This is a genomic window from Pseudomonas fluvialis (assembly GCF_014207935.1).
In the GTDB taxonomy this organism is placed as follows: Bacteria; Pseudomonadota; Gammaproteobacteria; order Pseudomonadales; family Pseudomonadaceae; genus Aquipseudomonas; species Aquipseudomonas fluvialis_A.
Genome location: NZ_JACHLL010000003.1, coordinates 239,159 through 581,165, shown reverse-complemented (window position 1 = coordinate 581,165; position 342,007 = coordinate 239,159). Strand labels below are relative to the sequence as shown.

General features: G+C 62.8%; 304 protein-coding genes and 12 tRNA genes (1 of these 316 only partly in view). 175 read left to right on the top strand and 141 right to left on the bottom strand.

Annotated elements, in window-relative coordinates:
- On the bottom strand, positions 1 to 4,607 hold a 4,607-nt coding region (locus HNP49_RS11690; RefSeq protein ID WP_184683426.1), incomplete at its 3' end, for a retention module-containing protein.
- Positions 4,608 to 4,924: 317 nt separating this feature from the next.
- On the opposite strand from HNP49_RS11690, the gene HNP49_RS11685 reads away from it, so the two are divergent.
- From HNP49_RS11685 to HNP49_RS11675, 3 genes are read left to right on the top strand one after another with little or no spacing between them, the layout of a single operon-like run.
- Complete coding sequence (locus HNP49_RS11685; protein ID WP_184683419.1) at positions 4,925 to 6,268, top strand: TolC family outer membrane protein; 1,344 nt, start codon at positions 4,925 to 4,927, stop codon at positions 6,266 to 6,268.
- A gap of 28 nt (positions 6,269 to 6,296) precedes the next feature.
- Complete coding sequence (locus HNP49_RS11680) at positions 6,297 to 8,453, top strand: type I secretion system permease/ATPase (protein WP_184683417.1); 2,157 nt, start codon at positions 6,297 to 6,299, stop codon at positions 8,451 to 8,453.
- Positions 8,454 to 8,496: 43 nt separating this feature from the next.
- Positions 8,497 to 9,834 (top strand): HlyD family type I secretion periplasmic adaptor subunit, encoded by a 1,338-nt coding sequence (locus tag HNP49_RS11675; RefSeq protein WP_184683415.1) that lies wholly within the window; start codon positions 8,497 to 8,499, stop codon positions 9,832 to 9,834.
- Positions 9,835 to 10,503: 669 nt separating this feature from the next.
- Here the strand turns inward: HNP49_RS11675 and mmsB are convergent.
- The 6 genes from mmsB to HNP49_RS11645 form a co-directional block, all read right to left on the bottom strand.
- Positions 10,504 to 11,388 (bottom strand): 3-hydroxyisobutyrate dehydrogenase, encoded by an 885-nt coding sequence (gene mmsB / locus HNP49_RS11670; RefSeq protein WP_184683413.1) that lies wholly within the window; start codon positions 11,386 to 11,388, stop codon positions 10,504 to 10,506.
- 49 nt (positions 11,389 to 11,437) lie between these two features.
- Positions 11,438 to 12,541 carry an enoyl-CoA hydratase/isomerase family protein gene (locus HNP49_RS11665; RefSeq protein WP_184683451.1) on the bottom strand — a complete coding sequence of 368 codons (1,104 nt, stop codon included), beginning with the start codon at positions 12,539 to 12,541 and terminating at the stop codon, positions 11,438 to 11,440.
- A 14-nt stretch (positions 12,542 to 12,555) separates the two neighbouring features.
- A complete protein-coding gene (locus tag HNP49_RS11660) occupies positions 12,556 to 13,374 on the bottom strand; it encodes an enoyl-CoA hydratase (protein ID WP_184683411.1) in 819 nt (272 codons plus the stop codon).
- Positions 13,375 to 13,388: 14 nt separating this feature from the next.
- A complete protein-coding gene (locus HNP49_RS11655; RefSeq protein WP_184683408.1) occupies positions 13,389 to 14,552 on the bottom strand; it encodes an isobutyryl-CoA dehydrogenase in 1,164 nt (387 codons plus the stop codon).
- Between the two features lie 6 nt (positions 14,553 to 14,558).
- Positions 14,559 to 15,806: an ABC transporter substrate-binding protein gene (locus HNP49_RS11650; protein WP_184683405.1), complete on the bottom strand. Its 1,248-nt coding sequence runs from the start codon at positions 15,804 to 15,806 to the stop codon at positions 14,559 to 14,561.
- 142 nt (positions 15,807 to 15,948) lie between these two features.
- Positions 15,949 to 17,442, bottom strand: coding sequence for a CoA-acylating methylmalonate-semialdehyde dehydrogenase (locus HNP49_RS11645; protein WP_184683403.1), 1,494 nt, complete (start codon positions 17,440 to 17,442; stop codon positions 15,949 to 15,951).
- Between the two features lie 136 nt (positions 17,443 to 17,578).
- On the opposite strand from HNP49_RS11645, the gene HNP49_RS11640 reads away from it, so the two are divergent.
- Together HNP49_RS11640 and ung are read left to right on the top strand one after the other, a co-directional pair.
- On the top strand, positions 17,579 to 18,457 hold the full coding sequence (locus HNP49_RS11640) for an AraC family transcriptional regulator (RefSeq protein WP_184683401.1): 879 nt from the start codon (positions 17,579 to 17,581) through the stop codon (positions 18,455 to 18,457).
- A 59-nt stretch (positions 18,458 to 18,516) separates the two neighbouring features.
- The gene (gene ung / locus HNP49_RS11635; RefSeq protein ID WP_184683399.1) at positions 18,517 to 19,209 is read left to right on the top strand and encodes a uracil-DNA glycosylase; all 693 of its coding nucleotides are present in this window, start codon (positions 18,517 to 18,519) and stop codon (positions 19,207 to 19,209) included.
- A 52-nt stretch (positions 19,210 to 19,261) separates the two neighbouring features.
- On the opposite strand, the gene HNP49_RS11630 is transcribed toward ung, so the two are convergent.
- Together HNP49_RS11630 and HNP49_RS11625 are read right to left on the bottom strand one after the other, a co-directional pair.
- A complete protein-coding gene (locus tag HNP49_RS11630; protein WP_184683397.1) occupies positions 19,262 to 20,098 on the bottom strand; it encodes an HDOD domain-containing protein in 837 nt (278 codons plus the stop codon).
- Positions 20,099 to 20,134: 36 nt separating this feature from the next.
- Positions 20,135 to 21,076, bottom strand: a complete 942-nt coding sequence (locus tag HNP49_RS11625; RefSeq protein WP_184683395.1) for a folate-binding protein YgfZ — start codon at positions 21,074 to 21,076, stop codon at positions 20,135 to 20,137.
- A gap of 116 nt (positions 21,077 to 21,192) precedes the next feature.
- Here HNP49_RS11625 and HNP49_RS11620 point away from each other — a divergent pair, with 116 nt between their 5' ends.
- Complete coding sequence (locus HNP49_RS11620) at positions 21,193 to 21,447, top strand: succinate dehydrogenase assembly factor 2 (RefSeq protein WP_184683393.1); 255 nt, start codon at positions 21,193 to 21,195, stop codon at positions 21,445 to 21,447.
- Positions 21,448 to 21,488: 41 nt separating this feature from the next.
- Positions 21,489 to 21,941 carry a protein YgfX gene (locus HNP49_RS11615; RefSeq protein WP_184683391.1) on the top strand — a complete coding sequence of 151 codons (453 nt, stop codon included), beginning with the start codon at positions 21,489 to 21,491 and terminating at the stop codon, positions 21,939 to 21,941.
- Here the strand turns inward: HNP49_RS11615 and nadB are convergent.
- Complete coding sequence (gene nadB / locus HNP49_RS11610) at positions 21,910 to 23,526, bottom strand: L-aspartate oxidase (RefSeq protein ID WP_184683389.1); 1,617 nt, start codon at positions 23,524 to 23,526, stop codon at positions 21,910 to 21,912. The two genes, HNP49_RS11615 and nadB, sit on opposite strands and share 32 nt — an antisense overlap.
- A gap of 305 nt (positions 23,527 to 23,831) precedes the next feature.
- On the opposite strand from nadB, the gene rpoE reads away from it, so the two are divergent.
- The 5 genes from rpoE to HNP49_RS11585 are packed head-to-tail and all read left to right on the top strand — an operon-like array spanning position 23,832 to position 27,883.
- On the top strand, positions 23,832 to 24,413 hold the full coding sequence (rpoE, locus tag HNP49_RS11605; protein ID WP_184683387.1) for an RNA polymerase sigma factor RpoE: 582 nt from the start codon (positions 23,832 to 23,834) through the stop codon (positions 24,411 to 24,413).
- A 31-nt stretch (positions 24,414 to 24,444) separates the two neighbouring features.
- Complete coding sequence (locus HNP49_RS11600; RefSeq protein WP_184683385.1) at positions 24,445 to 25,041, top strand: RseA family anti-sigma factor; 597 nt, start codon at positions 24,445 to 24,447, stop codon at positions 25,039 to 25,041.
- A gap of 8 nt (positions 25,042 to 25,049) precedes the next feature.
- A complete protein-coding gene (locus HNP49_RS11595) occupies positions 25,050 to 25,979 on the top strand; it encodes a MucB/RseB C-terminal domain-containing protein (protein WP_184683383.1) in 930 nt (309 codons plus the stop codon).
- Positions 25,976 to 26,431: a SoxR reducing system RseC family protein gene (locus tag HNP49_RS11590; RefSeq protein ID WP_184683381.1), complete on the top strand. Its 456-nt coding sequence runs from the start codon at positions 25,976 to 25,978 to the stop codon at positions 26,429 to 26,431. The genes HNP49_RS11595 and HNP49_RS11590 overlap by 4 nt, the downstream gene beginning before the upstream one ends.
- A gap of 30 nt (positions 26,432 to 26,461) precedes the next feature.
- Complete coding sequence (locus HNP49_RS11585; protein ID WP_184683379.1) at positions 26,462 to 27,883, top strand: DegQ family serine endoprotease; 1,422 nt, start codon at positions 26,462 to 26,464, stop codon at positions 27,881 to 27,883.
- 56 nt (positions 27,884 to 27,939) lie between these two features.
- Here HNP49_RS11585 and nadE read toward each other — a convergent pair whose 3' ends face one another.
- Positions 27,940 to 28,767, bottom strand: coding sequence for an ammonia-dependent NAD(+) synthetase (gene nadE / locus HNP49_RS11580; protein WP_184683377.1), 828 nt, complete (start codon positions 28,765 to 28,767; stop codon positions 27,940 to 27,942).
- Positions 28,768 to 28,993: 226 nt separating this feature from the next.
- On the opposite strand from nadE, the gene lepA reads away from it, so the two are divergent.
- From lepA to pdxJ, 7 genes are read left to right on the top strand one after another with little or no spacing between them, the layout of a single operon-like run.
- Positions 28,994 to 30,793: a translation elongation factor 4 gene (gene lepA / locus HNP49_RS11575; protein WP_184683372.1), complete on the top strand. Its 1,800-nt coding sequence runs from the start codon at positions 28,994 to 28,996 to the stop codon at positions 30,791 to 30,793.
- Between the two features lie 5 nt (positions 30,794 to 30,798).
- The gene (gene lepB, locus HNP49_RS11570; protein ID WP_184683371.1) at positions 30,799 to 31,653 is read left to right on the top strand and encodes a signal peptidase I; all 855 of its coding nucleotides are present in this window, start codon (positions 30,799 to 30,801) and stop codon (positions 31,651 to 31,653) included.
- A gap of 39 nt (positions 31,654 to 31,692) precedes the next feature.
- Positions 31,693 to 32,070 carry a DUF4845 domain-containing protein gene (locus HNP49_RS11565; RefSeq protein WP_184683370.1) on the top strand — a complete coding sequence of 126 codons (378 nt, stop codon included), beginning with the start codon at positions 31,693 to 31,695 and terminating at the stop codon, positions 32,068 to 32,070.
- A complete protein-coding gene (rnc, locus tag HNP49_RS11560; protein WP_184683369.1) occupies positions 32,067 to 32,756 on the top strand; it encodes a ribonuclease III in 690 nt (229 codons plus the stop codon). Before HNP49_RS11565 ends, rnc begins: the two co-directional genes overlap by 4 nt.
- Positions 32,749 to 33,651, top strand: a complete 903-nt coding sequence (gene era, locus HNP49_RS11555) for a GTPase Era (protein ID WP_184683368.1) — start codon at positions 32,749 to 32,751, stop codon at positions 33,649 to 33,651. The genes rnc and era overlap by 8 nt, the downstream gene beginning before the upstream one ends.
- A gap of 18 nt (positions 33,652 to 33,669) precedes the next feature.
- Positions 33,670 to 34,350, top strand: coding sequence for a DNA repair protein RecO (gene recO, locus HNP49_RS11550; protein WP_184683367.1), 681 nt, complete (start codon positions 33,670 to 33,672; stop codon positions 34,348 to 34,350).
- 32 nt (positions 34,351 to 34,382) lie between these two features.
- Positions 34,383 to 35,129: a pyridoxine 5'-phosphate synthase gene (pdxJ, locus tag HNP49_RS11545; protein WP_184683366.1), complete on the top strand. Its 747-nt coding sequence runs from the start codon at positions 34,383 to 34,385 to the stop codon at positions 35,127 to 35,129.
- Between the two features lie 61 nt (positions 35,130 to 35,190).
- Here pdxJ and HNP49_RS11540 read toward each other — a convergent pair whose 3' ends face one another.
- The 3 genes from HNP49_RS11540 to HNP49_RS11530 form a co-directional block, all read right to left on the bottom strand.
- Entirely contained in the window at positions 35,191 to 35,736 is a 546-nt protein-coding gene (locus HNP49_RS11540) for a cytochrome b (protein WP_184683364.1), read from the bottom strand.
- Positions 35,737 to 35,857: 121 nt separating this feature from the next.
- A tRNA-Met gene (locus HNP49_RS11535) sits at positions 35,858 to 35,934 on the bottom strand.
- A 115-nt stretch (positions 35,935 to 36,049) separates the two neighbouring features.
- Positions 36,050 to 36,126, bottom strand: a tRNA-Met gene (locus HNP49_RS11530).
- Positions 36,127 to 36,234: 108 nt separating this feature from the next.
- Between HNP49_RS11530 and dinB the strand changes: the two genes are divergently transcribed.
- Complete coding sequence (dinB, locus tag HNP49_RS11525; RefSeq protein ID WP_184683363.1) at positions 36,235 to 37,311, top strand: DNA polymerase IV; 1,077 nt, start codon at positions 36,235 to 36,237, stop codon at positions 37,309 to 37,311.
- A 2-nt stretch (positions 37,312 to 37,313) separates the two neighbouring features.
- Here the strand turns inward: dinB and HNP49_RS11520 are convergent, their stop codons facing one another.
- From HNP49_RS11520 to HNP49_RS11505, 4 genes are read right to left on the bottom strand one after another with little or no spacing between them, the layout of a single operon-like run.
- Positions 37,314 to 37,715 carry an META domain-containing protein gene (locus HNP49_RS11520; protein WP_184683361.1) on the bottom strand — a complete coding sequence of 134 codons (402 nt, stop codon included), beginning with the start codon at positions 37,713 to 37,715 and terminating at the stop codon, positions 37,314 to 37,316.
- The gene (locus HNP49_RS11515; protein WP_184683360.1) at positions 37,712 to 38,152 is read right to left on the bottom strand and encodes a hypothetical protein; all 441 of its coding nucleotides are present in this window, start codon (positions 38,150 to 38,152) and stop codon (positions 37,712 to 37,714) included. Before HNP49_RS11515 ends, HNP49_RS11520 begins: the two co-directional genes overlap by 4 nt.
- A 42-nt stretch (positions 38,153 to 38,194) precedes the next feature.
- Complete coding sequence (locus tag HNP49_RS11510) at positions 38,195 to 39,187, bottom strand: 2-hydroxyacid dehydrogenase (protein ID WP_184683358.1); 993 nt, start codon at positions 39,185 to 39,187, stop codon at positions 38,195 to 38,197.
- An 11-nt stretch (positions 39,188 to 39,198) separates the two neighbouring features.
- Positions 39,199 to 41,958, bottom strand: a complete 2,760-nt coding sequence (locus tag HNP49_RS11505; protein ID WP_184683357.1) for a response regulator — start codon at positions 41,956 to 41,958, stop codon at positions 39,199 to 39,201.
- Positions 41,959 to 42,097: 139 nt separating this feature from the next.
- Here HNP49_RS11505 and cysM point away from each other — a divergent pair, with 139 nt between their 5' ends.
- The 5 genes from cysM to HNP49_RS11480 are packed head-to-tail and all read left to right on the top strand — an operon-like array spanning position 42,098 to position 48,029.
- Complete coding sequence (gene cysM, locus HNP49_RS11500) at positions 42,098 to 42,982, top strand: cysteine synthase CysM (RefSeq protein ID WP_184683355.1); 885 nt, start codon at positions 42,098 to 42,100, stop codon at positions 42,980 to 42,982.
- Positions 42,983 to 42,984: 2 nt separating this feature from the next.
- Positions 42,985 to 44,337 (top strand): 23S rRNA (uracil(1939)-C(5))-methyltransferase RlmD, encoded by a 1,353-nt coding sequence (gene rlmD, locus HNP49_RS11495; protein WP_184683353.1) that lies wholly within the window; start codon positions 42,985 to 42,987, stop codon positions 44,335 to 44,337.
- A 56-nt stretch (positions 44,338 to 44,393) separates the two neighbouring features.
- Complete coding sequence (gene relA, locus HNP49_RS11490; protein ID WP_184683345.1) at positions 44,394 to 46,643, top strand: GTP diphosphokinase; 2,250 nt, start codon at positions 44,394 to 44,396, stop codon at positions 46,641 to 46,643.
- On the top strand, positions 46,636 to 47,466 hold the full coding sequence (gene mazG, locus HNP49_RS11485; RefSeq protein WP_184683343.1) for a nucleoside triphosphate pyrophosphohydrolase: 831 nt from the start codon (positions 46,636 to 46,638) through the stop codon (positions 47,464 to 47,466). The genes relA and mazG overlap by 8 nt, the downstream gene beginning before the upstream one ends.
- Before the next feature lie 23 nt (positions 47,467 to 47,489).
- Positions 47,490 to 48,029 (top strand): DUF2058 domain-containing protein, encoded by a 540-nt coding sequence (locus tag HNP49_RS11480; protein ID WP_184683341.1) that lies wholly within the window; start codon positions 47,490 to 47,492, stop codon positions 48,027 to 48,029.
- A gap of 55 nt (positions 48,030 to 48,084) precedes the next feature.
- Here HNP49_RS11480 and HNP49_RS11475 read toward each other — a convergent pair whose 3' ends face one another.
- From HNP49_RS11475 to purM, 3 genes are read right to left on the bottom strand one after another with little or no spacing between them, the layout of a single operon-like run.
- Entirely contained in the window at positions 48,085 to 48,801 is a 717-nt protein-coding gene (locus HNP49_RS11475) for a DUF3108 domain-containing protein (RefSeq protein ID WP_184683339.1), read from the bottom strand.
- 17 nt (positions 48,802 to 48,818) lie between these two features.
- Positions 48,819 to 49,463 (bottom strand): phosphoribosylglycinamide formyltransferase, encoded by a 645-nt coding sequence (gene purN, locus HNP49_RS11470; protein ID WP_184683337.1) that lies wholly within the window; start codon positions 49,461 to 49,463, stop codon positions 48,819 to 48,821.
- Entirely contained in the window at positions 49,463 to 50,521 is a 1,059-nt protein-coding gene (gene purM, locus HNP49_RS11465; protein WP_095941390.1) for a phosphoribosylformylglycinamidine cyclo-ligase, read from the bottom strand. The genes purN and purM overlap by 1 nt, the downstream gene beginning before the upstream one ends.
- 182 nt (positions 50,522 to 50,703) lie before the next feature.
- On the opposite strand from purM, the gene HNP49_RS11460 reads away from it, so the two are divergent.
- Genes HNP49_RS11460 through hda form a run of 4 tightly spaced genes read left to right on the top strand, consistent with a single transcriptional unit; the run spans position 50,704 to position 54,103 of the window.
- Entirely contained in the window at positions 50,704 to 51,732 is a 1,029-nt protein-coding gene (locus HNP49_RS11460) for a DUF2066 domain-containing protein (RefSeq protein ID WP_184683335.1), read from the top strand.
- 24 nt (positions 51,733 to 51,756) lie between these two features.
- A complete protein-coding gene (locus HNP49_RS11455; RefSeq protein ID WP_184683333.1) occupies positions 51,757 to 52,305 on the top strand; it encodes a CDP-alcohol phosphatidyltransferase family protein in 549 nt (182 codons plus the stop codon).
- A gap of 2 nt (positions 52,306 to 52,307) precedes the next feature.
- Entirely contained in the window at positions 52,308 to 53,402 is a 1,095-nt protein-coding gene (locus HNP49_RS11450) for an AI-2E family transporter (RefSeq protein ID WP_184683449.1), read from the top strand.
- Positions 53,399 to 54,103 carry a DnaA regulatory inactivator Hda gene (hda, locus tag HNP49_RS11445; protein ID WP_095941387.1) on the top strand — a complete coding sequence of 235 codons (705 nt, stop codon included), beginning with the start codon at positions 53,399 to 53,401 and terminating at the stop codon, positions 54,101 to 54,103. The genes HNP49_RS11450 and hda overlap by 4 nt, the downstream gene beginning before the upstream one ends.
- A 33-nt stretch (positions 54,104 to 54,136) precedes the next feature.
- Here the strand turns inward: hda and HNP49_RS11440 are convergent, their stop codons facing one another.
- Genes HNP49_RS11440 through arsC form a run of 3 tightly spaced genes read right to left on the bottom strand, consistent with a single transcriptional unit; the run spans position 54,137 to position 55,492 of the window.
- Positions 54,137 to 54,544 (bottom strand): DUF2069 domain-containing protein, encoded by a 408-nt coding sequence (locus tag HNP49_RS11440; protein ID WP_184683331.1) that lies wholly within the window; start codon positions 54,542 to 54,544, stop codon positions 54,137 to 54,139.
- Positions 54,537 to 55,142 (bottom strand): NAD(P)H:quinone oxidoreductase, encoded by a 606-nt coding sequence (wrbA, locus tag HNP49_RS11435; RefSeq protein ID WP_184683329.1) that lies wholly within the window; start codon positions 55,140 to 55,142, stop codon positions 54,537 to 54,539. The genes HNP49_RS11440 and wrbA overlap by 8 nt, the downstream gene beginning before the upstream one ends.
- The gene (gene arsC, locus HNP49_RS11430; protein WP_184683327.1) at positions 55,139 to 55,492 is read right to left on the bottom strand and encodes an arsenate reductase (glutaredoxin); all 354 of its coding nucleotides are present in this window, start codon (positions 55,490 to 55,492) and stop codon (positions 55,139 to 55,141) included. Before arsC ends, wrbA begins: the two co-directional genes overlap by 4 nt.
- A 96-nt stretch (positions 55,493 to 55,588) precedes the next feature.
- Between arsC and HNP49_RS11425 the strand changes: the two genes are divergently transcribed.
- Together HNP49_RS11425 and HNP49_RS11420 are read left to right on the top strand one after the other, a co-directional pair.
- Positions 55,589 to 56,809, top strand: coding sequence for a virulence factor BrkB family protein (locus HNP49_RS11425; RefSeq protein WP_184683325.1), 1,221 nt, complete (start codon positions 55,589 to 55,591; stop codon positions 56,807 to 56,809).
- 130 nt (positions 56,810 to 56,939) lie between these two features.
- Positions 56,940 to 57,143 carry a hypothetical protein gene (locus HNP49_RS11420; protein WP_184683323.1) on the top strand — a complete coding sequence of 68 codons (204 nt, stop codon included), beginning with the start codon at positions 56,940 to 56,942 and terminating at the stop codon, positions 57,141 to 57,143.
- A 28-nt stretch (positions 57,144 to 57,171) separates the two neighbouring features.
- On the opposite strand, the gene HNP49_RS11415 is transcribed toward HNP49_RS11420, so the two are convergent.
- Positions 57,172 to 57,561, bottom strand: a complete 390-nt coding sequence (locus tag HNP49_RS11415) for a hypothetical protein (protein WP_184683321.1) — start codon at positions 57,559 to 57,561, stop codon at positions 57,172 to 57,174.
- Positions 57,562 to 57,681: 120 nt separating this feature from the next.
- Complete coding sequence (locus HNP49_RS11410) at positions 57,682 to 59,091, bottom strand: PilZ domain-containing protein (protein ID WP_184683319.1); 1,410 nt, start codon at positions 59,089 to 59,091, stop codon at positions 57,682 to 57,684.
- Between the two features lie 30 nt (positions 59,092 to 59,121).
- Here HNP49_RS11410 and HNP49_RS11405 point away from each other — a divergent pair, with 30 nt between their 5' ends.
- Both HNP49_RS11405 and HNP49_RS11400 read left to right on the top strand, forming a co-directional pair.
- Positions 59,122 to 59,583 carry a TlpA disulfide reductase family protein gene (locus HNP49_RS11405; RefSeq protein WP_184683318.1) on the top strand — a complete coding sequence of 154 codons (462 nt, stop codon included), beginning with the start codon at positions 59,122 to 59,124 and terminating at the stop codon, positions 59,581 to 59,583.
- A gap of 5 nt (positions 59,584 to 59,588) precedes the next feature.
- A complete protein-coding gene (locus HNP49_RS11400; protein ID WP_095938379.1) occupies positions 59,589 to 59,864 on the top strand; it encodes an acylphosphatase in 276 nt (91 codons plus the stop codon).
- An 8-nt stretch (positions 59,865 to 59,872) separates the two neighbouring features.
- On the opposite strand, the gene HNP49_RS11395 is transcribed toward HNP49_RS11400, so the two are convergent.
- Together HNP49_RS11395 and HNP49_RS11390 are read right to left on the bottom strand one after the other, a co-directional pair.
- On the bottom strand, positions 59,873 to 60,826 hold the full coding sequence (locus HNP49_RS11395; RefSeq protein WP_184683317.1) for a hypothetical protein: 954 nt from the start codon (positions 60,824 to 60,826) through the stop codon (positions 59,873 to 59,875).
- A 5-nt stretch (positions 60,827 to 60,831) separates the two neighbouring features.
- Positions 60,832 to 62,544, bottom strand: a complete 1,713-nt coding sequence (locus HNP49_RS11390; RefSeq protein ID WP_184683316.1) for a proline--tRNA ligase — start codon at positions 62,542 to 62,544, stop codon at positions 60,832 to 60,834.
- A gap of 113 nt (positions 62,545 to 62,657) precedes the next feature.
- Here HNP49_RS11390 and HNP49_RS11385 point away from each other — a divergent pair, with 113 nt between their 5' ends.
- The gene (locus HNP49_RS11385) at positions 62,658 to 63,065 is read left to right on the top strand and encodes a PaaI family thioesterase (protein ID WP_184683448.1); all 408 of its coding nucleotides are present in this window, start codon (positions 62,658 to 62,660) and stop codon (positions 63,063 to 63,065) included.
- Between the two features lie 68 nt (positions 63,066 to 63,133).
- On the opposite strand, the gene HNP49_RS11380 is transcribed toward HNP49_RS11385, so the two are convergent.
- Entirely contained in the window at positions 63,134 to 64,462 is a 1,329-nt protein-coding gene (locus tag HNP49_RS11380; RefSeq protein WP_184683315.1) for an OprD family porin, read from the bottom strand.
- 292 nt (positions 64,463 to 64,754) lie between these two features.
- Between HNP49_RS11380 and HNP49_RS11375 the strand changes: the two genes are divergently transcribed.
- The 9 genes from HNP49_RS11375 to HNP49_RS11335 all read left to right on the top strand — a co-directional run bounded on the left by HNP49_RS11375 (position 64,755) and on the right by HNP49_RS11335 (position 71,876).
- On the top strand, positions 64,755 to 65,444 hold the full coding sequence (locus HNP49_RS11375; protein WP_184683314.1) for a thermostable hemolysin: 690 nt from the start codon (positions 64,755 to 64,757) through the stop codon (positions 65,442 to 65,444).
- The gene (locus tag HNP49_RS11370) at positions 65,428 to 66,888 is read left to right on the top strand and encodes an AMP-binding protein (RefSeq protein ID WP_184683313.1); all 1,461 of its coding nucleotides are present in this window, start codon (positions 65,428 to 65,430) and stop codon (positions 66,886 to 66,888) included. Before HNP49_RS11375 ends, HNP49_RS11370 begins: the two co-directional genes overlap by 17 nt.
- A gap of 9 nt (positions 66,889 to 66,897) precedes the next feature.
- On the top strand, positions 66,898 to 67,551 hold the full coding sequence (locus HNP49_RS11365; RefSeq protein WP_184683312.1) for a TenA family transcriptional regulator: 654 nt from the start codon (positions 66,898 to 66,900) through the stop codon (positions 67,549 to 67,551).
- Positions 67,552 to 67,561: 10 nt separating this feature from the next.
- On the top strand, positions 67,562 to 68,347 hold the full coding sequence (locus HNP49_RS11360) for an SDR family oxidoreductase (RefSeq protein ID WP_184683310.1): 786 nt from the start codon (positions 67,562 to 67,564) through the stop codon (positions 68,345 to 68,347).
- A gap of 83 nt (positions 68,348 to 68,430) precedes the next feature.
- Positions 68,431 to 69,021: a tetratricopeptide repeat protein gene (locus HNP49_RS11355; protein WP_260407151.1), complete on the top strand. Its 591-nt coding sequence runs from the start codon at positions 68,431 to 68,433 to the stop codon at positions 69,019 to 69,021.
- 20 nt (positions 69,022 to 69,041) lie between these two features.
- Complete coding sequence (locus tag HNP49_RS11350) at positions 69,042 to 69,701, top strand: response regulator (protein ID WP_184683306.1); 660 nt, start codon at positions 69,042 to 69,044, stop codon at positions 69,699 to 69,701.
- On the top strand, positions 69,701 to 71,161 hold the full coding sequence (locus HNP49_RS11345; protein ID WP_184683304.1) for a HAMP domain-containing sensor histidine kinase: 1,461 nt from the start codon (positions 69,701 to 69,703) through the stop codon (positions 71,159 to 71,161). The genes HNP49_RS11350 and HNP49_RS11345 overlap by 1 nt, the downstream gene beginning before the upstream one ends.
- Before the next feature lie 77 nt (positions 71,162 to 71,238).
- A complete protein-coding gene (locus tag HNP49_RS11340) occupies positions 71,239 to 71,670 on the top strand; it encodes an HIT domain-containing protein (RefSeq protein ID WP_184683301.1) in 432 nt (143 codons plus the stop codon).
- On the top strand, positions 71,667 to 71,876 hold the full coding sequence (locus HNP49_RS11335) for a SlyX family protein (RefSeq protein ID WP_184683299.1): 210 nt from the start codon (positions 71,667 to 71,669) through the stop codon (positions 71,874 to 71,876). The genes HNP49_RS11340 and HNP49_RS11335 overlap by 4 nt, the downstream gene beginning before the upstream one ends.
- A 52-nt stretch (positions 71,877 to 71,928) precedes the next feature.
- On the opposite strand, the gene HNP49_RS18990 is transcribed toward HNP49_RS11335, so the two are convergent.
- The 5 genes from HNP49_RS18990 to HNP49_RS11310 all read right to left on the bottom strand — a co-directional run bounded on the left by HNP49_RS18990 (position 71,929) and on the right by HNP49_RS11310 (position 76,463).
- Entirely contained in the window at positions 71,929 to 72,552 is a 624-nt protein-coding gene (locus HNP49_RS18990; protein WP_184683298.1) for a cold-shock protein, read from the bottom strand.
- Positions 72,553 to 72,688: 136 nt separating this feature from the next.
- A complete protein-coding gene (locus tag HNP49_RS11325) occupies positions 72,689 to 73,756 on the bottom strand; it encodes a GGDEF domain-containing protein (protein ID WP_184683296.1) in 1,068 nt (355 codons plus the stop codon).
- Between the two features lie 99 nt (positions 73,757 to 73,855).
- Positions 73,856 to 74,326: a Dps family protein gene (locus HNP49_RS11320; RefSeq protein ID WP_095938395.1), complete on the bottom strand. Its 471-nt coding sequence runs from the start codon at positions 74,324 to 74,326 to the stop codon at positions 73,856 to 73,858.
- A gap of 111 nt (positions 74,327 to 74,437) precedes the next feature.
- Positions 74,438 to 75,262, bottom strand: coding sequence for an SDR family oxidoreductase (locus HNP49_RS11315; protein WP_184683289.1), 825 nt, complete (start codon positions 75,260 to 75,262; stop codon positions 74,438 to 74,440).
- 79 nt (positions 75,263 to 75,341) lie between these two features.
- Positions 75,342 to 76,463: an HD-GYP domain-containing protein gene (locus HNP49_RS11310; protein WP_184683288.1), complete on the bottom strand. Its 1,122-nt coding sequence runs from the start codon at positions 76,461 to 76,463 to the stop codon at positions 75,342 to 75,344.
- A gap of 150 nt (positions 76,464 to 76,613) precedes the next feature.
- On the opposite strand from HNP49_RS11310, the gene HNP49_RS11305 reads away from it, so the two are divergent.
- The 17 genes from HNP49_RS11305 (at position 76,614) to nadA (ending at position 90,003) form a co-directional block, all read left to right on the top strand.
- Positions 76,614 to 76,886: an FmdB family zinc ribbon protein gene (locus HNP49_RS11305; RefSeq protein WP_184683286.1), complete on the top strand. Its 273-nt coding sequence runs from the start codon at positions 76,614 to 76,616 to the stop codon at positions 76,884 to 76,886.
- Positions 76,887 to 76,930: 44 nt separating this feature from the next.
- Positions 76,931 to 78,706 carry an aspartate--tRNA ligase gene (gene aspS, locus HNP49_RS11300; protein ID WP_184683284.1) on the top strand — a complete coding sequence of 592 codons (1,776 nt, stop codon included), beginning with the start codon at positions 76,931 to 76,933 and terminating at the stop codon, positions 78,704 to 78,706.
- 81 nt (positions 78,707 to 78,787) lie between these two features.
- Positions 78,788 to 79,537, top strand: a complete 750-nt coding sequence (locus HNP49_RS11295; protein ID WP_095938400.1) for a YebC/PmpR family DNA-binding transcriptional regulator — start codon at positions 78,788 to 78,790, stop codon at positions 79,535 to 79,537.
- A 133-nt stretch (positions 79,538 to 79,670) separates the two neighbouring features.
- Positions 79,671 to 80,195, top strand: coding sequence for a crossover junction endodeoxyribonuclease RuvC (gene ruvC, locus HNP49_RS11290; RefSeq protein WP_095938401.1), 525 nt, complete (start codon positions 79,671 to 79,673; stop codon positions 80,193 to 80,195).
- 18 nt (positions 80,196 to 80,213) lie between these two features.
- Positions 80,214 to 80,819, top strand: coding sequence for a Holliday junction branch migration protein RuvA (gene ruvA / locus HNP49_RS11285; RefSeq protein ID WP_184683283.1), 606 nt, complete (start codon positions 80,214 to 80,216; stop codon positions 80,817 to 80,819).
- Positions 80,820 to 81,869, top strand: coding sequence for a Holliday junction branch migration DNA helicase RuvB (gene ruvB, locus HNP49_RS11280; RefSeq protein ID WP_184683282.1), 1,050 nt, complete (start codon positions 80,820 to 80,822; stop codon positions 81,867 to 81,869). It begins immediately after the preceding gene.
- Positions 81,870 to 81,922: 53 nt separating this feature from the next.
- On the top strand, positions 81,923 to 82,363 hold the full coding sequence (gene ybgC, locus HNP49_RS11275) for a tol-pal system-associated acyl-CoA thioesterase (protein ID WP_095938404.1): 441 nt from the start codon (positions 81,923 to 81,925) through the stop codon (positions 82,361 to 82,363).
- 47 nt (positions 82,364 to 82,410) lie between these two features.
- Positions 82,411 to 83,082, top strand: coding sequence for a protein TolQ (gene tolQ, locus HNP49_RS11270; RefSeq protein WP_095938405.1), 672 nt, complete (start codon positions 82,411 to 82,413; stop codon positions 83,080 to 83,082).
- A gap of 14 nt (positions 83,083 to 83,096) precedes the next feature.
- On the top strand, positions 83,097 to 83,555 hold the full coding sequence (gene tolR, locus HNP49_RS11265; protein ID WP_184683280.1) for a protein TolR: 459 nt from the start codon (positions 83,097 to 83,099) through the stop codon (positions 83,553 to 83,555).
- Entirely contained in the window at positions 83,555 to 84,499 is a 945-nt protein-coding gene (tolA, locus tag HNP49_RS11260) for a cell envelope integrity protein TolA (protein WP_184683279.1), read from the top strand. Before tolR ends, tolA begins: the two co-directional genes overlap by 1 nt.
- Complete coding sequence (tolB, locus tag HNP49_RS11255; RefSeq protein WP_184683277.1) at positions 84,496 to 85,794, top strand: Tol-Pal system beta propeller repeat protein TolB; 1,299 nt, start codon at positions 84,496 to 84,498, stop codon at positions 85,792 to 85,794. The genes tolA and tolB overlap by 4 nt, the downstream gene beginning before the upstream one ends.
- 36 nt (positions 85,795 to 85,830) lie before the next feature.
- Positions 85,831 to 86,328, top strand: coding sequence for a peptidoglycan-associated lipoprotein Pal (pal, locus tag HNP49_RS11250; protein WP_184683275.1), 498 nt, complete (start codon positions 85,831 to 85,833; stop codon positions 86,326 to 86,328).
- Position 86,329: 1 nt separating this feature from the next.
- Positions 86,330 to 87,139: a tol-pal system protein YbgF gene (gene ybgF / locus HNP49_RS11245; RefSeq protein WP_184683273.1), complete on the top strand. Its 810-nt coding sequence runs from the start codon at positions 86,330 to 86,332 to the stop codon at positions 87,137 to 87,139.
- Between the two features lie 181 nt (positions 87,140 to 87,320).
- The gene (gene queE / locus HNP49_RS11240; protein ID WP_184683272.1) at positions 87,321 to 87,968 is read left to right on the top strand and encodes a 7-carboxy-7-deazaguanine synthase QueE; all 648 of its coding nucleotides are present in this window, start codon (positions 87,321 to 87,323) and stop codon (positions 87,966 to 87,968) included.
- A 10-nt stretch (positions 87,969 to 87,978) separates the two neighbouring features.
- The gene (queC, locus tag HNP49_RS11235) at positions 87,979 to 88,653 is read left to right on the top strand and encodes a 7-cyano-7-deazaguanine synthase QueC (RefSeq protein WP_184683271.1); all 675 of its coding nucleotides are present in this window, start codon (positions 87,979 to 87,981) and stop codon (positions 88,651 to 88,653) included.
- 57 nt (positions 88,654 to 88,710) lie between these two features.
- Positions 88,711 to 88,786, top strand: a tRNA-Lys gene (locus tag HNP49_RS11230).
- 158 nt (positions 88,787 to 88,944) lie between these two features.
- Positions 88,945 to 90,003 (top strand): quinolinate synthase NadA, encoded by a 1,059-nt coding sequence (gene nadA / locus HNP49_RS11225; protein ID WP_184683270.1) that lies wholly within the window; start codon positions 88,945 to 88,947, stop codon positions 90,001 to 90,003.
- Positions 90,004 to 90,057: 54 nt separating this feature from the next.
- Here nadA and HNP49_RS11220 read toward each other — a convergent pair whose 3' ends face one another.
- On the bottom strand, positions 90,058 to 91,497 hold the full coding sequence (locus HNP49_RS11220) for a M48 family metalloprotease (protein ID WP_184683269.1): 1,440 nt from the start codon (positions 91,495 to 91,497) through the stop codon (positions 90,058 to 90,060).
- 106 nt (positions 91,498 to 91,603) lie between these two features.
- On the opposite strand from HNP49_RS11220, the gene HNP49_RS11215 reads away from it, so the two are divergent.
- Positions 91,604 to 91,849, top strand: a complete 246-nt coding sequence (locus tag HNP49_RS11215) for a sulfurtransferase TusA family protein (RefSeq protein WP_184683268.1) — start codon at positions 91,604 to 91,606, stop codon at positions 91,847 to 91,849.
- A gap of 46 nt (positions 91,850 to 91,895) precedes the next feature.
- Here the strand turns inward: HNP49_RS11215 and HNP49_RS11210 are convergent, their stop codons facing one another.
- Both HNP49_RS11210 and HNP49_RS11205 read right to left on the bottom strand, forming a co-directional pair.
- Positions 91,896 to 92,369, bottom strand: a complete 474-nt coding sequence (locus tag HNP49_RS11210) for a peroxiredoxin (protein ID WP_184683267.1) — start codon at positions 92,367 to 92,369, stop codon at positions 91,896 to 91,898.
- Positions 92,370 to 92,385: 16 nt separating this feature from the next.
- Positions 92,386 to 92,943, bottom strand: a complete 558-nt coding sequence (locus HNP49_RS11205; protein WP_184683265.1) for a glycine cleavage system protein R — start codon at positions 92,941 to 92,943, stop codon at positions 92,386 to 92,388.
- Between the two features lie 184 nt (positions 92,944 to 93,127).
- On the opposite strand from HNP49_RS11205, the gene dapA reads away from it, so the two are divergent.
- The 4 genes from dapA (at position 93,128) to HNP49_RS11185 (ending at position 96,351) form a co-directional block, all read left to right on the top strand.
- Positions 93,128 to 94,006, top strand: a complete 879-nt coding sequence (dapA, locus tag HNP49_RS11200; RefSeq protein ID WP_184683264.1) for a 4-hydroxy-tetrahydrodipicolinate synthase — start codon at positions 93,128 to 93,130, stop codon at positions 94,004 to 94,006.
- Positions 94,007 to 94,024: 18 nt separating this feature from the next.
- Positions 94,025 to 95,146 carry an outer membrane protein assembly factor BamC gene (bamC, locus tag HNP49_RS11195; RefSeq protein ID WP_184683263.1) on the top strand — a complete coding sequence of 374 codons (1,122 nt, stop codon included), beginning with the start codon at positions 94,025 to 94,027 and terminating at the stop codon, positions 95,144 to 95,146.
- Between the two features lie 103 nt (positions 95,147 to 95,249).
- A complete protein-coding gene (locus tag HNP49_RS11190; RefSeq protein WP_184683262.1) occupies positions 95,250 to 96,119 on the top strand; it encodes a phosphoribosylaminoimidazolesuccinocarboxamide synthase in 870 nt (289 codons plus the stop codon).
- A 142-nt stretch (positions 96,120 to 96,261) separates the two neighbouring features.
- Positions 96,262 to 96,351: transfer RNA gene (locus HNP49_RS11185), tRNA-Ser, on the top strand.
- A gap of 373 nt (positions 96,352 to 96,724) precedes the next feature.
- On the opposite strand, the gene HNP49_RS11180 is transcribed toward HNP49_RS11185, so the two are convergent.
- From HNP49_RS11180 to HNP49_RS11125, 12 genes are all read right to left on the bottom strand, one after another.
- Complete coding sequence (locus tag HNP49_RS11180) at positions 96,725 to 97,651, bottom strand: hypothetical protein (protein WP_184683261.1); 927 nt, start codon at positions 97,649 to 97,651, stop codon at positions 96,725 to 96,727.
- A gap of 313 nt (positions 97,652 to 97,964) precedes the next feature.
- The gene (locus tag HNP49_RS11175; protein WP_184683260.1) at positions 97,965 to 98,969 is read right to left on the bottom strand and encodes a tyrosine-type recombinase/integrase; all 1,005 of its coding nucleotides are present in this window, start codon (positions 98,967 to 98,969) and stop codon (positions 97,965 to 97,967) included.
- Positions 98,970 to 100,247 (bottom strand): hypothetical protein, encoded by a 1,278-nt coding sequence (locus tag HNP49_RS11170; protein WP_184683259.1) that lies wholly within the window; start codon positions 100,245 to 100,247, stop codon positions 98,970 to 98,972.
- Between the two features lie 143 nt (positions 100,248 to 100,390).
- Entirely contained in the window at positions 100,391 to 101,575 is a 1,185-nt protein-coding gene (locus HNP49_RS11165; RefSeq protein ID WP_184683257.1) for a zonular occludens toxin domain-containing protein, read from the bottom strand.
- A gap of 12 nt (positions 101,576 to 101,587) precedes the next feature.
- On the bottom strand, positions 101,588 to 101,914 hold the full coding sequence (locus HNP49_RS11160) for a DUF2523 domain-containing protein (RefSeq protein ID WP_184683256.1): 327 nt from the start codon (positions 101,912 to 101,914) through the stop codon (positions 101,588 to 101,590).
- Entirely contained in the window at positions 101,914 to 103,167 is a 1,254-nt protein-coding gene (locus tag HNP49_RS11155) for a virulence factor TspB C-terminal domain-related protein (RefSeq protein WP_184683255.1), read from the bottom strand. The genes HNP49_RS11160 and HNP49_RS11155 overlap by 1 nt, the downstream gene beginning before the upstream one ends.
- Positions 103,168 to 103,308: 141 nt before the next feature.
- Positions 103,309 to 103,518, bottom strand: a complete 210-nt coding sequence (locus HNP49_RS11150; protein WP_260407140.1) for a phage coat protein — start codon at positions 103,516 to 103,518, stop codon at positions 103,309 to 103,311.
- Between the two features lie 11 nt (positions 103,519 to 103,529).
- Positions 103,530 to 103,742 carry a hypothetical protein gene (locus tag HNP49_RS11145; protein WP_184683252.1) on the bottom strand — a complete coding sequence of 71 codons (213 nt, stop codon included), beginning with the start codon at positions 103,740 to 103,742 and terminating at the stop codon, positions 103,530 to 103,532.
- 108 nt (positions 103,743 to 103,850) lie between these two features.
- Positions 103,851 to 104,213, bottom strand: coding sequence for a hypothetical protein (locus HNP49_RS11140; RefSeq protein WP_184683250.1), 363 nt, complete (start codon positions 104,211 to 104,213; stop codon positions 103,851 to 103,853).
- 289 nt (positions 104,214 to 104,502) lie between these two features.
- Positions 104,503 to 104,706 carry a hypothetical protein gene (locus HNP49_RS11135; protein ID WP_184683249.1) on the bottom strand — a complete coding sequence of 68 codons (204 nt, stop codon included), beginning with the start codon at positions 104,704 to 104,706 and terminating at the stop codon, positions 104,503 to 104,505.
- A complete protein-coding gene (gene pflM, locus HNP49_RS11130; protein WP_184683248.1) occupies positions 104,699 to 104,986 on the bottom strand; it encodes a lysogeny maintenance protein PflM in 288 nt (95 codons plus the stop codon). Before pflM ends, HNP49_RS11135 begins: the two co-directional genes overlap by 8 nt.
- Positions 104,987 to 104,989: 3 nt before the next feature.
- A complete protein-coding gene (locus HNP49_RS11125) occupies positions 104,990 to 105,205 on the bottom strand; it encodes a DNA-binding protein (RefSeq protein WP_184683247.1) in 216 nt (71 codons plus the stop codon).
- 121 nt (positions 105,206 to 105,326) lie between these two features.
- On the opposite strand from HNP49_RS11125, the gene HNP49_RS11120 reads away from it, so the two are divergent.
- The gene (locus HNP49_RS11120) at positions 105,327 to 105,602 is read left to right on the top strand and encodes a helix-turn-helix transcriptional regulator (protein ID WP_184683246.1); all 276 of its coding nucleotides are present in this window, start codon (positions 105,327 to 105,329) and stop codon (positions 105,600 to 105,602) included.
- 129 nt (positions 105,603 to 105,731) lie between these two features.
- The gene (locus HNP49_RS11115) at positions 105,732 to 108,299 is read left to right on the top strand and encodes a toll/interleukin-1 receptor domain-containing protein (protein WP_184683245.1); all 2,568 of its coding nucleotides are present in this window, start codon (positions 105,732 to 105,734) and stop codon (positions 108,297 to 108,299) included.
- Positions 108,300 to 108,581: 282 nt separating this feature from the next.
- Here HNP49_RS11115 and HNP49_RS11110 read toward each other — a convergent pair whose 3' ends face one another.
- The 5 genes from HNP49_RS11110 to HNP49_RS11090 form a co-directional block, all read right to left on the bottom strand.
- Complete coding sequence (locus tag HNP49_RS11110) at positions 108,582 to 109,961, bottom strand: PIN domain-containing protein (protein WP_184683244.1); 1,380 nt, start codon at positions 109,959 to 109,961, stop codon at positions 108,582 to 108,584.
- Positions 109,962 to 109,996: 35 nt separating this feature from the next.
- The gene (locus HNP49_RS11105; RefSeq protein WP_184683243.1) at positions 109,997 to 110,914 is read right to left on the bottom strand and encodes a hypothetical protein; all 918 of its coding nucleotides are present in this window, start codon (positions 110,912 to 110,914) and stop codon (positions 109,997 to 109,999) included.
- Positions 110,915 to 111,326: 412 nt separating this feature from the next.
- Positions 111,327 to 112,598 carry a Y-family DNA polymerase gene (locus HNP49_RS11100; RefSeq protein ID WP_184683241.1) on the bottom strand — a complete coding sequence of 424 codons (1,272 nt, stop codon included), beginning with the start codon at positions 112,596 to 112,598 and terminating at the stop codon, positions 111,327 to 111,329.
- Positions 112,591 to 113,028 carry a LexA family transcriptional regulator gene (locus HNP49_RS11095; protein ID WP_184683239.1) on the bottom strand — a complete coding sequence of 146 codons (438 nt, stop codon included), beginning with the start codon at positions 113,026 to 113,028 and terminating at the stop codon, positions 112,591 to 112,593. The genes HNP49_RS11100 and HNP49_RS11095 overlap by 8 nt, the downstream gene beginning before the upstream one ends.
- A gap of 63 nt (positions 113,029 to 113,091) precedes the next feature.
- On the bottom strand, positions 113,092 to 113,328 hold the full coding sequence (locus HNP49_RS11090; protein ID WP_095938478.1) for a DUF1272 domain-containing protein: 237 nt from the start codon (positions 113,326 to 113,328) through the stop codon (positions 113,092 to 113,094).
- Between the two features lie 116 nt (positions 113,329 to 113,444).
- Between HNP49_RS11090 and HNP49_RS11085 the strand changes: the two genes are divergently transcribed.
- The 3 genes from HNP49_RS11085 (at position 113,445) to rmuC (ending at position 116,809) form a co-directional block, all read left to right on the top strand.
- Entirely contained in the window at positions 113,445 to 113,864 is a 420-nt protein-coding gene (locus tag HNP49_RS11085) for a VOC family protein (protein ID WP_184683237.1), read from the top strand.
- 14 nt (positions 113,865 to 113,878) lie between these two features.
- Positions 113,879 to 114,952: an AraC family transcriptional regulator gene (locus HNP49_RS11080; protein ID WP_184683235.1), complete on the top strand. Its 1,074-nt coding sequence runs from the start codon at positions 113,879 to 113,881 to the stop codon at positions 114,950 to 114,952.
- Positions 114,953 to 115,450: 498 nt separating this feature from the next.
- Complete coding sequence (gene rmuC / locus HNP49_RS11075) at positions 115,451 to 116,809, top strand: DNA recombination protein RmuC (RefSeq protein WP_184683447.1); 1,359 nt, start codon at positions 115,451 to 115,453, stop codon at positions 116,807 to 116,809.
- A 16-nt stretch (positions 116,810 to 116,825) separates the two neighbouring features.
- Here rmuC and HNP49_RS11070 read toward each other — a convergent pair whose 3' ends face one another.
- Genes HNP49_RS11070 through HNP49_RS11060 form a run of 3 tightly spaced genes read right to left on the bottom strand, consistent with a single transcriptional unit; the run spans position 116,826 to position 120,384 of the window.
- Positions 116,826 to 117,716 carry a metal-dependent hydrolase gene (locus HNP49_RS11070; RefSeq protein WP_184683233.1) on the bottom strand — a complete coding sequence of 297 codons (891 nt, stop codon included), beginning with the start codon at positions 117,714 to 117,716 and terminating at the stop codon, positions 116,826 to 116,828.
- Positions 117,717 to 117,733: 17 nt separating this feature from the next.
- Positions 117,734 to 119,512, bottom strand: coding sequence for an SDR family oxidoreductase (locus HNP49_RS11065; protein WP_184683231.1), 1,779 nt, complete (start codon positions 119,510 to 119,512; stop codon positions 117,734 to 117,736).
- On the bottom strand, positions 119,509 to 120,384 hold the full coding sequence (locus HNP49_RS11060) for a M24 family metallopeptidase (protein ID WP_184683229.1): 876 nt from the start codon (positions 120,382 to 120,384) through the stop codon (positions 119,509 to 119,511). The genes HNP49_RS11065 and HNP49_RS11060 overlap by 4 nt, the downstream gene beginning before the upstream one ends.
- 211 nt (positions 120,385 to 120,595) lie before the next feature.
- On the opposite strand from HNP49_RS11060, the gene HNP49_RS11055 reads away from it, so the two are divergent.
- On the top strand, positions 120,596 to 121,417 hold the full coding sequence (locus tag HNP49_RS11055; protein ID WP_184683227.1) for a MerR family transcriptional regulator: 822 nt from the start codon (positions 120,596 to 120,598) through the stop codon (positions 121,415 to 121,417).
- Here HNP49_RS11055 and HNP49_RS11050 read toward each other — a convergent pair.
- The 3 genes from HNP49_RS11050 to HNP49_RS11040 all read right to left on the bottom strand — a co-directional run bounded on the left by HNP49_RS11050 (position 121,398) and on the right by HNP49_RS11040 (position 127,041).
- Entirely contained in the window at positions 121,398 to 122,654 is a 1,257-nt protein-coding gene (locus HNP49_RS11050; RefSeq protein ID WP_184683225.1) for an MgtC/SapB family protein, read from the bottom strand. The two genes, HNP49_RS11055 and HNP49_RS11050, sit on opposite strands and share 20 nt — an antisense overlap.
- 100 nt (positions 122,655 to 122,754) lie before the next feature.
- Positions 122,755 to 123,453 (bottom strand): pirin family protein, encoded by a 699-nt coding sequence (locus HNP49_RS11045; protein ID WP_184683223.1) that lies wholly within the window; start codon positions 123,451 to 123,453, stop codon positions 122,755 to 122,757.
- A gap of 108 nt (positions 123,454 to 123,561) precedes the next feature.
- On the bottom strand, positions 123,562 to 127,041 hold the full coding sequence (locus HNP49_RS11040; protein ID WP_184683221.1) for a PAS domain-containing hybrid sensor histidine kinase/response regulator: 3,480 nt from the start codon (positions 127,039 to 127,041) through the stop codon (positions 123,562 to 123,564).
- A 197-nt stretch (positions 127,042 to 127,238) separates the two neighbouring features.
- Between HNP49_RS11040 and HNP49_RS11035 the strand changes: the two genes are divergently transcribed.
- The 3 genes from HNP49_RS11035 (at position 127,239) to HNP49_RS11025 (ending at position 130,251) form a co-directional block, all read left to right on the top strand.
- The gene (locus tag HNP49_RS11035) at positions 127,239 to 127,949 is read left to right on the top strand and encodes an AzlC family ABC transporter permease (protein ID WP_184683446.1); all 711 of its coding nucleotides are present in this window, start codon (positions 127,239 to 127,241) and stop codon (positions 127,947 to 127,949) included.
- Positions 127,946 to 128,272, top strand: coding sequence for an AzlD domain-containing protein (locus HNP49_RS11030; protein ID WP_184683219.1), 327 nt, complete (start codon positions 127,946 to 127,948; stop codon positions 128,270 to 128,272). The genes HNP49_RS11035 and HNP49_RS11030 overlap by 4 nt, the downstream gene beginning before the upstream one ends.
- A 104-nt stretch (positions 128,273 to 128,376) precedes the next feature.
- Entirely contained in the window at positions 128,377 to 130,251 is a 1,875-nt protein-coding gene (locus HNP49_RS11025) for a 1-acyl-sn-glycerol-3-phosphate acyltransferase (protein WP_184683216.1), read from the top strand.
- A 57-nt stretch (positions 130,252 to 130,308) separates the two neighbouring features.
- Here the strand turns inward: HNP49_RS11025 and rdgC are convergent, their stop codons facing one another.
- Complete coding sequence (gene rdgC, locus HNP49_RS11020; RefSeq protein WP_184683214.1) at positions 130,309 to 131,229, bottom strand: recombination-associated protein RdgC; 921 nt, start codon at positions 131,227 to 131,229, stop codon at positions 130,309 to 130,311.
- A 225-nt stretch (positions 131,230 to 131,454) separates the two neighbouring features.
- Between rdgC and HNP49_RS11015 the strand changes: the two genes are divergently transcribed.
- The 6 genes from HNP49_RS11015 (at position 131,455) to HNP49_RS10990 (ending at position 134,323) form a co-directional block, all read left to right on the top strand.
- Positions 131,455 to 131,530, top strand: a tRNA-Val gene (locus tag HNP49_RS11015).
- 15 nt (positions 131,531 to 131,545) lie between these two features.
- Positions 131,546 to 131,622 (top strand) — tRNA-Asp (locus tag HNP49_RS11010).
- Between the two features lie 176 nt (positions 131,623 to 131,798).
- Positions 131,799 to 132,515, top strand: coding sequence for an FKBP-type peptidyl-prolyl cis-trans isomerase (locus HNP49_RS11005; RefSeq protein ID WP_184683212.1), 717 nt, complete (start codon positions 131,799 to 131,801; stop codon positions 132,513 to 132,515).
- A 363-nt stretch (positions 132,516 to 132,878) separates the two neighbouring features.
- Complete coding sequence (locus tag HNP49_RS11000) at positions 132,879 to 133,337, top strand: YkvA family protein (RefSeq protein WP_184683210.1); 459 nt, start codon at positions 132,879 to 132,881, stop codon at positions 133,335 to 133,337.
- A 150-nt stretch (positions 133,338 to 133,487) separates the two neighbouring features.
- Complete coding sequence (locus HNP49_RS10995) at positions 133,488 to 133,853, top strand: hypothetical protein (protein WP_184683208.1); 366 nt, start codon at positions 133,488 to 133,490, stop codon at positions 133,851 to 133,853.
- Positions 133,850 to 134,323 carry a sel1 repeat family protein gene (locus HNP49_RS10990; protein ID WP_184683206.1) on the top strand — a complete coding sequence of 158 codons (474 nt, stop codon included), beginning with the start codon at positions 133,850 to 133,852 and terminating at the stop codon, positions 134,321 to 134,323. The genes HNP49_RS10995 and HNP49_RS10990 overlap by 4 nt, the downstream gene beginning before the upstream one ends.
- A 12-nt stretch (positions 134,324 to 134,335) precedes the next feature.
- Here HNP49_RS10990 and HNP49_RS10985 read toward each other — a convergent pair whose 3' ends face one another.
- On the bottom strand, positions 134,336 to 136,084 hold the full coding sequence (locus HNP49_RS10985; RefSeq protein WP_184683204.1) for a bifunctional diguanylate cyclase/phosphodiesterase: 1,749 nt from the start codon (positions 136,082 to 136,084) through the stop codon (positions 134,336 to 134,338).
- Positions 136,085 to 136,170: 86 nt separating this feature from the next.
- Positions 136,171 to 138,252 (bottom strand): carboxy terminal-processing peptidase, encoded by a 2,082-nt coding sequence (locus tag HNP49_RS10980; protein ID WP_184683202.1) that lies wholly within the window; start codon positions 138,250 to 138,252, stop codon positions 136,171 to 136,173.
- Positions 138,253 to 138,384: 132 nt separating this feature from the next.
- On the opposite strand from HNP49_RS10980, the gene HNP49_RS10975 reads away from it, so the two are divergent.
- The 4 genes from HNP49_RS10975 to HNP49_RS10960 all read left to right on the top strand — a co-directional run bounded on the left by HNP49_RS10975 (position 138,385) and on the right by HNP49_RS10960 (position 142,731).
- A complete protein-coding gene (locus tag HNP49_RS10975) occupies positions 138,385 to 139,347 on the top strand; it encodes an NAD(P)H-quinone oxidoreductase (protein WP_184683200.1) in 963 nt (320 codons plus the stop codon).
- A gap of 134 nt (positions 139,348 to 139,481) precedes the next feature.
- Positions 139,482 to 140,045: an alkyl hydroperoxide reductase subunit C gene (gene ahpC / locus HNP49_RS10970; protein WP_184683198.1), complete on the top strand. Its 564-nt coding sequence runs from the start codon at positions 139,482 to 139,484 to the stop codon at positions 140,043 to 140,045.
- 135 nt (positions 140,046 to 140,180) lie between these two features.
- The gene (gene ahpF / locus HNP49_RS10965) at positions 140,181 to 141,734 is read left to right on the top strand and encodes an alkyl hydroperoxide reductase subunit F (protein ID WP_184683196.1); all 1,554 of its coding nucleotides are present in this window, start codon (positions 140,181 to 140,183) and stop codon (positions 141,732 to 141,734) included.
- Between the two features lie 136 nt (positions 141,735 to 141,870).
- The gene (locus HNP49_RS10960; RefSeq protein ID WP_184683194.1) at positions 141,871 to 142,731 is read left to right on the top strand and encodes a hypothetical protein; all 861 of its coding nucleotides are present in this window, start codon (positions 141,871 to 141,873) and stop codon (positions 142,729 to 142,731) included.
- Between the two features lie 7 nt (positions 142,732 to 142,738).
- On the opposite strand, the gene HNP49_RS10955 is transcribed toward HNP49_RS10960, so the two are convergent.
- The 10 genes from HNP49_RS10955 to HNP49_RS10915 form a co-directional block, all read right to left on the bottom strand.
- Positions 142,739 to 143,620: a transporter substrate-binding domain-containing protein gene (locus HNP49_RS10955; protein WP_221445183.1), complete on the bottom strand. Its 882-nt coding sequence runs from the start codon at positions 143,618 to 143,620 to the stop codon at positions 142,739 to 142,741.
- Positions 143,621 to 143,697: 77 nt separating this feature from the next.
- Positions 143,698 to 144,159, bottom strand: a complete 462-nt coding sequence (locus tag HNP49_RS10950; protein ID WP_184683192.1) for a DUF1456 family protein — start codon at positions 144,157 to 144,159, stop codon at positions 143,698 to 143,700.
- Between the two features lie 63 nt (positions 144,160 to 144,222).
- Positions 144,223 to 144,933, bottom strand: coding sequence for an rRNA pseudouridine synthase (locus HNP49_RS10945; RefSeq protein ID WP_184683190.1), 711 nt, complete (start codon positions 144,931 to 144,933; stop codon positions 144,223 to 144,225).
- A gap of 64 nt (positions 144,934 to 144,997) precedes the next feature.
- Positions 144,998 to 146,746: an amidohydrolase family protein gene (locus HNP49_RS10940; RefSeq protein ID WP_184683188.1), complete on the bottom strand. Its 1,749-nt coding sequence runs from the start codon at positions 146,744 to 146,746 to the stop codon at positions 144,998 to 145,000.
- 128 nt (positions 146,747 to 146,874) lie between these two features.
- Positions 146,875 to 147,204: a DUF2025 family protein gene (locus tag HNP49_RS10935; RefSeq protein WP_184683186.1), complete on the bottom strand. Its 330-nt coding sequence runs from the start codon at positions 147,202 to 147,204 to the stop codon at positions 146,875 to 146,877.
- 125 nt (positions 147,205 to 147,329) lie between these two features.
- On the bottom strand, positions 147,330 to 148,037 hold the full coding sequence (locus HNP49_RS10930; protein ID WP_184683184.1) for an endonuclease: 708 nt from the start codon (positions 148,035 to 148,037) through the stop codon (positions 147,330 to 147,332).
- Positions 148,038 to 148,095: 58 nt separating this feature from the next.
- Positions 148,096 to 148,320, bottom strand: coding sequence for a hypothetical protein (locus HNP49_RS10925; protein ID WP_184683182.1), 225 nt, complete (start codon positions 148,318 to 148,320; stop codon positions 148,096 to 148,098).
- Positions 148,321 to 148,323: 3 nt separating this feature from the next.
- Entirely contained in the window at positions 148,324 to 149,031 is a 708-nt protein-coding gene (locus HNP49_RS10920; RefSeq protein ID WP_184683180.1) for a YebC/PmpR family DNA-binding transcriptional regulator, read from the bottom strand.
- A 163-nt stretch (positions 149,032 to 149,194) separates the two neighbouring features.
- On the bottom strand, positions 149,195 to 149,323 hold the full coding sequence (locus HNP49_RS18655; protein WP_260407137.1) for a hypothetical protein: 129 nt from the start codon (positions 149,321 to 149,323) through the stop codon (positions 149,195 to 149,197).
- Between the two features lie 164 nt (positions 149,324 to 149,487).
- Complete coding sequence (locus tag HNP49_RS10915) at positions 149,488 to 150,393, bottom strand: prenyltransferase (RefSeq protein ID WP_184683178.1); 906 nt, start codon at positions 150,391 to 150,393, stop codon at positions 149,488 to 149,490.
- Between the two features lie 216 nt (positions 150,394 to 150,609).
- On the opposite strand from HNP49_RS10915, the gene HNP49_RS10910 reads away from it, so the two are divergent.
- Positions 150,610 to 151,020: an HPF/RaiA family ribosome-associated protein gene (locus tag HNP49_RS10910; RefSeq protein WP_184683176.1), complete on the top strand. Its 411-nt coding sequence runs from the start codon at positions 150,610 to 150,612 to the stop codon at positions 151,018 to 151,020.
- Positions 151,021 to 151,100: 80 nt separating this feature from the next.
- On the opposite strand, the gene HNP49_RS10905 is transcribed toward HNP49_RS10910, so the two are convergent.
- A complete protein-coding gene (locus HNP49_RS10905; RefSeq protein ID WP_184683175.1) occupies positions 151,101 to 151,382 on the bottom strand; it encodes a peptidylprolyl isomerase in 282 nt (93 codons plus the stop codon).
- A 224-nt stretch (positions 151,383 to 151,606) separates the two neighbouring features.
- On the opposite strand from HNP49_RS10905, the gene HNP49_RS10900 reads away from it, so the two are divergent.
- Positions 151,607 to 152,458, top strand: coding sequence for a CAP domain-containing protein (locus HNP49_RS10900; protein WP_184683173.1), 852 nt, complete (start codon positions 151,607 to 151,609; stop codon positions 152,456 to 152,458).
- An 11-nt stretch (positions 152,459 to 152,469) separates the two neighbouring features.
- Here the strand turns inward: HNP49_RS10900 and HNP49_RS10895 are convergent, their stop codons facing one another.
- The 4 genes from HNP49_RS10895 to HNP49_RS10880 are packed head-to-tail and all read right to left on the bottom strand — an operon-like array spanning position 152,470 to position 158,755.
- Positions 152,470 to 154,161 carry a sulfatase-like hydrolase/transferase gene (locus HNP49_RS10895; protein ID WP_184683172.1) on the bottom strand — a complete coding sequence of 564 codons (1,692 nt, stop codon included), beginning with the start codon at positions 154,159 to 154,161 and terminating at the stop codon, positions 152,470 to 152,472.
- A gap of 2 nt (positions 154,162 to 154,163) precedes the next feature.
- Complete coding sequence (locus HNP49_RS10890; RefSeq protein ID WP_184683170.1) at positions 154,164 to 155,534, bottom strand: DUF1254 domain-containing protein; 1,371 nt, start codon at positions 155,532 to 155,534, stop codon at positions 154,164 to 154,166.
- Between the two features lie 9 nt (positions 155,535 to 155,543).
- Complete coding sequence (locus HNP49_RS10885; RefSeq protein WP_184683168.1) at positions 155,544 to 156,884, bottom strand: DUF1329 domain-containing protein; 1,341 nt, start codon at positions 156,882 to 156,884, stop codon at positions 155,544 to 155,546.
- An 11-nt stretch (positions 156,885 to 156,895) separates the two neighbouring features.
- The gene (locus HNP49_RS10880; RefSeq protein WP_184683167.1) at positions 156,896 to 158,755 is read right to left on the bottom strand and encodes a DUF1302 domain-containing protein; all 1,860 of its coding nucleotides are present in this window, start codon (positions 158,753 to 158,755) and stop codon (positions 156,896 to 156,898) included.
- Between the two features lie 102 nt (positions 158,756 to 158,857).
- Here HNP49_RS10880 and HNP49_RS10875 point away from each other — a divergent pair, with 102 nt between their 5' ends.
- Entirely contained in the window at positions 158,858 to 159,772 is a 915-nt protein-coding gene (locus tag HNP49_RS10875; RefSeq protein ID WP_184683165.1) for a LysR family transcriptional regulator, read from the top strand.
- 7 nt (positions 159,773 to 159,779) lie between these two features.
- On the opposite strand, the gene HNP49_RS10870 is transcribed toward HNP49_RS10875, so the two are convergent.
- Complete coding sequence (locus HNP49_RS10870) at positions 159,780 to 160,472, bottom strand: GNAT family N-acetyltransferase (protein ID WP_184683163.1); 693 nt, start codon at positions 160,470 to 160,472, stop codon at positions 159,780 to 159,782.
- A gap of 150 nt (positions 160,473 to 160,622) precedes the next feature.
- On the opposite strand from HNP49_RS10870, the gene HNP49_RS10865 reads away from it, so the two are divergent.
- Positions 160,623 to 161,366: a class I SAM-dependent methyltransferase gene (locus tag HNP49_RS10865; RefSeq protein WP_184683161.1), complete on the top strand. Its 744-nt coding sequence runs from the start codon at positions 160,623 to 160,625 to the stop codon at positions 161,364 to 161,366.
- 149 nt (positions 161,367 to 161,515) lie between these two features.
- Here the strand turns inward: HNP49_RS10865 and HNP49_RS10860 are convergent, their stop codons facing one another.
- The 4 genes from HNP49_RS10860 to HNP49_RS10845 form a co-directional block, all read right to left on the bottom strand.
- Positions 161,516 to 162,256: a TorF family putative porin gene (locus HNP49_RS10860; RefSeq protein WP_184683160.1), complete on the bottom strand. Its 741-nt coding sequence runs from the start codon at positions 162,254 to 162,256 to the stop codon at positions 161,516 to 161,518.
- Positions 162,257 to 163,238: 982 nt separating this feature from the next.
- Positions 163,239 to 164,258 (bottom strand): hypothetical protein, encoded by a 1,020-nt coding sequence (locus tag HNP49_RS10855; RefSeq protein ID WP_184683158.1) that lies wholly within the window; start codon positions 164,256 to 164,258, stop codon positions 163,239 to 163,241.
- A gap of 127 nt (positions 164,259 to 164,385) precedes the next feature.
- On the bottom strand, positions 164,386 to 165,636 hold the full coding sequence (locus HNP49_RS10850; protein WP_184683156.1) for a ribonucleotide-diphosphate reductase subunit beta: 1,251 nt from the start codon (positions 165,634 to 165,636) through the stop codon (positions 164,386 to 164,388).
- 391 nt (positions 165,637 to 166,027) lie between these two features.
- Complete coding sequence (locus HNP49_RS10845; RefSeq protein WP_184683154.1) at positions 166,028 to 168,910, bottom strand: ribonucleoside-diphosphate reductase subunit alpha; 2,883 nt, start codon at positions 168,908 to 168,910, stop codon at positions 166,028 to 166,030.
- A 752-nt stretch (positions 168,911 to 169,662) separates the two neighbouring features.
- Here HNP49_RS10845 and HNP49_RS10840 point away from each other — a divergent pair.
- Together HNP49_RS10840 and HNP49_RS10835 are read left to right on the top strand one after the other, a co-directional pair.
- On the top strand, positions 169,663 to 170,385 hold the full coding sequence (locus HNP49_RS10840) for a response regulator (protein ID WP_184683153.1): 723 nt from the start codon (positions 169,663 to 169,665) through the stop codon (positions 170,383 to 170,385).
- A gap of 4 nt (positions 170,386 to 170,389) precedes the next feature.
- Entirely contained in the window at positions 170,390 to 172,003 is a 1,614-nt protein-coding gene (locus HNP49_RS10835) for an ATP-binding protein (protein ID WP_184683151.1), read from the top strand.
- Here HNP49_RS10835 and HNP49_RS10830 read toward each other — a convergent pair.
- Positions 171,963 to 172,721 carry a 4'-phosphopantetheinyl transferase gene (locus HNP49_RS10830; protein WP_184683150.1) on the bottom strand — a complete coding sequence of 253 codons (759 nt, stop codon included), beginning with the start codon at positions 172,719 to 172,721 and terminating at the stop codon, positions 171,963 to 171,965. The two genes, HNP49_RS10835 and HNP49_RS10830, sit on opposite strands and share 41 nt — an antisense overlap.
- Positions 172,722 to 172,753: 32 nt before the next feature.
- Entirely contained in the window at positions 172,754 to 173,341 is a 588-nt protein-coding gene (locus HNP49_RS10825) for a TetR/AcrR family transcriptional regulator (protein WP_184683148.1), read from the bottom strand.
- Positions 173,342 to 173,451: 110 nt separating this feature from the next.
- On the opposite strand from HNP49_RS10825, the gene HNP49_RS10820 reads away from it, so the two are divergent.
- The gene (locus tag HNP49_RS10820) at positions 173,452 to 174,339 is read left to right on the top strand and encodes an oxygenase MpaB family protein (RefSeq protein WP_184683146.1); all 888 of its coding nucleotides are present in this window, start codon (positions 173,452 to 173,454) and stop codon (positions 174,337 to 174,339) included.
- A 295-nt stretch (positions 174,340 to 174,634) separates the two neighbouring features.
- On the opposite strand, the gene HNP49_RS10815 is transcribed toward HNP49_RS10820, so the two are convergent.
- Genes HNP49_RS10815 through HNP49_RS10795 form a run of 5 tightly spaced genes read right to left on the bottom strand, consistent with a single transcriptional unit; the run spans position 174,635 to position 178,675 of the window.
- Positions 174,635 to 175,234 (bottom strand): cytochrome c3 family protein, encoded by a 600-nt coding sequence (locus HNP49_RS10815; protein WP_184683144.1) that lies wholly within the window; start codon positions 175,232 to 175,234, stop codon positions 174,635 to 174,637.
- 7 nt (positions 175,235 to 175,241) lie between these two features.
- Positions 175,242 to 175,724 (bottom strand): nitrate reductase cytochrome c-type subunit, encoded by a 483-nt coding sequence (locus HNP49_RS10810; RefSeq protein ID WP_409372544.1) that lies wholly within the window; start codon positions 175,722 to 175,724, stop codon positions 175,242 to 175,244.
- A gap of 5 nt (positions 175,725 to 175,729) precedes the next feature.
- Positions 175,730 to 178,234, bottom strand: coding sequence for a nitrate reductase catalytic subunit NapA (gene napA / locus HNP49_RS10805; protein WP_184683140.1), 2,505 nt, complete (start codon positions 178,232 to 178,234; stop codon positions 175,730 to 175,732).
- Positions 178,231 to 178,491, bottom strand: coding sequence for a chaperone NapD (locus HNP49_RS10800; protein WP_184683138.1), 261 nt, complete (start codon positions 178,489 to 178,491; stop codon positions 178,231 to 178,233). Before HNP49_RS10800 ends, napA begins: the two co-directional genes overlap by 4 nt.
- Before the next feature lie 16 nt (positions 178,492 to 178,507).
- The gene (locus tag HNP49_RS10795) at positions 178,508 to 178,675 is read right to left on the bottom strand and encodes a periplasmic nitrate reductase, NapE protein (RefSeq protein WP_184683136.1); all 168 of its coding nucleotides are present in this window, start codon (positions 178,673 to 178,675) and stop codon (positions 178,508 to 178,510) included.
- A 158-nt stretch (positions 178,676 to 178,833) separates the two neighbouring features.
- Here HNP49_RS10795 and HNP49_RS10790 point away from each other — a divergent pair, with 158 nt between their 5' ends.
- Entirely contained in the window at positions 178,834 to 182,139 is a 3,306-nt protein-coding gene (locus HNP49_RS10790; protein WP_184683134.1) for a DUF1631 family protein, read from the top strand.
- 122 nt (positions 182,140 to 182,261) lie between these two features.
- On the opposite strand, the gene rimO is transcribed toward HNP49_RS10790, so the two are convergent.
- Positions 182,262 to 183,587 carry a 30S ribosomal protein S12 methylthiotransferase RimO gene (gene rimO, locus HNP49_RS10785; RefSeq protein WP_184683132.1) on the bottom strand — a complete coding sequence of 442 codons (1,326 nt, stop codon included), beginning with the start codon at positions 183,585 to 183,587 and terminating at the stop codon, positions 182,262 to 182,264.
- A gap of 181 nt (positions 183,588 to 183,768) precedes the next feature.
- Between rimO and HNP49_RS10780 the strand changes: the two genes are divergently transcribed.
- A complete protein-coding gene (locus HNP49_RS10780) occupies positions 183,769 to 184,581 on the top strand; it encodes an alpha/beta fold hydrolase (RefSeq protein WP_184683130.1) in 813 nt (270 codons plus the stop codon).
- A 61-nt stretch (positions 184,582 to 184,642) separates the two neighbouring features.
- On the opposite strand, the gene HNP49_RS10775 is transcribed toward HNP49_RS10780, so the two are convergent.
- The 9 genes from HNP49_RS10775 to HNP49_RS18985 form a co-directional block, all read right to left on the bottom strand.
- Positions 184,643 to 185,401, bottom strand: coding sequence for an ABC transporter substrate-binding protein (locus HNP49_RS10775; RefSeq protein WP_184683128.1), 759 nt, complete (start codon positions 185,399 to 185,401; stop codon positions 184,643 to 184,645).
- A gap of 91 nt (positions 185,402 to 185,492) precedes the next feature.
- On the bottom strand, positions 185,493 to 186,458 hold the full coding sequence (cmoB, locus tag HNP49_RS10770) for a tRNA 5-methoxyuridine(34)/uridine 5-oxyacetic acid(34) synthase CmoB (protein WP_184683126.1): 966 nt from the start codon (positions 186,456 to 186,458) through the stop codon (positions 185,493 to 185,495).
- Positions 186,455 to 187,198: a carboxy-S-adenosyl-L-methionine synthase CmoA gene (cmoA, locus tag HNP49_RS10765; protein ID WP_184683124.1), complete on the bottom strand. Its 744-nt coding sequence runs from the start codon at positions 187,196 to 187,198 to the stop codon at positions 186,455 to 186,457. The genes cmoB and cmoA overlap by 4 nt, the downstream gene beginning before the upstream one ends.
- Positions 187,199 to 187,254: 56 nt before the next feature.
- Positions 187,255 to 187,824 (bottom strand): hypothetical protein, encoded by a 570-nt coding sequence (locus HNP49_RS10760; protein ID WP_409372543.1) that lies wholly within the window; start codon positions 187,822 to 187,824, stop codon positions 187,255 to 187,257.
- A gap of 130 nt (positions 187,825 to 187,954) precedes the next feature.
- Positions 187,955 to 188,524 (bottom strand): hypothetical protein, encoded by a 570-nt coding sequence (locus tag HNP49_RS10755; protein WP_184683120.1) that lies wholly within the window; start codon positions 188,522 to 188,524, stop codon positions 187,955 to 187,957.
- A gap of 70 nt (positions 188,525 to 188,594) precedes the next feature.
- Positions 188,595 to 189,230: a lysoplasmalogenase gene (locus tag HNP49_RS10750; RefSeq protein ID WP_184683118.1), complete on the bottom strand. Its 636-nt coding sequence runs from the start codon at positions 189,228 to 189,230 to the stop codon at positions 188,595 to 188,597.
- Between the two features lie 88 nt (positions 189,231 to 189,318).
- Complete coding sequence (locus tag HNP49_RS10745; RefSeq protein ID WP_409372542.1) at positions 189,319 to 189,738, bottom strand: protease inhibitor I42 family protein; 420 nt, start codon at positions 189,736 to 189,738, stop codon at positions 189,319 to 189,321.
- Between the two features lie 102 nt (positions 189,739 to 189,840).
- Positions 189,841 to 190,536 (bottom strand): hypothetical protein, encoded by a 696-nt coding sequence (locus HNP49_RS10740; RefSeq protein WP_184683113.1) that lies wholly within the window; start codon positions 190,534 to 190,536, stop codon positions 189,841 to 189,843.
- Positions 190,533 to 191,222, bottom strand: coding sequence for a methyl-accepting chemotaxis protein (locus HNP49_RS18985; protein WP_409372541.1), 690 nt, complete (start codon positions 191,220 to 191,222; stop codon positions 190,533 to 190,535). Before HNP49_RS18985 ends, HNP49_RS10740 begins: the two co-directional genes overlap by 4 nt.
- A gap of 608 nt (positions 191,223 to 191,830) precedes the next feature.
- Here HNP49_RS18985 and HNP49_RS10730 point away from each other — a divergent pair.
- The 3 genes from HNP49_RS10730 (at position 191,831) to putP (ending at position 197,663) form a co-directional block, all read left to right on the top strand.
- A complete protein-coding gene (locus HNP49_RS10730; RefSeq protein WP_184683109.1) occupies positions 191,831 to 192,583 on the top strand; it encodes an AraC family transcriptional regulator in 753 nt (250 codons plus the stop codon).
- 201 nt (positions 192,584 to 192,784) lie between these two features.
- A complete protein-coding gene (gene putA / locus HNP49_RS10725) occupies positions 192,785 to 195,952 on the top strand; it encodes a bifunctional proline dehydrogenase/L-glutamate gamma-semialdehyde dehydrogenase PutA (RefSeq protein WP_184683107.1) in 3,168 nt (1,055 codons plus the stop codon).
- 223 nt (positions 195,953 to 196,175) lie between these two features.
- Positions 196,176 to 197,663 carry a sodium/proline symporter PutP gene (gene putP / locus HNP49_RS10720; protein WP_184683105.1) on the top strand — a complete coding sequence of 496 codons (1,488 nt, stop codon included), beginning with the start codon at positions 196,176 to 196,178 and terminating at the stop codon, positions 197,661 to 197,663.
- Positions 197,664 to 197,728: 65 nt separating this feature from the next.
- On the opposite strand, the gene HNP49_RS10715 is transcribed toward putP, so the two are convergent.
- On the bottom strand, positions 197,729 to 198,970 hold the full coding sequence (locus tag HNP49_RS10715; protein WP_184683103.1) for an NADH:flavin oxidoreductase/NADH oxidase family protein: 1,242 nt from the start codon (positions 198,968 to 198,970) through the stop codon (positions 197,729 to 197,731).
- A gap of 216 nt (positions 198,971 to 199,186) precedes the next feature.
- Between HNP49_RS10715 and HNP49_RS10710 the strand changes: the two genes are divergently transcribed.
- Positions 199,187 to 200,302 carry an HD-GYP domain-containing protein gene (locus HNP49_RS10710; protein ID WP_184683101.1) on the top strand — a complete coding sequence of 372 codons (1,116 nt, stop codon included), beginning with the start codon at positions 199,187 to 199,189 and terminating at the stop codon, positions 200,300 to 200,302.
- 19 nt (positions 200,303 to 200,321) lie between these two features.
- On the opposite strand, the gene HNP49_RS10705 is transcribed toward HNP49_RS10710, so the two are convergent.
- Genes HNP49_RS10705 through HNP49_RS10695 form a run of 3 tightly spaced genes read right to left on the bottom strand, consistent with a single transcriptional unit; the run spans position 200,322 to position 205,226 of the window.
- Positions 200,322 to 203,477, bottom strand: a complete 3,156-nt coding sequence (locus HNP49_RS10705) for an efflux RND transporter permease subunit (protein ID WP_184683099.1) — start codon at positions 203,475 to 203,477, stop codon at positions 200,322 to 200,324.
- 1 nt (position 203,478) lies between these two features.
- On the bottom strand, positions 203,479 to 204,564 hold the full coding sequence (locus HNP49_RS10700; protein ID WP_184683097.1) for an efflux RND transporter periplasmic adaptor subunit: 1,086 nt from the start codon (positions 204,562 to 204,564) through the stop codon (positions 203,479 to 203,481).
- Between the two features lie 2 nt (positions 204,565 to 204,566).
- Positions 204,567 to 205,226 (bottom strand): TetR/AcrR family transcriptional regulator, encoded by a 660-nt coding sequence (locus HNP49_RS10695; protein ID WP_184683094.1) that lies wholly within the window; start codon positions 205,224 to 205,226, stop codon positions 204,567 to 204,569.
- 183 nt (positions 205,227 to 205,409) lie between these two features.
- On the opposite strand from HNP49_RS10695, the gene HNP49_RS10690 reads away from it, so the two are divergent.
- The 6 genes from HNP49_RS10690 (at position 205,410) to HNP49_RS10665 (ending at position 210,732) form a co-directional block, all read left to right on the top strand.
- Positions 205,410 to 206,168 (top strand): class I SAM-dependent methyltransferase, encoded by a 759-nt coding sequence (locus HNP49_RS10690; protein WP_184683092.1) that lies wholly within the window; start codon positions 205,410 to 205,412, stop codon positions 206,166 to 206,168.
- 86 nt (positions 206,169 to 206,254) lie between these two features.
- Complete coding sequence (locus HNP49_RS10685; protein ID WP_184683090.1) at positions 206,255 to 207,544, top strand: FAD-binding oxidoreductase; 1,290 nt, start codon at positions 206,255 to 206,257, stop codon at positions 207,542 to 207,544.
- A gap of 39 nt (positions 207,545 to 207,583) precedes the next feature.
- The gene (locus HNP49_RS10680) at positions 207,584 to 208,141 is read left to right on the top strand and encodes a helix-turn-helix domain-containing protein (protein ID WP_184683088.1); all 558 of its coding nucleotides are present in this window, start codon (positions 207,584 to 207,586) and stop codon (positions 208,139 to 208,141) included.
- 177 nt (positions 208,142 to 208,318) lie between these two features.
- Entirely contained in the window at positions 208,319 to 209,671 is a 1,353-nt protein-coding gene (locus tag HNP49_RS10675; RefSeq protein ID WP_184683086.1) for a glutamine synthetase family protein, read from the top strand.
- Positions 209,672 to 209,721: 50 nt separating this feature from the next.
- Positions 209,722 to 210,099, top strand: a complete 378-nt coding sequence (locus HNP49_RS10670) for a MerR family transcriptional regulator (RefSeq protein ID WP_184683084.1) — start codon at positions 209,722 to 209,724, stop codon at positions 210,097 to 210,099.
- A 54-nt stretch (positions 210,100 to 210,153) separates the two neighbouring features.
- Complete coding sequence (locus HNP49_RS10665; protein WP_184683082.1) at positions 210,154 to 210,732, top strand: NAD(P)H-dependent oxidoreductase; 579 nt, start codon at positions 210,154 to 210,156, stop codon at positions 210,730 to 210,732.
- A gap of 8 nt (positions 210,733 to 210,740) precedes the next feature.
- On the opposite strand, the gene HNP49_RS10660 is transcribed toward HNP49_RS10665, so the two are convergent.
- The 10 genes from HNP49_RS10660 to HNP49_RS10615 all read right to left on the bottom strand — a co-directional run bounded on the left by HNP49_RS10660 (position 210,741) and on the right by HNP49_RS10615 (position 219,863).
- Entirely contained in the window at positions 210,741 to 211,220 is a 480-nt protein-coding gene (locus HNP49_RS10660) for a hypothetical protein (RefSeq protein WP_184683080.1), read from the bottom strand.
- 670 nt (positions 211,221 to 211,890) lie between these two features.
- The gene (locus HNP49_RS10655; RefSeq protein WP_184683078.1) at positions 211,891 to 212,934 is read right to left on the bottom strand and encodes an acyltransferase; all 1,044 of its coding nucleotides are present in this window, start codon (positions 212,932 to 212,934) and stop codon (positions 211,891 to 211,893) included.
- A 253-nt stretch (positions 212,935 to 213,187) separates the two neighbouring features.
- Complete coding sequence (locus HNP49_RS10650; RefSeq protein WP_184683076.1) at positions 213,188 to 214,099, bottom strand: ADP-ribosylglycohydrolase family protein; 912 nt, start codon at positions 214,097 to 214,099, stop codon at positions 213,188 to 213,190.
- Between the two features lie 88 nt (positions 214,100 to 214,187).
- The gene (locus HNP49_RS10645) at positions 214,188 to 214,466 is read right to left on the bottom strand and encodes a hypothetical protein (protein WP_184683074.1); all 279 of its coding nucleotides are present in this window, start codon (positions 214,464 to 214,466) and stop codon (positions 214,188 to 214,190) included.
- Between the two features lie 962 nt (positions 214,467 to 215,428).
- A complete protein-coding gene (locus HNP49_RS10640; RefSeq protein ID WP_184683072.1) occupies positions 215,429 to 215,737 on the bottom strand; it encodes a YbbC/YhhH family protein in 309 nt (102 codons plus the stop codon).
- Positions 215,738 to 216,146: 409 nt separating this feature from the next.
- Positions 216,147 to 216,401 (bottom strand): hypothetical protein, encoded by a 255-nt coding sequence (locus HNP49_RS10635; protein ID WP_184683070.1) that lies wholly within the window; start codon positions 216,399 to 216,401, stop codon positions 216,147 to 216,149.
- An 804-nt stretch (positions 216,402 to 217,205) separates the two neighbouring features.
- Positions 217,206 to 217,532 carry a hypothetical protein gene (locus HNP49_RS10630; RefSeq protein WP_184683068.1) on the bottom strand — a complete coding sequence of 109 codons (327 nt, stop codon included), beginning with the start codon at positions 217,530 to 217,532 and terminating at the stop codon, positions 217,206 to 217,208.
- A gap of 75 nt (positions 217,533 to 217,607) precedes the next feature.
- On the bottom strand, positions 217,608 to 217,931 hold the full coding sequence (locus HNP49_RS10625) for a hypothetical protein (protein WP_184683066.1): 324 nt from the start codon (positions 217,929 to 217,931) through the stop codon (positions 217,608 to 217,610).
- Positions 217,932 to 218,435: 504 nt separating this feature from the next.
- Entirely contained in the window at positions 218,436 to 218,930 is a 495-nt protein-coding gene (locus HNP49_RS10620; protein WP_184683065.1) for a hypothetical protein, read from the bottom strand.
- 453 nt (positions 218,931 to 219,383) lie between these two features.
- On the bottom strand, positions 219,384 to 219,863 hold the full coding sequence (locus HNP49_RS10615) for a hypothetical protein (protein WP_184683063.1): 480 nt from the start codon (positions 219,861 to 219,863) through the stop codon (positions 219,384 to 219,386).
- 140 nt (positions 219,864 to 220,003) lie between these two features.
- Between HNP49_RS10615 and HNP49_RS10610 the strand changes: the two genes are divergently transcribed.
- Positions 220,004 to 220,969, top strand: a complete 966-nt coding sequence (locus HNP49_RS10610; protein WP_184683061.1) for an integron integrase — start codon at positions 220,004 to 220,006, stop codon at positions 220,967 to 220,969.
- A gap of 6 nt (positions 220,970 to 220,975) precedes the next feature.
- On the opposite strand, the gene HNP49_RS10605 is transcribed toward HNP49_RS10610, so the two are convergent.
- The 4 genes from HNP49_RS10605 to HNP49_RS10590 form a co-directional block, all read right to left on the bottom strand.
- Entirely contained in the window at positions 220,976 to 221,974 is a 999-nt protein-coding gene (locus HNP49_RS10605) for an AraC family transcriptional regulator (protein ID WP_184683059.1), read from the bottom strand.
- Between the two features lie 80 nt (positions 221,975 to 222,054).
- Complete coding sequence (locus HNP49_RS10600) at positions 222,055 to 224,250, bottom strand: bifunctional diguanylate cyclase/phosphodiesterase (RefSeq protein ID WP_184683058.1); 2,196 nt, start codon at positions 224,248 to 224,250, stop codon at positions 222,055 to 222,057.
- A gap of 108 nt (positions 224,251 to 224,358) precedes the next feature.
- Positions 224,359 to 225,717, bottom strand: coding sequence for a sigma-54 dependent transcriptional regulator (locus HNP49_RS10595; protein ID WP_184683056.1), 1,359 nt, complete (start codon positions 225,715 to 225,717; stop codon positions 224,359 to 224,361).
- Entirely contained in the window at positions 225,714 to 227,507 is a 1,794-nt protein-coding gene (locus HNP49_RS10590) for an ATP-binding protein (RefSeq protein WP_184683054.1), read from the bottom strand. The genes HNP49_RS10595 and HNP49_RS10590 overlap by 4 nt, the downstream gene beginning before the upstream one ends.
- Positions 227,508 to 227,879: 372 nt before the next feature.
- On the opposite strand from HNP49_RS10590, the gene HNP49_RS10585 reads away from it, so the two are divergent.
- From HNP49_RS10585 to HNP49_RS10570, 4 genes are all read left to right on the top strand, one after another.
- Positions 227,880 to 229,178, top strand: a complete 1,299-nt coding sequence (locus tag HNP49_RS10585) for a dicarboxylate/amino acid:cation symporter (protein WP_184683052.1) — start codon at positions 227,880 to 227,882, stop codon at positions 229,176 to 229,178.
- Positions 229,179 to 229,376: 198 nt separating this feature from the next.
- Positions 229,377 to 230,516: an acyl-CoA dehydrogenase family protein gene (locus tag HNP49_RS10580; RefSeq protein WP_184683051.1), complete on the top strand. Its 1,140-nt coding sequence runs from the start codon at positions 229,377 to 229,379 to the stop codon at positions 230,514 to 230,516.
- 72 nt (positions 230,517 to 230,588) lie between these two features.
- Complete coding sequence (locus HNP49_RS10575; protein ID WP_184683049.1) at positions 230,589 to 232,226, top strand: AMP-binding protein; 1,638 nt, start codon at positions 230,589 to 230,591, stop codon at positions 232,224 to 232,226.
- Positions 232,227 to 232,300: 74 nt separating this feature from the next.
- Entirely contained in the window at positions 232,301 to 233,482 is a 1,182-nt protein-coding gene (locus HNP49_RS10570; RefSeq protein WP_184683047.1) for a CaiB/BaiF CoA-transferase family protein, read from the top strand.
- 150 nt (positions 233,483 to 233,632) lie between these two features.
- On the opposite strand, the gene HNP49_RS10565 is transcribed toward HNP49_RS10570, so the two are convergent.
- The 3 genes from HNP49_RS10565 to HNP49_RS10555 all read right to left on the bottom strand — a co-directional run bounded on the left by HNP49_RS10565 (position 233,633) and on the right by HNP49_RS10555 (position 235,585).
- The gene (locus HNP49_RS10565; RefSeq protein WP_184683046.1) at positions 233,633 to 234,130 is read right to left on the bottom strand and encodes a SprT family zinc-dependent metalloprotease; all 498 of its coding nucleotides are present in this window, start codon (positions 234,128 to 234,130) and stop codon (positions 233,633 to 233,635) included.
- Between the two features lie 91 nt (positions 234,131 to 234,221).
- Positions 234,222 to 234,821, bottom strand: a complete 600-nt coding sequence (locus HNP49_RS10560) for a Yip1 family protein (protein WP_184683044.1) — start codon at positions 234,819 to 234,821, stop codon at positions 234,222 to 234,224.
- A 167-nt stretch (positions 234,822 to 234,988) separates the two neighbouring features.
- Entirely contained in the window at positions 234,989 to 235,585 is a 597-nt protein-coding gene (locus HNP49_RS10555; RefSeq protein ID WP_184683042.1) for a DNA-J related domain-containing protein, read from the bottom strand.
- Positions 235,586 to 235,674: 89 nt separating this feature from the next.
- On the opposite strand from HNP49_RS10555, the gene ttcA reads away from it, so the two are divergent.
- A complete protein-coding gene (gene ttcA / locus HNP49_RS10550) occupies positions 235,675 to 236,502 on the top strand; it encodes a tRNA 2-thiocytidine(32) synthetase TtcA (RefSeq protein ID WP_095938566.1) in 828 nt (275 codons plus the stop codon).
- Between the two features lie 56 nt (positions 236,503 to 236,558).
- Here ttcA and HNP49_RS10545 read toward each other — a convergent pair whose 3' ends face one another.
- Entirely contained in the window at positions 236,559 to 238,055 is a 1,497-nt protein-coding gene (locus HNP49_RS10545) for an MDR family MFS transporter (protein WP_184683444.1), read from the bottom strand.
- A gap of 62 nt (positions 238,056 to 238,117) precedes the next feature.
- Positions 238,118 to 239,155 carry an HlyD family secretion protein gene (locus tag HNP49_RS10540; RefSeq protein ID WP_184683040.1) on the bottom strand — a complete coding sequence of 346 codons (1,038 nt, stop codon included), beginning with the start codon at positions 239,153 to 239,155 and terminating at the stop codon, positions 238,118 to 238,120.
- A 103-nt stretch (positions 239,156 to 239,258) separates the two neighbouring features.
- On the opposite strand from HNP49_RS10540, the gene HNP49_RS10535 reads away from it, so the two are divergent.
- From HNP49_RS10535 to HNP49_RS10465, 15 genes are all read left to right on the top strand, one after another.
- A complete protein-coding gene (locus HNP49_RS10535; protein ID WP_184683038.1) occupies positions 239,259 to 240,179 on the top strand; it encodes a LysR family transcriptional regulator in 921 nt (306 codons plus the stop codon).
- A 39-nt stretch (positions 240,180 to 240,218) separates the two neighbouring features.
- Complete coding sequence (gltX, locus tag HNP49_RS10530) at positions 240,219 to 241,700, top strand: glutamate--tRNA ligase (RefSeq protein WP_184683036.1); 1,482 nt, start codon at positions 240,219 to 240,221, stop codon at positions 241,698 to 241,700.
- A 135-nt stretch (positions 241,701 to 241,835) separates the two neighbouring features.
- A tRNA-Ala gene (locus HNP49_RS10525) sits at positions 241,836 to 241,911 on the top strand.
- A 41-nt stretch (positions 241,912 to 241,952) separates the two neighbouring features.
- Positions 241,953 to 242,028: transfer RNA gene (locus tag HNP49_RS10520), tRNA-Glu, on the top strand.
- Between the two features lie 85 nt (positions 242,029 to 242,113).
- Positions 242,114 to 242,189: transfer RNA gene (locus HNP49_RS10515), tRNA-Ala, on the top strand.
- A 48-nt stretch (positions 242,190 to 242,237) separates the two neighbouring features.
- Positions 242,238 to 242,313: transfer RNA gene (locus HNP49_RS10510), tRNA-Glu, on the top strand.
- A 159-nt stretch (positions 242,314 to 242,472) separates the two neighbouring features.
- Positions 242,473 to 243,012 carry a TetR/AcrR family transcriptional regulator gene (locus HNP49_RS10505; protein ID WP_184683034.1) on the top strand — a complete coding sequence of 180 codons (540 nt, stop codon included), beginning with the start codon at positions 242,473 to 242,475 and terminating at the stop codon, positions 243,010 to 243,012.
- A 61-nt stretch (positions 243,013 to 243,073) separates the two neighbouring features.
- A complete protein-coding gene (locus tag HNP49_RS10500) occupies positions 243,074 to 243,910 on the top strand; it encodes an alpha/beta fold hydrolase (protein WP_184683032.1) in 837 nt (278 codons plus the stop codon).
- A gap of 39 nt (positions 243,911 to 243,949) precedes the next feature.
- Positions 243,950 to 244,603 carry a 6-phosphogluconolactonase gene (locus HNP49_RS10495; protein WP_184683030.1) on the top strand — a complete coding sequence of 218 codons (654 nt, stop codon included), beginning with the start codon at positions 243,950 to 243,952 and terminating at the stop codon, positions 244,601 to 244,603.
- A 104-nt stretch (positions 244,604 to 244,707) separates the two neighbouring features.
- On the top strand, positions 244,708 to 246,519 hold the full coding sequence (edd, locus tag HNP49_RS10490) for a phosphogluconate dehydratase (protein ID WP_221445204.1): 1,812 nt from the start codon (positions 244,708 to 244,710) through the stop codon (positions 246,517 to 246,519).
- A complete protein-coding gene (locus HNP49_RS10485; RefSeq protein WP_184683025.1) occupies positions 246,519 to 247,169 on the top strand; it encodes a bifunctional 4-hydroxy-2-oxoglutarate aldolase/2-dehydro-3-deoxy-phosphogluconate aldolase in 651 nt (216 codons plus the stop codon). Before edd ends, HNP49_RS10485 begins: the two co-directional genes overlap by 1 nt.
- The gene (locus HNP49_RS10480) at positions 247,166 to 247,615 is read left to right on the top strand and encodes a thioesterase family protein (RefSeq protein ID WP_184683022.1); all 450 of its coding nucleotides are present in this window, start codon (positions 247,166 to 247,168) and stop codon (positions 247,613 to 247,615) included. Before HNP49_RS10485 ends, HNP49_RS10480 begins: the two co-directional genes overlap by 4 nt.
- Positions 247,616 to 247,678: 63 nt before the next feature.
- On the top strand, positions 247,679 to 248,632 hold the full coding sequence (locus HNP49_RS10475) for a tRNA-dihydrouridine synthase (RefSeq protein ID WP_184683020.1): 954 nt from the start codon (positions 247,679 to 247,681) through the stop codon (positions 248,630 to 248,632).
- Between the two features lie 370 nt (positions 248,633 to 249,002).
- Entirely contained in the window at positions 249,003 to 250,316 is a 1,314-nt protein-coding gene (locus HNP49_RS10470; RefSeq protein WP_184683018.1) for an FAD-binding oxidoreductase, read from the top strand.
- Positions 250,317 to 250,515: 199 nt separating this feature from the next.
- The gene (locus HNP49_RS10465) at positions 250,516 to 251,622 is read left to right on the top strand and encodes a glycoside hydrolase family 5 protein (RefSeq protein ID WP_184683016.1); all 1,107 of its coding nucleotides are present in this window, start codon (positions 250,516 to 250,518) and stop codon (positions 251,620 to 251,622) included.
- 14 nt (positions 251,623 to 251,636) lie between these two features.
- Here the strand turns inward: HNP49_RS10465 and HNP49_RS10460 are convergent, their stop codons facing one another.
- Both HNP49_RS10460 and glk read right to left on the bottom strand, forming a co-directional pair.
- Positions 251,637 to 253,394 carry an ABC transporter ATP-binding protein/permease gene (locus tag HNP49_RS10460; RefSeq protein WP_184683014.1) on the bottom strand — a complete coding sequence of 586 codons (1,758 nt, stop codon included), beginning with the start codon at positions 253,392 to 253,394 and terminating at the stop codon, positions 251,637 to 251,639.
- A 3-nt stretch (positions 253,395 to 253,397) separates the two neighbouring features.
- On the bottom strand, positions 253,398 to 254,366 hold the full coding sequence (gene glk / locus HNP49_RS10455; protein WP_184683012.1) for a glucokinase: 969 nt from the start codon (positions 254,364 to 254,366) through the stop codon (positions 253,398 to 253,400).
- A 69-nt stretch (positions 254,367 to 254,435) separates the two neighbouring features.
- Between glk and HNP49_RS10450 the strand changes: the two genes are divergently transcribed.
- Positions 254,436 to 255,344: a pseudouridine synthase gene (locus HNP49_RS10450; RefSeq protein ID WP_184683010.1), complete on the top strand. Its 909-nt coding sequence runs from the start codon at positions 254,436 to 254,438 to the stop codon at positions 255,342 to 255,344.
- Here the strand turns inward: HNP49_RS10450 and HNP49_RS10445 are convergent, their stop codons facing one another.
- Positions 255,345 to 258,983, bottom strand: a complete 3,639-nt coding sequence (locus HNP49_RS10445) for a PAS domain S-box protein (protein WP_184683008.1) — start codon at positions 258,981 to 258,983, stop codon at positions 255,345 to 255,347.
- A gap of 119 nt (positions 258,984 to 259,102) precedes the next feature.
- Complete coding sequence (locus tag HNP49_RS10440) at positions 259,103 to 259,975, bottom strand: LysR family transcriptional regulator (RefSeq protein ID WP_184683006.1); 873 nt, start codon at positions 259,973 to 259,975, stop codon at positions 259,103 to 259,105.
- A gap of 160 nt (positions 259,976 to 260,135) precedes the next feature.
- Between HNP49_RS10440 and leuC the strand changes: the two genes are divergently transcribed.
- From leuC to HNP49_RS10355, 17 genes are all read left to right on the top strand, one after another.
- Positions 260,136 to 261,563 (top strand): 3-isopropylmalate dehydratase large subunit, encoded by a 1,428-nt coding sequence (gene leuC / locus HNP49_RS10435; protein WP_184683004.1) that lies wholly within the window; start codon positions 260,136 to 260,138, stop codon positions 261,561 to 261,563.
- A gap of 11 nt (positions 261,564 to 261,574) precedes the next feature.
- On the top strand, positions 261,575 to 262,222 hold the full coding sequence (leuD, locus tag HNP49_RS10430; RefSeq protein WP_184683002.1) for a 3-isopropylmalate dehydratase small subunit: 648 nt from the start codon (positions 261,575 to 261,577) through the stop codon (positions 262,220 to 262,222).
- A gap of 13 nt (positions 262,223 to 262,235) precedes the next feature.
- Positions 262,236 to 263,318, top strand: a complete 1,083-nt coding sequence (gene leuB / locus HNP49_RS10425) for a 3-isopropylmalate dehydrogenase (RefSeq protein WP_184683001.1) — start codon at positions 262,236 to 262,238, stop codon at positions 263,316 to 263,318.
- A gap of 56 nt (positions 263,319 to 263,374) precedes the next feature.
- Positions 263,375 to 264,487: an aspartate-semialdehyde dehydrogenase gene (asd, locus tag HNP49_RS10420; protein WP_184682999.1), complete on the top strand. Its 1,113-nt coding sequence runs from the start codon at positions 263,375 to 263,377 to the stop codon at positions 264,485 to 264,487.
- A gap of 110 nt (positions 264,488 to 264,597) precedes the next feature.
- Entirely contained in the window at positions 264,598 to 265,608 is a 1,011-nt protein-coding gene (locus HNP49_RS10415; RefSeq protein ID WP_184682997.1) for an aspartate-semialdehyde dehydrogenase, read from the top strand.
- Between the two features lie 153 nt (positions 265,609 to 265,761).
- The gene (locus HNP49_RS10410; RefSeq protein WP_184682996.1) at positions 265,762 to 268,683 is read left to right on the top strand and encodes a FimV family protein; all 2,922 of its coding nucleotides are present in this window, start codon (positions 265,762 to 265,764) and stop codon (positions 268,681 to 268,683) included.
- Positions 268,684 to 268,686: 3 nt separating this feature from the next.
- Positions 268,687 to 269,547 carry a tRNA pseudouridine(38-40) synthase TruA gene (gene truA, locus HNP49_RS10405; RefSeq protein ID WP_184682995.1) on the top strand — a complete coding sequence of 287 codons (861 nt, stop codon included), beginning with the start codon at positions 268,687 to 268,689 and terminating at the stop codon, positions 269,545 to 269,547.
- A gap of 56 nt (positions 269,548 to 269,603) precedes the next feature.
- On the top strand, positions 269,604 to 270,224 hold the full coding sequence (locus HNP49_RS10400) for a phosphoribosylanthranilate isomerase (RefSeq protein ID WP_184682994.1): 621 nt from the start codon (positions 269,604 to 269,606) through the stop codon (positions 270,222 to 270,224).
- A 179-nt stretch (positions 270,225 to 270,403) separates the two neighbouring features.
- Complete coding sequence (gene accD, locus HNP49_RS10395; protein WP_184682993.1) at positions 270,404 to 271,282, top strand: acetyl-CoA carboxylase, carboxyltransferase subunit beta; 879 nt, start codon at positions 270,404 to 270,406, stop codon at positions 271,280 to 271,282.
- On the top strand, positions 271,279 to 272,571 hold the full coding sequence (gene folC, locus HNP49_RS10390) for a bifunctional tetrahydrofolate synthase/dihydrofolate synthase (protein WP_184682992.1): 1,293 nt from the start codon (positions 271,279 to 271,281) through the stop codon (positions 272,569 to 272,571). The genes accD and folC overlap by 4 nt, the downstream gene beginning before the upstream one ends.
- A complete protein-coding gene (locus HNP49_RS10385) occupies positions 272,572 to 273,138 on the top strand; it encodes an SPOR domain-containing protein (protein WP_184682991.1) in 567 nt (188 codons plus the stop codon).
- 68 nt (positions 273,139 to 273,206) lie between these two features.
- Entirely contained in the window at positions 273,207 to 273,731 is a 525-nt protein-coding gene (locus HNP49_RS10380; protein WP_184682990.1) for a CvpA family protein, read from the top strand.
- A 34-nt stretch (positions 273,732 to 273,765) separates the two neighbouring features.
- Complete coding sequence (gene purF, locus HNP49_RS10375; RefSeq protein ID WP_184682989.1) at positions 273,766 to 275,271, top strand: amidophosphoribosyltransferase; 1,506 nt, start codon at positions 273,766 to 273,768, stop codon at positions 275,269 to 275,271.
- A 37-nt stretch (positions 275,272 to 275,308) separates the two neighbouring features.
- Positions 275,309 to 276,520: an O-succinylhomoserine sulfhydrylase gene (locus HNP49_RS10370; RefSeq protein ID WP_184682987.1), complete on the top strand. Its 1,212-nt coding sequence runs from the start codon at positions 275,309 to 275,311 to the stop codon at positions 276,518 to 276,520.
- A 131-nt stretch (positions 276,521 to 276,651) separates the two neighbouring features.
- On the top strand, positions 276,652 to 279,552 hold the full coding sequence (locus tag HNP49_RS10365; protein WP_184682985.1) for an HD domain-containing phosphohydrolase: 2,901 nt from the start codon (positions 276,652 to 276,654) through the stop codon (positions 279,550 to 279,552).
- 149 nt (positions 279,553 to 279,701) lie between these two features.
- On the top strand, positions 279,702 to 282,341 hold the full coding sequence (locus HNP49_RS10360; protein ID WP_184682983.1) for a LuxR C-terminal-related transcriptional regulator: 2,640 nt from the start codon (positions 279,702 to 279,704) through the stop codon (positions 282,339 to 282,341).
- 274 nt (positions 282,342 to 282,615) lie between these two features.
- Positions 282,616 to 285,360 carry a peroxidase family protein gene (locus HNP49_RS10355; protein ID WP_184682981.1) on the top strand — a complete coding sequence of 915 codons (2,745 nt, stop codon included), beginning with the start codon at positions 282,616 to 282,618 and terminating at the stop codon, positions 285,358 to 285,360.
- A gap of 267 nt (positions 285,361 to 285,627) precedes the next feature.
- Here HNP49_RS10355 and gspD read toward each other — a convergent pair whose 3' ends face one another.
- Positions 285,628 to 287,568 (bottom strand): type II secretion system secretin GspD, encoded by a 1,941-nt coding sequence (gene gspD, locus HNP49_RS10350; protein WP_184682979.1) that lies wholly within the window; start codon positions 287,566 to 287,568, stop codon positions 285,628 to 285,630.
- 1 nt (position 287,569) lies between these two features.
- Complete coding sequence (locus HNP49_RS10345; protein ID WP_184682977.1) at positions 287,570 to 288,256, bottom strand: type II secretion system protein N; 687 nt, start codon at positions 288,254 to 288,256, stop codon at positions 287,570 to 287,572.
- Positions 288,257 to 288,610: 354 nt separating this feature from the next.
- Between HNP49_RS10345 and HNP49_RS10340 the strand changes: the two genes are divergently transcribed.
- A tRNA-Val gene (locus HNP49_RS10340) sits at positions 288,611 to 288,686 on the top strand.
- 20 nt (positions 288,687 to 288,706) lie between these two features.
- Positions 288,707 to 288,783: transfer RNA gene (locus tag HNP49_RS10335), tRNA-Asp, on the top strand.
- Positions 288,784 to 289,013: 230 nt separating this feature from the next.
- On the opposite strand, the gene HNP49_RS10330 is transcribed toward HNP49_RS10335, so the two are convergent.
- Together HNP49_RS10330 and HNP49_RS10325 are read right to left on the bottom strand one after the other, a co-directional pair.
- The gene (locus HNP49_RS10330) at positions 289,014 to 290,063 is read right to left on the bottom strand and encodes an AraC family transcriptional regulator (protein WP_184683443.1); all 1,050 of its coding nucleotides are present in this window, start codon (positions 290,061 to 290,063) and stop codon (positions 289,014 to 289,016) included.
- The gene (locus HNP49_RS10325) at positions 290,060 to 291,193 is read right to left on the bottom strand and encodes a carbon-nitrogen hydrolase family protein (protein ID WP_184682975.1); all 1,134 of its coding nucleotides are present in this window, start codon (positions 291,191 to 291,193) and stop codon (positions 290,060 to 290,062) included. The genes HNP49_RS10330 and HNP49_RS10325 overlap by 4 nt, the downstream gene beginning before the upstream one ends.
- 201 nt (positions 291,194 to 291,394) lie before the next feature.
- On the opposite strand from HNP49_RS10325, the gene HNP49_RS10320 reads away from it, so the two are divergent.
- The 4 genes from HNP49_RS10320 (at position 291,395) to HNP49_RS10305 (ending at position 297,099) form a co-directional block, all read left to right on the top strand.
- Positions 291,395 to 293,431 (top strand): NADPH-dependent 2,4-dienoyl-CoA reductase, encoded by a 2,037-nt coding sequence (locus HNP49_RS10320; protein ID WP_184682973.1) that lies wholly within the window; start codon positions 291,395 to 291,397, stop codon positions 293,429 to 293,431.
- Between the two features lie 235 nt (positions 293,432 to 293,666).
- Complete coding sequence (locus tag HNP49_RS10315; protein WP_184682971.1) at positions 293,667 to 295,037, top strand: chromosome partitioning protein ParA; 1,371 nt, start codon at positions 293,667 to 293,669, stop codon at positions 295,035 to 295,037.
- A 39-nt stretch (positions 295,038 to 295,076) separates the two neighbouring features.
- Complete coding sequence (locus HNP49_RS10310; protein WP_221445179.1) at positions 295,077 to 295,982, top strand: 1-aminocyclopropane-1-carboxylate deaminase/D-cysteine desulfhydrase; 906 nt, start codon at positions 295,077 to 295,079, stop codon at positions 295,980 to 295,982.
- A 7-nt stretch (positions 295,983 to 295,989) separates the two neighbouring features.
- Entirely contained in the window at positions 295,990 to 297,099 is a 1,110-nt protein-coding gene (locus HNP49_RS10305; RefSeq protein ID WP_184682967.1) for a cyclic nucleotide-binding domain-containing protein, read from the top strand.
- Here HNP49_RS10305 and HNP49_RS10300 read toward each other — a convergent pair.
- Positions 297,096 to 298,103, bottom strand: coding sequence for a DUF1853 family protein (locus tag HNP49_RS10300; RefSeq protein WP_260407133.1), 1,008 nt, complete (start codon positions 298,101 to 298,103; stop codon positions 297,096 to 297,098). The two genes, HNP49_RS10305 and HNP49_RS10300, sit on opposite strands and share 4 nt — an antisense overlap.
- 78 nt (positions 298,104 to 298,181) lie before the next feature.
- Between HNP49_RS10300 and HNP49_RS10295 the strand changes: the two genes are divergently transcribed.
- The 10 genes from HNP49_RS10295 (at position 298,182) to HNP49_RS10250 (ending at position 312,120) form a co-directional block, all read left to right on the top strand.
- The gene (locus tag HNP49_RS10295) at positions 298,182 to 299,069 is read left to right on the top strand and encodes an NAD(+) kinase (protein WP_184682965.1); all 888 of its coding nucleotides are present in this window, start codon (positions 298,182 to 298,184) and stop codon (positions 299,067 to 299,069) included.
- The gene (locus HNP49_RS10290) at positions 299,069 to 300,046 is read left to right on the top strand and encodes a metallophosphoesterase (protein WP_184682962.1); all 978 of its coding nucleotides are present in this window, start codon (positions 299,069 to 299,071) and stop codon (positions 300,044 to 300,046) included. The genes HNP49_RS10295 and HNP49_RS10290 overlap by 1 nt, the downstream gene beginning before the upstream one ends.
- Complete coding sequence (locus tag HNP49_RS10285) at positions 300,043 to 300,897, top strand: rhomboid family intramembrane serine protease (RefSeq protein WP_184682960.1); 855 nt, start codon at positions 300,043 to 300,045, stop codon at positions 300,895 to 300,897. Before HNP49_RS10290 ends, HNP49_RS10285 begins: the two co-directional genes overlap by 4 nt.
- Positions 300,898 to 300,935: 38 nt before the next feature.
- Positions 300,936 to 301,202, top strand: a complete 267-nt coding sequence (locus HNP49_RS10280; protein ID WP_184682953.1) for a YeaC family protein — start codon at positions 300,936 to 300,938, stop codon at positions 301,200 to 301,202.
- Positions 301,202 to 302,029 carry a DUF2797 domain-containing protein gene (locus HNP49_RS10275; RefSeq protein WP_184682952.1) on the top strand — a complete coding sequence of 276 codons (828 nt, stop codon included), beginning with the start codon at positions 301,202 to 301,204 and terminating at the stop codon, positions 302,027 to 302,029. Before HNP49_RS10280 ends, HNP49_RS10275 begins: the two co-directional genes overlap by 1 nt.
- Before the next feature lie 12 nt (positions 302,030 to 302,041).
- Positions 302,042 to 304,699, top strand: a complete 2,658-nt coding sequence (gene pepN / locus HNP49_RS10270) for an aminopeptidase N (RefSeq protein ID WP_184682950.1) — start codon at positions 302,042 to 302,044, stop codon at positions 304,697 to 304,699.
- Positions 304,700 to 305,044: 345 nt separating this feature from the next.
- On the top strand, positions 305,045 to 306,997 hold the full coding sequence (locus HNP49_RS10265; protein ID WP_184682948.1) for a DUF1302 domain-containing protein: 1,953 nt from the start codon (positions 305,045 to 305,047) through the stop codon (positions 306,995 to 306,997).
- A 63-nt stretch (positions 306,998 to 307,060) separates the two neighbouring features.
- Positions 307,061 to 308,431: a DUF1329 domain-containing protein gene (locus tag HNP49_RS10260; protein WP_184682946.1), complete on the top strand. Its 1,371-nt coding sequence runs from the start codon at positions 307,061 to 307,063 to the stop codon at positions 308,429 to 308,431.
- A 198-nt stretch (positions 308,432 to 308,629) separates the two neighbouring features.
- Positions 308,630 to 309,709, top strand: coding sequence for a YCF48-related protein (locus HNP49_RS10255; RefSeq protein ID WP_184682945.1), 1,080 nt, complete (start codon positions 308,630 to 308,632; stop codon positions 309,707 to 309,709).
- Between the two features lie 32 nt (positions 309,710 to 309,741).
- The gene (locus tag HNP49_RS10250) at positions 309,742 to 312,120 is read left to right on the top strand and encodes an RND family transporter (protein WP_184682943.1); all 2,379 of its coding nucleotides are present in this window, start codon (positions 309,742 to 309,744) and stop codon (positions 312,118 to 312,120) included.
- Positions 312,121 to 312,207: 87 nt separating this feature from the next.
- Here the strand turns inward: HNP49_RS10250 and HNP49_RS10245 are convergent, their stop codons facing one another.
- From HNP49_RS10245 to HNP49_RS10220, 6 genes are read right to left on the bottom strand one after another with little or no spacing between them, the layout of a single operon-like run.
- The gene (locus tag HNP49_RS10245) at positions 312,208 to 313,839 is read right to left on the bottom strand and encodes a BatD family protein (RefSeq protein WP_184682941.1); all 1,632 of its coding nucleotides are present in this window, start codon (positions 313,837 to 313,839) and stop codon (positions 312,208 to 312,210) included.
- A complete protein-coding gene (locus HNP49_RS10240) occupies positions 313,836 to 315,653 on the bottom strand; it encodes a VWA domain-containing protein (RefSeq protein WP_184682940.1) in 1,818 nt (605 codons plus the stop codon). Before HNP49_RS10240 ends, HNP49_RS10245 begins: the two co-directional genes overlap by 4 nt.
- The gene (locus HNP49_RS10235; protein WP_184682938.1) at positions 315,650 to 316,660 is read right to left on the bottom strand and encodes a VWA domain-containing protein; all 1,011 of its coding nucleotides are present in this window, start codon (positions 316,658 to 316,660) and stop codon (positions 315,650 to 315,652) included. Before HNP49_RS10235 ends, HNP49_RS10240 begins: the two co-directional genes overlap by 4 nt.
- A complete protein-coding gene (locus HNP49_RS10230; RefSeq protein ID WP_184682937.1) occupies positions 316,653 to 317,144 on the bottom strand; it encodes a DUF4381 domain-containing protein in 492 nt (163 codons plus the stop codon). The genes HNP49_RS10235 and HNP49_RS10230 overlap by 8 nt, the downstream gene beginning before the upstream one ends.
- Positions 317,141 to 318,076 (bottom strand): DUF58 domain-containing protein, encoded by a 936-nt coding sequence (locus HNP49_RS10225; protein ID WP_184682936.1) that lies wholly within the window; start codon positions 318,074 to 318,076, stop codon positions 317,141 to 317,143. Before HNP49_RS10225 ends, HNP49_RS10230 begins: the two co-directional genes overlap by 4 nt.
- A 22-nt stretch (positions 318,077 to 318,098) precedes the next feature.
- A complete protein-coding gene (locus HNP49_RS10220) occupies positions 318,099 to 319,058 on the bottom strand; it encodes a MoxR family ATPase (protein ID WP_095939043.1) in 960 nt (319 codons plus the stop codon).
- 210 nt (positions 319,059 to 319,268) lie between these two features.
- Between HNP49_RS10220 and HNP49_RS10215 the strand changes: the two genes are divergently transcribed.
- Positions 319,269 to 324,122, top strand: a complete 4,854-nt coding sequence (locus HNP49_RS10215) for an NAD-glutamate dehydrogenase (RefSeq protein WP_184682935.1) — start codon at positions 319,269 to 319,271, stop codon at positions 324,120 to 324,122.
- Positions 324,123 to 324,182: 60 nt separating this feature from the next.
- Here the strand turns inward: HNP49_RS10215 and HNP49_RS10210 are convergent, their stop codons facing one another.
- A complete protein-coding gene (locus HNP49_RS10210) occupies positions 324,183 to 325,049 on the bottom strand; it encodes a DUF6685 family protein (protein ID WP_184682934.1) in 867 nt (288 codons plus the stop codon).
- 143 nt (positions 325,050 to 325,192) lie between these two features.
- Between HNP49_RS10210 and HNP49_RS10205 the strand changes: the two genes are divergently transcribed.
- Both HNP49_RS10205 and HNP49_RS10200 read left to right on the top strand, forming a co-directional pair.
- Positions 325,193 to 325,450 (top strand): DUF2835 domain-containing protein, encoded by a 258-nt coding sequence (locus HNP49_RS10205; RefSeq protein WP_184682933.1) that lies wholly within the window; start codon positions 325,193 to 325,195, stop codon positions 325,448 to 325,450.
- 51 nt (positions 325,451 to 325,501) lie between these two features.
- A complete protein-coding gene (locus HNP49_RS10200; protein WP_184682932.1) occupies positions 325,502 to 326,530 on the top strand; it encodes a quinone-dependent dihydroorotate dehydrogenase in 1,029 nt (342 codons plus the stop codon).
- A gap of 91 nt (positions 326,531 to 326,621) precedes the next feature.
- On the opposite strand, the gene rmf is transcribed toward HNP49_RS10200, so the two are convergent.
- Positions 326,622 to 326,837, bottom strand: coding sequence for a ribosome modulation factor (gene rmf, locus HNP49_RS10195; RefSeq protein WP_095938625.1), 216 nt, complete (start codon positions 326,835 to 326,837; stop codon positions 326,622 to 326,624).
- A gap of 403 nt (positions 326,838 to 327,240) precedes the next feature.
- Between rmf and rlmKL the strand changes: the two genes are divergently transcribed.
- On the top strand, positions 327,241 to 329,439 hold the full coding sequence (rlmKL, locus tag HNP49_RS10190) for a bifunctional 23S rRNA (guanine(2069)-N(7))-methyltransferase RlmK/23S rRNA (guanine(2445)-N(2))-methyltransferase RlmL (protein ID WP_184682931.1): 2,199 nt from the start codon (positions 327,241 to 327,243) through the stop codon (positions 329,437 to 329,439).
- A 62-nt stretch (positions 329,440 to 329,501) separates the two neighbouring features.
- On the top strand, positions 329,502 to 332,288 hold the full coding sequence (locus HNP49_RS10185) for a diguanylate cyclase (protein ID WP_184682929.1): 2,787 nt from the start codon (positions 329,502 to 329,504) through the stop codon (positions 332,286 to 332,288).
- Between the two features lie 159 nt (positions 332,289 to 332,447).
- Here the strand turns inward: HNP49_RS10185 and dacB are convergent, their stop codons facing one another.
- Positions 332,448 to 333,893 carry a D-alanyl-D-alanine carboxypeptidase/D-alanyl-D-alanine-endopeptidase gene (dacB, locus tag HNP49_RS10180; protein ID WP_184682921.1) on the bottom strand — a complete coding sequence of 482 codons (1,446 nt, stop codon included), beginning with the start codon at positions 333,891 to 333,893 and terminating at the stop codon, positions 332,448 to 332,450.
- Positions 333,894 to 334,088: 195 nt separating this feature from the next.
- On the opposite strand from dacB, the gene HNP49_RS10175 reads away from it, so the two are divergent.
- The 12 genes from HNP49_RS10175 to HNP49_RS10120 all read left to right on the top strand — a co-directional run.
- Positions 334,089 to 334,427: a YggL family protein gene (locus tag HNP49_RS10175; RefSeq protein ID WP_184682920.1), complete on the top strand. Its 339-nt coding sequence runs from the start codon at positions 334,089 to 334,091 to the stop codon at positions 334,425 to 334,427.
- A gap of 2 nt (positions 334,428 to 334,429) precedes the next feature.
- Positions 334,430 to 335,101 (top strand): DNA-3-methyladenine glycosylase I, encoded by a 672-nt coding sequence (locus tag HNP49_RS10170; RefSeq protein ID WP_184682919.1) that lies wholly within the window; start codon positions 334,430 to 334,432, stop codon positions 335,099 to 335,101.
- A 5-nt stretch (positions 335,102 to 335,106) separates the two neighbouring features.
- Positions 335,107 to 335,886 (top strand): NAD-dependent deacylase, encoded by a 780-nt coding sequence (locus HNP49_RS10165; RefSeq protein WP_184682918.1) that lies wholly within the window; start codon positions 335,107 to 335,109, stop codon positions 335,884 to 335,886.
- 66 nt (positions 335,887 to 335,952) lie between these two features.
- The gene (locus HNP49_RS10160; RefSeq protein WP_184682917.1) at positions 335,953 to 336,564 is read left to right on the top strand and encodes a C40 family peptidase; all 612 of its coding nucleotides are present in this window, start codon (positions 335,953 to 335,955) and stop codon (positions 336,562 to 336,564) included.
- 72 nt (positions 336,565 to 336,636) lie between these two features.
- Entirely contained in the window at positions 336,637 to 337,137 is a 501-nt protein-coding gene (locus tag HNP49_RS10155; protein ID WP_184682916.1) for a C40 family peptidase, read from the top strand.
- A gap of 110 nt (positions 337,138 to 337,247) precedes the next feature.
- The gene (gene bluB, locus HNP49_RS10150) at positions 337,248 to 337,904 is read left to right on the top strand and encodes a 5,6-dimethylbenzimidazole synthase (protein ID WP_184682915.1); all 657 of its coding nucleotides are present in this window, start codon (positions 337,248 to 337,250) and stop codon (positions 337,902 to 337,904) included.
- A 2-nt stretch (positions 337,905 to 337,906) separates the two neighbouring features.
- Positions 337,907 to 338,428: a bifunctional adenosylcobinamide kinase/adenosylcobinamide-phosphate guanylyltransferase gene (gene cobU / locus HNP49_RS10145; protein ID WP_184682914.1), complete on the top strand. Its 522-nt coding sequence runs from the start codon at positions 337,907 to 337,909 to the stop codon at positions 338,426 to 338,428.
- Positions 338,425 to 339,477 carry a nicotinate-nucleotide--dimethylbenzimidazole phosphoribosyltransferase gene (gene cobT / locus HNP49_RS10140; RefSeq protein WP_184682913.1) on the top strand — a complete coding sequence of 351 codons (1,053 nt, stop codon included), beginning with the start codon at positions 338,425 to 338,427 and terminating at the stop codon, positions 339,475 to 339,477. The genes cobU and cobT overlap by 4 nt, the downstream gene beginning before the upstream one ends.
- On the top strand, positions 339,474 to 340,046 hold the full coding sequence (gene cobC / locus HNP49_RS10135) for an alpha-ribazole phosphatase family protein (RefSeq protein ID WP_184682911.1): 573 nt from the start codon (positions 339,474 to 339,476) through the stop codon (positions 340,044 to 340,046). Before cobT ends, cobC begins: the two co-directional genes overlap by 4 nt.
- Before the next feature lies 1 nt (position 340,047).
- The gene (locus HNP49_RS10130) at positions 340,048 to 340,791 is read left to right on the top strand and encodes an adenosylcobinamide-GDP ribazoletransferase (protein WP_184682909.1); all 744 of its coding nucleotides are present in this window, start codon (positions 340,048 to 340,050) and stop codon (positions 340,789 to 340,791) included.
- A 58-nt stretch (positions 340,792 to 340,849) separates the two neighbouring features.
- Positions 340,850 to 341,719 (top strand): hypothetical protein, encoded by an 870-nt coding sequence (locus tag HNP49_RS10125; RefSeq protein ID WP_184682907.1) that lies wholly within the window; start codon positions 340,850 to 340,852, stop codon positions 341,717 to 341,719.
- A gap of 61 nt (positions 341,720 to 341,780) precedes the next feature.
- Positions 341,781 to 342,007, top strand: partial view of a hypothetical protein gene (locus tag HNP49_RS10120; RefSeq protein ID WP_184682905.1) — the 5' portion only. 634 nt of this gene lie beyond the right edge of the window; the window shows 227 of its 861 coding nt (coding positions 1-227); the start codon lies at positions 341,781 to 341,783; its stop codon lies off the right edge, out of view.

The following is a 342,007-nucleotide window of genomic DNA, read 5'->3' as shown; positions in this document are numbered from 1 at the left end:
ATGGCGTACACGCCACCCGGGTTGTTGGTGAGGCTGAAGCTCAGGCCGCTGGCCGGGGTGTCTTCGTCGGTGGCGCTGGCGGTGCTGATCAGATCGCCCACGGCAGCATTGCCCTCGACCGGGGTGGCCGGGGTGGTGAGGCTGAGCACCGGCGCGTCGTTGAAAGGCGTGACGTTAATGTTGATCACACTGTTGACGACCCCACCTCGGCCGTCGCTGACCTGCACGGTGAAGCTGTCGGCACCGTTGTAGCCGGGGTTTGGCGTGTAGACAAAGGCCCCCGTGCTGGTGTCGAGGGTTACGCTGCCGTTGCTTGTGCCGGACACAAGGCTGTAGCTGAGGGTGCCACCATCGACATCGGAGGCAATAACCTGGCCGTTGAACGGAGCATCTTCGAGGATGTTGTTGGATTGATTACCTGCTACCGGTGCATCGTTGACCGGGGTGATGTTTATGGTCACGGAGCCGGTTGCCGTTTTGGCCCCACCGCTGCCCTGAGCGCCGCTGTTGTTGTCGTTGAGTACGTAATCGACGATGACCGAGGCCGGCGGCGCATCGCTGCCATTACTGTAAGCGATCTGGCTCAGTACGCTGTTGGCCTGGGCGTTGCTGGTGCCGCTGTTGAAGGTGATCTGCAGGGTGCCGTTGGCCATGGCAGTCTGGTCGTAGCTGCCGACCAGAACTCCGCCAAGGCGAACTTCGCCAGCGCTCAGGGTCAGGCTGCCTGTGCCGGTGAAGTCGTCGTCACCGTTTGCGCCGCCACGGCGGCTGAGGGTCAGGCTGGCACCGCCGAAGTCGGCCAGGGTGGCCAGCTCGCGATCACCAAGCGATGCGTTGCTGTCCAGCACCACGGCGCTACCGCCCTCGGTGAAGGTGCGGGTGCCGCTCAGGTTACTGAAGGTCGGAGCATCGTTCACCGAGGCTACGCTCATGGTGATGTTCTGCGTCACTGAACTGCTGCCACCATTGGCGGTGCCGTCACCGTCGTTGACGGTGATGCTGATGGTGCGTGGCGTGGTATCGGGCAGTTGCGACGAGTTGCCATAGGCAATCCGCTGTACGAGTGCGTCCACGGCGACAGGCGTCGCATTGCCGTTGAGGCTGATGGTCAGCGGTATGCCTGCAGTGCCTCCACTGATGGTGCCGATCGAGATTGCACCGCTGCCGAAGTTGTAGAACACATCGCTGCCAGCCACGCTGATCTGCCCGCTGGCTGTGCCCTGGTTGAGCACCGTCAGTTCATCTTGGCTGGCAATACCATTGCCAATGGTGACGACGACACTACCACCATCGAAGTTGCTCGAATCAATGTCAGTCAGCGTTACGCTGCTATCGAGCAGCGTGCGGGTAATGCCAGATGCTGCAGATTCGCTGTAGGTAAAGCTGGTTCTGACACCGCCCAGCGCCGGGGCATCATTGGTGCCGAGAATGCTGACCGTGATGGTTCCGGTGCTGCCGTCCGTTGCCGTCACGGTAAGGGTGTCGGTGTAAGTTTGGCCGGCAACAAGCTGGTTGAGTGGGCCGGTTGTCGTGTAGCTCCACAGGCCATCGCTGCCAAGTTTGAACAGGCCATAGCCACCGCTGCCAGCTGCGTTGCTTATGGGGTTGAAGCTCGGTGCTGGGCCATCAACATCGCTGATGCTGAGGGTGCCGCCGGTGTTAAGGCTGGCATTGCTTTCGATCAGGTTGACGCTGGCCGAACTGATGACGGACAGATCGTTGGTGCCGGTGACGGTGATCACCAGGTTGGCGGTCGAGGTCGCGCCCTGATCGTCGGTGACGGTGTACGGAATGGTCAGCACGGCGGACTGGCCGACGCCCAGGCTCTGGTAGGCGCTGTCGGCCGCGTTGAAGCTGTAGCTACCGTCGCTGTTGAAGGTCAGACCAGCCGGAGCGGCGTTGTTCAGCGCATAGCTGAGGGTGGCGTTGGCATCGACATCGGTGGCGACCACGGAGCCGGAGAGCAGGGCGGCGTCTTCGGCGACGCTGACGCTGGCGGCCTGGGCCACCGGCGCATCGTTGGTGCCGGTGACGGTGATCACCAGGTTGGCGGTCGAGGTCGCGCCCTGATCGTCGGTGACGGTGTACGGAATGGTCAGCACGGCGGACTGGCCGACGCCCAGGCTCTGGTAGGCGCTGTCGGCGGCGTTGAAGCTGTAGCTACCGTCGCTGTTGAAGGTCAGACCAGCCGGAGCGGCGTTGTTCAGCGCATAGCTGAGGGTGGCGTTGGCATCGACATCGGTGGCGACCACGGAGCCGGAGAGCAGGGCGGCGTCTTCGGCGACGCTGACGCTGGCGGCCTGGGCCACCGGCGCATCGTTGGTGCCGGTGACGGTGATCACCAGGTTGGCGGTCGAGGTCGCGCCCTGATCATCGGTGACGGTGTACGGAATGGTCAGCGTGGCGGACTGGCCGACGCCCAGGCTCTGGTAGGCGCTGTTGGCCGCGTTGAAGCTGTAGCTGCCGTCGCTGTTGAAGGTCAGACCAGCCGGAGCGGCGTTGTTCAGCGCATAGCTGAGGGTGGCGTTGGCATCGACATCGGTGGCGACCACGGAGCCGGAGAGCAGCGCGGCGTCTTCGGCGACGCTGACGCTGGCAGCCTGGGCCACCGGTGCATCGTTGGTGCCGGTGACGGTGATCACCAGGTTGGCGGTCGAGGTGGCGCCCTGATCATCGGTGACGGTGTACGGAATGGTCAGCGTGGCGGACTGGCCGACGCCCAGGCTCTGGTAGGCGCTGTCGGCCGCGTTGAAGCTGTAGCTGCCGTCGCTGTTGAAGGTCAGACCGGCCGGAGCGGCGTTGTTCAGCGCATAGTTGAGGGTGGCGTTGGCATCGACATCGGTGGCGACCACGGAGCCGGAGAGCAGGGCGGCGTCTTCGGCGACGCTGACGCTGGCAGCCTGAGCCACCGGCGCATCGTTGGTGCCGGTGACGGTGATGACCAGGTTGGCGGTCGAGGTCCCGCCCTGATCGTCGGTGACGGTGTACGGAATGGTCAGCGTGGCGGACTGGCCGACGCCCAGGCTCTGGTAGGCGCTGTCGGCGGCGTTGAAGCTGTAGCTACCGTCGCTGTTGAAGGTCAGACCAGCCGGAGCAGCGTTGTTCAGCGCATAGCTGAGGGTGGCGTTGGCATCGACATCGGTGGCGACCACGGATCCGGAGAGCAGGGCGGCGTCTTCGGCGACGCTGACGCTGGCAGCCTGGGCCACCGGTGCATCGTTGGTGCCGGTGACGGTGATGACCAGGTTGGCGCTGGAGGTGGCGCCCTGATCGTCGGTGACGGTGTAGGGAATGGTCAGCACGGCGGACTGGCCGACGCCCAGGCTCTGGTAGGCGCTGTCGGCGGCGTTGAAGCTGTAGCTGCCATCGCTGTTGAAGGTCAGACCGGCCGGAGCCGTGCCATTGAGCGCAAAGCTGAGGGTGGCGTTGGCATCGACATCGGTGGCGACCACGGAGCCGGAGAGCAGCGCGGCGTCTTCGGCGACGCTGACGCTGGCAGCCTGGGCCACCGGTGCATCGTTGGTGCCGGTGACGGTGATGGTCACGCTGGCCGGAACACTGACGGCGCCGCTGTTGTCGGTGACGGTGTAGCTGAAGGTTACTTCGCGGCTGGCGCCGACCGGGAGGTCGTCAAACGCGCTGCCCGGATCAAAGCTGTAACTGCCGTCGGCATTGAACGTCAGGTTGCCGGCGCCAGGGCCTGTGATCAGCGTGTAGCGGCTGATCGTGCCGTCGACATCGCTGGCGGCGGGCACGTTGCCGTTGAGCACGGCGTTCTCGCCGGTGCTGGCGGTGCTGTCGCTGGCTTGCGGCGCTCCGTTGATGGCAAGACTGCCTGCAATGCCAGGATTGCCGACCAGGTCGGTATAGCTGCCAGCCGGCACGCTAATGCCGGGAGCGCCGCTGGTGCCGCGGGTGAAGGTGGCGACCCAGGTGGTGGCATCGATCTGCACCAGATCACTGATGGTGCCGCCGCTGCTGGCTATATCGGCGGCGCTGAAACCCTGCACGCTTTCACTGAAACTGAAGCGAATTTGCGTCGATTGACCGATCAGCAGGGATTGCGCTTCGCTACTGATGACCAGGGTCGGGGCGACCGGGTCCAGTTCCTGTGGCGTGCGCGGATTGTCGTTGCGCTCCTGCTCGACGCCTTGCGCCGTGGCCAGTTCGCCTGGGGTGCCGGTGGTATAGCCAACCTCGGCCTGTAGTTGCTGGTTGGTGGCGTCGAGCATGACAAAGCTGTGGCCACCGCCGAAGCTACCTCCACCAGACCCGCCAGCGGCGGCCGGGCCGGCGGCGGTGTCATCCATTTCTGCAGAGGGGTCGACGCCGGCAGTAATGGCCTGCTGCAGCTCTTCGACCGAGGCGTCCTCGTCGACGTCCTGCTGTTTGGCCTCTTCTTCACGCAGCGGCCATTGCTGGTTGTTGCCCAGTTCGATGGCTTTGCCATCGGTGGTCTGCAGAGTGACGGCGCCGAGGTTGCCGGTCAGCAGTTGTTCGCCCTGCAGCAGGCGGTCGCCTTCAAAGATCTGACGCTGAATACCTTCAATGGATACGGCAAATACCTGACCGATGACGCTTTTGATGATGGCAACCACGCTGCTCATTCGCTCACTCCGAATCCATTTAGTTTTGTAGACTGTGTCACAGCTTTGCTAGGGTACTGTTCCGGCACGGCTGGGTGAATAGGTGGCGGACAAATTAATGCCGTCACTTTTATGGCTTATTTCAATTAGCTATAAAGGCTGTGCCAAACTATTGACCGGCTTAAGCCGATCATAAACAATTCGCCGGGTTGATGTCACTTTGATATCAGTTGACGACTGTTCACCGTCACGCGCCATTAAGCCACTTGCCATTGATCAGCCTAGCGGGCCTTGGCCCGCCGCGATTTGACTTCTGTCTATAAGGATTCGACATTCCGATGCGCCGCTCCCTGTCTTTTTCTCTGCTGATGCTGGCCAGTGCGGCAGTTTCGGCCCAGACCCTGCAAGAAGCCATGCAACGCGCCCTGGAGGTGCATCCGGAGGTGAGCGCCGGGGTCAACAGTCGCCTGAGCGCCGATGCCAATCTGCAGGCAGCCAAGGGCGGCTACCTGCCGAGTGTTGACCTGCTGGGCGGTTATGGCCGTGAGGGGACTGACAGTCCCGGTACCCGTACGGACGAGCATGGCTTTCAGACCCTGACCCGTGGCGAGTCCAGCGTACGGCTGCAGCAGATGATCTTCGACGGCTTTGCCACCTCCAGCGAGGTCGGCCGCCAGCGTGCCACGGTCAACTCGCGTGCGTATTCGCTGCTGGGCACTGCCGAGCGCACCGGCCTTGATGTGGTCAATGCCTACCTCAATGTGCTCAAGCGTGAAGAACTGGTCCGTCTGGCCAAGGACAACCTGCGCAGTCACGAGCGCATCTACGACCAGATCCGTCTGCGCAGCCAGCAGGGTGTTGGCCGCATGGCCGACCTCGATCAGGCCGAGGCGCGTCTGGCCCAGGCCCGCAACAACCTGCTGACCGAGGAAGTGAACTTCAATGATGCCCAGGTCAACTACCTGAGCCTGGTTGGCAATGCGCCGGAAGGCTTGAGTGCACCGGTTGGGCTGGTCGGCCAGCTGCCGGAGAGTGTCGAGCAGGCCCGCCGGCAGATGATCGAGGATAACCCGCTGCTGCGTTCGGCCGAGGCCGATGTGCAGGCCACCGAGCAGCAGTACCAGGCGGCCAAATCGGCCTTCTATCCGCGCTTCGATGCCGAACTGTCGCGCAGTGCCGACAACAACCTGGATGGTGATCCGGGCCACAATAACGACTGGCAGGCCATGCTGCGCATGCGCTACAACCTGTTTGCCGGTGGCAGCAACAAGGCCGATCTTGAAGCCAAGTCGTACCAGATCAACGAGGCCATGGATATTCGCAACAACGCCCTGCGCGTATTGAATGAAGACCTCGGCCTGGCCTGGAACGCCTGGGACAACGCCCGCGCCCAGCTGCCGATCGCCGAAGAGTATGTGGATTACAGCAGCAAGGTGCGTACGTCCTACCAGAAGCAGTTCACCCTGGGCGAGCGCAGCCTGCTCGATCTGCTCGACAGTGAGAATGAATTGTTCACCGCTCAACGCCGTCTGCAGGAAGTGAAATTCATCGAGCTGTTTACCCAGTACCGGATCAAGGCCACCATGGGCACCTTGCTCAAGAGTCAGGGCGTAGTGGCACCGATGGCCGCTAACGCGCTGGACGAGGTCAAGAGTCAGGCGCAATTGCCAGGACTGAACTGATCGCCCCTTACTGCCCGGGAATGACCGAGTGACCGCCGAAACCAGTCAAGCGCTACCCACCAGCGATCCGCGTGATCGCTACGATGATCCGCTACTGGACAGTCTGCTGTCGCTGTGTGCTCTGCACCAGAAATCGGTCAGCCGGGCCATGCTCACTGCCGGTCTGCCGCTGCCCGAGCAGCGTCTGACGGCCGAGTTGCTGCCACGTGCAGCTGCGCGTGGCGGTTTGCAGGGGCGCTGGCTGCGTCGTGGCCTCAAGCAGATCCCGGCACTGGCTCTGCCGGCGATGCTCCTGCTCAAGGGGGGGCGCTGCGCCATCCTGCTGGCCTGGGAGGACGATGGCCGGGCGCGCATCATGCCCAGCGAGACCGAAGGCGGCGAGGTCACGGTCGCAGCCGAACTGCTGGAAGCCGACTACAGCGGTGAGGTGTTCTTCGCCCAGCCGCAGCACAAGCTCGATCTGGGTCGTGGCGAGCTGATTCCGCGCACCCAGCGCTGGTTCCGCGACACCCTGCTGCGCTCGCGCTGGCTGTACATCGACGCGGTGGCCGCCAGCCTGCTGATCAACGTGATCGGTCTGCTGGTGCCGCTGTTCACCATGAACGTCTACGATCGCGTGGTGCCCAACCAGGCCGAAGCCACGTTGTGGGTGCTGGCCATCGGTATCAGTGGCGCATTCTTCTTCGACCTGCTGCTCAAGACCCTGCGCGGCCTTTGCCTCGACCTGGCCGGCAAGAAGACCGACCTGATCATCTCCGCCACGCTGTTCGAGCGCATCGTCGGCATGGCCATGAAGCACCGTCCGGCGCGGGTTGGCAGCTTTGCCCAGAACATTCACGAGTTTCAGAGTCTGCGTGATTTTCTCGCCTCGCTGACCCTGGCGAGCGTGATCGACCTGCCGTTCACCCTGCTGGTCCTGCTGGTCATTGCCCTGATTGGCGGGCACCTGGCGTGGATTCCGCTGCTGGCCTTCCCGCTGGCGTTCGCCATCAACTGGGCGCTGCAGAAACCGCTGGTGGAAACCATCGACCGCACCCTGGCGCTGTCCGCCGAGCGCCAGTCGAGCCTGATCGAGACGCTTGCCGGCCTTGATGCGGTCAAGGTCAACAACGCCGAGAGCGAGCGCCAGTACCTGTGGGAGCAGACCATTGGCACCCTCAGCCGTCTGGAGCTGCGGGTGAAGATGCTCTCCAGTCTGGCGATGAACCTGACCCTGCTGCTGCAGCAGATGGCCGGCGTACTGATGATCGTGCTGGGCGTCTACCTGATCATCGCCGGTGATCTCAGCATGGGTGGCCTGATTGCCTGCTACATGCTCAATGGCCGTGCGCTCGGTCCGCTGACCCAGATGTCCGGGCTGCTGACCCGTTACCAGCAGGCCAAGCTGACCATGACCAACGTCGAGCAGATGATGGCCCTGCCGCAGGAGCGGGTAGAGGACGAGCGCCCGCTCAAGCGCCAGAACCTGCAGGGCGCCATCGAGTTCCGCAAGGTCGATTTCAGCTACCCGAACCAGCAGCAGGCGGCGCTCAGGGGCATCAATCTGGTGGTCCGGCCGGGCGAGAAGATCGGCATCATCGGCCGCAGCGGCTCGGGCAAAAGCTCCCTGGCCAAGCTGATCGTCGGCCTCTACCAGCCCGAGGCCGGCAGCCTGCTGGTCGACGGCATCGACAGCCGGCAGCTGGACGTCAGCGACCTGCGCCACAACATCGGTTACGTGCCGCAGGATATCCAGCTGTTTGCCGGCACCCTGCGCGACAACCTGGTCAGCGGCGCGCGCTATGTCGAGGACGATCTGGTGCTGCAGGCCGCCGAGCTGGCCGGGGTGCACGAGTTTGCCCGGCTGCACCCGGAAGGCTACGAAATGCAGGTGGGTGAGCGCGGACAGAATCTTTCCGGCGGTCAGCGGCAGAACGTGGCCTTGGCCCGCGCGCTGCTGCTCGATCCGCCGATCCTGCTGCTGGACGAGCCCACCAGCTCGATGGACAACACCGGCGAGGAGCGCCTCAAGCAGCGCCTGCAGTCCCTGCTGGCCAACAAGACTCTGCTGCTGGTGACCCACCGCGCGTCCATGCTCAGCCTGGTGGATCGTCTGGTGATCATCGATCGCGGGCAGATTATTGCCGACGGCCCGAAAGAGTCGGTCATGGATGCCTTGAAGCGGGGACAGATCAGTGTCAGCTAAATCGTTTCAGGGTCATAAATCGTTTCTGCAGAGGTGGCGCGAAGTGCTGCGTGCCTACTTCGGCGCCGGCGACCCGCTTGGCGACGAACCGCTGCCGGAAGTCAGCAAGGCTCTGGTAGAAGATGCCCCGCGCGTGGTGCGTCTGACGATCTGGGCACTGGTCGGCTTTTTCCTGTTCGCTCTGCTGTGGGCGCATTTCGCCGTGGTCGACGAGGTCACCCGCGGAGATGGCAAGGCGATTCCTTCATCCAAACTGCAGAAGATCCAGAACCTGGAAGGTGGCATCGTCGCCGAGCTGTTTGTCCGCGAGGGGCAACTGGTGGAAAAGGGCGATGCCCTGCTGCGCCTGGATGACACGCGCTTCGCCTCGAATGTCGGCGAGACCGAGGCTGACCGCCTGTCGTTGCTGATGCAGGTCGAGCGTCTGCGCGCCGAGGTTGACGGCCGTGAGCTGGCAGTGCCGGCGGAGGTGCAGGAAAAGGCGCCGGGCCTGGCCGACAGCGAGCGCGAGCTGTTTACCAGCCGCCAGCAGCAGCTAACCGATGAGGTGGCCGGTCTGGAGGAGCAACTGGTACAGCGGCAGCAGGAGCTGCGCGAGTTCCAGTCCAAGCAGGGACAGGTGCGCAACAGTCTCAACCTGCTGCGTCAGGAAATCCGCATGTCCGAGCCGCTGGTGGCCGAGGGCGCGATTTCCCAGGTGGAAGTGTTGCGCCTCAAGCGTGCCGAAGTGGAAAGCCAGGGCGAGCTGGAAGCCACCGGGCTGGCGATTCCGCGTGCGGAGTCGGCGATTGTCGAGGTGCAGCGCAAGATCGAGGAAACCCGCTCGCGCTTTCGGAGCGAGGCGCTGACCCAGCTCAATGAGGTGAGCACCGAACTGAACAAGATCCAGGCCACCGGCAAGGCGCTGGAGGATCGGGTCAAGCGTACCCTGGTGATCTCACCGGTGCGCGGCATCGTCAAGCAGCTGCTGGTCAACACCATCGGCGGAGTGATCCAGCCGGGCAGCGATATGGTCGAGGTGGTGCCGCTGGACGATCACCTGTTGGTGGAGGCGCGCATTCGTCCCCAGGACATCGCCTTCCTCCATCCGGGCCAGGAGGCGGTGGTCAAGTTCACGGCCTATGACTACACCATCTACGGCGGGCTCAAGGCCAAGCTGGTCAATATCGGTGCCGACAGCATCACCGACGAGGAAGGCAACAGCTTCTACGTGATCCAGCTGCGCACGGAGAAGAGCCATCTGGGCACCGAGAAGAATCCGCTGCTGATCATTCCCGGCATGGTGGCGTCGGTTGACATCATCACCGGCAAGAAGAGCGTGTTGTCGTACCTGCTCAAGCCTATTCTGCGGGCGCAGTCTGAGGCGTTGAGGGAGCGCTAGACGCTCGGTGCTCAACCGCTTTTCGCGCTGGTTGCGGGCTTTGGTTTCGCCCTTGCCGGGCGACTCACTTTCTTTGCTTGTGCAAATAAAGTAAGCAAAGAAACACACCCCTTCATCCGGCCCTGCGCTGCGCGCAGGGTCCGCTCACTCCATCGCTGCTCTAAGGGCCGGCGTACAAGGTCCGTCCCTGGACCTTTACGCCTCAAGCGGCCGTCCAGGCCGCTTGCCCCTCTACGCAACGACTCCGTTCGCCCTCCTCAAGGGGCATTCAGTGCGGCCTGCCAGACCGTGCAAAAGAAGCGAAATCAAAGGCAAGAACAGATCAGGCAACTCTGAGCCGAGTCCCCGTCAGGAGGCCGAGTGGAGGTGTTGCGTAGGGGGACGAGCGGCCCGGATGGCCGCGAGAGGCATAACGGGACAGGGAAGTCCCGTGTATGCCGGCCCCCGAAGCATCACCGGAGGGAGGGAAGTCGCGCGCAGCGCGACCCGGATGTCGGGGTGGCCTTCTCTTTGGTTTCTTTCTCTTGGCCAGGCAAGAGAAAGAAACTCGCCCGGAAAGGGCGAAATCAGAACCCTCAGCCAGCGCAGCAAATGGCCAGGCTTCGGCCAAAGAAGCCAACCAAACCTCGCAATACCCAAGCAGACCGTGGCTTTCCGTGTCTTGAAAGGTTACTCAACAAACAGCTTTTGTACTGCCGAGAAGTCCAGCTCGCCATGCCCCTGCTTGAGCAGCAGGCGGTACAGCTGCAGAGCCAGGGCGCCCATCGGCGTGCTGCTGGCGGTGAGTTGGGCCGCTTCCTGGGCCAGCCCCAGGTCCTTGGCCATCAGCTGGCTCATAAAGCCGCCGGAGTAGCCCTTGGACGCCGGGGCATTCTCCATCACCCCCGGCCAGGGGTTGTACTTCTCCAGCACCCAGTTGCCGCCCGAGCTCTGGCGCATGATCTCGGCCAGGGTGGCCGCGTCCAGGCCATTGGCCACGCCAAGCGCCAGGGCCTCGGCGGTGCCGATCATCTGCACCGCCAGCAACTGGTTGTTGCACACCTTGGCCACCTGGCCGGCGCCGTCGGGGCCGGCGTGGAACAGGTTCTTGCCCATGGCGGACAGCACCGGGCGGGCGCGCTCCAGTGTCTCGGCCTGCCCGCCGACCATAAAGGTCAGGGTGCCAGCCGCCGCGCCGGCGGTGCCACCGGATACCGGCGCATCGAGCATGGCGACGCCGCGCGCGCTGGCGGCGGCGTGGACCTTGCGCGCCGACTCCGGGGCGATGGTCGAGCATTCCAGCACCAGGCTGCCGGGGGCGATCTGCGCCATCAGACTGCTGTTGCCCAGATACAGGCCCTCGACATGACGGCTGGCCGGCAGCATGGACACCACCACCTCGGCTCCGGCCACCGCCTCGGCGGCGCTGGCGGCCGCTGTGGCCCCCTCGATTGCCAGGCTGTCGACGGTGCTCTGCACCAGGTCGAATACGCGCAGGGCGAAGCCGGCTTTCAGCAGGTTGCGGGCCATGGGCAGGCCCATGTGGCCAAGGCCGATAAAGGCGATTGTCGTCATTGTTGTTCTCCTTGTTGCGACAGGTGGCAGGTGCGAGTGGTCTCTGGGATCAGAGATCGGCTAGCGGGTGTGTGCCGTCCCACGCCGGGTGGAAGTGCGCCTCGATGGCCGCCGGCGGGATATGCGCCACGTCAGGCCAGTGCCAGCGGGGCTGGTGGTCCTTGTCGATCAGCCGGGCACGCACGCCCTCGGGGAATTCCGGGTGGCGGCAGCAGTTCAGCGCCATGGCGTACTCCAGGCGGAACACCTCGCCCAGCGACAGGTGGCGGGCGCGGCGAATTTGCTCCCACACCAGGTGGCCGGTCAGCGGGCAGCCGCCGGCGACCGTCTTGGCCGCGCGGGCCAGCAGGCCGTCGTCGTCCTCGCGGAGGGAGAGCAGGGCATGCCAGGCGCTGGGCAGGTCGGGTACATCCAGCAGCGCGTCGAGACGTGCCCGGCGCGGCAGCCACTGGGCTTCGGGCAACTGGCTGCGGGCCTCGTGCTCCAGGGCCTGGAGCAGGCTGAGTAGTTGCGCCTGTGGTTGTTCCTGCCAGTTGATCTGCACCAGGCCGTCGAGCAGCGCGTCCTGCTGCTCGTCGAGTAGGAAACGGTCGGCCAGGTTCAGGTCCAGCGCGTCGCGGGCGTTGATCGGGCTGGCGGTCAGGCCCAGGAACAGGCCGAGCCGACCCGGCAGGCGCGCGAGGAACCAGCTGCCGCCGACATCCGGGAACAGGCCGATATTGACCTCGGGCATGCCCAGCCGGCTGCTGGGGGTGACGATGCGAATGCCGGCACCCTGCATCAGGCCCATGCCGCCGCCCAGCACGTGGCCGTGTGCCCAGCAGATCAGCGGCTTGGGGTAGGTGTGGATGCGGTGGTCCAGGCGGTATTCGTCGGCGAAGAAGCGCTTGGCCAGTTCCGGCACGGTGCCAGGTGCCTCGCGGCACTGCTGCACCAGTTGCACCACATCGCCGCCGGCGCAGAAGGCCTTGGGGCCGGCGCCGCGCAGCAGCACGCAGGCGATGGCCGGGTCTTCGGCCCAGCGTTTGAGGTGGGCGTCGAGCGCCTCGACCATCGGCAGGCTCAGGGCGTTGAGGCTCTTCTCGGCGTTGAGGGTGGCCACGCCGATGCGCGCGCCGTGGGGGGCGATGAGTTCCTCGAAGTGCACGTTCATCATTTGTTCCGCCCTTATTTGTTGCGCCATTGGGGATCGCGCTTTTCGAGGAAGGCGTTGACGCCCTCGCGGGTGTCGTCGGCATCGAACAGATCGACGAAACGCTCGCGCTCCTCCGGCAGCCAGGTGCTGGGTCCGCGGGAGCGGGCACCCTGGATCAGCGGTTTGATCGCGCGCACCGCCACCGGGCTCTGCCGCGCGACGCGGGAGGCCAGCAGCAGGGCATGGCCACGGGCTTCGCCAGTATCGACCACCTGCTCGATGAGACCGATGCGCAGGGCTGTCTCGGCATCGACGCGCTCGCCGCAGAGGATCATGCGCTTGGCCCAGCCTTCGCCCACCAGCCAGGCCAGGTTCTGGGTGCCGCCGGCGCAGGGCAGCAGGCCCACCGCGGCTTCCGGCAGGGCCATCTGCGCCTGGCGCTCGGCGATGCGGATGTCGCAGGCCAGCGCGCACTCCAGCCCGCCGCCCATGGCGTAGCCGTTGATCGCGGCGATCGACACGCCACGGAAGTGGCTCAGCGCCTCGAAGGCTTCGCCGAAGCGACGGGCCATCTCGCGGGCGCGGGCCTTGTCGCCGTCGGCGAACAGGTTGAGGTCGGCGCCGGCGGAGAAGAACTTGCTGCCCTGACCGGTGATCACCAGGGCATAGATGTCATCGTCGTGGTTGAGGTGCTCGATCAGTTGCTTGAGGCCGATCAGCGAGTCACGGTCCCAGGTGTTGGCCGGCGGATGATTGATGGTGATCAGCGCGGTGTGGCCGTGCTTTTCCACGGTCAGCTTGTGGGTCAGGTCGAAGGGGCCGGACTTGTAGGTTTCGATGGCGGTGCTCATGGGGTCTCCTTGTCTTACAGCAGGCGATCGAGCATGCCGCCCTGCTCGAGCAGGCGGCGCGCGGTGATCACCCGCATGATTTCATTGGTGCCTTCGAGAATCTGGTGCACGCGACTGTCGCGCACCCAGCGTTCCAGCGGGTAGTCGTTGAGGTAGCCGTAGCCGCCGTGCAGCTGCAGGGCCTCGTTGCATACCGTGAAGCAGTGATCGGTGGCGAAGCGCTTGGCCATGGCGCAGTACAGCGTGGCCTCGGGGTGGCGGGCGTCGAGCTTGGCGGCGGCCAGGCGCACCATCTGCCGGCTGGCCGTCAGGTCGGTGAGCATGTCGGCCAGCTTGAACTGCAGGGCCTGGAACTCGGCCAGGGCTTTGCCGAACTGCTTGCGCTCCTCCACATAGCGCAGGCTCTGCTCCAGCGCGGCCTGGGCGGCGCCCAGCGAGCAGCTGGCGATGTTGATGCGGCCGCCGTCCAGGCCCTTCATGGCGTAGACGAAGCCCTGGCCCTCCGGACCGATGCGGTTGCCCGCCGGGATGCGCACGCCCTCGAAGCTGATGGTACGGGTCGGCTGCGCGCGCCAGCCCATCTTCAGCTCGTTACGGCCATACTTCACCCCGGGCGCGTCGCCGGGCACCAGGAAGCAGGAGATGCCCTTGGCGCCGTCCTCGCCGGTGCGCGCCATAACGATCAAGACATCCGTACTTCCCGCGCCGGAGATAAAGCACTTGCTGCCGTCCAGCACGTAGTCGTCGCCGTCGCGGCGGGCGCGGGTGCGCAGGTGAGCGGCGTCGGAGCCGGCGTCCGGCTCGGTCAGGCAGTAGGAGGCCAGCAGCTGGCCGCTGGTCAGTCGGGGCAGCCAGGCGTCCTTGAGCGCCTGGTCGCCAAAGCTGGCGAGCATCCAGCTGGCCATATTGTGGATGGTCAGGAAGGCCGTGGTGGCGATGCAGCCGGCGGCCAGCTGTTCGAAGATCAGTGAAGCCGACAGCCGTGACAGGCCCAGACCGCCGTCTTCTTCCGGCAGGTACAGGGCCAGGTAGCCCTGCTCGGCGGCGCGCTTGATCACGTCCACCGGAAAATGGTGCTCGCGGTCCCACTCGGCGGCGTGCGGGGTCAGCTCCGCAGCGGCGAAGGCGCGGGCGCTGTCGACCAGCAGGCGTTGTTCTTCACTGAGTTCGAAATCCATGGGGGCTCACTGCAAGGTGGTGGGTTTTCCGGCGGCGCGGCGCTCGGCCTGCCATTCGGCCAGGCTTGGTGCGGCCTGCTCGCCGTCGAGTTGATGCACGATGTCGAAGTAATCCTGCTTGAGGCGATCTTTCATCACCTCGTTACGCGGCTTGACCTTGACCACGTAGACGCTCTGTACGTTCTGGTGGTCGAAGGCGCGCCACTGCTGCTCGCCCTTGAGCAGGCGGTAGCGGTGGCCTTCCAGGGCCTTGATCAGCGCCTCACTGTCCAGGCTGTTGGCGCGCTTGGCGGCGTCGGCCCACTGGCTGACGATGCTGTAGGCCGAGGCGGCGGAGCTGGAGGGGTAGACGCCAAAACGCTGGCTGAACTGCTCGACGAAGGCCTGGCCCGCGGCCGAGTCTTCGCGCTCGGGCACGCGCCAGGTCCAGGGTTCGGTACCGATCACGCCCTGCATCAGCAGCGGGCCGGCCTGCTCGACCATGGCCTGGGTGAGGTTGGGCGCGACGATCTGCAGCTTGCCGGTCAGACCCAGGCTGTCGGCGATACGCATGGCGTCGACCAGGTCCTCGCCGAACAGCACCAGAACCAGCACCTGGGCCTGGCTCTGCGCGGCCTGTTGCAGGGCTTCCTGAAAGTCACGCTGGCGCGCGCGCGGGAAGGGCACCTTGACCCCGGGGTGCTGGGCGGTGTCGGTGCTGCCGGTGGTCTGGCGTAGCGAACTCTCGGTGGTCAGACCCCAGGTGTAGTCGGCGGTGACGTAGAAGTAGCGGCTGTCCGGCTGGGTCTTGCTCAGGTACTGGCCCAGGGCGCGGGCGCTCATCCAGGCGTTGTTGCATTCGCGGAACAGGTAGCGCTGGCCATCCTTGCCGGTGGTGTCGTTGGAGTAGGTGAGGGTGCCGAAGTACAGCAGGCCGCGCTCGCGGGCCTGCTGGCCGGCGGCGATGGCCACCGCGCTGGAGGCGCCGCCGAAGAGCATGGCCGCGCCCTGGTCGGCGAGGCTGTTGACGTTCTTCACGGCTTTTTCCGGGCGCGAGGCGGTGTCGCGGCTTTCCAGACGCACGGGGCGGCCGAGCACACCGCCTTTGGCGTTGAGCTCATCGATGGCCAGCAGGGCGCCGCGCATCTGGGCCAAGCCTTCCTCCTTGTACGGGCCGGTGCGCGGGTAGTTGAGACCGAGGGTGATCGGCTCGGCAGCCTGCGCGCAGGCGGTGATCCCGGCCCACAGGGCCAGGGTGGCAGTCAGTCGCTTCATTGCATCCTCCATGTCGGGCCGTGATGGCCAGTGAACCGACTGTGACGGTCGGTTTCGACGCGAGGGCATTAGCGATTGGTCGTAGATCGACGCTTTCCATGAGCAGGATCAAGGTCGGCGTCGATAAAAGTGTCGTTCCCCGTTATTTCAGGCTGATGGTCAGGTTGGGTCCACTCACCGGACTGTCGTCGAACCAGCGGCTGGTGACCGTCTTTGTCTCGGTGTAGAAGCGCACCGCCTGCTTGCCGTAGGCGTGCAGGTCGCCATAGAAGGAGCCCTTCCAGCCGGTGAAGGAGAAGAATGGCAGCGGTACCGGGATGGGCACGTTGATGCCGACCTGGCCGACCTCCACCGCGTGCTGGTAGTGCCGCGCGGCGCCGCCGGAGCGGGTGAAGATGCTGGTGCCGTTGCCGTAGGGACTGGCGTTGACCAGGGCGATGGCCTCGTCCAGGGTCTCGACCTCGATGCACACCAGCACCGGGCCGAAGATTTCCTCGCGGTAGATGGCCATCTGCGGGGTGACGCCGCTGAACAGGGTGGGGCCGACCCAGTTGCCGCCGGGGTAGCCTTCAACGGTGCAGTCCGAGCCGTCGACCAGACACTCGGCCCCCTCAGCCTTGCCCTGGGCGATCAGCCCCAGCACGCGGGCCTTGGCCTGCGGGCTGATCACCGGGCCGTAGGCGGCGCCGGCATCGCTCCAGTAACCAGGTCGCAGTGCGGCCATCTGCTCGGCCAGTTCGCCGATCCAGGCCTTGGACTCGCCGACGAACACCGCCACGCTGATCGCCATGCAGCGCTGTCCGGCAGCGCCGCAACTGGCGCCGACCAGGTTGCTCAGCACCTGGTCCTTGGGCGCGTCGGGCATGATCACCATGTGGTTCTTTGCGCCGGCGAAGGCCTGCACGCGCTTCAGGTGGTCGGTGCCGGTGCGGTAGATGTGCTGGCCGACCGCCACCGAGCCGACGAAGGAGATGGCGCGCACCTCCGGGTGGGTGATCAGCGCATCGACCACCTCGCGCCCGCCGTGCAGCACCTGCAGCACGCCCTTGGGCGCGCCGGCTTCGATGAACAGCTCCGCCAGGCGGTTGGGCGTCATCGGGTCCTGCTCGGAGGGCTTGAGCACGAAGGTGTTGCCGCAGGCGATGGCCAGCGGAAACATCCACAGCGGGATCATCGCCGGGAAGTTGAACGGAGTGATGCCCACGCACACGCCCAGCGGCTGGATCCAGCTGGCGGTGTCGATGTCGCGGGCGACGTTCTCCACCGTCTCACCCATCATAAGGCTGCAGATGTTGGCAGCCTGCTCGGCCACCTCGATGCCGCGCCAGACATCGCCCTTGGCGTCGGCGAAGGTCTTGCCGGTCTCGCGGGCGAGGATCTCGGCCAGCTCGTCGTGGTGTTCCTTGAGCAGGTGCTGGTAGCGCAGCATCAGCCGAGCGCGCTCCGGCGCCGGCACCTCGCGCCAGGCGAGGAAGGCCTGACGGGCACTGGTCACGGCGGCTTCGATTTCCTCGGGCGTGGCCTTGGGCGCGCGGGCGATCACCGCCTGGGTGGCCGGGTCGGTGACGTCGATGGTGTCGCGGGACTGGCTCTGGCGCCACTCCCCGTCGATCAGCTGCGGCAGGGTGCTGCTCATGGAACTCTCCGATAAGGCGGTTCTTGGTCCGCCGGTTGTTGTCATGCCTCCGTTATAGCCCCGCAGGGCTGGGCTGTGGATTGACGATCTTGTTCGGGGGATGGACTATCTTGGTGTATTACTTCGAGAGGCTCTGATGTCTGAACTGGTCGATACCTCCAACTGGCCGCTGCCGCCGCAGGGTGTGCGCTTTGTGACGCCGCCTCGTCTGCGCCGCGCGCTGTCCCGTCACTCGCTTGGTAATGCCTGCTTTCCCATTGCTCTGGGGTTCTATCCGGAGGCCGCTGGGCACGGCATGCAGCGCGTCCAGCCGGAGGATGATCTGCTGATCTACTGCAAAGCCGGGCAAGGCTGGCTGGAAACGGCAGATGGACGATTCGAGGTGGTTGGTGGCGATCTGCTGGTGTTGCCCAGAGGTCAGGCGCATGCCTACGGCGCGGCCGCCGGACGGCCCTGGACTATCTACTGGGTGCACTGCGCCGGTGATCTGGTTGGCGAGTTTCTCAGGCCGCTGGGGCAGGGCGTGCGCCGCATCGGAGTGCAGCCGCGTCTTCTCAGCGAGTTCGATGCGCTGCTCGGCGTGCGCCGTCAGGGCCTCAGCCTGCCGCACTTCGTGCATGCCGCCCATCAGTTGCAGAGCCTGCTGACCGCGCTGGCGATTGCACCGTTGCGCGGGCGTCAGCGCTCCGGACGTTTGCTGGATGTGGAGGCCGTGCAGGCGCTGCTGCGTGCCCATCTGCACGAAACACTGAACCTCGATGAGCTGGCGGCGGCGTTCAATCTGTCGCGCTTTCATTTCGCCAAGACCTACCGTGATCTGACCGGGCAGGCGCCGATCGAGGCCTTTATCCAGATGAAGATGGCCCATGCCTGCCGGCTGCTGGATGAGAGCCAGCTGGAGGTGCGGCAGATTGCCGAGCAGCTGGGCTACGCCGATCCGTACTACTTCTCGCGGCTGTTTCGCCGGGTGGTGGGCCTGGCCCCAAGTCATTACCGGGCGCTGCATCGCGGTTGACTTGCCGCGGCCCCTTCACTAGCGTGCCGCGATCAACGACACGGGGTGGGGATGGGTTAATGGCGGCGGTGGACAGGGTCAAGCTGGAGGAGAGCTGGAAGGCGGCCTTGCATGAGGAGTTTGATAAGCCCTACATGCTCAAACTGGGTGAGTTCCTGCGTGGCGAAAAGGCTGCTGGCAAGGTGGTGTTTCCGCCGGGGCCGCTGATCTTCAATGCGCTCAATTCCACGCCGTTGCCCCGGGTGAAGGTCGTGATCATCGGCCAGGACCCCTATCACGGCCCGGGTCAGGCCCATGGTCTGTGTTTCTCGGTACAGCCGGGCGTGCCGGCGCCGCCTTCGCTGGTGAATATCTTCAAGGAACTGCAGCGTGATCTGAATATCGACCTGCCGGCCCATGGCTGCCTGCAGTCCTGGGCCGATCAGGGCGTGCTGCTGCTCAATACCTCGCTGACCGTGGAGCAGGCGCGTGCCGGTTCCCATGCGGCCGAAGGCTGGGGGCCGTTTACCGACAAGGTGATCGAGACGGTCAACCGCGAGTGCGAGGAGGTGGTGTTCCTGCTCTGGGGCAGCCATGCGCAGAGCAAGGAAAAACTGATCGATCCGACCCGTCATCTGATTCTCAAGTCGGCACATCCATCACCGCTGTCGGCCTACCGGGGCTTCCTCGGTAATGGCCATTTCAGCCGTACCAACAAGTTTCTCGAACAGCGCGGCAAAACGCCGATTGACTGGCGCTTGCCGGCTTTATGAGGCAGGCATGAAAAAGCCCGCCAATCGGCGGGCTTTTTCATGGTCGGGCAGCTTACTGGAGCATGCTCATGGCGGCTTCCATGGCGTCGGAGAGGTCTTCGTCCTCTTTCATGTCGACGTTGGGGTCGAGGCCCAGCTTGGCGAAGGCCGGAATGGTCGACCAGTCCAGCTTGGTGTAGGGGTGCTCGGTGCCCAGGTAGCTCTGCAGCATGGCGACCTGAACAATGTCGACGTAATCGGCCTTGGCCGAATTACGCTGGAAGTTGAGAAACTGGCTGGGAATGCAGGCGATCGGCTCGGGGAAATCCCAGGTGCGCAGGATCTTGTCGCCGATGATCGGGTGAATAGCCTCGATCACATGGTTGAGGCTGATCGAGTCGGCCAGTAGTTCGCTGTGGTCTTCGGCATAGGTAAGGATCGGCAGGATGCCGATCTGCGAGACCAGGCCGGCCAGGGTTGCCTGATCAGGCAGCAGGCGAGTGTAGTGCTTGCACAGGACGTGGCAGATTCCGGCGATCTCGGTGCTTTTGTTCCACACCTCGCGCATCTTCTTGTCGACCACATCGCTGGTGGCCTGGAACATCTGCTCCATGGCCAGGCCCGTGGCCAGGTTGGCGGTGTAGTTGATGCCCAGGCGGCCCACGGCCATCTGCAGGTCGGTGATTTCCTTGCTGGTGCGCAGCAGCGGGCTGTTGACCACCTTGATGATGCGCGCGGTGAGCGCCGCGTCGTTGCCGATCACCTTGGCCAGGTCGGCGATGCCGACATTGGGGTCTTCGGCGGCCTCGCGCACCTTGAGGGCGACCTCCGGCAGGGTCGGCAGGACCAGTTCGTCGTTCTCGATAGCCTGGATCAGTTCCTGCTGAACTTTTTCGGCGAGAGAGGTCATGGGCAATCCTTAGTGATAGGGCCTGATTCAGTGTAGTCAGCGCTGGATTTCTTGGTCAGCGTTGAGTGTATAGGGCAATTTCAGCAGTTGCAGTGCCGGGCCTTCGAGGCTGGCCAGGTGGATGCGGCCGTCGTTGACCGCATCTTCCTGCAGCACGGCGAGCAGCTCGCACTGACCGTTGCCTGCGTCGGCGGCGATGACCACTTCGCCTACCGAGCTGCTGTGCACCGGCGAGAACAGCTCGCTGCCGGCGGCAGGTGCCGGGCCTGTAAGGCTCAGATGGTAGAGACGACGCTTGAGTTTGCCGAGGTACTGCATGCGCGCGACGATTTCCTGGCCGGTGTAGCAGCCTTTCTTGAAGCTCACGCCGCCCACGGCCTGCAGGTTGATCATCTGCGGAATGAACAGCTCGCGAGTGGCGCCAACGACCTGGCCGATGCCGGCGCGGATCTGCGCCAGGCGCCAGTCGTTCAGGCTGCCTTCGCTGAGCAGGCTGCGCAGCTGCTGTTGCAGTTCGTCGGCCTGTGCGGCGCGGGTCCAGAGTTCGGCGCGTGCTCCCGGCAGTCGGATGGCCAGCAGGTGCTCATGGGCCCTGATGGCGTCGTTTTCTTCCGGCAGCAGGGCTGCTAGCTCCGCCGGTAGTGCTTCGCATTGGCCCAGGCCGAAGCGTTGCCAGTCGGCGCTTTCGTCGGCAATGGTGGCCTTGGAGAAGACAATGTATTTCTTCAGGTCGGCCAGTTGGCTGTCGCGCAGTTCGCCGTCGAGTGCCAGCAGGTAGCCGTCAGTTTCCGGCAGGATGCGGAAACTGGAGGTCATGCGGCCCTTGGGCGTGCAGCGAGCGCCGAGGCTGCTGGCGGTGGCGCTGAGGTAGTTGAGGTTGCAGGTCAGCTGACCCTGGAGAAACTTGGCCGCTTCCGGGCCGCGTACCGCCAGCACGGCTTCGTGGTCGAGGCGGCAGAAAAACGCTGATGTGGTCATGGGATAACGCTGTTGAACCCGTAGAGGTGTTCATCATAGTGAGGCCGTCGCGGAAAGTCAGCGCTAGAGCGGCAAGGCTGCGGCTATAATGCGCGCCGACTGATGGGAGCCCCGCTATGGCCGATGAAACCGAACTGAAACGACTCTACTGGCACAGCCGTCGCGGCATGCTGGAACTGGATGTGTTGCTGGTGCCCTTCGTCCAGGAGGTCTATGCCACCCTGGATGCCGATGATCAGGCACGCTATCGCAAGCTGCTGGAGTGTGAGGATCAGGATATGTTCGGCTGGTTCATGCAGCGCGAAGAGCCGGAAGATGCTGACCTCAAACGCATGGTCAAGATGATCCTGGATCGCGTGCAGCCTAAGTAACGCTGTGCGGTCAGGCGCCAGCGGCCTGGGAGGGCCGGGCGATGACGTCGATGATTGAACCCTTCGAATGCCACTGGCGCCCTTCGCGGCTGTTGCTCGGAGGCTATCTGCTGGTCGCCGCCCTGGCATCCTTGTCCATAATGCTGGCGGAGTTGCCAGGTCGCTGGCAGGTCATTCTGCTCATGCTGTTGCTGCTTCACACCACGTGGGTGCTGCCGCGTCAGCTGCTGATGCGGCATGCCGGTGCTACCAGCGGCCTGCGTCATGATGCCGACGGCTGGCAGCTCTATAGCGAGCGTGACGGCTGGCAGGCGGCTCAGCTCTATCCCGATAGCCTGGCGTTGCCGTCGGCAATCTTCTTGCAGTTTCGCCTCAAGGATCAGCGCTGGCGTCGCGGGCTGTGCATCGCCTGTGATGCCTTGCCCGCGGCACAGCATCGACGTCTGCGGGTGCGCCTGAAATTCAGTCGCCGTAGATGGGCGGCACCAGAATAGTATCGCGGGCTTCGCCGAGCACCTCGGGGTAATCCAGGGTGTAGTGCAGGCCGCGGCTTTCGTGGCGCTGCATGGCCGAGCGGATCATCAGTTCGGCGACCAGCGCCAGGTTGCGCAGTTCGATCAGATCGCGACTGACCTTGTAGTTGCTGTAAAACTCGTCGATTTCGCTGAGTAGCAGGCGCACGCGGTGCTGAGCGCGCTGCAGGCGCTTGTTGGTGCGCACGATGCCGACGTAGTCCCACATGAAGCGCCGCAGCTCATCCCAGTTGTGCGCAATGATCACGTCTTCGTCGGAGTCGGTGACCTGGCTAGCGTCCCAGCTCGGCAGGCTGTCGGTGGGGCTGATCTGATCCAGTTGCGCGATGATGTCGGCCGCAGCCGAGCGGGCATAGACGAAGCACTCCAGCAATGAGTTGCTGGCCAGGCGGTTGGCGCCATGCAGGCCGGTGAAGCTGGTCTCGCCGATGGCGTACAGGCCAGGTACGTCGGTACGGCCGTGCTGGTCGACGACCACGCCGCCGCAGGTGTAGTGCGCAGCCGGCACCACCGGAATGGCCTGACGGGTAATGTCGATGCCGAAACTGAGGCAGCGCTCGTAGACGGTGGGGAAGTGCGACTTCACGAACTCGGCCGGTTTGTGGCTGATGTCGAGATAGACGCAGTCAATCCCCAGGCGTTTCATCTCATGGTCGATGGCGCGGGCGACGATGTCGCGTGGGGCCAGCTCGCCACGGCTGTCGAAACGCTGCATGAAGCGCTCGCCATTGGGCAGTTTGAGCAGGCCGCCTTCGCCGCGTACCGCCTCGGTGATCAGAAAGTTCTTGGCCTGCGGGTGATACAGGCAGGTCGGGTGAAACTGGTTGAACTCCAGGTTGCCGACCCGGCAACCAGCGCGCCAGGCCATGGCGATGCCATCGCCGCAGGCACCGTCGGAGTTGCTGGTGTACAGATAGACCTTGGCAGCGCCGCCGGTGGCGAGGATGACGAAGCGGGCGCTGTGGGTATCGACTTCACCGCTGGCACGGTTGAGCACGTAGGCGCCGAGGCAGCGGTTACCCGCCAGGCCGAGCTTGCGCTCGGTGATCAGGTCCACCGCCACGCGCTGTTCCAGCAGCTCGATGTTGCGGCGCTGGCGGGCCTTGTCCAGCAGGGTGGTAAAGATCGCTGCGCCGGTGGCGTCGGCCGCGTGGATGATGCGGCGATGGCTGTGGCCGCCTTCGCGGGTCAGGTGAAACGCGAAGCCACCATCCTCGCGAGCCTGCTCGTCTTCGCGGGTGAATGGCACGTTCTGGTCGATCAGCCACTGGATGGCTTCGCGGCTGTTTTCTACGGTAAAGCGCACGGCGTCTTCACGGCACAGACCGGCCCCGGCATTCAGGGTGTCGGCAACGTGCGACTCCACCGTGTCGCTTTCGTCCAGAACCGCCGCGACACCGCCCTGCGCCCAGTAGGTCGAGCCATTGGCCAGCTCGCCTTTGCTCAGCACGGCGATACGCAATTGTTCGGGCAGCGTCAGAGCCAGGGTCAGGCCGGCAGCACCGCTACCGATGATCAGAACGTCGTGTTGGAAGTGTTGGCTCATGGACTGCATCCGCGGGGGCAGACCCTAGTATATAGAGGGGGTGGGCGGCACAATAGCTTGATGTATGCCGGTGCCTTGCCCGGGAACTTTCCCGTGGCGCCGGGTTCCATAGCCTTGTCATCCCTCGGCATGAGCGGAAGCAAGATCATTTTTGCCGGCAGCGAAGTGACTGCCGGAACCTGATTGCAGGCAATGATGCAAACAGGTGACCCAAGGAGAGAACTTTTGCGCGGTACCCCTGTCTATCTTTGCAAGATGTTTCGGCGGTGTTCGGCAGGCTTCCTCGGGTTGTACGAGGAGTGTGCATGTTGACCCAGGAACAGGATCAGCAGCTGGTTGAGCGCGTGCAGCGTGGCGACAAGCGAGCCTTTGATCTGTTGGTATTGAAGTATCAGCACCGGATTCTCGGGCTGGTCGTGCGCTTTGTGCACGATCCCCAGGAAGCTCAGGATGTCGCCCAGGAGGCGTTCATCAAGGCCTACCGGGCGCTGGCGAATTTTCGCGGTGACAGTGCGTTTTATACCTGGCTGTACCGGATCGCCATCAACACGGCGAAGAACTACTTGGTGTCCCGCGGCCGTCGGCCGCCGGATAGCGACATCAGTGCCGAGGATGCCGAGTTCTTCGAGGGTGATCATGCGCTCAAGGACAATGAGTCGCCCGAGCGCCTGTTGTTGCGTGACGAGATCGAAAGCACGGTGCATCGCACCCTGCAGCAGTTGCCGGATGATTTGCGCACGGCCTTGAGTCTGCGCGAGTTCGACGGCTTGAGTTACGAGGACATTGCCACTGTCATGCAGTGTCCGGTGGGTACGGTTCGCTCGCGCATTTTCCGTGCGCGTGAAGCCATTGATAAAGCCCTGCAGCCGCTGCTGCAGGACGCCTGAGCCAACGGTGTCAGCCGTGAAAGGAGCTGCCATGAGTCGTGAAGCCCTGCAGGAATCGTTATCGGCCTTGATGGATAACGAAGCCGATGAGCTGGAAGTCCGTCGTATTTTGGCGGCCGAGGCTGGCGGTGAGCTGCATGCCAGTTGGTCGCGCTATCAACTGGCCCGCGCCGCCCTGCATCGCGAAGCGGTGCTGCCGAACTTCAGCGTGGCCGCGGCAGTCAGTGCGGCGCTGGCTCATGAGCCTGCACTTGGCATAACGCCAGCCCCCCAGGCTTCCCGCTGGACCAGCGGTTGGGCGAGACTGGCCGTGGCGGCGTCGGTGACTGTAGCTGTGCTAGGTGGTGTGCGCCTGTACAACCAGGATGAACTGGCCGGCGCACAGCTGGCTCAACAGACGGCGCCTTTGCAGGTGACCCAGCCGCAAACGCAGGGGCCGGCGATTCTGGCCGGCTACAGCGAGTCGCCGCAGCTGGCACCGCGCAGCGCGGCAGCTCCGGGCAATGATTCGGCATGGTTGCGCCAGCGCTATCCGCATTACCTGCAGCAGCATGCCCAGCAGGGCGGTTCGGCTGCCGCCGACGGCACCTTGCCCTATGCGCGTGGTGCCAGTGTGGACGGGCGCTAAGGGGCATCATGCGTACGTGGCTGGGATTGCTCGGTCTGTTGAGCGCGCCGCTGCTCTGGGCCGATGAAGCTGAGGATCGTCTGGCGCGGATGATTCAGGCGCAGGCCTCGCAGAGTTATCAGGGCACTTTTGTCTATGAGCGTCAGGGCAGTTTCGTCGCTCATCAGTTATGGCGTCGCGCGTTTGACGGGCAGTTGAGAGAACGTCTTCTCCAGCTTGACGGGATGCCGCGCGAAAGCCTGAGTGAGAATGGTCGATTGCTGTGCATGACGGGTTCTGCGGATGAGCTGCAGCTGCCTCAGCGCCAGCAGATGCTGACTCATTTGGATGCTCAGGCGCTCAGCGCCCATTACCAGCCGCGTTTGCTCGGCAGCAACCGCATCGCCGGGCGTGAGGTCGAGGAGCTGGCCTTGGTGCCGCGCGACCCTCATCGCTATGCCATGCAGCTGTCGCTCGACCGTCAGACCGGTTTGCCGTTGCGCTCGCTGTTGCTGGGGTCGCAAGGACAGTTGTTGGAGCGTCTGCAGTTTACCGAGATACAGCTGCAGGCGCCGGCTGACGAGCAGTTGCAGGCTGCCGCAGATTGCCGCGACATCGAGCCACTGGCGGCTGCCCGTGATGCGCAGGTGTGGCGTGCCGACTGGTTGCCGCCCGGCTTCGTTGCCCTGGCGACCTGGCGGCGTGCCAGCCCGTTGGGTGATCAGGAGCTGTTGACTCAGGTGTATGGCGACGGCCTTGCCTCGATTTCGGTGTTCATCGAGCCATTGCGCGAGGCCCAGGCCGGTGATGCCCATAGTCAGGCCGGGCCGACGGCGATCAACTCGCGGCAGCACAGTACGCCGCAGGGCCAGTTCATGGTCACCGTACTGGGCGAAGTGCCGCCCGCTACGGTGGAACGAGTCGCGCTGTCGATGCGCGCCCCCGGAGGTCAGCCATGATCGAGGAACAGGCCCGCGTGGTGGCGCTTGAGGCTGGCGCTGTGTGGGTGGAAACCCGGCGTCAGTCAACCTGTGGTGGCTGTTCGGCCAACGCCGGTTGCGGCCAGGGTTTGATGGACAAGATTGGTGTGCGCGCTTCCCATGGGCATGTGCGTGCACTGTGCGACCTGCAATTGCAGGTGGGCGATCAGGTGGTGATCGGCATCGCCGAAGACTGGCTGCTACGTTCGGCGCTGTTGGTTTACCTGTTGCCGCTGCTGCTGTTTTTTCTCTGTGCAGGGCTGGTGCAATCGCTGGGTGCAGCCGAGCCTTGGGTGATTGCCGCCGGTGGCTCGGGGCTGCTGGCCGGTTGGTTGGCGCTGCGTGCTGTTAATTCGCGTCTGGCGCATGATCGCCGGGCGCATCCGGTGGTACTGCGGGCGTATCTACCCGGTACCGCCCCGCTTGTGTAATTCCGCTGTGGTTTATCCGAGGAAGTACTGATGCCAAGTTTCAAATCATGTTCAGCCGTGTTGGCGGCGTTGCTGATGTTGTCGCAGGTGCTGGTGGCGCGTGCCGAGCTGCCAGATTTCACCGAGCTGGTCGAGCAGGCATCGCCTGCGGTGGTGAATATCAGTACGCGGCAGAAGGTGGCTCAGCCGGGTGTGGTCATCAATGGCCAGATGCCCGATCTCGAAGGTCTGCCACCGATGTTTCGCGAGTTCTTCGAGCGTGGCATGCCGCAGATGCCCAAGGGGCAGGGTGGTCGTCAGCGTGAGGCCCAATCGCTGGGCTCGGGTTTCATCATTTCCGCCGACGGTTATGTGCTGACCAACAATCATGTGGTCGCCGATGCCGATGAAATCATGGTGCGGCTGTCCGATCGCAGTGAGCTGCAGGCCAAGCTGGTCGGTACCGATCCGCGCACGGACGTGGCGCTACTCAAGGTTGAGGGCAAGAACCTGCCGACGCTCAAACTGGGCAAGTCCGACGAGCTGAAAGTGGGTGAGTGGGTCTTGGCCATTGGTTCGCCCTTTGGCTTCGATCATTCGGTGACGGCCGGTATCGTTTCGGCCAAGGGTCGCAGCCTGCCGAACGAGAACTATGTGCCCTTCATCCAGACCGATGTGGCGATCAATCCGGGCAACTCGGGTGGCCCGCTGTTCAATCTCGACGGTGAGGTGGTGGGGATCAACTCGCAGATCTACACCCGCTCCGGTGGTTTCATGGGCGTGTCGTTCGCCATTCCGATCGATGTGGCGCTGTCGGTGGCCGATCAGCTCAAGGCCAGTGGCAAGGTCAGTCGTGGCTGGCTGGGCGTGGTGATTCAGGAAGTGAACAAGGATCTCGCCGAGTCCTTCGGTCTGGACAAGCCGGCGGGTGCGCTGGTGGCTCAGGTGCTGGATAAGGGGCCGGCTCAGCAGGGTGGCTTGCTGGTGGGCGATGTGATTCTTACCGCCAATGGTCAGCCGATTGTGGTTTCTGGCGATCTGCCGCATCTGGTGGGCACGCTCAAACCGGGCAGCAAGGTTGTTCTTGATCTGATGCGTGACGGTGAGCGCAAGACCGTGAGTCTGGAAGTCGGCAGTCTGCCGGATGAGGGCAATCAGTTGCTGGCCGATGAGGCGAGTGGCGTCGAGCGCAACAGCAATCGTCTGGGTGTGTCCGTGGTCGATCTGACGGCGGAGCAGAAGCAGGCGGCGGATCTTGCCGGTGGTGTGTTGATCAAGGATGTGCAGCAGGGGCCGGGCGCTCTGATTGGTCTGCGTCCGGGCGATGTGATCACCCACCTGAACAATCAGCCGGTACTCTCGGCCAAACAGTTCGCCGAGGTAGCCAAGGCGCTGCCGGCCAAGCGCTCGGTGTCGATGCGTGTGCTGCGCCAGGGACGCGCCAGTTTCATTACTTTCAAGCTGGCTGAGTAATCGGCAGGCAACAAAAAAGGCGGCTACGGCCGCCTTTTTTGTTATGCGCCATTTTATTACGGCACCAGCGGAAGCTGGCGTTTGTGCTGGCTGTTGTCGTAGGTGCGCACGATAGTGGCGTAGGCGTGCTCGCTGACAGGCTGACTATGCAGAAAGGCATCGATCTCGGCATAGCTGACGCCGTGGGCTTCTTCATCCGGTTTGCCTGGGCGCAGTTCTTCAAGGTCGGCCGTGGGGACCTTGAAGACCAGTTGCTCGGGGGCGCCGAGGTATTGGGCGATGGCGCGAACCTGGCCTTTGACCAGGCCTGAGAGTGGAGCAAGGTCGCAGGCACCGTCACCGAACTTGGTGAAGAAACCCATAACCGCCTCGGCGGCGTGATCGGTACCAATCACCAGGCCGTTGTGGGCGTTGGCGATGGCAAATTGCGCCACCATGCGGACGCGCGCCTTGATATTGCCAATGACGAAATCGCGGCGCGCGGCATTGAGTGGATCCAGGTGATCGACCTGCTCGACCAGACCCTGCACGCTGGCGGCGATGTTGACGCAGTCCTCAATGTCGGCCCGGATAAACTGCAGGGCGGCCTGGGCGTCGGCTTCGTCATGCTGCACGTTGTGCGGCAGGCGCACGGCAATGAAACGGTAGGCGTCATCGCCCGTTTCCTGGCGCAGTTCCTCGATGGACAGCTGGGCCAGGCGCCCGGCTGTCGAGGAGTCGACGCCGCCGCTGATGCCGAGCACCAGGACTTTCAGGCCGGCGTTGCGCAGGCAGCTCTTGATGAATGCCTTGCGTCGCTCGACTTCTCGGATCAGTACGGTCTGATCGGCAAAGGGCGGGACGACGTCGAGTGCGGCGGCGATTTCGGCTTGGCGGTTGCTCATGCTCGGTTCCTCGAAAGCGAAAACCTGAAAGGCCCAGGCCAGGGCGCTGGCGGGCGGTAAAAGAGAGGGCCAAGCTTACGCCGTCTGCGCTGTTGATGCATGCCTGCGCCTGTGCCTCCCGGCATGGGCTGGCCGACGGCGCGCGTGACGCCTGGGGCGGGCTTCGGGTAAACTTGCTGGCTATTTTGGCGGACTGTCCGCCTTGGCCGTTCTAGAGTGTTGATCCGTGAGTGATCTGAGTCATATCCGCAATTTCTCCATCATCGCCCACATCGACCATGGCAAGTCGACCCTGGCAGACCGTTTTATCCAGATTTGTGGCGGTTTGTCCGATCGCGAGATGGAAGCCCAGGTGCTGGACTCCATGGATCTGGAACGCGAGCGCGGGATCACCATCAAGGCTCACAGCGTGACGCTGCACTATCCGTCGCAGGACGGTAAGACCTACCAGCTGAATTTCATCGATACCCCCGGTCACGTGGACTTCACCTATGAGGTCAGCCGCTCGCTGGCCGCCTGTGAGGGCGCGATTCTGGTTGTGGATGCCGGCCAGGGCGTTGAGGCTCAGTCGGTGGCCAACTGCTATACCGCCATCGAGCAGGGCCTTGAGGTCATGCCGGTGCTGAACAAGATGGACCTACCGCAGGCTGAGCCGGATCGCGTCAAGGACGAGATTGAGCACATCATCGGCATCGATGCCACCGATGCTGTGCCGTGCAGCGCCAAGAGCGGCATGGGCGTGATCGATGTGCTGGAGCAACTGGTCAAGGTGATCCCGGCGCCCACCGGTGAGATCGATGCGCCGCTGCAGGCCCTGATCATCGACTCCTGGTTCGACAACTACCTTGGCGTGGTTTCTCTGGTGCGCGTGCGTCATGGCCGCATCAAGAAGGGCGACAAGGTGCTGGTCAAGTCCACCGGCAAGATCCATCAGGTTGACAGTGTTGGCGTTTTCACCCCGAAACACACGGAAACCGCCGATCTCAAGGCGGGCGAAGTCGGCTTCATCATTGCCGGCATCAAGGACATCCATGGCGCGCCGGTAGGCGATACCCTGACCCTGTCCTCAACGCCCGACGTCGAGGTGCTGGCAGGTTTCAAGCGGGTCAAACCGCAGGTCTACGCCGGTCTGTTCCCGATCAGCTCCGACGATTTCGAGGACTTCCGTGAAGCGCTGCAGAAGCTGACGCTCAACGATGCGGCGCTGCAGTACGAGCCGGAAAGCTCTGATGCTCTGGGCTTCGGCTTCCGTATTGGCTTCCTCGGCATGCTGCACATGGAGATCATCCAGGAGCGCCTGGAGCGCGAGTACGACCTGGATCTGATCACCACCGCGCCGACCGTGGTGTTCGAAGTCGAGATGAAGAACGGCGAGACGTTGTACGTCGACAACCCGTCCAAGCTGCCTGATCCGGCGGGCATTCTCGATATGCGCGAGCCGATCGTGCGGGCCAATATCCTGGTGCCGCAGGAACATCTGGGTAACGTCATCACCCTGTGTATTGAGAAGCGTGGCGTGCAACGCGACATGCAGTTCCTCAGCAGCCAGGTGCAGATTTCCTATGATCTGCCGATGAACGAGGTGGTGATGGACTTCTTCGACCGGCTGAAGTCGGTCAGTCGTGGCTATGCCTCGCTGGATTACAGCTTCGATCGCTTCCAGTCGGCCAATCTGGTGCGTCTGGATGTGATGATCAACGGTGAGAAGGTCGATGCTCTAGCGCTGATCGTGCACCGTGATCGCGCTCACCAGAAAGGGCGCGCGTTGACCGAGAAGATGAAGGAGCTGATCCCGCGGCAGATGTTCGACGTGGCGATTCAGGCGGCCATTGGCGGTCAGATCATTGCCCGGACCACGGTCAAGGCGCTGCGAAAGAACGTATTGGCCAAGTGCTACGGCGGTGATGTCAGCCGTAAGAAGAAACTGCTGGAGAAGCAGAAGGCCGGTAAGAAAAGGATGAAGCAGGTCGGCAGTGTGGAAATCCCACAGGAAGCCTTCCTTGCAGTACTCAAGGTGGATAGCTAATCGTCATGTCGATCAATTTCCCGTTGCTGTTGGTCATTGCGGTTGCTGTGTGCGGTGCGCTGGCCTTGCTGGATGCCGTCGCGCTGGCTCCACGGCGGCGGGCGGCGATCAGTGCCTATGAAGGTCAGGTGACAGAGCCTGATGCCGTAGTGGTTGAGCAACTGAGCAAGGAACCGCTGCTGGTCGAATACGGCAAGTCGTTCTTTCCGGTGCTGGCCATCGTGCTGGTGCTGCGCTCGTTCCTCTTCGAGCCGTTTCAGATTCCTTCGGGGTCGATGAAGCCCACGCTGGAAGTCGGCGACTTCATTTTGGTCAACAAGTTTGCTTATGGCATTCGCCTGCCGGTGATTGATACCAAGATCATCGAAGTGGGTGATCCGCTGCGTGGCGACGTGATGGTATTCCGTTACCCGAGCGACCCGAGCGTCAACTACATCAAGCGTGTAGTCGGTTTGCCCGGCGACAAGATTCGCTATACCAGCGACAAGCGCCTACTGGTCAATAACCAGCCGATTGCCGAGCAGTTGCTGGGCGAAGTGCCCGGAACTTTGGGTAGCGCAGTGCTGTACCGTGAGAAACTGGGGGAAGTTGAACACCTGATTCGCAAGGAAATGCGCCGCTACCGCATTGAGCCCAATCGCGAATGGACGGTGCCTGCCGGTCACTATTTCATGATGGGCGACAACCGCGACAACTCCAACGACAGTCGCTACTGGAATGATCCGAAGATCGCTCCCGAGTTGCTGGGCATGGTCCCGGATCGCAATATCGTCGGCAAGGCCTTTGCCATCTGGATGAGCTGGGCGGACCCGAAAATGCGCAATCTGCCTGGTTTCACACGGGTCGGTTTGATTCACTAAGCTGGTTTCAATACCACAACAAGGGATGAGGAATTGGTCATGATGCTTGTGAAATCGCAGAAAGGCATGTCGCTGTTTGGTTGGTTGATGTTGCTGGTGGTGGTGGGATTTCTGGCCAGCACGGTGTTCAAGATGCTGCCGCATTATCTGGACTACATGTCGTTTGAGAAAATCATCAGCGGCGTAGAAAAAGAAGCGAGTCGGGATATACGCACCATTGATGGCTTCTACGCCCATGTGGCCAACGGCATGATGATCAACAACATTCGTGATACCAACCCTAAGGATATTCTTGAGGTTAGTATCGAAGGTGATGAGTTCATTGCTCATCTGAAATACGAGAAGCGTGAAACCATGATTGGCAACCTCGATCTGGTGGCGCGTTTCGACAAAGAATTCCGCGTACGCATGCCGTGAGTTATTCCTTAAGCCGTCTTGAGCGTCAGCTCGGTTATACCTTTCAGGACCAGGCGCTGCTGACCCTGGCCCTGACCCACCGCAGTTTTGCCGGGCGTAACAACGAGCGTCTGGAGTTCCTTGGCGATGCCATCCTCAATTTCGTGGCCGGCGAAGCGCTGTATCAGCGCTTTCCCCAGGCCCGTGAGGGGCAGCTGTCACGCCTGCGCGCTCGCCTGGTCAAGGGCGAGACGCTGGCGATTCTGGCTCGAGGCTTCGAGTTGGGCGAGTACCTGCGTCTGGGCTCGGGGGAGTTGAAAAGTGGTGGTTTCCGCCGCGAATCGATTTTGGCCGATGCTCTGGAGGCATTGATTGGAGCCATCTACTTGGATGCCGGCATGGATATGGCGCGTGAGCGCGTAGTGGCCTGGCTGACCCAGGAGCTGGACAGTCTGACTCTGGTAGACACCAACAAGGATCCCAAGACCCGGCTGCAGGAGTTCCTGCAATCGCGTGCCAGCGAGCTACCGTGCTACGAAGTTGTGGATATCCAGGGTGAACCGCACTGCAGGACGTTTTTTGTCCAGTGCGCCGTCGATCTATTGAAAGAAAAGACCCAGGGGCACGGCGCCAGTCGGCGTATCGCCGAGCAGGTCGCTGCCGCTGCCGCCCTTGTGGCGCTGGGCGTGGAGAATGGTCATGAGTGAGCAAGAAGTCAGCCGTTGCGGCTATGTGGCCATCGTCGGTCGGCCCAATGTGGGCAAGTCGACCTTGCTCAATCATATCCTCGGGCAGAAGCTGGCGATCACCTCGCGCAAGCCGCAGACGACCCGGCACAACATGCTGGGCGTTAAAACCGAGGGTGGTGTGCAGGCGATCTATGTCGACACGCCCGGCATGCACAAGAACAACGACAAGGCGCTCAACCGCTACATGAACCGCAGTGCGTCGACGGCGCTGAAGGATGTCGACGTGGTGGTGTTCGTGGTCGACCGTACACGCTGGACCGACGAGGATCAGATGGTCTTCGAGCGAATCCAGTACGTCGAGTGTCCGTTGCTGATTGCGGTGAACAAGGCAGATCGCCTGGAAGACAAAAGTGAGTTGCTGCCCCATCTGGAATGGCTGGCGCAGCAATTGCCGAAGGCAGAAATCGTGCCGATTTCCGCTCTGCATGGGCAGAATCTGGATACCCTAGAAAATCTGGTGGCTAGCCATCTGCCTGAGGGAGAGCACTTTTTCCCTGAAGATCAGATTACCGATCGCTCCAGCCGTTTCCTCGCCGCTGAGCTGGTGCGCGAGAAGATCATGCGCCAGCTCGGTGCCGAGTTGCCCTACCAGATCACGGTCGAGATCGAGGAGTTCAAGCAGGAGGGCCGTGTGTTGCACATTCACGCGCTGATTCTGGTTGAGCGTGACGGTCAGAAGAAAATCATCATTGGCGAGAAGGGTGAGCGGATAAAGCGCATCGGCCAGGAGGCGCGCAAGGACATGGAGGTGATGTTCGACTCCAAGGTCATGCTCAACCTCTGGGTCAAGGTCAAGGGTGGCTGGTCCGACGATGAGCGTGCCCTGCGCTCGCTGGGCTACACCGACATCTAGGGCGGTCGGGGCTAGCCGATGCTTGCCCAGGTGCAGGCTGCCTATGTGCTGCACAGCCGTGCCTACAAGGAAAGCAGCGCGCTCGTTGATCTGCTGACGCCACATGGGCGTTGCCGTGCGGTGCTACGAGGCGCGCGCGGCAAGGCAGGCAGCCTGGTCAGGCCCTTCATTCCGCTGGAGCTGGAGTTGCGTGGGCGTGGCGAGCTGAAGGCGGTTGCTCGGTTGGAGCCCGCCGGAGTCCCCAATCTGCTGGCTGGCGATGCCTTGTTTTCTGGTTTGTACCTCAATGAATTACTGATTCGCCTGCTGCCGGCAGAGGCGCCGCATCCCTTGTTGTTCGATCACTATGCCGCGACGCTGCCGCTACTGGCCGCCGGGCGGCCGCTGGAGCCGTTGCTGCGTGCCTTCGAGTGGCGTCTGCTGGATGAGCTGGGTTACGGGTTTGCCCTGGATCAGGATCGCCATGGTCAGCCGATAGAGCCGCAAGGCCTTTATCGCTGGCTGGCGGATTGCGGTTTTGAGCCGGTCGTGCAATTGCAGCCCGGACTGTTCCATGGCACGGATCTGCTGGCCATGAATGAGGCTGACTGGCAGACTCCCGGAGTTCTGGCCGCGGCCAAGCGTTTGATGCGGCAAGCCCTGGCTCCCCATCTGGGTGGGCGCCCGCTGGTTAGCCGCGAGTTGTTCCGCAAGACCTGATTACAACCTATTCACTATCGCTGGAGTTTATCGTGACTGCCGCCAATCGCATTCTGCTGGGGGTCAATATCGACCATGTGGCTACCCTGCGTCAGGCTCGTGGTACCCGCTACCCTGATCCGGTCAAGGCCGCGCTGGATGCTGAAGAGGCGGGGGCGGATGGTATTACGGTGCACCTGCGCGAGGATCGTCGGCATATCCAGGATCGCGACGTGCGGGTGCTCCGTGAGGTGCTGCAGACACGGATGAACTTTGAGATGGGTGTTACTGAGTTCATGCTGGCCTTTGCCGAAGAAATTCGTCCGGCGCATGCATGTTTTGTCCCGGAGACCCGTCAGGAACTGACCACCGAGGGTGGCCTGGATGTGCTGGCGCAAGAGGGGCGTATCCGCGATGCCGTGCAGCGTCTGGCCCAACATGGTTGTGAGGTTTCGCTGTTCATTGATGCCGATCCGCGTCAGATCGAAGCGGCCGCGCGCATTGGTGCGCCGGCGATCGAATTGCACACCGGGCGTTATGCTGATGCGCAGACACCGATTGAGGCAGCACGCGAACTGGCGCGCATCCGCGACGGTGTGGAGTGCGGCCTGGCCCATGGCCTGATCGTCAATGCCGGGCATGGTCTGCATTATCACAATGCCGAGGCCGTTGCGGCGATTGCCGGGATCAACGAGCTGAACATTGGCCATGCCATTGTGGCCCATGCCCTGTTCGTTGGTTTCAAGCAGGCGGTGGCTGAGATGAAGTCGCTGATTGTGTCTGCTGCGAGTGGACGCTGACACGTTGTGTGAGGCATGAAAAAGCCGGGGCATGCCCCGGCTTTTTCATGGTCGGCAAAACTCAGGAATCGCTGCGTTGCGGCAGCATGCGCTCCATCGTGTTGTCTTTGACCACATGCTTGTGGAAGATCGCCGCGGCTGCGTGCAGGCCAATCAGCCAGTAGCCGATTTCTGCGGCCAGCACATGGTAGTGCTCCACGGTTTCGGCGAGGCTGTGATTTTTCTCGATCAGCGCCGGCAGCCCCAGCGGGATTGGCTTGGCTTCGCCGCTGAGGATCAGCCAGCCGGCCAGCGGTGCGCCAAGCATCAGGGCATAAAGGGCCAGATGGACCAGCTTGGCCGGGATGGCTTGCCACTGTGGGATGGCGGGCACAATGCGCGGTGCTGGGGCGATGGCGCGGGCAGCAATGCGCAGGAAGGTCAGCGCGAAGATGCTCAGGCCGATGATGAAGTGGGCCTGTTTCATCAGATCCCGTTCCGGCGTGCCTTTTGGAAAGATTCCGCGGAACTCCATGGTGCAGTACACCAGCACGATCAGGATCAGGGTCAGCCAGTGCAGGCCGATGGACAGGCTGCCATAGCGCTGTTCGGTGTTTTTCCAGCTCATCGTTGCGACTCCGGTGCAAAGTGGTTGCGCAGAAGAATAGTGCGCCAGGCTTAAGTCAACCTGAACACTGGGGGAAATACGCACAAACAAAAAAGGCCACTCGTTGAGTGGCCTTTCGAATTGGTTGCGGGAGCCGGATTTGAACCGACGACCTTCGGGTTATGAGCCCGACGAGCTACCAGACTGCTCCATCCCGCGCCGCCAATTCTACTCATCTGCTCCCTGCTGTCAATCGATTTCTGCTTTTTAATCAAATAGTTAAATGATTCGCGCAGACAATAAAAAAGGCCACTCATTGAGTGGCCTTTCGAATTGGTTGCGGGAGCCGGATTTGAACCGACGACCTTCGGGTTATGAGCCCGACGAGCTACCAGACTGCTCCATCCCGCGCCGCACATTCTACTGGCGCAGACTTTTGTGTCAACCATTAGTTTGGAAAAAGTGTTTTTTGCTCAGATGGTTAGCGTTATACGGGTGCTAGACTGAGGGCCTCAGAGCATGCCTGGCGAGGCCTACCGGACTTCCGTGCGCAAGATCATCCATATCGACTGCGACTGCTTTTATGCCGCCATCGAGATGCGCGATGACCCGCAGCTGGCCGGGCGTCCGTTGGCGGTCGGTGGCGCGGCCGAGCGGCGCGGGGTGATCGCCACCTGCAACTACGAGGCACGTGCCTGGGGCGTACGTTCGGCCATGCCTACCCGGCAGGCGCTCAAGTTGTGCCCGGATCTGCTGGTGGTCAAGCCGCATATGGAGGCCTACCGCCTGGCTTCACGGCAAATTCACGCGATCCTGCGCGAGTACAGCGAACGTATCGAGCCATTGTCGCTGGACGAGGCCTATGTGGATGTCAGCGAGGCCAGTCACTGTGGTGGCAGTGCCACGCGGATGGCCCGAGAGATTCGCCAGCGGGTCTGGCAGGAGCTGCGTATCACCGTTTCAGCCGGCGTGGCGCCCAACAAGTTTCTGGCCAAGATCGCCAGTGACTGGCGCAAGCCCAACGGGCTTTTCGTGATTACCCCGGATGAGGTGGAGGATTTTGTCGCGGCACTGCCGGTCAGTCGTCTGCACGGTGTCGGCAAGGTTACTGCCGACAAGCTCTCGCGCCTGGGAATAACGCTCTGCAGCGATCTGCGTGAATGGGACAAGCTGGCTCTGTTGCGTGAGTTTGGCAGCTTCGGCGAGCGCCTGTGGGGGCTGGCGCGGGGTATCGATGAGCGTGTCGTGGAGGCCGACAGTCGTCGGCAGTCGGTCAGTGTCGAGCATACCTTTGACAGCGATCTACCCAACCTGCAGGCCTGTCTGCAGCAGTTGCCGGGGCTTCTGGAGCAGCTGGAGCAGCGCCTGGCGCGGCTGGACGGCAGCTATCGACCGGGTAAGCCCTACGTCAAGATCAAGTTCCATGATTTCACCCAGACCACCCTGGAGCAGGGTGGTGCCGGGCGTGATCTGGACAGCTACGCCGTGCTGCTTGGGGCTGCCTTCGCCCGGGGTGGCAAGCCGGTACGCCTGTTGGGCCTTGGCGTGCGCCTGATTGATCTGCGCGAGGCGCAGGAGCAGTTGCTGTTGTTCTAGCCTCAGCGCTGGTCTTCGAACAGCCGAATCGGTTTGCCGCTGGCGGGCCACAGGCGCAGCTCGCCGGTGGCGCTGAAATCCCAGCGCTGCACCGACTGCAGGGCCTTGAGGAAGCGTTGCTCCTGCTCCATCAGTGCAGGTGCGCACATCTTCATGGTGCTGGCCGGTGCGCTGAAACTCAGTTGCTCGTCATCAAGGCTGTAGCCGCCGAACCAGTGATTGCAGCCGGCATTGCCGTATGCCCGGCTGTCCTCGCCGAGGGTCACGGTCAGATAGCTGCGGTCGATCAGCGGGCGTTCGCCAATCCACTCGACCCGATAGGTGCGCTCGGTTTGAAGACTTGGCTGGTCGCTGGCGCAGGCGCTCAGCAGTGCCAGCGGCAACAGGGCGGCGATTTTCTTCATGCAGCGGTTTCCTTCTGGCAGTTCGGGCACAGGTGCTGGCCGGCGCGGGTCTGCCAGCCCAGTTCGGCGATGCGTGCCTGCGCGGCGGCTTCGCGCGCCGGGTTGCCGAGGGTGGCATCGACGGCGAACTCGAAGTCCAGCGTGGCAGCACAGCCATCACAGTTGACCTGCCAAGTATGGATGGCCAATTCGCGGAATGCTGGGCCTTTGGCCACCGCCGTCCACTGACCGGGTGGATTGATCAGGTGACGGACCTTGTCCACGTTCAGGCGCATGAACAGGTCGCGGCTGCCCTTGAGCGTGACCAGCAGGGTGTCGCCGTTCTGCACCGAGCCGCCATTGCCGGTCAGCTGGTACAGACCGGGTGCCATGGCGCGGCACTCGGTCAGAGTGTGTGCAGGGTTGAGCAGGGTGTAACGGAAATCGTGTTCGGCCATAAGTCCTCCGCAAGGTGCGGGAATCCTACCATGGGCGCCGCTTCAGACCGCGTTGACCCGGTTGGTGGCGTTGCCGGCGTGCCAGGCGCTGATGTTGTTCAGGGTGGTGGTGGCGATGGCCGCCAGGGCCTCGCGGGTGAGAAAGGCCTGGTGGGCGGTGATGATGACGTTGGGGAAGGTCAGCAGGCGTGCCAGCACATCGTCTTGCAGCGGCTGGTCGGAGCAGTCGGCAAAGAACAGCTGGGCTTCTTCTTCGTAGACATCCAGGCCTAGATACCCCAGACGGCCGCTTTTCAGGGCGTCGATCAGTGCCGGCGTATCGACCAGCGCTCCGCGGCCGGTGTTGATCAGCATGGCGCCAGGCTTGAGGCAGGTGAGGGCGTTGGCGTCGATCAGGTGGCGGGTGGCGGTGTTGAGCGGACAGTGCAGGCTGAGGATGTCGGTCTGCGCCAGCATCTCGCCCAGCGGCAGATAGTGGACGCCGGCCTGTTGCAGGGCCGGGTCGATCTGCGGGTCACTGGCCAGTACCCGGCAACCGAAGCCGAGCATGATGCGGGCGAAGGCCGCGCCTATCTGCCCGGTGCCGACTACGCCGACGGTTTTGCCGTGCAGATCGAAGCCGATCAGTCCGTGCAGTGAGAAATCGCCCTCGCGAGTGCGGTTGTAGGCTCGGTGTATGCGCCGATTGAGCGCCAGGATCAGCGCCACGGCGTGCTCGGCGATGGCGTGTGGCGAGTAGTCGGGCACGCGCACTACGCCGAGGCCGAGCAGTTCGGCGGCTTTCAGATCGACATGGTTGTAGCCGGCTGAGCGCAGGGCGATCAGTCGAGTGCCGCCGGCCGCCAGGCGCTGCAGCACAGGTGCCGACAGGTCGTCGTTGATGAAGGCGCAGACCACGGGTACGCCGTCGGCCAGGGCAGCGGTACTGAGGGTCAGGCGACTCGGCTGAAAACTCAGGGTGAAGGCGCCTGCCGAATTGGCTCCGCTGAAGCTTTCTTGCTCGTAGTTCTGGCAGCTGAACAGCATGATTTGCATGGCTGGGCTCCTCAGGCCGGGGTACGGGCTTGCTGTTGCAGGCGGCGAATGGCTTCTTCGAGGGTATCGAGTGCCTGTTGTGCGCCTGCATCTTCTTCCTTGAGCAGGGTTTCCGCCTGCTGGCAGGCAGCACGCAGTTGCGGCACGCCGCAATAGCGGGTGGCACCGTGCAGGCGGTGCACGCGCTCGAGCAGGGCCAGGCGATCCTGCTGCTCGCGGGCGCTGCGAATGGCGATCTGGTCCGCTTCCAGGGAGGCCAGCAGCATGCCCAGCATGTCAGCGGCCAGTACCGATTTGCCGGCCGCCAGGCGCAGCCCTTCCTCGCTGTCGAGCACCGGCAGCTGCAGTGGGTCGATCAGCGGATTGCTGTCGAGCTGGGCGCCCTCGCTGCTGGCGCGGCGCAGGCTGAGGCCGGTCCACTTGAGAATGACCTGAACCAGTTGCCGTTCGCTGATCGGCTTGGTCAGGTAGTCGTCCATACCGATGCGCAGTAGGGCGCGCTTTTCATTAGCCAGGGCGTGGGCGGTCAGGGCGATGATCGGCAACGGGGCGCGTCCTGCCACGGCCTCGCGGCGGCGGATTTCTTCGGTGGTCTGACGGCCGTCCATTTCCGGCATCTGCACGTCCATGAACACCAGGTCGAACTCCTTGCGCTCCAGTACGTCGAGGGCGGCAAAACCGCTGTCCACGGCGGTGACTTCGGCGCCGAGATCACCGAGCAGGGTCTGTACCAGCAGCAGGTTGGCCGGGTTGTCGTCGACGCAGAGCAGGCGCGGCGGACGATCGGGGATGACCGGAGCTTCCTCGACCGGTTGCGGGCGCGGCCCGAGCAGTTCGCTGAGGCCACTCTGCAGCTTGCGCCGACAGGCCGGTTTGGCCTGCAACAGGCTGCGGCTACTGCCGAGCAGGGTGTGCAGCTGCGCCTGTTCGGTGGTCGGGCAGAGCAGCAGGCTGCGGCAGCCGAGCTTCTCCAGCTGCAGAACCAGGGGGTTGAGCTGCTCGGCAGGCAGCTCGCCAAGGCTGATGGCCAGCAGTGCCAGGCCGACCGGCTGGCCGGCCGCCTGCTGCCGGGCGACATGCGCCAGCAGGGCCTCGCGTTCGGCAAAACTGGTGACTTCCAGGCCGAGGTCTTCGAGCTGGTGCTGCATGGCCTGGCGGCTCAGTTCGTGGCTTTCCAGCAGGACCAGCTGGCGTCCCAGCAGGGGAGCGCGCGGCTGGTCTTCGATGTCCTCGCGGGCCCGCGGCAGGCTGAGGCTGATCCAGAATTCCGAACCGGCGCCAGGGCGGCTTTCCACGCCAATCTCGCCCCCCATCTGTTCGATGATGCGCCGCGAGATGACCAGGCCAAGACCGGTGCCGCCGGGTTGCCGGCTGAGCGAGTTGTCGGCCTGGCTGAAAGCCTTGAACAGGGCGGCCAGGTCCTCGTCGGACAGGCCGATACCGGTGTCCTGCACGCTGATGCGCAGCTGGGCGCGGCCGTCGCGTTCGTCTTCGAGCATGGTGCGCACCACGATGCTGCCGGAGCGGGTGAACTTGATGGCGTTGCTGATCAGGTTGTTGAGCACCTGCTTGAGGCGCTGCGGGTCGCCGATCAGGGCGCGCGGAGTGTCGCGGTAGAACAGGCTGACCAGTTCGAGCTGTTTCTCGTGGGCGCCCGGGGCGAGCAGGGTGAGGCTTTCCTCGATCAGATCGCAGAGGTTGAACGGCAGTTTCTCCAGCACCAGCTTGCCGGCTTCGATCTTGGAGAAATCGAGCACCTCATTGATGATTCCCATCAGGCTATCGGCGGACTTTTCGATGGTGGCCAGGTAGTCGAGCTGACGAGGCGTCATGTCGCTTTTCAGCAGCAGATGGGTAAAGCCGATGATGCCGTTGAGTGGCGTACGGATCTCGTGGCTCATGTTGGCGAGGAATTCGGACTTGATGCGGCTGGCCTCCAGTGCCTCCTTGCGCGCCAGGTCCAGTTCGATGTTCTGGATCTCGATGGTTTCCAGGTTCTGTCTGACGTCCTCGGTGGCCTGGTCGATGCTGTGCTGCATTTCCTCCTGGGCGCTCTGCAGGGCCTCGGCCATGCGGTTGATACCGGCCGAGAGCGCGTCCAGTTCCTCGTTGCCGATCAGCGGCAGGCGTGTCTCCAGTCGGCCTTCGCGCAGTTGCGCGACGCCTTGCTGGATGCGTCGCAGCGGGCCGTTGACCGAACGTGAAAGGCGCAGAGCGAGCATGGCTGTGGCGACCAAGGCCAGCAATGTCAGCAGCAGACTGGCGAGCAGTCCCTGATAGGTTTTCAGCAGAATGCCGCTGTGGGCGATTTCCACGTCAACCCAGCCCAGCAGGTGGTCCGGTGCGGCGGTGGCCTGGGCGCCCAGGTTGTAGTGGCGGCCGAGCACCGGTAGGCGAAAGCGTGTGCTGTCGCTGCCGCTGGACAAGGCCAGGCGCTGGCGGTCGGTCAGCGGGTCGAGGTTCTTCAGGCGCGGGCCGGCATGCGCGGCCTGAAGCAGGTCGGTATTGCGGATGTGCACGCTGCGCACATCATCCTGTTCCAGCGCGGCTTCGGCGATGCGCTGTAGGCGCCCGCTCTGGCCGGCCTGCAGGGCGGGGGCGGCGAGCACCGCGAGCTGCTCGCTGATCAGTGCGCCGCGGGCTTCGATCTGCTGGCGCAGGTCCGATAGCTGAGTCCAGCTGAAGTAGCCGCCCAGTACGCAGGCCAGCAATGTGCTGGGCAGCAGGGTGAGCAGCAATACCCGGCTCTTGATGCTTAGGTCCTTGAACACGCACAGCCTCCTGCAGATTTTCCGGCAGTGTAGCGGCGCGGCAACGACCGGCAAACAACTGGCGCGTATGGCGGTATGGCCTGCTCCGGTTTGCCGCTATCATAGGCGCCCCGTAATGCTGGCCGAGTGCCGATACGCCATGACTGATTTCCCCACGATTGCCGACTATGTCGGCAACACGCCGCTGGTGCGTCTGCAGCGCCTGGCGGGACAGACCAGCAATACCCTGCTGGTGAAGCTGGAAGGCAACAACCCGGCGGGTTCGGTGAAGGACCGCCCGGCGCTGTCGATGATCAGCGCGGCCGAGTTGCGCGGTGACATCCACCCCGGCGATACCTTGATCGAGGCCACCAGCGGCAATACCGGCATTGCCCTGGCCATGGTGGCGGCGATCAAGGGCTACCGCATGATCCTGATCATGCCGGACAACTCCACGGCCGAGCGCAAGGCGGCCATGACGGCTTATGGCGCCGAGCTGATTCTGGTGGGGGGCATGGAGGAGGCGCGCGACCTGGCGCTGGCCATGCAGGCCGAAGGCAAGGGCAAGGTGCTGGATCAGTTCGCCAATGCCGATAACCCGGTGGCTCACTACCAGAGCACCGGGCCGGAAATCTGGCGGCAGACAGGCGGGCGTATCACCCACTTCATCAGCTCGATGGGCACCACCGGCACCATCATGGGTACCTCGCGCTACCTCAAGGAACAGAACCCGGCGGTACAGATCATCGGCCTGCAGCCGCAGGATGGCTCGGCCATTCCGGGGATTCGCCGCTGGCCGCAGGAATACCTGCCGAGCATCTTCGACGCCAGCCGGGTCGATCAGGTGCTGGATATCTCCCAGGCCGAGGCCGAGGACTGTATGCGCCGTCTGGCCCGCGAGGAGGGCATCTTCTGCGGCGTCTCCTCCGGCGGTGCGGTGGCCGCCATGCTGCGCCTGTCGCAACAGGTGGAAAACGCGCTGATGGTGGCGATCATCTGTGACCGCGGCGACCGTTACCTGTCGTCCGGCCTGTTTAACCAATAGCCATGGCCCGTCAACCCAAGACCCTGCGCTTCCAGCCGGCCGGTGGCGACAAGTCCGCCGGCGTGCCGGTGGGCAAGAAACAGAAGCTGCAGATAGAGCGCCTGGCCCATGATGGTCGCGGCATTGCGCATGTCGATGGCCGCACCTGGTTTGTGGCCGGCGCCCTGGCCGGTGAGGATGTCGAAGCCCGTGTGCTGGCGGCGCGCAGCAAGGTCGTCGATGCCCGTGTCGAGCGCGTGCTCAAGGCCAGTGACCTACGCCGGCAGCCGGCCTGCGCGGTGGCTGGGCGCTGCGGCGGCTGCAGCCTGCAGCACCTGCCGCATGCCGAACAGCTGGCGCTGAAACAGCGCAGCCTGGCCGAGCAGTTGCAGCGTTTGGCGCAGGTGCAGCCGGAGGAGTGGGCAACGCCGCTGACCGGTCCGGAGCTGGGCTATCGCCGACGCACGCGGATTGCCGTGCGCTGGGATGCCAAGCAAAAGCGTCTGGAGGTCGGTTTCCGCGCTGCCGCCAGTCAGGACATTGTTGCCCTGGGCGAGTGCCCGGTGCTGGTACAGCCCTTGCAGTCGATTGCCCGCGCTTTGCCGGCGCTGCTCCGCCAGTTCGGCCGCCCGGAGCGGCTCGGCCATGTCGAGCTGTTCAGCGGCACTCAGGTGGCGCTGCTGCTGCGCCATACCGGGGCGCTGGTCGAGGCTGATCAGCAGTTGCTGCGGCAATTCTGTGCCGAGCAGCAGGTGCAGTTGTGGTGGCATGGCGAGGGTGAGCCCTACCCGGATCAGGCCGGTGCCGAGCTGGGGTTCGCCCTGCCGGCCTTTGCCGTGGAGCTGGCCTGGCGGCCGGGCGATTTCGTTCAGGTCAACGCGTCGATCAACGAGCAGATGGTGGCGCAGGCGCTAGACTGGCTGGCGCCGCAGGCCGACGAGCGTGTGCTCGACCTGTTCTGTGGTCTGGGCAACTTTGCCCTGCCGCTGGCTCGGCGGGTGCGTGAGGTGGTGGCGGTGGAGGGTGTCGCGGCGATGGTCGAGCGTGCCCAGGCCAACGCCCTGGCCAATGGTCTGGATAATGTGCGGGTGCTCTGTGCTGATCTGGCGCAGCCCCTGCATTCGGCGAGTTGGGCAGAATGCGGCTTTCCGGCCGTGTTGCTGGACCCGCCGCGTGACGGTGCCTTCGAGGTGGTGCGCGATATGCAGCGCCTGGGCGCAGAACGTGTGCTGTACGTTTCCTGCAACCCCGCCACGCTGGCGCGGGATGCCGCCGAGCTGGTCCGACAGGGCTACCGGCTGCGCAAGGCCGGGATTCTCGACATGTTTCCGCAGACGGCGCATGTCGAGGCGATGGCGTTGTTCGAGAGGGGCTAGGAAGCCCCTGTAATCCGACCGGCCCAGAGAAGGCCGGCTCTGCAAGAGGATGCAAGATGGTACAGGTAAGGGCTTCGCAGCCGGTCAACGATGACGGCAGCCTCAACCTCGATGCATGGCTGGATCACATGCTCGCGCTCGACCCGGCGCTGGAGCGGGACGGCCTGCGCGCGGCGTGCGAATACGCCCGCGATGTCGAGCAGCAGGCGATCGCGCAGAAGAATATCTGGGCCGAGGGTAATTCGAGTTTCCGTACCGGCCTTGAGATCGCCGAGATCCTCGCCGATCTCAAGCTCGACCAGGATTCCCTGGTGGCGGCGGTGATCTATCGCGCGGTGCGCGAGGACAAGGTCAGTCTGGCCGCCGTGCAGGAACGCTTTGGTCCGGTGGTCGGCAAGCTGATCAAGGGCGTGCTGCGCATGGCGGCGATCAGCAACAGCGTCAACCCGCGCGACTCCCTGGTGCTTGGCTCCCAGGCGCAGGTGGAGAACCTGCGCAAGATGCTGGTGGCCATGGTCGATGATGTGCGCGTGGCGCTGATCAAGCTGGCCGAGCGCACCTGTGCCATCCGCGAGGTGAAGGACGCCGACGAAGAGAAGCGTCACCGCGTGGCCCGCGAGGTGTTCGACATCTATGCCCCGCTGGCCCACCGCCTGGGCATCGGTCATATCAAGTGGGAGCTGGAAGACCTGTCCTTCCGCTACCTGGAGCCCGAGCAGTACAAGCAGATCGCCAAGTTGCTGCACGAGCGTCGTCTCGATCGCCAGCAGTACATCAGTGACGTCATGCAGCAGCTGCGCGACGAACTGAATGCCGCCGGGATCAAGGCCGATATCAGCGGGCGGGCGAAACACATCTATTCGATCTGGCGCAAGATGCAGAAGAAAGGTCTGGAGTTCAGCCAGATCTACGACGTGCGTGCCGTGCGTGTGCTGGTGCCCGAGGTGCGTGACTGCTACACCACGCTCGGCATCGTCCACAGCCTGTGGCGGCACATCCCGCGCGAGTTCGACGACTACATCGCCAACCCCAAGGAAAACGGTTACCGCTCGTTGCACACCGCCGTGCTCGGGCCGGAAGGCAAGGTGCTGGAGGTGCAGATCCGCACCCACGGCATGCACGAGGAAGCCGAGCTGGGCGTGTGCGCGCACTGGAAGTACAAGGGCACCGATGTCAAGGGCAACTCCAACCACTACGAAGAGAAGATGGCCTGGCTGCGCCAGGTCCTCGAGTGGCACGAGGAACTGGGCGATATCGGTGGCCTGGCCGAGCAGCTCAAGGTTGATATCGAGCCGGATCGGGTCTACGTGTTCACCCCGGACGGGCATGCCATCGACCTGCCCAAGGGCGCCACGCCGCTGGATTTCGCCTACCGCGTGCATACCCAGATCGGTCACAACTGCCGCGGCGCCAAGATCAACGGGCGCATCGTGCCGCTGACCTACAGTCTGCACACCGGCGACCAGGTGGCGATCATCACCGGCAAGAACGGCGCGCCGAGCCGTGACTGGCTCAACTCCAACCTGGGCTATGTCACCACCAGCCGGGCGCGGGCCAAGATCGTCCACTGGTTCAAGCAGCAGGATCGCGAACAGAACGTCGCCGCCGGCAAGCAGATGCTCGAACGCGAGCTGGCCCGCTTGGCCATGCCGCCGGTGGATTTCAACAAGCTCGCCGAGAAGTGCAACCTCAAGAGCGCCGAGGACCTCTATGCCGCGCTGGGTGCCGGCGATCTGCGCCTGGCGCCGACGGTCAACCAGGCGCAGCAGCTGGTCGAGCCGGATCGCAGTAGCGAGCAGCTGGAGCTGATTCCGCGCAAGCCGAGCAGCCGTCCGGGTCGCCACGACGACGTGCAGATCCTTGGCGTCGGCAACCTGCTTACGCAGATGGCCGGTTGCTGCCAGCCGTTGCCGGGCGATCCGATCATCGGCTACATCACGGTCGGCCGCGGTGTCACCATCCATCGCCAGGACTGCCCGACCGCGCTGCAACTGGTCGAGCGCGAGGCGCACAGGATGATTCAGGTGAGCTGGGGTAGCACCCCAGTGCAGACCTACCCGGTGGATATTCTGGTGCGTGCCTACGACCGCTCGGGCCTGCTGCGCGACGTGTCGCAGGTCCTGCTCAACGAGAAGATCAATGTGCTGGCGGTCAACACCCGGTCGAACAAGGAAGACAACACAGCGGCCATGCGCCTGACCATCGAGATTCCCGGACTGGAAGCCCTGGGGCGTTTGCTTGCGCGCATCAGCCAGCTGCCCAACGTGATCGAGACGCGCCGCGAGCGGGGCAGCAAGGATGTATAAGCTCGACGACCTGCTGCAACTGATGGCTCGCCTGCGTCACCCCGAACATGGTTGCCCGTGGGACCTCAAGCAGAGCTACGCCAGCATCGTGCCCTACACCCTCGAAGAGGCCTACGAGGTGGCCGATGCCATCGAGCGCGGCGACTTCGATCATCTGCCCGGCGAGCTGGGTGATCTGCTCTTCCAGGTGGTCTATTACAGCCAGCTGGCGACGGAAGAGGGGCGCTTCGGTTTTGCCGAGGTGGTCGATGGCATCACCGCCAAGTTGATCCGCCGTCACCCGCACGTGTTCCCGGATGGCGATCTGTATGGCGAGCCGGATGCGCAGAAGCTGGAAGAGGCGGCGGTCAAGCAGCGCTGGGAAGAACTCAAGGCCGAGGAGCGTGCCGCCAAGACCGAGGCGCCCGAGCAGCTGTCGCTGCTGGATGATGTGCCCCAGGCGCTGCCGGCCCTGTCGCGCGCGGCCAAGCTGCAGAAACGCGCGGCGCAGGTGGGCTTCGACTGGCCGGAGGCCTTGCCGGTGCTGGACAAGGTGCGCGAAGAACTCGATGAAGTGCTCGAGGCCATGAGCGAGAACGACCCGCAGGCCATTGCCGAGGAGCTTGGCGACCTGCTGTTTGTCGTGGTCAATCTGGCCCGCCATCTCAAGGTCGAGCCGGAGGCGGCGCTGCGGGCGGCCAATGGCAAGTTCGAACGGCGCTTCCGCTTCATCGAGCAGGCGTTGCGTGAAGCGGGCCGTCCCATCGAGAATTGCAGCCTGGATGAGCTGGATGCCCTGTGGGGCGAAGCCAAGAAACAGGAAAAGGCAGCCCTGGGCTGCTGAGTCGAACTGAACGAGAACCTTCCATGAGTCTTTCCCTTCGCGACCAGCTGATGAAAGCCGGTCTGGTCAGTGAAAAGCAGGCCAAGCAGGCCGGCAAGCAGAAGCAGAAGCAGCAACGCCTGGAAAAGAAAGGCCAGGTGGAAGTCGATGATGCGATCAAACAGGCCGCCCTGCAGGCGCAGGCCGAGAAAGCCGCGCGCGATCAGGAGCTGAACGAGCAGCAGAAGGAAAAGGCCGAGCAGAAGGCCCGTGCCGCGCAGATCAAGCAACTGATCGAAAGCTCGCGCCTGCCCAAGCTGCAGAGCGATGACTACTACAACTTCGTCGACGAGAAAAAGATCAAGCGGATTGCGGTCAACGCCATGCTGCGCGACAAGCTCAGTCGCGGCTCGCTGGCCATCGTCCGCCATGGCGGTGGCTACGAGATGATCCCGCGTGAGGCGGCGCTGCGCATCCAGGAGCGTGATCCGCGCCGGGTGATCCTGCTCAATACGCCGACCGAGGCGCCGGATGCTGATGATCCGTACGCCGCCTATCAGGTCCCCGACGACCTGATGTGGTAACGCTAACCCATGAAAAAGCCGGGCAATTGCCCGGCTTTTTCATGTCTGCAACCTATCAGTTCTTCGCGCCAACCACCTTGCGGCCGTTTACTTCGCCTTCCTTGAGCATGATCTGGTATTCCTTGCCGTCCTTCTCGACCTGATGCAGGCGCACCAGCAGGAAGTCCCAGTCCTTGGCGAACCACAGCACGGTCTTGCGCGCGCTCTTGGTAGGGTCGCGTACCCGCTCGACCTTGATCGCATCGATCAGGCCGGCCTGGGTGCGCACCCGCTCTTCACCGAGTACGCGGAAGTCATAGGTGTCTAGTTCGTCGCCGTCGATCACCTGATAGCTGACATTCTTCTCGCCATTGGCGACCGCCTGCTGCAGGGCCAGTTGGTAGGTCGATTTATCGAGCATGCCGCGGTTCAGCGGCAGGCGCACTTGCTCGCCGCGATCGCTGCCGATCACCTGCTTTTCGGTCCAGTCGAAGTCGTGCTCGACCTGCTTGCTCTTGCCCAGTCCGCCGCGGTTGAAGCGGTAGGTCAAGGGCAGCAGGGCGTCATTCTCGACGCGAAAGGTGCTGACTTCGCTGAGGCTGGCCACCAGCATGGCGGCGCCGAAGCTCAGCTCCCAGCGACCATCGCCCAGCGGCTTGAGGCTGCGCTCGGCGGTGCCGCTGATCGGTACCTGCTTCCAGTCGGCGGTGTAGCTGGCGGAGTAGGGCTGCAGTTCGAAGGCCTGAGCATTCAGGCCCAGGAGGGCAAGGGCGACAAGCAGCAGAGCACGCATGCGGTGGAACTCCCCAATCAGAATGTACGGATGACCTGGCCGCTGGCGGGCAGCAGCTGGCCGTCCAGCTGGCAGCCGCGCTCATCCAGTTGCAGGCGGCCCTGGGCGAACCAGTGCATGGCCAGCGGATAGATCTGGTGCTCGGCGGCATGTACCCGCTCGGCCAGGGTATCCGCCGTATCGTCAGCCATGACCGGCACCACGGCCTGTACGACCAGCGGCCCGCCGTCGAGTTCCTCGGTGACGAAGTGCACGCTGCAGCCATGCTCGGTATCGCCGGCTTCCAGCGCCCGCTGGTGGGTGTGCAGCCCTTTGTACTTGGGCAGCAGCGACGGATGGATATTGAGCAGGCGGCCGGTGTAGTGGGTGACGAATCCCAGTGTCAGGATGCGCATGAAGCCGGCGAGTATCACCAGATCGGCCTGGTAGGCATCGATGGCCTCGATCAGGGCGCCATCAAAGGCTTCACGGTCGGCAAAGGCCTTGTGGTCGAGTACCTGGGTGGTAATCCCGGCCTTGGCCGCGCGTTGCAGGCCAAAGGCATCGGCGCGGTTGGAAATCACCGCGCTGATCTGTGCCGGACTGTCTGCCTGCAGACTGTCGATCAGGGCCTGCAGGTTGCTGCCAGACCCCGAGATCAGTACGACAACCTTGCAGGTCATCAGTGGGCTTTCAGGTTGTTCAGCTGAACCTGGGCGGCACCTTCGGCAGCCACGCCGATCTGGCCGATCACCCACGGTGCTTCACCGGAGGCGCGCAGGCTGGCCAGGGCGGCTTCGACCTGATCCTGGGCAACGCAGATGACCATGCCGACGCCGCAGTTGAGCACGCGGTGCATCTCGTGTTCGTCGACGTTGCCTTTTTCCTGCAGCCAGTCGAACACGGCCGGGCGGGTCCAGCTGGCCACGTCGACCACCGCCTGGGCGCCTTGCGGCAGCACGCGCGGGATGTTGTCGAGCAGGCCACCGCCGGTGATGTGGGCCATGGCCTTGACCGCGCCGGTGTCCTTGATCAGTTTCAGCAGCGGCTTGACGTAGATGCGGGTCGGCGCCATCAGCAGGTCGGCCAGCTTCTTGCCGTCCAGTTCGGTGGTTTCGATGTCGGCACCGGATACTTCGAGGATCTTGCGGATCAGCGAGTAGCCGTTGGAGTGCGGGCCGGAAGAAGGAAGGGCGATCAGGGCGTCACCGGTGGCGACTTTCGAGCCGTCGATGATTTCGCTCTTTTCCACAACGCCGACGCAGAAGCCGGCCAGGTCGTAGTCTTCGCCTTCATACATGCCGGGCATTTCAGCGGTCTCGCCACCCACCAGGGAGCAGCCGGCCAGTTCGCAGCCGGCGCCGATGCCAGTCACCACGGTAGCCGCCACGTCCACGTTCAGCTTGCCGGTGGCGTAGTAGTCGAGGAAGAACAGCGGCTCGGCGCCACACACCACCAGGTCGTTGACGCACATGGCGACCAGATCCTGGCCGATGCTGTCGTGCTTGTTCAGGTTCAGCGCCAGGCGCAGCTTGGTGCCGACGCCGTCGGTGCCGGATACCAGCACCGGCTGCTTGTAGCCGGCCGGGATTTCGCACAGGGCGCCGAAACCGCCCAGACCGCCCATCACTTCCGGACGCGCGGTGCGCTTGGCGACGCCCTTGATGCGTTCGACCAGGGCTTCACCGGCGTCGATGTCTACACCGGCGTCTTTGTAGCTGATGGAGGGTTGCTTGCTCATAAATCCAGGCCTTTGCGGGGGAATTCGGTAGTTGACCGGGCGCACGGGCCACGGTCTGCGAGGCGCGCGATTTTATCAGGCTTGCCGGCCAGCGGCCAGAAAAGCCGGCGGCCGCGGTTGCCGCAGGGCGGCGGGCTGTTTAAGGTATGCGCTTTTCCGCCGTCCTGCCCTGCGAGAGCCCTATGCGCGCCGTCTTCCGCCCGTTCCTCCTCTGCCTTGCTTTGTTGGCTCCGGCCGCCTGGGCGCAGACCGTCACCGACCTGTATCAGGTGCGCGAGGCCGTGAGCGGGCAGCAGCCAGAGGAGCGCAGCGCCGCCCTGACGCGCGCCCTGGATACCCTGGTGCTGCGCCTGACTGGCTCGGTGGCCGCCGTGCAGAACCCCGGGCTGGCGGAGCTGCGCAAGAATCCCCAGCAGGTGATCAGTCAGTACGGTTATGAGGCCGATGCCCTGTTGGTGCAGTTCGATCCGGTCAGTACCGATGCGGCTCTGCAGCGGGCGGGCTTGTCGCTGTGGGGTGCCAACCGGCCTGCAATCATTGCTTGGTGGTTTGACGAGTCAGTTGAGTCAAACAACTTGCTTACCGATGGGCAGGAGGGGGGGGCTCTTGTTAAGCGTGCAGCCCAACACCGGGGGCTTCCGATCCGTTTGCCGATAGGTGACCTCAATGAGCAATTGATCGTGACATCAGAAAGTCTCAGAGAAGAGGTCCCGGCTGAGTTAGCTAAAGCGTCAGAGCGTTATTCGACAGATGCCACCCTTGCGGTTTTGACTAGGTCAGAATATGCAGGCATGAAAGCGGAGTGGACGCTCTGGCTGGGCGACACCCGTGAGCAGGGCAACGCTTCGGCGGCCGATCCGGCACAGCTGGCCGATGCCGTGCTGCTGGCTGTCAGCGAGCGACTTGCGCCGCGCTTTGTGGTCGCACCGGGAGCCGCACGCAGCCTGACCCTGGAAGTGGAGGGCGCCGACCTGGCCCGTTATGCCGAGTTGCAGCGTCTGCTGGAGCCGTTTGCCGCACAGTTGGTCAAGGCCGATGGTGGTCGCCTGACCTTCCGGGTTAGCGCCAGTGCCGAACAGCTGCGCGCGCAACTGGCGCTGGCGCACTTGCAGGAAAGCCCGGCGGTCAGTGCCGAAGCCGCTCCTGCGGCTCCTGGCCAGGCGCCGGTAGTTGCCGCCCAGGCTACCGATACCCTGCGCTTTCACTGGTAAGCGCCGCTGCCAAGGAGTGCCAGCATGCGTCAACTGCCCAACCTTCTGACCGTGCTGCGCCTGCTGCTGACCATTCCGATTGCCTGGCTGCTGCTGGCTGAGCGTCATGGCCAGGCCCTTGGTCTGTTTGCCGTGGCTGGTTTCACCGATGCGCTGGATGGTTTTCTGGCGCGGCGCTTCAAGTGGATCACCCGCCTGGGTTCGATCCTCGATCCGATTGCCGACAAGCTGCTGCTGGTCACCAGTTACCTGTGCCTGAGCCTCACCGCGGTGCTGCCCTGGTGGCTGACGGCCGTGGTGCTGCTCAGGGATCTGCTGATCGTCAGTGGCGCGTCCTTGTTCCGTTATCTGGTCGGCCCGCTGCAGTTCAGACCCACCTGGCTGGGCAAGCTGTCGACCCTGCTGCAGATCGTACTGGTGTTGGCCGTGCTGCTCGAGCTGAGCATCCTGCCGGCGTTTGCCGAAGTACGCCCGGCGCTGGTCATCACCGTTCTGCTGCTGGCTGTGCTCAGTGGTGGACATTACGTCTGGGTCTGGGGGCACAAGTACCGCTCCGCCCGGTTGAGGGCCTGATGATGAGCGACTCGCTGCGCTGGTTGTGGCTGGTAGGCATCTTTCTCAGCGGCTGGCTGATCTATCTGCTTACGCCGATCCTGTCGCCCTTTCTGGTAGCCATGCTGCTCGCCTATCTGGGCGATCCGCTGGTTGACCGACTGGAGCGCTTGAAGCTTTCGCGCAGCCTGGGCGTGGCGCTGGTGTTTCTGCTGTTTGCCGTGGCCGTGGCCGTGTTGCTGCTGATCTTCCTGCCGCTGTTAGGGCGGCAGCTGATGCGCCTGTATGAACTGACGCCGCAGATGCTCGACTGGCTGCAGCACAGCGCGATGCCCTGGTTGCAGGTGCAGCTGGGGCTGAGTGCGGACTTCTGGCAGTTTGACCGCTTGAAGGCCGCGGTGGCGGATAACCCCACCCGAACCAGCGATATCCTCGGGGCCTTGCTGCTGCAGGTGACTCAGTCGAGCTTGGCGCTGGTGGGCTTTATCGGCAACCTGTTGCTGGTGCCGATTGTCAGTTTCTACCTGATGCGCGACTGGGATGTGCTGATGCACAAGCTGCGTGGCCTGTTGCCGCGGCGGCGAGAAGGGCTGGTCATGCGCCTGACCGCCGAGTGCCATGAGGTGTTGGGGGCGTTTGTGCGCGGGCAACTGCTGGTCATGCTCGCGCTGGCCACCATCTACGCCGCCGGACTGATGCTGGTGGGGCTGGAGCTGGGCCTGCTGATCGGTCTGCTGGCCGGTCTGGCCAGCATCGTGCCCTACATGGGGCTGGTGGTCGGGTTAGGCGCCGCACTGGTGGCGGTCCTGTTCCAGTTTGGCGCGGGCGACTGGTATCCGCTGATCGGCGTGCTGGTGGTCTTCACCGTCGGCCAGTTGCTCGAGGGCATGCTGCTGACGCCCTGGCTGGTGGGTGACCGCATCGGCCTGCATCCGGTCGCGGTGATCTTCGCCATCCTTGCCGGCGGTCAGCTGTTTGGCTTCACCGGTATCCTGCTGGCCCTGCCCGTGGCTGCGGTGATCATGGTTCTGCTGCGCCATGTGCATGATTTGTATAAACTTTCCGAACTTTATGGAGAGTCCCCCGAGGTTTCGCAAGAAGCCTCGCCCCCGGCATGAAACCAATCCAGCTCCCTTTGGGGGTGCGTCTGCGTGATGACGCCACCTTCGCCAACTATTACCCCGGCGCCAACGCGGCGGCTCTCGGCTATGTCGAGCGTCTGTGCGAGGCGGATGCCGGCTGGACCGACAGCCTGATCTACCTGTGGGGCGCCGCCGGTGTCGGGCGCAGTCATCTGCTGCAGGCCGCCTGTCTGCGCTTCGAGCAGCGCGACGAAGCTGCGGTATACCTGCCGCTGGCCGAAGTGGCCGATTACGGCCCGGAGCTACTGGACAATCTCGAACAGTGCGAGCTGGTCTGTCTGGATGATCTTGAAGCCGTGGCCGGTCGTGCCGATTGGGAAGAGGCGCTGTTCCACCTGTTCAATCGCCTGCGCGATGCTGGCAAGCGTCTGCTGCTGGCGGCGGCGACTTCCCCTCGCGAGCTGGGTGTGCAGCTGCCGGATCTGCAGTCGCGCCTGACCCTCGCGCTGGTGTTTCAGCTGCAGGAACTGGCCGATGAGGACAAGCTGCGTGCGCTGCAGTTGCGCGCTTCGCGGCGTGGTCTGCAGATGCCGGACGAGGTGGGGCGTTTCATCCTGACCCGTGGCGCCCGCAGCATGAGTGCGTTGTTCGAGTTGCTCGAACAACTCGATCAGGCGTCCTTGCAGGCACAGCGCAAGCTGACCATTCCCTTCCTCAAGGAAACTCTGGGCTGGTAGCACGGCCTGCGCGTTGCCGCGCAGGCGAATGCGTTACTCGCCCGCCAGCTTGCGGTCGTACTGGAAGCGCCAGCGCGTGTAAAGCAGGGCGCTACTGAACAGGGCAAAGCTGATGATGGCCTGCAGGACGCCGTACAGGGAGCGTGCCGGGTCGATGGCGGCAAGAATGCCCTGGATGAAATAGATATTCACCACGAAGCACAGCCAGGCATGGGCGCGGGCGTGGCCCAGCAGCATGCCGGGTGCCAGCAGCAGCAACGGCACCAGTTGGATGCTGATGACGATCCACGGATTGGCGCCATGCAGGTCGGCAAAGCCCAGGTTCCAGATCGCCAGCACGGCAAACAGGGCGACGAAGTTGAACAGGCTCAGGGCGCGGCTCAGCTTCAGGCGCGGTTGCAGCCATTCCAGTGCCGGTAGTGGTTTAACTTGCTTAGCCACGGTCAGTCTCCAGACGGCGGGCGGTTTCGGCCAGACGCTGGCCGAGTGCGCGGCACAGGGCCAGTTCGTGTTCGTCCAGCGGACGCTTGCCATCGGCGCCAGCGTGGTGGCTGGCGCCGTAAGGCGTGCCGCCGCCTTGGGTTTCCAGCAGGGCATTCTCGCTGTAGGGCAGGCCGCAGACCAGCATGCCGTGGTGCAGCAACGGCAGCAGCATGGACAGCAGGGTGCTTTCCTGACCGCCGTGCAGGCTGGCGGTGGAGGTGAACACGCCAGCTGGCTTGCCGACCAGTGCGCCGCTCAGCCACAGGCTGCTGCTGCCGTCGATAAAGTGCTTGAGGGCCGATGCCATGTTGCCGAAGCGGGTCGGGCTGCCTAGGGCCAGGCCGGCGCAGTGCTGCAGGTCTTCCAGTGAGGCGTACAGCGCGCCTTCCTCGGGAATCTCCGGAACCACGGCACTGCACTCGGGCGAGACGGCGGGCACGGTGCGCAGGCGGGCTTCGAGGCCGCCCAGCTCCACGCCACGGGCAATCTGCCGGGCCATTTCGGCGGTGGCACCATGGCGGCTGTAATACAGCACCAGAATGTAGGGGTTGCTCATGCCAGTAGCTCCAGAACCTTTTCCGGCGGCCGGCCGACCACGGCGCGGTCGCCGGCAATCAGGATCGGGCGTTCGATCAGTTTGGGATGGGCCGTCATAGCGGCAATCAGCGCATCATCGTCCAGCGCCGGGTTGTCCAGCTGCAGGCTCTTGTATTCATCTTCGCCGCTGCGCAGCAGCTGACGGGCTGGGATGCCGAGTTTGCCCAGCAGGGTCTTGAGTTCGTCGGCGCTGGGAGGGGTTTCCAGATAGCGCAGGATGCTGACGCTGTGGCCGGCGCTTTCCAGCAGTTCGAGAGCGCCGCGGGATTTCGAGCAGCGTGGGTTGTGGTAGAGGATCAATTCAGTCATCACGGGGTCGCCGGGCCTTGGGTGAGGCGGCTATTCTACCCGTCTGTCGCCAGCCTGGGGCTGGTGAATGACGCGTCGGGCATCCAAGGAGAGAGCATGCGCAAGCGCCTAGTGGACCTGCTGGAGTTCGGGCAGTTCCTTCTGCAGCGGTTTCAGGCCGATCGCGGAACACACAGCGCAGCCGCGCTGACCTACACCACGTTGTTCGCCGTGGTGCCGATGATGACCGTGACCTTTGCCATGCTCTCGGCCATTCCCGCGTTTCAGGGGGTTGGCGAGCAGATTCAGAGCTTTATCTTTCGCAATTTCGTGCCATCTACCGGCGAGGCGGTGCAGGTCTACCTGCTGGGGTTTATCCAGCAGGCACGACAGCTGACCTGGATCGGTGTGGTGCTGCTGGCGGTGACGGCGTTTCTCATGCTGCTGACCATCGAGAAGGCCTTCAACACCATCTGGCGTCTGCGTCAGCCGCGGCGCGGCGTGACCAGCTTTCTGCTGTACTGGGCCATTCTCAGTCTGGGGCCGCTGCTGCTTGGCAGTGGTTTCGTGCTCAGTACCTATATCGCTTCGCTGTCGCTGCTCTCCGGGCCACATGCGCTGCCGGGAGCGACGCTGCTGCTGGGGCTTACGCCGGTGGCTTTCAGTGTGGCCGCCTTCACCCTGATCTATGCCGCCGTGCCCAATACCCGCGTGCCGCTGCGACATGCATTGCTCGGCGGGATATTTACCGCCGTGCTGTTCGAGGTGGCCAAGGCGCTGTTTGGCCTGTTTGTCAGCCTGTTTCCCGGTTATCAGCTGATCTATGGCGCCTTCGCCACGGTGCCGCTGTTCCTGTTGTGGGTCTATCTGTCCTGGGTGATTGTGCTGTTCGGCGCGGAGCTGGTGTGCAACCTGTCCTCCTCACGGCGCTGGCGCAAGCGCGGCCTGCCGCGGGTGCTGGTGCTATTGGCGGTATTGCGCGTGTTCCTAGAGCGGCAGCAGCGTGGGCGGCCGCTCTGGCACACGGACCTGGCCCGAGAAGGCTGGCCGCTGCCCGAGGACGAGTGGGATGAGCTGGTCGAGTTTCTGGAAAGCGAGCGATTGGTCTGCCGGGTCAGTGGTGGCGGCTGGGTGCTCAGTCGCGACCTAGGGCATTTCAGCCTCAACCAGTTACTGACCCGTTGTCCCTGGCCTTTGCCGCGTGCCGGGCAGTTGCCGGCGCAGCTGGAAGAAGCCTGGTATCCGGCGCTGCGCCAGGCGCTGGAGATGCTGCAGGAAGAACAGGCTGAGCTGTTCAGTGGCAGTGTGCAGCAGTGGCTCAAGCCCATGGCTGGGTGACGAAAAACGGCAGTTTGTTTCGTGGGGCAGTGGCTATGCGCCATATGCCGTCCCGCAGGCAGGCGTTCAGACGGCTGGCATGCTTCTGGCAAACAGCCAATGCATCGTTGAGCTGCTGCCGGAATAGTCGATGTCTCGCCCCAAGTCCGCTGGTGATCGTGTGATCTTCCTGCATCAGGTTCGGCCACAGCAGGCGCTGGAAAGTCTTCGGCGGGTGACCGGTTTGCAGTTTTTCGAGTGGCCCGAGTCACTGGCGCCCAAGGGCGATGCTGGGGGTGACGTGATGGTGGCTGAGGCGGGGGGACTTGCTTGCAGTGTTGAGGTGGAGGCGTAGCGGCCACATCCCTGTGGCGAATCGAGGGTCAGGCAAAGGCCTTGCTGCTGGTGCTGATCGGATCGGCAGCCTGGACAAACAGTTCCTCGACGATCAGCCCGCGAATCGGTACGGCACTGCGCAGGCGAATCTGCATGTCACTGATTTTCTGCTTGTGCGGCAGTCGGGCTACTCCTGACAGCATGATCTTGCCGTGGCTGTTGACCTTGCCGTGCTCCACCGCCACCTCGCGCTGCTCGCTGCCATCGATATAGCTGACCAGCAGCGACACCGGCAGCTCGCCCAGGCCCGGTAGATTGAGCCAGGCGGCGACATTGAATTCGGCCGCCTTGCTGCCGGTGCCGTTGGCAGTGATGCGTGCCTGACTGATGATCTGGCTGGGAACGGGACCGACGATCTGGTCTGGGATGCGGCTCATGCGGGCCTCGGCAACACGAATGGAAGGGTGTGCCGCGATTATAGGAAGGAGCCCGCGATGAAAACTGTGCGCGCGGGCCGCCTTGGGCGTGACCTGTCTCGCAGTTCCTGAACTGCGCGGCTAGCCCAGTCGCAGTGGGTGACGAATGACCAGGGGCGTGTTCAGGTTGGCGGCCGGCAGCGGCACGATGGTCTGGGTGTTGACGTTGAGCAGTTGCAGCCAGAGATTCTCGCCTTCGACGAACTGCCCCTGATTCAGCCACAGGCCGTGATGCCAGCCGTTGCCGGGTGCCGGGGTGCTTTGCAGGACGCCGGGATGGGTTTGTGCGTTCGGTGCGCGGCGCAGCCACACGGGGCGTGGAAGCCCTTTGAGGTAGCGCAGGCCCAGGTACAGACCGTCGGCATTCTGGTGACGCCAGCGCACCATGGCCAGCAGTGGCGAGCTGCTGGTTTCCGGCAGGAGCAACAGCTGGCCGACCTGCAGTTGCTGGCCATGCTGTGGGCTGCACAGCAGGCGTGCGCCGCCTGGGCTGTTGTCGAGCATCTGGGCTTCCACGCGCAGTGGACGGTGCTCGAGCAGGTGGGCATGGATCTGTGGCAGACCGACCACCATGCTGCAGGCGATGGCCTGTTCGGCGCGATCATGTCGGCGCTGCTGACGTCCCAGCCAGTTGTGGCGCACGCGTTCAAGCAGCTCGCGCTCGCTGCGCTCCTGCAGCGGAGCGGGGTCATGCAGGGCAATCAGCAGCGGGCCCAGCTCGAGGCGCCGAAGCAGTTCGATGTTGCCCGGTGTAATGGCCTGCTGCGGCAGGCTGGCCTGGTCCAGGCTGAGGTCGACCAAGGCGCCCTCGATGTCTTCGTCCTCTTCCACCGGCAGCAGCCTCGCCAGCTCGGCAAAGGGTGCCAGGGCCGCGAACAGGCGCGGGCATTCGCCTTCGGCGAGATGGAACGGATTGCTCAGAGCCAGCAGCAGCTGCTGCTGGTAGATGCCGCGCAGGGTGCAAGCGGGAGTAGGCTGGAACGCTGCTGCCACATGTTCGTCCAGGCACTGTTGATGTTCGCCGATCCAGTACAGCAGGTGGCTGTCCAGCCACAGGCCGCGCGGCGGCTCCTGATACAGCTGGTAGTGACGCATCACGCATTGGGCGAGGAAGTGCTGGGCCATGTACAGGCACCAGGCCAGGTGTGGCTTGGATGGTGTGCGACCCTGGAGGATCTGCAGCAGCAGACGTTTGAAGCCGGTTGCCAGTTCGTGACAGAGGCGCAGGAACAGCAGGGGCGGCGGAGTGCCGCCCTGGTAGGCGCAGGCGTAATGGCGATACTCATCACTGAAGTTTTGCAGCACGCGCTGTCTTTCCAGTAAGGTCAGCGCGCTGCGATTGAGGCGGAACAGCAATTCCAGAACTTCCCGCAGCGCGGCATCCTGGGCCAGACCGCGCGCCTGCAGCAGGCTGGCAGGCAGCGTGGCCAGTGGCATGGCGTTTTCTTCCAGTATGTCCGGCACTTCTAGGCGCAGGGCATCCAAGGTCATAAACACCCCGCTTCAACGAGGAACAAAGGCATGCGCAGGCAGCTCCAGACTATCGTGATGATCGCAGGCAGCCTGTGGCTGGCGGCGTGCAGTGAGGACTATGGTACTGATCAGCATGGCCGAATGGTATCGGCAGCACAACTGCAAGATCGCTGGCTGGTCATCAATTACTGGGCTGAGTGGTGCGGCCCCTGCCGCAAGGAAGTGCCCGAGTTGAACGCGCTGGCTGCCAGTCGCACTGATCTTGCTGTGGTTGGCGTCAACTACGATGGTTTGCAGGGCGAGGAGTTGCTCAAGGCGGTCGAACAGTTGGGCATTCGCTACAGCGTGCTGGCGCTGGATCCGGCCGAGCGCCTTAAATTACCGCGTAGCGATGCACTGCCTTCGACCTATCTGATCGACCCGCAGGGGCGTGTGCGCGATCAGTTGCTGGGTGAGCAGACTGCCGCGGGATTACAGGCGCGTTTGACCCAGTTGCAGCAAGAGGAGTGACAGTCGTGACCAGACAATGCCGGCATGCCTACGTCAGCGGCAAGGTGCAGGGTGTGTATTTCCGCCAGGCAACCCAGGAACAGGCCGATGCGCTGGATCTGGATGGCTGGGTGCGCAATCTGGCCGATGGCCGCGTTGAGGTGCTGTTCGAGGGCGAGGCTGAGGCCGTAGAGCGCCTGCAGCACTGGCTACAGCAAGGGCCGCAGCAGGCGGAGGTCAGTGGCCTGGAAGTCAGCGAGGCGCCGTTGCAGGGCATTGCCGGTTTTATCGTGCGGCGCTAAGCGCTGAGCTACTCGGCTCCGGGGTCGGCGGCCAGTCGGCCGGCCTGCTTGAGCAGCAGGTCGAGAAACTCTTTCTGCAGCTCCGGGTCATTGCGCGTCAGCTCGATCAGGCTTTGTTCCAGCTCGCTGGCTTCCTCTTCCAGCCCCAGTTGGGACAGACGCTTGACCCGATGCACCCACTGCCCGACGTCGTCATCTTCGAGGTCGTCATAAATCAGCGCATGAGCTTCCTGCAGCTTGCCGCGCAGGCTGCGGCTGACCAGTATGCTGGCTTCGCTGTGACTGCCATCTTCGGCCGCCACGCGCAGTTGCAGTTTGCCGATGCGACTGGCGTCCTGCTCGGCAAAGGGGCCGTCGAGCAGGTTGAGATGAAGGATGCCGCGCCGGTCGGTGGTCAGCTCAAAGGACTGCTTGCCGGCACTCACCTGTACCGGGCGCTCGGCCCAGGGCAGGGTGGTGTATTCGGTGCGTTGCTCCAGGCGCTTGTCGCTGAGCAGTGCCAGGTTCTGTTCGGCACGGCCATTGGACTCGACGTTCATCGCCGGGTTAAGCCCGGCAAAGCCGTATTCGATCCAGCCGCGGGTAGCGCTTTCTGGCACGTTACCCAGCAACACCACGTTCAGCACGTTTGCGCCTGTGCCTGCGATCACGGCCACGGCACCCAGTGGCACCTCATACAGCTCACGCCAGGCCTGGTAGGGCGTGTAGCGGTCGTAACGACGGGTGACCTCGTAGTCGGTGACGGCAAACGTCTTCTGTTCCTGAATGCGGATGCGCCGCTGCGGCAGCTCCAAGGTCGCTGGCTCGCCCACGTCGATGCTCAGGCTGTGCTCGAGCAGCTTGCGCTCGCTGCGTGCCTCCTGGTCGCTGCGTTGCGGCAACTGGTTGGCGCAGCCGCTGAGGAGAAGGCTGCCACCCAGGGTGGCAGCAGCTGTCAGACGGAGGAGGCAGCGAGTCGGCATGGCGATCAGCGGGTCTGTTGGGCCAGGAAGTCGAGAATATCTCCGATGGCGATGTTCTGGTTCTCGCCGGCGCGACGGTTCTTGTATTCCAGAGTACCTTCACCGAGTCCCCGTTCGCTGACCACGATGCGGTGCGGAATGCCGATCAGCTCCATGTCGGCAAACTTCACGCCGGGGCTGGTTTTCTTGTCACGGTCATCCAGCAGCACTTCGTAGCCAGCGGCGGTCAGGTCGGCGTACAGCTTGTCGGTGGCGGCCTTGACCTGCTCGTTCTCGTACTTCATCGGCACCAGAGCGATCTGGAACGGGGCCAGGGCCTTGGGCCAGAGGATGCCGCGCTCGTCGTAGTTCTGCTCGATGGCGGCTGCCACCACGCGCGAAACACCGATGCCATAGCAGCCCATGGTCAGGATCACCGGCTTGCCGATCTCGTTGAGAACCGACAGGTTCAGCGCCTGGCTGTACTTGGTGCCGAGCTGGAAGATGTGGCCGACTTCGATGCCACGCTTGATCACCAGAGTGCCCTGACCATCCGGGCTGGGGTCACCGGCGACCACATTGCGCAGGTCGGCAATGGCTGGCAGCGGCAGGTCGCGCTCCCAGTTCAGGCCAAAGTAGTGCTTGTCGTCGATGTTGGCGCCGGCAGCGAAGTCGCTCATCAGTGCGACGCTGCGGTCGATCACGCAGCTGAACGGCAGGTTCAGTGGGCCCAGCGAGCCGGGGCCGGCGCCAATGGCGGCGCGAATCTCGGCTTCCGAAGCAAACACCAGCGGGCTGGCGACCAGTTCATGGTTGGCGGCCTTGATCTCGTTGAGTTCGTGGTCGCCGCGTACGATCAGGGCGATCAGCTTGCCTTCCTCGGCGGCATGAACCACCAGGGTCTTCACGCTCTTCTCGATGGCGATGCCGAACTGGCTGACCAGTTCCTCGATGGTCTTGGCATTCGGCGTGTCGACCAGACGCAGTTCTTCGGTGGCCGCGCCACGCACGGTTTCGCGCGGAATGGCTTCGGCCTTCTCGATGTTAGCGGCGTAATCGGAGGTGTCGCTGAAGGCGATGTCGTCTTCGCCGGATTCGGCCAGCACATGGAATTCATGGGAGCCGGTGCCGCCGATGGAGCCAGTATCGGCCTGCACGGGGCGGAAGTTCAGGCCCAGACGGGTGAACACATTGCAGTAGGCCTGATGCATGCGGTCATAGGTTTCCTGCAGCGAGGCCTGGTCCAGGTGGAAGGAGTAGGCATCCTTCATGATGAACTCGCGACCGCGCATCAGGCCGAAGCGCGGACGGATTTCGTCGCGGAACTTGGTCTGGATCTGGTACAGGTTCATCGGCAGCTGCTTGTAGCTATTCAGCTCGTTGCGGGCCAGATCGGTGATGACTTCCTCGTGGGTCGGGCCGGCGCAGAACTCGCGACCATGACGGTCCTTCAGACGCAGCAGCTCGGGGCCGTACTGTTCCCAGCGGCCGGACTCCTGCCACAGCTCGGCGGGCTGGACCAGCGGCATCAGCACTTCCAGAGCGCCGGCGGCATTCATTTCTTCGCGCACGATGGCCTCGACCTTGCGCAGCACGCGCAGGCCCATGGGCAGCCAGGTGTAGAGGCCCGAGGCGAGCTTGCGGATCATGCCAGCACGCAGCAGCAGCTGGTGGCTGATCACTACGGCATCGGACGGGGTTTCTTTGAGGGTCGAGAGCAGGTACTGACTGGTACGCATGTTTGGCCGTTCTGTCGGTTGCGAGAGGCGGGAAGTGCCCGGCATTGTACGGCGCCCGGGCCCCTGGCGTACAGGCGGGCCCGCTGAAACGGAGAACTGTGGAAATGTCGGTGTTGACTGCTGAACAGGTGCAGGGACTGATTCGTCTGGGTGTGCCCATGGCCGAAGATATCGACCTGCGCATCGATCATCTGGATGCCGAGCGGGCCATCGCTCGCGTTCCCTTCCACGGCAAGCTGGTCAGGCCAGGCGGTACCCTGTCCGGGCCGACCATCATGGCGTTGGCCGATGCGGCCATGTATGCCGTTGTGCTGGGTCGCCTGGGACGCGTTGAAATGGCCGTGACCTCGAACCTGAATATCAACTTCCTGAGCAAGCCCAGGGCGGTGGATCTGATTGCCGAGGCGCGCATCCTGAGATTGTCCAGGCGGCAGGCAGTCTGTGAGGTTGAGCTGTATTCGCTTGGCGGCGAGGGTGATCTGGTAGCGCATGTAACCGGTACTTACGCTTTACCGCTTTGAGCTTTTCAGCAGGCAAAAAGAAACCCGGCCAAGGCCGGGTTTCTTTTTTACCGCGTTACACGTTGGACTTACAGGATGTCCAGCGGGTATTCGGTGATGACGCGGATTTCGTCCAGATCGCTGCCCAGTGCATCGTTGCCGGCAGTGTTGGCGCGCCAGGTGGAGTGACGTACGCGGACGGAAAGGTCCTTCGCAGCACCTTCCTGAACAACGTACTTGGCTTCGATGTTGCGCTCCCACTCTTCGCCGCCGTCACCGAAGTAGGTGTAGGCGCCGTTGATGTCGGCGTCGGTGCCGTCGATGTCTTCACCAGTGATGTAACGAACCATGAAGCTCAGGCCCGGTACGCCGTAGGTGGTCATGTCGAGGTCGTAGCGAGCCTGCCAGGACTTCTCGTTCGGGGCGTTGAAGTCGGAGTACTGTACCGAGTTGTTCAGCCAGATGGAGTCGCCAGCGTTGCCGCCGTCCATCGAGATGTAGTCCATCGGTACGTCGCCGTCCACTTCCTGGCGAGCCAGGGTGAACTTGTGTGCGCCCAAGGTGTAGGCGGCAGCCAGCGACCAAGTGGTGTTATCGATTTCGCCGGCGAGGGCATCGCCTTCATCACTGGTGTCGTAGATGTTGAAGTCGAAAGTCAGGGCCTGATCATCCGCCAGCGGGATGTTGTAGTTCAGGTTGCCGTAGTACTGGTTCCAGACGTCCTGCAGCTTGGCACCATAGGCGGTGGCGCTGAAGTTGTCGCTGAACGAGTAGGTGCCGCCGAGGTAGTCGACGCTGGTAGCGTCGATGGCGCCGCCGTAGGCAAGGGTAACTTCGCCGTCGCTGTTGGTGCTGAAGCTGCCGTCACGAATTGCAGTGAAGTGACCAGCATCGATGCTCAGATTCTCGATTTCGCTGCTCAGAATCTGGAAGCCGGTAGCGGAGCCCGGGAACAGGCGAGCAGTACCGGTAGCAAAGACCGGTGCAGTCGGGATCAGATCGCCGTACTTCAGTTCGGTGTTGGAGATGCGGGCTTTGACCGCGCCACCAGCATAGGAGTAATCGTCGTCAGAGGTGCCGTCTTCGCCGATCGGCAGCAGGCCGGTGCCATTGGTGCCGTCGCCGCTGTCCAGCTTGATGCCGAGGGCGGCATGAGCGTCAACGCCGAAACCGACGGTGCCCTGAGTGTAGCCAGAGGCGTAGTCGGCCCACAGACCATGAGCCCACTCTTCACGGTAGCTCTGGCTGGTGCTGTCGTTGTTCTTGAAATCGCGGTTGAAATAGAAGTTCTTGTTCAGCAGGCTGAGGTTGCTGTCTTCAACGAAGCCCTTGGAATCGGACTGCGCGCTGGCGAAAGCCAGTTGGGTGGTACCGGCGGTGACCGCGATGGCCAGGGCGCTCCACTTCATCACTTGCATTGTGATTGCTCCTTTGGTTTAGAAGATTCTCGCTACCTATTGATTTAAGGCGGCTCTTTCTTTTTGTGTCGGCGCCAAACTTATAGCATGCAGCGCACGACTGATAACAGTTCTGACTTATTTTGCGGGATTAGGCGGGCTTCCGTGTCGCTTTTTTATAAGCTGCCTGTCGCAAAAATAAATCCTCCCCCGAGCATTTTCTTTCATTGCCGCTTTCTTTTTCGTGCTTAAGGGTCGGTTAAGACTGCCGCCACACACTGCTCCCATCACTTCCATGCCACGAGGTTCGATCATGGAGTTTCAGGGGGCACCGGCCACGCTGTTGGCAAAGATCGGTCAACAGTCTTCCCTTACGCTGAGCTTGGTTAAGCAAGACGCGTGCACAAATACACGAGAACGCCTGGAATTTTTTATTCGTGAGCGCTTTGCCGAGCACTACGGCGCACATATCCAGCATTTCATGCCCTGTCTGCTGGGGCTGGATGATGAGCAGGGGACGCTGCGCGCGGCTGTAGGGGTTCGTAACGCTGCACAGGGTGTGTTGTTTCTTGAACGTTACCTGGATATGCCCATCGAGGAGGCCATTGCCCAGCGCAGTGGTCGTTCGGTTGCGCGCGATGAAATTGTCGAGGTGGGCAATCTTGGTGCGCTCGAGGCGGGTCATGCACGCTTGTTGATCATCGCCATGACGCATTTTCTGGTCAGCCAGGGTTTCCGCTGGGTGACCTTTACCGGCACCCTGAGCCTGCTCAACAGCTTTCAGCGTCTGGGGCTCAGCCCGATTTCGCTGGGCCTTGCTGACCCACAGCGCATGGGCGCCGATTTGGCAGATTGGGGTAGCTACTACGCCACCAAGCCGCAGGTAATGGTTGGTGATATCTGGGGTGGGCATACGCGCCTGGAGGCTCACGGTCTTTACCGTCGACTGGGCCTTGAGGCCTTCTACCCGTCGCTGGAGGTGAGTGATGTCGCCTGTGGTTGAGCAGTTCTTCGCCGGGATGGTGGCGCGTGGCGACGCGCCGGCCTTGGGCGAGGGCGCTCGGCAGCTGAGCTATCGGCAATTGCTGGAGCAGGTTGGTGCGCGTGCAGATCTGCTGCTGCGCCATGGTGCGCGTCGGGTCAGTCTGGCCCTGGATAATGGTATTGACTGGGTGCTGTGGGACCTTGCCTGTTTGCAGGCCAACTTGCCCTGTGTGCCACTGCCGGGCTTTTTCTCGGGCGATCAGCAGCGCCATGTGCTGGACAGCTCGGGCGTGGATACGCTTATCAGTAGCGACCCGGCGGCGTTTGCCGGGCTCGGCTTCGTGCCGACTGATGCAGGCATTGCCCGACGCTCCCTGGCTCAGGTTGCCGAGTTGCCTGTCGGCACCCTGAAGATCACCTATACCTCGGGTACCACCGGGCAGCCCAAGGGCGTGTGCCTGGATGCCGATGTACAGCTGCGCGTGGCGCACAGCCTGTGGCAGGCGAGCCTGAGCTGTCAGGTCGAGCGTCATCTGTGCGTATTGCCGCTGGCGACCCTCTTGGAAAACATCGCCGGGATTTATGCGCCGCTGCTGGCGGGCGCTCGTATCGAGTTGCTGCCGCTGGCTCAGGTGGGCCTGAAAGGCGCGAGCCAGTTCGATCTGCCGAGCTTTCTGCAAGCCCTGAACAAGATTCAGCCGCACAGTCTGATCCTCTTGCCGCAGTTGCTTCTGGCACTGGTCACGGCTGCCGAGCGCGGGCTGCCCATTCCGTCCTCGCTGCGCTTTATTGCCGTGGGTGGTGGTCGGGTGGCTCAGCCGCTGCTGGAGCGCGCCGGGGCGCTGGGTCTGCCGGTATTCGAGGGATATGGCCTGTCGGAATGCGCTTCGGTGGTCTGCCTTAATCGCCCTGAGGCCCGTCGTCCCGGGACTGTCGGCGAGCCGCTGGCGCATGTCGAGGTGCGCCTGGCCGATGATGGCGAGGTGCTGGTGCGCGGTGCGCAGATGCTTGGCTATCTTGGAGAGCCTTGTGCTCAGAATGAGTGGCTGGCGACGGGTGATCTGGGCCATTTCGAGGACTCGTTTCTGGTCCTGCATGGGCGCAAGAAGAACCAGTTCATCACGGCCTACGGGCGTAACGTCAACCCCGAGTGGGTGGAGGCGGAGCTGGTTCAGCAGTTGCCGATCGCCCAGGCCTGGCTGCATGGCGAGGCTCTTCCGGCCAATGTGGCGGTTCTGACCCTGCGCTTTCCCGCCACCCCCGATGCCGATGTGCAGGCTGCCGTCGATGCGGTCAATGCCAGCCTGCCGGATTACGCTCGGGTGCATCACTGGATCCGCGCCGAACAACCTTTTACTGCTGACAACGGCATGGCCACCAGCAATGGCCGGCTGCGTCGTGTTGCCCTGTTTGCTCACTACCAGACCGCCATCGAAACCCTGATGGCGACCCACAGTCTTTGAGGATTGAACATGAACTTCTTTGATCTGCTGCAACAAGAAACCGCTGCCGAACGTGAATACCTGCTGGGCGCGCCGATCATCCAGCAGGCGATGGCCGGTACCGTCAGCCTGCCCAGCTATGTGGCGTTCCTTACCGAGGCCTACCACCACGTCAAGCACACCGTGCCGCTGCTGATGGCCTGTGGTGCACGTCTGCCGGAGCGCCTGGAGTGGCTGCGCGAGGCGATTGCCGAGTACATCGAGGAGGAGTACGGCCATCAGGAGTGGATTCTCAATGATATCCGCGCCTGCGGTGCCGACGCCGAAGCGGTACGTCACGGGCAGCCGCAGCTGCCGACCGAGCTGATGGTCAGCTATGTCTACGACCGCATCAATCGCGGTAATCCGGTGAGTTTCTTCGGCATGGTCAACGTGCTCGAAGGCACCAGCATTGCCCTGGCCACCCAGGCGGCTGGTGTGATCCAGGGCAAGCTGGGGCTGCCGAACAAGGCCTTCAGCTACCTGACGTCCCACGGCAGCCTGGATATCGAACACATCAAGTTCTACGAGAACCTGATGAACAAACTGGAACGCGACGAAGACAAGCAGGCCGTGATCCATACCGCGCGGGTGGTTTACCGCCTGTACGGCGATATGTTCCGCAGCTTGCCGCTGTCGGCCTGAGGAGATAACCATGCAGCTCAATGAATGTCGGGCGGTGGTCACCGGTGCCAGTGGTGGCATTGGCCGTGCTTTGGTATCGGTACTGGCTGAAGGAGGTGCGCGCTTGCTGCTGGTCGGGCGCACGGCGGCCGGTCTGGAGCAGATGGCCGCGGCTTATCCGGGGCAGATCGAGTGGGTGGTGGCGGATATCCGCGAACGCGTTGGCCGCGAAGCCGTGCAGTCGGCGGCCCGGCGCTTCTCCGGCATCAATGCCCTGATCAATGCAGCCGGGGTCAATCAGTTCAGCCTGCTCGATCAGCAGGATGAGGAGGCCATTGCCGAGCTGGTGCAGCTCAATGTCACCGCAACCCTGCAGTTGACCCATCGTCTGTTGCCGATTCTGCGTCAGCAGGGGCGGGCGCTGGTGGTCAATATCGGTTCGACTTTCGGCTCCATCGGCTATCCCGGGTTTACCGCCTATTGCGCCAGCAAGTTCGCCATCCGCGGCTTTTCCGAGGCGCTGCGCCGTGAACTGGCCGATACCCAGATCAAGGTGCTCTATCTGGCGCCGCGGGCTACGCGCACCAGCATGAACAGCGACAGCGTGGTGGCGATGAACACCGAGCTGAAAGTGGCCATGGACGATCCGCAACTGGTGGCCAGTACCGTACGCGCGGCGATCGAGTCCGAGCGCGAGGAGCTGTACATGGGCTGGCCGGAGAAACTCTTCGTGCGTCTTAACGGCCTGTTGCCACGGGTCGTCGATCAGGCGCTGCGCAAGCAGCTGCCTGTCATTCAACGTTTTGCCCGCAAGTAATCAAGACCTTCCTGGGAGGAATCGCCATGCGCAAGATGAAAACGACCGCGGTATTGCTGGCCGGACTGCTGGCAGCGCCGCTGATGAGTTGGGCGGCTGACGTCAATGAGGCGCTGACGCGCTTGCAGAGCCGCTGGGCCGAGGTCAATTACCAGTTGCCGGAGAAGCAGCGCGAAGCGGCTTTTGCCGAGCTGGCGGCGCAGGCCGAGACCGAGGTGCGCAACAACCCGGCGCCGGAGCTGCTGATCTGGCGCGGAATCATTCTGAGTACCTATGCCGGGGCCAAGGGCGGTCTGGGAGCGCTGGACCTGGTCAAAGCCTCCAAGGCCAGTCTGGAGCAGGCGCTGGCCAAAAATGATCAGGCTCTGGATGGCTCTGCGTATACCAGTCTGGGTGCGCTGTATTATCAGGTGCCGGGCTGGCCGGTTGGCTTTGGCGATGATGACAAGGCCGAGGCCATGCTGAACAAGGCGCTGACCCTGAATCCTGATGGCATCGATCCCAACTACTTCTACGGGGATTTCCTCTACCGTCAGGAGCGTTATGCTGATGCTCGTGCTGCCTTGCTCAAGGCGCAGGCAGCCAAACCGCGCCCTGGGCGTGAGGTGGCGGATCGTGGCCGTCAGGCGGAAATCCAGGCGCTACTGGACAAGGTCGCGGCCGAACTGAAGTAACAGGACCCTAAGGACTGCGCATGCGTTTGCTGCTGGTGGAAGATGATCCGGCCCTCGGTGAGGGTATTCGTGCAGCCCTCAAGCCGGAGGGCTACACGGTGGACTGGCTGCTGGATGGTTTGAGTGCTGTGCACGCCATCGAGCAGGAGAGTTTCGACTTGGTGATTCTCGACCTGGGGCTGCCGCGCCTGGATGGTCTGCAGGTGCTCAAGCGCGTGCGCAGTGGCAAGCACCAGTTGCCGGTGCTGGTGCTCACGGCCCGCGATGCCACGGGTGATCGTATTGCCGGGCTGGATGCCGGCGCCGACGACTATCTGGTCAAGCCCTTCGATGTGGCCGAACTCAAGGCACGCTTGCGCGCCTTGCTGCGGCGCAGTTTCAACCGGTCCGAACCGCTGCTTGAGTACCGCGGAATCGTTCTCGATCCCTCCAGCCAACTGGTGACCTGGCAGGGCCAGAGCCTCAGCCTGCCGCGCAAGGAGTTTCTCCTGCTGCACGAGTTGCTGGTGCAGCCGGGCCGGGTGCTGACCCGTGATCGTCTGCAGCAGGTGCTGTATGGCTGGGATGAGGAAGTCGAGAGCAATGCCCTGGAGGTGCATGTGCATCACCTGCGCAAGAAGTTCTTTCCCGAACTGATCCGTACCGTGCGGGGTGTTGGCTACATGGCGGAGAAGGCCTGATGCGCTCGATTCGCGCGCGGATTCTCGGTCTTGTGCTGGGTGTGTTGGTGCTGTCGCTGACGGCCATCTCACTGAAAAGCTACTTCGATGCGCAGCATGAGATCGAGGAACTGTTCGATGCCCAGCTGGCGCAGACCGCGCGCATTCTGCAAGGCATGGTGGGTGGCGACATGCCGCAGGCGACCCGGGAACTGATGCAGCGCGCGCTCAATAGCGCTCTGCTCAGCCAGCGCGCGGCTAGTGAGGCATTGCCGGCAAACGGCCATCCCTATGAGGGCAAGCTGGCCTTTCAGGTGCTCGATGATAGCGGGCAGGTGCTGCTGCAATCGGCCAGCGCTCCAGCCGATCTGCTGCGGCGGATGATCGTGGATTTCCATCAGCAGGCGCCGCAGGCTCATGCGCATCAGGGCGCCGAGCCGCTGAGCAGTACCGGCGTCGATCTGCTCGGCTATCACACTGTCCCTCTCGGTCGTTACCATTGGCGGGTGTTCATGCTGCAAGATCAACAGGCCGGCAAGTGGATCATGGTCGCCGAGCGTGGTGATGTGCGTGGCGAGCTGGTGGAGAAAATAGCCATGCGCAGCCTGCTGCCCGATCTGCTCGGCTTGCCGCTGCTGGCGCTGCTGGTATGGGTGGCGGTGGGTATGGGCTTGCTGCCGCTACAGCAGATGGTCAATTTTCTCAAGAGCCGCGACCCGGACAATCTGGCACCGCTGGTGCTGGCTCCCCTGCCCAGCGAGCTTGAACCGATGGCGGCCTCGCTCAATCGTCTGCTCCAGCAGGTCAATGTGTTGCTGGAGCGGGAAAAGCGCTTTCTCGCCGATGCCGCTCACGAGTTGCGTACCCCGCTGGCGGTGCTGCGGATTCATGCGCAGAACGCCGTTTCTGCCGGCAGCGCTGACGAGCGTGATGCGGCACTGGCGCAGTTGATTGGTGGCGTGGATCGCGCCACGCGGGTGGTGACCCAGTTACTGACCTTGGCCCGTCTTGAGCCAAATGCCGTGCAACTGGCCATGCAGCCTTTTGATCTCGCGGCTTTTCTGCGTCAGGAACTGGCGGAGCTGATTCCGCTGGCGTTGGAGCGTGATCAGGAGTTGACGCTGGAGTTGGATGAAACGGCCGATTTTCTGCTGCGTGGAGATGCACCGAGCCTGGGGATTCTCTTGCAGAACCTGGTCGGCAATGCTTTGCAGTACACCCCGGAAGGCGGCCGTATTCAGCTTGATCTTTTGGCTCTGGACGGCAGCCTGCAGCTCAGTGTGCAGGACAGTGGGCCGGGCGTGCCGCAAGAGCAGCGCGAGCAATTGTTCCAACGTTTCTATCGGCAGGGCCCGGGGCAGGGGGCCGGTCTGGGGCTGTCCATCGTGCAGCGCATCGTCGAGCTGCATCGTGGCGAGATCAGCCTGCACACGGCAAGCCTGGGTGGCTTGGAGGTACGCGTGCGTCTGCCGCGCCAGTGACTGCTGGGGTATTCTTGCAACACGTCGCCAGCTTTGCATGGCTACGCTGAATTAGAAGGCCTTTGCGGAGAAATGCCATGTTCACCCTGGATCAACGCCTGCAGCAGGACACTGTGCTGCTGGGAGACTTCCCTCTCTGTCGCCTGTTGTTGATGAACGATGCCAATTATCCCTGGTTCATTCTGGTGCCACGCCGTGATGAGGTGAGCGAGCTGTTTCAGCTCGATGCCCAGGAACAGCAACAGTTGTGGCGCGAGAGCACGGAGTTGGCGGAAGTGCTCAAGGACACCTTCAAAGCCGACAAGATGAACGTGGCAACTCTGGGCAATGTGGTCAGCCAGTTGCACATGCACGTCATCGTGCGGCGCAAGGATGATCCGGCCTGGCCTGCGCCGGTCTGGGGCAAACACCCGGCCAAGCCCTACAGTGACGAACAGGTGGCAGCCCTGCGGGACAAGCTGCGCATGGCACTGGACGATGACTTTCAGTTCGCCGGAGAGTCGGCATGAGTGTTGAGCTGCGTTTGATGGAACTGGAGACCCGGGTGGCCTTCCAGGATGACGCCCTGATGACCATGAGCGATGAGATTGCCCGTCAACAGCGCGATATCGAGCGCCTGCAGCTGCAGTTGGCGGCGCTGGCGCGGCGCCAGGAAGACCTGGCCGGCCAGGTCGGCGAGCCCTTGGGCGATGAGCCACCGCCGCCGCACTACTGAACTATGGACATAAAAAAGCCCAGCATCGCTGGGCTTTTTCTTTCGCCTGCGCTTAGCGGCGATTGGGCGCAGCGGCGATCACGTCTTCGGCTTGCAGGCCTTTGTCGCGCTGAATCACCGAGAACTCCACGCGCTGGCCTTCGATCAGGATGCGGTGACCTTCGCCGCGGATGGCGCGAAAGTGCACGAAGATATCGTCGCCAGTGTCGCGGGAGATGAAGCCAAAGCCTTTGGAGGTATTGAACCACTTGACCGTACCGGTCTCGCGGTTGCCTTGGGCGCTGCCCGCTTCAATGGGGCTATAGGCAAAGCTGTCGCCCTGGCGGGTTTCGCCGCGGAAGTTGTTGGCAACGTGCAGCAGTGTGGCGACAGCGGCGCTCAGCAGGCTGAGCAGAATCACCGGTTGGCCGGCCAGGGTGCTGAGCGGGGCGAGGACGCCCAGGCTTTGCAGCGCCACGGCGGCAACCAGCAGGGCGGAGCAGAAACTTTGCAACAGCTGGCGATTGCCTTGCCAATGTGGCAGCTGCGGCGCCAGCAACAGGTTGAGCAGGCCCAGCAGGGTCAGGTAGATAGCGTCGGCTTGTTGCAGGTAGGGCACCGCTTCGGCGCGCAGGGACGGAATAAAGGACAACAGCAGGGCGGTAACGCCCGTCAGCAGATGGACGATTTTCAGCATTGATAATCAACTCGTGGCATGGATGGTAAATACAAGAGCCCGCATCGTCAGAGGTGACGTTGCTTGCCTATATCGACAGGAGGGAAATCGCTGCGACACGCGCGGTATTTAACCGCAAAGCTTAACGCCACTCAAATCAAGCGCTTAGCTGTGGCGTGTCGAGGGCTGGCTGGACCTGATTGCGGCCATTGCGCTTGGCCTGGTAGAGCGCATCGTCGGCACGCACCAGCAGGCTTTCCGGGGTGTCATCGGCCTGGGCCATGGCGATACCGAAGGAGGCGGTAATGGTGTTGAGCACCTTGTCGGTGCTGCGCACCTTGACTCGCAGGGCCTGCAACTTGTGCCGCAACTGTTCGGCAAACTCATGCGCGGTGCGCATGTCCGGGCAGTTGAGCAGGATGACGCTGAACTCCTCACCGCCGTAACGTGCCGCCAGGCCACCCGGCGGCAGCAGTTCGCGCAGCAGTTGGCCGACGTGCTGCAGTACGCGGTCACCTAGGGGGTGGCCGTACTGATCGTTGAAGTTCTTGAAGTGGTCGATATCCATCATCAGCAGCGCCAAGCCCTGGGGCCCCCGCTCGACGGCCTGGTGCAGCAGGCGGTTGAAGGAGCTGCGGTTGAACACCTGAGTCAGGCCGTCGAGGGTGGCGGCCATGTGCGCGCGTTCCAGCTGGTCGCGCAGGTGCTGGATTTCCGACTGGGCGGCCTGCAGGCGATAGAGGAATTTTTCCTGCTGATCCTGCATGGCCTGGGTGCTGAGCTGTAGGTCGTTGAGGACGTTGGGCAGTTCGTCGACCACCGGCTCGCGCAGCGCTTCCAGGCCGGCGATCAGACTCTGCTGGTAGGCCTTGCTGCCCGCTACGCTGCTGACAACGCCACCTTCGATCTCATCGACCAGTTCGATCACCTGCTGCTGGCCGGCCCGGGCTTCCTCCAACTCACCACGAATGATGTGTTCGCGAAACAGTTTGCTGGCCGATTCCGGCGGAACAGAGTCGAAATCCTTGACGAGCTTGTCCAGGCGCCGGTTCAGCTCCTGGTCCTGGCCGCGGCAATAGCTGTACCACAGGGCAAAATGCAGGGGCGTAGGCGGGATGTCGTGGCGCATCATTTGCGGCACGGCTTGCTTGAGTAGGTCGGCAGCCTCCCGGGTCTCCTCCGGAAAGAGATCAAGGATGCTGGGGGTTTTGCCTGGCTGAGTCATGCACGTCACTGTGAACAGAGGGGCCAATGCGCCAAGCATAGAGCAGGGCGCAGAGCGTAACCAGTCAAAGGCCCGCTTTTGCGGGCCTTTGTGTGCTGGTTAGCTGTCCAACAGGCTGCGCAGCATCCAGGCGGTCTTTTCATGCACCTGCATACGCTGGGTCAGCAGGTCGGCTGTTGGCTCGTCACTGACCTGTTCGATCAGCGGAAAAATGCCGCGCGCGGTGCGTACGACCGACTCCTGGCCCTGCACCAGCTGGCGAATCATGTCCTGGGCGTTGGGCACGCCTTCCTCTTCCTTGATCGACGACAGGCGGGCGTAGGCCGCATAGGTGCCGGGTGCCGGGAAGCCCAGGGCGCGAATGCGCTCGGCGATCAGGTCGACGGCCAAGGCCAGCTCGGTGTACTGCGCCTCGAACATCAGGTGCAGGGTATTGAACATCGGCCCGGTTACGTTCCAGTGGAAGTTGTGGGTCTTCAGATACAGGGTGTAGGTGTCCGCCAGCAGACGCGACAGGCCTTCGGCGATGGCGGCGCGGTCTGCCTGGGGAATGCCGATGTTGATTTCCATGGGGTATGTCTCCTGCAGGACGGTAATGTCTGGCGTCAGGTTAGCAGTGCTGCAGTGCTGCCAGGCATGCGTTGTGTCAATGGTGTTGATGCAGGGCGTGCATCTCTCCGGTCAACTGCCACGATTGCCCGTCAGCTTGGCCAGGATGCGGCTGTAACTGACAGGCATCAGGCGCTGCAGGCGGTCGAGCAGGCGCGCATCGGCGCCGATGAGGATGCGTGGATTGTTGCGCTTGATGCCGTCGATGATCACCCGTGCCGCTTCGGCTGGCGTGGTGCGGGCAATCTTGTCGAAGTTGGCCGCCGAGCGTGCGGCATCCTGATTGCCGCTCATGTCGCGGTAAAAGCGTGCGGATCTGGCGATGTTGGTCTTGATGCCACCGGGGTGCACGCAGCTGACCTTGACCTGGGTGCACTGCACCTCCTGACGCAGTGCTTCGGTAAAGCCGCGCACGGCGAACTTGCTGGCGTTGTAGGCGCTCTGAGTGGGCACGCCGATGATGCCAAAGATGCTGGAGACGTTGACGATATGGCCGTCGTTGTTCTTCAGCAGGTGGGGCAGGAAGGCCTTGGTGCCGTGCACCACGCCCCAGAAGTTAATGCCCATCAGCCATTCGAAGTCGTCATAGCTGAGGTCGGCGACCGTTTGCGATACCGCGACGCCAGCGTTGTTGATGATGATCTGGGCGCTGCCGTGGTGGGCCAGCACTTCATCGGCAAAGGCGTAGACGGCGGCGCGATTGGCCACATCCAGCACATGGCAGCTGACATTGACCTTGGCCAGTCGCAGTTCGGCAGCCAGGCTTTCCAGGTTCTCCTGGTTGATGTCGGCCAGCGCCAGGGCACAGCCTTCCTTGGCCAGTTGTTCGGCCAGCGCGCGGCCAATGCCGGAGCCTGCACCAGTGATCACGGCAACCTTGCCATCGAGTACTTGCATCTGTACGCCTCTGCTTATTGATTGTTATCGGGAAAGACTGGCGCAGAGTAGTCAGGCCCGCCCCCGCAGGGCAACCGCTTCAGAGTCGGGTGAGTTCCGGCTGCTGCTGCAGGACGCGGTTGAACACCTCGACCCAGTGTGCGCTGAACTGGCGTCCGGCCAGGTTGTTGATTTCCAGAATGGCGCGCAGCCGTGGACGTTTGCTTAGGGTCTGATGGGCGCGTTCGTGGGTTCGTGCGTCGAAGGTGTCGGCGATGGCCAGGATCAGCGCGCCGGGCACAATTTCTGCCTCGCTGTTTCCTTTGGGGTAGCCATTGCCGTCGGCATGCTCCTGATGCTGCAGGATGATTTCGGATGCCGCCTGCCACTGCGGCAGGCGTCGCAGCAGGTCGTAGCCCAGGCGCGGATGACTCTGCACCTGGCGGCGCTCTTCGCGGCTCAGGCGTTCCTGTTTATGCAGTAGGCTGAGGGGGAGAAAGGCCATGCCCAGGTCATGCAGGCAGATGGCGGCCGCCAGTTGTGCCGGTTGTGCCGGGTGTCCGCTGAGGTGATTCATCGCCAGGGCCAGGGCCAGCAGGCGCAGACCGCGGCCCTGCCAGTAGTGCGAGCGCTTTTCACTGGCCTGCATCAGCTCGAGGAAAAAAGCCATGTCCTCGTCCAGGGGGATCTCGTGTCGCGCCAGAATCTGCAGGCAATCGGGCGGGCTCTGGCTGGGTGCTGCCGGCTGCAAGCGGGTGCTGGGATCAAGCTGTTGCAGCAGTAGGCGGCGCAGTTCGTCCTGTCGTTCCGCTGGAGCGGCCGCTAGCGCATGCAGCGCCTGGCAGAAACTGCCGATCTGCGCGCTGGAGAGGCCGCTGGGCGCGCCGCCGAGCGCTTCACGCAGCAGAGCGCGCAGTTGGTCGAGGCTGAGGAGGAGGATATCGCCCAGGATACTGTCGAACCGCAGTTGGCCTTCGCGCAGGCCTGCCAGCACGTCTTCCATGGCTTGCGGCAGTGGCGTCAGGTGCGGCAGGCCGACCACGCCCAAGTTGCCCTTGACCGTGTGCAGCAGGCGGAACAGCTCGCGCAGTCGCTCACGGTCCTGAGGGTGCTGCTCCAGCTCGATCAGCAGTTGCTCGCAGCGCGGCAGTTGTTCGGAGGACTCCAGGCGGAACTCCTCGAGCAGTTCGGCCGATGTGTCGACTGATGGATTCAGGGCCATGGCAGCGCTCCGGCGGCAGTGAAAACTGAGTATAGGAGAGCTGCTGGCCGGCGGCTGCAAGTGCCTGGTCTTTCAGTCTATAATCCGCGACTTTGTCCAGACCGGTGGCCTGGGCATCAGGTATTTAGCGGGATTTGTGGGAAAGCAGCGATGCCAATCTACGAATATCAATGCAGCGCCTGCGGTCATCAACTGGAAACGATTCAGAAATTCAGTGATGCGCCGCTGGTCGATTGTCCGGCCTGCCAGGCGGCAGGGTTGAAGAAACTGTTGTCCGTGCCTGGCTTTCGCCTGAAAGGTGGCGGCTGGTACGAGACCGACTTCAAGACCGGGGCGAAGAAAAACCTGGCTGGCAGCGATAGCGCGCCGGCTTGTCCAGCGGGTGGCTGTGGAGCTGCCGGCGGGTGTGGTGCCGGCGAATAAGCGGCCCTGACGACTTAAAGACTAACGAGAAGCGAACGACGATCATGATGCGCAGCCATTATTGCGGCCAGTTGAACGAGAGCCTGGACGGCCAGGAAATCACTCTTTGCGGTTGGGTTCACCGTCGCCGTGACCACGGTGGGGTGATCTTCCTCGATATCCGTGATCGTGAAGGCCTGGCCCAGGTAGTCTTCGATCCGGATCGTGCCGAGACTTTCGCCAAGGCTGACCGTGTGCGCAGTGAGTACGTGGTCAAGATCACCGGCAAGGTGCGCCTGCGTCCGGCCGGTGCGGTCAATCCGAACATGGCTTCCGGCGCCATCGAAGTGCTGGGTTATGAGCTGGATGTACTCAACGAAGCCGAGACTCCGCCGTTCCCGCTCAACGAATACACCGACGTCGGCGAAGAAACCCGCCTGCGCTACCGCTTCATCGATCTGCGTCGCCCGGAAATGGCCGAGAAGCTCAAGCTGCGTTCGCGCATCACGTCGAGCATCCGCCGTTACCTGGACGAGAACGGCTTCCTCGACGTCGAGACGCCGATCCTGACCCGTGCGACTCCGGAAGGCGCCCGCGACTACCTGGTGCCGAGCCGCACCCACGCCGGCAGCTTCTTTGCCCTGCCGCAGTCGCCGCAGCTGTTCAAGCAGCTGCTGATGGTGGCCGGCTTCGACCGCTACTACCAGATTGCCAAGTGCTTCCGCGACGAAGACCTGCGCGCCGACCGCCAGCCGGAATTCACCCAGATCGACATCGAGACCAGCTTCCTCGATGAGAAAGACATCATGGGCATCACCGAGACCATGGTGCGCAACCTGTTCAAGGAAGTGCTGGACGTCGAGTTCGGCGAGCTGCCGCACATGACCCTGGCCGAAGCCATGCGCCGCTTCGGTTCGGACAAGCCGGACCTGCGTATTCCGCTGGAACTGGTGGATGTGGAAGATCAGCTCAAGGACGTCGAGTTCAAGGTATTTGCCGGCCCGGCCAACGACCCGAAATGCCGCGTCACCGCACTGCGCGTACCGGGCGGGGCGAGCATGCCGCGCAAGCAGATCGACGACTACACCAAGTTCGTCGGCATCTACGGCGCCAAGGGCCTAGCCTACATCAAGGTCAACGAGCGTGCAGCCGGTGTTGACGGCCTGCAGTCGCCGATCGTCAAGAACATCCCGCTGGGCAACATCAATGTCATCCTCGATCGCGTTGGTGCTGTCGATGGCGATATCGTGTTCTTCGGCGCCGACAAGGCCAAGATCGTTTCCGAGGCCTTGGGCGCGCTGCGCATCAAGCTGGGTCATGACCTGAATCTGCTGACCTGCGAGTGGGCTCCGCTGTGGGTGGTCGATTTCCCGATGTTCGAGGAAAACGACGATGGCAGCTTGACCGCCATGCACCACCCGTTCACCGCGCCGAGCTGCACCCCGGAAGAGCTGGAAGCCAATCCGTCCGCCGCGCTGTCGCGTGCCTATGACATGGTGCTCAACGGCACCGAGCTGGGTGGCGGTTCGATCCGTATCCACGACAAAGCCATGCAGCAGACCGTGTTCCGCGTACTGGGCATCAGCGAGGAAGAGCAGGAAGAGAAGTTCGGCTTCCTCCTCGACGCGCTCAAGTACGGTGCGCCGCCCCATGGTGGCCTGGCCTTCGGTCTGGATCGCCTGGTCATGCTGATGACCGGTGCCAGCTCGATCCGCGAAGTGATTGCCTTCCCGAAAACCCAGAGCGCGGCCTGCGTCATGACCCAGGCGCCGGGTGTGGTGGACAACAAGGCGCTGCGCGAGCTGCATATTCGCCTGCGCGAGCAAGCCAAGGCCGAATAAGCCGACACAAGAAGCCTGGTTTTCCAGGCTTCTTCGTTATGGGTTGTCGATAAAGTACAAACGCAACAATCGGAGTGAGTTATGGCTGGTCATTCCAAATGGGCCAACATCAAGCACCGCAAAGGGCGCCAGGACGCCAAACGCGGCAAGATTTTCACCAAGCTGATTCGCGAGCTGACCGTGGCCGCCAAGCATGGCGGTGGCGTGCCGGCGGATAACCCGCGCCTGCGTCTGGCCGTGGACAAGGCGCTGACCGCCAACATGTCCCGCGACGTGATTGACCGGGCGATTGCCCGCGGTGCCGGTAACGATGCTGCCGACAACGTCATCGAGCTGAGCTACGAAGGCTACGCGCCGAGTGGCGTGGCCATCATCGTCGAGGCCATGACCGACAACCGCAACCGCACCGCGGCGGCCGTGCGTCATGCCTTTACCAAGTGCGGCGGCAATCTGGGCACCGACGGTTCGGTGGCCTACATGTTCGATCGCAAGGGGCAGATCAGCTTCGCGCCGGGCGTCAACGAAGATGCCCTGATGGAAGCCGCGCTGGAGGCTGGTGCCGATGATGTGGAGATGGGCGAAGATGGTTCTGCGCTGGTGTCGACCAGCTTTGCCGAGTTTCTTGCGGTCAATGAAGCGCTGACGGCGGCTGGTTTCAAGGGCGAAGAGGCAGAGATCGCCATGATTCCGTCGATCATGGCTCCGATTACCGATCTGGAAACCGCGAAAAAGGTGATGAAACTGATCGATATGCTCGAAGACCTCGATGATGTGCAGGAGGTCTATCACAACGCGGAAATCCCGGACGAGATCATGGCTCAGCTGGACTGATCCTCACGTCACCGCGAAAAGCCGGAACCGCTCGCGCGCTTCCGGCTTTTTTATATCGGCGCCACTCCGTATACTGGCGGCTGGATAAATAGACAGTATGTCGACCCCGGTCGGCAATGGAGCGCGCGACGGCATGACCCTGATCCTCGGCATCGATCCCGGCTCGCGCATTACCGGTTACGGCGTGGTTCGTGATACCGGGCGCAGCTGTGAATATGTCGCTTCCGGTTGTATCCGAACTGGTGAGGGCGCCTTGCCCGAGCGGCTACAGGCCGTCTTTCGCGGTGTCAGCGAGGTGATCCGCTTGCACGGTCCGGTGACCATGGGCATCGAGCAGGTGTTCATGGCCAAGAATGCCGATTCGGCGCTCAAGCTGGGTCAGGCTCGTGGCGCGGCGATTGTGGCCGGTATCGAGGCGGGGCTGGATGTCAGTGAGTACACGGCGACCCAGGTCAAACAGGCGATTGCCGGTACCGGCGGCGCCGACAAGCAGCAGGTACAGCTGATGGTCATGCATCTGCTCAAACTGGTACAGAAACCGCAGATCGATGCCTCCGATGCCCTGGCCATTGCCCTCTGCCATGCCCATCATCGGCAGAGCCTGATTCCCCATGGTCTGGCTGGCGCCAAGCGCCGTGCCGGCCGTCTGCGCCTGTGATGACGAAGGAAACCTGACGTGATTGGACGCCTGCGCGGCACCCTGGCCGAGAAACATCCCCCGTTCCTGATCCTCGATGTCGGCGGTGTCGGCTACGAAGTCGAAGTGCCGATGACCACGCTCTATCGCCTGCCGTCGGTCGGCGAGCTGCTGACCCTGCACACCCATCTGGTGGTGCGTGAGGACGCCCAACTGCTCTACGGCTTTGCTGAAAAGCGTGAGCGCGAGTTCTTCCGCGAGCTGATCCGTCTCAATGGCGTGGGCCCCAAGCTGGCGCTGGCGCTGATGTCCGGGCTCGAGGTCGATGAACTGGTGCGCTGCGTACAGGCCGGCGACACCTCGACCCTGGTCAAGGTGCCGGGGGTCGGCAAGAAAACAGCCGAGCGCCTGTTGGTGGAACTCAAGGACCGCTTCAAGGCTTGGGAAACCCTGCCGGGCATGACCGCTCTGGTGATTGAACCGAGCAGTGTTTCGCCGGTCTCAAGTGCCGAGAGTGATGCGCTGAGCGCCCTGATATCCCTGGGCTACAAGCCGCAGGAGGCCAGTCGTGCGGTGGCGGCGGTGAAGGAAGATGGCCTCTCCAGTGAAGAAATGATCCGTCGAGCCCTGAAGGGAATGCTCTAAGTGATAGACGCCGACCGCCTGATAACCGCCAGCAGCCGCGACCGTGACGAACAGATCGACCGGGCCATCCGGCCGTTGCGGCTGGCCGAGTACATCGGTCAGCCCAGTGTGTGCGAGCAGATGGAGCTGTTCATCCAGGCCGCGCGCGGACGCCGGGAGGCGCTGGATCACACTTTGATCTTCGGTCCGCCGGGACTGGGCAAGACTACCCTGGCCAATATCATCGCCCAGGAAATGGGCGTGGCGATCAAGAGCACGTCCGGGCCGGTGCTGGAGCGTCCTGGGGATCTGGCGGCCTTGCTGACCAATCTGGAAGCCGGCGATGTGCTGTTTGTCGATGAAATTCATCGTCTGTCGCCGATTGTCGAAGAAGTGCTGTACCCGGCCATGGAAGACTTCCAGCTCGACATCATGATCGGTGAGGGGCCGGCGGCGCGTTCGATCAAGCTGGATCTGCCGCCGTTCACCCTGGTAGGCGCCACCACCCGCGCCGGCATGCTGACCAACCCGCTGCGCGACCGCTTCGGCATCGTGCAGCGTCTGGAGTTCTACAATACCGCCGATCTGGCCACTATCGTCAGCCGCTCCGCCGGCATTCTCGGCCTGGCCATCGATGAGCAGGGCGCGGTGGAAATCGCCCGCCGCGCCCGCGGCACACCGCGTATTGCCAATCGCCTGCTGCGCCGTGTGAGGGATTTTGCCGAAGTGCGCGGCAGCGGGCATATCAGCCGGGCAATCGCCGATCAGGCGCTCAATCTGCTGGATGTCGACGAGCATGGCTTCGATCATCTCGACCGGCGCCTGCTGCTGGCCATGATCGACAAGTTCGATGGCGGACCGGTGGGCATCGATAGTCTGGCCGCTGCCATCAGCGAGGAGCGGGGGACTATCGAGGATGTGCTGGAACCCTATCTGATCCAGCAGGGCTATATCATGCGCACGCCGCGCGGACGGGTGGTGACACGCCATGCCTACCTGCATTTCGGGCTGAATGTGCCCAAGCGGCTGGGTGAGTCACCGACGCCTGATCTGTTCGGGGGCGACGAATGACAAACAAATTGTCGAAATCGCAGATTGGCAAGCGAAGGGGCTGGCACTAGAGTATGCGCGCGCCGAAAGAGGGTGGGCCGTTCAGCATTCGTCTGCGGGTCTACTACGAGGACACCGATGCCGGGGGCATCGTCTACTACGTCAACTACCTCAAGTTCATGGAGCGTGCTCGCACTGAGTGCCTGCGCGCTCAGGGCTATTCCCAGGCACAACTGGCGAGCGAGGTGTTGTTCGTCGTGCACAGCGCCGAGGCGCGCTACCATGCGCCGGCCAGGCTGGATGACGAGCTGGCGGTAACGGCCGAAGTAATTGAGTTAAACCGTGCCAGCCTGCGCTTTCGTCAACAGGTGAGGCGGGTAACGGATGATGCACTGCTCTGCGAGGGGCAGTTCGTGGTGGCCTGTGTCAGGGCCGAGAATTTGAAGCCGCAGGTGATACCCGCGGCATTGCGCGCGGCCTTTGCCGCCGTACAGAGCATGTCAGCAGGAGATTGAGTGTGGAAGTGACCGCCGCAACTGCAGCAACTGTAGCCGCAGACCATATGTCGATGTGGAGCCTGATCAGCAACGCCAGCCTCGTGGTGCAGCTGGTGATGCTTGCCCTGGTGGCCGCCTCGGTTACCTCGTGGGTGATGATTTTCCAGCGCAGCACCATGCTGCGAGCCGCCAAGCGCGCGCTGGACAACTTCGAGGAGCGTTTCTGGTCGGGCATCGATCTGTCCAAGCTGTACCGCCAGGCGGGCAGCAACCCGGACCCGGATTCCGGTGTCGAGCAGATCTTCCGCGCCGGTTTCAAGGAGTTCTCCCGTCTGCGCCAGCAGCCAGGCGTCGAGGCCGATGCGGTGATGGATGGCGTCAACCGCGCTATGCGCGTGGCCATCTCCCGTGAGGAAGAGAAGCTGGAAACCGGTCTGCCGTTTCTTGCCACTGTCGGCTCCACCAGCCCGTACGTCGGTCTGTTCGGTACCGTGTGGGGCATCATGAACTCCTTCCGCGGTCTGGCCCAGGTGCAGCAGGCCACCCTGGCCACTGTGGCACCGGGTATCGCTGAAGCACTGATTGCCACGGCCATCGGCCTGTTCGCGGCCATTCCGGCGGTTATCGCCTACAACCGTTTCGCCGCGCGCGGCGAGATGCTGATCGGCCGCTATTACACCTTCGCCGACGAGTTCCAGGCGATCCTGCATCGCAAAGTGCATTCCAGCGAAGACTGAGGCGACGACAGCAGATGGCCAGGATTCGTCAGAGACGCAAACCGCACGCTGAAATGAACGTGGTGCCTTACATCGACGTGATGTTGGTGCTGCTGGTCATTTTCATGGTGACCGCGCCGATGCTCAATCAGGGGGTCAAGGTTGACCTGCCCAAGGTTTCCAGCGAGGCGCTGCCGCAGGACAACAACTCCCGCGTGCTGACCATCTCGATCAAGGCCGACCAGAGCTACTACTGGAACATGGGCGAGGAAGTCGATCCGGACCAGGGCAAGCAGAGCGAGACCGCGACCGAGCTGCCGGCGTTGATCAATACCGTGCGGGCGATCATGGCGCAGAACAGCAGCCAGGGTAAGCCGGTGCAGGTGTTCGTGCGTGGCGACAAGCGCGTGCCCTATGAAGCGGTGATGAAGGTCATGGGCGGTCTGCAGCAGGCCGGCGTGGCCAATGTCGGGCTGATCACCGAGGCCCCTTGATGCATCAGCAACGCGAGAGTTCCCCCTCGGAAAGCTACTTCTGGCCAGTTGTCTGGGCCGTGGCGCTGCACGCGCTGATGTTTGTCATGCTGTTCGTCAGTTTCGCCTTCACGCCTGAGCTGCCACCGGCACGGCCTATCGTGCAGACCACGCTGTACCAGCTCAAATCCCAGAGTCAGGCGACCACGCAGACAAACCAGAAAATCGCCGGTGAGGCCAAGAAGACCTCGGCGCCAAGCCATCAGGTTGAGCAGCTGGAAACCAAGAAGGTTGAACAGGAAAAGCAGGCGGCTGCCGAGGCGGTGAAGAAGAAGGCCGAGCAAGCCAAAGCTGCCGAGCAGAAGAAAGCGGCCGAACAGAAGGCGGCTGAGCAGAAGAAGCTTGAGCAGGCGGCGATCGCCAAGAAGAAAGCCGAAGACGAGAAGAAGAAAAAAACAGCGGAAGAGGCCAAGAAAAAGGCCGAAGCCGAGAAGAAAAAGAAGGCCGAGGAAGCCAAGAAGAAGGCTGCAGCTGAGGAAGCCAAGAAAAAAGCGGCCCAGCAGGCTGCGCGCAAGGCCGCCGAGGACAAGAAGGCCCAGGCGCTGGCCGATCTGCTCTCGGACGATACCCAGTATCAGCAGGCGCAGGCCGACACTGTTGGTGATCAGGTTGCCGGCAGCCTCGACGATCTGATTATCCGTCTGGTCAGTGAGCAGTGGCAGCGTCCGCCGTCGGCACGCAACGGCATGAGTGTCGAAGTGCTGATCGAGATGCTGCCCGATGGCACCGTCAGCAATGCCAGCGTGACCCGTTCCAGCGGCGATGCCCCGTTCGATAGCTCGGCGGTGGCAGCAGTGCGCAACGTCGGTCGCATTCCTGAAATGCAACAGCTGGATGGTGCAACCTTCAATGCGATGTATCGTCAGCGTCGAATGATTTTCAAACCGGAGGATTTGGCTCTGTGAATACCTTGATTCGTATCGCCCTGCTGGGCCTGAGCTTGCTGGTCGGTGCCGTACAGGCAGCCGATCCGCTGCTGATCACCGCCGGTAGCGACCGTGCCACGCCTATCGCTGTGGTGCCGTTCGGCTGGCAGGGCGGGAGTGTGCTGCCGCAGGACATGGCCGAGATTATCGGCAATGACCTGTACAACACCGGCATGTATGCCCCGATTCCGCGGCAGAACATGATCAGCCTGCCGACGTCGCCGGCCGAGATCATCTACCGCGACTGGCAGGCCCTGGGGGCCCAGTACGTGATGATCGGCAACATCACCCCGGCCGGTGGTCGCCTGCAGGTGCAGTTCGCCCTGTTCAACGTGGCGACCCAGCAGCAGGTGATGACCGGCAGCGTCAGCGGCGGCACTGATCAGCTGCGCGATATGGCCCACTACGTGGCGGATCAGGGCTTCGAAAAGCTCACCGGCATCAAGGGTTCCTTCTCCACCAAGCTGCTGTTCGTGACCGCCGAGCGTTTTGGCGTGAACAACACCCGCTACACCCTGCAGCGTGCCGACTATGACGGCGCCCGCGGTGTGACCCTGCTGCAGTCGCGTGAGCCGATCCTGTCGCCACGCTATGCGCCGGATGGCCGCCGCATCGCCTATGTGTCCTTTGAGCAGCGTCGTCCGCGCGTGTTCATTCAGCACGTGGACACCGGCCGTCGCGAGCAGGTGACCAACTTCGAGGGCCTCAACGGTGCGCCGGCTTGGTCGCCGGATGGTTCCAAGCTGGCTTTCGTTCTGTCCAAGGACGGCAACCCGGAAATCTACGTGATGGATGTGGCCAGCCGTCAGCTGCGTCGCGCCACCAACCATATGGCCATCGATACCGAGCCGTTCTGGGGCAAGGATGGTCAGACCATCTACTTCACCTCCGACCGTGCCGGCAAACCGCAGATCTACAAGCTGAACCTTGCCAGCGGTGCTACCGAGCGGGTGACTTTCACCGGCAACTACAACGCCAACCCGAAGCTTTCGGCTGACGAAAAGGCGCTGGTGATGGTGCATCGCCAGGACGGTTACACCAACTTCAAAGTGGCCGTGCAGGACCTGCAAACCGGGCGTTTGCGCATCCTCTCCGAGACCAGTCTGGACGAGTCGCCCACTGTCGCCCCCAATGGCGTCATGGTAATCTACGCCACCCGTCAGCAGGGCCGTGGCGTCCTCATGTTGGCTTCCGCCAACGGTCGAGTTCGCGTGCCCCTGCCCGTGGCCCAAGGTGAGGTCAGAGAACCTTCCTGGTCCCCTTATTTGAATTAATGCCTGTACAACCTGACTTCCTTTAGGAGTTCCATGATGGAAATGCTGAAATTTGGCAAATTTGCCGCCCTGAGCCTGGCCCTGGCTGTTGCAGTTGGCTGTTCCTCCAAGAACGGTGACGAGAATGGCGACGGCGCCAACGACCCGAACGCTGGCTATAACGCCAACGGCAACGGTCTGGACGCTGGCCTGGCTGATGAAGCCGCTCTGCGCGCCATCACCACCTTCTACTTCGAGTACGACAGCTCCGACCTGAAGCCGGAAGCCATGCGCGCTCTGGACGTTCACGCCAAGGACCTGAAAGGCAACGGCGCTCGCGTCGTTCTGGAAGGCCACGCTGACGAGCGTGGTACCCGTGAGTACAACATGGCTCTGGGCGAGCGTCGTGCCAAGGCCGTTCAGCGCTACCTGGTTCTGCAGGGCGTTTCCCCGGCTCAGCTGGAACTGGTTTCCTACGGCGAAGAGCGTCCGGTTGCTACCGGCAGCGACGACCAGTCCTGGGCTCAGAACCGTCGCGTAGAGCTGCGCAAGTAAGATGCGTAGTCGCCGTCTCTTGACTCTGATGGCTCTCGCCCTGCCGCTTGCGGCAGTGGCCGAGGTTCCGGTGATCGACAGCAGCAATGCCGGCTACGGCAGCAGCTATCCGCCGGCAGGTTACGGGACGGCGGGCGCCTACGCCGGAGGCGGGGCTCAGGCCCCGGCTTCGGCGCAGAGCGAGCTGTTCATGCAGTTGCAGCAGATGCAGGCAGAAATTGCCCAGCTGCGCGGCATGGTCGAGGAGCAGCAGAACGAGATCCAGCGCCTGAAGCAGGAAGGTCTGGACCGTTACAAGGATCTCGATGCACGTTTAGCTGGTGGTGCCGCAGGTGCGCCCGCCGCTCAGAATTCCCCCGCAGCCGGCGCAATCAATGCCGCCACTGCTCCGGTAGCGCCGGCAGGTCAACAGCCTGCGGCCGCTGCCCCTGGCGACCCCGCCAAGGAAAAACTCTACTACGAAGCCGCCTTCGACCTGATCAAGGCCAAGGACTTCGACAAGGCCAGTCAGGCCTTTACCGCGTTTCTGCGCAAGTACCCGAGCAGTCAGTACGCCGGCAATGCGCAGTACTGGCTGGGTGAAGTGAATCTGGCCAAGGGCGATCTCCAAGGCGCCGGTCAGGCGTTTGCCCGTGTCAGCGCCTCCTACCCAAGCCATGCCAAGGTGCCGGACTCGCTCTACAAGCTGGCCGATGTCGAGCAGCGCCTGGGTAACAAGGACAAGGCCAAAGGCATTCTGCAGCAGGTGATTGCTCAGTTCCCCGGCAGCTCCGCCGCGCAGCTGGCTCAGCGTGACTTGCAGCGCCTGTAACGCGGTTATCCGGCTGTCCCGAAACCCGCGCCTGGCGCGGGTTTTTTATTGGCGCTGGCGGGTTGCCCTCAATGCTGTGAGGGCGATTAAAATTTCACCAATAGCTGTTTTCGTTTAGAATTCCGGCCCCTTTTTCGCAACGGAGGCGGATGGCCTGTTTCGCTGTCACGCCCGGTGCCTTATGACTCAGACTCTTCGTATCACCGAGATTTTCTACTCGCTACAGGGCGAGACGCGTACTTCGGGTTTGCCCACGGTATTCGTACGCCTGACCGGTTGCCCTCTGCGCTGTCAGTATTGCGATACCGCCTATGCCTTCAGTGGCGGTGAGCTGCTGGAACTGGACAGCATTCTTGAGCGTGTCGCCAGCTACAAGCCTCGCTATGTCTGCGTGACGGGCGGCGAGCCGCTGGCCCAGCCGAACTGCCTGCCATTGCTGGAGCGCCTGTGCGATGCCGGTTACCAGGTCTCTCTGGAAACCAGCGGCGCGCTGGATGTCGCGGGCGTTGATCCGCGGGTGAGCAAGGTGGTTGATCTGAAGACGCCCGGCTCGGAGGAGATGGGGCGCAACCGCTACGAGAATATCGAGCTGCTGACCAGCAATGATCAGGTCAAGTTCGTCATCTGTTCGCGCGAGGATTACGACTGGGCGGTTTCCAAGCTGATCCAGTACGGTCTCGATCAGCGTGCCGGCGAGGTGTTGTTCTCGCCCAGTCATCAGCAGGTCAGTGCCCGTCAGTTGGCCGACTGGGTGATCGCCGACAACCTGCCGGTGCGCATGCAGCTGCAGCTGCACAAGATTCTCTGGAACGACGAGCCCGGGCACTGAGGAGTTGCGCATGAGCGAGAAGAAAGCCGTCATTCTGCTGTCCGGTGGTCTGGATTCGGCCACGGTAGTCGCCATGGCCAAGGCCGAAGGCTACCAGTGCTACAGCATGAGCTTCGACTATGGCCAGCGCCATCGCGTGGAGTTGCAGGCGGCGGAACGCGTAGCGCAGCAGCTGGGCGTGATCGAGCACAAGGTGGTGGGTCTTAACCTCAACGGCATCGGCGGGTCGGCGCTGACCGATCTGAATATTGACGTCCCCGAGTCGCCATCCGAGGGCATTCCGATCACCTATGTGCCGGCACGTAATACGGTATTCCTGGCCCTGGCGCTGGGCTGGGCCGAGGTGCTGGAAGCGCAGGACATCTTTATCGGCGTGAATGCCGTGGACTACTCCGGCTATCCCGATTGCCGGCCCGAGTTCATCGAGGCCTTCGAGCGCATGGCCAATCTAGCCACCAAGGCCGGGGTGGAGGGTGAGGGGTTCCGCATTCGCGCGCCGCTGCAGTATCTGTCCAAGGCGCAGATCATTCAGGCTGGCCTGGCCAACGGAGTGGACTATGCTTTGACAGTGTCCTGTTACCAGGCAGATGCAGAGGGCCGCGCCTGCGGCAAGTGCGACAGCTGCCGTCTGCGTGCGGAAGGCTTTGCCAATGCGGGCGTGGCTGATCCGACACGGTATTTCTAGTTTTTTCTCGCGGGGTGTTGATTTCTTCTTAGAAATCAGTATTATGCGCACCGCGTTGGGTCGTTAGCTCAGTCGGTAGAGCAGTTGGCTTTTAACCAATTGGTCGTAGGTTCGAATCCTACACGACCCACCAAATCGCAAAAGCCAGTCGAGAGACTGGCTTTTTTTATGCCTCGAAAAAACCGGCGATGCCTTGTCCGTCAGTATTGCGCGACCTCGCACCGCCCTGAGGTGGCCGAGGCCGATGGTATACTCGCCACTTGCCAACCCGCGCCTGCAGGTCTGATCAATATGACGCATATTTCCGAACGTCTCCTGGTTCAAGCCCATCTCGATGCCAAGCAGCCCGTACCGCTGACGCCCGAGCAGGAGGCCTTCTACCGCAGTGAAATCGCCGCCGAGCTGAAGAAGCAGAACGCCGTTCTGGTGGCGCACTACTACTGCGACCCGGTGATTCAGGCGCTGGCCGAAGAAACCGGCGGCTGCGTTTCCGATTCCCTGGAGATGGCGCGCTTCGGCAGTCAGCATCAGGCGCAGACGCTGATCGTTGCCGGGGTCAAGTTTATGGGCGAGACGGCGAAGATCCTCAATCCGGAGAAGCGCGTGCTGATGCCGACGCTAGAGGCGACCTGTTCGCTGGATCTGGGTTGCCCGGTGGAGGAGTTCTCGGCCTTCTGCGACCAGTACCCGGACCGCACGGTGGTGGTGTATGCCAATACCTCGGCAGCGGTGAAGGCCCGGGCTGACTGGGTGGTAACTTCCAGTTGCGCGCTGGAGATTGTCGAAAGCCTGATGGATAACGGCGAGAAAATTCTCTGGGCGCCCGACCAGCACCTGGGTCGCTACATTCAGCGCGAGACGGGTGCCGACATGCTGTTGTGGGATGGTGCCTGTATCGTCCACGAGGAGTTCAAGGCCAAACAGCTGGCCGACATGAAGGCGCTCTATCCGGACGCAGCGGTTCTGGTGCATCCCGAGTCGCCGGAGGCGGTGATCGAGCTGGCCGATGCGGTGGGCTCTACCAGTCAGCTGATCAAGGCGGCGCAGACCCTGCCGAACAAGAAGTTCATCGTCGCCACCGACCGCGGCATCTTCTACAAGATGCAGCAGCTGTGTCCGGATAAAGAGTTCGTCGAGGCGCCAACCGCTGGTAACGGTGCTGCCTGTCGTAGTTGTGCGCATTGTCCGTGGATGGCCATGAACACGCTGGAGCGCACCTTGCAGTGCCTGCGCGAGGGCAGCAATGAAATCCTCGTGGATGCTGCGTTGATTCCCAAGGCGGTCAAACCGCTCAAGCGCATGCTGGATTTCACTCAGGCCCTGCGCCTGCAGCAGAGTGGCAATGCCTGAGTCCTCTCAGGCACAAAAAAGCCCGGTCTCGGCCGGGCTTTTTTGTGAGTGCGCTTAGCGCATCATCTTCTTCACTTCGCGCTGCTCTTCAATGAATTCCTGCTGTCGCGCGTCGATGCGTGAGGCCAGTGGGAAGTTGTTGACGCTGGCCTTGCGCTTGGCCAGGTCGAGCTGCTCGATGGCCTGGTCATAGTCGCCGACCAGCGCGAAGAATTCGCCGCGGGCCTGGTGCAGGCCGATGATGTTGCCATCCAGGCCGCGCACTTCGGCTACCTGGTACCAGATGTCCGGGTCGTTGGGGCGGTCGCTGACCAGTTGGTTGAGGACTTTTTCCGCTTCCTTGGCCTTGTTTTGCTTGAGCAGCAGTTCGACCTGGGCCTGGCGTACCGGGTAGTTGCCCGGATAGCGGCCATTCAGGGTCTTCAGGCGCGCCTGGGCATCGCTCAGGCGCTCGGCAACGAGGTCTAGGTCGACCATCGACAGGTTGTAGATCAGCTCGTTGGGTGATTTGCTCAGCAGTTGCTGCAGGTTGCTGCGTGCCTCGTCCAACTGGCCGCCCTTGATCTGCGCCAGGGCCAGACCGTAGCGCCCCGGTTCCGAGTTGGGGTGCTCGTCCAGTACGGCGCGGAAGCGCTTGGCGGTCATGCCCGGGGTGGTTTCGTACTGCAGCGCCACGCGGCTGCGAATCAGCTGGTATTGCAGGCTGTTGTTGCTGCCACCGCTGGGGTACAGCTCGGCGCGGTTGCGCGTGTCGGCGATTCGGCTTTCGGTCACCGGGTGGGTCATGAGGAATTCCGGTGGCTTGCTGTCGTAGCGGTACTGGCGCATCAGCCGCTCGAACATGCTTGGCATGGCGCGCGGGTCGTAGCCAGCCTTCTGCAGGTTGATGATGCCGATACGGTCGGCTTCCTGTTCATTCTGCCGGGAGAAGCGGCGCGACTCCTGAATGGCGGCGGCCTGGGTGGAGGCGATCGCCGCGATGCCGGCGTCACCGGCTCCCGCGGCGGCGGCAACGATGCCAGCGAGCATGGCGGCCATCATCGGGATTTGCATGCGCTGCTGGGCTTCGATGCCGCGGGCAAAGTGGCGCTGCGACAGGTGCGCCAGTTCGTGGGCCATGACCGAGGCGTATTCCGCTTCGCTGCGGGCATTGAGGAACAGGCCACCGTTGACCCCGATGATCCCGCCAGGGGCGGCAAAGGCGTTGAGCTGCGGGCTGTCGAGGAGGATGAACTCCAGGCGGCGATCCTGCAGCTGGCTGGTTTCGGCCAGGCGATAGACGCTGCTTTCGACGAAGTCCTTGAGAATCGGGTCGGACAGCTGGGCGATCTGTCCGCGCAGCATACTCAGCCAGGCACGGCCCAGTTGGTGTTCCTGTTGTGGCGAGACGATCGACGAGCTGGAGTCGCCCAGCGAAGGCAGGTCGCTGGCCGTCAGTGCCGGACTGGCGAGCAGGCAGGCGAGGGACAGCAGGGTAGGGCGCAACAGTTTCATCCGTGGGCTACTCGTCAAGCGAAAGGCCCTACTTTAGCCGGCTGGCTGTGCCGCTGGCCAGTCCGGCGGGGCTTGGTTAAGCTGCGCGCCCGTCTGGAGATAGCTGATGAGTGAACCTGTCGAACTGGTGGTGGATGCCGAGCTGGATGCCTGTGGGCTGAACTGTCCGCTGCCCTTGCTCAAAGCCAAGTTGGAGCTCAATCGCCTGCCTTCCGGTGCGGTGCTCAAGGTGAGTGCCACCGACGCAGGCTCGCAGCGAGATTTTCGCGCCTTTGCCCGACTGGCCGGGCACGATCTGTTGCGGGAAGAAGTGGTCGACGGCGTTTACCGCTACTGGCTGCGCAAGGCCTGAAATGCACGGGGGCCGCAAAGCGGCCCCTTTGGCGAATCGTGATGGTTCAGCTGCGTGCCAGCGCTTGGGCTGCGGCCAGTACCTCGGCCACATGGCCGGGAACCTTGACGCCCCGCCATTCAAGCTGCAGGACGCCGTTGGCATCGATGAGGAAGGTACTGCGGTCTACGCCCAGGTATTCCTTGCCATAAAGCTTCTTCAGCTTGATCACGTCGAACAGCTGACAAACCGTCTCGTCCTTGTCGCTGATCAGCTCGAAGGGGAACTCCTGTTTGCATTTGAAGTTCTCGTGGGACTTCAGACTGTCGCGCGATACCCCGAAAATCAGCGTGTTGGCGGCAGCGAATTGCGCGTGCGCATCCCGAAAGCCTTGGCCTTCGGTGGTGCAGCCTGGCGTGCTGTCCTTGGGGTAGAAATAGAGTACGACCTGCTGCCCCTTGAGGGCGGACAGCTGGATGCTCTGGCCGCTGGTGGCGGTTGCAGTGAAATCCGCTACGGCCTGGCCGATGGCGACTGGCATGTGGAAGTCTCCCGGTTTACGGATTCTGTGGGCGCCACGGCTCGATCAGGGCGTCGAGGTTCATGGCGTCGGCGAAGTCGAGGAACTGGTCGCGCAGCCAACTGATCTGCGTGCCAGCCGGCAGGGTCACGGTGATGTTGGCGTTGAGCATGGTGGTGCCCGTGTGCGGTGCCAGGTACGTATCGCAGGTCAGGCTTTCCAGCTCGAGGTGGTGATCGGTGAAGAACTGGCACAGCTCGCTGACGATGTCCGGGCGATAGGCCGCGCTGACATAGACCACGTAGGGCAGCGCCTGCGGACGGCTGGTGGCGCTTGCACTGCGGGTTACGTTGACGCTCAGCTCATGGCGCTTGGCGAGCGTTGGGAGCAAGCCTTCCAGGCGCGCCAGGGCATCCCAGCTGCCAGAGGCCTGGGCTGTCAATGCGCTGAATTCGCCGTGGCGACCCAGGCGGCTGCTGATAATGGCGCAGCGGCTTTCCTGGGCGGCCTTATTGATGACGCTGGTGAGCTCCATGGCGTTGGCGCCGTGGGCGCTGATCAACAGAAATTGTTCACGGGGCTGGGTGGTGGACATGCCGCATTCCTAAAACGTGAGAGCACTGGCCGGCGCCAGCAAAGGTGCAGGGTAGCGAAAAGCGCTGCCAAGGGGAATCTCGCGGCGGTACATCGGGCCATCCAGATGGTAGTGGTGGCTACTCGCAAAGAACCCCCGAGCCTTGTACCATTACGCCTTTCTTTATTGCGGCAGGAGCGGTTGCATGATTGCGGGCAGTATGGTGGCGCTGGTAACGCCCATGGACGCACAGGGTCGTCTGGATTGGGACAGCCTGACCAAACTGGTGGACTTCCACCTGCAGGAAGGCACCAATGCCATTGTCGCGGTCGGCACCACCGGTGAATCCGCCACCCTGGAAGTCAGCGAGCACGTCGAAGTGATTCGCCGTGTGGTCGATCAGGTTGCCGGGCGTATTCCGGTTATCGCCGGCACAGGTGCCAACTGCACCCGTGAAGCCGTCGAGCTGACCACTGCCGCCAAGGATGCCGGCGCGGATGCCTGCCTGCTGGTGACTCCGTACTACAACAAGCCGACTCAGGAAGGCCTGTACCAGCACTTCCGCCACATCGCCGAAGCCGTGGCCATCCCGCAGATCCTCTACAACGTGCCGGGTCGTACCGTGTGCGACATGCTGCCGGAAACCGTCGAGCGTCTAGCCAAGATCGCCAATATCATCGGTATCAAGGAAGCCACCGGCGACCTGCAGCGTGGCAAGGAAGTGCTGGCGCGCGTTCCGGCCGACTTCCTGGTCTATTCCGGTGACGATGCCACTGCCGTCGAGCTGATGCTGATGGGTGGCAAGGGCAATATCTCGGTGACGGCCAACGTTGCCCCGCGCGCCATGAGCGAGCTGTGTGCCGCTGCCATGGCCGGCGATGCCGCCACCGCCCGCGCTATCAATGACCGCCTGATGCCACTGCACAAGACGCTGTTCATTGAATCCAATCCGATTCCGGTGAAGTGGGCCCTGCACGAGATGGGTCTGATTCCGGAAGGTATTCGTCTGCCGCTCACTTGGCTCAGCCCGCGCTGCCATGAGCCGCTGCGTCAGGCCATGCGCCAGACCGGCATCCTGGCTTAATCCGAGGAATTCACACGCATGAAGCGACTGGTCGGCCTGTCCGCACTTGCCCTTGTTGTCTCCGGAACCAGCGGTTGTGGCTGGTTGTGGGGTGAAGACGGCTATTTCCGCGATCGCGGCAACGATTACCTGGAGGCGCACGAAACGGCGCCGATGAAAATGCCTGCCAACGTCGAGGCCAAGCGTCTCGATCCGCTGCTGCCGATCCCGCGCAATGTCGGCACGGCCCAGGCCAATGCCGACTTCGAAGTGCCACGTCCGCTGCCGCTGGCCAACAGCACCGACATCAGCGATTTCAGCCTGCAGAAGAGCGGCGAGTCGCGCTGGCTGGTGGCGCAGAAGACCCCGGCCGAAGTCTGGCCGATGGCGCGTCAGTTCTTTGAAAGCAACGGTTTCCGTATTGCCCAGGAACGCCCGCAGACCGGTGAGTTCACCACCGAATGGCAACGTTTCGATGCTCTGTCTTCCGGTATGGCCCGTCGCCTGAGTTCGCGCGTTTCCGGCGTTGACCCCGAGGCCGAGACCCGTGTGCGTGTGCGCATCGAGCCCGGTGTAGTGCGCAACACCAGTGAGGTCTTCGTCCTTACCGCCGAGCGTCCGGCCGGTACCGTGGCGGATCTCGACTGGCCGGCACGTTCCAGCAACGCCAGCCTTGAAGCGGCGCTGCTCGATGAAATGCTCTCCAGCATGGCGCGTTCCTCCGAGCAGGGCGGCTCGGTATCGCTGCTCGCTGCTCGTGATTTCGATGCGCCAAACCGCGTCAGCATGAGCAAGGACGGCAACGGCAACCCGCAGCTGGTGCTTGGCGCCAGCTTCGATCGCGCCTGGTCGAGTGTCGGTCGCGCTCTGGAAATGGCTGATGTGCGGGTCGACGACCTCAACCGCAGTCTGGGCGTGTATTACGTCAACCTGGCCGAAAAGGCCGAGAAGAAGGGCGAGGAGCCTGGCTTCTTTAACAGCCTGTTCTCCAGCGAGCCGAGCGAGGAAGAAGTCAACGCCCGTGCCGAGCGTTATCAGGTTCGCCTGACCACCGTCGGCGACGTTGTTCAGGTGACCCTGGACAAGGACCTCAACACCGTGGCCCCGGCCGAGGATGCCGAGCGTGTCCTGCAACTGATCCAGCAGAACCTCGGTTCCTGATCCACAGGCGTCATGCCATGGCATGACGGCGGACAGATAACCGACTAATGGGCGAAATCCTTCGGGGTTTCGCCTGTTTCGTTTGATAAAGGCGGAAATCACCATGATCACCCCCAGCAGCCTCAGCCTGAACAAGCTCTACTCCGGCAAGGTCCGTGACCTCTACGAAATCGACGACAAGCGCATGCTGATGGTGGCCAGTGACCGCCTGTCTGCCTTCGACGTGATCCTCAATGAGCCGATCCCGGACAAGGGCAAGATCCTTACTGCGATCTCCAACTTCTGGTTCGACAAGCTCAAGGATCTGGTTCCTAACCATTTCACCGGCGACAAGGTCGAAGACGTTGTACCGGCCGCCGAGCTGCCGCTGGTCGAAGGCCGGGCCGTGGTTGCCAAGCGTCTCAAACCCGTGGCGGTGGAGGCCATCGTGCGCGGCTACATCGTTGGCTCCGGCTGGAAGGAATACCAGAAGAGCGGCACTGTCTGCGGCATCGCCCTGCCGGCTGGCCTGAAGGAAGCGGCCAAGCTGCCGCAGCCGATCTTCACTCCCTCGACCAAGGCTGCTGTCGGCGATCACGACGAGAACATTACCTTCGCCCAGTGCGAGGCCATCATCGGCGCCGAGCTGGCGGCCAAGGTGCGTGACACGGCGATCGCCCTGTACAGCGCGGCGGTCGAGTACGCGGCCACACGCGGCATCATCATCGCCGACACCAAGTTCGAGTTCGGACTGGACGAGGACGGCACTCTGACCCTGATGGACGAGGCGCTGACTCCGGACTCCAGCCGCTTCTGGCCGGCCGACAGCTACGCCGAAGGCAGCAACCCACCGAGCTTCGACAAGCAGTTCGTGCGCGACTGGCTGGAGTCCACCGGCTGGAACAAGCAGCCTCCGGCACCGCGTGTGCCGGACGACGTGGCGCAGAAGACGGCCGACAAGTACCGCGAAGCGCTGGTTCGCCTGACTCGCTGATACCTCTGCTCGACTTGGGGAGGGGCGCCATGGCGCCCTTTTTCATGTCCGCGTCCCGGTGCAAGCACCTGAGCAGGCAAGAAAAATCCTCTCTTGGGGGTTCGCCAACGCGTTTCAAACTGCTATGATGCGCGCCGACTTGGGGGAGATGCCGGAGTGGTCGAACGGGACGGATTCGAAATCCGTTGTGTCAGCAATGGCACCTAGGGTTCGAATCCCTATCTCCCCGCCATATCTATAGCCTAAGCCCCTGAAATTCCTAGAGTTTCGGGGGCTTTTGCTTTCTGGCGTCCGTAAATGTCGAAGAAGTGTCGAAGAGAGGCTGGTGATGGCGGGCAGTCGCTGAGTGCACTTTGACTTCGCTGTCGCCGCAGATGCGACCCAGCAGATCTGCTGGCGGGATATGTAACTGCTTCACTGCTCAAGGATGGCTATAAGAGCTCGACGTAGTTGGAGGGAAGGGATCACCGCCGCCTCAATTCTCCTGATTTCTTCAATTGCCATCTGTGCTCTCTCGACACCTAACGTAGAGCTAACCGGCGGGCAAAAGCGGCGCTCTGCGCCGCTTCTGCCTGTCCGTGTTGAGCGCCTTGTTGGGCTTTTTTTCAAGGCAAGCGACGTAGCACAAGCTCCAAATCGAGATTCTTTACTATCGCGGCACCAGCAGCACCAGCGATACCTTGAGCGCCGTTATCTCCGTTTACACCCTGATACCCATTGGGGCCACGATTACCGCCGCCACAGTAAGTGCTTCCATGCCCGCCATCACCGCCTCGCCCTCCGTCGCCGCCAGCGCCTCCGATGCCAGGGTTGCCTGGTGTTCCGGCTGGTGCGGCGAATGAATAACTGGCTTGCGGAATAGGCGCGACACCTACGTTGTAAAGGAAGAACTGACCACCTTGCCCCCCATGCCCAGCATCTCCTCCGTGGCCTCCCGGCCCACCTGTGTAGCCTCTTCCGCCATCCCCCCCGCTGTGCTTGCAACCAGGAAGTGGCCAGTTAGAGTCCGCAGCATCGCCGCCCCGAGGTCCTTCAGGGCCAGTTGTGCCTTTGACTCCATTGCCACCATGACCACCGTCTTGCCCTGACAAATTGACATTTAGGATGCCACGCAACTCTTCAATAACATGAATTGCGACGACACCACCGCTGTCGCCGGGTGCGCCTGGGCGCCCTGATTCACCATCGGCAACACCAGACGTCCCCGATTTAGCCCGTTGGTTATTTCCCACGAATGAAACAATTGAACAGTTCTCTGAGTGAAGTTTATTTACGAATATCGCTACTGTGTTACCGTTAGTTACGATCTTGGCGCCGTTCTTTAACTCAAGCTTATCAAGTGCTAGAAAGGCAAACGTGTTCTTTTCATAGCCCGGTTCGCCAATCACCAAGTCTGATCCGTTTAGCGTCAACGTGCCGCCTTCTCGTAGACGTAAGCTGAAATCATGCTGACTGACATCTCGATCAATCGCAGCCTTAACTTCATCAGGCAGGATGTCGTAGTTGATAGGAATGCCTTGATACTCCGCCATATCATTCTCCTTACAGTAAATGCGTTAAGTGCGCGTGGTTAAAAGGCCCAACTACTATTAGGCGACATTGATGTCGCATAACCTCCGGCAGGTGTCGGATAACGTTCCTTGTCGCTTGCTAAGTCCTTGTCTAGCTTGAAGGTGGTCACAGAAAGTGCGACAGCTTCAGGGAGAAAAGGGACATGGGTGACAAGCCTAACTATTAGATCTGATACAGCAGAAAATGCAGGTAAAGCACTACTGGATTTTTTCCGGATAAATGTATAGCAGAGGCCACCGCTGACCGGGAGCAAACTTTCGAAGAAGGCTGCTTTTAAGGCTTGAATAGCCCGGAGCTGTTGGCGATAGGCCCAAGCCGAACTGCATCCTGCAGATGGTCCGGCGCCAGATGTGCATAGCGCATAGTCATTGCCAGTGATGTGTGTCCCAGGATTTTCTGCAGGGTGAGGATGTTGCCGCCGTTCATGATGAAGTGGCTGGCAAAGGTGTGGCGCAGGACGTGTGAGGACTGGCCGGGAGGCACCGGCAGCTTGGAGGCCGCAAGGGTCTTGTCGAAGCTGTTGAGACAGTTGGAGAAGGTGCCATGCTCCCGGAAGTGCTCATGAATCCGCTTTTCTAGCTTCGGATCAATCGGGATTGCCCGGACCCGCTTGCCCTTCGTATTCACGAACGTCACCAACCCATCACGTACCCGTTCAGGTGTGAGTGCCTGAGCTTCACCCCAGCGTGCCCCGGTGGCTAGGCAGATCAGACTGATCATGGCGACGTGGGGCGTTTTGCAGCGCTGTTCGATGCAGTCAAACAGAATGCCGATCTGCTCGGTGGTCAGGTAGGCGAGGGCGCGTTCCTGCAGGCGAAGAGGGCGGACCCGTGCCAGTGGGTTGGGGTAGTCAATTTCGCCAAGCTGCTGCAGGACATTGAAGACCGAGCGCAGGTAGCCGAGCCGGTTATTCAGCGTCTTGGGGTTGGCTCCGGCTGCAAGCGCATTGGCCCTGTATTCGGCGTAGTCATTGGCGCTTAATTTGATGGCCTGTGGGTCGCCAAGGGCTTTGGCCAGCTCATCGAGCAGTTTGCGCCGGTTGTGCCCATCGGCCAGGGTGTGACCATGCAGCAGAGCCCAGCGGTCAATAAGCTCGGAAACGTGTCGTCGGTCCTTGGGCTTGGGCGCCCAATCCGGTGTGTCGATGACCTTGGCGCGGCAGGTCGCTTCGAAGCGCATGGCTTCGGCCTTGGTCTTGAGCGTCTTACGGAAGCGCTTGCCCTTGATAGGCTCGACGTCGACCTTCCAGCGGCCGTCTGGTAGTTGTTCGATGGCCATTTAGATAGCCCGTCCCCAACGTACCTGGCGCTCTTCAAGCAATGATTTGATGTGCTTGTAGATGTCCCGCTCGCTCATGTCCTTGTCCGCGTAATGGTCGCGGATCACCGGCCAGCATTCCCAATCCTTCAGACGATCAAATGCGGTTTTAGCGCCCACTCGCTCCCGTGCCAGCAGGCTAACGAAGTTTCCCAGGAACAGTTCCACGTTCTTGCCGGAGAAGCCTTTGCTGGTTTTGTAGTAGCGCTTGTACTCGGTTTCATCGAGCAGGGATTCAGTGCCGACTTCTACCCGGACGTCTGTACGCAGAAGGGTCCAGATGGCTTCGTAGTACCCCGGCCGACTGATCAACTTGAACTGCTGCAGGCCGTAGCGCCAAAGACCGTCCAGATGGGGCACCAGACCGGCATAGGAGTCCGTTTCCAGGGTGGCGCCGGTACGGCAATCGACCGAGCCGCAGGCGAATTGGGCGATCACTGAATGGTGGTAGCGAAGTTCGACGCGCCAGACGTCCTGGCTTGGGTCGTAGTTGTTCGGGTCCTTCGGATCGAACGAGTCCCGCTCTTTCCAGCGGCTTTCCCAGAAGTCGAGCTTGTCCGTGGCGCGGGCCTGCTCGGTCTTGTTGTAGAGGGCCAGTTGAATACCACCGGCCGAGCCGAACATATAGGTTTCGCCACGACCGTAGACGCTGGATTTGAGGTCCCACTGAATTTCCTGAATGCCGGAAATGTCACGGTGGCTGCGCGCGCGGCAGTGCAGGCGCGCGACCAAATCCTTGGGCGGCGTCCAGCCCTGCAGGTCCAGCGCGATATGCACCGCACACTGGTTGCGCGCGACGTTCGTCAGCACCGCCTGGGCGTAGTAGTCGAGGCGGTCTTGCAGACGCTCAGGGCTCAGGCTGTCGATGGCATGGGGCGACACCTCGATTTTCAGGTGTGGGCCAATGCTGTCGATTTTGGCGTTGAAGTTTTTGATCAGGAGGATGAACCCCAGATCAGCATTCTGCAGCTTGTACTGGTAGCCCGAATCGCGGCCGACGCGTCCCGAGTGCCAGCGCTGGCCGGCGAAATCGACGATGGCGCCGGGCTTTTCAAACAGCGCCATGATCTCAGGGCGCAGCAGGCCCTGATACAGCTGACGCACCGTATCGACGCCACAGCGCAGCAGGCGGACGCCTGACAGATCGGTGATTTGCGCCGTCTTCTGATCGAAGAACAGACGTCCGGTCTTGTCTTCGCTGAATACCTGATTCACGCGAATATGGTCTTTTACGCTCATGTCTTGTGCTCCAAATTGCGACGAATTGAAACGGTGTTAGTCGGTTTGTCTGACGTGTTACAGGGACGTCACCTGCGCGCCGGCTTTGCCGCACGGCTCGACGCTCGCCGCGCGTGCAAAGCCGGCCGAACGTGGGCGCAGGGTCACCACAAGAAGCGTTCCTTCTGGTAATCGACGACCGTGACGCGGCTGCCGGTGGGTGGCTGGCCGTTGTTCTCTGGTGAGTTGTTGGGCTGCTGCAGGCGGGGATTCATGCGGGCGTTAGGGTCGGCCTCACGGTCGGCAATGGCCGGATCGAAGGCGCCGTGCTCGACCATGTTTTTGCAGAAGCCAAAGGTGGTTTTGTGCCAGGTGCCCTGCTGGGTAAAACACTCACAAATGAACGACCGCTCCCCGGCCTCGATGACCCGGTAGCGCCGTCTGTTGCGCTCGATGTAGTTGCCATCACTGCTCATCACGCAGGACAGACGCGGGTAGGTTTTGGGCTCGGTCAGCGGGTCATACAGCGGGGCTGAACTGGGGATATCAGGGATTCGTGGTTCGCGTAGTGCGGCGTATTGGGCGGCGGTTAGTGGTGCCTTGCTGGCCTGATTGGCAGCGGGATTGATCAAGCTGCCGACAGTGCTTTTAACCTGATCAACCACCCCGGCTTCGGCCTGGGGCGCGCTGCTGGCGGCCTGGGCTTCCAGCTTGCCCTGCTCGTAGCGCTCATAGGCGCGGTAGACCATGAAGGACGCGGCGAAGATGACGCCCAGGGCCAAGAGAAACTTGGTCGGCACTTTGGTCTGGAAGTGATGCTTGGCGTTCGTGCTGGTGTAGACGCCAAAGTAGTGTTTATCGAGCCGAAGCGTTTTCTTGTCGGCATCCTTGAAGCTGCTTTTGACCTCGACCTTTTCCACCACCACTTCGGATTCGAAGCGCAGCAGCTGCTGGGATTTGAAGACGCGCCAGTAATGGATATGACCATTGCAGAGGCGGCGCAGGTGGACGTCGAGATAGCGCGGGTCCTGGGTAACGAGGTGCACCTCATGGCCTTGGTGGCGCATGGTTTCGAAGCGGGTGATGTGCTCCGGTGGGCGGGCCCGTGGATCTCGGGCACCAAACCAGCCCTGAGCCTCATCGACGACGATGATGGCGTCTTGTGGTAACTCAAACCATTTCTCGGGCTCATCGAACTTGAACCATGAGGCTTTGAGCTGCTCCGGTTTCAGGCCGTTGATGTTGTGGAAGTAGACCACCCGGCCTTCGGAAGCAGCCTTCTGATCCACCTCCCGGATGGTGTTGAGGGTCTTGCCGTGTCCAGGCTTACCGGTACGGATATAGAGCATGGCCGGCCTCCGTTACGCGTCGATGTAATCGCGGCCCGGTGGGTTCCAGACCTGACTGCGTTTCTTGTCGGTGGCCTTGTTGATGCCGGCGATGATGAAGCGCGTAGTGACGGCAGCCAGCATGATGTTGATGGCGATATCGATCTTGGCCAGACCGAGGATTTGCTGAATGGCCGTACCTGCCTGGCCCATGTTGCTGATCATGTAGTCCTGGGCGACGGTGATCAGGGCGTTGAAGCCGAAGTAGGTGACGAAGCCGAGGCCGATCACCCGAAAGACCAACCGGATCAGCGGGCCGATGATCATGAAGACCAGTTGAGCGATGTAGAGGTATTGCATTACTCACCTCCCGCGGCGCGGCCGACGTAGATGGCGTAGAAGATCGAGGCCGCAACGATGATGAGATAGCCAAGGTCGGTGGCCAGCTGGCACAGCGGGTCGTAGCTGATTTCGAAAGCGCGGCCGCCGTTGGTAATCAGGGACAGGCTTTTCGGAGGTGGGCAGGCTGCAGGGAGAAAGCGGGCGCCCTTGTTGAACAGGTCAGCAACGTTGATTTCCTTGTCCGCCTCGGGAGCGAACTGGGGATCACCGATCAGTTGCTTGAGGGCATCTTTCTGCGCGGGGAAGTCGCTGCCTTCTTTGGTGCGGCAGCTGAAGTCTTTTTGAATGCGCGCTATAGCGCAGCCAACCGCATCGCCGGTGCAGCTAAGCGAGGTGCCACAGTCCGTACCCGAGGCGCTGCCGTTGTCATTACTGCCGGTGCCGCCCCCGGTGTTGCCGCCAGTACCACCGCCAGTGTTGCCACCCGTGCCACCGCCGGTATTACCCCCAGTGCCACCACCGGTGTTCCCACCTGTACCGCCACCCGTGTCGCCGCCTCCGGTATTGCCTCCAGTGCCTCCGCCCGTATCGCCACCTCCGGTATTGCCGCCTGTACCACCTCCCGTGTCGCCGCCCGTTCCACTACCTGGGCAACCTGGGGCCTGTGGATTGGTCTGGCAGGGATTGGCGGGCACCGGGGGTACGTCAGGGGCCTTGGTGGCTTCGCTGCTCGGGCAGGTCGGGCCGGTGAGTTTGTAGGCCAGATCAGACCAGACGATTTCCGCGTTGCTGTTTTGCTGATCGGCGAGTGCGTAGGTATCCGTGGTGCCGGCGGGATCGAGACTGGCGCGACAGCCACTGATGCAGGACTGCGCCGGAATGCCAAAGCCGAAATCCTGATAGGGCGTGCTGTCAGTGAACTGGCGACCAATTGGCCAGGTCAGCGTGGCGGGATCGTTGGTGGTACAGGCATAGGTATCAACAATGCAGGGCAGGCCATTAGCCAGGCAGCGCAGCCCCTGACTTTTGAATACACGGCCATCGGAGATACGCACCACATCGAACAAGCAGGTGCCGCCACCTGCGTCCCAGACAACGCGGGTAATGTTTACGTTCGTGGACAGTGCAGCGGCTTCGGCAATGGTGGAGTCGCAGGCGGCCTGGCCGGTGACGTAGTAATCATTCGGCCGGTGGCGAACTTGAAAGCCCACATCGGCCACAGCAGCCGCGCTGGCGATCAGCAGAATCAGGGCGATGAGGTGGCGGGTCATGGTGGCCGGCCTCAGATGCGGCCGAAGAACACGAGGTACAGCGCCACTGTCGTGATGAGCAGGACGAAGAGTTCGTAGTTCATGGCGGGAGTCCGAAAGGAAAGTCCCGCCGAAGCGGGACTTGATGCACAGGCAAGGCGCTTACAGAGCGCGACGCATGTACTTGAAGGCCACCGCCGCGATGATCACGGCGAACACCGCCCAGCCAATGGTGCCGACGTCGGTCTTGGCGGTATCGAGGGCTGCGGTGGCATCAGCCGGGACAGCGGCATAGGCCTGTTGGATGGAGAGCACGCCAATGGCAGCAGCGGCACCGAGGGAGCGTTTCAGGTTGTGCAGTTGGTTTTTCATGGTGAGTTTCCTCATTTCAAAAGTTTTTTCAGGACGAGGAACCCGAACACGATGGCGAATAAGGTGATTGCTTCGCCCTGGAGTTCGGCCACGTCGTCCCAGCTCATTTCAGAGCCGGTGAGGCTCTGCATTTCCTCGGTGGTCAGGGTTGTCAGCGTGCCCAGGCAGACGGGAGTTCCTTCTGCCGTGGCCTGCCACGCGCCATCACAGGCGAGGAAATTCATTGAGGGCTCCGGCAGAAGGGACAGGCTTTAATCAGCAGCCAGTAGCGCTCAGGGGCGCTGTGCTGGCAGTGATTGCAGAAGACCCAGACCATCGGAGCCGCCCGTTAATCAGGCTTTGGGCTGTTCGGCTTTGGCCGGCTCAGCAGGCTTGTTGGCAGGCGCTACCGGTTGCTGGGTCGTGGTGGCGCGGGTGTTCACCGCTTCGATGTGCAGGGCGAGATTTTTGCCCTTGTTCTGGCCGCCACGGGCGACGTCGAAGGTGATCCGCACCAGCTGCAGGGGTTCGAAGTTGGCGCCGGCTGCGAAGATTTCATCGGCCACTTCGTCAGCGGCGGGAATCCCCACAATGGACAGGCCGTGTTCGGTCTTGCCATCCGGCTCATCGCCGTAAAAGACCTTCACGTACTTGGTGCCATCGACTTCGGTTTTTTGCGTGCCGAGAAATGCGACTTCCATGGTTGAACGTGCCATCGGTATTACCTCACTTGAGTTGCGCGTTAGTGCGCGGTTTTGCCTTTCAGCAGGCCGAGCGAACCCGCCAGACGAACTTCGTTAAAAGTTTTTCGCCTGCAGTCTTTGAAGGTCTGCTGTGTTCGGTTACTGGTTACTACGCTACAAGAGGCTTGCTAGAGCGCTCCAATCGTTTGTTTTCATCATTGAAAGTGCCCGTGCGATGCAATGGAACGCATTGAAACAGTGGGCACATTTCGTCATTGGTTAAATCAATTACTGGGGTTAAAACCAAGGGCCACGGCCCTTGTTATCCCGTGTCGCCACCGCCGCCCGCGACTGGTTGCCCAGTCACGCGCGACGGCGCCGATGACTTAAAGAGTCCGGCAGGTTTATGCGAACGGGTGAACCAGCAGGCCAGCCAGTTGTGCCAGAGGTAGCGCAGGAAGCTGTTAGCCAGGATGTAAAAACCGGGCAAACAGATAGCCAGCACTAGGTAGGTTTCATTAGTCATGCTCGGGCTCCCGCATCGGAATGAAGGGCGTAGGAGGGCCGCTGTCGTACACAACGCTCCAGTACTTCCGGGGTTGGAGTGGTGGCGTGTGTTTCGCGCAGAGAAAGGCAGGGATTACCTTCCAGGAACCATCGACCATTGCCAAAGACGAGGGGCGGCATTGGCCACATGGTGCAGACCGGAATTGACCGGGCGACGGCGACAGATGACGGGACCAACAGACAGAGCAGTCGCAGTTGGCGGCGTGAGACAAACGCAGGTAGCGATTGATGCTGTTCATGGGTCATGCCGTCCACTCCTGTTCAAGAAGCCAGGAACGCAGCAGGACGGTATTCACCATGCGCAGCTTGCCGAGCTTCAAAGAGGGCAGGACGCCGCGATAAACCCATGCACGCGCGGTGCCGATGGTGACGCCATTACGGTCGGCCCAGCTCTCGATGGTTTCCACATCGCGTCCAGGTACCAGCAGCTTGGTTGGGTCTAGCTCTTCCAGTTCCATGCTCGTTCCGTCACTATTCGTGGTGTTATGCACAATTGACCCAATCCAAATTGACTAGAGTCGATATGGATCTTATTTGGATTGAGTCAAAACGGATAGAGCTTATTCAGATGAATTCAGCATGATAAAAGAGCGCGTTATAACCGTGCTGAAGCACAGCGGTGTAAAGCTTCCCCAGCTCGAAGAGCTGACAGGGATAAGCCGTTACACCTGGAGCAATCTGAAGAACACTGCCAAGAGCCGTGAGATCAAGGCCGAAGAAATCGAAGCAGTGGTAAAGCTGTACCCGCAATACGCGCTCTGGATCGTAAGTGGGCAAACAGCACCAGAGGCTGGGCAAACCAGCCCTGAATACGACGCGGCGCATTCAAGCTTGTCCAGTCAAAACGCGGGATAGCGCTCACACAGGAAGTGGCTAAGCGCTGGTTCACCCAAGGACGGGTAAAAAATGGACTAAAAATGCGTTCGATTAATTAAAGCTTTGCTTTGCGTTATCAGCAAGAAATTCAATAAATAAGGACATTTTATGAGTCAACCACTAAAAGCTTTCATTAGTTATAGCCATGCTGACGAACATCATAAGAATAGGCTCTTACAGTTTCTTTCCATCCTTAAAAGGGATGGCACACTAGAAAGCTGGCATGACAGACTTTTAGTTGCTGGCGATAAGCTGGATGAAGAGATTGAGGAAAATTTAAATTCAGCCGATTTAGTGGTGCTTCTCGTTTCGCAGGACTTTATATCATCCTACTACTGTTATGAGGTAGAGCTGAAAAAAGCGCTGTCTCAGGTTGATAGAAAAGAGTCCCGGATAATATCAATTATTGTTGATCACTGTACCTGGAGGGATACTCCACTGTCAGACTTTGTGCTGATGCCAAGAGATGCTAAGCCAGTAACCGAGTACGAAAACTCAAACAAAGCGTGGCTTGAGATATCAGAAGAAATAAGAAGGGTTTGTTCGGTCGTTAAAAAAAAAGAGATAGCACATCCTGAGGAGGTGCAGGTCGTGGAAAATGGTGATTTAAATAAAGATTTCCAAGAGTACTTGGCCGCTAATGAGATGATACTTCATCACAAGGCAAAGGATGAAGTTTCGCTTGATGATATATACATTCTCCCGGATCTCAGAACTCTTGACGAAGAGCCTGGAAAGTTTGACTCAATCGTATCAAGTTTGAAAATTGAATCGCCCGGATCATGTCCCCGAAAAACAGTTATTGTTGGAGAGGAGCAATCGGGAAAAACCGCTCTCTGTAAAAGGTTGTTTAAGACGCATTATGATAAAGGGCAGGTTCCCGTAATAATACGTGGCGATGAAATTAAGTCTGCAGATATACAACAGTTAATAAACTCTGCAAGAGCTAAGGCTTATGCGGGCGCGGTTCCGCCATCTAAAACAATTATTATTGAGGAAGTAGAAGCTGCTAAATTAAATGCAAAATACCTTTCTTCCTTAATCCAAGGGTTACTGTCCAGGAGCGAGCATGTCATTTTCATTTCAGGCAAGGTGCTGCGTTTTAATGAGATGACGTGGAAGGAGTTTTCAGAGACATCCAAATATGAAATCCTTCCATTCGGTCATGTGTTGCGTGGAGAGCTTATAAATAAATGGAACTCGCTAGGCCAGGAAGAAACTATTGATCTTGCAGAACTTCACGCAGAAAATGACAAGGTAACCCATCACATAGATTCCCTTCTTAGAAAAAATATTGTACCGCCCAAGCCCGTATTCATTCTGATGATACTTCAAACGCTTGAGTCATCATCACCGAGTGATTACTCGCTCACAGCTTACGGGCACTGCTACAACACATTGATTCAACAAAGTTTAAAGAAGTCAAAGATTAAAAGTGATCAAATAGATAAGTATGTAAATTATCTAACTGAGCTCGCGCACTTTATATTTGCAACTGGCCGTAGCAGGGTGACTGAAGAGGAGGTTGCTCAGTTCAAGTCGTACTACTCCTCTCGATACCTTATAGACTCGCATGAGAAGGTAATAGCAGATCTCTGTAGCTCCGGCTTACTTCGAAGGGATCTAGATAGTCTTTCGTTTTCTTATAAATATATATTTTATTTTTATGCTGCAAAGTATATCGCAGAAAACCAACAAGGTAAGAACTTGTCGGATATTGACTCCCTGTGCTCCAAGATGCATATGGAGAAGCATGCAAATATATTAATTTTCGTAACTTATCATACAAGGGATCAAGAGATTCTGGATAGAATCGTCTCCTTTGCTCAGTCGATATTCCCAGAGGAAACGCCTGCTACCCTGGAGTCTAGCGACACAGAACACTTTGAAGACATCCTTAAGACAGTTCCTGCGTTAGCTATGGAGCTTAGGACTGCTCAAGACATCGAAGCAGAACGGAAGTCATCGCTGGATAGAAAAGACTCTCTTGAAGGCAGGGTCACAGCAATTGAAAGTGATGATGACGATGAGATGATTGAGACACATACATTTGCCGATATTAATCGTTCCGCAAAGGCGGTAGAAATTATCGGTCAAATATTAAGAAATCGTCATGGTTCTTTAAGGCTAGATCAGTTAGCCTCACTTACGAGTACAGCATTTAATACAGGGCTGAGGTTTCTTTCGTTTTATTTCAAAATAACAAAGTCTCTTAGGTCTGAAATAGTTGATGAAATAACAAGGGTAATCAGATCTCAAGAATCTCTGACTGATACAGAGGTTACAGATCTTGCGAGAAAGCTATTTTTCCAATTTTGTTACTCCATGTCATTTTCAGTAATAAGAAAAATATCATTCTCAACTGGTAGTGATCATCTTATACAAATTTTCAAACAGATCGCCGAAGAGACAAACACTCCGGCTGGCTACCTGATAAGTCTATGCATTCAGCTTGAGTTTACCAAGAAGATAAACAAAGATTATCTTCTTGAGGTAAAGAGGAACATGGATAGATCCTCAATATCATATCGACTAATGCAAGAGATAGTGATTCAGCATTTGTATCTTCATAATGTCGATTATGCTGATAGGCAATGGCTATCAGCAAAATTGGATATCCCGATGAAGGAGCAGAGAATCCTTCAAAACCAAAAGCAAACTAAGATACTTAATTGAATGCCGTTCTCTCACCATTGGGGCGCGAGTGTTAAGCCGACTGAGAGTGGTTGCAGCTCAAAGAGCTCGTACAGCAAGGTTTACGTCGAAAGTTGCACGGTGCTATAGGAGAGGGGTACTCCCCTTTGCCACTAAATAAACCCCTGGTTTTCACAGAGAATATCAGGGGTTTTTCTTCTGTAGAGATTTTACGTTATGGTTTTACGGAGCGCTATTTTCGTAAATAGGCCATAGTGTTGCGATATTAAAAGGTTCCGCGCTGGCATGGTTTTCTCAGCCAATTCAGTGGGGTTCTATGCGAAATTCATCATGCTGAATAAACCCAGAATAAATTCCTGTGTCTTCATTGAAGTCTGAAATGCCAAGAATTATCGAGGTTGGGGGTAAGTCTGTAGATTTTCTATTAATAATTCTTTTTATTTGATCGATATGTTCGGTGTTGGGTGCGACAAGAACAAGTACCAGTTCGTCAAAATTGTATTTGGTTGTGAAGTAGTGTGATTCATATATTGACTGATACAGCCTGTCCGTTGGGTGGTGTGGCTGTCGTAGAGCTTTAACGTTAAATGCGATTGTTTTCCCGTTAACTTTGGCAATGATGTCGACTGGTGCGTGGTGAGTAAAGGATAAGCAGTCTTCTCCGTATCGACCCGATAGCCACTCGTAAACAACTTTTACAGCAGATCGCCCCATGTTTCGAAGTGTATATATCCGCGCTCTCTCTCGATCACGGACTCGTGTAACGTCTCTTACTTCTTGAATCGCTTCTTTAGAGATCTCTACACTTAAGGCTTCATTTGCAAACTTCAGAAAGTTTTCTGAATTATACATGTGGAATCGCTGGATTCTCGTTTTCTCCAAGATCTCGCCGATGAGTTCAGGTCTTGGTGATATTGTCTTTTCTCCATTTTGCTTGACTTTAAGCCACCAGTCTTCTTTGTTGTCATCGGTGACAAATATCAAGTCGGATGGACTGTTTGAGTTGGCAAAATTAATGATTTGCGACCAAACAATGTAGTCGCTATATTTTCGTTGATACGTAAGATTTCCATAGGAAAATATTGGCTCCTCAGAATTCTCTTTGTTGTCATCCATGTAGCCTGGCGGGACTTTATTTTTAAAGCGTTCTTCAGCTTCTCTCTCTAGATGCTTAATTGCGTTCTGGTCTTCTGGTTTAGGGCCGATTCGCCCTTTAAGAAGTGAGTCTAGTTGTATTCTAATTTGATCTTCATTTATTACGCTGAAATGATTTTCTTCTAGTCTGTCTAGCTCCTCCAAGAACTTTTCTTTTGCCGAATTCAAGTCATTAATAAATGACTCTGGTTCTATAGTGGAGTGCCTTTTTTTAAGATTTAGATTGTCTAGCTCTCCCTTTAGGGTGGATGTTCCCTTTTCAATTACTTTTCTCACTTCAGAGAATTTAGCGTTTTGGTTTGCTATTACCTTTAGCCTATTTCTCTGATACTCAAGCGCGACGTGATATGGGATCCAGACACGCTCTTTAAGTTGTTCGATGACCTTGATTAGCTGCTTGGTTGTGCTTTCTTGGTATCTATAAAAATTAAGCAGAACATTTGTGTCAAATACAAAAAACGCATTCTTCCATAAGTGTTTAAAGTCTTCATTTTCAAGGCTGTAGAAACCTTTAAATTCATCTTGCATGGTAGATTCTCGTATTTCCAACATAACGATAAAAATTAACAGACCTGCTTTGGCGCATCCCTGTTGAATGATGGGTTTGGCTCAGCGCTAGATTTGATGATGATTAGTTTTGTCGCACCAAAGGAGCTAGAGCTAGATTTCTTATCTTCTGGCTCCAGTAGGTCTAGTAACTCTTGTGCAAGGCTTGAGGGTCTCTCACCTTGTTCAGCCTTCAGGATTTGAAACCTCAGATTAGCGGAAAGCCAGTTTCTCGTAGGTAAACTCTGAGGTATTGTGCTATGTATGGGGGTTCCAATTTCAAGGTTGTACAAACTTTTTGCAAAAGATGAGTTTCCGCATGCAGCCAAGCATTCCGCATGACCTGCTTTATTGACAACTATACATGGACCTATTGCCTGTAGTTTTCCATATCTTTGTGAGTAGGACGCCGGTGGTACCATATAACTTGCTGCAGCATAGTATGTCTGAAAATCACCAATCAAATTTTTAAAGAAAAATGCGAAGGATCCTACTGAGGGCAAAAATGCATTTGATAATAAATCAGATGGCGGATTAAAGGTCCCTGCACCAATAATGTGAGGCCGCGTTGATAGCAGAAACCATTGTTCTAGATTTGCGGAAAATGCTCTGCCGCAAGCTGAAGGAAGCGTTGCTCTTTCTGATTTTGCTTGAAGAAAAGTCAACCGTACATGGCGAGATATCGGTGAGTAAGTTACTATCATAAGATCGCTTAGCTCGCAGCGAGCATGTGTTCGCGCGTAGGTTCCATTGCCAGTAAAAGTGACCTGATGAGATGTTCCGTGGTATTCCTCAATGTGGAATTTTCCACTTAGATTAGCTAAAGCAGAGTGCATTGCTTGAAACAATGGGATTTCTTTATGAGGAAGTCCGTGCGTTAATGATCGAAAAATGGAATCGAAGTTGCTGGCAAATTCAGTTGCAGGATCAGCCATTACATCTCCATGTTATGGAAGTTTCAGCCATTAATAGACGTCATTTGATATTTTTAAAAACATCAAATGGTCTATAAAATTATCTTGCTGGGGGATGGGGAGGGCAGGGTTCTTAGACCTAAAATGCTGCACACCAACCAGGCAAGTCCTTTTGCTAGCCAGTGCTAGCCTGAGCAAAAGGTTAACTTGTGACGAAAGTCCCAAGCAATCCTGCCTGAAGGCTGGTGTCGAAAAAGAGTCGAAATCACTGAGCCGGAAAGCGACTCATTGAAAAGCAAGTACAGCTAGAGGCCGCGAAATGTAAGGGATTGAGCTGAAACGGAACCCTAGGTGAAGGGTTCGAATCCCTATCTCCCCGCCATATTCAAAACCCCGATGCCTCACCGCATCGGTTTTTTTTATTGTCTGCGATTTATTCCGCCTTGACGGTCAAGAGCTGATCGATGCGGGTGGTGTAGCTCGGGCTTATCATCTCGCGGCGCATGTTCCACTCGGCCTGCTGCGGGACCCGCGCCGGACGCAGGGTGTCGCGACCCCAGCGGGCATTGATCTGGTCGAGGACCTGCATGGTTTTCTGGCTGGCGTTGCTCTGGCGCGGCAGGAACAGGTCGTCGCTGAATTCGCCGGGCTGGCAGAGGTCGAGCAGGAGCACTTCTGCCTTGCTGTAGGACTGATCCTGGCGATAGATCGCCTGCAGCAGGTGCTGCGCCGTATCGCTCAGCTCGCGCACGTCATTGCTCGGGTAGGGCAGTGGGCAGGCGGCGCTCCAGCCGCCGCGATGCCCATCAATCTGGCGGGGGCGCAGGTTCAGTTGCAGCTGGCGGCACAGCGAACCCTGGGCCCTCAGACGGATGGCGGCCTGGTGGGTGTAGCTGGCGACGGCTTCCTGCAGCGCCTTGAGACTGTTCTGCGGGCGATTGAACATGCGGCTGCAGCAGATGCTTTGCCGTGCGCTGGCGGGCTCATCCATCTGCAGGCAGCCAATTCCTGCAAGTTCGCTGGCGGTTTTTTCCACCACCACGCCGAAGCGCTTTCGCAGTAGCTGCCGGTCGCTCTGGGCCAGATCCCAGGCCGTGCGGATACCCAGGGCAAGCAGTTGTGGCGCCAGGCGCGGGCCGATCCCCCACACGCAATCAACCGGAAGTTTCCTGAGCACTTTTTCGCGCAGGGGCTGCGGGCGGATATCCAGAACGCCGCCGGTGCGTTCCTGCCAGCGTTTGGCGGCGTAATTGGCCAGCTTGGCCAATGTCTTGGTTGGGGCAATGCCCACGCTGACCGGGATGCCGGTGCAGCGCAGCACCGTCTGCTTCAGGTGATCGCCGAGTTGCTGCAGGGGCTCGGGCAGGCCGCCGAGGTCGGCGAATGCCTCGTCGATCGAGTACACCTCTATTTGCGGCACGACACTTTCGATGACCTGCATGACGCGGGCGCTCATGTCGCCGTAGAGGGCATAGTTGGAGCTGAAGGTGGCCACCTGCTGCCGGCGCAGTTGCTCGCGCACCTGAAAGTAGGGCGCGCCCATGGCAATGTTGAGTTTCTTGGCCTCTTCGCTGCGACTGATGATGCAGCCGTCGTTGTTGGACAGCACCACGATCGGTTTGCCGTTCAGGTCCGGACGGAAGACGCGCTCACAGCTGCAATAGAAACTGTTGCAGTCGATCAGGGCGATGGCCGGTTCAGTCATGCTGGCCGTGCCGGTGGATGCTGTGGCGTACCACGCCCCAGATTTGCAGCTCGTCCTCGGCGTTGATCTGGCGCGGTGGGTAATGTGGATTGGCCGAGTGCAGGCAGATACCACGCGCATCCTGTTGCAGACGTTTGACGAAGACTTCACCGGCCAGCGCGGCAATTACCACGGCGCCGCTGTATGCCGGCAGGGCACGGTCGACCACCAGCAGATCACCGTCGTAAATGCCAACGCCGGTCATGCTGTCGCCGCTGGCGCGGACCAGGTAAGTGTGTGGCGCGCGAACGTTCAGCAGCTCATCCAGCGATAGCTGGGCCTCCAGATGATCCTGGGCGGGCGAGGGGAAACCGGCAGGAATTCGTGAGGAAAAAAAAGGCAGCTCGTGAGCCGAGCTGCCTGCTGGCCCGAGAAGGATTGCGTTGGCCATGAGGGGACTTCCGTAATGCTGTATTTATATACAGTATTGTCCGCTCATGTGTGTCGTCAAGCGTTAGTGACAGCCGTTTGCCTTGAGCACGCGCTCCGTCGAGGCGGGATAGCGCTCCAGCTTGTTGAGTGGGCGGCGTGGGCGCGGCTGCAGTTCGCCGCCGCAATTGGGGCAGCGCTGGCCGAGCCGTTCCGCGCACTGGGCGCAGTAGGTGCACTCGAAGGAGCAGATGCGGGCATCGGCGGAGTCGGCTGGCAGGTCACAGTCGCAGCATTCGCAGTTGGGGCGCAGTTGCAGCATGGTTCGGTGTCCTCAGTGGGGGTTGGTACTGTAAAGGCAGGTGCCTGTGCCTGCCCAGTCCGGGCGCCACGGGTTACCATCGCTGGCCTGGATTGCCGTGACAGAGGAGTCGGCCAATGAAATATCTGCACACCATGGTGCGCGTCACCGATCTTGAGGCTTCGCTGGCTTTCTATCGTGATGCCCTGGGTCTGGAAGTGATCAGGCAGCGTGAGTATCCACAGGGGCGTTTCACCCTGGTTTACCTGGCCGCGCCGGGTGACAGCGATGCGCAACTGGAGCTGACCTACAACTGGGACCCGGAGGTTTATACCGGCGGCCGCAACTTCGGCCATGTTGCCTATGAGGTGGACGATATCTATGCCCTGTGCCAGCGCCTGCAGGAGCATGGCGTGATCATCAATCGCCCGCCCCGCGACGGCCACATGGCTTTCGTGCGCTCGCCGGACAATATCTCCGTCGAGCTGCTGCAGAAAGGTGAGCCGCTGGCGCCGGCCGAGCCCTGGGCGTCGATGGCCAACACCGGCAGCTGGTAAACGGGCTGACTGCCTTGAGCGATTCTTGGACGAGCCGCCTGCTGGACCTGCTCGGTTCGCCGGCGGCGATGGCGGGCAGCTATGTCGAGTCGCTGCTGCCGGCTGCCGCCGCTCAGGGCTTGCCGGTGGATGTGTTGCTGGCCGAGGCCGACATCGAGCCCGAGCAGCTCGCGCTGCCGGGCTATCGCCTGCCGCTGTACAAGGCTTTCCGTCTGCTGCTGGCCGCTGAGCGTCACAGCCAGGATGACCTGACGGCGCTGCGCCTGGCTGCGGCGGTGCGCCCGCGCTCGTTTCAGGTGCTGGGGTATGCCGCGATGAGCTGCACCACGCTCGGCGAAGCGATTCAGCGCCTGCAGCGTTTTGAAGCGCTGGTCTGGGATATCGGTGATACCCGTCTGGAATTGCAGGATCAGTGGGCCGTGCTCACCTGGCAGCCCCGCCTGTTGCCCTGGGTGCCACGCCAGGCGGTGGAAATGGCCCTGGGTGGCTGGCTGGCCTTCGGCGACTGGCTGAGTGAGGGGCGGGCCAGGCCGCTGCGGGTCGAGTTCCGCCATGAGCTGGATGAGGCCGCCTGCAGCGCGCTGCTGGGTTGCCCGGTGCAGGGCAATGCCGGGCGCCACGCCGTGATTTTTGCCCGCGAACTGCTGGATCTGCCGCTGCGCGAAGCAGACCCGCATCTACGTAGTCTGATGGATGCTCAGGGCGAAGCCTGCCTGGCCAATTACCGCCTGCACAGCAACCTGGCCAACGAGGTGCGTGCGGCACTCTGCACCGGTCTGGGGCAGGGTGACTGTTCGCTGGAAAGCACGGCGGAGCGTTTGCAGCTCAGTCCACGCATGTTGCGCCGGCGCCTGAGCGAGGCCGGTCTGAGCCTGGCGGATCTGCAGGACGAAGTGCGGCAGGATCTGGCGCTGCTGTACTTGCGTCATACCGACTTCAGTCTCCTGGATATCGCGTACTTGCTCGGCTTTGCCGAACAGAGCTCCTTCTCCCGCGCCTTTCGCCGCTGGACCGGGCGCCCGCCGGCCGAGTATCGCCGCGAAAACGGCCTGCAAGGCCCCGAAAAAGGGCACGGCGGGCCTGCCTAACAGAGACTTGTGCACAATCGCAAGGCATCTCTGCCGGGTGCGGCAAAAAAGCCGCTTTTTTCCGGTGTTGCCCCTGTTGACTTTTTAACCTGTTGAAAAATAAAGATTTTTTATTGTGGTTAAAAAGTAGTCAGTTTGACCGGGAGGCCCATTTCATCGGGGGTCAGCTGGGTTTTCACCTTCTTTCCCACAGAGTTATCCACAGCTTCTGTGGATTGTCCCGAGCGCTTGCTCCGGGCCCGCGAAACAGACGCTTTGCACGGTCGTGCCAGCATTTCGCCAGCCTCATTTTTCCTCTGGCCTGTCAAAAATTCCCGGGCAATTGCGCCGGGTAAAGAAAGACGGCTGCGTATAATCGCCGCCATCTGATTGGGAGAACTGCGCATGATCCTCGACCCCGCCAACCTGCTGTTGGGCCTGCTGCTGGCCGCTGTGCCGCTGACCCTGTTGCTATGGCGCCAGCATCGCCAGTTGCTGGAACAGGGCGCCAGCCTGGCTTTGCAGGAAGAGCGTCTTAATACCGCCGTGCTTGCCCGCGAGGGACTGCAGGTGCAGCTGGAGCAGGCGCAGGCTGAGGCTCGCCAGCAGAGCGACCAGCTGGCCGCGCAGCAGGCCAGTGTTGCGGCCCTGCGCAAGGAGGTCGAGCTGCTCCAGCGCGAGAGCCAGCAACTGCGCCAGCAGGGGGAAACTCAGGAAGCCGTGCGCTTGGCCCAGGAAGCCGAATTGCGACGCCTGGAGGCCGAGCGGGCCGGCTTGAGTGCCGAGTTGCGCGAGCAGCAGGAGCATCAGCAGCAGCGCCTGAATGATCTGCAGGGCGCGCGCGACGAGCTGCGCGCGCAGTTCGCCGAACTGGCCGGAAAGATTTTCGACGAGCGCGAGCAGCGCTTCGCCGAGACCAGCCAGCAGCGCCTGGGCCAGTTGCTCGACCCGCTCAAGGAGCGCATCCAGGCCTTCGAGAAGCGTGTCGACGAGAGCTACCAGCAGGAGGCGCGCGAGCGTTTCTCTCTTGGCAAGGAGCTGGAGCGTCTGCAGCAGCTCAACCAGCGCCTGGGCGATGAGGCCACCAACCTGACTCGTGCGCTAAAGGGCCAGAAGACCCAGGGCAACTGGGGCGAGCTGGTGCTGGAGCGGGTACTGGAGCAGGCCGGGCTGGAGAAGGGCCGCGAGTATGAAACCCAGGTCAGCCTCAAGGGCGCCGATGGCGAGCGCTTCCAGCCGGACGTGCTGATCCAGCTGCCGGGTGATAAGCAGGTGATCGTCGATGCCAAGGTCAGCCTCACCGCCTGGCAGCAATACATCGGTGCTGAGGATGAGGCGTTGCGCCAGCAGGCGCTGAAGCAGCACCTGCTGTCGCTGCGTAATCACCTCAAGGGCCTGTCCGGCAAGGACTACAAGCGCCTGGAAGGGCTGCACAGTCTGGATTTCGTGTTGCTCTTCGTGCCCATCGAGGCCGCGTTCGCCGCCGCCCTGCAGGCCGATGCGGAGCTGTTCCAGGATGCCTTTGCCCAGCAGGTGGTGATCGTCAGCCCGACCACCCTGCTGGCCACCCTGCGGGTGATCGACAGCCTCTGGCGCCAGGAGCGGCAGAGTCAGAATGCCCGCGAGATCGCCGAGCGCGCCGGTCAGCTGTACGACAAGTTCGTCGCCTTCATCGGCGATCTGGACGAGGTCGGCAGCCGCCTGCAGCAGCTGGACAAGGCCTACGCGGCGGCGCGCAACAAACTGGTGGAAGGGCGCGGCAACCTGGTCGGGCGGGTGGAAAACCTCAAGCTGCTCGGCGCCCGGGCCAGCAAGGCGCTGCCCGGCGAGTGGCTGGAGCGTGCGGCCCTGCCGGTGACCGAGTCGGCCGAGGACTGAATCGGCCGAGGGCCGCTCAGGCCGGTACGGCGCCCCGTTCGCCGGCGGCCCTTTGAGCCGCCGGCGAGCGTGCCAGGTAGTTCAGCGCCACGTTCAAGTCGCCTTCGGTGCGAGGGTGGAAGCGCGGGTTGAAGTAGCGCAGCACCGAACGGCCGACGTGGCCCATGCCCGGCAGTACGCCGCGCTGACCCAGTTGACGCCACAGCGAGAGGAAGCCCGGCCGGTAACGGGTGGTCGGGTCCTGGCGCATCATGCTCTTCATCGCGCTGCTGAACAGGAAGATCAGCACGGCGCTGACCAGCGGCATGTACAGCCAGCGCATCAGCAGGCTGCCGCCGATGGCCACGTGCAGGTCGTGCGCCACGCAGCGGTGTTCCACTTCCTCGGCGCCGTGCCAGCGCAGCAGATCGAGCATCACCGGGTCGGCGTGGTCCAGGGCGCGGGTGGTGATGATCCAGTCGCCCAGCACGCAGGTGAAATGCTCCACCGCGGCGATGATGCCGACCCGCTGGCGCAGCCACCAGGGCTGCAGCCTGCGACTCAGAGCGTTGTCGCCCAGCGGGTGGTCGCACAGCGCCCTGTCGAATAGCCAATCGAGCCGCTCGGTGAAGGGCGCTGGGTCAATGCCGTGGCGCAGCAGGTAGGGTTTCAGCGCGCTGTCGTGGGCGCGGGCGTGCTGCGCCTCCTGGCGCACGAAGCCCTGCACGTCGTCGCGCAGCCGGGCATCCTTTACTAGCGGCAGGGCCTTGTTGTACACCCGGCAGAACCAGAACTCGCCGGCTGGCAGGATCAGGTGCAGGGTGTTCATGATGTGCGAGGCCTCCGGCTCATCCGGCACCCAGTGCAGTGGAGTGTGCTCGAAGTCGAAACGCACGCGGCGCTGTTCGAGGTGATGGTGGTCGGTCATGGCAGTCTCCTTGTCCGTCAGCCGATCAGATTCAGGCGCGCCAGGCGCCGGCTCAGCCAGGGGGCGAAGCGCCACTGGGCCACACTCAGATGCGCTTCGGCGCCCACCGCCACCACCGCGCGGTTGCGCTGCACGCCGCGAACCAAAGCCTTGGCTACGGTTTCGGCGCTGAGGTTGCGTCGGGCATAGACCTTCTGGGTCTTGGCCTTCTGCCGGGCTTCGGCCTCTGGGCTCAGGCCGACGAAACGGGTGGCCTGGATGATCGGCGTGTTGACCAGCCCCGGGCAGACGGCGGTAACGCCGATGCCGTGGCCGGCCAGTTCGGCGCGCAGGCATTCGCTGAACATCAGTACCGCCGCCTTGCTGGTGGCGTAGGCCGGGTAGGCCTTGGACGGTACAAAGGCGGCGGCCGAGGCGGTGTTGACGATGTGCCCGGTCTTGCCGGCGTCGACCATCTGCCGGGCGAACAGCCGACTACCGTCGATCACGCTCCACAGGTTGACCCGCAGCAGACGCTCCCAGTCGGCCGCCGGGGTCTCCAGCACGCTGCCGGTCATGCCGATGCCTGCGTTGTTGACCACCACGTCTGGTGCGCCAAGGGTGTCTTCCACCAAAGTAGCAAAACGTTCGAGCTCTTCGCGATTGCCCACATTGACCAGGTAGGCATGTGCTTCTGCCCCCAGGGCTCGGGCCAGCTCGGCGCTACGCTCGGCTGCGGCCAGGTCAATGTCGGCGGCCACCACGCAGGCGCCCTGTTCGGCGAACTCCTCCAGGGTGGCTCGGCCGATTCCGGAGCCTGCACCGGTGATCAGTACCAGCTTGCCGGTGAAGGCTTTGTCTTGCGGCCGAACGCGTGCCAGGTCGAGGGTGCGAGATGAATGTCCCTGTTCACGTTGGGCGACGAACTCGCGCAACCAGCCGGCCAGCCGCTGCGGCTCCACCAGCAGCTGCCAGTGCCCGGCGCGGACCTCGCGCCGCCACAGGCGCGGCACCCACTGCGAGAGGCGGTCGAACAGCTGCGGGCGGACGAAGCGGTCGGCGGTCGGCACTATCAGCTGTACCGGCACCTCGGTGTGGCGCGGACGAGGGCGCAGCAGGCTGCGGATGAAGTTGGCGCGGTACAGCTTGACGCCGTGCTGGCCGTCGCTGCGCTGGGTCGGGCAGCTCGCCACGTCGCGTAGCCCCTCGACCCGGTTCAGCAGCCAGGGCCAGGCGCGGTCCAGCCCTGCGCGCCAGCCCAGTTCCGGCAGCAGCGGGGTGTGGAAGAAGGCGATGTACCAGGAGCTGACCAGCTGGCCGAGGGCCTGCAACCAGCCCCTGGGGCTGGCCTGGCTGAAGCGCTCGCGCATCCAGAAGCCGACATGGTCCAGGCAGGGTCCGGAGATGCTGGTGTAGGAGGCCAGGCGCGGCTGGATGCGCGGCTCGGTCACCGCCTCCCAGCTCTGGATCGAACCCCAGTCGTGGGCCACCAGGTGCACGGGGCGATCCGGGCTGGTGGCCAGGATCACCGCCTCAAGGTCGTTGGCCAGCTTGGCCAGGTGGTAGTCCAGGCGCTTGCGCGGCTTGTCCGAGGCGCCGGCGCCGCGCACGTCGTAGGCCACTATCTGGTAGTCGCCGACCAGCTCGCGCACCAGCGGCAGCCAGATCTCGTGGCTGTCCGGGTAGCCGTGTACCAGCAGCAGGGTGGGTGCGTCCGACTTGCCCCAGCGATACACCGCCAGCTCCACGCCGTCGCCCTGCACGCGCAGGCGTTGCGGTTCGAGGCCGAGCGCCTCGGTCGGCAGCGGCGCGTTCATGCGGCCACCTGACGGGTTTCGCCCTGGCGTGCCTGCCAGCGGCGCACATGGGGCAGGTCTTCGTCCAGCCAGTAGGCGTCGTGCTCGGTGACCACCAAGAGTTCCTCGAATTTCACGCCCACGCCGCGCCAGCCCAGGTGCGGCTCCACCGCCCAGAGCCCGGGGGTGGGCGGATGGGCCGAGCGGCTGTGGCTGGACCACAGTGGCGACCAGCCCTGCTGGCGGCCGGTGACCAGCGCGTTGCGGGTCAGGGTGTAGAGGTTGCGCACGCCGAAACGGGCGATGGACAGTCCCTGCTTGCGGTCGCCGAGCTTCTCCACCCGGTGGGCCAGCACCTCGAAGGGATAGGCCTTGTGCCGCGGCTGGGTGCCCTGTTTGGCGCAGAGCGCGTCGATGGCCTGGCTGACTTCGGCCAGTGGCTTGCGCTGTTTGACCAGATCGAGGATCAGCTGGCGGTGGGCCATCAGGTCATCCTGCAGGCGCTCGACCCTTGGGTTGTGGCCCAGCGCGCCGCTGTAGCCGATGTCGGCGGTGTAGGCGCCGCGGGTGGGGGCGCAGTCGAGGATGAAGGGCATGCCTTCCTCCAGTACCGTCTTGCCCGGGTAGAAGGCCAGGTTGAAGCCGCCCAGGTGGCGCAGGCCGTCGAAACCGTCGAAGGCGGTGCGCGCGCCGAACCAGGCGAAGGGCTGGTGGAACCAGTCGTTGACGCCGTGATCCTGCAGCCAGGTCTTCATCAGCGCGGCAGCGTCCTTCTCGCGGATGCCGGGCTTGAGCTCGCCGGCGATGGTTTCCGCGCACTGGTAGGCCAGGCGCTGGATGCTACGGAACTGGTAGAGATCATGGGCGCTGAGGGCGCGTGGGTGGGCAGGCATGGGCGAGCTCCGGACTTATAGTTGTTGTGAATACGACCGTTACATCGTTTGATGGCATTGTTCTGTGCGCTGCCGGATTTGCCTAGCCCATGGCGCCCCAACCTTCGAGCGGTATTGCCGCTGATCATTGCCTCTTTCCGCGCCTTTTCCGGTCTTGGCACGGGCCGGGCGCAGTTGTTGGGGCGGGCGTGCGCGGCTATGATCGCGCCCCATGAACAGTCCCACCCAGCTACTGCAGCGCCTGCTTGGCCGCCTGCCACCGGTGCCCGATGAGCGCGAATACAGCGTCGACGAACTGGCCCAGGCCGGCGAAACCACCGTGCGCAATGTGCGCGCCTACCAGGACAAGGGCCTGTTGCCGCCGCCGGAGCGGCGCGGACGGGTCGGCGTCTACCGGGGCGAGCACCTGGCGCGGCTGCGCCTGATCGGCCAGTTGCTGGAGCGTGGCTATACCATTGCCAGCATCCGCGAGCTGTTCGATGCCTGGGAAAAGGGCCAGGGCCTGGCCCACGTGCTGGGGCTGGACGAGGCCATCCGTGGCACGGCGCAGCCAGAAGCCGTCGCCACCCTGGGCTTTGATGAGCTGCAGGCGATCTTCGGCGAGGCGCTGGACGACGAGATCATCGACCGCAGCACCGAGCTGGAGCTGCTGGAGTTCGCCGGTGATCACCTCAGGGTTAACAGCCCGCGCCTGTTTGCCGCCGGCGTGCAGCTGCATCAGGCCGGGCTGCCGCTGCCGGCGCTGCTGGACGAGCTGATTGCCATTCGCGGCCATGTCGAGCAGCTGTCGACGGGCATCGTCCAATTGATCGTCGCCAACCTGGTCAATCCGCTGCTGACCTCATCCTTGCCCCGGGTGGACGAGCTGGAGGGCCTGAGCCGGCAGATTCATGCGCTGCGTCCGCTGGTCGAACAGGTGGTCGAAGCGGAACTGGCCCGCGCCCTGCCACTGGTGGCCGAGCGCGAGCTGAGCGGGCGGGTACAGCAGTTGCTGGAAGGCTTCCTTCAGCCGGTCAGGCCCACAGCAGACTGAGCGCGGCCAGCACCAGGCCGGCGGCCATCACCGGCAGGGTTCGCCAGGCCAGGGCGCGACCACCGATCAGGGCGATCAGCCCGCCCTTGACCAGGCTGTTGCTCAGCGCCGCGAGGAAGATGCCCTGCACGGCGACCTCGGCGGCCAGCTCGTGGCGGGCGTTGCGCGCCAGGGTCAGGGTGATCGCGTCGACATCGCTCAGTCCCGACAGCAGCGACACCAGATACACCCCGACATCGCCGAAACCGCGCCGGGCGGCTTCCACCAGAAACAGGATGACCACCAGCAGGGCGGCAAAGCGCAGTGCCGGGCCCAGCTCGAAGGGGTTTTTCAGCGGCGGTTCGGCGTTGTTTTCCAGTTCGTTGCCGGCCTGGCGGAACAGCAACAGCGCGCCCAGGGCATAGACCAGCGCAGCGATGCCCAGCGGCCAGCTGAGCTGAGCGAGCAGCGCCGGGTTGAGCAGGCCGACCGCCAGCAGGATGCGCGGAAACATCAGCGCCGAGGTGGCCAGCAGGCTGGCACTGAGCAGTGCCTGCAGGCGTTTGCCGTCGTGCAGGCGGGCCAGGGTAATGGTCATGGCGGTGGACGACACCAGGCCGCCGAGTAGGGCGGTGACCAGCAGGCCGTAGCGTGCGCCGATCAGGCGGATGGCGATGTAGGCGGCAAAGCCGATGCCGGCGATCAGCACCACCATCCACCAGGTGGCGTAGGGGTTGAAGGCCTCCCAGGGACCGAAGCCCTGGTTGGGCAGCACCGGCAGCAGCACCACGGAGATGAACAACAGCTTCAGTGCGCCGGACAGCTCATCCGCGCTGAGTCGCCGCAGGCCCTGGTGCAGCGGTTCCTTGAGGCTGAGCAGGAGGGCGATCACCACGGCGCAGCCGGCGGCCAGGGTGCGCTGCTCGTTCATCGCCAGGCCGCCGAGCAGGAAGGTCGAGAGCAGGGCGAACTCGCTGGTCAGCGACAGATCGCCGACCTTGCGCTGCTCGCCCAGGTAGCGGGCGATGACCAGCAAACCAAAGATCACGAGGCTGGCGCCCCAGGCCAGCAGTCCCAGTTGCTGGCCGAGCAGCGCCGCCAGGCCACCGAGCAGGCCGGCCATGCCGAAGGTGCGGATGCCGGCGATCAGGCGGGCATCTTCGGTGGCGCGGGCACTCCAGCCGCGTTCGGTGCCGATCAGCAGGCCGACACCCAGGGCCGTGGCGAGGTTGAGCAACTGGTCGTGGAACAGGGGCATGCAGGCATCCTTGAGCGATGGGGCATGTGCTGGGACATTTGTTGAAGTGTAACGGCCCCTGTCCGCTCCTGCCTGCCGTGCATCAAGGCCCGCAGCGATTTCAGGCCACGTCGACCAGTACCACTTCGCTGTCATCCAGGGCTTCGATGAGCAGCTCCGACTCGCCGCTGACGGCGACGCCATCGCGCTCCTGCGCCAGTACGCCATTGACCCGGATGCTGCCGCCACAGGCCACCAGATAGGCCTTGCGCCCCTCGGTCAGGCTGTAGCGGCATTGCTGGCCGGCCGGCAGGGTGGCGGCGGCCAGGCGGGCGTCGGCGCGGATCGGCAGTGCCTCATGGTCGTCGGCAAAACCGCTGGCCAGAACCACGAACTGCCCGGCGCGTTCGCCCTTGGGGAAGGGCTTGCTGCCCCAGTTCGGCTCGCCGCCGCGCTGTTCGGGAATGATCCAGATCTGGAAGATCTTCGTGGTGACTCGCTCGCGGTTGTATTCGGCATGGCGGATGCCGCGGCCGGCGCTCATCACCTGCACATCACCTGCCTCGGTGCGGCCCTGGTTGCCCAGGTGGTCCTGATGCGTGATGGCGCCTTCGCGCACATAGGTGATGATCTCCATATCGCTGTGCGGGTGCGGTGGGAAGCCCGTGCCGGCGGCGATTTCGTCATCATTCCAGACGCGCAGGTGCCCCCAGTGTACCCGCGCCGGGTCGTGGTACTCGGCGAAGGAGAAGTGGTGACGGGCATTCAGCCAGCCGTGATCGGCATGGCCAAGGCTGGCAAAGGGGCGGACTTCGATCATGGTCATCTCTCCACGGCCCCGGCAGGGGGCCTCGTTGGAGGTGATCATCTATCCGGCATAGTCGATTTAAAAGCGCAAAAATTGCACGATTCGAATCGAATTGCTTGATCAGTTAATCGGCAGATGCCGGCTCAGCAGGGCGCGCAGGGCGGCGGGCTTGACCGGTTTGGCCAGGTAGTCGAGGCCGGCGGCATGCACCGCGTCGATCAGCTCCGGACGGCCGTCGGCGCTGATCACCACGCCCGGCACTGGCTCGCCCAGACGCGTACGCAGCCAAGCCATCAGCTCGGTGCCGGTTTCGCCTTCGTCGAGGTGGTAATCCACCAGCGCCAGGCGCGGGCGGACGTCCTCGTCGAGCAGGTGCTCGCACTCCAGGCGATTGCGCGCCGTCCACACCTGGCAGCCCCAGCGTGACAGCAGGCTGTGCATGCCGGTGAGGATGCTGTCCTCGTTGTCCACGCAGAGCACCTGCACGCCGCCCATGTCGTGGCCGGGACTGACCGGCATGGCAGTCTGGACTGGCTCCAGGCGAGGCTCCGGCAGGCACGGCACGCTGACGCTGAAGACGCTGCCCTTGCCCGGCCAGGAGCGCACCTGCAGTTCATGGCCGAGTACCCGGCACAGGCCATCGGCAATCGCCAGGCCCAGGCCCAGGCCTTTTTCGGCGCGGGTCTGATGGCTGTCCAGGCGCTTGAATTCCTCGAAGATGAACTGACGCTTGTCCTCGGGGATGCCTGGGCCGCGATCCCAGACTTCCAGGCGCAGACGCTGGCCTTCGCGGCGCACGCCCAGCAGCACGCGGCCGCTGGCATAGCGGAAGGCGTTGGTGAGGAAGTTCTGCAGCACCCGGCGCAGCAGTTTCTGGTCGCTGTCCAGCCACAGGCGGCTGCCGCGCACGCGAAAGCTCATGTGTTGCTCGACGGCCAGGGCCTGGAACTCGACCTTGAGGGTGTCCAGCAACTGGTTCAAAGGGAAGTGCGCCAGGCTCGGCGTGACCCGCCCGCTTTCCAGGCGCGAGATGTCCAGCAGGTCGGTGATCAGGTCCTCGGCCGAGCGCAGCGAACTGTCCAGGTGCTGGACCAGCTCGCTGGCATCGCGGGGCAGGTTGTTCTGGTGGCTGAGGGCAGCGGAGAACAGCCGTGCGGCATTCAAAGGCTGCATCAGGTCATGGCTGACGGCGGCGAGGAAGCGGGTTTTCGACTGGTTGGCACTCTCGGCGTGGGCCTTGGCTTCGCCGAGCGCCTGGTTGAGCAGGGACAGCTCGCCGGTGCGTTCGGCCACGCGCTGCTCAAGCCCTTCGTTGGCCTCCTTGAGGGCGCGTTCGGCATCGCGGAAGGCGGTGATGTCGGTAAAACTCATGACGAAGCCGCCGCCCGGCATCGGGTTGCCGATCAGCTCGATCACCCGGCCATTGGGGAACAGCCGTTCGGACTTGTGGGGCGTGCCCTGGCGCATCCAGGCCAGGCGCTTGTGTACGTGCAGGTCAGGGTCGCCGGCGCCGAGCAGGCCGCGCTCGGCGTTGAAACGGATGATGTCGCCAATCGGCCGGCCGACCTGGATCAGGCCCTCGGGATAGTCGAACAGTTCGATGTAGCGGTGGTTCCAGGCCACCAGCTGCAGCGACTGGTCGACCACGCTGAGGCCCTGGCTGATGTTCTCGATGGCGCCCTGCAGCAGGGCACGGTTGAACTGCAGCACCTCGCTCGCCTCGTCGGCGATGCGCACCACGTCCTCGACCTGCATCTCACGGCCTTCGATGGCGGCCTTGACCACAGCCCGCGCCGAGGAGGCGCCCAGCACGCTGGCCAGCAGGCGCTCGGTGTGGATGATCCACTCGGCGTTGGCGTTCTGCGCGGGGTTGAAGCTCTTGCCCTGCTTGAAGGCGAAGCGGGTGAAGCTCTGCCGCGCGCGGTCTTCGCCGACAAAGCGTGCGGCCAGCATCAGCAGGTCCTGCAGCTGCACGGCGAGCAGTGAACGGCTGCGACTGGGCGAGCCGACTTCCTGACCGATGAAGCGGCTGGCCTGCCAATGCTCCGAAACCCGCGTGCGTGACAGCAGGGAAATGCTGATGAACAGGGTGAAGTTACTGATCAGCGACAGCACCACGCCCTGGGTCAGCGGGTCCACCGGCAGCTGCCAGGGGTTGTCCTGCAACCAGGCCAGCAGCGGCCAGCCGGCCAGTGACCAGCCCATGCCCTTGGCCAGTACCGGCAGGACCAGGCAGTAGACCCAGAAGAAGGCGCCAGCGGCCAGTCCGGCAAACACGCCGCGGCGGTTGGCCTGCTTCCAGTACAGCGCGCCGATCATGGCCGGGCCGAGCTGGGCGATGGCGGCAAAGGCGATCTGGCCAATGGTGGCCAGGCTGGCGCTGGAACCGAGCAGGCGATAGATCACGTAGGCGAGCAGCAGGATGACCAGGATGGTCACCCGGCGTACCGACAGCAGCCAGTGGCGGAACAGCTCGAACGGCCGTTCGGCATGCTGCTTGCGGCGCAGCAGGGCCGGCAACAGCATGTCGTTGCTGACCATGGTCGACAGTGCGACGGCCTCGACGATGACCATCCCGGTGGCGGCCGAGGCGCCACCGATGAACGCCAGCAGGGCCAGGCCAGGATGGGCTTCGTCCAGCGGCAGGTTGATCACGAAGGAGTCCGGCATCACCCCGCTGGGCAGGTGCAGCATGCCGGCCAGGGCAATCGGCACCACGAACAGCGCGGCAAGAATCAGGTAGGCCGGAAACACCCAGCGCGCCAGGCGCAGGTCGCGGCTGTCGGTGTTTTCTACCACGGTGACGTGGAACTGGCGCGGCAGGCACATCAGGGCGGTCATGGCCACGCCCACCTGCACCAGCAGCCCCGGCCATTGCGGGTCGTTTTGCCAGAAAGACTGCAGCTGCGGCGCGGCCAGTGCCTGGTCGAACAGATCGCCCGGGCCATTGAACAGGCCCCAGGTGACGAAGGCGCCGACCGCGAGGAAGGCCAGCAGCTTGATCAGCGATTCGAAGGCCACCGCCAGCACCATGCCGCGGTGGTGCTCGGTGACATCCAGGCTGCGGGTACCGAACAGGATGGTGAACAGGGCCAGCACCAGGCTGACGATCAGTGCCGTGTCCTGGGCGCGGGCGCCGCCGGACTCGGCGCCGGCACCGGAAAGCAGGTTGACGCCGAGGACGATGGCTTTGAGTTGCAGGGCGATATAGGGCAGCACGCCGACCAGGCAGATCAGCGCTACCACCACTGCCAGTGACTGCGATTTGCCGTAGCGCGCGGCGATGAAGTCGGCGATCGAGGTGATGTTTTCCTGCTTGCTGATCGCCACCATTTTCTGCAACACCCAGGGAGCGAACAGCATCAGCAGCACCGGACCCAGGTAGATCGGCAGGAATGACCACAGCTGGTTGGCCGCCTGGCCTACGGCGCCGAAGAAGGTCCAGCTGGTGCAATACACTGCCAGCGACAGAGAAAACACCCAGGCGCGCAGGCGCGGGGAGAGCGGCGTCTTGCGCCGGTCGCCCCAGAAGGCGATGGCGAACAGGATGGCCATGTAGGCCAGGGCAACGGCGGCGATCAGTCCGCTGGACAGCGACATGCAGGCTCCTGGCGCGAGGGAATGAAAGTGCTCCACACCTTACCGCAGTTTTGTCGTGGCGGCGGTGTTGTGCCAGCGCACATCGACCAAGGTCTAGCCCGTCCTTGAGTGGCGCGCGGCGGGCTGTTAGCGTGGCAGGCCGATTTCTGACCGAACGGACGATTATCATGTCTCTCGCGGCGCCGGCCGAACAGCATCTGTCTCCCCATCAAGAGTTCCTGCAGGGCATGCGCGACATGCTGCCGATGCTGGTCGGAGCCATTCCGTTCGGCATTATTTTCGGCAGCCTGGCGGTCAGTGCCGGGCTGACGCCGTGGCAGACGGTGGGGATGTCGCTGCTGGTGTTTGCCGGGTCGGCGCAGTTCATTGCCCTGAGCCTGCTCAGCGGCGGCGCCAGCCTCGCGGTGTTGCTGCTGACCACGCTGGTGGTCAATCTGCGCCATGCGCTGTACAGCGCCAGCCTGCAGCCATTTGTGCGCCACCTGCCGGTGCGCTGGCGCATGCCGCTGGCCTTCTGGCTGACCGATGAGGCCTTTGCCGTGGTCCAGCACCGCTATGCCGAGCTGGACGCCTCGCCGCACAAACACTGGTATTTCCTCGGTGCGGCGTTGGCCATGTATGGCAACTGGCAGCTGTGCACGCTGATCGGCCTGTGGTTTGGCCAGAGCGTGCCGGACATTGCCCGCTGGGGGCTGGACTTCGCCATGTTGGCGACCTTCATCGGCATTGTCGTGCCGATGCTCAGAAACCGGCCGCAGGTGGCGGCAGCGCTGGTCGCCGCAGCGGTGGCGCTGGTCTGCCATGGCCTGCCCTATCAGTTGGGGCTGCTGGCCGCGGCCGCCAGTGGCATTGTCGTGGGTGTTTGCCTTGAGCGCCTTGGTGAGGAGTCGCTGGAGGTGATGCCATGAATCACTGGTTGCTGATCATCGGCATGCTGGCGATCACCTTCGCCACCCGTTACAGCCTGTTTGCCTTTCCACATCTGCAGTTTCCTGCCGTGGTCCGCCAGGCCCTGCATTACGTGCCGACGGCGGTGCTGACGGCGATCGTGGTGCCGGGGATGTTCTATCAGGACGGGGCGCTGGCGCTGCGCTGGGACAATGCCTATCTGCTGGCCGGGCTGGCCACCATTGCCATCGCCGGGCTGACGCGTCATCTGCTGGCGACCATCGGCGGCGGTCTGCTGCTGTTCTTCGTGCTGCGCTGGCAGCTTGGGCAATTGCCCCTCTGAGTAGTTGGTAGAAAAAGCGCGGGCAGGGAGTGGCTTTTTAGTCCGGTTTTGCCGTCCAATTCAGGACGCCACTTCTGGCCTTCTGCATCGGGTATCAAGGGACCATGACTTCCGAATCGCAATTTGCCCTGCTGGGTAAGCGCCGCTTCCTGCCATTCTTCGTGACGCAACTGCTGGGCGCGTTCAACGACAACATCTTCAAGCAGTCGCTGATCCTCGCCATCCTTTACAAGCTGGCGGTGAGTGCCGACCGGCACATGCTGGTCAACCTCTGTGCGCTGCTGTTCATCCTGCCGTTCTTCCTGTTCTCCGCCCTGGGCGGCCAGTTTGGCGAGAAGTTCGCCAAGGATGCGCTGATCCGGGCGATCAAGCTGGCCGAGATCGTCATCATGGCCGTGGGCGCCACCGGCTTCGTGCTGGACAATCTGGTGCTGATGCTGCTGGCATTGTTCGCCATGGGCACCCATTCGGCGCTGTTCGGACCGGTGAAGTACTCGATTCTGCCGCAGGCGCTGCAGGAACAGGAGCTGATCGGTGGCAACGCACTGGTGGAGATGGGTACCTTTCTCGCCATCCTTGCTGGGACCATCGGGGCCGGGATCATGATGTCGGCAGCCGATTACCAGCCGCTGGTGGCGGTGGCCATTGTCCTTGTGGCCGCCTGTGGCTACCTGGCCAGCCGGCAGATTCCCCGCGCCCACGCGGCCATGCCGGAGCTGGTGCTGGACTGGAACATCTTCCGCCAGTCCTGGCAGATCCTGCGTCTGGGGCTGGGGCAGCGGCCTTCGGTGTCGCGCTCGCTGGTGGGTAACTCCTGGTTCTGGTTTCTCGGCGCGGTGTACCTGACGCAGATCCCGGCCTTCGCCAAGGAGTTTCTGCACGGCGATGAAAGCGTGGTGACGCTGATTCTCACCGTGTTTTCGGTGGGCATTGCCATGGGCTCGATGCTTTGCGAGCGTCTTTCCGGCGGCAAGGTGGAGATCGGCCTGGTGCCGTTCGGCTCGATTGGCTTGACCCTGTTCGGCATCCTGCTCTGGTGGCACAGCGGTGGCTTTCCGGCCGGCACCGAACCCTATGCTTGGCTGGCGGTGCTGGGGCAGGCACAGGCCTGGTGGATACTCGCCGACATCTTCGGCATCGGCCTGTTCGGCGGCTTCTATATCGTGCCGCTGTATGCGCTGATTCAGGCACGCACGGCGGAGAACGAGCGGGCGCGGGTGATCGCCGCCAACAACATCCTCAATGCGCTGTTCATGGTGATCTCGGCGATCGTCTCGATCCTCTTCCTCAGCGTGGCCGGCTTCAGCATTCCCGAGCTGTTCCTGGTGGTGTCGTTGATGAACGTGGCGGTCAACAGCTACATCTTCAAGATCGTGCCCGAGTTCAGCATGCGCTTTCTGGTCTGGCTGCTGGGCCACTCGATGTACCGCGTCGAGCACAAAGGCTTGGAGGTGATCCCGGAGGAGGGGCCGGCGGTGCTGGTGTGCAACCACGTCTCCTTCGTCGATTCACTGCTGATCGGTGGCGCCATCCGCCGGCCGGTGCGCTTTGTCATGTACTACAAGATCTACAACCTGCCGGTGCTCAACTTCATTTTCCGCACTGCCGGCACCGTACCGATTGCCGGGCGCAGCGAGGATCTGCTGATCTACGACGCGGCATTCAAGAAGATCGCCGAGTACCTACGCAATGGCGAGGTGGTGTGCATCTTCCCCGAGGGCAAGCTGACCAGTGACGGTGAACTCAATGAGTTCAAGGCGGGCGTTGAGCGAATCGTCGAGGAGAACCCGGTGCCGGTGATCCCCATGGCGCTGCAGGGCCTTTGGGGTAGCTTCTTCAGTCGCGATCCGAGCAAGGGCTTCTTCAAGCGTCTGTGGTCGCGTATCACCCTGGTTGCCGGTCAGCCGCTGGCGCCGGAACTGGCCAAGTGCGAGTTGTTGCAGGAGCAGGTCAGTGCACTGCGGGGCAGTCAGCGCTGAGGTTGTGGCAAGCAACAAAAAGCCCGGCAAATGCCGGGCTTTTTGTTGGGGGCTTCATCAGATGCCCTGAGGGATTTCCTCGCCGCCCATGGCCTCGATCAGCTGTGGCAGGAACTCGATGAAGGTCAGCATCATCAGGGTGAAGCTGGCATCGAGCTGGCCAAGCGCATCGTCGCCGCCGTCCTGTTCGGCCTGGTCCTGCAGCAGGTCTTCAAAGCGCAGGCGCTTGAGCGCCAGCTTGTCGTCGATCAGCAGGGACAGCTTGTCTTCCCAGGCCAGAGCCAGCTTGGTGACGATCTTGCCGTTGTTCAGGTGCTGCTGCACCTCATCGCTGGCCAGGTCGTGGCGCTTGACCCGCACGATGCCGCCGTCTTCCTGCACGTCGCGCAGCTCGCACTCGTCCAGCACGGTCAGGCCATTGCTGGCGCGCTGGTTCTTCAGCCAGTCGGTGAAGGTGGCGGTGGGCGCCATCTTCACCGTGAGTGGGCGTACCGGCAGGCTACCCAGCACTTCGCGTAGGGTAGAGAGCAGATCCTCGGCGCGCTTGGGGCTGGAGGAATCCACCAGGATCAGGCCCTGGGCCGGGGCGATGGCGGCAAAGGTCGCCGATTTGCGCACGAAGGCGCGGGGCAGGAACGCCTGGACGATCTCGTCCTTCAGTTGGTCGCGTTCCTTCTTGTAGACCTTGCGCATCTGCTCGGCTTCGATCTCGTCGACCTTTTCCTTGAGCGCATCGCGCACCACGCTGCCTGGCAGGATGCGCTCTTCCTTGCGGGCGGCCAGCAGCAGGAATCCCTGGGCATTGTGTACCAGCGGGGCGTCGGCGCCTTTGCCGAACGGGGCGACAAAACCGTAGGTGCTCAGTTCCTGGCTGGCGCAGGAGCGGGCGGGCTTGCTGGCCAGAGCCTGTTCCAGCTCCTCGGCAGTGATGGTCAGGGGCTGGGTCAGACGGTATACGAGCAGGTTACGAAACCACATGGCGGCAAGACTCTCCCTTGATAAAGGCCCGCATTATTCCGCCCCGAGGAGCATTGGCCAAGTGCGATGCGTCTGCTGGCGAGAAATGTTCGGCCTGACCCTGCAGTCAGCCCAGTAAAAACGGCAGGCAACGCTAAGCCTTTGGAACAACAGAAAATTTTTTTCAGAAAAGGCTTGCCAGGGTTCGATCTCGTCCGTATAGTTCGCCCCACTTCGAGAGCAAACGGGTGATTAGCTCAGCCGGGAGAGCATCTGCCTTACAAGCAGAGGGTCGGCGGTTCGATCCCGTCATCACCCACCACTCTTGAAGAGTCGCGCAGCGGTAGTTCAGTCGGTTAGAATACCGGCCTGTCACGCCGGGGGTCGCGGGTTCGAGTCCCGTCCGCTGCGCCACTTTTTCCTCCCTCCCTAAGTGACATCCCTCCTAAATTTCCTTCTGTCGATTACTTCAGGTTTGAGTCCATCATCCTGGGGATTTTTGCATTTCCCGTAGCCCCTCCCGATGTGCCCTGATAAGCTCGCGTGGTGTTTAGCACGAGCCGTAAGGCGTTCAATCCTAAGGAAGCTACATGAAACAACATCGCTTGGCGGCGGCTGTCGCCCTGGCCGCTCTGGTTCTCGCCGGCTGCGACTCGAAGACCACCGTAGAGCTGAAAACCCCGGCCCAGAAAGCCTCCTATGGCATCGGCCTGAACATGGGCAAGAGCCTGGCTCAGGAAGGCATGGATGATCTGGATTCCGCAGCAGTGGCCCAGGGTATTGAAGACGCCATCGGCAAGAAGCCGCAGCAACTGAAGGATGAAGAGCTGGTTGAAGCCTTTGCCTTCCTGCAGAAGCGTGCCGAAGAACGCATGGCGGCACTGAATGACGAAGCGGCCAAGGCCGGCAAGAAGTTCCTCGAAGAGAACGGCAAGCGCGAAGGCGTTGTCACCACCAAGTCCGGTTTGCAGTACGAAGTGGTACAGAAGGCCGAAGGCGCGCAGCCCAAAGCCACCGACGTGGTGACCGTGCACTATGAAGGCAAGCTGACCGATGGCAGCGTCTTCGATAGCTCGATCCAGCGTGGCAGCCCGATCGACCTGCCGGTCAATGGCGTGATTCCAGGCTGGGTTGAAGGCCTGCAGCTGATGCACGTTGGCGAGAAGTACAAACTGTATATCCCGAGTGAGCTGGCTTACGGCGCGCAGAGCCCGAGCCCGGCCATTCCGGCCAACTCGGTACTGGTATTCGATCTGGAACTGCTGTCGATCAAGGACGCAGGCAAGGATCAGCCGGCTCAGAACTGAGTCGTGCTTTCCCGGTAGCACCAACGCCCCGCCAGTCGGGGCGTTGGCGTTTCTGCGGGGCTGTAAAAGCGGCCGACTGCAGGGTCATAATGGGGCGTTGTCAGCGGATGTGTTACGGTTATGCACATTTCCTGGTAACCAGTTAGTGCTGGTACTACTGCGTCCTTTAAGATCTTTCTTGATTTTATAACTTATTGATTTTTAATGAATTTAGTTGCTGAGCAAAAAATGCGCGATCTGTCCTGAGGCCGCGTGGTGCCTTGCTCGCAGGAATTCATTCAACATCTGTTCACAGACTTATCCACAGCTTCGGTGGATAACGTCGGCCAGCCCGCCAGGCATGCGGGGAGGAGAAAAACTCACATGGCAGCACCACTGAATTTTTCCCGCTATCTGCATTTGGCGCAGGCATTTCTCGCCCGTGGCCGCCTGCCGGCGCTGTTGCTGGCAGTGACACGCAAGGCGAGCAAGGGTGGGCTGCGCATGCGTCCGCTGCAGGATGATCTCAAGTTAATGCGCGCTCTATGTGTGGCCTGGTGGCGCGGCGATTACCGTGAGCTGGATCGCCAGACCTTGCTAGCGGTGATGGCTGCGCTGGTTTACTTCATCACCCCGGTGGACGCCGTGCCGGACTGGGTGCTGATGCTGGGCTTGCTGGATGATCTGGCCGTGCTCGGCTGGGTGTTGCGTCGTTGGCGCAATGAGCTGGATGCCTTCCGTGACTGGTATGCGGTACAGCCTCAGTCCAGTCAGCTTGTGCTGCAGCAGTTGCCCGAGTTGCCGGAGCGGGTGGTGGCGGAAAACCCCACTGTGAGCAGCTAGACTGTGCGCATGGGCCAGCTGAGAGCTGCATGGCATTTGCCGCCTTGCTGGCCTGATAACATGCAGGCTTGAATGACGCCGAGGTACAGGGAGTAGAGGCATGAACGCAGTAGCGCGTGATCGTGTTGGAGCATGGCGGAGGGGCGACGCATGAGCGTACGCATCAGTCGCCAGCACTGGCAGGCCCTGCTCAATGAGTTGGATGATGCCCGTCGTCAGCGCCACCTTCTGACCTATCGGGCGCTGGTCGAGCGTCTCCAGTTGCCGACCCCGGCCATGCAGACCCTGACGGCGGCTCTTGAACACCTGGCGGCTCTCGATGCGCGTGCCCAGCGGCCGCTGCGCAGCGCTTTGGTGATCAGCCAGGGGGCCAGCCGTTTGCCACGCCCGGGCTTCTTCGAGTGCGTGGTACGCCTCGGGCGTTTCCAGGGGCCGGTCGATGGCCTGGCTGCCGCCGCCTGGCATGCGGCCGAGGTGGCGCGGGTGTTCGAATTCGATTATCGAGAGGCGGCATGAAGGCTTGGTGGCATCTAAAGGCAATCTGTGGTTACTGGGTTGCACGCCGTCTGTTTGCCTGGCGCTGGCTGGTTGCCCAGCCACGAGCCTGGGCCTGGATGCAGGGACAATATGCGCGCATGGCGGCCCTTGGGCATGTCGAGGCGCAGTCTTTTTATGGCCATCTGCTGCTGTTTCGCGGCCAGGGTTTTGGCATGCGCGGCGAAGCCTTGCGCCTTCTCAGGGCCGCGGGAGAGGCGGGGGATGCCAAGGCGGCCTATCAGGTTGGCCGACAGTTGCTGGCCGGCGATGTGCAAGAAGCCGCCGATGCCGCGCAAGCCGCGCACTGGTGGGCGTTGGCTGCCCAGGCAGGGCATGCGTTGGCAGCCCATCAGTTGGCTGAACTGTACCGCTGTGGACAGGGCAACCTGTCCGCCGACACGCAGGCCGCCGAGCGTTGGCAACAGCGAGCTAACGAGCTGGGCCTTTAGAGCCCTGTGCGTTCAGGCTGCCTGGATCACGTGCAGGCTGTAACCCGGAATTGCCTTGGCCTGCCGTTTGGCTTCCGACGCCAGGCTGGCGAGTTGGCCGGCATCGAGCGTTTCACAGGCTGCACCACTTAACTTCACCACTCCCAGCGACAGCGACAGCAGCGGATATTCTTCGCGTTGTCCCTGGCGGTTGCGTGCGATAAAGCAGCCGGCCAGCAGATCCTCGGCCTTGTAGAAGCGCCGGCACTGGCTCTGGAAGTCTTCCAGCAGGCGGTTCAGCCGGGCGCGCCAGTCGGCCGATCCAAGCACCAGCATGAAGTCATCACCGCCGATATGGCCGACGAAGTCGCGGCTGGGATCTACCGCCTCGCTCAGGCATTGCGCCAGGCACAGCAGCACTTCATCGCCGCGGGCATAGCCATACAGGTCGTTGAACGGCTTGAAACTGTCGATATCGACGTAGCAGATCACGGCATCGCGGCTCTGCTCCAGCAGACGCGTGAAGCATTGCTGGATCGGCACGTTGCCCGGCAGCAGGGTCAGCGGATTGGCGTGACGCGCCTGCTGGATCTTGCGCTCGGTGATCAGCTTGAGTACGTCGATCACCCGACCCAGGCCACAGTACTGGCCCTGGCGGGTGATGATGAAATCTTCCTCGATGCGCTGACGCGCTCGACTGGTGAGCAGGCGGCTGACCTGTTGCAGGGATTGGCTGATCTCCACGGCCAGGTAGTCGCTGCTCATCAGGCGGCTGATCGGCTTGCGTGCCAGCAGGTCGGTGGCAAAGGGTTTGAGCAGAGCGTCGGACAGGCTATGCCGATGAATGATGCCAAGCGGCTGTAGGGCTTCATTGAGCACGGCCAGGGAATTGAGGTTGGCCTGGGCGCGAAAGGCTTCGAGTACGCCGGCAATCGGCGTGTGCTGATCGACGGCCGGCTGTTCCAGTAGCAGAGCCTGCAGGTCGCCAGTGTCTTCGCCGAGGTTCGACTGGCTGGCACTCAGCAGTGGCAGCAGGCCGGCGATTTCGCGCGGTGGTTTTTCCTGGGGGCGGCACAGCAGGTAGCCCTGTACCAGGTCGACGCCCATCTCCACCAGCACAGCCAGCTCCTCGGCCAGCTCGATGCCTTCGGCGATGACCTGGGCACGCGAGGCGCGGGCCATCTTCAGAATCGATTCGACGAACTCGCGCTTGACCGCATCCTGGTGAATGCCGTCGATGAAGTGACGATCGATTTTCACATAGTCCGGGCGCAACTCTGACCACAGGCGCAGGCTGGAATAGCCAGCGCCGAGGTCGTCGAGAGCGATGGAGAAGCCCATGGCGCGGTAGTGGTGCAGCGCGTTGTCGAGCAGGCTGAAGTCTTCGGTCGGTGATTGCTCGGTCAGCTCGATTACCACGCGGTCCGGGGCGATGCCCAGGTCCTGCAGCAGGCGCCGGGTGCGACCTGGCTGATGGCCTGGGTCGAGCAGCGATTCCGGCGAGACGTTGAGAAACAGCTTGCCGTCCAGCTTGAGGTTGTCGAAGCGCAGGCAGGCATTGCGGCGGCAGGCCTGCTCCAGTTCGCTCAGACGACTGGCATGGCGGGCCACGGCGAACAGCGTCAGCGGCGAGTGCAGGGGACTGTTCGAGGGGCCGCGGGTGAGGGCTTCATAGCCGTGGATGCGCCGTTCCGATAGCGACACTATGGGTTGGAAGAGCGTGTGCAGCTCGCCACTGGCGAGAATCTGCTGCAGCGCGCTGAGCTGCTCGGTGACGGTCATGATGCAATCCGCAGGCGAAAAAAAACGGGGGCCGGTATGACCGGCCCCCGCATTTCAGCGCAGCGATATGACTGTCTGATGACAAGTCAGTGCTTGGCCAGGCTGTTGGACAGCCCGAGGTAGTCGATGAGGATCTTGCCGGTTTCGGCCAGGTAGGCGTCGTCTTCCGGCGTCGACTTGTCCGGCTCGGCAGCGGCGGCGTCCTCGTCCTCTTCGTTCTTGATTTCCTTGAGCAGTTCTTCGCCCTTGGCCTTGCGTCGGGTGTTTTCCAGGGCCAGTTGCTGCTGCTCGATGCTCACTTGCAGCTGGCGTCGCTCGCTCTCCTGCAGCGGTACGCTGGTGTCCTTCATCAGGCGCTGAGCCAGAGCCAGACGCTCGCGGGTGAAGACAAAGTCCGGGTCGCTGGCAGTGCGCGCCTCATGACGGGCTGTCAGCTCGCTGAGGAAGGGCTTGAACGGATCGCTGACCGGTTTCACCACCGGACGGATGCTGTCCCACGGCAGGGCTTCGGGCAGGGCGCTTTCGCCGATTTCCTGGGTGTCGACCATGGCCGGGTAGGCGATATCCGGGAGCACGCCCTGATGCTGGGTGCTCTGCCCGGATACGCGGTAGAACTTGGCCAGCGTCAGCTTCAGTTCGCCATGGTTGAGCGGCTGCACGGTCTGTACCGTGCCCTTGCCGAAGGTCTGGCCGCCGATGATCAGGGCGCGGTGATAGTCCTGCATGGCGCCGGCGAAAATCTCCGAGGCCGAAGCGGACAGGCGGTTGACCAGCACGGCCAGCGGGCCGCGGTAGAACACGCCGCTGTCTTCGTCATTGAGTACGTCGACGCGTCCGTCGCTGTTGCGGACCAGCACCGTCGGGCCCTCATCGATGAACAGCCCGGTCAGCTCGGTCGCTTCCTGCAGGGAGCCGCCGCCGTTGTTGCGCAGGTCGATGACGACACCGTCGACTTTTTCCTTTTCCAGCTCACCGAGCAGGCGTTTCACGTCGCGGGTGGTGCTCTTGTATTCCGGATCGCCGGCCCGATAGGCCTTGAAGTCCAGATAGAAGGCGGGAATCTCGATGACTCCGAGCTTGTAATCGCGGCCGTCGTGGTTGAGCTTGAGTACCGACTTCTTCGCGGCCTGCTCCTCCAGCTTCACCGCCTCACGGGTGATGCTGATGATGCGGCTGGTCTGGTCGCTCGGGGCGTTGCTCGCCGGGATCACTTCCAGGCGCACCAGCGAGCCTTTCGGGCCACGGATCAGCTTGACCACTTCGTCCAGGCGCCAGCCGATCACGTCGACCATTTCCTGGTTGCCCTGCGCGACGCCGACGATCTTGTCGGAAGTGTGCAGCTGCTTGCTCTTTTCCGCCGGACCGGCCGGCACCAGGCGCATCACCTTGACGTACTCGTTGTCGTTCTGCAGCACGGCACCGATACCCTCGAGCGACAGGCTCATGTTGATATCGAAGTTTTCCGCGTTGTCCGGCGACAGGTAGTTGGTGTGCGGGTCGTAGGTCTGGGCAAAGGCGTTGATGTAGGCCTGGAACACGTCCTCGCCCTTGGTCTGCTTCAGGCGCTTGAGCTGATTCTGGTAGCGCTTGGTGAGCAGCTCCTCGATGGCCTTGGGCTCCTTGCCGGCAATCTTCAGGCGCAGCACTTCGTCCTTGAGTTTCTTGTGCCAGAAGGCATCCAGTTCGGCGATGTCCTTGGCCCAGGGGGCCTTCTCGCGATCGGTTTCCAGGCGTTCGCTGACGCTGAAATCGAGTTTGTCGACGCCCTGGCCGAGCAGGCCCAAGGTGTATTCGATACGCCCGCTCAGGCGCTCGAGGTGACGGGTATAGATGGTGAAGCCTGGTTGCAGGTCGCCGCTCTTGAGAAAATCATCGAAACGCAGGCGCCAGGCATCGAACTCCTGGATATCGGCGGCGGTGAAGTACATCCGCGCCGGGTCCAGCAGCTTCAGATAGCTCTCGTAGATCATCTGCGAGCGCGCATCATTGAGCGGTGGCTTGTTGTAGTGGTGACGCTTGAGCAGCTCCACCACATTCAGGCTGGCGATCACCTGCTCGCGGTCGGGCTCCAGGTAGTCCCAGTTGGTCGTGCCGGGGCTGGCCCACAGCGACAGACTGCTCAGGCTGAGAACGAGTGACAGGGTGGAACGGGTGAGGATGCGCTTCATGCTGAATTCGACGTCGTGGCGGGCTTGCCGCATAGTGGGCCGCAGAGAATGTCGGCCGGGGTTGTCGCGTCCTGCGACGACTCGTCCGACTTTCCAGTCGGCACCGGGGACAACAGGAACTATGGGGGCACTGTGAAGGCATTGCAAGGCGTCAAGGGCCAGTTGCACTGGCAGGAACAACCCGGCGAACCACTGGCGGCGGGGCAGGTCAGGATCAAAGTGGCGGCAGCCGGGCTAAACCGGGCTGACCTGCTGCAACTGGCCGGGCACTATCCGCCGCCGCCCGGGGCTCCCGAGGCGCTGGGGCTGGAATGCAGCGGAATCATCAGTGAAGTGGGTGCCGGTGCCAACTGGCAGGTGGGAGAGCGGGTCTGTGCGCTGCTCGCCGGAGGCGGCATGGCCTCGGAGGTGGTGGTCGATGCCCAGCACGTGTTGCCGGTACCCGAAGGCCTGAGCCTGGCGGAAGCGGCGGCATTGCCGGAGGTTTATGCCACCGCCTGGCTCAATCTGTACCGCCTGGCGGCCTTGCGCCCAGGTGAGAAGGTGCTGCTGCATGCCGGTGCGAGTGGCGTTGGCAGCGCGGCCATCCAGCTGTGCAAGGCGTTTGGTAATCCATGCTGGGTCAGTGTCGGCTCGGCCGAGCGCCTGCAGCATTGCCAGAAGTTGGGCGCTCGTGGCGGTGTGCTGCGCAGTGAAAACCTGCAGGATCTGCGCGATTTCGCGCCTTTCGACGTGATTCTGGATCCGGTCGGGGGGGCTTATGCGGCGCTCAATCTGCAGTTGCTGGCGCTGGACGGGCGCTGGGTGAATATCGGCTTGATGGGCGGTCGCGAGGCTCAGCTGGACATGGCGCTGCTGCTGGGCAAGCGCATCCAGCTGACGGGCTCGACGCTGCGCAACCGCGACGAGGCCTTCAAGGCCGAGCTGATGAGCGAACTGGCGCGTGAAGTCTGGCCGCTGTTTGCCCGAGGACAGCTCACGCCACAACTGGAACAGGTCTATCCGGCTACCGAGGCGGAGGCTGCCTTTGCTAAGCTCGCCAGCAATCAGGTGGCAGGCAAGCTGGTGTTGTGCCTCGACGATAGCCTGAGCTGATCACCCGCTGGCGGTGATTGGCAGAACCAATCACCGTCATCGTTTCAATCAATGGGCCAAGAAAGCTGATGGGGCCTATTATCCTCCCCGTCAACTTTCAACCGCACATTTCAACCCTCACAAGGAGTTCACAGATGTCTCTGATCAACACTCAAGTTCAGCCGTTCAAGGCCAATGCTTTCCACAACGGCAAGTTCATTGAAGTCACCGAGCAGTCCCTGAAGGGCAAGTGGTCGGTACTGATCTTCATGCCGGCAGCATTCACCTTCAACTGCCCGACCGAGATCGAAGACGCCGCCAACAACTACGCCGAGTTCCAGAAGGCCGGTGCCGAGGTCTACATCGTGACCACCGACACCCACTTCTCGCACAAGGTATGGCACGAGACTTCCCCGGCTGTCGGCAAGGCCCAGTTCCCGCTGATCGGCGACCCGACTCACGTGCTGACCAACGCCTTCGGCGTGCACATTCCGGAAGAAGGTCTGGCTCTGCGCGGCACTTTCGTGATCAACCCGGAAGGCGTGATCAAGACCGTGGAAATCCACTCCAACGAAATCGCCCGTGACGTTTCCGAGACTCTGCGCAAGCTGAAAGCTGCCCAGTACACCGCTTCCCACCCGGGTGAAGTGTGCCCGGCCAAGTGGAAAGAAGGCGAGAAGACCCTGGCTCCGTCGCTGGACCTCGTAGGTAAGATTTAAATATCTGCCTGGGGCCATTTTGGCCCCAACCGCCTAGCGCTTTGCCGGCTGAGACCCAGCCGCAAGTGCCCGAACGCCCGGGCGCGATCCGTCCGGGCGTTTGTTTGTCCGAAATTTGCTTTGAGGAAACCCGTCATGTTGGACGCCACTCTGAAATCCCAGTTGCAGGCCTACCTCGAGAAGGTCACCCAGCCGTTCGAGATCGTTGCTTCCCTCGATGACGGCGAGAAATCCCAGGAGCTGCTCGGACTCCTCAACGACATCGTCGGCCTGACCGACAAGATCACCCTGCGGACCGATGGCAGCGATGCACGCCGTCCGTCCTTCGCTCTGAACCGTCCGGGCGCCGATATCGGCATTACCTTCGCCGGTATCCCCATGGGCCACGAGTTCACCTCGCTGGTACTGGCCCTGCTGCAAGTCGGTGGCCATCCGTCCAAGCTGGACGCGGAGACCATCGAGCAGATCAAGAGCATCGAAGGGAAGTTCGAGTTCGAAACCTACTTCTCGCTGTCCTGCCAGAACTGCCCGGATGTGGTCCAGGCGCTGAACCTGATGGCGGTGCTCAACCCCAACATCCGCAACGTGTCGATTGACGGCGCGTTGTTTCAGGAAGAAGTCGAGCGTCGCCAGATCATGGCGGTGCCGAGCATCTACCTGAACGGCGAAGCCTTTGCTTCCGGTCGTATGGAAGTGAAGGAAATCCTCGCCAAGATCGATACCGGCGCCGCCAACCGCGATGCCGAGAAGATGAGCGCCAAGGAAGCCTTCGATGTGCTGGTCATCGGTGGCGGCCCGGCCGGCGCTGCGGCGGCTATCTACGCCGCGCGCAAGGGCATTCGCACGGCCGTCGCCGCCGAGCGTTTCGGCGGTCAGGTGCTCGATACCATGGCCATCGAGAACTTCATTTCGGTGAAGGAAACCGAAGGGCCGAAACTGGTGCGCGCCCTGGAAGAGCACGTGCGTGAATACGAAGTCGACATCATGAACCTGCAACGCGCCTCCGCGCTGGTTCCGGCCAGCGCCGAAGGTGGCCTGCACGAAGTGAAGTTCGACAATGGCGCCAGCCTCAAGGCCAAGACCGTGATCCTCTCCACCGGCGCGCGCTGGCGCGAGATGGGCGTGCCCGGCGAGCAGGAATACAAGGCCAAGGGCGTGTGCTTCTGCCCGCACTGCGACGGCCCGCTGTTCAAGGGCAAGCGCGTGGCGGTCATTGGTGGCGGCAACTCCGGTGTGGAAGCGGCGATTGATCTCGCCGGCATCGTCAGCCATGTGACCCTGCTGGAGTTCGCCGACACCCTGCGTGCCGACGCCGTGCTGCAGAAGAAGCTGTACAGCCTGCCCAACGTCACCGTGATCAAGAGCGCAGAGACAACCGAAGTGGTCGGCGACGGCCAGAAGGTCACCGCGCTGACCTACAAGGACCGCACCACCGAGGCGCTGCATACCGTCGAGCTGGAAGGCATCTTCGTACAGATCGGTCTGCTGCCCAACAGTGACTGGCTCAAGGGCACCGTGGAGCTGAGCCGCTTCGGCGAGATCATCGTCGACGCCAAGGGCGCCACCAATATACCCGGCGTGTTCGCCGCCGGTGACGTGACCACCGTGCCGTACAAGCAGATCGTCATCGCCGTGGGCGAGGGGGCCAAGGCCTCGCTGAGTGCCTTCGATCACCTGATCCGCAGCTAGTAAACTCGCTGCAAGGCAAACCGAGGGCGGACTGGTGCGAACCAGCCCGCCCTCGGCGTTTCTGCGACGTCGCTACGCATAGGCCCGAAGCGGCACTCGGTGTACGCTTGGCCAATCCTTGCTGTGGAGTTGCACCGTGTCTGCTGCCTCATCCCTTGCTGCGCAGATTGCCCTGATCGAGAAGAAGCGGGCAGTGCTGCTTGGCCTGACCCAACTGGTGATCAGCCTTGAGCGACTGCATAGCTCGCTGGAGGCGGTGTTGCTGCTGGGTGGCAGCCGTTTGCAGTTGTCCACCTCGGAGCTGCGCTCGGTGGAAGTGATTCGCCAGCGGGTGCGTAATCTCAGCGATGCCGAACTGCGCGCCGCGGTGTTCAATCTCGATGGTCTGGTCAGCGATAGCCTGCTCAACCTCAGTCGTCTGGCTTTGCAGCTGGTGGATGATCCGCAGGTACAGCTGGATCAGCTGGAGTCCATCCATCCGCAGGTCAATACCTTCAACCGCAATGCGCGTACCGCCATCGCCCTGCGTGCCCTGCTGGCCAAGCGTGGCGAGGTGGTGGCTGCCCTGCACCTGCCGCTGCCGCGCCTTGCCATCCAGCAGCGTCTGCAGCAGGTCGATGCTCGCGAGCAGGTGATTCGCCAGCAGGTGTGCACCCACATCACCGGCATGCGCGGCGATGTCGCCCAACTGCTGGCCAATCCGGCGTGCTCGGACGCGCAGCGCGCGATGTACCAGGCTCTGGATCAGTCCCTGGCGGAAAACCTGGCACATATCCAGGCCGGCCTCAGCCTCAGCGAGTTGCCGGTAGCCATCGAGGATATCGAGGTGGCGGAGGCCGCACCGGCTCATGGCGACGACAGCCGCGAGGCGGAGTTGCCAGCAGCGCCTGTGCCGTCGGTGACCAGCGAGGCTCCTGAGAAGGAGGAAGCCGGCCTGTTGCCGCGCGTACGTGATTGGCTGAATGCGCCTTGGAACTCCGGGCGCAAGCGCGATTAATTGTTTGTCAGGGCTTTAGCAGCTGTTCACGACTCAGCCACAGCTCGGCGCGTTGCAGGGGTGTGTCCGGCGGCAGCAGCGGGTTATCCAGCTCGATCAGCTGGCGCTCACTCAGGCGTGCGCGCTGCAGGGCGTCCCCGTAATGGGTGTAGAACAGACGATCGAACGAGCCGTCGGTCAACGCCTGCTCCAGGCCGCTTTGTAGTTCGTCGGCCAGGCGCGTATTGCCTGGGCTGACGAAGAAGTACGAGGCCGTCGGATAGACCAGCAGCAGGTGACGATCGATTTCCAGGCGGGCGTTCTGCGGCTGCGCCGCCTCGTCCCAGATTTCCAGCAGGGAGCGCGGGAAGTACTCGAAGCGACCGGCTTCAAGCATGCGGAACAGACTGGGGTAACTGGCGCTGGTAATGACCGGCAGGCCGTTGTGGGCGAGGATCTGGCTGTCCGGCCAGTCATGCCCCTGGCCGGCACGCAGCCTGTGCAGGGCCTGGCGATCATGGATGGCGCCGAGAGGCGTGCGCGCCTGTTTCTTGACCAGGGCCAGGCGCCAGCCGAGCAGGCCTTTGTCCAACGGGATGCGGATCGGCAGCAGCTGGGTTTCGCGTTCGCGGCTGGTCATGGCCCACACCACATCAACGCTGCGGCCCAGCTGCAGCTCGCGCAGTGCGCGGCGCTGCTCCATGTAATGCTCGGAAGGTTGCAGACGCAGGTGGCTGCCGGCCTTGTCCAGCGTCAGTTGCAGCAGCGCCATGATGTAGCTGTTGCGCTGCTCGTGGCCTGGCAGTGGCCGTGGGTAGCGCAGGCTGTGGTCGGCCAGGGCGTGGCTGGCCGGCTGCAGAAGCAGGATCAGCAGGGCAACAGCGAGGCAGCGGGTTAGACCTGTGTGCACGTGGCCAGATCCTTGGCGTGGGGCGAGTGGTGCAGTATGCCCGGGCCGCTTCGGCGCGGCCTTGGCCGTGGCGCCGGTCAGCCGCGCTGGCGCAGGGTCAGACCCTTGAGGAACTTGCGCAGCAACTGGTCGCCGCACGGCCGGTAGTTGTGGTGGCCGGGCTTGCGGAACAGGGCGCTGAGTTCGGGCTTGGACAGCGGAAACTCGGCGGCGTCGAGGATGGCGTGCATGTCCTCTTCCTTGAGTTCAAAGGCCACGCGCAGTTTCTTCAGGATGGTGTTGTTGCTCAACGGCAGTTCCAGCGGCTGTGGCGCACGGCTGTCGTCGCGCCCGCGGCGATGGACGATCAGACCGTCGAGTACATCGGCCAGCACCTCGTCGCTGCAGGGCTGAAAACCCTCTTCGTCGTCATTGCGCAGGTAAGCGGCGATGGCTTCCGTGCTGATGTTGGCATCGGCCAACTGGGCGATGGCGGCCAGTTCGGCGTCAGTAATGTCGAGCAGGTAGCGCAGGCTGCGCAGAGTATCGTTGGGAAGCATGCAGGTGTCCTGGAAAAGGCGCTGAAGCGAAAAATGGGGTAGCGAAAGTTGGGCGCGTAAAGGTCAGAAGCGCTCGTTGGCGCCAAGGTAGCGCCACTGGCCGACCGGCAGCTTGCCCATGGCCACGCCGCCGATACGGATGCGCTTCATCGCCGTGACCTTGAGTCCGACGCTGTCACACAGGCGCACGATAATTGCCGGGCTGGGGTTCTTCAGGGCGATGCGCAGGTGGGTTTCGTTCTGCCAGCTGGCCTTGACCTTGGGCAGCACCTCACCGCGGATGGTTTGCACCTGACCCAGACGCTTGAGGCCGTCGGTGGCGATCTGGCCGATGACTTCGACGATGTATTCCTGTTCCAGCTTGGCCGCATCGTCGTTGAGCTTACGCAGCGTGCGCCAGTCCTGGGTGAACACCAGCAGGCCGCTGGCACCGGCCTGCAGCGGCAGGCAGGTCTGCTGGCGGGCGAAGTGGCTTTTCAGCGTGCGCACATCGCTGGCTTGTTCGGCCCAGCGGCTCTCTGGGGTGATCAGGCCAAGGGCCTGTTCGGAATGCTGCGCGGGCGGCTGGTTGAGCAGCAGGGTGACCGGATCGCTCGGCGCGGCCACGGCGTCGGGCAGCAGTTCGACCTTTTGTGCCTGCACCATGAACTGCGGCGCATCGACCACCACGCCATCCACCGTGACCCAGCCACCCTCGATGTACAGCTCCGCCTCGCGGCGCGAGCAGCCGAGCAGTTCGACCAGGCGTTTGGACAGGCGGATGGCTTCAGACATGGTGATGACCTGGAAAAAGGGCAGCCATTGTACCCGGCCGGGACAGTCCCTGCCGGGCTTATCGTCAGGCGGTCACGCTGGCGCGCAGGAACTGGCCGAAGCCGCGCTGCTGGCCGAGCTGCTCGTTGAACTGCTCGCCATCGAACGCCAACTGACCGTTGATCAGCACGGCGCGCACGGCATCGCCACGGTTGACCATGCGTTGCAGGCCGCCGAAGGCCTCCATCGGCGCCTCGTGGTACTGGCTCAGGCTGTCGTCCAGGCGAGTCGGGTCGACCACCACCACATCGGCACGCCGGTCCAGTTGCAGGGTGCCGGCATCGACGCCGAACCACTGCCCCAGTTCGCCGGTGACACGCCACACCGCCTGTTCCAGCGGCATCACCGGCTGGCCGCGCTGCTCAGCATCGCGCACCAGCTTGAGCAGGCGCAGGGCGAAGTTGTAGAAGGCCATGTTGCGGATATGGGCGCCGGAGTCGGCAAAGCCGATCAGTGTGCTGGGTTCGGCCACCAGTTTTTCCACCACCTCGGGGCGGTGGTTGGCGATCACCGTGCGCCAGCGCAGGTGCGGTCCGTGCTCGACCAGCAGATCGAGGAACAGGTCGCCGGGATGCTTGCTGCGCGCTCTGGCCAGCTCGCCGACGCTGTGGCCGACCACGCTGGCATCCGGGCAGGCGACTATCCAGGCATCGTCGAAATCGCGGTGCCAGACGCGCGGGCCGAAGCGCTTGTCGACGTCTTCACGGAAGCGCCGGCGGTAGTCGCTGTCCTTGAACAGTTCGCTGCGCAGGTCGTGGCTGGCCAGGTGCAGGGCGGCCTCGCCGGCGGGAAACTCCTCGAACACCACGAATTCCATGCCGTCGGCATAGGTTTCGAAGGGCACCGGCAGGGTCTGCCAGCGGAAGTCGCCCTGGCCCAGACGGTTGAACCAGCGGGTCAGTGGGCCGAGCAGCCTGGCCAGCCAGGGATCGGTCTTGACGTCCATCAGGGTGATCAGCGTGGTCTTCAGTGGCTTGCGCAGGAACAGGCCGAGGCTGGCCCAGAGAAAGGCCAGCACGTTGTATTTGGTCACCAGATTCGGCGCGCCCTGATGGATGCGCCCGCGGCGTCGCAGCACCCGGTTGAGGGCGGCGTATTCGCGCCACGGCGCGTACACCGAGGGCAGCGACTTGGAGCGCTCGCGCTCGCCGTCGAGCTTGTCCCAGGGGTTGGTCATGCTCGACAGACCAAGCAGACCCTCGTCGAGGGCTTCATCCAGCAACTGCTGCATGCGCTGCAGTTCGCTGGCGCTGGGCCGGATGTTGGCATCCACCGCACGGCTCAGGCCCATCACCGCCACGCGCAGATCGGAGTGGCCGAGGAAGGAGGCCACGTTCGGGCCCAGCGGATGGCGGTCGAGGAAATCGGCATATTCACGGGCGCTGGACCACTGCTTGTGTTCGCGCAGCAGCGGCAATACGTGCTCGCGTGGCACCGACTCGACGCGTGTGAACAGGTCCGAGCAGTCCTCGGGTGCCGACAGCACCATGCTTATCGAGCAGCTGCCGATCATCACCGTGGTCACGCCGTGGCGCACCGATTCCTTGAGCGCCGGGGCGGCCACCAGTTCGGCGTCGTAGTGGGTGTGCATGTCGATGAAGCCGGGCATGACCCAGCAGCCCTGGGCGTCGATCACCTGCGGGCAGCCCTGGGTGTCCAGCGGCTCGCTGCTGAGGGTGACCAGCTTGCCGTCGCGGATACCCAGATGGCGCAGCGCGCCGGGGTTGCCCAGGCCGTCGAAGAACAGACCGTTGTTGATCACGACGTCGAACATGCGTGGCGCTCCCCCATAGTTGTACGAACGTACAAGCATAGGGTGGCGCTGGCCGATGACCAGCGGCAAAGTGGCACAGCTGGCGGCTGATTCGGTCAGCCACCGGGCAGGAGGTTTTTCAGGGGGCTTCAGGCTGGTTGGCGCAGGTAACGCTCGGCCTTGATTTCCGGCAGGTCCTGGCGGCGCAGGTAGAGGCGCAGCGGCTCGCTGATCTGCAGGCGGTCATCGACGTTCTGCTCGATCAGCAGCTGCAGGCGCTCGCGGCTGAGGGTCATCAGGTTGCCCAGCAGCGGCTTCCAGACGAATTCGCAGGCCGGAACGATGCGGTCGTCGGGAACATCCTTGCCGAAGGAGTCCTCGCTGAAGCGGACGATGTACTGGCCGGTCTTGGCGTTGTAACCAACCAGGCCCTGCAGCTGGTCGGCGGCGGCACAAATGGTGGCGGAGGTGATGCTCATGGCGGGTCCTCTGGATGACTGATCAGGCATGCTAGAGAGGCATCACGGGCAAACCTTGAGCCGGATCAATAAGCCGCGCGTTGCCGCCTGCGGCGCGGCGTCGCGCCGGCTGTCAGAGCAGGTGCTTAGCGCGGGCAGAGGGCCAGATCGATCGGCCCCACATGCGGGTTGCCCCAGCCCATCACGCAGGCCAGTTGCTGGTTGCGCTGCCGTTCCCAGGTGCTGACCGGGTACTGCCGGCTCCAGGCGCTGAACAGCTGGCGTTCCTGCTGGGACAGGCGCAGCGCATAGCGGTCGCTCATGTAGAAATAGGTGCGGGCGATGATGCCGCGCACCTTGGCCCGGGGCATGGCCTTGCGGGCCTTGAAGTCGACCACCATTGGGCAGGCGCCGTACTGCGTGGGGGGTTGCGGCAGCCAGGCGAAGCGGTAGTTGCTGCGGTCGCCGTTGACCTCGCCGATGCTCGGCACCAGGTTGAACAGGTCGGCCTCGGCGCGCTGGTAGACCCGGTCGCTGCGCGCGCAATGCTGCCGGCCGCCGTCCTGCCAGCACTGGCGCTGATGGCCGATGACCCAGGCCGGGACTATGTGTTCCCACTCGATGCGGGCGGCGCGCTTGCCGTTCTTGCGTGGCACGTAGCCGCAGCTGGCCAGGTCGACGCGGTTGCCCTGGTAGCGGCAGCCGCAATAGAACTCCACCGACTGCGGCGCGTACAGGCGCCAGGCGATCTTCTTGGCTTCGTTGAAGGTGCGCGGCGGGGTGGCCTGCGCCGGGTAACAGGGCCCCAGACTGCCGATCAGCAGGGTAAGGAGCAGGAGGTAACGCGAGGGCATCTACGGCATCCCGGCAAAAGCGCCGCATCATAGCTGTGTGCGGGGGGTTGCCAAGGCCTCAGTGCAGACTTGAGGAGGCTGTGCCGTGCAGGTTCTGGGCGCTGCTGAGGCGTTCCAGCTCGCGGCGCACCATGCTGGCGAACTCTGGCGGCTTGAGTGCATACAGCTCGGTGGCGACCCAGGCCAGCCAGCGCGGGCCGAGGGGCTCGCGCTGTTCCAGCAGGCGCAGCGCTTCGGCGCGGGCGCGCACGGCGTGCTCCTGATGGAATTGCTGACGGCTCACGACTTACTGAGCGTCCAGGCCGACGTAGACGTTCTGCACGTCGTCGTGGTTGTCCAGGGCTTCGAGGAAGGCTTCGACTTCTTCCAGTTCGGCGCCTGACAGGCTGACCGGGTTCTTCGCCTTGTAGCCGAGCTTGGCCGAGTGTACGGCGAAGCCGAACTCCGGCAGCGCCTTGCTCACGGCGTCCAGGTCGGTCGGCTCGGTGTAGAACATCGCCAGGCCGTCTTCACCGGCGGCTTCGAAGTCCTGGGCGCCGGCTTCGATGGCGGCCAGTTCGACGTCGGAATCGGCGCCGGTCGCTTCGGCCTCGATCATGCCGAGGTGATCGAAGTCCCAGGCCACGGAGCCGGCGGCACCCATCTGGCCCTTGCGGAACAGCACGCGGATTTCCGCCACGGTGCGGTTGATGTTGTCGGTCAGGCACTCGACGATCAGCGGCACGCGGTGCGGAGCAAAACCTTCGTACAGGGTACGCTCGAAGTTGACCACTTCGCCGGACTGGCCGGAGCCTTTCTTGATCGCGCGCTCCAGGGTGTCCTTGGGCATCGAGGCCTTCTTGGCCTGGTGCACGGCCAGACGCAGGCGCGGGTTCATGTCCGGATCGGCGCCGTTACGCGCGGCGACCATGATTTCTTTCACCAGTTTGCCGAAGATCTTTCCTCTGGCGTTGGCGGCGGCTTCTTTCGGTTTGGCTTTCCACTGGGCGCCCATGGCGTTTCTCTCGCTGACTTCATCTGGAAGCACAAAGCCCTGTGCTTTGCGCGGGATTCAGGGGGCAGATTCTAGCGAGGTTGGCGCCGGCTGGCACCCGGCAAAGCGAGTGGGGAGGAGATGGTGCGGTGACGCCGGGCCGCCGGCGTCACCGCGGGCTGTTTCAATGGGTGGAATGGCTGCCCAGCAGGGTCTGGTTCTGCTTCTTCTCGCGCTTGGCCATGCGCTTGTCGTGGGCCGATTTCAGCGGCTTTTTCTTGGCTTCCTTGTGGGAGTCCTGGCTTTTGCTCATGGTTGCGATCCTCGGGGTAAGGGTGGTTGGGCTACACAGTTCACAACCATGGGCACCTCCAAGGCGGCAACGGCCAACACAGGCTGGTTCTGTCAGCGTAGCCCCGCTGGGTGGCTGTGGCGGGCCGCGGGACGGACGGTGGGGGTAGGCCAGTCCAGTACGCGTCAGTTCAGGTGCAGGCCGATAGCCAGCAGTACTGGCAGGAGCAGGGTCATGGCGACGTTGGCGGTCATGGCCGGCAGCAGGGCCGGGATCTGCAGCTGTGCCTCATGGCAGCGCCTGGCGGTCCACAGGGCCAGAGGGGCGAGCAGCAGGCTCAGCGCCACGCCGGACGGGCACAGACCAAACAGAGCCAGGAGTGCCGGCAGCAGCAGGGCCAGGGTCCACTGCAGGCCGAGCACGATGAGGATGGCGTGCGGACTCAGGCACATGGGCAGGGTCAGGCGACCGACCTGGCGGTCGGCGTCGATATCCGGCAACTGGTTGAGCAGCAGCAGGTTGTTGCCGAGAAACAGCGGCGCCAGGCTGAGCAGCATGGCTGAGGCGCTGGTTTGCCCGCTCAGAGCCAACTGGCCGCCGATCAGCATCAGCGGGCCGAAGGCCAGGCCTGGGGCGAACAGGCACAGCCAGGGCTTGCGGGTCAGCCAGGGAGTGTAGGCGAGGATCAGCGCGCAGCCGAGACCGCCGATCAGCAGCAGCGCCGGCCAGGCCGGGCTGGTGAGAACGAAATAGGCGCCGATTGAGAGGGTCACCGCCAGGCTGAGAATACCCAGCCACAGCGCGGCACCGAGCAGTTGCGGGTTGCCGGGCAGAGTGCCGCTGCCGCCGCTGAAGGGCGTGCGCTGCGTGCTGAGGTCGAGGCCGCTGCGAAAGTCGTGGTGTTCGTTGAAGGCGTTGACGCTGACATGCGCGGCCAGCGCCGCCAGCAGCACCAGCAGCGCTTCGCCGAGAAATTCGGCGCTCATGCCGTGGCCAGGCCAGGCCAGGGCGACGGCCAGCAGCACGGTATTCAGACTGAGCAGAAGGAAGGGGCCTCGGGCTATGCCGAGCAGGGCCGAGAGCGGAGGCATGCGGTTCCCATCGAGCGATTAGCGGGATGGTAGGCGGCTGCCTGCGAGCCTGTCCAGAGTCGGCCGCCGGCTTTTGCGGCGGGTCTGATGCAGGTCACGCCAGAGTGTTTCGGCATGCAACAAATTCCCCCCAAGTGCGCCGACATGACGTAGGCTGAAATTGTCGCAGGGGTAATTCGCGACACTTCAGTTGTTTGGTTGAATAAGGAATGCCGTATGCAAATCCAGGTTCACAGTGACAACCATATCGATGGCAGTGCCCGTCTGGCTGATTGGGTCAGCACCTGTGTTGCCAGCAAATTCGAACGTTATGACGAGGATTTGACCCGCGTTGTCGTGCACCTCAACGATGAGAACGCGCACAAGGCAGGCGCCAGTGACAAGCGCTGCCAGATCGAGGCGCGGCCCAAGGGCCAGGCGCCGATTTCCGTAACCCACAAGGCCGAGTCGCTGGAGTTCGCCCTCGATGGCGCTCTGGAAAAACTCGGCCATGCTCTCGACCACCAGATGGGCAAGCTGCGTACCAAGCGCGCCGCGGCCCTGCGTGAGGAGGGTGAGGCTGTCGGCAATGCCGACCAGCTGCTGGAAGAAGACTTCCTCGCCGATGAACTGATCCGTACCGCCTGATTGTTCAGGCCATAAAAAAACCGCCGGTGGCGCGAGCCCCGGCGGTTTTTTCATGCCCGGCATTTAACCGGGGCCGGCAATCAGTCCTGACGGCTGGTGACTTCCAGCAGGTGGTAACCGAACTGGGTTTTCACCGGGCCCTGAACCACACCGACCGGGGCGCTGAACACCACGGCGTCGAATTCCTTGACCATCTGGCCGCGGCCGAACGAGCCGAGGTCGCCGCCCTGGCGGCTGGACGGGCAGGTGGAGTTGTCCTTGGCGACCTGGGCGAAGTCGGCACCGGCTTCGATGGCAGCTTTCAGTTCGTTGCACTTGGCTTCAGTGGCAACCAGGATGTGACGGGCAGTGGCACGGGCCATGGGATGACTCCTTGAATGAACGGGGATGGGGCAAGCAAAGGCGCACAGCCTAGCGCAATCGCCGGGGGATTCAACCGCGCAGGCTGTGCGGACTTGTCCGCGGGTCTGGTGCCGCTGCTCGCCGCGGCAGGCTACCTCTGCATCGGCAGCCTGTTTGTGCACTGGGCTCTGCCCGCGAGCCGCGCAATCAAGCATCATGGCGGCATTCAACCGAGGAGGTGGTCATGCGTGTGAGTTCTGTTGCCGTTGCCTGGCTGGCGGGGCTGTTGGGGGGCGCGGCGGCGTGCAGTGCCAGTGCCGCGGAAGAGGCTCAGCTGATTGCGGCGATCAATGCCTACCGCAGCCAGGTGCAGCTGTGCGCCGGTCAGGGCAGTGGAGAACTGCCGCCGTTGACCAGCGATATCCGCCTGGCTTTGCCGGTCGGTGCCGGCGGTGATCTGCAGGCGCAACTCAATGCCACGGCCTACCCGATGATGCGGGTGCAGTCGATAAACCTGTCCGGCCCGCGCGAGGCGCAGACGGCGCTCAAGGCGCTGAGCGAGAGTTTCTGCAAGGTGCTGCTTGACCCGCAGTTCGTCGATATCGGCGTCAGCCGGGTCGACCGCGACTGGCGCATCGTCCTGGCGCGGCCGCTGCTGGCCGGCAAACTGGGCGACTGGCAGGCCGAAGGGCAGAAGCTGCTGGAGGCGATCAATACGGCGCGGGCCCAGGCCCGTCAGTGCGGCACTCAGGCCTTCGCGGCCAGCGCGCCGCTGAGCTGGAATGCCACTCTGGGCAGTGTGGCCGAGGCCCATAGCCGCTCCATGGCTAACGGCAACTACTTCAGCCACAAGGACCGCGATGGCCGCACGCCAGGCGACCGGGCCGAGCTGGGCGGCTACAGCGGTATGCAGATCGGCGAGAGCATCGCCGCCGGCCTCGACACCCCGCGGCGCGTGGTCGATGGCTGGCTGGCCAGCCCCGGTCACTGCGCCACCCTGATGAACCCGCAGTTCCGTGAGCTGGGCTCGGCCTATGCGACCGATCCCAAGAGCGACGCGGGTATCTACTGGACGGCCCTGTTCGGCGCGCCATGATGATCCAGGTATCAGCTGTACAGGAAATCCGGCCCCGGGTGCTCGGCGCCGGCATCGGCCCCCACTTCTTGTTTGATCAGGTCGTTGAGACGGGTGTTCAGTTGCTCGATCAGAGGCCGATGCTGTTCCGGCTGGTAGGCTAGGTTGTTGAGCTCATGCGGATCCTGAACTGTGTCGTACAGCTCCAGATCATTGCGGGTCAGAAGCGTGTCGAAGTCGTCTGGCCGGTGATGGTCTGAAGGCGCAAAGTAGCGGGCGAACTTATAGCGGCCATCATGAATGCCGCGAAGCAGGGCTCGATTATGCAGCGATGGGCCAAGCTGAAGCTGACTCAGGGATTGAGCAATCATGGCCCATGGGGTGACCTGATCGTGGTTGCGAAGGATGGCTTCGGTAAACTCAGGATCCACGTACATGGTCACGCCGTAGTTGAACAGGTGGCCGCGCCGGTCGCGCAGTGACTGGCGCGAGTTCCCGCCAATGCTCTCTGCCAGACTGACCCCGGCCAGTTGCGGGTAGCGTTCCTGCTGGCTTGCCGGGTCCAGCCCGGCCAGCTCCAGGAGGGTGGGCACAATGTCGATCGTTGAGCCGAGTGCTTCGCTGCTGAAGCCCTGGCTGATATCCGGATGTCTCACAATAAAGTTTACCCGGGTGTTCTCCTTGTACATGTGCGGTCCCTTTTGGCGCAGCCGGTGTGCGCCGGCCATTTCACCGTGGTCCGCCGTCAGGATCACTACCGTATTGTCCAGTTGACCGGTTTTCTCCAGTGCCAGCAGTACCTGCTCGATGTTTTGGTCAACGTCCCGGACGCAGTTGAAGTAGTAGCTCTGCAGGCCGCGCCAGGCTGCTTCGTCTTCCAGAGTTCCGTACAGATGGTTGCACAAGGATGCATCGGCTCGTTGCGCCCAGGGCTTCTGTGACAGATCGTCATGGTAGAAGCTCTCAGGCAGTGGCAGATCCCAGTGCTTTTCGTATAGGCCTGTTTGCGGTCCTGGGCTGATAGGCCCCATCAGATAGCGGCGCAGCCGTGACTGTTCCTGGCGGAGCCCGGAGCTGTAGAACATGATGTCATGGGGGTTCACGAAGTTGACGGCCAGAAACCACGGTTGCTCGTCGTCACGGTGACGATACAGCCATTCGGCAGTGTCACTCGCCGTCACCTTGTCGAAGGTGAAGCCGGTCATCAGTGAACCATGGGGATCTCCGTTGAGGTTGTAGTCGGCGAAGCCGTAAGGCTGCAGCGCCTCACGGGTGGGTTCAGCCACGCCATAGGTCAGGTTGTCCGTATGGTGTATGGGGGAAAGATGCCATTTCCCCTTGTAGGCAGTCAGATAGCCCTGTTCGCGCAGCAGATGTCCTAACGTAGGGATGTCGGGTGACAGCTCGCGAAAGGGTGGCAGTCCCAGATTGGCGGTGATGCCCGTATGCTGGGTGTGCTGACCGGTGAACAGCACCGAGCGGGAAGGTGAGCAGGGTGTTGTGTTGACATGAAAGTTGCCCAGACTGACGCCACGAGCAAGTAGCCGTTCGTGCCCCGGCAGTGGGATGCTCTCAGGCAGGTCTCGATGGGCCTGTTGCTGGTCGGTGACAATCAGCAGCAGATTGGGGCGTTTGCCGGCGCGCTTCTGCGCCGCGGGACCAAGGCGGGCGAGGCCGGCGGCTGGCAGTATGCCGGCCCATTTCAGCAGATCACGACGCTGCATGCTCAGTGCTCCTGTCTTGTCAGGCCTGGCATTTGCCAGTGACCATTGAGAATACTGTCCTGCGGCCAGTAGAGCCGTGCGGTGAGGCTGAACGTGCCCTGGGTGGGGATAGGCAGCCAGTTGGGGCGATGTTCTTGAGCAGGTGGTTCGGATTGCAGATACAGGTCCAGTGAGCCGTCTGGGTTGTGCTGCAGTGGATCGCGGTCGCCGAGGGCGTAGCGGTTTTCAGGATTGGCAATCAGAAAGCCATCACTGTCGTAGGCGGTGATCGACCAGAAGGCCTTGACCGGAGGGAGTTGTCCGGTCGCAAAATGCAGGCGATATCGCCGTCCCCCCTGAAGTGTTTCCCCGTGCATGTCCTCCGTGGCATTGAGGTACACCGCATCAGCTGCGAGATTGGCGCCAAAACCGACCATGGACACTACGGCGCGCAGACCATAGTCGGTGCCGTATGCGCCAATGTTCATCGGCGGTTGTCGCCAGCCAGTGAGTCCGCCTTTCTGCTGGATAAGCCCGTTGCGCATTTCCCGTTCAGCCAGCCAGATGCCCAGTGCAGCTGCGCAGCGTCGTAACAAACTCCAGTGCTCAACAGGGGAAGCGGCGTTGACTCCCAGTTGTTGAAGATTCTCAATGGCAGGTGCATCTGCAGCGGCCGGAGGGTTGTCTGCCAGCAGTGCCGATAGCCGGGTGAAAAACTGTTCGGCACTCATGTTGCGCATCTGATACAGCGGAGGCTCCTGAGGGCTTACGGTGCGGCGCATGATCTGCCCAGGAACCTGGTGTCCGGCCTTCCAGTCGCCCAGGCTGGAGAGCCTCAACTGCTGCTGGATCGTATGCACGGCAGGGTAGTCACTGCTTCCGTTGGTCTGAATGCGGCTGAGCATCCAGGCCAGCCGTGTGGGGGCACGCAACAGTTGCATGCCCGCAGGCACCTCACCCTGCCAGTGCGGTCCGGCCAGCAGAAGCTGCTGTGCTTCCCGACCGCTGGTTCGTGGGCCGAGGCTGGCGAACACATTGCTCCAGCCATCGAGTAGCTGAATCAGTTGATAGCGCTCGGTCGCCGGTATCTGGAGCACCCAGGGCCCCTGCTGCATATCCAGCCAGGCCAGTGAGTAGAGGGTGTCGACATTGGGTCGCACAACCTCCCGGAAGCTGGCATCCGGAAAGGCCGGAACATGCACCAGTTGGTTGAGTGGGGCCATGTCTCGACTGAAACTGTCCTGGGTCAGGGCGCTGAGCACCAGCGGGTAGCCGTACACATAGCTGAGTCCGGCCAGGCGAATGGTGTCGCGTTGCATGTAGATCAGTGAGGCACAGCCCAGCGAGGTAAATATGATGGCCACCATCGAGCGGATGGCCCAGCGCTTGAGCACGGGCATCACTCAGCGACCCCAGCGGCGCAGTGCGCCGGGTTCATAGTCAGCCTTGCTGGCGGGTACATTGAACTGAATGGCTCCGCGCTCCATGTTGGTCATGCCGCTGACAAGGTATTGTCCGCTGGCCAGATCATGAATGCTCTCCATTGCGCCCCAGGGGATCTGGTGCGAGTAAAAGTTCATGGCATAGCCCAGTGAAACTCGCCATAAGCTGCCGCGGCTGTCGTAGTGATCAGCCAGCCCAATCTGCCAGCTGTCTTCGTCGATGAAGAAAGTGCGCTTGCTGTAGACGTGACGCTGCCCCGGCTTGAGCCTGCCCTCGATCACCCACACCCGATGTTTTTCAAAGCGCAGCCGCTGCGGGTTCAGGTGTCCCTGCTGCAGCAGTTGTTCGTAAGACTGGCCCCGAGCGTAGAGCTGGTAGCTGTTGTAGGGCAGTAGCAGTTCCCGCTTGCCCAGCAGCGTCCAGTCGTAACGGTCAGGCGCGCCATTGAACATGTCCATGTTGTCGGCGGTTTTCAGACCAGAGCTGTTGGTGCCGGGGCTGTCGTAGGCGAGGGTCGGAGCCCGGCGAACGCGGCGCTGGCCGGCATTGTAAACCCAGGCCCGGCGGGGTTCCTTCACCTGATCAAGGGTTTCATGGACCAGGTAGATATTGCCGGCCGCCATGGCTGGTTCAAGCGTCTTGGCCTTATAGAGGAACAACAGGTTGTCGTCTGCCTGCAGATCGCTGATGGAGGGAGCGAAATTCACGTGGGTCTCGACCCGGTACCGGGCGTTATCCCCATTACGTTGTACCAGCGCCTGATTGGAAATGGCCCGGATGCTGTCGCCCCGGTAGCGGGCGATATGATTCCACAAAACCTCCAGTGCGCTGGCCGGTACGGGGAAGGGGATACCCTGGCGGTAATGCAGCAGACCATTGCCCTCGTTGGCCAGTGTGGTCTTGCGGGCATTTTCGGCGGTGGCCTGGTACAGCGGCTCAGGGTAGGAGGCGCTGCGGCGTGAGGGGTATACCTGCAGGTAGAAACTCTGCGGGTGGTGTTTGAGTAGCGCCTGCAGGCCCGGGCTGAGGAGGTTGGTGTACTGCGACAGATTACCGTTATCGACCCGGTAAAGCGGTTGATCGGCACTGAAGGGATCAGTCAGGCTGCCGTCTTTGTGCAGTGCCTCTGGTTTGGCCGGCAAACCGCCATCCCAGGCAGGAATGCTGCCATCGGCGCTGGCGGCCTTCTCGGCACCCAACGGAGTCAGGTCCTGACCTAGACGGGCTGCCTGGTCTTCGGTAACGGCAGCCAGCAGTGCAGAGCTGCAGAGCGACAAGGCAAGCAAGCAGTAGCGAAACATAAACGAACTCCTTAGAAACTCAGGCTGATGCTGGCAGCCACATAGTCACGGTCGTCGACCGTGCTGTAGTCGTTGCTGCCAAAGAAACTGGTCCAGCTCAGGTTGGCTTTGTAGCGGTCCCGGTAGACCAGTTGCAGACCTAGACTTGAGGCCATCTGGCCCTCTTCGAACGGGCCAGCGGGCTGGTAGGAATAACCTTCGACGTCATGCCGGAAGGCCAGGGAAGGGCTGATCACTGTTCCGGGTAGAACATCGCTGTAATCCAGCTGTGCCAGCAGCCGGTAACCCCAGGAGTTGGTCGTGACGTAACCATCCTGTGAGCAGTAACGGCGAGTCACCGAGGGGCTGCTGTTGCAGGCTCCACCGCCGACCGGTGTACCCGGTCCGAGCAGCGAGGAGCGGCCGAAACGCAGTGAGTTGAGGTTGCCGATGTGTACCTGTCCCACTTCGCCGACCAGCCGCAACTGTTCGGCGCCCAGGATCTGACTGAAGAAACGGCTGAGCGTGAGCTGAGACTGAGTCACCGGCAGCCGCTGGTAACCCTGAACATCCTCTCCGTAGTTGTCCGGATTGCTCATGCCTCCAGGCAGCAGAACAGCCGTGGCCGGACTGCCAGCCTGCAGCAGTGCCGCCGCGTAGAGGTCGTTGACGTTGATCTGCACCGGCAGGTTCGGCCGGTGACTGATCTCTCCGGATACGGCCAGGCCGTTATCAAGGCTGGTATTGAAGCTGACACCGTAGAGACGAATGTCTTCCGGGTAGACGGCCCGGTAGCGTGCACCCTCGATAAACACCGGCTGGCCGGCCAGATAGCGGCCGGTGAAAAAGTCGGCCGCAGGCCCCGGCGAGCCGATCGCATAGACCTGTGGGTTGGCGGCCGTCGCGCTGGTGTACACGAAGCGGGCATGGTAATTCAGCGCGTACAGGCCGAACTCGGTGTCGTTTAGCCAGTCCGCGTAGTAACGCAGGGCAATGCCAAACTGACCGCTATCATCCGGCAGTTCATCAGCACTGCGCTTCATCACGGTATTGGCGCCCACGGGGACACCGTTACCAGTGCCATTTAGCTGTTCGGCCTCGGGGAGCAGGGCTGAGGTGTAGACGGGCGAGCAGCCCGGCTGGATTGCATCGGTGATGGCAAAGAAGGTGCCACAGCCATCGATTACGGAGGGGCGCCAGTTGTACTGGTAGAAACCCTCGACACTGACGCCTCCCCCCAGTTCATAGCTGGCCTGGAGCATTTCAACAGGCAGCAGACCTTCTTTGATTTCCACCCCGGGTCGGTTGAAGGCACTCTGATCCAGAGGGCTGATGGCATTGATGCCGCCCTGGATGAAGGTGCTTTCGCCCCAGCTCAGTGCCTGGCGGCCCAATCGCAGGTCCAGTGGCCGCTCGGCCACATCGGTACTGGCGAACAGGTAGCTGTCCAGCCAGCTGAAACCCTTGAACCGGGCGAGTGATGGGTAACCGCTGTCATCAAAGTCGCGGAATTGACCATTTTTGGTTTCCAGCCAGTGGTCGTACCAGTACTTAGCTGATACGCGCAGGCCGATGTTGCCGTACTCCAGATCCAGTTCGCTCAGGCCCTTGTAGGGGTTGGCTATCACATCCCCCTGCTTGAAATTGAGCCGGCCGTTATCGGCATTGGGGCCGACACCACGTCCGCCACTCTGACCAGTCCTCTCACCATCGGGGCCGGTGTATAGCGTCGCGTCGGGCGCCTCGGTGCTCAGGCTGAGGCCTGCGCTCATCGTGGTGTCGAGTTTTCCGGTGACTTCGCCGTCAAGCAGTTCGAAGGTGAATGCCGTTGCTGTGGAGCTGCCAAGCAAGGCGGCAGGCAATAGGCTCAGGACTAGGCAGGGGTTAGGCATATGAGTCGCTCCGTTCTAGTTTTTGTTGGAGTGAGTGCAGCCTGTGTGAAATTGTCTGATAATTCCAATGCATCTTTGTTGGCTAATTAATGCGTGGACTGCATGAGCGATTTGCGTCAACTTCGTCATTTTGTGGCATTAGCCGAGCACGGCCATTTCGCCCGAGCCGCCGAAGCGGTACATCTTAGCCAGCCGGCCTTCAGCCGCAGTATTCAGGGCCTGGAGGGAAGTTTGGGGTGTGTGCTGGTTGACCGACATAGCCGAGGCATCAGCTTGACTGCTCATGGCCGGCTAGTGCTGGAGCATGCCCAGCGCCTGCTGGCCGGTAGCCGTGCGTTGACCAATGCGGTCAGCCAGCTTGGTAATCTGGCTAGTGGTGAGCTGCATCTGGGAGCAGGTCCTTTTCCAGCAGCCCGGTTAGTACCGCGGGTGCTAGGGCGCTTTGCCGAGCTTCATCCTGCAGTGCATTTGCGCTTGCTGATTGATAACTGGCAGCAACTGCGAGAGCGGCTGTTGCAAGGACAGCTTGAGATCTTCGTGGCGGACGTCCGAGAGCTACGTGGGGATCCCCTACTGAGCGTGAACCCCTTGCCCTCATACCCAGGTGTGCTGTTTTGCAGTCCGCAGCATCCGCTTCTGGACTGCCATCCACTGAGGCTGCCGGATGTGTTGGCTTATCCGTTGGCGAGTACTCAGCTGCCTGCCGAGATCAGTCATGCGTTGCGTGCAGTCAGTGGTCGGGAGGCACTGAGTATCGAGTGCGACAACTTTATGGTACTCAAGGAGCTGGTGTCACAGAGTCATGTACTGAGCATCGCCCCCTGGGATGTGGTGGCGCATGATGTCAGTGCCGGTCGGCTGGCAACTCTCCGGCTGGAGGGGGCGCGGATGGCTCAGGGGTCGGCTTATGGCATCGTGACACTGGCCGGACACAGTCTTTCTCCTGGAGCGGCTGAATTGCACCGCCTTCTGCTGAACCAGCAGGATGAGTCCGATTTGCCGATAATGCCCGACTGATCAATGCTCAGTGCAACCGTTCGCTGCTGCAGCGTTCTTCTGCCAGTGCTGCGGCCTGGCGTGCCAGCTGATCGAGCAGGCGGTCGCGTTTGCGTTCCGCGTCGCTCATGGCCTTGTTGCCGTGCTGCTTGAGCAGGTAGGCGTGAATCTGCCGGACTTCCTTGGACTGGAAGATCGGCGCCAGGTCCTGCACCGCCACACCGCCGTCCGACGCCCGGTTACGGGTATTCATCAGCACCTGCGGCCCGCGTGCGCCGAGCACGGCAAAGCCCATGGCCTCGAACACCGGCACTTGGCTGGCCACGCAGGCCAGTGCGGCATGGGGATGCAGCAGGATCATCCGCTGCAGCATGGTGCGGGCAATGCCCCGGCGGCGATGGCTGGCCTGCACGGCCAGATAGACCAGGGTGCAGGCCTCGGGGTCGTCCGGGCTGGGCAGGTAGAGGGAAAAGCCGAGCACCTGCGACGGGTCCTCGTCATCCAGGGCGAGGATCAGCCGGGCGCTGCCGGCGTCGCTGCCCATGGCCTGCAGGTACAGGTGCACCTCGAAACCGATCACGTACTGATACAGCTGGTACAGCGGGTTGCTCGGCGTCAGCGGCGCGGGGCTGATGTCGCTGAAGTAGTCGACCACCATCTGCAGCACCTGGCTTTTCAGCGATTCGGGCGGCGGGGTGGTGAGGTGGGTGAGGGTGAACATCGAGAGTCTGGCTCCGGGCATGCTCGACGGGGCATCGGCGTGGCGCCATTGTAACGTCCGTCTGGCGCGACCGCCCCCCGGCCCATGGCGCCGTCTGGCTGGGCTATCATGCGCGCCCTCATCCATGCCGGTTAACACCTTCAGGTCGCCATGTCCGTCAACGCCCTTTATACCGACCTGTCCGGTTACTACGACCTGATGTGCGCCGACATCGACTACCAGGCGCAGAGCCACTGCATTCACCGCCTGCAGCAGCTGTTCGGCAATGGCGGCGCCCGTCATCTGGACATGGCCTGTGGCACCGGCCCGCATATCCGTCACTTCATCGACGCGGGTTATGCCAGCAGCGGGCTGGACATCAACCAGCCGATGCTTGATCTCGCGGCTATTCGCTGTCCCGAGGCGCAGTTTTCCCTGCAGGACATGTGCGCGTTCAGCGTGGCCGAGCCGCTGGACCTGATTACCTGCTTTCTGTACTCGATTCACTACAGCGCCGGCATCGAGCGTCTGAAAGCTTGTGTGGCCAGCGTGCATGCGGCGCTGAACAGCCAGGGCGTGTTCTGCTTCAACGCGGTGGACCGGGAGCGGATTGATAACGCGCTGTCGGTGACGCACAGCGTGCAGCACGAGGGCAGCCAGTTCACCTTCAGTTCCGGCTGGCATTACCCCGGCGTGGGCGAGCGGCAGTCATTGCAGTTGCGCATTGAAAAGGCCACGGGCGATGAAACGCAGGTTTGGCGGGACGAGCATCCGATGGTGGCGGTGAGCTTTGCCGAGTTGCAGGCGGTGTTGCGGCCTTACTTCGAGGTGCATGTGTTCGAGCATGACTACGAGAAGATCATTCCCTGGGATCAGGCTTCGGGGAATGCCATTTTTGTCTGCGTGAAGCTCTAGCCGGGCGCCGCCTGTGTAAGCGCAAGCCTGGCGTGGGGCTGTTGAAGTCAGCGGGCAGAAGAGGGGAGAAAGCGGTGAAGCCCCGGGGGTGAGGCTTCACCGAAACGACGGACCTGCCGACCGTCGATCAGGAGCAAGCGATAACGCGATCAGAAGGTCTTGCTGACACCCAGCACGGCGGTGGCGCTGCAGTAGCTGTCTTTGCCCCAGAAGCCGGCGCAGTCTTCGTCATCGATGTTGGTGTCGATGTAGCTGAGCGACCAGTCCATGCCGAGCATGGTCTTGCTGACTTTGACTTCCCAGTCGTTGTAGCTGTCGTCGCTGAAGTTGTCGAACAGCGGGTCCTTGTAATCGGCGTTGCCGTAATTGACGAACAGCGAGATGTCCTGCGGCAGGGCGAAGGTGTAGCCCAGGCTGTTGTACCAGAACACTTCTTCTTCGAAGACGTTGGTCGAGTAGTAGCTCTGCCACTTGGCACCGTATGCATCCAGCACGGCGTAGCGTTCGCTGTAGTTGGCGCTGCTCTGACCCGGGTACATGTACTGGATGTAGCCGACGTTCAGCTTGAGGTCTTCGTTGAAGGTGTGCAGGTAGCCCACATAGGCGCGTTGCTCGGTGCCGGCTTCATTGGCCGGGACGCCATAGTCGCCGTCTTCGAAGTCGACGTTGGAAATCCAGCCACCGGCATACAGTCCGCTGCTGTGGAACAGTGTGGCCTGGCCTTGAACGGCGGGGTTTTCCTTGGTCTGCGAGACACCGAACAGGCGGTAGTCGCTCAGTGCGCTGGCGGTGAGGTAGAGGCTGAAGTCTTCATTCAACTGCACGGCCTGGCTTGCACCCCAGGGGGCCAGCAACAGGCTGGTCAGTCCGACTTTCAGGACGTTTTTCATAGCATTACCTTTTGTTGTTGTTAGAAAACGCTATGCCCCGGGAGTAGTTCGATCTTTGCCATGGCGCGGGTTGTGGCGTGCCGGTATGGAGGTGATCTGGGGCTTTGGCGTTTTTATACAGAGCCGGCAGGCACCGCAGAACTAGTAAAAAATGAAGGTGCCGTTCGGTTTTGCCGAATGCTGTTTGGGGGGATTGGATGGGGTCATGCGCCGCTGCTGGTTGTTCAGCTGGCTTAGGCATGGGGCTGCCCCGTTGGCTATTACATGTGCCGCTGCTGATTATCGAACTTGCTGAGGCAGTGGTTCCGCCCTGCTGGGCGGGTTCCTTTTGGCATTGCCCCAAAAGGAACCAAAAGGTCTAGCCCCCGACATCCGACCTCGCCTGCGGCGAGGTTCCCTCACTCCATCATTGCTCCAGGGGCCGGCGTACAAGGGCCGTCCTGGCCCTTTACGCCTCTCGCCGCCTCCATGCGGCTCGCTCCCTTCCACAACGATTCCGTTCGGCCTCCTGAAGGGGGCGTTTGGCGCCGCCTGAAGGCTCGTTGTCTGAATCCCTCTCCCGCTGGCGGGAGAGGGCAGGGTGAGGGTGGTGCCGGTCAGCCCCTCACCCCAACCCTCTCCCCGACGGGGAGAGGGAGAGAAAGGCAAAACAACAAAACCAACAAAACCAACAAAACCATCAGGCAACTCGGAGCCCGAGTCCCCGTCAGGAGGCCGAGTGGAGGTGTTGCGCAGGGGGACGAGCGGCCCGGATGGCCGCGAGAGGCATAACGGGCCAAGGATGGCCCGTGTATGCCGGCCCCCGGAGCGGCACCGGAGGGAGGGGAGTTTCGCGCAGCGAAACCCGGATGTCGGGGTGCCTTTCTCTTTGGTTACTTTCTCTTGGGCACGCAAGAGAAAGTGACTCGCCGTTAGGGCGAAAAGGGAAAAGCTGGTCTGCACAGCAGTTCAGAAAATAAATCTGCACCTGCCCTCTAGTTTTCTAGGTGTTTGGCGAGATTTGCTTTGAAAGTATTTCTACGACGGACCTTGGAGTGGAGACGTCGTTGTCGCTGCTTTGTGTATAGCCGGTTGGCTGTGGGGCAAATATGCAGCTTGCTGCTTGAACCATGATTGCATCTCGAGCACCTCCGTCAGTTGAGCCATCAACTAGTGCTCTATGTGTCATTAATGCGTTCTGTCTGTGTTTGTTTACAATTGCATTGTGTCGATGGTTTAGGAAATTTCTTGCGGATAGGAAAAGCATGTATGTTATTACGCCGAATATTAATATTTTGCTAATCGATAGCTGTATGTTGTCGTAGATTGTTTCTGGTCTTAGAAAAGGGATCTTGTGGATAAACATGCTTGCAATAGCAAATATCCCGAGCAGGATGGCTATTTGTACAGTTTTCTTTCTCCACTCTTCTGCTTTTGAGTCATGGAGGTCAGACTCTGCGCGGAAGTGAGCTGCTTGCTGCGTTACACCTTCTTCTGCAGCTACTTTTCTAATTTCTCCAAGAATTCGGTTTGCCTCTGTTTCTTGGGAGGACATTCGCTCAGAGAACTCATTGGCCTTGTCTTCTACCGCTTGAAGGGTGGCGCGCGCCTGAGTATCTAGTCGTTGAAAGTCAGCTGATCGATGTAGTGAATATGAAATGTATGGGTGCAGTGCTTGAAATGTGTTTGGGTAGGCGTTTTTTAGTTGATCAATAATGCTTTGTCTGATTTGTTGTGGATTATTTTGGGCTACATCAAATTTGTTGATTTGATCGAATAGATTGTATGTGGAGTTTGCGTGGTCGCGAATTGTTGTAAGTATGTTGTCTGGGAAGTCTTCTAGTGCTTGGAGGGATAGTCTTCTGTAGAGATCAATTAGTGCTTGAGCTGGCGGGATTGCATTTTTGAAATTCAGCTGTGTGCCCAGATCATTTTCTCTGGGAAGTGAGTTAATATCAAAATTCTGGATTCTTTCCAGTGCGGAGCGTGACTCGTTATATGCTTCTTCTGTTCCGATGGGCATTGTAATTCTCCGTTATAAATAAAAAACCCCGCGCAAGGCGGGGCTTTTAGTCTTTCTAATCGCTGCCCCAAACTTCCATTTCAGGTAAAGCGTTTCTTATGTATTGCCTAATGGACTTGACCCAAACTCAATCCCAGCTCAGCGCCCCACCGGTCTGATACTCGATCACTCGGGTCTCGAAGAAGTTCTTCTCCTTCTTCAGGTCCATGATCTCGCTCATCCACGGGAACGGGTTGGTAGTACCTGGGTACTCTTCTTTCAGACCGATCTGGGTCAGACGACGGTTGGCGATGAACTTCAGGTAGTCCTCCATCATCGCCGCGTTCATGCCCAGCACGCCGCGCGGCATGGTGTCTCGCGCGTATTCGATCTCCAGCTGAGTGCCCTGCAGAATCATCTGCGTGGCCTCGTCCTTCATCTGGGCATCCCACAGGTGCGGGTTCTCGATCTTGATCTGGTTGATCACGTCGATGCCGAAGTTCAGGTGCATGGACTCGTCACGCAGGATGTACTGGAACTGCTCGGCCACGCCGGTCATCTTGTTGCGGCGACCCATGGAGAGGATCTGGGTGAAGCCGCAGTAGAAGAAGATGCCTTCCAGTACGCAGTAGTAGGCGATCAGGTTGCGCAGCAGTTCCTTGTCGGTCTCCACGGTGCCGGTGGTGAAGGTCGGGTCGGAGATCGAGCGGGTGTACTTCAGGCCCCAGCTCGCTTTCTTCGCGACGCTCGGAATCTCGTGGTACATGTTGAAGATCTCGCCTTCATCCATGGCCAGGGATTCGATGCAGTACTGGTAGGCGTGGGTGTGGATCGCTTCCTCGAAGGCCTGACGCAGGATGTACTGGCGGCACTCGGGGTTGGTGATCAGGCGGTACACGGCCAGCACCAGGTTGTTGGCGACCAGGCTGTCGGCGGTGGAGAAGAAGCCGAGGTTGCGCTTGACGATGCGGCGCTCGTCTTCGGACAGGCCGTCCTTGCTCTTCCACAGAGCAATGTCGGCGTTCATGTTCACTTCCTGCGGCATCCAGTGGTTGGCGCAACCATCCAGATACTTCTGCCAGGCCCAGTCGTACTTGAAGGGTACGAGCTGGTTGAGGTCGGCGCGGGCGTTGATCATCTGCTTGTCGCCGACGTGCACGCGGGCGCTGGCGCCTTCCAGTTCGTCCAGGCCTTCCTGGATGTCCAGTTCGTTCAGCGAGGCCTTGGCGCGGGCCACGGCCGCGGAGTCGCTGGCGTTGATGGCGCGTGCTTCTTCCACGGAGCCGGCGGCTTCGTTGTCGAGCTTGTCGAGGCTGGCCTCGATCACCGGCGCGGCCGGTTTGGCAGCGGCAAGCGCGTCGCCAGCGTCTTCTTTGTCAAATTCGTCCCAGCTCAGCATGGTCAATCTCCTGCTTGATCGAGCGGGCCGGCAAGCGTTTCCGGCCTGTATGGATATCCAGTTTCTAATTGTGTTCCGTTGCGTACAGCGCGCAAGGGGTAAAGCCGTTCCACCGGACCGGTGGTACCCCGGCCCGCAGGGCGGGCGAGGGCAGTATTCGTGGGGGAGGGCAGAGCCCCCTCACCCTGACCCTCTCCCCGTGGGGAGAGGGAAACAATCAAGCCGAGTTGCTTGTGGCTTTTACCAACAGACCACTCGGTGCGAGCGCGTAGCTGGGCGAGTTCCCGCTAGGCGCCGGGTAGGTTCGAGCCCCTGAGCGTACTGATGTACGCGATGGGGGCGGACCAGCCCGGCAACAACGCGGGGGCTGCTCAGATACGTGCGTCTCCCATCACTGGCAAGCTTCGCAGTCGGGGTTATCGATGGAGCACGCTTTCGGCACCGGAGCCGGACCGGCCGGGGCGGCAAAGCTGCCCTCGTCAATCGCACCACTGGACACGGCGTTGAGCTTGCCGGTGTTGATGGTGGATTTTTCGGTGCTGGTGGCGGCCAGGGCACGGAGGTAATAGGTGGTTTTCAGACCACGGTACCAGGCCATGCGGTAGGTCACGTCCAGCTTCTTGCCCGAGGCGCCGGCGATGTAGAGGTTCAGAGACTGAGCCTGGTCGATCCACTTCTGGCGGCGGCTGGCGGCGTCGACGATCCACTTGGTTTCCACTTCGAACGCGGTGGCGTACAGGTCCTTCAGGTCCTGCGGGATGCGCTCGATCTGCTGCACGGAACCGTCGTAGTACTTGAGGTCGTTGACCATCACCGAGTCCCACAGGCCACGGGCCTTGAGGTCGTGGACCAGGTAGGGGTTGATCACGGTGAACTCGCCGGACAGGTTCGACTTCACGTACAGGTTCTGATAGGTCGGCTCGATGGACTGCGACACGCCAATGATGTTGGAGATGGTCGCGGTCGGCGCGATGGCCATGATGTTCGAGTTGCGGATGCCTTTCTTCACGCGCTCGCGGATCGGGGCCCAGTCCAGGGTCTCGTTCAGGTCGACGTCGATGTACTTCTGGCCGCGCTGCTCGATGAGGATCTGCTGCGAGTCCAGCGGCAGGATGCCCTGGCTCCACAGCGAGCCCTCGAAGGTGCTGTAGCTGCCGCGCTCTTCGGCCAGGTCACAGGAAGCCTGGATCGCGTAGTAGCTGATCGCTTCCATCGACTTGTCGGCGAACTCGATGGCCGCGTCGGAGCCGTAGGCGATGTGCTGCAGGTACAGGGCGTCCTGGAAGCCCATCAGGCCGAGGCCGACCGGACGGTGCTTGAGGTTGGAGTTGCGTGCCTGCGGAACCGAGTAGTAGTTGATGTCGATAACGTTATCGAGCATGCGCACAGCGGTCTTCACGGTGCGGCCGAGTTTCTCGGTGTCCAGCTTGCCGTCGACGATGTGGTTGACCAGGTTGATCGAGCCCAGGTTGCAGACGGCGATCTCGTCCTGGTTGGTGTTCAGGGTGATCTCGGTGCACAGGTTGGAGCTGTGTACCACGCCCACGTGCTGCTGCGGGCTGCGCAGGTTGCACGGGTCTTTGAAGGTCAGCCACGGGTGGCCGGTTTCGAACAGCATGGAGAGCATCTTGCGCCACAGGTCCTTGGCGGCGATGGTCTTGAACAGCTTGATCTTGCCGTAGCCGGCCATGGCTTCGTAGTACTCGTAGCGCTCTTCGAAGGCGCGGCCGGTGAGGTCGTGCAGGTCCGGCACTTCGGACGGGCTGAACAGGGTCCACTGGCCGTCGTCGAACACGCGCTTCATGAACAGGTCCGGAATCCAGTTCGCGGTGTTCATGTCATGGGTACGGCGACGGTCGTCACCGGTGTTCTTGCGCAGCTCGATGAACTCTTCGATGTCCATGTGCCAGGTTTCCAGGTAGGCACAGACAGCGCCCTTGCGCTTGCCGCCCTGGTTGACCGCAACGGCGGTGTCGTTGACCACCTTGAGGAAGGGCACAACGCCCTGGCTCTTGCCGTTGGTGCCTTTGATGTAGGCGCCCAGTGCGCGCACCGGGGTCCAGTCGTTGCCCAGACCGCCGGCGAATTTCGACAGCATGGCGTTGTCGTGGATGGCGTTGTAGATGCCCGACAGGTCATCCGGCACGGTGGTCAGGTAGCACGAGGACAGCTGCGGGCGCAGGGTACCGGCGTTGAACAGGGTCGGGGTCGAGGCCATGTAGTCGAAGGACGACAACAGGTTGTAGAACTCGATGGCGCGCTCTTCGCGGTTCTTCGGCTCTTCGATGGCCAGGCCCATGGCCACGCGCATGAAGAACACCTGCGGCAGTTCGAAACGGATGCCGTCCTTGTGGATGAAGTAGCGGTCGAACAGGGTCTGCAGGCCCAGGTAGGTGAACTGCTGGTCGCGCTCGTGGTTCAGCGCGGCGCCCAGTTTGGCCAGGTCGTAGCCCTTGAGCTTGGGATCGAGCAGTTCGAATTCCACGCCCTTGTCCACGTAGGCCGGCAGGGCCTTGGCGTACAGGTCGGCCATTTCGTGGTGGGTGGCGCTCTGGGCAATGCCGAGGAAGCCCAGGGCTTCGGCACGGATGTTGTCCATCAGCAGGCGCGCGGTGACGTAGGAGTAGTTCGGCTCGCGCTCGACCAGGGTGCGGGCGGTCATCACCAGGGCGGTGTTGACGTCCTTCTCGGCGACGCCGTCGTACAGGTTCTTCAGGGTCTCGCTTTCGATCAGCGAGCCATCGACTTCGGCCAGGCCTTCGCAGGCTTCGCGGATGATGGTCTGCAGGCGGCCCATGTCGAGGGCGACCAGGCTGCCGTCGGCAGCGGTGATGCGGATGCTCGGGTGCGGCTGGGCCACATCGGCGGCGCCTTTCTTGCGCGCCTGGGCACGGGATTCGCGGTAGATCACGTAGTCGCGGGCAACTTTCTGCTCGCCGGCACGCATCAGGGCCAGTTCGACCTGGTCCTGGATTTCCTCGATGTGGATGGTGCCGCCGGACGGCATGCGGCGCTTGAAGGTGGCGGTCACCTGTTCGGTCAGACGCGCCACGGTGTCATGGATACGCGAGGAAGCGGCAGCAGTGCCGCCTTCAACGGCGAGGAACGCCTTGGTGATGGCCACGGTGATCTTGTCGTCGGTGTAGGGAACGACAGTGCCGTTGCGCTTGATCACGCGCAGCTGGCCCGGGGCGGTAGCGGCCAGATCCTGGGTGGATTCGGCGCTCGGCCGCACGGTGGCCTGCTGGTTCTCGACGTTGCTCTCGGTATGCATGGGTGTCTCCATGTTCTCTATTTGTTGGTGTGGACACTTGGCGTGCCCGCCTTGCCTTGCTTCCCATTCCATTGCAATGCGGCCCGTGCGGCACAAATGCCGACGAACAGCAGACTTTGTAAGGCAGGAGGGAGCGACTCAAGCGCCTCCCTGGCTCAAAAGTCAGCGGGTTACGCAGACTGCGCGTAACCACTATCCCTAGTGGTGGCGATGTAACGCTCGCCTATCACTACCGGAGCACCGCACACACATCAGAAGTGGCGGGCCGGACCAGGCGCAGGGCGCCTGGCGGGGGTTTAAAGAGCGGTGTGACGCACCGGTGGACGGCCACTGAAAGGGCCTGGGCATTTCGTTCTGGTTGTGTCCGGTGGTCTGGCCTAAACCCAATATGTAGGGGTTTGGCGTTTCGTGGCTACAAGATAATGCGCTGTTTGCGCTAATGCAAGGCGGGCAGGAGTGAACAACCTGTGGATAAATTGTGGGCGAATTGTGGGTGACTGGCGGGGCATGGCGCGGAGCCGCAGGTGGCCTGGGGTACGCCGTTCGTCGGTGCTGGACGGCTGACTTCATGGTCGCTTTGCAGGCGCTGCTTCTGTGAAGGCTACCACAATATCTAGTGTTTTCGGTTTGGCGGGCAGCGGCTGCCGCCTGGCGCATTTCAGGGCCGTGGCGCCGTTGTCGGCAATCACTGCCGGGCTGGCGGCTGCGTTGCTACAATGCCGCGCGTTTGGCAGTCACGAGGGTGGTGGAAGGTGGAGCAAGCAGTCTGGCAGATCCTAATTGTCGAGGACGATCAGCGTCTGGCCGAGTTGACCCAGGAGTACCTGGAGAGCAATGGCCTGAAGGTCGCCATCGAGTCCGACGGCGCCCGCGCCGTGGCCCGCATCCTCGCCGACAAGCCGGATCTGGTGGTGCTCGACCTGATGCTGCCGGGCGAGGATGGCCTGTCCATCTGCCGGCAGCTGCGTCCGCGCTACGACGGGCCGATCCTGATGCTCACCGCGCGCTCGGACGACATGGATCAGGTGCTCGGCCTGGAAATGGGCGCCGATGACTATGTGTGCAAGCCGGTGCGTCCGCGCGTGCTGCTGGCGCGCATCCGCGCGCTGCTGCGGCGCAGCGAGGCGGGCGAGGCGGAAGCGCTGCCGGCGGGCGAGGTGCGCCGTCTGCAGTTCGGCCCGCTGCTGGTCGACAGTGCGCGGCGCGAAGCCTTCCTGGCTGGCGCGGCGATTGAGCTGACCAGCGCCGAGTTCGATCTGCTCTGGCTGCTGGCGGCCAATGCCGGGCGCATTCTTTCGCGCGAGGAAATCTTTGCGGCACTGCGTGGCATCGAGTACGACGGCCAGGACCGCTCCATCGATGTGCGCATCTCGCGCATTCGTCCGAAGATCGGCGACGACCCCATGCACCCGCGGCTGATCAAGACCGTGCGCAGCAAGGGCTATCTGTTCGTCGGCGAAGCCTTCAGCGAATAGCGCCGTGAACTCCATCTTCCTGCGCATCTACGGCGGCCTGCTGCTGTCGCTGGTGCTGGTCGGCGTGCTGGGCGTGGCCACGGTGCATGTGGCCAATCAGGTGCGTAACGACGAATACCGCGAGAACCTGGCGCGCGGCACCTTCCGCCTGATGAGCGACAACCTGCTGCCCATGACTGAGGTCGAGCGCCGGCGTGCGCTGGTGGTGTGGAGTCGTCTGCTGGGGGTGAGCCTGAGCCTGCGCCCGCTGAGCGAGCTGAAGCTGGACTCCGGGCAGATCGCCGGTCTGCGCAGTGGCCAGGTGCTGGTAGAGCAGACCGGGCCGCATGCGGCGCAGGTGTTCAGCATGCTCAGCCGGGACGAGCCGCTGCTGCTGACCACCGAGGTGGAGCAGGTCAGCGAACAGCTGGCGCGCGCCACTCTCTATCTATTGATCGACGAGTTGCAGCGACTGGAACCGGGTGAGCAGCCTGGGCGGCTGGCGCGCATTCACCGTGACAAGCAGTTCGGTTTCGATCTGCGTCTGGTCAAGCTCGATGAGGCAGACCTGGATGACGACCAGCGCCGCCGCGTCGAGGAAGGCGACACGGTGATGGGGCTGACCAAGGGCGGTGACGGTATCCGCCTGGTGTCCGGCCTGCTCGACAGCCCCTGGGTGCTGGTGATGGGGCCGATCTACCGGATGGATGACTACCCGCCGGAGCTGCAGGCGCTGATCGCGCTGATGGGGCTGGGCCTGGTCGGCCTGATCATCTACCTGCTGGTGCGTAATCTGGAACATCGCCTGCTGGCGCTGTCGGATGTGGCCACCCTGATCGCCAGCGGCAAGCTCGGTGCCCGCGTGCCGGTGCGCGGCAGCGATGCGGTGGGGCGTCTGGCCACGGTGTTCAACGAGATGGCCGAGCAGCTGCAGCGCCTGCTGAATATCCAGCGCGAGATGGTCCGTGCCGTGTCCCACGAACTGCGCACGCCGGTGGCGCGCCTGCGCTTTGGCCTGGAAATGATCGCCGATGCGGAAAGCGACAACGCCCGCCGCCGTTACATGGACGGCATGGACGGCGACATTCAGGAACTCGACAAGCTGGTCGACGAGATGCTCACCTACGCGCGCCTGGAGCAGGGCGCGCCGGCGCTGAACTATCAGGACGTCGATCTCACCCGTCTGCTCGACAAGGTGGCCGGCGAGCTGGCGCCGCTGCGCGTTGGCGTGCACATCGAGCGTGGCCCCTGCCAACTGGCCGCCGACAGCGGCGACAGTTGCGTGCTGGCCGAGCCGCGTTACCTGCAGCGGGCGGTGCAGAACCTGGTGAGCAACGCCCTGCGCCATGCCGAGGCGCAGGTGCGGCTGTCGTTCAGCATCGGTCTGGAACAGTGCCGCATCGATGTCGAGGATGACGGCCCGGGTGTGCCCGAGGCGGAGTGGGAGCGGGTGTTCACGCCCTTCCTGCGCCTCGACGACAGCCGCACCCGTGCATCCGGTGGCCATGGGTTGGGGCTGTCCATCGTGCGGCGGATCATCTATTGGCATCATGGCCGCGCCCAGGTTGACCGCAGTCAGGTGCTGGGTGGGGCGCGGTTTAGCCTGATCTGGCCGCGTCAGCAGCCGGCGGACGACTGAGAACAGCATACTCGGCTGCGACCGCCACCAGGCTGAGCAACTGGCCGTCGATCTCGGCATAGCGTGCCGGCAGCTCACGGCCGGCGGTCCACTCGGCGGAGAGGGTTTTCAGCAGGCGCAGTTGCGCCACGCCCTGATCGGCCATGAGCAGTTCGGCATCCTGAAAGTAGAAGCGCACCCCGGTCAGCGGGTAGAGCGCTTTGAACAGGCTTTCCTTGAGCGAGAAGGTCAGGCTCACCCGAGTGGCCTGTGCGTCGCCCGGCAGGGCCTGCAGGCGCTGCTGCTCGGCGGGGGTGAGGATCTCGGCGCACAGGCGCCGGGCCCGTTCGTCACTCAGCTGGGCTTCCAGATCCAGGCCCAGACTGCGCCAGGCCGACTGCCGGCCGACCACGGCCAGAGCCACGCCCTGGCTGTGGCTGATCGAACCGCAGAAGCCTGTTGGCCAGAGCGGGGCGCGGTCGTCGCCGCGTGCGGGCACGTTCAGGCAGCCGAAACTCTGCAGGGCGACGGCGGCGCAGTAGCGTCCGGCCAGGTATTCCATCTGCCGTTTGGCCGCACCGGTTACGGCGCTGATGCCCAGGCGGGCAAAGTCGCTGCCGTCCAGCCGGGCAGGGTCGAACTGGCAGCGTTGCAGGCTCAGGCCATCGGCATCACCGGGCCAGGGCCAGTCGCTCAGCGCCTCGCTGCAGCCCTGGGGTGGGGGAGGTGTTTGGATCATGCCGGCATTCTGCCCGGCGGGTCGGGCGTCTGTCATGCCTGGGGTGCCAGCACGGCCAGCAGACCGGGGCGGGTCACAGCGTCGTAGAACGCGGCCAGTTGCTCGGCGGGTTGCAGCAGGTCCTCGCGCAGCCAGCGCATGAGAAAGGCCAGGGCGGTGGCGGCGATGCTGTCGATCAGGTAGGGCATCAGGCTGCTGTCATGCAGGCCGAGCTGGCGCTGACTGAGAAAGCGCCCGACCAGGCGTGCGCCGTAATGGCGAAAGCGCTGCTGCATGGCGTTCTCCAGGCCGGCGTCGAGCAGGGCACGGAGCAACTGGTGGTGCTCCTGCCACTGGGCGAACAGCAGGCGGGTGATCGTCTGGGTGTTGATCTCGGCCTGGGGCAGATGCGGCTCGATGGCGGCGAAGAACTGTTCGAAGACCTCATCCATGAAGCCGAGCAGGGCCTCCTCCTTGCCGGAGAAGTGCAGGTAAAAGGTCGGACGAGCCACGTCCGCACGCTGGCAGATTTCCGCCACGGGAATGCGGTTGAACGGCTTTTCCTGCAGCAGGGCGAGCATGGCGGCGAGGATGGCCTTGCGCGAGCGCTGACTGCGGCGGTCGAGTGGGTTGCTGGACATGTGCGGGCATCTGTCTGTTAGTGAACGCCGGGCGCTGCCTGTCGTCTGTGCAGGGCGGGGAGCAGGAGATAAATAGACAGCTGTCTATTATCTGTCAAAGGATTTCCCCCATGCCCCTGCGCCGCCATATCCATACTCGCCAACTGGCTCAGCTCGACCCGCAGCAGGATTACGCGCAGATGCTGCGCATTTTCGCCCGCCACGAGTTTCCTCTGGACATGCTGTTGGCCGGCGAGCTGGCTCAGCTCAAGACCTTCGCCGTGCCGCGCATGTCGGCGCTGCTGCACCGCACCGGGCAGTACGAGCAGCACAGCGTCAAGCGCCTGGACGATACCCGGGCGATCCTCACCGAAATTCTCCAGGACGGTGTCGACGGACCGCACGGGGCGAAGATGGTGGAGCACCTCAACCGCATCCACGGCCATTACCCGATTGCCAATGACGACTACCTGTACACCCTGTCGCTGTTCATCTACGAGCCGATCCGCTGGCTGCGCCGCTTCGGCTGGCGGGCGATGACGGCGGCCGAGGAGCAGGGGCTGTTCATGGCGTTTCGCGCACTGGGCGATGCCATGCATATCCGCGACATGCCGCCGACGCTGGCGGCCTTCGAGAGCTGGCGCGAGGATTACCGGGCGCGCATGGAAGTGTATGCGCCGAGCAATCAGCAGGTGTGCGACGGCGCCATTCATGGCCTGAGTCAGATGCTGCCGCGCCCGCTGCGTTGGCTGGCCCGGCCGCTGGTCAAGGTGCTGCTCAATGATCCGGCGCTGCTGGCGGCCCTGGGCCTGGGCAAGCCGTCGCGGTTACTCGGCGCCGTGGTGTGGCTGGCCTTCAAGGGCCGGGCCTGGTGGCTGCGGCTTTTCAATCCCTGGGAGGTGGTCTCGTTCCAGGACAGCCCCCTGGCGCTGCACTACGCCAGCTATCCGCGGGGCTACCAGCCGTTTCGCCTGGGCCCGGAGAAGATCATCCGACTGCTGGAGCGTCAGGCGGCCTGAGCCTTTACCCGGGTCACTTGCCTGGAATTAATTACAAAGCGTTACAAAGCAGCAACAAAGCTAAACGGATACGGTCGTGCACATTTGCAAAACTAAACGGGCGTTTCAATTTGAAGCGCAGGTGAGGTTGTAGTTGGAGTGGCGGCCGGATTTGGCCGGCTCTGACATTTCTCGATTGAGTACGGGAGCCCTAGGGCTCCCGTTTTTTTTGCTTTCGGCGGGCTATTGCCAGCTTGGTCTTGTTGATTCAACGCCCAGTCAGTTTCTGTGCCGGCTGACGGTTTTGCTCTGCCCCTTACTGCCAGCCCGGCACCCCGTGCATATCCGGCAACTGGTGTGCGATGCCCTTGTGGCAGTCGATGCAGGTGGCCTGGCCGCTGGCCAGCGCCGTGGAGTGCATCTCCTTGGCTCGCGGGCTCTGCCTGGTGAAGTCCATGTAATTGAAGTTGTGGCAGTTGCGGCACTCCAGCGAGTCGTTGGCCTTGAGCCTTGCCCATTCGTGTTCGGCCAGTTCGCGGCGTTTCTCCAGGAACTTCTCGCGGGTGTTGATGGTGCCGAAGATCTTGCCCCAGACTTCTTTTGATGCCTGCATCTTGCGCGCGATCTTGTCGGTCCACTGGTGCGGCACGTGGCAGTCCGGGCAGGTGGCGCGCACGCCGGAGCGGTTGCTGTAGTGGATGGTGTCCTTGAGTTCGGCGAACACGTTGTCGCGCATCTCGTGGCAGGAGGTGCAGAAGGCTTCGGTATTGGTCGCCTCCAGCGCGGTGTTGAAGCCGCCCCAGAAGACGATGCCGGCGATGAAACCACCGAGGGTGAGAAAGCCCAGGCTGTAATGCACGCTGGGACGGCGCAGGATGCCCCAGTAGCTGCGCAGCAGTTCGATCAGTCGTTTCATGCGCACCTCACGGGGTCTGGCCACTGTTCTGCACGGCGTCCTGCAGCACCTGGTCGATGGTGCGGAACTGGTTTTCCACCAGTGGCTTCACGTCCTTCTGCGGTACATGGCACTGGTTGCAGAAGTAGCGCCGGGGCGATACCGCGGCCAGGGCCTGGCCGTCGCGGTCCATGTAGTGGGTAATGCTGACCATCGGTGCCTGGCTCTTGGCGCTGGCGGCGCGGCTGTGGCAGGACAGGCACTTGTTGCCGTTCTTGTCCACCTGATAGCCACGGATGGCGTGGGGGATGGTCGGCGGTTGCTCGGGGTAGTTGCGCTCGCGGCGGATGTCCTTGTTTTCCTCGTCGATCAGGGCCGGTGCGGGCAGGGTCTGGGTCAGGGTACCGCCGGCGCGCCGACCATCCGGGGCCGGGGCATCCAGCGGGTAGTCGGCGGCCTGGGCGGTGCACGCCAGCAGGGTGAGCAGCAGGGACAGGATTCTCATCGTCAGGGTCCTCAGGCCAGGCTGACCAGTTCGATGCGCACGGCGCATTTCTTGTAGTCGGTCTGCTTGGAGATGGGGTCGGTGGCGTCCAGGGTGACCTTGTTGATCAGCTTGTTGGCATCGAAGAAGGGCACGAACACCAGGCCACGTGGAGGCTTGTTGCGGCCGCGGGTTTCCACTCGGGCGCGAATCTCGCCGCGCCGGCTGACCACCTTGACCTCGCTGCCACGGCGCAGCTTGAGTTCGCTGGCATCGTCCGGGTGCATGTACACCAGCGCATCGGGCGCCGCCTTGTACAGTTCGTCGACACGCTGGGTCATGCTGCCGGTGTGCCAGTGTTCCAGCACCCGACCGGTGCTGAGCCAGAACGGGAATTCCTTGTCCGGGCTCTCGGCCGGCGGCTCATAGGGCAGGGCGAAGATGATCGCCTTCTTGTCCGGGTAGCCGTAGAACTGCACGCCGCTGCCTTTTTCCACATAAGGGTCGAGGCCTTCGCGGTAGCGCCAGCGGGTTTCCTGGCCGTCCACCACCGGCCAGCGCAGGCCGCGCTCGGCATGGTAGGTGTCGAAGGCGGCCAGGTCATGGCCGTGGCCGCGGCCGAAGGCGGCGTATTCCTCGAACAGGCCCTTCTGCAGGTAGAAGCCAAACGCTTCGGCTTCATCGTTGGCATAGCCCTTGGCCAGGTCGCTGGCCGGGAACTGATCCACCTGGCCGTTCTTGAACAGCACCTCGAACAGCGTTTTGCCCTTGAACTGTGGCGCCTTGGCCAGTAGCTCGGCCGACCACACCTCGTCGGTGGTGAAGTGCTTGGAGAACTCCACCAGTTGCCACAGGTCGGATTTTGCCTCGCCCGGTGCCTTCACCAACTGGTGCCAGAACTGGGTGCGCCGCTCGGCGTTGCCATAGGCGCCTTCCTTCTCCACCCACATGGCACTGGGCAGGATCAGGTCGGCGGCCTGGGCCGAGACGGTGGGGTAAACGTCCGAAACAATGACGAAGGCTTCCGGGTTGCGCCAGCCGGGCAGGATTTCCTGCATCACGTTGGGCCCGGCCTGCATGTTGTTGGTGACCTGGGTCCAGTACACCTTGAGCACGCCGTCCTTGAGCATGCGACTCTGCTGCACGGCGTGGAAGCCGGGCTTCTCCTGGATGGTGCCTTCCGGGACCTTCCAGATCTTCTCGGCGGTGGCGCGGTGCTTGGGATTGGCCACCAGCATGTCCGCCGGCAGACGGTGGGAGAAGGTGCCCACCTCGCGGGCGGTGCCGCAGGCCGAGGGTTGGCCGGTCAGCGAGAACGGGCTGTTGCCCGGCTCGCTGATCTTCCCGGTCAGCAGGTGGATGTTGTAGATCAGGTTATTGGCCCACACACCGCGGGTGTGCTGATTGAAGCCCATGGTCCAGAACGACATGACCTTGCGCTTGGGGTCGGCATACAGCTCGGCCAGGGCCTTGAGGCGTTCGGCCGGCACCCCGGATTCCTCGGCGGCGCGCTCCAGACTGTAGGGTTTGACGAAGGCGGCGAACTGCTCGAAGGATATGTCGCTCCAGGTGTTGGCGGTGGCGGCGTTCTTCGCCTTCTGTTCCAGCGGATCGGTGGGACGCAGGCCGTAGCCGATGTCGTCGGCGCCCTTGGCGAATTTGGTGTGACGGCTGACGAAGTCCTGATTGACCGCACCGCTTTCGATGATGTGGTTGGCGATGTAGTTGAGGATGATCAGGTCGGTCTGCGGCTTGAACACCATGGGGATGTCGGCCAGGTCGAAGCTTCTGTGCTCGAAGGTCGACAGCACCGCGACCTTGACCTGCGGCGCGCTGAGGCGGCGATCGGTGACCCGGGTCCAGAGCACCGGATGCATCTCGGCCATGTTCGAGCCCCAGAGCACGAAGGTGTCGGTGGCTTCGATGTCGTCGTAGCAGCCCATCGGCTCGTCCATGCCGAAACTGCGCATGAAACCCATCACCGCCGAGGCCATGCAGTGGCGGGCGTTGGGGTCGATGTTGTTGCAGCGCAGCCCGGCCTTCATCAGCTTGTTGGCCGCGTAGCCTTCCCACACCGTCCACTGGCCAGAGCCGAACATGCCGATGGCTTCGGGACCATGGGCCTTGAGTGCGGCTTTGGTCTTCTCGGCCATGATGGAAAACGCCTGTTCCCAGCTTACCGGCTGGAACTCGCCCTGCTTGTCGTAGACGCCGTTCTTCATGCGCAAAAGCGGCTGGGTCAGGCGGTCGCTGCCGTACATGATCTTGGACAGGAAGTAGCCCTTGACGCAGTTCAGACCGCGGTTGACCTCGGCTTTGACGTCGCCGTGGGTGGCCACCACGCGGCCGTTCTTGGTTGCCACCATCACGCTGCAGCCGGTGCCGCAGAAACGGCAGGGCGCCTTGTTCCAGTCCAGGTCGGTCTGCTCGGCGTCGGTGATCAGGTTGCTCGCCGTGCTGGCGATTGGCAGGCCAGCGGCGGCCGCGGCAATGGCGGCCGCCTGGGCCTTGGCAAATTCTCGGCGGGTCAGACTCATGCGGTGGCTCCTTCCGGGCTGAGGAGTTCGTGGTAGATCAGCGCGACGTTGAGTACGCCAGGCAGTTGTTGCAGTTGCTCGATGCGCTCGAGGATCTGTCGTTCATGGCCGGTTTCCAGCACCACTACCAGCTTGCCTTCGGCGCTGTGCTGATGCAGTTCCACATCGGGCAGACACTCGAGGTTGGCCAGCAGCGCCGGCAGCAGTTCGGGGCGGCAGTGCACCAGCAGGCTGGCGATATGCACGGTGTCATCCATGGGGCGTCCTTGACGGTCAGAGCGGCGGGCCGGGTGGGCCCATGATCAGTTGCAGCATCCATACGATGAAGCCGAAGCCGCCGACCAGGGCGATCGACAGCAGGGGAAAGAACAGCACGATGAGGAAGAGGAACAGGCGGGTTTCCTTGTCCTTGTCGGCTGGCGGTAGAGGGGCTTGGGCCATGACAGGCGACTCCGCAGGCAATTCCCTGCAAGCGTAGACGTTCGCCGCCGACGTGCCAGGCCGGTATGCTGCGCGGCAGGTATCAAGCTTCGCGCCGGCGACAGAGCGGGCTATAGTCCAAGCAGGACGTTTATTCGTGCAGGAGGCTTCCTCTCGTCATGCCAGCACCGATCGCCCCAGTCATCAGCCAGGCACTGTGCAGTGTTGTGCGTACGCAGTTGCCTGGCGTTCTGCGCGAATTGCTGCAGGCCCTGGAGCTGGCCCTGGGTGAGCAGAGCCTGCAGGCGTTTTCCAACCGCGATGCCGAGGCCTGCAACGAGTTGCGCCGGATCTGTCGTACCCATGGCCGTCAGGCCATTGAGCAGGTGGTGGCGCGTCTCTGCCAGTACCTGCCGCTGGGGCAGGGGCCACAGGTTGAGGAGGAGGACAACAGCAGTCAGTGGAGCCTGGTGGATGACGCCGAGGTGGACGATCTACTGGAGGCCAAGCGTCTGGTGCGCAGCCTGCGCGAAACCCTTGGACCGCTGGAGTGGCGTGCCTGTTCCTGTCTCAATCGCCTGAGTGATCTGCAGCCCCGCGAGGGCGATCACCCGCTGGGTCTGGAGTTTCTCCTACGTCAGTTGCAGGAGGCCCTGCAGTTGCGCCAGCAGGCTCCGCTGGCGCGACTGGTGTTCCAGAACAGCGTACAGCGCGTTCTATCGGTGGCCCTGATGGGCTACCTGCAGGCGCTTCTGCAGGTGCTCAACCAGTACCACGTCGAGCCTCTGCAGCCGAGCCCCAGCCATCAGCCGCTGCCAAGGCAGACGGCGGTGCCGCAGCGCCAGGCGGCGCGGGCCAGGCCTTATCAGGCGTTCCATGAATTGCGCCAGGCCCAGGAAGGGCGTCAGGCACAGGACGGACGCCAGGCTCAGAGCTCGGCCGGCAGCGGCATGCCGTCGGGGGCAACTGGCCAGGCCGATTCCACGCTGACCGAGGCGCTTGCCGCTGGCGAACCCGGCCTGCCACTGGCCGCCGGCTTTGCCGGAGTGCAGCGACCGCCTGCCGGCGAGCACTGGGCGGTCTCGCAGTGGCTGCATGAACTGGAGCTGCAGGGCTGCACGATCAGCCCGCGGCAGCGCGAAGATGCCCTGCTGGTCGGTGAACTGTTCGATGCTTTGAACCAGGAGGAGCGCCTGGCCGCCGGGCTCAAACCGGCGCTGCGCAGCCTGCTGCCCACCGTACTGCAGGCTGCTCTGATTGATCCGGCGGCCTTTGCCGATCCGGCTCATCCGCTGCGCTCGACGCTGGACAAGGTGCTGCGTCTGGCCGATGCCTGCGATCCGCCCAATCGTGCCCTGGAAGCGCGGGTGCAGGGCGTGATCGAAACCCTCAATGCCAGCTATCAGGGCGATGTGGCGGTGTTCAGTGCCCAGGCGCCGGCGCTGGACGAACTGCTGGCCTTGCAGCAGCGCGCCTACCGCAACAGTGCCGAGCGGGTGATGCAGGCCCATCGCGGCCGCGACACCCTGGAAGGCGCTCGGCGCCAGGTTGATGTCGCCATGTATGGGCTGCATGGCGGGCGCGCCGCGCAGATCCTGCTCGACTGGCTGGCGGCCGGCTGGAAGGAACTGCTGGTCCATGAGCTGATCCGCAATGGCGAGGACAGTGTCGGCTGGCGCGGTGACCTGGCCCTGACCTCGTTGCTCAACCGCTGGCTGCAGCGCAGTGAAGACCTCTCGGCGCTGAGCGAGGATGACGTCGAGCGTGTCTATGAGATCGAGCACCTGCTGGATATCCTGCGCCGGCGCATGGAGAGCTTTCTGGTCGGTCAGTATCAGTACCAGACGGTGCTGGCCAGCCTGCGTCGCCAGTTGCTGGGTGAAGAGCCCATCGAGTTCGTCGCGGTCGCGCCGCAAGTCAGCGCCCAGCCATTGGTACTGGACTCCACCGAGCAGCGCTGGCGCGAGCGCCGCGATGCCCTGCAGGCCGGCGACTGGCTGCGCGATGCGCAGGGCCAGGCCTTGCAGCTGATCTGGTGCAACCCGGCGATGGATCACTATGTGCTGGTCGACGGCCAGGGGCGCGAGGCCGGCAATCTCAGTGGCGAGCAACTGCTCAACGCGCTGTCCAGCGGCAGCCTGCTGCTCAGCGATGCCGAGGCGCCGGGCGAGGGGCTGATCCAGAGCACCCTGCAGGATATTGTCGGCCGCCTCTATCACGAGATCACCCATGCGCGCAGCCATGACGAACTGACCGGCCTGCTCAATCGGCGCAGTTTCGAGGTGGCGGTGGCGCAGTGTCTGGCCGGTCCGTTGCCGCACAGCTTCCTGCTGGCGCACCTCGATCAGTTCATTCTGCTCAACCAGCATGCCGGCCCGGTGGCTGGCGATGCCTGCCTGCGCCAGCTGGCCGGGCGCCTGCCGCAGCTGTTGCCAGGCGATGCCAGCCTGTCGCGCTTCGGCGGCGTCGATTTTGCCGTAGCCCTGCCGGGGTATGACGAATCCCAGGCGCTGGCGCTGGCCGAACGCTTGCGCACGGAAGTGGAGAGTCAGGGTTTTGTCTGGGAAGGCCATCGCCACGGCCTGACCCTGAGCATCGGCGTGGTCGAGGCGAGCAGTCGTCACGACGTAGCCAATGTCATCGGCGATTTGCAGAGCGCCAGCAACTCGGCTAAACAGGATGGCCGCAACCGCGTGCATTGCTACCGCGAGGATCAGGATGGTGAGCACAACGGCTTGCTGGCCATTGCCGCGCGGGTCGACGATATCGTCGAGCGCGAAGAGCTCAGCCTGCGCCTGCAGCAGATTGCTCCGGTGGCGGCGGACAGCGATGAGCTGCCGCATTACGAACTGCTGCTGGTGATGGAAAACGACCTGCAACTGGTCGATTTCATTGCTGCCGCCGAGCGCTACCAGCGCATGCCCAAGGTCGATCGCTGGGTGCTCAAGCGGATTTTCTGCGAGCTGGAGCGGCATCCGCAGGTGTGGCAGCACAGCCGCTCGATTTCCATCAACCTGTCGGGCAGCAGCCTCAACGACGACAAGCTGCTGGGTTTTATCGAGAGCCTGTTCGAGCAGCACGCGGTCGAGCCGTCACGCATCTGCTTCGAGCTGACCGAAACCGCTGCGGTAGCCAACCTGGCCAAGACCGCCGACCTGGTGCGTCATCTGCAACTGGCGGGCTGCAGTTTCTCCATCGACGACTTCGGTGTTGGTTTCTCTTCCTTCGACTACCTCAAGCGCCTGCCGGTGGACTACGTGAAGATCGACGGCAGCTTCGTCAAGGAAATCGAGCGATCCCCCAGCGACCTGGCCATGGTCCGTTCGATCAACGAGATCGCCCACGCCCTGGGCCGCAAGACCATCGCCGAGTACGTCGAGTCGGCAAGCATTCGCGCGCGCCTGCTCGAACTGGGCGTCGACTATGTGCAGGGCTATGGCGTGGAGAAACCACGGCCGCTGGAGCAGTGGCTGACGCAGGGGTAAGCGGCGCACGCCCCGAACTCAAACCGCGCCGGAATGAAAAACGCCGCGACTTCCCGAAGGAGTCGCGGCGTTTTCAGCTGAGCCGCCTGACCGCCTGAGGCGGTCCGTTGTTCAGTCCTGCGTCAGACCGGTTCGGCCCACAGGTCGTACTCGTCGGCATCGACGATGCGCACGCGGATCTTGTCGCCCGGCTTGACGGCGGTAGTCTCGATATAGACGTTGCCGTCGATTTCCGGGGCATCGGCCCAGCCGCGGCCGACCGCGCCTTCGTCGTCCACTTCGTCGATCAGCACTTCGATTTCCGTGCCGATCTTCTGCTGCAGGCGCGCGGCGCTGATGGCCTGCTGGTGCGCCATGAAGCGCTCCCAGCGCTCCTGCTTGATCTCATCCGGAACCGGCTCCAGGTCCATGTCGTTGGCCGGGGCGCCGTCCACCGGGCTGTACTGGAAGCAGCCGACGCGGTCGAGCTGGGCTTCGGTCAGCCAGTCGAGCAGGTACTGGAAGTCTTCCTCGGTCTCGCCGGGGAAGCCGACGATGAAGGTCGAGCGGATGGTCAGCTCCGGGCAGATCTCGCGCCAGGCCTTGATGCGGGCCAGGGTCTTGTCCTCGAAGGCTGGACGCTTCATGGCCTTGAGCACCTTCGGGCTGGCGTGCTGGAAGGGGATGTCGAGGTAAGGCAGCAGCTTGCCGGCGGCCATCAGCGGGATCACGTCATCCACGTTCGGGTACGGGTAGACGTAGTGCAGGCGTACCCATACGCCCATGCCGGCCAGGGCCTGGCAGAGTTCGAGCATGCGCGTCTTGACTGGCTGGCCGTTCCAGAAATCGGTCTTGTACTTGGTGTCGACGCCATAGGCACTGGTGTCCTGGCTGATCACCAGCAGTTCCTGGACGCCGGCCTTGACCAGGCGTTCGGCTTCGCCGAGCACTTCGCCCACCGGGCGGCTGACCAGCTTGCCGCGCATCGACGGGATGATGCAGAAGCTGCAGCTGTGGTTGCAGCCTTCGGAAATCTTCAGGTACGCGTAGTGGCGCGGGGTCAGCTTGACGCCCTGCGGCGGCACCAGATCGATCAGCGGGTTGTGCTCGGTTTTCGGCGGCACGACTTCGTGCACGGCGTTGACCACCTGCTCGTACTGCTGCGGGCCGGTCACGGCCAGCACGCTGGGGTGCACGTCGCGGATCGCCGACTGGTCGACGCCCATGCAGCCGGTGACGATGACCTTGCCGTTCTCGGCAATCGCCTCGCCGATGGCATCCAGCGACTCGGCCTTGGCGGTGTCGATGAAACCACAGGTGTTGACCACCACCACGTCGGCATCCTGATAGGTCGGTACGACCTCATAACCCTCCATGCGCAGCTGGGTGAGGATGCGCTCGGAGTCGACCAGGGCCTTGGGGCAACCCAGGGAAACGAAACCGACTTTGGGTGTGGTGTTGGACGACATGGAAAACCTCAGAGAACCGTGCGCAGGGCAGCGCTGATCAAAAAGTGCGCAATTCTAGCGGCGTCATCGCGCCTTGGCCAGAGGAAAGCCGAGCTGGATGGTGGCAATGCGGCTGTCAGCCTCAGCGCATTTTCAGTGGATTGGTGATAGAACACGGAAACCTTGCTGGCCGGGAGTGGCTATGAACTTTATTGAGTATGGAAACCCGGCGGGTAAGCCCGTCGTGTATTTCCATGGCGTACCCGGTTCGCCCATTGAAGCTTCAGTGTTCGAGGGCGGCGCGCAAACACTGGGGTTGCGCGTGCTCTGTTTCGATCGGTTCTCAATCGATCCATCCGTCAGTGGTGCCCTCTACTACCGGCGCATCGCGCAGGCTGTTGATGAGGCGGTTCGCGGAACTCCGGTCGACTTCATCGGTTTCTCCATCGGCAGTCACGTCGCGCTGGAGGTCTGTCGCCACCTGCCAGGCCGGGTGAAAAGTCTGCATCTGGTTTCGGCGGTGGCGCCGCTCGATGAGGGCGACTTCCTCAACGAGATGGCCGGAAAGGGTGTTTTTTCTCTGGCCATGGACCATCCCAGGCTGTTCAGAGGGCTGGCAAATTCGCAGGCATTCCTGGCTTCGCTAATGCCTGGCGTATTGGCTCGTTTACTGTTTGCCAGTGCGGCAGGGCAGGACAAGGCTCTTGCCAGTCAGCCTGCGTTCAGGAAGCTGATGATGGGTGTTCTGCAGTCGTGCTTTACCCAAGGCGCCAGTGGATACATACGAGACATCAATCAGTTTCTCGCGCCGTGGTCGGCCGGCATCTTCGACTGCGAGGCGAGCGTTCATCTGTGGCACGGCACGGACGACAATTGGTCACCCGTCGCCATGGTCGATTATCTGGCCCGGACTTTTCCGGGCGAGGTGGCCGCAGAGCGGTTGCAGGGAGGCTCTCATTATTCGTGCCTTTTCGACGCGGCACCCAAGATAGGCCGGCAATTGTCCAGCTCTTGATGCTTGCTCTCCGACTGCGGGGCAGGCAATTCGCTGGCTGGTCGTGGGTCGTGCTCGGCGATTACGGTTCAGGTTCGCCTGGCAGCCAGCGCTGGTAGATGCGGCTGAAACTGCCGTCGGCCTTCATCGCGTCCAGTTCGCTCTGCCAGCGCTGGATCACGGCCGGATCGGTGCCCGGCCAGAAGGTGATGTAGCCGAGTGAGGCGCGGTAGGGCAGGGCCACCTCGACATCACTGGCCTTGAGATAGTCGACCTGCTGCGCCGCTACGCCAGCACTGTAGAAGCTCAGGTTGTCGGCGACGATCAGCTTGACCCGGCCACGCTTGAGCAGCTTGAACATCTGCTCCGGCTCGGTGACGCCCAGCAGGTTCTGCAGGCCGAGGTTGTGCAGCTCCTGATAGGTGAACCAGTCGCGGGGGACGGCGATCGGTCCGGCCTTGGCTGCATCCGTCAGGTCTTGCAGCTGTATGCCGGAGTCCTTCAGGGCGTAGAAGCTGTCCTGGGCCAGCAGGATCGGCCCGACCCACTGGAACAGCGGTTCGCGCTCGGCGTTGCGGATGGTGGCAAACAGCGCGGTGTTGGGCGTCTGCTGCACGGTGTGGTAGCCGCGGGCCCAGGGCACCACGCTGATTTGGCCGGGCTCGCCGAGTCGACTGAGCAGCTCGCGCACCAGTTCGCTGGCCATCCCTTCGGCGCGCCCTTCTATGGAGAAGGAAACCGGCGGGTATTCCTCGGTATACAGCTGCAGCGGTTCGGCCTGGCTCAGCGCGCAGAGGATGCTGAGCAGCAGGGCTGTGCAGCAGGACAGCCGGTGGGGCATGGCGGGCGCTCACGTTGTGATGCCTGCAGGTTACGCCTCAATGACGGCCAGTGCCATGACCCTGGCCGGTGCATGACTTGGCGCCATGCCTTCACGGTTTGCGGGCAATCAGTACCGCGCGGGTAGGGGCCGGCAGGTTCTCGACGGTGCGACTGTGATCCTCCGGGTCGAGGAAGTCGGGCAACGACTGGAAGCGCATCCATTCGGTGGCGCGCTGTTCCGCCACGCTGGTCACCGAGACATCCACGCAGCGCACGTCGACGAAACCGGCTCGGCGTAGCCACAGCTCCAGGGCCGGCACCGAGGGCAGGAACCAGACATTGCGCATCATCGCGTAGCGGTCCTCGGGCATCAGCACCTGCTGCGCATCGCCTTCGACTACCAGGGTTTCCAGGACCAGTTCGCCGCCCTTGCGCAGGCAGTCCTTGAGCTCTAGCAGGTGGTCGATGGGCGAGCGGCGGTGATAGAGCACGCCCATGGAGAACACGGTGTCGAAGCCTTGCAGTTTGGCGGGTAGTTCCTCGGAGGCCAGCGGCAGGTGCCAGGCTGGCAGGTCCGGCAGGTAACGCTTGGCGGCGAGGAACTGGCAGAGGAACAGCCAGTTGGGGTCGACGCCGATCACGCTGCCGGCGCCGGCTCCGAGCATGCGCCACAGGTAGTAGCCGTTGCCGCAGCCGACGTCCAGCACGCGCTTGCCTTTGAGGTCCAGGTGCGGGGCCACGCGGGCCCATTTCCAGTCCGAGCGCCACTCGGTATCGACATGCACGAACAGCTGGAACGGTCCCTTGCGCCAGGGAATCAGGCCCTGCAGGGCATGCAGCAGCTGTTCGCGGGTGGCCTCGTCGAGCGGCGCGTCCAGGCGAAACTCATTGACCAGTTCGGTCTGGCTCGGCGTAAGGGCCGGCAGGGCGTTCAGCGCCGCCTGCCAGCGCTCCAGGTCGCCATGGCCGACAGCCAGCTTGGCACCAATCTGCGCCGGCAGGTCGTCGGCCCATTCGGCCAGCGGGCTGCCGGCCAGGAGTTGCTGCAGGCGGGCGAGGTCCAGTTTTTCGATCATGGCAGGGCCACCAGGGAGGCGAAGTTGAGGCACTGGAACCAGGGCGTGACCTGGCGGAAGCCAGCGGCCAGCAGGCGCTCGCGGTGCTGCTGCAGGCTGTCGGGTTTCATCACGTTCTCCAGAGCGCTGCGCTTCTGCGCGATTTCCAGTTCGCTGTAGCCATTGGCGCGCTTGAAGGCGATATGCAGGTCGGTGAGCAGCGCCTGCTCGGCCTCATCTTCGAAGCGCAGCTTCTCCGAGAGGATCAGCGCGCCGCCCGGCAGCAGGCTCTGGCGAATGCGGGTGAGCAGTTCCAGGCGGCGCTCGGGTTCGATGAACTGCAGGGTGAAATTCAGCGCCACCACCGAGGCGGGCTTGAAGTCGAGGGCGAGGATGTCGCCTTCGATCAGCTCATAGGGCAGCAGCTCCTGGAACATCGAGTCCTGGGCATGCAAGTATTCGTGGCAGCGCGTGACCATCGCCGCCGAGTTGTCCACGCCGATCACCCGGCAGCCTTCGCTCCTCACATGGCGGCGCATGGCCTGGGTCACCGCACCCAGCGAGCAGCCCAGGTCATACAGCGCGCTGCCCGGCTGGGCGAACTGCGCGGCGAGTACACCGAGGTTCTCGACAATGGTCGGGTAGCCCGGCACCGAGCGCTTGATCATGTCCGGGAACACGCGCACCACGTCTTCGTTGAAGGCGAAGTCGCTCACTTGAGCCTGCGGGGTGGCGTAGATGCGGTCGGGGCTGTCGGTCACGGTACGGCTACCAGGGGAAAACGGGCCGGCATTTTACCCAAGCCGGGCACCCTGCGTCACAGCTGATCCATGATGAAGTCGCCGGCACCCTGCAGCGGCCCCAACGGGTTCTTCTTGCTCTCGTAGCGGCGGATGTTCGGCTCGCCGCTGCTGACCTTGTGCACCAGCACGTCGTCGACCAGCACGAACAGCGCCTGGAAGCGCCAGCTCTGGATCTGCCGCTTCTTGCGGAAGTTGAACAGGTCTGCCCAGAAACTGCCGACCCGCTCGCTGTGCGACTGGCTGAACTCGAAGGAGTAACCGCTGCAGCGCTCCTTGGCCTCCAGGCATTGCAGCAGGCCGTCGGGCAGGTAGGTGATGGGCACGTTGGGCTGGACGAACAGCAGGCGTACGTCAATGAACGAGAGCATGCGGCCATTGCCACCGGAGAGTGGATCGAAACCGAGGTTGGCCAGGTCGTGACGTGTGGTCTGGCCTGGAATGGCCTGGGCGAAACGCTTCTCGGCGTCGGCGTATTCGTGGAAGGGCGAGAGTGCCTCGGCCCGCTCGCTGGGCAACAGGCTGGCGCAGCCGGCGAGCACAAGCAGCATGGCAAACAGCAGGCCGCGGGTCAGATGGCTGGTCAGGCGACGCATGGCGCGTACCCCGTTCGACTCCGCTGCCTCAGCACCTGAAGCAACCTCGCGGGTCTTGATTCAAGCCTAGAGCAGCCCTAACAGCTGTGCACTGGCGCAGAGGTAATAAGCAGGTTGCTGTTCAGAGCTGATCGGCGATGAACTCGCCGGCACCCTGCAGCGGGCCGAGCGGATTCTTCTTCGACTCGACCCGGCGCACATTGGGTTCGCCGCTGCTGACCTTGTGTACCAGCTTGTCGTCGATCAGCACAAACACCGGGCGGAACGACCAGCTGTGGATCTCGCGCTTCTTGCGGAAGTTGAACAGGTCGGCCCAGAAGCTGCCGACCCGTTCGGTATTGGTCTTGGTGAACTCGAAGGAATAGCCCACGCAGCGGTCCTTGGCCTCCAGGCATTCCACCAGGCCGCTGGGCAGGTAGTCGATGGGGACATTGGGCTGGACGAACATCAGGCGCACGTCGATGAACGACAGCATGCGTCCGTTGCCCTCGGCCAGGGGGTCGAAGCCGAGGCTGGCCAGCTCAGCACGCGAAGTGCGTCCGGGCTTGGCCTGGGCAAAGCTGATTTCGGCGTCCAGGTAGTCGCGAAACGGCGACTTCACCTCATTGCGCTCGCTGGGCAGCAGGCTGCCGCAGCCGCCGAGGGCAAGGGTGGCGAGCAGGGCTGCAGCATGAAGATGAATCCTGGACATAGGACCTCCTGCGCAAGTGGAGTTATGTCTATAGCTCATGCGCAGGTGGCCTGCCGTGGTTCGCTCCGATTTATCCGCGGCGCCGGAAGGCCGAGGCGGCAATGCCGAACTGACCCAGCCAGTAAGTCACGATGATCGCGTAGCGGGCGGCATCGAACGGCGCCACGAAGCGGTTGATGCCGATCAGGCTGTCGGAGATGACGAACAGCACCGCGCCCACTGCTGCCAGCCAGGCCGAGCGGCGCGCGATGTCTGGTTCACCGACCCGTGCCAGGGCGCGCCAGAGCATGGCGCTGATGGTCAGGGCATAGAACGCCACCGGAATCAGCAGTGGTCCCAGCGGTCGGCTGGCCAATACGGCGAACATGCCGCCGCCGGCGGCGAGCGCCAGCAGCAGCGCCAGCGGGGCAAAACGCCGGCTGTCACCCAGGTAGGCCACCAGGTAGCACAGGTGACCGATGAGGAAGGCGCCCAGGCCGAAGACGAACAGGTCGGCTGGCCAGTCGAGGAGGATGTCGCCGGCGAGGGAAAACAGCAGGCCCAGACTGATCCAGCGCCGGTAGGGCCCCTCCGGTGCGCTGCGCAGCCAGAAGATCAGCGCCAGAACGGGCAGGCCTTTGGTCAGCAGACGCAACTCGGTCGAGTCGATCGCCAGGCCATAGATGAACAACAGGGCAGAGCACAGGGCAAAAATCAGCCAGCGCATAGGCATCCTCCGGTGATGAAGGCGCCACTATGCCTGGTACGTTCGTGCAGCTACAGGCCGCGGGCGACAAAAAGCTCGGCGATTGGCGTCAGTCGACTTGCACCGCGCAGTCGTAGATCAGCGCCGGTGCCACGCCCTGTTCCCACGGGCGCTGGTACTGCAGCAGGAGGCGCCCCTGGCCGGGCAGGGTGGCCTGGAAGCGCCAGGTGGAGAGGCCCGCGCTGCCGACGATGCCGGCCTCCTCAGGTACCCGGTAGACCTCGGGGCCGAGCTGGGCGAGCACCTGGGGCGCGCCATCGAACAGCTGCCAGCGAAAGCCGGTGGTGGGGTTGCTTGGCAGGCTGAGGATCAGCGTCTGCCCGCGCTTGAGTTCGATCGGCGTGCAGTGTGCCTGCTGGCCAGGGCTGACCTGGAGGGCCCGGGTCGAGGGTTCGATGCTGACGCTGGCGGGCTGACCGGCACAGCCGGCGAGGGTTGCCAGGGCCAGCAGCAGGCTGGTGGGACGCAGCAGAGACATCGGGCGACTCCTGTCACAAGGGCGAAAGCGGGTCTTCAGGATAGAGGCCCGCGGCCCGGAGGGCAAAGTCAGGCGAACGCCGGGAGAGTCGGTTCAGCCCAGGCTCAGGTGAATCTCGCGCAGGCGCCCGTCGATCAGCGGGGTGAGCAGCGCGAAGCAGTCAGTAGGGCGGATGCGCACCTGCGGCGCATCGATCAGCTCATGCTGCAGGCGCTGCAGCGGTAGGTACCACTGCGGGTGGCGGGCATCGGCGTGCAGGCGCTGGCACAGGTAGCGCATCTGCACCTGCAGGGGCAGCGGGCAGTGCGCATGCTGGGCGCCGCGCACGGCCAGGCCGCGCAGCTGGGCCAGGTCTTCCAGCTCGCGGCAGGCCTGGGCCAGGCCGCTGACCCGGCGTTGGCGCGTGGCCAGGCGCAGTTCCAGCTGTTCGAGGGCATTGAGCAGCTGCTCGATCAGCCGGCAATGCCCGGCGAAGTCAGCCGGCGTCTGGCGCAGTGCGCGCCACTGGCCGTCCAGCTCGGCCAGGCCGCTGTCGTCCTGCGGACAGCGCCGCCACAGGTTGCCGATTTCCTCGCCGAGCTGGCGGCATTTTTCTGCTGCCTCATTGCTGTTCTGGCCACCCAACCCACGGTGCTGCTGCAGGCGCTGCAACAGTTCGAGGGCCACATGCAGGGTGCTCAGCCAGGCTTCGGTCTGACGGCGCAGGGCCTGCTGACGCAGGCGGGCGGCGAGCAGCGCCGGGATCAGCAGGCCGGCGAGCAGGAGCAGAGCGCTCAGGGGACTGGTCATGGGCGGGCCTCCAGGGCTTTTTCCCGTTGTGGCTGGGCCGCAACGGGAGCGGAACCGAGAATGTGGGTCATCTGGGTCAGGTAGAGGGTCAACTGGTGCAGGCGCTGGTTGTCGCTGCTCTGCCGGCTCAGCACATCGCTGATCTGCTGCAACTGCTGGTTGAGTGACTGGTTGGCCTGGCTGTGTTCGCCGAGAGCCTGGCGCATGCTCGCCAGCTGTTCGAGATTGCTGCGGCTGTCGCTGGCCAGGGCGTCGAGATTGCTGGCCAGGTGCAGGCTCTGCTGGTTGCCGGCAACCAGCAGATGGCGGTGCTCATCGACCTGATGGCGCACTTCGGCCACGGCCTGTGCAATGGCGCCGACCACCTGGGTGATGTCGCTGGCGGCCTGGCTGGTGGACAGGGCAAGGTGGCGCACCTCGTCGGCGACCACGGCAAAACCGCGGCCCTGCTCGCCGGCACGGGCCGCCTCGATGGACGCATTGAGCGCCAGCAGCTGGGTCTGTTTGGCCAGGCCCTGGATGCTGCCGACGGCCTGCTCCACCGCCGCGGTGCAGCTGAGCAGTTCGCCAACCGCGCCGCTGGTGCGCCCCAGGCTCTGCTCGATATCGAACAGCGCATTGCCCACTTTGTGGGCATCCTGGCAGCCATCCTCACTTCTTTGGTGCGTCTGGCCGAAGGCCTGCATGGCGTGTTCGGCATGCTCGCGGATCTGCAGCAGGGTCTGGCTGATCTGTTCGCTGGCCGCCGCGATCATCGCGACCCGCTGGCTCTGCTGGCTGGCCTGGGTCTCGGTGTGTTCGGCCATCTGCTCCAGGGCCTGGCTGGCGAACTGCACCTCGCTGCGCAGGCGTTCGGCCATGCGCTGCTGCTCGCGACAACGCACCAGCAGCGCTTCGCCCTGAGGGGGGCTGGCCAGGCTTTCGCCGAGCAGAATGAGTGTTTGCTTAAGGGGGCGCACATGCCGCTGCCAGCGCTGCTGTAACGCCGCCAACAGATACAGCGCCATGCCCAGCAAGGCCATGGCAGCTCCCGCCTGTTGCCGCCAGGCCAGCAGCACGGCGAGGCTGGCGAGCAGGGCGGGTAGCCAGGCGCGCAGGACGCCGCAACGGTTGAGGATGAAAATGCCGAACTCCAGCATGGCAGTCTTCCTTGTGACCAGTCACTACAACAGGGTTCAGCAGGGTGATAGCAAGATACTGGCCAGCGCCTGATCTATCCGTTAGTCGCAGTTATCGCGCACGGCCGGGCGCCAGTGGTTACAGTAGGGCCTGAATCCGCCTGTGTGTCTGCCCCATGTACAACGCCCGCCTGCTGCGCCTGGATGACCAGGCCCACGAACATGCCCACGACCACCACCAGTTGGTGCTGTCGCTGTCCGGGCGTGCCGAGTTCGAAGTGGGTGGCCGTGGCGGCGAGGTCTGCCAGATGCGCGCCTGCCTGGTGCCGGGCGATGCCGGTCACCAGTTCGCCGGGGTGGGCGACAACCGCATGCTGATCCTCGACCTGGCCGAGCCGGTGAGCGCGGATGAGGATGGCGCGCTGCTCGCCCAGCTGTTCGAGGTGCCGCGCTACCCGACCCTGGATGCCGACTTCCACCACCTGCTCAGTTATGCCGGCGCTGAACTGGCCCGCTATGGCAGCGACCCGCAGCTGGCCCGTGCACTGGGTGGCGTGTTGCTGCGCGCGCTGCACCTGCGGCTGTTCGGCGAGCAGCCGCGGCGGGCGCCGAGCGCGCTGGATCTGCAACGCCTGGATGCCTACATCAACAGCCACCTGGCGCGGCGCATCAGCGTGGCCGAACTGGCCGGCGTGGTGTGCCTGAGTCCGAGCCATTTCCATGCGCAGTTCAAGGATGACGTCGGCCTGACGCCGCACCAGTACCTGCTCAAGACCCGCCTCGATCATGCCAGCCGTCTGCTGCGGGAAAGCCCGCTGCCGCTGGTGCGTATCGCCGAGGAGTGCGGCTTTTCCAGCCAGAGCGCGCTGACCACGGCCATGCGCCGCTACCTCGGCCTCACTCCCAGGCGCTTGCGCCGGGCCGAGTGACGGCCGGCGTTCAAACGAGCGTTTTTCCCTGCGGAGTTTTCTGCAAAAACTCCGCAGTTTTCTGCAAGAAGCTGTCATCACCCTGCCACTACATTCGCTTATCCCGCCTGGGACTGGTGTTGATCGCCTGTTGATCTGATGCCTGCCGGGCAATGGGCTAGACCGAATAACAACAGTTCTCCACAAGAGAGGAGGGGCGTGATGTTCACCGCCAGTCACGTCTTGCAGGGCGACTTTCTCAAAAAGACAGCCGCCGAGTTCTTCCCCGCCATCAGCGCCAATTACGCCGTCGACGAGGAAGCCTACCTGTATGAGCTCCTGCAGCTCGCCGACCCCGGCCCTGCCGGTATCGAGGCTATCCGCCGCGATGCCCGCGCCCTGATCGAACAGGTGCGCAGCCGGGACAATGCCGTCGATACCCTCGACGCACTGCTACGCCAGTACAGCCTCGATACCCAGGAAGGGCTCATGCTCATGTGCCTGGCCGAGGCTTTGCTGCGCGTGCCGGACGCCGCGACCGCCGACGCGCTGATCCGTGACAAGCTCAATGCCGCCGAATGGGAACGGCATGTCGGCAAGAGTGACAACGTGCTGGTCAACTTCGCCGCCTGGGGCCTGGTCATGACCGGCAAGGTGGTCAACCTGGACAACCCGCAAGGCAAGGCCGGCAGCGTGCTGGGCAAGCTGATCCAGCGCTCCGGCGAGCCGGTGATCCGCGCGGCGATGAACCAGGCCATGAAGCTGATGGGCAAGCAGTTCGTGCTGGGCCGCAGCATCGGCGAGGCACTGAAGAACGGCCGGCCGTGCCGCGAACAGGGCTACACCTATTCCTTCGACATGCTCGGCGAGGCGGCCCTGACCCAGGCCGACGCCGAGAAGTACATGGCCGACTACCGTCAGGCCATCGATACCGTCGGCGCCGAGCCGCAAGTGGGGCCGGGGCCGCGCCCGTCGATCTCGATCAAGCTGTCGGCGCTGCACCCGCGTTACGAAGTGGCGCAGCGCGAGCGCGTGCTCACCGAGCTGTTCGCCAATGTGCGCGAGCTGGCCATCCGCGCGCGCCAGCTGAATGTCGGCATCTCCGTGGACGCGGAGGAGGCCGACCGCCTGGAACTGTCTCTGGAACTCTACGAGAAGCTCATGCGCGACCCGGCCATTGCCGGTTGGGGGGAGTTCGGCCTGGTGGTTCAGGCCTATTCCAAGCGCTGCCTGCCGGTACTGGTGTGGCTGACCCTGCTGGGCAAGGAGCTCGGCGCGAAGATGCCGCTGCGTCTGGTCAAGGGCGCCTACTGGGACAGCGAGATCAAGCAGTGCCAGATGCAGGGTGCGCTGGGCTACCCGGTCTTTACCCGCAAGGAAGGCACCGACACCTCGTACCTGGCCTGTGCCCGCTTCCTGCTCAGCGAACACACCCGCGGCACCATCTATCCGCAGTTCGCCAGCCACAATGCGCACACCGTCAGCTGCATCCTGGCGATTGCCGCCGAACAGAAACAGCCGCGCGAATTCGAGTTCCAGCGCCTGCACGGCATGGGCGACGCGCTGTACGACACCGTGCTTGAGCAGCACCGCAAGACCGTGCGCATCTATGCCCCGGTTGGCGCGCACAAGGACCTGCTGCCGTACCTGGTGCGGCGCCTGCTGGAAAACGGCGCCAACTCCTCGTTCGTTCACCAGCTGGTCGATCCGGCCGTACCGGTGGACTCGCTGATCGAGCACCCGGCCAGCCAGCTGCGCCAGTTCCAGACCTTGCACAACGACCGCATTCCCCTGCCGCTGGTGCTGTTTGGCAGCGCGCGGCAAAACTCCCAGGGCATCAACATGAATATCCTCAGTCAGTGGGCCGGTCTGGAGACCGACTTCAACGCCCAGTTGGGCAAGACCTGGCAGGCCGCGCCGGTGATCAACGGCGAAATCCTCGCCGGCACCGCGCAGGACGTGCGCTGCCCCTACGACCTCAACCGACTGGTTGGCACCGCCCAGTGGGCCAGCGCCGCCCAGGCGGCCCAGGCCATGGACGTGCTGGCCGGCGCCTGGCCGCGCTGGAATGCCACGCCGGTGGACGAGCGCGCGAGCATCCTCGAACGCCTGGCCGACCTGCTGGAAATCCATCGCGCCGAGCTGATGGCACTGTGCACCCTGGAAGCCGGCAAGAGCCTGCAGGACGGCATCGACGAGGTGCGCGAAGCAGTCGACTTCTGCCGTTACTACGCCCAGCAGGCCCGCCTGCGTCTGGGCCGCGAGGAACTGCAGGGGCCGACCGGCGAGCGCAACGAGCTGTTCCATGAAGGCCGTGGCGTGTTTGCCTGCATCAGCCCGTGGAACTTCCCGCTGGCCATCTTCCTCGGCCAGATCAGCGCCGCGCTGGTGGCCGGCAACTGCGTGCTGGCCAAGCCGGCCGAGCAGGCCAGCCTGATCGCCGCGCGTGCCACCGAGCTGCTGTTCGAGGCCGGCCTGCCCAAGGATGTGTTCGCCCTGCTGCCGGGCGATGGCGCCACCCTGGGCGGCGTGTTCTGCCGCGATGCGCGCACCGCCGGGGTGTGCTTCACCGGCTCCACCGAGGTGGCCCGCCTGATCAACCGCCAGCTGGCCGACAAGCCAGGGCCGATCGCCGCGCTGATCGCCGAAACCGGCGGGCAGAACGCCATGATCGTCGACTCCACCGCACTGCCCGAGCAGGTGATCAAGGATGCCGTGGCGTCCGCCTTCACCAGCGCCGGCCAGCGCTGCTCGGCCCTGCGCGTGCTCTACGTGCAGAGCGACATCGCCGAGCGGGTCATCGATCTGCTCAAGGGCGCCATGGCCGAACTGACCGTCGGCCCGACCCACCTACGCGAGAGCGACGTGGGCCCGGTGATTGACGGCGAGGCCCAGGCCGGCCTTGAAGCTCACATCAAGCAGCTCAAGGCGGCCGGCAAGCTGATTGCCGAAGCTCAGCTGCCGGCGGGTCTGAATGGCCACTTCGTCGCCCCGGTGGCGTTCGAAATCGGCGGCATTCACGAGCTGGGCAAGGAGCACTTCGGCCCCATCCTGCACGTGGTGCGCTTTGCCGCCAGCGAGCTGGAACATGTGGTGGCGGCGATCAATGCCACCGGCTACGGCCTGACCCTGGGCGTGCACAGCCGCAACGAGGAAACCGCCCGGCGCATCGAGCAACTGGCGCGGGTGGGCAACCTCTACGTCAATCGCAACCAGATCGGTGCGGTGGTCGGCGTGCAGCCCTTCGGCGGTTGCGGCCTGTCCGGCACCGGACCCAAGGCCGGCGGCCCGAGCTACCTGCTGCGCTTTGCCAACGAGCGCACCACCTCGGTCAACACCACCGCGGTGGGCGGCAATGCCTCGCTGCTGTCGCTGGGCGACAGCCACTGACCCAGGCATCACGGCGACTGTGCTGCGGCACCGTCGCCGTTGTTTTATCCACTTCAGGAGGGAGTGGCGTGATGCGCCGCCGGTGAGCGGCGTCAATCAGAGACATCTGTCGGCAGATCGCCGCAGATCGACTCCGAGGCCCGTTATCCACGGGCAACTTGCCAGCCAATCGCCGCGCGCTACCCGTCGCGGCGGATAACAACAACCAAGAGGGTATCCCCCCATGACTGCTAGTACTCCCATGCTGATTACTTTCGTGGTGTATATCGCCGCGATGGTCCTGATCGGCCTTGTTGCCTACCTGCGTACCAAGAACCTGTCCGACTACATTCTCGGTGGCCGCAGCATCGGCAGTTTTGTCACCGCCCTGTCAGCCGGCGCTTCGGATATGAGCGGCTGGCTGCTGATGGGCCTGCCCGGCGCCATCTTCGTTGCCGGCATCTCCGAGAGCTGGATCGCCATCGGCCTGATCGTCGGCGCCTACCTCAACTGGCTGTTCGTCGCCGGCCGTCTGCGCGTGCAGACCGAGCACAACGGCAACGCCCTGACCCTGCCGGACTACTTCACCACCCGCTTCGAGGACAACAGCCGCATCCTGCGCATCTTCTCGGCGCTGGTGATTCTGGTGTTCTTCACCATCTATTGCGCCTCCGGCGTGGTGGCCGGTGCCCGTCTGTTCGAGAGCACCTTCGGCCTCTCCTACGAAACCGCCCTGTGGGCCGGCGCCGCGGCGACCATCGCTTACACCTTCATCGGCGGCTTCCTCGCGGTGAGCTGGACCGACACCGTGCAGGCCACCCTGATGATCTTCGCCCTGATCCTCACCCCGGTGGTGGTGATGCTGGCCACCGGCGGCGTCGATCCGACCTTCATGGCCATCGAGGCGGTCGATCCGAGCCACTTCGACATGCTCAAGGGCGCCACTTTCGTCGGCGTGATCTCGCTGATGGCCTGGGGCCTGGGCTACTTCGGTCAGCCGCACATCCTGGCGCGCTTCATGGCCGCCGAGTCGGTCAAGGCCATCCCGGCGGCACGCCGCATCTCCATGACCTGGATGATCCTTTGCCTGGGCGGCGCCGTGGCCGTGGGCTTCTTCGGCATCGCCTACTTCTCCGCCCATCCGGAGCTGGCCGGCGCGGTCAAGGAAAACCCCGAACGCGTGTTCATCGAACTGGCCAAGCTGCTGTTCAACCCGTGGATCGCCGGTGTGCTGCTGTCGGCCATTCTGGCGGCGGTGATGTCGACCCTGAGCTGCCAGCTGCTGGTGTGCTCCAGCGCCCTGACCGAGGACTTCTACAAGGCCTTCCTGCGCAAGAATGCCAGCCAGCTTGAGCTGGTCTGGGTTGGTCGTGCCATGGTGCTGCTCGTGGCCGTGGTGGCCATCGCCCTGGCCTCCAACCCGGAAAACCGCGTGCTGGGGCTGGTGTCCTACGCCTGGGCCGGTTTCGGCGCGGCCTTCGGTCCGGTGGTGATTCTCTCGGTGCTGTGGAAGGGCATGACCCGCAACGGCGCCCTGGCCGGCATGGTTGTCGGTGCGGTGACCGTGGTGGTGTGGAAGAACTGGATCGGCCTGGGCCTGTACGAAATCATCCCGGGCTTCATCCTGGCCACCCTGGCCATCCTGGTGTTCAGCCGTATCGGCAATGGCCCGTCGGCCGCCATGTCTCAGCGCTTCAACAAGGCCGAGCAGGAATACCTCGACGCCCAGTAAAACGCGCTGCAATCAAAAACGGCCCGCGCTCCGAGAGGAGGCGGGCCGTTTTCATGAGGGCAGCTTTAAGCCTGACGCTGAGCCAGCCAGTGACGGTAGCGACGGGTCAGGCGGCCCAGGCGCAGGCGGTCGAGCAGCAGTGAGACGACGGGGGAAGCATCCGGCTTGCTGGCCCTGCGACTGCCCAGGCGGCGCAGCTGGCGGCGGATAACGGCCATGGTGGCCACTGCCGAGAGCACCTTGTCGTTCCAGTTCACCACGGGCAGTTCGGCCACGGCATCCTCACCGGCCTGCCAGCGGGCCGGCAGATCAGGAATGACGGTCAGCGCCGTGGCCATGCCGACCACGGCCACGCCCTGGCTCAGCACCTCTTCGGCCACCGCGCGGCGGCGGATGCCACCGGTGGTCATCAGCGGCATGCGTGCCTTGCCTGCCAGCTGCGCGGCGAATTCCAGGAAGTAGGCTTCACGGGCCAGGGTGCGACCATCGGCGGTGCGCCCCTGCATGGCTGGGCTCTCGTAGCTGCCGCCGGACAGCTCGACCAGGTCCACCGGCAGTTCGTTGAGCAGCTGCAGCACGGCCAGGGCATCGGCGTCATTGAAACCGCCGCGCTGGAAGTCCGCCGAGTTGAGCTTGACCGCCACGGCAAAGCGCGGCGAGACGCGCGCCCGCACGGCCCTGATCACTTCCACCAGCAGGCGCGCACGGTTTTCCAGGCTGCCGCCCCAGCGGTCGCTGCGCTGATTGGTCAGCGGCGAGAGGAACTGCGACAGCAGGTAGCCGTGCGCCGCGTGGATCTGCACACCGTCGAAGCCGGCCTGCTCGGCCAGTTGGGCGCTGCTGGCGAAACGTTCGATCAGCTCGGCGATGTCCTGCTCGTCCATGGCTTTGGGCACGCCGAACAGCTTCGAATGCTTGCCCAGGTCGAGCGCCACTGCCGAGGGCGCCCACAGCTTGCCGCCCAGGTTGGCGTAGGTCTGCCGGCCGGGATGGTTGAGCTGTATCCACACCTGCGCGCCGCCGGACTTGGCCGCCTCGGCCCAGTCGCGGAACGGCTGCAGCGGTACGCCTGCTTCCAGCACCACGCCGCCGGGGCCGGTCATGGCACTGCCATCGACCATGACATTGCCGGTGATCAGCAGGCCGGTACCGCCCTGGCTCCAGCAGCGGTACAGGTCGATCAGGGTGGCGCCGGGCAACTGGCCGGTATCGGCAAGGTTTTCTTCCATGGCCGCCTTGCCCAGGCGGTTGGGCAGCACGGCGCCGCAGGGCAGGGGCAGAGGGCTGAACAGGGCAGAACGGGACATGGGTAGCTCCGAGGGATCAGGGGGGATTCGGGATGACGGGGTGATCCTAAGATTAAAGTCAACTTGAAGGTCAAGCGTAATGTGCGCAGCCCGCAGGTTGCTGAATGGATTGGCCCGCGCGCCGTGAATGGCAAGGGCGTGTCTGAGTAGCTACGTCGCAGTGACTAGCCGCTCGCAATGACTAGACTGTGTGTACCGACTCACCAAGGATTCGCCATGTCCCATCTGCATGACCTGCAGGAGCAGGGGCCGCTTCAGGCCAAGCTGCGCTACCTGCTGGAAACCCTGCAAAACAAGTATCCCGAGGTGCAGCGCCTGGCGGTGGCCCTGTACGACCATGGCAGCGACTGGGTGAAGACCTTTGTTTCAGTGGAGGACAAGGACAACTCCTTGCCCTACTACCACGCCCAGCTCAAGGACACGACCTGGCTCAAGGCCGTGGCCGACAGTCAGGCACCGCGCGTGATCGCCGATTTCAGCGTGCTGCAGGACAGCCACAAGGTGCATGTGCAGGCCCTGCTGGAGGCCGGCTACCGCTCCAGCTACACCCTGCCGATGTGCGTCAACGGCTACTTCTTCGGTTTCGTCTTCTTCAATGCCCGCCAGGTCGGGGTCTTCGACGGCGCGCTGCTGGGCGAGCTGGACATGCTCGGCCACCTGGCCAGCCTGATCGTCTACAACGAGCGCGCCAATGTGCGCACGCTGCTGGCCACGCTGAAGTCGGCGATGAACATGACCCATGCCCGCGACCCGGAAACCGGCAACCACCTGGAGCGCATGTCGCGCTATGCCCGGCTGATCGCCCAGGGCCTGGCTGCCGAGGAGGGGCTGGACGACAGCTTTGTCGAGCACGTCTACCTGTTTGCGCCGCTGCATGACCTGGGCAAGATCACCATTCCCGATCGCGTGCTGCTCAAGCCTGGCCAACTGACCGAGGAGGAGCAGGTGATCATGCGCGAGCATTCGCGGGCCGGCCTGCAGCTGGTCGATCAGTTGCTGGAAAACTTCGGTCTGGGTGGGGTGGGACAGGTCAGCCTGTTGCGCAACGTCATCCTTCATCACCACGAGCTGGTCGATGGCAGCGGCTATCCCGATGGCCTGATCGGCGATGCCATTCCGTTGGAGTCGCGCATCGTCACCGTGGCCGACGTGTTCGATGCGCTGACCAGCGAGCGCCCCTACAAGCAGGCCTGGAGCAACGAACAGGCCTTCAGCTGGATGCTCGAACAGGCCGGGGTGAAGTTCGACCGGCGCTGCGTCGAGAGCCTGCTGGCGCGCGCCGACGAGGTCGAGCACATCCAGCGCTGCTTCTGCGAAAACGCCTACGGCTGAGGCTTGGGACAGCCGGCGGTCAGGCCACTGGTTCTTTCTCGGGGTCTGACAGAGGCAGGCGGGTCAGCAGGTGTTCCGGTAAGTCGAGCAGGTCGTCCTCGCTGGTTTCCAGTTGCGGCGGGTGCTGCTCGAAGCGCGAGCCGAGCAGCAGCAGGCAGGGCGTCAGCAGCTGGGTCAGCACCGTGGCGAACATCATGCCGCCGGCAATCGCACTGGACATCTGCGTCCACCACTGGGTCGAGGGTGCGCCTATGCCCAGACTCGGGCCGAGCAGATCGACGTTGACCCCCAGCACCATCGGCACCAGACCGAGGGCGGCGGTGACCGCGGTGAGTACCACCGGACGCAGGCGCAGGCAGGCGCTTTCCAGGGCGGCGTCGTGAGGCGAGAGGCCCTGGCGGCGCAGCTGGTTGTAGCAGTCGATCAGCACGATGTTGTTGCCCACCACCACGCCGGACAGGGCGATCAGGCCCATGCCGACCATGACGATGCCGAACGACTGGCCGGCAAACAGCAGCCCCAGCAGCACGCCGGCGGTTGACAGGACAATGGCCGAAAGCACGAGGAAGCTCTGGAACAGGCTGTTGAACTCGATCACCAGGATCAGCAGCATGAGGAAGATGGCCACGCCGAAGGCGGTGCTGAGGAAGCTGGCCGCTTCCTGCTGGTCTTCCTGCTCGCCGCCGAACTTCATCTGCACCCCGGCCGGTGGTTCGCCGGCTGCAGCCAGCAGGGCGGGCAGGCGTTCGTCCAGGCGGAAGCCCTCGACCAGGTCGGCCTGCAGAGTCAGGGTGCGCTTGCCGTCGACCCGGCGCAGGGTGCCGACCTTTGGGGCCGGCGCCAGCGTGACGAAGTTGCCCAGCGGCACCTGGCCCTTGGCGGTGGACAGGGTCAGGCGATTGAACTGGTCCAGTGAACGCCAGCTCTCTGGCAGGCGCACGCGGATGTCCACTTCGTCGGTGGCATCCTCGGGGCGGTAGGTGGCCACCTTGAGGCCGTTGGTGACCATCTGCACGGCGTTGCCCACGCTCAGCACATCGGCACCAAAGCGCGCGGCAGCCTCGCGGTCGACCGTCAGGCGCCACTCGATGCCGGGCAGGGCACGGTCATCCTCGATATCGGTAAAACCGCCGAGCTTTGCCATTTCCGCGCGCAGGCGGTCGGCCCAGGCCAGTGCCTGCGCCGGGTCGCTGGCACTGATCTTGAGGTTCACCGGCTTGCCGTCGTTGGGGCCATTCTCCTGCTTGCGGAACTCCAGCAGCAGGCCGGGAATATCGGCGGTGCGCTGGCGCATGTCGGCCAGAATCGCGCTGGCCGGGCGGCGCTGGTGCCACTCGATGAACTGGAACTGCAGGGTGCCGATCACGTCTTCGCCCAGACGGTTTTCCGCCTGACTGCTGGCAAAGGAGCGGGCATAGATGGCCTTGAGTTCGGGCATGCCGAGCAGGCGTTTTTCCACGCCCTGCAGCAGCTGATCCTTCTCCACCACCGACAGGTCGCCACGGGCGCGCACCAGAACCTGGGCGCTGTCGGGCTCGACCTCGGGGAAGAATTCCACGCCATGGTTGAACTGCGCGTAGGCCAGGTAGATCAGCCCGATCAGGCCGAGCATGCCGAACAGGGTCATCGCCGGGCGGCGCAGCAGCCGGCTGAGTACCTGCCGGTACAGGCGGCTGCCCTGATGGGGGCGGGGCTTGTCGCGCAGCTGCGGGTTGCCGCCGGTGACGGCGCCGAGCACTGGCATGAACACCAGCGCCATGACCAGCGAGGCGGCCAGGCAGAGGATCACCGTGGCCGGCAGGTACTTCATGAATTCGCCGACCACCCCTGGCCAGAACAGCAGGGGGATGAATACCACCATGGTGGCGGTGGAGGAGAACACCGGCCAGGCCATTCGTGTCGCCGCGTTGACCCAGGCCTGACGCGGCGTCTGGCCCTGGCCCAGGTAGCGGTCGGCCAGTTCGGACACCACGATGGCGCCGTCCACCAGCATGCCGGCCACCAGAATCAGGCTGAACAGCACCACGATGTTGAGGGTGAAACCCAGCAGCCAGATCAGCAGGATGCCGGTGAAGAAGGCCCCGGGGATGGTCAGCCCCACCAGCAGCGCCGGGCGCACGCCCATGGTGGCGACAATGATGATCAGTACCAGCACGATGGCGGTGAGGACGTTGTTCAGCAGGTCGCTGAGCATGTCCTGCACTTCCTTGGACTGATCCATGATGTAGCTGACGCGCAGGCCGTCCGGGAGTTGCGGCTGGGCCTTGGCCAGCAGCGCCTTGACCTTCTCGATGGTGGCGATGATGTTGGCGCCGCTGCGCTTGGAGATTTCCAGCACCACGGCCGGCTGGCCGTTGATCCGGGCAAAGCCCAGCGGGTCCTTGAAGGTGCGGCGGATGGTGGCCACATCGGCGAAGGTTACCACGCTGTTGCCCTGCACCTTGATCGGCAGGGACATGACGTCTTCCAGGTCCTCGATCACCCCGGGCACCTTCATGGCCAGACGCCCTGCACCGGTGTCCAGGCTGCCGGCGGCGACCAGGCGGTTGTTGCGGGTGACGAAGTTGAACAGGTCGTTGTAGTCGATGCCGTAGCTGTCGAGCACCTGCGGGTCGACCAGAATCTCCAGCAGGTCCTCGCGGTCGCCGCCGATCTCCACCGAGAGCACCTCGGGGATGCCTTCGATGTGCTCCTTCAGCTCGCGTGCGGTGTACACCAGCTGTTCTTCGGTCAGCGGGCCGGACAGGCCCACCGACAGCACCGGGAACAGGGCCACGTTGATCTCGTGCACCTCCGGCTCGTCGGCTTCCTCGGGCAGCTTGCTGCGCGCGGTGTCGACCTTCTCGCGCACATCGGCCAGTGCCTGCTTGGCGTTGAAACCGGCGTCGAACTCCAGGGTGACCGAGGCATGGCCTTCGCTGGCCATGGAGGTCATTTCCTTGATGCCTTCCAGGCTGCGAAGCTCCTGCTCCATGGGCCTCACCAGCAGGCGCTCGGCATCTTCCGGGGCGATGCCTTCCAGGCTCATGGAGACGTAGATCACCGGGATGCTGACATCCGGGTTGGATTCCTTGGGCATGGCCACATACGCAGTCAGCCCGCCGATGATCAGAAAGGCCAGCAGCAACAGGCTGGCGCGGCTGCGCTCCAGTGCGGCGGCGATCAGGGCGCCCATCTCAGTTCACCCGCCCGGCTTCACGGGCCACGACCTGCTGCCCAGCTTCGACAAAACCCTGGCCGGCGGTGATCAGTGCCACGCGCTTGGGCAGGCCGGCGACCCAGGCCGTCTGGTTGCTGACGCTGATCAGCTGCACCGGGGTGAACTGCACCACCTGTTGTTCGTTGAGCCACTTGACCCCCGGGCGGCCGTCCTTGTCCAGGCTGAGCAAAGCCGGGGAGACGGCATGGGCCAGGGCTTCGCCGGTATCGATCAGCAGGGTGGCGCTGGCGCCGGCCAGGCGCAGGCGCTCGGGATTGTCCACCGCCACCTCGATGCGGAAGCTGCGGGTGCCGGGTTCGGCAGCGGCGGCGATGAAGTGCAGGGTGCCGTCGAGCTGGGCGCCGTCGAGCAGCTGCACTCGCACCGGTTGGCCGATGGCCAGGCGCGCCACGTCCTGCTGGGGAATCTGCGCGCTGACCTTGAGCCGGCCGATCTCGACCACGCTGAGCAGGCTCTGGCCCGGCTCGACATAGTCGCCCAGTTCGACACGGCGCTCGTCATACACGCCGTCGAAGGGCGCCCTGATGCGTGTGCGGCTCAGGGCCAGGCGAGTGGCATCGAGCCGGGCGCGGGCGCTGGCCAGTTCGCTCTCGACCTTGAGCAGATCGTTATTGGATAGCAGCTTCTGCCCATACAGGCGCCGGGCGGCGGCCGCGGCGGCTTCCTGCTGGCGCACATCGGCTTCGTCACGCGCCAGTTCGGCCGGCCGGCTGTCGCCCGAGAGGGTGAGCAGTACGTCGCCAGCGCTCACATTGCTGCCCTTGTCGCGATCCAGCGCAACCACGCTGGCGTTGATCTGCGCGCGCAGATCAACCCGGCGCCAGGCCTCCAGTTGGCCCTGCACCAGGTGCTGGCGCTGCATCGGCTTGGCTTCGCGCCACTCGAACTGCACCTGCGCCAGGGCATCCTGCTGGGCCGGTGGCTGATCGGCCGGGGCCTGTTCGCTGGCCTTGAACCAGCTGCCGGTGACCAGCCAGAGCAGCAGGGCGACGCTCAGGACTATGGCCAGCAGCCAGGGACGTTGGAAGAAAGCACGCAGCATGATCAGTTCCCTTGCAGCCGTGGCTGAGCGAGCAGATGGGCGGCCTGGCCGTGCAGGCCGGCGATGATGAAATCGGTGATCTGGTCGAGGTAGGTGTCCATGGCGATATCACCCAGCCAGTCGCCCAGGCGACCGCTGGTGATGCGCAGCATGGCGCCGGAGAAACAGGCATCCATGGCGGCCAGCAGCAAGAGGCAGTCGCTGTCTGGCAGTGCCAGATCCCCCAGCGCCTGGCTCACCAGCGCGCCGAAGTGCTCGGCAAAGGCCGCTTCCATGGAGGCGAAGCGCTGGCGGTACTCGGGGCTCAGGCGTTCCTTGAACTCCGGGCGCTCGCAGTGCATGCACAGCTGCGCCATCAGCGGGTCGCGGCGGCAGTCGGTCAGCCCCTGGCGAATGCTCTGACGCAGACGGTCGTCGGGCTTGTCCCCGGCCGGCAGCAGGCGGTAACCCTCCAGGCAGCGCTGGGAGAAATCCAGCACCAGTTCGGCGAACAGTGCCTCCTTGCTGGGGAAGTGCTTGTACACCGTGCCCTTGCCAATGCCGGCGGCCTCGGCCACTTCGGCGATGGTGACGGTTTCCCAGCTGTGCTGGCGAAACAGCGCCAGGGCACTGTGCAGAATGGCCTGTTCGCGGTGCTGAAACTGTTGATCCTGATAGCGCATGGCGGGCTTCAAAGAATGGTTGTGACCGGTGGTCATACTATGACTGTTGGTCACGCTCTGGCAATCGCCACGCTGGCGAGAGGTTGCGACAAGGTGTTGCCGGGCACAGGGGCTACGCTGATCGGCGCGTGCTCGCGTTGTTCGGATCGCCCCTAGACTGCTCAGTGAATAAGGAGGTGTGCGATGAATGAGGCATTCAAGGATCACTTCGCCAGTGTGGCCGGGCACTACGCCAGCAGCCGGCCGGGTTACCCGGCGGAGCTGTTTCTCTGGCTGGCCGAGCAGTGTAAGGGTCATGGGCTGTGTTGGGACTGTGCGACGGGCAGCGGGCAGGCGGCGCTGGATCTGGTCGGTTATTTCCGTCAGGTGGTGGCTACCGATGCCAGTGCGGCGCAACTGGCGGAGGCCCCCGAGCATCCCCGCATCACCTTTGCCCAGGCGCCGGCCGAGCACAGCGGCCTGGCCGACACCAGTGTTGACCTCATCGTGGTGGCCCAGGCCCTGCACTGGTTCGATGTGCCGGCCTTTCATGCCGAGGCGCGGCGTGTGCTCAAACCGGGCGGGCTGATTGCCGAATGGTGCTACGGCGTGCAGGCGCTGGAGGGCGATGGGCCGAATCGCCTGCTGCAGCATTTCTATCACGAGGTGGTGGGGCCGTACTGGCCGGCTGAGCGCCACCATGTGGAGAACGGTTATGCCGAGCTGGCGTTTCCGTTCCCGCCCGTTGAGGTGCCGCCCTTTGCCATGCGCCAGCACTGGAACCTGGCACAGCTGCTGGGCTATCTGCGCAGCTGGTCGGCTAGCGGGCGTTGCCACAAGGCCAGCGGGATCGATCCGGTTGATGCGCTGGCGCATGAGCTGGCGCCGCTGTGGGGACCGTCTGAACAGACCCGCGAAGTGGTCTGGCCACTGACGGTTCGGGTCGGGCGTAAGGAATCCTGAACAGAATGTTCAATAAAGGCTTGCTTGCGTGAATTTTTAATGGCTAATATTCATGAAATTGGATTCTGATAATTTCATGGTGTGCCATGTTCAAACAGTCCGCCCAGCACGTTGCCAGTTACTACGCCGCCACCTTCCCCGGCAGCATCCCGCTGCGCAGCACCCTGCAGGAAACCCTGCAGGCCGACGTGCTGATCATCGGCGGTGGCTTCAGCGGCCTGCACACGGCGCTGCGCCTGACCGCCGCCGGCAAGAAAGTGGTCGTGCTGGAAGCCAGCCGTCTGGCCTGGGCCGCTTCCGGACGCAACGGCGGCCAGGCGCTGCTGGGTTGGTCGTGCGACATGCCGCCGCTGGAGAAGGCGCTCGGCGTGGCCCGCACCCGTCGCCTGTGGGACAGCATGGTCTGGGCCGCCGAGGAAATCCGCCAACTGCCGCAGCGCCATGGTTTCGATATCGACTACCGCCCGGGCAGCCTGTGGACGGCCGTGCTGCCGCGCCGCGTCGGCATGCTGGCCGAGGCGCTTGAAGAGGCGCAGCACAAGTGGGGTTATGACCAGCTGCGCCTGATCGGCCGCGACGAGCTGCCCGAGTGGATCGGCAGCGAGCGTTACCAGGCCGCGCTGTACGACCCGCAGGCCGGCCACCTCAATCCGCTCAAGCTGGCCCAGGGCCTGGCGGCGGCCATCGAGCAGGGCGGCGGCCGGCTGTTCGAACAGAGTCGCGTGCTCAGCTACGGCGAGCAGGGCGAGGGCTATGTGGCCCGTACCGAACGGGGCGAGGTGCGCGCCGATCAGATCGTGCTGGCCTGCAATGCCTACATCGACCGCCTCGACAGCCGTCTGTCCAGCCGCCTGCTGCCGGTGGGCTCCTATCAGGTGGCCACGGCGCCGCTCGACCCGCAGCTGGCGGCGTCGCTGCTGCCGAAGAACAGCTGCGTGATCGACAACCAGTTCGTCCCCGACTATTTCCGCCTGACCCCGGACCACCGCCTGCTGTTCGGTGGCGGCTGCACCTACCTGGGCGGCATCCCGGCGGATGTGGCCGGTGCCACCCGGCCCTATCTGGAGCGGGTGTTCCCCCAGCTGGCCGGCGTGACCATCGATTACGCCTGGGGCGGGCACATCGACGTGAGCATGAAGCGCACCCCGGATGTCGGGCGTGAGGGCGGCCGTTACTGGCTGCAGGGTTTTTCCGGGCATGGCGTGCTGCCGACCCTGGCCGCGGCCAAGGCGATCAGCGATGCCATCCTCGGCGATACGGAACTGCTGGAGCTGTACCAGGGCCTCGACAATCCGCGATTCCCCGGCGGCAGCCTGCTGGCCGCCCCGCTGGAAGCCGCCGGCAAGGCCTGGTATCGGCTGCGCGATTTCTTTTAATGATCCGGCCCACGGTTGGGCCGGTGCTGGAGACACTCTATGGATATGCAGGATGAAGTCGAAGGTCTGGCGATCCTGATTCGCGATCTGCGCAAGCACAAGGGCGTGACCCTCAACGAGCTGGCCGAGCAGATCGGTCGTTCGGTGGGGTTCCTGTCCCAGGTCGAGCGCGGCAAGTCACGGCCGACCGTGGCCGATCTCACCGCCATCAGCGAGACGCTGGGCGTGCCGACCACCTATTTCTACAACCTGAGCAAACCCCGCGAAGTGCGCTGGGTGACTCGGCCGGGCGAGCGTCGCACGCTCTATTACGCCGGCGGCATCACCGACGTGCTGGTTTCGCCGACCATGAGCGGCGGCTTCTCCATGCTCGAAAGCCATCTGGCGCCGGGCGCCAGCAGTGGTGACAAACATGTCAACGACAGCTCGGAGCAGGGCGGTTTCGTCCTCGAAGGCGAGCTGTCGATCTGGCTCAACGAGGCGGTCGAGCCGGTGGTGCTGCAGGCCAACGACAGTTTCCAGCTGCCGCCCTTTGCCCAGTTCCGTTACGCCAACCAGAGCGAGCAGCCTACCCGCGTGCTCTGGGTATTCACCTAGGTTCTGTACGAGAAGTGCCTGCGCTCGGTGATGCATTGTTAAAAATCGGTTCGGAATGCTCATTTACCTATTCGTAAACTCCGCTTCCTCACCGATTTTTGCCTAGCCTCCCCTTCGCTCGACGACTTCTCGTACAGAACCTGAACACTTCTGTTACAGACCCGTAGGACCATAACAATGACAACCGCCACCACCTTCCCCGATCTGCTCAGCGAAGTCCGTGCCTTCCGCGCGGCCAACCCTGAGGTGCGCTATGTCGACCTGATCTGCCTGGATATCCCCGGGCATTTCTACGGCAAGCGCTACCCGCTGGACATGCTGGAGAAGGTCGCCGCCGGCAGCCCGCTCAAGCTGCCGCAGAACTGCGTGCTGCTCGGCGTACAGGGCGGCCTGTACCCGATCGGCGACTACTGCTTCCACGACGGTGACCCGGATGCGCCGCGCCGTCTGGTGCCCGGCACCCTCAAGCCGGTGCGCTGGGAAGGCCAGCCGCTGGGGCAGATGCTGATCACCTCCGACGGCACCGAGGCGCCCATCGAGTTCGAACCGCGCGAAGTGCTGGCGCAGGTACTCAACCGCCTGGAAAAGCGCGGCATCCGCCCGGTGGTGGCCTTCGAGCTGGAGTTCTACCTGTTCGACCGCAAGCTCGACGCCGGCCTGCCGCAGTTCCCGCGTGATCCGCTGACCGATGACGAAGACGATCAGCCGAACATGCACATTGAGCGCCTGTCGCGCTTCTCCGGCGTGCTGCACGAGATCGTCGAGGCGGCCCGCGAGCAGGGTGTGGATGCCAACGTGATCACCGCCGAACTCGGCCCCGGCCAGTTCGAAATCAACTTCGCCCACAACCGCGATCCGCTGCAGGCGGCCGACTGGTCGGCGCTGTTCTGCCGCAGCACCCGCGGTGTGGCCATGCAGCACGGCTACCGCGCCAGCTTCATGAGCAAGCCGTATCTGGATGCACCGGGCAGCGGTATGCACGTGCATGTCAGCCTGTACGACAAGGACGGCAACAACATCCTCGACGCCGACCAGCAGCGTCCGCTGCGTCATGCCGTGGCCGGCTGCCTGGAGCTGCTGCCGCGCTGCATGCCGATCTTCGCCGCCAACCACAACGCCTTCCGCCGCTACGGCGCCATGGTCAATGCCGCGAGCAAGGCCAGCTGGGGCTTCGAGGACCGCGATGCGTGCATCCGCATTCCCGAGTCCGATGGCAAGAACCTGCGCATCGAACACCGCCTGGCCGGTGCCGACGCCAACCCCTATCTGGTGCTGGCAGCCATTCTCTCGGGTATGGAACACGGCCTCGACGCACAGCGCGAGCCGATCGCTTCGCTCAACGAAGACCGCTCCAGCGGCATCGACTTCCCCAAGGACATGCTGACTGCCGTGGCCGCGATGGAGTCCCATCCGGTGGTCAAGGACAAGCTCGGCAGCGAGTTCGTCTACGTCTACTGCGAGAACAAGCGCCAGGACCATCTGGCCTTCATGCACGACATCAGCGCCCGCGAATACCGCTGGTTCCTCTGAGACACGAACGGCACCCGTCTGCCGGCGGGTGCCGGACGCAAGGAGTAGTCATGTATATCGGTGAACTGGCCCGGCGCAGCGGCGCCACCCCCAAGGCCATCCGTCTGTATGAGCAATTGGGTCTGCTCGGGCAGATTGCCCGCGAGGGCTGCTACCGGGTGTACGACGCGGCGCAGCTGCAGCAGGTTCAGCTGATTCGTCAGGCCCAGCGCCTGGGTTTCAGCCTGGCCGAACTGGCGCAGGCGCTGGGCAGTGACCCGGCGCAGCCGGACTGGCGCACGCTGCTCGACCGCATCGAAGCCAAACGCCATGAGGTGTTGGCGGAGATTGCCCGGCTGCGGCAGCTGGAACATGAGCTGGGCGTGGTCGGCGAGGAAATTGCCGGTTGCCTGCACGGCCAGCCGGCCTGCGAAATCGACGGCGCTTGACTCTGCCCCTAGGGGCAGACCCTAGCCTGTACCGCCACCTGCCAGGAGACGGTCATGGGCAAACGCATTCTGCTGATTCAGGGCCACCCGGCGCCGGACAGTTTCTGTCAGGCGCTGGCCTCCCGCTATGCCAGTGCCGCAAGGTCTGCCGGGCACGAGCTGCGTGAGCTGACGCTGGCGCGGCTCGCTTTCGATCCGCTGCTGCATCAGGGCTATCGCGGCGAACAGCCGCTGGAGGCGGATCTGCTCGCCGCTCAGGCGGAGATCCTCTGGGCCGAGCATCTGGTATTCGTCTACCCGATCTGGTGGGGCAGTGTGCCGGCGCTGCTCAAGGGCTTTCTCGACCGCGTGCTGCTGCCGGGCTTTGCCTTCCGTTATCACAAGGGCAAGGCCTTTCCCGAGGGCCTGCTCAAAGGCCGCAGCGCCGACCTGCTGGTGAGCATGGATACCCCGCCGTGGTACTTCCGCTGGTTCTACCGCCAGCCGGGCATCTGGCAAATGAAGATCACTACCCTGGAGTTCTGCGGCATCAGGCCGGTACGGGTGCTGCGCTGCGGACCGCTGATCGGCTCGACACCTGTCCGGCGTGAGCGCTGGCTGGTAAAGGCCGAAGCGCTTGCCCGGCGCTTATAAGACGCAGCTCAGGCTGCCTTGGCATCGGCCCGAGCCAGGCGCCAGTCACGCCACAGCACCCAGACCATCAGGCCCACGGCGAACAGCCGCAGCCACAGGGCCAGCGTGGTATCCCAGCGCAGCAGGCCCCACTGGCTGAGGATGAAAGTCCAGTCATGATCGCCGCCGCCCACCAGCGGCAGCTCCTGGCGCCGGGCATCGGCCATGTAACGCGCCACATTCAGCAGGTTTTCCGACAGCCAGAGCATACACAGGTGATAACCCCCGACCTTACCCTGCTTGCGCAATTGCCAGGCTGCCGCCGCCGGCATCAGCAGCTGCATCAACGTGCCGCCATACACCATCAGCCCGGAAACCAGCAGACCGAACAGCGGGTGGCCGGCTTCATGAAAGGCCAGATTGGCCGAGTCCAGAATCGGCACCCAGCCCCACTGGGCATGGCACAGAAGAAAGACAGCGGCTACGGCGGTGAGGGCTAGTGTGCGCATGGAAGTACCGTCAGCGCGACGAGGTATCTGACACGGCGTGGTAGTGCATTACCACTGGGAATGGCTCGTAGAAATGGCGAAGCAATTGCTTCCACTGCTGGTACTCAGGGGCGAGGCGAAAGCCCACTTGATGGTCCTCCAGAGTTTGCCAGATGACCAGTAATATGTACTCGCTAGGCCACTCTAGATAATGCTGCAACTCATGGGAAACGAAACCTGACATTACCATGATAAGGCGCTGTACCAGTAGAAAGGCAGCCTCGAATTGCGTTCTTGCCCAGCCTTCACGTGCCGCGGGCTACTCCAAGAATCATGGGTTGGTGTCCATTTTGGCCTGCGGTTGGGATTATCAGTCTGGCTGAACAGTAAATTTGAATTAAAAAAACTAATATGAACCACTGCAAAGATGGAATGCGCTTCTGTTACTTGAATAGTGGATTTATCAATATGCTGGATTTGCTTTATAGCGAATAAATAGTGTCTCAGCGCTGCCAGGTTGTGGAGCAATAATTTTGTCAAAGATATGTTTGTAAATATTTATAAGTGATTTGGGTTTTTAAAAAATGCATAGGGTGAGATTCGTGTGGCTATAAGGGGCGGTAAGCTTCATGGTGCTCCTGTATTAAATACGATGCTGGATTTTGGTAGTGTATGGTTTGTGTGTTAAGTTTTACTTGTTTTTCTTTATTTGGTCTCTTATCTTTTGAATAGGTTTGTCTAATCTGTAAATAAGTATCGTTGACAGTGTTGCGGTGATGATTGTTGCAAGTGTGAGGTTTGCAAGGCCTCTTAAAGACAACTCGTGAAATGCTTCGCTAAATATAATAAATGAAGCAATTAGGCCGCATTGCCAGTGGAGCAGATACACAGGGTAAGAGTAGTCGCCGATGATGCCGTCGGTTTTCTTGCTCAGTGGAAAAATCTTTTGGCCAGTCGCAAGTGTGTAGATTAGCAGCGAACTAAAAATTATATTTAGGTAGAATCCGATTTCTGCGATATAACCAATATTTCTCTGGTAAAGAATAGTCCAGGATATGCAGTTTGAAAGGAATATGAAGTACAGGCTACGTGCGGATAGTGAGAGATTTTTTGATGCCTTAAGTAATTTTTCATTTTTTGCTAGGAAAAATATAGCTGATCCAACTGAGAAGGGTAGTGAGGCTGCTGCAATGGGGAAATATCGAGTTTGCCATTCCCAGTTGGCTGCGTAGCTAAGGATGACGTAAGAGATAGAAATGCTTAACCATAGTTTTACTCTGAAAAAAGTCTTTGAAATCCCAAGGCAAATCAGTATGTAAAAGAATATTTCAATCGTTAGCGCCCAGGTTGGTGGCACTAGTCGAGGGTTTATTGAGCTAGGGCTCCAAGCAGTGAAAAACATAAATAAGTTGTGTAATATGTCCTTCGTTGATGTTGGGAGATATATGCTCTCATGAAATCCTTTTACTGCATTGGGTCCGTAAATTTTAATTATGGCAATAGATAAAAGCGCTGCGCACCAGTATTGCGGGTATAGGCGTAATGCTCTGTTTGCAGAAAATGAGTATCTGCCCTTCAGTGTATATCCATAGTTCTCGTGCATGATTAATGTCATCAGATAGCCGCTGATGATGTAAAAGGCAAAGACTGCGTAAGTGCCGAGAGGTAATATTCCAAAATATAAATGAAAAAACATTACCATCAATGCAAGTGTTGTGCGAAGTAGACCAAGCATCTACTGTGTATCTCCTGAAAGGCTAGTGTTATGGCTAATGGACCGGCTTTATCCGATCTGGAGGTGTTGAGTACTGTAATGGACTAGTCCCATCACACTCTAATTTTCGAGTGGCGACGTCGGGTTTGCGACTGCTTTTTAAAACGCAGAAGCGACGTTCTCATTGATCTGTAGTACATGGTGCCTAACGTTTGGTTAAGGGGCCGGCTTTAGCCGGTCCCGAGTGAGCGAAGCGAACGACTTGAACCATTTGTTAGCAGGCTTTTGACGCGCGGAGCAATGCATCTGCGGTTGCCTCAATATCGCTACGCATGTGAAGCAGCTCCAGCCAATGCGCTGGAATATTACTAACCCCGTAATGTGCTCCTGCCAACTGCCCGACTATAGCGGCAGTCGTGTCGGCGTCGTCCCCAAGATTGGTAGCTTCTAGAACAGCAGCCTCGAAGCTATTTGTATGGTGAAAGCACCATAGCGCAGCCTCTAGTGACTCGACTGAGTATCCCGAACCAGTGATATTGGCGCGTGATTTCTCAATAAAGGTTCCTGCTGCAAGTTGGATAACCTTTGTTTCACTGAATGCTTCACTTTGAAGCTTGAGTAGTGCGGATTTTGGCTCCCCGGCAAGTGCCTTTGTCAGCAACAAGCCAAGAAGCATGCAACATTGAATTGCCTCTGGTGCTCCGTGCGTAGTACGCGAACTATTGGCGCAGGAAGTAAGTACTTGCTCTACATCTGGGTAGTAAAAGAGCACGACGGGAGCAAGGCGCATAAGTGATCCGTTTCCTGCGCTCTGAGGATCAGTAGACCCAGCGTAGGGGTTGCCTGTTGTTTGAAATGTATTGAGTGCTTGACGCACTGTCATTCCAATATCGAAACAGTCACCTGTGGAGCTTAGATACCCCCACTGCCACCAGTTGAGATATCGTCCCATTTGGTCTTTTGCGTCGAAACCATTTTTATTCAGGAGGCTTTCAGCGAGACAGAGAGCCATTGAAGTGTCATCAGTCCACTTACCTGGCTGGAGGCCAAAGGGGCCTCCACCAATCATGCCTGTTATTTGTGTGAATGAACCCCGAGATCGAAACTCTACAGCTGTACCGACGGCATCTCCGCAAGCCAGCCCAAGTAAGCTTCCGCGATATCTTTCTGAGAGCGTAGGAGTCATGCTAAAGCCTGCTAACGATTAAGCTAAGGGGCGGGCTTTAGCCCGTCCCAGCGAACGAAGTGAGCGATTTGAGCGCATTGTTATACGGCTATTTCGTATGCAATGTTTTGGTGTTGAGGTATTTTAGTATTTTTTTGCAATCGGATTCGTAGCCGTGGTTAGGCATGTTATTTATAAATTTTGCCCAATTTTTAATGGCTCCGTGGTTTTCAGTGTTCGCAACAATTTCCGCATCAGAGCCGATTTTTGACAAGATATTGGAATAGCACATGTTTTGACTGAATGAATTTGAAAAGACACCAGCATAAAAAATAATGGCGGCAGCAATAAAGCTTACGGCAACAGTGTTAACTATTTTCAGGTGCACCGCAGACTCTCCTTAGCCTTATAACGTTTGGTTAAGGGGCCGGCTTTAGCCGGTCCCGAGTGAGCGAAGCGAACAGCTTGAACCAATAGTTATACGTGGCTATGTAATACGCATGTATTTTGCCAACAAAAGTACCAAGACGGCGAGTGCAGAAATGGCTAAAAGAACGGGCGAGGCCCGCGACTCAGTACGTAAGCCAGTAGCTGGGAGATGAAATAGCCGCCACCAGCCCAGCGCTAGAATGCACCCCGTGAAAAATATAAAAGCTAGTGGAACATAGCCAAAGCTGGGCAGTGGAAGCCCGACGACATAAAGTGTTATTAGTCCGGTGAGAAGCGTTGTTAAGACGCCTAGAACATGCCATGGAGAGGCCTCAGATAGACATACGGCTTTGTGGTTCAATAGCCCAAGGGAAATAAAAAATACCCAGCCAAAAGAGAGAATCCATGAGGTCGGTGCCTTAGGATCGAATTCAGATAGAAATGCCCTAAGAGACACAAGGATTAGAAGTGTCAGAATGCCAAGATATATTAACAGTCGATCTATGAGAGCCATGAGTGCGTATAACGTTTGGTTAAGGGGCGGCCGTAAGCGCAGCTTACGGACGTCCGAAGTGAGCGAAGCGAACGACTTGAACCATTTGTTAGGCCAAGAAGCCCAGCCGGACGCCGCGAATGGATACCGCACAGTGGCGAAGCCGGAAGGGACGTGCAAGCCCGCAGGCTGTGATTGGTTGAGCACCGTTGCACGGCGCCTGGGCGAGAGCCAGGAAGGCGGTGCGGATTGGGTGCTCGCCGGCCGCGCGGAGTTTCGGAACGGAACTCGATAGTGTTATTGGCTTGCCGGACTTCCATGCCCACACGATTCCTAAATTGATCGGGACGCCTAACGATTAAGCTAAGGGGCCGGCTTCGCCGGTCCCAGCGAACGGAGTGAGCGCTTTGAGCGCATTGTTAGCCTTACTACTTCCCGTGGCTGACCCGAAGTATTGCACCATTTTCTTGAGATATTTCGACTATTGCAACGCCGCCTTTCCAGCCTTTAGGTAATGAGCCCTCCACAGTCCAAACCCCATTACTCAAGGTCGCTGTGTAGGGTTGTTCGTCTTCAATTGTTGCCTCACCATAAATTGGTGTCCATACAGCTACTGCAATGGAGATGGCTGTTTGGGCGTCTGGCACCAAGCCATTCTCAGGCGTAACCGTGTGTTTCGCATCACTGGCGAAAGCAGAGATATTTAGAAGAGCAAAAGCGAGGATGAGTAATCGCATAATTTTTCTAAGTGAGGCTAACGATTAAGCTAAGGGGCCGCGGAACGCGGTCCCAGCGAACGAAGTGAGCGCTTTGAGCGCATTGTTAGGAGACTGCATACGCAAGCTCCGATTTTTTGATTTCTACATCGAAACCGGATTCCAACTCCAGAATGAACGTTGGTTCTGGGCTGAGAGATATAAGAGAAGCTAGCGAGCCTTTGCTACCGGCGTGCGCGCCACTTACGACAAGCACGAAGTCATTATGCTGATAGGCCACACCAGAAATTGGCGTATGGCTAAGGAACGCTTGATTGAGCTGCACAGACTCCACAAAGGCTCCTAACGATTAAGCTAACGGGCAGACAAAAGCGTAGCTTTTGGCTGTCCAGCGAACGAAGTGAGCGGCAGTTGAGCGCATTGTTAGGTGTTATTTTCCGAAATGTTTATACAGTGTATCGCGTAATTTTATTTCATCGTTTGTTAGTGAGGTCAAAGTCTGCTCGCCTATTTCCTGATATTTGTTCCAGTAATATTGAGCCCACATTTTTTTGATTTCATTAGACTCAACATCCTTGCGCGCGGCAATTGCTGCCATGCATGAGAGTACAGTTTCTTCGGAAAAAGAAGCACCATTCTTAAGAGCATCTATAAATGCTTTGGTTGTATCGATTTCTGGATGCATGCCATAGCACCTAACGTTTGGTTAAGGGGCGGACAAAAGCGTAGCTTTTGGACGTCCGAAGTGAGTGAAGCGAACGACTTGAACCAGTTGTTAGGCGGAGATGTTCGGGCCAACGCATGGCTGATTGCGGCACGATGGCTGAGCCGCCGCGAACCTGCAAGCGCGTACTAAGTGGCAGGTAAGCACTTGTGCACGGCGCATGTGCGCTAGCCTGGGCGGCAACCGGGCGAGAGCCAGCACGCGCGACACGGCGAGTTTGTATGCCGCACGACGGTTGCGGAATAAATACAGAATGTGCGGTGACTAACCCAACTTCCATGTTTTGCACCAAGTCCAAAAGTTACTGACGCCTAACGATTAAGCTAACGGGCGGCCAAAAGCGTAGCTTTTGGACGTCCGGCGAACGAAGTGAGCAGCGTTGAGCGCATTGTTAGGCGACTCAATCTTCATTTGGTGTTGAGCCCATGAAAGTAATGGCGCTCCGAAAGTTATCGATGACACGCTGTTGCTCCATAGGGTCAGTACACCAAGCTGAAAATGAGGCACGCTTATAAAAGAGTACATGCTTCCCGCGCCTTATACCCGCCTCAACGCTAATAGCTATTGTATGACCACTTTCGCTGTACTCTGCTAAAAACCTGCCTGTTCGTTGAACGGCAAAGCCGCTGTCACTTTTCACGCCTTGATTATTAAGCCAGCGAAAGCTTGTCATGAGTTGCCTAACGACCCAAACTCAGCGACCCGGCCCACGGGACGTCACGATTGCAAACCACGACGCCATGCCGGGTTCGCTGCAGCGCATGGTTAGGCCTGTTCCTGTAATGCATTTTCAAGCACTTTTGTCACAATCGATAAATCGGAGTCAGTAATGCTCCAACCGCCGTTCAATTTTTTCGATGAACTCCATCGGCCATCAGCAAACTCCTCAGCCTCGATTTCGCAGCGATGTGACCATATCTTGACTCTAGTGTCGCCACTTCTAACAACCGTAATCCAGCCCATCGGAATCTCGCGAAATTCTTCAATCTCCCAATTTCTGCTGACGCTAACAACTGCCTTCTTAAGGTCCTGCAAATTATAAATCCGCTCAGCCAACCCCTTCGTCTCATCGTTACTCTGGTGCATGGTCATTTGGCCTAACGTTTGGTTAAGGGGCCGGCTTTAGCCGGTCCCGCAGTGAGCGAAGCGAACGACTTGAACCAATTGTTATGTTTCAAGCTCGCGCATCCGCTCTTTCATAGCCTCGATGTTCACGTAAGGCTTCAGTATTTCTGTGTTTCTGGCATTGCCAGAGCTAATGCCTGAAAATGTTGCGAAGGCCCCGCCAGCCATTGATGCGATTAAGAGAAATGGCACTTCAATGTTTGTATGGTTATAAGCGATGTAAACAAAAATCCCGCAAGCAATTGCAATGCTTAACCATATGGCGCGGCAAAATTTGCAGCGTTTCGCTACGGTCTCAGACTCCAAACTTTCTATGAAGCACTTTAGCGTGTTTGCTTCATAAGTGTCGGCATTGTTAGCAGCCATTGTGGCTCCTTGGAACATAACGATTAAGCTAACGGGCGGCCAAAAGCGTAGCTTTTGGACGTCCAGCGAACGAAGTGAGCGAAGTTGAGCGTATAGTTATGTTTCATTGCATGGCACAAGCTTTAAGAAGAATAGCTCAAGTATATATATTACAAAAAGCAAAATAATTATATTGGCATACCATGGTGATTTAATTTCAATGCCACCAAGGATTTCTCTGATACCGATTGTGATGAGGCTGGCGCACATAAATATGCTTAATGAGAGCAGTAATGGTTTTGTAGATTTTTTAGAGCAGTTGCTGCATGTGTAGTCCCTGCCTGTAAGTGTCCAGGGTTTTTTATGCGCGATTGTGTTGTTGCAATGCGGGCAGTTCATGGCGCTCCCTGCATGGGACATAACGTTTGACGTGAGGGGCCGCCGTAGCGGCGAAGCCGCGAAGGGAACCTACAAGCGCAGCTTGTAGGCGGTCCCTCTCGACGGAATTGTTAGAGCGTGGCTGATTCACTGGAAACTTAGCCCCTTTAGCAAATCATTGAATATTTTCTCCAGCTCACCTTGGCTCCGTGTCTTTGATTCCGCGTAGACGTTGATAGTCTTATCGGGAAACACCAAACCTACGTATCTGAATTGGCGGCCGTGATCGTCGTGGCCAAAGTAAGCCACTTGGTGCCCCTTTGAGAATGGAACAACAATGGGGTCCGCTATTGTCATTCGTAAGTTGAACTCGGAGGCCGCTCGATTTTCACCGGCGAGCCTAAATTCTTTGAGTTTGTTCGCGATTCGCTCGGTGTCGCTTGGTTTTGCATTCATGCGCACAAAGGACGTTGTAAGACCGACATCAATAGCCTTTGAGTAGTAAGAGAATTGATCAGGATCGGATTTCTCTGCGACCCAATCACCATTGAGCTTCAACGAAAAGACAGGAGCCTTAATTTCCGTTGCCGCGTACGCCCCGATGGAAAATACGCTTAGTAACGATGCAAGTAACTTTCGCATATGAGCTCTAACGTTGGAGCTAAGGGGCGGATTTGGCGTAAGCCAAAGACGTCCCACTTGAGCGACTAGTTAGCGCAGGGGCATTGGGAACGCTACCGCCCCGCCAAAGGTGCCCACCGGCATTTAGCGAAGCCACCCGGATGCCACAGCGCCGGTAATCACCGGACTATACCGGCCTTGCCGAAGCAAGTGTAATCACTGCCCCTGTACGCTCTATCTGAAAGCAAAGAAGCGACAGTGTGTGACGCTTAGCTAACAACGACAGTGAAAGAACAGCGTACAGGTACTTGAAACTTTGCAGCCTGACCGAAGCCAGCAACTGCGAAATTACTTTTATCTTGCCAACGCCGCCACACCGAAAACGACAGTAGAGCTAACGTTTGGTTAAGGGGCCGGCTTTAGCCGGTCCCGAGTGAGCGAAGCGAACGACTTGAACCATTTGTTAGGCTCGACTCACTTTCTACAAGCTAAAGGTGTGTCAGTCGGCGATATAGTATTTTCAGATTTCTGGAAGGTATTTGAACACCCTGCAGTATCAGCAATTCCACACCCTATGAATTTCTCGCCGCCAAACTCTTTTGCTGCCGCGACAGTTGAGTCGTCAATGAAGAAGAGCAATGTGTCTCTTGAGCCAGTTGGAACGAGCAGTGGGATAGGCAAAATTATCCATGGAATGACGCCGGAGAAACCCTGTTCACGGTGATATCCCCATACCTTGCAACGCCCCTCTGAACCTTCAAAGTCTGCAGGCCCCCAAGCGGATAGAACGGTAGCAGTTGTAATCGGCCGCTTTGCTCCCGTTAATGCGAGTTCTCCCTTTTTTGCATCAAGATAAACATTTTCATCAATTCTTCGCTCCTCACTTACCACGGTAAGGCCTATTGAACAGCCGCTCAAAATTGTGACTAGCAGGATCAATGTAATTATTTTCATATAAGCCTAACTATAAGTAGACACCAAATGGTGTGTTTAAACGCACCATTTGGTGGATAACGTTCCTTGTCGTCACTGGCTTTCCCTGTCTAGTCTGAGCTGTGCAGCGCATCGTGCGCATTAAGGGAGCGGTATACACCATGGACGGCAAGCCTAAGCTGCTGGATCAACTGCGTGAGCAGATCCGGGTTCGACACTATTCGATTCGCACAGAACATGTCTACGCCAAGTGGGTGCGGGACTTTATCCGCTTTCACGCTTTGCGCCATCCTGCCGAATTAGGGGCGGCGGAAGTCGAGCAATTTCTCTCGTATCTGGCCGTGCAGCAGAATGTCTCTGCTTCCACTCAGAATCAGGCGCTCTCGGCGTTACTGTTTCTGTACAAGCATGTGCTGCATATCGATTTGCCCTGGTTGGACGATATCGTTCGTGCCAAGCGACCAGCTCGCTTGCCTGTTGTGTTGTCCAGGGAGGAGACACAGCAGGTTCTGCAGCATTTTGAAGGGCAGATGGCGTTGATTACGGGGCTGTTGTACGGCGCCGGCTTGAGGCTGATGGAGGCCTTGCGGTTGCGGGTCAAGGATGTGGATTTCGCATTGCGTGAAATTCTGGTGCGCGATGGGAAGGGGATGAAGGATCGGGTCACGGTGTTGCCGCAGTCTCTGGTGCTTCCTCTGCAGCAGCATTTGCTGTGGGTGAGGGCTCAGCATGAGCTGGACCTTCAGTCCGGGTTCGGCTCTGTCTATCTGCCGTTTGCCTTGGCGCGCAAATACCCTGGCGCGGCGCGTGAGTGGGGTTGGCAGTATGTGTTTCCTGCCTCGGGTATCAGTCGCGATCCACGTTCGGATCAGCGTCGTCGTCACCATCTGGATGAGAAGCGTGTGCAGCGGGCTTTCAAGGCGGCGCTACGCAAGACGGGGATTACCAAACCCGCCACACCCCACACCTTGCGCCACTGCTTCGCCACCCATCTGCTGGAGGCGGGTCAGGACATTCGAACAGTGCAGGAACTGCTCGGCCATGCGGATGTGAAAACCACGATGATCTACACCCATGTGCTTAACCGCGGCGGGCTGGCGGTGCTCAGTCCGCTGGATCGGCACTGAGCGGGCTCAGTTCTCCTGCGCGCGGTAGGCGCCTGGGGTCAGGCCGGTCCATTTTTTGAAGGCGCGGTGGAAGGCCGAGGGTTCGGAGAAACCGAGCTGCTCGGCGATATCCTGGATGGCCAGTTCGTCGCGGCCGAGGTGGTAGATGGCCAGGTCGCGGCGCAGGTGATCCTTGAGCTCCTGAAAACTGGAGCCTTCTTCACGCAGGTGGCGGCGCAGGGTCTGCGGGCTGAGGTGCAGCTGTGTGGCGACGGCGTCGAGGTCCGGCCAGCTGGCGCAGTCGCGGCCAAGTAGGCGGCGGATTTGGCTGGTCAGGCTGTCGCCGCCATCCGGGCGGGCCAGCAGGTCGGCGGGTGAGTGTTCGAGGAACTGCTTGAGCGTGCGCTCGTCCTGCAGCAGCGGCATGCCCAGGTAGCGGGCATGAAACAGCAGGCTGGTCCGCCCAGCGTTGAAGCGTCGCTGGCAGGGGAAAATCAGGTCGTACTCGGCGATATGCGCCGGTTCGGCGTAGGTGAAGGTGGCTTCCTCCAGGCGGATGCGTTGCCCGATCAGCCAGCTGCCGAGGCGGTGCCAGATGACCAGCAGGCATTCGACCAGGAAGTGGTCCGGGTCCCACAGGCTGGAGTCGTCCACTGACAGGCGTGCCCAGTCGCCTTCGCGCTCCAGGCGGATGGTCGGCGCATCGGGGAACAGACCGTAGAACAGCGCGCCCCGGCTCAGCGCCTTTTCCAGCGTGCGGCAGTGAATGATGGCGTGGCCCATCATGGCGAAGGTGCCGCGTTTGCTCTTGAGCCGGCCGAAGCCGAGGTATTCGTCATCCAGGCGTTCCCACAGCAGTTGCACCAAGCGGGCGAACTGCTGCGGGTCGATGCGCGCGCGCGGCTCTTCCAGCACGGCCGGCTGCACGCCGGCCTGGCGCAGCAGCGGCAGGCAGTCGAGGCCCTGGTGCTGGGCGCCGCGCAGGGCGGCGCGGACGAAATGGCTGGCGATGGTGCGTTCGCGCATGGGGCTACCGGCTGGGGGACTGGAGCGCCGATGTTAGAGCGCCGCCAGCGAACAGAACAAGCCGGCTGTTGGTGCGGGCCTCAGGCGATGGCCCAGTCCTCGGCACGCCAGGCTGCGGCCAGCTCGCTGAGTTGGTCGGCCGGCAGCGGGCGGGCATACAGATAGCCCTGGGCTTCGTGGCAGTCCAGTTCGCAGAGGGTGCGGGCAATGGCCTGTTCCTCGACGCCCTCGGCGATGGTAGTCAGGCCCAGCGACTGGGCCATGTGCACGATGGCGGTGACGATGGCGCGGCTGTCGGCGCTGTAGGGCAGGTCGCGGACGAAGGACTGGTCGATCTTCAGTTTGTCCACGGCCAGGGTGCGCAGGTAGGCGAGGCTGGAGTAGCCGGTGCCGAAGTCGTCGATCGACAGGCGCACGCCGAGCGCCTTGAGGCGCTTGAGGGTGTCGAGCACCTGGTCGGTCTTGTCGATCAGGCTGGACTCGGTGATTTCCAGCTCCAGCATGGCGGCCGGCAGCTGCGAGGAGGCCAGGGCCTGCAACACGCTCTGTTCCAGGTTGCCGTGCTGCAACTGCACGGCCGAAATGTTCACCGCCACCTGGGGAATGTCCAGGCCGGCACGTTTCCACAGCATGGCCTGGCGACAGGCCTCCTGCAGAATCCAGTGGCCGATGGGCACGATCAGCCGGGTTTCCTCGGCCAGCGGAATGAATTGCGCGGGCGAAACCAGACCGCGTTCGGCGTGCTGCCAGCGTACCAGAGCCTCGACGCCCAGCAGGCGGCCGCTGCGCAGGTCGACTTGGGGCTGGTAGTACAGGCGCATCTGCTCGCGCTCCAAGGCCTGGCGCAGGTCGTTGACCAGGGTGAGCACTTCCAGCGCCTGCCGGTTCATCGCCTGGTCGAAGTAGCACCAGGTCTGCCGGCCTTGCTGCTTGGCCTGGTACATGGCGGTTTCGGCATTGCGCAGCAGGGCTTCGAAGTCCTTGCCATCGTTGGGAGCCACCGCCACGCCGAGCGACACACTGACGCTCAGGCTATGGCCGAACAGGCTGAACGGCTCCTTGAAATTGCGCATGATCTTTTCCGCCAGGTAGCCGGCGGGCTCGCTGCTGTCCTGCTCGGGCAGGAGGATGGCGAACTCGTCGCCGCTCTGCCGGCACAGGGTGTCGTTGCTGCGCAGCAGCCCGTGCAGGCGGGCGGCGATGGCGCGCAGCAGTTCATCGCCATAGGAGTGGCCGAGCGAATCGTTGATGGTCTTGAAGTCATCGACGTCCATGATCAGCAGCGCCACGGCTTTGCCGCTGCGCTGGCTGGCGGCCAAAGCCTGTTCGGTGCGGTCGCGCAGCAGTTCCAGGTTGGGCAGGCCGGTGAGGGTGTCGTAGAAGGCCAGGGTTTCGGCCTTGGCTTCGGCGGCGTGACGCTCGCTGATTTCCGCTGCCAGCTGGCGGTAGGGCTCCTCGACACTGGAGACGAACACCACGCGGTAGATCAGCAGGTAGGCCAGCACTTTATAGAGGTTACCGATCAGGCTGTAGATATCGTGCACGTTGCGGTAGGCGGTGAAGCACAGTTCCGAGAGGATCGAGATGCCGACGGCCAACAGCAGGGTCTGGACATCGAACGGGCGGCGATGATGCCGCAGGCTGAGGGCCAGCGCGGCGCAGATCAGCAGGCCGATGATCAGCCACTCGGTGGCGATCTTCACCGCCGTCAGGCCCTGGCCTTCGATGAAGGTGCGCGGGAAAACCTGCGGGTGCCACAGGCGCATGTAGAGGATCAGCCCGACCAGGGCGAGAGCGCCGCCGAGCAGCAGAGGGCGACTGCTGGCCTGACGCAGCGGCTGCCAGTGGCGCAGGGATACGATCAGCAGGCTGAGCGCCGCGATCAGACGGGCGGCCAGCCAGAAGTCGATGGCCTTTTCCGGGCTGGCCGGGGTGATGAAGTCCGGCATGCCGCGGTAGGACAGCAGGTGTGCGCTATCCAGCAGGCCCACGGCCAGGTAGCCGCAGGCCAGTACAGTGAGGTTGCCGGCCTGCTCGGCGCGGTAGCTGTGCCAGGTGACGCTGAACACCAGGATGGCGATGACCACCGCCACCAGTTCCGTGGTGCTGTGCACCCAGGTGGGGAACCAGATTGCGCTCTGCTTCAGTGCGTTGCTTTCCGGCAGCAGCCAGATGGCCAGCAACAGCAGGGTCAGGCCGGCCAGCAGCAAACCGGCGCCGGGTGACAGCGGAGGCAGTGAGGTGACGGGAGCTGCGGTGCGGGTCTGCTCGGGCATGCGCTTTCCATGACGAACGGTGAAATTGCGTTACAGCATAAGACAACGCTTTGTTATTCGGTTGAGCCTAGCAGGCCAACCCGATTCTTGTGTGCACAGCCGGGTTCGTCAGGACTCCTCGTCGCCCCATGGCAGACCGTATTTGCGCAGCTTGTCGTGCAGGGTCTTGCGCGGTACGCCGAGGGCTTCGGCCAGGCTGCGCAGCGAGGCGTGGCCCTGGCTCAGCTCGGCGGCGATCAGGGCCCGCTCATAGGCTTCCACCTGCTGGCTCAGGCCGCCGCCAGCGCCGGGCGTGCCTGCCGCTGTGGCGTTGAGCTCCAGCGGCAGGCCGAGGGCATAGCGCTGGGCAGCGTTCTGCAGTTCGCGCACATTGCCGGGCCAGCCGTGCAGCAGCAGCTCGGCCCGTGCCTCGGTTTCAATCGTCCGGGTGGGCAGGGCATGGCGCTCGGCGGCGCGATCGACGAAGTGCTGGAACAGCAGCAGGATGTCTTCGCCCCGTTCGCGCAGTGCCGGCAGGCGCAGCGGCGTGACGTTGAGGCGGTAATACAAGTCGGCGCGGAAGCGGCCCTGATCGGCGGCGACCCTGAGGTCCTCCTTGCTCGCCGCGATCACGCGGATGTTCAGCGGGATCAGCTGATTGCCGCCCACGCGCTCGACGACCCGTTCCTGCAGCAGGCGCAGCAGTTTGACCTGCACCTCCAGGCTCATGCTTTCGATCTCGTCGAGAAACACGGTGCCGCCGTTGGCGAACTCGAACTTGCCGACCCGCCGCTTCTGCGCGCCGGTAAAGGCGCCGGCTTCGTGGCCGAACAGCTCGCTTTCGACCACCGACTCGGCCAGGGCGCCGGCGTTGATGGCGACAAAGGGCGCGGCGCGGCGTGGCGAGAGCTGGTGCAGGGCACGGGCTACCACCTCCTTGCCGGCACCGGTTTCGCCGAGGATCAGCACATCGGTCTCCACCGCCGCCAGGGCCGTCATTTGCTGGCGCAGGCGCTGCATGGCCGGCGACTGGCCGAGCAGGGGAATGTCCAGGGCTTGCTGATCGACCAGCGCCAGACGCAGCTGGCGGTTTTCCACCACCAGCGCGCGCAGCTGCTGGGCGCGGTGCACGCTGTCGATCAGGGCCTGGCTGGCAAAGGGCTTTTCCAGAAAGTCGAAGGCGCCGTCGCGCATGGCCTGCACCGCCATCGGCACATCGCCATGGCCGGTGATCAGCAGCACCGGCAACTCGGCATCGCGACCGTGCAGCTGGGCCAGCAGCTGCAGGCCATCGAGGCCCGGCATGCGGATATCGCTGACCACCACGCCGGGCCAGTTGTCCGGCAGTTGTGCGGCCAGGCCACGGGCATCGCCAAGGCTGGCGACCCGGAGGCCGGCGAGGTCGAGAGTCTGGGTCAGGGCCAGGCGCAGGTCGGCGTCGTCATCGATCAGCACGACCTGGCAGGTGGGGTCGAATGGCTTGCTCATCCGGGCAGATCCTCGTGGCTGGCGCTGTGCATGGCGTCCTTGGCATGGCGCAGGAACAGGCTGAGTTGGGCGCCGCCTTGCGGGTGGTTGGCCAGTGTCAGGCGGCCCTCCAGGGCATCGACCAGGTTGTTGCAGATGGCCAGGCCAAGGCCCAGGCCATTGCCATGCTGTTTTGTGGTGAAGAAGGGTTCGCGGGCGCGCAGCAGGGCCTCGGCGGAAAACCCGGGACCGTTGTCGCGCAGCTGCAGGGTCACGCCTTCGCTGTCGAGCTGGGTACTCAGCCACAGCTGGCGCGGCGGGGCGCGCTCGCTGAGGGCGTCGAGGGCATTGCCCAGCAGGTTGGCGAGAATCTGCCGCAGCCGGGTTTCGCCTGCCTGCACCCACAGCGGTGCTTCGGGCAGGTCGCGGTGCAGTTCGATGTTCAGCTCGCGCCGGCGCTTGGCCAGCAGGGCCAGGGCATCGTCCAGCGCCGGTTGCAGGGCCACGCTTTCCGGGGCATGCCGGTCGCGCCGGGCATAGGCGCGCAGGTGGCTGATGATGGAGGCCATGCGTGTGGTCAGCTCGCTGATCTGACGCAGGTTGCCGCGGGTGTCGTCGAGACGGCCGTGGTCGAGCAGCACGCTGGCGTTGTCGGCATAGCTGCGGATCGCCGCCAGCGGCTGGTTAAGTTCGTGGCTGATGCTGGCGGCCATGGTGCCGAGGGCCGACAGCTTGCCGGCCTGGACCAGTTCGTCCTGGGTGCTGACCAGTTGCTGCTGCGCTGCCTCGCGCTCCAGCACGGCTTCACGCAGGTGCTGGTTGAGGGCCTGCAGATCGGCAGTGCGCTCGGCCACGCGCTGTTCCAGCTCGCGGCGCGCGCGGCTGTCCTGATCGATGCGCGCCAGGTAGTGGCGCCGGCGCTGCAGCAGCAGGCCAAGCAACAGCAGCAGCACGGCCAGCGCGGCGGCGGCGATCAGCACCGCGCTCTGTACCTGGGCGGCCAGCAGCGTGCGCGGGGTGAGGATGCTCACGTTCCAGCCGGCTTCCGGCAGGGGGCGCTGCTGTTCCAGCCAGTCCCTCGCGTTCAATGCCAGCGGCGCCGGCGATGCGCTGGGGTAGGGCTGGTCACGGGCGATCTCGGCCAGCTGCGCGGCACTGAGCGGCTGGCGGGCGAGAAAGCGCCACGGCCCGTGGGAGCTGAGGATTACTACACCGCGGGCATCGGTCACCAGCAGGCGTTCATCACTCTGGCCCCACAGGCTTTCGTGATCCTCCAGGTCGATCTTGATCACCAGTACGCCGAGGGTGCCGCCGGTGTCGTCGAGGGCATCGGCAAAGTAGTAGCCACGGCGCTGCGAGGTGGTGCCGAGGCCAAAGAAGCGCGCGCGCTTGCCGGCCATGGCGTCACGGTAATAGGGGCGGAAGGCGAAGTTGCGCCCGCTGAAGTCGTCGGCCTGGCCGACGTTGGAGGTGGCCAGGGTGTTGCCCTGGGCATCGAGCAGGTAGATCACCGCCGCGCCGGTCTGCTCGGCCACGCGGATCAGCAAGGCGTTGGCGCGGTCGCGTCCTGCCGGGTCCGCGGGGCTGGCCAGCAGCTGGCGCAGCTCCGGCAGGTCGCTGAGCAGGCTGGGCAGCACCTCGAAGCGGCGCAGGGTCGCCTGCAGGTTGGCCACATACAGGGCCAGGGTCTGCTGGCTGCGTTCGCGCAGGCGTTCGCCGTAGTAACGCTCGGCCAGTTGCTGCAGCGGCCACAGCAGAGGCAGCAGCAGGGCGGCGAGCAGCAGCAGATGGCCCCAGCGTGGGCGGCGCATGACCTGCACTAAGCGGCGAAACAGCGAGGGGCGAGGCATGCATGGACCCGTTGGCAAAAGGCTCTGCAGAGGATGGTAGGCAGCCTTGTGCCGGGCCGACAAGTCACCGCGCGGCGGGCGTCGGGCAGGCCTCGCACGGGTTTGGCGGAAAGCCGCCACTGGCCTGGCGGGCTACCGCCAATCGGCACCGGACGGCTTTTGTATTGTGTTTTTAAATTACTGTTTTTAAAGACTTTATTTTTATTTATCGAAGTGGCACAGCGGCTGCAAAGGCTCCCTCAGCCGCTGATCGACAGAGGCCAACAATAATGCTCTCCCGTGCAGGAGAGCCTGTTCGATGACGGGCCCGTCGCCCACTCTGAGGAACCTGCCATGACCCGCAAACCGCTTTATCGGAGCCTGTATGCCCAGGTGCTGGTGGCCATCGCCATCGGTATCGCTATCGGCCACTTCTACCCGCAGGCCGGGGTGGCGCTCAAACCGCTCGGCGATGGCTTCGTCAAACTGATCAAGATGGCCATCGCGCCCATCATCTTCTGCACCGTGGTCAGCGGCATCGCCGGCATGCAGAACATGAAGTCGGTGGGCAAGACCGGCGGCTACGCGCTGCTGTATTTCGAGGTGGTGTCGACCCTGGCGCTGGTGATCGGCCTGGTGGTGGTCAACCTGGTGCAGCCAGGCGCTGGCATGCACATCGACCCGGCCAGCCTGGATACCAAGGGTATCGATGCCTTCGCCGCCGCCGGCGCGCAGCAGAGCACCCTGGCCTTCCTGCTAAACGTGATTCCCTCGACCATCGTCGGCGCCTTCGCCAGCGGCGACATTCTGCAGGTGCTGTTCTTCTCCGTGCTGTTCGGCTACGCGCTGCAGCGTCTGGGCGAGCCGGGCCGTGCGGTGCTGCACTTTGTCGAGCAGGTGGCGCAGGTGATGTTCAACATCATCGGCGTGATCATGAAGGTCGCGCCCATCGGCGCCTTCGGCGCCATGGCCTTCACCATCGGCCAGTACGGCGTGGGCTCGCTGGTGCAGCTGGGCCAGCTGATGCTGTGCTTCTACGCCACCTGCCTGTTCTTCATCTTCGTTGTGCTGGGCTCGATCGCCCGCGCCCACGGCTTCAGCATCAGCCGCTTCATTCGCTATATCCGCGAGGAGCTGCTGATCGTGCTCGGCACCTCGTCCTCGGAATCGGCCCTGCCGCGCATGCTGACCAAGCTGGAGAAACTCGGCGCCGACAAGTCGGTGGTCGGCCTGGTGATTCCCACCGGCTACTCCTTCAACCTCGACGGCACCTCCATCTACCTGACCATGGCGGCGGTGTTCATCGCCCAGGCCACCGACACGCCGATGGACATCACCCACCAGCTGACCCTGCTGGCGGTGCTGCTGATCGCCTCCAAGGGTGCGGCGGGTGTTACCGGCTCGGGCTTCATCGTGCTGGCCGCCACCCTGTCCGCCGTGGGTCATCTGCCGGTGGCTGGCCTGGCGCTGATTCTCGGTATCGACCGCTTCATGTCCGAGGCGCGCGCGCTGACCAACCTGATCGGCAACGGCGTGGCCACGCTGGTGGTGGCCAAGTGGTGCAGGCAGTTGGATGAAACCACCCTGCAGCGCGAACTGACCAGCGGGACCCGTGCGCCTGAAGTGCAGCCGGTGGTGCGCGAACTGGCCTGATCCTCCCACCGCCGCCGGGCCCCCAAGCCCGGCGGCTGTTTTTGGCCCCGCCTTCTCCAGCGGGGCTTTTTTTGTCTGAACGAAAGCGTCAATCGCCCTGAGCGCATGGGTCATTGAGGGCCGGGGAGGGCGGCGCCTACTCTGCGCCACGACCTCGGGGCTCTGGCCCGGACCTACTCACCTGCACGGAGATGCAGCATGCAGCGCAATCATTTCGAAACCGAACACAACATGTTCCGCGAGTCCTTCCGCGCCTTCCTGCTCAAGGAAGTGGTGCCGCATCAGGAGGCCTGGGAAGAGGCCGGCATGGTCAGCCGCGAGGTCTGGCTCAAGGCCGGCGAGCAGGGCTTCCTGCTGCCCTGGGCTGAGGAGGAATACGGCGGTCTGGGCCTGAAGGATTTTCGCTACGAGCAAATCATGTGCGAGGAGCTAGCGCGCATCAACGAAGCCGGCTTCATGATTCCGCTGCACTCGGCCCTGTGCGGCCCCTATATCGCCGAGTACGGCAATGCCGAGCAGAAGGCCCGTCTGATGCCGGGCATCATCCGTGGCGAGACCATCCTGGCCGTGGCCATGACCGAGCCGGGCGCGGGCTCCGATCTGGCCGGCATGCGCACCACGGCGGTGGACAAGGGTGATCACTGGGAGCTGAACGGCTCCAAGGTGTTCATCTCCAACGGCTACCTGGCCGATGTGGTGATCGTCGCGGCCAAGACCGATCCGTCCAACAAGCACGCCATGGGCCTGTTTCTGGTCGAGCGCGGCATGGAAGGCTTCGAGCGCGGCAAGAAGCTGAAGAAGCTGGGCATGCACAGCCAGGACACCGCCGAGCTGTTCTTCAACAACGTGAAGGTGCCCAAGGCCAACCTGCTGGGCGACGCCAAGGGCGGCTTCTTCTACCTGATGAACATGTTGGCCCAGGAGCGCCTGACCAACGCCTGCGGCGCGGTCGCCGGTGCCGAGGCGGCGCTGCAGACCACCATCGACTACGTGAAGGAGCGCCAGGCCTTCGGTCGTCCGGTGTCGCACTTCCAGAACACCCGCTTCAAGCTGGCCGAGATGCGCACCCAGGTGGACGTGGCCCAGGTGTTCACCGACCGCTGCGTGATGGACCACAACCAGAAGAAGCTCACCCCCGAGGTCGCCGCCGAGGCCAAGCTGTTCACCACCGAGCTGCTGTGCAAGGTAGTCGACGAGGGCGTGCAGCTGCACGGCGGCTGGGGCTACATGTGGGAATACCCGATCTGCAAGATGTACGCGAACGCGCGCATCCAGCGCATCTTCGCCGGCACCTCGGAGATCATGAAGGAGATCATCAGTCGCGGGATGAAGCTCTGAGCCGTTAAGCTCGAAGCGGCCGCCACGGCCTGACCGTGGCGCGCCAGGCCCAATAACAAGAAGAGCGCCGCGATGACCGATCAACTGCCTTTGCAACGTTTCAATCACTGGCTTGAGCAGCAGCCCGATGCCGTCTGGCTGCGCCAGCCGGTGGCGGGTGTGTGGCACGACTTCACCTGGCGTCAGGTCGACGATCAGGCCCGCCGCCTGGCCAGCGCTTTGCTGGCGCTGGGCTGTGCGCCTGGAGACCGGGTGGCGCTGCTGGCGAAGAACTGCGCCGAATGGTTCATCAGCGATATCGCCCTGCAAATGGCCGGGCTGACCAGCGTGCCGCTCTATCCGCTGCAGGCGCCCGAGCAGATCGCCTATGTGCTGGAGCATGCCGACTGCAAGGTGATCCTGGTCGGCAAGCTGGACGAGCCGGACAAGCTCGCCACCGGGATCGCGCCGCACATCACGCGCATCGCCATGCCCTATCCGACCATGCCCACGGCGCACGACTGGCACAGCCTGCTGGCCCGTCACGAACCGTTGGCCGGCACCCGCGAGCAGCAGGCCGAAGAGCTGCTGTCGATCCTCTACACCTCCGGCACCACCGGCGCGCCCAAGGGCGTGATGCTCTCGGCTGGCGCCATGGCCCGTTCGGCGGCCTGGGCCACCAGCGAGCTGGGGATCGGACCGCGTGACCAGTTCTTCTCCTACCTGCCGTTGTCGCATGCCGCCGAGCGCTTTCTGGTGCAGTTCAACAGCCTGTACAGCGGCGCGCCGACGGCCTTCGTCGAGTCGCTGGAGACCTTTGCCAGCGACCTGCGGCATGTCCGGCCGACAGTGTTCTTCTCGGTGCCGCGCCTGTGGACGCGCTTCCAGCTGGGTGTGCTGGAGAAGCTGCCGCAGGCCAGGCTGGATCGCCTGCTGCGCATCCCGCTGCTCGGCCGGCTGGTGGCGCGCAAGATCCGAGCTGGGCTGGGGCTGGATCGCGCGCGCATCCTGGTGTCCGGTGCGGCGGCCATCTCCACCGGGCTGCTGGAGTGGTACCGGCGCATCGGCCTGACCGTCTGCGAGGGCTATGGCATGACCGAGCACTTCGCCTATGGCTGCTTCAATCGGCCGGGGCAGGTGCGCTTCGGCAGCGTCGGTCGGCCGATGCCGAACCTCGAGCTGCGCATCGCCGAGGACGGCGAGATCCTCTTTCGCAGCCAGACCCTGATGCAGGGCTATTACCGCGATCCGGAGAAGACCGCCGAGGCGCTGCGCGATGGCTGGCTGCACACCGGCGACAAGGGCGCGGTGGATGGCGACGGTTACCTGCGCATCACCGGGCGGGTCAAGGACATCTTCAAGACCAGCAAGGGCAAGTATGTGGCGCCGGCGCCCATCGAGGGCGAGATCGCCAAGTGCCAGTGGGTCGAGCAGGTCTGCCTGATGGGCAGCAACCTCGACCAGCCGCTGGCGCTGATCGAACTTTCGCCGGCGGCGCGTCAGCAGTCCCGGGAGCAGGTGGCGGCCGATCTGCAGACGCATCTGGCCGTGCTCAATAGCCATCTGGAGCCGCACGAGCGGGTCAGTCATTTCGTGCTGGTGCGCGAACCCTGGACGGTGGACAACGGCTGCATGACGCCGACCATGAAGATTCGCCGCAATGTGCTGGAAGCGCGCTATGTCGATCTTATCGAGCGGCTGCCGGCGCACCAGCCGCTGCTGTGGGAATGATGCTTTTGGGAATGATAAGGATGCCGGCGCGGGCCTGCTCCGCGCCGCACGTTGAACTGTATTGAGGAGCCGCTATGTCCGGTCCGTTGTCTTCGCTGAAAGTGCTGGATTTCTCCACCCTGCTGCCGGGGCCGTTTGCCTCGTTGCTGCTGGCCGACATGGGCGCCGAGGTGCTGCGCGTCGAGTCACCGTCGCGCATGGACCTGGTGCGCGTGCTGCCGCCCCACGACCAGGGCGTGGCGGCCAGCCATGCCTACCTCAACCGCAACAAACGCGGGATCGCCCTGGACCTGAAAAAGCCCGAGGCGGTGGAGCTGGTCAAGCAACTGGTGCAGGACTACGACATCGTGCTGGAGCAGTTCCGCCCCGGCGTGATGGACAAGCTCGGCGTGGGCTATGAAGCGCTCAGGGCGATCAACCCGAAGCTGATCTACGTGTCGATCACCGGCTACGGCCAGACTGGCCCCTACAAGGACCGCGCCGGGCACGACATCAACTACCTAGCCCTGGCAGGGCTGGCCAGCTACACCGGTCGGCGCGACACCGGGCCGTTGCCGCTGGGCATTCAGGCCGCCGATATCGCCGGGGGTTCGCTGCACGGGGTGATCGGCCTGCTGGCGGCCGTGGTGCAGCGTCAGGTGACGGGGCAGGGGCAGCAGGTCGATATCAGCATGACCGATTGCGCCTTCAGCCTGCATGCCATGTCCGGCGCCGGTTACCTGGCCTGCGGCGTGGAGCCTGAGATGGAGAACCAGGCGCTCAACGGCGGCAGCTTCTACGACTACTACCGTACCCGCGACGGCCGCTGGTTCTCGGTGGGCAGCCTGGAACCACAGTTCATGCAGCAGTTCTGTGCTGCTATCGGCCGCCCCGAGCTGTCGGCCCGCGGGCTGTCGATGAAGCCCGAGGACCAGCAGGCGCTCAAGCGCGAGATCCAGATGGAGTTCGAACGGCGCGATTTTGCCGAGTGGCGTGAGGTCTTCGCCGCGCTGGATGCCTGTGTCGAGCCGATGCTGAACCTGGCCGAGGCGGTCGAGCATCCACAGCTTCAGGCGCGCGACCTGATCGCCGAGGTGCCGCGCGAAGGCGCTGCGCCGCAGCGGCAGATCGCCTGCCCGATCAAATTCTCCGGGGGGCTCGATGCGCCACGGCATATCGGCGTGAAGGTCGGCGCGCATACTGATCAGGTGTTGGCCGAGCTGGGCTATTCGGATGAGCGCATTGCCGAACTGAGGGCCGGCAAGGTAGTGGCCTGAGAACCTGTTTACGATCTCCTGGCTGTCGGCCATACAGCGTTAAAAACGATCTCGGAATGCTCATTTACCACTCGTAAACTGCGCTTCCTCGACCGTTTTTGCCTTGTCTGGCTCTAATCCAGAAGATCGTAAACAGGCTCTGACGCCGGGTTATTCCTTGCGCTGCTCGCCGGTAAAACTCAGGGTGACCTTGCAGCGCCGGCAGAAGTAGCGCCGGCCTTGCGCCACCAGGCGGTGGCGCTGACTGGAGAAGGGGAACTCGCCGCCTTCGCTGCAGGCGCAGCGGTAGATGTAGCGGGTCTGCATGCGGCGCTGCACCTCGTAGCTGTGGCAGCGATTCGGCGGCAGTTCGTAGACCCCGCGCATGATCAGCTGCCACTCCTCACCATGGGGGGCAATGCGTGGGCCGAACATCTGGTGGGCGATCAGGTGGGCCACTTCATGGGCGACGGTCTGGCGCAGGAAGTCTTCCCGGTTGGCCTGGTACAGCTGCGGATTGAAGCGCAGCTTGTTTTCCGTCAGGTGCGCCACGCCGGCTTTCTGTCCGCGCAGCCGGAAGCTGATTTCCGGGCGCGGGAAACGGTGCTGGAAGAAGGCTTCGGCCTGCTGATAGCAGGTTTCCACCCGTTGTCTGAGGTGATCTGGCATGCCGGCATTATGCCCAAGGCCGTGCGTACCCGTCCTGCCGAAACGACGAAACCGCCCGCAGGCGGTTTCGTTGGCGTAGCAACCGACTCGGTCAGTTGGTGTAGACGGGGCCTACGCCAAAGCCCCATAGGATCACCGACGCGGCAATCATGGCGACCAGTACCACCAGGCCGACGGCCAGCACGGAACTGGAGAACAGGAAGCCTTCGTCCTTGGGAATGTTCATGAAGGTCGGAATACCGACATAGAGCAGGTACACCGTGTAGCAGATGGCCGCGGTGCCGACGATCATCGCCAGCCACAGGCTGGGATAGAGGGCGGCGACACCAGCGACGAACAGCGGGGTGGCGCAGTAGGCGGCGAACACCACGCTTTGCGCCATGCTCGGGTTGGCGTCATAGGTGCGCGCCATCCAGTGCACGAAGGCGCCCATCACTGCTACGCCGCCCAACATGGCGATATAGGAGAGGATGGTCATCTGTAGCGCACTGGCTTCGGTGAGCATCACGGGCGCCCCGTCGCCAATGGCCCAGCCGACTCGGGTGGTGCCGAAATAGGCGCAAATCACGGGTATGGCAGCGAGAATCAGAACGTGGGTGAGATACATGTGGCTGATGCTTTCTTCCTCGCCACGGATCTCCTGCCACTCTTCATCGGGATGGGTGAAAAGCCCCCAGACATGGTGGATCATGCTGTACACCTCCTCATTATTTTATCGGTCGCTTGACCCAAGCGCCGGGGGCGCGTGGACCAGCGCCGCCTGGTGCTCGGTCGCTAAGGCGCGACCTTATGTCGCAGTATAGGAAAGCCCCGCAGGCCGCGTGAGGTGTGGCTTTAGAGTAATTTCGCCTCTGCAGGTCAGCTGTAATAGCGTTGCAGTATTTCCATGGCCAGGTTGATCGACTGCAGGCGCTGGGTGCTGCCGCCGCGATCCGGGTGGTGCTGGCTGACCAGCTGTCGGTAGCGCTGCTTGATCAGTGCAAGCGTCAGGCGCTGCGGGCTCTGGTCCAGCTCGAACAGTTCCAGTGCGGCTTGTTTCTCCTCGCCGCCGTGAATGCGTGTCCAGAAGCTGGCGAGCAGTTTTTCCACGTCTCGCTCGCTGGTGTCGCGCAGGTGGCTCATGTCCAGGTAATAGCTGCGCAGCGGATCATGCTCGGCCAGCGCTTCGGCGCCGGCCTGGTAGGGCAGCAGGCGGATGCACAGCGGGGCGATTTCCAGATGAGCGCTGCGCGCTTCCCAGAGCTGATCGCGCAACTGGTAAAGCGCGTTGAACAGCAGGAAATGGGTGCGGAACAGCACCAGCGGCTCATGCAGCTGCAGGTGCGGGATATGGGTGCTGTGCCGGGCCTTGAGGGTCTGGATCAGCTGGTATTCGCTGATGCCGTCGGCATGCTCGTCGAGTAGCTGCCGGACCTGTTCGATCAGGCTCAGATCGCCGGTAAATTCAGTAGACATGCGCGCAGCCTAGCGGGAAGGGCTGGGGCGCGTCGCGCTTTATGCGTAAAATACGCGCCTTTTCGCATTCCCCCAGGTTTTCACGCGCCATGCCCAGCACCCTTTCGGTCAACCAGAACAAGCTGCAGAAACGCCTGCGCCGTCTCGTCGGCGAAGCCGTTACCGACTTCAACATGATCGAGGATGGCGACAAGGTGATGGTTTGCCTGTCCGGCGGCAAGGACAGTTACACCCTGCTGGATATCCTGCTCTATCTGCAGAAGGTGGCGCCGATCAAGTTCGAGATCGTGGCGGTGAACATGGACCAGAAGCAGCCGGGCTTCCCTGAGCACGTGCTGCCGGCGTACCTGGAGTCCATCGGCGTGCAGTACCACATCATCGAGAAGGACACCTACTCGGTGGTCAAGGAGAAGATCCCGGAAGGCAAGACCACCTGTTCACTGTGCTCGCGCCTGCGCCGCGGCACCCTGTACACCTACGCCGACGAGATCGGCGCGACCAAGATGGCGCTGGGGCATCACCGCGACGACATTCTGGAAACCTTCTTCCTCAACATGTTCTATGGCGGCACGCTGAAGGCCATGCCGCCCAAGCTGTTGTCCGACGACGGGCGCAACGTGGTGATCCGCCCGCTGGCCTACTGCAACGAGGCGGATATCGAGGCCTACAGCAAGCTCAAGGAATTCCCGATCATCCCGTGCAACCTGTGCGGCTCGCAGGAAAACCTGCAGCGCCAGGTGGTCAAGGAAATGCTCAACGAGTGGGAGCGCAAGTCGCCGGGTCGCACCGAGATCATGTTCCGCGCCCTGCAGAACGTGGTGCCGTCGCAGCTGGCCGACCGCAACCTGTTCGATTTCCAGAGCCTGAAAATCGACGACAGCGCCACGCCGCGTTTTGTAGATGTGATGAATCTGTAAACGCTACAGAATCATGAAGAAGGGCTGCCACGGCAGCCCTTTTTTGTGGCTGGCGTTCAGTGCGCGCTGCCACCGGTGCCGGCCATGCCGGCGGGCAGTGGTTTGGTCAGCAGCACGGCGAGCATGCTGATGCCGAGGACGATACCGATGGCATGGAAGGCATCGTTGTACGCCATGATGGCGGCCTGCTGGTGCACCTGCTCGCTGAGTTTGCCCAGCGCCGCGCCCTCACTGCCCAGACGCGCGCCCAGTTCGGCCAGGCGCTCGGCGACCTGCGGGTTGGCCGGGGTCACGGCTTCGCGCAGGTAGTCGTAATAGACCTTGGCCCGCTCATCCAGCAGGGTGGCCAGCAGGGCAATGCCGATGGCGCCACCCAGATTGCGCAGGATGTTGAACAGGCTGGAGGCCGAGCCGGCATCCTGAGGCAGGATGTAGGCGGTGGCGATCAGCGAGATGGTGACCATTACCAGCGGCTGGCCCATGGCGCGCAGCAGCTGGATCTGGTTGAACTGCGGGCCGGCGAAATCCAGATTGAGCGCGCCGGACAGAAAGCTGGCGGCACCGAACAGGCCGAAGCCCAGGGCGCACAGGCGCTTGGGCGTGATGAACTGCATCAGCTTGGGCACCAGCGGAATCAGGAACAGCTGCGGCACGCCCATCCACATGATCACCTCGCCGATCTGCAGGGCGTTGTAGCCCTGGATCTGCGCCAGGTACAGCGGCAGCACGTAGATGGAACCGTACAGGCCCATGCCCAGACCAATGCTGCCGATGCTGGCAAAGCCGAAGTTGCGGTTGCGCAGGATGTGCAGGTTGATCAGCGGGTTGGGTTTGGACAGCTGGATGATCACGAAACTGATCAGGCTGACCAGCGCGATCGAGCCGAGGGCGACGATCAACTGCGATTCCAGCCAGTCCTTGCGGTGGCCTTCCTCGAGGAACACCTGCAGGCAGCCCAGACCCAGACCGAGGGTGATGATGCCGGCGTAATCGGTGCTTTTCAGCAGCTCCCAGTGCGGCGCCTTTTTCTCCAGGCCGTACATCAGCCCGGCGATCATCAACAGGCCCGGTGGCACGTTGATGTAGAAGATGTATTCCCAGCCGAAGTTTTCCGTCAGCCAGCCGCCCAGTGTCGGGCCTATGGAGGGGGCGAAGGTGGCGGTGATGGCGAACAGCGCCATGCCCTTGGCGCGGTGGTGTTCCGGCAGCTTGATCAGGGTCATGGTGAAGGCCAGCGGGATCAGCGCGCCGCCGGTGAAACCCTGCATCGCGCGGAACACGATCATGCTCTCCAGACTCCAGGCCAGCGAGCAGAGCAGGGAGGAGGCGAGAAAGCCCAGTGACACCCACAGCGCCAGACGGCGGGCCGAGAGCACCTGCACCAGCCAGGCGGTCAGCGGGATCATGATGATCTCGGCGACCAGGTAGGACGTGGAAATCCACGAGCCTTCCTCCAGGGTGGCCGACAGCGCGCCCTGGATGTCCTTCAGCGAGGAGTTGGTGATCTGGATGTCCAGCACGGCCATGAAGGCGCCAAGCATGGCCGAAAGCACGGCGATCCAGTCGCGCCGGCTGGGCTCGCCCGTGGCGCGGATCAGCTGGTCACCGGCCATGTTTATTCAGCCGAATCGAGGTCGACGACGACTTCCACCGACATGCCCGGGCGGATCTTGCCGGCCAGCGGGTTGTCCGCGGCAAAGGTCAGCTTGACCGGGATACGCTGGACCACCTTGGTGAAGTTGCCGGTGGCGTTGTCCGGCGGCAGCAGGCTGAACTGCGCGCCGGAAGCGGCGAACAGACTATCGACGCGGCCTTCGATCGGCTGGTCGGGGAAACTGTCGAAGACCAGTTCGGCCTTCTGTCCCGGCTGCATGCGGCCGATCTGGGTTTCCTTGAAGTTGGCCTGAACCCAGATGGCATGGTCCGGCACCAGGGCCAGCAGGTGCGAGCCCACCTGCACATACTGGCCGCTGCGGGCGGCGCGGTTGCCGACCAGGCCGGCGACCGGGGCGTGAATGTCGGTGCGCGACAGGTTGACCGCGGCTTGTTGCAGATCGGTGCGGGCGCTGGCCAGCAGGGCTTCCAGACGCTGGATGTCGGTGGTCAGGCTGTCGATCTGGATGCGCTGGGCCTGCAGGTCGGCCTGGGCCTTACTCATCTGCGAGCGGGCGACGTTGGCATCGGCGGAAAGGGTGGTGACGCGCTCTTCGGAGATGAAACCGGGTTTGCGCAGGGCCTGGGCACGGGACAGGTCGATCTGGGTGCGTCCCAGGGTGGCCTGGCTGGCCGCTACGTCGGCCTGCTTGGCGGCGATCAGGCTGGCCTGCTGCTCCAGGCGGGTCCTGGCCTGGGCCAGTTCGGCTTCACGGGTGGCCACGGCCGCCCGGGCCCGTTCCACGGCCAAGGTGAAGTCGCGCTTGTCCAGGCGCACCAGCAGTTGGCCTTTCTCCACATGCTGGTTGTCCTGTACCAGCACCTCGTCGATGCGTGCCGGCAGCTGGCTGGAGAGGCGGGTGATCTCGCCCTGCACGTAGGCGTTGTCGGTTTCCACATGGTGACGGCCGACCAGCAGCCAGTGACCAAACAGGGCGGCGGCGATCAGCGCGACGACAATCAGGAACAGGGACAGACGACGTTGCAATTGCGCGGGCATGGGGAAATCCGGACAGCATGGACAGGTTCGGCAATCTAGCAGTGTTCGATCAGGCTCAACAGCTAGTATGCTTCGGACACTTTGTTGCGATTAAGGAACAGTCATGGGGCTGGATGATGCCTTGATCTTCACGCGGGTCGTGGAGTGCCACAGCTTTACCCTGGCGGCGGCCGGTCTGGGCATGCAGAAGTCCACGGTCAGCCGGCGCATTGCCCAGCTGGAGGAGCGCCTCGGTGTGCGGCTGCTCAACCGCACCACGCGCAAGCTGCGCCTGACCGAGGTGGGGCAGGCCTACTACGAGCGCTGCCGGCAGATCATGCTCGACTTCGCCGAGGCCGAGCAGGCGGTGATGCAGTTGCAGCAGGCACCGGCCGGGCTGCTGCGGATCACCGCGCCGATCGAGTTCGGCCAGCTGTTTCTGGGCGGCTTGCTGGGCGCCTTTATGCGTGAGTATCCGCAGATCACCGCCGAGGTGGAGCTGACCTCGCGCCTGGTCGATCCGCTGGAGGAGGGGGTCGATATCGCCATTCGCGTGGGCGTGCCGCAGGACTCCACGCTGATTGCGCGCAAATTGTTCGAGAGCCGGCGTGGCCTGTTTGCCAGCCCGGACTACCTGGCGCGGCAGGGCATGCCGCGGGTAATCGGTGATCTGGCCAGCCACCGCGCCGTGGTGCAGAGCCACGATACCGGCCGCTACTGGCCGCTGCTGGAGGCGCAGGTCAGCTGCCAGCAAGCCCTGGTGTGCAACAACATCACCTTCCTGCGCGAGGCCCTGCTGGCCGGGGCGGGTATTGGTTGCCTGCCGGTGATGATCTGCGGCGAGGCGCTGGCCAGCGGGCGTCTGGTCGAGGTGCTGGAGCAGGCCCGTCTGCCGGTGGGAGAGATCTATGCGGTGTACCCCTCGCGGCGTTTTCAGGCGACCAAGGTCAAGACCTTTCTCGACTTCCTCATGGCCAGCCTGCCGTCATACGGCGGGCGGTTGCTGGAGCCGGCAGGGCCCGGCCTGTTAACATCGCACCTTTGATTCCTGCTGCGGCTCGCAGCCCGTCATTAGAGAGCCTCCATGACCACCGTCCGTACCCGCATTGCGCCGTCGCCTACCGGTGACCCGCACGTAGGCACTGCCTATATCGCCCTGTTCAACCTGTGCTTCGCCCGTCAGCATGGCGGCCAGTTCATCCTGCGTATCGAAGATACCGATCAGGTGCGTTCCACCCGCGAATCCGAACAGCAGATCTTCGATGCCCTGCGCTGGCTGGGTATCGAGTGGGACGAGGGTCCGGATGTCGGTGGCCCGCACGGCCCTTACCGGCAGAGCGAGCGCGGCGCCATCTACAAGCAATACTCGGATGAGCTGGTCAGCAAGGGCCATGCCTTCCCGTGCTTCTGCAGCGCCGAGCGTCTGGATGAAGTGCGCGCCCAGCAGATGGCCAACAAGGAAACGCCGCGTTACGACGGCCATTGCATGCATCTGGACCCGGCCGAAGCGCAGCGCCGGATTGCGGCTGGCGAGTCCCATGTGGTGCGCATGAAGGTGCCGAGCGAAGGCATCTGCAGCGTGCCGGACATGCTGCGCGGCAACGTCGAGATTCCGTGGGACCGCATGGACATGCAGGTGCTGATGAAGGCCGACGGCCTGCCCACCTACTTCCTGGCCAACGTGGTCGACGATCACCTGATGGGCATCACCCATGTGCTGCGCGGCGAGGAATGGCTGCCGTCGGCGCCCAAGCTGATCAAGCTGTACGAATACTTCGGCTGGGAGCAGCCGGCACTGTGCTACATGCCGCTGCTGCGCAACCCGGACAAGAGCAAGCTGTCCAAGCGCAAGAACCCGACCAGCATCACCTTCTACGAGCGCATGGGCTACCTGCCGGAGGCCATGCTCAACTACCTGGGGCGCATGGGCTGGTCGATGCCGGACGAGCGCGAGAAGTTCTCGCTGGCCGAGATGATCGAGCACTTCGACCTCAACCGCATTTCCCTCGGCGGGCCGATCTTCGATCTGGAGAAACTCTCCTGGCTCAACGGCCAGTGGCTGCGCGAACTGCCGGTCGAGCGCTTTGCCGCCGAGGTTCAGAAGTGGGCGTTCAACCCGCAGTACCTGATGCAGATTGCCCCGCATGTGCAGGGGCGCGTGGAAACCTTCAGCCAGATCGCTCCTCTGGCCGGCTTCTTCTTCAGCGGCGGCGTGGCCCCGGATGCCAAGCTGTTCGAGCACAAGAAATTGTCGCCCGATCAGGTACGTCTGGTTCTGCAACTGATCCTGTGGAAGCTCGAAACCCTGCGTCAGTGGAACAAGGACAACATCACCGCGATCATCCAGAAGGTGGCCGAGCATCAGCAGCTCAAGCTGCGTGACCTGATGCCGCTGATCTTCCCGGCCATCAGTGGTCAGGCCAGCTCCGTATCGGTACTCGACGCTATGGAAATCCTTGGTCCGGATCTGTCGCGCTTCCGTCTGCGTCAGGCCGTCGAGCTGCTCGGTGGTGTGTCGAAGAAGGAAACCAAGGAGTGGGAGAAACTCCTAGGCGAGATCGCCTGATCGCGCAAAGGGCGCCGGCCTGCCCGGCGCCCGCCGATAAGTGGTTGTTCTGTTTGAAGAAAAAATCAGCCTATCGGCGAAAATAGTGTTGACAGCCTGGCGGGTCGCCCCTAATATGCGCCCCGTCCAAGCGACGGGGCTATAGCTCAGCTGGGAGAGCGCTTGCATGGCATGCAAGAGGTCGACGGTTCGATCCCGTCTAGCTCCACCAAATTTCCAGCAAGCTGCGTAAGCGGTTTGCACGAAGGTTTCGTCCCCTTCGTCTAGTGGCCTAGGACACCGCCCTTTCACGGCGGTAACAGGGGTTCGAGTCCCCTAGGGGACGCCACTTCAGATTTGCAGAATCCACCCAGCCGGAACTGCAAATCGCGATCTGAAAAGTTCGCACCCTGCTCAAGGGTTATTTGTTTCACGGGGCTATAGCTCAGCTGGGAGAGCGCTTGCATGGCATGCAAGAGGTCGACGGTTCGATCCCGTCTAGCTCCACCAATCACTGACAGGGTCAGCTGTGTGCTGGCCTTGTTCATCGAAGGTTACGTCCCCTTCGTCTAGTGGCCTAGGACACCGCCCTTTCACGGCGGTAACAGGGGTTCGAGTCCCCTAGGGGACGCCAATTTTCATTTCCCGGTTTTCGGGTTCAAGGGCCATCCCACGGGATGGCCCTTTTGTTTTTCCCGCCTTTTTCCCTGCCATTCGTCCTTTCGTGTATTTCGCGCCTTGTCAGAAAATATTACATGCATAATATTATGGCTGTAATCTTCTGGAGCTAGCCATGAACGACAAGAAGACCCGCACCCGCCAGCGCATTCTGATCAGCGCAGAGCGCCAGCTGCTCAAGCGCGGCGCCCAAGCGCCCGCAGTGGGGGAGGTGATGGCCGCGGCCGGGCTGACGGTCGGCGGCTTCTACGCCCACTTCGCCAGCAAGGAGGCGCTGATGCTGGAGGCCTTCGAAGGCCTGCTGGATCGTCGCCGCCAGGGCCTGCGCGAACTGGAGCCCCAGCTTCCGGCCGTTGAGCGGCGTGCGCTGATGGCGGCCTTCTATCTATCACGCAAACACCGCGACGCCGAGGACGACGGCTGCCCGCTGCCCAGCACCCTGGCCGAGCTGGCGCGCCTGCCGGAAGACTTCCGTGCCCCGCTTGAGGCGCACCTGGAACTGTTGATGGCCGAGTTCGCAGCGTCGCCGGAGGACGCCGACAAGGTACTGGCCGATTTTTCCCTGATGGTTGGCGGATTGCTGCTGGCCCGTGCGCTAGGCACGGGGGCAATGTCCGACCGGGTACTGCGTGCCGCCAAGTCGGCGGTCATCTGAATTCCTTCTCTGGATTCGCGCTAGTGCGCGAGACCGTACGAAGGTTTCGAGGAGGTGCAATATGAACGGTATGAGCCTTGTCCGCGGCATGAACGCCACGCTCGGTCACCTGGCCCCGGAGCTGGCCGCCCGGCAGATGCGCCGGGTCTTCACCATCCCGCACACACCTGCGCCGCGTGCCTGGGAAAGACCCTGGGAGGAGGGCGCTGAGCGCATCACCCTGCGTTTCGGGCTGTCGGCCCTGCGCTGGGGGAGCGGGCCGGCGGTGCTGCTGCAGCATGGCTGGGAGGGACGGCCGACCCAGTTCGCCGTGCTGATCGAGGCGCTGTTGGACGCCGGCTTCGCGGTGGTGGCTCTCGATGGTCCGGCCCATGGCCGCTCGCCGGGGCGCGAAGCCACCCCGGTGCAGTTCGCTCGCGCGCTGACCGAGGCTGCCGCCGAGCTGCCGCCGCTGCGCGCGCTGATTGGTCACTCCATGGGTGGCGCCAGCGCCATGCTGGCGGTGCAGATGGGGCTGCGCGCCGAGCAACTGATCACGGTGTCGGCGCCCAGCCGGCTGCTGCTGATGCTGGAGCGCTTCAGCCGCTTCGTCGGGCTGCCGCCTTTCGCTGGCGAGCGCTTCATCGCCCAGGTCGAGCGCCGCGCCGGCATGCCGGTCAGCGAGCTGGACGTCAGTCGTTACCAACTGTCCATGCCGGGGCTGGTGGTGCATGCCGCCGACGACAAGGTGGTGCCGGCGGGCGAGGCGCGGCGCATCCACCAGTTCTGGCCAGGCAGTCGCCTGCTGGAGCTGGAACAGGGCGGGCACAGCCAGGTGCTGGCCGACCCGCGCTTGGTCGAGGCGGTGCTGGCACAGCTGGGCACGGCCAGGCCCCGATTGACGGCCAGCGGCGGCTGATCGACAGTGGGATTTTGTCCCCGCCCCCAGGGAGCGTAAATGACTCTGCACTGGAAGAGCTTCGACAGCCGCGAGGCCTGCCTGCAGGCGTTGGCCGAGGATCTGGCCGAACAGCTGCAGGCCCGCGAACAACCGAGCCTGCTGTTACCGGGCGGCAGCAGTCCGCAGGCATTGCTGCCGCTGCTGGCAGCAATGCCGCTGGACTGGTCCCGCGTGCGTGCCAGCCCCAGCGATGAGCGCTGGGTGCCGGCCGGGGATGCGGCCAGCAACCTGCGTCTGCTGAGTGCCGGGCTGCCGGAGGCCCAGTGGCTCGACCCACGTCAGGGCTCCACGCCTGAGCAGGCGGCGCGGCATTGGGGGGGGCAACTGCAGTCATGGCTGCCCTTGACTGCCGTGTTGCTGGGAATGGGCGAGGATGGTCATTTCGCCTCGCTGTTTCCGGGTACGCCGGGTCTGGCGGAAGCGCTGGATGGGGCCGCCGAACCGGCAGCCTTGCCGGCGCAGGCGCCCAGCGAGCCGCGACTGCGCCTGACACCCAATCTGGCCCTGCTGCTGCGCAGTGACTGGCTGGGCCTGCTGGTGTTCGGCAGCGCCAAGCGTGCGCTGCTGGAGCAGGCGCAGAAGGGGCAGGGCGACTGGCCGGTGCGTCAGCTGCTGGAGTCGGGAGTCGTGCAGGTGTATTGGGCCGAGTAAGGCCTCACGTCGAAGCGGGTGATGCGCGGCTGACGTCCCCGTCCCAGAGCCGTTACACTCAGCGCATTCGCCGCTGAAGGACGTGCCCCATGTCGGATTCCCTGTTGCATCCCGTGCTGGAACAGGTCACTGCCGCCATCGAGCAGCGCTCGGCGTCCCGCCGCAGTGCCTACCTCGAACGTCTGCAGCAGGCTTATCAGCGTGATCCACGGCAGCACCTGGGCTGTTCCAACCTGGCCCATACGCTGGCGGCACAGCCCGAGGCGGCGCGGCTGATCGTGCGCCAGGGCGGCTCTGCGCACATTGCCATCGTTTCCAGTTACAACGACCTGCTGTCAGCCCATGCGCCGCTGCGCGACTATCCCGAGCAGCTCAAGCAGGCGTTGGCCCGACACGGCGCCAGTGCGCAGTTTGCCGCCGGGGTGCCCGCCATGTGCGATGGCATTACCCAGGGTGAGCCGGGTATGCAGCTGTCGCTGTTCTCCCGTGACCTGATTGCCCAGGCCACGGCCATCGGCCTCACCCATGGCGTGTTCGATGGCGGCCTGTACCTGGGGGTGTGCGACAAGATCGTGCCGGGGCTTCTGATCGGCGCCCTGCATTTCGGCCATCTGCCGGCCCTGTTCGTGCCGGCCGGCCCCATGAGTTCGGGGCTGCCCAACAAGGCCAAGGCCGAGGTTCGCCAGCGCTTCGTGCGCGGCGATGCCAGTCGCGAGGAGTTGCTGGCGGCTGAACTGGCGGCCTATCACGGTGAGGGCACCTGCACCTTCTACGGCACGGCCAATACCAACCAGTTGTTGATGGAGTTCATGGGCCTGCACGTGCCAGGGTCGGCCTTCGTCTCGCCGCATGGCGAGTTGCGCCCGGCCATCACCGCCGAGGCGGCGCGTCTGGTCGCGCGCAACAGCCGGCATGGCGAGCGCCCCCTACCGTTGGGTGTGCAGATCGATGCCCGGGTGCTGGTCAACGCCGTGGTCGGCCTGCTCGCCAGTGGCGGTTCGACCAACCACACCCTGCACCTGCCGGCGATTGCCCAGGCGGCGGGTTATGAGCTGAGCTGGGACGATATTGCCGCGCTGTCGCGGGTGGTGCCGCTGCTGGCGCGGGTCTACCCCAATGGCGCGGCGGATGTGAACCAGTTTCAGGCAGCCGGCGGCCCGGCCTGGCTGATTCGCCAGCTGCTTGAGGGTGGCCTGCTGCATGGCGAGGTGGCCACCGTGGCCGGTGACAGCCTGGCCGATTATGCCCGCGAGGCCTGGCTGGATCAGGGCCGGCTGAGCTGGCGCGAGGTGCCGGCTGAAACCGTCGCGCCGGACATCCTGCAGCCCCTGGCGACGCCGTTTGCCGCCGAGGGCGGCCTGGTGCTGCTGCAGGGCAATCTTGGCCGGGCCATGCTCAAGACCTCGGCGATTCCCCTGTCAGCCTGGCAGGTGCGGGCACCGGCTCGGGTGTTCGACAGCGAGGCGGCGGTGCAGCGTGCCTATGCGGCCGGCGAGTTCAGCGGTGACCTGGTGCTGGTACTGCGCTTCCAAGGACCACGTGGTAACGGCATGCCCGAGCTGCACAAGCTCATGCCCTTGCTGGCCAACCTGCAGCAGCAGGGGCAGCGGGTGGCACTGGTCACCGATGGCCGCCTGTCCGGTGCGTCCGGCCAGGTGCCGGCGGCCTTGCACCTGACGCCCGAGGCGGCCTGCGGTGGTCTGTTGGCCCGGGTGCGGGATGGCGACTGGCTGAGCCTGGATGCGGCGACCGGAACCCTGCATCTGGAGGTGAGTGAGGCGGAGTTGGCACAGCGGGTGCCGGCCAGCGCCAGTGAAACGCAGGCAGCCGGTTACGGCCTGGAGCTGTTTGCCAATCAACGCCGTTTAGTCGGGCCCGCCGATCGCGGGGCCAGCTGGTTCGACGCAGGAGAGTGATGATGTTGACAATGGATCAGGTGTTGCAGCGTGCCCGCCCGGTATTGCCGGTGCTGGTGATCGAGGATGTCGGCCTGGCCGTCGATCTGGCCCTGGCGCTGAAGGCCGGCGGCATCGAGGTGCTGGAGGTGACCCTGCGCACGCCGGGTGCGCTGGATGCCCTGCAGGCGATCCGTCAGGCGGTGCCGGACTTGCTGGTCGGTGCCGGCACGGTCATCCATGCCGAGCAGTTTAGCGAGGCCCGTGATGCCGGTGCCCAGTTCGCCGTCAGCCCCGGTTGCACCGAACGCCTCGCCGCGGCGGCCGATGATTCAGGGCTGCCGTATCTGCCGGCGGTGATGACGCCGTCCGAGGTGTTGCTGGCCCTGGAATATGGCTACCGCTCGCTCAAGCTGTTCCCGGCCAATGGTGCGACCAGCGTGAAAATGCTGAAAAGTTTCAAGGGACCGTTCACCGGCATCCGCTTCTGTCCCACCGGCGGCATCACCCCGGACAACCTGCTGAGCTTCCTGCGCCTGCCCAATGTGGCCTGTGTTGGCGGCACCTGGATTGCCCCGGAGAATCTGGTCAAGGCGCGTGCCTGGGACCAGATCACTCAACTGGCCGCCGAGGCCCGCGACATTGTCTCGACTCTGGAGCGTCGCCCGTGAGCTGGACGCTGCCCGATCCGTTCGTCATCGACATCGTCGTGCAGCCCGAGGATATCGATGGCCTGGGTCATGCCAACAACGCGGTCTATGTCAGCTGGCTGGAGCGCTGCGCCTGGCGCCATTCACAGAGCCTGGGCCTGGACCTGGCCGAGTACCGACGGCTGGACCGCGCCATGGCGGTGCTGCGTCACGAGATCGATTACCTGGCCAGCGCCTACGAGGGTGACCAACTGCAGCTGGCCACCTGGATCGTCGAGTCCGATCAGCGCCTGAAGATGACCCGGCACTTCCAGCTCAAACGTCCGGCCGATGATCTGACGCTGCTGCGCGCGCAGACCACCTTCGTCTGCATCGAGCTGTCCAGTGGCAAACCCAAACGAATGCCGGCAGAGTTCATCGAGGGCTATGGCCGAGCGCTGCTGGAGCGCTATCCGTTGGAGCTGTAAACGGGGTTTTGCCGTCGCGCCCTGCTAGAATCGCCGCCCCGTTTGCCTGTCGAGACTGTTGCCGTGCAAATCGCCTTGGCCCCGATGGAGGGGCTGGTCGACGAAATCCTTCGCGACGTGCTGACCCGTGCCGGTGGCATCGACTGGTGCGTGACCGAGTTCATTCGTGTCTCTGACCGCCTGCTGCCGGCCTCGGCCTTCTACAAGCTGGCGCCGGAACTGTCGCATGGTTCGCAGACCCGTGCCGGCACGCCGATGCGCGTGCAGCTGCTGGGCTCCGATCCGGCCTGCCTGGCCGACAACTCCGCCTATGCTTGCGAGCTGGGCGCGCCGGTCATCGACCTGAATTTCGGCTGCCCGGCCAAGACGGTGAACAAGTCGCGTGGCGGAGCGGTGCTGCTTAATGAGCCGGAACTGCTGTATCGCATTCTCGCCGAGGTGCGCCGAGCGGTACCGGCGGCCATACCGGTGACGGCGAAGATGCGCCTTGGCTATGACGCACCGGACGGTGCCCTGGATTGCGCCCGCGCTCTGGTCGACGGCGGGGCAGCGCAACTGGTGGTGCATGCGCGGACCAAGCGCGACGGCTACAAGCCACCGGCCCATTGGGAGTGGGTGGCGCGGGTGGCCGAGACGGTTCGGGTACCGGTGCTGGCCAACGGCGAGGTGTGGAGCCTGGCCGATTACCAGCGTTGCCGCGAGGTCAGCGGCGTCGCCGACATCATGCTGGGTCGCGGCCTGGTTTCGCGCCCCGATCTGGCCCGGCAGATTGCCGCCTGGCGCGATGGTGCCGATACCACGGCGATGACCTGGGCCGAACTCTGGCCCCTGCTGCAGGACTTCTGGCGCCAGGCGCGCGGCAAGCTGGCACCGCGCTATGCGCCGGGCCGGCTCAAGCAGTGGCTGGCCATGCTCACTCGTAGTTACCCCGAGGCGGCTCAGCTGTTTGCCGAACTGCGCCGGGAGAACGACTGCGAGCGTCTGGATGCCCGCCTGCAGCAGCCGGTTATTGTTTGATATCTGTAAAACCAAAGATCGGGAAATACTGATTTATTGAACGCAAAGCGCCGTGCGACCCTGCGTTCAGTCAGGTTATTTCTGGTCCGCCCATGGCGCTGTTCACCCTTACTCCGCTGCTCGGTGCGCTGCCTCTGATGGCTGGCAAGCATTGTTGCCGAGGTATGGATGGCTTGCGCTGTTTGCCGCTGGCCTTCTGGGCGCTGTGGCATTGTCGGCATGCCCGTCCACCGGATGGCTGCCCCTCATAGCGCTGCCCCATTTCTGATCGAGCCGCTTGGCTCAACGGTTGTCCCGAGTCATCAGTGCCGGGTGACCGAATCGCTTCTGCCGCACCACTGTGTGCCGCATCCCATAACAAGGAAACCCCATGAACGCTGCGATCAAGCCCGTGACGCCTGCGCCCGAGCGCTGCAAGTCCTACTACACCGCCACGCTCAACCACGAGACCGATTACCCGACGGTGCAGGGCACGGTGAAGGTCGATGTGGCCATTATCGGTGGCGGTTTCACCGGCGTGGCCACGGCGGTGGAGTTGGCTGAGCGCGGCCTCAAGGTGGCAGTGATCGAAGCCAACAAGATCGGCTGGGGCGCCACCGGCCGCAATGGCGGGCAGGTCACCGGCAGTCTGTCCGGCGAAGGGGCCATGCACAAGCAGATGAGCAAGACCCTCGGCAGCGACGTCGAGGATTTCATCTGGCACCTGCGCTGGCGCGGCCACGAGATCATCAAGAGCCGGGTTGCCAAGTACGGCATCCAGTGCGACCTCAAGCACGGCCACCTGCACGCAGCGATGAAGCCGGTGCACATGGCCGAGCTGGAAGCTTCCTACGAGGAGGCCGTGCGCCGTGGCATGGGCAGTGAGGTCACCCTGCTCGATGCCCAGGGCGTGCGTCAGCACCTGGAAAGCGACCTGTACTACGGCGCGATCAAGAACACCCGCAACATGCACCTGCATCCGCTGAACCTGTGCATCGGCGAGGCGAAGGCCGCCGAGAGCCTGGGCGCGCTGATCTTCGAACATTCCGAGGTGCTGGATATCGTCCATGGCGCCAACCCGGCGGTGGTCACCGCTCAGGGCCGTGTCGAGGCCAAGCAGGTGATGCTTGCCGGTGATGTCTACCACAAGCTGGAGCGCAAGAAACTCAAGGGGCTGATCTTCCCGGCCATGGGCGGCATCGTCACGACCAAGCCGCTGGGCGACCTGGCCAAGCAGATCAATCCGCAGGATCTGGCGGTGTACGACTGCCGTTTCGTGCTCGACTACTACCGCCTGACCGCCGACGGCCGTCTGCTGTTCGGCGGTGGTGCCAACTATTCCGGGCGTGATTCGCGGGATATCGCCGGCGAGCTGCGACCCTGCATCGAGCGTACCTTCCCGGCGCTCAAGGGCGTGGACATCGAGTTCCAGTGGAGCTGCGCTATGGGCATCGTGATGAACCGCATCCCGCAGCTGGGCAAGCTGTCGGACAACGTCTGGTACTGCCAGGGCTACTCCGGCCATGGCGTGGCCACCACCCACATCATGGGCGAGATCATGGCCAATGCCATGACCGGCACCCTGGAGAAATTCGACACCTTCGCCTCGTGCAAGCACATCAAGGTGCCGATGGGCGATATCTTCGGCAACCCGATGCTGGCGGCCGGCATGTGGTACTACCAGATGATGGAAAAGCTGCGCTGATCCCGGTAATGGTGGCTGCCTGAGTAGCCACCGACCATGAGTGAAGCAAAACCGATGTCAGTGTCTGGCATCGGTTTTTTTATGCCTGGGGAATACGGCCGAGGACGACGCTGATCGGCGTGCGTTTGTCCTGCATCAACCCCTCACACTGCTCTGGCGCTATGCTCTGGCAATGCCTGAAAACGGGGAGGGACATGCAATGGGCAATGCCGCGATCAAGCTGCGCGGGGTCAATCTGGGCAGCTGGCTGGTGCTGGAAAAGTGGATGGTGCCGAGCCTGTTCGAGGGGCTGGGGGCCACCGATGAGACCACCTGGTGCGTCGAGCTGGGGCCTGCCGCCGCCGAGCGGTTGCGGGCGCACTGGCAGCGCTGGATCACCCGCGAGGATTTCGCCTGGCTGGCCGAGCGTGGCATCAACGCCGTGCGCATCCCGGTGGGACACTGGATTTTCGGCCCCGACTACCCCTATCACCCCAGCTATGGCGAGGCCCGTCATCCCTTTGTCGAAGGCGGCATTGCCGTGCTCGACAATGCCATGAGCTGGGCACAGGAGTTCGGTCTGCAGGTGGTGCTGGACCTGCACGCGGCGCCGGGTTGCCAGAACGGTTTCGACAACGGCGGCATCAAGGATGTCTGCGAGTGGCACACCCGGCCGGAATACCTGGAACACTCGCTGACGGTGCTGGAGCGCCTGGCCGAGCGCTATGGCCGGCATCCGGCCCTGCATGCCGTCGAGGCGCTCAACGAACCGCGCTGGGACGTGCCCACCGACTACCTGAAGGCCTATTACCTGCAGGCCTATGAGCGCATTCGTCGGCATGCGCCGGCCGAGCAGGTGGCGGTGGTGTTCCATGATGGTTTCCGGGATTTCCGTGAATACCTGGGTTTCATGCAGGCGCCGGCATTCAGCAATGTGCTGTTCGATATTCACCGTTACCAGTGCTTCGAGCGTGGCGACATCGATATGGATATCTACGGGCATATGCGCAAGGCGGCCGGCGAGTGGAAGACCGAGGCCGATGCCATCATCACCGAGCTGGGCCTGCCGACCTTCTGTGGTGAGTGGAGTCTGGGACTGGACCTGAAAGTGGTGTCGCTGTGGGCACAGGGGCCGTTCAATCATGCGCTGGAACGTATGGACGACTTCCAGCAGAACGTGGCCTACCGCGGCTATGCCGCCGCCCAGCTGGCGACTTTCGAGAAGTACCAGGGCTGGTTCTTCTGGAACTACCGGACCGAGACCACGCCCGCCTGGTGTTTCCGCGAGTGTGTCGAGCGTGGCTGGTTGCCATCAAGCTTTGCGTGACAGCTCTTGCGCAATCAACTTTTGCGTAGCGTGCAGGTCGGCTGAGAGCAGTTGAGGAAACGTGGTTCGGCCAGGCGATTGAGCACCAGCTTGCGGCTGAAGTGACGTTCCAGCCCCGGATGGAAGCTGATCGACAGCAGCGTGCTGTTGGGCAACTCCTGGTGCAGGACATCCAGCAGGCAATCCTCACCATTGGCGTCGGAGGCGTCCGTGGCCTGCTCCATGAACACCCAGGCTGGTCGTTGCAGTAGCACACGGGCAATGCCCAGGCGCTGCTGGGCGCGCATGGGCAGTACGCGGTCCCAGCTGTCGCTGTCGTCCAGGCGCGCGGTGAGCCAGGCGACGCCGGCGCATTCCAGGGCGTGCCTGAGTTCGCTGTCGCTGAAGTGGCTGGTCGCATAGGGGTAGCTCAGGGCCGAGCGCAGCGGGCCTTCCGGGAGGAACGGGCGCTGCGGCAGGAACACCAAGGGTGTTTCGGCGGGAAGGCAGATCTCGCCGCTGCCCCAGGGCCACAGGCCGGCCACGGCCTTGAACAGGCCGATGGTCACGGCAGGGTCGCCGGCAATCAGGATGCGCTCGCCGCGCCGCACGCGCAGATTGAGGTGCTCCAGCAGCACTTCGCCATCCGGGTTGGCCAGGCTCAGGTCATTCAGGCTCAGGTGGGCGGAGTCGCCATGGCGCAGCTCGATGCGGTGCTCCATCGGCTCGCGCGCCTGCTGCTCCAGGTCGAGCATGTCCTGGTACAGGCTCACCACACGGTCTGCCGAGGCGCGGCACTTGGCCAGTTCGCCCAGGTTGTCCACCGGCCAGGACAGGGCCGAGGTCAGTCGCTGGAAGGCCATGGCCGCCTGCATCAGGATGCCCAGGCTCATGAGCCCGGCGATGTACTGCGGCGCGGCGACCAGAATCGGGAACACCGGCAGCAGCGCGCCATAGCCGGCCGAGAACGAGACGATGCCCAGGTAGCCGAGGGTCTGGCGGTTCCAGCCGCGGCCGACATCGGCGAACAGGCGCTCGGCATGCCGCCGCTCCACCGGTTCTCCGTGCATCAGGGCGATCGATTCGGAGTGTTCGCGGGCTCGCGCCAGGCCGAAGCGCAGGTTGGCCTCGACAGTCTGCAGGCGGTTGGTGGCCTTGATCAGCGGGCGGCCGAGGAGCAGGCCAAGCAGGGTGCCGCCGCCGGCGTAGAGGAAGGCGAGGATCACCAGGTAACCGGGCACGGCGATGCTGGTGCCGGGAATCAGCAGGCTGCCGGACAGGCCGTAGAGAATGTCGATGAAGCTGCCAAGGATCAGCAGCGAATAGATCAGCGAGTGGGCCAGGCCGATGGCCGAGTCGGTGACGATACGGATGTCCTCGGCGATGCGCCCGTCCGGGTTGTCGTGCTCGCCTTCCTTGAACAGCAACTGGTAGTGATGGCCGCGGCTGAGCCACTGGTCGAGCAGGCGCTCGGTCAGCCAGCGGCGCCAGTCCAGCTGCAGCCAGCGTTTGACATGCAGGTGCAGGGCGGTGACCAGCATGGTCAGCAGGAAGATCACGGCGAAGGTGGCGATCTGCACCAGCAGTGCCTGCAGTGAGCGGTCTTCGAGGGCGTCGAACAGTTCGCGCTGCCAGTAGCTGGTCCAGATCACCAGACCTACCTGGCCGAGGGTCAGTGCCAGCAGCAGGGCCACGGCGCCGCGGATGGTCCACTTGCGCTCGCTGCGCCAGTAGGGCGCGGCCAGGCGCAGAAAGCGCCAGCGTTTGCGGGGGGGGCGGCTGCTGGGCTGCATGGGCTAGTGCCGCCGCGCCAGTTGCAGGGCGACCTGAACGGCGCCGCGCAGGCCGAGCAGTTCGTCCAGCACCACATGCAGGCCAATGCCGGTCAGCAGTTCGTGCATCGGCGGCTTGTCGACAAAGGCCTGCAGCACGACAGGTTGTTGCAGATAGGGCAGGATCTTCGGTGCGATACCGCCGCAGAGGTACACGCCGCCTTCGGCCAGGCTGGTCAGCGCCAAGTTGCCGGCGGCGCTGCCGAGCAGGCGGGCGAACAGCTGCAAGCTCTGTTGCGCGGGGGCATCGCCTAGTTCGGCTAGTTGGCTGATCTGGCGGGCGTCGGGCAGCTCAGGATGGTCGGCAGCTTGTGCGGTGAAGAAGGCATACAGGCGGCTCAGGCCGCGACCGCAGAGCAGCAGCTCCAGGCTCACGCGCGGGTAGTGGCGGCGCAGGAACTGCAACAGTTCGATCTGTTGTTCATCGGCCGGGGCGAAATCGGCATGCCCACCCTGGCTGGCCATTACCTGCGGCTGCTCGGCGCTGCCGGCCAGCAGGGCCATGCCCAGGCCGGTGCCGGCGCCGAGCAGGGCGCGTGTACCGTGGTGGCTGGTGCCCTGTTGCAAGGTGCAGAGTGCGGTGTCCGGCAGCAGGGGCAGGCCATGGGCCTGGGCGGCGAAGTCATTGAGCAGTTGCAGGCGCGGGATATGCAGCTGGCGGCTGAGTTCGCCGGCATCTACCTGCCAGGGCAGGTTGGTCAGTTGCACCTGCTGTTGGTGGATCGGGCCGGCAAGGGCCAGGCAGGCGCTGTGTGGCTGTTCGCCAGGTTCGAGGAACTGCGTCAGCAACTCTTCCAGGCTGGCGAACGCCTGGCTGGGCAGTACGGCCTGGCGAACAGGCTGCCACTGGCTGCCCTGAGCTTCGGCCAGCAGCAGCCGCGCCTGGGTACCCCCGATGTCTGCCGCCAGAATGATCATCCGTGCCTCGCTCATTCACCTATTGCGCAAGACTAACCCGAAGCGCCCGGCTTTGCCTTGATCTGTGCCGGCGGCCACGGCCTAATGCGTGTCCTTAGCTCTTGTCCGGGATGTCGTCCGTTGTCCAAACCGCTGCCTGCCGCCAGCCGTCTGCACCTGCCGCGTGGCCCCTGGCATACCGTGCTGGAATGCCTGTGCGCGCGTTTCCCTGCGATTGCCGAGGATATCTGGCGCTCGCGCATGCAGCGCGGGCTGGTGCAGGATCTCGCCGGCCAGCCGCTGAACGAACTCAGTGCCTACCGCGAAGGTTTGGGTGTGCAGTACTTCCGTGAGGTGGTGGACGAGCCGCAGATTCCCTTCGAGCTGGAGATTCTCCATCAGGACGAGCACCTGCTGGTGGTCGACAAGCCGCATTTCCTGGCCTGCGCGCCGGTCGGGCAGTGGGTCGAGCAGACTGCGCTGACCCGCCTGCAGCGATTGCTGGGCAATCCGCAACTGGTGCCGCTGCATCGCCTGGACCGACTGACCGCCGGGCTGCTGATGTTCTCCTGCCAGCCGTCCAGTCGCGATGCCTACCAGGCGCTGTTTCGCCAGCGGCGCATCGACAAGACCTACGAGGCGCTGGCGCCGGCACTGGAGCAGTTGCAGTTCCCGTACCTGGCCGAGCATTGCCTGGAGCGTGGCGAGCCTTTCTTCCTGACCCGCATCGCCGACGGCCCGGCCAACAGCCAGACGCGTATCGAGGTGCTGGAGCGGCGCGCCGATTATTGGCGCTATGCACTCTACCCGCACAGCGGTCGCAAACATCAGTTGCGGGTGCAGATGGCGGCACTCGGGGCGCCGCTGCTCAATGATCCCTGGTATCCAGAAGTCCAGGCCGAGGTAGTCGATGATTTCAGCCGGCCGTTGCAATTGCTGGCTCGCCGCCTGAGTTTTAGCGACCCCCTGAGTGGTGTGCCGCGCGAGTTCGTCAGCCGCCGCCAGCTGTCCTGATCAGGCGCCGATCCGTTCGCAGGCCGGCTGCAGCAGCTGGCAGAACTCCTGCAGCGGCACTGGCTTGCTGAACAGATAGCCCTGGCACACATGACAGCCCTGAGCTTCCAGCAGCGCCAGCTGTTGCGGCGTTTCCACACCCTCGGCGACCAGGGCCAGGCCCAGGCTCTGGGCCATGGCGACGATGGCGCGGATGATCTCGGCATCGTTCTGGTCGATGCAGGAGTCGCGCACGAACGACTGGTCGATCTTCAGCACATCCACTGGCAGGCGCTTGAGGTAGGTCAGCGAGCTGTAGCCGGTGCCGAAGTCGTCCATGGCGAAGCTGACGCCGAGTTTCTTCAGGCGATTCATCTTGGCGATGGTGTCGTCGAGGTTCTGGATCACGATGCCTTCGGTGATTTCCAGCTTGAGCATGCTGGTCGGCAGGCGCGAGCTTTCCAGGCAGTCCATCACCTGCTCGACGAAATCGGCCTGGCGGAACTGCCGCGGGCTGATGTTGACGCTGATGCTGAAATCCTCGCGCTGCACCAGGCCCTGCTCCAGCAACTGCTGGGTCTGCTGGCAGGCCTGGCGCAGCACCCAGCTGCCGACCTCGAGAATCAGGCCGCTCTCTTCGAGAATCTGGATGAACAGCGCCGGCGACTGCTGGCCCAGTGTGGGGTGCTGCCAGCGCAGCAGTACTTCGGCCCCGACCATGCGTCGTGACTGGCTGTCGACCTGGGGCTGGAAATGCAGGAAAAATTCGTTGCGAGGCAGAGCCAGGCGCAGGTCGCTTTCCAGGCGCAGGCGTTCGCTGGCCACGGTCTGCATGGTTCTCTGGAACACCTGCACGGTGTTGCGCCCGGAGTCCTTGGCCCGGTACAGGGCAATGTCGGCACGCTTGAGCAGGTCGGCCGGGTTGTCGCCGTGGTCGGGCAGCATGGCGATGCCGATGCTCGGGGTGATCTGCAGGCGATGGCCTTCGATCAGCATCGGCTCGGCCAGCAGGGTGCGCAGCTTGTCGGCGACGTTGCGCGCCTCGCGGGTGGCTTCGGTGCGCTTGCCTTCCAGGCCACTGATCAGGACGACGAACTCGTCACCACCCAGGCGCGCCACGGTGTCCTCCATGCGCACGCAGGATTCCAGGCGCGCGGTGACCATCTTCAGCACCGAGTCGCCGACCGGGTGGCCGAGTGAGTCGTTGATGTGCTTGAAGTGGTCGAGGTCCAGGTAGAGCAGGGCGCCACGCAGATGATGGCGCTTGAGCAGGGCGATCTGCTGGGTCAGGCGGTCGAGCAGCAGCGTGCGGTTGGGCAGGTTGGTCAGTGGGTCGTGGTAGGCCAGGTGCTGGATCTGCGCCTGGGCCTGTTTGAAGGCGGTGACGTCGCGGGCGATCAGCAGCAGGCAGTCGCTACCGGCAATGCTGATCGGCTCGGCCGAGACTTCAACAGTCATGATCCGGCCGTCACGGGTCAGCGCCTGCAGCTCGAGGTTGTGCACATGACCTTCGCGCTGCAGCTGTTCGATCAGCCGTTGGCGCTGGCCGGCATCGGCCCAGGTGTTGAGTTCCAGCGAGGTGCGCCCGAGCACTTCCTCGGGCTGGTAGCCGGTGAGACGACAGAATCCACCATTGACCTCGAGGAAGCGGCCGGTGCTGCGCTCGCTGATGCTGATGGCATCGGGCGAGGCATGGAAGGCCTTGGCGAATTTCTCCTCGCTGTACTTGAGCAGGCGTTCGGCGCTTTCGCGGTCGGTCACGTCGCGGAAGGTCGAGACGATGCACAGCTGGCGGTCGACGCGGATGAAGCGGCTGGACACCTGGCAGGTCAAGAGATCGCCATCCTTGGTGTTGTACTGCGCCAACTCGTTGTCCAGGCCCTGCTGGGTCTTGAGCTTCTCGAACAGGCGCTGGCGTTCGCTGGCCAGGGCCCAGAAGGGCACGCTGCCGGCGTCGCGGCCGCGCAGATCGTCGAGGCTCCAGCCGAAGATCTGGGTGAAACTCGGGTTGAGGTCGATGAACTGGCCGTCACGGATGCGCGACACGCAGATCGGATCGGGGCTGGAGTTGAACAGGGTGACGAATTTTTCCTCGGAGGCGGCAACCTGCCGCTCGCGCTGGGTCCGTTCGGTGACGTCGGCGACCACCCCGGTGATGCGTCGTGGCTCACCCTGATCGTCCAGGTAAAGGGTAGCGGTACTTTCCAGGTGCAGGTGTCCACCCTGCGGGCGTCGCACCCGGTAATGCAACTGGCGAGCCTGGCCTGGCTGGCGTTTCATCTCGTCGAGCTGCACGCGCAGGTAGTCCTGGTCGTCGCGTTCGAGGTGGACGAAGAACTGTCGGTAGTCGGCATGGAAGGGTTCGTCGGGCAGACCGTGCAGGGCGCTGCAGCGTGCCGAGGCAAAAAACTGCAGGTTCTTGAGATCCCAGTCCCAGGTGCCCAGTTGTGCCGAGTCCAGGGCCAGCTTGAGGCGTTGCTCGCTGTTACGCAGCGCCTGTTCCTGGCGGCGCTGCAGGGTGATGTCGCGCAGGGTCAGGGCCAGGCAGGTGCGGCCATCGATTTCGCACTCGGCGCCATACAACAGGTTGGTGCTGGTCGAGCCGTTGCGGTGGCACAGCTCGGCTTCCAGGTGTTCCAGGCGTCCATCGGCGTCCAGTGCATCGATCATGCGCTGGCGGTCCTGAGGGTCACGCCAGATACCGAGTTCCAGCGAGGTTTTGCCGATCGCCTCGGCGGCGCTCCAGCCGAACTGCCGCTCGAATGAGGGGTTGACGGCAATGAAGCGGCCGTTGGCGCGGTCGGTGATGACGACCGTGTCGGGCGTGGTGAGGAAGGTCTTGGCGAACTTTTCCTCGCTGGTGCGCAGGGCATGCTCGGCGGCCACGCGATGGCTCTCGTCCAGAAAGGCGCAGAGCAGGCAGGGTTCGCCATCGATCACGATGCTGCGGGCCGACAGGGTGCCGCACAGCTGCTGACCGTCGCGACGGCGGAAGTGGGCGAACAGGGTGACAGGCTTGTCGAGATGACGGCTGCGGCGGCGCAGTTCGTCGCGTTGTTGGGTGTCGACCCACAGCTCCAGCTCCATCGCCGTGTGACCCAGGCAGTCCTGCCGCGACCAGCCGAAGACTTCGCAAAACTGGTCGTTGACATCGACGATGCAGCCATCGCTGTAGCGCAGTAGCGTCATGGGGCCGGGGTTGAGCTGGAACAGGGCGCTGTAGCGCGCCTGGGTGGCCGCCTGTTCGGCTTCGCGCTGCTGCAGCTGGCTGATGTCGCGCAGCACGCCGAGCAGGCTGGGCCTGCCGTCGGCCTGGATCAGCAGTTGGCCGCTGAGCTCCAGCCAGCGCTGGGTTCCGTCGGCCAGTTGCACACGGTGCTTGAGGGCCAGTTCGCGGCCGGGTTGCTGATCGATACCGGCAAGGCTGGCAATCAGACTGGGACGATCTTCCTCTACTATCAGTTCGATGTAGTCGCTGAGTTGGCGCAAGGGCTGCTGCGGGCTGCGGCCGAGCAGGCGCATACAGCCGGGCGAGAGATTGAGTAGGTCGGCTTGCGGGTCCCAGAACCAGGTGCCCAGTTGCGCGGCATCCAGCGCCGCACTGAGCTGGCTCAGGTGGGCGTGCAGGTCGGCAGGCGCGATGGGTGAGGCTTCAGCCATAGGCAGCAGTTCCACTACATGTCGGCACGTACTGGTCCGTGCTCGGACAAGGGTGCTGATCGTTATTGTCCGGTCACACTAGCCCCGTTGCCGGTTTGCCTGCAAGCAACATCGCCGGCTCAGTCGCGCTGCTCTTCCAGCAGGGCGATAAAGGCGCGCGCGGCGTTGGACAGGGTGCGTTCGGTATGCACGATATAGCCTAGCCGACGCACCAGCTGGACGCCGGGCAGCGGCAGGGCGGCGACCTGACTGTCGAGCATGGTGCGCGGCAGCACGCTCCAGGCGATGCCGATGGAAACCATCATCTTGATGGTTTCCAGGTAGTTGGTGCTCATGCCGATATTCGGCTTGAGCCCTTCTGCTTCGAACAGGCGTCGCACGATGTGGTGGGTGAATGTGTTGTCGCCGGGAAAGACCGCCGGGTGCCGCGCCACGTCGGCCAGGCTGACGGTGCCATTGCGGGCTAGCGGATGCTCGGGGGCGGCGACGAAATCCAGCACATCGTCCCAGATTGCCGTGGCAGCCACCGGTGGTCGGGTTTCCGGGGCCAGGGTGATCACAGCCAGTTCGGCGCGGCCGTGCAGTACCTCCTCATAGGCCACCTCCGAATCGAGGAACTGGATGTCCAACGCGACCTGCGGATGGGCCCGGGTAAAGGCGCGCAGCAGGGGCGGCAGGCGGTGCAGGCCGATGTGGTGGCTGGTGGCCAGGGTCAGGCGACCGCTGATCTCGCCGTTGAGATTGGTCAAGGCGCGACGGGTATCGTCCAGTACATTGAGGATCTGGTAGGCGCGCGGCAACAGGGCGCGACCGGCCTCGGTGAGGCTGACTTCGCGACCGATGCGGTCGAACAGGCGCACATTGAGCTGCTGCTCCAGGCCGGCGATGCGCTTGCTCACGGCGGGCTGGGTCAGGTGCAGGCGCTCGCCGGCTTCAGAGAAGCTGCCGGCCTCGGCGATGGCGATAAAGGCATTGAGGTTGGCCAGATCCATGGTGGATTCCTTTTGGTTATCCAATGGATGAAAAATATGAATTGGAGTTATTCATTGCAAGCCCCTAGCATCGCCTCATGCACAAAAGGGCGTTCGACCCTTGCTTGCAAATGACCTGATTCGTGCGGGCAGCCCGCGCAAACCGATAGAGGAACAGCAGATGGCCGGCAAAACGCTGTACGACAAGCTCTGGGATATGCACGAAGTGAAGCGTCGCGACGATGGTTCGTCGCTGATCTACATCGACCGGCAGATCCTCCACGAAGTGACCTCGCCGCAGGCCTTCGAAGGGCTGCGTCTGGCCGGGCGCAAGCCATGGCGCATCGACGCCAATATCGCCACCCCGGACCACAACGTGCCGACCACCAAGGCGGAGCGCCAGGGCGGTCTGGAAGCCATCGCCGACGAAGTGTCGCGCCTCCAGGTGCAGACCCTCGACGAGAACTGCGACGACTTCGGCATCCTCGAATTCAAGATGAACGACAGCCGCCAGGGCATCGTTCACGTGGTCGGCCCGGAGCAGGGCGCCACCCTGCCGGGCATGACCGTGGTCTGCGGTGACTCGCACACCTCCACCCACGGTGCCTTCGGTGCCCTGGCCCACGGTATCGGCACCTCCGAGGTCGAGCATGTGCTCGCCACCCAGTGCCTGGTGGCCAAGAAGATGAAGAACATGCAGGTGCGCGTCGAGGGCCAGTTGCCCGCCGGCGTCACCGCCAAGGACATTGTGCTGGCCATCATCGGCAAGATCGGTACCGCCGGCGGTAACGGCCATGCCCTGGAGTTTGCCGGCAGTGCCATCCGCGACCTGTCGCTGGAAGGCCGCATGACCCTCTGCAACATGGCCATCGAAGCCGGTGCGCGCGTCGGTCTGGTGGCTGTCGATGAAAAGACCATCGCCTACGTTGAAGGTCGTCCGTTCGCGCCCAAGGGTGCTGACTGGGCCAAGGCCGTCGAGCAGTGGAAAGGTCTGGTGTCCGATGCCGACGCGCAGTTCGATACCGTGGTCGAGCTGAAGGCCGAAGACATCAAGCCGCAGGTGTCCTGGGGTACCTCGCCGGAAATGGTCCTGGCTGTCGATGAGCGCGTGCCGGACCCGGCCAATGAAGCCGATCCGGTCAAGCGCGATTCCATCGTGCGTGCACTGAAATACATGGGCCTGACCGCCAACCAGCCGATCACCGAGATCAAGCTGGACCGCGTGTTTATCGGTTCCTGCACCAACTCGCGCATCGAAGACCTGCGCGCCGCCGCCGAGGTGGCCAAGGGTCGCAAGGTCGCCGCGACCGTCAAGCAGGCGCTGGTGGTGCCGGGCTCCGGCCTGGTCAAGGCGCAGGCCGAGGCCGAGGGGCTGGACAAGATCTTCATCGAAGCCGGCTTCGAATGGCGTGAACCGGGCTGCTCCATGTGTCTGGCGATGAATCCGGACAAGCTGGGCAGCGGCGAGCACTGCGCCTCGACCTCCAACCGCAACTTCGAGGGCCGTCAGGGTGCCGGTGGCCGTACTCACCTGGTCAGCCCCGCCATGGCTGCGGCCGCTGCCGTGACCGGTCACTTTATCGACGTGCGTGAACTGATCCAGGCCTGAGGAGACAGATGATGAAAGCCTTTACCCAACACACTGGCCTTGTGGCTCCGCTGGATCGTGCCAACGTCGACACCGACCAGATCATTCCCAAGCAGTTCCTCAAATCCATCAAGCGCACCGGCTTCGGCCCGAACCTGTTTGATGAGTGGCGTTACCTGGATGTCGGGCAGCCGAACCAGGATTGCTCCAACCGTCCGCTGAACAAGGACTTCGTGCTGAACTTCCCGCGCTATCAGGGCGCCAGCGTGTTGCTGGCCCGCGAGAACTTCGGCTGCGGGTCGAGCCGCGAGCACGCGCCTTGGGCGCTGGACGAGTACGGCTTCCGCACCGTGATCGCGCCGAGCTTTGCCGACATCTTCTTCAACAACAGCTTCAAGAACGGCCTGCTGCCGATCATCCTCAAGGATGAAGAGGTCGATGCGCTGTTCCAGCAGGCCGAGGCCGCCGAGGGTTACCAGCTGACCGTCGACCTCGCAGCGCAGACCGTGACCCGTCCGGATGGCGTGCAGTACAGCTTCGAGATCGATGCCTTCCGCAAGCACTGCCTGCTCAATGGCCTGGACGACATCGGCCTGACCCTGCAGGACGCGGAAGCGATCAAGGCCTTCGAAGCCAAACACAAGCAGAGCAGCCCCTGGCTGTTCGGCGCGATCAAGTAATTAAGGATTGAGCATGAGCAAGCAGATTCTGGTTCTCCCAGGCGACGGTATCGGTCCGGAAATCATGGCCGAGGCGGTCAAGGTGTTGAACCTGGCCAACGACAAGTACAACCTCGGTTTCGAGCTGTCCTTCGATGATCTGGGTGGCGCCGCCATCGACCGTTACGGCGTGCCGCTGGCCGACGAGACCCTGGAGCGCGCCCGCGCCGCCGACGCCGTGCTGCTCGGCGCCGTTGGCGGGCCGAAGTGGGACACCATCGATCCGGCCATCCGCCCGGAGCGCGGTCTGCTGAAGATCCGCTCGCAGCTGGGCCTGTTCGGCAACCTGCGTCCGGCCATTCTCTACCCGCAACTGGCCGAGGCCTCCAGCCTCAAGCCGGAAGTGGTGGCCGGCCTGGATATCCTCATCGTTCGCGAGCTGACTGGCGGTATCTACTTCGGTCAGCCGCGTGAGAGCAAAGTGCTGGAAAACGGCGAGCGCATGGCCTACGACACCCTACCGTACAGCGAGAGCGAAATCCGCCGCATCGCCAAGGTCGGCTTCGACATGGCCATGGTGCGCAACAAGAAGCTCTGCTCGGTGGACAAGGCCAACGTGCTGGCCTCCAGCCAGCTGTGGCGCGCCGTGGTCGAGGAAGTGGCCAAGGACTACCCGCAGGTCGAGCTGTCGCACATGTACGTCGACAACGCCGCCATGCAGCTGGTCCGCGCGCCCAAGCAGTTCGACGTGATGGTCACCGACAACATGTTCGGCGACATCCTCTCGGACGAGGCTTCCATGCTCACCGGCTCCATCGGCATGCTGCCGTCGGCATCCTTGGATGCCAACAACAAGGGCATGTACGAGCCGTGCCATGGTTCGGCGCCGGACATCGCCGGCAAGGGCATTGCCAACCCGCTGGCGACCATCCTCTCGGTGTCGATGATGCTGCGTTACAGCTTCAACCAGTCCGCTGCCGCTGACGCCATCGAGCTGGCGGTGAGCAAGGTCCTGGATCAGGGCTTGCGTACCGGCGACATCTGGTCGGAAGGCAAGACCAAGGTCGGCACCGCCGGCATGGGCGATGCGGTAGTCGAAGCGCTGCGTAGTCTGTAATCTCTCCAGCCCCGTCGTGACTGTAGCGGCGGGCTGTTAACAAGGGTGTAGTCGTTATGAAACGTGTAGGTCTGATCGGTTGGCGCGGTATGGTCGGTTCCGTGCTCATGCAGCGCATGCTGGAAGAGCGTGACTTTGACCTGATCGAGCCGGTGTTCTTCACCACCTCCAATGTCGGCGGCCAAGGGCCGGCCGTGGGCAAGGACATTGCCCCGCTGAAGGATGCCTACAGCATCGACGAGCTGAAAAGCCTGGACGTGATCCTGACCTGTCAGGGTGGCGACTACACCAGCGAAGTCTTCCCCAAGCTGCGCGAAGCCGGCTGGAATGGCTACTGGATCGACGCGGCTTCCAGCCTGCGCATGGCCGATGACGCCGTGATCGTGCTGGACCCGGTGAACCGCAAGGTCATCGATCAGCAGCTCGACGCCGGTACCAAGAACTACATCGGTGGCAACTGCACCGTCAGCCTGATGCTGATGGCGCTGGGCGGCCTGTACGAAGCCGGTCTGGTCGAGTGGATGAGCGCCATGACCTACCAGGCGGCTTCCGGTGCCGGCGCACAGAACATGCGTGAGCTGATCAAGCAGATGGGCGCCATTCACGGTGCCGTGGCTGACGATCTAGCCAACCCGGCCAGCGCCATCCTCGACATCGACCGCAAGGTTGCTGAAACCATGCGTGGCGAAGCGTTCCCGGTGGACAGCTTCGGCATGCCGCTGGCCGGCAGCCTGATCCCCTACATCGACAAGGAACTGCCGAACGGGCAGAGCCGCGAAGAGTGGAAGGGCCAGGCCGAGACCAACAAGATCCTCGGTCGCAACAAGAGCCCGATCCCGGTCGATGGCCTGTGCGTGCGCATCGGCGCCATGCGTTGCCACAGCCAGGCGCTGACCATCAAGCTGAACAAGGATGTGCCGCTGGCCGACATCGAGCAGTTGATCAGCCAGCACAATCCGTGGGTCAAGCTGGTGCCGAACCAGCGCGAAGCCAGCATCCGCGAGCTGGGTCCGACTGCTGTGACCGGTACTCTTAGTGTGCCGGTGGGGCGTCTGCGCAAGCTCAACATGGGTTCGCAGTACCTGGGGGCTTTCACGGTCGGTGACCAGCTGCTGTGGGGCGCGGCCGAGCCGCTGCGCCGCATGCTGCGCATCCTGCTGGAGCGTTGATTGGCAAGCGCTGATTGTTGAGCAAAAGGGCCGGCTTGTTCCGGCCCTTTTGCTTTTCTGCAGGCGGTCGCTAGAGTGCCGCCCAGTCTTTCTCTGTTCGGGGTCTGTTCATGTCTCAATCCTTTGCCATTGCCCTGATCGGTGCGACCGGTCTGGTCGGTGAAACCCTTATCGAGCTGCTGGAGGAGCGCGAGTTTCCGGTCAGCACCCTGCATCTGCTGGCCAGTGCCGAGTCGGCCGGGCAGAGCTTTGCCTTTCGGGGCAAGAACCTGCGGGTGCGCGATGTCGCCGAGTTCGACTTTAGCCAGGTGAAGATCGCCTTTTTTGCGGCTGGCGAGGCAGTAACCCGCAGTTTTGCACCGCGAGCCCAGGCCGCGGGATGTGCGGTGATCGATCTGTCTGGCGCACTGTTGCTTGATGAGGCGCCGCGCATCGTGCCGGAGGTCAATGCCTCTGCGGTTGCCGGGCTCAAGCCACCCTATGTGTTGGCCAGTCCGCTCAGCCCGGTGGTGATGCTGGCTTGCGTGCTGGCGCCGCTGGTCCGTGAACATACCCTGCAGCGGCTGACGGTGATGGCGGCGCTGGCGATTTCCCAGCGCGGACGTGAAGGCGTCACCGAGCTGGCTCGGCAGACCGCCGAGTTGCTCAATGCCCGGCCGCTAGAGCCGCGTCTGTTTGACCGGCAGGTGGCGTTCAACCTGCTGGCCCAGGTTGGCCTGGTCGATGGCGAAGGCCAGGCACTGCTGGAGCGGCGCCTGGTGGCCGAACTGCAACAGGTGCTGACGCTGCCTGAGCTCAAGGTCAGTGCCACTTGCGTACAGGCTCCAGTGTTCTTCGGTGACAGCCTGAGTGTCAGTCTGTTGGCTGGTGGGCCGCTGCCGCTAGCGCAGGCGCAGGCCGCATTGGTCGGCGAAAGCGCACTCGAACTGGTCGAGGAGGGGGATTATCCGACGGCAGTGGGAGATGCCGTAGGGCAGGATGCGATCTATGTCGGTCGACTGCGTCAAGGTCTGGATGACGCAACCGAACTTAATTTGTGGATTACTTCCGATAACGTGCGCAAAGGCGCGGCGCTAAACGCTGTGCAAATAGCCGAGTTGTTGATAAAACACTATCTGTAAAAGATACTTACCGGAAAATTTGAAGAATTTTTCTAGCTTGACAATACTGGCTTGACTGAACGCTGGCGGGGCTCCGTGGAAACGGAAGCGGGTAGCGTTCAATCTGACCCCTCTCGCGCGTCGAGAAAAAAAGATAAAACAAGGGAAAACGCTATGGTTCGGGTTCGCAAACTGGTGCTGGCAATCGCGGCAGCGTCTTCGCTGTCAACCGGAATGGCACATGCGCTAGGACTGGGGGAAATCAACCTCAAGTCGGCACTGAACCAGCCGCTGAGCGCAGAAATCGCCCTCATGGAAGTGCGCGATCTGGCTTCCGGCGAGGTGGTTTCCACCCTGGCCTCGCCTGAGGAATTCAGTAAGGCCGGCGTTGATCGCCAGTATTTCCTGACCGACCTCAAGTTCACCCCGGTAATCAAGCCCAATGGTCAGAGCGTGATTCGCGTGACCTCGAGCAAACCGGTGCGCGAGCCCTACCTGAATTTCCTGGTCGAAGTTGCGTGGCCGACCGGCCGTACGCTGCGTGAATACACCATTCTGCTTGATCCTCCGCTGTATTCGCCGCAGGCCGCCGCCGCGCCGCAAATGCCGGTTGCCGCACCGGTGACCCGCCCGCAGGTTCCGGTTGCGGCCGCGCCTGTCAGTAAGCCTACTTACAGTGCTCCGGCACCGCGTCCGGCTGCCGCCCCGGTGGCAACGTCGCGCATCGAGGGTAACCAGTACAAGACCACTGGCAACGACACGCTGTGGGAAATCGCTGCACGCGTGCGTCCCAACAGCAGCGTGTCGGTACACCAGACCATGCTGGCCATCCAGGACCTCAATCCGGATGCCTTCCTGGCCGGCAATATCAATCGTCTGAAAAATAACCAGGTTCTGCGCTTGCCCGATGAGCAGCAGATCAAGGCCCGCAGCCAGGCAGAAGCCATTGCTCAGGTTGCCGAGCAGAACACGGCTTGGCGCGAAGGTCGTGCAGTAGCGGCGGCTCCTGCCGGTACGCGTCAGCTGGATGCTACCAAGCGTGCGAGCGCTGGTGCGGCTCCGGCCAAGGTCGAGCGCCAGGACAGCCTGAAACTGGTGGCAGCCGATAGCGGCAAGGCCGCCGGGGGTAGCGAGAAGGGTGCGGCTGAAGCCAAGGCGCTCAACGATAAGCTGGCAGTGACCAAGGAAAGCCTGGACTCGACTCGCAGCGAAAATGCCGAGCTGAAAGATCGCATGGGCGATCTGCAGAGCCAGCTGGACAAGTTGCAGAAGCTGGTGGCGCTTAAAGATGCACAGATGGCCAAGCTGCAGGCTGATCTGGCTGCCAAGGACAAGGTTGCTGCGGCGCCTGCGGCCCCTGTAAAACCAGCCGCTCCTGCCGTAGCCGAGCCGGCCAAGGCTGAGGCGAGCAAACCAGTGGCCGCTGCTCCGGCAGCCAGCAAGCCCGCAGAAACCAAGCCGGTACAAGTTAAGCCAGTAGAAGCCGCGCCTGCCGCCGCCAAACCAGCTCAGGCCGACTTCAACTATGCCGAGGAGCCTGCCAAGCCTGCCGCTCCTGTTGCCAAACCGGCTGCAGTACCAGCCGCGAAACCTGCCGAAGCGGCTAAGCCGGTAGCGCCGGTCAAGCCGGCTGTGCAGCCTGCCAAACCTGTCGTGGCACCTGCTCCGGCCGAACCGGTCAGCTTCATCGACGAGCTGATGGCCAATCCGCTGCTGCTCGGTGCCGCAGGTGGTGGTGCGCTGCTGCTGTTGCTGGTCGGTCTGATGGTGCTGTCCCGTCGCAATGCGATGAAGGAAACCGAGCTGCAGAGCACGCTGGCCGGTCGGACTGAGGAAAGCCTGGAAGCTGACCTAGATATGCCGGAAAGCAGCTTCGAGGGTCTGTCCGAAGAGCCTCAGAGCGCTCTGGCTGAGGCCGAAGAGGAGCGTGTGACTCCGCAGACCGGCGATCCGCTGGCCGAGGCCGATATCTATATTGCCTATGGCAAGTTCAGTCAGGCTGCCGATCTTTTGCACAATGCGATCAATCAGGAGCCGCAGCGCAGTGATCTGCGGCTGAAGCTGATGGAAGTTCTGGCCGAGATGGGTGATCGCGAAGGCTATCAGCGTCAGGCGGGTGAACTGGCTGAAATGGGCGGCGCGCAATCTCAGGTCGAGCAACTCAATGCCAAGTACCCGGCGATGGTGGCGGCTGCCGCTGTGGCTGCTGCCTCGGCCAGTGCGCTGGATGATCTGGGTGATTTCAACCTGGATGACCTGACGCTGGATGATCCGATCAGTGAGCCGGTCAAAGCGTCGGCTAGCGATCTCGATGATGCGTTCGATCTGAGCCTGGATGATCTGGAGGGCGATCTGGCGGCCGACCTGCCCAATACCTCCGATGCCGGCAGCGTGCCTGAGTTGTCGCTGGATGATGATTTCAGCTTTGACCTGCCAGCAGAACCGGCCTCTGCTCCGGTCGCGCTGGCCGAGGATGACCTGGGCTTTGATCTCGAGATGTCTGACGAGCCCTTGCTGAGCGCAACCTCCAGCGAACAGTCGGATGACTTGGCTGACTTCAGTCTGGAGCTTGAGGCTGATCTGCCAGCAGCTGCCGCAGAAGAAGAGTTCACCCTGAGTCTTGAAGAAGATGGCCCCGCTGCGCTGTCTGATGATCTGGCCGATTTCAGCCTGGACGAGCCGCTGGCTGCTCCTGCTGCAGTCGCCGGTGAGGAGCGGGACCTGCCGATGGACTTCGATCTGTCGCTGGCTGACGAGCCTCTGGCCGCTCCGGCTGCTGAGGCTGATGACTTTGCTGCTCAGTTGGAACAGGTCAGTGCCGAGCTGGATCAGATGGCAGAGACCCTGAGCGAGCCTGCTCCGCTGGAGCCGGCTGCTGCGCCTGTGGTCGCTCCGCTGGCTGATGCTCTGGAAGGCGAAGAAGACTTCGATTTCCTTTCGGGCACCGATGAAACCGCCACCAAGCTTGATCTGGCTCGTGCTTACATCGATATGGGTGATAGCGAGGGTGCGCGTGACATCCTCGACGAAGTCCTGGCTGAAGGTAACGATGCTCAACAGGTCGAGGCCCGTGAGTTGATCGCAAAACTGGTTTGATAAATGGTTGATGTACTACCAACAGCGGCGGCCGATACGGCCGCCGCTGGCGTTTTCAGGATTGCCCTGGGCGTTGAATACCGTGGTTCGCGTTATCGTGGCTTCCAGCGCCAGCGCGCTGGGGTGCCGTCCATTCAGGAAACTCTGGAAAAGGCCCTATCCAAGGTGGCGGGTGGCGCGCCGGTCACTCTCAGCTGCGCCGGGCGTACCGATGCGCTGGTGCATGCCTGTGGCCAGGTGGTGCACTTCGATACTACGGTCGAGCGCACCATGCATTCCTGGATGATGGGAGCCAACCTCAACCTGCCGTCCGATATCAGTGTGACCTGGGCCAAGGCCATGCCGCGCGAATTCGATGCGCGTTTCAGTGCCATGGCTCGCCGCTATCGTTACGCGATCTACAACGATCAGATTCGCCCGGCGCACATGGCAGAGGAAGTTACTTGGAATCACCGTCCGCTGGATGCGTCGCGCATGCGTGAGGCAGCGCGCCATCTGGTTGGCACCCATGACTTCACCTCCTTCCGTGCGGTGCAGTGCCAGGCCAAGTCGCCCGTGAAGACGTTGCATCACTTGGAGGTGATCGAGCATGGTCGCCTGATCGTGCTGGATGTGCGTGCCAATGCCTTCCTGCACCATATGGTGCGCAACTTTGCCGGGGTACTGATGACGATTGGTGCAGGCGAGCGTCCGGTTGAATGGGCGGCCGAGGTGCTGGCGGCGCGTGATCGACGGGCCGGCGGGATCACCGCGCACCCTTATGGGCTGTATCTGGTCCAGGTGGAGTATCCCGAGCAGTTCGACTTGCCCAAGCGTTACATCGGGCCACATTTTCTCAGTTCTTTGCCGGATGTGATGAGCTGACGGTGCTTTGCTCCTTTTGCTAACATCCCGGCACATTCCTTTTAGGTGTCTGCACAGTGTCCGCCGTTCGCAGCAAGATTTGTGGCATTACCCGTATTGAGGATGCCCTGGCCGCCGTAGCTGCCGGGGCGGATGCCATTGGCCTGGTGTTCTATGCCAAGAGTCCGCGTGCGGTTTCGGTTAGCCAGGCGCAAGCGATTGTGCGGGCTTTGCCACCTTTCGTGACCACGGTTGGCCTGTTCGTCAATGCCAGCCGCTGTGAAATCGGCGAAACCCTGGACGCAGTGCCGCTGGATCTTTTGCAGTTTCATGGCGACGAAGACTGCGCCGCCTGCGAGGGCCATGGGCGTCCTTACATGAAGGCGTTGCGGGTGAAGGCGGGGGATGATGTGACTGCCCAGGTGTGTGCCTTTCCCTCGGCGCAGGCCGTGTTGCTGGATGCCTATGTGCCAGGCATTCCCGGCGGGACCGGGGAGGCTTTCGACTGGGATCTGGTTCCACAAAATCTACCCAAGCCGGTGGTTCTGGCTGGCGGGCTGACGCCGCAAAACGTCGCCGCCGCCATTGCTCACGTTCGCCCGTATGCGGTGGACGTCAGTGGCGGGGTGGAGCTGGCCAAGGGCATCAAGGATGCCTCCAAGGTTCAGGCGTTTATTCAGGCGGTGCGCCATGCGTGACGGGTTGCTGTGGGCATGTGACGTCGCCGGTCTGGATGCCGTCCACAGGCCAGTCATGATTGATCGTCATGCTCTGTGCCAGGGTGGGTTCACCAATGGCCAGTAAGCAACCGAATACGCTGGAGCCGCCGCGCGATCAGAGTGCTGGCGGCTCTGCAGAAGGACTGGAGAACACGCGCATGAGCAACTGGTTGAGAGACAAACTGATCCCTTCGATCATGCGGTCGGAGGCGAAGAAGAGTTCGGTGCCCGAAGGGTTGTGGCACAAATGCCCATCCTGTGATGCGGTGCTGTATCGCCCCGAACTGGAAAAGACCCTGGATGTCTGCCCCAAGTGCCATCACCACATGCGCATTGGCGCACGCCAGCGCCTGGATATCTTCCTCGATGCCGATGGCCGTGAGGAGCTGGGTGCCGATCTGGAACCGGTCGATCGCCTCAAGTTCCGTGACTCGAAGAGGTACAAGGATCGCCTGCTGGCGGCGCAGAAGCAGACTGGCGAGAACGATGCGCTGATTGCCCTGCGTGGCAAGTTGGTGGGCATGCCGGTTGTGGCCTGTGCCTTCGAATTCGATTTCATGGGAGGCTCCATGGGCGCCATCGTTGGCGAGCGTTTCGTGCGTGCGGCCAACGCGGCACTGGAGCAGCGCTGCCCGATGCTGTGTTTTGCAGCCTCCGGTGGTGCGCGTATGCAGGAAGCTCTGATCTCGCTGATGCAGATGGCCAAAACCAGCGCTGCTCTGGCGCGCCTGCGCGAAGAGGGGATACCGTTTATCTCCGTGCTGACCGATCCGGTGTATGGCGGTGTCTCGGCCAGCCTGGCCATGCTTGGCGACGTGATCGTTGCCGAACCTCGTGCGTTGATCGGTTTTGCCGGTCCGCGGGTGATCGAGCAGACCGTGCGCGAGAAGCTGCCGGAAGGCTTCCAGCGCAGCGAGTTCCTGCTGGAGCACGGCGCCATCGACATGATCATTCCGCGCCATGAGCTGCGCCCGCGTCTGGCCCGCCTGCTGGCGCAGATGCAGCACAAGCCTTCTCCCGCACTGGAAAGCGCATGAGTCAACGCGACCTCGCCGGCTGGCTGAGTTATCTCGAGCAGCTGCACCCTACGGCCATCGATATGGGCCTGGAGCGTAGCCGGCAGGTCGCCCATCAACTCGGACTTGGTCGCCCTGCGCCGCTGGTCATAACCGTGACCGGCACCAATGGCAAAGGTTCCACCTGCGCCTTTCTGGCCAGCCTGCTGAGCGTTTGTGGTCTGAAAGTCGGCGTTTACAGTTCACCGCACCTGCTGCGTTATAACGAACGGGTGCAAATCCAGGGCGTCGAGGCCAGCGATGCTGCCCTCTGCGATGCCTTTGCCGCCGTCGAGGCGGCGCGTACCGACGTCAGCCTGACCTACTTCGAGATGGGCACGCTGGCGGCTTTCTGGCTATTCGAACAGGCGGCGCTGGATGCGGTCGTGCTGGAGGTCGGCCTCGGTGGTCGTCTGGATACGGTCAATCTGGTCGATGCTGATCTGGCGTTGATCACCAGCATTGGCCTGGATCATGCCGACTGGCTGGGCGATACCCGTGAGTCGGTGGCTTTCGAGAAGGCCGGTATCTGTCGCGCTGGAAAGCCCGTCCTGTGTGGTGATCTCGATCCCCCTTTGCCCCTGCTGGAGCAGGTGGCGCTGCTCGACTGTCCTTTCCTCCTGCGTGGGCGCGACTATGACCTGCAGATCGATGCAGCTGGTTGGCAGTGGCGGGGCCTGACCGCCGAGGGCATGCCGTTGCAACTGGACGATCTGCCGTTGCTCGATCTGCCGATGGAGAATGCGGCGCTGGCCGTACAGGCCTTCGCGTTGCTGGACTTGCCCTGGCGTACGGACGTGATTGCCGCGGCTCTGTGTGGCACGCGCGTCACCGGGCGCCTGGATCGTCGCGAGATCACCTGGCGCGGCAAGCGCCTGCAGCTCATGCTCGATGTTGGGCATAACCCGCATGCCGCCAGTTATCTGGCAGAGCGCCTGGGGCAGGGCGCACAGCCTGTCGAGCGACTGGCGGTGTTTGGTTTGCTCGCCGATAAGGATTTGCCGGGTGTTTTGTCGCCTCTGCAGGCGCTGGTCAGCCGCTGGTATGTGGCCACCCTGGATTCGCCGCGCGCACGTCCTGCAGCGGAGCTGGAAAGTGCCTTGCTTGCAGGTGGTGCCAGCGTGGAGAATGCCGGCACGGTGGCGGCTGCACTTACTCAGGCTGCTGACGAAGCGGTCGATGGTGCGCAGATTCTGCTGTTTGGATCGTTCTTCTGCGTGGCCGAGGCACTGCAATGGTTGCATCAGCACAATGGGCATGAGGTCGAGTAGATGGCTGAGCTGGACAAGGGATTGAAGCAGCGCATTGTTGGTGCGCTGGTATTGGTCGCGCTGGCGGTAATCTTCCTGCCCATGCTGTTCTCCCGTCCGGACGAGCAGCGGCAGGTCGTGGTCGATGCCCCGGTCATGCCATCGATGCCGGCGATTCCCGAGCAGTCTGTGGTGCCGGTGGAAGTGCCAGAGCCTGAGCCGATTCCTGAGCCGCCCCAGCCACCCCAGGATCAAGTCGGGTCTGTACCTGTGCAGCCGGAGCCGGTGGTGACTGCGCCTGCGCAGGCTGAACCTGCCAAGTCAGTCAGTCATCTGGATGCGAACAGCCTGCCGGTCAGCTGGTCGGTGCAGCTGGCGAGCCTGTCCAGTCGCGAGCGCGCGGTCGAACTGCAGCAGCGACTACGCGCGCAGGGCTACAACGCCTACGTGCGCAGCGTCGATGGCATGAACCGGGTCTTCGTGGGGCCGGTGATCGAGCGTGCCGAGGCCAATCGCCTGCGTGATCAGCTCAATCGTCAGCAGAAGCTCAACGGCTTTATCGTGCGTTTCCAACCCGAGCAAGGCTGAGGTCAAGACTTACCGGCAAAACGGGGCTCTGCTAGAATGCAGGGCCTTTTTCGTTTGTGGGATGCAACGTGGCTTTCACCTGGGTTGATTGGGCCATTGTCGCCATCATCGGTGTTTCTGCCTTGATCAGTATCAAGCGTGGCTTCGTCAAGGAGGCGTTGTCACTGGTGGTCTGGATCGTTGCGGGCGTTGTCGCCTGGCTGTTCGGTGGAGCCGTGGCTCAGCATCTCACCGACTTCATCGATATTCCCTCGGCGCGTGTGATCGCGGCCTGTGCTTTGCTCTTCGTGGCGACCCTGCTGGTCGGTGGCCTGATCAGTTTTCTGATCGGTGAGCTGATCCGGGTGACCGGCCTGAGCGGTACCGATCGTTTTCTCGGCATGTTTTTCGGCGCGGCGCGTGGCGCCCTGCTGGTGGTGGTACTGGTGGGGCTGCTTAGCCTGGCACCGGTGCAACAGGATATCTGGTGGCAGCAGTCGACCTTGCTGCCACATTTTCTGATGGTGGCCGATTGGTCCAAGAGCCTGATTCTGGGCTTGGCCGGTCAATGGCTAGCTGGTGGTTTGCCCGCACAGGGCCTGCCTTCTCTGTAATGCGTTTAGCCTGAATCAATAGGGGTTTCGTCACATGTGTGGCATCGTCGGTATCGTGGGCAAATCCAACGTCAATCAGGCGCTGTATGACGCCCTTACTGTGCTCCAGCACCGCGGCCAGGACGCTGCCGGCATCGTGACCAGCCATGACGGCCGGTTGTTTCTGCGCAAGGACAATGGTCTGGTGCGCGATGTGTTCCAGCAGCGCCACATGCAGCGTCTGGTCGGACATGCCGGTATCGGTCATGTGCGTTACCCGACAGCAGGCAGTTCGAGCTCGGCCGAAGCCCAGCCGTTCTACGTCAACTCGCCGTACGGCATCACCCTGGCGCACAACGGCAACCTGACCAACGTCGAGCAGCTGTCGCGCGAGATCTACGAATCCGACCTGCGCCACGTCAACACCAACTCCGACTCGGAAGTGCTGCTCAACGTGTTCGCCCATGAGCTGGCGGTGCGCAACAAGCTGCAGCCGACGCCGGACGACGTGTTTGCTGCCGTCAGTGGCGTGCACAAGCGCTGCCTGGGCGGCTATGCCGTCGTCGCGATGATCACCGGCTACGGCGTGGTCGGTTTCCGCGACCCCTTCGGTATTCGCCCGATCGTCTTCGGTCAGCGTCACACCGATGAGGGCGTGGAATACATGATCGCTTCGGAAAGCGTGGCGCTGGATGTGCTCGGTTTTACCGTGATCCGCGACCTGGCCCCGGGTGAAGCGGTGTACATCACCGAGGATGGCAAGCTGCATACCCGCCAGTGTGCGGAGAACCCGCAGTACGCGCCCTGCATCTTCGAGCATGTCTACCTGGCCCGCCCGGATTCGATCATGGATGGCGTCTCGGTGTACAAGGCACGCCTGCGCATGGGCGAGAAGCTGGCCGAGAAGATCCTCCGCGAGCGTCCCGAGCATGGTATCGACGTGATCATCCCGATTCCAGATACCAGCCGTACCTCGGCACTGGAACTGGCCAATCATCTGGGCGTGAAGTTCCGCGAAGGCTTCGTCAAGAACCGCTATATCGGCCGTACCTTCATCATGCCGGGCCAGGCCGCGCGCAAGAAATCGGTGCGCCAGAAGCTCAATGCCATCGAACTGGAGTTCCGCGGCAAGAACGTGATGCTGGTGGACGACTCCATCGTGCGCGGCACTACCTGCAAGCAGATCATCCAGATGGCCCGTGAAGCCGGGGCGAAGAACGTCTACTTCTGCTCCGCGGCACCGGCCGTGCGTTACCCGAACGTGTATGGCATCGACATGCCCAGCGCCCACGAGCTGATCGCGCACAACCGCAGCACCGAGGAAGTGGCCGAGCTGATCGGTGCCGACTGGCTGGTGTATCAGGATCTGCCGGACCTGATCGAGGCGGTTGGTGGTGGCAAGGTGAAGATCGACAACTTCGACTGCGCGGTGTTCGACGGCAAGTACGTCACCGGTGACGTCGACGAGGCCTACCTGAACAAGATCGAGCAGGCGCGCAACGACGCATCGAAGAACAAGGTCAACGTGGTCAGCGCGATCATCGACCTGTACAACAACTGAGGGCAGGGCGGCGCCGGCCGCCCACAGAGGCACAAGCATGAGCAACGAGTGGCAGGCAGGACGACTGGATAGCGACCTCAGCGAAGCGGGTTTCGATACGCTGGCGGTGCGTGCTGGCCAGCGCCGCTCGCCGGAAGGCGAGCATGGCGAAGCCCTGTTCATGACCTCCAGCTACGTGTTCCGCAGTGCGGCCGATGCCGCCGTGCGCTTCTCCGGGGAGGTCGCCGGTAACGTTTATTCGCGTTACACCAACCCGACTGTGCGGACCTTCGAGGAGCGCATGGCGGCGCTTGAAGGTGCCGAGCAGGCGGTGGCGACTGCGTCCGGTATGGCGGCGATCCTGGCCTGTGTGATGAGCCTGTGCTCGGCCGGTGATCATATTCTGGTGTCGCGCAGCGTCTTCGGCGCCACCGTCACCCTGTTCGAGAAGTATTTCAAGCGCTTCGGCATCCAGGTCGATTACGTCACCCTGGCTGATCTGGGCCAGTGGCAGGCTGCCTGCAAGGCCAACACCAAACTGTTCTTCGTCGAGTCGCCGTCCAACCCTCTGGCCGAGCTGGTGGATATCGCGGCACTGGCCGAAGTGGCCCATGCCAACGGCGCACAGCTGGTGGTCGACAACTGCTTCTGCACCCCGGTGCTGCAGCAGCCGCTGAAACTGGGGGCGGATATCGTGATCCATTCGGCGACCAAGTTCATCGACGGTCAGGGCCGTTGCCTTGGTGGCGTGGTGGCCGGGCGTGCCGAACAAATGAAGGAAGTGGTCGGTTTCCTGCGCACCGCCGGCCCGACCCTCAGCCCGTTCAATGCCTGGGTGTTCCTCAAGGGGCTGGAAACTCTGCGTCTGCGCATGCAGGCCCACTGTGCCACTGCGCAGCAGCTGGCCGAGTGGCTGGAGCAGCAACCGCAGGTGGAGAAGGTCTACTACGCGGGTCTGCCGAGCCATCCTCAGCATGAACTGGCCAAGCGCCAGCAGAAGGGTTTTGGCGCTGTGGTGAGCTTTGAAGTCAAGGGTGGCAAGGATGGCGCCTGGCGTTTCATCGATGCCACCCGACTGTTTTCCATCACAGCCAACCTGGGGGATGCCAAGAGCACCATTACCCATCCGGGGACTACCACCCATGGTCGTCTGAGCCCGGAAGACCGGGCCAAGGCTGGCATCCGTGACAGTCTGATCCGCATCGCCGTGGGCCTTGAAGAACTTGAGGATCTCAAGGCCGATCTGGCGCTGGGGCTGGCCGCGCTGTAAAGCCTCGGGTCTGCTTGAAAAAGCCTCCGCTGGTCGGGGGCTTTTTATTGCGCGAGGCAGGGGTCGGGCACAGACGCGCTGCCCATGAACTCCTATAGTGGAGGGGCATATCGCTGACAGGGAAGCGTGCCATGCCATCGCGTCGAATTCCGCTCTACGTGCACATCTCCTATCTGTTCGTCGGCCTGTTGCTGGCCTTTGCGCTGGTCAGCAATGGCTACCAGTTCATGCAGACCAGTGCGTTGATGGTCAACGGCGCGAAAAAACACTTCGAACTGGTCGGCCAGCGTGCGATTGCCGAACTGGATGCCCTTTACCGGCCAACGGTTGGCACTGTGTCCCTGATGGCACATCAGCGTTTGATCCACGCCGACAACCTGCAGGAGCGCCTGGACAGCCTGCAGTTTCTCATCACTGCTCTGGACAGTCATCCGGCCGTCACGGCCCTGTATATGGGCTATGACAGTGGCGACTTCTTCATGATTCGGCCCTGGCGCAACGAACCTGCCTTGATGTCGCTATTCCAGCCACCGTCTGGTACGCAGTGGCTGGTGCAGAGTATCCAGGTCGTCGACGGCAAACCGGTTGGCGAGCATGTGTTTATAGGCCTGGACTATCAGGTCATCGAGCGGCGGGCAAAACCCGACTACCAGTTTGATCCACGCAGCCGGCCCTGGTTTCTCAGCGCCAAGCAGCGTGGTGATCTTTATGTCACCGATCCTTACCGTTTTTTCAGCAGCGGGCAGGTGGGCGTCACTTTTGCCTATCCCGCTGAGAATGGTCAGGCGATCGCTGGTGTGGACGTCACCCTGCAGTCGTTGAATACCCTGCTGCAGGAAATCAAAGTCACTCCGGGCAGCAGCATTGCCCTGCTCAATGCAATGGGCGAGGTGCTCGGCTGGCAGAAGGGTGCACCGGAGATGATCGATGCCGGGGGCGGGAAAATGCGCCTGCCGCGCCTGAGTGAGCTGCCGGCGCCAATGCTGCAGCGGCTGGTCAGCGAGTTGAACCAGACCGGCAAGGATGACCTGACCTTTACGGTGGCTGGGGATAACTGGCAGGGCATCCGCATTGCGCTGCCTACCGTTGGCGGACAGGCACTGACCATGCTGATGGCCACGCCCCATGCTGAGCTTTTGGCCGAGGCCTTTGAATTGCGCCGGCATGGCATGTTGATCGCGGTTGCTCTGCTGGTGCTGGGCGTACTGCTGGCCCTCGCCATGGCGCGCCTGGCCTCGAAGCCCCTGCATGCACTGACCGCTGAGGCGGAGAAGATCGAACGCTTCGATTTCGATGATGCGATCGAAGTCGAGTCGCAGATTGCCGAGGTGGTCGATCTGTCCCGCGCCATGGGCAGTATGAAGAGCACCATCCATCGCTTTCTCGAACTGTCGATCGCCCTCTCCAGCGAGACCAACTTCCAGCGCCTGCTGGCACACCTGCTGCGGGAAATGCAGGAAATCACCCAGGCGGAAGGCAGTCTGATCTACCTGGCGGATGCCGATGCCAGTCACATCGAGCTGGCTCGTGCGCGCTGGGGCGGGAGTCTGCTTGACGCCGAATCCGGCGATGCGATCGAGCTGGCCATGGCGCACGGTCATCCGGTGGTCCGGGCCATGCGCGAGGGTAAGCCCTGTGCGCTCTCGGCAGAGGAGCTGCAGACCTACTTCCCGCTGTTCAGCGACATCAGCAAGCCGCTGTCGCTGTGGGTGTTGCCGCTGAAGAGCCGGGCGGGGGATCTGCTCGGCGCACTGGCGCTGCTGGTCGATGAGAAGCAGCACAAGCTGAGCCCTGAACTGATGGCTTTTGTTGAGGCGTTGTCGACCACCTCGGCAGTGGCCTTGAATACCCAGCGCCTGATCGATGAGCAGAAGGTGCTGCTGGAGTCCTTTATCCAGCTGATCGCCGGGGCGATCGATGCCAAGAGCCCCTATACCGGTGGCCACTGCCAGCGGGTGCCTGAGTTGACCAAGATGCTGGCGCGGGCGGCCTGTGCCGAGCGTGACGGACCATTCGCCAGTTTCGCCCTCAGCGAAGAACAGTGGGAAGAACTGCATATTGCGGCCTGGCTGCACGACTGTGGCAAGGTCACCACGCCGGAGTACGTGGTAGACAAGGCGACCAAGCTGGAAACGCTCTACGACCGTATCCATGAAGTGCGCATGCGGTTCGAGGTACTCAAACGCGATGCCGAAGTGGCCTGCTGGCAAGCCATTGCCGCTGGTGCCGATGCCGAAGTCGCGCAGCAGGCGCTGGCCGAACAGCTGCGGCAACTGGACGATGACTTTGCCTTTGTTGCGCAGTGCAACGAAGGTGGCGAGTTCATGGCGCCTGAGCTGCTGGGGCGCCTCCAGGGTATCGCCCAGCGTACCTGGCACCGCACCCTGTCTGATCGTATCGGCATTTCCCATGAGGAAATGGAGCGCAAGAAAGGTACGCCGGAACCGAGCCTGCCCGTATTGGAGCCCTTGCTGGCCGACAAACCGGAGCACCTGTTTCCGCGTGGCCCGCGTGAGCAGATGGCGGCGGACAATCCCTGGGGCTTCAAGGTCAATGTGCCGCAGTATCTGTACAACCGCGGCGAACTCTACAACCTCAGTGTTGGTCGTGGCACCCTGGCCGAGGAGGAGCGCTACAAGATCAACGAGCACATCATCCAGACCATCATCATGCTGGAGAAACTGCCGTTCCCGCGTCATCTGCGCCGAGTGCCGGAGATTGCTGGCGGCCATCACGAGAAGATGGACGGCAGCGGTTATCCCAAGCGCCTGACCCGCGAGGAAATGAGCGTGCCGGCGCGGATGATGGCGATAGCCGACATCTTCGAGGCGCTCACGGCGGTGGATCGTCCGTACAAGAAGGGCAAGACCCTGTCCGAGGCGATCAGGATCATGGGCTTCATGCGCAAGGACCAGCACATCGATGCCGAGCTGTTCGCCCTGTTTCTGCGCTCGGGTGTCTACCGCGACTACGCCGAGCGCTACATGCCCAAGGCATTGATCGACGATGTGGATATCACTGCCTATCTGTAGGGGGGGGGCCCGTCGAAGGTTGGGGGTGGCTTGCCGGAATACTGTGGCGTCCGTCACGTTTATCTGGACGGTAGCGACCTACTCTGCGGGCGCAGCGTCGAGTGCGTTGCTTACAAGAATAAGAATAATGCCCGCACGAGGCCTGTTGTATGGACTGCCGAGTCACCCCGCTGCCGGTGTCGCTGGGCGTGCTGCGTCCAGGTTTGCTGGAGCTGCTCAGCCACAGTGAACGTTATGCCCTGACCCTGCTGCTGGCGCCGGCAGGCTCGGGCAAGAGCACGCTGCTGGCGCAATGGCTGCAGCGCGAATCCAGTACCCGCCATGTATTGCTCAATCTGCAGGCCCGCGATAATGAGCCGGTGCGCTTCTTCCGACGCCTTCTGGCTGCGATCCGTCAGCAGGTCAGCGACTTCGACCCTTCCTGGTTTGACCCCATCGGAGCCGAGTTTTCGCGCTCGCCAGTCGTAGCCGGCGAGTTGTTGGCCGAGGCGCTGGAGCGTGTCGGCGGCAACCTGCAGCTGGTGTTTGACGATTTCCATCACCTGACGGATGGAGTGATTGTCGATGCCCTGGCAGCGTTGCTCGACAGCCTGCCGGACAACGTGCGGTTGCTGATTGCCTCGCGTAAGCATCCGGGGTTTTCCCTGACCAGGCTGAAGCTGCAGGACCGCCTGCTGTGTATCGATCAGCATGATCTGCGCCTGTCGGCCGAACAGGTGCAGCAGCTCAATCGCCACCTCGGTGGGCCTCCGTTGAGTGACGACTACCTGCGCAGCCTGCAGGGCATGACCGAGGGCTGGGTGGCCGGGGTCAAGGTCGCGCTGCTGGCCTTTGCCCGCTATGGCATCACGGCCCTGGAGTGCTTCAGCGGCACCCAACCGGAAATCGTCGATTACTTCGGCGAGGTAGTGCTCAAGCAGCTCGCGCCGGAGCTGCGCGAGTTCTTCCTCGGCTCTGCACTGTTCGATCAGTTCGATGGTGCGCTGTGTGACCACGTTCTGCAGCGCAACGGTTCGGCGCTGTTGCTGGAGCAACTGGCTGAGCAGCATCTGTTCATGTTGCCGGTCGAGCAGCGTCCCGGTGCCTATCGCTATCACGCCCTGTTGCAGGACTTTCTCGGGGCGCGGCTGCGCATCGAGAGTCCGGCAACCGTGCTGCTGCTGCGTCGCCGTGCGGCCGAGTATTACCTGCGCCAGGGCGAAGTCGAGGCGGCCCTGCAGCAGGCTCAGGCAACGGCCGATCAAGCTCTGTTCATCAGTGTGCTTGAAAAGGCTGGCAGCGCCTGGGTTGGCAGCGGCCGTTTCGAGCTGATTCGCAAATGGTATGGCGTGCTGGCGGACGAGCAGTTGCAGGAACATCCGCCGCTGCTGGTGACCCTGATTGGCGCCCTGACCCTGTCGCGGCGTTTTCATCAGGCCGAGTTCTACCTGCAGATGATCCAGCAACTGGTCGAGCAGGGCAGGGCGCCTCAGTTGGGCACGCATGCACTGCAGTTCATGCGTCTGACTCTGCGCCTGTTCCAGTTCGACAGTGAGGCAGATATCCAGCGTGATGCGCCGAGCCTTCTGGATGAACGGGTATGCCCGGAAACCCGGGTCAGAGCCCTGACCGCGCTGGCCTATCACGACCTGATGAGTGGCCGTCTGACATCCTCTCTGCGCCGTGCCAGTGAGGCCAAGGTGTTGCTGGAGCAGGGCGGCAATTTCTTCATGGCCAGCTATATCGATCTGGTTATTGCGCTCTGTCATCGCGCGGCGGGGCGGGCGAGCGAGGCCCGGCAGGCAGTGTATGCCGATTATCAGCGTACCGAGCGGCATGAGCCGGCCTGGATCAACCGGGCCACGGCGATGGTGGTGGCGCTCTATGAGCAGAACCAGCTGGCTGCGGCCCAGCAGCTGTGCGAGGACCTGCTGACCGAGGTCAGTTCCTCTTCTGCCACCGAGGCTATTGCCACGGTGCATATCACCCTGTCGCGACTGCTGAGTGGTCGCCAGCTGCCCAGCCGAGCCCAACGCCTGCTTGATCAGTTGCTGCGCATTCTGGAGCTGGGCAGATTTCCCCGCTTCGTCAGTCAGGTGGCGCAGGAAAGCCTGCGACAGGCACTGCTGGCCGGGAAGCCTGCCGCTCTGGAAAGCGCCGCGCAACGCTTCGCCCTGGCCGAGCGTCTGCAGGCCGGTGAGTGGGACACGGTGCGTCCTTACGAGGAATGCTGGGAGCGTTACGGCCTGGCGACCGCGTACTGGCTGATCGGGCGCGGCAATGCCGGGCGTGCGGTGCGGGTGCTCAAGGTGCTGGCCGAGTCCCTGCGCAGCAGCGAGATGCATGTGCGCAGCCTGGTAGTCGAGGTCAACCTGTGGCTGCACAGCCCAGAGTTGGTGTCGGACAGCCAGCGGGTACGAGTGCTGCGCCAGTTGGTGATGCGCTACGGGGTGCACAACCTGACCCGTACCGTTCTGGACGAGGCGCCGGGCTTCGGTCCCATCCTGGCGCAGTTGCAGCAGGCGGGTCTGTTGCAGATTCCTGCGCGTTACTGCGAGCTGTATGCCGAGTTCTTCCAGGCAGGGCAGGTGGCACGACAGTCGCTCAATCCACGCGCGGTGCTGACCGACAAGGAGCTGGAAGTATTCCATGGGCTGCTGGCCGGTTGGTCGAATGGCGAGATCAGTCAGCGTGCCGGGATTGCCCTGTCCACCACCAAATGGCACCTGAAGAACATCTATTCCAAGTTGCAGGTCGCCAGTCGTACCGAGGCGATTCTCGCCGCGCGTGAGTACATCTGGCCGGTCTGAGAGAGGCGCTACGTCAGTAACAGCCTTCGGCTGTTTTTGACGCCGTATGGCCGACGGCCAGGAGATCGTAAACAGGTTCTGAGCGGTCTGTCGCAGTTTCTTCCCATCTCTCTGGCCAATGCCCCCTTCCCCCCTCCCGGGAGGGGGGGGGCGCCCGGTGCTTTTCCCTAGTCTGCCGAGCATGGCAAAAGCCGAGTCAATCCGGCCGTCGCCAGGTGTCGCACCTTGCCGATACCTCACTTGCGTTTCACACAACAATAACGAGGAGAACACCATGGCTGTATGGGTCACGTGGCCAGCTCTAACCAAGCTGGGTACTCTCGGCGTAATGGCCGGTCTGATTACGCTTGCCATCGAGCGCGGCGAACTGTTTGAAAACAACCTGTTCGACCTGGAAAACTACGGGCCGTACAACGCCGCGATCAACTGCGATGAACGCAGCCTGACGGCGCGTACCGAAGACGGTACCTGCAACATCCTTGAGAACCCGGCCGAAGGCTCGGTCTACCGCCGTTTCGGGCGTAACACCGATCCTGCGACCCTGGCCGCCGAAACCGACACCCTGCTCAGCCCCAACCCGCGCGAGGTCAGTAACGTACTGATGGCGCGTGGCGAGTTTAAGCCGGCTACCAGCGTCAACTTCATTGCGGCAGCCTGGATCCAGTTCATGACCCATGACTGGTTCGACCATGGTCAGAACGCCGATGGCAACCCGATCGAAGTGCCGCTGCCGGCCGGCGATGCCTTTGGCTCCGGGACCATGAGCGTCAAGCGTACCCAGGCTGACCCGACCCGCACCTCTGCGGATGCCGGCAAGCCAAGCACTTTCCGTAACCACAACACCCACTGGTGGGATGGTTCGCAGATCTACGGCAGCAACAAGGCCACCAGCGATTCGATCCGTACTTTCGCGGGCGGTCGTCTGAAGATCAACGCCGACGGCAGCCTGCCGACCGAGTTGCTGTCCGGCAAGCCGGTCACCGGCTTCAACAACAACTGGTGGATCGGTCTGAGCATGCTGCACCAGATCTTCACCAAGGAACACAACGCCATCGCCGACATGCTGGCGCAGAAATACCCGGGCAAGAGCGATCAGTGGCTGTATGACAAGGCGCGTCTGATCAACGCCGCGCTGATGGCCAAGATCCACACCGTGGAATGGACCCCGGCGATCATTGCCAACCCGGTCACCGAGCGTGCCATGTACTCCAACTGGTGGGGGCTGCTCGGCCAGGGCGGCCCGCGTGATGACTTCCAGGCCGAAGCGCGTCAGCTGCGCGAAGACCTGGCCAAGTCCGACTCGTTCGTTAAGACGATCCTCGGTTTCGATCCGAATGCCTCTGATGGTGTAGGCAACAGTGCCATCGACCATGCGTTGACCGGCATCGTCGGTTCGGCTGCGCCCAACAACTACGGGGTACCCTTCACCCTGACCGAGGAGTTCGTTTCGGTTTACCGCATGCACCCGCTGATGCGCGACAACGTGCAGGTCTACGACATCGGCAGCAACGTGCCAGCCAAGACAGTGGCGCTGCCCGATACCCGTGATGCCGATGCCGAAAGCATGCTGCGCAACGAAGGTGCCGAGCGTCTGTGGTACTCCTTCGGTATCACCAATCCGGGCTCGCTGACCCTCAACAACTTCCCGAACTTCCTGCGTAACCTGTCGATGCCGCTGATTGGCAACATCGACGTGGCGACCATCGACGTTCTGCGTGACCGTGAGCGTGGCGTACCGCGTTACAACGAGTTCCGCCGCCAGATCGGCCTCAACCCGATCACCAAGTTCGAGGACCTGACCAGCGACGCCAAAACCCTGGCCGACCTGAAGCGCCTGTACAGCAACGATATCGAGAAGATCGATACGCTGGTCGGCATGCTGGCTGAAACCGTGCGCCCGGAAGGCTTCGCCTTTGGTGAAACCGCGTTCCAGATCTTCATCATGAACGCCTCGCGTCGTCTGATGGCTGACCGCTTCTACACCAAGGACTACACCCCGGAGATGTACACCCCGGAAGGCTACAACTGGGTTGAGCACACCACCATGGTGGACGTGATCAAGCGTCACAACCCGAGCCTGGCGGCTAGCCTGGCCGGCGCTGACAACGCGTTCAAACCCTGGGGTCTGAAGATTCCGTCCGACTATGAAAGCTGGAAAGGCGCGAGCAAGCAGGAACACCTGTGGGTCAACGGCGCCCTGCGTACCCAGTACAAGGCAGGCGAACTGCCGGCGTTGAAGCCGGTGGATATCGGTGGCCTGATCAGCTCGATCCTGTGGAAGAAAGTTCAGGACCGCACCGACGTGGCGCCGGCTGGCTACGAGAAACCGATCCACCCGTACGGCGTGATGGCCAAGGTCAAGTTCAATGCCGTGGCCGGCAACCCTTACACCGGCCTGTTCCAGGGTGCCAGCAGTGGTCTGCTGCGTCTGTCGGTTACTGGTGATCCGGCTGACCGTGGCTTCGCCCCAGGTCTGGCGTGGAAGGCCTTTGTCGATGGCAAACCGTCGCAGAACGTGTCGGCGCTCTACACCCTCTCGGGCCAGGGCACCAACTACAACTTCTTTGCCAACGAACTGTCGCAGTACGTGCAGCCGGAAGTGAACGAGACACTGGGTACCACCACCCTGTTCTCGGTGGTCAGCGCCAAGCCGACCAAGCTGCGTCTGGATGACATGGCTGAAGTGACCCAGGCGGGTGCTGCAGTGGCCACGCCGAAGGCACCGACTCAGGTCTACTTCGTGCCGCGCGCCGAAGTGAAGACCCGCTTCAGCACCGCTGCCCATGACTTCCGGAGCGACCTGCTGACGCTGCCGGCCGGCACCAAGCTGTATGACGTGTACGCTACCTCCATGGAGATCAAGACCTCGATCTTCCCGTCGATCAGCAAGAGCTACGCCACTCAGCGCCGCAGCAGCGCGGTGAAGATCGGCGAGATGGAACTGAGCTCGGCCTTCAACGCTTCGGCCTTTGGTGACGGTGGTGTGTTCTTCAAGCACCAGCGTGACGAAGACAAGTAAGTTCTAGCTTCAACCGCTGCACACAAAACCTCGGTCTCGGCCGGGGTTTTGCTTTTATGGGGTGCTGCGGAGGTTGGCCAGCGTGGCTGGTCGCGCTGATGACGTGTTGTCGGTGTTGAGCGTAGGTGGGCTGCCATGGGTAGCGTGAACGCGTAATCTGCCGCAGCTTTCACTACGGCTCGTAACAAGCTGACTTGCATGTGGCTTTCCGTTAGCCAAACAAAAGCCCCGCAATCGCGGGGCTTTTGTTTGTTGCTAACTCGACTGTTACTGGCGCAAGTCGATGGCGCGTGCGCCTTGGCCGTCGAACAGTCGATCCGGTGAGGTCGGCAGCACGGCCCGGCTGGCATCGTTGCTCTCGTCGCCGAGGATGCGGATGTCGCTGTACTTCTTGCCCGACAGCGCGGCCAGGCCGGCGCTGTCACGAACCAGGCTGGGGCGCAGAAAGACCATCAGGTTGCGCTTGATGTGCGAGTCCTTGGTCGAGCGGAATAGCCGGCCGATCAGGGGCAGATCACCGAGCAGTGGCACCTTGGAGTCGGTTTGCGTCACGTCGTCCTGAATCAGGCCGCCGAGCACGACTACCTGGCCGTCCTCGGCAAGGATGGTGCTCTTGATCGAGCGCTTGTTGGTGACCAGATCGACGGCCTGCGAGTTGAGCGAGGTGCTCGGGGCAATCGAGGAAATTTCCTGCTCGATTTCCAGGCGCAGTACGCGGCCTTCATTGATGTGCGGGGTGACCTTGAGCGTCACGCCGATATCCTTGCGTTCGATGGTGGTGAACGGGTTGCTCGCACCATCGGTAGCGGTGGTGTAGGAGCCGGTCTGGAAGGGCACGTTCTGGCCGACGAGGATTTCCGCCTTCTGGTTGTCCAGGGTCAGCAGGCTTGGCGTGGACAGCAGGTTGCTCTTGCTGTTGGCCGACAGGGCGGTAATCAGTGCGCCGAAGTTGTCGGTGCCGATGCCGATGATGGCGCCGTCGGGCAGGGTGGTGTTTTCCGGAATCTTGTCGTTGGCGATGGCATTGACGATGGTGCCCACGGACAGGCCGGTATTGCCGAAATTGACGCCGCCCAGGCCGCCGGTACTGCCGCGGGCATCGACCGCCCACTGTACGCCCAGGGCATCGGTGATATCGCCGGCGACCTCGACGATGGCCGCTTCCACCAGGACCTGGGCGCGCGGGACATCGAGCTGGCGGACGATGTCTTCCAGGGTTGCGACCATGTCGGGCTCGGCCAGCAGCACCAGCGCGTTGAGGCTCTCGTCGGCGCGGATCATGATGCTCTGCGGCTTGCCGGCCGTTTCCCCAGCGCCGTCGGCTTTCTTCAGTTGCTCGGAAATATCACCGAGGGTTTCGGCCAGCGATTTGGCGTCGTTGTGGCGCAGACGAATTACACGCGTGTTGGCCGAACGCTCGGTGGGCGTGTCGAGCGATTGCGCCAGGCCAACCAGGCGCGCGCGTGCCTGCGGCGGGCCGAGCAGAATCAGGCGGTTGGTACGGGTGTCGGCGATGACCTGGGTGCCGCTGGTGCCCTTGCTCTGGCCGCGGGCCACTGCGTTGTTGAGGACCTCGGCGGCATCCACTACCCAGGCATGGCGCAGGTTCAGCACGCTGTAATCGTGCTCGCCCTTCTGGTCGAGCTGGCGCACTAGGTCTTCGACACGGCTGATGTTGGCGCTGCGGTCACTGATGATCAGGGCGTTGGCCGAGGTCACCGCCGCCAGATGGCCATACTGCGGCACCAGCGGCCGGATCAGCGGGATCAGTTCGGCGACCGAGCCATGCTGCACCTGGATCAGACGGGTTTCCAGCTTGTCCGGCGCATTGCGGCCACCATTGGCTTCGGCCTTGGCTTCGGCGTTGGGCACGATGCGCGCCTGGTCGCCCTGGGTGATCACGGTAAAGCCGTGGGTGGCCATGACCGAGAGAAACAGCTGGTAGACCTCGCTCAGTGACAGTGCGGTTTTCGATACCACGCTGACCTGGCCTTTGACCCGCGGATCGACGACGAAGGTTTGCCCGGTGATTTCCGCGACCTGATCGACGAACTCGCGTAGCTCGGCATCCTTGAGGTTGATGGTCCAGCGTTCTTCCTGCTGGCCGGCGACGGTCTGGATGCCGGTTTCAGTGGCCATCAGCAGAGGAGGGGCGGCCAGCAGAGCGGCAGCCAGGGCAAGCGACAGGTGGTTGAGCTTGAACGTCATGTCAGGGGGTTTCCGCGGAGGTGGGCTCGGAAGGTGTCGTGGTCGGCTCGGCACCTCCCATTTGTTCGCGCAGTTTTGCCATGCGCTCACGAAGTTGGACGAACTCATCGTCCTGAAGCATTTCCAATTGCTCGGCACTGGCACTGGCACTGGCACTGGCACTGGCACTGGCACTGTCCTGGGATGCGTCGTACTCGGCGTTGCCAAGGCTGCTGATCAGTTTGTTACCGGTGCTGGCCCGGCGGGGAAAACTGAGTGTCTCCAGATGCCCGCCACGCTCCAGTTCGATGCGGTCGGGATAGACCGCATGCAGGCGGATACCGTCCTGCACGTTGTCGCCTACCCGAAAACGCTGCGGCTTGCCGTCATCCTTGCGGATGATGGCGCTGGAGCGCTGGCTGTCGCGATGGACAAAGCTGCCCAGCAGGTTCAGGCGCAGGTTGGTGGTGGGAGGCGCGGAGCTGCTCTTGGTGGGTGTGCCGAAGAGCGGCAGCAGGCTCGCCGGGTCGGCGGCAGGGGCAGGCTGGCTGGTGCTCTGGCTGAGCCGCGGACTCGGGCTGTGCAGCAATTGCATGGCTTGGCGGGTCTGCCAGGCCAGGCTGAGGCTGAGCAGGATCACCAGGACAACGCCGAGCAGCATGGGTGCTTGGGCAGGCAGGCGGGTGCCGATGAAAGGCAAGCTGATCACTCCGTGATTCTCATTGTTATGGCGCCGTAGGCGAGGGCCGATCATAACAGTCTGCTCGGCCTGTTCCAGCCCCCATAAAGAGGGGTTATCTGTTTGCCATGGGCTGTCGCGCGATCGTATGACGAAGTTGTGACGTAACGACGAATTTCAGGCTCATTCCGTTGGATGAGGTGGCTGCGAAACCTGCCCCATCGACAGATGATGGGGCGTTATCTGGCACCATGCTGGTGCTATTTGTGTTCATCTCATGGGTGGCAGTTGGCGGGCGAAACTGTGCTGGAAAGAAAAAAGTTCAAGCAGAGTGTTGACTTAGGATCCGGCTCTGCTTAAAGTGCGCGCCTCGCAACACAGAGCGGGTGATTAGCTCAGCCGGGAGAGCATCTGCCTTACAAGCAGAGGGTCGGCGGTTCGATCCCGTCATCACCCACCAAGTTGTTGTGAGACCGACGCGCAGCGGTAGTTCAGTCGGTTAGAATACCGGCCTGTCACGCCGGGGGTCGCGGGTTCGAGTCCCGTCCGCTGCGCCATATACGAAAGCCCCGAGTCGAAAGACTCGGGGCTTTTTCTTTGTCTACGATTTACATTCTGTAATTTTTTTGTCACCCGGGATCTTTAGCTTCACTGGCACGGTCTTTGTTAGGATCGTTTCGTCAGTAAAGGAGGAAGCCCAATGGACGACTATCAGGAAGAGTGGCTCGAACTGCATGCCTGTGAGCAGGATGCACCTGAGCCGGTGGATGACGCCACCGAGATGTAATCAGCCAGCCGCCTGCTGGCGCTGGAGTCGGCGGAACTCTCCGGGAGTCAGTTCGCTCCAGCGCTTGAAGGCACGCTGGAATGCCTCGGCCGAGGCAAATCCCAGCAGGTAGGCAATTTCACCGAACGCCAGTTCGGTATCGCGTATGTAGGTCATCGCCAGGTCGCGTCGGGTCTCGTTGAGAATGGCGCGGAACTGCGTGCCTTCTTCGGCCAGTTTGCGTCGCAGTGTCCAGCTGGGCATCTGCAGCTGCTGCGCCAATTCCTCAAGTTGCGGCTCTCGTCCGTGCAGTAGCGGACCCAGGCGCTGGGTCAGGCGCTCGCGCAGGCTGCGTGTGCGAGTCAGCTGCTCCAGCTGTGCTTCGGCCAGTTCCAGCATCTGTTGCCAGGTGCTGGGGCAGTGGGTCGGAATTTCCAGATCCAGGCTGGCATTGCTCAGGCGCAGGGCGTTGCCTGATGCCAAGAACTCGGGGGCGACACCAAAGCAGCTTTCATAGCGTTCGGCGTAACTGGGGGCGGCGAATTCAATCTGTACCCGCTCTGCCGTCAGCAATTGGCCGCATACGCCGCTCAACTGATGCAGCCAGCCGGCCAGTACCGAGTCGACCACGAACTGATTGAAAGGGTTATAGGGGCTGATCGAGTAGAAGCGCAGCCAGGCGCCCTGCGGATCTTCGCTGAAGCTCGACTGGCCGCGGTAGTTGTGGGCGTACAGCGGCTCGAAGCGGATCAGTGCCCGGGCCGCTTCGCGCAGAGTCGGGGCCTGGGCGGCACTGACTCCGGCCAGGCCCGCCTGGCTGATATGCCCCAGTTGCCCCATCAGTAGCCCCAGTGCCGGTTCGCCGGTCAGACTGATCGCCGCATGTCCCAGGCGCATGAAGCGGGGGATGGACAGGCGCTCCCGAGCCTTGCCCAGGCGCTGTGGGCTGAGATGGAACTGGCTCAGCAGTGGCGCCGGATCGACGCCCAGTTGGCGCGTGGCGGCCACCAGACTCTGGACGAAACCGACGGAAAGATCGCCCAGACGCACGCGCAGTTTGCTGCTGTTCAGAGCCACAGGTTGACCAGTTGTGTGCCGGGCTCATCGGGTGCGAGCAGGTGCTGGTTGGGTAAGGCGAGCATGCTGCGTCCGTCGCTGCCGAGGTTCCACAGCTGGCCGCGCATGAATACGGTCATTCCGGCGCGGGCCGGGGTGCTGGCCAGACGTGCGGGCAGCGAGTGTCGCTGCCAGGCTTCACCCTCGCTGATGCTGCCGGCCGTCGTGGCAGCATCCTTGGGTGTGCCGGCGAAAGTGGTGTAGCCACCCCAGGGTTTCTGCCAGTGCTGGTTGCCGGTGAGAAAGGCCGGGACCGCCACCAGTTCGACCTGAGCCTGTGCCAATGGCTGGTAGCTGTCGGGGTACCAGCTGTCGGCGCAGATCAGTACGCCCAGGCGTCCTGCGGGGGTGTCGATGACCTGCAGTGCCGCGCTCGGGGCGGCGGCGGTAAAGCCAGTTTCGTCCGGGATCGGGAATACCTTGCGTTGGGGTTGACCCAGGGGAGCGCCATCCGGGCCAAACACCAGGCTGACGTTGTACAGCGGGCCATCCCCAATGCGCAGAATGCCGTCCACGACCTCTGGCTCGGGCAGCACGATGGAGCCGGCGACCAGAGTTACGCCAAAGGATTCAGCCAGACCGCCGAACAGGCTCTGGTAGTCATTGGCCATCTGCTCGGCCTTCATGCGGAACAGCGCGTCGCTCAGACGGTCGCTGCCCTGGCTGGCGATGAGGGCGCCGAGCAGGTCGAGCGGGTGATTGAGCGCGAGCCAGAGCATGGCTTCGTCCACCGTTTCGGCGGCAAAGACCTGTGGTTTCTCGCCGGCCGCGACCAGCCAGGTACCGATATGCTCCGGCAGGATGACAATGCTGCGGGCATTGAGCAGGCCTTCGCTGCGGGCTTTTTCCAGGTGTGCGGCCAGCTTGCGGTAAAGATGCTGGCTACTCTGGTAATCGGTGCTGAACAGCTCGGGCTGGATGCCCAGCAGATTGCCGCGCGTGCTTGGTGTGCCTTGATTGAGGGTGACGCTGCTGCGCAGATCACTGAGGTAGTGACTTTGCGGTTGCCATTGGGTCCAGCCGGCATAGGCGGCCAGCAGGGCGAGGGGCAGGAGGCTCAGGCACAGGCGGAAGGCGCGGCGCATGGAGGATATCCGGGTGGAGGCTGACGCTGCAGAGTAAAAGTCAGCGTCGGGTTTGCCAAGTCGTGCTGTTATTTAGAGTCAGTAACTTGTAAGTTTTGATCATTGAGTGCGGACGGTTGGCTCTTTATCGTCTGCTGCATAAACCGATCGCCTGGCCATGAGCCGGCGGCATACCGTGAACCTGACTGCTGTGGAGTGACCATGACTGTCGCGCAATATCCGAATCTGCTGGCCCCGCTGGATCTGGGTTTCACCACCCTGAAGAACCGTACGCTGATGGGCTCCATGCACACCGGTCTGGAAGAGAAGCCAGGTGGTTTCGAGCGCATGGCGGCCTACTTCGCTGAGCGTGCCCGTGGCGGCGTCGGCCTGATGGTGACTGGCGGTATCGGCCCGAACGAGGAAGGTGGCGTGTATGCCGGCGCGGCCAAGCTGACCACCCCGGAAGAGGCGGAAAAGCACAAGATCGTGACCCGTGCGGTGCATGAGGCCGATGGCAAAATCTGCATGCAGATCCTGCATGCCGGCCGCTACGCCTACAGCCCCAAGCAGGTCGCGCCGAGCGCCATTCAGGCGCCGATCAACCCGTTCAAGCCCAAGGAGCTGGACGAAGAGGGCATCGAGAAGCAGATCGCCGACTTCGTCAATTGCGCCAAACTGGCTCAGGTCGCCGAGTACGACGGCGTCGAGATCATGGGTTCGGAAGGCTACTTCATCAACCAGTTCCTCGTGGCTCACACCAACCAGCGGACCGACCGCTGGGGCGGCAGCTACGAGAATCGCATGCGTCTGCCGGTGGAAATCGTCCGTCGCGTGCGCGAGGCGGTAGGCCCGAATTTCATCATCATCTATCGTCTGTCCATGCTCGATCTGGTCGAGGGCGGCAGCACCTGGGATGAAATCGTCCTGCTGGCCAAGGCCATCGAGAAGGCTGGCGCCACCATCATCAATACCGGTATCGGCTGGCACGAGGCGCGTATTCCGACGATCGCCACCAAGGTACCGCGTGCTGCCTTTGCCAAGGTTACAGCCAAGCTGCGTGGCGAGGTCAGCATTCCGCTGTGCACCACCAACCGCATCAACACCCCGGATGTGGCCGAGGAAGTGCTGGCAGCCGGAGATGCCGACATGGTTTCGATGGCGCGTCCGTTCCTGGCCGATCCGGAATTCGTCAACAAGGCGGCGGCCGGTCGTGCCGATGAGATCAACACCTGCATCGGCTGCAACCAGGCCTGCCTGGATCACACCTTCGGCGGCAAACTGACCAGTTGCCTGGTCAATCCGCGCGCCTGCCACGAGACCGAGCTGAACTACATCCCAACCACCCAGGTGAAGAAGATTGCCGTGGTGGGCGCCGGCCCTGCGGGCCTCTCGGCGGCAACGGTGGCGGCCGAGCGCGGCCACAGCGTGACGCTGTTCGACTCGGCTTCCGAGATCGGCGGTCAGTTCAATGTGGCCAAGCGCGTGCCGGGCAAGGAAGAGTTCTACGAGACCCTGCGCTACTTCAAGAAGAAACTGGAGTCGACTGGTGTCGATCTGCGCCTGAACACCCGTGTGTCAGCCGACGATCTGGCCAAGGGCGGCTTCGACGAGATCATCCTGGCCACCGGTATCGTGCCGCGCACGCCGGCGATTCCGGGTGTCGAGCACGCGAAAGTGATCAGCTACTTGGATGCCATTCTGCAGCGCAAGCCGGTTGGGCAGAAGGTGGCGGTGATCGGTGCCGGTGGCATCGGTTTCGATGTGTCCGAGTTCATCACTCACCAGGGCGAGTCCACCAGCCTCAACCGCGATGCGTTCTGGCACGAGTGGGGCATCGACACCCAGCTGGAAGCGCGCGGCGGTGTGGCAGGTATCCAGGCAGAGCCGCATGCCCCGGCGCGCCAGGTGTTCCTTCTGCAGCGCAAGAAGTCCAAGGTAGGTGACGGTCTGGGCAAGACCACCGGCTGGATTCACCGCGCGGGCCTGAAGAGCAAGCAGGTGCAGATGCTCAACTCGGTCGAGTACCTCAAGGTCGATGACGCCGGCCTGCACATCCGTATCGCCGAAGGCGAGCCGCAGGTATTGCCGGTAGATACCGTGATCGTCTGTGCCGGTCAGGATCCGCTGCGTGAGTTGCAGGCTGACCTGGAGGCGGCTGGGCAGAAGGTACATCTGATCGGCGGCGCCGATGTGGCTGCCGAGCTGGATGCCAAGCGCGCCATCAATCAGGGCTCGCGACTGGCCGCGGCACTCTAAGTCGGGCTGACAGGCGCCCGCCATCCTCTCGGGGATGGCGGGCGTTTTTATTGGGGCATGCGTTTGGTCACAGTTTTGCGGTGCTGCGCTTTTTTCGTGGCGCCAGCCGGCCGGCGAGTGCCAACCCAGTCACATTGCCCGCCTGAGCTTTTCCCCTAGACTGAGGGAGAAATCGCTGACGCGAGCCATGGTTCTGGCTGGGCGTCGGCGTATGCCTGAGGTGAGAGGAATCGTCATGAGCCTGCAGAACAAACCACAGATGGTGGAAGCCGTGCTGTTCTTCAATGAACGCGGCATCTGCAAGGAGATGCATTACCCGGAATTCGAGGCGCTGCTGGATAACGTGGTGCAGATGCATGACTTTGCCGACCAGCAGGTGCGTTGCGCCTTCGTATTGATCAATCCTCGTCTGCTGGTGCGCTCGGTGGTGCTGTTCTATCTCGATTTCGACGAGCGCGGCGAGGCGGACAAGGGCTGGAACATCCCGTTGCGTCATCTGGCCGAGCGTGCCGGGCGCGGCCCGGATCTGGGGGCGGGGCCGATCCGTCTTGCCTGCCGTAGCCAGTGCCCGGTGTCCTGGCACCAGATGCACCTGTGGGACCCCAATCTGTCTTCCAGTGGCAACGACCTGGCGCTGATTCGTGATGCGGTGAAACGCAACAACCTGGGGATTCTGGTCGAGGAGGAGATGCCACAGCCGGTCGAACTGGATCGTCTGCAGATGGTTTCCGAAGACCGCTGGTATGCCCCGGCGTCGGCCAGTCAGGAGGAAATCGAGAAGCGCGCGGCCGAACTGGAAGAGGAGCATCGGCAGAAGACGGCGCAGTTGATCCAGCAGGAACGCCTGCGTATTGCCACCCTGACCCAGCAGCATGAGGAGGAACTGGCCAAGTTCCGCCTGATCGCCGAGCAGCAACTGGCGGCACTCAAGCAGCAGGCGCAGGGTCTGCTGCAACAGCTGCAGCAGCAGGAAGAACTCAACGCCAGCCTCAAGGCGCAGCTGGCCGCACAGGCCGATGCCTTTGCCACGTCGCGCGAAGAGGTCAGCCAGCAGCAGCGCGAGCTGGAGAAGCTGGGCAAGAACCAGATCGACTTGCTGCGCGCGCAGTTCGATAGCGAGCTGAGCGCCAAGATAGCCGCGGCGGTGGTGGAGTATCAGGAGCAGGTGGCATTGCGTGATGTCGATCTGGCCTACCGCAAGGAGCAGGAGACCCAGCTGCAGGAGGAAATCGCGCGCTTGCGCGAGCAGGTCGAGCAGGCCCGCGGCCAGGGCGACGGGCAAATCCTCGAGCAACTGAGCAAGCTGGGCGTGGTGTTCGTGGTTTATCACCCGGGTGCCGGTCACCTGACTATTGCCTTGCAGGATGTGGCGCGCTACCAGGAAAACCCCATGGCCTACGTGGCGGCCAAATGTTTCGTCTCCGAGCCGCAGTATTGCCAGTGGCTGGCGCATTATCAGATGCCCAGCTGCGAGGCACTGCTGCCTAGCGGCGAGCGCTGCGGGATGCCGATTGACCGGGTCGACACGCCAAGCCGTTTCATCAGCGGCGACTCCAATTGCTGTGCCCGGCACAAGGCCAGCAGCAAGCTGCGTACTGTCAGCTGAGTGACCTCGGCCTGGCATCAGTGGGCGCCACGCGCGCCCTTGCAACCCTTGCATCTTTCCTGGCTTGAGGCCGCCGGCGTCGAGGCGGCGATCCTGCGTCTGGAACTGCTCGATCCGCTGCTCAGTGGCAACAAGTGGTTCAAGCTCAAGGGTCACCTGCGAGTTGCCGAGGCGAGTGGATCGCCGGGGCTGATCAGTGTCGGCGGCGCCCATTCCAATCATCTGCATGCCCTGGCGGCTGCCGGGCAACGCTTCGGTTTCGCTACCGTCGGCCTGCTACGCGGCGAGCTGCAGGACACGGTCACTGTGGCTGACCTGCAGGCCATGGGCATGCAGCTGCACTGGCTCGGTTACGGCGAGTACCGGCAGCGGCATCAGGCATCGTTCTGGCTGCCCTGGCTGCAGCGCTATTCGGGTTATCACCCCGTGCCTGAGGGCGGTGGCGGCCTGCTCGGGACCGAGGGCTGTGCCGCCATTGTTGATATGATCGACAGCCAGTTGGCCGACCTCGGCTGGAGCGATTATCAGCAGCTATGGCTGGCGGTGGGCAGCGGCACCACGCTGGTCGGTTTGCAGCTGGCCATGCCGGCAGGACGTGAACTGGTTGGCGCGCTGGCGGTGCCGGCGCGCTATGGTGTGGGTGAGCAGATCGAAGCGCTCTTGCAGACCGCGCGGGTTGAGCGTCGCCAGTACCGATTGCTGGAAGCCTGCGGAGCCGGTTTTGGTCGTTTCGATCAGGCACTGCTGGATTTCATGCAGGACTGTGAAGTGCAGAGCTGCGTGCAATTCGAGCCGATCTACAGCAGCAAAATGCTGCTGGCGTTGCAGCAGCAGGTGGCCGGCGGTTACCTTGCTGCCGGTAGCCGTGTGGTCCTGCTGCACGGTGGTGGTCTGCAGGGGTATCGCCCCGTTGGCCCAGATGAATTTTCGAGTGTGCGGAGTTAGCGCAGCCATGAGTCATCCTCTGAGTCCTGAACAATTGCGCAGTCTGACGCCGCTCAATGTGCTGTCGGAATTGCAGTGGCGTGAGCTGCGTCCGCAACTGGTGCCGCAGTTGCTGCTGGCCGGCCAGCGCCTGTTCGCGCTGGGCGAACAGACGGCACTGACCTATTACCTGCTCAGTGGCGAGTTGCTGCTGCGTGATGGGCAAGGTGCCGAACTGGTGCTCCAGGCCGGTTCGCCTGAAAGCTGCCATCCGTTGTCGCCGACCTTGCCCCGTCTGCATGAGGCGGTGGCGCTGAGCGATATCAGCGTGCTGGCGCTGGACAGTGCCACGTTCAACCGCCTGCTGACCTGGCGCCTGTCCTATCAGGACCTGCTGCTGGAGCTGCAGGATACCGGCGAGGATGTCGAATGGCTGGAGGCGCTGCTGGCCAATCCGCTGTTCAACAAGGTGCCGCCGGGCAATGTGCGCAGCATGTTTCAGCGCATGCAGTCGCTCAGCGTACAGGCTGATCAGCGCATCATCAGCCAGGGCGAACTGGGGGACTGCTGCTACTTCCTCAAGAGCGGCCGTGCCGAAGTGATGCGTGATGAAGGCTCGGCGCAGCAGGTGCTGGCCGAGTTGGAGGTGGGCGCCTGTTTCGGCGAGGAGGCACTGCTTGCCGATCGGCCACGCAATGCCAGCGTGACCATGCTGGAGGATGGCGTGGTACTGCGGCTGGACCGTGACGACTTCCTGGCCTTGCTCAAGGCACCGGTGGTGCATGAGGTGTCCCTCGGCGAAGGCGCACGCCTGCTCGGCGAAGGCGCGCAGTGGCTGGATGTGCGTCAGCAGGAGGAATACGAGCGGGCCCATGCCCTGCAGGCGCTGAACATGCCGCTGCACCTGCTGCGACTCAAGGCGCGTCTGCTCGATCCGCAGCGTACCTACCTGTGTTACTGCGACAGCGGCAAGCGCAGTGCCAGCGCAGTATTCCTGCTCAGCGAACTGGGGTTCAGTGCCTATGCCTTGCGCGATGGCGTGGATGCCCTGCCGGCGGTACAGCGCGATGGCCTGCTGTGCGAGACCGGTTCAGGCTACCTGGCCCGTTCTGGTGGGCGCACCGAGCGCAGTGGCTAGCAGCCTGCGGATACCCAGTCATCGGCGCAGATAAAGCTGCGCCGCACTTCCTGCCAGCGGCCATCGGGCATTGCCTTCAGCAGGGCAATCAATTGCGGACGGGGTGGCTGCTGCGGCCTGGCATCCCACCAGCCTGGCAGGTTGCTGATGGGGTGGCAGGACTCGTTGCTGCGGTCGGCCGGCGCCAACCATTGCAGACGCTCCAGCGCGACCCAACGGTAGTCGGCATTCTGCTTTAGATAGTCTTCCAGTAGCGCTCGAGGCAGCCAGTCGCCACCCAGCCCCTGGGGGTTGGCTCCAGCGGGTGCTGTCGCCGGCTCCGGCCAGGGCTGGAACAGATAGCCGCCCAGCCAGGCGGCAGCATTGACTGGGGCGCCGGCCAGACCCAGCAGCAGTTTGCGTGCGGCACTCGATTGCGCCAGCTGCAGCTGATGTTGACGCAGGTGATTCAGCTTGCGGTCCAGGCGGTCCTCCCGGCCCGGGCCGATCCAGCGTTGCCATTGTTCGGTCAGGGGTGGGCAGCCGAGGTAGAACTTTACCGCCAGCTCCAGATGGTGCACGCCGTCGCGGTCCTCCAGCAGCAGATCCAGCTCGCCCAGAGTCCGCTGGCCCTGGCGAATCGGCAGGTTGGCTGCCAGCAGGCGAATGCCAGGTGCCCGCTGCAGGGCGAACTGCCAGAGCCGCTCGTAGTAATGGCCGAGGCGCTGGTTGTGACTGCTTTGCAGCCATTGCAGCAGGGATTCCGGCTGTTGGTCGAGATGCGTCAGCCAGGCGCCCAGGCGTTCGGGGTGATCAGCCCAGTGGCTGCCCGCCAGCGGATGGCGCTGGGCGATGCCCGCGCCCAACAGCAGGGCCGGCGAGGTCAGGGTCCAGGCCAGGTCGCGTAGCGCCGGCTGTTGCAGGCGGCGGGGTAGATCGGCCAGTTCGTTAAAGGGGTGCATGGCGCCAGCATAGCGCAGCCCGGTTTGCCCGGGCTTGCGGCAATAGCCCATAATCGACGGCATCGTTGCCGCGTCTCTGGCGGCTGTGCCAGCCCTCAGTGGTGCGCTTGCGCCCCGTGGGGCTGGCGTTCAGGGAGTGTCATGGATCAGTTTCGCAATATCGGCATCATCGGTCGTCTGGGCAGCTCCCAGGTGCTCGATACCATTCGCCGCCTGAAGAAGTTTCTTCTCGATCGCCAGCTGCATGTGATTCTCGAGGATGCCATCGCCGAGATGCTGCCCGGCCATGGCCTGCAAACCAGCACGCGACGCCATCTTGGCGAGATCTGCGATCTGGTCATCGTCGTCGGCGGTGATGGCAGTCTGCTTGGCGCCGCGCGTGCGCTGGCCGGCTCCGGTGTGCCGGTGCTGGGGATCAACCGGGGTAGTCTTGGCTTTCTCACCGATATCCGTCCGGACGAACTGGAGCTCAAGGTCGCCGAGGTGCTCAAGGGCGACTACCTGACCGAGAGTCGGTTTCTCCTCCAGGCTGAAGTGCGCCGGCATGGCGAGGCCATGGGGCAGGGCGATGCGCTCAATGACATCGTGCTGCACCCGGGCAAGTCGACCAAGATGATCGAGTTCGAGCTGTATATCGACGGTCATTTCGTCTGCACGCAGAAGGCCGATGGCCTGATCATCGCCACGCCGACCGGCTCCACCGCCTATTCGTTGTCGGCGGGCGGGCCGATCATGCATCCCAAGCTTGATGCCATCGTGATTGTGCCGATGTGCCCGCATACTCTGTCGAGCCGGCCGATTGTGGTCGACAGCAACAGCGAGCTGAAGGTGGTGGTTTCGCCGGACCTGCAGATCTACCCGCTGGTGTCCTGCGACGGCCAGAACCACTTCACCTGTACCCCGGGCGATACCATCACGGTGGGCAAGAAGCCGCAGAAGCTGACGCTGATTCATCCGCTTGATCACAACTACTACGAGGTCTGCCGGACCAAGCTGGGCTGGGGGAGTCGCCTCGGCGGGGGCGACTGATGCTCGACTCCTCGCGTGGCTATGACCTGATCGGCGATGTGCATGGTTGTGCGCTGACCCTGGCGCGCCTGCTGGAGCAGCTGGGTTACCGCCAGCAGGCTGGCGTCTGGCGCCACCCGCAGCGCATGGCGCTGTTCGTCGGCGACATCATCGACCGTGGCCCGCGCATCCGCGAGGCGCTGGAGATCGTCCGGCGCATGGTCGAGGCCGGCAGCGCGCTGTGCCTGATGGGCAATCACGAGTTCAATGCCCTGGCCTGGACCACTCCGGCGCTGGCGGGTTCGACGCAGCAGTATGTGCGCGAGCACACGCCACGGCATGAGCGAATGATCCGCGAGACCCTGACGCAGTTCGAGCAGCATCCGCAGGAGTGGCGCGACAGCCTCGACTGGTTCTATCAGTTGCCACTGCTGCTGGACGCCGGGCGTTTCCGCCTGGTGCATGCCTGCTGGGACCCGGAACTGGTGCAGGCCCTGCGGGCGCGTCATGCCGATGCGCGCATCGACCGGCATTTCGTGCAACAGGCTGGCGAGCACGGCAGCCTGGAGCATCGGATCAGCGAGCGGCTGCTGCGCGGACTCGATCTGCGCCTGCCCCACGGCCTGACCCTGACCGGGCATGACGGCATTACCCGGGCGTTCTTCCGCACCCGCTTCTGGGAGGCCGATGACGAGCCGCAGACATACGGGGATGTGGTGTTTCAGCCCGATGCCTTGCCCGAGGGCATTGCCGGTCACCCGTTGTCCAGCGAACAGAAAAGCCGGCTGCTGCTCTATGGGCGCAGCGAGCCGCTGTTGTTCGTTGGCCACTACTGGCGGGCCGGCACGCCGACGCCCATCCGGCCCAATCTGGCCTGCCTCGACTACAGTGCGGTCAAGTACGGCAAGCTGGTGGCCTATCGTCTGGACGATGAAGCGCAGCTCGATCCGCGCAAGTTCGTCTGGGTTGATGTCGAGCGACCGGAGCGTCGGCCATGAGTGCGGTATTGGCCATGCGCCTGCCGGTGGAGCAGGATCTGGCGGCGTTCGTGCAGTTGCTGCAGCGCCTGCAGTTGCCCCATCGGGTCACCGAGGAGGCGGGCGAGCAACTGCTCTGGGTGACGGATGAGGCGGTGGCCGAACAGGTGCGCAGCCTCTACCAGCGCTACCCGCAGGGTGCCGAGCTGCCGGCCGTGCCAGTCGCAGCCGGGCGTCCGGGTTTCTGGCAGACGTTGCGTGCGGCGCCGCTGACGCTGGTCCTGCTGGCGGCAACCCTGTTGGTTGCCTTGCTCAGCTGGGGCGGCGAGAACCTGGCGGTGGTTCACTGGCTGAACTTCATGGATTTCCGCGTGCAGGGGCAGTACCTGCTGTTCGTGCCGCTGAGTGACAGCCTGGCGGCGGGACAGTGGTGGCGCCTGTGGTCGCCGGCGCTGCTGCATTTCGGTGTGCTGCACCTGGCGATGAACAGCCTGTGGATCTGGGAGCTGGGGCGGCGCATCGAATGGCGTCAGGGCGGCCTGGTGCTGCTGATGCTGGTGCTCAGTTACAGCCTGGTGAGCAATATCGGCCAGTACGTCTGGAGCGGACCAAGCCTGTTCGGCGGCCTTTCCGGTGTGCTCTATGGCCTGCTCGGGCATTGCTGGATCTATCAGAAGCTGGCGCCCAATCCGTTCTATCACTTGCCGCCGGGGGTGGTCGGCATGATGCTGATCTGGCTGCTGGTGTGCATGACCGGCATCTTCGAGCTGGTGCAGCTGGCGGCCATTGCCAATGCGGCGCATGTCGCGGGTCTTCTGGCGGGGTGTGGCACCGGTCTGCTAGGCGGTGCGCTGGCGCGTTCGCGCCAGTAGAATGCCCGGCATATTCAATCGCGGTTGCGGAGTAGTCCATGTCGAATTTTGCTGAAGTGGCCAGCACCATCAGTGCCGAGGTCTATGAGAGCTTCAAGTTGGCGGTGGAAATCGGCAAATGGCCGGATGGGCGCAAGCTCAGCCAGGAGCAGAAGGAACTCTGCCTGCAGGCGATGATTGCCTATGAGCTCAAACACCTGCCGGAAGATCAGCACACCGGCTACATGGGGCCGCAGGAGTGTCAGTCCAAGGCCCATGAAGTGCCGAACATCCTGTTCAGTAGCAAAGCGGACACCCTGCACTGATGGCGTTGCTGGGCCAGGGCGCGCTGCGCAAGATGGCGGCGCAGCTGGCGGCGCCGGTCAGTTATCAGTTCTGTCTGGATGAGCAGCGGGTCGAGGTCAATCCGCTGATCGGCCAGACGCTGCGTATCGAGTATCTCGGGGCGATCCACTGTACCCACTGCGGGCGCAAGACGAAAAAGAGCTTCTCTCAGGGCTACTGCTATCCCTGTTTTACCAAGCTGGCGCAGTGTGACAGCTGCATCGTCAGCCCGGAAAAATGCCATTACGAGGCAGGAACCTGCCGCGAGCCGAGCTGGGGCGAGCAGTTCTGCATGACCGATCATGTGGTCTACCTGGCCAATTCATCCGGGGTGAAGGTCGGCATTACCCGGGCGACCCAGGTGCCGACGCGCTGGATCGATCAGGGCGCCAGTCAGGCGCTGCCGATCCTGCGGGTGGCCACCCGGCAGCAGTCCGGTCTGGTCGAAGACCTGCTGCGCAGTCAGGTGGCTGATCGCACCAACTGGCGTGCCCTGCTCAAGGGCGACGCCGAGGCGGTTGATCTGCCGGCGGTGCGTGAGCAGCTGTTTGAGCATTGTGCCGAGGGGCTGTCGGCGCTGCAGCAGCGTTTCGGCCTGCAGGCCATTCAGCCGCTGGCGAACGCCGAGGTGGTAGAAATTCGCTATCCGGTCACGGCCTATCCGGCCAAGATCGTCAGTCTGGATCTGGAAAAAACGCCATTGGTCGAGGGTACGCTGCTGGGCATCAAGGGCCAGTACCTGCTGCTCGATACCGGGGTGATCAATCTTCGTAAATTCACGGCCTACCAGGTCGCCATTTCTCAGTAAGGGCCACAAGCCATGCGCAACGATCAACCGAAAGTCATTTTCCTCAAGGACTATCAGGCGCCCGACTACCTGATCGACGAGACTCACCTGACCTTCGAGCTGTTCGAGGACCAGACCCTGGTTCACGCGCAGCTGATCCTGCGCCGCAATCCGGCGCGTGGCACTGATCTGCCGCCGCTGGTGCTCGATGGCCAGCAGCTCGAACTGCTCTCGCTGAAACTCGATGACCGCGAGCTGACGGCTGGCGACTATCAGCTGGATGACAGTCATCTGACCCTGCAGCCGGCGCAGGCCAGCTTCGTCATCGACAGCACGGTGCGCATTCATCCGGAGGCCAATACCGCGCTGGAAGGCCTGTACAAGTCCGGCAAGATGTTCTGCACCCAGTGCGAGGCCGAGGGCTTCCGCAAGATCACCTATTACCTCGACCGCCCGGACGTGATGAGTAAGTTCACCACCACGCTCAGCGCCGACAAGCAGCGCTACCCGGTGCTGCTGTCCAACGGCAACCCGATTGCCAGTGGTGAGGAAGAAGGCGGCCGACACTGGGCGACCTGGCAGGACCCGTTCATGAAGCCGGCCTATCTGTTTGCCCTGGTGGCCGGTGACCTGTGGTGCCTGGAAGACAGCTTCACCACCATGAGCCAGCGCGAGGTGGCGCTGCGCATCTATGTGGAGCCGGAAAATATCGGCAAGCTGCAGCACGCCATGGACAGCCTGAAGAAATCCATGAAGTGGGACGAGGAGGTCTACGGCCGCGAATACGACCTGGACATCTTCATGATCGTGGCGGTCAACGACTTCAACATGGGCGCCATGGAAAACAAGGGCCTCAATATCTTCAACTCCAGCTGCGTGCTGGCGCATCCGGAGACGGCCACCGATGCCGCCCACCAGCGGGTCGAGGCGGTGGTGGCCCACGAATACTTTCACAACTGGTCGGGCAACCGGGTGACCTGCCGTGACTGGTTCCAGCTGTCGCTCAAGGAAGGCTTCACCGTGTTCCGCGATGCCGAGTTCTCGGCAGACATGAATTCGCGCACGGTCAAGCGCATCGAGGATGTGGCCTTCCTGCGCACCAACCAGTTTGCCGAAGATGCCGGCCCCATGGCCCACGCGGTGCGCCCGGAATCCTTCATCGAGATTTCCAACTTCTACACCCTGACTGTCTATGAGAAGGGTTCGGAAGTGGTGCGCATGCTGCGCACCCTGTTGGGTGCCAAGGGGTTCCGCCAGGGCAGTGACCTGTACTTCGACCGTCATGACGGTCAGGCTGTGACCTGCGATGACTTCATCAATGCCATGGAAGATGCCAACGGCGTCGACCTGACCCAGTTCAAGCGCTGGTACAGCCAGGCCGGTACGCCACGCCTGGAGGTCAGCGAGAGCTATGACCCGGCGGCCAATACCTACCGCCTGGCTTTCCGCCAGAGTTGCCCGGCCTCGCCGGGGCAGAGCGAGAAGCTGCCCTTTGTCATTCCGGTGGAGCTGGCGCTGCTGGATAGCCAGGGACGTGAACTGCCGTTGCAGCTGATGGGGGAGGGCGCGCCGGTGGGTATCGTGCGAGTCCTGCAGGTCACCGAGAGCGAGCAGGCCTTCACCTTCCTCAATCTGGCCGATAAGCCGCTGCCGTCACTGCTGCGGGGCTTCTCGGCGCCGGTCAAGCTGCATTTCCCCTATAGCCGCGATCAGCTGATGTTCCTCATGCAGTACGATTCGGACGGCTTCAACCGCTGGGAGGCCGGGCAGCAGCTGGCGGTTCAGGTGCTGCAGGAGCTGGTTGGTCAAACGCAGCGCGGTGATTCGCTGCTGCTGGATCCGCGCCTGATCGATGCGCTGCGCAGTGTGTTGGGCAATGAAGCGCTGGACCCGGCCATGGTCGCCGAAATGCTGGCGCTGCCCAGCGAGGCTTACCTGACCGAGATCAGCGAGGTGGCGGATGTCGAGGCCATTCACTCGGCGCGTGAGTTTGCCCGTCTGGAGCTGGCCACGGCGCTCAAGTCACAGTTGCTGCAGCGCTATCAGCAGGCCCGCGCGGCTTCGCGCGCCGAGCCCTATGCGGCCACGGCCGAGCAGATTGCCCGCCGGGGCTTGCAGAACATTGCCTTGTCCTACCTGATGCTCCTTGGCGATGCCGAGGTGTTGGCGGCGTGTGAGGAACAGTTTGCCAATGCCGACAATATGACCGAGCGCTTGCACGCCATGGCGGTGCTGGTCAACTCGTCCCATGAAGCCGAGAAGTCGCGCGTGCTGGCGCAGTTTGCCGAGCAGTTCAAGGATGATCCGCTGGTCATGGATCAGTGGTTCAGTGTCCAGGCCGGCTGCAGTCGGCCGGGTGGTCTTGAGCGGGTGCAGGCTCTGATGACGCATCCAGCCTTCAGCCTGAAGAACCCGAACAAGGTGCGTTCGCTGATCGGTGCCTTCGCCAACCAGAATGCCGTGAATTTCCACTGTGCCGATGGTGCTGGTTACCGCTTCCTGGCCGATCAGGTGATCACCCTCAATGCCCTCAATCCACAGATCGCCTCGCGCCTGCTGACGCCGCTGACCCGCTGGCGCAAATATGCGCCGGCGCGGCAGGCGCAGATGCGCGAACAGCTGCAACGGATCATGGCCGAGCCGGCGCTGTCGCCGGACGTCTATGAGGTGGTGAGCAAGAGTCTGGCCTGAGCGGCATGCGCGTTACCGGTAACAGCATGTTGTTACCGGTAACGATAATGTTCGTTTGGGAGGCTCTAGCCTGAGCCTTCCTTGAGATTCTCCACCTCGTCTCGGCGATCTTTTCCTAGGTCAATTCACGCCACTGCGCTAGCCAATCGAGCAATTCGCTGGCTTTTCCTGAGTCAGTTGGTTGGTGAATGATCAGTCAGTTTTTTCTCTGTCATCCGATCGGTGATTGGTCGTTTTTTTGACTGCCAGCATCACTTTGGGTATCAAAATTGCTTTAACGCACGGCTTGGCCGGGGTGGTGCTTCCCCTGTGCCCGTCAATCAAGATTGTTCCATGGAGTAGTAGATGGATATCAAGGTGCGAAAAGCCTCGTTGAGTCTGGCGCCGGTGCAGGCCGGTTTTGCTCTGGCAGGTTTGCTGCCGCTGTTGCTGTCTGCCCAGGCTGGCGCTGTCGAATTCAGTTTCGCGGACGGCGAGGTGGGTGGCTCGATTGATACCACGGTCTCCTATGGCCAGCTCTGGCGTGTGCAGGGGCAGGATCAGAGCAACAACGACATCAATGGCAACGACGGAAATCGCAATTTCGATACCGGTCTGGTTTCCGAGGTGTACAAGGTCACCACCGATCTGGAAGTGACCTACGACAGTTACGGTGCCTTCGTGCGCGGTACGGCGTTCTATGACACTCAGATCATGGACAAGCGCAACGACTACGGCTCGGCCAACCATCCGGATCAGCCTTCGCAGAGCTACCCGGATGACAGCAGCTTTACCTATGCCACTCGCCACACGGCGGGTCGCAATGCTGAAATTCTCGATGCCTATGTCTACGGCAACTGGGATGTCGGCGATATGCCGGTGGGCGCGCGCCTGGGTCGCCAGGTATTCAACTGGGGTGAAGGGGTGTTCTATCGTGGTGGGGTGAATACCACCAACCCGGTAGATGCGGCCAAGTTCCGCCTGCCGGGAGCCGAGCTCAAGGAAGTGCTGGTGCCGGTCGAGGCGCTGAGCTTCAATCTGGGTCTCACCGAGAACCTGTCGATGGAAACCTTCTACCAGTGGAACTGGAAGGAAACCGCCATTGATCCGGTCGGTACCTTCTTCTCAGAGACCGACCTGTTCGCCGAGGGTGGCAATACCGCCTATACCACCGATTCGGCTGCCGCCAACCCGTTGTTCCAGAGCCTCTATTCGTCACTGTCCGGTGCCGGTCTTGGTGGTCTGCAGGGAACCGACTATCTCGATCAGAACGGCGTATTCAAGGTCGCCAATATCGGTTCCGATATCAATGCCAAGAACGATGGCCAGTTTGGCGTGGCTTTCCGTTATGTCGCCGAAGAGCTGAATGCCACCGAGTTCGGTTTTTACGTGATCAACTATCACGCCAAGGAACCGACCATCTATGCGGATGTGAACAACGCCTATGCCGGGCTGGATATCGATCAGCTGGCCTCCCTGGGCGGGTTCGCTTCCTATGACGATATGATGGCCACGGATCCTGATGGTTTGGTGGCTGGTCTGGTGGGTGGCGCGAGTGCCGTGGATATCGGTAATCAGGTCAATGCCCGTCGTGAGTTCGTCGAAGATATTCGCGTGTATGGCCTGAGCTTCAATACCACCATCGACGAGGCTTCGGTCTTCGGTGAGTTGGCCTACCGGCCGAACATGCCGGTGGGTATCGCCACTACCAACGACCTGCTCGGCGATCTGCTGCTGCAGGCGCCCGAGTTCGCCAATGGCCGCAACGTCAATATCGGTGGCCAGGATGTGACCCTCACTGACACCATCCACAACTACGAGCGTGTGGAAACCTTCAATAGCTCGCTGGGTACCATTCTCAACTTTGGTACTGCGCTGAGCTTCGACTCTCTGTTTGGTGTCGCTGAGCTGGCTTCTGAGCACTATCGCGGCAGCTCGCTGCAGTACACGGCGTTCGATGGCAGCACCCGCTATTACTCTGGTCGTGCCAATGGCTCCTACGTTTCGGGTTATGACCGTGGCGATCAGATCAACAAGAATGCCTACGGCTACACCTTGCTGCTGTCTGGTACTTGGAATGACGTCTATGCCGGTGTAAACCTGTCGCCGTTTGCGGTATACAAGGAAGACTTTGAAGGCAACTCGCACCAGACGGGTAACTTCATTGAGGGGCGTCAGGCGTACACCCTGGGTGTGCGTGCGAGCTACCTGAGCAATCTCGAAGCTGAACTGCAATACACCGAGTTTTATGGCGCTGGTCAGAACAACAGTGGTCGTGATCGCGACAACGTTGGTCTGAACGTCAAATACTCGTTCTAACAATTATTAGAAATGATCCGGGCGCGTCAGCGCCCGGCTGCTGATTCACCACGGAGAACCACAATGCTGAAAAAGCACACGCTGATTGGCGCGGCTGTTGCCCTTGCGCTTTCTGCTGGTAGCGCCCTGGCTGCTGTTTCCTCGGATGAGGCTGCCAAGCTGGGTAAATCCCTGACCCCCTTTGGCGCTGAAAAAGCCGCCAACGCGGCAGGCACCATTCCTGAGTGGACCGGTGGCATCACCAAGGCGCCGGCGGGCTACAGCAAGCCTGGTCAGCATCACGTCGACCCATTTGCCGGCGACAAGCCGCTGTTCACCATCACCAAGGCCAACCTGGATCAGTACAAGGCCAACCTGACCCCGGGTCAGATCGCCCTGTTCAATGCCTATCCGAACAGCTTCCAGATGCCGGTGTACCAGAGTCGCCGTTCCGGTTCCGCGCCGCAGTGGGTGTATGACAACACCATCAAGAATGCCACCAGCGCCAAGCTGATGGACGGTGGTAACGGTTTTGCTGATGCCTATGGCGGCATTCCGTTCCCGATTCCGCAGAATGGCGTGGAAGCCCTGTGGAACCACATCGCCCGCTACCGTGGTTCCTACATTGTCCGCCGCGCCTCGGAAGTGGCTGTGCAGCGTAACGGTGCCTACACCCTGGTGACCTCGCAACAGGAAGCCATGTTCAAGTACTACGATCCGAAAGGCTCGTACGCCGACCTGAACAACATCATGTTCTACTACCTGTCCTTCACCAAGAGCCCGGCACGTCTGGCCGGTGGTGCTGTGCTGGTACATGAGACCCTGGATCAGGTCAAAGACCCGCGTCAGGCCTGGGGTTACAACGCCGGCCAGCGTCGCGTGCGTCGTGCGCCGAACCTGGCCTATGACACCCCGATTGCTGCCGCTGACGGCCTGCGTACCGCCGACGATACCGACATGTACAACGGTGCCCCGGATCGCTACAACTGGAAGCTGATCGGCAAGAAAGAAGTCTATATCCCGTACAACAACTACAAGGTCACCAGCCCTGATGTTAAGTACGAGGACCTGCTGCAGGTAGGTCACCTGAACCCGCAGTTCACCCGCAACGAGCTGCACCGCGTGTGGGTTGTGGAAGGCACCCTGAAGTCCGGTGCCCGTCACATCTACTCCAAGCGCATTCTGTTCCTCGACGAGGACAGCTGGCAGGCTGCTGCGGTGGATCAGTATGACGGTCGTGGCGAGCTGTGGCGCGTGTCGCTGGCTTACCTGAAGAACTACTACGAGCTGCCGACCACCTGGTCTGCGCTGGATGTGTTCCACGATCTGCAGGCACGTCGTTACCATGTGCAGAACCTGGATAACGAAGAGCCGGCAACCATCGATTTCAGCCAGGCGATTCCGGATGACGGTTACTTCAAGCCGTCCGCCCTGCGTCGTCGCGGGACCCGTTGATTCGCAGGTGTTGAACAAAAGGCCGCTACTGTAGCGGCCTTTTTGCTATGGTCGCTGTAAGCGGACTGGCGGCGATGGCTTACAAAACATAACGACGCGCCGATTGTCAGGGCTTTTCAAAGGTGGATAGCATAGATGTTCTGTCGGGGAGTCCTGTATCCCTGCTGCACCACCTATAACAATAAGGGGGAAAGGTGTATGTGTGAGCCCGTCATGCGGCGCACTTCGTTCGATGCGCGCTCGCGCCAGGGAATGTCGGCCTTGGGCCTGCGTTCGCCTCTGGCCAAAGCGCTTTCGCTTTTTGGTGCACTGTCGTTGCTGACTGCCGCCGCGTTGCCGGTTCAGGCCGAGAGCGCGCCCGCCAGCGTCTATTCGATTATTTCGCCAAAAGCCCAGCACAGCCTGCTGATGGATGTCGTGCTGGCCGGCAAGCGTCTGGTGGCGGTGGGTGATCGCGGCCATATCCTTTTCTCCGATGACAACGGCGCCAGCTGGACTCAGGCCAAGGTGCCGTCGCGGCAGATGCTGACGGCGGTGTTCTTTGTCAGTGAGCAGAAGGGCTGGGCGGTCGGTCACGATGCGCAGATCCTGCATACCAGCGATGCCGGTGCCACCTGGACCGTGCAGTTTGAAGACCTCGAACGCGAAGCGCCGCTGCTGGATGTCTGGTTCCAGAACGAGCAGCACGGCCTGGCGGTGGGTGCTTACGGGGCGTTGCTGGAAACCACCGACGGTGGCCAGAACTGGGAAGATGTCAGCGACCGTCTGGACAACGAGGATGGCTACCACCTCAACAGCATCGCGGCAGTCACCGATTCCGGTCTGTTCGTGGTGGGTGAGCAGGGCAGCATGTTCCGTTCCGCCGACTGGGGCGCTACCTGGGAAACCCTCAAGGGCCCCTATGAAGGTTCGCTGTTCGGCGTGAGCGGCAACGGCGCTTCGGCCGGCGTTCTGGTCTACGGCCTGCGTGGCCACCTGTTCCGCTCCACCGATTTTGGCGGCAACTGGCAACAGGTCGAACTGAGCGCGGCCAATGGTCCGCTGGAGTTCGGCCTGTCGGGCGCCAGCCTCTTGCCCGATGGCTCGCTGGTCATCGTCGGTCATGGCGGCAGCGTGCTGAAGAGCACTGACGCCGGGCGTACCTTCAGCGTGCTCAATCGCAGCGATCGTCTGTCTCTTTCTTCGGTTAGCGCCGCGGCTGACGGCAATCTGATCCTGGTAGGGCAGGGTGGTGCGCATGTCGCTTCGCCGACGGGCGCCAGCCTGGACCAACAATAACAAGCCGGGGCTTTTTACAAGGAAAGACTGCGATGAGTAACCATCACCAGGACAAGGCGACCTTTCTCGAACGCCTGATTTTCAACAACCGGCCTGTGGTCATTCTGCTGTGCACCCTGGTCACCCTGTTTCTCGGGTGGCAGGCGACGCAGATCCGTCCGTCGACCAGCTTTGAGAAGATGATTCCGCTGAGCCATCCGTTCATCCAGAACATGTTGGAACACCGGAATGACCTGTCCAACCTGGGCAACACCGTGCGTATCTCGGTGGAAGCGGTCAATGGCGATATCTTCACCAAGGAGTACATGGAAACCCTGCGTCAGGTGAATGACGAGGTGTTCTATATTCCCGGTGTCGATCGTGCCGGCCTCAAGTCGCTGTGGAGTCCGAGCGTACGCTGGACCGAAGTGACCGAGGAAGGCTTCGCCGGTGGCGAAGTGATTCCGCAAACCTACGACGGTTCGGCCGCCAGCCTGGAAGAGCTGCGCAACAACGTGCTCAAGTCCGGTCAGATCGGGCGCATGGTGGCCAACAACTTCAAGTCCAGTACCGTGGATATTCCGCTGCTGGAGTCCTACCCGGATCCGAATGATCAGGGCAAGCTGATCAAGCTGGACTACCGCCAGTTCTCCCATGAGCTGGAAGAGAAGGTGCGCGACAAGTTTCAGGCGCAGAATCCCAATGTGAAGATTCACATTGTCGGTTTCGCCAAGAAGGTTGGTGACCTGATCGATGGCCTGATCATGGTGGTGGCGTTCTTTGGTATCGCGCTGGCGATCACCCTGGTGCTGCTGTACTGGTTCAGCTGGTGTATCCGGTCGACCATCTCGGTGGTCTCGACCACCCTGATTGCCGTGGTCTGGCAGCTGGGTCTGATGCACTCGGTGGGCTTCGGTCTCGACCCGTACTCGATGTTGGTGCCGTTCCTGATCTTCGCCATCGGTATTTCCCACGGCGTACAGAAAATCAACGGTATCGCCCTGCAGTCCAGTGGTGCGGATAACGCCCTGACCGCTGCCCGCCGTACCTTCCGTCAGCTGTTCCTGCCGGGCATGATCGCCATTCTGGTGGACGCCGTCGGCTTCATCACCCTGCTGGTGATCGATATCGGCGTGATCCGCGAGCTGGCTATTGGTGCCTCGATCGGTGTTGGCGTGATCGTCTTCACCAACCTGATCCTGCTGCCGGTGGCGATTTCCTATATCGGTATCAGCAAGAAGGCAGTCGAACGCAGCAAGGCCGATGCCGTGCGCGAACACCCGTTCTGGCGTCTGCTGTCGAACTTTGCCCACCCGGTTGTGGCGCCGGTTTCGGTGGTGATTGCCCTGTCCGCCGGTGTAGCCGGTTTCTGGTACCAGAAGGCCCACCTGCAGATCGGCGACCTCGATCAGGGGGCTCCGGAACTGCGTCCGGACTCGCGCTATAACCAGGACAACGACTTCATCATCAAGAACTACTCGACCAGCTCCGACGTGCTGGTGGTGATGGTCAAGACTGGTGCGGAAGGTTGCTCGACCTATGAGACCCTGGCACCGATCGACGAACTGATGTGGACCATGCAGAACACTGCCGGTGTGCAGTCGGCCATTTCCCTGGTGACCGTGTCCAAGCAGGTCATCAAGGGCATGAACGAAGGCAACCTGAAGTGGGAGACTCTGTCGCGCAACCAGGATGTGCTGAACAACTCGATCAGTCGTGCCGAGGGCCTGTACAACACCGACTGCTCGTTGGCGCCGGTGCTGATCTTCCTCGAGGATCACAAGGCCGAGACGCTCAAGCGTGCCGTGGCGGCGGTCGAGGCCTTTGCGGCTGAACATGAAAGCGAGGATCGCAAGTTCCTGCTGGCGGCCGGTAACGCCGGTATCGAAGCTGCGACCAACGTGGTGATCGCCAAGTCCGAGCTGCAGATCCTGATCCTGGTGTATATCTGCGTGGCGGTGATGTGCCTGATCACCTTCCGCTCCTTTGGCGCGATGCTCTGCATCATCCTGCCGCTGATTCTCACCTCGGTATTGGGCAACGCCCTGATGGCCTGGCTGGGTATCGGTGTGAAGGTGGCAACCCTGCCGGTGATCGCCCTGGGCGTGGGTATCGGTGTGGACTACGGCATCTACATCTACAGCCGCATGGAGAGTTTCCTGCGCGCCGGCCTGCCGCTGCAGGAAGCCTACTACGAGACGCTGCGCTCGACCGGTAAGGCCGTACTGTTCACCGGCCTGTGCCTGGCGATCGGCGTGGTCACCTGGGTGTTCTCGGCGATCAAGTTCCAGGCCGACATGGGCCTGATGCTGACCTTCATGCTGTTGTGGAACATGTTCGGTGCCCTGTGGCTGCTGCCGGCACTGGCGCGCTTCCTGATCAAGCCGGAGAAGCTGGCCGGCAAGCAAGGTGGTTCGCTGTTCGCCCACTAAGTGAGCGGCAATGAAAAACCGCGGCCATGAGCCGCGGTTTTTTATGTCTGCTGAAAACCCGGATGATTAATTTGGCGAGGCTGCCTCTTAGCGGGGGTACAGTGGCGGCAAGCTGTTTTCCGTGGTTACCGCCTCGGCGCTGAGTGCCGGTAGGCCTTTGACCGCTTTCCACAGGGCTTCGCCCTGCCAGTTCTGTCCGCTTTCGCTGTACAGCGCGCCATTGAGACCGTCGAGTGCTTCGGACAGAGGCGCATAACGTGCCGCCATGTCGGCGAGGGTTTCCGGCTGCTGGCGGGCCCAGGCATCCAGTGCCTGGCGGGTGGCCTGGGAGTCGTTGGCCAGGCAGGCGCGTTTGAGGTCGTCGAGCAGGGTTCTCGGGCTCGGTCCGGTACTGGCGGTAACCGCTACGGCCGGTTGCTTGCGTGCCCGCCACCACAGGCCAAAGCCCAGGGCAGTGGTCAGGGCGAAGAGTCCGGTGGACAGTTGCCACGGCCACAGGCGCAGACTGACGGGAGCACCTTCTGTTGCGGCGCCGCTAGACATGGCTTCGGCCTGTAACTGCGGATTGATCGCGACCTGCAGACGGCGTTCGGGCAGACGGGCGTATTCGAGACTGTCGGTGCGGGTATTCCACCACGGGACTTCGATGGCCGGCAGGACAATCTCGCCGCTGCGAGTGGGGACTAGCGCCACGCTTTCCTCGCGGCTGCCGAGCAGTCCGCGTTCATCGGCCTGATTGCGCGTCTGTGGCTGCTCGGGGTAGCGGCGCAGGCCACTCACTTCGGCCTGCTCCAGTGGCGGCAGCTGTGAGCCGGACAGCCCATCGGCCTTGAGCAGCACGTTGCGCGTCAGCGAAATACCCTCCATGGCCTTCTGTGGCTCAGGGCTCCAGGCTTCGCTGAGGCTGACCGCAGCGGCAGGCAGCCAGGGTGCATCGGCAGGGAACTCGGCGGGGCGTGGCTTGACCCGCAGCGGGATCTCCGGAGACTTGACCCGTGCCGCTTTGCCCGGACGCGCCCCGAAGGGCATGAAGTCCTGATTCTGCCGTGTATCGACCATGGTGGCGCTAAACAGCTGGGCGGGGATGCTCAGCTCGCCGCTCTTCTGCGGGTAGATGGCATAGCGCAGTTCGATCACGCCGTGGCGCACGCCGTTGATGATCTGCTCGAAGGTCTTCGGCTCACCCAGCGGTTCGACTCGTGCATCGCTCATCTGCAACGGGGTCAGGCTGCTGTCGTCGTACAGCGAGACCGAGTGATAGATGCGCAGGGTGAGCACGGTCTGAGCCTGCACATAGACTTCTTCCTGCGACAGGCTGGCATCGATGAATACCGGTGCCACTTGAGCGCTACTGGTCTCACTGCTTTTTTGTACCTGCAGTTGCAGCGCCGGACTGTGACTGTCGCCGACCTGCAGGGAGGGAATTTCCAGCTGCCCCAGGCGCCGTGGCAGCAGGCTGATAAGCCAGCGCGTGCTTTGCTGCGTGCCGCCAGTGCCGGTGCTCAGGCTGCTGACCTGGCGCGAGCCGAGAATCTCGAAGTCCTTTTTCAGCGGGGTCAGGTCTGGCGTGCTCTGGAGCATGGCGCCTTGGCTCTGCAGGGTCAGCTCGACACTTTCGCCTTCGCTGACCTGGGTGCGATCCAGGCTGGCACTGATCCCGGCGGCCAGGCAGTTGAGGCTGAACAGGGCCGGCACGGCGGCGCGGAGAATGGGATTCATGGCCGGTTTTCCTGGCGTTGCTGTTGTTCGATCCAGAACTTGCGCTTGAGCAGTTCGGCGGGGTCGTCGGGAATCTGCCGCAACCACTGTTCCAGTGCCTGTTGCTGCTCGCTGCTGAGGCCTTCGCTACCGGCGGCAGCATTCTGCTGGGGCGGCTCCGTTGTGGCCGAAGCGTGCTGATCGGCCGCAGCCTGGCCTTTACCGGCAGGTTCTACGCGAGTTGTTGTCGATTCGCCCTGGGACTGTTCGCGGTGCTTCTCGGCAGAAGACGATGCCGACTCACTCGGCGGTCTCTGCGGCGAATCATGTGGCTGCTTGCGCTCGCCCGGTTGTTTCTCGCTGCCTGCCGACGCTGCAGGCGGAGGCTGTTGTGCACCGTCTCCCTGCTGTTCGACGGATGCCTGTTCCTGCTGCCCTTGTTGCTGCTGTTTCTCTTGCTGTTGCTGGCGCAGCAGTTGCTCGACCAGGGCGCGATTGTGGCGGGCGGCACTTAGTTCAGGCTGCTTCTCCAGAGCGCTGTCGTAGGCGTCCAGAGCGGCAGCCAGCTCGCCACTCTTGGCCAGGGCATTGCCGCGGTTGTAATGGGCGCTGGCCGTATCGAACTGGGCAAAGCGCTCGGCAGCAGCGGCGTAGTCGCCGGCGGCGTAATGCGCCATGCCTTGCCATTGCTGATCGTTAAAGCGCTTGGCTGCCTCGCCGGCCTGGCCTTGCTCAAGCAGCTGGGCGCCTTGCTGATCGGCACGCTGCCACAGGTCGGCCCATTCCAGCGCGCGGGCCTGGGGTTGCCACAACGGACAGAGCAGTATCAGGAACAGCCAGCCCCGGCGGCCGGCGCAGGCGGCCAAGAGGAGCAGGGGTATGAGTAGCCAGTAGCCCTGATCGGACCATAGGGCGAGGATCGCCGGATCGCCCTGTTCGCGCAGGCTGTCGGGGCTGCCAAGCAATTGCAGGCGTTGCAGGTCGGCGTCATCCAGGCTCAGGCTGGCGTAGCGGCCGCCCTGGTCGGTGGCCAGGCGGGCCAGCGAGCCGCTTTGCAGGCGCGGAATGACGATGGCGCCGCTGGCATCCTTGAGGAAGCCGCCGCCTTCCAGGGCGATGGGGGCGCCGGCGACGGTGCCGACCCCGAGGATATCCAGGCGTACCGGTTCGCCCCGCAGGGCCGTGGCTATGCCGTCCTGTTCCTCGCCGCTCAGCTGGCTGGTCAGCAGGAGGATGCGGCCGCTGGCGGCGCCGGCCTGCTGTAGTAGTTCAACGGCACGGGCAATGCCCAGGTCGGCCCGCTGGCCGCTCTCGGGCATGATCGAAGGCTGCAGGGCCTGCAACAGGTTGCGGCTGGTCATCAGGTCGTCGGACAGCGGCACCACGGTGTGGGCGCTGCCTGCATACACCACCAGGGCGGTCTGTGCCTCCTCTCGGGCCTTGAGCAGGTCCTGCAGTTTGCGCCGGCTCTGTTCCAGGCGGCTGGGCGGCAGGTCGGCGGCGAGCATTGCCGGTGTCAGGTCCAGTACCACGACCAGCGGATCGGCACGCTTGATGCGGCTGTGTTCGACGCGTTGCCAGCTGGGGCCGAGCAGGACCAGTATGGCCAGCAGCCAGGCGACTCCCAGCAGTAGCCAGGCGCCGCGATAGCGCTGGCCGCGACCACTGCTGAGCAGGGCTTGCTGCATCAGTGCCGGCAGCAACAGTTGCCAGCGACCGCTGCGCTTCTCGCGATGCCACAGTTGCCACAACAGCCAGCCGAGCAGGGGCAGAGCCAGCAGCCAGAATGGTCGCAGCCAGTGTGGCCATAGCTCGGATGACCAGAGCTCGATCATGCTGACCTCCGGCGCAGACGCTGCCAGGCATCCGGCCACAGCTGCAGGGCCACCAGAAGCATGCTGGCCAGCAGAGCCAGGCCGAGTGGCCAGGCATGCAGGCCGTAGGTGGGGCGGGCAGAGGTAGCCTTCTGGCTGACCGGTTCGAGCTGGTCGAGGGTCTGGCCGATTTGCTGCAGCTCATCGGCACTGCGTGCCCGGAAGTACTGGCCGCCGCTGAGACTGGCGATTTCGCGCAGTGCCGGTTCATCGAGGTCGAGGCCCGGGCTCAGACCCAGCATGGCGGCCACGCCGGACTGTGCCGGCTCGGCACCGATGCCGATGGTGTAGATGCGCACCCGGGCTTCGGCAGCGAGCTTGGCCGCCGTGGCCGGGGCAATCTCCCCGGCGGTGTTGGCGCCGTCGGTAATCAGCACCAGCACGCGGCTTTGTGCCGGACGCTGGCGCAGGCGCTTCACGGCCAGACCGATGGCATCGCCCAGGGCGGTATTCTTGCCGGCGATGCCGATCTGCGCTTCCTCCAGCCAGGTCCGCACGGTGTGACGGTCAAAGGTCAGCGGCGACTGCAGATACGCCTGGCTGCCGAACAGGATCAGCCCGACCCGGTCGCCGCGGCGGCCTTCGATAAAGTCGGCGAACAGGGCCTTGACCAGCTCCAGGCGACTGATGTCCTCGCCCTGCCAGTGCATGTCTGGGTAATCCATGGAGCCTGAGACATCCACGGCCAGCAGCAGGTCGCGGCCGCTAGTGGGCAATGGCTGGGCTTCACCTATCCACTGCGGCCGTGCCGCGGCCAGCAACAGCAGCAGCCAGATCAGGGCGAACGGCGCCTGCCCCTGCCAGGCCGGCAGGCGGGCCTTGGCGCGGCGGCCGGCGAGGCCTTCGAGTTCGCCGAGAAAGCTCACCCGCAGCGCCGACTCGCCACTGTCGGCGGCGGGTAGCAGGCGTCGCATCACCCAGGGCAGTGGCGCCAGAAGGAAGACCCACGGCCAGGCAAATTCAAACATGTTTGCGAATCCAGGTGCCGACCGCCTGCTGCAGACCGGCCACTGCCTTGTCATCGAGACGGACATCGGCGCGGTAGGCCCCTTCAACCAGCACCATCCAGCGGGTCAGGCCGGCGGCCGGGCAGCGTGAGTCGAGGTAGGCCAGCCAGGCCCGGCCGCTAAGGGTCAGGCTGGGGTCGTGGTGCTGGCGGCTCTGGCACAGGCGCTTGAGCAACTGGTTGAGCTGCTGCAGCCAGGGGCCTGCAGGCTCGCCGGCCTGCGGTGTGGGCAGACGCTCCAGTTCCAGCAGGGCGGCCAGGCGCAAGGGATCGATGAGCTTCTGCTCGCTCGACGACTGGCGCCTCGGTCGGCGCTGCCACAGGCGCCATAGGCCCCAGAGCAGTGCCGCCAGCACAATGGGCAGCAGCCACCAGCCCGGTGCCGGCGGCCAGGCGCTGATGGCCGGCGGAGCGATCAGAGGCTCCAGCTGATCCAGCGGATTCATCGTCTGGCTCCCAGCGGGTGCAACTGATCGCGCAGTTGCTCGACCAGTTCGAAGCGGGTGGACAGTGGCAGCAGGGGCACGCCGAGTTTCTGCGCCAGGCGCTGCCAGCGCGAGCGGCGGGCTTCGGCCAGTTCGCGGTAGCTGTTGCGCAGGTATTCGTCCTGGGTATCCAGTTCCAGCTCGGCCTCACCTTCGACAAAACGCAGCAGGCCGGCGCTGGGCAGGGCATGGTCCAGCGGGTCGTTGAGCGGCAGCAGGATCAGGTCGGTATGTCGAGCGAGCAGGGAAAGTTGCTGCTCGGAAGTATCGTTGAGGGCGCGTTCGTCGCAGAGAATCACCACCAGGCTGCCCGGTCGCAGTACCTCGCGGGCGCGGCGCAGGGCCAGGCTGAAGGTTTCCCGCGGGGCGCGGCCGTCGCTGCAGCCCAGCTGCTGATTGCTGCGCACCAGCACGTTGAGCAGCTGCAGCAGGCTTTGCTTGCTGCGCCGCGGCTTGATCTCATGGTGTTCCTGGTCACTGAACACCAGGCCGCCGATGCGGTCGTTGTGGTTCAGCGCGGCCCAGCCGAACAGCGCCGCGGCCTGGGCCGCGAGCACTGACTTCAGGCACAGCTGGGATCCGAAGAACAGCCGGCTGCTCTGCTCGATCACCACGAAGACCGGGCGCTCGCGTTCCTCATGGAACAGCTTGGTGTGTGGCTCCTGGGTGCGCGCGGTCACCCGCCAGTCGATGGTGCGCACGTCGTCGCCGGCCTGATAGGCGCGCACCTGATCGAAGTCGACACCACGCCCGCGCAGCTTGGAGTGGTGCAGGCCGATCAGCGGGCTGCGCCGCGCCGGCGTGGAGAACAGCTGCACTTCGCCGACCCGATGGCGCATCTCGATCAGTTCGCCGAGGGATACGCGGATGCCGGGTTGCGAGGGTAGCTGCATGGGCGGGTTCTGTCCGTGGCCGTCAGGCCACGGCTACCACGTCGAGAATGCGCTGGATCACGCGGTCCTGGTCGATGCCGGCGGCTTCGGCCTCGAAGGTCAGGATCAGGCGGTGGCGCAGCACGTCGAACAGCACGGCCTGTACATCCTCGGGGCTTACGAAGTCGCGCCCGGCCAACCAGGCATGAGCGCGCGCGCAACGATCCAGGGCAATGGTGCCGCGCGGGCTGGCGCCGTAGGTCAGCCAGCCGGCCAGCTCGGCGTCGAACTTCGCCGGGGTGCGGGTGGCCATCACCAGTTGCACCAGGTATTCCTCCACGGCATCGGCCATGTACAGACCGAGGATCTCGCGGCGGGCGGCAAAGATGGCGTCCTGGGTGACCGGCTGGGGCGGCGGGGCTTCACCATTGAGGGCGTCGCCGCGGGCCTGCTGGAGGATCTTGCGCTCCACGGCCGCATCCGGGAAACCGATCTTCACGTGCATGAGAAAGCGGTCGAGCTGGGCCTCGGGCAGCGGGTAGGTGCCTTCCTGCTCGATCGGGTTCTGCGTGGCCATCACCAGAAACAGCGGCGGCAGGTCATAGGTGCTGCGGCCGATCGATACCTGGCGCTCGGCCATGGCTTCGAGCAGCGCCGACTGCACCTTGGCCGGTGCGCGGTTGATCTCGTCCGCCAGGACCAGGTTGTGGAAGATCGGCCCCTGCTGGAAGGTGAAACTGCCGGTTTCCGGGCGATAGATTTCGGTGCCGGTGATGTCGGCCGGCAGCAGATCGGGGGTGAACTGGATGCGATGGAATTCGGCCTCGAGACCGGAGGCCAGTTCCTTGATGGCCTTGGTCTTGGCCAGACCCGGGGCGCCTTCGACCAGCAGGTGTCCGTCGGCGAGCAGGGCAATCAGCAGGCGTTCGACCAGTTTTTCCTGGCCGAGGATCTGCGTTGCAAGAAAATGTCGCAGCGTGACAAGCGCTTCACGGTGATCCATCGCTATGCTCTTTTCAATTGTGACCACTGGGTCAGAACCGCCAGCGGCGGGGCGGCAGCCACTTTAAATCATTCGGCTGCGCTTCGACCAACTCGCCGCCTGCAAGTTGCATCACGGTTCTGCATTTATGTGGCTCGCCTATGCTTTCCCACTGCAACGATTCCTCACAGCAACGCTTCCTCCCAACAACAAAATCTGCGGAGCATCACCATGGCGTTTTTCACTGCTGCCAGCAAAACCGACTTTCAGCATCAACTGCAAGCGGCGCTGGCCCAGCACGTCAGCGAACAGGCCCTGCCACAAGTAGCGCTGTTCGCCGAGCAGTTCTTCGGCATCGTTTCCCTGGATGAATTGAGCCAGCGACGTCTGTCCGATCTGGTTGGCTGTACCCTGTCGGCCTGGCGTCTGCTGGAGCGTTTCAAGCCCGAGGCACCGCAGGCGCGGGTGTACAACCCGGACTACGAGAAGCATGGCTGGCAGTCGACCCATACCGCCGTGGAGGTGCTGCACGCCGATCAGCCATTCCTGGTCGACTCGGTGCGCATGGAACTCAATCGCCGCGGCTACAGCATCCATACCCTGCAGAACAGCGTGTTCAGCGTGCGTCGCAACAAGCAGGGCGAACTGCTGGAGCTGTTGCCCAAGGGAAGTACCGGCAAGGATGTGCAGCACGAAGCGCTGATGTACCTGGAGATCAACCGCTGCGCCAATGTCGGCGCGCTGAAGACCCTGGAGAAGGCCCTGCAGGATGTGCTGGCCGAAGTGCGCCTGGCGGTCGCCGATTTCCCGGCGATGAAGGCGCGCGCCGAGGCGCTGCTGGCGGGGATGGGCAAGAGCAAACGCAAAGGCGATGCGGCCGAGCTGGAAGAGGTCAAGGTGTTCCTCAGCTGGCTGATCGACAACCATTTCACCTTCCTCGGTTTCGAGGAGTTCAGCGTGGAGGAGCAGGGTGGTGTGTCGCGCATCGTCTACGACGAAGGCTCGTTGCTGGGCCTGAGCAAGATGCTGCGCCAGGGCCTGCCGGCCAGCGAGCGGGAGATCGACAGCGAGGCTGCCAGCTACCTGCGCGAGCCGATCATGCTGTCCTTCGCCAAGGCTTCCGAGCCCAGTCGCGTGCACCGCCCGGCCTATCCGGATTACGTTTCGCTGCGCGAGCTGGACGGCAAGGGCAAGGTCGTCCGCGAATACCGCTTCATGGGCCTGTACACCTCCTCGGTGTATGCCGAGAGCGTGCATCACATTCCCTACATCCGCCACAAGGTCGCCGAGGTAGCGCGCCGTTCGGGCTTCGATGCTCAGGGGCATCTGGGCAAGGAGCTGGGTCAGGTGCTGGAGGTACTGCCGCGCGATGACCTGTTCCAGACGCCGGTCGATGAACTGTTCAACACTGCGATCAGCATCGTGCAGATCCAGGAGCGCAACAAGCTGCGCATCTTCCTGCGCCGCGATCCCTACGGGCGCTTCTGCTACTGCCTGGCCTATGTGCCGCGCGATGTGTATTCCACCGAGATCCGCGTGAAGATCCAGCAGATCCTCATGGAGCGCCTGCAGGCCAGCGACTGCGAGTTCTGGACCTACTTCTCCGAGTCGGTGCTGGCACGCGTGCAGTTCATCCTGCGCGTCGATCCGCGCAACCGCGTGCAGGTGGATATTGCCCGCCTGGAGCAGGAAGTGATCCAGGCCTGCCGCTCGTGGAAGGACGACTACACCAGCCTGATGCTGGAGAGCCTGGGCGAGGGGCACGGCACCCAGGTGCTGGCCGATTTCCCGAAAGGCTTCCCGGCCGGCTACACCGAGCGCTTCGCGCCGCATTCGGCGGTGATCGACATGCAGCACCTGCTCAGCCTGTCCGAGCAGCGGCCGCTGGTGATGAGCTTCTACCAGCCGCTGGCCCAGGGCGAGTCGCAGCTGCATTGCAAGCTCTACCACGCCGATACGCCGCTGCCACTGTCGGATGTGCTGCCGATTCTGGAAAACCTCGGCCTGCGCGTGCTGGGCGAGTTCCCCTACCGCCTGCGCCGCCAGGATGGCCGCGAGTTCTGGATCCACGACTTCGCCTTCACCTATGCCGGCGCCCAGGTGCCGGATATCCAGGTACTCAACGAGACCCTGCAGGATGCCTTCGTGCACATCGTCAACGGCGATGCCGAGAACGATGCCTTCAACCGCCTGGTGCTGGCCGCCGGCCTGCCGTGGCGTGACGTGGCGATGCTGCGGGCCTATGCCCGCTACCTCAAACAGATCCGCCTGGGCTTCGATCACGGCTACATCGCCAGTACGCTGATCAACCATGCCGACATCGCCTGCGAGCTGGTGCGTCTGTTCAAGACCCGTTTCTACCTGGCCCGCAAGCTCACCGGCGAAGACCTGGAAGCCAAGCAGCAGAAGCTGGAACAGGCCATCCTCGCCGCGCTGGACAATGTCGCGGTGCTCAACGAGGACCGCATCCTCAGGCGCTACCTGGACCTGATCAAGGCCACCCTGCGCACCAACTTCTATCAGCCCGATGCTAGCGGCCAGGTCAAGCCATACTTCAGCTTCAAGCTTAACCCTCGCGCTATTCCCGATATTCCGCGACCGGTGCCCAAGTTCGAAATCTTCGTCTACTGCCCGCGTGTCGAGGGCGTGCACCTGCGCTTTGGCGACGTGGCTCGTGGTGGCCTGCGCTGGTCCGACCGCGAGGAAGACTACCGCACCGAGGTGCTGGGCCTGGTCAAGGCGCAGCAGGTGAAGAACGCGGTGATCGTGCCAATGGGCGCCAAGGGCGGCTTCATTCCGCGCAGGATGCCGGTGGGTGGCAACCGCGACGAGGTGCTTGCAGAAGGCATCGCCTGCTACCGCATCTTCATCAGCGGCCTGCTGGATATCACCGACAATCTCAAGGACGGCCAGGTCGTGCCACCGGTCAATGTGGTGCGCCACGACGCCGACGATCCCTACCTGGTGGTGGCGGCCGACAAGGGCACCGCGACTTTCTCCGACATCGCCAACGGCATCGCCCTGGACTACGGCTTCTGGCTGGGCGACGCCTTCGCCTCCGGCGGCTCGGCTGGCTACGACCACAAGGGCATGGGCATCACCGCCAAGGGCGGCTGGGTCTCGGTGCAGCGGCATTTCCGCGAGCAGGGCATCGACATCCAGAAGGATGTAACCACGGTGATCGGTATCGGCGACATGGCCGGTGACGTGTTCGGCAACGGCCTGTTGCTGTCCGAGCAGTTGCAGCTGGTCGCCGCGTTCAACCACCTGCACATCTTCATCGATCCCAACCCGGACCCGGCGGCCAGCTTTGCCGAGCGCAAGCGTCTGTTCGAACTGCCGCGCTCAAGCTGGGCCGACTACGAGGCCAAGCTGATTTCCGAGGGCGGCGGCATCTTCCTGCGCAGCGCCAAGAGCATCCCCATCAGTGCGCAGATGCAGGCGCGTTTCGCCATCCAGGCCGACAAGCTGGCGCCCAACGACCTGCTCAACGCCTTGCTCAAGGCGCCGGTGGACCTGATCTGGAACGGCGGCATCGGCACCTATGTGAAGTCGAGCAAGGAGAGTCATGCCGACGTCGGTGACAAGGCCAACGATGCCCTGCGCGTCAATGGCAGCGAACTGCGCGCCAAGGTCTTCGGTGAGGGGGGCAACCTCGGCATGACCCAGCTGGGCCGGGTCGAGTTCGGTCTCAATGGCGGCGCCGGCAATACCGACTTTATCGATAATGCCGGTGGCGTGGACTGCTCCGACCACGAGGTGAACATCAAGATTCTCCTCGGTGGCGTGGTCCAGGCCGGCGATATGACCGAGAAGCAGCGTAACAAACTGCTGGCCGAGATGACCGATGAGGTGGCTGCGCTGGTGCTGGGCAACAACTACAAACAGACCCAGGCGCTGTCGCTGGCCCAGCGCCGGGCCCGCGAGCGTATCGGCGAGTACCGCCGACTGATGGCCGCCCTGGAGTCCGCTGGCAAGCTCGACCGCGCCCTGGAGTTTCTGCCTTCCGAGGAGGAAATCAGCGAGCGCCTGGCCAACGGCCAGAGTCTGACGCGCCCGGAGCTGTCGGTACTGATTTCCTACAGCAAGATCGATCTCAAGGAGGCCCTGCTGAAGTCGCGGGTGCCGGACGATGATTACCTGATCCGCGACATGGAAACGGCCTTCCCGCCCAAACTGGTGGCCAAGTTCGGTGCGCAGATGCGTCAGCACCGCCTCAAGCGTGAGATCGTCAGCACGCAGATCGCCAACGATCTGGTCAACCACATGGGCATCACCTTCGTGCAGCGGCTCAAGGAGTCCACCGGCATGAGTGCGGCCAATGTCGCGGCGGCCTATGTGATCGTCCGCGACGTGTTCCGCCTGCCGCACTGGTGGCAGCAGATCGAGGCCCTGGATTACCGGGTGCCGGCCGAGCTGCAGCTGGCGCTGATGGATGAGCTGATGCGTCTGGGCCGCCGTGCCACCCGCTGGTTCCTGCGCAACCGCCGCAACGAGCTGGATGCGGCGCGCGATGTGGCGCACTTTGCGCCGCGGGTGGCGACGCTGACCGGCAAGCTGGACGAGTTGCTTGAAGGCCCAGCCCGCGAGCAGTGGCTGGCGCGCTATCAGGGCTATGTCGAAGCCGGTGTGCCGGAGCAGCTGGCGCGCTTGGTGGCCGGCACCAGTCACCTGTACACCCTGTTGCCGATCATCGAGGCGGCGGATGTCACCGGGCAGGACGTGGAGCAGGTCGCCGAAGTGTTCTTTGCAGTCGGCAGCGTGCTGGATTTGTCCTGGTATCTGCAGCAGATCACCGCACTGCCGGTGGAAAGCAACTGGCAGGCGCTGGCGCGCGAGGCCTTCCGCGATGATCTGGACTGGCAGCAGCGTGCCATTACCGTGGCAGTGCTGCAGCAGCCGGGTAAGGCGGCCAGCAGCGAGCAGCGTCTGGCGACCTGGCAGGCGCAGCACAAGGTACTGGTCGAGCGCTGGCGGGTGATGCAGGCCGAGCTGCGTGCGGCCACTGGGGCGGATTACGCCATGTATGCGGTGGCCAGTCGGGAGTTGATGGACCTGGCGCTGAGCGGTCAGGGCGGAAACTGATCGTTCCTGCAACGAAAAAGGCCCCGGCAAATGCCGGGGCCTTTTCATTTATGTGCTCGTTCAGTGGCCGGCTTGCAGCTGGCGCAGGTAGGCCACCACATCCGGGGCGCCGGCCAGGCGCAGGCCTTCGCCGAGGGCGGCCGATTCCGGGTTGTGTTTGGGCAGCAGGAGAAACTCCGGAGCCCCCGGGTCGCGCAGCAGCGACAGACGTGCATAGGGCAGGCCGGTGAGCAGCAGGTCCATGAAATGCGGGTCGCTCCAGCTCTGTGGCGGCATGGCCAGCATGAAGTAGCGGTTGTCCAGTTCGGCAAGGCCAGCGGGGTTCAGGCGGTAGTGGGTCAGTTCGGCCGGAAGCATCAGCTCCAGGCCACGCCGCCGCGCGTAGATGATGGCGCAGGCCAGGGCGACCTGCTGCTGTTCGCCGCACCAGTACAGGCGCTGGCCACGCCAGTCGGCGCTCTTCAGTTGCAGCGCTTCGCCGACCAGATGGCGCGGCAGGGCCAGGCTCAGGGTCTTTACGAAATCCTTGTAGCTGATGATGCGCAGTTGCTTGCCAGCAGGGCTGTTGGCGATGTCTTCCAGGGTCTGCCAGGCGTCATTGGGCTGGCCGCACAGACCGTCCAGCTGACGAAGGTCGAAGTTTTCCAGGCTGCGGTGTTCTTCGCGGACCAGCCCGAGGAGTACCGCGCGGGCTTCGGCCTTGTCTTCCTGCACCGGTCCGGAGAGGGCACCATGGGTCATGTCGACGAGGCGTTCGAGCGGGGCACTGTGTTGCCACCATAGCGAGTCGCGAGGAGCGGGCAACGACTGGAAAGGCAGATGGAGCTCCTGTGCGCGCTGGCCCAACAGTCGACCACGCCCACTCAGGCCCAGGCGCTGGGCGAGGGCAGACAGGCGTGATGACAATGTCGGGGGTGACAGGCTCATGCCAGATTGAAACTCCATCTTCAAGTGCTGCCAGTTTGGCAGAGCAGCGCGCGTTGTGCATCCTCCTTGTGGCATGTGTCGCGGCAAGGCGCAAGTGCTATCGCGGTTGTGCCACACTTGCCGGGGAGCACCGAGGAGGGATGATGCCCAGTCTGATTTTCGATCTGGCGTTGCCGGCTGAGCGTTTCCTCGCGGTCTACCGCGGGCAGGCCAATCGCGTGCAGGTGCTAAGCCGTGATGGCCGCAAGGTCAGCCTGCCGGCCCATCACTTGCGCCCATTTCTCACCCACGAGGGTATCTACGGCTGTTTTCGTCTGGATTTCAACGCATCCGGCGAGCTGCTGGAACTGGTGCGCCTGTCCGTCGCAGGTGCTCCGCGACCGGGTGGACTACAGGTCTGAGCGTTGCAGCGGCTATAATCGCCGCCCCTTTGCCTCGCTGAAGCCGCTCCCATGTACACCCTGGCCCGCCACCTGCTGTTCAAATTCGCCCCGGAAACCTCCCACGAGCTGTCCATCGACCTGATCGGCGCTGGTGGCCGTCTGGGCCTGAACAAGCTGCTGCTGCCGGCGCCGCGTCGTCTGCCGGTCAAGGTCATGGGGCTTGAGTTCGACAATCCGGTGGGGCTGGCTGCCGGCCTGGACAAGAACGGCGATGCCATCGACGGTTTTGCTCAGCTGGGTTTTGGTTTTATCGAGATCGGCACCGTGACTCCGCGTGCACAGCCGGGCAATCCCAAACCGCGCATTTTCCGCCTGCCCGAGGCCACGGCGATCATCAATCGCATGGGCTTCAACAACCACGGCGTTGACCATCTGCTGGAGCGGGTCAAGAGTGCCCGCTACCGCGGCGTGCTGGGCATCAATATCGGCAAGAATTTCGATACCCCGGTCGAGCGCGCGGTCGATGATTACCTGATCTGCCTGGACAAGGTGTACGCCCATGCCAGCTACATCACGGTCAACGTCAGCTCGCCGAATACTCCGGGCCTGCGCAGCCTGCAGTTCGGTGATTCGCTCAAGCAACTGCTGGGCACCCTGGCCAGCCGTCGCGCCGAGCTGGCCCGCGAGCATGGCCGGCATGTGCCGCTGGCGATCAAGATCGCCCCGGACATGAGCGACGAAGAAACCGTGGAAGTGGCCCATGCCCTGCTGGAAACCGGCATGGATGCGGTGATCGCCACCAACACCACGCTCAGCCGCGAAGGCGTCGAGGGGCTGCCGCATGGCGCCGAGGCCGGCGGCCTGTCCGGTGCGCCGGTGCGCGAGAAGAGCACTCACACTGTGAAGGTGCTGGCGGGTGAACTGGCTGGGCGTCTGCCGATCATCGCCGCCGGTGGCATCACCGAGGGCGCTCATGCGGCTGAGAAGATCGCCGCCGGTGCCAGCCTGGTGCAGATCTACTCTGGCTTCATCTATCGCGGACCTGAGCTGATCCGCGAGGCGGTGGATGCCATCTCTGCGATGCCGGGTCGCAGCTGAGGCAATAAAAAGGGCCCCTGAGAAGGGGCCCTCTGGGCTTGCGCCCGCCGTCCGGATGGGACGCGCTTGGTGAATTCGGGTGATCCAGCCTTTAACCGACGGCGTGGAGTTCGTTTAACCGGTGAATGCCGGCAGTGCCGGTGAAACCGTCCCAGTTGTCGCTACGGCCCTCGCGCCAGCCATTGAGCCAGGCCTGTCGGGTGGACGGGTGAGTAAAAGGACACAAGTCGCGGGATTTGCCATGGACGCCGTGCTGATAGCCGCGCATGAAAGCTCGATCCATCGGGTCACGCTTAAGTCTCTTCATAGGGTGTTGCCCTCAGTTATTGACTGTTTTCTCCTATGGCCTCCGGAGAGGACCCGGCAGAATGGTTCTGCCTTCGACATTCGCTGCCGGCGTGGCGAATGTCTCCCGGCAACATTGCGCTGACGGGTTAAGCTGAGTTCTAAACAATGAGTCCTACCCTGTGAATGACTGATTTGTCATAAAGGGTTAATGCTTATGGAATATAGCCATAAGCATTTTTGCCTCTTTCCGCTACGCAGGTCCCCGAACCCGCAGCAGGACTGGACGAAGTGGCGACAGATGAGTTTCCGAACGGTGGCTGCCTGAGCAGCCGCTGATGATCAAAGTTCCGACGAAGGGTGTTTTCCTTTCGTCCTGGCGACAGCGGGTAGTAGCCCGGCCTGTCCACTGAAAAGGCGTAGTCATGTCCGAGAGTGTTGAGCTGATCCTGACCTGTCCCAAGGGCCTGGAAGCCCTGTTGGCGCAAGAGGCCAGCGGCCTGGGCCTGGAGGAGGTGCGCGAGCAGCCGGCGGCCCTGCGTGGGCGTGGCAGCCTGGAAGTGGCCTATCGCTTGTGTCTGTGGTCGCGCCTGGCCAACCGCGTGCTGCTGGTGCTGGCGCGCACCCCGGTGAGCGACGCCCAGAGCCTGTATGACGCTGTGCATGCGCTGGACTGGAGTGAGCACCTGGCGGCCAACGGCAGCCTGGCCGTGGAGTTCAGCGGCCGTGGTGCCGGTATCGACAACAGCCACTTTGGTGCGCTGAAGGTCAAGGACGCCATCGTCGATCAGCTGCGGGCACGCTTCGGCCAGCGTCCGGATATCGACAAACTCAATCCGCAGGTACGCGTGCATGCTCATCTGGAGCGTGGCGAGCTGGTGCTGTCGCTGGACCTCTCCGGGCACAGCCTGCACCAGCGTGGCTACCGTCTGCAGCAGGGCGCGGCACCGCTCAAGGAAAACCTCGCCGCCGCCATTCTGATTCGCGCCGGTTGGCCGGAGCGTGCCGCCCGTGGCGAGGCGCTGAGCGACCCAATGTGCGGCGTCGGCACCTTCCTGGTCGAGGCCGGGATGATGGCGGCCGATCTGGCGCCCAACCTCAAGCGCGAGCAGTGGGGCTTTTCCCACTGGCTGGGCCATGTGCCGGCACTGTGGAAGAAACTCCACGACGAAGCGCGCGAGCGCGCCGCGGCTGGTCTGGCGAAAACGCCACTGTGGATTCGTGGCTATGAGGCCGATCCGCGTCTGATCCAACCCGCGCGCAACAACATCGAGCGCGCTGGTCTCGCCGACTGGGTGAAAATCTATCAGGGAGAACTGGCCACCTTCGCGCCGCGCCCGGATCAGGGGCAGACGGGTCTGGTGGTGTGCAACCCGCCCTATGGCGAGCGCCTGGGTGATGAAGCCAGCCTGCTGTACCTCTATCAGCACTTGGGTGAGCGTCTGCGTCAGCAGTGCGCCGGCTGGGATGCCGCGGTGTTCACCGGGGCGCCCGAGCTGGGCAAACGCATGGGTATCCGCAGCCACAAGCAGTACGCCTTCTGGAACGGCGCGCTGCCGTGCAAGCTGCTGTTGTTCAGAGTCACGGCCGATCAGTTCGTCACCGGCGAGCGTGGTGAGCGGCGTGCCGCCGAAGCGGCCGGCGAGGCCCCAGCGCCGAGTCAGGCTAGCGAGCCGGCACGGCTCTCCGAGGGCGGGCAGATGTTTGCCAATCGCTTGCAGAAGAACCTCAAGCAGCTCGGCAAGTGGGCGAAGAAAGCCGGCGTCGAGTGCTACCGCCTGTACGATGCGGATATGCCCGAGTACGCCGTGGCGGTCGATCTGTACCGCGACTGGGTGCATGTGCAGGAATACGCCGCGCCGCGTTCGATCGATCCGCAGAAGGCCCAGACCCGCCTGCTCGATGCCCTGGCCGCGATTCCGGTGGCGCTCGGCATCAGCTCCGACAAGGTGGTGATCAAGCGCCGCGAGCGCCAGAGTGGCACCCGCCAGTACGAGCGCCAGGATCAGCAGGGGCGTTTCATGGAGGTCAGCGAGGGCGGCGTCAAGCTGCTGGTCAATCTCACCGACTACCTGGATACCGGCCTGTTCCTCGACCATCGTCCGCTGCGTCTGCGCATCCAGCGCGAGGCGGCGGGCAAGCGCTTCCTCAACCTGTTCTGCTACACCGCCACCGCCACCGTGCATGCCGCCCGCGGCGGCGCGCGCAGCACCACCAGCGTCGACCTGTCGAAAACCTACCTCGACTGGGCACGGCGCAACCTGGCGCTCAACGGCTTCTCCGACAAGCAGCGCCTGGAGCAGGGCAATGTCATGCAGTGGCTGGCCGAGGATCGCGGCGAGTACGACCTGATCTTCATCGACCCGCCGACCTTCTCCAACTCCAAACGCATGGAAGGGGTGTTCGATGTGCAGCGCGATCAGGTCGAGCTGATCGACCTGGCCATGGCGCGTCTGGCGCCGGGCGGGGTGCTGTATTTCTCCAACAACTTCCGCAAGTTCGTCCTCGATGAGGGCGTGCAGGCGCGCTACCGGGTCGAGGAAATCAGCGAGCAGACGCTGGACCCTGACTTCGTGCGCAATCCGAAAATACATCGTGCGTGGATGATCCAGGCCAAGGTTTAGCGGCAGGCGAGGGGTAGACTGAAATCCGGGGCCGCTGGTGGTCGCTTGCTGCAGGAGTTGGCATGCCCTTGATTGGTCGCTTTTTCAGCCGTGAGTCGGTGCCGTCCGAGGCTTCCCTGCGCGTGTTGCTGCTGGCGGTCGCGTTGGGTGGCTTGCTGCTGACCCTGCTGCTGGCCAGTGTCGTCTGGTGGTGGCAGGCGCGCCAGCTGCAGGAACGCTTCGAGCACCTGGCGCAGGAGCGGCGCACGCTGATCGAGGAGCAGTTGCTGCGGCAACGGCGCAATCTGGAAAACCTTGCCAGCTTCATGCAGCTCAAGCCGCAGGTCAGCCGCCAGCAGTTTGCGACCTTCGTTCAGCCCTTTGTGCAGGATGCACTGGCCTACTCGTGGATTCCCCGGGTCAGCGGCAGCCAGCGCGAGGTTCTGGAGCGTGAGGTGGCCGCCAGCGACTGGGCGGGCTTTCGCATTCTTGATCTGCAGGGCGATGGCCGGCTGCAGCCGGCCGCCTCGCGCGAACTCTACTATCCCTTGCTCTACAGCCAGTCGGCGCGGCTGCCGAGCCTGCCCATCGGTCTCGACCTGCTGTCGCAGCCGACCCGGCGTGCGGCCTTGCTGGCGTCGGTCAACCAGGCCCAGGCGGTGGCGTCTGGTTTGCTGCGTCCGGTAGGTGCCAGTCAGCAGGATACGGCGGCGGTGATTCTGTTCATGCCGGTATTTCGTGAGGCACGCCTGCCGCCGGCGGCGCTGCGGCCGGGCGAAGCACTCGGTGTGGTCTCGGCGGTGATCAGTCTGTCTCAGGTGCTGGAGAGTCACAGTGAACGGGGGGCCAAGCTGCTCAGCCTGGAGCTGACGGCTGTGCAGCCCGGGGAGTTGCTGTATCGCTCGCGCCAGGCGGCCGATGGCCAACTGCAGTGGCAGACCCGGCTGCGCCTCGGGCTGAGCGACTACCGCCTGCTGATTCGCCCGACCGCCGCCTTTACCGCCGCTAACCGCTCCCTGGCGTTCCTCTGGGTGGCGCTGGCGGGGGCGCTGTTCAGTGTTCTGCTGGTGATGTTGCTCAGCCTGCTGCTGGGGCAGCGTCAGCGTGCCCTGCGTCTGGTTGCCGAGCGCACCCAGGAGCTGCGCTGGAGCGAGGCTGAACTGCGTCAGGCGTCGGCGCGTCTGGGGCATGCCCTGGATGGCAGTGGCGATGGCATCTGGGACTGGACGCTGGCCAGCGACCAGCTGTTCTGCTCGGCGGCCTGGGCCAATATTCTCGGTCTGGCCGGCAGCGAGGTGCCACACACGCAGCAGGACTGGCTGGCGCGGGTGCACCCGCTGGATCGGGATGACATGCAGCGCGAGCTGAATGCCCACCTGCAGGGCGGCAGCGCCTTCTACCGGCATGAGCACCGTCTGCTGGCCGGGTCGGGCGAGTGGCTGTGGGTGCTCGACCGTGGCCGGGTGGTCGAGCAGGATGAGCAGGGCTGCGCCCTGCGCATCATCGGCACCATGACCGATATCAGCGTGCGCAAGCGCAGTGAACTGCAGCTGGCGCGAACCCTTGGTCAGCTGCATGCGATTCTCGATTCGGCGACCCAGGTAGCGGTGATCGCTACGGATCTGAGCGGCGTCATCACCACCTTCAACGTGGGGGCCCAGCGCATGCTCGGCTATGCCGCCGACGAGGTGGTGGGTCAGCATACGCCACTGCTGTTTCACGACGCTGAAGAGGTGGCCGCACGTGAACAATTGCTCAGTGCTGCCCAGGGACGCCGCGTGCATGGTTTCCAGGCGCTGGTGGCGGGTGCTCTCGGCCTGCAGGACAGTGATGCCCGGGAGTGGAGCTATCGCCGCAAGGACGGCCGCCTGATCACCGTCAATCTGCTGGTCACGGCCATGCGTGATCCCGACGGCGTGCCGCAAGGCTATCTGGGTGTGGCTATCGATGTCAGTGCCGAGCGCCAGGCCCGCGAGGCGTTGCTGGGCCAGCAGGCCTTGCTCAACAAACTGTCGGCCCAGGTTCCGGGCGTGATTTACCAGTACCTGTTACGGTCCGATGGCAGCAGCTGTTTCCCCTGGTGCAGCGAAGGCGTGCGGCAGATCTACGACGTGGCGCCAGAGGACGTGCGCGACGATGCCAGCGAGGCTTTTACTCGGATACTGCCCGAGGAACAGGATCGAGTGCGCCTGAGTATCCTGCGCTCGGCGCAGCAGTTGACGCCATGGTGTGAGGAGTTTCGTGTGCAGCTGCCGGGTCGCGGCCTGCGCTGGCTGCGGGGCGAGGCCTCGCCGGAGCGCCAGCCCGACGGCTCGGTGTTGTGGCATGGCTATATCAGCGATATCAGTGCCGGCAAGGCCATCGAGGAGGAGTTGCGCCAGCTGTCTGTGACCGATGCCTTGACCGGGGTGTTCAACCGCCGCTATTTCCAGCAGCGCCTGGCCGAGCAGCTGCAGCTGGCACAGCGCATCGGCGAGCCGCTGGCGCTGATCATGCTGGATATCGACTATTTCAAGCAGGTCAACGATACCTACGGCCACGAAGTCGGCGACGAGGTGCTCAAGGAGCTGTGCCGGCGCCTGGGTCAGCGTCTGCGCCGAAGTGATGTGTTGTGCCGGATCGGCGGCGAGGAGTTCGTCGTACTCTGTCCCGGCAGCCAGGCGCATCAGGCGCGTGAGCTGGCCGAGAGTCTATGGCAGGTGGTGCGTGAACAGCCGTTCGTCACGGTCGGGCGGGTGACGGCCAGTTTCGGGGTGGCCAGCTGGCAGGCGGGAGATGATGCCGACAGCCTGCTGCGCCGCGCCGATGAGGGCGTATATGCGGCCAAGCAGGCGGGGCGTGATCGGGTCATTCAGCTCGGCGCCGACTGACCCGGAGGCGCTGCACTAGCAGGCCGTTGAAAAGCGTAGGCGAGGCCGCCAACGCAAGGCAAAAGCAGGCGAAAAAGCGCAGTTTACGAGTGGTAAATGAGCATTTTGAGCCTGCTTTTAACACTGCGGTGGCAACGCAGGTAGCTTGTCAACGGCCTGTTAGCGGCGTGCTGGCTGGTTGTACAGCGCCACCAAGGCCTGGTCGAGAATGGCCGAGGCGCCCCACGGGCGCTTGTCATTGAGAATGGCCACCACCGCCCAGGTATCGCCATTGCGATCGCGGGCATAGCCGGCGATGGCGCGCACGGTGTTCAGCGTACCTGTCTTGATGTGAGCCTGGCCCTGCAGCGCGGTGCGCTTGAGGCGCTTGCGCATGGTGCCGTCCATGCCCACCAGCGGCATCGAGCTGATGAACTCGGCGGCATAGGGGCCGCGATAGGCCGCCTGCAGCATCATGGCCATCTCGCGGGCGCTGATGCGTTCGGCACGCGACAGGCCGGAGCCGTTTTCCATCACCAGATGGCTGGCCTGGATGCCCTTGCGTGCCAGCCAGTTGCGGATGACCCGCTGAGCGGCCCAGGCGTCGTCCTTGTCGGCCTTGTCGCGGTACTGCGCGCCAATGCTGAGGAACAGCTGGCGGGCCATGGTGTTGTTGCTGTACTTGTTGATGTCGCGAATGATCTCCACGGTATCCGGGGAGAAGGCGCGCACCAGCAGGCGCGCACTCTTGGGCAGTGCGCCTTCGCGGTCATTGCCATTGATCGAACCGCCCAGTTCCTTCCAGATCGCCCGTACCGCGCCGGCGGCATAGGCCGGGTGATCGAGCAGCGAGAGGTAGGTCTGCGCGCTGCAGCCATCGGGAATCTTGCCGCTGACGGTGACCTTGACGCTGCCGTTGGCCTGCGCCACCGGGCTGAAGCGCACGTCCGGCCAGCTCGGGCACTTGGCCGCACGCTGTAGCTGGACCTTGTTGTCGAGCACGATGGTGGCAATCGGCGGCTCCACCGCGACATTGACCTTGCCGCCCTCGGCGCGAGTGATGAAGCGCACGGCCTTGAGGTTGACCAGCAGAGCGTCCGGACCGACCAGGAACGGCTTGTTGGCATCGCCGCCGTCATCGTTGAAGGTCGGCAGTTGCGGCTGATTGAAGCGCGAGCGGTCGAGTACCAAGTCGCCGGTGATCTGGCGCACGCCATTGGCACGCAGGTCGCGCATCAGCAGCCAGAGTTTTTCCATGTTCAGTTTCGGGTCGCCGCCACCCTTGAGGTAGAGGTTGCCGTGCAGCACGCCGTCGCGCAGCTGGCCGTCGGTGTAGAACTCGGTTTGCCACTGGTGGGTAGGGCCGAGGATGTCCAGGGCAGCGTAGGTGGTGACCAGTTTCATGGTCGATGCCGGGTTCATCGACACATCCGGGTTGACCAGTGTGGTGGTACCGGGGCCGGTCAGCGGCACCATCACCAGCGCCAGGGAATTGGTGCTGATCTTGTTGGCAGCCAGGGCCTTGGCCACGCTGGGCGGCAGGGCATTGCTGATAGCGGGTGCGGCATGGCCGGCCAGCGGCAAGAGCAGGGTGGCCAGGGCCAGGTGACGAAGAGATTTGAACATACGCAAACAACCCGATGACAGTGGGCGAGATGAAGAGGTAAAGATGACCTGGCAGTCGCGGGGCGAGTGCCTGCAGAACGGCGCGCATTATGCCCGAGTTGTCCCGTGCGTGCCCGTGGCTGCCGCGATTGCGCATAGGCGCCGCTCCTGCGGGCTGCTAAAGTGGCGCCTCATTTCATTGTTGAGGATTCACCCATGGCCACCCGTTCCCGCCGTCTGCGCAAAAAACTCTGTGTCGAGGAGTTCCAGGAGCTCGGTTTCGAACTGGCCTTCACCTTCGCCGACAGCCTGTCCGATGGTGACTACGAGGCGTTCTTCAATGCCTTCCTCGATCAGGTGGAAGACACCGGTCTGGTCTACTCCGGTTGCGACGAGTTCGGTTTCGTCTGTCTGGCCAAGCGCGGTTCGGTCAGCGCCGAGCAGCGTCAGGCCCTGGACGCCTGGCTCAAGGGTCGCAAGGAGCTGCAAAGCTACAACATCGGCGAACTGGTCGACGCCTGGTACCCGGGTCTGCCGGTCAACGCTCAGGCCTGAGTGTGCGCGATTACGCCTGGCTTTCCAGCTACTGCCTGAACCGCTTCGGCGGCCCGGCAGAGCTGGAGGCGCGCCTGCCGCAGCCGCGCAGTGCCGAGGCCCTGCGCGCGCTGGGCGATGATCGCTACCTGTCGCTGATTGCCCTGCGCGTGTTCCGCGCCGGGCTCAAGCACAGCCTGGTGGATGCCAAGTGGCCGGCATTTGAGGAGGCGTTCTTCGCCTTCGATCCGCACAAGGTGGTTCTGATGGGTGCCGAACACCTGGAGCGGCTGATGCAGGACAGTCGCCTGATTCGCCATCTGGGCAAGCTGAAAAGCGTGCCGCGCAATGCCCAGTTCGTTCTCGATGTGGCCCGTGAGCGGGGCAGCTTCGGTCAACTGATAGCCGACTGGCCGAGCAGTGACATCGTCGGGCTGTGGAAGTACCTTGCCAAGCACGGCAGCCAGCTCGGTGGTCTGTCGGCACCGCGCCTGCTGCGCATGATCGGCAAGGACACCTTTATTCCTACCGATGACCTGGTTGCCGCACTCAAGGCCCAGGGCATTGTCGACAAGGCGCCCACCAGCCAGAAAGAACTGGCCGCGGTGCAGGCTGCCTTCAATCAATGGCAGGCCGAAAGCGGCCGGCCGCTGTGCCAGCTGTCGGTGATGCTGGCGCATACCGTCAACCACTGACCGCCATGTCGGCCTCACTGGCGGTGCAGATTGCCGAGCTGTCGGCCCGCCTGGCCAGTGCCCGGCGCATCCTGATCATCACCGGGGCTGGTCTTTCCGCCGAATCGGGTCTGCCGACCTATCGCGGCCTCGGCGGCCTGTACAACGGCCGCACAGCTGAGGGGCTACCGATCGAGGTGGCGCTGTCCGGCGACATGCTGCGCGAGCGTCCCGAGCTGTGCTGGAAGTACCTGGCCGAGCTGGGGCGTGCCTGTCTGGGTGCAGCGCCCAATGCTGGGCACCGGGCGCTGGCCGAGTTGCAGCGGCGCAAACCCGGTTGCTGGCTGCTGACGCAGAATATCGATGGCTACCACCTGGCCGCGGGCAGTCCGCCCGAACGCCTGATTGAAATCCATGGCCAGCTGGCGCCGCTGTACTGCCAGTCCTGCGGTCAGGAGAGTGCCGAGTTGGCGGAACATTTGCGGCAGCCGCTGCCTCCCCGCTGTGCGCGCTGCGCCGGTATCCTGCGTCCGCCTGTGGTGCTGTTCGGTGAAATGCTTCCGGAGCAGGCCATCGACAGGCTCTACCATGAGCTGCGCGAGGGCTTCGATCTGGTCATGGCCATCGGCACCACGGCCAGCTTCCCGTATATCCGCGAACCCTTGCTGCGCACCCGTCAGAACGGCGGTTTCACCGTGGAAATCAACCCGCAGGCTACCGAACTGACTGCCTCGGTTGACCTCAGTTTGCGTTGCGGCGCCGGAGACGTTCTGCCGGAACTACTGAGTCACAGTTTGTCTGATTAAATTTGCAAATCGATTTCATAGCCGGCATAGTCGCCTCCTTTATAAGAATTCGACACGGTTGTGCCCATGCATATTCGCTTCGCACCCATCGTGCCTCTCGCACTGACATTTGTACTGACTGCCTGCGCCGGCTACGCCCCGCAGCAGTCGCTGACCCAGACTCCGCCGCCGGTTGTCCAGACTTCGGTGGATGAACCGAGCACCGAGCAGATGGCCGAGCTGACGGACGACGAGTCCTACGAGCTGCCGTCGCTGGCTGACAGCATGCTGGCCCACGGCCTGTCCCTGGTGGGCACCCGCTACCGTCCGGGCGGCACCTCGGTGCAAAGCGGTTTTGACTGCAGTGGCTTTGTCGGCTTCCTCTACAAGCAGGAGCTGGGTATCCAGCTGCCGCGCTCGACCCGTGAAATGATTACTCTGGACGCGCCGAAGGTGGCGCGCAGCGAGCTGGAACCGGGCGACATCATCTTCTTCAACAACCGTGGCCGCGGCCGCGTCAGTCACGCCGGTATTTACCTGGGCGACAATCAGTTCATTCACTCCTCCAGCAGCCGCAGCGGCGGCGTGCGTGTGGACAGCCTGGCCGACCGTTACTGGAACTCCAGCTACATGCTGGCCAAGCGTGTGCTCGACGAACACCAGCTGCCGGCCACCAGTGCCGGTCCGCAGCACCGCTGATTGCCTGCTCAGGCTTGCGCCGCTCTGGCGGCGCGGGCAGAGTAGGGCGGTCGCTTCAACGGACTGCCCGCCATGCGCCTGACGGCTCGCTTCACGCTCCTCGCTTCGATTCTCCTGCTGGCCGCCTGCGCCGGCCGTTCTCCCGACCCTCAGCCTCTGCCACCGCCGATTCAGTCGGGTGCTGCCGAGGATGTGCTGTTCCGTGCCCTGGGACTGGTCGGTACGCCCTATCGTTATGGTGGCAACAACCCACAGAGCGGTTTCGACTGCAGTGGCCTGATCGGTTACGTCTACCGCGATGCGGCGGGCCTGCAGCTGCCGCGCTCGACCCGTGAGCTGATTCGTCTGCCCGTGCCGCCGGTACCTCGGCAGGCACTGTCGGCCGGCGATCTGGTGTTCTTCGCCACCAGTGGCGGCAGTCAGGTCAGTCATGCCGGCATCTATGTCGGCGAGGGTCGCTTCGTGCATGCGCCCAGCTCCGGCGGCACGGTAAGGCTGGACAGCCTGTCCAGCCGCTATTGGCAGCAGACCTACCTCGATGCCCGCCGTGTGCTGGTGGCTGGCGCTCACTGACGTTTTGTTCGTGGTGGGCGACTCGCATTCATACGCTGCGTGATGTAGCGCGCCAAGGCATAATTGCGCCCCTCCGGCGGAACCGCCCCGATGCACGGACCCTTTGCAGCATGAGCGCCGAACCTTTTTCCAGCAGCGAGCGTGCTGCGGTCTACCGGGTCATTGCCGAGCGCCGCGACATGCGCCATTTCAGCCCAGGCGAGATCCCAGCCGAGTTGCTGCAGCGCCTGTTGCACGCAGCACACCAGGCGCCCAGCGTCGGCCTGATGCAGCCCTGGCGCTTTATCCGCATCACCCGCCCCGAGTTGCGCGTGGCCATCGCCGAACAGGTCGAGGCCGAGCGCTTGCTCACGGCCGAGGCGCTGGGTGAGCGCTCAGACCAATTCATGCGACTCAAGGTCGAAGGCATCCGTGACTGTGCCGAGTTGCTCGTGGCGGCCCTGATGGACGGACGCGAGGCGCATGTATTCGGGCGTCGTACTCTGCCGGAAATGGACCTGGCCTCGCTGTCCTGCGCCATCCAGAATCTCTGGCTGGCGGCGCGGGCGGAGAATCTCGGCATGGGCTGGGTCTCGCTGTTTGACCCGCAGGCACTCGGTGAGCTGCTGGGCCTGCCGGCCGGAGCCAAGGCGGTTGCCATCCTGTGCCTGGGGCCGGTGGCGGAGTTCTACCCCGCGCCGATGCTCGAACTGGAAGGCTGGGCCAGCGTGCGCCCACTGGCAGAGCTGCTCTACAGCGATCGCTGGGGCGCGGTGGCCGAGGAGTAGTCATGCGTGAACTGATTCTCGGCGGGGCGCGTTCCGGCAAGAGCCGGTTGGCCGAACAACAGGCACTGGGCAGCGGCCTGGCGGTGACCTATATCGCCACCAGCCAGGCGCTGGATGGCGAGATGACGGCGCGCATTGCCCATCATCAGGCCCGGCGGCCAAACGAGTGGGTACTGTGTGAAGAACCGCTCGAACTGGCGCGGGTGCTGCGCGACAATGCCGCCCCTGATCGCTGCCTGCTGGTGGACTGCCTGACCCTGTGGCTGACCAACCTCCTGATGCTGGATGACCCGCAGCGCTTGCATCACGAGCGCGAGGCATTGCTGCAGGCGCTGGGCGAGTTGCCCGGACGGATCATCCTGGTCAGCAACGAAACCGGTCTCGGCGTGGTGCCGCTGGGCGAGCTGACCCGGCGCTATGTCGATGAAGCCGGCTGGCTGCATCAGGCCGTGGCCGCTGCCTGTGAACGGGTGATTTTTACCGTGGCCGGTTTGCCGATGATTCTCAAAGGAGAGGCGCTGTGAGCAGCCCCTGGTGGCAACAATCCTGTCGTGCCCTTGATGCCCATGCCGCGGCCGCGGCCGCGCGGCGCCAGGCCCAACTGACCAAGCCGAGCGGTTCGCTTGGGCAGCTCGAAGGCCTCAGCCTGCGCCTGGCTGCCCAGCAGGGCTGTGAGCGCCCGAGCCTGGAACGCATCTGGATTGCCATTTTCGCCGGTGACCATGGTGTGGTCGCCGAGGGCGTGTCGGCCTATCCCCAGGCGGTGACCGCGCAGATGCTTGGCAACTTCGTCGCCGGTGGCGCCGCGATCAGCGTACTGGCGCGCGAGCTGGGCGCCCATCTGGAAGTGCACAACCTCGGCACTGTCGAGCCGCAACCGGCCATGGCCGGGGTCAGCCAGCACCAGCTGGCGCCCGGTACGTGCAATTTCGTCGTGCAGCCAGCCATGACGGCGGAGCAGTGCCTGGCAGCGTTGGCCGTCGGCCGCGAAGTCGCCCTGCGTGCCGCCGCCGAAGGCTGCCAACTGCTGATCGGCGGCGAGATGGGCATCGGCAACACCACGGCTGCCAGTGCCCTGGCTTGTGCCTTGCTGGACGCACCGCTGGACGAACTGATTGGCCGTGGCACCGGCCTGGACAGCCAAGGCCTGGCACGCAAGACCCGTATCATTGAGCAGGCCCTGAGCCTGCATGCCGGCGAACGCACGCCGTTGGACTGGTTGCAGCGCCTCGGTGGGCTGGAAATCGCCGCGCTCAGCGGTGCCTATATCGCCTGCGCGCAGTCTGGTATCAGTGTGCTGGTCGATGGTTTTATCTGCAGCGTGGCGACCCTGCTGGCCGTGCGCCTGAATCCCGGCGTGAGCGACTGGCTGCTGTTCAGTCACTGCGGCGCCGAACCCGGACACCGTCACGTGCTGCAGGCCCTGGATGGCCAGCCGCTGCTGCACCTGGGCCTGCGCCTGGGCGAGGGCAGCGGCGCGGCACTGGCACTTCCCCTGTTGCGCCTGGCCTGTGCCCTGCACGGGCAGATGGCGACTTTTTCCGAAGCTTCCGTTGAGGACCGTACCCCATGACTCTGCAACTCGAACTCCTGCGCCACGGTGAAACCACAGCCGGTGGTGGCTTCCATGGCAGCACCGATGCGCCGCTGGCCGAGCGTGGCTGGCAGCAGATGCGCGCGGCGCTGGCCACGTCGTCGGCCTGGGACCTGATCATCAGTTCGCCGCTGACCCGCTGCGAGGCCTTTGCCCGTGAGCTGGCCGAGCAGACGGGCGTGCCGCTGCGCATCGAGGCGGACCTGCGCGAACTGCATTTCGGCGACTGGGAGGGGCGCAACTCGGCGGAAATCCTGCTGGAAGACAGCGAGGCCCTGGGTCAGTTCTGGAACGATCCGTATCGCTTTACCCCGCCGAATGCCGAACCGGTGCGCGACTTCGCTGACCGCGTGCTGGCCGCCGTCGAGCGCCTGCAGAGCGAACTGGATGGCCAGCGCGTGCTGCTGATCACCCACGGTGGCGTCATGCGCCTGCTGCTGGCCCGCGCCCGTGGCCTGCCGGAAAGCCAGCTGCTGCAGGTGGAGGTCGGTTTCGGCGCACTGCATCGCCTGCAGGTCGAGGCCGGCCTGGGGCTGACCGAAGCCTGACATGCTGCCAACGCCGCTGCTGATTGCCCTGCAGTTTCTCACCCGCCTGCCGGTTCGCCTGCCGGGCATGCCGGCGCCTGAACAGGTCGGTCGCTCGCTGCTCTGGTATCCGCTGGTGGGGTTGCTGCTGGGTGGGCTGTTGCTGGCGACGCAGGCGCTGCTGAGCCAGCAGCCGGCGGTGCTGCAGGCGGCCCTGCTGCTGACCCTGTGGGTGGGGTTGAGTGGCGGGCTGCACCTGGACGGCCTGGCCGATACGGCCGATGCCTGGGTGGGTGGCTACGGTGACCGCGAGCGTACCCTGGCGATCATGAAGGACCCGCGCAGCGGGCCCATTGCCGTCGTGGTGCTGGTGCTGCTGTTGCTGCTCAAGTTCGCCGCACTGCTGGTGCTGCTACAGGCCGGACAGGCGCTGGCCCTGTTGCTGGCACCGTGGCTGGGGCGCAGCGCGCTGCCACTGCTGCTGCGCAGCACCGCCTATGTGCGGCCGGGCGGCCTGGGGGCGCAACTGGCCGAGCATCTGCCGCGGCGTGAACTGCCCCGGGTGCTCGGCTTGCACCTGGCTCTGCTGGCCCTAGCCGGACTGAGCGGGCTGTGGGCGCTGCTGGCGGCCACGCTGGTGTTTGTCTTCTGGCGGCGGGCTTTGCTGGCACGCCTGCAGGGCACCACCGGCGATACCGCCGGAGCGCTGGTCGAGCTGATCGAACTGGCTGTTCTCCTGACCTTGGCCCTGCACATCGCCGACTGAAGCAGGGCGGTCTTGCCGATTCTGGCCTAGGGTTATTGGGTGTTATGGAGAACCCCGGATGCCACGATTGTTGCTGCTGTTTCTGCTCTTCGGTCTGGCCTGTGGCGCCAGGGCCACGGAGTCGTTGACCTGGCTGCTGCTGCCGATTCCCGGTGCCATCAACCTCAAGCAGGGTGTGCCTGATGACGGTATGGCGCTGGAATTGCTGCGGGCGCTGGAGCCGGGGCTGCGCAGCCGTGGGGTACAGGTACGCTACGAGCTGGGTAATGTGCCGCGTATGCAGCAGAACCTGGAACAGGGTCGGCCGCTGTGTTCGGCGGTGAACCTGCGCAGTGCCGAGCGTGATCGCCTGGCATTGTTCGTTCCCCTGTTGGTGGTGCCGCCGATGCAACTGGTGGTGCGCGCCGAGGATCGCGCGCGTTTGCCGCTGGATAACGGCCAGGTTGCCTGGCAGGCGCTGCTCGACAGTGGCCTGCATGGCGCGGTGCACAGCCAGCGGGTCTACCCACAGGCCATCCGCGCGAGCATGCAGCAGGCCCTGAGCGATGGTCGCCTGCAAGCGCTGACGCTGTCCGGCAACATCGACAAGCACCTGCTGATGCTCAGTCATGGCCGCTTCGATTTCACCCTGGAGTTTCCTCTGGTGGTCAGTCAGGTCATGCGCTCCGGTCAGCTGAAGCAGCCGCTGACGTTGTTACCGCTGCAGCAGATGGAGCAACTGGAGGTGGTGGGCACTTACTGCACGCGCAGTCCGTGGGGCGAGCAGATGGCCAGGCAGGTCGATGCCAGCCTGCGCGAGCTGTTGCAGGCGCAGTCGCTGGAGCCGCTGTACCAGCACTGGTTGCCGGCAGAAAGCTACCAGGCCTATCAGGCTTCGATTCAGCACTTCCTGCATCATCGCGCCCAACTGCCGATGCAGTTCGATTAGCCGGCCGCGCTCCGGGTGATTGTCGCCTAGAGTTAAGTCAGTCCTCGCCGGAGCCATTCTTTTGCTGAAGCTGCTGCCCCTCTGCCTGTTGCTGTTGTGCCCGTCCTTGTCGGCGGCGGAACGTCTGGTTTGGGGGCTCTTGCCGACGCCGGGGCATGTCAATGTGGTCGACGGCAAGCCCAAGGATGGCGCGGCGCTGGAGTCGTTGTGGCTGTTGGCCCGGCATCTGCCGGATATCGAGATGGAATACCAGCTGGTCAATGCGCCGCGCCTGGAGCGAGCATTGAG

Coding starts and splice junctions, on each gene's coding strand:
- HNP49_RS11390 (WP_184683316.1), bottom strand. CDS start 62,544: ATGCGTACCAGTCAGTACCTGCTCTCGACCCTCAAAGAAACCCCGTCC.
- HNP49_RS11135 (WP_184683249.1), bottom strand. CDS start 104,706: ATGACTAATGAAACCTACCTAGTGCTGGCTATCTGTTTGCCCGGTTTT.
- cobU (WP_184682914.1), top strand. CDS start 337,907: ATGCGTGAACTGATTCTCGGCGGGGCGCGTTCCGGCAAGAGCCGGTTG.
- HNP49_RS11355 (WP_260407151.1), top strand. CDS start 68,431: ATGAGTTGGGCGGCTGACGTCAATGAGGCGCTGACGCGCTTGCAGAGC.
- purF (WP_184682989.1), top strand. CDS start 273,766: ATGTGTGGCATCGTCGGTATCGTGGGCAAATCCAACGTCAATCAGGCG.
- HNP49_RS10915 (WP_184683178.1), bottom strand. CDS start 150,393: ATGCCTCCGCTCTCGGCCCTGCTCGGCATAGCCCGAGGCCCCTTCCTT.
- HNP49_RS11650 (WP_184683405.1), bottom strand. CDS start 15,806: ATGAAGCGACTGACTGCCACCCTGGCCCTGTGGGCCGGGATCACCGCC.
- HNP49_RS11305 (WP_184683286.1), top strand. CDS start 76,614: ATGCCAATCTACGAATATCAATGCAGCGCCTGCGGTCATCAACTGGAA.
- HNP49_RS11655 (WP_184683408.1), bottom strand. CDS start 14,552: ATGGATTTCGAACTCAGTGAAGAACAACGCCTGCTGGTCGACAGCGCC.
- putP (WP_184683105.1), top strand. CDS start 196,176: ATGACTGCTAGTACTCCCATGCTGATTACTTTCGTGGTGTATATCGCC.
- HNP49_RS10715 (WP_184683103.1), bottom strand. CDS start 198,970: ATGTCCCGTTCTGCCCTGTTCAGCCCTCTGCCCCTGCCCTGCGGCGCC.
- HNP49_RS11480 (WP_184683341.1), top strand. CDS start 47,490: ATGAGTCTTTCCCTTCGCGACCAGCTGATGAAAGCCGGTCTGGTCAGT.
- HNP49_RS10220 (WP_095939043.1), bottom strand. CDS start 319,058: ATGGATCACCGTGAAGCGCTTGTCACGCTGCGACATTTTCTTGCAACG.
- HNP49_RS10205 (WP_184682933.1), top strand. CDS start 325,193: ATGCCCAGTCTGATTTTCGATCTGGCGTTGCCGGCTGAGCGTTTCCTC.
- HNP49_RS11615 (WP_184683391.1), top strand. CDS start 21,489: ATGACGTCGATGATTGAACCCTTCGAATGCCACTGGCGCCCTTCGCGG.
- HNP49_RS18655 (WP_260407137.1), bottom strand. CDS start 149,323: ATGAGCAAAAGCCAGGACTCCCACAAGGAAGCCAAGAAAAAGCCGCTG.
- HNP49_RS11620 (WP_184683393.1), top strand. CDS start 21,193: ATGGCCGATGAAACCGAACTGAAACGACTCTACTGGCACAGCCGTCGC.
- HNP49_RS11630 (WP_184683397.1), bottom strand. CDS start 20,098: ATGACCTCTCTCGCCGAAAAAGTTCAGCAGGAACTGATCCAGGCTATC.
- cobC (WP_184682911.1), top strand. CDS start 339,474: ATGACTCTGCAACTCGAACTCCTGCGCCACGGTGAAACCACAGCCGGT.
- HNP49_RS10160 (WP_184682917.1), top strand. CDS start 335,953: ATGCATATTCGCTTCGCACCCATCGTGCCTCTCGCACTGACATTTGTA.
- hda (WP_095941387.1), top strand. CDS start 53,399: ATGAAACCAATCCAGCTCCCTTTGGGGGTGCGTCTGCGTGATGACGCC.
- HNP49_RS10235 (WP_184682938.1), bottom strand. CDS start 316,660: ATGTTTGAATTTGCCTGGCCGTGGGTCTTCCTTCTGGCGCCACTGCCC.
- HNP49_RS10290 (WP_184682962.1), top strand. CDS start 299,069: ATGCTCGACTCCTCGCGTGGCTATGACCTGATCGGCGATGTGCATGGT.
- putA (WP_184683107.1), top strand. CDS start 192,785: ATGTTCACCGCCAGTCACGTCTTGCAGGGCGACTTTCTCAAAAAGACA.
- aspS (WP_184683284.1), top strand. CDS start 76,931: ATGATGCGCAGCCATTATTGCGGCCAGTTGAACGAGAGCCTGGACGGC.
- HNP49_RS11415 (WP_184683321.1), bottom strand. CDS start 57,561: ATGAGCCGCATCCCAGACCAGATCGTCGGTCCCGTTCCCAGCCAGATC.
- nadA (WP_184683270.1), top strand. CDS start 88,945: ATGACGCATATTTCCGAACGTCTCCTGGTTCAAGCCCATCTCGATGCC.
- HNP49_RS10895 (WP_184683172.1), bottom strand. CDS start 154,161: ATGCAGCGTCGTGATCTGCTGAAATGGGCCGGCATACTGCCAGCCGCC.
- leuC (WP_184683004.1), top strand. CDS start 260,136: ATGGCCGGCAAAACGCTGTACGACAAGCTCTGGGATATGCACGAAGTG.
- HNP49_RS11065 (WP_184683231.1), bottom strand. CDS start 119,512: ATGAACGCGCCGCTGCCGACCGAGGCGCTCGGCCTCGAACCGCAACGC.
- HNP49_RS10935 (WP_184683186.1), bottom strand. CDS start 147,204: ATGAGCATCACCTCCGCCACCATTTGTGCCGCCGCCGACCAGCTGCAG.
- HNP49_RS11180 (WP_184683261.1), bottom strand. CDS start 97,651: ATGGCGGAGTATCAAGGCATTCCTATCAACTACGACATCCTGCCTGAT.
- HNP49_RS11095 (WP_184683239.1), bottom strand. CDS start 113,028: ATGGCCAACGCAATCCTTCTCGGGCCAGCAGGCAGCTCGGCTCACGAG.
- HNP49_RS10885 (WP_184683168.1), bottom strand. CDS start 156,884: ATGTTTCGCTACTGCTTGCTTGCCTTGTCGCTCTGCAGCTCTGCACTG.
- HNP49_RS10200 (WP_184682932.1), top strand. CDS start 325,502: ATGTACACCCTGGCCCGCCACCTGCTGTTCAAATTCGCCCCGGAAACC.
- HNP49_RS10440 (WP_184683006.1), bottom strand. CDS start 259,975: ATGGATCTGGCCAACCTCAATGCCTTTATCGCCATCGCCGAGGCCGGC.
- HNP49_RS10575 (WP_184683049.1), top strand. CDS start 230,589: ATGACCGATCAACTGCCTTTGCAACGTTTCAATCACTGGCTTGAGCAG.
- HNP49_RS10285 (WP_184682960.1), top strand. CDS start 300,043: ATGAGTGCGGTATTGGCCATGCGCCTGCCGGTGGAGCAGGATCTGGCG.
- HNP49_RS10540 (WP_184683040.1), bottom strand. CDS start 239,155: ATGCCCGCGCAATTGCAACGTCGTCTGTCCCTGTTCCTGATTGTCGTC.
- mazG (WP_184683343.1), top strand. CDS start 46,636: ATGTATAAGCTCGACGACCTGCTGCAACTGATGGCTCGCCTGCGTCAC.
- HNP49_RS10305 (WP_184682967.1), top strand. CDS start 295,990: ATGAGTCATCCTCTGAGTCCTGAACAATTGCGCAGTCTGACGCCGCTC.
- HNP49_RS11460 (WP_184683335.1), top strand. CDS start 50,704: ATGCGCGCCGTCTTCCGCCCGTTCCTCCTCTGCCTTGCTTTGTTGGCT.
- HNP49_RS10790 (WP_184683134.1), top strand. CDS start 178,834: ATGCCAGCACCGATCGCCCCAGTCATCAGCCAGGCACTGTGCAGTGTT.
- arsC (WP_184683327.1), bottom strand. CDS start 55,492: ATGACTGAATTGATCCTCTACCACAACCCACGCTGCTCGAAATCCCGC.
- HNP49_RS10280 (WP_184682953.1), top strand. CDS start 300,936: ATGTCGAATTTTGCTGAAGTGGCCAGCACCATCAGTGCCGAGGTCTAT.
- HNP49_RS11215 (WP_184683268.1), top strand. CDS start 91,604: ATGAGTGAACCTGTCGAACTGGTGGTGGATGCCGAGCTGGATGCCTGT.
- HNP49_RS10800 (WP_184683138.1), bottom strand. CDS start 178,491: ATGGATGACACCGTGCATATCGCCAGCCTGCTGGTGCACTGCCGCCCC.
- pflM (WP_184683248.1), bottom strand. CDS start 104,986: ATGAACAGCATCAATCGCTACCTGCGTTTGTCTCACGCCGCCAACTGC.
- dapA (WP_184683264.1), top strand. CDS start 93,128: ATGATTGCGGGCAGTATGGTGGCGCTGGTAACGCCCATGGACGCACAG.
- HNP49_RS11220 (WP_184683269.1), bottom strand. CDS start 91,497: ATGAAACTGTTGCGCCCTACCCTGCTGTCCCTCGCCTGCCTGCTCGCC.
- tolQ (WP_095938405.1), top strand. CDS start 82,411: ATGTCGATGTGGAGCCTGATCAGCAACGCCAGCCTCGTGGTGCAGCTG.
- tolA (WP_184683279.1), top strand. CDS start 83,555: ATGCATCAGCAACGCGAGAGTTCCCCCTCGGAAAGCTACTTCTGGCCA.
- HNP49_RS10165 (WP_184682918.1), top strand. CDS start 335,107: ATGTCGGCCTCACTGGCGGTGCAGATTGCCGAGCTGTCGGCCCGCCTG.
- HNP49_RS10750 (WP_184683118.1), bottom strand. CDS start 189,230: ATGCGCTGGCTGATTTTTGCCCTGTGCTCTGCCCTGTTGTTCATCTAT.
- HNP49_RS11375 (WP_184683314.1), top strand. CDS start 64,755: ATGGAGTTTCAGGGGGCACCGGCCACGCTGTTGGCAAAGATCGGTCAA.
- HNP49_RS10950 (WP_184683192.1), bottom strand. CDS start 144,159: ATGCTTCCCAACGATACTCTGCGCAGCCTGCGCTACCTGCTCGACATT.
- HNP49_RS10325 (WP_184682975.1), bottom strand. CDS start 291,193: ATGCGCCGCGCCTTCCGCCTGTGCCTGAGCCTCCTGCCCCTCGCCCTG.
- HNP49_RS10130 (WP_184682909.1), top strand. CDS start 340,048: ATGCTGCCAACGCCGCTGCTGATTGCCCTGCAGTTTCTCACCCGCCTG.
- napA (WP_184683140.1), bottom strand. CDS start 178,234: ATGAGTCTGACCCGCCGAGAATTTGCCAAGGCCCAGGCGGCCGCCATT.
- HNP49_RS10590 (WP_184683054.1), bottom strand. CDS start 227,507: ATGCGCCGCCCACGCTGGGGCCATCTGCTGCTGCTCGCCGCCCTGCTG.
- HNP49_RS10365 (WP_184682985.1), top strand. CDS start 276,652: ATGCCATCGCGTCGAATTCCGCTCTACGTGCACATCTCCTATCTGTTC.
- HNP49_RS10450 (WP_184683010.1), top strand. CDS start 254,436: ATGCGTGTCCTTAGCTCTTGTCCGGGATGTCGTCCGTTGTCCAAACCG.
- relA (WP_184683345.1), top strand. CDS start 44,394: ATGGTACAGGTAAGGGCTTCGCAGCCGGTCAACGATGACGGCAGCCTC.
- gltX (WP_184683036.1), top strand. CDS start 240,219: ATGACCACCGTCCGTACCCGCATTGCGCCGTCGCCTACCGGTGACCCG.
- gspD (WP_184682979.1), bottom strand. CDS start 287,568: ATGACGTTCAAGCTCAACCACCTGTCGCTTGCCCTGGCTGCCGCTCTG.
- HNP49_RS11450 (WP_184683449.1), top strand. CDS start 52,308: ATGAGCGACTCGCTGCGCTGGTTGTGGCTGGTAGGCATCTTTCTCAGC.
- HNP49_RS10995 (WP_184683208.1), top strand. CDS start 133,488: ATGAGCGTACGCATCAGTCGCCAGCACTGGCAGGCCCTGCTCAATGAG.
- HNP49_RS11600 (WP_184683385.1), top strand. CDS start 24,445: ATGAGTCGTGAAGCCCTGCAGGAATCGTTATCGGCCTTGATGGATAAC.
- HNP49_RS11380 (WP_184683315.1), bottom strand. CDS start 64,462: ATGCAAGTGATGAAGTGGAGCGCCCTGGCCATCGCGGTCACCGCCGGT.
- rimO (WP_184683132.1), bottom strand. CDS start 183,587: ATGTCGTCCAACACCACACCCAAAGTCGGTTTCGTTTCCCTGGGTTGC.
- HNP49_RS10300 (WP_260407133.1), bottom strand. CDS start 298,103: ATGCCGTCGATTATGGGCTATTGCCGCAAGCCCGGGCAAACCGGGCTG.
- HNP49_RS10495 (WP_184683030.1), top strand. CDS start 243,950: ATGACTCTGCACTGGAAGAGCTTCGACAGCCGCGAGGCCTGCCTGCAG.
- HNP49_RS10505 (WP_184683034.1), top strand. CDS start 242,473: ATGAACGACAAGAAGACCCGCACCCGCCAGCGCATTCTGATCAGCGCA.
- HNP49_RS11325 (WP_184683296.1), bottom strand. CDS start 73,756: ATGACTCAGCCAGGCAAAACCCCCAGCATCCTTGATCTCTTTCCGGAG.
- HNP49_RS11585 (WP_184683379.1), top strand. CDS start 26,462: ATGCCAAGTTTCAAATCATGTTCAGCCGTGTTGGCGGCGTTGCTGATG.
- HNP49_RS10485 (WP_184683025.1), top strand. CDS start 246,519: ATGATGTTGACAATGGATCAGGTGTTGCAGCGTGCCCGCCCGGTATTG.
- mmsB (WP_184683413.1), bottom strand. CDS start 11,388: ATGACGACAATCGCCTTTATCGGCCTTGGCCACATGGGCCTGCCCATG.
- HNP49_RS11050 (WP_184683225.1), bottom strand. CDS start 122,654: ATGCCCCTGTTCCACGACCAGTTGCTCAACCTCGCCACGGCCCTGGGT.
- HNP49_RS10695 (WP_184683094.1), bottom strand. CDS start 205,226: ATGCGCTATCAGGATCAACAGTTTCAGCACCGCGAACAGGCCATTCTG.
- nadB (WP_184683389.1), bottom strand. CDS start 23,526: ATGAGCCAACACTTCCAACACGACGTTCTGATCATCGGTAGCGGTGCT.
- HNP49_RS10845 (WP_184683154.1), bottom strand. CDS start 168,910: ATGCATACCGAGAGCAACGTCGAGAACCAGCAGGCCACCGTGCGGCCG.
- tolR (WP_184683280.1), top strand. CDS start 83,097: ATGGCCAGGATTCGTCAGAGACGCAAACCGCACGCTGAAATGAACGTG.
- HNP49_RS10820 (WP_184683146.1), top strand. CDS start 173,452: ATGCCCCTGCGCCGCCATATCCATACTCGCCAACTGGCTCAGCTCGAC.
- HNP49_RS10900 (WP_184683173.1), top strand. CDS start 151,607: ATGCGTGTGAGTTCTGTTGCCGTTGCCTGGCTGGCGGGGCTGTTGGGG.
- HNP49_RS11210 (WP_184683267.1), bottom strand. CDS start 92,369: ATGCCAGTCGCCATCGGCCAGGCCGTAGCGGATTTCACTGCAACCGCC.
- HNP49_RS11115 (WP_184683245.1), top strand. CDS start 105,732: ATGAGTCAACCACTAAAAGCTTTCATTAGTTATAGCCATGCTGACGAA.
- HNP49_RS10465 (WP_184683016.1), top strand. CDS start 250,516: ATGGGCAATGCCGCGATCAAGCTGCGCGGGGTCAATCTGGGCAGCTGG.
- ybgF (WP_184683273.1), top strand. CDS start 86,330: ATGCGTAGTCGCCGTCTCTTGACTCTGATGGCTCTCGCCCTGCCGCTT.
- HNP49_RS10595 (WP_184683056.1), bottom strand. CDS start 225,717: ATGAGCAAGCCATTCGACCCCACCTGCCAGGTCGTGCTGATCGATGAC.
- HNP49_RS11110 (WP_184683244.1), bottom strand. CDS start 109,961: ATGCAAGATGAATTTAAAGGTTTCTACAGCCTTGAAAATGAAGACTTT.
- HNP49_RS10460 (WP_184683014.1), bottom strand. CDS start 253,394: ATGCAGCCCAGCAGCCGCCCCCCCCGCAAACGCTGGCGCTTTCTGCGC.
- HNP49_RS10260 (WP_184682946.1), top strand. CDS start 307,061: ATGCTGAAAAAGCACACGCTGATTGGCGCGGCTGTTGCCCTTGCGCTT.
- HNP49_RS18985 (WP_409372541.1), bottom strand. CDS start 191,222: ATGCAGGCCTTCGGCCAGACGCACCAAAGAAGTGAGGATGGCTGCCAG.
- HNP49_RS11055 (WP_184683227.1), top strand. CDS start 120,596: ATGAACAGTCCCACCCAGCTACTGCAGCGCCTGCTTGGCCGCCTGCCA.
- HNP49_RS10740 (WP_184683113.1), bottom strand. CDS start 190,536: ATGACCAGTCCCCTGAGCGCTCTGCTCCTGCTCGCCGGCCTGCTGATC.
- HNP49_RS11665 (WP_184683451.1), bottom strand. CDS start 12,541: ATGAACGTGCACTTCGAGGAACTCATCGCCCCCCACGGCGCGCGCATC.
- HNP49_RS10910 (WP_184683176.1), top strand. CDS start 150,610: ATGCAAATCCAGGTTCACAGTGACAACCATATCGATGGCAGTGCCCGT.
- HNP49_RS11405 (WP_184683318.1), top strand. CDS start 59,122: ATGCGCAGGCAGCTCCAGACTATCGTGATGATCGCAGGCAGCCTGTGG.
- HNP49_RS10990 (WP_184683206.1), top strand. CDS start 133,850: ATGAAGGCTTGGTGGCATCTAAAGGCAATCTGTGGTTACTGGGTTGCA.
- ttcA (WP_095938566.1), top strand. CDS start 235,675: ATGCCCAGCACCCTTTCGGTCAACCAGAACAAGCTGCAGAAACGCCTG.
- HNP49_RS11370 (WP_184683313.1), top strand. CDS start 65,428: ATGTCGCCTGTGGTTGAGCAGTTCTTCGCCGGGATGGTGGCGCGTGGC.
- HNP49_RS11030 (WP_184683219.1), top strand. CDS start 127,946: ATGAATCACTGGTTGCTGATCATCGGCATGCTGGCGATCACCTTCGCC.
- HNP49_RS10445 (WP_184683008.1), bottom strand. CDS start 258,983: ATGGCTGAAGCCTCACCCATCGCGCCTGCCGACCTGCACGCCCACCTG.
- HNP49_RS11350 (WP_184683306.1), top strand. CDS start 69,042: ATGCGTTTGCTGCTGGTGGAAGATGATCCGGCCCTCGGTGAGGGTATT.
- queE (WP_184683272.1), top strand. CDS start 87,321: ATGACTCAGACTCTTCGTATCACCGAGATTTTCTACTCGCTACAGGGC.
- HNP49_RS10410 (WP_184682996.1), top strand. CDS start 265,762: ATGGTTCGGGTTCGCAAACTGGTGCTGGCAATCGCGGCAGCGTCTTCG.
- HNP49_RS11640 (WP_184683401.1), top strand. CDS start 17,579: ATGTCTGAACTGGTCGATACCTCCAACTGGCCGCTGCCGCCGCAGGGT.
- HNP49_RS11100 (WP_184683241.1), bottom strand. CDS start 112,598: ATGACTGAACCGGCCATCGCCCTGATCGACTGCAACAGTTTCTATTGC.
- HNP49_RS10905 (WP_184683175.1), bottom strand. CDS start 151,382: ATGGCCCGTGCCACTGCCCGTCACATCCTGGTTGCCACTGAAGCCAAG.
- HNP49_RS10355 (WP_184682981.1), top strand. CDS start 282,616: ATGGCTGTATGGGTCACGTGGCCAGCTCTAACCAAGCTGGGTACTCTC.
- HNP49_RS10215 (WP_184682935.1), top strand. CDS start 319,269: ATGGCGTTTTTCACTGCTGCCAGCAAAACCGACTTTCAGCATCAACTG.
- HNP49_RS10470 (WP_184683018.1), top strand. CDS start 249,003: ATGAACGCTGCGATCAAGCCCGTGACGCCTGCGCCCGAGCGCTGCAAG.
- rlmKL (WP_184682931.1), top strand. CDS start 327,241: ATGTCCGAGAGTGTTGAGCTGATCCTGACCTGTCCCAAGGGCCTGGAA.
- HNP49_RS10670 (WP_184683084.1), top strand. CDS start 209,722: ATGTATATCGGTGAACTGGCCCGGCGCAGCGGCGCCACCCCCAAGGCC.
- HNP49_RS10580 (WP_184683051.1), top strand. CDS start 229,377: ATGCAGCGCAATCATTTCGAAACCGAACACAACATGTTCCGCGAGTCC.
- HNP49_RS11360 (WP_184683310.1), top strand. CDS start 67,562: ATGCAGCTCAATGAATGTCGGGCGGTGGTCACCGGTGCCAGTGGTGGC.
- pal (WP_184683275.1), top strand. CDS start 85,831: ATGGAAATGCTGAAATTTGGCAAATTTGCCGCCCTGAGCCTGGCCCTG.
- HNP49_RS10210 (WP_184682934.1), bottom strand. CDS start 325,049: ATGAGCCTGTCACCCCCGACATTGTCATCACGCCTGTCTGCCCTCGCC.
- rlmD (WP_184683353.1), top strand. CDS start 42,985: ATGGCCCGTCAACCCAAGACCCTGCGCTTCCAGCCGGCCGGTGGCGAC.
- HNP49_RS10875 (WP_184683165.1), top strand. CDS start 158,858: ATGAGCGATTTGCGTCAACTTCGTCATTTTGTGGCATTAGCCGAGCAC.
- HNP49_RS10730 (WP_184683109.1), top strand. CDS start 191,831: ATGTACAACGCCCGCCTGCTGCGCCTGGATGACCAGGCCCACGAACAT.
- HNP49_RS11145 (WP_184683252.1), bottom strand. CDS start 103,742: ATGAATTTCCTCGCCTGTGATGGCGCGTGGCAGGCCACGGCAGAAGGA.
- HNP49_RS11625 (WP_184683395.1), bottom strand. CDS start 21,076: ATGACCACATCAGCGTTTTTCTGCCGCCTCGACCACGAAGCCGTGCTG.
- recO (WP_184683367.1), top strand. CDS start 33,670: ATGCTTGCCCAGGTGCAGGCTGCCTATGTGCTGCACAGCCGTGCCTAC.
- HNP49_RS11365 (WP_184683312.1), top strand. CDS start 66,898: ATGAACTTCTTTGATCTGCTGCAACAAGAAACCGCTGCCGAACGTGAA.
- HNP49_RS11475 (WP_184683339.1), bottom strand. CDS start 48,801: ATGCGTGCTCTGCTGCTTGTCGCCCTTGCCCTCCTGGGCCTGAATGCT.
- queC (WP_184683271.1), top strand. CDS start 87,979: ATGAGCGAGAAGAAAGCCGTCATTCTGCTGTCCGGTGGTCTGGATTCG.
- HNP49_RS10660 (WP_184683080.1), bottom strand. CDS start 211,220: ATGCGCACACTAGCCCTCACCGCCGTAGCCGCTGTCTTTCTTCTGTGC.
- HNP49_RS11060 (WP_184683229.1), bottom strand. CDS start 120,384: ATGCCTGCCCACCCACGCGCCCTCAGCGCCCATGATCTCTACCAGTTC.
- purM (WP_095941390.1), bottom strand. CDS start 50,521: ATGAGCAAGCAACCCTCCATCAGCTACAAAGACGCCGGTGTAGACATC.
- HNP49_RS11510 (WP_184683358.1), bottom strand. CDS start 39,187: ATGCAAATCATGCTGTTCAGCTGCCAGAACTACGAGCAAGAAAGCTTC.
- wrbA (WP_184683329.1), bottom strand. CDS start 55,142: ATGAGCAACCCCTACATTCTGGTGCTGTATTACAGCCGCCATGGTGCC.
- HNP49_RS10585 (WP_184683052.1), top strand. CDS start 227,880: ATGACCCGCAAACCGCTTTATCGGAGCCTGTATGCCCAGGTGCTGGTG.
- HNP49_RS10655 (WP_184683078.1), bottom strand. CDS start 212,934: ATGCTTGGTCTACTTCGCACAACACTTGCATTGATGGTAATGTTTTTT.
- HNP49_RS11420 (WP_184683323.1), top strand. CDS start 56,940: ATGTCTCGCCCCAAGTCCGCTGGTGATCGTGTGATCTTCCTGCATCAG.
- HNP49_RS11175 (WP_184683260.1), bottom strand. CDS start 98,969: ATGGCCATCGAACAACTACCAGACGGCCGCTGGAAGGTCGACGTCGAG.
- asd (WP_184682999.1), top strand. CDS start 263,375: ATGAAACGTGTAGGTCTGATCGGTTGGCGCGGTATGGTCGGTTCCGTG.
- HNP49_RS10125 (WP_184682907.1), top strand. CDS start 340,850: ATGCCACGATTGTTGCTGCTGTTTCTGCTCTTCGGTCTGGCCTGTGGC.
- HNP49_RS10855 (WP_184683158.1), bottom strand. CDS start 164,258: ATGCCCATCGGAACAGAAGAAGCATATAACGAGTCACGCTCCGCACTG.
- cmoB (WP_184683126.1), bottom strand. CDS start 186,458: ATGATCGAAAAACTGGACCTCGCCCGCCTGCAGCAACTCCTGGCCGGC.
- HNP49_RS11340 (WP_184683301.1), top strand. CDS start 71,239: ATGTTCACCCTGGATCAACGCCTGCAGCAGGACACTGTGCTGCTGGGA.
- HNP49_RS10600 (WP_184683058.1), bottom strand. CDS start 224,250: ATGCCCGAGCAGACCCGCACCGCAGCTCCCGTCACCTCACTGCCTCCG.
- HNP49_RS10320 (WP_184682973.1), top strand. CDS start 291,395: ATGACTGTCGCGCAATATCCGAATCTGCTGGCCCCGCTGGATCTGGGT.
- leuB (WP_184683001.1), top strand. CDS start 262,236: ATGAGCAAGCAGATTCTGGTTCTCCCAGGCGACGGTATCGGTCCGGAA.
- HNP49_RS10275 (WP_184682952.1), top strand. CDS start 301,202: ATGGCGTTGCTGGGCCAGGGCGCGCTGCGCAAGATGGCGGCGCAGCTG.
- HNP49_RS11140 (WP_184683250.1), bottom strand. CDS start 104,213: ATGGCACGTTCAACCATGGAAGTCGCATTTCTCGGCACGCAAAAAACC.
- rdgC (WP_184683214.1), bottom strand. CDS start 131,229: ATGTGGTTTCGTAACCTGCTCGTATACCGTCTGACCCAGCCCCTGACC.
- HNP49_RS10630 (WP_184683068.1), bottom strand. CDS start 217,532: ATGACCATGCACCAGAGTAACGATGAGACGAAGGGGTTGGCTGAGCGG.
- HNP49_RS11455 (WP_184683333.1), top strand. CDS start 51,757: ATGCGTCAACTGCCCAACCTTCTGACCGTGCTGCGCCTGCTGCTGACC.
- HNP49_RS11085 (WP_184683237.1), top strand. CDS start 113,445: ATGAAATATCTGCACACCATGGTGCGCGTCACCGATCTTGAGGCTTCG.
- HNP49_RS10680 (WP_184683088.1), top strand. CDS start 207,584: ATGGATATGCAGGATGAAGTCGAAGGTCTGGCGATCCTGATTCGCGAT.
- HNP49_RS10225 (WP_184682936.1), bottom strand. CDS start 318,076: ATGCAGCTACCCTCGCAACCCGGCATCCGCGTATCCCTCGGCGAACTG.
- HNP49_RS11160 (WP_184683256.1), bottom strand. CDS start 101,914: ATGCAATACCTCTACATCGCTCAACTGGTCTTCATGATCATCGGCCCG.
- HNP49_RS10250 (WP_184682943.1), top strand. CDS start 309,742: ATGAGTAACCATCACCAGGACAAGGCGACCTTTCTCGAACGCCTGATT.
- glk (WP_184683012.1), bottom strand. CDS start 254,366: ATGAGCGAGGCACGGATGATCATTCTGGCGGCAGACATCGGGGGTACC.
- HNP49_RS11425 (WP_184683325.1), top strand. CDS start 55,589: ATGCGCAAGCGCCTAGTGGACCTGCTGGAGTTCGGGCAGTTCCTTCTG.
- ahpF (WP_184683196.1), top strand. CDS start 140,181: ATGTTGGACGCCACTCTGAAATCCCAGTTGCAGGCCTACCTCGAGAAG.
- rmf (WP_095938625.1), bottom strand. CDS start 326,837: ATGAAGAGACTTAAGCGTGACCCGATGGATCGAGCTTTCATGCGCGGC.
- HNP49_RS10880 (WP_184683167.1), bottom strand. CDS start 158,755: ATGCCTAACCCCTGCCTAGTCCTGAGCCTATTGCCTGCCGCCTTGCTT.
- HNP49_RS11410 (WP_184683319.1), bottom strand. CDS start 59,091: ATGACCTTGGATGCCCTGCGCCTAGAAGTGCCGGACATACTGGAAGAA.
- HNP49_RS11315 (WP_184683289.1), bottom strand. CDS start 75,262: ATGCAAGTACTCGATGGCAAGGTTGCCGTGATCACTGGTGCAGGCTCC.
- HNP49_RS10265 (WP_184682948.1), top strand. CDS start 305,045: ATGGATATCAAGGTGCGAAAAGCCTCGTTGAGTCTGGCGCCGGTGCAG.
- HNP49_RS10700 (WP_184683097.1), bottom strand. CDS start 204,564: ATGCTGCGTGCTTTCTTCCAACGTCCCTGGCTGCTGGCCATAGTCCTG.
- HNP49_RS11165 (WP_184683257.1), bottom strand. CDS start 101,575: ATGCTCTATATCCGTACCGGTAAGCCTGGACACGGCAAGACCCTCAAC.
- HNP49_RS10500 (WP_184683032.1), top strand. CDS start 243,074: ATGAACGGTATGAGCCTTGTCCGCGGCATGAACGCCACGCTCGGTCAC.
- HNP49_RS10920 (WP_184683180.1), bottom strand. CDS start 149,031: ATGGGCGCCCAGTGGAAAGCCAAACCGAAAGAAGCCGCCGCCAACGCC.
- HNP49_RS10940 (WP_184683188.1), bottom strand. CDS start 146,746: ATGTTCGACGTCGTGATCAACAACGGTCTGTTCTTCGACGGCCTGGGC.
- HNP49_RS10780 (WP_184683130.1), top strand. CDS start 183,769: ATGAACTTTATTGAGTATGGAAACCCGGCGGGTAAGCCCGTCGTGTAT.
- HNP49_RS11170 (WP_184683259.1), bottom strand. CDS start 100,247: ATGAGCGTAAAAGACCATATTCGCGTGAATCAGGTATTCAGCGAAGAC.
- HNP49_RS18990 (WP_184683298.1), bottom strand. CDS start 72,552: ATGCTGAAAATCGTCCATCTGCTGACGGGCGTTACCGCCCTGCTGTTG.
- HNP49_RS10620 (WP_184683065.1), bottom strand. CDS start 218,930: ATGCGAAAGTTACTTGCATCGTTACTAAGCGTATTTTCCATCGGGGCG.
- HNP49_RS10610 (WP_184683061.1), top strand. CDS start 220,004: ATGGACGGCAAGCCTAAGCTGCTGGATCAACTGCGTGAGCAGATCCGG.
- ung (WP_184683399.1), top strand. CDS start 18,517: ATGGCGGCGGTGGACAGGGTCAAGCTGGAGGAGAGCTGGAAGGCGGCC.
- HNP49_RS11595 (WP_184683383.1), top strand. CDS start 25,050: ATGCGTACGTGGCTGGGATTGCTCGGTCTGTTGAGCGCGCCGCTGCTC.
- HNP49_RS10555 (WP_184683042.1), bottom strand. CDS start 235,585: ATGTCTACTGAATTTACCGGCGATCTGAGCCTGATCGAACAGGTCCGG.
- HNP49_RS10685 (WP_184683090.1), top strand. CDS start 206,255: ATGTTCAAACAGTCCGCCCAGCACGTTGCCAGTTACTACGCCGCCACC.
- HNP49_RS10825 (WP_184683148.1), bottom strand. CDS start 173,341: ATGTCCAGCAACCCACTCGACCGCCGCAGTCAGCGCTCGCGCAAGGCC.
- HNP49_RS10860 (WP_184683160.1), bottom strand. CDS start 162,256: ATGAAAAACGTCCTGAAAGTCGGACTGACCAGCCTGTTGCTGGCCCCC.
- ruvC (WP_095938401.1), top strand. CDS start 79,671: ATGACCCTGATCCTCGGCATCGATCCCGGCTCGCGCATTACCGGTTAC.
- cysM (WP_184683355.1), top strand. CDS start 42,098: ATGACTGATTTCCCCACGATTGCCGACTATGTCGGCAACACGCCGCTG.
- HNP49_RS11335 (WP_184683299.1), top strand. CDS start 71,667: ATGAGTGTTGAGCTGCGTTTGATGGAACTGGAGACCCGGGTGGCCTTC.
- HNP49_RS11540 (WP_184683364.1), bottom strand. CDS start 35,736: ATGAGCTGGAAAAACACCGAACAGCGCTATGGCAGCCTGTCCATCGGC.
- purN (WP_184683337.1), bottom strand. CDS start 49,463: ATGACCTGCAAGGTTGTCGTACTGATCTCGGGGTCTGGCAGCAACCTG.
- HNP49_RS10255 (WP_184682945.1), top strand. CDS start 308,630: ATGTGTGAGCCCGTCATGCGGCGCACTTCGTTCGATGCGCGCTCGCGC.
- HNP49_RS10945 (WP_184683190.1), bottom strand. CDS start 144,933: ATGTCTGAAGCCATCCGCCTGTCCAAACGCCTGGTCGAACTGCTCGGC.
- HNP49_RS11090 (WP_095938478.1), bottom strand. CDS start 113,328: ATGCTGCAACTGCGCCCCAACTGCGAATGCTGCGACTGTGACCTGCCA.
- HNP49_RS10865 (WP_184683161.1), top strand. CDS start 160,623: ATGTCCGTCAACGCCCTTTATACCGACCTGTCCGGTTACTACGACCTG.
- HNP49_RS11125 (WP_184683247.1), bottom strand. CDS start 105,205: ATGGAACTGGAAGAGCTAGACCCAACCAAGCTGCTGGTACCTGGACGC.
- HNP49_RS10795 (WP_184683136.1), bottom strand. CDS start 178,675: ATGGCCCAAGCCCCTCTACCGCCAGCCGACAAGGACAAGGAAACCCGC.
- HNP49_RS10690 (WP_184683092.1), top strand. CDS start 205,410: ATGAATGAGGCATTCAAGGATCACTTCGCCAGTGTGGCCGGGCACTAC.
- HNP49_RS10665 (WP_184683082.1), top strand. CDS start 210,154: ATGGGCAAACGCATTCTGCTGATTCAGGGCCACCCGGCGCCGGACAGT.
- HNP49_RS10360 (WP_184682983.1), top strand. CDS start 279,702: ATGGACTGCCGAGTCACCCCGCTGCCGGTGTCGCTGGGCGTGCTGCGT.
- rpoE (WP_184683387.1), top strand. CDS start 23,832: ATGTTGACCCAGGAACAGGATCAGCAGCTGGTTGAGCGCGTGCAGCGT.
- HNP49_RS10295 (WP_184682965.1), top strand. CDS start 298,182: ATGGATCAGTTTCGCAATATCGGCATCATCGGTCGTCTGGGCAGCTCC.
- HNP49_RS11565 (WP_184683370.1), top strand. CDS start 31,693: ATGATGCTTGTGAAATCGCAGAAAGGCATGTCGCTGTTTGGTTGGTTG.
- ybgC (WP_095938404.1), top strand. CDS start 81,923: ATGCGCGCGCCGAAAGAGGGTGGGCCGTTCAGCATTCGTCTGCGGGTC.
- HNP49_RS11295 (WP_095938400.1), top strand. CDS start 78,788: ATGGCTGGTCATTCCAAATGGGCCAACATCAAGCACCGCAAAGGGCGC.
- HNP49_RS10240 (WP_184682940.1), bottom strand. CDS start 315,653: ATGATCGAGCTCTGGTCATCCGAGCTATGGCCACACTGGCTGCGACCA.
- HNP49_RS10245 (WP_184682941.1), bottom strand. CDS start 313,839: ATGAATCCCATTCTCCGCGCCGCCGTGCCGGCCCTGTTCAGCCTCAAC.
- HNP49_RS10850 (WP_184683156.1), bottom strand. CDS start 165,636: ATGCTGAGCTGGGACGAATTTGACAAAGAAGACGCTGGCGACGCGCTT.
- HNP49_RS11310 (WP_184683288.1), bottom strand. CDS start 76,463: ATGGCCCTGAATCCATCAGTCGACACATCGGCCGAACTGCTCGAGGAG.
- HNP49_RS10315 (WP_184682971.1), top strand. CDS start 293,667: ATGAGCCTGCAGAACAAACCACAGATGGTGGAAGCCGTGCTGTTCTTC.
- HNP49_RS10870 (WP_184683163.1), bottom strand. CDS start 160,472: ATGTTCACCCTCACCCACCTCACCACCCCGCCGCCCGAATCGCTGAAA.
- HNP49_RS10930 (WP_184683184.1), bottom strand. CDS start 148,037: ATGCCCTCGCGTTACCTCCTGCTCCTTACCCTGCTGATCGGCAGTCTG.
- HNP49_RS10535 (WP_184683038.1), top strand. CDS start 239,259: ATGGGGCTGGATGATGCCTTGATCTTCACGCGGGTCGTGGAGTGCCAC.
- HNP49_RS10625 (WP_184683066.1), bottom strand. CDS start 217,931: ATGGCTGCTAACAATGCCGACACTTATGAAGCAAACACGCTAAAGTGC.
- HNP49_RS10185 (WP_184682929.1), top strand. CDS start 329,502: ATGCCCTTGATTGGTCGCTTTTTCAGCCGTGAGTCGGTGCCGTCCGAG.
- HNP49_RS10830 (WP_184683150.1), bottom strand. CDS start 172,721: ATGATCCAAACACCTCCCCCACCCCAGGGCTGCAGCGAGGCGCTGAGC.
- truA (WP_184682995.1), top strand. CDS start 268,687: ATGGTTGATGTACTACCAACAGCGGCGGCCGATACGGCCGCCGCTGGC.
- HNP49_RS10605 (WP_184683059.1), bottom strand. CDS start 221,974: ATGCGCGAACGCACCATCGCCAGCCATTTCGTCCGCGCCGCCCTGCGC.
- bluB (WP_184682915.1), top strand. CDS start 337,248: ATGAGCGCCGAACCTTTTTCCAGCAGCGAGCGTGCTGCGGTCTACCGG.
- HNP49_RS10230 (WP_184682937.1), bottom strand. CDS start 317,144: ATGAATCCGCTGGATCAGCTGGAGCCTCTGATCGCTCCGCCGGCCATC.
- HNP49_RS10560 (WP_184683044.1), bottom strand. CDS start 234,821: ATGATCCACCATGTCTGGGGGCTTTTCACCCATCCCGATGAAGAGTGG.
- HNP49_RS11005 (WP_184683212.1), top strand. CDS start 131,799: ATGAAACAACATCGCTTGGCGGCGGCTGTCGCCCTGGCCGCTCTGGTT.
- HNP49_RS10175 (WP_184682920.1), top strand. CDS start 334,089: ATGGCCACCCGTTCCCGCCGTCTGCGCAAAAAACTCTGTGTCGAGGAG.
- HNP49_RS11395 (WP_184683317.1), bottom strand. CDS start 60,826: ATGCCGACTCGCTGCCTCCTCCGTCTGACAGCTGCTGCCACCCTGGGT.
- era (WP_184683368.1), top strand. CDS start 32,749: ATGAGTGAGCAAGAAGTCAGCCGTTGCGGCTATGTGGCCATCGTCGGT.
- HNP49_RS11000 (WP_184683210.1), top strand. CDS start 132,879: ATGGCAGCACCACTGAATTTTTCCCGCTATCTGCATTTGGCGCAGGCA.
- folC (WP_184682992.1), top strand. CDS start 271,279: ATGAGTCAACGCGACCTCGCCGGCTGGCTGAGTTATCTCGAGCAGCTG.
- HNP49_RS10675 (WP_184683086.1), top strand. CDS start 208,319: ATGACAACCGCCACCACCTTCCCCGATCTGCTCAGCGAAGTCCGTGCC.
- HNP49_RS11590 (WP_184683381.1), top strand. CDS start 25,976: ATGATCGAGGAACAGGCCCGCGTGGTGGCGCTTGAGGCTGGCGCTGTG.
- leuD (WP_184683002.1), top strand. CDS start 261,575: ATGAAAGCCTTTACCCAACACACTGGCCTTGTGGCTCCGCTGGATCGT.
- HNP49_RS11320 (WP_095938395.1), bottom strand. CDS start 74,326: ATGGAAATCAACATCGGCATTCCCCAGGCAGACCGCGCCGCCATCGCC.
- lepB (WP_184683371.1), top strand. CDS start 30,799: ATGTCGATCAATTTCCCGTTGCTGTTGGTCATTGCGGTTGCTGTGTGC.
- HNP49_RS10415 (WP_184682997.1), top strand. CDS start 264,598: ATGTCTCAATCCTTTGCCATTGCCCTGATCGGTGCGACCGGTCTGGTC.
- HNP49_RS10640 (WP_184683072.1), bottom strand. CDS start 215,737: ATGCGATTACTCATCCTCGCTTTTGCTCTTCTAAATATCTCTGCTTTC.
- HNP49_RS10370 (WP_184682987.1), top strand. CDS start 275,309: ATGAGCAACGAGTGGCAGGCAGGACGACTGGATAGCGACCTCAGCGAA.
- HNP49_RS11205 (WP_184683265.1), bottom strand. CDS start 92,943: ATGTCCACCACCCAGCCCCGTGAACAATTTCTGTTGATCAGCGCCCAC.
- HNP49_RS11155 (WP_184683255.1), bottom strand. CDS start 103,167: ATGACCCGCCACCTCATCGCCCTGATTCTGCTGATCGCCAGCGCGGCT.
- HNP49_RS10775 (WP_184683128.1), bottom strand. CDS start 185,401: ATGCCCCACCGGCTGTCCTGCTGCACAGCCCTGCTGCTCAGCATCCTC.
- HNP49_RS11150 (WP_260407140.1), bottom strand. CDS start 103,518: ATGAAAAACCAACTGCACAACCTGAAACGCTCCCTCGGTGCCGCTGCT.
- HNP49_RS11515 (WP_184683360.1), bottom strand. CDS start 38,152: ATGGCCGAACACGATTTCCGTTACACCCTGCTCAACCCTGCACACACT.
- HNP49_RS11685 (WP_184683419.1), top strand. CDS start 4,925: ATGCGCCGCTCCCTGTCTTTTTCTCTGCTGATGCTGGCCAGTGCGGCA.
- HNP49_RS11025 (WP_184683216.1), top strand. CDS start 128,377: ATGACTTCCGAATCGCAATTTGCCCTGCTGGGTAAGCGCCGCTTCCTG.
- HNP49_RS10710 (WP_184683101.1), top strand. CDS start 199,187: ATGTCCCATCTGCATGACCTGCAGGAGCAGGGGCCGCTTCAGGCCAAG.
- HNP49_RS10615 (WP_184683063.1), bottom strand. CDS start 219,863: ATGAAAATAATTACATTGATCCTGCTAGTCACAATTTTGAGCGGCTGT.
- HNP49_RS11105 (WP_184683243.1), bottom strand. CDS start 110,914: ATGGCTGATCCTGCAACTGAATTTGCCAGCAACTTCGATTCCATTTTT.
- HNP49_RS11045 (WP_184683223.1), bottom strand. CDS start 123,453: ATGATCGAAGTCCGCCCCTTTGCCAGCCTTGGCCATGCCGATCACGGC.
- HNP49_RS10985 (WP_184683204.1), bottom strand. CDS start 136,084: ATGACCGTCACCGAGCAGCTCAGCGCGCTGCAGCAGATTCTCGCCAGT.
- HNP49_RS11040 (WP_184683221.1), bottom strand. CDS start 127,041: ATGTCGCTGTCCAGCGGACTGATCGCCGCCGTTGCCCTGGCCTACATG.
- HNP49_RS10705 (WP_184683099.1), bottom strand. CDS start 203,477: ATGGGCGCCCTGATCGCCGCCGCACTGGAGCGCAGCCGCGCCAGCCTG.
- ahpC (WP_184683198.1), top strand. CDS start 139,482: ATGTCTCTGATCAACACTCAAGTTCAGCCGTTCAAGGCCAATGCTTTC.
- dinB (WP_184683363.1), top strand. CDS start 36,235: ATGCCTGGCGAGGCCTACCGGACTTCCGTGCGCAAGATCATCCATATC.
- HNP49_RS10155 (WP_184682916.1), top strand. CDS start 336,637: ATGCGCCTGACGGCTCGCTTCACGCTCCTCGCTTCGATTCTCCTGCTG.
- dacB (WP_184682921.1), bottom strand. CDS start 333,893: ATGTTCAAATCTCTTCGTCACCTGGCCCTGGCCACCCTGCTCTTGCCG.
- HNP49_RS10650 (WP_184683076.1), bottom strand. CDS start 214,099: ATGACTCCTACGCTCTCAGAAAGATATCGCGGAAGCTTACTTGGGCTG.
- HNP49_RS11190 (WP_184683262.1), top strand. CDS start 95,250: ATGATCACCCCCAGCAGCCTCAGCCTGAACAAGCTCTACTCCGGCAAG.
- pepN (WP_184682950.1), top strand. CDS start 302,042: ATGCGCAACGATCAACCGAAAGTCATTTTCCTCAAGGACTATCAGGCG.
- HNP49_RS10980 (WP_184683202.1), bottom strand. CDS start 138,252: ATGAAGCGCATCCTCACCCGTTCCACCCTGTCACTCGTTCTCAGCCTG.
- bamC (WP_184683263.1), top strand. CDS start 94,025: ATGAAGCGACTGGTCGGCCTGTCCGCACTTGCCCTTGTTGTCTCCGGA.
- HNP49_RS10565 (WP_184683046.1), bottom strand. CDS start 234,130: ATGCCAGATCACCTCAGACAACGGGTGGAAACCTGCTATCAGCAGGCC.
- nadE (WP_184683377.1), bottom strand. CDS start 28,767: ATGAGCAACCGCCAAGCCGAAATCGCCGCCGCACTCGACGTCGTCCCG.
- HNP49_RS10755 (WP_184683120.1), bottom strand. CDS start 188,524: ATGTCCAGGATTCATCTTCATGCTGCAGCCCTGCTCGCCACCCTTGCC.
- HNP49_RS10385 (WP_184682991.1), top strand. CDS start 272,572: ATGGCTGAGCTGGACAAGGGATTGAAGCAGCGCATTGTTGGTGCGCTG.
- HNP49_RS11520 (WP_184683361.1), bottom strand. CDS start 37,715: ATGAAGAAAATCGCCGCCCTGTTGCCGCTGGCACTGCTGAGCGCCTGC.
- HNP49_RS10635 (WP_184683070.1), bottom strand. CDS start 216,401: ATGCATCCAGAAATCGATACAACCAAAGCATTTATAGATGCTCTTAAG.
- HNP49_RS11645 (WP_184683403.1), bottom strand. CDS start 17,442: ATGAGCAGCACCCTGCCGCAGCTGATCGACGGGGAGTGGCGCCAGAGC.
- accD (WP_184682993.1), top strand. CDS start 270,404: ATGAGCAACTGGTTGAGAGACAAACTGATCCCTTCGATCATGCGGTCG.
- HNP49_RS10570 (WP_184683047.1), top strand. CDS start 232,301: ATGTCCGGTCCGTTGTCTTCGCTGAAAGTGCTGGATTTCTCCACCCTG.
- HNP49_RS10815 (WP_184683144.1), bottom strand. CDS start 175,234: ATGAAACGACTGATCGAACTGCTGCGCAGCTACTGGGGCATCCTGCGC.
- HNP49_RS11345 (WP_184683304.1), top strand. CDS start 69,701: ATGCGCTCGATTCGCGCGCGGATTCTCGGTCTTGTGCTGGGTGTGTTG.
- HNP49_RS11660 (WP_184683411.1), bottom strand. CDS start 13,374: ATGAGCACCGCCATCGAAACCTACAAGTCCGGCCCCTTCGACCTGACC.
- HNP49_RS11120 (WP_184683246.1), top strand. CDS start 105,327: ATGATAAAAGAGCGCGTTATAACCGTGCTGAAGCACAGCGGTGTAAAG.
- HNP49_RS11070 (WP_184683233.1), bottom strand. CDS start 117,716: ATGACCGACCACCATCACCTCGAACAGCGCCGCGTGCGTTTCGACTTC.